At 64.6% G+C, this 346,547-nt stretch carries 338 protein-coding genes, 1 tRNA gene and 2 pseudogenes (1 of these 341 running past the window's edge); 194 read left to right on the plus strand and 147 right to left on the minus strand.

Going from position 1 to position 346,547, the window contains the following annotated elements:
* A protein-coding gene (locus tag ATE70_RS08615; RefSeq protein ID WP_058537535.1) for an ABCB family ABC transporter ATP-binding protein/permease crosses the window boundary here: on the plus strand, window positions 1–1,762 show its 3' portion. 53 nt of this gene lie to the left of the window's left edge; 1,762 of the gene's 1,815 nt are visible here — the last part of the coding sequence; its start codon lies off the left edge, out of view; the stop codon is at window positions 1,760–1,762.
* Here ATE70_RS08615 and ATE70_RS08620 read toward each other — a convergent pair.
* Both ATE70_RS08620 and ATE70_RS08625 read right to left on the minus strand, forming a co-directional pair.
* A complete protein-coding gene (locus ATE70_RS08620; RefSeq protein ID WP_082639507.1) occupies window positions 1,759–2,394 on the minus strand; it encodes a cytochrome b in 636 nt (211 codons plus the stop codon). The two genes, ATE70_RS08615 and ATE70_RS08620, sit on opposite strands and share 4 nt — an antisense overlap.
* Window positions 2,395–2,396: 2 nt before the next feature.
* Window positions 2,397–3,467, minus strand: coding sequence for a catalase family peroxidase (locus ATE70_RS08625; RefSeq protein ID WP_058537536.1), 1,071 nt, complete (start codon window positions 3,465–3,467; stop codon window positions 2,397–2,399).
* A gap of 231 nt (window positions 3,468–3,698) precedes the next feature.
* Between ATE70_RS08625 and ybaL the strand changes: the two genes are divergently transcribed.
* The gene (gene ybaL, locus ATE70_RS08630) at window positions 3,699–5,342 is read left to right on the plus strand and encodes a YbaL family putative K(+) efflux transporter (protein WP_058537537.1); all 1,644 of its coding nucleotides are present in this window, start codon (window positions 3,699–3,701) and stop codon (window positions 5,340–5,342) included.
* A gap of 161 nt (window positions 5,343–5,503) precedes the next feature.
* Window positions 5,504–7,291: a DNA helicase RecQ gene (gene recQ, locus ATE70_RS08635; protein ID WP_058537538.1), complete on the plus strand. Its 1,788-nt coding sequence runs from the start codon at window positions 5,504–5,506 to the stop codon at window positions 7,289–7,291.
* Window positions 7,292–7,303: 12 nt separating this feature from the next.
* On the opposite strand, the gene ATE70_RS08640 is transcribed toward recQ, so the two are convergent.
* The gene (locus tag ATE70_RS08640; protein WP_156419592.1) at window positions 7,304–7,930 is read right to left on the minus strand and encodes a GNAT family N-acetyltransferase; all 627 of its coding nucleotides are present in this window, start codon (window positions 7,928–7,930) and stop codon (window positions 7,304–7,306) included.
* Window positions 7,931–8,034: 104 nt separating this feature from the next.
* Here ATE70_RS08640 and ATE70_RS08645 point away from each other — a divergent pair, with 104 nt between their 5' ends.
* The 4 genes from ATE70_RS08645 (at window position 8,035) to ATE70_RS08660 (ending at window position 11,554) form a co-directional block, all read left to right on the plus strand.
* Window positions 8,035–8,469, plus strand: coding sequence for a TIGR01244 family sulfur transferase (locus ATE70_RS08645; RefSeq protein WP_058537540.1), 435 nt, complete (start codon window positions 8,035–8,037; stop codon window positions 8,467–8,469).
* Window positions 8,466–8,873, plus strand: coding sequence for a hypothetical protein (locus tag ATE70_RS08650; protein ID WP_058537541.1), 408 nt, complete (start codon window positions 8,466–8,468; stop codon window positions 8,871–8,873). The genes ATE70_RS08645 and ATE70_RS08650 overlap by 4 nt, the downstream gene beginning before the upstream one ends.
* A complete protein-coding gene (locus ATE70_RS08655; RefSeq protein ID WP_082639508.1) occupies window positions 8,866–9,780 on the plus strand; it encodes a sterol desaturase family protein in 915 nt (304 codons plus the stop codon). Before ATE70_RS08650 ends, ATE70_RS08655 begins: the two co-directional genes overlap by 8 nt.
* Before the next feature lie 187 nt (window positions 9,781–9,967).
* The gene (locus tag ATE70_RS08660; RefSeq protein WP_058537543.1) at window positions 9,968–11,554 is read left to right on the plus strand and encodes a GMC family oxidoreductase; all 1,587 of its coding nucleotides are present in this window, start codon (window positions 9,968–9,970) and stop codon (window positions 11,552–11,554) included.
* Here the strand turns inward: ATE70_RS08660 and ATE70_RS08665 are convergent.
* Window positions 11,551–12,093, minus strand: a complete 543-nt coding sequence (locus tag ATE70_RS08665; RefSeq protein ID WP_058800981.1) for a winged helix-turn-helix transcriptional regulator — start codon at window positions 12,091–12,093, stop codon at window positions 11,551–11,553. The genes ATE70_RS08660 and ATE70_RS08665 overlap by 4 nt on opposite strands.
* A gap of 96 nt (window positions 12,094–12,189) precedes the next feature.
* On the opposite strand from ATE70_RS08665, the gene ATE70_RS08670 reads away from it, so the two are divergent.
* Window positions 12,190–12,564 carry a VOC family protein gene (locus tag ATE70_RS08670; RefSeq protein WP_058537545.1) on the plus strand — a complete coding sequence of 125 codons (375 nt, stop codon included), beginning with the start codon at window positions 12,190–12,192 and terminating at the stop codon, window positions 12,562–12,564.
* Window positions 12,561–13,040: a hypothetical protein gene (locus ATE70_RS08675; RefSeq protein ID WP_058537546.1), complete on the plus strand. Its 480-nt coding sequence runs from the start codon at window positions 12,561–12,563 to the stop codon at window positions 13,038–13,040. Before ATE70_RS08670 ends, ATE70_RS08675 begins: the two co-directional genes overlap by 4 nt.
* A 232-nt stretch (window positions 13,041–13,272) precedes the next feature.
* Here the strand turns inward: ATE70_RS08675 and ATE70_RS08680 are convergent, their stop codons facing one another.
* The 13 genes from ATE70_RS08680 to ATE70_RS08740 form a co-directional block, all read right to left on the minus strand.
* A complete protein-coding gene (locus tag ATE70_RS08680; protein ID WP_058537547.1) occupies window positions 13,273–15,663 on the minus strand; it encodes a TonB-dependent receptor in 2,391 nt (796 codons plus the stop codon).
* A gap of 353 nt (window positions 15,664–16,016) precedes the next feature.
* Window positions 16,017–17,366: an ammonium transporter gene (locus ATE70_RS08685; RefSeq protein WP_058537819.1), complete on the minus strand. Its 1,350-nt coding sequence runs from the start codon at window positions 17,364–17,366 to the stop codon at window positions 16,017–16,019.
* 17 nt (window positions 17,367–17,383) lie between these two features.
* Window positions 17,384–17,722, minus strand: coding sequence for a P-II family nitrogen regulator (locus tag ATE70_RS08690; protein WP_037513494.1), 339 nt, complete (start codon window positions 17,720–17,722; stop codon window positions 17,384–17,386).
* A gap of 249 nt (window positions 17,723–17,971) precedes the next feature.
* Entirely contained in the window at window positions 17,972–18,670 is a 699-nt protein-coding gene (locus ATE70_RS08695; RefSeq protein ID WP_058537548.1) for an endonuclease/exonuclease/phosphatase family protein, read from the minus strand.
* 18 nt (window positions 18,671–18,688) lie between these two features.
* The gene (locus ATE70_RS08700; RefSeq protein WP_058537549.1) at window positions 18,689–18,919 is read right to left on the minus strand and encodes a putative signal transducing protein; all 231 of its coding nucleotides are present in this window, start codon (window positions 18,917–18,919) and stop codon (window positions 18,689–18,691) included.
* Window positions 18,919–19,479 carry a pyridoxamine 5'-phosphate oxidase family protein gene (locus ATE70_RS08705; RefSeq protein WP_058537550.1) on the minus strand — a complete coding sequence of 187 codons (561 nt, stop codon included), beginning with the start codon at window positions 19,477–19,479 and terminating at the stop codon, window positions 18,919–18,921. Before ATE70_RS08705 ends, ATE70_RS08700 begins: the two co-directional genes overlap by 1 nt.
* Before the next feature lie 28 nt (window positions 19,480–19,507).
* Entirely contained in the window at window positions 19,508–20,077 is a 570-nt protein-coding gene (locus ATE70_RS08710; RefSeq protein ID WP_231732577.1) for a DUF924 family protein, read from the minus strand.
* A gap of 162 nt (window positions 20,078–20,239) precedes the next feature.
* Window positions 20,240–20,641 carry a hypothetical protein gene (locus ATE70_RS08715; RefSeq protein WP_058537552.1) on the minus strand — a complete coding sequence of 134 codons (402 nt, stop codon included), beginning with the start codon at window positions 20,639–20,641 and terminating at the stop codon, window positions 20,240–20,242.
* Between the two features lie 80 nt (window positions 20,642–20,721).
* On the minus strand, window positions 20,722–21,942 hold the full coding sequence (locus ATE70_RS08720) for a hypothetical protein (protein ID WP_058537553.1): 1,221 nt from the start codon (window positions 21,940–21,942) through the stop codon (window positions 20,722–20,724).
* A 219-nt stretch (window positions 21,943–22,161) separates the two neighbouring features.
* The gene (gene tldD / locus ATE70_RS08725) at window positions 22,162–23,604 is read right to left on the minus strand and encodes a metalloprotease TldD (RefSeq protein ID WP_058537554.1); all 1,443 of its coding nucleotides are present in this window, start codon (window positions 23,602–23,604) and stop codon (window positions 22,162–22,164) included.
* Window positions 23,605–23,646: 42 nt separating this feature from the next.
* Window positions 23,647–24,138: a DUF4402 domain-containing protein gene (locus ATE70_RS08730; RefSeq protein WP_058800982.1), complete on the minus strand. Its 492-nt coding sequence runs from the start codon at window positions 24,136–24,138 to the stop codon at window positions 23,647–23,649.
* Between the two features lie 184 nt (window positions 24,139–24,322).
* The gene (locus ATE70_RS08735; protein WP_037513506.1) at window positions 24,323–24,520 is read right to left on the minus strand and encodes a zinc-finger domain-containing protein; all 198 of its coding nucleotides are present in this window, start codon (window positions 24,518–24,520) and stop codon (window positions 24,323–24,325) included.
* Window positions 24,521–24,800: 280 nt separating this feature from the next.
* The gene (locus tag ATE70_RS08740) at window positions 24,801–25,328 is read right to left on the minus strand and encodes a DUF4402 domain-containing protein (RefSeq protein WP_058537556.1); all 528 of its coding nucleotides are present in this window, start codon (window positions 25,326–25,328) and stop codon (window positions 24,801–24,803) included.
* Window positions 25,329–25,463: 135 nt separating this feature from the next.
* Here ATE70_RS08740 and ATE70_RS08745 point away from each other — a divergent pair, with 135 nt between their 5' ends.
* The gene (locus ATE70_RS08745; protein WP_058537820.1) at window positions 25,464–26,384 is read left to right on the plus strand and encodes an ABC transporter ATP-binding protein; all 921 of its coding nucleotides are present in this window, start codon (window positions 25,464–25,466) and stop codon (window positions 26,382–26,384) included.
* Window positions 26,385–26,387: 3 nt separating this feature from the next.
* On the opposite strand, the gene ATE70_RS08750 is transcribed toward ATE70_RS08745, so the two are convergent.
* Window positions 26,388–27,212, minus strand: a complete 825-nt coding sequence (locus tag ATE70_RS08750) for an endonuclease/exonuclease/phosphatase family protein (RefSeq protein WP_058537557.1) — start codon at window positions 27,210–27,212, stop codon at window positions 26,388–26,390.
* A 72-nt stretch (window positions 27,213–27,284) separates the two neighbouring features.
* Between ATE70_RS08750 and nadB the strand changes: the two genes are divergently transcribed.
* Both nadB and ATE70_RS08760 read left to right on the plus strand, forming a co-directional pair.
* Window positions 27,285–28,862, plus strand: a complete 1,578-nt coding sequence (nadB, locus tag ATE70_RS08755) for an L-aspartate oxidase (RefSeq protein WP_058537558.1) — start codon at window positions 27,285–27,287, stop codon at window positions 28,860–28,862.
* Between the two features lie 57 nt (window positions 28,863–28,919).
* Window positions 28,920–29,645, plus strand: a complete 726-nt coding sequence (locus ATE70_RS08760) for an AAA family ATPase (protein ID WP_058537559.1) — start codon at window positions 28,920–28,922, stop codon at window positions 29,643–29,645.
* Window positions 29,646–29,648: 3 nt separating this feature from the next.
* Here ATE70_RS08760 and ATE70_RS08765 read toward each other — a convergent pair whose 3' ends face one another.
* Window positions 29,649–29,894, minus strand: coding sequence for a GlsB/YeaQ/YmgE family stress response membrane protein (locus ATE70_RS08765; protein WP_037513515.1), 246 nt, complete (start codon window positions 29,892–29,894; stop codon window positions 29,649–29,651).
* Complete coding sequence (locus tag ATE70_RS08770; RefSeq protein ID WP_058537560.1) at window positions 29,891–31,096, minus strand: M20 metallopeptidase family protein; 1,206 nt, start codon at window positions 31,094–31,096, stop codon at window positions 29,891–29,893. Before ATE70_RS08770 ends, ATE70_RS08765 begins: the two co-directional genes overlap by 4 nt.
* Window positions 31,097–31,205: 109 nt before the next feature.
* Here ATE70_RS08770 and ATE70_RS08775 point away from each other — a divergent pair, with 109 nt between their 5' ends.
* On the plus strand, window positions 31,206–32,429 hold the full coding sequence (locus ATE70_RS08775; protein WP_156420156.1) for a hypothetical protein: 1,224 nt from the start codon (window positions 31,206–31,208) through the stop codon (window positions 32,427–32,429).
* 125 nt (window positions 32,430–32,554) lie between these two features.
* On the opposite strand, the gene ATE70_RS08780 is transcribed toward ATE70_RS08775, so the two are convergent.
* Window positions 32,555–33,736, minus strand: coding sequence for an acyl-CoA dehydrogenase family protein (locus tag ATE70_RS08780; RefSeq protein ID WP_058537562.1), 1,182 nt, complete (start codon window positions 33,734–33,736; stop codon window positions 32,555–32,557).
* A gap of 78 nt (window positions 33,737–33,814) precedes the next feature.
* On the opposite strand from ATE70_RS08780, the gene ATE70_RS08785 reads away from it, so the two are divergent.
* Window positions 33,815–35,086 carry a dipeptidase gene (locus ATE70_RS08785; protein WP_058537821.1) on the plus strand — a complete coding sequence of 424 codons (1,272 nt, stop codon included), beginning with the start codon at window positions 33,815–33,817 and terminating at the stop codon, window positions 35,084–35,086.
* Between the two features lie 3 nt (window positions 35,087–35,089).
* On the opposite strand, the gene ATE70_RS08790 is transcribed toward ATE70_RS08785, so the two are convergent.
* The 3 genes from ATE70_RS08790 to ATE70_RS24750 form a co-directional block, all read right to left on the minus strand.
* On the minus strand, window positions 35,090–35,491 hold the full coding sequence (locus ATE70_RS08790; RefSeq protein WP_197411418.1) for a DoxX family protein: 402 nt from the start codon (window positions 35,489–35,491) through the stop codon (window positions 35,090–35,092).
* Window positions 35,488–36,780 (minus strand): FAD-dependent oxidoreductase, encoded by a 1,293-nt coding sequence (locus tag ATE70_RS08795; protein ID WP_058537563.1) that lies wholly within the window; start codon window positions 36,778–36,780, stop codon window positions 35,488–35,490. Before ATE70_RS08795 ends, ATE70_RS08790 begins: the two co-directional genes overlap by 4 nt.
* 400 nt (window positions 36,781–37,180) lie before the next feature.
* Window positions 37,181–37,354, minus strand: a complete 174-nt coding sequence (locus tag ATE70_RS24750; RefSeq protein WP_156419594.1) for a hypothetical protein — start codon at window positions 37,352–37,354, stop codon at window positions 37,181–37,183.
* Between the two features lie 4 nt (window positions 37,355–37,358).
* On the opposite strand from ATE70_RS24750, the gene ATE70_RS08800 reads away from it, so the two are divergent.
* The 6 genes from ATE70_RS08800 to ATE70_RS08825 all read left to right on the plus strand — a co-directional run bounded on the left by ATE70_RS08800 (window position 37,359) and on the right by ATE70_RS08825 (window position 42,719).
* On the plus strand, window positions 37,359–37,652 hold the full coding sequence (locus ATE70_RS08800) for a hypothetical protein (protein ID WP_058537564.1): 294 nt from the start codon (window positions 37,359–37,361) through the stop codon (window positions 37,650–37,652).
* Entirely contained in the window at window positions 37,645–38,937 is a 1,293-nt protein-coding gene (locus ATE70_RS08805) for a site-specific integrase (protein WP_058537565.1), read from the plus strand. The genes ATE70_RS08800 and ATE70_RS08805 overlap by 8 nt, the downstream gene beginning before the upstream one ends.
* Window positions 38,937–39,182, plus strand: coding sequence for a hypothetical protein (locus ATE70_RS08810; RefSeq protein WP_058799841.1), 246 nt, complete (start codon window positions 38,937–38,939; stop codon window positions 39,180–39,182). Before ATE70_RS08805 ends, ATE70_RS08810 begins: the two co-directional genes overlap by 1 nt.
* Window positions 39,183–39,274: 92 nt before the next feature.
* Window positions 39,275–39,348: transfer RNA gene (locus tag ATE70_RS08815), tRNA-Gln, on the plus strand.
* Window positions 39,349–39,875: 527 nt separating this feature from the next.
* Entirely contained in the window at window positions 39,876–41,906 is a 2,031-nt protein-coding gene (locus ATE70_RS08820) for an elongation factor G (RefSeq protein ID WP_058537567.1), read from the plus strand.
* A 237-nt stretch (window positions 41,907–42,143) separates the two neighbouring features.
* Window positions 42,144–42,719, plus strand: a complete 576-nt coding sequence (locus tag ATE70_RS08825) for a hypothetical protein (protein ID WP_156419595.1) — start codon at window positions 42,144–42,146, stop codon at window positions 42,717–42,719.
* A 53-nt stretch (window positions 42,720–42,772) separates the two neighbouring features.
* On the opposite strand, the gene ATE70_RS08830 is transcribed toward ATE70_RS08825, so the two are convergent.
* A complete protein-coding gene (locus tag ATE70_RS08830) occupies window positions 42,773–43,702 on the minus strand; it encodes a LysR family transcriptional regulator (protein WP_058537569.1) in 930 nt (309 codons plus the stop codon).
* A 15-nt stretch (window positions 43,703–43,717) separates the two neighbouring features.
* Between ATE70_RS08830 and ATE70_RS08835 the strand changes: the two genes are divergently transcribed.
* The 3 genes from ATE70_RS08835 (at window position 43,718) to ATE70_RS25140 (ending at window position 46,921) form a co-directional block, all read left to right on the plus strand.
* Entirely contained in the window at window positions 43,718–44,413 is a 696-nt protein-coding gene (locus ATE70_RS08835; protein WP_231740063.1) for an FMN-dependent NADH-azoreductase, read from the plus strand.
* Between the two features lie 347 nt (window positions 44,414–44,760).
* Window positions 44,761–46,710 (plus strand): serine hydrolase domain-containing protein, encoded by a 1,950-nt coding sequence (locus ATE70_RS08840; RefSeq protein WP_231732579.1) that lies wholly within the window; start codon window positions 44,761–44,763, stop codon window positions 46,708–46,710.
* On the plus strand, window positions 46,688–46,921 hold the full coding sequence (locus ATE70_RS25140) for a hypothetical protein (RefSeq protein ID WP_156420157.1): 234 nt from the start codon (window positions 46,688–46,690) through the stop codon (window positions 46,919–46,921). The genes ATE70_RS08840 and ATE70_RS25140 overlap by 23 nt, the downstream gene beginning before the upstream one ends.
* Here the strand turns inward: ATE70_RS25140 and ATE70_RS08845 are convergent.
* Both ATE70_RS08845 and ATE70_RS08850 read right to left on the minus strand, forming a co-directional pair.
* Window positions 46,918–47,709, minus strand: a complete 792-nt coding sequence (locus ATE70_RS08845; RefSeq protein WP_231732889.1) for a SirB1 family protein — start codon at window positions 47,707–47,709, stop codon at window positions 46,918–46,920. The genes ATE70_RS25140 and ATE70_RS08845 overlap by 4 nt on opposite strands.
* Before the next feature lie 2 nt (window positions 47,710–47,711).
* Window positions 47,712–48,647 (minus strand): VPGUxxT family thioredoxin-like (seleno)protein, type 2, encoded by a 936-nt coding sequence (locus tag ATE70_RS08850; protein ID WP_058537573.1) that lies wholly within the window; start codon window positions 48,645–48,647, stop codon window positions 47,712–47,714.
* Between the two features lie 434 nt (window positions 48,648–49,081).
* Here ATE70_RS08850 and ATE70_RS08855 point away from each other — a divergent pair, with 434 nt between their 5' ends.
* From ATE70_RS08855 to ATE70_RS08900, 12 genes are all read left to right on the plus strand, one after another.
* Window positions 49,082–50,275, plus strand: a complete 1,194-nt coding sequence (locus ATE70_RS08855) for a hypothetical protein (protein WP_058537574.1) — start codon at window positions 49,082–49,084, stop codon at window positions 50,273–50,275.
* Window positions 50,276–50,395: 120 nt separating this feature from the next.
* Entirely contained in the window at window positions 50,396–52,489 is a 2,094-nt protein-coding gene (locus ATE70_RS08860) for a ParB/RepB/Spo0J family partition protein (protein ID WP_058537575.1), read from the plus strand.
* Between the two features lie 191 nt (window positions 52,490–52,680).
* Window positions 52,681–53,703, plus strand: coding sequence for a DUF7146 domain-containing protein (locus ATE70_RS08865; protein WP_058537576.1), 1,023 nt, complete (start codon window positions 52,681–52,683; stop codon window positions 53,701–53,703).
* A gap of 319 nt (window positions 53,704–54,022) precedes the next feature.
* Window positions 54,023–54,952, plus strand: coding sequence for a DUF2493 domain-containing protein (locus ATE70_RS08870; RefSeq protein ID WP_058537577.1), 930 nt, complete (start codon window positions 54,023–54,025; stop codon window positions 54,950–54,952).
* A gap of 87 nt (window positions 54,953–55,039) precedes the next feature.
* A complete protein-coding gene (locus tag ATE70_RS08875) occupies window positions 55,040–56,230 on the plus strand; it encodes a hypothetical protein (RefSeq protein ID WP_156419596.1) in 1,191 nt (396 codons plus the stop codon).
* A 224-nt stretch (window positions 56,231–56,454) separates the two neighbouring features.
* Entirely contained in the window at window positions 56,455–57,198 is a 744-nt protein-coding gene (locus ATE70_RS08880; RefSeq protein WP_058537579.1) for a LuxR family transcriptional regulator, read from the plus strand.
* A gap of 85 nt (window positions 57,199–57,283) precedes the next feature.
* Window positions 57,284–57,898: an acyl-homoserine-lactone synthase gene (locus ATE70_RS08885; protein ID WP_058537580.1), complete on the plus strand. Its 615-nt coding sequence runs from the start codon at window positions 57,284–57,286 to the stop codon at window positions 57,896–57,898.
* Between the two features lie 10 nt (window positions 57,899–57,908).
* On the plus strand, window positions 57,909–58,811 hold the full coding sequence (locus tag ATE70_RS08890) for a phytanoyl-CoA dioxygenase family protein (protein WP_058537823.1): 903 nt from the start codon (window positions 57,909–57,911) through the stop codon (window positions 58,809–58,811).
* A complete protein-coding gene (locus ATE70_RS08895; protein ID WP_058537581.1) occupies window positions 58,808–59,431 on the plus strand; it encodes a GntR family transcriptional regulator in 624 nt (207 codons plus the stop codon). Before ATE70_RS08890 ends, ATE70_RS08895 begins: the two co-directional genes overlap by 4 nt.
* 97 nt (window positions 59,432–59,528) lie before the next feature.
* Window positions 59,529–59,651, plus strand: a complete 123-nt coding sequence (locus tag ATE70_RS25650) for a hypothetical protein (RefSeq protein WP_269433252.1) — start codon at window positions 59,529–59,531, stop codon at window positions 59,649–59,651.
* Window positions 59,652–59,724: 73 nt separating this feature from the next.
* The gene (locus ATE70_RS25655) at window positions 59,725–59,847 is read left to right on the plus strand and encodes a hypothetical protein (protein ID WP_269433253.1); all 123 of its coding nucleotides are present in this window, start codon (window positions 59,725–59,727) and stop codon (window positions 59,845–59,847) included.
* A gap of 58 nt (window positions 59,848–59,905) precedes the next feature.
* Window positions 59,906–60,577, plus strand: coding sequence for a lasso peptide biosynthesis B2 protein (locus ATE70_RS08900; RefSeq protein ID WP_058537582.1), 672 nt, complete (start codon window positions 59,906–59,908; stop codon window positions 60,575–60,577).
* Window positions 60,578–60,634: 57 nt separating this feature from the next.
* On the opposite strand, the gene ATE70_RS08905 is transcribed toward ATE70_RS08900, so the two are convergent.
* Entirely contained in the window at window positions 60,635–61,417 is a 783-nt protein-coding gene (locus tag ATE70_RS08905) for a HamA C-terminal domain-containing protein (protein WP_058537583.1), read from the minus strand.
* A 222-nt stretch (window positions 61,418–61,639) separates the two neighbouring features.
* On the opposite strand from ATE70_RS08905, the gene ATE70_RS24200 reads away from it, so the two are divergent.
* Together ATE70_RS24200 and ATE70_RS08915 are read left to right on the plus strand one after the other, a co-directional pair.
* Window positions 61,640–62,452: a trypsin-like peptidase domain-containing protein gene (locus tag ATE70_RS24200; RefSeq protein WP_082639513.1), complete on the plus strand. Its 813-nt coding sequence runs from the start codon at window positions 61,640–61,642 to the stop codon at window positions 62,450–62,452.
* Window positions 62,439–62,882: a hypothetical protein gene (locus ATE70_RS08915; protein ID WP_058537585.1), complete on the plus strand. Its 444-nt coding sequence runs from the start codon at window positions 62,439–62,441 to the stop codon at window positions 62,880–62,882. The genes ATE70_RS24200 and ATE70_RS08915 overlap by 14 nt, the downstream gene beginning before the upstream one ends.
* Window positions 62,883–62,923: 41 nt before the next feature.
* Here the strand turns inward: ATE70_RS08915 and ATE70_RS08920 are convergent, their stop codons facing one another.
* The 3 genes from ATE70_RS08920 to ATE70_RS08930 all read right to left on the minus strand — a co-directional run bounded on the left by ATE70_RS08920 (window position 62,924) and on the right by ATE70_RS08930 (window position 65,047).
* Complete coding sequence (locus ATE70_RS08920; RefSeq protein ID WP_058537586.1) at window positions 62,924–63,649, minus strand: Shedu anti-phage system protein SduA domain-containing protein; 726 nt, start codon at window positions 63,647–63,649, stop codon at window positions 62,924–62,926.
* Window positions 63,650–63,944: 295 nt separating this feature from the next.
* Complete coding sequence (locus ATE70_RS08925) at window positions 63,945–64,538, minus strand: alpha-ketoglutarate-dependent dioxygenase AlkB (protein ID WP_231732890.1); 594 nt, start codon at window positions 64,536–64,538, stop codon at window positions 63,945–63,947.
* Entirely contained in the window at window positions 64,535–65,047 is a 513-nt protein-coding gene (locus tag ATE70_RS08930) for an SOS response-associated peptidase family protein (protein ID WP_156419598.1), read from the minus strand. The genes ATE70_RS08925 and ATE70_RS08930 overlap by 4 nt, the downstream gene beginning before the upstream one ends.
* 55 nt (window positions 65,048–65,102) lie before the next feature.
* On the opposite strand from ATE70_RS08930, the gene ATE70_RS08935 reads away from it, so the two are divergent.
* From ATE70_RS08935 to ATE70_RS08960, 6 genes are all read left to right on the plus strand, one after another.
* Window positions 65,103–65,720 carry an SOS response-associated peptidase gene (locus tag ATE70_RS08935; protein WP_058537587.1) on the plus strand — a complete coding sequence of 206 codons (618 nt, stop codon included), beginning with the start codon at window positions 65,103–65,105 and terminating at the stop codon, window positions 65,718–65,720.
* Entirely contained in the window at window positions 65,717–66,139 is a 423-nt protein-coding gene (locus ATE70_RS08940) for a DUF1810 domain-containing protein (protein WP_058537588.1), read from the plus strand. The genes ATE70_RS08935 and ATE70_RS08940 overlap by 4 nt, the downstream gene beginning before the upstream one ends.
* Window positions 66,140–66,189: 50 nt before the next feature.
* A complete protein-coding gene (locus tag ATE70_RS08945) occupies window positions 66,190–66,690 on the plus strand; it encodes a hypothetical protein (protein ID WP_058540025.1) in 501 nt (166 codons plus the stop codon).
* Between the two features lie 110 nt (window positions 66,691–66,800).
* Window positions 66,801–67,586 carry an ImuA family protein gene (locus ATE70_RS08950; protein WP_197411419.1) on the plus strand — a complete coding sequence of 262 codons (786 nt, stop codon included), beginning with the start codon at window positions 66,801–66,803 and terminating at the stop codon, window positions 67,584–67,586.
* Window positions 67,495–69,300 carry a DUF6504 family protein gene (locus ATE70_RS08955; RefSeq protein ID WP_082639514.1) on the plus strand — a complete coding sequence of 602 codons (1,806 nt, stop codon included), beginning with the start codon at window positions 67,495–67,497 and terminating at the stop codon, window positions 69,298–69,300. The genes ATE70_RS08950 and ATE70_RS08955 overlap by 92 nt, the downstream gene beginning before the upstream one ends.
* Window positions 69,297–72,506: an error-prone DNA polymerase gene (locus ATE70_RS08960; RefSeq protein ID WP_058537590.1), complete on the plus strand. Its 3,210-nt coding sequence runs from the start codon at window positions 69,297–69,299 to the stop codon at window positions 72,504–72,506. Before ATE70_RS08955 ends, ATE70_RS08960 begins: the two co-directional genes overlap by 4 nt.
* Here the strand turns inward: ATE70_RS08960 and ATE70_RS08965 are convergent.
* From ATE70_RS08965 to ATE70_RS08975, 3 genes are read right to left on the minus strand one after another with little or no spacing between them, the layout of a single operon-like run.
* Window positions 72,500–73,792, minus strand: a complete 1,293-nt coding sequence (locus ATE70_RS08965; RefSeq protein WP_058537591.1) for a VRR-NUC domain-containing protein — start codon at window positions 73,790–73,792, stop codon at window positions 72,500–72,502. The genes ATE70_RS08960 and ATE70_RS08965 overlap by 7 nt on opposite strands.
* 11 nt (window positions 73,793–73,803) lie before the next feature.
* Window positions 73,804–75,201, minus strand: coding sequence for an AlbA family DNA-binding domain-containing protein (locus tag ATE70_RS08970; RefSeq protein ID WP_058537592.1), 1,398 nt, complete (start codon window positions 75,199–75,201; stop codon window positions 73,804–73,806).
* Window positions 75,202–75,208: 7 nt separating this feature from the next.
* Window positions 75,209–76,075: a hypothetical protein gene (locus ATE70_RS08975; protein WP_058537593.1), complete on the minus strand. Its 867-nt coding sequence runs from the start codon at window positions 76,073–76,075 to the stop codon at window positions 75,209–75,211.
* A 348-nt stretch (window positions 76,076–76,423) separates the two neighbouring features.
* On the opposite strand from ATE70_RS08975, the gene ATE70_RS08980 reads away from it, so the two are divergent.
* Window positions 76,424–76,741 carry a DUF736 domain-containing protein gene (locus ATE70_RS08980; protein ID WP_058537594.1) on the plus strand — a complete coding sequence of 106 codons (318 nt, stop codon included), beginning with the start codon at window positions 76,424–76,426 and terminating at the stop codon, window positions 76,739–76,741.
* A gap of 86 nt (window positions 76,742–76,827) precedes the next feature.
* Window positions 76,828–78,144 (plus strand): methylamine utilization protein MauJ, encoded by a 1,317-nt coding sequence (gene mauJ / locus ATE70_RS08985; RefSeq protein WP_058537595.1) that lies wholly within the window; start codon window positions 76,828–76,830, stop codon window positions 78,142–78,144.
* 61 nt (window positions 78,145–78,205) lie between these two features.
* On the opposite strand, the gene ATE70_RS08990 is transcribed toward mauJ, so the two are convergent.
* Window positions 78,206–78,820 (minus strand): hypothetical protein, encoded by a 615-nt coding sequence (locus ATE70_RS08990; protein ID WP_058537596.1) that lies wholly within the window; start codon window positions 78,818–78,820, stop codon window positions 78,206–78,208.
* 268 nt (window positions 78,821–79,088) lie between these two features.
* Between ATE70_RS08990 and ATE70_RS25145 the strand changes: the two genes are divergently transcribed.
* The 13 genes from ATE70_RS25145 to ATE70_RS09050 all read left to right on the plus strand — a co-directional run bounded on the left by ATE70_RS25145 (window position 79,089) and on the right by ATE70_RS09050 (window position 88,804).
* Window positions 79,089–79,253 carry a hypothetical protein gene (locus ATE70_RS25145; protein WP_197411420.1) on the plus strand — a complete coding sequence of 55 codons (165 nt, stop codon included), beginning with the start codon at window positions 79,089–79,091 and terminating at the stop codon, window positions 79,251–79,253.
* A gap of 129 nt (window positions 79,254–79,382) precedes the next feature.
* Window positions 79,383–79,844 (plus strand): hypothetical protein, encoded by a 462-nt coding sequence (locus tag ATE70_RS08995; protein ID WP_058814524.1) that lies wholly within the window; start codon window positions 79,383–79,385, stop codon window positions 79,842–79,844.
* Window positions 79,845–80,139: 295 nt separating this feature from the next.
* Entirely contained in the window at window positions 80,140–80,457 is a 318-nt protein-coding gene (locus ATE70_RS09000; protein WP_058537598.1) for a DUF736 domain-containing protein, read from the plus strand.
* Window positions 80,458–80,644: 187 nt separating this feature from the next.
* Window positions 80,645–80,842, plus strand: coding sequence for a transcriptional regulator domain-containing protein (locus ATE70_RS09005; protein ID WP_058537599.1), 198 nt, complete (start codon window positions 80,645–80,647; stop codon window positions 80,840–80,842).
* A gap of 103 nt (window positions 80,843–80,945) precedes the next feature.
* Window positions 80,946–81,413: a DUF2285 domain-containing protein gene (locus ATE70_RS09010; RefSeq protein WP_231732582.1), complete on the plus strand. Its 468-nt coding sequence runs from the start codon at window positions 80,946–80,948 to the stop codon at window positions 81,411–81,413.
* A 119-nt stretch (window positions 81,414–81,532) separates the two neighbouring features.
* Window positions 81,533–81,784, plus strand: coding sequence for a helix-turn-helix transcriptional regulator (locus ATE70_RS09015; RefSeq protein ID WP_058537600.1), 252 nt, complete (start codon window positions 81,533–81,535; stop codon window positions 81,782–81,784).
* Window positions 81,784–82,311, plus strand: a complete 528-nt coding sequence (locus ATE70_RS09020; protein WP_058537601.1) for a DUF2840 domain-containing protein — start codon at window positions 81,784–81,786, stop codon at window positions 82,309–82,311. The genes ATE70_RS09015 and ATE70_RS09020 overlap by 1 nt, the downstream gene beginning before the upstream one ends.
* The gene (locus ATE70_RS09025) at window positions 82,308–82,883 is read left to right on the plus strand and encodes a S26 family signal peptidase (RefSeq protein WP_058537602.1); all 576 of its coding nucleotides are present in this window, start codon (window positions 82,308–82,310) and stop codon (window positions 82,881–82,883) included. Before ATE70_RS09020 ends, ATE70_RS09025 begins: the two co-directional genes overlap by 4 nt.
* 10 nt (window positions 82,884–82,893) lie before the next feature.
* A complete protein-coding gene (locus ATE70_RS09030; RefSeq protein WP_058537603.1) occupies window positions 82,894–83,223 on the plus strand; it encodes a DUF736 domain-containing protein in 330 nt (109 codons plus the stop codon).
* A 3-nt stretch (window positions 83,224–83,226) separates the two neighbouring features.
* On the plus strand, window positions 83,227–85,089 hold the full coding sequence (locus ATE70_RS09035) for a DUF3363 domain-containing protein (RefSeq protein WP_058537604.1): 1,863 nt from the start codon (window positions 83,227–83,229) through the stop codon (window positions 85,087–85,089).
* 13 nt (window positions 85,090–85,102) lie between these two features.
* A complete protein-coding gene (locus ATE70_RS09040) occupies window positions 85,103–87,088 on the plus strand; it encodes a conjugal transfer protein TraG (RefSeq protein ID WP_058537605.1) in 1,986 nt (661 codons plus the stop codon).
* Complete coding sequence (locus ATE70_RS09045; protein ID WP_058537606.1) at window positions 87,085–87,510, plus strand: ribbon-helix-helix protein, CopG family; 426 nt, start codon at window positions 87,085–87,087, stop codon at window positions 87,508–87,510. Before ATE70_RS09040 ends, ATE70_RS09045 begins: the two co-directional genes overlap by 4 nt.
* An 82-nt stretch (window positions 87,511–87,592) precedes the next feature.
* The gene (locus ATE70_RS09050; protein WP_058537607.1) at window positions 87,593–88,804 is read left to right on the plus strand and encodes a hypothetical protein; all 1,212 of its coding nucleotides are present in this window, start codon (window positions 87,593–87,595) and stop codon (window positions 88,802–88,804) included.
* 91 nt (window positions 88,805–88,895) lie between these two features.
* On the opposite strand, the gene ATE70_RS09055 is transcribed toward ATE70_RS09050, so the two are convergent.
* From ATE70_RS09055 to ATE70_RS09080, 7 genes are all read right to left on the minus strand, one after another.
* The gene (locus tag ATE70_RS09055) at window positions 88,896–90,809 is read right to left on the minus strand and encodes a hypothetical protein (RefSeq protein ID WP_058537608.1); all 1,914 of its coding nucleotides are present in this window, start codon (window positions 90,807–90,809) and stop codon (window positions 88,896–88,898) included.
* The gene (locus tag ATE70_RS24755) at window positions 90,806–91,390 is read right to left on the minus strand and encodes a hypothetical protein (protein ID WP_156419599.1); all 585 of its coding nucleotides are present in this window, start codon (window positions 91,388–91,390) and stop codon (window positions 90,806–90,808) included. Before ATE70_RS24755 ends, ATE70_RS09055 begins: the two co-directional genes overlap by 4 nt.
* Window positions 91,387–92,601 carry a dsDNA nuclease domain-containing protein gene (locus tag ATE70_RS09060; RefSeq protein WP_058537609.1) on the minus strand — a complete coding sequence of 405 codons (1,215 nt, stop codon included), beginning with the start codon at window positions 92,599–92,601 and terminating at the stop codon, window positions 91,387–91,389. Before ATE70_RS09060 ends, ATE70_RS24755 begins: the two co-directional genes overlap by 4 nt.
* A 217-nt stretch (window positions 92,602–92,818) precedes the next feature.
* Window positions 92,819–93,631 carry a JAB domain-containing protein gene (locus tag ATE70_RS25155; RefSeq protein WP_197411422.1) on the minus strand — a complete coding sequence of 271 codons (813 nt, stop codon included), beginning with the start codon at window positions 93,629–93,631 and terminating at the stop codon, window positions 92,819–92,821.
* 122 nt (window positions 93,632–93,753) lie between these two features.
* Entirely contained in the window at window positions 93,754–94,230 is a 477-nt protein-coding gene (locus ATE70_RS24770) for a hypothetical protein (RefSeq protein WP_197411423.1), read from the minus strand.
* 40 nt (window positions 94,231–94,270) lie between these two features.
* On the minus strand, window positions 94,271–94,600 hold the full coding sequence (locus ATE70_RS09075; protein ID WP_058537611.1) for a hypothetical protein: 330 nt from the start codon (window positions 94,598–94,600) through the stop codon (window positions 94,271–94,273).
* Window positions 94,601–94,660: 60 nt separating this feature from the next.
* The gene (locus tag ATE70_RS09080; protein ID WP_082639517.1) at window positions 94,661–95,179 is read right to left on the minus strand and encodes a LuxR C-terminal-related transcriptional regulator; all 519 of its coding nucleotides are present in this window, start codon (window positions 95,177–95,179) and stop codon (window positions 94,661–94,663) included.
* A 218-nt stretch (window positions 95,180–95,397) separates the two neighbouring features.
* Here ATE70_RS09080 and trbB point away from each other — a divergent pair, with 218 nt between their 5' ends.
* The 12 genes from trbB to ATE70_RS09140 all read left to right on the plus strand — a co-directional run bounded on the left by trbB (window position 95,398) and on the right by ATE70_RS09140 (window position 105,434).
* Window positions 95,398–96,378 carry a P-type conjugative transfer ATPase TrbB gene (trbB, locus tag ATE70_RS09085; RefSeq protein ID WP_058537613.1) on the plus strand — a complete coding sequence of 327 codons (981 nt, stop codon included), beginning with the start codon at window positions 95,398–95,400 and terminating at the stop codon, window positions 96,376–96,378.
* Window positions 96,379–96,401: 23 nt separating this feature from the next.
* Window positions 96,402–96,698: a TrbC/VirB2 family protein gene (locus ATE70_RS09090; RefSeq protein ID WP_231732603.1), complete on the plus strand. Its 297-nt coding sequence runs from the start codon at window positions 96,402–96,404 to the stop codon at window positions 96,696–96,698.
* Window positions 96,698–96,967: a VirB3 family type IV secretion system protein gene (locus ATE70_RS09095; protein ID WP_058537615.1), complete on the plus strand. Its 270-nt coding sequence runs from the start codon at window positions 96,698–96,700 to the stop codon at window positions 96,965–96,967. Before ATE70_RS09090 ends, ATE70_RS09095 begins: the two co-directional genes overlap by 1 nt.
* Window positions 96,964–99,399, plus strand: coding sequence for a conjugal transfer protein TrbE (gene trbE / locus ATE70_RS09100; RefSeq protein ID WP_058537616.1), 2,436 nt, complete (start codon window positions 96,964–96,966; stop codon window positions 99,397–99,399). The genes ATE70_RS09095 and trbE overlap by 4 nt, the downstream gene beginning before the upstream one ends.
* Window positions 99,400–99,412: 13 nt before the next feature.
* A complete protein-coding gene (gene trbJ / locus ATE70_RS09105) occupies window positions 99,413–100,132 on the plus strand; it encodes a P-type conjugative transfer protein TrbJ (protein ID WP_082639546.1) in 720 nt (239 codons plus the stop codon).
* Between the two features lies 1 nt (window position 100,133).
* Window positions 100,134–100,388, plus strand: a complete 255-nt coding sequence (gene trbK-alt / locus ATE70_RS09110; protein WP_058537617.1) for a putative entry exclusion protein TrbK-alt — start codon at window positions 100,134–100,136, stop codon at window positions 100,386–100,388.
* Entirely contained in the window at window positions 100,385–101,665 is a 1,281-nt protein-coding gene (gene trbL, locus ATE70_RS09115) for a P-type conjugative transfer protein TrbL (RefSeq protein ID WP_058537618.1), read from the plus strand. Before trbK-alt ends, trbL begins: the two co-directional genes overlap by 4 nt.
* A gap of 6 nt (window positions 101,666–101,671) precedes the next feature.
* On the plus strand, window positions 101,672–102,355 hold the full coding sequence (gene trbF, locus ATE70_RS09120) for a conjugal transfer protein TrbF (protein ID WP_058537619.1): 684 nt from the start codon (window positions 101,672–101,674) through the stop codon (window positions 102,353–102,355).
* Window positions 102,352–103,188 carry a P-type conjugative transfer protein TrbG gene (trbG, locus tag ATE70_RS09125; protein ID WP_082639519.1) on the plus strand — a complete coding sequence of 279 codons (837 nt, stop codon included), beginning with the start codon at window positions 102,352–102,354 and terminating at the stop codon, window positions 103,186–103,188. Before trbF ends, trbG begins: the two co-directional genes overlap by 4 nt.
* Window positions 103,185–104,396: a TrbI/VirB10 family protein gene (locus ATE70_RS09130; protein WP_443028785.1), complete on the plus strand. Its 1,212-nt coding sequence runs from the start codon at window positions 103,185–103,187 to the stop codon at window positions 104,394–104,396. The genes trbG and ATE70_RS09130 overlap by 4 nt, the downstream gene beginning before the upstream one ends.
* The gene (locus ATE70_RS09135; RefSeq protein ID WP_058537620.1) at window positions 104,393–104,626 is read left to right on the plus strand and encodes a DUF2274 domain-containing protein; all 234 of its coding nucleotides are present in this window, start codon (window positions 104,393–104,395) and stop codon (window positions 104,624–104,626) included. Before ATE70_RS09130 ends, ATE70_RS09135 begins: the two co-directional genes overlap by 4 nt.
* 307 nt (window positions 104,627–104,933) lie before the next feature.
* Window positions 104,934–105,434, plus strand: a complete 501-nt coding sequence (locus ATE70_RS09140) for a Dps family protein (protein ID WP_058537621.1) — start codon at window positions 104,934–104,936, stop codon at window positions 105,432–105,434.
* 91 nt (window positions 105,435–105,525) lie between these two features.
* On the opposite strand, the gene gap is transcribed toward ATE70_RS09140, so the two are convergent.
* A complete protein-coding gene (gene gap / locus ATE70_RS09145) occupies window positions 105,526–106,533 on the minus strand; it encodes a type I glyceraldehyde-3-phosphate dehydrogenase (RefSeq protein ID WP_058537622.1) in 1,008 nt (335 codons plus the stop codon).
* 289 nt (window positions 106,534–106,822) lie between these two features.
* Between gap and rpiA the strand changes: the two genes are divergently transcribed.
* Together rpiA and ATE70_RS09155 are read left to right on the plus strand one after the other, a co-directional pair.
* Window positions 106,823–107,500: a ribose-5-phosphate isomerase RpiA gene (gene rpiA, locus ATE70_RS09150; RefSeq protein ID WP_058537623.1), complete on the plus strand. Its 678-nt coding sequence runs from the start codon at window positions 106,823–106,825 to the stop codon at window positions 107,498–107,500.
* Window positions 107,501–107,835: 335 nt separating this feature from the next.
* Window positions 107,836–108,330 (plus strand): MarR family winged helix-turn-helix transcriptional regulator, encoded by a 495-nt coding sequence (locus tag ATE70_RS09155; RefSeq protein WP_231732583.1) that lies wholly within the window; start codon window positions 107,836–107,838, stop codon window positions 108,328–108,330.
* A gap of 40 nt (window positions 108,331–108,370) precedes the next feature.
* Here the strand turns inward: ATE70_RS09155 and ATE70_RS09160 are convergent, their stop codons facing one another.
* Window positions 108,371–108,994, minus strand: a complete 624-nt coding sequence (locus tag ATE70_RS09160) for a TetR/AcrR family transcriptional regulator (RefSeq protein ID WP_058537625.1) — start codon at window positions 108,992–108,994, stop codon at window positions 108,371–108,373.
* Between the two features lie 59 nt (window positions 108,995–109,053).
* Between ATE70_RS09160 and ATE70_RS09165 the strand changes: the two genes are divergently transcribed.
* The 9 genes from ATE70_RS09165 (at window position 109,054) to ATE70_RS09205 (ending at window position 115,530) form a co-directional block, all read left to right on the plus strand.
* On the plus strand, window positions 109,054–109,509 hold the full coding sequence (locus ATE70_RS09165; RefSeq protein WP_231732584.1) for a nuclear transport factor 2 family protein: 456 nt from the start codon (window positions 109,054–109,056) through the stop codon (window positions 109,507–109,509).
* Window positions 109,502–110,347 carry an NmrA family NAD(P)-binding protein gene (locus ATE70_RS09170; RefSeq protein WP_058537626.1) on the plus strand — a complete coding sequence of 282 codons (846 nt, stop codon included), beginning with the start codon at window positions 109,502–109,504 and terminating at the stop codon, window positions 110,345–110,347. Before ATE70_RS09165 ends, ATE70_RS09170 begins: the two co-directional genes overlap by 8 nt.
* Window positions 110,348–110,511: 164 nt before the next feature.
* Entirely contained in the window at window positions 110,512–111,387 is an 876-nt protein-coding gene (locus ATE70_RS09175) for a LysR family transcriptional regulator (protein WP_058537627.1), read from the plus strand.
* Window positions 111,388–111,530: 143 nt separating this feature from the next.
* Window positions 111,531–111,974 (plus strand): peptide-methionine (R)-S-oxide reductase MsrB, encoded by a 444-nt coding sequence (gene msrB, locus ATE70_RS09180; RefSeq protein ID WP_058537628.1) that lies wholly within the window; start codon window positions 111,531–111,533, stop codon window positions 111,972–111,974.
* A 1-nt stretch (window position 111,975) separates the two neighbouring features.
* Complete coding sequence (gene msrA, locus ATE70_RS09185; RefSeq protein WP_058537629.1) at window positions 111,976–112,515, plus strand: peptide-methionine (S)-S-oxide reductase MsrA; 540 nt, start codon at window positions 111,976–111,978, stop codon at window positions 112,513–112,515.
* 139 nt (window positions 112,516–112,654) lie between these two features.
* On the plus strand, window positions 112,655–113,359 hold the full coding sequence (locus tag ATE70_RS09190) for a glutathione S-transferase N-terminal domain-containing protein (RefSeq protein WP_058537630.1): 705 nt from the start codon (window positions 112,655–112,657) through the stop codon (window positions 113,357–113,359).
* Complete coding sequence (locus tag ATE70_RS09195; protein WP_058537631.1) at window positions 113,356–114,324, plus strand: magnesium and cobalt transport protein CorA; 969 nt, start codon at window positions 113,356–113,358, stop codon at window positions 114,322–114,324. The genes ATE70_RS09190 and ATE70_RS09195 overlap by 4 nt, the downstream gene beginning before the upstream one ends.
* Window positions 114,325–114,386: 62 nt before the next feature.
* Window positions 114,387–114,992 (plus strand): hypothetical protein, encoded by a 606-nt coding sequence (locus ATE70_RS09200; protein WP_231729080.1) that lies wholly within the window; start codon window positions 114,387–114,389, stop codon window positions 114,990–114,992.
* 88 nt (window positions 114,993–115,080) lie between these two features.
* Window positions 115,081–115,530, plus strand: coding sequence for a hypothetical protein (locus ATE70_RS09205; protein ID WP_197411431.1), 450 nt, complete (start codon window positions 115,081–115,083; stop codon window positions 115,528–115,530).
* A gap of 22 nt (window positions 115,531–115,552) precedes the next feature.
* Here ATE70_RS09205 and ATE70_RS09210 read toward each other — a convergent pair whose 3' ends face one another.
* The 7 genes from ATE70_RS09210 to ATE70_RS09240 form a co-directional block, all read right to left on the minus strand.
* The gene (locus ATE70_RS09210; protein WP_231732891.1) at window positions 115,553–116,833 is read right to left on the minus strand and encodes an MFS transporter; all 1,281 of its coding nucleotides are present in this window, start codon (window positions 116,831–116,833) and stop codon (window positions 115,553–115,555) included.
* Window positions 116,830–117,321, minus strand: a complete 492-nt coding sequence (locus tag ATE70_RS09215; protein ID WP_058537633.1) for a DM13 domain-containing protein — start codon at window positions 117,319–117,321, stop codon at window positions 116,830–116,832. Before ATE70_RS09215 ends, ATE70_RS09210 begins: the two co-directional genes overlap by 4 nt.
* A gap of 3 nt (window positions 117,322–117,324) precedes the next feature.
* Complete coding sequence (locus ATE70_RS09220; RefSeq protein WP_058537834.1) at window positions 117,325–117,795, minus strand: peroxiredoxin family protein; 471 nt, start codon at window positions 117,793–117,795, stop codon at window positions 117,325–117,327.
* A 49-nt stretch (window positions 117,796–117,844) separates the two neighbouring features.
* Window positions 117,845–118,135, minus strand: coding sequence for a DUF2218 domain-containing protein (locus ATE70_RS09225; RefSeq protein ID WP_058537634.1), 291 nt, complete (start codon window positions 118,133–118,135; stop codon window positions 117,845–117,847).
* Between the two features lie 70 nt (window positions 118,136–118,205).
* Complete coding sequence (locus tag ATE70_RS09230) at window positions 118,206–118,499, minus strand: DUF1330 domain-containing protein (protein ID WP_231732892.1); 294 nt, start codon at window positions 118,497–118,499, stop codon at window positions 118,206–118,208.
* 58 nt (window positions 118,500–118,557) lie between these two features.
* Complete coding sequence (locus ATE70_RS09235; RefSeq protein ID WP_003044986.1) at window positions 118,558–118,989, minus strand: GlcG/HbpS family heme-binding protein; 432 nt, start codon at window positions 118,987–118,989, stop codon at window positions 118,558–118,560.
* 53 nt (window positions 118,990–119,042) lie between these two features.
* Entirely contained in the window at window positions 119,043–120,056 is a 1,014-nt protein-coding gene (locus ATE70_RS09240) for a zinc-binding alcohol dehydrogenase family protein (RefSeq protein ID WP_058537635.1), read from the minus strand.
* Window positions 120,057–120,559: 503 nt separating this feature from the next.
* Here ATE70_RS09240 and ATE70_RS09245 point away from each other — a divergent pair.
* The 7 genes from ATE70_RS09245 to gnd all read left to right on the plus strand — a co-directional run bounded on the left by ATE70_RS09245 (window position 120,560) and on the right by gnd (window position 126,922).
* Window positions 120,560–121,165, plus strand: coding sequence for a sulfite oxidase-like oxidoreductase (locus tag ATE70_RS09245; protein ID WP_058537636.1), 606 nt, complete (start codon window positions 120,560–120,562; stop codon window positions 121,163–121,165).
* 34 nt (window positions 121,166–121,199) lie between these two features.
* Window positions 121,200–121,904, plus strand: coding sequence for an FAD-binding oxidoreductase (locus ATE70_RS09250; RefSeq protein ID WP_231732587.1), 705 nt, complete (start codon window positions 121,200–121,202; stop codon window positions 121,902–121,904).
* 58 nt (window positions 121,905–121,962) lie between these two features.
* Window positions 121,963–123,228, plus strand: coding sequence for a thiolase family protein (locus ATE70_RS09255; protein ID WP_058537638.1), 1,266 nt, complete (start codon window positions 121,963–121,965; stop codon window positions 123,226–123,228).
* Between the two features lie 52 nt (window positions 123,229–123,280).
* Entirely contained in the window at window positions 123,281–123,562 is a 282-nt protein-coding gene (locus ATE70_RS09260) for a DUF427 domain-containing protein (RefSeq protein WP_058537639.1), read from the plus strand.
* 33 nt (window positions 123,563–123,595) lie between these two features.
* The gene (argS, locus tag ATE70_RS09265) at window positions 123,596–125,332 is read left to right on the plus strand and encodes an arginine--tRNA ligase (RefSeq protein WP_058537836.1); all 1,737 of its coding nucleotides are present in this window, start codon (window positions 123,596–123,598) and stop codon (window positions 125,330–125,332) included.
* A 12-nt stretch (window positions 125,333–125,344) separates the two neighbouring features.
* Window positions 125,345–125,686 carry a hypothetical protein gene (locus tag ATE70_RS09270; protein ID WP_231732588.1) on the plus strand — a complete coding sequence of 114 codons (342 nt, stop codon included), beginning with the start codon at window positions 125,345–125,347 and terminating at the stop codon, window positions 125,684–125,686.
* 258 nt (window positions 125,687–125,944) lie between these two features.
* A complete protein-coding gene (gene gnd, locus ATE70_RS09275; RefSeq protein ID WP_058537640.1) occupies window positions 125,945–126,922 on the plus strand; it encodes a phosphogluconate dehydrogenase (NAD(+)-dependent, decarboxylating) in 978 nt (325 codons plus the stop codon).
* A gap of 144 nt (window positions 126,923–127,066) precedes the next feature.
* Here gnd and ATE70_RS09280 read toward each other — a convergent pair whose 3' ends face one another.
* Window positions 127,067–127,393 (minus strand): hypothetical protein, encoded by a 327-nt coding sequence (locus ATE70_RS09280; RefSeq protein ID WP_058537641.1) that lies wholly within the window; start codon window positions 127,391–127,393, stop codon window positions 127,067–127,069.
* 148 nt (window positions 127,394–127,541) lie between these two features.
* Here ATE70_RS09280 and ATE70_RS24775 point away from each other — a divergent pair, with 148 nt between their 5' ends.
* From ATE70_RS24775 to ATE70_RS09300, 5 genes are all read left to right on the plus strand, one after another.
* Entirely contained in the window at window positions 127,542–127,775 is a 234-nt protein-coding gene (locus tag ATE70_RS24775; protein WP_058801235.1) for a hypothetical protein, read from the plus strand.
* A gap of 38 nt (window positions 127,776–127,813) precedes the next feature.
* Window positions 127,814–128,365 carry a peptide-methionine (S)-S-oxide reductase gene (locus ATE70_RS09285; RefSeq protein ID WP_231732589.1) on the plus strand — a complete coding sequence of 184 codons (552 nt, stop codon included), beginning with the start codon at window positions 127,814–127,816 and terminating at the stop codon, window positions 128,363–128,365.
* A gap of 46 nt (window positions 128,366–128,411) precedes the next feature.
* Window positions 128,412–129,431 carry an MBL fold metallo-hydrolase gene (locus ATE70_RS09290; RefSeq protein ID WP_058537642.1) on the plus strand — a complete coding sequence of 340 codons (1,020 nt, stop codon included), beginning with the start codon at window positions 128,412–128,414 and terminating at the stop codon, window positions 129,429–129,431.
* Between the two features lie 67 nt (window positions 129,432–129,498).
* Window positions 129,499–130,035 (plus strand): MarR family winged helix-turn-helix transcriptional regulator, encoded by a 537-nt coding sequence (locus ATE70_RS09295; protein WP_058537643.1) that lies wholly within the window; start codon window positions 129,499–129,501, stop codon window positions 130,033–130,035.
* Window positions 130,036–130,121: 86 nt separating this feature from the next.
* On the plus strand, window positions 130,122–130,571 hold the full coding sequence (locus tag ATE70_RS09300) for a YkgB family protein (RefSeq protein ID WP_443028827.1): 450 nt from the start codon (window positions 130,122–130,124) through the stop codon (window positions 130,569–130,571).
* A 482-nt stretch (window positions 130,572–131,053) separates the two neighbouring features.
* Here the strand turns inward: ATE70_RS09300 and ATE70_RS09305 are convergent, their stop codons facing one another.
* Entirely contained in the window at window positions 131,054–131,704 is a 651-nt protein-coding gene (locus ATE70_RS09305; protein WP_231732590.1) for a TetR/AcrR family transcriptional regulator, read from the minus strand.
* 28 nt (window positions 131,705–131,732) lie between these two features.
* Here ATE70_RS09305 and bdcA point away from each other — a divergent pair, with 28 nt between their 5' ends.
* Complete coding sequence (bdcA, locus tag ATE70_RS09310; protein WP_058537645.1) at window positions 131,733–132,446, plus strand: SDR family oxidoreductase; 714 nt, start codon at window positions 131,733–131,735, stop codon at window positions 132,444–132,446.
* A gap of 44 nt (window positions 132,447–132,490) precedes the next feature.
* Complete coding sequence (locus ATE70_RS09315; protein ID WP_082639522.1) at window positions 132,491–133,228, plus strand: NADPH-dependent F420 reductase; 738 nt, start codon at window positions 132,491–132,493, stop codon at window positions 133,226–133,228.
* Here the strand turns inward: ATE70_RS09315 and ATE70_RS25815 are convergent.
* The 4 genes from ATE70_RS25815 to ATE70_RS09330 all read right to left on the minus strand — a co-directional run bounded on the left by ATE70_RS25815 (window position 133,121) and on the right by ATE70_RS09330 (window position 137,066).
* Entirely contained in the window at window positions 133,121–133,669 is a 549-nt protein-coding gene (locus ATE70_RS25815; RefSeq protein ID WP_156419600.1) for a MarR family transcriptional regulator, read from the minus strand. The two genes, ATE70_RS09315 and ATE70_RS25815, sit on opposite strands and share 108 nt — an antisense overlap.
* An 8-nt stretch (window positions 133,670–133,677) precedes the next feature.
* Window positions 133,678–135,102, minus strand: a complete 1,425-nt coding sequence (locus tag ATE70_RS09320) for a dihydrolipoyl dehydrogenase (RefSeq protein ID WP_058537647.1) — start codon at window positions 135,100–135,102, stop codon at window positions 133,678–133,680.
* An 81-nt stretch (window positions 135,103–135,183) separates the two neighbouring features.
* Window positions 135,184–136,164 carry a YeeE/YedE thiosulfate transporter family protein gene (locus tag ATE70_RS09325; RefSeq protein WP_058537648.1) on the minus strand — a complete coding sequence of 327 codons (981 nt, stop codon included), beginning with the start codon at window positions 136,162–136,164 and terminating at the stop codon, window positions 135,184–135,186.
* Window positions 136,161–137,066: a LysR family transcriptional regulator gene (locus ATE70_RS09330; protein ID WP_058537649.1), complete on the minus strand. Its 906-nt coding sequence runs from the start codon at window positions 137,064–137,066 to the stop codon at window positions 136,161–136,163. The genes ATE70_RS09325 and ATE70_RS09330 overlap by 4 nt, the downstream gene beginning before the upstream one ends.
* Window positions 137,067–137,491: 425 nt before the next feature.
* Here ATE70_RS09330 and ATE70_RS09335 point away from each other — a divergent pair, with 425 nt between their 5' ends.
* The 4 genes from ATE70_RS09335 (at window position 137,492) to grxC (ending at window position 139,459) form a co-directional block, all read left to right on the plus strand.
* A complete protein-coding gene (locus tag ATE70_RS09335; protein WP_231740064.1) occupies window positions 137,492–138,112 on the plus strand; it encodes a peroxiredoxin-like family protein in 621 nt (206 codons plus the stop codon).
* A gap of 96 nt (window positions 138,113–138,208) precedes the next feature.
* Window positions 138,209–138,652: a peptide-methionine (R)-S-oxide reductase MsrB gene (gene msrB, locus ATE70_RS09340; protein ID WP_058537651.1), complete on the plus strand. Its 444-nt coding sequence runs from the start codon at window positions 138,209–138,211 to the stop codon at window positions 138,650–138,652.
* 2 nt (window positions 138,653–138,654) lie between these two features.
* Entirely contained in the window at window positions 138,655–139,170 is a 516-nt protein-coding gene (gene msrA, locus ATE70_RS09345; RefSeq protein WP_058537652.1) for a peptide-methionine (S)-S-oxide reductase MsrA, read from the plus strand.
* A 13-nt stretch (window positions 139,171–139,183) separates the two neighbouring features.
* Window positions 139,184–139,459, plus strand: a complete 276-nt coding sequence (grxC, locus tag ATE70_RS09350) for a glutaredoxin 3 (protein WP_058537653.1) — start codon at window positions 139,184–139,186, stop codon at window positions 139,457–139,459.
* 73 nt (window positions 139,460–139,532) lie between these two features.
* Here grxC and ATE70_RS09355 read toward each other — a convergent pair whose 3' ends face one another.
* From ATE70_RS09355 to ATE70_RS09380, 6 genes are all read right to left on the minus strand, one after another.
* Window positions 139,533–140,444, minus strand: a complete 912-nt coding sequence (locus ATE70_RS09355) for a cation diffusion facilitator family transporter (protein WP_058537654.1) — start codon at window positions 140,442–140,444, stop codon at window positions 139,533–139,535.
* A 146-nt stretch (window positions 140,445–140,590) separates the two neighbouring features.
* Window positions 140,591–141,238 carry a ZIP family metal transporter gene (locus tag ATE70_RS09360; protein ID WP_231732592.1) on the minus strand — a complete coding sequence of 216 codons (648 nt, stop codon included), beginning with the start codon at window positions 141,236–141,238 and terminating at the stop codon, window positions 140,591–140,593.
* Between the two features lie 170 nt (window positions 141,239–141,408).
* Entirely contained in the window at window positions 141,409–141,801 is a 393-nt protein-coding gene (locus ATE70_RS09365; protein ID WP_058537656.1) for a RidA family protein, read from the minus strand.
* A 159-nt stretch (window positions 141,802–141,960) separates the two neighbouring features.
* Window positions 141,961–142,923: a cytochrome P460 family protein gene (locus tag ATE70_RS09370; protein ID WP_231732593.1), complete on the minus strand. Its 963-nt coding sequence runs from the start codon at window positions 142,921–142,923 to the stop codon at window positions 141,961–141,963.
* Window positions 142,924–143,004: 81 nt separating this feature from the next.
* The gene (locus ATE70_RS09375) at window positions 143,005–143,739 is read right to left on the minus strand and encodes a cytochrome P460 family protein (RefSeq protein ID WP_231732895.1); all 735 of its coding nucleotides are present in this window, start codon (window positions 143,737–143,739) and stop codon (window positions 143,005–143,007) included.
* Window positions 143,740–144,080: 341 nt separating this feature from the next.
* Window positions 144,081–145,301, minus strand: a complete 1,221-nt coding sequence (locus tag ATE70_RS09380) for a tyrosine-type recombinase/integrase (RefSeq protein WP_058537659.1) — start codon at window positions 145,299–145,301, stop codon at window positions 144,081–144,083.
* A gap of 200 nt (window positions 145,302–145,501) precedes the next feature.
* Between ATE70_RS09380 and ATE70_RS09385 the strand changes: the two genes are divergently transcribed.
* Together ATE70_RS09385 and prfH are read left to right on the plus strand one after the other, a co-directional pair.
* Window positions 145,502–146,608, plus strand: a complete 1,107-nt coding sequence (locus ATE70_RS09385) for an RNA ligase RtcB family protein (protein ID WP_058537660.1) — start codon at window positions 145,502–145,504, stop codon at window positions 146,606–146,608.
* Entirely contained in the window at window positions 146,605–147,225 is a 621-nt protein-coding gene (prfH, locus tag ATE70_RS09390) for a peptide chain release factor H (RefSeq protein WP_058537661.1), read from the plus strand. Before ATE70_RS09385 ends, prfH begins: the two co-directional genes overlap by 4 nt.
* Before the next feature lie 274 nt (window positions 147,226–147,499).
* On the opposite strand, the gene ATE70_RS09395 is transcribed toward prfH, so the two are convergent.
* The 5 genes from ATE70_RS09395 to ATE70_RS09415 form a co-directional block, all read right to left on the minus strand.
* Window positions 147,500–149,608 carry a phosphocholine-specific phospholipase C gene (locus tag ATE70_RS09395; RefSeq protein ID WP_058537662.1) on the minus strand — a complete coding sequence of 703 codons (2,109 nt, stop codon included), beginning with the start codon at window positions 149,606–149,608 and terminating at the stop codon, window positions 147,500–147,502.
* A gap of 34 nt (window positions 149,609–149,642) precedes the next feature.
* Window positions 149,643–150,638 carry a phosphonate ABC transporter, permease protein PhnE gene (gene phnE / locus ATE70_RS09400; protein WP_231732595.1) on the minus strand — a complete coding sequence of 332 codons (996 nt, stop codon included), beginning with the start codon at window positions 150,636–150,638 and terminating at the stop codon, window positions 149,643–149,645.
* Entirely contained in the window at window positions 150,635–151,357 is a 723-nt protein-coding gene (locus tag ATE70_RS09405; protein WP_058537663.1) for a phosphonate ABC transporter ATP-binding protein, read from the minus strand. The genes phnE and ATE70_RS09405 overlap by 4 nt, the downstream gene beginning before the upstream one ends.
* Complete coding sequence (locus ATE70_RS09410) at window positions 151,357–152,304, minus strand: phosphate/phosphite/phosphonate ABC transporter substrate-binding protein (RefSeq protein ID WP_058537664.1); 948 nt, start codon at window positions 152,302–152,304, stop codon at window positions 151,357–151,359. The genes ATE70_RS09405 and ATE70_RS09410 overlap by 1 nt, the downstream gene beginning before the upstream one ends.
* Window positions 152,305–152,391: 87 nt before the next feature.
* A complete protein-coding gene (locus tag ATE70_RS09415) occupies window positions 152,392–154,539 on the minus strand; it encodes a TonB-dependent receptor plug domain-containing protein (RefSeq protein WP_082639552.1) in 2,148 nt (715 codons plus the stop codon).
* A gap of 281 nt (window positions 154,540–154,820) precedes the next feature.
* Between ATE70_RS09415 and ATE70_RS09420 the strand changes: the two genes are divergently transcribed.
* The 9 genes from ATE70_RS09420 (at window position 154,821) to ATE70_RS09465 (ending at window position 165,705) form a co-directional block, all read left to right on the plus strand.
* Window positions 154,821–155,714, plus strand: a complete 894-nt coding sequence (locus ATE70_RS09420; protein WP_058537666.1) for a MurR/RpiR family transcriptional regulator — start codon at window positions 154,821–154,823, stop codon at window positions 155,712–155,714.
* A 637-nt stretch (window positions 155,715–156,351) separates the two neighbouring features.
* Window positions 156,352–158,790 (plus strand): TonB-dependent receptor, encoded by a 2,439-nt coding sequence (locus ATE70_RS09430; RefSeq protein ID WP_058537667.1) that lies wholly within the window; start codon window positions 156,352–156,354, stop codon window positions 158,788–158,790.
* Between the two features lie 111 nt (window positions 158,791–158,901).
* The gene (locus ATE70_RS09435; RefSeq protein ID WP_058537668.1) at window positions 158,902–159,855 is read left to right on the plus strand and encodes a TauD/TfdA dioxygenase family protein; all 954 of its coding nucleotides are present in this window, start codon (window positions 158,902–158,904) and stop codon (window positions 159,853–159,855) included.
* Window positions 159,856–159,985: 130 nt separating this feature from the next.
* On the plus strand, window positions 159,986–161,647 hold the full coding sequence (locus tag ATE70_RS09440; protein ID WP_058537669.1) for an arylsulfatase: 1,662 nt from the start codon (window positions 159,986–159,988) through the stop codon (window positions 161,645–161,647).
* Window positions 161,648–161,748: 101 nt separating this feature from the next.
* Complete coding sequence (locus tag ATE70_RS09445; protein ID WP_058537670.1) at window positions 161,749–162,642, plus strand: TauD/TfdA dioxygenase family protein; 894 nt, start codon at window positions 161,749–161,751, stop codon at window positions 162,640–162,642.
* On the plus strand, window positions 162,639–164,042 hold the full coding sequence (locus ATE70_RS09450; protein WP_231740065.1) for an FAD/NAD(P)-binding protein: 1,404 nt from the start codon (window positions 162,639–162,641) through the stop codon (window positions 164,040–164,042). The genes ATE70_RS09445 and ATE70_RS09450 overlap by 4 nt, the downstream gene beginning before the upstream one ends.
* A 202-nt stretch (window positions 164,043–164,244) precedes the next feature.
* Entirely contained in the window at window positions 164,245–164,853 is a 609-nt protein-coding gene (locus tag ATE70_RS09455; protein WP_058537672.1) for a hypothetical protein, read from the plus strand.
* A complete protein-coding gene (locus ATE70_RS09460) occupies window positions 164,780–165,385 on the plus strand; it encodes an RNA polymerase sigma factor (protein ID WP_058799849.1) in 606 nt (201 codons plus the stop codon). Before ATE70_RS09455 ends, ATE70_RS09460 begins: the two co-directional genes overlap by 74 nt.
* Window positions 165,382–165,705 carry a hypothetical protein gene (locus tag ATE70_RS09465; RefSeq protein WP_058537674.1) on the plus strand — a complete coding sequence of 108 codons (324 nt, stop codon included), beginning with the start codon at window positions 165,382–165,384 and terminating at the stop codon, window positions 165,703–165,705. The genes ATE70_RS09460 and ATE70_RS09465 overlap by 4 nt, the downstream gene beginning before the upstream one ends.
* On the opposite strand, the gene ATE70_RS09470 is transcribed toward ATE70_RS09465, so the two are convergent.
* The 3 genes from ATE70_RS09470 to ATE70_RS09480 form a co-directional block, all read right to left on the minus strand.
* Window positions 165,702–166,421, minus strand: coding sequence for a hypothetical protein (locus ATE70_RS09470; RefSeq protein ID WP_231740066.1), 720 nt, complete (start codon window positions 166,419–166,421; stop codon window positions 165,702–165,704). The genes ATE70_RS09465 and ATE70_RS09470 overlap by 4 nt on opposite strands.
* 14 nt (window positions 166,422–166,435) lie before the next feature.
* The gene (locus ATE70_RS09475; RefSeq protein WP_058537676.1) at window positions 166,436–167,647 is read right to left on the minus strand and encodes a toxic anion resistance protein; all 1,212 of its coding nucleotides are present in this window, start codon (window positions 167,645–167,647) and stop codon (window positions 166,436–166,438) included.
* A 64-nt stretch (window positions 167,648–167,711) separates the two neighbouring features.
* Entirely contained in the window at window positions 167,712–168,680 is a 969-nt protein-coding gene (locus tag ATE70_RS09480; RefSeq protein ID WP_058537677.1) for a bile acid:sodium symporter family protein, read from the minus strand.
* A 177-nt stretch (window positions 168,681–168,857) separates the two neighbouring features.
* On the opposite strand from ATE70_RS09480, the gene ATE70_RS09485 reads away from it, so the two are divergent.
* The 8 genes from ATE70_RS09485 (at window position 168,858) to ATE70_RS09520 (ending at window position 177,091) form a co-directional block, all read left to right on the plus strand.
* A complete protein-coding gene (locus ATE70_RS09485) occupies window positions 168,858–169,508 on the plus strand; it encodes a 5'-methylthioadenosine/S-adenosylhomocysteine nucleosidase family protein (protein ID WP_058537678.1) in 651 nt (216 codons plus the stop codon).
* A gap of 75 nt (window positions 169,509–169,583) precedes the next feature.
* The gene (locus ATE70_RS09490) at window positions 169,584–170,504 is read left to right on the plus strand and encodes a tetratricopeptide repeat protein (protein ID WP_058537679.1); all 921 of its coding nucleotides are present in this window, start codon (window positions 169,584–169,586) and stop codon (window positions 170,502–170,504) included.
* A gap of 101 nt (window positions 170,505–170,605) precedes the next feature.
* Window positions 170,606–171,391: a hypothetical protein gene (locus ATE70_RS09495; RefSeq protein ID WP_058537680.1), complete on the plus strand. Its 786-nt coding sequence runs from the start codon at window positions 170,606–170,608 to the stop codon at window positions 171,389–171,391.
* A 104-nt stretch (window positions 171,392–171,495) separates the two neighbouring features.
* The gene (typA, locus tag ATE70_RS09500; protein ID WP_058537681.1) at window positions 171,496–173,328 is read left to right on the plus strand and encodes a translational GTPase TypA; all 1,833 of its coding nucleotides are present in this window, start codon (window positions 171,496–171,498) and stop codon (window positions 173,326–173,328) included.
* Window positions 173,329–173,414: 86 nt separating this feature from the next.
* Entirely contained in the window at window positions 173,415–175,028 is a 1,614-nt protein-coding gene (locus ATE70_RS09505) for an NAD(P)/FAD-dependent oxidoreductase (RefSeq protein ID WP_058537682.1), read from the plus strand.
* Entirely contained in the window at window positions 175,025–175,579 is a 555-nt protein-coding gene (locus ATE70_RS09510) for a pseudouridine synthase (protein ID WP_058537683.1), read from the plus strand. The genes ATE70_RS09505 and ATE70_RS09510 overlap by 4 nt, the downstream gene beginning before the upstream one ends.
* Window positions 175,580–175,697: 118 nt before the next feature.
* Window positions 175,698–176,462 carry a hypothetical protein gene (locus ATE70_RS09515; RefSeq protein ID WP_058537684.1) on the plus strand — a complete coding sequence of 255 codons (765 nt, stop codon included), beginning with the start codon at window positions 175,698–175,700 and terminating at the stop codon, window positions 176,460–176,462.
* A 131-nt stretch (window positions 176,463–176,593) separates the two neighbouring features.
* Window positions 176,594–177,091, plus strand: a complete 498-nt coding sequence (locus ATE70_RS09520) for a hypothetical protein (protein WP_058537685.1) — start codon at window positions 176,594–176,596, stop codon at window positions 177,089–177,091.
* 115 nt (window positions 177,092–177,206) lie between these two features.
* On the opposite strand, the gene ATE70_RS09525 is transcribed toward ATE70_RS09520, so the two are convergent.
* The 3 genes from ATE70_RS09525 to ku all read right to left on the minus strand — a co-directional run bounded on the left by ATE70_RS09525 (window position 177,207) and on the right by ku (window position 183,480).
* The gene (locus ATE70_RS09525; RefSeq protein ID WP_082639525.1) at window positions 177,207–179,882 is read right to left on the minus strand and encodes a TonB-dependent receptor; all 2,676 of its coding nucleotides are present in this window, start codon (window positions 179,880–179,882) and stop codon (window positions 177,207–177,209) included.
* A gap of 213 nt (window positions 179,883–180,095) precedes the next feature.
* Window positions 180,096–182,603, minus strand: a complete 2,508-nt coding sequence (ligD, locus tag ATE70_RS09530; protein ID WP_058537686.1) for a DNA ligase D — start codon at window positions 182,601–182,603, stop codon at window positions 180,096–180,098.
* 1 nt (window position 182,604) lies between these two features.
* A complete protein-coding gene (ku, locus tag ATE70_RS09535) occupies window positions 182,605–183,480 on the minus strand; it encodes a non-homologous end joining protein Ku (RefSeq protein ID WP_058537687.1) in 876 nt (291 codons plus the stop codon).
* Between the two features lie 124 nt (window positions 183,481–183,604).
* Here ku and ATE70_RS09540 point away from each other — a divergent pair, with 124 nt between their 5' ends.
* A complete protein-coding gene (locus tag ATE70_RS09540; RefSeq protein ID WP_058799850.1) occupies window positions 183,605–185,749 on the plus strand; it encodes a tetratricopeptide repeat protein in 2,145 nt (714 codons plus the stop codon).
* Window positions 185,750–185,766: 17 nt separating this feature from the next.
* Here ATE70_RS09540 and ATE70_RS09545 read toward each other — a convergent pair whose 3' ends face one another.
* Genes ATE70_RS09545 through ATE70_RS09555 form a run of 3 tightly spaced genes read right to left on the minus strand, consistent with a single transcriptional unit; the run spans window position 185,767 to window position 189,322 of the window.
* Window positions 185,767–187,935 carry a TonB-dependent receptor gene (locus tag ATE70_RS09545; protein WP_058537689.1) on the minus strand — a complete coding sequence of 723 codons (2,169 nt, stop codon included), beginning with the start codon at window positions 187,933–187,935 and terminating at the stop codon, window positions 185,767–185,769.
* 44 nt (window positions 187,936–187,979) lie between these two features.
* Window positions 187,980–188,159: a hypothetical protein gene (locus ATE70_RS09550; RefSeq protein WP_058537690.1), complete on the minus strand. Its 180-nt coding sequence runs from the start codon at window positions 188,157–188,159 to the stop codon at window positions 187,980–187,982.
* Window positions 188,156–189,322: a PepSY-associated TM helix domain-containing protein gene (locus tag ATE70_RS09555; protein WP_058537691.1), complete on the minus strand. Its 1,167-nt coding sequence runs from the start codon at window positions 189,320–189,322 to the stop codon at window positions 188,156–188,158. Before ATE70_RS09555 ends, ATE70_RS09550 begins: the two co-directional genes overlap by 4 nt.
* Before the next feature lie 297 nt (window positions 189,323–189,619).
* Here ATE70_RS09555 and ATE70_RS09560 point away from each other — a divergent pair, with 297 nt between their 5' ends.
* A complete protein-coding gene (locus tag ATE70_RS09560) occupies window positions 189,620–190,090 on the plus strand; it encodes a hemerythrin domain-containing protein (RefSeq protein WP_058799851.1) in 471 nt (156 codons plus the stop codon).
* Here ATE70_RS09560 and ATE70_RS09565 read toward each other — a convergent pair.
* The gene (locus ATE70_RS09565) at window positions 190,062–191,696 is read right to left on the minus strand and encodes a ShlB/FhaC/HecB family hemolysin secretion/activation protein (RefSeq protein WP_058537693.1); all 1,635 of its coding nucleotides are present in this window, start codon (window positions 191,694–191,696) and stop codon (window positions 190,062–190,064) included. The genes ATE70_RS09560 and ATE70_RS09565 overlap by 29 nt on opposite strands.
* Before the next feature lie 11 nt (window positions 191,697–191,707).
* Window positions 191,708–192,646, minus strand: a complete 939-nt coding sequence (locus ATE70_RS09570) for a hypothetical protein (RefSeq protein WP_058537694.1) — start codon at window positions 192,644–192,646, stop codon at window positions 191,708–191,710.
* Window positions 192,647–193,054: 408 nt separating this feature from the next.
* Here ATE70_RS09570 and ATE70_RS09575 point away from each other — a divergent pair, with 408 nt between their 5' ends.
* A complete protein-coding gene (locus ATE70_RS09575; protein ID WP_082639527.1) occupies window positions 193,055–195,388 on the plus strand; it encodes a TonB-dependent receptor in 2,334 nt (777 codons plus the stop codon).
* Between the two features lie 81 nt (window positions 195,389–195,469).
* Window positions 195,470–195,736, plus strand: a complete 267-nt coding sequence (locus tag ATE70_RS09580) for a DUF3297 family protein (protein WP_058537695.1) — start codon at window positions 195,470–195,472, stop codon at window positions 195,734–195,736.
* Between the two features lie 90 nt (window positions 195,737–195,826).
* Here the strand turns inward: ATE70_RS09580 and ATE70_RS09585 are convergent, their stop codons facing one another.
* The 3 genes from ATE70_RS09585 to ATE70_RS09595 form a co-directional block, all read right to left on the minus strand.
* Window positions 195,827–196,411, minus strand: a complete 585-nt coding sequence (locus ATE70_RS09585) for a CHAP domain-containing protein (RefSeq protein ID WP_058537696.1) — start codon at window positions 196,409–196,411, stop codon at window positions 195,827–195,829.
* A 278-nt stretch (window positions 196,412–196,689) separates the two neighbouring features.
* Window positions 196,690–199,044 (minus strand): putative bifunctional diguanylate cyclase/phosphodiesterase, encoded by a 2,355-nt coding sequence (locus tag ATE70_RS09590; protein ID WP_058537697.1) that lies wholly within the window; start codon window positions 199,042–199,044, stop codon window positions 196,690–196,692.
* 110 nt (window positions 199,045–199,154) lie between these two features.
* The gene (locus ATE70_RS09595) at window positions 199,155–200,906 is read right to left on the minus strand and encodes a fatty acyl-AMP ligase (protein WP_058537698.1); all 1,752 of its coding nucleotides are present in this window, start codon (window positions 200,904–200,906) and stop codon (window positions 199,155–199,157) included.
* A gap of 350 nt (window positions 200,907–201,256) precedes the next feature.
* Here ATE70_RS09595 and ATE70_RS09600 point away from each other — a divergent pair, with 350 nt between their 5' ends.
* The 4 genes and pseudogenes from ATE70_RS09600 to ATE70_RS25415 all read left to right on the plus strand — a co-directional run.
* The gene (locus tag ATE70_RS09600) at window positions 201,257–201,658 is read left to right on the plus strand and encodes a RecX family transcriptional regulator (RefSeq protein ID WP_058799853.1); all 402 of its coding nucleotides are present in this window, start codon (window positions 201,257–201,259) and stop codon (window positions 201,656–201,658) included.
* Between the two features lie 32 nt (window positions 201,659–201,690).
* On the plus strand, window positions 201,691–202,152 hold the full coding sequence (locus tag ATE70_RS09605) for a DUF192 domain-containing protein (protein WP_058537700.1): 462 nt from the start codon (window positions 201,691–201,693) through the stop codon (window positions 202,150–202,152).
* A 60-nt stretch (window positions 202,153–202,212) separates the two neighbouring features.
* On the plus strand, window positions 202,213–202,599 hold the full coding sequence (locus ATE70_RS09610; RefSeq protein WP_037513557.1) for an NADH:ubiquinone oxidoreductase subunit NDUFA12: 387 nt from the start codon (window positions 202,213–202,215) through the stop codon (window positions 202,597–202,599).
* 242 nt (window positions 202,600–202,841) lie between these two features.
* A pseudogene (locus ATE70_RS25415) lies at window positions 202,842–203,012 on the plus strand (DUF2155 domain-containing protein); the annotation flags it as partial.
* Between the two features lie 35 nt (window positions 203,013–203,047).
* Here ATE70_RS25415 and aat read toward each other — a convergent pair.
* Both aat and ATE70_RS09620 read right to left on the minus strand, forming a co-directional pair.
* On the minus strand, window positions 203,048–203,839 hold the full coding sequence (gene aat / locus ATE70_RS09615; protein WP_197411432.1) for a leucyl/phenylalanyl-tRNA--protein transferase: 792 nt from the start codon (window positions 203,837–203,839) through the stop codon (window positions 203,048–203,050).
* Window positions 203,836–204,657, minus strand: a complete 822-nt coding sequence (locus tag ATE70_RS09620; protein WP_058537702.1) for a class I SAM-dependent methyltransferase — start codon at window positions 204,655–204,657, stop codon at window positions 203,836–203,838. Before ATE70_RS09620 ends, aat begins: the two co-directional genes overlap by 4 nt.
* Window positions 204,658–204,709: 52 nt before the next feature.
* Between ATE70_RS09620 and ATE70_RS24785 the strand changes: the two genes are divergently transcribed.
* Window positions 204,710–204,898, plus strand: coding sequence for a hypothetical protein (locus tag ATE70_RS24785; RefSeq protein ID WP_058800985.1), 189 nt, complete (start codon window positions 204,710–204,712; stop codon window positions 204,896–204,898).
* 81 nt (window positions 204,899–204,979) lie between these two features.
* Here the strand turns inward: ATE70_RS24785 and ATE70_RS09625 are convergent, their stop codons facing one another.
* The 6 genes from ATE70_RS09625 to ATE70_RS09650 all read right to left on the minus strand — a co-directional run bounded on the left by ATE70_RS09625 (window position 204,980) and on the right by ATE70_RS09650 (window position 211,578).
* Window positions 204,980–206,470 (minus strand): CpaF family protein, encoded by a 1,491-nt coding sequence (locus ATE70_RS09625; protein ID WP_058537703.1) that lies wholly within the window; start codon window positions 206,468–206,470, stop codon window positions 204,980–204,982.
* A gap of 186 nt (window positions 206,471–206,656) precedes the next feature.
* A complete protein-coding gene (locus ATE70_RS09630) occupies window positions 206,657–206,914 on the minus strand; it encodes an ATP synthase F1 subunit epsilon (protein ID WP_037513563.1) in 258 nt (85 codons plus the stop codon).
* Window positions 206,915–206,958: 44 nt separating this feature from the next.
* Complete coding sequence (atpD, locus tag ATE70_RS09635; protein WP_231732599.1) at window positions 206,959–208,494, minus strand: F0F1 ATP synthase subunit beta; 1,536 nt, start codon at window positions 208,492–208,494, stop codon at window positions 206,959–206,961.
* Between the two features lie 57 nt (window positions 208,495–208,551).
* A complete protein-coding gene (locus ATE70_RS09640) occupies window positions 208,552–209,427 on the minus strand; it encodes a F0F1 ATP synthase subunit gamma (RefSeq protein WP_058537704.1) in 876 nt (291 codons plus the stop codon).
* Window positions 209,428–209,478: 51 nt separating this feature from the next.
* The gene (atpA, locus tag ATE70_RS09645; protein ID WP_058537705.1) at window positions 209,479–211,008 is read right to left on the minus strand and encodes a F0F1 ATP synthase subunit alpha; all 1,530 of its coding nucleotides are present in this window, start codon (window positions 211,006–211,008) and stop codon (window positions 209,479–209,481) included.
* Between the two features lie 3 nt (window positions 211,009–211,011).
* Window positions 211,012–211,578, minus strand: a complete 567-nt coding sequence (locus tag ATE70_RS09650; RefSeq protein ID WP_058537706.1) for a F0F1 ATP synthase subunit delta — start codon at window positions 211,576–211,578, stop codon at window positions 211,012–211,014.
* A gap of 202 nt (window positions 211,579–211,780) precedes the next feature.
* On the opposite strand from ATE70_RS09650, the gene ATE70_RS09655 reads away from it, so the two are divergent.
* The 3 genes from ATE70_RS09655 to ATE70_RS09665 are packed head-to-tail and all read left to right on the plus strand — an operon-like array spanning window position 211,781 to window position 213,790.
* Complete coding sequence (locus ATE70_RS09655; protein WP_058537707.1) at window positions 211,781–212,458, plus strand: dienelactone hydrolase family protein; 678 nt, start codon at window positions 211,781–211,783, stop codon at window positions 212,456–212,458.
* Entirely contained in the window at window positions 212,455–212,985 is a 531-nt protein-coding gene (locus ATE70_RS09660; RefSeq protein ID WP_058537708.1) for an AAA family ATPase, read from the plus strand. Before ATE70_RS09655 ends, ATE70_RS09660 begins: the two co-directional genes overlap by 4 nt.
* 10 nt (window positions 212,986–212,995) lie before the next feature.
* On the plus strand, window positions 212,996–213,790 hold the full coding sequence (locus ATE70_RS09665; RefSeq protein WP_058537709.1) for an alpha/beta hydrolase: 795 nt from the start codon (window positions 212,996–212,998) through the stop codon (window positions 213,788–213,790).
* A 3-nt stretch (window positions 213,791–213,793) separates the two neighbouring features.
* Here the strand turns inward: ATE70_RS09665 and ATE70_RS09670 are convergent, their stop codons facing one another.
* Both ATE70_RS09670 and ATE70_RS09675 read right to left on the minus strand, forming a co-directional pair.
* Window positions 213,794–215,335 (minus strand): S1C family serine protease, encoded by a 1,542-nt coding sequence (locus ATE70_RS09670; protein WP_058537710.1) that lies wholly within the window; start codon window positions 215,333–215,335, stop codon window positions 213,794–213,796.
* A gap of 41 nt (window positions 215,336–215,376) precedes the next feature.
* The gene (locus ATE70_RS09675) at window positions 215,377–216,198 is read right to left on the minus strand and encodes a DUF2306 domain-containing protein (protein ID WP_058537711.1); all 822 of its coding nucleotides are present in this window, start codon (window positions 216,196–216,198) and stop codon (window positions 215,377–215,379) included.
* 165 nt (window positions 216,199–216,363) lie between these two features.
* Here ATE70_RS09675 and ATE70_RS09680 point away from each other — a divergent pair, with 165 nt between their 5' ends.
* From ATE70_RS09680 to ATE70_RS09690, 3 genes are read left to right on the plus strand one after another with little or no spacing between them, the layout of a single operon-like run.
* The gene (locus tag ATE70_RS09680; protein WP_058537712.1) at window positions 216,364–216,828 is read left to right on the plus strand and encodes a DUF1203 domain-containing protein; all 465 of its coding nucleotides are present in this window, start codon (window positions 216,364–216,366) and stop codon (window positions 216,826–216,828) included.
* Window positions 216,829–216,830: 2 nt separating this feature from the next.
* Window positions 216,831–217,865: a bifunctional DNA-binding transcriptional regulator/O6-methylguanine-DNA methyltransferase Ada gene (ada, locus tag ATE70_RS09685; protein WP_156419601.1), complete on the plus strand. Its 1,035-nt coding sequence runs from the start codon at window positions 216,831–216,833 to the stop codon at window positions 217,863–217,865.
* Window positions 217,865–218,623, plus strand: coding sequence for an isocitrate lyase/PEP mutase family protein (locus ATE70_RS09690; protein WP_058537714.1), 759 nt, complete (start codon window positions 217,865–217,867; stop codon window positions 218,621–218,623). Before ada ends, ATE70_RS09690 begins: the two co-directional genes overlap by 1 nt.
* A 7-nt stretch (window positions 218,624–218,630) precedes the next feature.
* Here the strand turns inward: ATE70_RS09690 and ATE70_RS09695 are convergent, their stop codons facing one another.
* The 4 genes from ATE70_RS09695 to ATE70_RS09710 all read right to left on the minus strand — a co-directional run bounded on the left by ATE70_RS09695 (window position 218,631) and on the right by ATE70_RS09710 (window position 225,925).
* On the minus strand, window positions 218,631–220,187 hold the full coding sequence (locus tag ATE70_RS09695) for a hypothetical protein (protein ID WP_058537715.1): 1,557 nt from the start codon (window positions 220,185–220,187) through the stop codon (window positions 218,631–218,633).
* A gap of 71 nt (window positions 220,188–220,258) precedes the next feature.
* A complete protein-coding gene (locus ATE70_RS09700) occupies window positions 220,259–222,427 on the minus strand; it encodes a primosomal protein N' (RefSeq protein ID WP_058537716.1) in 2,169 nt (722 codons plus the stop codon).
* Window positions 222,428–222,574: 147 nt separating this feature from the next.
* A complete protein-coding gene (locus ATE70_RS09705; RefSeq protein ID WP_058537842.1) occupies window positions 222,575–223,660 on the minus strand; it encodes a PepSY-associated TM helix domain-containing protein in 1,086 nt (361 codons plus the stop codon).
* Window positions 223,661–223,678: 18 nt separating this feature from the next.
* A complete protein-coding gene (locus tag ATE70_RS09710; RefSeq protein ID WP_058537717.1) occupies window positions 223,679–225,925 on the minus strand; it encodes a TonB-dependent receptor in 2,247 nt (748 codons plus the stop codon).
* Between the two features lie 143 nt (window positions 225,926–226,068).
* On the opposite strand from ATE70_RS09710, the gene ATE70_RS09715 reads away from it, so the two are divergent.
* A complete protein-coding gene (locus ATE70_RS09715; RefSeq protein WP_058537718.1) occupies window positions 226,069–228,381 on the plus strand; it encodes a patatin-like protein in 2,313 nt (770 codons plus the stop codon).
* A gap of 116 nt (window positions 228,382–228,497) precedes the next feature.
* Here ATE70_RS09715 and dnaJ read toward each other — a convergent pair whose 3' ends face one another.
* On the minus strand, window positions 228,498–229,622 hold the full coding sequence (gene dnaJ / locus ATE70_RS09720) for a molecular chaperone DnaJ (RefSeq protein ID WP_058537719.1): 1,125 nt from the start codon (window positions 229,620–229,622) through the stop codon (window positions 228,498–228,500).
* Window positions 229,623–229,738: 116 nt separating this feature from the next.
* Complete coding sequence (gene dnaK, locus ATE70_RS09725; protein WP_058537720.1) at window positions 229,739–231,646, minus strand: molecular chaperone DnaK; 1,908 nt, start codon at window positions 231,644–231,646, stop codon at window positions 229,739–229,741.
* A 154-nt stretch (window positions 231,647–231,800) separates the two neighbouring features.
* On the opposite strand from dnaK, the gene ATE70_RS09730 reads away from it, so the two are divergent.
* From ATE70_RS09730 to ATE70_RS09745, 4 genes are read left to right on the plus strand one after another with little or no spacing between them, the layout of a single operon-like run.
* Complete coding sequence (locus ATE70_RS09730) at window positions 231,801–232,337, plus strand: copper chaperone PCu(A)C (RefSeq protein ID WP_058537721.1); 537 nt, start codon at window positions 231,801–231,803, stop codon at window positions 232,335–232,337.
* 6 nt (window positions 232,338–232,343) lie between these two features.
* Complete coding sequence (locus tag ATE70_RS09735; protein WP_058537722.1) at window positions 232,344–232,820, plus strand: hypothetical protein; 477 nt, start codon at window positions 232,344–232,346, stop codon at window positions 232,818–232,820.
* Window positions 232,821–233,393 carry a hypothetical protein gene (locus ATE70_RS09740; protein WP_058537723.1) on the plus strand — a complete coding sequence of 191 codons (573 nt, stop codon included), beginning with the start codon at window positions 232,821–232,823 and terminating at the stop codon, window positions 233,391–233,393.
* A gap of 50 nt (window positions 233,394–233,443) precedes the next feature.
* Window positions 233,444–234,796 carry a DNA recombination protein RmuC gene (locus ATE70_RS09745; RefSeq protein ID WP_058537724.1) on the plus strand — a complete coding sequence of 451 codons (1,353 nt, stop codon included), beginning with the start codon at window positions 233,444–233,446 and terminating at the stop codon, window positions 234,794–234,796.
* A gap of 194 nt (window positions 234,797–234,990) precedes the next feature.
* Here the strand turns inward: ATE70_RS09745 and ATE70_RS09750 are convergent, their stop codons facing one another.
* The 8 genes from ATE70_RS09750 to ATE70_RS09785 form a co-directional block, all read right to left on the minus strand.
* Window positions 234,991–235,701, minus strand: a complete 711-nt coding sequence (locus tag ATE70_RS09750) for an META domain-containing protein (protein ID WP_058537725.1) — start codon at window positions 235,699–235,701, stop codon at window positions 234,991–234,993.
* Between the two features lie 52 nt (window positions 235,702–235,753).
* Window positions 235,754–236,563: a TrmH family RNA methyltransferase gene (locus ATE70_RS09755; RefSeq protein WP_058537726.1), complete on the minus strand. Its 810-nt coding sequence runs from the start codon at window positions 236,561–236,563 to the stop codon at window positions 235,754–235,756.
* Between the two features lie 4 nt (window positions 236,564–236,567).
* Entirely contained in the window at window positions 236,568–236,846 is a 279-nt protein-coding gene (locus ATE70_RS09760; protein WP_058537727.1) for an HPr family phosphocarrier protein, read from the minus strand.
* Window positions 236,843–237,271, minus strand: a complete 429-nt coding sequence (locus tag ATE70_RS09765; protein WP_037513594.1) for a PTS sugar transporter subunit IIA — start codon at window positions 237,269–237,271, stop codon at window positions 236,843–236,845. Before ATE70_RS09765 ends, ATE70_RS09760 begins: the two co-directional genes overlap by 4 nt.
* A gap of 14 nt (window positions 237,272–237,285) precedes the next feature.
* The gene (gene rapZ, locus ATE70_RS09770; protein WP_058537728.1) at window positions 237,286–238,224 is read right to left on the minus strand and encodes an RNase adapter RapZ; all 939 of its coding nucleotides are present in this window, start codon (window positions 238,222–238,224) and stop codon (window positions 237,286–237,288) included.
* A gap of 10 nt (window positions 238,225–238,234) precedes the next feature.
* Window positions 238,235–238,681 carry an HPr kinase/phosphorylase gene (locus ATE70_RS09775; RefSeq protein ID WP_058537729.1) on the minus strand — a complete coding sequence of 149 codons (447 nt, stop codon included), beginning with the start codon at window positions 238,679–238,681 and terminating at the stop codon, window positions 238,235–238,237.
* A 129-nt stretch (window positions 238,682–238,810) separates the two neighbouring features.
* On the minus strand, window positions 238,811–240,433 hold the full coding sequence (locus tag ATE70_RS09780; protein ID WP_058537843.1) for a sensor histidine kinase: 1,623 nt from the start codon (window positions 240,431–240,433) through the stop codon (window positions 238,811–238,813).
* Window positions 240,423–241,133, minus strand: a complete 711-nt coding sequence (locus ATE70_RS09785) for a response regulator transcription factor (RefSeq protein ID WP_058537730.1) — start codon at window positions 241,131–241,133, stop codon at window positions 240,423–240,425. The genes ATE70_RS09780 and ATE70_RS09785 overlap by 11 nt, the downstream gene beginning before the upstream one ends.
* A gap of 280 nt (window positions 241,134–241,413) precedes the next feature.
* Here ATE70_RS09785 and ATE70_RS09790 point away from each other — a divergent pair, with 280 nt between their 5' ends.
* Window positions 241,414–243,015 (plus strand): phosphoenolpyruvate carboxykinase, encoded by a 1,602-nt coding sequence (locus ATE70_RS09790; RefSeq protein ID WP_058537731.1) that lies wholly within the window; start codon window positions 241,414–241,416, stop codon window positions 243,013–243,015.
* A 49-nt stretch (window positions 243,016–243,064) separates the two neighbouring features.
* Window positions 243,065–243,514, plus strand: coding sequence for a hypothetical protein (locus ATE70_RS09795; RefSeq protein ID WP_058537732.1), 450 nt, complete (start codon window positions 243,065–243,067; stop codon window positions 243,512–243,514).
* Here the strand turns inward: ATE70_RS09795 and ATE70_RS09800 are convergent.
* The 3 genes from ATE70_RS09800 to ATE70_RS09810 form a co-directional block, all read right to left on the minus strand.
* Window positions 243,511–244,452, minus strand: coding sequence for a DUF2268 domain-containing putative Zn-dependent protease (locus tag ATE70_RS09800; protein ID WP_082639533.1), 942 nt, complete (start codon window positions 244,450–244,452; stop codon window positions 243,511–243,513). The genes ATE70_RS09795 and ATE70_RS09800 overlap by 4 nt on opposite strands.
* Complete coding sequence (locus ATE70_RS09805; protein ID WP_058537733.1) at window positions 244,449–246,293, minus strand: DUF885 domain-containing protein; 1,845 nt, start codon at window positions 246,291–246,293, stop codon at window positions 244,449–244,451. The genes ATE70_RS09800 and ATE70_RS09805 overlap by 4 nt, the downstream gene beginning before the upstream one ends.
* Before the next feature lie 124 nt (window positions 246,294–246,417).
* Complete coding sequence (locus ATE70_RS09810) at window positions 246,418–246,816, minus strand: DUF3597 domain-containing protein (protein ID WP_039577117.1); 399 nt, start codon at window positions 246,814–246,816, stop codon at window positions 246,418–246,420.
* 179 nt (window positions 246,817–246,995) lie between these two features.
* On the opposite strand from ATE70_RS09810, the gene ATE70_RS09815 reads away from it, so the two are divergent.
* Complete coding sequence (locus ATE70_RS09815) at window positions 246,996–247,601, plus strand: DUF937 domain-containing protein (protein WP_058537734.1); 606 nt, start codon at window positions 246,996–246,998, stop codon at window positions 247,599–247,601.
* A gap of 91 nt (window positions 247,602–247,692) precedes the next feature.
* On the opposite strand, the gene ATE70_RS09820 is transcribed toward ATE70_RS09815, so the two are convergent.
* The 3 genes from ATE70_RS09820 to rplU form a co-directional block, all read right to left on the minus strand.
* A complete protein-coding gene (locus ATE70_RS09820; protein ID WP_058537735.1) occupies window positions 247,693–248,289 on the minus strand; it encodes a GNAT family N-acetyltransferase in 597 nt (198 codons plus the stop codon).
* A 240-nt stretch (window positions 248,290–248,529) separates the two neighbouring features.
* Window positions 248,530–248,799 carry a 50S ribosomal protein L27 gene (gene rpmA, locus ATE70_RS09825; RefSeq protein ID WP_037513604.1) on the minus strand — a complete coding sequence of 90 codons (270 nt, stop codon included), beginning with the start codon at window positions 248,797–248,799 and terminating at the stop codon, window positions 248,530–248,532.
* A 52-nt stretch (window positions 248,800–248,851) separates the two neighbouring features.
* A complete protein-coding gene (gene rplU, locus ATE70_RS09830; protein ID WP_058537736.1) occupies window positions 248,852–249,340 on the minus strand; it encodes a 50S ribosomal protein L21 in 489 nt (162 codons plus the stop codon).
* Window positions 249,341–249,568: 228 nt separating this feature from the next.
* Between rplU and ATE70_RS09835 the strand changes: the two genes are divergently transcribed.
* Window positions 249,569–250,078: a hypothetical protein gene (locus ATE70_RS09835; protein WP_058537737.1), complete on the plus strand. Its 510-nt coding sequence runs from the start codon at window positions 249,569–249,571 to the stop codon at window positions 250,076–250,078.
* Between the two features lie 150 nt (window positions 250,079–250,228).
* Here the strand turns inward: ATE70_RS09835 and pspF are convergent, their stop codons facing one another.
* Window positions 250,229–251,260 carry a phage shock protein operon transcriptional activator gene (gene pspF, locus ATE70_RS09840; RefSeq protein WP_058537738.1) on the minus strand — a complete coding sequence of 344 codons (1,032 nt, stop codon included), beginning with the start codon at window positions 251,258–251,260 and terminating at the stop codon, window positions 250,229–250,231.
* A gap of 178 nt (window positions 251,261–251,438) precedes the next feature.
* Between pspF and ATE70_RS24790 the strand changes: the two genes are divergently transcribed.
* From ATE70_RS24790 to ATE70_RS09885, 10 genes are all read left to right on the plus strand, one after another.
* A complete protein-coding gene (locus ATE70_RS24790; protein WP_156419602.1) occupies window positions 251,439–251,609 on the plus strand; it encodes a hypothetical protein in 171 nt (56 codons plus the stop codon).
* 110 nt (window positions 251,610–251,719) lie between these two features.
* Window positions 251,720–252,385, plus strand: coding sequence for a phage shock protein PspA (gene pspA / locus ATE70_RS09845; protein ID WP_058537739.1), 666 nt, complete (start codon window positions 251,720–251,722; stop codon window positions 252,383–252,385).
* Between the two features lie 12 nt (window positions 252,386–252,397).
* Window positions 252,398–252,673 carry an envelope stress response membrane protein PspB gene (gene pspB, locus ATE70_RS09850; RefSeq protein ID WP_056367989.1) on the plus strand — a complete coding sequence of 92 codons (276 nt, stop codon included), beginning with the start codon at window positions 252,398–252,400 and terminating at the stop codon, window positions 252,671–252,673.
* A gap of 1 nt (window position 252,674) precedes the next feature.
* Window positions 252,675–253,055 (plus strand): envelope stress response membrane protein PspC, encoded by a 381-nt coding sequence (gene pspC, locus ATE70_RS09855; protein WP_058537740.1) that lies wholly within the window; start codon window positions 252,675–252,677, stop codon window positions 253,053–253,055.
* Window positions 253,056–253,094: 39 nt separating this feature from the next.
* Window positions 253,095–253,394 (plus strand): hypothetical protein, encoded by a 300-nt coding sequence (locus ATE70_RS09860; RefSeq protein WP_056367994.1) that lies wholly within the window; start codon window positions 253,095–253,097, stop codon window positions 253,392–253,394.
* Between the two features lie 14 nt (window positions 253,395–253,408).
* Window positions 253,409–253,726 (plus strand): hypothetical protein, encoded by a 318-nt coding sequence (locus tag ATE70_RS09865; protein WP_058537741.1) that lies wholly within the window; start codon window positions 253,409–253,411, stop codon window positions 253,724–253,726.
* 12 nt (window positions 253,727–253,738) lie between these two features.
* Window positions 253,739–254,002, plus strand: a complete 264-nt coding sequence (locus ATE70_RS09870; RefSeq protein WP_037513613.1) for a hypothetical protein — start codon at window positions 253,739–253,741, stop codon at window positions 254,000–254,002.
* A gap of 29 nt (window positions 254,003–254,031) precedes the next feature.
* Window positions 254,032–254,295 carry a hypothetical protein gene (locus ATE70_RS09875; RefSeq protein ID WP_058537742.1) on the plus strand — a complete coding sequence of 88 codons (264 nt, stop codon included), beginning with the start codon at window positions 254,032–254,034 and terminating at the stop codon, window positions 254,293–254,295.
* Window positions 254,296–254,318: 23 nt separating this feature from the next.
* Window positions 254,319–254,567 (plus strand): hypothetical protein, encoded by a 249-nt coding sequence (locus ATE70_RS09880; RefSeq protein WP_058537743.1) that lies wholly within the window; start codon window positions 254,319–254,321, stop codon window positions 254,565–254,567.
* A gap of 134 nt (window positions 254,568–254,701) precedes the next feature.
* Complete coding sequence (locus tag ATE70_RS09885; RefSeq protein WP_058537744.1) at window positions 254,702–255,112, plus strand: SufE family protein; 411 nt, start codon at window positions 254,702–254,704, stop codon at window positions 255,110–255,112.
* A gap of 101 nt (window positions 255,113–255,213) precedes the next feature.
* Here the strand turns inward: ATE70_RS09885 and ATE70_RS09890 are convergent, their stop codons facing one another.
* The 6 genes from ATE70_RS09890 to ATE70_RS09915 form a co-directional block, all read right to left on the minus strand.
* Window positions 255,214–258,429 (minus strand): TonB-dependent receptor, encoded by a 3,216-nt coding sequence (locus ATE70_RS09890; protein WP_058537745.1) that lies wholly within the window; start codon window positions 258,427–258,429, stop codon window positions 255,214–255,216.
* Between the two features lie 269 nt (window positions 258,430–258,698).
* On the minus strand, window positions 258,699–259,970 hold the full coding sequence (gene clpX / locus ATE70_RS09895) for an ATP-dependent Clp protease ATP-binding subunit ClpX (RefSeq protein ID WP_037513618.1): 1,272 nt from the start codon (window positions 259,968–259,970) through the stop codon (window positions 258,699–258,701).
* Window positions 259,971–260,139: 169 nt separating this feature from the next.
* Window positions 260,140–260,790, minus strand: a complete 651-nt coding sequence (locus ATE70_RS09900; RefSeq protein ID WP_058537746.1) for an ATP-dependent Clp protease proteolytic subunit — start codon at window positions 260,788–260,790, stop codon at window positions 260,140–260,142.
* Between the two features lie 154 nt (window positions 260,791–260,944).
* Window positions 260,945–261,283 carry a ferredoxin FdxA gene (gene fdxA / locus ATE70_RS09905; RefSeq protein ID WP_058537747.1) on the minus strand — a complete coding sequence of 113 codons (339 nt, stop codon included), beginning with the start codon at window positions 261,281–261,283 and terminating at the stop codon, window positions 260,945–260,947.
* A gap of 115 nt (window positions 261,284–261,398) precedes the next feature.
* Window positions 261,399–261,758, minus strand: coding sequence for an RNA-binding S4 domain-containing protein (locus tag ATE70_RS09910; protein ID WP_058537748.1), 360 nt, complete (start codon window positions 261,756–261,758; stop codon window positions 261,399–261,401).
* Window positions 261,758–264,550, minus strand: a complete 2,793-nt coding sequence (locus ATE70_RS09915) for a helicase-related protein (protein ID WP_058537845.1) — start codon at window positions 264,548–264,550, stop codon at window positions 261,758–261,760. The genes ATE70_RS09910 and ATE70_RS09915 overlap by 1 nt, the downstream gene beginning before the upstream one ends.
* A 301-nt stretch (window positions 264,551–264,851) precedes the next feature.
* Between ATE70_RS09915 and ATE70_RS09920 the strand changes: the two genes are divergently transcribed.
* From ATE70_RS09920 to ATE70_RS09935, 4 genes are all read left to right on the plus strand, one after another.
* The gene (locus tag ATE70_RS09920; RefSeq protein WP_231740067.1) at window positions 264,852–266,369 is read left to right on the plus strand and encodes a M23 family metallopeptidase; all 1,518 of its coding nucleotides are present in this window, start codon (window positions 264,852–264,854) and stop codon (window positions 266,367–266,369) included.
* Between the two features lie 173 nt (window positions 266,370–266,542).
* On the plus strand, window positions 266,543–267,541 hold the full coding sequence (gene hemB, locus ATE70_RS09925; RefSeq protein ID WP_058537749.1) for a porphobilinogen synthase: 999 nt from the start codon (window positions 266,543–266,545) through the stop codon (window positions 267,539–267,541).
* Window positions 267,516–269,798, plus strand: coding sequence for a spermidine synthase (locus ATE70_RS09930; RefSeq protein ID WP_058537750.1), 2,283 nt, complete (start codon window positions 267,516–267,518; stop codon window positions 269,796–269,798). Before hemB ends, ATE70_RS09930 begins: the two co-directional genes overlap by 26 nt.
* A complete protein-coding gene (locus ATE70_RS09935) occupies window positions 269,795–270,346 on the plus strand; it encodes a gamma carbonic anhydrase family protein (protein WP_058537751.1) in 552 nt (183 codons plus the stop codon). The genes ATE70_RS09930 and ATE70_RS09935 overlap by 4 nt, the downstream gene beginning before the upstream one ends.
* 153 nt (window positions 270,347–270,499) lie before the next feature.
* Here ATE70_RS09935 and ATE70_RS09940 read toward each other — a convergent pair whose 3' ends face one another.
* From ATE70_RS09940 to ATE70_RS09965, 6 genes are all read right to left on the minus strand, one after another.
* Window positions 270,500–271,072, minus strand: coding sequence for a urate hydroxylase PuuD (locus tag ATE70_RS09940; protein ID WP_058537752.1), 573 nt, complete (start codon window positions 271,070–271,072; stop codon window positions 270,500–270,502).
* 81 nt (window positions 271,073–271,153) lie between these two features.
* A complete protein-coding gene (locus ATE70_RS09945) occupies window positions 271,154–271,825 on the minus strand; it encodes an inner membrane-spanning protein YciB (RefSeq protein WP_082639535.1) in 672 nt (223 codons plus the stop codon).
* Window positions 271,822–272,748 (minus strand): signal recognition particle-docking protein FtsY, encoded by a 927-nt coding sequence (ftsY, locus tag ATE70_RS09950; protein WP_058537753.1) that lies wholly within the window; start codon window positions 272,746–272,748, stop codon window positions 271,822–271,824. Before ftsY ends, ATE70_RS09945 begins: the two co-directional genes overlap by 4 nt.
* Complete coding sequence (locus ATE70_RS09955; protein WP_058537754.1) at window positions 272,745–274,058, minus strand: MiaB/RimO family radical SAM methylthiotransferase; 1,314 nt, start codon at window positions 274,056–274,058, stop codon at window positions 272,745–272,747. Before ATE70_RS09955 ends, ftsY begins: the two co-directional genes overlap by 4 nt.
* Window positions 274,055–274,861, minus strand: coding sequence for a diaminopimelate epimerase (gene dapF, locus ATE70_RS09960; protein WP_058537755.1), 807 nt, complete (start codon window positions 274,859–274,861; stop codon window positions 274,055–274,057). Before dapF ends, ATE70_RS09955 begins: the two co-directional genes overlap by 4 nt.
* Before the next feature lie 51 nt (window positions 274,862–274,912).
* Window positions 274,913–276,544, minus strand: coding sequence for a putative bifunctional diguanylate cyclase/phosphodiesterase (locus ATE70_RS09965; protein WP_058537756.1), 1,632 nt, complete (start codon window positions 276,542–276,544; stop codon window positions 274,913–274,915).
* Between the two features lie 271 nt (window positions 276,545–276,815).
* Here ATE70_RS09965 and ffh point away from each other — a divergent pair, with 271 nt between their 5' ends.
* The 4 genes and pseudogenes from ffh (at window position 276,816) to ATE70_RS09985 (ending at window position 281,185) form a co-directional block, all read left to right on the plus strand.
* The gene (gene ffh, locus ATE70_RS09970; RefSeq protein ID WP_197411425.1) at window positions 276,816–278,264 is read left to right on the plus strand and encodes a signal recognition particle protein; all 1,449 of its coding nucleotides are present in this window, start codon (window positions 276,816–276,818) and stop codon (window positions 278,262–278,264) included.
* A gap of 40 nt (window positions 278,265–278,304) precedes the next feature.
* Window positions 278,305–278,760: pseudogene (gene rpsP / locus ATE70_RS09975) on the plus strand (30S ribosomal protein S16); the annotation flags it as partial.
* Window positions 278,761–278,994: 234 nt separating this feature from the next.
* Entirely contained in the window at window positions 278,995–279,504 is a 510-nt protein-coding gene (rimM, locus tag ATE70_RS09980; protein WP_058537759.1) for a ribosome maturation factor RimM, read from the plus strand.
* A gap of 163 nt (window positions 279,505–279,667) precedes the next feature.
* Complete coding sequence (locus ATE70_RS09985; RefSeq protein WP_058537760.1) at window positions 279,668–281,185, plus strand: serine hydrolase domain-containing protein; 1,518 nt, start codon at window positions 279,668–279,670, stop codon at window positions 281,183–281,185.
* A 79-nt stretch (window positions 281,186–281,264) separates the two neighbouring features.
* Here ATE70_RS09985 and ATE70_RS09990 read toward each other — a convergent pair whose 3' ends face one another.
* A complete protein-coding gene (locus ATE70_RS09990; RefSeq protein WP_058537761.1) occupies window positions 281,265–281,465 on the minus strand; it encodes a hypothetical protein in 201 nt (66 codons plus the stop codon).
* 101 nt (window positions 281,466–281,566) lie between these two features.
* On the opposite strand from ATE70_RS09990, the gene ATE70_RS09995 reads away from it, so the two are divergent.
* The gene (locus tag ATE70_RS09995) at window positions 281,567–282,505 is read left to right on the plus strand and encodes a LysR substrate-binding domain-containing protein (RefSeq protein WP_058537762.1); all 939 of its coding nucleotides are present in this window, start codon (window positions 281,567–281,569) and stop codon (window positions 282,503–282,505) included.
* Here the strand turns inward: ATE70_RS09995 and ATE70_RS10000 are convergent.
* Window positions 282,502–283,086, minus strand: coding sequence for a bifunctional transcriptional activator/DNA repair enzyme AdaA (locus ATE70_RS10000; RefSeq protein WP_058537763.1), 585 nt, complete (start codon window positions 283,084–283,086; stop codon window positions 282,502–282,504). The two genes, ATE70_RS09995 and ATE70_RS10000, sit on opposite strands and share 4 nt — an antisense overlap.
* A gap of 125 nt (window positions 283,087–283,211) precedes the next feature.
* Between ATE70_RS10000 and ATE70_RS10005 the strand changes: the two genes are divergently transcribed.
* From ATE70_RS10005 to ATE70_RS10045, 9 genes are all read left to right on the plus strand, one after another.
* A complete protein-coding gene (locus ATE70_RS10005) occupies window positions 283,212–283,622 on the plus strand; it encodes an SRPBCC family protein (protein ID WP_058537764.1) in 411 nt (136 codons plus the stop codon).
* 38 nt (window positions 283,623–283,660) lie between these two features.
* The gene (gene trmD / locus ATE70_RS10010) at window positions 283,661–284,398 is read left to right on the plus strand and encodes a tRNA (guanosine(37)-N1)-methyltransferase TrmD (RefSeq protein ID WP_058537765.1); all 738 of its coding nucleotides are present in this window, start codon (window positions 283,661–283,663) and stop codon (window positions 284,396–284,398) included.
* Window positions 284,399–284,403: 5 nt separating this feature from the next.
* Complete coding sequence (gene rplS, locus ATE70_RS10015; RefSeq protein ID WP_037513643.1) at window positions 284,404–284,781, plus strand: 50S ribosomal protein L19; 378 nt, start codon at window positions 284,404–284,406, stop codon at window positions 284,779–284,781.
* 98 nt (window positions 284,782–284,879) lie between these two features.
* The gene (locus tag ATE70_RS10020; RefSeq protein ID WP_058537848.1) at window positions 284,880–285,491 is read left to right on the plus strand and encodes a DUF1287 domain-containing protein; all 612 of its coding nucleotides are present in this window, start codon (window positions 284,880–284,882) and stop codon (window positions 285,489–285,491) included.
* A gap of 47 nt (window positions 285,492–285,538) precedes the next feature.
* Window positions 285,539–286,564 carry an aspartate-semialdehyde dehydrogenase gene (locus ATE70_RS10025; RefSeq protein ID WP_058537766.1) on the plus strand — a complete coding sequence of 342 codons (1,026 nt, stop codon included), beginning with the start codon at window positions 285,539–285,541 and terminating at the stop codon, window positions 286,562–286,564.
* Between the two features lie 168 nt (window positions 286,565–286,732).
* Window positions 286,733–287,512, plus strand: a complete 780-nt coding sequence (locus ATE70_RS10030; RefSeq protein WP_058537767.1) for a dimethylarginine dimethylaminohydrolase family protein — start codon at window positions 286,733–286,735, stop codon at window positions 287,510–287,512.
* Window positions 287,513–287,654: 142 nt separating this feature from the next.
* On the plus strand, window positions 287,655–288,284 hold the full coding sequence (locus tag ATE70_RS24795) for a DUF2238 domain-containing protein (protein ID WP_156419603.1): 630 nt from the start codon (window positions 287,655–287,657) through the stop codon (window positions 288,282–288,284).
* A gap of 2 nt (window positions 288,285–288,286) precedes the next feature.
* Window positions 288,287–288,892, plus strand: a complete 606-nt coding sequence (locus tag ATE70_RS24800) for a hypothetical protein (RefSeq protein WP_058537768.1) — start codon at window positions 288,287–288,289, stop codon at window positions 288,890–288,892.
* 1 nt (window position 288,893) lies between these two features.
* Window positions 288,894–289,349, plus strand: coding sequence for a GFA family protein (locus ATE70_RS10045; protein ID WP_058537769.1), 456 nt, complete (start codon window positions 288,894–288,896; stop codon window positions 289,347–289,349).
* 4 nt (window positions 289,350–289,353) lie between these two features.
* Here the strand turns inward: ATE70_RS10045 and ATE70_RS10050 are convergent, their stop codons facing one another.
* Genes ATE70_RS10050 through ATE70_RS10060 form a run of 3 tightly spaced genes read right to left on the minus strand, consistent with a single transcriptional unit; the run spans window position 289,354 to window position 292,496 of the window.
* Window positions 289,354–290,943 carry an MDR family MFS transporter gene (locus ATE70_RS10050; RefSeq protein ID WP_058537770.1) on the minus strand — a complete coding sequence of 530 codons (1,590 nt, stop codon included), beginning with the start codon at window positions 290,941–290,943 and terminating at the stop codon, window positions 289,354–289,356.
* Window positions 290,944–290,949: 6 nt separating this feature from the next.
* Window positions 290,950–292,050, minus strand: coding sequence for an HlyD family secretion protein (locus tag ATE70_RS10055; RefSeq protein ID WP_082639537.1), 1,101 nt, complete (start codon window positions 292,048–292,050; stop codon window positions 290,950–290,952).
* Entirely contained in the window at window positions 292,050–292,496 is a 447-nt protein-coding gene (locus tag ATE70_RS10060) for a MarR family winged helix-turn-helix transcriptional regulator (RefSeq protein ID WP_058537771.1), read from the minus strand. Before ATE70_RS10060 ends, ATE70_RS10055 begins: the two co-directional genes overlap by 1 nt.
* Before the next feature lie 126 nt (window positions 292,497–292,622).
* On the opposite strand from ATE70_RS10060, the gene ATE70_RS10065 reads away from it, so the two are divergent.
* The 3 genes from ATE70_RS10065 to ATE70_RS10075 all read left to right on the plus strand — a co-directional run bounded on the left by ATE70_RS10065 (window position 292,623) and on the right by ATE70_RS10075 (window position 295,969).
* On the plus strand, window positions 292,623–293,270 hold the full coding sequence (locus tag ATE70_RS10065; protein WP_058537772.1) for a 2-hydroxychromene-2-carboxylate isomerase: 648 nt from the start codon (window positions 292,623–292,625) through the stop codon (window positions 293,268–293,270).
* Between the two features lie 44 nt (window positions 293,271–293,314).
* Window positions 293,315–294,067 carry an alpha/beta fold hydrolase gene (locus ATE70_RS10070; protein ID WP_058537773.1) on the plus strand — a complete coding sequence of 251 codons (753 nt, stop codon included), beginning with the start codon at window positions 293,315–293,317 and terminating at the stop codon, window positions 294,065–294,067.
* Between the two features lie 75 nt (window positions 294,068–294,142).
* Window positions 294,143–295,969 (plus strand): M2 family metallopeptidase, encoded by a 1,827-nt coding sequence (locus tag ATE70_RS10075; RefSeq protein WP_058537774.1) that lies wholly within the window; start codon window positions 294,143–294,145, stop codon window positions 295,967–295,969.
* A gap of 54 nt (window positions 295,970–296,023) precedes the next feature.
* Here ATE70_RS10075 and ATE70_RS10080 read toward each other — a convergent pair whose 3' ends face one another.
* On the minus strand, window positions 296,024–296,350 hold the full coding sequence (locus ATE70_RS10080) for an ArsR/SmtB family transcription factor (protein ID WP_058537775.1): 327 nt from the start codon (window positions 296,348–296,350) through the stop codon (window positions 296,024–296,026).
* 48 nt (window positions 296,351–296,398) lie between these two features.
* Here ATE70_RS10080 and ATE70_RS10085 point away from each other — a divergent pair, with 48 nt between their 5' ends.
* Together ATE70_RS10085 and ATE70_RS10090 are read left to right on the plus strand one after the other, a co-directional pair.
* Window positions 296,399–296,881: an SRPBCC family protein gene (locus ATE70_RS10085; RefSeq protein ID WP_058537776.1), complete on the plus strand. Its 483-nt coding sequence runs from the start codon at window positions 296,399–296,401 to the stop codon at window positions 296,879–296,881.
* Between the two features lie 73 nt (window positions 296,882–296,954).
* Entirely contained in the window at window positions 296,955–297,689 is a 735-nt protein-coding gene (locus ATE70_RS10090) for a sulfotransferase (RefSeq protein ID WP_058537777.1), read from the plus strand.
* A 21-nt stretch (window positions 297,690–297,710) separates the two neighbouring features.
* On the opposite strand, the gene ATE70_RS10095 is transcribed toward ATE70_RS10090, so the two are convergent.
* Window positions 297,711–298,148 (minus strand): winged helix-turn-helix transcriptional regulator, encoded by a 438-nt coding sequence (locus tag ATE70_RS10095; protein ID WP_058537778.1) that lies wholly within the window; start codon window positions 298,146–298,148, stop codon window positions 297,711–297,713.
* A gap of 90 nt (window positions 298,149–298,238) precedes the next feature.
* Here ATE70_RS10095 and ATE70_RS10100 point away from each other — a divergent pair, with 90 nt between their 5' ends.
* Entirely contained in the window at window positions 298,239–299,042 is an 804-nt protein-coding gene (locus ATE70_RS10100; RefSeq protein WP_058537779.1) for an SDR family NAD(P)-dependent oxidoreductase, read from the plus strand.
* A 143-nt stretch (window positions 299,043–299,185) separates the two neighbouring features.
* Here the strand turns inward: ATE70_RS10100 and ATE70_RS10105 are convergent, their stop codons facing one another.
* Together ATE70_RS10105 and ATE70_RS10110 are read right to left on the minus strand one after the other, a co-directional pair.
* Window positions 299,186–300,667, minus strand: coding sequence for an AMP nucleosidase (locus tag ATE70_RS10105; protein ID WP_058537780.1), 1,482 nt, complete (start codon window positions 300,665–300,667; stop codon window positions 299,186–299,188).
* A gap of 72 nt (window positions 300,668–300,739) precedes the next feature.
* Window positions 300,740–301,222 carry a peroxiredoxin gene (locus ATE70_RS10110; RefSeq protein WP_058537850.1) on the minus strand — a complete coding sequence of 161 codons (483 nt, stop codon included), beginning with the start codon at window positions 301,220–301,222 and terminating at the stop codon, window positions 300,740–300,742.
* A gap of 131 nt (window positions 301,223–301,353) precedes the next feature.
* Between ATE70_RS10110 and ATE70_RS10115 the strand changes: the two genes are divergently transcribed.
* Complete coding sequence (locus tag ATE70_RS10115) at window positions 301,354–301,917, plus strand: YqgE/AlgH family protein (RefSeq protein WP_058537851.1); 564 nt, start codon at window positions 301,354–301,356, stop codon at window positions 301,915–301,917.
* Here the strand turns inward: ATE70_RS10115 and ATE70_RS10120 are convergent.
* The gene (locus ATE70_RS10120; RefSeq protein WP_058537781.1) at window positions 301,914–302,312 is read right to left on the minus strand and encodes a hypothetical protein; all 399 of its coding nucleotides are present in this window, start codon (window positions 302,310–302,312) and stop codon (window positions 301,914–301,916) included. The genes ATE70_RS10115 and ATE70_RS10120 overlap by 4 nt on opposite strands.
* A 404-nt stretch (window positions 302,313–302,716) precedes the next feature.
* Here ATE70_RS10120 and ahcY point away from each other — a divergent pair, with 404 nt between their 5' ends.
* The 8 genes from ahcY to trxA all read left to right on the plus strand — a co-directional run bounded on the left by ahcY (window position 302,717) and on the right by trxA (window position 315,890).
* On the plus strand, window positions 302,717–304,132 hold the full coding sequence (gene ahcY / locus ATE70_RS10125; RefSeq protein WP_058537782.1) for an adenosylhomocysteinase: 1,416 nt from the start codon (window positions 302,717–302,719) through the stop codon (window positions 304,130–304,132).
* A gap of 171 nt (window positions 304,133–304,303) precedes the next feature.
* Complete coding sequence (locus tag ATE70_RS10130) at window positions 304,304–306,667, plus strand: PAS domain-containing sensor histidine kinase (protein ID WP_058537783.1); 2,364 nt, start codon at window positions 304,304–304,306, stop codon at window positions 306,665–306,667.
* Entirely contained in the window at window positions 306,664–307,116 is a 453-nt protein-coding gene (gene tsaE / locus ATE70_RS10135) for a tRNA (adenosine(37)-N6)-threonylcarbamoyltransferase complex ATPase subunit type 1 TsaE (protein ID WP_058537784.1), read from the plus strand. The genes ATE70_RS10130 and tsaE overlap by 4 nt, the downstream gene beginning before the upstream one ends.
* Window positions 307,113–308,084, plus strand: a complete 972-nt coding sequence (locus ATE70_RS10140; RefSeq protein WP_058537852.1) for an aminoglycoside phosphotransferase family protein — start codon at window positions 307,113–307,115, stop codon at window positions 308,082–308,084. The genes tsaE and ATE70_RS10140 overlap by 4 nt, the downstream gene beginning before the upstream one ends.
* Window positions 308,081–308,800 (plus strand): nucleotidyltransferase family protein, encoded by a 720-nt coding sequence (locus tag ATE70_RS10145; RefSeq protein ID WP_231732601.1) that lies wholly within the window; start codon window positions 308,081–308,083, stop codon window positions 308,798–308,800. The genes ATE70_RS10140 and ATE70_RS10145 overlap by 4 nt, the downstream gene beginning before the upstream one ends.
* Before the next feature lie 179 nt (window positions 308,801–308,979).
* Window positions 308,980–312,009 (plus strand): double-strand break repair protein AddB, encoded by a 3,030-nt coding sequence (gene addB, locus ATE70_RS10150; RefSeq protein WP_058537786.1) that lies wholly within the window; start codon window positions 308,980–308,982, stop codon window positions 312,007–312,009.
* Window positions 312,006–315,536, plus strand: coding sequence for a double-strand break repair helicase AddA (addA, locus tag ATE70_RS10155; protein ID WP_058537787.1), 3,531 nt, complete (start codon window positions 312,006–312,008; stop codon window positions 315,534–315,536). The genes addB and addA overlap by 4 nt, the downstream gene beginning before the upstream one ends.
* Window positions 315,537–315,569: 33 nt before the next feature.
* Window positions 315,570–315,890 (plus strand): thioredoxin TrxA, encoded by a 321-nt coding sequence (gene trxA / locus ATE70_RS10160; RefSeq protein ID WP_037513673.1) that lies wholly within the window; start codon window positions 315,570–315,572, stop codon window positions 315,888–315,890.
* A 124-nt stretch (window positions 315,891–316,014) separates the two neighbouring features.
* On the opposite strand, the gene ATE70_RS10165 is transcribed toward trxA, so the two are convergent.
* A complete protein-coding gene (locus ATE70_RS10165) occupies window positions 316,015–316,704 on the minus strand; it encodes a CerR family C-terminal domain-containing protein (protein WP_058540027.1) in 690 nt (229 codons plus the stop codon).
* Window positions 316,705–316,957: 253 nt separating this feature from the next.
* On the opposite strand from ATE70_RS10165, the gene ATE70_RS10170 reads away from it, so the two are divergent.
* Window positions 316,958–319,222 (plus strand): TonB-dependent receptor, encoded by a 2,265-nt coding sequence (locus tag ATE70_RS10170; RefSeq protein ID WP_058801255.1) that lies wholly within the window; start codon window positions 316,958–316,960, stop codon window positions 319,220–319,222.
* A 34-nt stretch (window positions 319,223–319,256) separates the two neighbouring features.
* On the plus strand, window positions 319,257–320,957 hold the full coding sequence (locus ATE70_RS10175) for a sulfatase-like hydrolase/transferase (RefSeq protein WP_058537790.1): 1,701 nt from the start codon (window positions 319,257–319,259) through the stop codon (window positions 320,955–320,957).
* Window positions 320,958–320,967: 10 nt separating this feature from the next.
* Here ATE70_RS10175 and ATE70_RS10180 read toward each other — a convergent pair whose 3' ends face one another.
* Both ATE70_RS10180 and ATE70_RS10185 read right to left on the minus strand, forming a co-directional pair.
* Window positions 320,968–322,461, minus strand: a complete 1,494-nt coding sequence (locus ATE70_RS10180; protein WP_058537791.1) for an MFS transporter — start codon at window positions 322,459–322,461, stop codon at window positions 320,968–320,970.
* A 245-nt stretch (window positions 322,462–322,706) separates the two neighbouring features.
* Entirely contained in the window at window positions 322,707–323,741 is a 1,035-nt protein-coding gene (locus ATE70_RS10185; RefSeq protein ID WP_058537792.1) for a LacI family DNA-binding transcriptional regulator, read from the minus strand.
* A 318-nt stretch (window positions 323,742–324,059) separates the two neighbouring features.
* On the opposite strand from ATE70_RS10185, the gene ATE70_RS10190 reads away from it, so the two are divergent.
* The 5 genes from ATE70_RS10190 (at window position 324,060) to ATE70_RS10210 (ending at window position 333,885) form a co-directional block, all read left to right on the plus strand.
* A complete protein-coding gene (locus tag ATE70_RS10190; RefSeq protein WP_156419604.1) occupies window positions 324,060–326,810 on the plus strand; it encodes a TonB-dependent receptor in 2,751 nt (916 codons plus the stop codon).
* A 73-nt stretch (window positions 326,811–326,883) separates the two neighbouring features.
* On the plus strand, window positions 326,884–328,392 hold the full coding sequence (locus ATE70_RS10195; protein ID WP_269433255.1) for a tryptophan halogenase family protein: 1,509 nt from the start codon (window positions 326,884–326,886) through the stop codon (window positions 328,390–328,392).
* Window positions 328,389–330,203: an alpha-amylase family glycosyl hydrolase gene (locus ATE70_RS10200; protein ID WP_197411426.1), complete on the plus strand. Its 1,815-nt coding sequence runs from the start codon at window positions 328,389–328,391 to the stop codon at window positions 330,201–330,203. The genes ATE70_RS10195 and ATE70_RS10200 overlap by 4 nt, the downstream gene beginning before the upstream one ends.
* Window positions 330,203–331,843, plus strand: a complete 1,641-nt coding sequence (locus ATE70_RS10205) for an alpha-amylase family glycosyl hydrolase (RefSeq protein ID WP_058537794.1) — start codon at window positions 330,203–330,205, stop codon at window positions 331,841–331,843. Before ATE70_RS10200 ends, ATE70_RS10205 begins: the two co-directional genes overlap by 1 nt.
* Entirely contained in the window at window positions 331,843–333,885 is a 2,043-nt protein-coding gene (locus ATE70_RS10210) for a glycoside hydrolase family 97 protein (protein ID WP_058537795.1), read from the plus strand. The genes ATE70_RS10205 and ATE70_RS10210 overlap by 1 nt, the downstream gene beginning before the upstream one ends.
* Before the next feature lie 101 nt (window positions 333,886–333,986).
* Here the strand turns inward: ATE70_RS10210 and argJ are convergent, their stop codons facing one another.
* The 6 genes from argJ to ATE70_RS25160 form a co-directional block, all read right to left on the minus strand.
* Window positions 333,987–335,213 (minus strand): bifunctional glutamate N-acetyltransferase/amino-acid acetyltransferase ArgJ, encoded by a 1,227-nt coding sequence (gene argJ / locus ATE70_RS10215; RefSeq protein WP_058537796.1) that lies wholly within the window; start codon window positions 335,211–335,213, stop codon window positions 333,987–333,989.
* Window positions 335,214–335,373: 160 nt separating this feature from the next.
* Window positions 335,374–336,807, minus strand: coding sequence for an aldehyde dehydrogenase family protein (locus ATE70_RS10220; protein WP_058537797.1), 1,434 nt, complete (start codon window positions 336,805–336,807; stop codon window positions 335,374–335,376).
* Between the two features lie 95 nt (window positions 336,808–336,902).
* On the minus strand, window positions 336,903–338,213 hold the full coding sequence (locus ATE70_RS10225; RefSeq protein ID WP_058537798.1) for a M20/M25/M40 family metallo-hydrolase: 1,311 nt from the start codon (window positions 338,211–338,213) through the stop codon (window positions 336,903–336,905).
* Window positions 338,214–338,358: 145 nt separating this feature from the next.
* A complete protein-coding gene (locus tag ATE70_RS10230) occupies window positions 338,359–338,970 on the minus strand; it encodes a flavodoxin family protein (protein ID WP_058537799.1) in 612 nt (203 codons plus the stop codon).
* Window positions 338,971–339,022: 52 nt separating this feature from the next.
* Window positions 339,023–340,507: a PQQ-dependent sugar dehydrogenase gene (locus tag ATE70_RS10235; protein WP_058537800.1), complete on the minus strand. Its 1,485-nt coding sequence runs from the start codon at window positions 340,505–340,507 to the stop codon at window positions 339,023–339,025.
* A gap of 104 nt (window positions 340,508–340,611) precedes the next feature.
* Window positions 340,612–341,121: a hypothetical protein gene (locus ATE70_RS25160; RefSeq protein ID WP_197411427.1), complete on the minus strand. Its 510-nt coding sequence runs from the start codon at window positions 341,119–341,121 to the stop codon at window positions 340,612–340,614.
* Window positions 341,122–341,276: 155 nt separating this feature from the next.
* Between ATE70_RS25160 and ATE70_RS10245 the strand changes: the two genes are divergently transcribed.
* Together ATE70_RS10245 and ATE70_RS10250 are read left to right on the plus strand one after the other, a co-directional pair.
* Window positions 341,277–341,489: a helix-turn-helix transcriptional regulator gene (locus ATE70_RS10245; RefSeq protein ID WP_058537802.1), complete on the plus strand. Its 213-nt coding sequence runs from the start codon at window positions 341,277–341,279 to the stop codon at window positions 341,487–341,489.
* 5 nt (window positions 341,490–341,494) lie between these two features.
* Window positions 341,495–342,145, plus strand: a complete 651-nt coding sequence (locus ATE70_RS10250; RefSeq protein ID WP_156419838.1) for a hypothetical protein — start codon at window positions 341,495–341,497, stop codon at window positions 342,143–342,145.
* 65 nt (window positions 342,146–342,210) lie between these two features.
* Here the strand turns inward: ATE70_RS10250 and glnA are convergent, their stop codons facing one another.
* The 3 genes from glnA to ATE70_RS10265 all read right to left on the minus strand — a co-directional run bounded on the left by glnA (window position 342,211) and on the right by ATE70_RS10265 (window position 346,448).
* Window positions 342,211–343,623: a type I glutamate--ammonia ligase gene (gene glnA, locus ATE70_RS10255; RefSeq protein ID WP_056368135.1), complete on the minus strand. Its 1,413-nt coding sequence runs from the start codon at window positions 343,621–343,623 to the stop codon at window positions 342,211–342,213.
* Between the two features lie 71 nt (window positions 343,624–343,694).
* Entirely contained in the window at window positions 343,695–344,033 is a 339-nt protein-coding gene (locus tag ATE70_RS10260; RefSeq protein ID WP_058537804.1) for a P-II family nitrogen regulator, read from the minus strand.
* A gap of 228 nt (window positions 344,034–344,261) precedes the next feature.
* On the minus strand, window positions 344,262–346,448 hold the full coding sequence (locus ATE70_RS10265) for a PQQ-dependent dehydrogenase, methanol/ethanol family (RefSeq protein WP_058537805.1): 2,187 nt from the start codon (window positions 346,446–346,448) through the stop codon (window positions 344,262–344,264).
* Window positions 346,449–346,547 lie beyond the last annotated feature (99 nt).

The raw sequence follows: 346,547 nt of genomic DNA on the forward strand, positions 1-346,547 counted from the left end.
TGCGACGCTGCGGCGCTTCCTGCCCTATCTGTGGCCGGCGGGGCAGACCGAGGCGAAGGTCCGCATTGTCCTCGCGGGCCTCATCGTGCTCGCGTCGAAGGGCGTGCAGCTGTCGATGGGCTTCCTCTATGGCGCCGCGATCGACCGGATGGCGCCGGGGATGGAGCAAGGCGTCGCGCTCGCGATCGGGCTCGTCCTCGCTTACGCCGGCGCACGCTTTGCCGGAGTGCTGTTCGACAATTTGCGCAATGTCGTGTTCGAACGCGTCGGGCAGGATGCGACGCGCGAACTCGCGATCACGACCTTCAGCCACCTGCATGCGCTGAGCCTGCGCTTCCACCTCGCGCGGCGGACGGGCGAGGTCACCAAGGTGATCGAAAGGGGCACGAAGAGCATCGACACGATGCTCTATTTCCTGCTGTTCAACATCGCGCCGACGATCGTCGAGCTGCTCGCGGTGCTCATCATTTTCTGGACCAAGTTCAGTTTCGGGCTGGCCAGCGCGACCGCGTTGATGGTCGTCGTCTATATCATCTTCACGCGCAAGGTGACCGACTGGCGCAACGCGCTGCGCACGCGGATGAACGACCTCGACACGCTGACCATCGGGCGCAGCGTCGACAGCCTGCTCAATTACGAAACGGTCAAATATTTCGGCGCCGAGGCGCGCGAGGAAGCGCGCTACCGCGACGTCGCCGACCAATATGCGCGCGCCGCGGTGAAGAGCGAGAACAGCCTCGCGTGGCTCAATATGGGGCAGAGCCTGATCACCAATATCGCGCTCGCGGGCGCGATGGCGTACACCGTGTGGGGCTGGTCGCGGGGGCAATTCCAGGTCGGCGACGTCGTGCTGGTGAACACTTTGCTCGCGCAGCTCTTCCGCCCGCTCGACATGCTCGGCATGGTCTATCGCGTGATCCGCCAGGGGCTGATCGACATGGAGGCGATGTTCCGGCTGATCGACACCCCGTCCGAAATCAGCGATGCCCCGGATGCCTGGCCGCTCGTCGTGAACGGCGGCGCGGTGGCATTCGAGAATGTCGTTTTCGGTTACGAGCCCGACCGCACGATTTTGAACGGCGTGAGCTTCGCGGTCGGCGCGGGCGAGACGTTGGCGATCGTCGGCCCGTCGGGCGCGGGCAAGTCGACGATCGCGCGGCTGCTCTTCCGCTTCTATGACCCGCAGGGCGGACGGATCATGATCGACGAGCAGGATATCGCCAAGGTCACGCAGAAAAGCCTGCGCGCCGAGATCGGCATCGTCCCGCAGGACACGGTGCTATTCAACGACAGCATCGGCTACAACATCGCCTATGGCCGCGAAGGCGCCAGCGCGGATGAAATCGCGGCGGCGGCCGAGGGCGCGGCGATCGACGGCTTCATCGCGATCCTGCCGCAGGGCTATGATACCGAAGTCGGCGAGCGCGGGTTAAAACTGTCGGGCGGCGAGAAGCAGCGCGTCGCGATCGCGCGCACCTTGCTCAAGAACCCGCCGGTGCTGATCCTCGACGAAGCGACGAGCGCGCTCGACAGCCGCACCGAGGCGGCGATCCAGGACACGCTCGAACGCATCGCCGCGCGGCGCACGACGCTGGTGATCGCGCACCGGCTGTCGACGGTGACGGGCGCCGACCGGATCGTGGTGCTCGACAAGGGGCGTGTCGCCGAAACCGGCACGCACGACCAGCTGCTGCGGATGCGCGGGCTTTACGCCGACATGTGGGCGCGGCAGCAGGCGGAGAAGGAAGAGGGGACGGTTTAGGGCGGCGGCGCGCCTTCGACGTCGCCGGGGGCCGGCGCGTCGGTGCTGTCGACGGCATCGCCCCGACCATCGCCGTCGCCGGGCGCGGCCGGTTCGGTACTGGCGCTTCGTGCAAAACCCATCGTCGCAAGCACGCCGTCGCGGCGGACGAAACCGTGGATCAGCGCGACGGTCAGATGACCGAGGATCAGCGCGAAAAAGGCGAAGGCGACCAGTGCATGAAGCTGGCGCAGCCCGCCAAAGACGAGCGCGTCGGGCGGCAGGATGGGCGGGAGGACCAGCCCGGCGCCGAGGCGGACGGGATAGCTGCCGGCCGAAAGCATCGCCCAGCCGATGATCGGCAAACCGATCATCGCCAGATAAAGCAGGACGTGCGAGACGCGCGCCGCGCGTTGCTGGATGCGGGGCAGGTCGTCGGGCAGCGCCGGTGCCCGCGTGCCGATGCGCAGCGCGAGGCGGATGCCGGCGAGCAGCAGGATGGCGATGCCAAGCGGGCGATGCAGCGCGAGGAGCGCGGTATAGGCGGGGCCTGCGGTCGAGACCATGGCGACGCCGATGAACAGCATCGCGATGATCAGCGCGGCCATTGTCCAGTGGAGCAGGCGGATCGGGAGGGGGAATCGATGTGGCATGATCAGCGTGCCCCCCCTGGCAGCGCCTTGCCAGCCGCGCTTGGCCCCGGCGCCTCGATCGCGCGCCGCCGGAACGAGGCGGCATAGGCGGCCGATCGCGCGGCCAGCAGCGGGTCGTCGGACAGGGCCACACCGTCGGGAAGGATCGTGGGGTCGAAGGTGATGTCGCGGCACGCGCCGCTCTCTTCGGGCTCCGCGCGCACGATGGTCAGCGTGCCTGCATCGATCCGTGGCCGCGCGGCGGGCCACGCGATGGTCGCATTGTCGGTTTCGTCCCCCGGCGCCGCGACCGTTACGATCATCCGCCAGCGCAAGGATTCCTTGGCGAGCCGGCTCTGCAACTCGTCGAACAGATAGTCGGTGGGCAGGCTGGCGAGCGTGGCCTTGTCGAGCGCAGCGAAGGGCGCTTCGGGTTCGAACGCCCAGCGAACCGCGTGCGACGTGCCCGCGCTGTCGACAAAGCGAAACGCGTTGATACTGTAATAGGTGCCGTTGGCGAAGCTGTCGGGCAGCGGCGCGGCCGCAATATAGTCCTGATAGGCCCGGGTTTCGGGATGGCTTGCAAGATAGGCCTTCATCGCGGTGGGGTCGGGTTTCCCGGTCGCGGGATCGGGGCGCGTTGCGTGCTGGAGTGCGACAAAGGCTTGGGGCGTCGCCACGGGAAAGATCGGCACATGGTCCATTGCCATGCGCCAGATCTGACCGTCGGGTCCGGCCAGCTGCAACGCCATCGCGTGAAAGACATTGCGGCCGTCGGTCGCAAAGGGGTTGCCGCCCCCGGTCGAAAATCGGCCGGTCACCGCGTAGCGGCCGGGCGCAAGTTGCGGCGCCGCGGATAGCCTTGCCGCCTTGCCGCTCGCCTCGAACTGGCCGGTGAAGCACAGCCCTTTCGCATGGGCGCGGCGATAGCCGGCCTGCCGTCCGGCGTTGAATTCGAGGGCGTCGGCGATTGTTTTCCCGCCGACGCGCGGCGAACCGATCCATCCGCCGGCCCAGGCAAAACCCGCCAACAGGGCAAGCGGGGCCGCCACGATCGCGGCGATGGTCAGGCGGGATGGGCGCGGCTTGGTCACGGTGGGATCCTTGCGATCGGGCGCCTGGGACGGCAGCGATGGACTCTTGGTCAGCTTTCGGACGGTGCGACGCGAAAGTTACCCCGTGCCGGAAAATTACGGATCAGAGCTGCGTTACGGCCCGCAGGGGCGCGGCGCCTGTTTGATCGTCGCCAAGGTGAGTGGGCGGGGGCTCACATTTTGTGTCGCGCGAACTTGACCCCCTGCGCTTCCGACCCCTAGGCATGGATCATGCCGCATGACACCAGCCTGATCGGAACCATCGTCGCCGGGCTGGGTGTGGCGTTCCTGATGGGGGCGCTGGCGCACCGGCTCAGGATATCGCCGATCGCGGGCTATCTGCTTGCGGGGGTGCTCGTCGGGCCGTTTACGCCGGGGATCGTTGCCGACACCGGGCTCGCGCTCCAGCTTGCCGAGATCGGGGTGATCCTGCTGATGTTCGGGGTCGGGCTGCATTTTTCGCTGAAAGACCTGCTGTCGGTGCGCAAGATCGCGGTGCCGGGAGCGATCGCGCAAATCGCGGTCGCGACCGCGCTCGGCATGATGCTCGGGCTGTGGCTCGGCTGGCCGGTCGAGGGCAGCATCGTCTTTGGCCTGGCGCTGTCGGTCGCGTCGACCGTCGTGCTGCTCCGCGCGCTGCAGGCGCGCGACATGGTCGAGACCGAAAAGGGGCGGATCGCGGTCGGCTGGCTGATCGTCGAGGATCTCGTGATGGTGCTCGCGCTCGTGCTGTTGCCCGCGATGTTCGGCGACCGCGGCGATGAGGGCGGGAGCGCGGGGCTGCTGCAATCGGCGGCGATCGTGCTGCTCAAGGTCGTCGGCTTCGGCGCCTTCATGTTCGTGATCGCGCGGCGGGTGTTGCCGTGGGTGCTCCACTGGGTCGCGCATTCGGGGTCGCGCGAGCTGTTCCGCCTCGCGGTGCTCGCGATCGCGCTCGGGGTCGCGTTCGGCGCGGCGGTGATTTTCGACGTGTCGTTTGCATTGGGCGCTTTCTTCGCGGGCATGATCCTCGGCGAAACGCAGCTGTCGCGGCGGGCCGCCGAAGAGACGCTGCCGCTGCGCGATGCGTTCGCGGTGCTGTTCTTCGTGTCGGTCGGCATGCTCTTCGATCCCAAGGTGCTCGTCGAACAGCCGGGGCCGGTGCTGGCGACGGTGGCGATCATCATTCTCGGCAAGTCGGTCGCCGCCTACGCGCTCGTCCGTGCCTTCGGGCATCATTCGGGGACCGCGCTGACGGTGTCGGTCAGCCTTGCGCAAATTGGCGAATTTTCGTTCATTCTCGCGGGGCTGGGGGTGGGCCTGAAAGTGCTGCCCGAAACGGGGCGCGACCTGATCCTCGCGGGGTCCTTGCTGTCGATCCTGTTCAACCCGATCCTCTTCTCGCTCGCGGTAAAATATATGCGCGACGCGGAGGCCGAGGAGGAAGAAGCGGAGGCGGAGGGCGAGGTTGCGCCCGCGCCGTGCAACGCCGGCGTCGTGCTGATCGGCTATGGCCGCGTCGGCAGCCATATCGGCAGCCTGATCTGCGGGCGCGGCGAGGGGCTGACGGTGATCGAGGACCAGAAGGATATGGCCGCGGCGGCGCGCGAAGCGGGGGCGACGGTGATCGTCGGCGACGCGACGAAGGAAAGCATATTGCGGCAGGCGGGGATCGACACCGCGTCGACGTTGCTGATCGCGATCCCCGAAGGGGTCGAGGCGGGCGCGATCGTGCGGCGCGCGCGCGCGATCAATCCCAAGCTGGTGATCGTCGCGCGCGCGCATTCGGACGAGGAGGTCGACGATCTGGTGCGGCGCGGCGCCGATCATGTCGTGATGGCCGAGCGCGAGACCGCGTCGCGGATGGCCGAGCGGGCGATGCTGACGCTGGCTTAGACCAGCCTTCAGTTCCGTTCGTGTCGAGCGAAGTCGAGACACCTATCGGCGTCGCGCAAGGTCGAGAGGCATCTCGACTTCGCTCGATGCGAACGGAAAAGGATTGAAATGGTTGAGGTCGGGGCTTCCCCCGCTCCCCCAAACTTCCTATCGCCATCGCAATGTCCGCCGACGCTCTCCTCCCTTTGCTCAAATCCACTTTCGGTTTCGACGCCTTCCGTGGCCGCCAGGGCGAGGTCGTCGATCGCGTGATGGCGGGCGCGCGGACGCTCGCGGTGATGCCGACGGGGGCGGGCAAGTCGCTGACGTACCAGCTGCCCGCGGTCGCGCTGAACGGCTGTGTCGTTGTCGTGTCGCCGCTGATCGCATTGATGCACGACCAGCTGCGCGGCGCGCGCGCGGCGGGGATTCGCGCCGCGAGCCTCACCAGCGTCGATGCCGACTGGGCCGAGACGCGGCAGGCGTATCGCGACGGCCAGCTCGACCTCTTGTACGTCGCGCCCGAGCGCGCGACGGGCGAGGGGTTTCGTACCTTGCTCGAGGCGCAGACGCCGGCGCTGTTCGCGATCGACGAGGCGCATTGCGTTTCCGAATGGGGGCATGATTTCCGCCCCGATTACCGCTTGCTGCGGCCTTTGCTCGACGCGTTTCCGGCGGTGCCGCGGCTCGCGCTGACCGCAACCGCCGACAAGCACACGCGCGAGGATATTCTCGTCCAGCTCGGCATCCCGGCCGACGGGCTGATCCTTGCGGGCTTTGACCGGCCGAACATTCGCTATGCGGTGCGTCCGCGCGTGAGCCCCGCGAAGCAGCTGGTCGATTTCATCGCTGCCAATCCGGGACCGGGGATTGTCTATGCCCCGACGCGAAACGGCACCGAGCGGCTCGCCGAGCAGATCGCGGCGGCGACGGGGCGCAGCGTCGCCGCCTATCACGCGGGGCTCGACCCCGAGCGGCGCGCGCGGGTGCAGCATGATTTCGTTGCGTCGGAGGACGGCATCGTCACCGCGACGGTCGCCTTCGGCATGGGGATCGACAAGCCCGACGTGCGCTTCGTCGCGCACGCTGGCCTGCCGAAATCGATCGAGAGCTATTATCAGGAAACGGGGCGCGCTGGGCGCGACGGCGACCCCGCCGAGGCGATGATGCTGTGGGGCGCCGACGATTTCGCACGTGCAAGAATGCGTCTTTCGGAGCTGCCCGAGGGGCGCGTTGCGGGCGAGCGGGTGCGGCTCAACGCGCTCGCGGCGCTGGTCGAGACGGTTGAATGCCGTCGCGCATTGCTGCTGCGGCACTTTGGCGAGAGTCCGCCCGAGCGCTGCGGCAATTGCGACAATTGCCTCGAGCCCGCGGCGCAGGTCGATGCGACCGTACTGGCGCAGAAATTGCTCTCGGCGGTCTATCGCACCGGGCAGAGCTTTGGCGCGGGGCATATCGAGGCGGTGCTGACCGGGCGCAGCGACGAGCGGATCGCGAGCCGCGGGCACGACAAATTGTCGGTGTTCGGGATTGTCGCGGGCGAGGAAGCGCGGCTGATCAAGCCGCTGGTGCGCAGCCTGATGGCGCGCGAGGCGCTCGACACCACCGAGCATGGCGGGCTGATGCTCGGCCCGGCGGCGCGCGCGATGATGAAGGGCGAGACCGCGGTGCTGATGGCCGAACCGCCGGTGAAGCGGACGCAGCGCGAGGGTGGGCGGACGAGCCGCGCCGACCGCGCGGCGGCGAACCCCGTCGGCGATCCGCTGTTCGATGCGCTGCGCGCGATGCGGCGCGAACTGGCGGCCGAAGCCGGGGTGCCGCCCTATGTCATCTTCCACGACGCGGTGCTCCGCGCGATGGCGAGCGGGCGGCCCGCGACGCGGAGCGCGCTGGCGGACATCCCCGGCGTCGGCGGCAAGAAGCTCGAGGCGTGGGGCGACGCGTTCCTGGGCGTGATCCGGCAATTTTGAGCCGATCGTCGGCTAGCCCGGCGAAATGACCGAAACGATGTCGCTGCGCAGCGTCCAGCCGAGCCGTTCGTAAAGCGCCTTGCCGTCGGCTGTGGCGACCAGCAGGCAGTCGGTGGCGCCGCGGCGAAGGGCGCAGCGGCCGAGTTCGGCCATGATCGCCGAGCCGAGCCTGCGGCGGCCGAACTGCGCCTCGGTCACGATCTGGTCATAGACGGCGGTGGTGCCGTGGATGCCGAGGACGCCGCGCGCCGCGAGCGAGCCGTCGGCATGCCTAGCGATCGCCTCGAAACGGTCGGCGCTTTCATCGACCTCGAATATGAAATCGGGCGTGGGCCGCGCCGGCGGCATGTCAGTTCCGGTCGCCATCAGCCACATCGGATCGCGCGGCTGCCAATTTGGCGGAATATGCTGGAGAATCGCATCGCGCGGGGCCGCGAAGTCGACATAGATGTGGGGCGCATCAACGGCAGCGAAGGCGGCGGCGGCGGCGTCGCCCGAGGCATTCCCGAGGATGAAGCGGCCGGCCTGGTCGGGCTTGCCGACATCGAACCACAGCGCCGAGGGAAGCGTGGCGGCAACAGGTTGGGCGTATTCACGGGCCGCGCAGTAACCGAAGGCCCAATCGAAATGTTCGTTCATGGTCGCGACCATAGGTGATGCGCGCGGCAAGGAAAGTGACAACGCGCCTTCGTGCCCCACCTTCATGCTTGTCAGCAAGCGCGCGGCAGGAGTAGATCGACGGCATGAGCGATTTTCGAACCCTGTCCGCCGACTATAGCGTCGCCCCGCAAATCAGCATCGAGGATGTCGCCGAGGCGAAAGCCGCGGGCTTTGCGATGCTGATCAACAATCGTCCCGATGGTGAGGAGCCTTCGGCGCCGCAGGGCGGCGATATCGCGCACGCCGCGGCGGCCGAGGGGCTGGCCTATGCCGCGATCCCGATCGGCCATGCGGGTTTCAGCCATGCGCAGATCGATGCGCTCGACAAACTGCTCGGCGATGCGACGGGGCCGATCCTCGCTTATTGCCGGTCGGGCACGCGCTCGACGCATCTGTGGGCGCTGACCCGCGCGCGCGCGGGTGACGATGTCGATGGCATCGCCGAGGCAGCCGCGAATGCGGGCTATGATCTCAGTGGGTTGCGACCGATGCTGGACGCGCTCGCGGGGGAAAAATGAATCAGGCCGAGTTGATCCAGCTGGGCGCATCGCTGGTCGCGGTGGTTTTCGTCGCCTGGCTGGTCGGGAAGATCGGGTTGGGCAGTGACCCGCGGATTGCGGACGCCGAACATGCCATCCGGTTGGCCGAAGAGGCCGAAGCCGGTTTCAGGGGCATCGAGGTCGCGCGCGACCGCGCGGGCTTTGCCGCGATCGTGCGCAATGCCGAGGGACGGATGATGCTGGTTCGCGCGCATGGCAATTTCTTTGCCGCGCGGCCGGTCGATGCCAGCGTGATCGGGCGGCTCGACAAGGATTTCCTGACACTGACGACGCCGGAGCGGACATTCGGCGCGGTGACGCTGCAATTGGGGAAGGATGCGGGGATGTGGGCCAGCCGGATGCGCGAGTTCAGCCGTGGATAAGCTGCCCGATCCCGTCGTCTACGCCGTTCCTGCCTTCATCCTGCTGCTGATCGCCGAGATGCTCATCTCGCTGCGCGCCGACAAGAGCCGGTACGAGGCGCGCGACACGCTGACGTCGCTGATGCTTGGGACGGTGAGCCAGGTTGCGGGCGCGCTCGTCGGTGCGGCGGTGATCGGCATGTCGGTGTTTGTGTACCAGTTCCGCCTGTTCGACATCGGGATCGAATTCAGCCGCTGGTGGTGGGCGTGGGTCCTCTGCTTCTTCCTCGACGATCTGGCCTATTACGCCTTCCACCGCAGCGCGCACCGCGTGCGCTGGTTCTGGGCGAGCCATGTGATCCACCACAGCTCGCAACATTATAATCTCTCGACCGCGCTGCGGCAGACGTGGACGGGTTTTTTCAGCCTGACCTTCCTGTTCCGCCTGCCGCTCTTCCTGATCGGTTTTCCGCCCGCGATGGTGTTCTTCTGCGCGGGGCTCAACCTGATCTACCAGTTCTGGATCCATACCGAGGCGATCAGGCGGCTGCCCCGATGGTTCGAGGCGGTGATGAACACCCCGTCGCACCACCGCGTCCATCATGGCGTGAACCCGCGCTATCTCGACGCCAATTATGCGGGCGTGTTCATCATCTGGGACAAGATGTTCGGCAGCTTCGTGCCCGAACGCGACGACGAACCGGTGCGCTACGGCATCGTCAAGCAACTCGGCAGCTTCAACATCCTCTGGGCCGCCGTGCACGAATGGGTCGGGATCGCGAAGGACGTCTGGCACGCGCCGTGGCGGCACAAGCTCGATTATATGTGGCGCGAACCCGGCTGGAGCCACGACGGCAGCCGCGCGACGAGCGCGATGATCAAGGAACGCTGGGCGGCGGGGCGGCCGGTGGAAGAACCGGCGGAGTAGAGCTGTCCTAAACCCGTTCGTGTCGAGCGAAGTCGAGACACCGTGAGGGCGCGCGCGATCGATGGGCATCTCGACTTCGCTCGATGCGAACGGTGAAGGGTATCAGCCCCCTTGCCTCGCCCCCTAATGACATTCATGTAAGCACCCGGGCGACCGCCAGCAGGCGGCGCGAGGGAGAGTCGCAAGCATGGATCAGTTCGACATCATCGTCATCGGCGGCGGCAGCGCGGGGAGCGCGGCGGCGGGGCGGCTGGCCGAGGACGGCAAGCGTACCGTCTGTCTGGTCGAGGCGGGCGGGCGCAACGACAATATGCTGATCAAGACGCCGGGGTTCATGCCCTTCATCCGGAACAGCTCGAACTATAAATATGAGACGGTGCCGCAGGGGGGGCTGAACGGGCGCACCGGCTATCAGCCGCGCGGGCGCGGACTCGGCGGGTCGAGCGCGATCAACGCGATGGTCTATATTCGCGGGCACCAGTTCGATTACGACCAGTGGGCGGCGCTCGGCGCGACGGGGTGGAGCTATGCCGACGTGCTGCCTTTCTTCAAGCGGAGCGAAGGCAATGAGCGCGGCGGCGACGAATTCCACGGGGGCGGCGGGCCGCTCAATGTGATGGACCAGCGCTGGCCCAATGTGACGAGCCGGCGCTTCGTCGAGAGCGCGGCGTCGCTGCAATTGCCGCGCACGGCCGATTTCAACGGCCCGAGCAACGAAGGCTTTGGCCTTTATCAGGTGACGCAGAAGGCGGGCGAACGCTGGTCGGCGGCGCGCGCCTATGTCGAACCGCTCCGCGCGCACGGCAATTTCGCGGTGCGCACGGGGGCGCTGGTCGAGAAAATCCTGATCGAGGAGGGGCGCGCGACGGGGGTGGTGATCCGGCGCGGCGGCAACCGCGAGACGCTGCGCGCGCGCGGCGGCGTGATTCTCTCGGCGGGCGCCTTCAACAGCCCGCAGATATTGATGCTGTCGGGTATCGGGCCGGGCGCGCACCTGAAGGACAAGGGGATCGAGGTGACCCTCGACCGCGAAGGCGTCGGTGCGAATTTGCAGGATCATATCGATTATGTGTCGAGCTGGGAGACGCGCTCGACCGAGCCGTTCGGCGACAGCGCCGGCGGCACTTGGCGGATGGTGAAGGCGATCTTCGAGCACCGGACGAAACGCAGCGGGATCATGACGACCTGTTTCGCCGAGGCGGGGGGCTTCTGGAAATCGCGGCCCGACCTGCCCGCGCCCGACATCCAATATCATTTCGTGCCCGCGATGCTCGAGGATCACGGGCGCACCAAGGTGAAGGGGCATGGCTTTTCGTGCCACGCCTGCGTGCTCCGGCCCGAGAGCCGCGGGACGGTGCGGCTGGCGTCGTCCGATGCCGCGGCGGCGCCTGCGATCGATCCGGGCTTTCTGACCGATGCGCGCGATATGGCGACCTTGCGGGCGGGCGTGCGGATGATGCACCGGATCGCGGCGGCACCGCCGCTGGCGGATTATGCAGGGGCCGACCGCCATCCGGTGGACCTCGACGATGATGCCGCGCTCGACGCGCTGATCCGCAGTCGCGCCGACACCGTCTATCACCCTGTCGGCACATGCCGGATGGGGAGCGACGCCGATGCCGTGGTCGATCCGACGCTGAAGCTGAACGGCATCGACGGGCTGTGGGTCGCCGATGCGAGCGTCATGCCGCGGCTGGTGTCGGGGAACACCAATGCGCCGAGCATCATGATCGGGGAGCGGGCGGCCGATTTCGTGAAGGCGGCGCTGAACTAGGCGGTGCACGCTGCGGCCAGCAGCGCGCCGCTTTTCGTGAGGTCATAACGGCTCGCCGGCGGACGCATATCGAGTATTTCGCGCGTCACCAGCCCGTGCTTGCCAAGCGCGGTCAGCCCCTGCGACAGCGCGCGCGGGGTGGCGGGGGTCAGCAGGCGCGACAGTGCGTTGAAGCGGTCGTGGCCCGCGCCGATCCCGACGACGAGCGGAAGTCCCCAGCGCGTCGCGGCACCGGGTGGCAGGTCAATTGCCGCTTGCGCCTCGCTAATCGTTGCGGCGCGTGCGGCGGCGGCGGCGCCGGCTTCGGTCAGGATATATTCGGGACGGAGCGGGTGGCCGTGACCGGAGTTGCGCGCCACCCAGCCGATCGTCGCCGCGGCCTCCAGCGTGCGCGTGAGGCTGTCGCGCGAGAGTCCGAGGCGGTGGATCAGTTCGACGAAGCGCGCGCCCTTGTGTGCCGCCAGATCGGCGAGCAGCGGCACCAGCCAGCGATGGCTGCCGAGCTGAATCAGCACGGGGTCGGACGCGGTTGACGGCATTTGCAACTAACTATACAAACCAGACCATTGAGGCAAGCGATATGGGCCATGCGATTCTCCGCGCGGCTCGGTGCTTCGCGAAAAGGGAGGAATGGCATGGCGCTTCAGATCGGATCCGAGCTCACCTGTTCGATGGGGGTCAAGGACATGACCGCGTCGATCGCCTGGTACGAGCGCGTGATGTTGTGCGAGCTGCTCTACCGCGCCGACGAGCTCGGCTGGTGCGAGCTCAAGACGCCGATGGCGGGGGTGAATATCGGGCTCAGCCAGGTCGAGGCGGTCGTGCAGGGCGGCGGCGCGACCAATGTGTTCGAGGTGGCTGACATCGAGGAGGCGAAAGTGCATCTCGATGCCGAGGGTGTGCGGCAGGATGGCGATATCCAGCATATTCCGGGGTTGGTGAAATTGCTCACTTTTTACGATCCCGACGGCAACGCCTTCATGTTCTCGCAGTCCGAGATCGCGGCATGACATCGCTCTGGTGGGCGGCGGCGGCGCTGATGGCGCCGGCCGCGCCCGCCGCCGAAGCCCCGTCGCTCGCCGCCTGGCATGGCAGCTGGGCCGGTGAGGGCGAGGCGTTCGGCAAGCCCGCGACGGCGACGCTCGACATCGCACCGGGCGCGGGCGAGGCGACGACGCTCGCCTATCGTCTGCGCATCGCGGGCACGCCGCCGATCGCCTATTCGGCCGAGGCGACGTACGCCTTCGACACGAAGGGGCGCGTGCGCGGAAAATGGACCGACAGCTATGGCGGAACGCGCGCGGTGGTCGGCGGGGTGAATGCGGCGAAATGGTGGACGCATTGGGGCAGCGCCGATGTCGAAATCGGCCGGTCGACTTATGTCCTTGAAGCGGACGGAAGACTCCTCGTCAGCGATTCGATTCTGCAGGACGACGGCAGCTGGCGCATCTTCGCCATGCTGCGCTATGCGCGCACAAATCGCTGAAAACTGCCGATTTTGGGCAGCATCTGTGTTGCGCACAAAAAAAGAGGGCCGGGACTTGCGTCCCGGCCCAGCCTTTCAGGCTCTCCCCTCCTGAAACTGTTGACGCAATGAATGCCATATTAATGTCATGATGGGAAGGCTTAAATTGCGGCAATGCTGCGCAAATTTTGTGCAACATTTCAGCGCCTGAAAATGGGCCGGAACGCGTCCGCGCCCGGCCCATCTCTCCCCGTCAGAAGCCCTTGCGAACCGTGACGCCGAAGGTGCGCGGCTGGTTCGTTGCAAAGCCGAGCCGCGCGCGGCCGCCGCGTTCGCGGTCGAAGGCGAGCAGCGCATTTTCGTCGAGCAGATTGTTTACATAGACCGAGATTTCGAACTCGTTCGGAAACTCGATCCCTGCGCCGAGGTTCACCAGCTGATAATCGGGCAGCTTGAGGTCGAGCGTCGTCGCCGAACCGATCGGCGCGCCGCCAAAGGTGAAGCCGTGGACGAAGGTCCGCGGGTTGTTTTCCTGATCGCCGGGCTGGGTATAGCGGCTGCCGACATGCTGGAAGGATGCGGTGACGAAGGCGTTGGTGTCCGACGACGCATCGATCGGGAAGCTGTAGGTCGCGTTCGCCGCCATCTGGAACTTCGGCACCGAGGGCAGGCGGTTGCCCTCGCGGATGCCCTCGATCACCGTCCCGTTCGGGCGTGTGAGCGTCGAATCGAATTCGGCCTCGACATAGCTGCCCGACAGCCCGAGATCGAGCCCGGTGAACGGGCTGGCCGACAGCTCGACCTCGAGCCCCATCGTATGCGCGTCGGCGTTGAACACGATACGCGACGAGCAACTGCCGGCATCGGCGGTGACCTGCAGATTGTTGATCTTGGTATAGAAGCCGGCGGCGTTGAAGGTGATGCCACCGAACTGCGCCTTCACCCCGCCTTCATAGTTCCACAAGGTTTCGTCGTCGTAGCGCGGGCGGCCGCTGAAGGTCTGCGCGTCGGGGCCGTTCGGCACGCCGCCGTCGCACAGCGGCAGGTTGAGCGGATCGTTGACGCCGCCGAGGCGGAAGCCCTTCGACGCCTGCGCGTTGAGCGTGATGCCGTCGGCGACATCATAGCTGAGCAGCAAGCGCGGCGAGAAGCCGGTCGACGAGGTCTTGTCGCGGGCATTGTCGCCGTTGGGGAATAGCCCGCCCGATACGAAACGCCGGCTTTCGTCGAAAGCATAATAACGACCGCCGAGCGTCGCGGTGAAGGCTTCGGTGAGGTCGTAGCTCAGCTCGCCGAAAATAGCGATCTGCGACAGGTCATAAGGGATGTCGGCGTTATAGGGCGAATCGGGACCAAAGCCGTTGGCGAGCGCCGCCGAGGTGCCCGCGCCGAACCTTGCATCGGTGAACACGTCATAACCCGGCGTCGGAAGGCGCTGGGTATAGTCACGTTTGACGTTGGCATAATAGCCGCCGACGAGCCACTGGAAGGGGCCGGTTCCCGCCGAGTTCACCCGCAATTCCTGCGTGAATTGCTTGACGCCTGTGGTGTCGACAAGGTTCGAGGGCAACAATATGCCCGCAACCGGAAAACCGAGGTCGGCCGAAACGCTGCCCGTCAGCGCGCTCGCGTCGCGGCTGACGAGGATGTCGCGATCGGTGTAGGTCGTCACCGACGTCACGCCGATCACGTCACCATCATAGCTCATTGTCAGGTCGAAGAGCTTGACCTCATCCTCGAACGCCTCGTCGAGCAGCAGATATTGCTGGCGTTCCTTGAAGGTCACCTGCGGCCGCGTCGTCGTGAACTGGTTGGCGAAGAGGTTATAGACCTCCTGCCGGTTGAAGCCGTCGGTCTTGACCTTTTGATAGACGAAGCGCGGGGTGATCGACAGATTCTCGGCAGGTTTCCACAGCAGCGAGAAGCGCCCGCCATAGCGTTCGCCGCTGTTGACGTCCTCGCTCTCGCCGCCGCCTTCGCGCAGCGCATTAATGAAGCCCGCGTAACGCGTATAATAGCCGACCGCGCGCATCGCGAGATTGGGGCTCAATGGCAGGTTGATCGCGCCCTTGAGGTGGCCGCCGAAATCGTCGCCGTCGACGAGGTTCACATTGCCTTCGACCTTGCCCTCGATGCCGTCGAGATTGGGCTGGTTGGTAATGTAGCGGAGCGTGCCACCGACCGAACCCGATCCGAAGAGCGTGCCCTGCGGCCCGCGCAGCGTCTCGACGCGGTTGAGGTCGAACAGGTCGAGGTCGGGGGTGAAGAGCGACAGCGAGACGACCGATTCGTCGAGATAGACGCCAACCTGTTCCTTCACGCCCGGCTGGTCGCGCGCGATCTGGCCCGCCGAGACGCCGCGCACCGACACCTGGCTTTGCCCGGGCCCGAGATTCTGGACCGTCAGGCCCGCGACGTTGCGCGACAGATCCTCGACCGTACTCGCGTTTGCGCGCTCGATCGCCTGTTCGGTCTGCGCGTTGATCGAAAAGGGAACGTCCTGCAGGCTCGCGTCGCGCTTGGTCGCGGTGACGATAATCTCGTTGCCGTCATAGCTGTTCGCAGGCGCGTCCTGCGCCACTGCCGGGGTGCTTGCAAGCGCAAGGCACGACAAGCCCGCGAGCATAGATGCTCGTGCATTCATGATAATCCTCCTCCTGATGGCCAATCTACGCTGGTCCGGGCGGGAGGGTGCGCTTCTTGTTTCCATTACGCAATGGCGCATGAATATTGCGCGAAATAAAGGCCGGGACATGTTGCGCGCCAGCCACAGTAAGAAAATGACAAAAATGGACGGGACTGTGCCCCGCGCTCGCGGCCGTTCCCGCCACAAAAAAAGGCCGGGACCTGTGTCCCGGCCCGTGGCCGTTCGGGCCACAAACTTAAAAAATGGCCGGGGGCAAGCCCCGGCCAGTGGTTCGCAGGAGGAACCTCGGTAGGATCCCGCCGCCGCCGTTTGAAAGGAGAGAGACGTACGGCGACGGGTATCCTGTCTCGTCAGTAGTTGTAGGCGCGCTCCCCATGTTCGCCGAGGTCGAGCCCTTCGCGTTCGACCTCTTCCGAAACGCGGAGGCCGGTGAGCAGCTTGGCGACATAGATGGCGATGACGGTGCCGACGCTGGCCCAGACGATCGTCGCGGCAACCGCCGAAATCTGAGTCACGAGCTGCGGTCCGATCGCAAAATCGTCGCCGCCGGGGCCGCCGAGGCTGGGGGCATAGACGATCGCGGTGCCGATCGCGCCGACGATGCCGCCGACGCCGTGGATGCCGAAGGCGTCGAGCGAGTCGTCATAGCCGAGTTTGGGCTTGAGCACCGTCACCGCATAGAAGGCGATGAGCGAGGCGACCGCGCCGAGGACGATGGCGCCGAACGGCCCCGAATTGCCCGCCGCCGGGGTCACCGCGACGAGGCCGGCGATGATGCCCGAGCAGAAGCCGAGCGCCGAGGGCTTATGGCCCGCGAGCTTTTCGGCGAGCATCCAGAACAGCGCGGCCGAGGCAGTCGCGACGAAGGTGTTGATCATCGCGAGCGCGGCCGAGCCATTGGCTTCGAGCGCCGAGCCGGCGTTGAAGCCGAACCAGCCCACCCACAGCATGCCGGTGCCGACCATCGTGAGGGTCAGCGAGTGCGGCGCCATGATTTCTTTCTGGTAGCCGATGCGCTTGCCGAGGATCATCGCGGCGACGAGCGCCGAGACACCCGCGTTGATGTGCACGACGGTGCCGCCGGCGAAATCGAGCGCGCCCATTTCGAAGAAGAGGCCGCCCGCCGCCCACACCATGTGCGCGATGGGGAAATAGACGATCGTCAGCCAGATCGCGCCGAACACCATCACCGCCGAGAATTTCATGCGTTCGACGACCGATCCGAGGACCAGCGCGAGGGTGATCGCGGCAAAGGTCATCTGGAAGCTGATGAACACATATTCGGGCAGCTTGAAGCCGTCGCTGAACGTGTCGGCGAGGCTGTCGGGCGTGACACCGGCGAGGAAGAATTTGCCCCAGGCGATGAAGGCATTGCCCTCGGGACCAAAGGCGAGGCCGTAGCCATAGATCACCCAGATGATCATCGCGAGGCAGGCGGCCGCGCCGATCTGCGTCATCGTCGACAGCATATTCTTGGTGCGCGTCAGACCGCCGTAGAAGAGCGCGAGGCCCGGCAGGATCATCAGGAGCACGAGCACGGTCGAGGTCATCATCCAGGCGGTGTCGCCCTTGTCGACCACGGCCGCGACCACCGGTTCGGGTGCCGCCGCGGCGACTTCCTGCGCCCAGGCGGGCAGCGCGGCGAACAGCGAGAGGCCGACGGCCCCGGCGCCCGCCGCAAATTTCTTTGCGAACGTCATGTTTTCCCCCTTCGTCATTACAGTGCCGCCTCGCCGGTCTCGCCGGTGCGGATGCGCACCGCCTGACCGACGTCGAGGACGAAAATCTTGCCGTCGCCGATCGAGCCGGTGCCGGCGGTCTGTTGCAGCGTTTCGACAACCCGTGGTGCAAGCGCATCGTCGCAGACGAGCTCGATCTTCACCTTCGGCACCATGTTGGTGGCATATTCGGCGCCGCGGTAGATTTCGGTCTGCCCCTTTTGCCGGCCGAAGCCCTTGACCTCGGTCACGGTCATGCCGGCGATGCCCAGACCGGTGAGCGCTTCGCGCACCTCGTCGAGCTTGAATGGTTTGATGATGGCCAAGATCAGCTTCATGACGCCCCCTTTTGCTAATGGCACCATGTTGCACTGCAACGGCCGTGCCAGATTGCGCGGGGCGCGCGAAAGTTAACATTTTGTGACGGCGTGAGCGGTGTAAGCGACCTATTCGGTCGTTCGGTGGGCAGGGAAGGCAGCGTATTGCCTAAAATTTGGGCAATGGCCGTCGCGCCCGCGAAGGCGGGGGCCGCAGTCTGCCTTGCGTAACATCTCTCGCGGCCCCCGCCTCCGCGGGGGCGACGGTTTCTACTCCGCTGCCTTGAATCGCGCCCAGATCGGCAGATGGTCCGACGCGCGTGCCGCGAGCGCGCTCTGGTGGACGCCCGCCTCGACGGCTTCGAGGTCGGGGGTCGCGAAAATACGATCCAGCTTTGCGACCGGGCGGCGGCTGTGGAAGCTGTGGCCGGTGTCGACAAGCCGGTGGCGCTCGCCGAAATCGGCGAGGCAGCCGCCGCGCGGCCGCCATTCGTTGCAATCGCCCATCAGGATCGTCGGCAGTTCCTCGCCCTCGGCGACATGGTTCAGGATCGCGCGCGCCTGCTGGCGGCGGCGCAGCCCCGAAATGTCGAGATGCATGCCGACGACGCGGAGCCGCGTATCGCCGATGCGCACCGTCGCCGCGACGGCGCCGCGCGGCTCGAGCGTCGGCAAATGGAGCGCGTGGCTTTCCTCGACCACGGCGCCCTTGCGCACGAGCAGCGCGTTGCCGTGCCAGCCGATCGCATAGGGACGGCCGCTGAGCAGGTCGACCGGGACATAATCGCTATGGTCCTCGAACATATGCGGCGGGATCGCGCTCGCGCGCGTGCCGAAACGGCGGTCGGCCTCCTGCAGCGCGACGATATCGGCGTCGAGCTCGCCGAGCACCGACAGCACCCGGCCCGGGTCGCGGCGCCGGTCGAGCCCGATGCCCTTGCGCATATTGTAACTGGCGACCTTGATCATGACGTGTTTTTCAAGCGCTCAGGCCGCGTTTCCGTTCCCGCCGGACTCGAATTCGGCGATCAGCGCCTGCGCCTCGTCCAAATCCTCGTCGAGCACCATGATGCGGACGGGGATGAGCAGCCCGACGCTTTCGGCGATGTTCATGCCCGCATCGAAGCACACCGCATGGACGCCGGCGCTCTCGAGCCGGCCGCGCAGCAGCTCGGCCTCGGCGCCGTTGGGAAGGCGCACCAGCTCGACCAATGGCATCAGGCGTCGCCCGCGATGAAACGGTCGGTCGGGCGCGTCGGCAGGCCGTCGATGCTTCGGTCGCGTTCCTTGAATTTTTCGACCCACAGCGTGCGGTCGGCCTGGCGGTGATATTTTTGCAGCGTGTCGCGCTCGTGCTGCAATTCCATCATCGGTACGCCCCAGCCGCAGCTCGTCTGTACGCTGTCGATATCGATCACGAAGATCTGGCGTGTGCCGGGAAGCAGGGTGAAGTTTGCGGCGAGCGCGTCCCACTCGGCATCCTGCGGCAGCACGGGGCGGCCGCGGCCATAGATGCGCAGGATCAATGCCGTGCGATCGAAGGCGCAGAACATGATCGTGATGCGCCCGTCGGCGGCAAGATGCGCGTGCGTCTCGTTGCCCGATCCGCCAAGGTCGAGATAGGCGACCTGCGCGTCCGAAAGGACTTTGAAGCTGTCGGCATAGCCCTTGGGCGACAGGTTGATGCGCGCATCGGCGGCGGCCGTCGCGGTGAAAAAGACCGGCTGTTTTTCGATAAAGGCGATATGCTTGTCAGTCAGCGTATCGGTGAATTCCATGACTGTTCTCCGTATCGCGCCAGCCCTATCACCAATTCCTGCCCTCTTCTATCGCGGCTTCCTCGTCGGCGCGGGTGGCGCGGCCGAGGGCCTCGTTGCGATGCGGAAAGCGGCCGAAGCGGTCGACGATGTCGAAATGCTTTTGCGCATAATCCTGGAACATCGGGGCGTCGAACTGGGCGAACAGGCGCAGCGATTCGCGTTGGTCGTCCATATTCTCACTATGCTGGAAGGGCAGGCAGGCGAATTGGCGCCGCTCGTCGGGCCAGTTTTCGTGCCAGCCGCGCGCGACGATGCCGCGCGCGATCGCGCGGGCGAGATCGTCGGTCGCGAAGGCGTCGGCGTGACCGCGATAGATGTTGCGCGGCACCTGATCGAACAGGATCGTCGCGGCGAGCGCGGTGTCGGGATCGGTGAGGAAGGCTTCGGCGGGCTGCGAGCGCAAGGCGTCGTGCCAGCCTTCTGCCAGGTCGCGGACGGCATCGTCGAATTCGGTGCCGCCGCCGTACCAGTCGTCCATGCCATGCTCGTCAAACCAGAAGGCGAGGAGTTGCTGCGCCCAGTCGGCGGGGGGCGGGGCGTTTTCGTTTTCGGCCAAGGTCTTTGTTCCCATCAAGCGTCATCCCGGCGAAGGGTGTTCAGAGGCACGTGACTCTGAAACCGGATCTCGACGTAACGGTTTGACGCAACGTGGAGATCCCGGCCTTCGCCGGGACGACGACTTTAATGTGGATCGAAGGGCGCGCAACCGCGCCCGAGCTTATTCGCCCTTGACGCGCTTGTACGGCACAAACTGGCCGAGCGATACGAAGCCGGCGTACATATGGCTGGTGCGGTCGCGCAGTTCGACGGCGTCGATGCTGCACAGCTGGCTGCCGATCGTCTTGGTGACGAGGATATCGTCATCGTCGAGCGATTCGGCCCCGCCCTTCGGCCGGTTGACCCAATAGGTGCTGCCGACCTTGTAGACGATCGCGGTCTTCTCGATGATCTGAGAGCTGCGCGCGGTCGAGAGCGAGATGCAATCCTGCGGTTCGCCCGCGACGCGCCCTTCGAGCAGCTTGGCAAGCTGATCTTCGGGCGCAAGCTTTTCGCGTGCGGTGGCGGCGGGGGCTGCCGCGATGGCTGCGGCGGCAAGAAGCGCCGGGATGAGGTGACGCATGGTTCGACTCCTGTCTTTCATACCCTACCCGGCGCCTTTTTGCGCCAACGTGCGTGAACAGGGGCTGACTCGCCGCCGTTTCAGCACGCCCCGTCGGGAAGCGGGATGCCCAGCGGACCTTTGCATTTCTTTTTCTTCGCGGGTTCGGCCGGGGTGCTGCCGCCCATATTCGATCCGCTCATCCCGCCGAAATCGGCACCGACCATCAGCATGGTATGCGAGCGGAAGCGCACCTTCGCGGTCCAGTCGATGTTCCACGCCGCATTGCCCGCGGGCTTGGGCGGATAGGAGAAATTGGCCTCGGGCCCAAAAGCGTTGAGGTTGCCGATCAGCATTTCGCCCGACGCTTTCTTGACCTCTGCGGGGATCTGGCAGCTCGTCTGCGTTGGCGGCATCACGATCTTCTTGGTGATCAGATTCGCGACGACCGATGGCGGCAGCCAGTCCCACAGCCCGCCGCCGAATTCCTTCGACGCGCTGCTCGTCCACCAGACGATATCGCCCATGTCATTCTTGCCGCCGCCATTGCCCATGCCGCCGATCGTCCACGCGACATAGCCCGTAGCGTTCGGCACGCTGTTCCAGCGGACCATCACCGACTGGTCGCCCTGGATCGCGGTCGAGGCGCTGAGCCCCTGCATATAATCCTGCGCCAGCGTAAAGTTGATGTCGGGGCCGATATTGCTCGCGACGCGGTGCGCGCCGAGCAGCGATGAGCCCGATCCGGGCTGCTTGCCGCCCTTGTTGTTCGGCCAGTCGACATAGGAACGGCTATTCGCCTTGCTCACTTCGCGGATCACCGGGACCGCGCTGGAGAAGAGATTAGGCGGCATCTGGCCCGCGGCGACCTTGGCGAAATCGATCACCACCGGCTGGCCTGGCCCCGCCTTCGCGCCGCAGCCCCAATAGAGCAATAGACGGCCTTTCGGGCGTTCGAACGGGGTGGTTCCGGGCTCGTCCTTGCCCTCGATCGTCGTCAGCGGGACCGACTTGCCCATCTTCGCCTGCGGCAGGAAGAAATGGTCGCCCTTCGGTGGCGGCGCGGTGGCGGCATCATTCGAGCCGAGGCGGAGGAGGAGCTGGTGCGCGACCTTGCTCGACGGATCGCCGCCGAACATCATCCCCATCGCGCCGCCGAGGCCGCCCCTGCCGCCGCCCGCCATCGCGGCGAAGCCCGACATCGTCGCGACGTCCATTTCGTAACGCTCTTTGGGGCCGGTGGTTTTTTGCGCAGAGCCGGGAACGGCGGCGAGGACCGCGGCGACGGCGGCCACGGAAACGAAACGCAGATTCGAACGCATATTACCCTCCCTGTTGCAGGGGATCCCCCCACGGACGATGCGACCGATTCTTCTTCTGTTTGCGTAAGCTATATGCGCGGGAGGGCGGAACGCCAAGTGAGGGTGATCACAGGTTGTTTGCGATGCAAATCTTCGTCACCCCGGACTTGATCCGGGGCCTGCCTTCCTTCGCGAAGAAAAGGCGGGTGCCGGGTCAAGCCCGGCATGACGGATATGGGATCAGGCCGTGCCGCCCACCGTCAGCCCGTTGACCAGCAGGGTCGGCTGGCCGACGCCCGCGGGGACGCTCTGTCCGCCTTTGCCGCAGATGCCGATGCCTTCGTCGATCGCCATGTCGTTGCCGATGCCGGTGACTTTGGTGAGCACGCTCGGCCCGTCGCCGATCAAGGTCGCACCCTTGATCGAGTCCCCGAGCTTGCCGTTCTCGATCTTGTACGCCTCGGTGCAGCTGAAGACGAACTTGCCCGACACGATGTCGACCTGTCCGCCGCCGAAGCTTTTCGCGAAAATGCCGTTCTTGACGCGCGACAGAAGCTCGGCGGGATCGTCGTTGCCGCCGCGCATGAAGGTGTTGGTCATCCGCGGCATCGGCGCATGTGCAAAGCTTTCGCGGCGGCCGTTGCCGGTGGGCTCGACCCCCATCAGGCGCGCGTTGAGGCGGTCCTGCATATAGCCTTTGAGGATACCGTCTTCGATCAGCACCGTCTCGCCGGTCGGGGTGCCTTCGTCGTCGATCGAAAGCGAGCCGCGGCGGCCGCCGCCGACCGGGCTGTCCATCGCGCCGTCGTCGACGACGGTGACGCCGGGCGCGGCGACGCGTTCGCCGATGCGGCCCGAGAAGGCGCTCGTGCCCTTGCGGTTGAAATCGCCTTCGAGCCCGTGGCCGACGGCTTCGTGGAGCAGCACGCCGGGCCAGCCGGGGCCGAGGAGGACGGTAAATTCGCCCGCGGGGGCGTCGACCGCGCGCAGATTGACGAGCGCCTGCGCCAGCGCCTCGTCGATCGCGCGGTTCCACTGCGCGGGTTCGAACAGATGGTCGTACATATAGCGACCGCCGAGGCCGAAATAACCGGTTTCGCGGCGGCCATTTTCCTCGACAACGATCGACACGTTGAGGCGGACGAGCGGGCGGATGTCGGTCGCGAGGAAGCCGTCGGCGCGGACGATCTCGACCACTGACCAGCTGCCCGCGAGCGCAACCGAGACCTGCACGATGCGGGGGTCACGTTCGCGCGCGGCGGCGTCGATTTCCTGGCAGAGCGCGACCTTCTTCGCGAAGGGGATGAGGTCGAGCGGGTTCGCCTCGTCATAGAGATGGCGGTTGGTGCGCGGCGGCGGCGCGGCGTGCGCCTGATTCGACGGATCGAGCAGCGCGAGCGTTTCGGCGGCGCGGCGGATCGCGCCGGCGCTGATGTCGCTGGCGTGCGCAAAGCCTGTCATCTCGCCCGACACAGCGCGCAGGCCAAAACCGGCGTCGGTCGAATAGTCCGCGGTCTTGAGCCGGCCGTCGTCGAAGCCGAAGCTCTCGGTCGCGCGATATTGCAGGTACAGCTCGCCGTCGTCGGCCTTGGCGAGCGCTTCGCGCGCGAGCGCCTGCGCCAGATCGGGGTCGAGCGCGTCGGCGCGATAGAGGAAGCGGCGGGGATCGGTCGGGCTTGTCATAGGAGCGATATAGGGGCGGCCCCCGCCGACCGCAAAGATTCGTCAGAGATAATTGACGGTGAGCGTGAAGGTGCCGCTGTAATCGCCCTCGGGCTGGTTCGCGGGAACGGTGAGCGTGCCGCCGATATAATAGCTCTGGACCCCGCTCGGCAGCAACGTCCCGCCGAGCAGCGCGATGCCGCCGCCGCTGGTGCTCGCGGCGCGCACAAGGCTCGCGGTCATCGGCGCCGCACCGCCGCCGGCGCGGGTGAGCGTGACCGAGGTACTGCCCGATACGGTGATCAGCAATATGCCGCCGGTGCCCTGGAACACCGCGCGCTGCGCCGCCGATCCGACCGGGGTGACGCCGCCGCCGGTCGTGCGCGCGTTGGTGACGGGGCTGATCGTGACGGTGCCGCCGGTCGCGCCGCTGATCAGCGTGCCGAAATCGAGATCGTCGGTCTTGATCAGCGTGTTCGGGCGGACGACCGCCGCGTTGGCGGTGCCGGGCATGTCGGCGGCATAGGCTGGTCCGCATAGTGCCGCGCTCGCCATTGCCACAGCGAGGGTCAGGGCGCGAGTAGCCCCCCGACTATGTCTGGTCCCCTGAATCCCCACAGATTCTGCTCCTGTCTGGCACATCCTATGCCAGCGGGACCTTCATCACTGATGCATGGGGTTGGTGAATCGGCCGTTTACTTCCGGCCCGGGAATCACGCGTTGTCGGCAACGCCGACGTTCAGCCTTTGTCGGCGATCCCGCCGATGAGAATGAAGCGGCGGTCGCAATAGCCGCAGTCGGCGAAACCCTCGTCGGTGTCGATTTCGAGCCACACGCGCGGGTGGCCGAGCGCCGCATCGGCGAGGCCATCGCCGGTGCCGTCGCAGGCGATGCGGGTCTTGGGCGTGCGGATGGTTTCGGGTGCGGGCTGGGTCATCGACCGCGCCCATAGCAAGCAGGACGGGCGCCCGCAATCGGGTCTGCGCATCTTGATCCTCCCTGTCGCGAAGCGATGGGGAGGGGGACCGTCCGCGAAGCGGATGGTGGAGGGGCCGAGACGTCGCGTCCTTAGCCCCTCCGTCAGCGGCTGCGCCGCTGCCACCTCCCCACCGCTGCGCGGCAGGGAGGATCTTTGGGTGGGGCTTTGACGGCACCGGTGCAGGCACCCTTTCGGGTGCAAGTGGTCCCCCGATGCCGTCTTCCCCCCACAGGAAGGCCTAAAGATAGTTTAAGGTGATCGTGAACGTACCGCTGTAATCGCCGGGTGCCTGGTTAGCGCCGACTTCGAGCGTGCCGCCGACGGGGAAATTATAGTTGCCGAGCGGCGAGGTGATGCGGAAGCGCGTCGGGGTCGTCGACAGGATCGCGGTCGGCGTGCTGCCGATCTCGAAATTGCGGACGCGCATCCGGACGCCCGGCCCAGTGATCCAGATAGCGTTCGATCCGAGCGAGATATTGACCTGGCGGTTGAAGCTGCCGAGCCCCGCGAAGCGCGCGGGCTCGCCGCCATTGCCCGCGAGCGTGACGCCGCCGGTGCGGCTGCGCGATCCGTCGGGCTCGATTGTCACCGTCCCCGCGGTCGCCGACGGAATGATATCGCCGAAGTCGAGATCGTTGACCTTGAAGAAGGAAAGCGGGCGAAGCACGATGGCTTCGGCTTCGCCTTGCGCGCTGCCCTGCGCCAGCGCCGGCGAAGCGGCGGCGGGCGCGATCAGGAGCGCAAATATGGCTAGGCCGCGCTGCATTGGCAGCGGGCAAAAGATGTGACTGGTCCCCACATCCGCAGTCCTAGCGGCGAGTTTCCAATTTAGCGTTAACGCGGGGCTGACGAAAAATTAGCAGGCTTTCGCACGCCGAAGCGCGCCGCTATGGAGGCGGCCATGAGTGAAGCCGCCATCCGCATCGACGCCGTCTCCAAACTTTATGCCGGCGGCAAGCAGGCGCTCGACAATGTCAGTTTCGACGTGCCGCGCGGCCAGATCTTCGGGCTGCTCGGGCCGAACGGCGCGGGCAAGTCAACGCTGATCAACATCCTCGCGGGGCTTGTCAACAAGACGGCCGGGCATGCGAGCATCTGGGGCTTCGACATCGACGCCGATCCGCGCAACGCCAAATATTCGATCGGCATCGTGCCGCAGGAGATCGTCTTCGACCCCTTTTTCACGCCGTACGAGACGCTCGAGAATCAGGCGGGGTTGTACGGAGTGCCGAAGGCGAAGCGCATTTCGGACGAACTGCTCGCCGCGGTGCATCTTTCGGACAAGCGCGACGCCTATGCGCGCACGCTGTCAGGGGGGATGAAGCGGCGGTTGCTCGTGGCAAAAGCAATGGTCCATTCGCCGCCGATCATCGTGCTCGACGAGCCGACCGCGGGGGTCGATATCGAACTCCGCCAGCAGCTGTGGGACTATGTCCAGCGGCTCAACGATCGTGGTGTCACCGTGGTGCTGACGACGCATTATCTCGAAGAGGCCGAGGAGCTGTGCGACCGCATCGCGATCATCAACCATGGCAAGCTGATCGCGAACAAGCCGACGCGCGAGCTGGTCGACATGGCGCGCGAGAAGATCGTTGTCGTCACGCTCGACGCCGACGTCGCTGAACTGCCGGCGCACCCCGCGTTCGACAAGGTCGAGCGCGAGGGCGAGCGCGGGCTCGCGATCAGCTATAACAAGGACCGGATGAACGCGGGCGAGGTGCTCGCCGCGGTCAATGCGATGGGGCACGGCATCGTCGACGTCTCGACGCGCGAGGCCGATCTGGAAGATGTGTTCCTGAATCTGACGCGCAGCGCCGTCTGAGCGTCAGCGCCGCGTCAGGCGCGCGGCGACCCCGAAATGATCCGACGGATATTCGCCGTCCACCGGCGTGTCGCCGATGACACGCGCGCCGGTGACGGCGAACGCCGCCGCGTCGGCGAAGATATGGTCGATCACGCGCGGCGCGTGACCGCGCGCGGGATTGAGCGTCGTTTCCGCCGCGCCCTGCGGCAACGCCGAGACGAAGCGCGGCCTCCCCATCGCGCTGAGGCCGGGGTCGCCCTGCGGCGCGTTGAAGTCGCCCATCACGACAAGCGGGACGCCGTCGCGGGGTAGCCAGGCGAGCAGGTCGGCAAGCTGCTCCGCGCGCACCGCTGCGGCTTCGGGTTGCCATGCGAGATGCGTCGCGACGATGTCGACCGGCCCGCTTGCGGTCTGGACGCGCACGCGGATCGCGGTGCGATAATCCGACAGCGGCGCAAGCTTGCGGCGCGCGACCTCGATTACCGGCAGGCGCGTCAGGATTGCATTGCCATAGCGTTTGGGCGAACCCTCGGGCTCGGGCGCGACGAAGTGGACTTGCGCATAGCCAAGGTCGCGGGCGATCGTGGCGGCCTGATTCGGCAGTCCTTTTTTCGCGTCCTCGAGCACTTCCTGCAACGCGATGACGTCCGCGTCCGCTTCGCGCAGCGCCGCCACGAGCAACGCGCGCCGCGCCGGCCAATGCCCCCCCGCGTCGTGCCAGATATTGAAGGTCGCGACGCCGAGGTCGCCGGCAGAACCTGCCCCGACGCGATGCGCGCAGGCCGCAAGCGACAGTGTCGCCATCGCGGCCAGCAGCGCGCGCCGGTTAAGTTCCGCTTTGAGCATGTCGATAAATTCCCTTGGTCGGCGTCTTCGATCCCCCTGTCATGCGGCGCCTTGCTGTGCAACAGAGGCGCCATGAGTGAATACGACGTCATTATCGTGGGCTCGGGTGCGGCGGGGCTGACCGCCGCCATCGCGCTCGCCGACCATTGCAAGGTGCTCGTGCTCGCGAAAGGCGAGCTCACGGGCGGGTCGACCGCATGGGCGCAGGGCGGGATCGCCGCGGTGCTCGACGCGGGCGACACATTCGAAAACCATATCGACGATACGATGATCGCTGGCGGCGGATTGAACCGCCGCGAGACGGTCGAGTTCGTCGTCGAGAATGCCCCGCACGCGATCGAGCGGCTCGTCGAAATGGGGGTGCCGTTCAACAAGGACGCCGAGGCGCTGCACCTGACGCGCGAGGGCGGGCATTCGCATCGCCGCATCGTCCATGTCGACGATGCGACGGGCTGGGCGGTGCAGGCGGCGCTGCTCAAGACCGCCGAGGCGCATCCGAACATCACCTTGCTGCCGGGGCAGGCGTGCATCGACCTGATCAGCGGAAAACATGAGCTGCGTTATTCGGGCTCGGGCCGGGTCTGGGGCGTCTATGCGCTCGATGAAAAGACCGGCAAGGTCCACGCGCATGTCGGTCGCGCGACGATCCTCGCGAGCGGCGGGGCGGGCCGCGTCTATCAATTCTCGACCGCGCCGCGCGGCGCGACGGGCGACGGCATCGCGATGGCGTGGCGCGCGGGCGCGCGCGTCTCGAACATGGAAATGATGCAGTTCCACCCGACCTGCCTCTATAATCTCGACGTCAAGAATTTCCTGATCACCGAGGCGGTGCGCGGTGAGGGCGGAATCCTCAAGCATCCGGTCACCGGCCACCGCTATATGCCCGATTACGATGTGCGCGCCGAACTCGCGCCGCGCGACGTCGTCGCGCGTGCGAACGACGACCAGATCAAGCGCTCGGGGCTCGATTATGTCCACCTCGACATCAGCCATCAGGACCCCGATTTCGTCGCCGGGCATTTCCCGAACATCTATGAAAAGCTGCTGACGCTGGGCATCGACATGACGAAGCAGCCGATCCCGGTGGTGCCCGCGCAGCATTATACGTGCGGCGGGGTGCTGATCGACCTCGACGGACGCACCGACCTGCCGGGGCTTTATGCGGCGGGCGAGTGCACCGAGAGCGGGCTGCACGGCGCCAATCGTCTCGCGTCGAACTCGCTGCTCGAATGTTTCGTGTTCGGCGAGGCGGCGGCGAAGCATATCATCGAGAGCTGGGACCAGCTCGACACGCCGCCCGCGATCCGGCCATGGGACGCGAGCCGCGTCACCGACTCGGACGAAGAGGTGGTGATCAAGCAGAACTGGACCGAAATCCGCCGCTTCATGTGGAATTATGTCGGCATCGTGCGCACGACCAAAAGGCTGGAGCGCGCGCGGCACCGCATCGACATGATGACGCACGAGGTCGAGGATTATTACGGCCATTTCCGCGTCACCACCGACCTGATCGAGCTCAGAAACCTGCTGCAATGCGCCGAGCTGATCGTGCGCAGCGCGCTTCACCGCAAGGAAAGCCGCGGGTTGCATTACACGCTCGATTACCCCGATCTGCTGCCGCAGGCGGTCGATACGGTGCTGGTGCCGTGATCGGTGGCTAAAGGGTCGCGGACGAAGCTTCCGCCGCCCTATCTGCGGCGGGTGTGGATGCGCGAGCCCACGCCGGATGCGGACCCGCCCGCGGTCGATCGAGATCAATATCCCTTCAATATCCCCCTATTCGCCGACCCGGCGTTCGAAATCCGGCTCGAGAAACCCGTCACGATATTGGTGGGCGAAAACGGATCGGGCAAATCGACCTTGCTCGAAGCGATCGCGGTGCTCGCCGGATTCAGCGAGGGCGGGGGCGGCTATGGCCATATGGCCGTCGAGCGGTCGGACATTTCGGGAAGCGATGGCGGCATATTGGCCGATGCCCTGCGCGCCGCGTGGCTCCCCAAGATCGGCAAAGGTTTCTTTTTCCGCGCCGAAACCTTCTTCACCCTGGCGCGCTACGTCGATCAGGCCGCCCATGACGTTGGCGCAGGACGGCCCGATTATCTGTCCTGGTCGCACGGCGAAGGATTCCTGGGTTTTTTCGAAGAGCGCGCCGATCAACAGGGCATCTATATTTTCGACGAACCCGAATCGGCGCTGTCGCCGTCGCGCCAGTTCGAATTCCTCAAATTGCTTCGCCGCATCCAGCGCGCGAACAACAGCCAGATCATCATGGCGACGCATTCGCCGATCCTGATGGCGCTGCCCGACGCCGATCTCTGGCAGATCAGCCCGCTCGGCATCGAGCCGGTCCAGCTCGAAGACACGGCGCATTATCGGCTCTATCGCGAATTTATGCTCTATCCGCACGAGACGGTCGAGGCGATGATCGAATAGGCGTCAGCCCCCGACGCCGAGCAACCGCCCGACAAAAATCAGCACGATCGCGCCGATGACCGAGGCGAGGCAGCCCGCGCGGCTGAAGTCGCCGCGGCCGCGCGATGTCGCGAGCCCTGCAAGAAGCGAGCCGCCGATGCCGAGCAGGATCGTCGCGAGCCATCCCATCTCGACCGCGCCGGGATAAAAGAAGCGCGCGAGCGCGCCGATGACGAGGCCCGAGATGATCGCGCCGATGATGTTGATCATGCGTTGAACCCTTCGTTGAGAAAGCGCTCGGCGAGCGCGGCGTGTAGCGCCGCGCCGCGCGCCATCACGCTCTCGTCGAGCACCATATGATTCGAATGGAGGCCGCAGCATTGGCGCCAGTCGCTGCCCGCCGCGCTCGCGCCGAGCCAGAACATCGCGCCTGGGACTTTTTCGAGGACGTAGGAGAAATCCTCGGCGCCCATCACCGGATTGTCCATCGTCAGCCAGGCTTGCTCGCCAAAGGTCTCTTCGACCACCGACTGGCCGAAGCTCACCGCGCGGGCGTCGCATATGGTGACGGGGAAACCTTCCTCGATCGTCACCTCGGCGGTGCAGCCATGCGCTTCGGCGATCGCGGGGGCGAGGCGCTTCAGCTCGCGCGCGACCATCGCGCGGCGTTCGGGCGAGAGCGTGCGGATCGTGCCGAGCATCTCGGCGCTTTCGGGGATGATATTGTTCGTCGTGCCCGCCGCGATCTTGGCGATGGTGACAACCGCGGGATCGAAAACTGATATGCGGCGCGTGACCATAGTCTGGATCGCGGTGACGATCGAACAGGCAACGGGGATCGGGTCGATGCTGTCGTGCGGCATCGATGCATGGCCGCCCGCGCCCTTGACGATGATCGAAAGGACATCGGACGAGGCGAGCAGCGGCCCCGCGCGCCCCGCAAAAATCCCGTGCGGCGCGTTGGGCATGATGTGGAGCGCGAAGGCGGCGTCGGGCAGCGGGTCGATGATCCCGTCATCGAGCATGAAGCGCGCGCCATGATGCCCCTCCTCGCCCGGCTGGAACATGAACATCACGGTGCCGGGCAGCCGGTCGCGCGCGGTGCACAGCAGCTTCGCCGCGCCGACGAGCATCGCGACATGCGTGTCGTGCCCGCACGCGTGCATCGCGCCGGCGATCTCGGAGGTGAAGTCGAGCCCGGTGTCCTCGAGCAAAGGCAGCGCATCCATGTCGCCGCGCAGCAGCACGGTGCGCCCGTTCGCGGGTCCGCGGAGGATCGCGATCAGGCCCGTGGTCGACGGCCCCTCGCGAAATTCGAGCGGCAGCCCCGCGAGCGCGTCCTTGATCTTCGCGAGCGTCTTCGGGTTTTGCAGCCCGAGTTCGGGCTCGCGATGGATCGCGCGGCGGAGGTCGACGAGGTCGGGGAGGAGGGTTTCGGCCTCGGCGGGCCAGCTATGTGATAGGGTGTCCATGCGGCGACTGTGCCGCGGACCCAAGCTCGTGTCGAGGCTGATGAACGCTTATATTTGAGCCAATGCGTCACGCGGCGCGGAACGCGCACGCTCCGTTGGTTTGATTATCTTGATAAAATCTGTTTGTCTTGAATTCCTAGATTACCTTTATATCCTTGATGGGGTCATTTTGATATGCTACGGGGCATTTGTGATGAACTCGATAACTGCGTCAGACGAGACTATGTCGCCGGAAAAGAGGCGTCGGGGTGAAGGCAAAGGCAGCAGCTTTTTTGCCGTCGGCAGAGATGTTTGGGAGACGCTTTGGAATGTTCCCACCACCAACCGCCTCAATCTAGTTCTCACATATTTTACGCTGTTGGCGGGTACGGGCAGCGATCATCGCCTCACAAAATGGTCGGCTTCAGCCTGTGAGCAATATCTTGGAATTGGTAAGCCCCGCGCAAAGCATGCGATTGACGAACTGATCAAAAGCAAGCTGGTCAAGCATACAGACAAGTCAACTCGCCTGTCTCCCCAGTACGAATTGCCCGAGCTTCCGTTGGACGCGGAGCCAATTTTTCTTCCCGTGCAAGCTCTGACGGGCCTCAAAGGCGAAAATCCGATGTTCCGGCGAGTGCGTGAAACGGGCGACGCAATGGTACTTCGTATGCTGGTGGACTTGTATGGCATGGTCGAAACCGATGCCACTTTTGGCATTCCGATCAGTAATCTCCGCAATGGTGGCCACGCTAACGCTGAGGCGATCTCTCGGAAAGTAGCGCAAGTCGGTGTTCACGCGGTCTGGGCGCTTGAGGAAGGGACATATCAAAACGCGGGCGGTGACTGGACTGTTCGTCATGCGTCCAAGAGTCGTAAAAATGGAGAGCGTGACTGGTCGGTATTTTGGGAGCGGATAGGGCAGCTCAAGCAGATTGGCGCCATCTACTACGAGCCTTGGCTCTTCGAGGGCGCTGAGCTGGATGCAGAGCCTCTTATGCCCCTTGATCCAGCTGGGCTTTATCAGGTTTCCGAGCGCGATGATGGCGGGCGGTTGACAAGGCTCGCCCATGATACCGCGTACGCGCTGGTTAGCGAGGAGCGCCCCTACGTTTTTGAAAACTCAGGTGCGGATTACTTTGTGCCTTTGCCCTTGCACCATCAACCTCCCGCACTGAGAGGTGTTGCGAGGCTTCGTGTGGAGGCGGATACGCCGGGCCGACGTCTTGCATGGAAGCGTCGTCGGACGCTCGTCGAGAATTGGGAAAAGGCGCTTTCGCAGTTGCTGAGTGATGCGCAGCAGGGACATTTTGATCGACCCATGCAACGCGGCACTAAGGGGGGCAAGCGATGATCCAGCTAGCATTTGATGGCGCTGGTTTCGTGGCGGCTTGTACTGGAATTGCAGCCATTATCGGCTCTTCAGCAACCCTTGTCTAGGCCATTCGGAGAGATCCACGAGGCTCGGAAAGGCGAGGGTCATCCCGACTTCCGCCCCGCGAATAACTGCCGCCCGGCGAGATCGAGCATGATTTCCTCGCTGCCGCCGCCTATCGCATTGACGCGCACCTCGCGGTAAATGCGTTCAACCTTGCTGCCGGTGATATAGGACGCGCCGCCGAGCACCTGCGCCGCCTCGCGCGCGACGGCCTCCAGCATGCGCGTCGCCTGCACCTTCAGCATTGCGAAGTCGGCAGGGCGGTCCTTGCCGTTTTTGACCTGCCAGGCGCAAAGGTCGACCCACGCCTGCGTCGCCTCGATCTGGCGCTCCATGTCGGCGAGCTTGATGCGGATCGACTGGTGGCCGACGAGCGGCTTGCCGAAGGTCTCGCGGTTCTGCGCCCATTCGGCGGCCTCGGCCATCGCGACGCGCGCGTAGGCGCAGCAACCCATCGCCATGCCGAGCCGCTCGCTGTTGAAATTGCGCATGATGCCGATGAAGCCGGCATTCTCTTGGCCGATGAGGTTTTCGGCCGGGACGCGGACGCCATCGAAATGGATCGCGGCGGTGTCGCTGCAGCGCCAGCCCATCTTGTCGAGCCGCGTGCGCTCGACGCCGGGGCTGTCCATGTCGATGAGGAGCAGCGAAATGCCCGCGGCTCCCGGCCCGCCGGTGCGCACCGCGCAGGTCAGCCAGTCGGCGCGCATGCCGCTGGTGATGAACATCTTGCCGCCGTTGACGATATAATCGTCGCCGTCCCTCACCGCGGTCGTCTTGAGGTTCGCAACGTCGCTGCCGCCGCCCGCCTCGGTGATGCCGAGTGCAATGATCTTGTCGCCCGCGAGGACGGGCGGCGCGATGCGTTGCTTCAGCTCATCGGAGCCGCGCGCAATGATCGGGGGCAGGCCGATGCCGTGGGTCATCAGCGAGGCGCCTACGCCCCCCGCGCCGACCGCGGCGAGTTCCTCGGTCAGCACGAGGCTGTGGAAATTGTCGAAGCCGGTGCTGTGCCCGCCATATTGTTCGGGAAAGCGGAGGCCAAGGATGCCCGCCTCCGCAGCTTTCTTGTGGAGTTCGCGCGGCAACTCGCCCTCGGCCTCCCAACGGTCGATGTTGGGCGCGATCTCGCGCGCGACGAAGCGGCGGACGCTCTGCGCCAGCGCTTCGTGGGTTTCGTCATAATAGGGCGATCTTGCGCGCCAGTCGTCAAAGGCTGTCATGGTGCGATGCTGCGCGGCGTTGACGTTCCCGTCAAGTCGGGCTTGCGCTGCGGCAACAAGGACTTAAGGTCGCGCGCCATGACAAAGCCCTTCCTGCTCGCCGGCCTCGCCGCATTCGCCCTGATCTCCACCCCCGCGATGGCGCAAAAGTCGCCCGAAGCGACCGCCGAAGCCGCGCTCAAAAAGGCGCCGGTGTTCGACGGGCACAATGACGTGCCATGGGCGCTGCGGCTGCGCGAGGGCAATGTCATCAACGGCTTCGATTTCCAGGACACGACCGACACCGTCAAGCCCGACGCGACCCCGCCCGAAATCGCGATGCACACCGACCTGATGCGGCTGCGCAAGGGGCATGTCGGCGCGCAATTCTGGTCGGTCTATGTGCCGAGCAACCCGAACGAGCAGCTGGCGGTGCAGCAGACGATCGAACAGATCGACGTGATGAAGCGCTTGGTTGCGCGTTACCCCAACGACCTCGCGCTCGCATCGACCTCGACCGAGCTCGAAAAGGCGATGAAGGCGGGCAAGATCGCCGGGATGCTCGGCATGGAGGGCGGCCATTCGATCGGCTCGTCGCTCGCGGTGCTGCGCCAGATGTACGATCTGGGCGCGCGCTATATGACGCTCACCCATTCGAAGAATCTCAGCTGGGCCGACGCCGCTACCGACGCGCCCGCGCACGATGGCCTCACCGATTTCGGCCGCCAGGTGGTGCGCGAGATGAACCGCATCGGGATGATCGTCGATCTGAGCCACGTCAGCGAAGCGACGATGAAGGATGCGCTCGAGGTATCGAAGGCGCCGGTGATGTTCAGCCACTCGGGCGTCCGCGCGATCAATCCGCATCCGCGCAACGTTCCCGACAGCGTGCTGCCTGCGGTGAAGGCCAATGGCGGGATCGTGATGATCGTGCTGCTGCCGGGTTTCCTCGATGCCGATGTCCGCGCGCAGGGGCTGGCGCGCACCGCCGAGCAGGCGCGGTTGAAGGCGATGTATCCGGGCGATCCGGCGGCGGAGAAGGCGGCGCTCAAGGCGTGGGACGCGGCCAATCCGATGCCGACGACCAGTATCGCCAAGGTTGCCGAGCATATCGATCATCTCAAAAAGACGATCGGGGTCGATCATATCGGGCTCGGCGGCGATTATGACGGGATGGATTCGGCGCCGGTCGGGATGGAGGATGTGTCGGGATACCCCGCGCTGTTCACCGAACTCGCGAAGCGCGGATACAGTCAGGCCGATCTCGAGAAGATCGCGAGCGGCAACATGCTGCGTGTGCTGAAGGCGGTCGAGACCTATGCGGCGAGCCAGAAGGGCCAGCCGCCGATCGAAACGCCGGTCGCGAAATAAGAGCTAGGGGCGGCGGCGAAACGGCCAGTCGGTCGCGCCGCCCGCCCATAGCGCCCACCAGATGATGAGCGGCTGTGCGGCAAGGCGCGGGCCGTGATACCACCAGCTCAAAGTCTCGCCGCCGATCGCGATATTGGCGAGCGCGTGGTGAAAATTGGCGGGCCAGACGCAGAGCGCATAGAGCGCGAGGCCCCAGCCGGCCGCCTTGCGCGTCGCCGGGATCATAAGGCCGACCGCGCCCGCGATCTCGGCGATGCCGGTCGCGGCGACGACCAGCCCGGGCTGCGGCACCCACGGCGGCGTGATTGCGAGGAAGGGCGCGGGGGCCGCAAGGTGGCGATAGCCCGCATAGCCATAAGCCAGCGCGAGCAGCCAGCGCAGTGCCGTGCGGACCGGGGCGTTCAACGCCCGAGCGCGGTGAGCATCGCCTCGATGCTGGTGAATTTTTCGCGCGGGCGGCCGTCGAGCGCGGCCGCGACCTCCGCCTCCTCGATTCGGCGCCAGTCGCGGAAGGTGACGGGGGTGACATCGCGACTGGCGAGCAGCGCATCGAGACCGGGGCGTCCCGCCTTGCCCGCACCGCGGCCGATATCCTCGAGCACCATTTCGCCGATGCGCGCGCCGTCGGGCTTGTTGGTGCCGATCGTTCCCGACGGGCCGCGCCGCGCCCAGCCGACCGCGTAGAGACCGGGCAGGATGCGCCCTTCGTCGCTCGCGAAACGCCCGCGGCCATGCTCATAAGGGACGCCGGGGATCGGCGGGGTCTGGTAACCGATGCAGCTGATCACCAGCCCGGCATCGAGCGCATAGGTCTCGCCCGTGCCGTGACTGGTGAGGTCGGCGTCGAGCGTCGTGCGCTCGACGATCACGCGCTGCACCCGGCCGTCGCCTTCGATCGCGATGGGCATGGCGAAGAAGTCGAAATCGATCGTCACCGGCTTGGCGACCGGGTTGGCGGTGAAGCTGCGCAGGTGGGTGACCGACTTGCGCATGCCGGGTTCGAGCATGGCGTCGTCGCCCTCGGGCGGCAGGTCGGCGGGGTCGACGCGCGGGCTGGCGCGTTCGAGATGGCCGAGTTCGCCGAGCTCCTTCGGCGTCATCGCGATCTGGTGCGGGCCGCGGCGGCCGAGGATCTGGATATGGCGCACCGCGCTTTGCGCCAGTGCATCGCGAGCGTGCGCGACGATGTCGCTACCCGCGAATTCGCCCGGCGTCTTGGCGAGGATGCGCGCGACGTCGAGCGCGACATTGCCGTTGCCGATCACCACGACGCCGGGGGCGTCGAGCGGCGGGTTCAGATCGGCGAAGTCGGGATGGCCGTTGTACCAGCCGACAAAGGCGGCGCTGCCGATCACGCCGGGCAGGTCGGCGCCGGAGATGTCGAGCGGCCGGTCGTTGGGTGCGCCGGTTGCGAGGATGACGGCGTCGTAAAGGCCGACAAGTTCGTCGATCGTCACGTCGGTGCCGACCGACACATGGCCGACGAAACGGACATTGTCGGTGAGCGCGGTGCCCTCATAGCGGCGCGACACCGCCTTGATCGACTGGTGGTCGGGCGCGACCCCGGTGCGGATCAGGCCATAGGGGACGGGCAGCCGGTCGATGACGTCGACCGCGATATCGTCCGCTTTCTGTAATGTTTCGGCTGTATAATAACCCGCAGGGCCCGACCCGACGATCGCGACATGACGCATCAACCCACTCCTTCGGGTGTCCGCGCGGGCGCGCGGCCCCTATCTTGTTATGCGGGCGATGCTAGCGGCGAAATGCGTCAGGGCAAGCGGACTTGTTCGAGTGGGCGAACCGGCCTTGACAGCGGGCCCGTGCAGTCATATTTGGCCCGCCTCTGCTGCCCTGTCGTCTAATGGTAAGTTCGCATCGACGGCCGCAATTTCAATCACTTACAACAAGATTTCGTGCAGACATCGTGTCTAACTTGGGCACATGTCGCAATGACGAAGCCCCGCCGCATTTCTGCGTCGGGGCTTTGCCGGGGACACCCCAGGCCGATTCGTACGGAGCCTGGATTGTCGGTTGAGGAACGAGCCTCCTATATCGGCGCCGTCAAAGGGGCGCGGCGCGCTTCGCCCGTCTCTAGCCGGGCGGCTTTACGGGGTTGCCGCACACGGTATCGTGCTTCGCGTTGTGCGCGTCGATCTGCCGCACCGTCTCGTCACTATCGGCACGGTTTCCGATATCGTCGGCCTGGCCCAACGCCATCTGCGCATAGCTGACCAAGCGCGGCGAAATCACCCAATCATGGTTCAACGAAATGACCCATTTCGATGACCATTGGACTTGGAAACTGTGGCAGGAAGCCGCGAGCGGTCGCATGGAGTCGACGTCGTTTAAAGGCTGGGATTTCCATATTTTGCCGGGCCTCTCCAATCGCGTCTTTGCCACATCGGGCGGCCTGCGCTTCGGCAAAACGGTCGTGATCGAAGGGCTCCAGCCGGCCACGCCAAAGGTGACGGCGGTGCCGCTCGAATATGCGCCTGACCTGCCCGCGTTGTCCGTCGTGCGCTGCGACTGCCTCTCACGCCGACTGGAACTGATCGATGGCTAAGCGCCCAAAAAACAAGATCGTTGGTCTGGTCGACCGCGAACTTGCCGACGGCACCATCGCCTACTACTGGATGCCGTCGCCGACCCGGCGCAAGGCGGGCTTCAAATCGAAACCGCTCGGCACCGACCGGAAACAGGCGATCATGCTGGCGGAGGAACGCAACGACGCCGTCGCGCTCGCCATGGCCGCGCCCGCGCTGCCCGTCGCGCCGCGGCCAAAGGAAGCGCCGCAAATCTACAGCTTCGGCGACCTCGCCCATGTCTATCGCATCGACATGGACGCGCGCGGCGAACTCCCGCGTAAAGACCGCCGGCGCCTGTCGCCAAAGACGCGCAAGGAATATCGCAGCCGCCTGAAATGGCTGGTCGCTTGGGCCGATGACGGCGAACTCGCGCTGTCGAAAATCACGCCCGAATTGTGCGTCGCGCTGCGCGACACGCTGGTCGAGAATGAAAGCCAGTGGAACGCCGCCGGCAAGCTCCGCGTGCTGCGCCTGGTGATGGGATGGGCCAGCAAGCCGCAAAAGATCGGCGGCAAATTGGTGACGCTGCTCAAATCGAACCCCGCGACCGCGCTGGATATCCCGGAACCCGAACCGCGCACCAAATGCGTCGCGATCGAGGCGCTGCAATGGCTGTCAGACAAGGGCGGCGACGCTGTCGGCACCAGCATGGGCCTTGCCTTGCTGCTCGGCTTTTACACGACGCAGCGCGAGGCCGATTTGCTGGCGGCGACGACCTTCAACTGGCGCGAGCTGCACGACGTCGCTGCGGTCGACCGCGCCGCGCTCACCGGCCCCGACGGCCGCATCATGGGGCTGCGCCTTCGGCAGGAAAAAACCGACACACAGACCGCCGCCTTCGTCCCGCCCGACGTCGGCGGCCGCGTCACCGCCATGCTCGCCGCCCGCGGCGCGGACTATAGCGGCCCGCTGTTGCTCGAACACGGCCGCAACGACACGCGACACTGGCCCGACTGGCGCTTCCAACGCGACTATCTAATCGCCCGCGAAGCCGCGATCGAGGCGGCGCGCGCCGCCGGCGACAACTGGCTGGTCGACCAGCTGACCGGCCTCAAATTCGCGGACCTTCGCCGTTCCGGCATGTGCTGGCTACGCGACGGCGGGGCGACGATCGCACAGATCGCCAGCATCAGCGGTCACAGCATCGAGTACACGACCAAAATCCTGAAAACCTACCTCCCCGCCGACACGCGCGCCAGCGCCGCCGGCATGGCCCACGTCCTGCGCAGCACCGCCACGGGCGACCAGCAAAGGACGGCGTGATGCCTGACAAACCAGTGCGTCCGCGCGCTCCGCTTATTCGACGCGACGAGGGCGAGGCCGCCGAAAAATTGCCGATCCTGTTCGAGCTTTGGAAGCGCGACGTGCGCCCAGATGAGGCGCCGCGAACCTATGACGAGAAGCTGGAGCAGGACGCGCGACGCGCGGCATGGAACCATAGCCCGGCATGCCCGGATTGCGGCAGCTATGCGCATTTTGAATGCGGCGGCTATCCCGAGTCGGCCTGACAAAGTCGCAATGAAGACTTGCAAAAAGTCGCAATGAAGTCGCAACACAGGGGTTGACCGGCTAAAATCCGCCGCTAAATGGACCTCTCTGCTGCCCTGTCGTCTAATGGTAAGACTGCGGTTTCTGATACCGCCTATCGAGGTTCGAATCCTCGCGGGGCATCCAGATTTCCTAGCTATCACATTGTTTTTGCTAGATAATTTTGGAGTGGTAGCACTCTTCCCCCTATCCTCCACCAAAATTTGCCGGTGACGTTGGGTCAGCAGCGGCTGTGGGTATGAATTTCGAGCCTTTCCGGAATTGTGAAGCGAAATTCCTTTGGCGCGAGATCCTCAGGCGGTGCCTCACCCTCTCTACGTAGTGGCGACGGGCCATTGACCGCTTTGCACCTCAACCTGGCCATTCGAACGCTGGTTCGGCGACCCAAAAGCGGTCCTTCATGTTTGCGGCGCCATCGGCGCAGGCCGGAGCGTCCACTGCCTGGGGCAGCCAACCCGTTGACGACCGTCCGTCGATTTAGCGCTGAAGCTGCCATAGCAGAGGCCGTGTGGATCCCGTTTTTGGGGGCAACGCAAAGACCGGGGCATTTGGATCTCTAATTGATCTTGTGTTCGGGCGCGTTGAGGTCGATCCTCGCAATTCCAGCGGGCCATTTTCCGGCGAGGAAAATAGGCAGGCAGGAGGAGAGCGACATGGATGGGACTATCCACGGCACCAGAGCCATCGCGATCGTCGGACCCGCCGGCACAGGCAAGACGAGCCTCGCCGAGGCCATGCTGTTCGCGGCGGGGGCCAGCGCCCGGCTGGGCGCGGTCGATGGCGGCAGCAGCGTGGGCGACGCCAGCCCGGAAGCGCGCGCGCGATGTGGTTCGACCGAACTGAACCTGATGCGCTTCGAATGGATGAAGGAAGGCTATGCGCTGATCGACGCGCCCGGGTCGGTGGGTTTCGCGGCGGACGCGGAGATGGCGCTGGCGGTGGCCGATCTGGCGCTGGTGGTGATCGATCCCGATCCGGCGCGTGCGCCGCTGGTCGAACCGACATTGCGACGCCTGGAAGCGCTCCGCCTCCCGCACGCACTGTTCGTCAACAAGATCGATCAGGCGCGCGGCAGCATCGAGGATCTGCTTGCGGCGCTCCAGCCGCTGAGCGCCACGGCGCTTGTGGCACGGCAAATCCCGATCCGGGCCGGCGAGCGCGTAGCCGGCTTTGTCGATCTCGCGCTGGAGCGCGCCTATCATTATCAGCCGGGCCGCCGCTCGGAACGGGTGCCGTTGGCCGCCCATCTCCGGAGCGACGAGACCGATGCGCGCTTCCACATGCTCGAACAGCTGGCAGATCATGACGATATACTGCTCGAGCAATTGCTGAACGACGAGAAGCCAAGCTTCGACACAATCTTTGGCGATCTCGCCCGTGAGACCGCGGCGGGGCAGATCGTACCGATCCTGTTTGGCTCGGCGCTCAACGGGTTCGGCATCCGCCGTCTCCTCAAAATGCTGCGCCATGATACACCCCCCGCCGCGCTGACGGCGGATCGGCTTGCTATCGACGGTGCCGCGGCGCAGGTGTTCAAGGTCACGCATGGCAGCGCGGTGGGCCGGCTGGCGCTCGCGCGTGTCTTCGGTGCGCCGCTTGCCGAGGGGGCCGAACTGTTAGGCGCCGATGGGAACCCGATGCGTATCGGGTCCTTGTTCGCACTGCAGGGAGCGGCGACCACGAAGATCGCTCGCGCCGAACCGGGCGACATCGTCGGCATCGCCAAGGTGGATGTCGTCCAGGCGGGCGACCGGCTCGGCGCAGCCGGTCACCCGCATGCTGTCGTGGACGCGGTGCAGCGGCCGGCAAGCAATTATGCGCTGGCCATCGCGGTCACCGACCATAAGGACGAGGTGCGGTTGTCGACAGCGCTCAATCGACTGGTCGAGGAGGACCCCGGCCTGCTCTGGAAGCTCGACGAGGCGACGCAGGAGACGCTGCTCCACGGGCTCAATGACGAGCATCTGGCCGTCGTCCAGGCACGGCTGAAACGGCGTTACGGCGTTGCCATATCGGTGCGTCCGCCCGCGATCGCCTACAAGGAAACGATCCGCAAGACCGTGACAAAGCATGGCCGCCACAAGAAGCAATCCGGCGGGCACGGCCAGTTCGGCGACGTCATCATCGAACTCCGCCCGCGCGGGCGTGGCGACGGCTTTCAGTTCGAGGACCGGATCACCGGGGGCGCGATCCCCCGGCAATGGATTCCGGCGGTCGAGCAGGGCGTGCGCGATGCGATGGCGCGCGGGCCATTCGGCTTTCCGGTCGTCGATGTCGCGGTTGCGCTGGTCGATGGCTCCTTTCACAGCGTCGACAGCTCGGAACTGGCCTTTCGCACGGCCGGCCGGATCGCCATGGCAGAAGCCCTGGCGGCGGCGACGCCCTATCTGCTCGAGCCGCTCGCGCACGTGACGATCCGGGCGCCGGGCAGCGCCGTTTCACGGATCACCTCCGCGGCGACCAGCCGACGCGGCCAGGTGCTGGGAATAACGCCGCTCGAAGGCTGGTCTCGCTGGGACGTGATCGAGTTGCTGCTGCCCGAGGCTGAACTTCCGGGACTAGAGCCCGAACTGCGATCACTGAGCCAGGGCATGGCGCATTACGAGGCGCGCTTCGACCATCTCGCGGAACTCAGCGAGAAGCTCGCCAGCGCGCTGATCCGCCGCACGCCCGAGCCCGCCTGACCCGAAATGGCCGGGCCCGCGCCGCAAGCGCGTCGCCATCTTGCCGTCATCTGCGAAATAGCGTAGCGGGCCCGTCGTCGATCCCGGCGTGTTTCTGAAACTGGAAAGGAGAAAATCATGCGAGCAGCATCCGTCCGCAACGCAACAATTTTCGAATTCCAGACTATTCAGGAACAAATTGCATGGGCAATTTCCTTTCGGGCGAGCCTGCTCGCCTGACCCGGTCGCGCGGTCCGGGTGCCGCTGACCACTTCATATTCCATTTTCAGACCACCCGTTTCCGACGGGCCTTCCTCTATTCCGGGGAGACTCTTCATGCGGTCTGACATGTTCAAAATCATCGTCGAGCGGCCGCGCTGGGGCGCGAGCCATGCGCCGCCCGTCAAACTGAAAAGGAGCCGCGATCCGGATCGCAAATTTATCGGCCTGAAACGGCACGCAAAATGCGAAGCCGCCTATACCAAGTCGCTCAACGAGAATCTGCAACCGCTCGTCCGCTTCTTGCGAAGCAAGCGCGGATGCCGCTGGGACGATGTGTTCAGCGAGATTTGCGCGCAACTCGACACCGGCAGCACGGTGAAGATGCACGTCAGGCTCCATCTGGAGGATCTTGTCGCAACGCGGATTTCCCTCGGCCGGCGGGGCGAATGGATGTTCGAGGGCGAAGTGCTGGGCCGACCCCGCCGCTGGTCCCGCCGCCGCGCGTTCTTCGTCGATCCGCGCGACGGCATCCTCAAGGACTGGTCGGAATTACCACATTTTGTGTCCAACGTCAATTATACCGTTGAAATATATGACATTTACCCGAAATAAGTTGCTTGAAATATAGGCCAGCAATCACCCAGCAATCACCATTTCTCTGAGCATTAAGAGCCTCGTGTCATGGGGCAAAGTGTACTAGCCGATACCAGCCGCTGCTGCAGTTCATCGAGCAGCCAACGCCCGGCGGTGCCAAGGAGCCTATCGCGGCGGTGCGCCGCATAGATTTGCAAACCGTCCTGCGGCGTCGGATCGTCTTCGACGTCGAGCCAGACGAGCCGCCCCTCGGCAATCGCGTCGGCGACCAGATGTTCGGGCATGCGCCCCCAGCCAAAGCCGGCGAGCAGGAAATCGAGCCGGCGCGCGAGATCGACGAAACGCCACAGCCGGGCGCTCGCTAGCCCGTAATTCGGCCCGCCCGGCTCGACCGGATCCGACAGGACCAGTTGGACGTGCGGCGCTAGATCGTCGCGCGTGGCGGGGCGTCCCAGTCGGGCCAGCGGGTGTCCGGGCGCGCAGACCGCGCGCAGACGGATGCGCAGCAGCGGGAAGGCGGCGATATCCTCGGGAACGGCGGGGAGCAGCAGGCATATGGCGAGCGCGGCCGAACCGCTCCGCAGACGGCGCAGCGCTCCGCCAAGGCCCTCGGTCGAGAAACTCACGGGCAAATCGGGAAAGGCGCTGCCCAGCGCGCGCAGGCTGTCGATCAGCGGCGCGGTCGGAACCAGCGGATCGATCGCGAGCGCCAGCTCGGGCTCGAGACCGGCGCGGGTGTTGGCGGCGACCGCCTCGAAACGGGCCGCGCTCGCGAGGACCAGCCGCGCTTGCGCAACTAGCACTTCGCCGATGTCGGTGAGCCTCGGTCGATGGCTGCTGCGATCGAACAGGCTGACGCCCTGCGCACCCTCGAGCGAAGCGACGATCTGGCTGATTGCGGACTGGGCGCGGCCAAGCGCGCGCCCGGCGGCCGAGAAGCTGCCGGTATCGGCGATCGTCACCAGCACGCGCAATTGGTCGAGGCTTAACCTGCTGATCATGGTCCATCAATTTTCATGATGAAGTTGATCATTATTTCATCACTTCTGCAAGGGGGTGGCGCTGCATACATCCGCACAGAACGGAGAATTTTCATGCCCAAGCTTCTTGTCGTAGAAACCAGCCCGCGTGGCGACGCCTCGGTCTCGCGGAATATGACTTCGCAGTTCGTTTCGCATTGGCGGGCGGCGCACCCGGATGGCAGCGTCACGGTCCGCGACCTCGCGGAAACCATGCTGCCACACGTCACCGCGCCATGGCTCCACGCCTATTTCACCCCAAGCGAACAGCATTCGGCGGAGATGGCACAAGCGATTCGTCAGTCGGATGAGCTCGTCGCCGAACTGCTTGCGGCCGATCACATCGTAATCGCGACGCCGGTCTATAATTACAACGTGCCCGCCGCGCTCAAGGCATGGATCGACCATATCGTGCGCAAGGGGCTGACGCTGGGCTTCGACGGCGCCGGGCTGGTCACCGACAAGTCCGCTACCGTGCTGATTGCCTCGGGTGGCGTCTATGGGGAGGATTCGCCGATCCGCGACCGCGATATCGCGACCCAATATCTTCGCCTCATCCTCGGCGTGATCGGGATCACCGACGTGACGATCGTCTCCGGCGGCGGCGCGAAGGTGGTCGATATGGGGGGCGAGACGATGCCGGACTTCATTGGCGGGTTGGAAGCCGAGATAGCTCGCGCCGCCAACGCTTGAGGCGGCGGGGCACCGGGCGGGGCGCGAATGACCGCCATCCCCTGCAGGCGCCAGCGCCTGCCAGTCGGAATGGGTCCTGACCCCGAAAGCTGAGCGCCGGTTTTGCTGTCGCTCGGTAACGGACAGATCCGTTCGCAAGCGAATGATGCTCAGAATGGTCCCCCGGGGAGAGCCCACTGGCTCCCCCGGGAGATATTCCAATTCGTCATTGACAAGTTTCTAATCAGGATCACTATGTCCCATTCGGGTCAATCTGGACCCATCCGGTGGCGCCCCTCGTTGAAAAATGGGGTGAGGGCGTGTCGAGAGGGGAATAAGTGATGCATTTCGTTCGGAGGCTCATGCTGATGGCTGGGCTTATTGCCGCATTGCCGCTGGCGGCTCAGGGGCCCGTCCCGGCGCCCGTAGCAAAGAACGATGAAGCAGTTGCCGCATCTCGGGCGAAACTTGCTCCCGCGCCGATCATGCTCGACGCAAATGATCTCGAGGCCTGGCTGGACGGCTACCTGCCTTACGCGCTCGAGCGGGCCCGCATTCCAGGTGCGGTTGTCGTTGTCGTTCGCGGTGACCGGGTGCTGCTTGAAAAAGGATATGGTTTTTCGGACGTCGCCAAGCGCAAACCAGTTCTCCCGGATGCGACAATTTTCCGTCCCGGATCCGTGTCAAAGCTCTTCACCTGGACGGCAGTAATGCAGCAGGTCGAGGCGGGCCGGATCGACCTTGACAAGGATGTGAACGCGTATCTCGATTTCACTATTCCGCCCTTTGACGGCAAGCCGGTGACGATGCGTCACATCATGACGCATACGGCGGGGTTCGAGGAATCCGTGCGTCATCTGATCGCCAACGATCCCAAGAAACTCTTGCCACTAGGGACCTATGTAAAAGACTTCACGCCACAGCGCGTTTACGCCCCGGGCACGACGCCGGCCTATTCGAACTATGCGACCGCGCTTGCGGGCTACATCGTCCAGCGCGTCAGCGGTGAGGGCTTCTACGATTATATCGACAATCACATTTTCAAGCCGTTGAGCATGAATCACTCTACTTTTCGTCAGCCTCTTCCCGCCAAATTCGTGCCGATGATGTCGAAGGGTTATCCCGACATTACGCAACAGCCTGGAGCATTTGAATACACCTTCGCGCCTGCCGGCAGCCTGTCCGCGACGGGGACGGATATGGGCAAGTTCATGATGGCGCATCTCAATGACGGCGCAGGCCTGCTGAAGCCTGAAACGGCAAAAATGATGCACGATTATTCGGCCCCGGGAATAGGCCCGCTCAACACGATGGCGCTTGGCTTCTATGAGCAGTGGATCAATGGTCGCCGCGCGATCGCGCACGGCGGAGACACGCAATGGTTTCACTCCGATTTGGTGCTGTTCCCCGACGATGATATCGGGGTCTACATATCAATGAACAGCCCGGGCAATGCGGGCGATTCCAGCGCCATCCGAAGCGCACTCGTTTTGAAATTTGCTGACCGCTATCTGCCTGGTGCTGGCCAACCTCGCCAAATCGACGCAAAGACCGCACGGCAGCATGCGGAGTTGCTGGTCGGTCACTACGTGAACAGCCGCGGTTCCTTCACCAATTTCCTGGGCCTCTTGGACTTATTGGGCCAGGCGAAGATCACGCTTACCGAAGATGGCAAGATCGCCTTTCCAGCGCTTGACGGCGCCGGTGCGGGGGCCCGCGACTGGGTAGAGATCGAGCCCTTCGTTTGGCGCGACGCAAACAGCGGCGAACGTCTGGCTGCGGAGGTGAAAGACGGCAAGATTGTTCGCTTCAGTCTCGATCCTGTCTCGCCGTTTATGATATTCCTCCCCGCGCCTGCAGCAACCAATGGTGCGTGGCTTAATCCGGCCCTGATCACCGCATTGGGCGTCACTTTGCTGGCTGCTATGGGCTGGCCGGTGCGCGCGATCATTCGGCGCCGCTTCGGGGCAAAGCTCGCGATGGAAGGCAAGGCGCTTAGCGCCTTTCGTCTTTCGCGCATTTTCTCGTGGCTGGTTTTGGTCGCAGTTGCCGGCTGGATCGGACTGATCGTTTCATTCAGTGCCGACATTGGACGCCTTGGCGGGCCGCTCGACTGGCTTATTCAACTGCTCCGCGTCCTGACGCCGCTGGCTGCTGCGGGCTTGCTGGCGACAGCGGGCTGGAATCTCTTGCTGAGTATCAAGGATAAGCGCCGGTGGACTGTGAAGCTCGGCGCGACTTTGCTGCTCCTTGCCGGGTTCATATTTGTCTGGGTGACGCTCGCTTTCCACCTCTATGGCTTCAACATGGTCTACTGATGCCCAGGGGCGATGGGGTCAGTCGTTTTCCCGCGATCGGTCGGTCGAGCCGCTTTCCGGTAAGCAGCCCTGCTATTTTTCGCGGCCTGTCTTCATCGAGGCCGCACCGCTTGTGGGGACGCTGACCGAAGGCAAGATCATCGCGATCAACGCCGGCACCCCGGAGTTGATCGCGTACGCGGCGACATGTGATGTGCCAGGCCTGGTTTAGGTCAGGGCTTCAAATGCTTCCATGATCCGGTCCCGAATCCGCTTGTCGGGTGCGACTTCCGACATGGCGAACAGGCTTGCCTTGGCGCCCTCAACATCGCGGGATTCCAACTGCAGACGCGCCAGATCTTGCCAGGCCTCGAGGCGCTCCGGCGCAAATTTGGTGATCCGCTGATAAATTGTCAGGGCCCGCTGACGATCTTTTTCCTGCTCTGCGCGGATCCCCTGATTGTTCAGCAGCCGGGCCAGCACATCGCGATTGCTCATCCGCATGGCGCTGAGTGCGGCGGCGTCGCCTTCCTGGCCAAGACTTGCACGGCACACCGCCGCAATTTGTCCCTGTGAAAGCACCGGGCCTCCGGCAAACGGATCGATCACCACCGGATTTTTCTCGCCCAGCTGGACGAGCACCTTGCCCGGAAGATTGAGCACATAGGCGCTCCAGCCCGCCCGGCGGGCCATTGCGACATAAAGGATCGCCAGTGCAATCGGCAGGCCGCGCTTCCGGTCCAGGACCCGGATGAAGTCCGCATTGACGGGCGCATCATAACTTTCATCGTCGCCGACGAACCCCAGTTCGCCGTGCAGCACGCGCGAGAGCGCCGCGGCCCGCTCTTCCGGAAGGAACGCACTTCGGCCTTCGGCGCACACCCGGTCCTCAATATCTTCGAGCATTTCGAGATAATGGGCGATGTCCGCATTTTCATGATCGAGCTGGCTGAGAGCGAGCGATGCCAGGTCGAGGAGAATATCTTCATCTTCGATAAGGCCGATGGCTGCGAAATCCATGATCATGTCTCCTCTTCGACCAAACCAAACCGCTCCGCCAGCACGGGCCAGCTTTCGCGAATGTCCTGGCGATAGGCTTCATTTTCGCTCGGCGCTTGTAGATGCGGATTGGTGAGCCACGCGCACTGCTGCGGGCTGAGAAAGTCCGCGAGAGGTGCGCGATACGGTATAGCCAGGTTGATCCGCGTGCGCTGGGCCGGCGTCAGCGGCAGATGGCGGGCCGCATTTTTGCGCAGATAGAATTGCGGTTCACCGTCAAGCGCGAAACCGCCACTTTCGATCGCGCTAAATCCTTCCTCATGGGCATAAGCATCCAGGTCGGAACGCGCCGCCGCGCGTGGGTCGAAATGGACTTGCACCACTTCCTCGCCGTCGATCCAGCCGGCGTCGGTTGTGATGACCGCCGGATGTTGCGCGAGGCTCGTTTCGCCCGACCAGAAGCACGGCGTCGTGTAGATCGCCGATTTGCTGACGCCATTTTCGATCAGGAGGTCGCGCCCCAACAAGCGGAAGTAGCCGGGCACGTCGTCACCGAGCAATTCGAGCACGGCGACGATCTTTTGGTGCAGAGCCGGCGCGTCGTAGCGATCGGCGAGCTTGGGCAGCAACTCGGCGCCATCGGGCTGCAGAAACCGCACCACGGGGTTATTCCACGATGTCTCGTCGTAACGGCGCAGGATCTCGGCGTCCGCCCCCGGACGGTTGTTGAAGATGGCCACGGGCACGAACCGATCTGCAATCAGGTCCACCATCAAGGGATGTGTCAGGACATCCTGCCCGAAACGCACGCACGTCGAGCAGCCCGGCACCTCCTGGAAGAGCAGCAGAACAGGTTTGTTCCGCTCGGCCGCGATCGCGAGACCGGCGTCCAGATCGCGCAGCCAAGCGACGTCGCCGAGCTCGCGATGCTCGCGCAAGGATATCAGATTTTGTTGCATGGCTGTAATTTAGTGCGGGCGGTTCGCAATGCAATGCGAGCGGGGGCGGTCGCGGCGTGATTCCGGGCCGGATCGATCCGGCCAGCCCGGGGTATCCTTCGGCATTTCACATAGCGCTCGGGCGCTGGCCTTAGAGGAAAAGGGGCGCCCGTCCCTGTTGCCGATGTCGATCGAGCCAACGAAACACAGATTTCACTGTACACCACCCGTAAGCTACCGTCCGTAGTCGTTGAGACCCAAGAGGTCCTGCATTGCTGCTCGGCCTGGCGTTCAAATTTGCACCTGCTTTGCCCGCCGAGACGGGGCACGCAACGGCGCGCCGAGCTGGCGGAGGCCGATGGTCTGATAGAGCTTGAGAGTGAGAGGTCTTTTGAAAGCCCGTGACGGGCCAAGGCTTGGAGAGAGGCTCCAGGCGCTCGTCGCGGAGACTTGTCATGACTCATCCCATCCAAGCGGCGCCCGCCGATCACGCGCCGGGCTACAAGGTTGATATTTCGCGCGGTCAGCGCATCGGACGCGTGTCATCCGAATGGTTCTCGCGCCCGGAGGACGAGCGCTATCTTTCCTTGAACGAACTGTTTGAGGCTGTCCGGGCGCGCGCCGAGGCCGCAACTGCTCTCACAATCGAGACGCGCGCAATCCGTGTCGAGGCCGCCTGGGACAATCCCGAAAGGCTCACTCTCCTGCTTCCCGACCGGGAAGCGCCCTTGGCGCCGACCCATTGGTCCTTCGGCCAGCTCTGCAGCCTCGTGGGCACACCTTCGGGCTATTTGCGCCAGCTGCCTGCGGCCCTGGCGGGGATCAACATGCAGCACGGGTTGCTCGCACATCGTGGCGAGCTGGTGAAGACCCTTGAAACAGGCGACGGCCGCACCGAACTGCGTGCCGTCACCGGCCCGGACTATGGGCGTATCTGGGACCATGAGCTGGTGTCGGCGGTCATGAAGATTGCCGGAAACGGAACGGGCGACACGCGCTGGAAAGTACCGGGCACGCTCGACTGGTCAACGATGCGGCACAATCCGTTCATCGAGGTCACAAAGGACACGACAACGCTCTACGCGAGTGACCGCGACGTGTTTCTGTTTCTCGTCGACGATGCAAATCCGATCGAGGCGGGGCGCCTGCCCAATGGCGACCCCGATCTCTTTTTCCGGGGATTTTACTGCTGGAACAGCGAGGTCGGGTCGAAGACCCTCGGCATGGCGACCTTCTATCTGCGCGCCGTGTGCATGAACCGGAATATCTGGGGCGCGGAAGGTTTTGAGGAAATCAGCATTCGTCACAGCAAATTTGCCGCCGGACGTTTCGCACAAGAGGCGGCGCCCGCTCTGGCTCGGTTCGCGTCCTCGTCGCCAGGCTCGTTCCTGAACGGCATCAAGGCCGCGCGGGCTGCGATCGTCGCGCGCGATGACGACGAACGGCAGGGCTTCCTGCGCAAGCGTGGATTCTCGAAAGGCGAGACCGACAAGATCATCGCCACCGTCCTTCAGGAAGAAGGGCATCCGCCAACGTCGATCTTCGACTTCGTGCAAGGCATCAATGCTGTGGCACGCGATCGGCCGCATCAGGATGCGCGCCTCGAGCTTGAAGGAAAGGGAGCAAAACTACTCGCGTCAGTGCGCTGATCCGGCGTCGCGTCTTCGGCCGGCGTGGTCCGCTTCCCTAGAGGAAGAGGCCTGCGCCGGAGCCATGGCGGGTTGAAAACCGGGAGAGAGTCTCGCGGCGGCCCGTCATGGAGACGAGTCATGACGAAACATGGAAAAATTACGCTCAGCGGTGCGCGGGACATCCCGTTCAGTGCCCTCATGCTGAGCCAGGCCAATGTGCGGCGCGTGAAGGCAGGCGTGTCGATCAACAGCCTCGCGAGCGACATCGAACGGCGCGGCCTGCTCCAGAGCCTGACGGTTCGGGCGCATCGCGACGAGGAGGGCAACGAGACCGGGCGCTATGAAGTCCCTGCAGGCGGCCGCCGGTTCCGGGCGCTGCAGCAGCTTGTCAAGCAACGTCGCATGGCCAAGACCGAACCGGTCCCCTGCATCGTCCGCGATGATGAGGTGGTGTCGGCTGAGGAGGATTCGCTGGCCGAGAATGTCCATCGCGAGCCGTTGCACCCTCTCGACCAGTTCCGTGCGATGCAGAAGCTCGTCGAGCAGGGCAGCGATATCGAGACGGTGGCGGCGACCTTCATGGTCACCCCGGCGGTCGTGAAGCAGCGCCTCAAGCTCGCGGACGTTTCGCCGAAGCTGCACGACATCTACGCCGAGGATGGCATGACCCTCGATCAACTGATGGCTTTCTCGGTCGCGAGCGATCATGCGCGCCAGGAACAGGTCTGGGACATGCTCCAAACGAGCTACAACCAGCAGCCCTGGTTCATCCGCGCCCGGCTCACCGAGGACAAGGTGCGCGCATCGGACAAGCGGGTGCGTTTCGTGACGCTCGACGCTTATATCGCAGCGGGCGGCCATGTGCTTCGCGATCTCTTCGAATCCGATGATGGCGGCTGGCTCGAAGATGTCGCGCTGCTCGATCGGCTGCAAACCGAGAAACTCGAGACCGAGGTCGCCGCGATAGCCGCGGAGGGATGGAAGTGGGTCGAGGCCGCCGTTGACTTCCCTTACGGTCACACTTTCAGTCTCCGCCCACTCGATGGGGAGGAGTCTGCTTCCAGCGAGGAAGACGAGGCGCGGCTCGAAGCGCTTCGGGAAGAAGCCGACCGGCTCGAAGACCAATGGGCCGGCGAGGACGAAATCCCCGATGAAGTCGCCGCCCGTATCCAGGCGATCGACGAAGAGATCGCGCCGCTTGTATCGAGGCCGCTCATCTATGATGACGGCGAGGTCGCCATTGCTGGCGTTTTCGTGAGCATCGATGTGGACGGGTCGCTTCATATCGAACGCGGCTTCGTTCGGCCCGAGGATGAGCCTGTCGAGGTGGCGGAGGATGCCGACGCCGAGGCGGACGAGGGCGCGAGCGGCGAGGATCGGATCGGCGAGATCGCGGCGAACGACAACGTTGTTTCGGCCGAGGAACGCCCCGATGAGGAGGATCCCGACGACCTCCTTCGTCCGCTGTCGGACAGTCTCGTTACGGATCTGACGGCCCACCGCACGCTCGCTCTTCGCGATGCCGTGGCCTCGAGCCCCATGGTCGCTTTCGCCGCCATCTTGCACGCGCTGGTTCTCGAGACCTTTTACACCTGCGCGACGTCGGGGAGCTGCCTCGGCATCGCAATGCGCGCCAACCGGCTGATCGGCTACGGGACGGGCCTCAACGATACGGTGTCGGCGAAGTCTATTCACGCGCGGCATGAAAGCTGGGCGGCGCGGCTACCCGACGACTCGGGCGACCTCTGGGCGGCACTGGCGACCTTCGATGCCGACGAGCAGGCTGCGATCTTCGCGCATTGCGTGTCGTTCGGCATCGACGCGGTGTGGGAGCCCGCTACCCGCTACAATGAAGGCCGGGTCTCCGCGCGTGCGGTCGCCAACCGCATCGAACATTCGCATATCCTCGCGCGGGCGGCGAAACTCGACATGGTGGCGGCCGGCTGGGCGGCGACTGTCGCCAATTATCTCGGGCGGGTGACCAAACCGCAAATCCTCGCAGCGGTCGAAGAAGCCTGCGGTGCGGACGTTGCGGGCCGTCTCGGCGGCATGAAGAAGCCCGAGATGGCAAGCGCTGCCGAGGAGCTGCTGCAAGGCAAGGGCTGGCTTGCGAAGCCGCTCCGCACGCCGGAGCCCGTCACCACTGGTGATCTGGAGCCGGCGAATGACGACGAGGCGGGGGATGTCGACGATCAGGACGGTGATGCCGTCGACGTCGTGGCCGCCGAATAGATCGCGCTACTGATAAGCTCTCGGGAAGTTCGGTCTCGTGCCGGACTTCCCTTTTTTCTGCCCCGGCCTTGAATTTACAGGTCTCGCGACGAACATCTGATGCTCGTTACCGGCAGGGGCTGCTGGGACGGCCCGCTGATTGGCGCTCCAGCGAGCGTCGCCGCGCGGGCCGCGATGCAAAGGAGCCCCGCATGTCCCGTTCCACCGCCGATATTGCTCGCCGTCTTGCCGAAAACGCCGAAGCCGTCTGTCGTCGCTACCTCGGCAACGGCCGGCGCGAAGGCCATTATTGGATGGTCGGCAATATTCACAACGAGCGTGGGCGCAGCCTCTATGTGCGGCTCGCCTCCCATCACGATGGAGCCCTGTCGGCCGGCAAATGGACCGATGCCCAGAGCGGTGAACATGGCGACCTCCTCGACATCATCGCGGCGAGCTGCAGCCACGCCAGTTTTCGCGAAACGATCGACGAGGCGCGATGCTTTCTGAGCCTGCCGTTGGAGCCGCCTGCTGCGCGCAACCCCGCGCCGCGGAAACATCCTGCTGGAACGCCGCAAGCCGCCCAACGCCTCTGGGCCGGGTCCAAACCTCTCGCTGGCAGTCTCGGCCAAATCTATTTCCAGGGGCGGCGCATCCTGAAAGCAGCGCAGACCGACGCGCTTCGATTTCACCCGAACTGCTATTACCGCGCCTCCGATGACGATGCCGCAGATTGCCGACCCGTATGGCCTGCGGTCATAGCGGCTGTCACCGATGACACCGGCGCGATCACCGCTGTCCATCGCACCTGGCTCGATCCTTCGGGCGGTAAGGCACCTGTCGCTTTTCCGCGCCGCGCTATGGGCAATCTGCTCGGTCATGGCGTGCGGTTCGGACGGGCGGGTCCGGTGATGGTCTTTGGCGAAGGGCTCGAAACATTGCTCTCCGTTCGCGAGATTCTCGCCTCGATACCGATGATCGCGGGCCTGTCTGCAGCGCATCTCGCGGCGATCGCATTTCCGGACGGACTGAGGCGCCTCTACGTTGCGCGTGATGACGATGACGCTGGCAGGCTCGCCTTTGAGACGCTTGCCGATCGCGCGAGCGGCGCAGACATTGAGCTACTTCCCCTTGATCCTCTACTTGGCGACTTCAACGCCGATCTGACCACATTTGGTCCTGACCGGGTCCGGACCGCAATCATGAGCCAGCTCTGCCAAACCGACCGCCTCTGATATTTCTGAGGGTCTTTGCCGCCGGAAGGGATTGGGCAGCGGATGCGCGGCACCGGCAATGCCTGCGCGAAGCGGCTGCACCCCGGCCTTCGTAGAGGGCGACTGCGGCAGGCGGCACGGGCACCGCAATGGCAACCGGGCGGCTATTTTCCGCCGGGACCCCTGGTCCCTTTGCATCGCGAAGCAAAATAGCTTTCGGCTGCCATCCTCCGCTGCCGCTACGGCCCCGGCGCTCGCGCGCCGTGGTGCGGGCCCGATCCGCCTGCCGCTCTTGCCGCCGTGAAGGCCGCGAGAGCGCGGCGCTACGAGGAGACATCAGATGACCGATGCAAACGATAGCTTTGTCAAACACCCGGTCGCGACGGGGCCGACCTATCTGCTTCTTCAGGAAGTGCAGCTCTTTGGATATCGTCCGTTCGACGATGAGCCCGATCCTCGCCCATTGCCTGATGCGCGACTTGCCGCCGGTGCGATCGCTGACATGTTCGATGCGCTTGCCGGATGCCTCCAAGATACCCGCATCGAGCCCGATCTCGACGATCTCCTTTGGAACCTCGTCAATATCTTCCAGCGCGCTGGCGGTCATGCCGATCGGAAGCTCGACGACAATGAGCAGGTTCAGCGCCGATTGCAGCGCGAGCAGGACGGAAGCGAAATTCGCTCGGTAGAGCTGGAGCGAGCGATCCGCGAAGGCATCTCGCTGATCGAGCGGCGCGACGCGATGGAATTTTTCCGCGAGGCCGCCGCCGACCAGTATCGCACGTTGACACGGAAGGCCTGGGTGCCGCGCACGGGCTCGCGTGCCAATCAGAAGGCCCTGACGGCCGCGCTGATCGATAGCCGCGACTTTCTCGACGCCCGCCTTCGGCAGAAAGCTGCATCACTTTTGCCCGAGGGCACGCGCATCGCTTTCACTGGCGGTGCGGATGCGGATCACAGCGCGGTCTGGGACAGTCTCGACCGGGCGCGAAATCGACATCCCGACATGATCCTGCTGCACGGCGCGACGCCGACAGGCGCCGAGCGGGCAGCGGCATGCTGGGCCGAAAGCCGGGGCGTGGTTCAGGTTGCCTTTCGGCCGGACTGGAACCGCCACGGAAAGGCGGCGCCGTTCAAGCGGAACGACCGAATGCTCGAAGCGCTGCCGGTCGGGGTGATCATCTTTTCCGGAACGGGTATTCAGGACAATTTCGCCGACAAGGCGCGCAAGATGGGAATTCCGGTGTGGGATTTTCGTCGGAACAAGTGATACGCAATTCATATTCGTGCTCGAAGAAATTCGGTCATTCACGTCCGCAATGGGCGGGCATGGGTGACTAAAGCAAGGTGGGGATGCATGGCTAAGAGGCAGGAATTTGGTAAGGAAAAGCGACATATCATTGCGGCGCGAGCCGGATATCGCTGCAGCTATCCCGACTGCGATAAGCTTACAGTCGGTCCTGGAACGGCGTCAGAAACGTTTGAAGACAATGGTTATGCCGCTCATATCTATGCCGCCGTCCCAAAGGGGCCCCGCGGGCAGGGAAAGCTAAATCCGGTCCAACTTTCTGCAGTGAGCAACGGAATTTGGATGTGCGGCGATCATTCATCTTTGATCGACAAGAAGAGCGGCATTCGGTTTCCCGCGAATATGCTTCTAGGCTGGAAAGCGCTGCATGAATACCGGACCTCGTTTGAGCAAAGCGGCTTCAAAGCAGCTTACGGCTTTGTTCGGGAGTTGACCATCGACAACTCGGCGCTCTTTACCCCGGGATCCGAGATCGTTTTCGCCAAGACCACATTTCTGATTGGGCCGAACGGAAGCGGCAAGACTGCGATATGTGAATGGCTAACTGCTCTCGACACATCAAGGAATATGTGGCGCTGGATCACTCATAATATTCTGAATTATCGCGTCTCATTTGATGCGCCGCTCATGCAAACTCTCCAGGTGGAGGCTGGTTCCGGCGCGCTTTCGCTATCGCTCGATAACATGGCGGTACATCGAAATCATGCTCGGGTTTCCGTTATTTATGTTCGAGATAGGGGGGGGCGGGCGTTGCCCGATGACCTTGCGAGGCTGGCACATCTATTTGGAATGGACCAAATTGAACTCAAAGCGCTAGCTGCAATGGTAAGTAGCGATTTTGTTGCGGCTTTGAGTTTCAAACGCTCCCTTGGCACAAGCGGAACGCCCACGGATGACTTGATCTGCACCTTTCCCGATGGACAGGTCGAATCTTTCAGCCAGCTTTCCGGTGGGCAGCAAGGAATGATCGTTTTGGAACTCGGGATCGAGCAAGCGCGCATCGCATCGCAGTTCGGACCGACAATGCTTCTGGTCGAGCTAAAGAATCTCGGGATCGATTGGGGGAATTTCGCCACGTATCTCGACTATTTTGCTAGCCGGCAATGCATATTCCAGACCGTAGTCACTTCGTGGGAGCTGCCATCGGATGTAGAAATGCTAGGTTGGCAAATTTACCGTCTAGTCGGGCCCACGGGTACAGTCCTTGGCACGATCGTTGAGAGTGCACGCGGCGCATAGTTTTGAGACTGGAGTAAAGAAAGCCTCAATCTGGTTCTTTCTCTCGAATATAGTAGGAATATATGAGGTTAGCCTCCAATTTCAGATTCTCCCAAGATCGCCTGGACCAGCGGCGGTCACGCCGTCGGCAGCCGGCCTTGTAAGAGGGCGGGTCTTGCCGGCCCTTACGAGGGGCACGCGGATCGGCTGGTTCGGAAACGGCGGTCGGCGCGCCATGGTTCGTAATGCCGACGATCGATGCCGCCCACGCCTTCGAGCTCGAGTTCGCGCGTGTAAAGACCGGAGCCAATCTTGCCGATCTGCTCCGTGAAGCCTGCGCCGCGATGGGCTGCGCCTGGTTTGCACTCAGTCATCACTTGGATTTTCTCGCGGCGCCTGAGAAGGGCGTACGCGTTCATAACTATCCGGAGGATTGGGCCTACTGGTTCGACCAGAACCGTCTGGGGCCGTCGGATCCGGTGCACCGGGCGAGCCAGCGCAGCAGGGCCGGCTTTCTGTGGCACGATATGCGCCGTTACGACACGCCGCGCCCCGGCGACGAGATCGTCCTTGCCGAAGCCCAGCGCCATGGCATCGGCGACGGGCTGACGGTGCCGGCTCATATCCCGGGCGATGCCCATGGCTCGGTGTCCTTCGCGTGGCGACCAGGCAGCGCAGCTGATCCGGATGCGCTTCAATTTGCCCGTATGATCGGCGGGGCCGCTTTCGAAGCGGCGGACCGAATCGCCAATCCCGACCGCATGCGCGTTGCACCACGCCTGACGGAACGGCAGCGCGAATGTCTCATCTGGGCGGCAAAGGGAAATCCGATCTGGCGGATCGGACGCCATCTCGAACTCTCTCCCGACACCGTTCGGGAGCATCTGCGCAACGCCCGGCAGCGCTACGGCGCCAATGGCGGCATCATGCTCACGGTACGCGCCCTTTATGATGGCGATATTAGCTTCGTCGATATCGCTCGGCGCTAAGAAAATACGTCGCACCCCCCTATCATGCTATGGTGCGGCTGAAAAAAGCGGTTCAATTGGATCGCCTCTTTGAAAGGAGGCATCCATGTTGCTTATCATCGACCATCAGAACCGAACGCGCGAGCATCAAGCGCTCCGCTCCATGTTCGAAGCACGCAAGCGCGTTTTCATCGATCTTCTGAAATGGGATTTGCCCGCTCTCGCCGGACGGTTTGAGCTTGATCATTTCGACGATGTCGATGCGACCTACCTGATCGGGACCGACGAGACCGGCAATCATCTCGCCTCGGCCCGGCTGCTGCTGACAACCCGGCCCGCCCTCCTCGACAGTCTCTTTCCGGGGCTTGTCGCGGGTGACATTCCCCAAGGGCCCGATGTGCTGGAGATTACGCGCTTCTGCCTGTCCCCCGGAATTGGGGCGCGCCGGCGGAGGATCGCTCGCGACGCCTTGCTGGTGGGGCTCGCCGACTTCGCTCTGGCGAATGGAATTCGGACCTACACCGGCGTCGCCGAGCTCGCCTGGTTCCGCCAGATCCAGACATTCGGATGGGACTGCCGACCGCTCGGCGAGGCGGTCCTGCATCGCGGGCAGGCGCTCCTGGCGCTGCGCATCGATATCGACAGTTCGACAGTCGCGAAACTCGCGGCGGCGGGGATCGTCAGCCATGCTGCCGCGGCATCGTCCGCGTGCGCCGCGTGAGGGGGTTGGGATGATTATCAACCCAGCGCTCGACACTGCTGCGCCCGCGTCACCCGCGGCCCGCAAGCTGATGGACGAAGGCTTTGCCATTTTGAAGAATGCGGTTCCTGTCTCGCTGATAGACCGCGTCGCCAAAGATCTTGGCCCACGATACGCCGCAACGCCCTTTTGTGAGGGCGGCTTTTATGGCGAGCGCACCAAGCGATTTGGACGCCTTCTTCTTCGTTCGCCATATATGGCCGACCTGGTCATGACCCCGGCGATCCTCGATCTTGCCGAACATGCGCTCGGCAACTGGTGCGACCGGATCCAGCTTAATCTTTCCCAGGCGATCGAGCTTCACCCCGGCGCGCTTCCGCAGTTTCCGCACCGCGACCAAGATATGTGGCAGGGTGCGCTCGGCGACGTCGAATATCTGATCAACGTGATGTGGCCGCTCACGCCTTTCACCGCGGAGAATGGCGCGACGATCATTTGGCCCCGGAGCCATGGCGTCGAGGCGCTGGTCGAGGAGGTAAAGGAAGCGCCGATAATCGCGGAAGCCGATCCGGGCGATGCGATCGTCTTTCTCGGATCGACGTTGCACGGCGCGGGCAGCAATCGCAGCACGGACGTCAGGCGTGGGATCATCATCAGCTACTGCCTCGGCTGGCTGAAGCCCTACGAGAACCAGTGGCTCGCCTATCCGCCCGAGGTAGCAAAGGACTTCCCGCCCGATCTCGCTGCACTCGCCGGCTATGCTCAGCACCGGCCCAATCTCGGGAACTTCGAAGGACAATGCCCCTCTGTCCTGTTCGGGGGATATCCGGCCGAGCCTCTGGCTGCGATCGATGCGCTTCGTCCCGATCAGGACGCGCTGCTTGCGGACTATGTGGCGGCCCAACAAGAGGGTGGCGAGGAGCTTGCGGCATGAACGCGGGCTCGACAATGGAGCGGGTCTATCTCGACCTGAAGGCGAGGATTGTCGGCGGCGCCTATCCACCGGGCACGCGCCTTGACCCGTTCCATCTTGCGAAGCGGCTCGCGGCAAGTCCAACGCCCGTGCGCGAAGCGCTCCACCGCCTGTCGGGTGAGCGTATTGTCGATAGCTGGCACCAGGAGGGCTTTCGCCAGCCGATCTTCGCCGAGTCCGATCTTTGCGATCTTTATCGTTGGTCCGGCGCCCTTCTCGGGCTCGCGCTTCGCGATCCAGCACTTCAACAGTCCCAGACCGTGGCAATGCTTCCGTCCATGGACGTCGAGGACTATCCGGCGCGAGTCGCGCGCCTTTACCGAGCCGTCGCTCTCCTCAATGGCAATCGCGAGATTCGCTTCGCAATCGCCAATATGATTGATCGAAGCGAGTTTTTTCGCGCGACCGAGGTGCGAACTGACCCCGTTGCCAGTGAGGAACTCGCCTCGATGGAGACGGCTTTTCTGCAAGAACGCTGGGTCGATCTTCGCAGGAAAAGCGCGGCTTTTCACCGCAGACGCGTGGCTCGAGCTGGACGGGTTGTCGCCGAGCTTCGGCCCCGATCGCAAACAATCGAATGATATTCTTCGGATCGGGAAAGCACATAAACTCTATTTTTCCCAGAGGAGTAGCTTCTTCCATGCCGCAATTCCGCGGCTTTTCGAAAAGGATACGATCATGGATCGTGAAACCAACGACCTCGTCGAACTCGGCAGCGTCAGCGCCGACACCGCCGGTCCGGTGCGCTTCGGCATCGAACTCGGTGGCAAGGAAGAAGACCTCGGCCTTCGCCAGGACTGACATGGGCGCCGGGAGCCGGCGCATCCGGCTTCCGGCACTCACCGATCGACCCCGTTCAGGTTGGGAAGCAGCAATGGACGTCGAAACGACCGACCAAGACGAATTCGGCCGTGTCACCGAAGGCATGCCCGGCGACCATGGCCTCCCCATGGAAATGGGCGGGCGAGAAGACTGGGCCGGCCTTTCGGCCGAATAGCCCTTTTGCCAGGAGCCGGACTCTGAGCCCGGCTCCCTTTCGTTGGGAGCAGGACCGCATGGTTTGGCGAATTGCACCCGGAACCGGCTATTGCGAGGTGGGCGGCGAGCTTGTCTTCCTCGACCTTGCGCGCGACAAATATCTCGCGCTCCGTGGCGAGGACCGCGCTGCCTTCGAACGGCTCCGCAACGGTGAGCCAAATGACAGCGAGGCCATGTCGCGACTTGTTCAAACAGGGTTTGTGGCGCGCGCAGATGCACGACCTTGCCTCGATCCAGCCTCGATCGAGATTCCGACACAAGATATCTCTGCCCTGGATGACCGACAGTTTACCCTCCGGATGGCTCTCGCGTCAGCGACGGCGCTGCGCTGGGCCGGTCGGGCGATGCGACCCGGATGCATCGCCGCCACCGTTGAAGGCCTGCGCGTTGCAAAGGCGCAGATTGGCGTGCCCGGCGCCGACACACCTGCCGCGGCGATCGCGTTGCAGTACGCGGCGTGCCGTTGGGCCATTCCGGTCACGCCGCGCTGTCTCATCGATGCGCTAGCGCTCGACCGCATCCTTTTGTCGCGCGGCCTCGTCGCGAGCATGGTCTTCGGCGTTCAACTCGATCCCTTCCGCGCGCACTGCTGGCTGCAGACGCCGGAGCGCGTCCTGACGGGGAGGGGCGGGGCATTTGGCGGTAGTTCGCCGTCCTCGCGCATCAATGACCATGCGGCACCGCGGTAGAGCAGCCGTCCAAGGATACCGTCGACGGTTGCGATCGACAGAAACGCGGTCAGTTCGTCAATCGTCTCCAAGGTCTTCCGCCCCCTGGTACATGTCTGCGATGAAGTCTTGGTGGTCTGCGACGTGGATGTTCACCACATAGTGGTCCCGATCGCTGCCCGTAGCCTCCAGATCGTTTTTTAGCGATGCGTGCGGGCCGTTGCCCGACACGGTGAAGAGCATGTGGTCGATACGGTTGGCACGAAGGGTTTTTAGCCCCACTTCATCACGAAGGCTGCGACCCAACGCGTTGTCGTCCGGATCGACGCTCTCGAGCAGGCGGTTGGCGACGAACAACAAGGAGTCTGGCGTGCAGCGTCGGTTGTCGCGATTGAGCACCTTCCGAGCGCTCGTGACCGTAGATTTTCCGAGTACTTTATTGCTCTTGGCTTCGCCTTTCAGAAGCCAAAGCTTCTCATTTTTTCCACCATATCCAGCGCCAATGAAGTCGTCGCCGCGCATGGCCATGTTGCGGCCGTCCTTGTAGCGAAGTCGGCGCACAGGCACACGCAGGCCGATTCCCTCCTCCACTAGCTCAGTTGCGAGAATCTCGCCGAGGTCGCCCGATCGTCCCTTGGCTGTTTGGGGCATCGCCTCACGGAGGATCTCCGCGGCTACCTTGTATCCAAGCCGGTCTACGTCCTCGGCGATGCGTTCTAGTCTATCGTAATGCGAACGGATGGTTTCGGCTAAGTCGTTTCGGATATCGGCGCGGCCGCCATCCTTTTCGACAAAGGTCCAGTAGTGCTTGCGCTCGTTCTTTTCTTTGGTGGAATCGCACCATCGGTCGTACAGCGCCATCTTCCCCCCTTTGACTTGCTTGATTTAATTTGGCTTTGATTTTGCTCTTCGCAGAATTAGCGCGGTGCGTCGATAGAGTGTTGTCTTCGGAAACCAACGCCCCTCGATTACGGGTTCCGGCCTCAAGTTGCCTTGATCCCATCGAATACTAATTGTCAGTAGGGGCCACCAGGAGGGCGCACATGCGAGCAGTCAATATCATCAGATCGAGGCGAAGCTGCAATGACCCCTGGTGTTGATAGCTGTTCGCTCATTCCCTTGTTCGTCGAAGCTTATTTCGGCGATCAGCGGCTCGGCGTCGGAACGGCTTTCCCGTGGCTCCTTCCTGATACGAGCCTTGCACTTATAACCAACTGGCATGTCGCTGCGGGGCGAAATCATGAAACCGATGCATGTTTGCATCCGATGGCGGGCATCCCTGATCATTTGCGCGTTCATGTGCCTAAGAACGAGCGTAGCGATCCAGCACATATTGTGTCCGTCACGACTTTGGACGCTGAGGGCCGCCCCCTGTGGACCGAGCATCCGACGCTAGGAAGAGCGGTCGATGTTGTGGCGTTGCCGTTTGTTCCGCCTCTCGATCTCAGTCTCATGCCGCTGAACGCGATGCCGATGGTCCCTCTTAAGCAACGCGTCGGTATGCCGGTGTTCATACTTGGATTTCCATTTGGTCGGACGGGAATGGGAATGCCCGTTTGGAAACAGGCAACATTTGCGAGCGAGCCGTGCCTCGCTCCGCATCTGGACCAGCCCTATCTGATCGTCGATTCAGCGTCGCGACCGGGGATGTCCGGTTCGCCCGTGATCCAGCGCGCGCATGGAAACATCGAACTTGAAGACGGTCGCACCGGCACGGTTGGCAATGGTGACGGAGCATTCAATTTCGTTGGCATTTATTCTGGTCGATTCCAGACCGAAGACGCCAACGACGCGCAGTTGGGCCGTGTGTGGCCTCGCGCTCTACTCGACGAAATACTGGCGTTTCACGTCGCCACTAAAGTCGGAAACTTAGGTCGAACTCATGAAGCCGGATGATGCGGCGATCGCCCAAGCGGCCGCCGAATTTCGGTCTGCGCTGGACGCTATTGACGATCGGCACTGGCGAGCAGTCTACATTAATCGGTTCCCCCGCGGCGCGTGCGGCCATTGTTCCGAACTCTTGGCGCTTTTCCTTCTTGATCGCTTCGGGATCACTGCGGACTATGTCTCTCGCGAATTCTATTCCGACGCGGGTGAACGCGAGACTAGCCATGCATGGCTCGAATGGAACGGTCTCATCATCGATATCTCGGGCGACCAATTTGGATGGCCGACGGTGATCGTAACCCGCGATCACAGCCGATATGATCGCAGTATTGATGAGCAGCGCCACCCGTTCAAGATGGATCCTTCATGGTGGTCGCAGCAGTGTTCGGGAATCTGGGCCGCGGTTCAGCCCTTTTTGTCGGGCGGGAACCTGAAATAGGCATTTGGCGAAGTCGCGCCTCGATAGCCCGCGGCTTTTTGTCAGGCGGGTCCGCCGCTCAGAAAATCGGGGGTTTGCGCTCCGTCATAAGCCGGCGTCTCGAGCGCCGAAGGCAACACATCGTTCAATAGGCCTCGTCGCAGACGGTCGTAGGTGGCGATCGATATCTTTGGACTTAGGTCCTGGAATCCTGCCCTTACCCTTCGCTGTGCTTCACTCTCGAAGCGGGAATCCCCGATTACGATCGTGACGCCGTCGGGCTGCTTTATGCGCTCATTCCCGACATTCACGCGGACATTCTCGATGTAGTTCGCGAAATGGCTCATGTACTCGCCGCACTGAGCCAGCGCTTTATGAGCTTCCGTGCTGAGGCCGTCGCCGCGCTTGTTCGAAAACTGAACGTCTGGTCGTTTTAGCTCGATAATCTGCCAGCTATATCCAAGCGAGTTTTGCATGGCTGCGATAAAGTCGGGAATGAGGCCGGGCAGACCGTTCACCTGATTGGTCCGGATCCATCGCTTCGAATATGCCCATGTCCCGTGATGGCCAGTCGTTTTGAATGCATATTGCAACAGATAGGGATGCGCTTCGATCAGCTTTTGCATCGTCTCTTCCGACCCTAGCGCCAACGCCGCGTCGAATTCTCCGGCGAGCTTCGCGCTGAAATCCCGTCTCGAACCGTACAGTGCGTCCGGAAAATGCTCCGCAAGTTCCTTATGAAACCGCGCCTGATTTTCCGGTTTGGATATCTCGAATAGAGTGGGCATGTCTTCGCTCCCGTTGAGCACAAAGTCTAACAGCGACTAGGGCGCTTGGAAGCCCCTACTGAGCGCGGCATCTAGTGGGCGCACTCTGACCTCGACAGGCTCGGCCAGGGGTCGCGCTGATGGCGGGCCGCGCGGCGCACTCGGCTCGCTTTCCTTGCGAGGCGGCTGCTAGGCCCAGGCCCGCATCGCACGCCGCCCCGCCGCGGGCTCGCCGAGAGCGCGTCACTCTCTTGCCGTCATCGGTTGATGACGGGGAAGGCCGTGCGGAAACTCGGTGTACCTTTGGCGGCGCCGATTAGCGCAAGCTGCGGAATGTGACCGACCAGCGAGGCATTTCCATAGCTGCGATGCTATGCTCCCAGTCGTTCCGCACCTCGCCGGCCATATGATAGATCGACCGTGGCAGCAGGTCTGCGGTCGCGCGGTCGAATGCTGTGCCGTTGCGCCGACGGAAGCGCATCGTCGCCGGCGCGCCGAGCGACAAGCCGATGACATGCTCGAATACCGGGCGATCTTTGTGCCAGCCGATGCCTGCGCCGACGCCATACTGAATGAGCAGCGCCTGTTCTAGCTGATCGGGTTCGATGCCGGCGAAGCGCGCCGCAAGAGCGCGGATCGGCGCGAGCCAGGCGGGCATCGCCTCGCCGGGGGCGAAGCGGCCGGTCTGGAAATCATAGGTCCAGCCGAACGAGCGCGTCAGCCTTTTCCCTTCCCATTGCTGGAACTGGAAGGGCGTGAGCTCGGCCGTCTCGATACGCGTAATCAAATCCCTCTCCACGGCGGGCGTGATGACATCGTCGCGATAGGAGAGGCCGGGAAGTAGGGATGGGCCGAAGAGGTCTGGCTGGGGCGCGGGCCGCAGCGCCCGCGCGGCGGAGCTGCGCGTCACAGCGCGAGCGAGGCTTGCGCCAGCAGCGGTTCGACGAACAAGGTGTGCCGCAGCGGCTCTGCGAACAATTCTTCATTCGGTAGCGTGCCGTCGAGCCAGTGCATCACATTGCGCCGCTCGATGATGACACCGTGGCGCGACTGATAGGGAATGACGTCGGCACCCGCCGGAATCGTGAGGATGCGGTAGGACAGCGGCCAGTCGGCGAGCGGCGGGTCCCAGACCGCCCCGAGATAGAAGAAATTGCCGCTGTCGAGCGTGACCCGGTAACGATGATCGCCCGTGCCCATGCGAAACTCCGATGCCGGGATCAGGCAGCGGCGGTTCGGGAAGGCTCGGCCTTCGGTGCGGACGAAACGATAATTGATGCCGTCCGAGAAACGCGGATCGGAACCCCAAGCGGCTTTGACCATTTCGACTTCGCCCATATTGTCCGGATTGCGGCGGACAAGCGCTGTCACGCCGCCGCCGGGAGCATCGGAATCAAAAGGGGTTGGCGCGATGGTCATGGTTGGAACATAATAGGAACGAAGATGAGTCGCAAGAGCCAGGGGGCGAGAGCGAATGTGCAATGATTATCGGCTGGAAGTCGACATCGCCTCGATCGCCGAGGATTTCGACGACCTGAAGATCAAGATCGATATGCCCGAAGGCGCGCCGAACGTTCCCGCGCGCGAGGATGTCCGCATAACCGACATGGCCCCGATCGTGCGGAGCACCGATGGCGGCGGGATGGGCGAATTGGTCAATCGACGCTGGAGCTGGCCTGGCCCGAATGGCAAGCCGGTCTATAATTTCCGGTCCGAGGGCCGCGATTTCTCATCGCATCGTTGCCTGGTCCTGTGCGACGGCTTCTATGAATTCACCGACCCCGCCGACAAGGCGCAAAAGCGGCTCGATAAATGGCTCTTCACGATGAAGGATCATCGCTGGTTCTGCATGGCGGGCATCTGGCGCGAATATGACGGCGGCGAAGCCTTTACGCTTCTCACGATGGACGCAGGTCCCGATATCGCGCCCTATCATCACCGTCAGATCATTACGCTCGCGCGCGATCAATGGGCGGGCTGGCTCGACCCGCGCGTCCCCGCCGCCGATGTCCTCAAATGGCTGCCCGCGGGCAGCCTCGAGCCGACACAGGTGTTCGGCAAGCCGCCCGCGCAGGGCGCGCTGGCGCTATGACGGATTCCGATAGGCTCGACCATTTCGTCGCAGCGCAGGAGCAGATTTACCCCCGCGCTCTCGACGAAATCCGCCGCGGCCGGAAACGCTCGCATTGGATGTGGTTCATCTTTCCGCAGCTGACGGGGCTGGGACGCAGCGCGATGGCGCAGCGTTACGCGATCGCCGATGTCTCGGAGGCACGAGCCTATCTGGCGCATCCCATTCTCGGCGCGCGCTATCTCGAATGCGTCGAGGCCTTGCAGGACCTGATTGGCAGCGATCCGGTAGCTGTGTTCGGCGAGATCGATGCCATGAAGCTGCGCTCGTCGTTGACCTTATTCGAGGCCGTTGGCGAACTGTCGCTCTTCTCGGCCGCTCTCGAACGGTGGTTTGGCGGCAAGCGCGACCAGCGAACCGTCGATCTGCTACAGGGATAGGGCATAGCACCGGCACCGGTATGGGCCGGTCTCGCTTGCCGATTGGAGGGATGATGGCGCTGGAACTCGACGTTGCATGGATCGGCCTTGGCGGAGTGGTCGTTGGCGGCCTGATTTCGGGGCTTATAACCTGGCTTGTTCAACTCGGCGAACGAAGGAAATACCGGCGCGAGCGATCATGGGATCTGCGCCGCGAGGCCTATACCGGAATCATCGGCAGCCTCGACCGCGGGCGCGCGATCCTCGTCTATATCGACAAAGGTTATGACGAGAACCCGCAAGGCTTCGGCGGAAGCGAGCATGAGCAGCGCGCCACGACGCAGATGATCGAGCAGATGCAGGCGGCCCGCTTTGCTTATCACGCGCAGCGGCTCATTCTCTCACAGGCCTTCGTTGCGCGGTACGAATCCTATCTCGCCGATATGGACGCGGTGCAGGAAGCGAATCTAGAACCGCCCGAAAAGGCGCATCAGGCAGCAACCGCAATCGCCGATGCCGTTGTCGCTCTTGAAACTCTGGCGGCGACCGAACTGGGTTTCGACTTCGAATAAGCCTTTATAATCCGTGACTTCGGCCATGACGGGCAAGACTGTGTTTCTGCCAGCTTGACGATCATGCCGACTCAATAGAACATAAAGGGAACATATGAGTCGATATCAGCATGACCGCACCGCCTTTTTCACAGCCCCGGCCGAGTGCCGAAGAGCTTCAAGCGCTTCGCGAAACGGTGGCGCGCGTCGCATCGGCGCGCGGACCGGTGCTGCCGTTCGGCGTCGGGCCGCTCGATCATCTGCTGGCCGGAGGCGGGCTCGATGCCGCGGGCTTGCATGAGGTCGCGGCGGCTTCGGCGAGCTGGAACGACGATGCGGCCGCGACCTTGTTCGTGGCCGGGATTGCTGCACGCTTCGCGGCGACGCCGGGTGTGTCCGCTCTCTGGGCGCTGACGCGTTTCGACCTCTATGCGCCGGGGCTCGAACAGGCAGGGCTGGGACCCGAACGCATCCTCTATGCACAGGGCAAGAGCGACCGCGAACTTCTCGCCATGTGCGAAGATGCGCTGCGCGACGGCTCGCTCGCCTGCGTCGTCGCCGAAGTGAAAGCCGCCGACCAGACCGCGACGCGCCGGCTGCAGCTCGCGGCCACCGAAGGCAAGACGCCGATGCTCCTCTATCGCCGCTACCGGCGCTACGGCCAATGCCCGCTCACCGATCTTTCGCTGGCTTGCACGCGCTGGCGGGTCGGGAGCCTCGCATCGACGCCTTTGTCGATGCCCGGTGTCGGGCGCGGGCGTTGGTCGGTCGAGCTTGTGCGCCAGCGCGGCGGGCCGCCTTTCTCCCTCGAACTGGAGGCGTGCGATGACCAGGGTCGCCTCGCTCTTCCTGCCGCAACTCGCGATCGAACGGTTGCGGCGGGCGGCGCCGATCTCGCGCTCGGACACGCCGCCTGAGCCCGCGCGGCTTGGACCGCGCCTCCCCGAACCCGTCGATGACAACCCCGGTGCCTGCTCGGTGCCGCGGGGTGGCGGCTGGCGACCCGGCGCGCGCTGGGCGCAAGACACGCGCCCTGACCAAGCCGTGATCGACGCACTACCCGCACACCAGCGGCCGCCGATGCGCGAGCTTGCGCGGCGCAGCGAGGCGGCGACGCCTGTGTTTCGCACCGTGCGGAGCGACGATGGTAGCGCGCCATCGGGCGCCGCAATCCCATTGCCTGCGCTTTGGGGCGCGCGGCCGACTATCCTCGTCATGCGTACCGGCCAACGCGATATCGTGACCGCCGCTTGCCCTATCGCGCTCGATCTCGGTCTCGCGCCCGGCATGGCCGCGGCGCATGCGCGGGCGCTCGTTACCGATCTCGATATACTCGATGCGGCGCCCCATGCCGATGCCGCCTGGCTTGACCGGCTCGCCTTGCACGCGGTGCGTCACTGGACGCCGACTGCCGCGATGTCGGGCAGCGACGGACTCTGGCTCGACCTCACTGGCACCTCCCATCTCTTCGGTGGTGAGGCGCGCTTCGCGGCGCGGCTTCGATCCTTCCTGCGCCGTCTCGGTTTCACCGCACGCGTCGCGATCGCCGGCACGCCCGGCGCCGCGCACGCGCTCGCGCGCTATGGCGGCTCGGCGACCTTGGTCCTGCCGGAAGGAAGGGCGGGTGAGGCGCTGGGCGAGCTGCCGCTTCGCGCGCTCCGGCTTTCGCCCGAGGCGCTCACCGCCGCGGCGCGCTTCGGGATCGAGCGGGTCGCCGACCTATACCCGATGCCGCGCGGGCCGCTGGCGCGGCGGCTCGGGCGCGGCGCGGTAGAGCGTCTCGATCAGGCGCTCGGCTTTTTGCCCGAGCCGATCGTGCCCGTCGTGCCCTTCGAGATGCCGCGTGCCGAGCGCCGGCTGGTCGAACCGATCGCGACCGCCGAGGCGATCGAAAAGGTCATCGCCGATCTTGTCGCCGATCTCGTCGTCGATCTTCGCACGCGCGGGCTTGGCCTCCGCGCGGCCGTGCTTCGCTGCGAGCGCGTCGATGCGCGCGAGCAGCTTATCGCGGTGGGGACGGCGCGTGCGACGCGCGATGCGATGCATCTGATACGCCTGTTCAAGCTGCGCATCGACCGCATCGAGCCGGGGCTCGGCATCGAGGCGATGGCGCTCGAGGCGCCGCAGGTCGAGCAGCTGGGCGCCGAGGCGATCGGCGCCGGGTTCGACAGCGCGCCGCGCGCGCCCGACATCGCGCCGCTTGTCGATCAGCTCGCGGGGCGCGCTGGAGAGGGCGCGCTGTTCCGCCTCGAGGCCCGCGAAAGCGATGTGCCCGAGCGCGCGATCGGCCGTACCGGCCCGCTCGCCCAGCCTTCCGGCTGGCCAGCATGGGCGCGGCCGATCCGCATGCTCGCGCGGCCCGAAGCCCTGTCGGGCGTCGTCGCGCTGCTTCCCGATCATCCGCCGCGCCGCTTCGCATGGCGCGGGCGGTCCTACCGCGTCGTCGCGGGCGACGGACCCGAGCGCATTCACGGCGAATGGTGGCGAACGACCCGCGAAATGTGGGCGGTGCGCGATTATTTTCGCGTCGAGGCGGAGACTGGCGAGCGTTTCTGGCTGTTCCGCCGCGGCGATGCGATCGAAGACCGCACCGGCGATTTGAGCTGGTATATGCACGGCGTCTTCGGATGACGGCGCCCGGCACGACCTACGTCGAACTTCAGGTGACGAGCCACTTCTCCTTCCTGCGCGGCGCGTCGGCGCCCGAGGAATTGTTCGCATCCGCCGCACTGATGGCCCACTCGGCACTCGGCCTCTGCGATCGGGGCAGCGTCGCGGGAATGGTGCGGGGGCTGTCGGGGCAGGAGGCGACCGGCGTGCGCCTGATCCCCGGATCGCGCGTCGATCTTCGCGATGGCCGATCGCTGCTGCTATACCCCAAGGACCGCGCGGCCTGGTCGCGGCTGACCCGGCTCTTGTCGCTCGGCAAGGCGCGCGGCGGGAAGGGCAATTGCTGGCTCGACTGGCCCGATGTTGTGGCGTGGGCCGAAGGACTGGTCGCGGTTCTGCTGCCAGATACGGCGGACGAGCGCACCCGCCTCGATCTTGGCGAGCTCCGCGAAACCTTCGGCCGCGACGCCTATCTCGCGCTCTCGCTCCGCCGCCGTCCCGGCGACTTCGCGCGGCTGCGCGCGCTCGACGCTCTGGGCCGCAGCGTGGGCGTGCGCTGCGTGGCGATGGGCGACATCCTCTATCACGCCCCCGAGCGCCGCCCGCTGCAGGATGTGCTGACCGCGATCCGCGAGAAAACGACTGTTGATGCGCTCGGCTTCAAGCGCGAGCGTTTCATGGATCGTGCGCTGAAATCCCCTGCCGAAATGGAACGGCGTTTCGCACTCTTTCCGAACGCAATTCAGGCCACCGCCGACATCGCGGCGCTGTGCCGCTTCGATCTTGGGGAGATCCGCTACCAATATCCCTATGAGGAGGTGATGGCGGGGCGCACCGCGCAGGAGGCGCTCGCGGCACTCACCGAGGAGGGCGCCGCGCGCATGTTCCCGGACGGGGTGCCGCCCGCCTATCGGAAGCAGATCGACCATGAGCTGCGATTGATCGGCGAGCTTGGCTACGCCCCCTATTTCCTGACCGTCAATTCGATCGTCGCCGAGAGCCGGCGGCGCGGGATATTATGCCAAGGGCGCGGGAGCGCGGCGAACAGCTGCGTCTGCTTCCTGCTCGGCGTGACGTCGATCGACCCGATCAAGCATGAGCTGCTCTTCGAGCGCTTCGTCTCGGGCGAGCGCAAGGAGCCGCCCGATATCGACGTCGACTTTGAGCATGAGCGGCGCGAGGAAATCATCCAGTGGATCTACGAAACCTATGGGCGGCATCGCTCCGCGCTCACCGCCGTCGTCACCCGCTACCGGACGCGCGGCGCGGTCGCCGAGGTGGGGAAGGCACTCGGCCTGCCGCGCGATCTGACGAAGATGCTGACGGGCCTGGTATGGGGCTGGTCGGTCGACGGCATCCCCGACGAGCAGATCGCGAGCCTCAATCTCAATGCCGACGATCATCGGCTGCGGCTGACGCTCGACCTCGCACAGCAGCTGATCGGCACGCCGCGGCATTTGTCGCAGCACCCCGGCGGCTTCGTGCTGACGCAAGAGCGGCTCGACGATCTTGTGCCGATCGAACCCGCGCGCATGGAAGACCGGCAGATCATCGAATGGGACAAGGACGATATCGACGTCCTTAAGTTCATGAAGGTCGATGTCCTCGGCCTCGGCATGCTCGGCTGCATGAACCGCGCCTTCAATCTGCTGCGTGACCATAAGGGTGTCGATGTCGGCATGGCCGACCTGCAGGACGATGATCCGGCGGTCTATGGCATGATCCAGAAGGCCGATACGCTCGGCGTCTTCCAGATCGAAAGCCGGGCACAGATGTCGATGCTGCCGCGGATCAAGCCCAAATGCTTCTACGACCTCGTGATCGAGGTCGCGATCGTGCGGCCCGGCCCGATCCAGGGCGACATGGTGCATCCCTATCTGCGCCGCCGCGAGGGCAAGGAGAAGCCCGAATATCCCAAGCCCGAGCTCCGCGCCGTGCTCGAGAAGACGCTCGGGGTGCCGCTTTTCCAGGAGCAGGCGATGAAGGTCGCGATCGTCGGCGCGGGATTTACGCCCGCCGAGGCCGACCAGCTTCGCCGCGCCATGGCGACCTTCAAGCTCACCGGCGGTGTCAGCCATTTCTACGACAAGCTCGTCGGCGGAATGATCGAGCGCGGCTATCCGAAGGATTTCGCCGAGCGCACCTTCAAGCAGATCGAGGGCTTCGGGAGTTACGGCTTTCCCGAGAGCCATGCCGCGAGCTTCGCGAAAATCGCTTACGCCTCTTGCTGGATGAAGCATCATCACCCCGACGTTTTCTGCGCTGCCTTGCTCAACGCGCAGCCGATGGGTTTCTACGCGCCCGCGCAGATCGTGCGCGATGCCCGGAACCATGGCGTCGAGGTGCGGCCCGTCTCGATTAACGACAGCCATTGGGACTGCACGCTCGAAGAAGCCGACGGACACTATCTCGCGGTCCGTCTCGGTTTCCGGCAGGTGCGCAGCCTCGCCAATGTGCATGGCGCGGCGATCGTCGGCGCGCGCGGCGATACGCCCTATGACTGCGTCGAGGATGTCTGGCGCCGCGCTGGCGTCCCGCGCACCGCGATCGAGCGGATCGCCGAAGCCGATGGCTTCGCCTGTCTCTCCGAAGACCGGCGGCAGGGCTTGTGGAAGGTGCGGGGTCTTGGCGAGGCGCCGCTCCCCTTGTTCGCGGCGGCGGACGCTCGCGAGTCCAGTTTCTCGCCCGAAGGGCTCGAACCCGCGACTTCGCTTCGGCCAATGACCGAGGGGCGCGAGGTGGTGGAGGATTATCGCACGCTGCAGCTATCGCTGCGCGCGCATCCGTTGAGTTTCTTGCGAGATGAGCTTGATACGATGGGTATCGTGCGCTGCGCCGATCTCGGACAGATCCGCGACGGGCGCAACATCGAGGTCGCCGGCGTCATTCTCGTCCGCCAACGCCCGGGTTCGGCGAAAGGGGTGCTCTTTGTCACGATCGAGGACGAGACGGGAATCGCCAACGGCATCCTGTGGCCCGACCGGTTCGATATCTACCGGCGACAAGTCATGTCGGCCTCGATGATTGCGATGCGCGGACGGCTTCAGAAGGAAGGCGAGGTCATTCACATCATCTGCGACCGGATTACCGATCATGACGCGATGTTGCGCTCGATTGCGCAGGGCGACGTCTCCATTGCGCCTGGACGCGGGGATGGGGCGCGGAACGGAGGCGGACCGGACTCCCGCGACGCGCCGCTGCGCATCCGAAGTCACGATTTTCACTGAAGGCGCGGCCAGCTTTGACCCGGCGAGGGATACGATCCTGTGGAACGACGATTCTGACGAGAAGGACGATGCAGTTTGGCAACACGGAACGGCAGTTTCAGTTGTTCGAAATTGTCGACGATCCAGCGCATTTGGTCGCCGCTCAGCCGATCGGACGAGGATTTTACTTCGATCAGCAAAATTTCATCGTCGCGCCAGAGCAACAAATCGGGCCATCCGAGATAGCGACCCCAATAATCGTCGACCAAGTAACGAAGAATTACAAGGATCGTGCCGGGAGGAAAAATCTCGATCAACTGACGCGCCCGATCGACGTCGCGGTCGTGGTGTGCCCACAGATATTCCCGCAATCTCGCGCTGTGGAAGCGCCAATAATCGAATAACCAAAGCAAATCGCCAGTGTCGACATGGCCGTCAGGCTCAAAGAAGAAGGAGAAATGTTCGTCGACCGCAGCCTTGCGACGCCGCCCATAGCCCGGAGTCCCGAAATCGTCCGGGAGGTGCGTCCATATCATCTCCCCGGGAACACGAGCATCGAAAGCGGTACGCGATCCGAACGTCACGATTCGATTTTGGGGATCGGCTCCATCTTCGATGAGCAGCCACATCATCACCGCGAACAAGGCGTGAAGAGGGCGACTTTCCAGCTCGAGCACGGACCAGCCCAGCCTCTGATAATGACGCGAGACAAATGTCTCTGGTGAAACGGTTTCGCCCTCGACGAGCACGACGGCGCCCTTCTCGGGTGACGCTGCGTAGTCAGGATAAAATGATTCGATATCAACCTGACATCGATCGAGGATGTCCGCCTGCGAGGGCTCGGTCATATCGTAAAGTGGCGCTGCGGCGTGCAGTTGCTTGATCTCGTCGAGTATCTCGCGCTCGATGCGCTTATGCGCCGAGCGGACATCCTCGTCCGCAACATCCGGATGACTCGCGTCCCAATCTGCCACGGCCTCGGTTTCTCGAAAGAACAATTCCCGCCAATAGAAGCGCTTGATCTTACTGGTCCGACCCAGGCCCGCAGCCGCGGGCGCGGGCTCAAGCGCTAGGCCCCGACAACCGTTGCAGATATTGGGCTGGAACGCGATCGTCACGGGCACCCGCAGTTGGGTTTCAAGTTCGCAGCCTTCGACAAGCTGGTGAGCGAGAAAGCGTCGCCCAAATGCCTCGTCGCAACAGCACATCATCACCTCCCCGCAATCGGTGCACCGATATTTGCGGATCAGTTCATGCTGATTGAGACAGGCAGCGGCGCCGTGCTGGCATAGGTTCGACTGGCTCATCGACGCATTTCCTACGCGCCGGCAAGGACATACAATATTTCGGACACCTCGGCGCTCTCCGCTGCGCCCTCTGATAGGCTTGCGGGTTTGAACTTCAGGTGCGTCAGCATCTCGTGCGCCAACTCATCCCCGCGCCGGGTTACCGCAAAAAACGACTGGCCCTTCACCAAGGCGCGCAGCTTCGTGAAAAGCCTGGTCAACTGGCCCTTCTTTCGGTGATCTTTGTGCAAATAGAGCCAGTCAACACGGACCCTGAAAGCCTTGGGATCAGCGGATGCGCCCATTCGCTTGAACAATCGCGCTCGCGACGCGGCTCGCGGCTTTCCGAGCCCAGCCACGGCAACAACCTTACCCTTATAGATGGAATAGCCGACGCGAAATGCACCGGCCAACTCTTTGCGAACCCGCGCGGGATCATGATCACCAGCAACCGCCGCGGCGATCGCGTCGAGGATTTCCGGTGAACAATCCGCCGGCGCCACCCACTTCGCCTTGTAATTCTTGCGATCTTCCCGGTCCCGTATGATCCTCGACGCCTCCGCAAGGGCGGCCTGACCATCTTCGACAGTAAGCTCGCGCGCGGGCTTTCCCCGCATCGTGTAGGACAGCTTCTGCTTGGCCAAGATGGCCTCGAGGATATCTTTGTCCTCGCTGATCTGTTCGATCAGGTTTTCCGTGAGCTTCTTCAGTTCTCTATCGCGAACGGGATCTTCGCGAGTGTCCTGGCGGAACATTGCGCGCAAACGATCACCGATATCGATGGTCTCGTCATCGACCCGCTTCGAGTAAGCGAGAATCGTGTCGATAGTGCTCGAAGTATCGCCAAGATTGGACTGCGCCCACCCGAGCTCGTTGCTCATGCTCCTTATGGTGGCAGAAAGAGAATCTTCGAGACTCTCGAGTTCCTCCGAAATGCTGGCGGCAGCCGTTTCGAACCGCTCGGCGAAGACCCGTGCTTCGGATTCGAGGAATATTTCGAGAAGTTCGCCGGGATGAAGCGCCCGGTTGCGCGATCCGTCACGCCGGCAGTAAATTCCCTTGGGAGTGCAATGCGGTTTCGTTGAGCTCGAAGGCACCCAAATGCGCAAGATAGGCTTGTCGTTCAGATTCTCGATGATGATGTCGACTGAAACGGGCGGCAAGCAGCTGATAGCCTTATTGAGAATCTGCAGCATCATACTGTCGCCAACGTCGCAGCCAAGTATGACGCCAACCTGCGCGCCGTCGACACTTTGTTCGCCGACACCAGCCAATATAGTGCCACCCTCCGCCGCGTTGGCGAAAGAGACGAGATCCTCGGCACTGATGCCATCAGGCGCGCGCTTGAAATCTACAAGCTGACCTTCGCCGGACGCGAGGAACTGGCGCGATGTGGCGCTCAATGTTTTCAGACGTTTCTGATCGGCCATGCTGATCTCAAAACTGGCTCTTGAACGAGCGGGACACGCTGAACTGCGGGAAATATGGCTCTCGAAGTGACCCTTGCAGCAATTCGAAATATTGGGCCCAGGCAAACTTGTTCATTATCTCGTCCGGCCGTTCGAACGTATAACGATCTAGACCTTCGACCGAATCCGTTATCCGATACCGCGCCTTCGCTACGGGTTCGATATAGGCCCTTATGCCGTAGCGAATATTATTGAGATACTCGGCGATATTGCTGGCATGGTAGGCGAGCAGATGGGTGTGAAACCAATCCCAGCAATCGGGAAGCGCGAGATAGGCGTCACTTTCGTCGATCGTAATTCCGTTCTCCAACAAGATCGCGCACAACCGGTTTGTCTGTCCCCGGAGGCGCAGGAAATTGTGCTTTCCGATATCACCGCTGATCCGGATGAAATCGATTCGCTTAATCCTGAGATCCACCTCCACTTCGATATTGGAAAGCCATACGCGCGGTACGAACGCAATTTCCTCAAGCCAGCCCGCGAAGTCGCGAACCACCGATTTCAACGGGGCGATCTCGGTTCCGATTAGTGGAGATCCGCAAATCTGCCGCAGGTAAAAGAGAGTGGTGAACTCCGTTGCCTTGTTACCATCCTCTGGCCTGTCGAGGCCGAAGGGAAGAGGGTCCTTTCCCCGAGCTGTGACAGGCGACAAGAAGTCGCGGAGCAATGTGCTGAACTGCCGTAAAGTTTCGGACGTTTTGGGTAGTAGGTTGGTATCATTTCGCTTTTCCCCGAGAGGGCAGAAAATCGCATGATTGACCATTTCATCGATCATTCCCATCACCGCGCCCAGCACGATGGCTTCCTGCTCGATCCGTGTGAATGTCGTCGCCATGGTCGTCCGATAGCACATTTCCAATCCAGATCGCTCGCATAGCGAAGATCGATTCAGCGGCCTGGCGTAGGGTCTAGTTGACACCTTCGTCGGCCTTCACCGCTTGAAGCGGGCCAGGATTTCTTCAGGTGACGCCAAGGCTTCCAGAGCCACGACCACTCGCGGTCAGCCCGAGCCTCCTGCGCGCGTAACCTCTCCCTCATTGGCCGCCCAATTGCGGGCCTCGGTTCGCCTAATGCCGTCAACCCCCGCGGGGGTTCGCCCTCGCGTTCCGCTCGGTGACGGCGGCTCACGGCCCCTCCTTCTGGCGTCATCGGGAAAGGTCCCGAGCATCCAAGGAGACTTTAAATGGCAAGCATCGCAAATCTCACCGTCAAGGAAGACGGCAGCCTCGAAGGCAACCTCGCAACCCTGATGGTCACCGCTCCGATCGCGATCGTACCGAACGGCCGCAAGACGAAGGACAACGAGCCTGACTACCGCGTCATTAGCCGAAAGAACGGTTTCGAGCTCGGCGCCGGCTGGGTGAAGACCTCCCAGGCGGGAGCCGAATATATCTCGGTCTCGCTCTCCGCCCCCGAACTCGGGCAGATCTTCTGCAACGTCGCAAACGCGCCGGGCGACGATCCGTCGAAGAAGGTGCTGATCTGGAATGCCCCGAACTGATCATAGCTCCGGCCCCGCCTCGGCGGGGCCGGAGCTATGCCGTCAAAAACAGAGCGGCAAAATTGCAGCTATGATAATTCGGCAATATGCTCACGCTTGAAATTCCCCAGCTTGCCGATGCTTTGGTAGGAGAAATTGCCGAGACGGGCGATTGGATCATCGCCAATCTCGAGACGTCGATCAGTTGGCCCGTCGCTTATCAGCGACAGGAATATGCTGGCCGAACCTATTTCATCATCCCGCTCACGAAGGATCATTGTCCTGCGGTTGCCATTCGGCGGGGCGATGAAACCCTACAGGAGAGCCGGTCCACCTTGCTCCGTTTCCTCAGTGCCATGTCGTGGACACAAAGCGCTGGCGCGATCGTTCAGTCCTTTTCCGGGGGCGGACTCCCCCGGCCCCAGCGCCGGGGAAGCGACTGGGGAATGAGCATAACTCCCGATCTGAACCTGACCTATTTGCCGGAACCGGAAGATCCAAGATCGGTGCTTGCGCTTGCCCTCATGCGCGAGGGGCGAGGCCTCAATCACCCGGCCTATGCGTTCCTATCCTTCTATCGCGTTCTGGAAGCGGCAATACCCGCGGGCAGGGAACGGCAAACCTGGGTCGATGAAAACATCGACGAGATTATGGATCACGGTGGCCGTAGCGCGCTGGAAAGACTGCGGGCGTCTGGTGTCGATGATCCCGGCGCCCATCTCTACAAATCGGGGCGCATGGCCATTGCGCACGCGCAGTCGGATCCCATCATCAATCCCGACGATGCATCAGATTACGATCGCATAGCTGGCGAACTTCCGATTATGCGAGGCTTGGCAGAACTCGCGATCGAGCGAATTTTGGGGGTGAAGACGAGATCAACGATCTACCGCGAACATCTATACGAGCTTCGTGGCTTTAAAGAGCGGCTCGGCGCTGCCGCCGTCGCATCCATTGGCGCTGGAACGCACCCCGCCGATGGCGCTCAAATCGACATGCCGTCCATAGACGTCGAGTTGCGCCGCAAAGAGCCTTATCCACCGCTCCATGCGATGACGCCGGTACATGCCCAGCAAGTGGGCTCCTCCCTGAAAGTCGTCTTCAAGTCTCAGGATGGGATTGTCGAACTCACGCTAACCTTGGACTTCGCTGAGGAGCGCCTTCGCTTCGAATGGGACAAGGATCTTGATGGCCACGACAATGGGTCTTCGAGCGCTGCGGCGCATGCCGCTTCGCTTTCGCGCTTCTTGCTCGAATATATCGGGAACGGCGAACTGCACGTCTACGAGAGCGAAACCCGTGCCTTGCTTGGTCGGGTCGAAGCCTTTCTCCCCACCAACTATTTTGCCAATCACGAAGGAATGAACGCGCGCATCAAAGCGTGGGAGGCCGAAGCCGATAGACGGCGAGCAGCCGGTCAATAGGGTCGTGGTTTCGCGATAGGCTCTGGAACGCGCTGAACTGATCGAGCTTCTGGCTCCGTCGTCAGACGGGGCCGGGCTTCCCGATCGCGGCGAATTCTTCGGGCGAAAGATAAGTGCGCATCATATCCTCCCGCTCTTCATGGCTGAATTCTGACGCGCGGTCGGGGTCCATCCCTTGTTCCAGTCTCACCCGCATGGTCTCGTGCATCGCGATCGTCAGCTCAGGGTAGCGACGAATTCCAAGGCCGATGATCTGCCCGTTCCGCTTTGCGGCAAGCTGTCCGTCGCTCTCGATCCACTCGATCTTGGGATCCGGGATGAAAATGATCTCTGTCTCGCCGGGCGATGACGGCGTGATGCACATATATTCATGCCCATTGGTAAGAACGCTGTGAAGAATGAGGTCCGCCCCCTGGATCCACCAGCCGACGACGGCCTTGGACCGATGCGTCCAGTCGTTTGCTTCATACCAGCGCGTATTCGCGTGACAGTGGTTGGCTGGCATTCTCATCCATTCGAGGTCCTTTGCCGGCATCCGGCGCGCCCGGAAGGCAGGAAGAACCGCGACCTCCGTCACGAGGGCGCGCTCCCAAGGCGACGGCGGAAATGTCCAGCCGTCGACCTGTTCGAGAAGCCGTTCGCGTAACAATATCTTTCGCCGGTTCGCCTCGCCCATTTCCTATCAGCCCCATGATAGTTGCAAGTGAGAGATGTCGCACTGGCAGGCCGAGGCTGCAAGACTCCCGGCGCCTGTCATCGCAGCCCCATCCCGCTCTCGATTGCCGCTAATCCCTGGGCCGAGGCCGGGCCTCCTTCAATCAACCCGCAAGGGGTCCCTGCGCTGCGCTTGGGCCTTCGCTTCGCTGCGGTGATTGCGGCCCGCCCCCGTCCGGCGGGGCGACTGTCGAGCGGGAAGGGTCCCGCTCCCGGACAGGAGCCTCGATATGCCGCTTTCTACCGCCCAATCGCTTGGCTGGAACCTCGCTCGCACGATGATGACCATCATCGTCCTTATCGAAACAAGCCGCGGATATTCGGTAATGCCGCTCGATGAATTCGACGGCGACCCCAGCTGCATCGTCTGCGAATATGATCCCTTCGCTCGCTGACATCCGCGAAAAACCCCCAAGGTGGTTCCAGTTGCGGTTCCGCCTTCGGGGCGCCGCTGCTATGATCGAGCTGCAGAATGCGCTGTGGTGGAGGTGGCGAGCGCGTCCGACGGGAGGACGCTTGTGACTTTGACGATCATCCTCGGCGGCGTGGCTGCCCTCTACCTTATCTGGCTCCTGTTCCGGCTCGCAACCTTTGCCCTGCCGGTCTATTCCGCGATCGGGGCGGGCCTCTTTGTTCACGCCCAAGGCTATGCAACCGCCGCCATGCTGCTGGCCGGCTTCACGACCGGCCTGATCGTCTATCTGACGGGTCAGGCGGTCTTCGTCTCGGTCAGGTCCCCCCTCCTCCGATTCCTTGTCGCCCTGCTGTTCGCCCTGCCCGCGGGCTTTGCGGGATATCAGGCGATGACGGGGCTGCTCGCCCTGATGATCGATGACGGTATCTGGGCAAGATGCCTGGCGTTCATCGCCGGTCTCGCAACTGCCTCCGCCGCATGGCGCAGTCTCGCAGGCGCCGCGCCGGCGTCGGGACTATCGGCACCAGACCCGCAATCAAAGGAACTCAACCCTTCGACGCCGCAGGCCTAGGCTTCATTTTCCTTCCCGTCCCGGCAACCCTTTCCTTTCTTCCGGGCAACAGCACAGCCTCTCGACATGCGCGATCTGGCAGCAAGCCGCTGACGCTGGGCCAGCTTGCCGCAACGGCGCGCCTTCGACTTTCTTCCCCCGGCGTGCCGCCGTTCCTCGCGAGCCAAGAAAGCCGGATCGCGCCGTCCTTCGCTGCGCTGCGGGCCCTTCGGGCTGCGGCGCCGTCCCCTTGCTGCCCACCGATGCGCATCGAGGCCGCGCTGGTGCGGCTCGAGCCCAAGGAAAGGATAGCATCATGACCAAGATCGGCAGCTTCACGAAGACCGCCTCCGACGAATATCAGGGCGAGATCGTCACCCTTTCGGTGCAAGCGAAAAAGGTTCGCATCGTCCCCGATAGCAATGCCAGCGGCAACGCGCCGAGCCACCGCGTCCTTATCGGCGAAGCCGAAGTCGGCGCCGCCTGGCCGAAATCCACCCAGGACGACCGCCCCTATCTCTCGGTCAAGCTCGACGACCCGACCTTCTCCGGTCCGATCTTCGCGCAGCTCTTCGCGGGCGAGGGTGAAGCGCATGACCTGGTGTGGAGCCGGCCGACCCGGCGCGGCAACTGACCCGCAGGCCATTGCCGCCCGGCACCCGCCGGGCGGCGATAGTCTCAATTTGAGGCCTTTTCCCGACGAAATCGGGAACTGATAGGCTAAGTATCTGTGCTTTATACGCCGATAACCAGAAGCTGGGTCGCTGTGGAAATCGGCAAATTGTCTTTGCCTTGCACTCACTTAGCTTCGGGAGGTGCGCATGCAGCCCACAGTCGACTGGCGGTCCCAAGATTTTCTGAAGATATTTGAACGATATGATCGCGCGGACTTCGCGCAGGAATTCCTGCGCCGCAATCCGCGCTATCGCGCCGCCTATCGTGCCGGCGCCGCGTCCGGGCGGTCGCGTACCGCTCTTCGCCGGCTCGCCCGCCACTGGGGGTTGGTCTTTCGCCGTTGATCCCGATGCCCGGGCTGAGCAGGCGCCCGCCCTCTGGCGCCCCGAACTCTGTCCGTCGATCACTATAGCGGCGCCGGCCCCGTCCGGCTTCCCGGGACCCGCCTTGTCCGACGTCGCCGCTTCGGGCGGCATTGCCGCCGAATGGCTCGCATACCGTGAGTGGCATCTCGTGCTCGCTATCGGCGGCCGCCGCTACCGGCTCTGGATCGCCGATTGCGTGCACAATGAGGCGCTCGCCTATGTGGTGCCGGCCGACGATCATATCGCTGAGCGCCAGGCGGCGACCGGGGCACTCCACGGATGGATCATGGCGTGCTCCGCTTCGGTCCCGCCGGGTCAGCCCGGCCCCACCGAGCGCTGGCGGCTGGTGCAGTGGCTGCGCTTGCTCGACGCGCTCGATGAAAACATAGCCCCGCGCGACCTCGCCGCGACCCTCATCCTGCCCGACGCCGGCTCCTATTCCGCTGCCGAATGGGATGCGTCGAGCGAGCGCCGCCGCCTCGCGCGCTGGCAGCGTAGCGCAATCGCGATGCGCGACGGCGGCTATCTCGCCCTGCTCGCGGGCGGCTGATCGGGACATTCCGCAGCCCGTCACTTTGTCCGTTCCCGAATCGCGCCCCGATTTTCGATTGTCGCCGCCTGCCCGCCGGCCCCCTCTCGGGTGTCCGGCGCGGCATCAGGAGACCCTCGATGAGCGATTTCGCCGCCCCCATTGTCCCGCGATTTCTGAAAACCCCCGACGCTGCCGTCCATCTCGGCCTGTCCGCGCGAACGCTCGAAAAGCATCGCTGCTACGGGACGGGCCCCGTCTATCGCAAGCTCGGTGGCCGCATCGTCTATGCGATCGACGAACTGAACGCCTGGGCTGAAATCGGCCGGCGCAGTTCAACCTCCGACCCGGGCAAAGGCACCATCCTCCCCGCGCGCCCGGTGCAGCGCTGATGCGCGGCGATCCTGTTTATGCTGCGCCGGTTCGTCGTGATACGCCGTCGGTCGGTGCGCCGCACGGCAGCCTCACGGAGGTCGAACTGACCTGGATCGAAGGGCGCCTCGAGCAATGGATCCGCTTCGGCCGTATTGCATCCGAGCGCATCCTCAGCCGCAGCACGAAAGTCATCGCCTTCCGTCCCGGTGCGACCTTCGCGTTCGTGCGCTGGACGTCGAACGACTATGGCACGGTGCATTCCAGCATCGCGATCGCGACAGCGGTGGCTGCGGACGCGCCCTATGCAACACTGGCGTTCGTCCGCCCGGGCGCCGATCTTCTGCTCCGCATCGACGGTTGGCCGAAGGTTCAACAGGTCCTGCTGGCAATCGATGCGGTCGAGGCGACCGGCATCGAAGCTTGCGACGCGGCGCCCGATCATTGGCGCCATGTCGGCAACCGGCTTGCGGCCGGTATGCCGTTCCGCCCTTATGGGCCTGATCGCCATGCGGCATGGCTTCGCCGCCGGGCGATCGAGGCATGAACCGCCACTATCTCCGTGCGACGGTTGCAGCCGCGTCGCTCTTCGGCACTCTCTTTGTCGCGGTCGCCTGGCTGGCGCCGGCGCCGCGTCTGCTGTGGAACGCCAGCGCGAGTGCGCCGATCGGGCTGTATCGGATCGACCCGGGTGCGACGCCGAGAGCAGGTGATCTGGTCGCGATCCGGCCGTCGCCGCCGCTCGGCGCCTGGCTTGCCGAGCGCCACTATCTCCCCGCTGGCGTGCCGCTTCTGAAGCGCGTTGCGGCCCTTCCAGGTGCCCGCATTTGCCGTTCAGGCGTCTTCGTGACGATCGACGGCCTTGCCGCCGCGCGCGCCATGGCGCGCGATCGCCTCGGCCGGCCACTGCCGTTCTGGCTCGGCTGCCGGATCGTTGGCCCCGACGAACTCTTCCTCCTCAACGCCGCGCCGGACAGCCTCGACGGGCGATATTTCGGACCGCTGCCCGCCGCCGGGCTGCTCGGCGTCGCACATCCCGTCATGACCCGCCCGGCTTCCGGTGCGCCGCTTAGCGCCCACCGGCCCTCCCCGGACCAGACTTCATCCCAAGCTGAATAGGAGATCACGCATGATTATCGGAACATTCCGTCGGCAGGACGATGGCTACGCCGGCCACATCCGCACACTCGCTTTTGATGCGGAGATCAACATCGCGCGCGCGCAGCTATCGGAGGCCGAGAACGCGCCGACGTGGCGCGTCTATCTCGGCGACGCCGAGGCCGGCATCGAGATCGGAGCGGGCTGGACGCGTTGCGGATCGCGCGGAATCTATCTCGCGTTGCAGATCGACGATCCACTGTTCGCCGCACCGATCAGCGCCAATTTGTTCGATTCGCGTCAGCTTGACGGCCCGCATCTGCTCTTCTGGTCGCGTGCCGACGCGAGCGAGAAGGGCTGAACCATGGCGCGCACTCTTCGCGCTCGTACCGGCTTCGTGCTCCGCTGGGCATATCCATGCGGTGCCCTGCTGGCAGCGCTCAGCGTGCCCACGAACTGCACAGCCGCGACAGCGGCGATAGCTGAACCCAGCCACCCTTATGCAGCGTCCGTCGCCGAAGCATCGCAGCGCTTCGGCATTCCGGAGCGCTGGATATGGCGCGTCATGCACGCCGAAAGTCGGGGCAATCGGCGCGCGGTCTCGCGTGCCGGAGCGATGGGCTTGATGCAGATCATGCCGCCGACCTGGGCGATGTTGACGGCGCGCCATCGGCTTGGTGGCGACCCGTTCGATGTGCGCGCGAATATCCTCGCAGGGGCGGCCTATCTGCGCGCAATGTGGGACCGGTATCGCGATGTGCGGCTGATGCTCGCCGCCTATAACGCTGGCCCCGGACGCACCGATGCCTATGCGGCGGGGCGGCGCGGCCTGCCCGCCGAGACTCTTGCCTATGTCCGCCAGATCGCGCCCGAACTCGGCGCCTCGGACGGGCCTTCGTCCGTCTCCGCGCCTGAAGATGCCGGCGCCATGGACGATCTACGCGGCTTCACCCGCGACCTGATGAAGGACATGTCGCGCGACCTCGGGACCGGACTCGATTGGGTCGCGATCGATCATTGGAATACCGACAATCCGCACATCCACATCCTGGTTCGCGGCGTCGCCGATGACGGGACCGATCTTGTCATCGATCGCGCCTATGTGAGCGAAGGCATCCGCTTCCGCGCCGAGGAACGCGTGACACTCGAGCTCGGCCTGAGAAGCGAGCGCGAGATGACCCAGGCGATCGAGCGCGAAGTCGATGCCGAGCGCTGGACCAGCCTCGACCGGCAGATCGAACGCGCGACCGCCGAGAGCGGCGGGCTTCTCGATCTCCGCCCCGTACCCGCCGGCGATCAGGCGTCGGACCGGATGCTGCGCGCCCGCGCGGCGACGCTCGAGCGGCTCGGTCTGGCCGAGCGACTTGGCCCCGCTATGTGGATGGTCGACCCGGGCGCCGAACGCGCGCTGCGCGATCTCGCCGATCGCGGCGACATCATCAAGACGATGCACCGCGCGATGCAACGGAGCGGAATGGCTTTCGACACGTCGGCGCTCGCGCTGCACCGCGAGACGCCCGGCGATCCGATCGTCGGCCGCCTCGTCGCGCGCGGCCTCGACGACGAGCTCGACGGCAGCGCCTTCGCGATCATCGACGGCGTTGATGGCCGCACCCATCATATCCGCTTCGACGACATCGAATGGACGGGCGATGCTAAGCCGGGCGCGATCGTCGAATTGCGCAGCTGGGAAGGGCGCGGCGGCACCGCACGGCTGTCGCTCGCGGTGCGATCCGATCTACCGCTGGGCGAGCAGATCGGAGCGAATGGCGCGACCTGGCTCGACCGCGAGCTCGTCGCCCGCGACACCGCCCTCGCAGGATCAGGATTTGGGCTCGCGGTGCGTGATGCGATGGCCGCGCGCGCAACTTTCCTTGAAGGCGAAGGCCTCGCCCGGCGGCAAGGCCAAAGGCTGGTGATGACGAGCGGTCTCATCGACACACTGAAACAGCGCGACCTCGACGCGGCGCAAGCCGCCATCGCCGCACGAACAGGCCTCGCGCATCAGCCCTCGGCGAACGGCGAGCATGTCAGCGGCATCTATCGCGAGCGCGTGTCGCTCGCTTCGGGGCGCTTCGCGATGATCGACGACGGGCTTGGCTTCCAGCTCGTTCCCTGGCGTCCGGCGCTCGATCGCCATCTCGGCCAGCATGTCGCCGGCATGATGGCAGCAGGCGGATCGATCGACTGGTCGCTCGGCCGCGGTCGCGGGATCGGCATTGGATGAAAGGATGGGTTTAATGAACGATCGTATCCTCTGGGGCCAGATCGCGGCGGTGGGCGCGATCGTGACCGCTGCGATCTGGACAGCGACGCAGTGGACCGCCGCCTCGCTGGGCTTTCAGCCCGAGCTTGGTGCGCCCTGGTTCCGGATCGATGGCTACCCGGTCTATCCGCCGCCCGCCTTCTTTTGGTGGTGGTTTGCCTTTGACGCCTATGCGCCCGCCATTTTTCTCAAGGGCGCCGGCATCGCGGCATCGGGAGGGTTCCTCTCGATCATCATCGCAATCGCCATGTCGGTCTGGCGCGCCCGCGAGCGGCGGCGCGCCGAAACCTATGGCTCGGCGCGATGGGCGAGCGAGCGCGAAATCCGCAAGGCTGGCATGCTCGGGTCCGATGGCGTCATTCTCGGTCGCATGGGCGGCGCCTATCTCCGCCACGATGGCGCCGAGCATATTCTCTGCTTCGCGCCCACACGGTCAGGCAAGGGCGTCGGGCTCGTCGTCCCGACGTTACTCACCTGGCCGGGGAGCTGCATCGTCCACGACATCAAGGGCGAGAACTGGCAGCTCACCGCGGGCTTTCGCGCGCAGCACGGCCGCGTCCTGCTCTTCGATCCCACCAACCGCGCCTCTGCCGCCTATAATCCGTTGCTCGAAGTCCGGCGGGGCGAATGGGAAGTGCGCGACGTGCAGAATGTCGCCGATGTGCTGGTCGATCCGGAAGGCAGCCTCGAGAAGCGAAATCACTGGGAAAAAACAAGCCACGCACTGCTCGTCGGCGCGATCCTCCATGTCCTTTACGCCGAACCCGACAAGAGCCTCGCCGGGGTCGCGGCCTTTCTGTCCGATCCGCGGCGGCCGATTGCTGCGACGCTCCATCGGATGAAGGCGACCCGCCATCTCGGCGACCGGCCACACCCGGTCGTCGCCGCGGCGGCGCAGGAATTGCTCAACAAGAGCGAGAATGAACGCTCGGGCGTTCTGTCGACCGCCATGTCCTTCCTCGGCCTCTACCGCGATCCGGTGATCGCGGCGGTCACCGGATCGTCCGAATGGCGGATCGCCGATCTTTTGGCAGGTCCGGAGCCCGTGTCGCTCTATCTGGTCGTGCCGCCCGGCGACATCAGCCGCACGAAGCCGCTGATCCGGCTCATCCTCAACCAGATCGGGCGCCGTCTCACCGAAGAACTCGGGCCGCGCGATCGATCGCGGCGACTGCTTCTGATGCTCGACGAATTTCCGGCGCTCGGGCGCCTCGACTTCTTCGAGAGCGCGCTCGCCTTCATGGCGGGGTACGGGATCAAAGCCTTCCTGATCGCGCAGTCGCTCAACCAGATCGAGAGGGCCTATGGCCTCAACAACGCCATCCTCGACAATTGCCATGTCCGGGTGAGCTTCGCGACCAATGACGAACGGACCGCCAAGCGCATCTCGGACGCGCTCGGCACCGCGACCGAGATGCGCGCGATGAAGAATTACGCCGGCCACCGCCTCTCACCCTGGCTCGGCCATCTCATGATCTCGCGAACCGAAACGGCGCGCGCGTTGCTGACGCCCGGAGAGGTGATGCAGCTCCCGCCCGACGACGAGATTGTCATGGCGGCTGGCGTCGCGCCGATCCGCGCGCGCAAGGCACGCTATTTTCGCGATCGCCGATTGATGGCTCGGGTCCTTCCTCCGCCCGCCGTGGGCGGAACGCCGCAGCCGCGCTCCGATGATTGGTCGCACTTGCCGGAGCCGCAGAGGCCGGGTGCCAAGGATGCGAAGGCCGACGAGGAGGAAGCCGAAGCGAGCGACACCGAGAATGGCGGCATCCGGCAGGAACCCGAACTGCCGCTCCACGAAGATATCGCGCCAATTCCAACTGCCCCCGCGGGCGAATTTGATTTTGGCGAGGAGGATAGCCAGGGCGACGCCGCTCGCCTTCGTCAGGCCGCCGATCGCCGCATGGCGCGAAACGCGCGCACGGCATCTCTCGATCCGAATGACGGGATCGACCTGTGACCAAGGCGAGCATCAAGCAGACCTTCCGCCTCGACGCGGAGCTTGTCCGCCTCGTGGCGGAGCGGGCGCGTCAACGAAGGGTGACGCGCACCGAAATTGTCGAGGCGGCGCTCGCCTCGCTACTCTCTGCCGATCATGAGGAACGGTTGGAGGCAGCGCTCACGAACCGGATCGACAGATTGGCGCGCGGGCTCGAGCGGCTCGAATGGAATCTCGATCTCTCGAACGAGGCTTTCGCGCTCTTTGTCCGCTTCTGGCTGACGAGCACGGTGCCGCTTCCGGATACGGCTTTACCCGCCGCGCAGGCGACGGGACGCAAGCGATGGGAAGGTTTCGTGGAGTCGCTAAGCCGCCGCATGGAGGCTGGCCCGAAACTTGCCGAAGAACTGTCCAGAGATTTGGGCAATAGCTTTTCTAACTGAATCACGCGGGGCTGTTCACGCCCGGGACGCGCAATGGCCAGCCTGCCATTTCCAGTTGCCACGATTTCTGCCAGTTTGACTCATGTCCTATCTTGATCCGACCACTTGGCGCGCGTTCACCAAAGAAGAAATGAGCGCCTATCTGGCTGAGCTAGGATCGAAAAAGGGCGCGAAGAAGCGCGGTAGTCGCAAGGGCGGCAACAGGCCTGTCCTTGTGCTTCAGAAGACGATTTCGCCCTTTGATGCCTATACCTATCTCCACGCGAGATTTGGTGCGCCGAACGGTCTCCAGACTTTCCTGGCGCGAGACGATTCCGACAATCTTTTCCACTGGGATTATTATCTCAAGGCTGGCGACGCGATCCTGCAGTTCATCGGTGCGACCGAAGAAGTGCGTGTCTGGTTCGAAGGCAGATTCTCCGATGCCGATTGCCTCACTTTCATCGCAAACATGCGAGCCGATTTCGGCCGTGTCAGCCAGGAGAAGGGGCGGTTCGCGTCCTCACTCGAAAAATGGAACATCTTCCCGAACCAGTATCTCGCCATCGCGAACCGCTGCGCCGAGCTCTATGAGACGATATGTGACGCCCTGCCGAAGATCGAAAAGAAGATCGTTGCGGACAATCTCGCCACCCAGAATCTGGCGCGGGAAAAGAACAAGAAATCCCACGGGAAGCTGATGGCCGCAATCACCACGGCCCCGACCGAACTTGCGGTCCTGATACCCGTGATGTTCGAATCCTTTATCGGCTTGCTCGTCGCGGGTTTCATCCGGCCGGAGATCAAGCGCGACCAAGCGGCCTTCACGGCCTTTGTCCGGCTCCCTCTCAATCGGAAACTCGAACGCTTGGCGGACAATTGCCGCGGGTTTGCACGGCCGATCGAACAGAACAACCCTGCCTTCGGTCGATACTGGTCCGTGGTGAACCGGAGGAATGACCTTCTTCACGGTAACGTGGATCCTGTCCGCGACGCACTGGAAGTCGTGTATTTTCATGGGAAGCGCCCACTCTACAACACGGGCGGCGACCGGATCCGCCAGCTTTGGCTGCGCCTGATCGACCAATATAATCCCCAAGGCGTGGTCGATGATTATCTCGCGATGCATGCCTTCATCATCGAAATCCTGGATCATCTCACGCCTTCCAACCGCAACACCCTCGGTTTTATTATGGGGGAATCGCAGCCAGGCTGGGACAATAAGCGCAAAATTTACGGTATTCTCTTCCCCGAGGTGGTCTCTACTTCGGTATTCGGCGAACTCCGCTATGATTGGCAACTGCGGGCAGGCTAGTGGCTTTTAGGACGCTAAGATGGTTCGGGAATTTCCGCCGGCCGGGACATATGCGCACGCCGTGCAAGGTTTGTGGCAAACCCAAAAGCCATCACGCAACGTAGACGTGGCGTAATTGTTCGACGTGAACGCCTCCAAGGCCCGTGAAGGATGCGCCAGTGATGATCAGCTGGGCGCCTGCATATTCGCTTTGCGCGAGTAGGTCGACGAAGGGCTGAACAATGAAGTTTTCCTTGTCTTCGACCGCCTCACCAAGAAACTCACCGGGAAGGTCGATGATTGCGAGACCAGGGTAATGACATCCCGACTTCGCGGAAAGCGTCAAAAGCCCGTAATGATACGCCATTAGGTAATAAAGTGAGTCTGTTCCGCCAAGGGCACTTGACCAACGCTTGCTTCCGACACGGAAACTGGCGCTTCGACGGGTTAGATCCACCCGAACAGGATTGTGACGCCATGTTTTCGGCTGCAGCCTGTTTAACGCATCGAGGTAGGCATTCATTCCGTCTTCGAGCGCGCTCGACGCCGCATCAAAATCAACGGTCTGCCCAGATCGATCGACGCTTTCCTGAAGCGGCACAATCCGCTTTTCGAGCGCAGCGATCTGCTCGGTAAGGTTGGTTTCGAGTTGAAGTGCCGCCGCCACGCGGTCGAGCTGACGTTCGCGTTCGCTGGCTTGCCCGAGCGCCACATCGATATCGCTAATCGCTGACTGTGCCAGCGCACCTACGGCGGCGCGCGCAGGTATCAGCATGTTCTCGATTTCGCGAATCCGACCGTTGCGAGAGGCAATTTCGCGGTCAGTTGCCTCGAGATCGAGAGCGATCGCGGCGGAGAGCTCGACCGCCTCGCGCCGCTCCCCTTCAATACGTTCTTTCTCGAAGCGCAAGCGTACCGCTCCGAGTCCGGCTATATTCGGTGTCGAGGGCAAGTGTTGATGACACAGAAAGCAATCGTTGCGGGATTGCGAAAGGTGAGCGACACTCTGGTCGCACGCCGGACAATGGGTGATCTTCAAATCGGCAAAAACCGAACCGGCGTCCTCGGCTCGCGTGAGCCGCTCGATTTCTTCTGACAAATCCGCGTGATACGTCCCGATATCCTGCGCCCGTTCAGCAAGTGAAGCCTTTTTTCGGGCGAGTTCCTCTACTCCAACGGCAAGACGCGATCTTTCCTCTCCCAATACCGCCACCCGACTTTGCTGCTCGGAAGTGAGAGCTTGTTCCTGAGCGCGGTTGAGAAGATCGATGCGGTGCGCGCGAAGCTCGTCGACGTGGACCTGCAGGCTCGCCTTCGCTGCCGCCACCGTTGCATCATTTGCATCGACTGTCAGGTCCTCGCTGCTCACAAGATCGCGGGCGAGTTCACCCAGCGTGAGGCCATATTGGTCGCGTCTTGCCCGAAGCCGCTCGGCATCGAGCTTCAGCGTTACCAGTTCGCCAAGTTCGTCGGTGTAAACATGTTCGGCCAAGCCCAGAAATTGCAATAGGCTTGCGTGGAATTCAGCATCGGTCTGTTGGTCAACGAGGCTGCCCCAGAAGCGCTGTTGCCGGTAGATGTGGCGTAGAAGTGTGCGAAAGCTGAGTTCCGGCCACGTCTGGCCGGAAAGCGGATTGCCCCGAGGATAATGGAGGAGTGGTATCTCCAGTTTTTCAAGCAACCACTGCTGAAACTCCTTGGGATTGAGGCCTTTGTCATCGACAAAAATCTTTGTTTTCGCACCAGGCTCGCGCCATCGCCGCTCGACGCGAAATCGCTCCTCTCCAACAATGATGTCGACCGCGGCACTCTCATATTTGTCTGCGAGGCTCGTCTCGTCTGCCTCGCCGTAGGGGTTGTCGCCCGCATCGCCGAGGAGGAAATCGAGCGTTTGCAGCCATTTGGTCTTGCCGGTGTTCGGAGGTCCGAGCAGAAGGGTCACGCCGGCATCGAAAGTGAGAACCTCTAAGCGCCCATCAACCTGGCGCCGCTCGAGTCTTGCGATCGATAGGAGGGGCTGGCTCATGTGTGAATGACTCCACCCATTTCCCGCCGTCCAACCTCCTCGTCGAATAGGCGGTAAATGAGGTCCTTGAGATATGTACCGGACTTCCGTCCAAACACGGATTTCACTTCACGAAGGCGTGCAACTAAAGGCTCAAACGATGGTTTCGCCGCAAGGAGCTTTGCCTTCGACTTCCCAAGCGACGTCAGTGCAAGGCGGTATGATCTGCCTTCTTTGCTAACAGTAATGAGTTCTCGAGCCTCAAGATGCGCTAGGACATGATAGTAGCGCTTGTCCCATGGGCCATAATGGTGACGCACCATCGAGGCCTCAACGGCGCCTGCCGGGGGTTGAACCGCTTTCAAGTTCGGAGCGGCGGCTGGTTCCGAACTCGCTGGCAGGCTGGCGCGAGCAACTGCAAAAAAGTCGGGATAGCGAGTGAAAAAGTCGAGTTTCGCCATTTTAGTCAATCCGTCGATTCTCCCGGCCGTTCCACAAATCTCCATAAGAAGCAGCAGCCGCGCTGCATGAAATTCAAGGATGTTGTCGGCTGCGAGCGGAAGGCTTGCAGGTTGCATACCGAGACTGTCGATGGATTTCATGCTGGTGGCTCGAACCGGAGAAGGCAGCGATCAGTGATGTCGTAAAGGCAACCCTTCAAAAAAGCGGAGACGTCATCGTTCGGTATCTCTGCGTTGATTTGATCCATTCGCTCGATACATTGGTGATGAAACTGCTTTCCGTTCAAAGGAAGGTCGCCGCCGACCTGCTTGGCACGAAGCGACATCGCCTCGGATTTGACGCGTTCCTGTAACTGCTGGATGCGATCCGGTTCCATGTAGCGCGTCGTCCGAACATTTGCGGCGTAGTCTCGACGCAGCTCTATCGCGAGATCGACCAACTCGGACGGCAAGGATGCCTCTTTCATCTTGATCGCCAATACTTCTGCCGCAGAGCCGGTGATTGCGGCCGAAGCCTCGGAGAGCCGCTGGGCCCACCATTGCCGGATTTGTGCCTGCACGACTATCTTCTTGGTCCTGTCAGGAATCCATTTCGCGTCTCCCGCAGCCTTCGCCAGCGCGCGGAGCTCATCGAGCAGAACCTCGATTTTCTCGGGAAGGAGAATAACTTCAGCGATGCTGGAAAGTTTGAAGAGACGGAGCATATTTTCATGCCGGGCCGACGTAAGATCATTCGCTACCTCCCAGTAGCAATTGTCGAGCCAATATTGCGCGTCATTCCCCTTTGGCGATGTCGCCCCCGGGCAACGGTCGTCGACTTCCGCTTTGATGGCCGAAATCTTGCCTTGGACCATCGCCCGGCCCGCTGATCCGCAGGGGTAGGTGAGCGCTTCCAGCGCATCCGAAACTGGTCTGAGGGTCACCAGGCGGAACCGCCCTCTCTCCTTGTGCCCATCGCGCGCTAGCGATTTTTCGAAGATCGAAGGGTTGATTTTGACTGTCGCCTCATTCCCAGCAGATAAGTCGCTGTTCTGGTCCGCGTTGGCCTTTGACTTCGCTCCAAAGAGAGTAGTGATCGACCAGAGCTGGTTGTGGGCGTCACCCTTCACTTGGACATACTCGGCTTCTTCGGAGTCGGGCGCCGTCCAAATGAGCACGATATCATCATGCGTCTCGCAGTGGACGCGCAGCAACCGATTATCCTCAATCATAGCGATCAGGAAACCGACGGCAATTTCATCTTGGTAATTAAACCCTTGGCGAGCGACGGGGCCGCCTTGCTCCGCTGGAGGCGCGTCGGCAATCGAAGGCCATTCGAACGCGGGCTCTGCACTGCTTTCAGCGTCACTCATCGCTGAGCCCCGTGATCATCTCGAGGAATAAAGGCTAATGATGCGACTATGATCGTCCCCCAAATCGCTCAGCGACTATTTCTTCTGGCGAAGGGACAGGATGAGGCGTGGTTTTGCAATGATTTATTGCTCCTACTTGAGCACGTTCGCGCTCCAGTGCCGCCGAGGGACAGAATGATACCGAGTAGTAAAGGGTGCTTCCAAGGTTTCTTAAGAGCTAATCTTCACTAGCACTGAAATAGGCGCGCAGGCGATGCGCGGTGTCCGGCCGTAGCCGCACGAAGCTGCGCCGGGCATCCATCAGATCGGGCGTCCGGTCGACGAGGCGCGCGTCGCACAGCTTCTGGACGAGGCGGAGGGCGCTGCTCATCGGAATAGTCGAGGTTACGCAAAGGTCGCTGGTCGACAACGGCTTGCCCTCTCCCTCATGAATGAAGAGGTCGATAAGCATCTCCCAAGCGGGTTCGCCAAATAATTCCTCCGCCCCGATGAGCTGGCGGCGCAGCAGTCGGCGGCGAAGCGTCGCTCGCGCGTTCTCCAGCGCGGCGCCGTTACCCCCATCTGTCTCCTGCCTCGGCGACTTGAGCGTAACGCGGGCTGTTCGCGATCGCTGGCGGGCGATCTGGTCGCGGCTGGTAATGTGGCGGGTGTGGCATGCACCGACGACAATATGGTCGACGAGATTGATGTCGAGCGAACGCGCAACCGCGTCGATGTGCTGCGTCGCTTGCTCGTCCTCCTTGCTCGGGGTCGGATCGCCGCTCGGATGATTGTGGATGAGGATGATGCCCGCGGCGTTGAGCTCCAGCGCGCGGCGGAAGATCGTGCGCGGGTAAACGGCCAAGTGGGCCAGCGTTCCATCTTGGAGGCATTCGTCGGCGATCAGCCGATGGCGTGCGTCGAGGAAAAGGATCCGAAGTCTCTCATCCTTGAGCGATCCCATCGATGCAATGAGATAGCGGCGCAGGTTGGGGTCCAGCGGATCGATCGCCCCCGCTTCCAGTTCACCCCGCATCGCTTCGAGGAACATATTATGCGCTCGGATCAACAGGAGCGCCGAGTTCGAATTTGCCCCGAGAACCCGGGCAAGCGCTTCGGGCGGCTGCGACCAGATATTGCCGAGACTGCGAAACTCGGCCAGCAGCGCGGACGCTATCGCTTCGCTGCCGTCGGGGTCGATCGCCGAGATAAAGGCACCCAGGACGGATCGCTGCCGTTCCGTTTTAGCCGTCGTTGATGCCGCCAGGTTGCCACGACGAGGAGCGGCGCCAGAGGCCAGGAGCCGGCAACCTGCATCGTCAGATAGGCTGCCGAGTGCAGGTCCATCTCGATCGCGCGTGTCGAATGCGCGATGAGGGGCAGGAATTGCAGCGCCGCCGCGATCATTGGCCAGAAGCGATGCGCCATCAGCGCGATGGCCAGCGTCGCTGCCGCCGCGGCGAGATCGATCAGCAGGTGCCCGGTGTCCACTGCGAGATATTGCACTGGAACGAACAGGTGCAGCGCTTGGTCTGTCAGAAGCATGGCGAGAAGCACGCCCGCCATCGCCCGTTCGGGTCCCCCGCCTTTGCGCATCGCATAGGCAAGGGCCACCAGCAGGATTGTCACGAAGAAAGCGATCCGCAGCATCGTGATCACAGACCATGCCGATGGCTCCTGGTCAATCTCGTCAAAGAGCAGCGGCAAGTGCCGCAGAATTGGGCGCAATCTCCGGGCACTCATGGAGATCGAGCCCCGCCGTCTCGCGGCCGATTTCGGCAAGCTCCCCATGAACCCGCAATATGTCGCCACTGACGCCGACAAGGGCCACTTGCGCCTTGGCCAGCCGCTGGATCGTCGCATGACCTCTGGCAGCAGGGACGCCAATCGTATCACGGCGCGCCGTGACCACGGTCGCCATCAGCGACGACACGGCGATCAAAGCGTCGTCGATCTGGGCTTCAGCGGCGGGCACCGCCTTCTGGAGTCGCGCTGCATTCAGGTTGATCGGCTGGGTCATAACTTCTCCTTTCCGAAGACGCGATGCGTCTCGGTTCAATGAACACGAAGGGTGAAGGGATTAGCTGGAGAGCAGCCGCGTCAGCGTCTGCCCGATGGCGAGACCTGCAAGGATGATGAGAAGCAGGAACAGGAATATCGCTGCCACAATCGCCATCCTCTTTGTTGCTTTGTAATCGCGCCTCCAGCTAATTCCGAACGGCGGGCTGCTGCCCGATCGTTCGGCGTCAGTCCCGAGGCTGGCCAGCAGTCCCGGGTCGTCGGCCGAACGCCCGTCTGGAAAGTTGGATGGCACCAGCCGGGGCGGCTGGGGAAGTATGATCGGATCACATAGTATCCGATCATAGGTCTGTTTGAGGCGCGCGTAAATGATAGCGGTCTCGTCGCGGCCCGAGGCTCCCAGGATATCGCGCGCCGCGGTCAGCCTGAGATCGACGGCCTGCTTGGAAATGTCGAGACGCCGCGCGATCTGCTTCGATGTTTGCCGCTCGAGCAGCAAATCGAGACAAGCGCGCTGCTTGTCGGTCAGGCGCGCCCAGCGCGCCGCCTCGTCAGATGGGTGCGACCCCGAATCAGTCATAGATACACTGTTGTCAAAATCGCGCGCAGCACAAGCTTCCCGCTCCACTTCGCGTTTGCTTTGCCCATGTTACCTGCACGGCGCCTACGCCGCTCCCTGTCTTTCTATCCCATTGTACGACGGCACGAAAAGCTTGTTGAACTGCCGGCTTTTCTGCGTCTCTTACTCGTCCCCGTCGAGCCGGGCACGTCCGCCCGGCCCTGAAAACGGGGTTCCCGATGGGCACAGAACCGAACCGGCTGGAGGCACGTCATCGCAGCGCGCGCATGCTGCGCACGGCGCTCGGCGATGCGATTGCCGAATGGCTCGCCGATCCCCGGATCATCGAAATCATGCTCAATCCCGACGGACGTCTGTGGGTCGACCGGCTGGGACAGGGCATCGAAGACAGCGGTCAGATGCTCGCTCCTGCGGACGGCGAACGGATCATCCGGCTCGTCGCCCACCATGTCGGCGTCGAAGTGCATGCCGCAGCGCCCCGCGTCTCGGCCGAACTGCCGGAGGGCGGCGAGCGCTTCGAAGGCCTGCTGCCCCCGGTGGTGACGGCGCCGACCTTCGCCATCCGCAAGCCCGCGATCGCGGTCTTCTCGCTCGAAGACTATGTCGCGGCCGGCATCATGCGCGCCGGCGAGGCCGTCTTGCTCCGCGCCGCGGTGCGCGACCGCCTCAATATTCTTGTCGCGGGCGGGACCGGCACCGGCAAGACGACACTAACCAATGCGCTGCTCGCCGAGATTGCCGGGAGCAGCGACCGCATCGTCCTCATCGAAGACACCCGCGAACTACAATGCGCCGCGCCCAATCTCGTGGCGATGCGCACCAAGGACGGGGTCGCTTCGCTCTCCGATCTCGTCCGCTCGTCGCTTCGCCTTCGCCCCGACCGCATCCCGATCGGCGAAGTGCGCGGCGCCGAGGCGCTCGATCTGCTCAAGGCCTGGGGCACCGGCCATCCGGGCGGCGTCGGGACGATCCACGCGGGAAGTGCGCTCGGCGCGCTCCGCCGCATGGAGCAGCTGATCCAGGAGGCTGTGGTCACCGTGCCGCGGGCTTTGCTCGCCGAGACGATCGATCTCGTCGCCGTGCTCGTCCGCGACGGCACCGGCCGCCGCCTGTCCGAACTGACGCGCGTGGACGGGCTCGACCCGGCGACCGGCGAATATCGCCTCATTCCCTCTGTTCCCACAGGAGACCTGTCATGAAATTTGCCCGTCCCATTCGCGCGATGTGGAGCGCGGCTGCCTTCGCATTCGCCTTCATTCTGTCGGTGCCCGCCCATGCCGGCGGCTCTTCGATGCCCTGGGAGGCGCCGCTTCAGTCGATCCTCGAGAGCATTGAAGGGCCGGTTGCCAAGATCGTCGCGGTGATCATCATCATCGTGACCGGCCTCAGCCTGGCGTTCGGCGATACTTCAGGCGGCTTCCGGAGGCTGGTCCAGATCGTGTTCGGCCTGTCGATCGCGTTCGCCGCCTCGAGCTTCTTCCTCTCCTTCTTCTCCTTCGGCGGCGGAGCGCTCGTCTGATGGACCGGGAGGGGGAAGTTCCGGGCTTTTTCGTTCCGGTTCACCGGGCACTGGCCGAGCCGATCCTGCTCGGCGGTGCCCCGCGCTCGCTCGCGATCGTCAACGGCACGCTCGCGGGCGCGGTGGGACTGGGGCTGCGCTTGTGGCTCGTCGGTCTCGCGATCTGGGCGGTGGGCCACGCCCTCTCGGTCTGGGCGGCGCGCCGCGACCCGCAGTTCGTCGACGTCGCCAAACGTCACCTCAAATATCCTGTCTGGATGCGCCCATGATGAACTTTGCTGAATATCGTACGAAATCCGCTCGCCTCGCCGATTTTCTCCCTTGGGTCTGCCTGGTGGCGGAGGGCGTGGTGCTGAACAAGGACGGCGCCTTCCAGCGCACGGCGCGCTTTCGGGGCCCTGATCTCGACAGCGCGACGCCCGCCGAACTGGTCGCGGTCACCGCGCGGCTCAATAGCACGCTGCGCCGCCTGGGATCGGGATGGGCCGTGTTCGTCGAGGCGCAGCGCGTGCCTGCGATGTCCTATCCCGTGTCGGATTTCCCCGATGTGGTGTCCGAGCTGGTCGATGTTGAACGCCGCGAACAATTTCGCGAGGAAGGCGCGCATTTCGAAAGCTTCTATTATCTGACTCTCTTGTGGATGCCGCCGGCGGAAGAAGCCGCGCGCGCCGAGGCCTGGCTCTATGAAGGCCGATCGAGGACCGGCGTCGACGCGCAGGAACTGCTGAACGGCTTCATCGATCGCACCGGCCGCGTGCTCCATCTCGTCGAGGGCTTCATGCCCGAGGCTGAATGGCTCGGCGACGGCGAGACGCTGACCTATCTGCACAGCTGCATATCGACCAAGGTCCAGCGCGTCCGGGTGCCCGAGACACCGGCCTATCTCGACGCGCTGCTCGCCGACGAGGCGCTCGTCGGCGGTCTCGAGCCCCGGCTCGGCGACCATCATCTGCGTACCCTGACCATCACCGGCTTCCCGAGCGTCACCTTCCCGGGGCTGCTCGACGAGCTCAACCGCCAGGCTTTCGGCTATCGCTGGTCGTCGCGCGCGATCATGCTCGACAAGACCGATGCGACGAAGCTGCTGACCAGGATCCGGCGGCAATGGTTCGCCAAGCGCAAGTCGGTCGCAGCGATCCTCAAGGAGGTGATGACCAACGAGGCCTCGGTCCTGATGGACAGCGATGCCTCGAACAAGGCGGCGGACGCCGACATGGCGTTGCAGGAGCTCGGCGCCGACGAGGCGGGCATTGCCTATGTCACGGCGACGGTCACCGTCTGGGACCGGGACCCGGCGATAGCGGCCGAAAAGCTCCGGCTGGTCGAGAAGATCATCCAGAGCCGCGACTTCAGCTGCACGGTCGAAGGCGTAAACGCGCTCGATGCCTGGTTCGGCAGCCTGCCCGGACATGTCTATGCCAATGTCCGCCAGCCCCCGGTCTCCACCCTCAATCTCGCCCACCTGATCCCCCTCTCGGCGGTGTGGGCGGGGGCGGAACGGGACGAGCATTTCGGTGACGCCCCCTTGCTGTACGGCAAGACCGAAGGCTCGACCCCGTTCCGTTTCTCGCTGCATGTCGGCGACGTCGGCCACTGTCTTGTCGTCGGCCCGACCGGCGCCGGCAAGTCGGTTCTGCTCGCGCTGATGGCGATGCAGTTCCGCCGCTATGACGGCAGCCAGATCTTCGCCTTCGACTATGGCGGGTCGATCCGCGCGGCCGCGCTCGCGATGGGCGGCGACTGGCAGGATCTTGGCGGTGCACTCCATGATGCCGGCAGCCATGGCTCGGTCGCCTTGCAGCCGCTCGCCCGGATCGACGAGGCGGCCGAGCGCGCTTGGGCGGCCGAGTGGATTGCGGCGCTGCTTGCAGGCGAAGGTGTCGCGTTCGATCCGGCTGCGAAGGAGCATATATGGTCGGCGCTGACCTCGCTCGCGACCGCGCCGGTCGGCGAGCGAACGCTGACGGGTCTCGCGGTCCTGCTCCAGTCGCAGGAATTGAAGCTCGCGCTTTCGCCCTATCTTGTCGGCGGCCCCTGGGGCCGGTTGCTCGATGCGGAGGCCGAGCATCTCGGGTTCGCGTGCGTGCAGGCGCTCGAAACCGAAGGCCTGGTCGGCGCCTCCTCGGCGGCGAGCGTCCTTTCCTATCTCTTCCACCGGATCGAAGGGCGTCTCGACGGCTCGCCGACGCTGATCATCATTGACGAGGGCTGGCTCGTTCTCGACAGTCCCGCCTTCGCCGCGCAGCTGCGCGAATGGCTGAAGACGCTGCGCAAGAAGAATGCGAGCGTGATCTTCGCGACCCAGAGCCTTGCCGACATCGAAGGGTCGAGCATCGCGCCCGCGATCATCGAAAGCTGCCCGACGCGTATCTTCCTCCCGAACGAGCGGGCGGCCGAGCCGCAGATCGCGCGAGTCTATGAACGCTTCGGGCTCAATGACCGGCAGATCGAGATATTGAGCCGGGCGACCCCCAAGCGAGACTATTATTGCCAGTCGCGGCGCGGCAACCGGCTGTTCGACCTCGGGCTTGGCGAGATCGCGCTCGCCTTTGCGGCGGCCTCCTCGAAATCCGATCAGATCCGCATCGGCGAACTGATGGCAGCCCATGGCCAGCAGCAGTTTGCCGCGGCCTGGCTTCGCCACCGCGGCCTCATATGGGCCGCCGATCTGCTCGGGAACCTCGAAATCGCCGCCCCCTGAAGGAGTGAATTTGATGAAGACGTCTTTTTATCGCCATGCCGTTTTGGTCGGCCTGCTGGGCCTTACCCTGTTGCCCGCCGGCTCGGTCGTCGCGCCGGCCACCGCCCAGATCGGCGGAATCGTCCACGATCCGCGCAACTACGCCCAGAATATCCTCACCGCCGCGCGCACGCTCGAGCAGATCAACAATCAGATCAAGCAGTTGCAGAACCAGTCGACCTCGCTCGTCAACGAGGCTCGTAACCTCACCAGCCTGCCGGTCTCGACGCTGCAGGAGCTGCAGGGGCAGGTCGATCGCACACGCGAACTGCTGGGCGAGGCGCAGCGCGTCGCCTTTGATGTCGGCGACATCCAGAAGATATTCGATTCCCGCTACAAGGGCGCGGCCCTTTCGGGTCCGCAGGCGGCGATGGTGGCGAATGCCGAGGCGCGCTGGAACGACAGCGTCGGCGCCTTCCAGGACGCAATGAAAGTGCAGGCCGGCGTCGTCACCAACATGGGCGCGACCCGCCAATCGATCGGCACCTTGGTCACCGCGAGCCAGTCGGCGACCGGCGCGCTGCAGGCGGCGCAGGCGGGCAACCAACTGCTCGCGCTCCAGTCGCAACAGCTCGGTGATCTTGCCGCTGCGCTCGCGGCGCAGGGACGCGCCGAAATGCTCGGTGCCGCGCGGGACGCCGCCGCCGAGGCTGAAGGGCGCGAACGCTTCCGCCGCTTCCGCAAAGGCAATTGAGATGGGCCGGGCGGGCAAGCTCGCGGTCGGGGCGATCATCGGCGGCATGGCGCTCACGCTCGCTCTCATGGCCGCGCTCGATCCGCCCGCGACCCGTGCGTCCGCTCCTCCTCCGATCTCCGGAGCGGACGCACACTCTGTCCCTTTCGGCACGCTTCGTCGCTGCCGCAGCGTCACCGCCGCCGACAGCGAATGCGAGGCCGCATGGGAAGCGAAGCGCCGCCATTTCTTCGGCCAAGAGAAGGATGAGAGATGAACGATACCGGCGTCATCGACCAGTTCCTGTCGGTTTTCTCGACCTATATCGACAGCGGGTTTGGCCTGCTCGGCGGCGAGGTCGGCTTCCTCTCTTCGACGCTGATCGTGATCGATGTGACGATCGCATCGCTCTTCTGGGCATGGGGGGCCGACGAGGATGTCCTCCAGCGGCTCGTCAAGAAGACGCTCTACATCGGCGTCTTCGCCTTCATCATCGGTAACTTCCAGAGCCTGGCTACAATCATGCTCGAAAGCTTCGCGGGCCTCGGCCTCAAGGCGAGCGGCGGAGCGATGGCGATCGGCGACTTCATGCGCCCGGGCGTCGTCGCGGCGACCGGGCTCGATGCGGCCGAGCCCTTGCTGGACGCCTCCGCCGATCTCGTCGGCCCTGTCGGGCTCTTCACAAACTTCGTCCAGATCATGATCCTGCTGATCGCGTGGGTGATCGTCGTGCTCGCTTTCTTCATCCTTGCTGTTCAGGTCTTTGTGACGATTTTGGAGTTCAAGCTGGTCACGCTGGCCGGCTTCGTTCTCATTCCCTTCGCCTTTTTCGGGCGAACCGCTTTCATGGCCGAGAGGGTCCTCGGGCATATCGTCTCCTCAGGCATCAAGGTGCTCGTCCTCGCTGTCATCACCGGTATCGGAACGACGCTCTTCGATCGCTTCATGCAGGCTGGCCTCGGGCCGGAGCCTGACATCGAGCAGGTGATGGCGATCGCGCTCGGCGCGCTCACCTTGCTCGGCCTCGGGATTTTCGGACCCAGCATCGCCAATGGCATCGTCGCGGGCGGTCCGCAGCTTGGAGCCGGAGCAGCCGCCGGGACCGCGGTCGCCGCGGGTGCCACCCTTGCTGCCGGCGCTGCGGGCACCGCGCTCGCAGGCGGCGCGGCCGTAACCGCGGCGCGCGGCGCCGCCGCTGCCGGCGCCCGCGGCGCGGGGAGCGCATCGGCTGCCTATGCCGCCGGAGCGGCCGGAAAGAGCGGGGCGGGGGCGGTCGGTTCGGGCCTGGCCAATGTGGCGCGCACCGCCGCGCGCGGCGCCGGATCGCCGCTCAGCAGAGCGGCGGCGAAGGTCCGGGCCAGTTTCGAGGCGGGGCGCGCTGGGCCTGCGGATAGCGCGGCGCCTGCCAAACCTGCCGACGCGCCGCCGGCCTGGGCTGCCGCGATGCGGCGCCGCCAGATGGTGACGCAGGGCGCGACCATCGGGGCTCAAACCTTGAAGAGCGGCGACAGCCATGGCGGCGGCTCCGCGCCCGACATCAGCCAGAAGGATTGACCGAACATGTTCAAGCGACCTTTCAACCATTATGGCCGCGCGCCCGAGCCGGTCACGCCCTACCAGCGCGCCGCGCAGGTCTGGGACGACCGTATCGGCTCGGCGCGCGTCCAAGCCAGGAACTGGCGGCTCGCCTTCTTCGGCTCTCTCCTCCTCTCGGGCGGTCTGGCCGGCGGCCTCATCTGGCACTCGGCGCGCGGCACGATCACGCCGTGGGTGGTCGAGGTCGACAAGCTCGGCGAAGCGCGCGCCGTCGCGCCGGCCGACGAGGATTATCAGCCGACCGATCCCCAGACGGCGTTTCACCTCGCACGCTTCGTCGAGCATGTCCGCTCGATCCCTGCCGATCCGGTCGTGCTGCGCAAGGGCTGGCTGTCCGCCTATGACTTTACGACCGCGGCGGGGGCGCAGGCGCTGAACGATCATGCCCGGAACAACGACCCCTTTGCCGAAGTTGGCAAGTTCCAGGTCGCGGTCGATGTCTCGAGCGTGATCCGCGCCTCGAAGGACAGCTTCCGCATCGCCTGGACCGAGCGGCGCTATCAGGATGGCAGCCTCATCGAGACATCGCGCTGGTCCGCCATTCTCACCGTCACCCATGTGCCGCCGCGCACGCCCGATGCGCTGCGCCGCAATCCGCTCGGGATATTTGTTGCCGCCATCTCATGGTCGAAGGAGCTCAGCCAATGATCGCCATTTCCCGCATTTTGCTGCTTGCCGGCGGCGCATCGCTCGGCATTATACCGCCCTCGATCGCGGCCGACGGCCGCGATCCCAGGCAGAATGTCGGGCGCGCCAATGACGCCGCTCGCGTGCAGCCTGATCGTGCGACCTTCCTCAATGCGATCCAGAAATATGCCTGGGCGGAAGGCGCCCTGTTCCAGGTCTATGCCTCGCCGGGGCAGGTGACCGATATCGTGCTGCAGGAAGGCGAGGAACTTGTCGGGCCGGGACCGGTCGCTGCCGGCGACACCGTCCGCTGGATTATCGGCGATACGGTGAGCGGCAGCGGAGCGAGCCGGCGGATTCATATTTTGGTGAAGCCAACCCGGGCCGACATCATGACGAATATCGTCATCAACACGAGCCGCCGAACCTATCACCTCGAGCTGCGTGCAACGCCCGCCACCTATATGGCCTCGGTATCCTGGTCCTATCCGGAAGCTGAACTGATCGCGCTCCGCGCCGCCGCGGCCGAGCGCGAACGCGTCGCTCCCGTGGCGGCGGGGCTCGATCTCGCTGCGCTCAATTTTCGCTACAGGCTTTCGGGCGACAAGCCCGACTGGCGCCCGGTCCGTGTTTTTGACAACGGGCGGCAGATCTTCATCGAATTTGGCGACGGTATTGCGACCGGCGACATGCCGCCGCTGTTTGCGGCGGATGAGAAGGGGGCGGCAGAGCTGCTGAATTACCGCGTCCATGGCCGCTTCATGATCGTCGATCGCCTGTTCGACCGCGGCGAGCTTCGCATGGGCGCCGGCCGCAAGGCGCGCAAGGTCGTCATCGAGCGGGGGCGCTCGTGAGCGGGCTGGAACGCGAGGAGGCGATTGCGGCAGAGCCTGCGCCTGCGCCGTCCCCCGACGCCGAACCCTTTCGGCTTGGCGCCGAGCCGCCCCGCGTGATGCGGCTCTCGCGCAAGGCGCTTGCCATCACCGGGGGCGTATCGGGGATCGCGATCAGCGGTGCGCTTTTGTACGCGCTGCAACCGAGTAAGCCGAAGGTCGTCGAGAATCTTTACGATAGCGATCGCTCGAACAAGTCCGAGCTCGTGACCGGCGCGCCGGGCGATTATGGCAAAATCCCGAAACTCGGCGATCCGCTCCCGGGCGATCTTGGGCGACCGATCCTCGCCGCGCGCGAGAATGGCGCGGCCGTCCCCGTACCGCCAATGGGCGCGCCGCCTCCGCCCGATCCGCTGGTAACGGCGGCGGAGCAAGCGCGGATTCGCACCGCACAAGAGATTGAATCGGCGCGCGCGAGCCGTCTCTTTCTGGGCGGTGCGCCAGCCGTCTCCCCAGGCGCGCCGGCTCTCGATCTTGGCACCGTACCGACCGCTCCTGCGGCGCAGGCGTCTTCGGGGCCCGCCGACCGGCAACAGCGCTTTCTTGGCCAGGGCAATCCCCGTTCTCCTGAAAGCGCGTCGCGGCTGATCGAACCGTCGTCGCCCTATGTAGTGCAGGCTGGAGCCGTCATCCCGGCCGCCCTGATCACCGGCATCCGGTCTGACCTTCCGGGCCAGATCACCGCGCAGGTGACCCAAAATATCTATGACAGCCCCACAGGACGAATCCTGCTCATTCCGCAGGGGGCGCGTCTCATCGGCGAATATGACAGCGAAGTGGCCGCAGGGCAGCGCCGCGTGCTGCTCGCATGGGATCGGCTGATCCTTCCCGGCGGGCGCTCGATCGCGCTCGACCGCCTCCCGGGCGCCGATACCACCGGCATGGCGGGTCTTGCCGACCGGACTGACTATCATTGGGGATCTATGCTGAAAGCCGCGCTCGTCTCGACGCTGCTGGGCGTCGGCGCCGAGTTAAGCGCCAGCAATGAGGATCGCCTTGTGCAGGCCGCACGCGCCGGAACGCAGGACAGCATCAATGAGACGGGACGGCAGGTCGTCGAGCGGCAGCTTCGCATCCCGCCGACGATAACGATCCGGCCAGGGTTCGCGCTTCGCGTGATCGTCACCCGCGATCTGATCCTCGAACCTTTGCACGGGAGCGAGCGATGACCAGGCTCAGGCTGGGCCCGATCGTCGAGGAAAAGCCGGTCAAGCTGACGCTCGAACTGCCCGGAGACCTCATCCGCGAGCTTGCGCAATATGCATCGGTTCATGCGAAGCTGACAGGCCTTGCAGCGCCGCTTCCGCCCGAGCGGATAATTCCCGCGATGATAGGCCGTTTTATCGCCAGCGACCGGGAATTCAGCAAACAGCGACGACGATCGACCAACGCGTCATAGAGCCATGAGGCTGGCGCTCGTGTTGCGGCTGAACGCCCATTGGGACCGCGTCCTCGCCCGATCGGTCCGATGGCGCAAGTTCGTGGTTCCAACCGCTGGCGCCGTCGCTGTCTCGGCTATGGAAACTATAGTCTCGCTCTATTGGACTTCGCGCCGCGCGAACTTCATTCTGCGGCTTCGACTTATCGGACCGAGGGGACGCCGCGTGCAAGCGCAGGCGGGTCGCGGCGAGCGCTTTCGACATCGAAATTTCTGATGGGCGTCCCGGACATCCTCATCGCGCGCTATCATTGAAGGAGTGATAAGAATGACGATTGCAACTGCCACTGCGCCCGCCTCGCCGTCGGATCTGGACGAACGAGCGGCGATGACGGTCGCCGACGCGCTGAAGATCATCCTCGCCGACAGCTACGCGGTGTATCTGAAAACGAAGAATTTCCACTGGCACGTCTCAGGGCCCTATTTCCGGGATTATCATTTGTTGCTCGATGAACAGGCGGCCGAAATTCTCGCGGTGACGGATGCCATCGCCGAGCGCGCGCGAAAAACGGGGAACACCACGATCCGCTCGATCGGCGATGTGGCTCGCCACCAGACGATCAAGGATAATGATGCCGACTTCGTCAAGCCGCAGGACATGCTTGCCGAATTGCGCGCGGACAATCTCAGCATGGTGGAATCGCTGCGGCGTGCCAAGGACATCGCGGACGCCGCCAAGGATAATGGAACGTCCGGTCTCATCGACACCTGGACCGACGAAGCCGAACGCCGAGCCTGGTTCCTCTATGAGGTCGGCCGCACGGACTGAGCGAGATGATGGCGCGCCGTCCGGTGAATACGATGGCGGTGCGCCTTGACGATGAAAGAGATTGTGGCTGGTCCCGCCAACACGGCTCTCGTTAGATCAGCTTTGCCATCGCCAGCGCGGTGTCCGCCATGCGCGTGGCGAAGCTCCATTCATTGTCATACCAGGCGAGGACACGAACCATCCTGCCATCGATGACGTCTGTCTGAGGCAAGGCAACGATGGACGATTCGGTGCGGTGCGTCAGATCGACGGACACCAAAGGTTCGGCGGTCACGGCCAGGACGCCGCTCATTGCGCCGTCCGCGGCGTGCTGAATGGCGTCGTTCACCTCTTCGATCGTAACCTCCCTCGCAGCCGATACGGCCAAGTCGATGACAGACACGTTCGGGGTCGGGACGCGGATCGACGATCCATGCAGCTTGCCTCGCAATTCGGGCAGAACGAGCCCGATTGCCTTCGCAGCACCGGTCGAGGTCGGAATCATCGAAAGCGCGGCGGCGCGTGCCCGATACAGATCGTTGTGGACGGCATCCAGGGTCGGCTGATCGCCTGTGTAGGCGTGGACCGTGGTCATATAGCCGCGCTCGATCCCGAAGAGATCGTTCAGCACCTTGGCGACCGGCGCCAGCACATTTGTCGTGCAGGAACCATTGGAAACCACGACATCCTCTGCGGTCAATGTATCATGATTGACCTTGAAAACGATCGTCTTGTCGGCTCCCTCGCAGGGCGCAGAAACGAGAACGCGCTTCGCGCCTGCTTGAAGGTGGGCACTCGCCTTTTCTTTCGAGGTGAAAAATCCCGTACATTCGAGCGCAACATCGACGTCGAGGCTCGAGTGCGAAAGGTCCGCCGGATCGCGCTCCGATGACACCATGATCTTCCCGGACCCGACATCGATCCAGTCGTCGCCGTTTTCAATGGATCCCCGATACGGACCATGGACCGAGTCATATCGCAGAAGATGCGCCAGCGTAGCGACGGGGCCGAGGTCGTTGATCGCCACGACCTCAATGTCCTCGCGGCGGAGTTCGATGATCGAACGCAAGGTAAGGCGTCCGATACGTCCAAAGCCGTTGATAGCGACCCTTATAGTCATTCGCGTCTTCCTTTGTTTCGCGGAACCAGCCCTGCATTTGCGCGCAGCGTCGGCACGGCGCGATTGAACTGGGCGCCGAACATCAGACGGTGAGAGCGAAGGCACGGCACGTCACACAGATATATGCGCCGCGCATAGACCTATCTCTGCACCTCATGAACGTCAACACGACAAGTGACGGCGGAAGTGGTAACGGCCTACCGAGTTGGAAGGGCCAAACCTTGTTCGCGCGACTGCATCCCGCAGGTAATGAGACTGGCGGCTCGGCCGGGAAGGAGGGTCTCGATCGATGACCAACTTCGACGCTGAGAAAGCGCTCGCTGCGGTGAAAGCAGTCGACGAGGTTCGCGATGGCATGCTTGTGGGGTTAGGGACCGGAGGCACCGCCGCTTGTGCCGTGAAAAACCTCAGCGAGCGCATCAGCCACGGCCTTCGCATCACCGCGGTTGCCACATCCCAAGCGACCGAAGCCCTGGCTCGCCGTCTCGCGGTGCCGCTTATTCCTTTTCAGCAACTTAGCGCTGTCGACTTGACGATCGACGGCGCCGATGAAATCGATGATCGTTTCCAAGCCATCAAGGGCGGCGGCGGCGCCCTGCTTCGCGAGAAGGTCATCGCGGCCGCCTCCACGCGCGTGATCATCATCGTTGATTCCAGCAAGCGCGTCGCGCAGCTCGGCAAATTCCCCCTGCCGGTGGAGGTGGTCCCATTTGCCACCGAGTTCGTCCGTAAACGCCTAACCAAACTCGGAGCCCGTGTCACTCTTCGCGCAGCCGGTGCGACGCCCTTCCTCACGGACCAGGGCAATCACATTCTGGATGCATCCCTGGATATAATAGCGCGGCCGAGTGAAATTGCCGCAGTGGTCGCAGCAATCCCGGGCGTCGTGGAACATGGCCTGTTTCTCGATGAAATCGATACAATCATGATCGCGCGCGGTGACATGGTCGAGGTCCGACACCGCTGACAAGCTTGAGGCTTGCAGACCTTCCCCTGCGCGGCGCCGATGCCGATGCTGACACACTGCAATTCTGAGCCGCGACCTCGGGCAATTCGATCGGAGAGTGGCGCCCCATAGCCCCAAGGTATCAATCCAGCCCGCCTCCTTGACACGATTTGCATGATATTTTTAGCGCGCTCTATCACCCGGTAGAATCAAAACCCTTTTAAATCCGAGATTTGCTCGTCCGACACGCGGATGAAAGGGGGCCAGGCTATGACTTGCTGTCTATGCCCCGCGCACATATAGACGCGGCGATGGATGGACCTAGAGACCGCAATATATTTGGGGCGTTCGCACTTATGATCAGCGACGACATCGTTCGCGCTAGTTCATCGCGGGCGCCCGAAGCCGGCCCCGCCGCGTCAGCGCTGGCGCTGCTCGCGCACCAGCCCGGGCTCTCGATCCGCATGCTTGCGGTCGGAGTAGGCCTTTCGCATGCAGGAACCGTTCGCCTCGTGGATCGATTGGCGACCGAGGGGTTGATCGAGCGCAGGGAGCATTCGTCAGATGGGCGCACGCGGGCCCTCTATCTCACGCCGGCCGGGAAGATCGCTAGCGACGAGGTCCTTGCCGCACGCGATGAGGTGATTGCCGAAGGACTATCGATCCTGAAGCCTAACGAACTGAAAATCCTGTGCGACATCGCTGAACGCGTGCTGCGCGATCGCCTGGAAGATCTGGAGCATTCCTATCGTATCTGCCGCCTGTGCTGCTACGAGGGATGCCCCAATTGCCCCATCGATGCGGAATTGCGTGAACGAGGGGTCGACCGCGCGAAGGACGGCGACGCATAAGCGCCCCGAAGGAGAACGCCGCGTCCCTGTCGCTAATATGCTACACCGTGTCTGCGCGAAGCGCAGCGCCTGTGATGCGCGCAAGCCGTTCGATGTAGGCGCTATCGCATCGCCCGCCCAGTACCGCCATCCGCCAATATAACGGGGCAGCAATGAGGTCGGCCGCCATTTCACGGTCCACCATGGGCGACAACTCTCGACGTTTGATCGCCCGATCAATGAGGCCGTTGATCCGCTCGCGTCGTGCGCGTTGTAAAGGCCGTATCGCCGTTCCCAGTGCCGGCGTCCGCTCGATCTCAACATGCAGGTCGGTGAGTATTCGCCGCACCTTGGGATGCCTAAGAACGCGGCGGATGGCGACCAGCACGGCGTACAGATCGGCCTCCAGCGAACCATGTTGCTCCACGTCGGTCATCGTCAACCCGACATGCGACAACAGATCGCTGGCCATTGACTCCTTATCGGGCCAGCGCCGGTACAGCGCGGCCTTTCCAACGCCTGCAGTTCGCGCCACGCGTTCGAGGCTAAGCCCTGCATAGCCGGTCCTTGCCCATTCTTCGAAGAAGCTGCGCGTCAGCGCCGTCGTCACCTCGGCGCGCATAACCGCTGCCCCGCTTGGAACGCGGGCCGTCTTCGGATTTCCGTCGGAACGCTGGTGTTCCATCCATGCCTTCCTATATATCTCAGCGGAACGCAACCGTTCCAACGGATTGGGATTAGTTCATGACAGACAATGTGCAAAGCTTTTCGGCAATGCTGCGAAAAGCATTGGGTGATCGTCTCGCACCGGAGGCTGCCACCTTTCTCGACATGTTGGCGGACGATGGGGTGATGGAATTTCCTTATGCGCCGCCCGGCCTCGCGACCCGGCTGGATGGCAAAGCTGCTATCGCGCAGCACCTCGAAGGCCTTGCTGACATGATTGCCTTCGACCGCATGAGTGAGCCAACCGTCCACGCTACGACCGACCCCGATGTGACCATCGTGGAGGTCGAAGGGTTCGGGCGCGGCGTCACAACCGGCGAGTCCTATGACCAGCGCCACATATCGGTGATCCAGACGGATGCCGGGCGCATCGTGCATTATCGCGATTACTGGAACCCGCTGGTGGTGGTGCGCGCGCTTCGCGGCAGCGCGGTGGTCGATGCGATTGCCGGCGGAGCGTCAGACCATGGTTGATCGGGTCTTGGTGACTGGGGGCACGGGCAAAACGGGCGCACTGGTCGCGCACCGTCTCGTGGCGCGCGGCGTTGAAGCCCGCGTCGCAACCCGCAAGGCTGCTACGCCAGAGCAGGTTCGCTTCGAGTGGGGCGATATTGCCTCCTACCGTGCCGCGCTCAATGGCGTGGACGCGATCTACCTTGTCGCTCCGACTGACCGAACGGATCACCTTTCCGTCATGCGCCCGCTGCTCGAGCAGGCGGTGGAGCAGGGCGTGGCCCAGCTAGTGCTCCTGAGCGCGTCGTCTGTTGATGAGGGCGGGCCGATGATGGGCGAAGTCCGTGCGTGGCTCCACGCCAACGCGCCTCGCTGGGTGGTCCTGCGCCCGAGCTGGTTCATGCAGAACTTCGTTACCCAGCATCTCCCCTCAATCGTCGCCGAGGGTTGCATTTACTCGGCGACGCAGGATGGACGTATCCCGTTCATCGACGCAGCCGACATAGCGGCGGTCGCGGTCGAAGCCATGGTGGATCCAGCTTTCGTGTCGGGCGAAAGAGTCCTGACCGGACCTGAATCTCTCTCATATGACGAGGTGGCGGATCGGATCACCGCCGTAGCCCAGCGTCCCATTCGCCATTGCCGGCTATCTGTGGAGGAGCTTGCACGTCGCTACGCTGGCTTTGGCCTTCCCGCGGATTACGCTGACACGCTTGCGCGCATGGACGACGCGATCTCACAGGGGTCAGAGGACCGGACCACGAGAGAGGTCGAGCAGGTTACGGGACAAAGCCCGACCAAGCTGACCGACTTTCTCACCGCGAATCGAGACGCATATCACGAGCTCAGAACCGTTTGAGGGCGCCGTGGCCGATCGTGAATTCAGTGCGAATTTTATATGCGCCGCGCATATAGACAAGTTCTCTTATAGTGATTATATGCGTCGCGCATACTTATCGAGCTTCATTTCCGGAAGCGGTCTCAAGTGAAGAGACATCATTCAAGCGCGCGGGTCCGATGGCTATGGAACTCAATCAAGTCAGCTATTTTATCCATTTGGCCGAGACGCTGAATTTCACAGCTGCAGCTCGACTGAGCGGTGTGTCGCAGCCGAGTCTGACACGTGCGATCCGCCGTCTTGAAGAGGAACTTGGAGGCCCGCTGATCCATCGCGACGGGAAAAACAGTCGGCTGACCGGGCTTGGCAGGGACGTCGAGACAGAATTTCGGCGCATTTTGGTGGCGATGCGGAGCGTTCGAAACCACTCCGCGAACTGGGCGATGGGGATGCGCCGTGTGCTCGATGTCGCTGTCGCGCCCTCCGTTGGCCCACAGGTTTTTGCCGCGTTTTTCGAGAGCGCACTGGCGGAGGCGCCATCCATCGAAATCAAGCTGCACTCGCTTCAGCCGAACGAAGACACCTCGGACATTCTTTCCGGAAAATATCACGCGTGCATCATGCCGCGCGAGACAAAGCCCGAACGCAAGCTCGATGTGCATCCGCTGTTCAGGGAGCGCTTCGTGCTCGGCTGTTCTTCAACCCACCCCTTGGCCGCCAGCGAAGTCGTGCGCGGCGAAGACCTGCTCGACTTTCCTTTCGTCGATCGCCTGAAGTGCGAGTTTCGCGATCAGATCCTCGATCACTTCGCGCGGCACGACCTGCTCATGCAGCCCCGCTTTCGATCGGACCGCGAGGACTGGGTGCAACACTTCGTCGCCGATGGCACCGCCATATGTATTCTTCCGGAACGATCGGCCACGGCGCCCGGTCTTGTTACGCGGCCGATCGAGGGATTTGCCCTGGAGCGCGAAGTCGTGATCGCGACGGTATCTGGCTCCACGGCGCCCGTCGAGATACGGAAGATCGCGCAACTGGCAGCTGGATATGCGTGGCACTAAACCCCGTCGCGAGAGCGTCGGTGCTATGGAAACTATAGGCACAGCCTATTGGATAAATCCTAGCCGCACTGCGATAGTCGGCGCAGTGACTGACACGATAAGCGGCGGATTTTCGCCCTCTCAGATCAATATCGGAGACTATCATGAAGTTCGAAAAGTCGCAGGAAGCTGTTGATCGCCTCACCGCCGAGCAACGCTACGTCACCCAGGAGTCGGGCACCGAGCGCCCCTTCACGGGGGAGTATGATGACAACAAAGAACCAGGTATCTACGTCGATATCGTGTCGGGAGAGCCCTTGTTCGCCTCGACCGACAAATTCGATTCGGGGTCTGGCTGGCCCAGCTTCACCAAGCCGATCGTTGCAGCAAATGTGAACGAGCTGAGCGACAGCGCGCACGGTATGGTGCGGACGGAAGTCAGATCGGTGCACGCCGACAGTCATCTCGGTCATGTATTCCCGGACGGTCCCTCCGATCGCGGAGGTTTGCGCTACTGCATCAATTCCGCGTCGCTTCGCTTCATTCCGCGCGACGAGATGGAGAGCGAAGGATATGGCGAATATCTCGATCAGGTAGAGGAGGCCTGACATGCACCAGCGCGCTATTCTCGCCGGCGGATGTTTCTGGGGCATGCAGGATCTGATCCGCAAGCAGCCCGGCATCGTATCGACCCGTGTCGGCTACACCGGCGGCGATGTTCCGGACGCCACTTATCGCAATCACGGCACGCATGCCGAAGGGATCGAGATCATCTTCGACCCGGCAGTGACGACCTTCCGCAATATCCTGGAATATTTCTTCCAGATCCACGATCCGACGACCAAGAATCGCCAAGGCGGTGATATCGGGCTCTCCTATCGGTCGGGCATCTATTATGTCGACGACGAGCAGAAGCGCGTCGCCGAGGATACGATCGCCGATGTGGATGCCTCCGGGCTGTGGGACGGCAAGGTGGTGACCGAGGTCGTGCCAGTCGGCGACTTCTGGGAGGCCGAGCCGGACCATCAGGATTATCTCGAGAAGCGGCCGGGCGGCTACACCTGCCACTTCGTCCGTCCCGGCTGGGTGCTTCCGAAGCGCCAAAAGGTGGACGACGAGCAGCCCGCGGCGGGGACCGCAGCCCCATAGGCTTCGTTGCCGCTGCCGCTTCGCCGATCCCGTTCGCAATCTTCCTGACCGCGTCGTACAACGACGCGGTCATCGAACCCTGCTTCAGAGAGACGGGTCGGTCCATATAGTCGCCATCGCAGCACAGGATCGCAGATTTATGCCAGACCTCTCGACCTTTCCGATTACGCAGCGCTGGCCCGCATTGCATCCCGATCGCCTGCAACTCTACGCCGCTCCCACCCCCAATGGCGTCAAGGTCTCGATCATGCTCGAGGAGACCGGCCTGGCGTACGAGCCCCACCTGGTCGATATCTCGAACAACGAGTCGAAGGATCCAGCGTTCGTATCGCTGAACCCCAACGGCCGCATACCTGCGATCATTGATCCGGCTGGTCCTGACGGCAGCCCTCTTGCCATATGGGAATCGGGCGCGATCCTCCTCTACCTGGCCGACAAAACGGGCCAGCTCATTTCGAGTGCGCCCGCGCAGCGTTACGAGACGCTGGCTTGGGTATTCTTTCAAGTGTCCGGCGTCGGGCCGACCTTCGGTCAGCTTGGCTTTTTCCTGAAATTTGCCGGCAAGGACTATGAGGACAAGCGCCCTCGGCAGCGCTTTATCGATGAATCGAAGCGTCTGCTGGGGGTGCTGGACCGCCAGCTCGAAGGCCGCGAATGGCTTGTCGATGATTATTCGATCGCGGACATTGCGACACTTGGGTGGGTCAACGCACTGGCCGAAGTCTATGCGGCCGGCGACATCCTCGGCCTCGGCGAATATTCGAACGTCCAGACATGGCTCCGTCGCGGGCTGGCACGGCCGGCAGTGCAGCGCGGCCTCCTCATCCCTGCGAGACCGGCATGAGCGTCATCGCCGCTTATTATTACAACAAGGGCCTGCGGGTCCGCGAAATCGCAATCGACGAGCAGGTCCAGCTCGATAAGGATCGCTCCGGCTTTTGCTGGATCGCGCTTCGCGAGCCCACCGCCGACGAGCTTAAAGCGATCCAAACGACGTATAACCTCCATCCGTTGGCAATCGACAACGCGATGCACCCGCTCTGCCCGCCCAAGCTCGAAGCCTATAATGAAGAGCTCTATGTCGTCGCTCAGACCGCCGAGCTGGATGGAGACCAGATCCGCTACGGCAAGATGGCGATCTTCACCGGTCACAACCATCTCATCAGCGTACGGCACGGCAACGGCGGAGCGCTCGGCAATCTTCGCGAGCAACTCGAGGCTTCGCCGGCGCTTTTTGGCAAAGGTGTCGACTATGTGCTGCATGCGATCCTGCACCGGATCGTCGATCAATATCTTCCCATCTTCGAGATGATCGAGGATGACGTTCTGGCGATGGAAAGACGATCGCTCGACGACTTTCTCGGACGGGCAGAAATCGACCGCATCTTCGGGCTGAGAAGCGAACTCACGCGCTTCCAGCGCACGCTCGGCGCTATGGCTGAACTGGTCCGGAAACTCGTCCGAGGCCATTTCCCCTGCATCAGTTCAGAAGTCAGACCCTATTTCAGCGACGTCGCGGATCATGTCGCTCGCGTGCAGACCATGGTCGATGGCCTCCTGCAGGTTCTGTCCACCGTCTTCGAGTTCAGCAGCCTGTTGGAAGCGCAAAGAACGGGCGTGACCACGCGCCAGCTCGCGGCCTGGGCCGCCATATTGGCGGTCCCGACGGCCATCGCCGGGATATATGGCATGAACTTCAGGAACATGCCCGAGCTGGACACACTCTATGGCTATTTTGTCGTGCTCGGGTTGATGACGATGTTCTGCCTCTACCTGTTCGTGCGGTTCAAGAAGGCCAAGTGGATATGAGTAGCGCGCGTTGCTTTTCATCTCCGTCAGCTGAGCCGCAACAGCGTCCCTGATATTAGAGCGTGTCCAATGCCATGCAAAGCCAAGGTGCAACAATGACATCCCAAGTGACCGACGTCCTAGCAGCAGTCCAGTCCTTCGTCGCGAAGGGCTACGACCGCGAGTACCGCGTCAAGGACGGCCATCTCATCGATCTCGAACTGGGATCGACACTCGATCCATGCGCGATCACCGTCGATGCGGCGTTGCGCCTCGAAAGCGGGGATGATGGGGAAGACGCGTCCAACATATACGCGATTACCGATCCCGCGACCAACCATAAGGGCCTGCTGATCGACGCCTTCGATGTCTTCGACGAAATCTGTCACCGCGACCTTTCCGAGCGGCTTGTCGCGGATCGGCAAACGACGCCAGCGGGTGACGAGGATGTTCCGAGCAAGCACGGCCTGCGCAAAGTCTACAAGAATGAGTTTGAGCGCGATCCCGAGCGCTATGTGCTGCGCGAGGGCTTTCCAGACTTCCCGCCATGCCCTTTCGGCGGCGCCTTCAGCATTCTCGGCTTCGATACCGCCGAGCAATCCTATGTCTGGCTTGTAACAAGCATCATCCGGGATTCCCGGCTGATCAGAGCGCCCTACCAGGGAGATGACGCCCCAGGCGACGAGTAGCGGGCCGGCGAGCCCAATGGGGGCACTCCCGCGGCGGTGACGGACCGAAGCACGAACTTTCGAATGATCCAAACACAACGAGGTGATGATGAACTGGAATAAAAGCCACATCCGCGAAACTATGCTTTCGCTGGAGACTGCCGCCCTGCATAGCGCTCGCACCAATTATCTGGATTATGTCTCCATCGCTCAGCTGGATCGGAGCGAGCCGATCGAGAATGACGAGCAGGCCCAGGCCGAAGTCGCGAGCGACTTGGCTGAAGCGCTTGACGACACATTGCACGACTATGCCGATAAACTTGAAAAGCTCAGGACGATCGACTTCGGCCCCAAGTCGGCAGTGGAGGAGGGCGCTGTTATCAAACTGTCGGGGCGCCATTTCGTGATCGCAGTGTCAACGAGCAAGTTCACATGTGATGGGCGGGAGTTCATGGGCATTTCCACCATGGCGCCGATCTTCGAGGCGATCGAAGGGGCGCGAGCGGGAGAGACCGTGCAGTTCAACGGCCGGGACCTCATCGTAGAAGATGTAGAATAGGACGCCCGTCGCAGCCGGCGCGCTAGTGCCGGGCGGCCTCCGTCTCTGACTCCATGCATATCATCACATCAAGAGATCCCGTGATCATCGGTGTGCTTGGAGAGCGGGCAGCCTTGGCGTGGATGCGGCGCCTTGGCTGGCTGCGCCCGATAGCCAACACCGCCAATATGGCAAGCAATGCGGCCGCATAAAGGAACAGGCCACCGGGGCCTGCGACATTCATCGCAGCACCCCCGATAAGGGGGCCGGCGGCTGTCCCGATCCCGTTGAGCAGCAGAAGCCCGCGGGCGGTACCGAGCAGCCGGCCGGCCGGAAGATCGTCGTTGGCGACCGCGAGACACAATGAATAGATCGGGATGCCAAAGCCGCCGAACAGCGCGCCCGCCGCGAGGAGCAGGGGCAGGGGCGCCTCTACCGCGAGGGCGACGCCGACGGCCGCCGCTGCGGACGCCAGGGCCGCAGCGGCGATGACAAGGTTCCGCGGCACGCGATCCGAAAGCCAGCCGAGGGGCCACTGCAATAGGAGCGTCCCACCCAGCACCGCAGCCATGAAAGCGGAGATGCCGCCGACATCTAGTCCGATCCTCTGGGCGAAGTTCGGGCCCATGCCCCAAAAACCGCCGATAGCCAGGCCAGCGAGGAATGCGCCAGCCGCAGCCAGCGGTGATGCGCGGACGAGGTCGCTGAACGCGACCCGTTCCTGTGTCACCTGCGCCGGCGGATGGCTGGGCAGCAAGGTGATCGGAACCACCGCCGCGGAAATCAACAGCGACACGATAAGGAACAAGGTCATGTCGGCGGGCGGGGCGACGTTGAGCAAGGCCTGGCCGATGGCCCATGAGCCCATCGAGACGACTCCGAAGATCGACAGGAGTTGGCCGCGCGTGGATGGCACTGCATGGGCGTTGAGCCAGCTCTCCGTTGCGAGGATCATGCCCGCGTAGGCGAAGCCAGTGATCAGGCGAAGGGGTATCCAGGCGATCGGTTCCACGAGCGCAACATGGAGAAGGGCAGTCATCGAGGCGATCGCCGCAAAGCCGGCAAAGGTTCTGACATGACCCACGGCGACGATGATCCGCGGCAACATAAGCGCGCCGATCGTGAAACCGGCGAAGTAGAACGACATCATCGCGCTGATCGCGCCAGACGAGAAGCCCTCCTGGCCGGCCCTGACAATCAGGAGCGTGCCCAGCAAACCATTGCCGAGCAGCAGAGCCGCGACGCTCGCCAGCAACGCCGCCACCGGTGCGAGCTTGAGGCCACGTCGGCCCGCCGACCGCATGCTATCCATCGCCGGGCTCATTTTAGCGCCTGACGCGACGGTCGATACGCCGCCGCGCTGATGAACTGGTCGAACGCTTCGCACCAGATGACGACCGTGTTGTAGTCGCGAACATCGATCCCGACAGGCACGTCGACGATAAAGCCGTCGAACGTCTTTACGTCGCCCACGCGGATCGACCTGTCCTTTATCAGCAGGAAGGCTTCTTTCGTATCGATGAAGTGCGGCGCAAGGTAGAGCTTGTAGTCCGGGCCGGGCGCGAGATGACCTATGTGACCGATCCGACTTCGCGATACCCGGACTTCGCCTTCGCCCCAATGCAGCAGGTCGCTGCCTTTGAGATCACGAGCCAGCCGCCCCGTGTAGAGTGTTTCGGCTGCGATGGCCTGATAGGCTGCCGGGTTCGGCGGCCTGGCCGCGGTGAGGATTGGCAGCGTGTAAATGCCGGCCGCAAAACCAATGCCGAGCATCGCGAGATGGCTGGCGGTCAGGATGAGCCAACGCCGCACGGATTACACCAGCTCCAGATCCTTCACGATCTTGTCCGCGTCGAGATGGAAGTCCGAGAAGACGATACGGCCGCCAGCGTCAATGATCGAGAACCAGGGCGTTCCTCGCGTGCGATAATCCTCCATGAAGGTAGGCAGCGTCGCGCCGGCCAGTGGTTCATCATGGCCGAAGGCGACAGGAAGCGCATATTCGAGCTGGTTCACACGCAACTTCTCGAAGGTGTTTTCATCCGCTCCTTCGAAGACGGTCTGGATCACCGCAAATCCCACGCCCCTGAGGCTCAATGCACTATGCAATCTTTGTAGCGTCGGGAAGCCATGCACATGGCAGCCGCGGCACCAGTGCTGGAAGGCGAACAGGATTTTTGGGCCGGAGCCGAGATCCGACAGCTTGAGCGGCCCGGTGCTTTCTCCGTCCGCGCCGATCCATTTCTGCACCCGAAGATCCGGCGCTTGGGGTTTGAGCATGCTCATCTGATCCTCCAGCGCGATGAAGAACCGCGGCGAATTGTGGTGCGCGCTATCATGATATGTCATTCCAAACGCATCGGACCCCGGTGTCGTGCTCCGCGACGCGATCAACAAGCGTGGCGACGGATTCCTTGGTTGCATCGAAGCGTTCGCGATCTTTGCCCACGAGCCTCAAGGAGAGGCTGTCGCCGTCTGCAGTCAATATAAGCTCGCCGCCGGGAAGCTGGATTTCGGCTGTCAACGCGTCATATCGAACCGGATAAGTGTGAACCCACGCCTCAGCGAGTCTCGTCAGATATTTACTCGATTCGATCGTAGCGATGCGTGCCTCGGCCTCGATCATCTAGAAACTCCCGGTGTTCGTGTTTGAACGCGTATCTCGTGGTCAACACCGCCATTATTTCGCGGGGGAGTCAACGCAGCCCCTCGACGATAAAGCCGCGGTATCGGGCACCCGCAAAACGATGCTGAGCGACAGCTTGGTAGGCGGGGCTATGATACCAGTCATGGGCGGCCTGCATCGTGGGGAACCGCAAGATGACGGCGCCTTCTATCGGCGGCCCCTCCAAATTCTCCATCTCGCCATAAGCGGCGAGAAAAGTGACGTCATGCCCATCGAACGACGGGCCGACGCGTGCAGAATAGGCCGCGAGTTCATCCACATCTGTAGTGTCTTCCCGCGTAAATACGACGAACGCTTCCATCATAAGATCCTTCGCAAGGTGGGATCTGCCGGCCATCGCCACCGACGATGGCTGGCAGTCATCAGGCTGGTAGTTCGAAGCCGATTTTCTGAAGTGCCTCGACGCAGGCATCCTGGTCCTGCTGATAAGTGCCTCCGGAGATGCCAATTCCGCCGATCAGCTTGCCGTCCTCAAGAATCGGATAGCCGCCGCCGACCGCAACCATCCGGGGGCGATAGGCGAGCGGCGCCACTTTCGGATCATTGGACACATAGTCGTTCCAGACGTGGGTGGGATACCCAAAGGAGGCGGAACTCCATGCCTTGTCGATGGCAACATCGACAGTGAGAAACGGCGCGTCATCGGTGCGCTCGAACGCGCGCAAATAGCCGGTTGCGTCGACAACGGCGACGGCGGCCGGGATGCCGATTGCGCGTGCGGCGGTTATCGCTGCGTCGATGAGGGCGACGGCGGTTTCACGGTTGATCGAGGCGGTGGCGATGGACTTGGTCATGGGGTTTCCTTCGCCGGGGCGTTATCGTCCGGCGTTTCGTGGGTTGGAAAAGATCAGAAGCCTTCGAGGACGATCTTGCCTTTCGCCGCGCCACTTTCGATCAGTGCATGCACTGTCTTCAGATTGGCGGCATTGATCGGCGACAGACGCTCGGTCAGCGTCGTCCGGATTTTGCCCTCGTCGACCAGCACGGCCAGCGCGTCGAGGATCTTGCCCTGCTCATGCATGTCGGGCGTGCCGTAGATCGACCGTGTGAACATCAGCTCGTGGTGAATCGACACCGCCTTGCGCTTGAACAGCATGATGTCGAATGCCGTGGGATCGTCGATCAGCGCGAACCGTCCTTGCGGAGCGATCAGTTCGGCGATGTCGGCGGCATGCTGCTCTGTATGCGTGGTCGAAAAGACGAACGCGGGAGCGCCGATGCCAAGCTCGGCAATCTGTGCCGCGAGCGGGCGCCTATGGTCGATGACATGGTGCGCGCCAAGCTCCTTCACCCACTCCTGGGTTTCCGCTCGGGAGGCGGTGGTGATGACGGTGAGGTCTGTGCGCTGGCGCGCGATCTGGATCGCGATCGACCCGACCCCACCCGCGCCACCGATGATGAGGATCGCCGGCGCCGCACCGGGGACTGGCTTCGCCACGTCGAGGCGATCGAACATCGCCTCCCAGGCGGTCAACGTCGTTAGCGGCAGCGCTGCTGCTTCCGCCCAGTCGAGCGAGGCGGGTTTGCGACCGACGATCCGGGCGTCGACAAGATGGAACTCGGCATTGGTGCCGGGCCGGGTGATCGATCCGGCATAATAGACCTCGTCGCCCGGCTGGAACTGCGTCACGTCGGGGCCGACCTCGCGCACGATCCCGGACGCATCCCACCCCAGCACCTTCCATTCACCATCGGCTGGCGGCGAGCTGCCGCGGACCTTATAGTCGACCGGGTTCACCGAGACGGCCTTCACCTCAACCAGGATATCATATCCTGCCGCGACAGGCTGGGGCAGCTCGACGTCGACCAGCGCAGCATCCTCGGCGATGGGTCCCGGGACCTTGTAACCAACGGCTTTCATCAATGTCTCCATCTTGCTGCGCCCCGAAGTCTCGATCGATCAGAGCGCCACTTCTTCGAAAATTCGCACGGGGTTCAAGGGTTTCGCACGCAGGACTATGAAGATGTGCACCAACTATTTCCAATAGCGGCGGAACATAGTTTCCATACCTTGCTGCCGTTCTATCCCTGAGAGGCGCTTACGAAGCTGTGAGGCGCGGCAGCCAACCCGGAAAGCAGGCGGACCGAGCCTCATCCCGTGCCTAAATCTGCAGCCGACGTGATGCGCGCGCAATTTATTCAAAGCTATAAAAACTATAGCGATAGGGTATTGGGAATTCGGACCGGCGTCGCGTTATAGTTCATAAGCATCAAATCACCGATTCACGAAAATGCGATCATCGAAAATCCGATGAAGCATCGGGCGTTTCAGGCTTCAAGCCATCGGTTCGTACCGCGGCCACGCGTATCAGGTCTGAAGTGAAGTCGGTTCTCGTCTGTCGCATCGAGCAAAAAGGGGGCACTATGGTCACCAGAGGTTTCACCGGTCGCGGTTCAAGTGGCGACCAGTCCGGCCGGATTCCGCCGGGTCAGCATCTCGTGGAGAATTTTCCGGTTCTCACGGCGGGGCCGACGCCGAACGTGGAGCTGGCTGATTGGAAATTCACCGTCAAAATCGGCCCGAAGCCGGTCAAAGTGTGGAACTGGAGCGAGTTTAACGCCCTGCCAAAGACCAAGGTGACCAAGGATATTCACTGTGTGACCTCTTGGTCCAAGCTGGATACCATATGGGAGGGCGTCCTCATTGAAGACATCCTTGCGGATGCAGGGCTCGACCGGCCCACTGATTTCGTCCTGGCGCATTCCTACGACGATTATTCGACAAACGTCCCGCTGGCGGACCTGCTGTCCGGGAAAGCGATGGTCGCTCTCAAATTTGCGGGCCAGCCGATTACCCGCGATCATGGCGGGCCGGCGCGTCTGCTGGTTCCGCATCTGTATTTCTGGAAGTCCGCCAAATGGGTGAAGGCGCTACAATTCACAACCCGTGACGAGGCTGGCTTCTGGGAGCTGCGCGGCTATCATATTTACGGCGATCCGTGGCGCGAGCAACGATACACCGATGACTGACAACGGTACGCAAACCGCGTCATGGCAATCATGCGTGATCGAGGAAATCGTCCAGCAGACGCCGAGCATCAAAAGCTTCTTCCTCCGATTGAGCAGGCCGTTCGCGCACATCGCAGGCCAACATGTCGATGTCCGGCTGACCGCGCCTGATGGCTATAGCGCGATGCGCAGTTACTCGATCGCGTCATCGGCAGCCTCGTCCCCCATCATCGAACTCGCTGTCGAGCGCCTGCCCGATGGCGAGGTGTCGGCCTATTTTCACGATATCGCGATAGTCGGCGATGAGATCGAGCTTCGCGGTCCGCTCGGCGGGCACTTCCTATGGCCTGAACCTGCCGTAGACGCGGTGCTGTTGATCGGAGCAGGCTCCGGGCTCGTGCCGTTGATGGCGATGATCCGGCATCGCCGCACACAAGACCCGGCCGTGCCAACCGCGTTGCTCCTGTCCGCGCGCACCGCTGAGGATGTTCTGTTTTCGGAAGAACTACATTCCGTCGAGATCAACGATGCCGCATTTGTCCTGGCGCTGGCGATCACGCGCGAAGATCCGATCCGCGCATCGGATTTCGGGCGGCGGATCGACAGCGCCATGGTCGAAGAGGTTCTCGCCCGGCTTCACCGAAAGCCCACACAGATATTCGTTTGCGGGTCCAACGATTTCGTCAACATCGCGACCGAGGGCGCGCTGCTGGCCGGGCTCGACCCCTCAACAATCAAAACCGAGCGATACGGTGGTTAGCGGCGCATACTCCGTCGCGTCCCACCTTACACCCTGCGGATAATTTTTGGAGATCGTCATGAGCCGCTTTGCTGAACCCGTCTTTGTTGCCGCCGGCCTTCGGACTCCCTTCGGCCGCGGCGGAGGAGCGTTGGCTGCTTATGATGCCGTCTCTTTGTCCGTCCCTCTGGTGCAGGCGATGGCGGCGCAAGCGGAGCCGGATCTCCTCATCTGGGGTACCGTGATACCGAATTTGGGCTGGAGCAACATTGCTCGCGAGACCTGGCTTGACGCCAAGCTCAATCCGAATGTCCCCGCATTTTCGGTCGTTTTGGCATGCTCGACCAGCATGACGGCGACTTTCGCTGCGGCAGGGATGCTGGGCGGAGGAACCGATCTCACGATGGTGGGCGGTGCCGAAGTCATGAGCCGACCTCCCATCGCTTTGACGGCCGATGCATCGAAGCGGCTCACCGACCTCTTTTCGCAAGATCCGGCGGCCGCGCTTGCGGCCCTCCAGTCTCTTGCCCTCCACGACTATGTGCTCCCGACCAAGGGATGGGCCAACCGGATCACCGGCAGGACAATGGGCGATCATATGGAGGACACCGCCAAGGCCTGGCGGATCTCGCGCGAGGCGCAGGACGATTGGGCGCTCAAGAGTCACCAGCGGTCGGTCGCTGGTTGGGACCGAGGTTTCTTCGACGATCTTGTGATTTCTCTTCCTGAACTGGCGCGCGATGCGAACCCGCGCGCCGATACGTCGGCCGAACGGCTTGCCGCACTCAAGCCCGTCTTCGATCGCGACAGTGGCAGGGGAACGCTGACTGCCGGCAATAGCTCGCCGATAACGGATGGCGCGGCCGGTTGCTGGGTGGCTAACGAAGCCGGCGTGGCACGACTGCCCGCGGGTACCCCCTACGCGCGGCTCATCGATTACGAGGCGTCGGCCGTCGACTTCCACACCGAGGGTCTGCTGATGGCACCCTCCTATGGCATTCCGCGCCTGCTCGCGCGGCATCGACTGAGCTTCTCCGATATCGCTCTTTGGGAAATCCACGAAGCCTTCGCCGCCCAGGTCTTGGCGAATGTCGCGGCCATCACCGACGGGGATTGGGTGCGCGAAACCGCCGGTGTCCAGTCGGATATGGGCGACTTCGACTGGGACCGCGTCAATCCCAACGGGGGCTCGGTTGCCATCGGTCACCCCTTCGGTGCCACAGGCGCGCGCGACCTCAGCCAGGCCGTGAAGGAGCTCTGGGACATGCCAAGCGGATCACGGGCAATCGTCAGCATCTGCGCCGACGGCGGCCAAGGCACCGTCGCACTCCTCGAACGCCCCTGATTCACGGGCCGCTGCGAACGCCGTGCCATTGACAATATGAGAGGATATTCCGTTGGTCTCAGCAGTTTGGAACGACACCACCATCGCCGCAAGCGACGAGACAATCGTCGTCGAGGGAAACCACTATTTCCCACCTTCCGCGGTCAATCAGGAGCTCCTTGAAGCGAGCACACACACATCTGTCTGTCCGATCAAGGGCACCGCCAGATACTTCCATATCCGCGTGGGCACCGCGCTCAACGCGGACGCGGCCTGGTCATACCCCGATCCGAATCCGGTCGCCGAAGCCATCCGGGATTATATCGCCTTTTGGAAAGGCGTGGAGGTTGGGTAACAGCCGAGGCTCAGTGGGGCTTCGCTGATGGCCGTGTCGCTTCATGCGCGCTTCCTTAATCATCTCGCGCGGGGAATTGACGATCTGCAGTTGGTGAAGGATTTTCCTGCGGACCTACTGCGGGCGGGACTGACCGTGGAACGGCCGCGCGACCCGCTACATGGCGATCTGTCGACCAACGCGGCGATGGTCCTGGCAAAACTCAGCGGCACGCATCCGCGCCAGCTCGCTGAAAAACTGGCGGACGGGCTCGCCAAGCTGGAGGATGTCGCTGCCGTGGACGTTGCCGGCCCGGGCTTCATAAATATCCGTCTGACCGACCAGGCATGGCGAGATGAACTGGCGGTCATCGCGGACCAGAAGGACCAGTATGGCATGTCGCCCGTTGGTGCGGGCAAGACGGTGAATATCGAGTTTGTCTCGGCCAATCCGACCGGTCCGATGCATATGGGGCACTGCCGCGGGGCAGTCGTCGGAGATGCGCTCGCCAACCTGCTCGCTTTCACCGGCCATCGCGTCATCCGCGAATATTATATCAATGATGCCGGCGGGCAGGTCGATGTTCTCGCTCGCTCGGCACACCAGAGATATCGCGAGGCGTTGGGCGAGAGCCTCGGCGAGATAGCGGAAGGTCTATACCCGGGCGATTATCTGAAGCCGGTCGGGGAGGCGCTGGCCGCCGATTTTGGGGACCGCTATGCCGACGCCCCGGAGACGGACTGGCTCGCAATCTTTCGTGCGCGGACCGTTGCCGCGATGATGGAGACGATCCGCGAAGATCTGGCGCTGCTCGGTATAAGTCACGACCGCTTCGCGTCGGAGGCGGACCTGGTCGCTGCCGGAAAGCCGGATGATGCCGAGGCCTGGCTGCGCGAGCGCGATCTAGTCTATGACGGCGTTCTTGAACCTCCGAAGGGTGAAGTCTCCAAGGACTGGGAGCCGATTGCGCTGCCGCTGTTCCGGTCGACGAGATTTGGCGATGACCAGGACCGTCCTATCCGTAAACCGGATGGGAGCTGGACCTATTTCGGCGTGGATCTGGCCTATCATTTCGAGAAGGCGCGCGATGCCGACGAACTGATCGACATCTGGGGCGCCGATCATGCCGGGACCGTGAAGCGCATCGTTGCCGCCGCCGAAGCTCTAACCGAAGGCAGGAAGCGGTTCGACGTCAAGCTGGTGCAGATCGTGCGGCTGCTGCGCGCGGGTGAGCCGGTCAAGATGTCCAAGCGCGCAGGCAATTTCGTCACGCTGGCCGATGTCATTCGAGAAGTCGGAAAGGACGTCGTTCGCTTCATGATGCTGACCCGCAAAGCGGAAGCGCCCATGGACTTCGACTTTGCGACCGTCGTCGAGGCATCGAAGGATAATCCGGTCTTCTATGTGCAATATGCCCATGCGCGGATTTGCTCGCTAGCAAGCCGCGCGGCCGAAGCGGGTATCGAGTCGGGCGACGCGCCCGATCTCGCTCTTCTGGACGGTCCGAGCCTAACGCTTGTGAAGCATGCGGCAGAATTCCCCCGCATCGTCGAGGCGGCTGCGGCAGCGCGCGAGCCGCACCGGATCGCCTTCTTCATCGAGGGGCTGGCCGCGGAATTCCATGCGCTGTGGAACACAGGAAATGCCGACCCGACGCGCCGCTTCATCGACTCGGGAAACCTGCCGGTTAGCCGCGCGCGGTTGTTCATGGCCGCCGCGATCGGGCAGGTCATCCGCAATGGCCTCGCGCTGATGGGGGTTGAACCGACACATGAGATGGAGAGGGCCTAGTCGAATGCGCGCTTGTTTCTGAGGCTGTTGCGCGGACTGGCGCTGACGAGCATGAACATGATGGGCGTCTTCTCATACTGGTGGAACGAGATGGAGCTTACCGATTTCGACGCTGCCTTCAAAAGGCTTCCCGAGGGTCACAGCGAAGGTATTCACGAAGGCCGGCGTTTCGGCTTGATCGTCCGGCGGTCCGACGACGGGCGCCGCAACAGTCTGTTTGCCAGGGAGTTGGCTGGGACCGACATCGTCAGCTTCAACCTGTATCGGTTCACATCAGGCAAAACATCGCTCAAGCCGTGCGAGATGTCTGCGAAAAAGGTCGTGGATTTCGTGCTGGGCTTCCAACCGGACTGAGGGTGTCGCGGTTGCTGCTCTCTTCGCGATGTCCGCCCCGGCACTGCGTACGTCGCTAAATGGGTATCGAAACTATAGCGCCTGGTTATTGGACTTCGTCTGGCGATGAACTCATCCTCCATGCAACGCAAAGGCGCGGCGAAATCGGCCCACTCATGGCAATCTGCCAGCGAGTGATGCGATCATTTGAATCGCGGCAGTCGGGCGTTGGCCGAGACTGTCCGCGCCGGGTGAACTCCAGACAGAAGGATTTGAGCAATGCGTCTTGCAATGATCGGCCTCGGCCGCATGGGTGCCAATATCGCGCGTCGGCTGATGCGCGGCGGCCACGAGGTCGTCGCCTTCAATCGCGATCCGGCCGCGGTTACTCAGCTCGCCGGTGAAGGTGCCATCGGAGCGAATTCGCTTGAAGATGTCGTCGCCAAACTCACTGCGCCGCGGATCTTCTGGGTAATGCTCCCGGCGGGCGCTCCCACCCAAGACATGGTCGACAAGCTGATGGAATTGTCGGAGCCCGGCGACATCATCATCGATGGCGGCAACAGCTTCTACAAAGACGACATCAAATGTGGTGCTGCGGCAAGGGAGAAGGGGCTGCATTATGTCGATGTCGGCACATCGGGCGGGATATGGGGGCTCGAACGCGGTTATTGCATGATGATCGGCGGCGACAAGGAGATCGTCGATCTGCTGGATCCCATCTTCGATACGCTCGCGCCGGGCTATGGTTCGATCGTCCGCACCATTGGACGCGACGCGCCCGACAGTCGCGCCGAGCGCGGCTATATCCACGCCGGCCCAACCGGCGCCGGGCATTTCGTCAAGATGGTCCACAACGGAATCGAATATGGCCTGATGCAGGCCTATGCCGAGGGCTTCGACATTCTCAAGGGCAAGTCCTCCGAACGGCTCGCGCTCGATGAACGCTTCGACATCAACCTGACCGACGTCGCCGAAGTCTGGCGTCGCGGCAGTGTCATCTCGTCCTGGCTGCTCGACCTGTGCGCGATCGGCCTGGCCAGGGATCCGATGCTCGAACAATTCACCGGCCAGGTCTCGGACTCTGGCGAGGGCCGGTGGACGATCGATGCGGCAATGGAAGAAGCCGTCCCGGCCTATGTCCTTTCGGCCGCCCTGTTCGCGCGCTACCGCAGCCGCGTCGACCACACTTTTGGCGACAAGCTTCTCTCGGCGATGCGCTTTGGCTTCGGTGGGCATGTCGAGATGCCGCAATAAGTGACGCGTCACGCTACCCTGCGCTATGAAAACTATAGACACAGCCTATTGGAAAATTGTCTGGCTCACTGCGATAGTCGGCGCGACGGTGACGCAGAAGCGACGGCGTGCCTGACGCCGCGCCCCAGGATGAATGAGAGCGTCTTAGCCGAACGGACAAACTTCAACGGCGCCGCGGTTCGTCAAAATAAATACGGCCGCTAAGACGATGAAGAGAACAAGGGAGCTCACGCCACAGTGCTGCACCTCATCGAGCCAGAGATACTTCCATCCGGCGCCTTCATCTTCACGCCGCTGGAACTGACGGTAATCGCGCTGGCGCGGAGCGAGAAAGGCCAAAGGTTCGGATCGCGAGCCCGTCTCGCGCAGGCCCTCTTCAAGAGACATCAACTTGTCCCGGGACGGCGTGCAAATGGGACACTCGCTGATCCCCGGCTCGAAGTGCTCCGCGCGTTCGTCAACATGCTCCATCGGCGGGGCCAGCGGTTGGCTGCGGCGACGCAGATATTACGGGAGGCCGGCTTCAGCAGCGTGCAGGAAACCTGGCTTCGTTCGGAATGTGCACGGCCGCTGTGACCTCGTGCGTACCTTGAACCCTGCTACCGGAAGGCAACCATTTATGACCAATATCTCCGGGACTTCCCTTTGGTTCAAAGACAACAAATCCCGTGCTTGGCGCGCGTTGCGACTTGCATTGGTCGCTTTCGTGATCCTCGGTTTAGTCGGCCTGTATCTGCGCCCGGCCATGATGCATGTCCACAGTCCACTGTTGCTGGGTGTTCTTATCGGCTCGCTGATGCTTTCGTTGATTGCGTCCGCAGCGAGAAGGCTCAGGCGCGCGAGACGGCCCTGATCTGCGGAAAGAAATACGTCTAGGCGCGAGAGGTGAAGATGGCGAAGATCGGCTTTGGAGGGGGGTGCCATTGGTGCACCGAAGGGGTGTTCCAGGCGCTGCGCGGCGTTGCGCAGGTCGACCAGGGCTTTGTCCAATCGGACGCTCCGGCAGATAGCTGGTCGGAAGGGGTGATCGTCACCTTCGATCCTTCAATCATTCCGTTGGCAACGCTGTGCGAGGTGCATCTCAGAACGCATTCAGCCGCCCGGGCCCGCTCCCCTAGCGACAAGTACCGCAGCGCGATCTATATCTTCGATGACAACCAGCGGCATGAGGCCGAATTGGCGATCGTCCGATTTGCCGAGGAATTCGGCAATACGGCGCATACCCTGGTTCTGCCCTTCAGAAGCTTCAAGGCTTCGGACGAGCGTTACCAGAACTATTATCGAACCGATCCGAGCCGGCCCTTCTGCCGCCGCTTCATCGATCCCAAGCTGGACTATATTCGGCAGCATTTTTCGGAAGTGGCCCTGCCTGAACCGAACTCTGCCGCCGAGCAGCTGTCGATCGCGGCAATGTCTCGCAAGACCCCGACAGCGCTCCGATAATGACTGACAGGTCTTCATCCACCGCAACTCAATCAAGGACGTCGCCATGATGATCAAACAGCCATTCACTGTTCTCCCTCTCGCCCTGGCGCTGCTTGGCCCGATATCCTCTTCTCCCGGTTTAGCGGCTCCGACGCCCGCCGCGGTGCCCGACACCATAGCCGGGACCGTCCGCCAGACCGCTCCCGCAATCTATCGATTTACGATTGGCGATGCCCAGATAACGGCATTGTCGGATGGGTCGGTCCCGCTGGACCTGCACCAGTTGCTGCGCGGCATCTCGGCGCAAACGATCGACGAAATTCTTGCCCGCAGTTTCCTCGCCAATCCCGCAGAGGCTTCGATCAACGCTTATCTGATCGACTTCAACGGGCGGCGGATCCTTGTCGATGTCGGTGCCGGCGATCTTTTCGGCCCAGGCAATGGCGGCAGGCTGCTCGAAGCGCTTGCAGCAGCCGGGACCGCGCCGGAGACAATCACCGACATACTCATCACCCATGTCCACAGCGACCATAGCGGCGGTCTCACGAAGGCGGGCAAGATCGTCTTCCCGCGCGCGACGGTCTATGCCGGCGGTGCAGATATTCGCTTTTTCTCGGATGTTGCCAACGCAGCGAAGAGCGGGCTCGATAAGCGCTTCTGGACCGAGACCGAGCAGACGCTGACGCCCTATGTCACGGCCGGCCGGGTGAAGCCGATCGATACCGATGGCGAAGTCGTGCCGGGCATTCGTGCCGAACTGCAGCCTGGGCACACCCCGGGCACCGCCTTCTACACCTTGACCAGCAAGGGGCAGAGCATCGTCTTTGTCGGCGATGTCATCCACGCCGGCGCGGTTCAATTTCCACGCCCCGACGTGACGATCACTTTCGATGTTCGCCAGGACGAGGCGCGCGCCGTGCGGAAAGCTGCGTTCAGCCGCTTCGCTCGCGACCGTATGATGATCGCGGCGCCCCATCTTCCGTTCCCGGGGGTGGGTCACATTGCCGCCGACGGGTCCGGCTACCGCTGGTACCCGATCGAACAGACGGATCGCGAGCCTATGAAGGAGAGGCTCAAGCTCTGAAGCCCGCATCGCCTCTTGCATTCTCCAGCCACTGCGCTATTTATATGCGCGGCGCATATATACTGGAATGCGATTGACCAAGGACGCTTCACCTTCCGATCGGCTCATCAATCTCTTTGGCGCCCTCGCGCAGGGGGTGTCGGATGAGATGCGCGGTGCTATATCGCAGCGCTTTCCGGCCGGCGGGGAGACCGCGGCGGCATTGAGCCTCATCGGCCATGAACCGGGCCTTTCGATCGACCAGATCGGCAAGGCCCTGCGCCTGTCGCATGCCGGTGCTGCCCGCGTGGTCGAACGGCTGGTCGCTCAGAATTTCGTCTCGAAATCGCAATCCGCCGGCGATCGCCGCGTCATGCACGTGTCGTTGACGTCCGGCGGCGAGACGGAACGCAGGGCGCTCCTGAATCTGCGCAGCACAGCGATCACCGGGTTGCTCGCTGCGGTCGGCGAGAAGGACCGCGCTGCGCTGGAGCGCGTCGCGGAAACCATCCTCGCGTCATTGCCGCGCGACGAAGTGCGCGCGCGCACGACCTGCCGTTTCTGCGACCAAGAGAAGTGCACCAACTGTCCGACCGACATCGTCGGTCCCGGAATTACAAACTGACGCCTCTCGCCACATTTCCATCAACAAAAAGGGCATTGATTATGAGCTTATTGGAGAAATATTCATTCAGCGTCCCCGAGCATCAAATGCGCGAACTCGCTCTGCTGCGATGGGCCCTGGTCATTGTCTTTCTGTGGTTCGGCGGCATGAAATTCACGGCTTATGAGGCGCAAGGGATTGCCCCCTTCATCGAACACAGCCCGCTTATGGGCTGGCTTCACTCGCTGTTCGGTGTCCAGGGCGCCAGCCAGTTCATCGGCGCGATCGAACTCGCCACGGCGGCCGCGCTGATCCTCGGTGCATTCAAACCGATTTTCTCCGTCCTCGGCGCCGCCATGTCGGCGGCGACCTATGCCATCACCTTGACCTTCTTCCTCTCGACGCCGGGTGTCGCCGAACCGACTGCCGGCGGGTTCCCGGCCATTTCGGCTATGCCCGGGCAATTTTTGTTGAAGGACGCCGTTTTGCTTGCTGCTTCGCTGGTTTTGCTCTCGGCGGCCGTCCGACAGAAAAAACCTGCCGGCGCGCAGCTCTAAGATAATCACGACGCTCCAGTCATGATGCGAACCTGTCGGCGAAAAGCGCGAGGCTTCCCGCCGACAGGCGCATCGAGCATGGCTTATCTTTTCTGGAGAGCTTGCCGCCCGACCGGGGAGGTGAGGCCGGAACGGGATTCCTCTCTCGCCCACATGGCCGCCTTCTCAAAATTGATCAATTTTCATCAGCAGCAACCGTGATTGATCCTGCGATTGCCCGATATGGGATGGAATGCCGTCAGTCTGCTGCCTGATCAGCCGGCACACAAAGCGGACAGTCGACGGGAGGCGAATTTGGGGCCTCGAGACTGGCACTGTCATGGCAGTTAAGTAACTTCATCAGACGGTCGACCTGTTGGGTTCGAATGTGTCGTGCCCCCGGTGCGGCAAACGCCAATAACAGCGGCGAGGGTGTCATCAACCTTGTCGCGATAGCTGCGGACGCTGGTTGCACAGCTTCAAAGACCAAGCGACAGGGCCGTTCAGCATAGAGGCGGGACAGGCAGCGCCTGATTGATCGCCAGTCCGGCTAAGCGGGCCGTGGCGAGGAGACGGTCCACGTCTTGCCCGTTGCGTGCCTTGGCCGACATCCCGGACATGGTGGCGCTGACGAAATCGGTCAGTCGTCCGGACTCTTCCGGGTGCCGCGCGGCAATATAACGACGGATCACGTCTTCGGCGGCTGCATGGGTGGCGCAGGAAACGCTGCGCGCTCCGGCATCATTGCTATGTGTGCCTTCCAGCACCAAGCAACCGGCCGCCCCATTATTGGCGGCGTAGCGGCGCGCTGCCTCTTCAAGAACGGCAATGAGGCACTCGGCTACGGGCCGGTCAGCTCGCAAGATATCCGCCAGGGCAATGGCGCCGGTCTTGGCGTAGCGATCGAGAACGCGGAGGTAGAGACCGGCCTTGTTTCCGAAGGCTGCGTAAAAGCTCGGCGGGTTAATGCCGAGTGCGCCAGTGACATCGGCAACACTCACCGCATCGTAGCCGTATGTATGGAACAATTGCTGCGCCGTTACGACCGCCTGGTCGGGATCGAAACGGCGTGGCCGGCCGCGCGGTCGCGATATATTTGTATGAGACATTACAAAATCCATTGACCTGATTTTTAGATAGCTTATGTAGCGCATCTTACATAACTCTCCAAGGGACGTTTCGATGGCTGATTTTCAAGACAAATCTGTACTAGTGCTGGGAGGAAGCCGGGGGATTGGCGCCGCCATCGTACGACGCTTCGTGGCGGATGGCGCTCTTGTGACCTTCACTTACTCTGGGTCGCCCGAGGCGGCGCACCATTTGGCAGATGCGACCGGCAGCACCGCCGTTCAGACTGACAGTGCGGACCGCGATGCGGTCATAGCCCAGGTGCGCAACAGCGGAAAGCTGGACGTGCTGGTGGTCAATGCCGGGATTGCCGCCTTCGGAGATTCCCTTGACCTTGACCCCGACGCGGTGGATCGGCTGTTGCGCATCAATGTCCACGCACCCTACCACGCCTCGGTCGAGGCCGCTCGACAGATGCCCGAGGGTGGGCGGATCATCATTATCGGCTCGGTTAATGGCGACAGGATGCCCGTCGCAGGAATGGCGGCCTATGCACTGAGCAAATCCGCCCTCCAGGGCATGGCGCGCGGCCTTGCTCGCGACTTCGGCCCGCGCGGCATCACTATCAATGTCGTGCAACCAGGCCCGATCGACACCGATGCCAACCCCGCAGACGGCCCGATGAAGGATATCCTGCACAGCTTCATGGCCATCAAGCGTCACGGGCGCCCAGAGGAGGTCGCGGGGATGGTGGCCTGGCTGGCGGGCCCGGAGGCGGGCTTCGTTACGGGCGCAATGCACACTATCGATGGTGCGTTCGGCGCCTGACCGCTCAAGGAGCGGGCCGCTCCAAATCGGGTTCGGCTCGCTTCTTGCGATCTCAACCGCAGTTCGCCCAGCGAGCATACCAAAGGAATGTCGATCATGTTGAAACTGCGCACCGTCGAGAATCTGCCGTGACCACTATCGGGATTATCGGCGCTGGGGAGGTCGGCAGCCAGATCGCACGTGCGGCCATTGCGAGCGGTTATAAGGTCGTCATGGCCAATTCGCGCGGACCAGAAACCCTTGGTGACCTCATCGCCGAGCTTGGACCGTCGGCACGGGCAGCGACTGCCGCTGGCGCGGCCGAGGCGGGCGACTTCGTCGTCATAGCGGTGCCACTCAAACTGGAGAACAATATGCCGACCGAGCAACTGGCGGGCAAGATCGTGATCGACACCAACAATTATATGGCCTGGCGCGACGGACGATATGCCATCGTCGAGTCGGGCGAAAAGACGGAACACGAACTGCGCCAGACGCAACTTCCAAAATCGAAGGTAATCAAGGCTTTCACTGCCATACAGGCGCCACGCCTGCTCAAACTGGGGACGCCACCGGGCTCGCCCGGTCGTCATGCATTGCCGGTATCGAGCAACTTCCCCGAAGCAGTGGCTCTTGTTACCCGGCTTAACGACCAGCTCGGCTACGACACAGTGGATCACAGCCCGCTCAGCCAGTCATGGCGCAGCGGCCCGGGTCAACCGGCGTGGCATGCCCACGCGCATCAGACCAGACAAGAGCTGATTGCCAACCTCGCGAGCGCGCGACCGCAAAACCCGATTTGATGGCGCGGACGACAATTCAATCGGCAGTCTCGCCATGACCGCCTCGGCGCGCTCGACTTTGCCTCTTTGGGTGAGGGCGATCAGATAGGCACGGCGATCATCGCGATCGGGCTGACGCTCGAGCAGTCCATCGATCACCATGCGATCGATAAGGCCTGAAAGTGACGATTGGCCGATCGCGAGCAGCTCTGCGAGTGTGCGCATCGGTGTCGCCGTGCCATCGGCCGACAGGGTCGTCAGCATAGCGGCGCGACTGGGCGTGTTGCTTCTTTCCTTACCCTGCAATTCGGCTCGCACGCCCTGTTGCGCTCGCGCGAGGAGTGGCAGGAAATCGGCGCGTCTCTTTGCCTCGGCCTCGCGCGATCCGGGCTCGGGCGTAAGCTCTGCCGAATTTGCCCCGTTGCAAGGTGCCGATATTCTATCCGGGCCGAAGGTGCGCACCGGTTGGCCTAGCCTCCCGGACCACAATCGATGCAGCGAAGCGGCGGATTGGGTCCGAACCCGAGATGGTGGTTGAGGTGGCGAAGCGCGGTGCGCAGCCCTTCCTCGATGACGGGATGATAGAAGGGTCGTTCGAGCAATTCGGCGACGGTAAGCCGGCTCTCGATCGACCAGGCGAGGAGATGAGCGAGATGTTCCGCCGCGGGACCGAAGATCTCGGCGCCAAGCAGCAACCCGCTCGGCCGATCGCCATAGACGCGCAGCAATCCCCGGTTGAGCCCCAATACGCGAGCGCGTCCCTGGTCTTCGAACGACACTTCGCCGATGGCGAAATCCATCCGGTCGCGAAGAAGGTCGGCATGGCTGCGCCCGGCGATGGCAATCTGGGGATCGGTGAAGACGATCGTCAACGGGGTCCGGCGCGCGCGGCGGTAGCTGTGCGGATAGCGCGCGGCATTTTCGCCTGCCACCCGGCCTTCGTCCGCGGCCTCGTGAAGGAGCGAGAGATCGACCGCCGAGTCGCCCGCGATGAAGATGTCGCTGTAACTGGCGCGCATCGACAGGTGATCATAGGTGGGGACGCCATGGGCATCGAGCGTGAGCGAGGTGTTTTCCAGTCCGAGATTGTCGACATTGGCCCGTCGGCCTGCGGCCGCGAGGAGATAGTCGAACCGCTCCTCGCTACCCGCTGACCGGACGATCACAGCGTCCCCGTCGCGCGCGACGCGTGCATCGGCTGCCATCCAGTCGATAGGAATTTCGCTCGAGAAATGTGCCGCCGCATAAGCCGTGACGTCGGGATCGGTGAGCGGGCCGACGCTGCCGCCGCGCCCATAGATATGGGTGCGGACACCGAGGCGATGCAAAGCCTGCCCGAGCTCCAGGCCGATCGCGCCGGTGCCGAAGACTGCAACCGAGGACGGCAGATCGGTCCAGTCGAACAGTTGGTCGTTGAAAATCAGCCGATCGCCCGCCGGTTCCAAACCCGCGGGTACGACCGGCCGCGAGCCCGTTGCGATCACGATGCTGCGCGCGCTGATCTGCTTCCCGCTCGCGAGTTCGAGCCGATTGTCATCGACAAAACGCGCCTGCTCGCGAAGCAGGCCTCCGGGCGCAAACCCCGCAATCGCCTCGGTGGCGAAGCTAACAAAGTGGTCGCGCTCGGCGCGGACGCGGTTCATGACCTGTACGCCGTCGACCTCGACGGGGCCGGAGCGAAGTCCGAACAGGCCGACGCTCTCGGCACGGTGGCGCGCCTCTGCCGCGGCGATCAGCAATTTGGAAGGCATGCAGCCAACGCGGGCGCAGGTGGTCCCCAGGGGGCCACCGTCGATCATGACGACGCGATCGCTATATTTGAGCGCTTCCCGGTACGCCGACATTCCAGCGGTGCCCGCGCCGATTATCGCCACGTCATAGTCGAAATCGGCCATCCCGCTGTCCCTTCCTGATTACACGATGCGTATATTGCGCGCATCGGGCGCGCAAAGACAGTTGGCCCGTGGGCATGGTTTCTATGCCCTGCGGGAATAGTTTGTGGCGGCGAAGATGAGCGTGAGAGTCAATGTCATCCCGAAATAGGCGGTCAGGGCATGGGGAGCGAAGGAGGGCAACCCGTAGACGATGATGACCCCATTGCCGCCCGGGATGAGCTGGGTGGCCAACCCCATGACGGTGCCGCCGGCGAGATGCCGCGAGCCTTGACGCCAGTTGGTGCCGCGCAACCGGAAGCTGGCGGAACGGACGGCAGCAAATAGTCCCCCGCCGATCATCATCGCGGTGCCCAGAAGCGCCGGCAACGGAGAACTTGGGGTGAAATCGCGCATGACGAGCTGCGAGCCGTAGCTCGACAGGAGGCCCAGATAGGTCCAGCTCCCGGCGCAGGCGTACAGCAGGCCGCCGCCGATGCCGATGATGAGCATGGCCTCGAAGGGCCGCATCCGCGCGCGTCCAAGCAGCATCTTGCGCCAGCGCGACCGGCGGCGCAGCAATCGCAGGCGCGGCCAGCTCCACCAGCAGACCGCGGCGAAAGCCAGCCACGCCGCTATCGCGGCGAGCGGCGACGTCGCGAGCAGCGAGGGTTCGGGAATTTGCTGGGGCCTGTAGACTTTGGATATGAACGAGGCGCCGATCACCCAACCGGCGAGGGTCAGAAGATATCCGAGCCTGCCGCCGGTCAAATGCGCGAGTGTTCCAAAGCCGCAAGCCTGGTTCGCCCATGCGCCGATCCCGTAAAGACACCCGAACAGGAGAGCCTGGATCAACTGGTCATAGCCCGGGGACAGATGGAAAACAGCGGGTGCGGACCATGCCAGCGGAACGAGCAGAAGCCCTGACCAGCAAGCCGCCGTCGCGAAACCGATGAACTTGTCGGGTCGGCGCCGCACGACAAGATCCTGCGCCGCAACGACCACGCAGACCGTCCCGCGCCGGATCGCGAAGCCCATCGCAAAACTCAGTACCGATGCCGCGATGGCAACCGCAATAGCGTTCATGAGAGCAAGCCGGGTCGCTCATCGGCAAAGACGGCGTTCATCTGCGGGCGGAGCCAGTCGAGGAAGGCGCGTACTCTCGCGGTCTGGTCGCGGCCAGCCGGCAGCAGCGCCCATAAATCAATGTCTTCGAGCATATGGTCGGGCAGCAACTCGACAAGATCGCCCGTATCGATCAGATCCGCGACGAAGGGCCGGGGCAACATCGCATAGCCGAGACCGGCAAGCGCTGCCGACCGGGCCGTGTCGTCGCTGTCGAGAATGAGCGCGGGATGCACCATGATCGCGATGCGCGCGCTGCCCTCGCGGAAGACCCAGCTGTTCTTCGCATGATGAAGGCGCGAGATGATCGCGGGCTGCCCCATGAAATTGTGTGGGGCGTCGAGACCATTTTCGGCCTTGTTCGCGACCAGCGCCATCCGCGTGCGCGCCATGCGAGAGGCGACGAGCGCGGTGTCGGCGAGCGCGCCGATCCGCAGCGCAACATCCACGCCCGATGCCACGACATCGGTTTCACGATCGGTGATCTCCAGATCGAGCGTGACTTCGGGAAAGCGATCGGAGAATTCCCGGAGGCGCGGCACGAGGTGCAGCCGGGCAAGGCAGGTGGGGACGACGACGCGCACCGGTCCGGCGAGACGGCCCCCGTCTTGCTTGGCGGCAACTTCCGCCGCGGCTGCGGCGGCGATCGCACGCTCGGCGCCGTCGCGGTAGCGGCGCCCCGCCTCGGTGAGCGTCAGGCTGCGGGTCGAGCGCTGGAACAGCCTGACGCCGAGATAGGCCTCGAGCTGCGCCACGGCTTTCGAAATCGATGGCTGACCGACATTGAGCCGGCGCGCCGCCGCGGAAAAGGAACCCGCCTCGGCCACGGCGAGGAACTGCTCCATGACGGCAAGTCGATCCATTTCATTCCCCTGCGGAATAGATCCTATCGACTCAACCCATCTGCCGCAAGCAATCGCTGCAGCCTAAATACCCGTCATCCGCAAAAACGGACCCGAGACAAAGCCTCCTGGAGTTTTGAGATGACCATCATGAATGCCAGATCAGAACCGACGCCGCTTTCGCGGCCCTGGAGAGCGCGGTCCGTTTCCTTGCGGGTTGCGGCGGCCTCCCCTTACCGCCGCAAAAGCATCGAGACCGGACGCGACGTCCCAGCCGGTATTACCCCTTCCCGGCTTCGTCGCTTCGCTCGATCCACCTTGGGCTCGGCGTGACTCCCGGCGCCCGGCTCGAGGTGAACAGTGAAGGAAAGGCTGGCGCGATCCGCGCCAGCCTTTCCCCGCACCAATTTTCGATGCAGAAGAGTCGAATGAACTTCCGAACGGACATGAGCATGATCGAGCAAGCCTATCTCCAGGCGGCCGGCGACGATGGGCGGGTGGCAATCGCCGAAGGCGACGAGCAGATCCTGGCCATGGGCATCGAGGTCTCGGCCGTCCAGGCCGGTGACATTGCGCCGGAGTTCCTGTTGGAAAACGCCCTCGGCGGCACAGTCTCGTTGCGTGGCCGATTGATTGGCGGACCAGTGGTCCTGAGTTTCTTTCGCGGCGGATGGTGCCCCTTCTGCCGCGCAGAACTTCGGGCGATGTCCAAAGCGGCGCAAGCGGTCGAGGAAAGGGGGGCGAGCCTACTCGCGATCTCCCCGCAGCCGCTCGCCGACAGCATCGCAATGGCGCGGGCCGAGGAACTGACGCTTCCGTTGCTCGCCGATCGCGGAATGACGGTCGCGAGCGATTATGGCCTCGCCTTCGAACTGCCCGAGAGTATGCGCCCGGCGGCGCTTGCGGACGGCATGGTCGCGGGCGAGGACGGCGCCGACTGGCGCATTCCGATGCCGGCAACCTATGTGATCAGCACCGACGGGATCATCAGATATAGTTTTCTCGATCCCAATTATCGCAACCGGCTCGACCCGGCGGTTCTCATGAGCATCCTCGACCGCCTCTGAGCCAAATTTCGAATTTCGGGCCTGTCTCCACCGGCGCGCATGCGGCGCACCGGGGTGGAAAGACGTGCCGCAACTGTCAGACAAAGGAGATATCGAATGACCTACCTCAAGACCAGCGAAGCCATTGCGAAGCTGACTCCCCAACAGCGCCATGTCACACAGGACGGCGGCACCGAGCGTGCGGGCAGTGGGGAACTGCTGCACAATAAGGAACCCGGCATCTACGTCGATATCGTCAGCGGCGAACCTTTGTTCGCCTCGACCGACAAATTCGATTCCGGCAGTGGATGGCCGAGCTTCACCAAGCCCATCGTCCCCGCCAATGTCGATGAAATACGCGACGACAGCTACGGGATGATCCGCACCGAGGTGCGCTCGGCTCATGGCGACAGCCATCTCGGACATGTGTTCCCCGACGGTCCGCGCGACCGTGGCGGCCAGCGCTACTGCATCAACTCGGCTTCGCTCCGCTTCGTCCATCGCGACGAAATGGAAGCCGAGGGTTATTCCGAATTTCTGAACCAGATCGAGGAGAATTGATCATGATCGAACGTTCCATCCTGGCCGGCGGCTGCTTCTGGGGCATGCAGGACCTCATCCGCAAACTCCCCGGCGTCGTCAGCACCCGTGTCGGTTACAGCGGCGGCGATGTACCGAACGCGACCTATCGCAACCATGGCACGCACGCTGAGGCGATCGAGATCAATTTCGATCCCGATCAGATCAGCTACCGCCGGATCCTGGAATTTTTCTTCCAGATTCACGATCCGACCACGCGCAATCGCCAGGGCAATGACCGCGGCGGGAGCTATCGCTCGGCGATCTATTATGCCGACGAAGCGCAGCGTGAAACCGCGTTGCAGACGATCGCGGACGTCGACTCATCCGGTCTCTGGCCGGGGAAGGTAGCGAGCGAGTTGGAGCCGATTGGCCCCTTCTGGGAGGCGGAGCCCGAGCACCAGGATTATCTGGAGCGCCGCCCCAATGGTTACACCTGCCACTTTCCGCGTGCCGACTGGGTCCTCCCATCGGCCGGCGAACGGTCTGAAGCAGCCTGATCGGAGACATGAAATGAAACCGAACATAATCCTCTATACCAAGGACTATTGCCCCTTTTGTCACCGGGCCAAGGCGCATCTTCGCGCCAAGGGGGTGACCGACTGGACCGAAATCGACGTCGAAGATGATGCGGTGCAGTTCCGTGCAATGCAGACAGCGTCCGGTGGACGCAGGACGGTTCCGCAGATCTTCATCAACGGTACGCATGTGGGCGGGTCGGATGATCTGTTGGCGCTCGATGCCGACGGCGGCCTCGATTTGCTGCTGCGCGAAGAGATGCTCGTCTGAAACTAACGGGCGTCCGCCGAACAGCGGGCGCCCGTTTGCGCTTCACCGTGAGCCGCCCCGGAGTTGCTCGCGCTTAGAGCCAACGGCGATCGGCCGTGAAGTCGATCGTGAGCCAATATCCGGGACGCAGCCCGCCCATCGCATCCGCAAATTCCTGGCGAATGGCGTCTTGCTCGCCAAGCGTCATGGTGGTCGATGCTGCGGCACCGACAAAGCCGATCTCGATAAACCGCGCGCGGCCGACCTGGGTCACATAGGATTGATGCTCGACGAAGCCGTGCCGTGCCGCGACTTCGCGTGCGATGCTGCTGACCTGCGCATCGAGATCGGCTGGCGCGATCTGCAGTATCTCGCGACCGGCCGCCGCCAAGGCCCGAAGGGGCAGCGGAGCCAGGCAGATTGCGAGGAGAATGAGAATTGCCGGATCGAAATAGGCCGCGAGCTTCTCCGCCTGCGTGCCCTCGAGCAGGACCGCGGTCACAAAAGCGGCGCTCAGCCCTGCGTTGAGCAGTCCGCCGAAAAGCCACGCGGCCGCGTCGATATTCAGAAGCGATGACCCGAGGCCGCGGGCGCGGCGCCGGATGTAAATATGCATCCCGAAGCCGATGAGCGCGCTCGCGCCGGCATATCCGATACCGGGCCCGAAACTCACGTTCCGTCCTCCCATCATCACGGTGTCTACTCCGTCAATCAATGCATAGACGCAGGCGAGGAGCAGAACGCTGCCGTTGACGAACCCAAGCATCGGCTCGATGTGCCAGTAGCCATATTGGAACCGGCGGTCTGCGCCACGCGCGATCAGCCGCGCAGCGAAAAAGGCGGCCAGCGTAAGCCCTGCGTCGGCAAGGCTGTACACACCGTCGAACAAGATCGACTTTGCGCCGCTCAACAGGCCAATAGCGATGCCGACAAGGGAAAGGGCGAGGGTGCCGGTGGCGGAGAACAGGAGAAGCCGTTGTTCCTTGCGCTCCGAATGCGGTCCCAATTTCCGTCTCCAATATTACAGCCGTCCAAGGGCCGTCGCCTGAGGCAGTTATCGTAACGAGTCACGCTGCCGGCGATGTATTTCCAATTGGCCCAACCTAAGGATGAAGCTGCAGTAAGATCTGCTATTCAAGCCCGCCCCGCATATCAAACATGATGTTGCACCAGCAGAAACGCCGAAAGAAAGCCCGTCACGGTAATCAAACCGATCATCGGCGGCGCGTGATCGAAGGCTTCCGGGATCATGGTTTCCGCGAGCATCGCCAGCACCGTGCCTGCAGCGAAACAGAGAATGACCGTCGTTGCGTCGGTTGAGACTGATCCCAAAGCAAAATTCCCGAAGGCGGCCGTGAGCCCTATCAGGAGCGGGATGCCCACCCAGACCGCGTAAATGTAGCGTCGTGATCGTCCAGCCAGTTTCATCCCCGAGGCACTTGAGAGTCCCTGAGGGATGTTGGCGAAGAAAAACCCGGCGACGACGCCCATCCCGATCTTCCCGCCGCCAACCATAGACAGGCCGATCACGAGTGCTTCGGGAATGCCGTCAAGAACCGTCCCAACAGCAATCGCGACGCCGCTTCCGCCATGCTCTTTTTCGGTCGTTTGCTTCACGCATTCGCCGCACCGTTTCCTATTTTTCGCGCCGCTTGTGGCGAGATACCAGTTGATGCCGCTGAAGATCGCTGCCCCTCCCAGCAAAGCTGTGATCGCAGCGGCGGACATGCCAGTTTTGATCGCGTTCCCCATAAGCTCGACAGCGACAATGGCGATAAGCACGCCGCCGCCAAACCCCATCACGGTCGCGATGAGGCGATGAGACAGCCGGTTTGAAAACAGGTCCGCGACAACGGCACCGATTAAAAGGCCGCTGGCTGTAAACAGGCCCCAAAGGCCAGCTCCGAGGAAATCAGCGATGACGCGACTTTCTTTCGTTTCGGATTTTACTGGCCTAGCACGGGTTTTGGTTAGTCTGGAATGCGGGCGATTACCTTGATCTCGAAATCGAATCCGGCCAGCCAGTTCACACCAAGTGCTGTCCAGTTCGGATAAGGCGCTTCAGTGAAGACCTTGCTCTTCACCGCCATAATCGTTTCGAACTGATTTTCGGGATCGGTATGGAAAGTCGTTAGATCGACGATGTCGTCAAATCCGCATCCCGCAGCGAGCAAGGTCGCTTCCAGATTTGCGAAGGCCAGCCGAACCTGCTCCGCGAACTCTGGTTCCGGCGAACCGTCTTCACGACTTCCGACCTGGCCGGATACGAAAAGCAAACGGTCCGACCGGATGGCTGCGGAATATCCATGCTCTTCGTACAGAGCATGTCGGTTTGCGGGGAAAACCGCATCACGTTTGGCCATGTGTCATTCCTTTGACTGAGGACATTCGGGCCATGGCAAAAAATCGCCCTTGACTGAATAGTCCGTTGAGTTGTTTTGTGCCTAAAGCATCAATCTGACTAGCCACCTTCAGTGGCTCATGCGTCTTACCGCCGCTCGCGAGCGGGAAGCTGCCGTCGACTACTGTGCGACGCTTTTCAGATAGACGATGATATCGCGGCGCTGACCCGGATCCTTGATCCCGTTGGGGAAGAGATTTCCCATGCGATTCCCGGGAATAAAGGATTTTGGCGCTTCGATATGTTTGTCAATATTATCGGCTGTCCAGGTTATGCCGGAATTCCGTATCTGGTCCGAATAATCAAAGTTTGGCACGGTGCCCGCCTTGCGGCCGACGACCCCAGCCAGCGTTGGTCCGATGCCGGCACCACCAGGGTTTATGGAGTGGCATGCCCTGCAAGTCTTGTCGAAAGCCATCTTGCCTGCGGCCGCGCCGCCCGTCATGGCCTGAGTGGCGACGTTGGGAACCATCCCGGGCGGTTCAGCCTGATGAGAATTTGCCGGCAGACCGACCTGGCCTTTCATACCCAATGCGGGGTAGGCATAGGTGTAAACCCAGTCCGATGACTTGGCCGGAACGTGGCATGATTTGCAGTCGGTTTGATAATTCGTCGCCGTTTGCTTCTTGGTGTCGGTCGGGTCGAACTGCGCCCAGCCCCACCCGTCACCCCAGAGGGGGTTGCCGGCGAACCGTCCCTTGCCATCCTTGACCATGAGGAACCAAATCTTGCGATCACCGGCCCAGGATGCGCGGCCTGTGACGAGGTCGGCGCTCCTCGCAGTTGTGACTTCCTTGATCAAGACTGCGCCGTCAGGAAATTTTCCCGCGCTCCGAAACGCTTCTACATCCGCCGGCCGGGAATAGACGGAATGAATTTCCGCCTCTCCAGAGGGCGCCGTGACCGCCCAGGTGCCAATGAACATATAACTCTTGGGGAAGTCCGCTGGAAAGGAGATCGTCCCATCTTTGCTGACCAGCGACGCGTATGTATCGTCGGGCGCTCCCGCATCACTCTCCTTGCCGCAGGCTGTGGTGAACAGCGCGACGGCGCAGATTGCCGTAATGGTCTTCCCGTTCAGCAAATCGTCGTTCCTATGAGCACTGAGCTTGGCCGCTGCTCTGGCATCGCGTGTCGCGCCGCCGATAGTGCTAGCAGCGTCACGTCAACTCTGGGGTAACGGTAGCGGATCGAGTATGGGCTTGTAGAATTTGATGTAGACCATGTCTTCCGCATTGGCGATGTGACACCCCGCGCATTCATCGACGGTTTTGACCGCCGCCGTGGCCAGATAGGGCGGAGCGGAATGATTGAAGTTGAAATAGCCCCAGCCATTTGAATCGGCGAACCGTTTGCTGTCCTTGACTGAAACGTCGAGTCCATTGGGTGGACCGGGAAAATATCCTCGCCCGGACGGTGCCGTCGTTGATCCGTCAGGAAATTCGCCTTTCGGATCACTGACGAGCTGTAATTCCTTGATCATCATGGTGCCTTCAGGCCATTTTCCGGTCGCCCGATAGGCCTTGAAAGCTGCTGGCTGCGTGTAGACATTGTGAAACTCGGGGAAATTCGCTTTCCCGCCGTTAAGGCCGTGCGGTGTCAGCGGCGCCCCGAGAAAGACCAACTCGCGAAAGTCTTTCGGCTGAACCAGATGTCCTTTGGCATCCCAAACGGGCGGGATATCGATCTCGGGATAATTGGGGTCGCGAGCGACGGCCGCTTGCGTTTGCGGTTCCGCACTGTCGGATTTCTCGCCTTCCCCTGATGCGCCGCCGCAGGCCGAAAGCGTCGATAGTAGGAAAGCCGCACTCGCAACGCTCAAAAGCGATTGATTATAGACTCGCGTCACGGCATCCCTCCTCTTCTTGAAATGAATATTTGGTATGTGATCATCCCGCATCGCGGGGGAGATGTCCAATAGCCGAGCGGCATAGTTGCAATAGTTTGGACGCCCATACTTTCGAGGTAACATATTGACCTAAATAGTTTTATTTTTGGGTTCAATTTGCACGGCAATTTATGCGCCGTTCGGCCGGGGTATGGTGGCCATCGCACTGACCGATTGAGGCGCGGACGCCCGGGAAGTTTCTGCCGGTGAGGGCTGTGGCCCCTTGGGCAACATCATTTTAACGATCGAGCACGTTGACCTCGGGCGCCTGATCGCCGTCCGTACAGACCCTGGCGTCCTTGCCGTCATCAGACGGGAAGGACGCCAGCTAAGACTGTCTTTGCGCGGTGCGACTACTCAATTTTGCAAGGGTTTGCTGAGCGGATGATGGCCGATACATGGTCATTCCAACTCTTCATCGCTTCGCGCTTTTCATCCTTCCAGTCGTGTCGCTGGTAGATGCCGGCAACTCCCGCACGCGATCCCCCAACGTGATTTAGTACGGCTTCGGTGACTTCAAATCGGACGCCGAGCCGTTGGAAGCCGGTCGCGAGAGTTCGCCGCAAGTCGTGCAATCTCCAGTCCGGGACCGGTTCGCCACCGTCCTCCGACATGAGCAGGTCCAGCTTGTTCTTGCCCTTGCTGTAACCTGTGAAAGGTCCGCCTCTCGATGTCGCGAATATGCTGCCGCTCCGCGGCCACGTCGTCGATCCAGCGACGTCATCCAGCACGGCAACTGCAAGTTCGTTGAGCGGAACTCGATTGGGTTCGCCATTTTTTGCGCGTTCGCCCGGTAGCGTCCAGAGCAGCCCCTTTCGGTCGAGTTCCTCCCAGCGAAGCGACGAAACTTCTTCCCGTCGCTGACCTGTGACGATCAGCAGGCGAATGATTGGTCCGAAACAAGGGTGTGTAAGTGGCGCTGCAATCCAGGCACGACCCAGTTCCTCGTCGGAAAGCCAGCGGTCGCGAGCTTTGACGGCAGGGGGCGTTTCCATGCCCTCCATCGGACTGCGTTCGATATCTCCCCGGCTCACGGCCCAGCGGAAAAGACGCCGCAAGACCGCAAAGACGTTTCGAATATTAGCTACCTGCGCCCGCGGCATGCGGTCGAAGACCGCGACGATGTCAACTCGAGTAAGCTTGGGAAGAGGTTTCGAACCTAATACGGGCTTCACATGAATCCGGATGGACCGGTTCACGAGCCGCTTCCAACCTTTGCCAACGCAGGCCTCAGCGAAACGGTCGGCATAATTGTCGAAAGCCAGATCGACCGCCTCACGACGGCGCTGCCTCTCCGCATCTCCCGGATCGGTGCCTTGGGCGACGAGAATGAACAGCCGCTCCGCTTCGGCTCTCGCAGTGGTTGGCGTCCAGGGCGAGCCGTGACTGCCGATCGTGTATCGGCGGGTCTTGGATTCTCGTCCTCCCATTCGAAATTGCAGGACGTATGAAACGGCGCCAGATTTTGTTCGCTTGGCGCCGAAGCCCCTGATGCTATCATCCCAAAGAATTTCATTCTCTCTGCTCGCAATCAGAGCATCGACAGAGCGTTTCGTGATCTTTCCGCGTGCCATAAATTGGTCTCCCAATACGGCGTTTCCAGCAATCACCGGGCAATCACCGTGACGGAAATTGCCGCGTAATTGGGGAAAAGATAGCATAGGGAGCGGCTATAAAAAACTAGCCTTTTCAACTCTATAGCTCTCTTATTTACGCCTCCAGCGGAAATACCACAGGACATCGCGCCTCGCGACAGCGGGAAGGGCGGTGCTGCATGACCGGGGCATCGATCAGGATCATTACGTCGGACGTCGGCCGGATGGATCCGCTCGCGCTCGATCAGCTTGCACAGACGGCGCGACTGGAAGGCATCGACCGGGTCGTCGGGTTGCCGGATCTGCATGCCGGGCGCGGGATCGCCGTCGGTGCGGCCTTCTGGTCGCCCGCCATGGTTTTCCCGCATCTGGTCGGCAGCGACATCGGCTGCGGGATGGGGCTGTGGGAGACCGATCTGCCGGTCCGCAAGTTCAAGCTCGATGCGGCCGAACGGAAACTCCGGGGGCTGGATGAGCCGTGGGACGGCGATGCGGATGCTGAGCTGTCCGGAGCCGCTCTCGCGCCCGGGCTTGGTGATGCCGCGCTTGGCACCATCGGCGGCGGCAATCATTTTGCCGAGTTCCAGCGCATCGAACAGGTCATCGACGAGGACCTGTTCGAGGGGCTTGGATTTCGCGCCGACGCCCTCTGGCTCATGGTGCACAGCGGCTCGCGCGGGCTCGGCCAGGCGATACTGGATGCATGGACGCGGCGCGACGGCAGCGCTGCGGCTGAGGCGGCGAGCGAGGCAGGAGCAGCCTATCTCGCGGCGCACGATCATGCGGTCGCATGGGCCGTGCTTAACCGCGAGGTCATTGCGCGACGCTTCTGCGAAAAGCTCGGACTGGCGGCCGAACGCAAGCTCGACATCTGCCACAACAGCGTGACGGCGCACGAAGGCGGCTGGCTCCATCGCAAAGGGGCCGCGCCCGCCGACAAGGGGCTGGTGGTGATCCCCGGGTCGCGCGGCGATTTCAGCTATCTGGTTGAACCGGTCGTCGATCGGGGCGCCGAGGCTCTATATTCGCTCGCCCACGGTGCCGGCCGGAAGTGGAGCCGCAACGATGCCCATGGCAGGCTCTCGAAGCGATTCCGACCGGCCGAGTTGGAAAGAACCGCGCTTGGCGGGCGCGTGATTTGCGAAGACCGCCGGCTGATCTTCGAGGAAGCACCGCAAGCCTATAAGGATATCGGCGTTGTCATTCGCGATCTTGAGGAGGCGGGGCTGATCCGGGTCATCGCAAGCCTGCGCCCGCTGCTGAGCTATAAAACGAGGCGGACATGACCGAAATCATCATGCATCTGTCGTCGGGTCAGGGGCCGGAGGAGTGCCGCTGGGTCGTCGGCCAGCTGGCGCGCGTCTTTTTCAAGGAAGCCGCTGTTGCGGGGCTTGGCACTGAATTGCTCGAACCCGCGGCGGGCAACCCGGCGTCGCTCCTCCTGCGCGTTACCGGCGCCGGGGCCGAGCAATTCGCCAGGCAGAGAGCGGGGACCATCCAGTGGGTGGGCGCCAGTCCATTCCGACCCAATCACAAGCGGCGTAACTGGTTTGTCGGTGCGGCATTGGTTCCCCCGATCGATGAAATCGCCGAACTCAGGCCGGAAGATATCGTCTATCAGGCGATGCGCGCATCGGGGCCCGGTGGGCAGCACGTGAACAAAACGGACAGCGCGGTTCGGGCGACACATCTTCCGACGGGCTTGATCACGACGGCGCAAGATCAGCGCTCGCAACATGCCAACCGCAAGCTCGCCCGCATAAAGCTTGCCCTGATGTTGATCGAGCGCCGGGACGATGGGGCGCGGAATGCGCGCAAAGAAGAGTGGGACCGCAACAGGCGGCTCGAACGGGGAAATCCGGTCAAGACATACTTGGGTCCGGGCTTCCAGCTCAAGCGATGATGAGGAGGTGGGAGTGGCCGTTCTCAACCATATTCTGGATACAAGCGGTCATCCCGTCTCGGGCGATTTGCCGGGGCCACGCTGGTTGTCGCAGATGATGTGACGGCGGGCAGACATCCCTTTCCAAACCGGCGCATTAACGAGATAGCTATGGTCGAAGCCGGGCCCGCGCACGCCGACCTTTGCAGGGCATCCAGAGCTTTCCTTAAATCGCTGAAGTCGAAACGTCCGCAGAGTGCCGGGCGGCCCGATCGCGCGCCCGGCATATGCTCTCTTAAGCCAATGTCAGCGGATCGCTGATGCCGTGCGCGCCGCGTTCGATGCGGCCCGCGAGACGTGCTTCCATGCCCGGCAGCGCGACGGTGACGTCGTACCAGTCATGATCCTTCGAGGTTGGCCATGCCTGGGTCGCTTTGCCGCGGCTCGCGACCGTGACCGTTTTGCCGGCCGCGGGGGCATAAGAGTCGCGGAAGATCTTCGCCTCCTGCGCATCGTTGCCGTCGTTCACGAAGGCGAGCGCAAGCGCCCGCTGTTTGACGTTGTAGCGCGCGGTCAGCGCTGGCGCGCGCGCGGCGTCGGAAAGCGTGCCGCGGAAGGCGCGGTGGAAGCCGTTGGGGCCGAGAACCCAGAGGTCGAACGCGCCGTCGGTCCCGACGCTCCAGCGATCGTCGATTCGTTTGCCCGCCTCGACCGTATAGCGGCGCGGGATGCTGTCGAGGTTGTGCTTGTCATAGACGTGAAATACCGCGCCCGCCGCACCCTCGTTGATGAAATCGAGCACAACCGCTTGGCCGCCGGCGTCGATTCGCGCGTCGACGTGAAGCACATAGGGCAGCGCGCGCGAGCGGCGGATGCCCTTTTCCTGGAACAGGTCCTGCGGCACGCGCGGCGGCAGCGCTTTCGGGCGCTGGAGGTGGGTGTCGAGGATCGCGGCCGAGCCGCTGACATCGGGCAGCGCGGGGAAGGCCGCGTCGGCGCCCTTCGAGAAGTCGAAGCACGAGGTCAGGTCGCCGCAGACCGAGCGGTGCCACGGGCTGATCGCGGGGATGGTAACGCCGAAGCGTTGTTCGAGGAACTGGCCGACCGAGGTGTGGTCGAACACTTCGCTGCTGACCCAGCCGCCCTTGCTCCACGGCGAGACGACATACATCGGCACGCGCGGGCCGAGGCCGAACGGCCGCGTCGTTCCCGAGATAGTGTCGTCGCGCGAGAGATATTTATCCTCATGGTCGTCGAAATAATGACCGGGCAGCGCGAGCGTCGCCTTGCCCGCGAGCGTGCCGTCGGCATTGTACGATGGCGGCGCGGCGGGCGGGAAATGGTCGAACAGCCCGTCATTCTCGTCGAAGGTCTGGAAGAAGACCGTGCCCGCCCAGGTATCGGGATTGGCGGTCAGCGCATCGAGCACCGATGCGGTGAATTCGGCGCCTTCGATCGGGGTCGAGGCCGACGGATGTTCGGACCATTGCTTGGGCGGCAGCACCCACGACACCGCGGGCAGCGTGCCGTTCTTCGCATCCTCGGCGAGCTTTTCGAGCGAATGATGCGACATGCCGCGTTCGTAGATCGGCGAGCCGGGCTTGGCGTCGCGAAAGCCCTTGAAGGCGAGGCCGCCGTGCATCGCCCCGGTCCAATTGTCGTTGGGATCCTGATAGATGCGCCAGTCGACCCCGGCGGCTTCGAGTACCTCGGGAATCGTCGCCCATTCGAGCGCGTTTCCGGCGTAGGTATAGCCGGGTTCGGGCAGTGCACCCTTGATCCAGCAGCGGAGGTTGTTGGGTTCGGACTTGTCGTCGCGGCAGTTGGTGCCCGTCGCGGCGACCTCGGGGTCGAAATTGGACCCCGACCAGAAGACGATGCGGTTGGGATCGGTGCCCGTGGTGATCGAGCAATGATAGGCGTCGCAGATCGTGAACGCCTCGGCGAGCGCGAACTGGAAGGGGATGTCCTCGCGCTTGTAATAGCCCATCGAATAGTCGGTCTTGAACTTGGGCCACAGGCCGAACTTGCCCTGATTCCACGCCGCCTGCGCGTCGGAGAAGCTGTGCGGGGTGCCCGGCACTTTCAGGCCGTTGGTGCGCGCGGTGTCGAGGTGGAAGGGTGGCAGGTCGCGCGCGCCGTTACTCTGGAACCAGACATTCTTGTCGCCCGCGAGCGGGATCGGATGGCGGTCGCCGAAACCGCGAACCCCCTTCATCGTCCCGAAATAATGGTCGAACGAGCGATTCTCCTGCATCAGGATGACGATGTGGCGCACATCCTTGATCGTGCCCGTCGTGCGCTTCGCCGGGATGGCGAGCGCGCGGCCGATGCTGGCGTGAAAGGCGGCGGCGGAGCCTGCAACGCCTGCGGCCTTCAGGAAATCGCGTCTCGAATTGCTCATCCAAACTACTCCGGGTTCAAGGGGAAATGGGGTGTCATCGCCACGCCTGCCGCGCGCGCGAGGCGACAAGGTCGAGCGTCAGGATGACGAGGAAAATGGCGATCAGGATCGTGCCGACATGGCCATATTCATAGAGGTCGAAGCGGCCCTTGAGTTCCTGCCCGATACCGCCCGCGCCGACGAGGCCGATCACCGACCCCATGCGGACGTTGCGGTCGAAGGTGTAGAGCGTGCAGGCGATATGCTGCGGCAGCACTTGCGGCAGAATTGCGCTGCCCCAGATCATCAGGCGTCCGGCGCCCATCGCTGCCAATGCCTGCTGAGGGCGCGGGTCGGCGTCCTCGATATCGTCGGCGTAAAATTTGCCGAGGAACCCGGCCGAATGCAGCCCGAGTGCGAGCACTCCGGCGATCGGCCCGAAGCCGAAGGCGATGACGAGGAAGAGCGCCGCGATCAGTTCGGGGATGGCGCGGAGGAAAGCCGAGACGGCGCGCGAGCCTGTTCGCAACGCGGGGTGCGGCGTGACGTTGCGCGCGCCGAGCAGCGCGAGCGGCATCCCGATCAGTACTGCGATCACGCTACCCCATAATGCGATCTCGAGCGTCTCGAGCATCTTGGCCGCGACATGGAAGGCATAGCCGAACGGTTCGACCAGCCACGCGGTGCGCACCATACGCTCTTCGCGGCGCAGCGTTTCGGGATTGAGTTCGGTGACGCGCGTTTCGATGGTTTCGACGCGCGCGAAGGGCGGCAGGCGATCGGGGTCGAACCCCTCGATGCGGCTGACCTCGCGCCGCGACGACAATTGGATCGGCACCAATTGCGCCAGCGTCGAGCCGAGCCCGTCGGCGACCTGCGACCGGTCGGCAAGGCCCGCCTCTGCCAGCACCGCCTCGCCGCTGAGCGCGAGCATCCGGCCGATCTCGACGCGCTGCCCGGTGTACCAGAGGGTCAGCAGCGCGGCGGCGAGCAACGCGACGGCGCGCGTGTTGAGCAGCGACGGGAAGCGCCAGGGCACGGCCGGGCTCACCGTGCCACCGCCCGGATTCGCGGCAGGGTCCGCTCGCCGTCGAGCATCGCGGGCGGGCCGTCGAAGACCACGCGCCCGGCATCGAGCATGATGATGCGATCGGCGAAGCGGCGCGCGAGTTCGGGCTGGTGCAGGCTGCAGAGCAAGGTCGCGCCGAGGCTGCGCGCTTCGTCGCGGAGCAGCGCGAGTGTGGCCTCGCCCGTCGCCGGGTCTAGGCTGGCAATCGGTTCGTCGGCGAGAATGATCGCGGGACGATGGAGCAGCGCGCGCGCAACCGCGACGCGCTGTTGCTGTCCGCCCGAGAGGCTGTCGGCGCGGCGCGCGAGCAGGGTTTCGTCGAGTCCGAGGCCGGCGAGCAAGTGGGCGGCGCGCATGCGGTCGGCGGGCGGGTAAAGGCCGGCGAGCGACCGCGCGATGCCGATATCGGCGACCGCCATCACATTGCGCGCGACGCTGGCGCGTCCGCTCAGCGCGAAATCCTGCGGGATCAGGCCGATGCGGCGGCGCTGCGCGCGGCTGGCGGGCGCGCCGTCGTAGAGGATGCGTCCCGCGCTTGGCGCCACAAGCCCGGCGATCGCGCGGAGCAACGTCGATTTGCCCGCGCCCGACGCGCCCAGCACGGCGCAGACCTGGCCCGCGGGAATGAAGAGCGTGACGTCTGCGAGCGCGTCGGCTGCGCCCGTGTGGCGGACGCACAGGTCGGCGATGCCGATATCCATCACCGCGCCTGCCTTTCGGCCGACTTGCGCAGCATCTCGTCCTTCAGCGCCGGGGTGACTTGCGCCATTTTTCGCGTGGCGGGCTCGAAATGCCCGGCGGGAACATGGCCGACATAACCATCGACCCGCGCGCCGCCATAGCCGCGGATCATCTCGGGCGTGATGCCTGGGGTGCGGTCGATTGTCTCGAAAGCATCGCGCAGCCGGGCGCGCAGCGCGGGCGCGAGGCGCATATTCGCGATCAGCGGCGGGTAGGGAATCGGCTCGCTGCGCGCGATCACGCGGAGGTCGCGCGCGCCGGGGACGTTTGCGCGCACCGCCTTGTCATAGCTGTCGAACGAGAGCGCGGCGGCGTCGACCTCGCCGTTGATCAGCGCGGCGAGGCTGTTGGCGTGGGTGCCCGTCATGCGCACCGCTGACAGGTCGCGGACCGGGTCGATCCCGGCGTCGAGGAACATCGCGACGGGGAAGATGAAAGCCGAGGTCGAATTGACGTCGCCGAACGCCACGCGCCGGCCGCGAAGGTCGGCGATCGACCGGACCGGCGAGTCGGCGCGGACGAATAGCCCCGAATAATAGACCGAGCGCCCCGACTTGACCGCGACCGCGAGCAATTCGGCGCAGTCGCGCTTTTGCGCCTGCAGATAGGTGACCGATCCGACAAAGGCGATATCGGCGGCATTGTTGCACATCGCCTCAATGACCCCGCCATAGGATTGCGCGACCTTGAGGTCGAAACGCAGCGCGGTGCTGCGCGCGACCGCGTCGAAGATCGGCCGATAGTCGGCGAGCGTGCCGCTTTCGGTCCCGCCATCGGCGGGGATCAGCAGCACGCGGAGCGGCGGCTGGGCCGAACGCGGGGAGGCCGATCGCGGCGACAGGGCCAGCCAGGCCGTGCCGGCGACGCATAGCGCCGCCAGCAGGCCCGCAATCATCCACCGCCGCATACACAATCTCCGTCGACCCGAAAAACGAGCGGCGATTACGACGGGGCTGTGACAGCGGCATGAACCGGGCTCTCCGAACCGGCTCGATCAGAATATCGTCGAGAAGGAGACATAGACCGCGCGCGGCTTGCCCTCGAACTCATAGCCATAGAAATATTCGGGGCTGTTGAGCGCAATCTCGCCGCGGATAAACGCCGAGCTGTAGCGCATGTTGCCGTAGCCGTAGCGTTCGGCATATTCCTTGTCGAAGATGTTGACGACGCGCAGCTGGATCTGGTGCTGGCGCTCGTCCCCCAGACGGTATCCGATCGATCCGTTGAGCAGGAAATAATTGCCGAAATTGTGGCGCAGCGAATTGTTGACGCCGCCCGTCGCATATTCGGGACCCTGATAGCGCGGGAACAGCGTGACGGAGAAGCGGTCGTCGGGGCTGGTCCAGCGGACGTTGCCGCCGATCATATATTCGGGGGTCTCGTTGATCTGCAGCTTGCTGCCGTCGAGGCGCGCCTTCTGCTTGGTGTAGTTGACGTTGAACGAAAAGCCCTTGCCGACGCGGACGTCGAGCTCGGCCGTGAGGCCGCGGATCTCGGTGATGCGGTCGTTGTTAAAATAGGTGTTGGGGGTGAGCCCCGACGTCGTCTGGATGCGGTTGGTGACATCGGTGCGGAACGCGCCGACCTCGGCATTCACCTCAACATTGCCGAAGCTCTGCGAAAAGCCGACGCCGCCGTTATAGGTTTCGGTTTCCTCGGTCTTGAGGTCGGGGTTGCCGACCAGCGTCGGGCTCTGGGCGAACAGTTCGTTGGTGCGCGGCAGGCTGTATGAGGTGCCGCCGTTGCCGCGGATATAGAAAGCGCCGATCGGCTGGCGGAAACCGAATTTCCAGATCGTGCGCGACCCGAAGCTGTCGGCGAAGTCGGTGCGTAGCGCGAGCGACAATTTGGTGTCGGGGCTGAACGGGATCACCGGACGGAAATCGGCATAGACGCCGGTGATCGTGTTCGCCTTGTTCGAGATCGGGAAGACGGGGTCCGAGTCATTCTTGTACGACACGACCTGCACGCCCGCGACGACTTCGACGATGTTGGGGAGCGACAGCGTGTTGCGGACGTTGAGCCCCATTTCGCGGAAACCGCCGACCTTCGAATCCTTGCCGAAGCCCTTGTTCGGGAAGGGGATCGACTTGCCCGTCGCATCGCCGAAACGGATCAGCTTGCCCGTCGTCGGGTCGGTGCAGCCGGCGGGCGTCTTGCAGATTTCGGCGAAGGTCTCGGTGTTGTTGAGCCGCGGGTTGCTCCAGTAGCCCGCGATTTCGGTGTAGAAATTGTCCGACCAGCGGCGGTCGAGCGAGAAATCGACGATCGGATAGCGGACGCGGTTGGGCGAAAAGGTTTCGGCGTCGGGGAAAGGGTCGTGGAATTCGATCTGCGTATATTGGCCGTTGACCCGGAACTCGCTCTTGTCGTCGACCTTCCACAGATATTTGACGCCGATGTTGCTGCGGTTGAGCGGATAGTCCTGGATGCCGCCGGCCTTCGCGACATTGTCGACATAGGATTCGGGGGCGAAGATGCGCGGGCCGTCGGTCTGGATGCTGCCGCCATAGACCATCAGGCTGTGGCGCCCCTCGGGATCGATCGGGAAGCGCGCGTTGCCCCAGATTTCGCGCGTGTTGAACGCGCCGTACTGCGCGCCAAGCTCGAACTTGCTGGTGCCGTCGGGGCGCTTGGTGACGAGGCTGATCACGCCGATGCCGCCGTTGCTGCCGAAAAAGAGGCTGTTGCCGCCGCGGAACACCTCGGCGCGCTCGATCATGTGCGGGTCGATCGTCGTCGAGCCCCAGATATCCTCGAGCGCGGGGCCGCGATCGTAGAGCGGTACGCCGTCGAGCACGACGAGCGTGTCGCGGTCGCTGCCGCCGTCGAGGCGGATCGTATATTCGCCCTCGTCGGGCGAATAGCCGATGTTGGCGCCCTTGATCAGGAACTGCGCGATTTCGGCGAAGTTGGTCGCGCCCGTTGCGGCGATTTCTTCGGAGGTCACGATCTGCACGGCGTTGCCATATTCGACCGCCGCGGCGGCGAGCGGCGTCGCCTCGACTGCCGCGGTGCCGTTGACGATGATCTCGTCGCCCGCGTCCGAACCGGCATCGGCGCTGTCGGCGGTCGCCTCATCGACGGCGGCGAAGGCGACCGACGGCAGCGCGCTCGCCGACAGCATCAGACCAAAAACCATGGCCGCACGAAATTTGGTAGCCTTGTGCACAATCATGCCCCTTTTGAAGAATCGCGATCACATTCGGTGGGGCAGGGGTGGCCGTGTTCACGACTCGATGCTGCGCCGCACCAATGTGCGAGGCATCCGCTAGGGGCGGCGTGTGACAGTTGAGTGAAATTTGCTCAATTTTAGATTTATATAAAAATGAGCAAATTGCACTTTCGGAATGTTGCGATCTCGGCTAACCTTCTCTGTCCCGCGGGGGCGGACATTCGGATTCTGACGGAGAATTGCGTAAGATGAATGACACGGGCGGGGCGTCGAAAGCGGCGGGGGACGATCGGGCGCCGATCGAAAATGCGCTCGAACGAATGAGAATGGCTCATGGCACTATGGCGCGGGGTGCGCGGCGCATCGCCGACCATATCCTGGCGCAGCCCGAAGAGATCGTCCGCATGTCGATCACCGAACTCGCCGAAGCCGTCGGGGTGAGCGAGGGCAGCGTCGTCAATTTCTGCCGCGGCATCGGCTTGTCGGGGTTCCAGCATCTGAAGCTCAGCCTCGCGCGCGAAGTGGTCCAGCCGGTGCAGTTCATCCACGAGGATGTCGGGCGCGACGACGATATGGATACCATCTGCCGCAAGGTCTTTCATTCGGGAATCCAGGCGCTGCGCGACTCGCTCTCGGTGCTCGATCCCCAGGCGCTCTCGCGCGCGGTGGGTGCGATCCGGACCGCGAAGCGCGTCGAAATCTATGGCATCGGCTCGTCGGCGCCGATCGCCGAGGACACGCATTACCGGATGCTGCGCATCGGACTCGACGCGCGCGTGGTCACCGACAGCCATATCCAGGCGATCAGCGCCTCACGCTGCGATCCCGACGTCGCGGTGCTGACGATTTCGCACAGCGGCGCGACGCATGAGACCGTGGCGGCGACACGGCTGGCGAAGGAGGCGGGCGCGCGGACGATCGTCATCACCAACTTCGCGCGCTCGCCGATCCAGGCCTATGCCGATGTAGTGCTCTTCACCATGGCGCGCGAAACGCGCTTTCGCACCGAGGCGATGACGAGCCGGATCGCCCAGCTTTGCGTCGTCGACGCGCTGATCGCGGCGCTCGCGCTCGGCGATTATGATCATTCGATCGACACGCTGCGCCAGACCTTCGAGGTGCTTTCGATCAAGCGTTTCTGACCGGTCGGCGCGATCACCTCACGGAATTTATCATCGGCGGATAAGCCTCGGCTTGTCCGCCGATAGATTTTCTTCGTCGGAAAAAGCGGCCTCCGGCGTTGACGAATCTAAAATCAATCGATTAAGTTGACATTGTCATTCGGGACTGGTCGAGACGAATGACGGGCTCTCCCCCTCGACCCGCGGCTTTTGACCGGGAAGCAGCTTGCTCCGCGTTACCAACGGCTAAAGCGCGTGATGCTCGGGCGACATCGCCAGGCATTGCGTTCCCCCAGAAGGGGTATTGCGATGCGTATGTGTAACAGCATCAATTAAATCATCGCCGCGGCTTACCCGGGGTAGCGGACCGACCGCGCCCCGCTTCGTCTCGCGGCCTCCCATCATCTCCAGCCGCGCCTCCTCTCGCGAGACGTTGCGGCTTGACGTCCGGCACCCGAGCGCCGGCGCGGGGGAAAATCATGCCTTTGCTGACCCAATCCGACCTGTCGGATCTGGCTCGCTATCCTGCGTCCCTGCGCAGCGCCGCCCGGGCGCTGTGGGGGGCGGAGCTGGCGGCTGCCCGATCCGGCGCGGCGCACCGCGCCACCATCCATCACATCAAAAAGGGGGCGGGATCACCGCCCGGGGACCCAATATAATGAACCGTTTCTCTCCCGATCATCGTTTGAAGTTTCTGCTCGGTGCGGCGCTGTTGATGCCTGCCGCACCGGCCTTTGCCGCCGAAACCGAAACAACCTCTGCCGACGGCGCCGAAGTCGACGGAGAAGCCGCCGGCGCTGCGGTGGCGGCCGCGTCTGCCGCCTCGTACGACGGCGCTGAGATCATCGTGTCGGCGCGCCGCCGCGACGAAAGCGCGCAGGATGTCCCGATCGCATTGTCGGTCGTCGGCGCGTCGCAGCTCGAGGCGACGGGCAACTACTCGTTGACGCAGATCCAGCAGATCGTGCCGAGCCTGCAAGTGTTCAGCTTCAACCCGCGTAACACCAATATCAACATCCGCGGGCTCGGCAGCAATGTCGCGCTGACCAACGACGGGCTCGAGAATGGCGTCGGCTTCTATGTCGACAATGTCTATTATGGGCGGGTCGGCCAGTCGCAGTTCGACCTGGTCGATTTGCAGCAGATCGAGGTGCTGCGCGGGCCGCAGGGGACTTTGTTCGGCAAGAACACCACATCGGGCGCGATCAACATCAGCTCGCGCAAGCCGAGCTTCGACCCCGAATTTTCGGGCGAGGCGAGCGTCGGCGATTACGGCTATTACCAGCTGCGCGGGTCGGCATCGGGGGCACTGATCGATGATCTGCTCGCGGTCCGCGTCAGCGGCTCGGTGACCGAGCGGCGCGGCTTCCTTTATAACGACACCCAGAATGAGCGCGCGCAGGATTATTCGAACTGGAGCGTGCGCGGGCAGCTGCTGTTCACCCCCACCGCCGATCTCGAGGTCCGCATCATCGGTGATTTTGCGCGCCAGAAACAGAACCACGTCCTCAACATCTTCGCCGACTATTTCGGCACCTATGAGAATGGCGCGGCGATCCCGAACAGCTTCGCCGAGCGCGCGGCGCGTTTCCCGGGTTACAGCTTCCCGACGATCGACCCCTTCGCGCGGCGCGGCGAGGCGAACAGCCATTATCAGTCGAACATGGACGGCTATGGCGTGTCGGGGCAGGTCGACTGGAACATCGGCGCGGCCAAGCTGACCTCGATCACCGCCTATCGCTGGTGGGACTGGAACCCCGCCAACGACGGCGATTCGACCTCGCTCCCGGTGATCGTCAAGGCGCAGCAGGCGAACCGCCAGCGCCAGTTCAGCCAGGAACTTCGCCTCGCCTCGGACAGCGACGGGCCGATCGATTATGTCGTGGGCGCCTATTATTTCTGGCAAGTCATCCGCGGCAAGGGCGCGAGCGCTTATGGCCCCGCCGCCGCGCTGTGGAACCGCCCCGCGACCTCGCCGATCCCGCTGGCCGCGTGGGAAGCGGCGCTCAACGGCTTCGAGGCGAACTCGACCTCGGACCCGCGCACCAAAAGCTATGCGCTGTTCGGCCAGCTCGACTGGAAATTCACCGACCGGCTAACGCTCACCGCGGGGCTTCGTTACACGCACGAAAAGAAGAGCGGTTCGTTCACGCAGATCCATGTCGCGGGAACCGATCTCGCGACCCTCCCGGCCGGATTGGCGGCGCAGGCGGCGGCGCTCCGTGCGCAGTTCAACCCCGTCACCAGTTACTCGACGGGGTTCAAGGACAACAGCGTGTCGGGGCTCGCGACCTTGTCGTGGCAGTTCGCGGACGACGCACTCGCCTATGCGACATACTCGCGCGGCAACAAGTCGGGCGGCCTCAACCTCACCAACCTTCCCGCCGGGATCGATCCCGATGTCGCGCCCGAAAACGTCGACAGCTACGAACTCGGGATCAAGTCCGAGTGGTTCGACAAGGCGGTGACACTCAACGTCGCGGGTTATTGGACCGAAATCAGCGATTATCAGACCGCAATCACCGAGCAGGTGCCGAACACGGTCAACGTCCGCCAATATATCGCGAATATTCCGGGGGTGCGCTCGCGGGGGGTCGAAGGCGACCTGAGCTTCGCGCCGAGCGAACGCGCCAGCTTCTATGCCTCGGTCGCTTACGCCGACACGACGTACAGCGATTACCGCACCGCGCCGCAGGCGCCCGAGCGGCTCAATCAGGGGGGCATCCAGGACCTGACGGGCGAGCAGCTGCCCGGCGTTCCCAAGTTCACCTATACGCTCGGCGGCGACGTGTCGGCGCCGCTCGGCAATCTCGGCGGGCGCGACCTGTCACTATACGGCCACGCCGATTATTCGCACCGCTCGACCTTCAACACCTCGTCGAGTGACAGCCGTTATGCCGATGTTCCGGCGTACGGCATCGCCAATGCCCGCATCGGCATCCGCACCGACGACGGTCTGTTCGACCTGTCGATCTGGGCGCGCAACCTGTTCGACAAGGATTATTTCCAGACGCTGTCGGCGCAGAACACCGGCATCGTCACCTCGCTGATCGGCGAACCCCGCACGATCGGCGCGACGCTGCGGACGAAGCTGTGATGGCCATGTTCACCACACTCGCGCGTGAACCACGCGCCCACTCCATTCGACGACCGCCCGCAGAGGCTCTTGCCGGATACCCCCGCCGTCCAACCCCCAAAGGAGACTGACATGACGGACCTTCACAACAGCTATGCCAATGCGCGCGACAAGAATATCCCGCTCGAAATCACACCGGTGACCGGCACGATCGGCGCCATTGTCCACGGTGTCGAGCTGTCGGGCGATCTGCCCGCGCCGGTGGTGCAGGCCATCCAGGCCGCGCTGGTGCGGCACAAGGTGCTCTTCTTCCGCGACCAGCAGCATCTGACCGATCAGGAGCATGAGGATTTCGCGGCGCTTCTCGGCGATCCGGTCGCGCATCCGACGGTGCCGGTTGCCGAAGGATCGCGCTACTTGCTCGAACTCGACAGCAAGGAAGGCTATGCGGCGTCGAGCTGGCACACCGACGTGACCTTTGTCGACGCCTATCCCAAGGCATCGATCCTGCGCGCGCTGACCATCCCCGAAGCGGGCGGCGACACGCAGTGGGCGAATGGCGAAACCGCCTATGAGGGCTTGCCCGAGGTGCTGCGCCAGCTCGTGGGCAATCTGTGGGCGACGCACACCAACCTCTATGACTATGCGTCGATCCTGCAATCGGCGCCCGACGGCGAAAGCGCGGCGAAGCGGATCAAGGAGCATCGCAACGTCTTCGCCTCGACGGTGTACGAAACCGAGCATCCGGTCGTGCGCGTCCATCCGGTCAGCGGCCAGCGCAGCCTGTTGCTCGGCCATTTCGTCAAGCAGTTCGTCGGGCTGAACGCGGCCGACAGCGCGCGGCTGTTCCAGACGCTGCAGGATCATATCACCAAGCCCGAAAATGTCGTGCGCTGGCGCTGGCGCGAGGGCGACGTGGCGATCTGGGATAATCAGTCGACCCAGCACCGCGCGACCGCCGACTTCGGCCTGCAGCGCCGGACGCTCCGTCGCGCGACGATTTCGGGCGAGGTTCCGGTTGCGATCGACGGGCGCCGCAGCCGCACCGTCCGCAAGGAAAAGGCGGTTCAATACGAACCGGCGTAACGAAATGGCGAAATCGGCCGGCGCCTGTGGTTCTCCTCTCCCTTCCTGTGACTGCGCCGGCCCTGTCTGCGGCGCGCCCCGGTTCCATTCGCCCGGGCGCGCCGACCTTTTACCTTCGAAAGACCACCCGATGACCCATGGTTCGCGTTTCGCCCGTCTGCTTTTTGCCGCGCTGATCGGTGCTGCCGCGACCGTCGGGTCTGCGCAGGCGAAGGATCGGCGGCCAAACCTGCTCGTCATCGTCGCCGACGATCTCGGCTATTCGGACCTCGGCGCGTTCGGGGGCGAGATCCGCACCCCGAACCTCGACAAGCTCGCGCTCAACGGCATCCGCCTCGCAGGCTTCCACACCGCGCCGACCTGTTCGCCGACGCGTTCGATGCTGCTGTCGGGCACCGACAATCACCGCGCCGGGCTCGGCACGATGGCCGAGATGATCCGCCCGAACCAGCAGGGCAAGTCGGGCTATGAGGGCTATTTGCGCAGCGATGTTGCGACGCTCGCCGAGCGGTTGGGCGCGAGAGGCTATCGCACCTTGCTGTCGGGCAAATGGCACCTGGGTTTGACCCCCGAACAGGACCCGCACGCGCGCGGGTTCGAGCGCAGCTTTGCCTTGCTCCAGGGCGGGCATAATCATTTCGGTACCGACGCCGATCCCGAAAAGGGCGGGCGGGCAACCTATACCGAACAGGGGAAGCGGCTGACGCAGCTCCCCGCCGATTTCTATTCGAGCGACACGTTCGCGACGCGGCTGATCGAATTCCTCGGCGAAGAGCCGGCCAGCGGAAAGCCCGCGCGGCCCTTTTTCGGCTATCTCGCTTTCACCGCGCCGCACTGGCCGCTGCAGGCGCCGGCCGAGGACATTGCGCGTTACAAGGGGCGCTATGACGAAGGGTTCGACGTGCTGCGCGAACGGCGGCTGGCGCGGCAGCGCGAACTGGGCATCCTTGGCCCCGATGTCGCGGCGCACACGCCGCGCAACCGCGACGGGAGCTGGGATTCGCTGACCGCCGACCAGCAACGGCTCGCCGCGCGCAACATGGAAATCTATGCCGCGATGGTCGATCGGCTCGACCAGAATGTCGGCCGCGTGATCGAAACGCTGCGCGCTTCGGGCGAGCTCGACAACACGGTGGTCGTCTTCCTGGCCGACAATGGCGCCGAGGCGCTCGATGTCGAGACGACGGGCGCGCAGATGCTCGCCGCGCCGCTGAAGGGCGCCGACAATGGCTTCGCCAATCGCGGCACGGCGTCGTCGTACCTGACCTATGGTGCGGGCTGGGCGCAGGCGGCGACCGCGCCGTCGTGGCTGACCAAGGGCTATCAAAGCGAGGGCGGCACGCGCGCGGTCGCCTTCATCAGCGGCGCGGGTATCGTGGCGCGCAAGGGCGCCGAAACGCAATATCTGTCGGTCGCCGATATCGCGCCGACGCTGCTTGACCTTGCGGGCGCCGATGCCAAGGCGACGCGTGTCGCGGGGCGCAAGGTCGTGCCGATCACCGGCCGCTCGTGGGCCGCCTGGCTGAAAAACGCCAATGCGCGCGTTTATGGCGCCGACGATGGCGTGGGGTCCGAGCTGTTCGGCTCGCGCGCCTATCGCCGCGGCGACTGGAAGCTTACCGATATTGGTGACGGTATCTGGCGATTGTTCGACATCGCGCGCGATCCCGGCGAGACGCGCGACCTGTCACTTGCCCATCCCGACCATAAGGCCGAGCTTGCGGCGGCTTGGGATCGCTATGCGCAGGATGTCGGCGTGATCCTGCCCGACGCCATTCCCTATCGGCCGTAGGTCGCGCAATTCATGCGGCTCGGCGCGTTGGGGCTTGTCAATCATATCAGTTGAGTTACTTTCGGTGTTCCGGGACGTATTCCGAATCGAAAGGACTGCTCATGGCCACGCAGCTGAACACCCCCGACCTGTTCGAGGCCGCGCGATCGCTCGGCGTATCGATTTCGCCGTCGACCCCGACGATCGGGGCGGAGATCGGCGGGCTCGATCTCGACCGACCGCTCTCTTCCGAGGAGGCCGATTTGCTGCGCGCCGCGTGGCTGCGCTTCAAGGTCGTGTTCTTCCGCGATCAGGACATCAGCCACGAAAGCCATGTCCGGCTGGGCGAATTGTTCGGCGATCTCGAAAGTCATCCGGTGATCCCCTCGGTCGAGGGCTATCCCGAAATCCTCAAGATCGAAGGCGTCGAGGGCGTCCAGCTCACCGCCGAGACGCTGGCGCCGTTCCAGGCGTATAACAAATGGCACACCGACGTGACCTTCCGCGAGCGGCCGTCGATCGCATCGATCCTGCGCGCGCGGCATCTGCCCCCGCTCGGCGGCGACACGATGTGGGCCGACACCGTCGCCGCCTATGCCGGGCTGCCGCAGCCGGTGAAGGACCGCATCGAGGGGCTCGAAGCCGAGCATGACATCGTGCGCAGCTTCGGCGGCCGCGTGACCGAGGAAAAGCGTGCGCAGCTCGCGCGCGATTTCCCGCCGGTGTGTCACCCGGTCGTGCGCTCGCACCCCGAAACGGGCGAGAAGATCCTCTACGTCAATTACACCTTTACCAGCCGCATTATCGGGGTGAGCGAGGAGGAAAGCGACAGCCTGCTCCGCCTGCTGTTCGACCGGATCAAGGTCCCTGAATATCAGGTGCGCTTCCGCTGGACCCCGAACGCGATCGGCATCTGGGACAATCGCTCGACCCAGCATTATGCGGTCGGCGATTACTGGCCCGAGTATCGCGCGCTCGAACGTGTGACGGTGTCGGGCGACGTGGTAACGCGATGAGGATGATCGAAGCGCAGCTTCATTCGCCGCGCCCGCGTTTTCGCACCGCGACGCGCGTCGCGATCGTCGGTGCTGGGTTTTCCGGGACCTTGCTCGCGATCAACCTGCTCGAACAGCCCGATGTCGAGGTGCTGCTGATCGAGCGCGACCGGCACCGGATGGGCGCGGGCGTTGCGTATAGCAGCACCGAAACCTCGCACCTGCTCAACGTCCGCGCGGGCAATATGAGTGCCTTTGCCGACCGGCCCGATCATTTCTGCGAGTGGCTGGCGGCGCGCGGGCTCGGCTGCGAGGCGGCGTTCGTCACGCGCGCGACCTACGGCCGCTATCTGCGCGAGACGCTGCGCGCGGCGATGGAGAAATATGGCCGGCGGCTGAAGCTCGTCGACGACGAAGTGCTCGATATCGAGGAGAAGCGCGGGCAGGTCACGCTCGGGCTCGTCAACGGCGGGCTGATCGAGGCCGACCGCGCGGTGCTCGCGATCGGCAACCTGCCGCCGCACGATCCACCCGCGATCGAGGGCGCGCATCTGCCGTCGCATCGCTATATCGGCGATCCGTGGGCGAGTGCCTTCGAGGAGGGGATGGACAAGCAGGCGCCGGTGCTTGTCGTTGGCACCGGGCTGACCGCGGTCGACGTAATCCTGCGCCTCGTTTCACACGGCCATGAAGGGCCGATCACCGCGCTCTCGCGCCGCGGGCTGCGCCCGCATCGCCATATCGATGGCCTGCCGCGTCCCAAGCCCGTCCTTGCCAAACCCGCCCCCGACCTCTCCGAACTGGTGCGCTGGGCGCGGGGCGAAGCGAGAGAGCGTGACTGGCGGCTGGTCGTCGATTCGATCCGGCCGATCACGCAGATGATGTGGTCGGCCGCCGACGCCGGCAAGCGCGCGCGCTTCCTGCGTCATTTGCGCCCCTTTTGGGACGTCCATCGCCACCGGCTCGCGCCCGAGGTCGCCGACCGCATCGACGCGCTGATCGCGTCGGGGCAGCTCCATTTCCGCGCGGGCAAGATCGCGCATGTCGCGGTCGAACCCGATGCGCTCGCCGTCGCGTGGCTGCCGCGCGGCGAAGCCGAGCTGGTGACGACGCGCGCGGCGCGGATGGTCAATTGTACCGGCCCGCAGGGCGATCTGCTGCGCTCGTCGGACCCGCTGGTGAAACGCCTGCTCGGTGCGCGGCGTATCCGCCCCGATGCGCTCCGCCTCGGGCTCGATATCGACCGCGACGGGCATATCGTCGATGCGTCGGGCCGTTCGTCGGAGCATATCCTCGCGATCGGCCCGATGACGCGCGGCGACCTGTGGGAAGTCGTCGCGGTCCCCGATATCCGGGGCCAGGTGAGCGCGCTCGCGCGCCGCCTCGTCAACGCGCACTGGACGGGCGGCGAGGGGCTTTAGGCTCCTCACCCCCCAAAAAACTCTCCCCTTGCATCCATTGGCGCGCGTCGTGCCGTCCAGTCCATGATCGGCCCCCGCGCCGGTCCGGGCGGCGGCGTCGCGCGGTGGTCGATATGTGCTCCCCGGTGCAGATCATCTCCGCCTTGCCGGAGGCCGCCGCCTGTGGTTTCACCATGTCGACGCGGCATGAAGGAGAGTGATAATGGGTTTTCTGATTGCCGCAGCGGCCGCTGCCGCCACGGTTTCCGCCCCGGCCGCGGTGCCCCCCGCCGTCACGACGATCACGGTGCCGGCCGGGGAATCGCTCAGCGCCGAAGATGTCGCCGCCTATATCAGCCCGCGGGAAGTGGCCTCCTATGTGCCGGCGCCCGCGCCGACCACCGAGCTGGTCGCGGTCAGCGACGGTTTCTTCAGCTTGCTCGAAAATATCACGATGGTCGCGCTGTTCGTCGTCGGCTTTTTCCTGCTCGCACGGCTGCTTCACGCCTGGATGTTGCATCGCTCGATCCGCCGCGCGCTCGAGGCCAAGTCGGATGCGGTGAGTCCGCTGATCGACAAGCTTAACAAGCCGTATGAGCATCTCGGCGGACAGGGCGACAAGGAAACGGCCGGTGGAGGCGACGACCGCAATGCGCTGGTGCTGCTTGCAATTGGCCTCGCGATGGCGGGCTTCGGGCTGATCCAGGGCAATGAGCAGCTGATCCGCATTTCGTCGGGCGCCGCGCTCTTCCCCGCCTTTGTCGGTATCGCACTCCTCGTTCGCCGCCGCCTCGCGCGCGCCGCGGCTGCCGAGGAGCGCGCCGCTGCGTGATGAGGCAAGCGCCAAAGAAGATTGGGCCCTCAACCAGCGTGTCGCCGGGGGAGATCGCGCCGCTTTCCAGCTCCTCGTGCTGCGGCACGAGGGGCGGTTGCGCGCCTTCCTGTCGCGTGCCGCCGGATGCGACGCCGACGATCTGGCGCAGGAAGCTTTCGTACGTGCGTGGCAGCGCGCGGGCGAATATCGGGGGCAGGGGAGTTATGCGGCGTGGGTCATGGGGATCGGCTGGCGGCTGTTCCTCGACCAGCGGCGCACCGCGCGGCGGCGCGAGGGACTGGCAGCGGGGGAGGAGGCTGCGGCATCGATCGACCCACGCCCGGCAAGTGACGCCGCGATCGACGCCGACCGCTTGCTCGGCGCCTTGTCGCCGCAGGAGCGCGCCGCGCTCACCTTATGCTTCGGCCATGGCTGGTCGCATGGCGAGGCGGCCGCGATCATGGGCTTGCCGTTGGGCACGCTCAAATCGCTCGTCTTGCGCGGGCGGGCAAAGGCGCAGAAGATGATCGGCGAAGGAGCGGACGCATGACGGCGCCGGATGATCAGAACATCGACGCGATGCTGGCTGCGATGCTGGCGCCGCCCGCGCGGCCGGGCGATCGCGGCTTTGCGGCCGGAGTCGAGCGCGCGATCGATGCGCAGGCGGCCTATGCGCGCGCGCGGTCGCGTTTCTGGCGCAGCTTCGCGTTCGAGGCGCTCGCTGTCGGCGCGCTGCTCGCGGCGCTGTGGCTGCTGTCGTCGGCGCCTTTGCTCGCGCCGCTCGCCGGGGCGGGGCATTGGGGGCTCGCGCCGCCGCTGCTGTTCATCCTGCTGCTCTGGTTCGGGACGCAGCGCTGGCGGCAGGCTTAGCTGGTGGGTACGTCCTCGCCGTCGATGCCCTGATATTTGAGCTGGAGGTAACGTTCGCGCGTCGCGAGCTTGTCGAGTTCGCCCGCCGCGAGGCTGCGCGCGGCGTTGCCGATCTCGCTTTCGAGCATCTTCAGGCCGCCGACGAGCGTTTCGTCGGGGGTGCGGCCGGCGTGCGCTTCGGTGCGCAGCCCCGCGGGGATGCGCTGATAACCCGCGACGAGTTCGGGCAGATCCTCGCCGACGAGCTTGCGGATGTTCGCCGCAGCGGGGCTCGATACGTCGAGCGTCTGTAGCTGCGGCGCGAGCAGGTCGAGCTGGACGCCGATGCCGTCGACGAGCTGGCGCGCCGGGGCGGGGAGTGCGGGCCGCTGCGCTTCGAGCCAGATTTCGGTGCGGCCGGCGAGCTGTTTCAAGTCGGCCTTGGGCAGATCGGCCTGGCGTGGTTCGGGGAAGGGCGAGCGGCCGAACAGCACCGCGACCCCGATGAGCAGGATGAACAAGGCGAGCAGCCCGGTGAAACCGAGCGGCTGGATCAGTGCGCCGAACACCGCGGCGCCGATCAGCACGATACCGCCCGCGATCAATACGCGGCCGAGCTTCTTGTAGAGATGCTGGCGGCGCAGCGCGACGCTCTTGGTGCCGATCGGGCGGCGGCGCTCGCGCGACCGTTCGATCGCGGAGGCGGCCGTAACCCGAATCTTGTCGACTTCGCTCATTGTCATGATGTGCCTTAGCCTTCGAGCGACGCGAGCGGGCTGTCGGCACCGCCGACGCTCGCCTGCGCCTGGCTCGCACCCTCGGCGCGCGCGATATAGCCTTTCGACTTGGCGACCTCGCCCTCGAGCGTCGTCACTGTCGTTTTCATGCTGTGGAGCGCCTTCAGCTTGAAGGTGTCGATCGCGTCCATCGTGTCATAGATATTCTGGAACGCGCGCTGCAGCGTCTCCATCGGGATCGTGCTCGACGCTGCCTGCTCGTGGATGCGCGCGGTGTTGTCCTTCAGCATCTTCGACGTGCCGTCGATGATGTTCGCGGTCGTGGTATTGAGCGCGGTGATCTGTTCGAGCACCAGCTTCTGGTTCGTCATCGCCTGTGCGACGGTGATCGCGGTTTTCAGTGCGCCGACGGTAGTGGTCGAGGCGCGGTCGACGCCCTTCACCAGTTCGACATTATTCTTTTTGACGAGATCGAGCGCGAGATAGCCCTGCACCGTCACCGCCATCTGGGTGAGCAGGTCCTGCGTGCGCTGGCGTGCATAGAAGAGTGCGTTCTCGCGCAGCACCTTCGCTTTGGCGGGGTCGATGCCGTCGAGCTCGGTCGCCTTCGCCTCGAGCTTGGCATCGAGCGTGCCCGCGATGTGGACCATCTGCTCAAGCTTGCCCATCGCTTCCCACAGCTTACGGCGCTCGACGTCGATGGCGGCATTGTCCATCAACAGTTCGTCTTTGCCGTTCGACAGCGCGGTGAGCACGCCCGAGATATGCGTCTGCGCGCTGCGGTACTGCGCAAAATAATTGCCCACCTTGTTGCCGAGAATCTTGTCGAAAAAGCCGCGCTTCGTCAACAGCTTGCCGTTCGCCGACGGGTCGAGCCGTTCGACGGTGTTGCGAAGCTCGATCAGGTTCATGCCGATATCGGTGTCGCGGTCCATCGCCTTGATCGGGCGGTCGAGGAAACGGTTCGACTGGTTTGCCGCCTCGAGCATTTCCTTGCGGCCCATGTTGGTGATCTGGTCGACCTTCTGCCCGAACGCGGGCGAGTTGACGTCCTGCGCGACGAGGTCGTCGATAAAGCCATCGACGCGTTCCTCGAGCTTCGATTTCTGTTCGGTCGACAGCGGGACCAGGCCGGCGGCCTTTTCGGGGGAAACTGCGGGCACGGGATCGGGCGGGGTCAGCTTCAACTCGTCGGTCGCGGTTGCCGTCGCGGTCAGTTCGCTCATTCGTCTTCCTTCCAGCCACCCAATAGAAAATCTGGCCAATGCCTATATGGCATGCGTATCTGTGTTATTCAAGCACCACACCCTGCCGCGACCGCAGCACCGGCGCGATCCATGCGGACAGGATCAGTTGCGCCATATGATAGACGAGGATCGGAACGAGCACCATGCCGGCGATGGCGGGCGGGAAAAGCGTCGCGGCGAGCGGCGCGCCAACCGCGATGCTCTTTTGCGCGCCCGAAAAGAGCAGGGTGATGCGGTCGGGCCGTGCAAGCTTCAGCAGTCCGCCGAGTGCCCACGCGCCGCCGAACGAGAGCGCGAGCAGCGCCGCGACCGCTGCGAACACGATGGCGATCTCGCGCCCGTCGAGCAGGCTCCAGATCCCCGCGACGACCGCGGCCGAGAAAGCGACATAGACCGCGATCGCGATCGCGGTGCGGTCCATGAAGGTCGCGAGGCCGCGATGCGCGAGGACCCACGGTCGCAGCCAGCGCTGGACAAGCTGTCCTGCGACGAAGGGGATTAGCAGGATCGAGACGATGCGGAGCACGGCTTGCCCATGGATCTCGCCCTCGCTTCCCGCGAGCAGCGCGAAGAGCAAAGGCGAGAGCGCGACCCCGCTGAGGTTGAGCAGCGCCGCCGCGACGACACTCGCCGCGACATTGCCGCCGGCAAGGCTGCTCGCCGCGGTCGCCGACTGGACGGTCGAGGGCAGGATGCCGAGGAAGAGGAAACCGAGCGCAAGCGTCGCGGGGAGCAGCGGCGCGGTCGCCGCCTGCGCCGCGAGGCCGAGCAGCGCCATGAAGCCGAAGCAGAAGGCGAGCGCGCTCCCCTGCAGCTTCCAGTTGCGGATGCCGTGGAGAACCTCTTCGCGCGGCAAGCGCACGCCGTTGAGGAAGAAGAGGAAGATGATCGCCGCGGTCGACAGCCCTCCCGCGATCGGCACCGCGGCGCCGCGCACCGGAAGCAGGCTCGCGAGCAGGATCGTCGCGAACAGCACGGGGACGAAGCGGTCGGGGAAGATGCGGGACAGCATTGGTGTGAGCGATGGCGGGAGGAGGAGGGAATGGCAAGCTTGAGATGATTTCGTCGCCCCTGCGAAGGCAGGGGCCGCTATCGGTGTTGCGCAAGGCTGCCAGCGGCCCCTGCCTTCGCAGGGGCGACGGTTAACATTCGAACTAGCCATGGTCCGCCGCCCGGCTACATACGTGCCATGGCCCATATCCTGATCCTCGCCGCGCTGCCCGAAGAGGCCGACGCGCTGTTTTCCGGCACCGGCGACCGCGCTGACGGGCTGTTTGCCGAACGGCGGCTCGTGGTCGGTGGCCACAGCCTCACCATCGCGACCTGCGGACTCGGCAAGGTCAATGCCGCGTTGTGCGCGGGCATGCTTGGCGGCGATGCCGACCTACTGTTGATGACGGGCACCTGCGGTTCGCTGGGCGCGGCGCCGGGCGCTTACTGGTTCTCCGAGGCGTTGCAGCATGATTATGGCGCGGTGCAGCCCGGCCTGTTTCGCCGTTACCGCGCCGGCGAATGGCCGATCGGCGAGGCCGGCGAGGCGCATTTTTCGGCGATGCCCGACCCCGGTCTCGGTCTGCCGCACGCGCGCATTGCGAGCGGCGACAGTTTCGTCGCGTGTCCCGATGCCGCCGCCGATCTTGCAAACCTCGGCGCGACACTCGTCGATATGGAGGTTGGCGCGGTGGCGCAGGTTGCGGCGCGGCTGGGCAAGCCGTGGGCGGCGATCAAGGCGGTCACCGACGAAGCGAACGGCGACAGTGCGGGCGATTTCCACGCCAATCTCGTGCGCGCCGCGCGTGTCGCCGGGCAGGAGGTCGAGCGGCTGATCACGATGATCTGACCGTCGCTTCCTCGTTCCGCGCGGGCCGCATTTGTGATAGGCTGGCGCCCGTATCGACCGCGGGAGAGACTCGTGATGCGCTATCGATCTTCACTATCCATCGCTGCCGCTTGCGCGATCTTCGTCGCGCCGCTCGCTTTCGCGGCGGGCGGCGGCGGAGGGGGCGGCAGCGCGCCGCCGAGCCAGAGCAGCTACGACCCGACGGTCGATTACAAGAAAGGCGCCGACGCCTTCGCTTCGGGAAAATATGACGAGGCGGCGAAAGCGTTCAAAAAGGTCGTGTCGGCGGTGCCGAAGAATCCCCAGGCCAATTATCTGCTCGGTGCGAGCTATATGGCGCAGGGCGATTTCTCGCGCGCGGTGAAGCCGCTCGAAGCCGCGGTGCGCTATAACGAGAAGATGGTCGAGGCGCGCCGCGACCTCGGCATCACGCAGGCGAAGCTCGGCAAGGCGGAAAAGGCAGCTGAGCAGGCCGCGGCGCTGAAGGCGATGCAGGAAGGCTGCGGCGGCACCTGCGCCGATGCCGCGAAGCTCGCCGATGCGGTTGCTAAACTCGATGCGGCGGTGGCCGCGGGGCCGCAGGCGCAAAATGCGGTCGAGCCCGAGGTTCGGCTCGCCGCGGCCGAAACGCTCGATGCGACCTATGTTGCCGCCGTCGGGCTGATCAACGAGCATCGCTACGAAGCCGCGATCGCCAAGCTCGACGCGGCGCTGTGGGCGGCGGGGCCGCATCCCGATGTGCTCACCTATCTCGGTTTCGCGAACCGCAAGCTGAAACGCTATGACGCGGCCGAGGCCTATTATCGCGAGGCGCTTGCCATCGCGCCGGCGCATCGCGGCGCGCTCGAATATTATGGCGAATTGAAGCTCGAACGCGGCGACGTGGCGGGCGCCAGGGCACATCTGGCAAAGCTCGAGGCGATCTGCGGTTTCGGCTGTCACGAAGTCGACGAACTCAAACGCTGGATCGCGGAGGGCCGCTCATCGGCAAGCTGATCGCGCTCGCGGCGCTGCTCCTTGGCGTCGCGGCGACGCGGAATGCGCCGCCGGCTTTCGAACAACTGCGCTGGACCGCGCCGGGGTCCGAACGGGCGCTTTTGTCGGAGCAGCCCGCGAGTTGCCTTGCCAGCGACACGCCGCTCGTCCGCAGCGGCCGAGCGCTGTTCGGGGCGCCGACTTTGCTCGGCGGACAGGCGGCGAAGGCGGGGCTAAGCTGCGCGAGTTGCCATATCAACGGCCGCGACAATCCGCATTTCCTGCTCACAGGCGTGTCGGCGGCGCCGGGGACGGCCGACGTCACGAACAGCTTTTTCAGCGCCGCGCGCGGCAATGGTCGCTTCGACCCCGTTGCGATTCCCGATCTCGCGATGCCGGGAAAGGTCGCGCGCGATCCCGATACGCGCGCGCTCGAAGCCTTTGTCCGCAACCTGATCGTCGAGGAGTTCGGCGGGCAGGAGCCGACCCCCGCGATGCTCGACGCGCTCGCTACCTATGTTCGCGCGGTGCGCGCTTGCCCGGTCGAGGAGCGGATTGGGCGGCGTCTCGGCGATCAGCTTTCGGCCATCGACGACGGCGTCGCGGGCGCAGAGCTGATGCTCGATCGCGCCGACCCGCAAGGCGCGCGGCTGGCAATCGCGTCGATGCGCCATCAACTTGGACTGATCGCCGAACGCTATTCCGGATCGGGGCTGGCACGCGAGCGCGAAGGGTTGCTCGCCGCATCGCGCGCGTTGCAGGCGATCGGCGATGGCGACGTCGCGCGGATCGGGCCGGCGCTCGCGCGCTGGAAAGGCGAATTCGACACGGGGCTCGCAAAACGGCTGCGCCGCGCCGAGGCGCGCTCGCTGTACGACGCGAACCGTCTGGCGAAATCGCTGCGCTAGCTCGCGCCATCGGCAATCATGTTGCGCCGCAGCACCCATTCTGTTAGGGGCGCGGCGTTTCGCGGCGCTCCGGGCGCTGCCCCCTTCCAATAAGGCCCTTCCGCATGTCTTTGCGCAATATCGCCATCATCGCGCACGTCGATCATGGCAAGACCACCCTCGTCGACCAGCTGTTCCGCCAGTCGGGCACGTTCCGCGACAACCAGCGCGTCGAAGAGCGCGCGATGGATTCGAACGATCTGGAAAAGGAACGCGGGATCACGATCCTTGCGAAGTGCACCTCGGTCGAGTGGGGCGAAGGCGCCGACCTGACGCGCATCAACATCGTCGACACCCCGGGCCACGCCGATTTCGGCGGTGAGGTCGAGCGTATCCTCAGCATGGTCGACGGCGTCATCCTGCTCGTCGATGCGGCCGAGGGCCCGATGCCGCAGACCAAGTTCGTCACCGGCAAGGCGCTCGCGCTGGGCCTCAAGCCGATCGTCGTCGTCAACAAGATCGACCGCAGCGACGCGCGCGCCGCCGAAGTGCTCGACGAAGTGTTCGAACTGTTCCTGACGCTCGAGGCCAATGACGAACAGCTCGACTTCCCGATCCTTTACGCCTCGGGCCGCGGCGGCTTCGCCTCGGACAGCCCCGAAGCGCGCGAAGGCACGCTCGAGCCGCTGTTCAAGACGATCGTCAGCCATGTGCCCGAACCCGGCCTGCCCGAAGACGGTCCCTTCACCTTCCTCGCGACGCTGCTCGACCGCGACAATTTCATCGGCCGCATCCTGACCGGCCGCGTCCAGTCGGGCACGATCAAGGTCAACCAGCCGATCCACGCGATCGACATGGATGGCAAGGTCATCGAGACCGGCCGCGCGTCGAAGCTGCTCGCGTTCCGCGGGCTCGAGCGCGTTCCCGTCGAGGAAGCGCGCGCGGGTGACATCGTCGCGATCGCGGGTCTCGCGCAGGCGACCGTCGCGAACACCATCGCCGACACCAGCGTCAGCGAACCGATCGCCGCGCAGCCGATCGATCCGCCGACGCTGTCGATGCGCTTTGCCGTGAACGATTCGCCGATGGCGGGCCGCGAGGGCAGCAAGGTGACGAGCCGCATGATCCGCGACCGCCTGTTCCGCGAAGCCGAAACCAACGTCGCGATCCGCATCACCGAAAGCGCCGACAAGGACAGCTTCGAAGTCGCGGGCCGCGGCGAGCTTCAGCTCGGCGTGCTCATCGAAACGATGCGCCGCGAAGGCTTCGAACTCGGCATCAGCCGCCCGCGCGTGCTGTATGGCGAGGACGAGGCCGGCAAGCGCACCGAACCGTATGAAACCGTCGTCATCGACGTCGACGACGAACATTCGGGCACGGTCGTCGAGAAGATGCAGGTCCGCAAGGCCGACCTCACCGACATGCGTCCGTCGGGTGGCGGCAAGACGCGCATCACCTTCTCGGGCCCGTCGCGCGGCCTGATCGGCTATCATGGCGAATTCCTGTCCGACACGCGCGGCACCGGGATCATGAACCGCCTGTTCGAGAAATATGGCCCGTACAAGGGCACGATCGAAGGCCGCAAGAATGGCGTCCTGATCTCGAACGGCAATGGCGAAGCCGTCGCCTACGCCCTTGGCCCGCTCGAAGAGCGCGGCATCCTCTTCGTCTCGCCCGGCGAGGCGCTCTATGAGGGCATGATCATCGGCGAGAATGCGAAGCCCGACGATCTTGAGGTCAACCCGATGAAGTCGAAGCAGCTCACGAACTTCCGTTCGACGGGCAAGGACGACGCGATCCGCCTGACCCCGCCGAAGCGCATGACGCTCGAACAGGCGATCGCCTATATCGACGACGACGAGATGGTCGAAGTGACCCCCAAGAATATCCGCATCCGCAAGACGCTGCTCGACCCGCACGAGCGCAAGAAAGCGTCGCGCAAGAAGGAAGCGGCCTAAAGATCACGGGGGCGGCCAGCGATGGCCGCCCCCTTTTCTTTTCGAACAGCGTTCCCTCGTGACGGGATGCCCATTACAGGCGTCCGATGCTTCGCCTGACCGAACTGACTTTGCCGCTGCACCATGCGCCGGAGGATTTGCCCGCCGCGATCTGCAAGCGGCTGCGCATCGGCCCACGCGAGCTGGTGCGCCATGTCGTCGCGCGCCGCGCGCACGACGCGCGCGACAAGACCAACATCAAGCTGATCTATTCGATCGACGTCAATGTGAAGGATGAGGGCGCGGTGCTCGCGCGCTTTCGCAAGGACCGCAACGTCCAGCAGACCCCGAACACCGCGTACAAGTTCATCACGCAGGCGCCGAAGGGCGCCAAACGGCCGGTCGTCGTCGGCGCGGGGCCGTGCGGGTTGTTCGTCGGGCTGATCCTCGCGCAAATGGGGTTCCGCCCGATCATCCTCGACCGCGGCAAGGTCGTGCGCGAACGCACCAAGGACACGTGGGATTTGTGGCGGCGCGGCGTGCTTCACCCCGAATCGAACGTCCAGTTCGGCGAGGGAGGCGCGGGCACCTTTTCCGACGGCAAGCTCTACAGCCGGATCAAGGACCCGCGGCACCTCGACCGCAAGGTGCTCACCGAATTCGTGAAGGCGGGCGCTCCGCCCGAAATATTGACCGAAGCGCACCCGCATATCGGCACCTTCCGGCTGGTGACGATGGTCGAAAGCCTGCGCGAGACGATCGAGGGGCTGGGCGGCGAATATCGCTGGCAGCACAAGGTCGACGGGCTCGACATCGCCACCGACGGGGCGGGCGAGCGCCGCGTCCAGGGCCTGCACCTGGCGGGTGGTGAGTATATCGAGGCCGACCGCGTCATCCTCGCCGTCGGCCACAGCGCGCGCGACACCTTTGCGATGCTCCACGCGGCGGGCGTCCATGTCGAGGCGAAGCCCTTTTCGATCGGCGTCCGCATCGAGCATCCGCAATCGTGGATCGACACCTCGCGCTTTGGCGCCGACGCGGGCAACCCGATCCTCGGCGCCGCCGAATATCATATCTCGCACCACTGCAAGAACGGGCGCACCGTCTACAGCTTCTGCATGTGTCCCGGCGGCACCGTCGTCGCAGCAACCTCCGAGGAAGGGCGCGTCGCGACCAACGGCATGAGCCAATATTCGCGCAACGAGCGCAACGCCAATTCGGGCTTCGTCGTCGCGATCGATCCCGAACGCGACTATCCCGGCGATCCGCTCGCGGGCCTCGCCTTCCAGCGGCACTGGGAATCGCTCGCCTTTGTCGCGGGCGGCTCGAACTATCGGGCACCCGCGCAGCGCGTCGGCGATTTCCTCGCGGGGCGCCCGTCGACGTCGCTCGGCAGCGTCGTGCCGTCGTATCGGCCGGGCGTGACGCCGACCGACCTCGCCGCGTGCCTGCCCGATTTCGCGGTCGAGGCGATGCGCGAGGCGATCCCGGTGTTCGGGCGCCAGATCGCGGGATACGACCATCCCGACGTGGTGATGACGGGGGTCGAAACGCGCACCTCGTCGCCCGTGCGCTTTACCCGCGGCGAGGATTTTCAGAGCCTGAACACTGCGGGGCTGTTTCCGGCGGGCGAGGGCGCGGGCTATGCCGGGGGCATATTGTCGGCGGCGGTCGACGGCATCAAGGTCGCCGAGGCGGTCGCGCGGAGCTTGATGCCATGACGGTGATCCTATTCAACAAGCCGTGGGGTGTGCTGTCGCAATTTACCGACAAGAGCATGACGGCGAGCGCGGATGGCCCGCGCGCGACGCTGTCCGACTATATCGACGTCCCCGGCGTCTATCCGGCGGGGCGGCTCGACCGCGACAGCGAGGGCCTGCTGATCCTGACCGACGACGGCGCGCTGCAGGCGCGCATTGCGTCGCCGAAGCACAAGACCCCCAAAACCTATCTGGCGCAGGTCGAGGGCGAGCCCGACGCCGCCGCGCTCGAAGCGCTGCGCCGCGGCGTCACGCTGAACGACGGCCCGACGCGCCCCGCGACCGTCCGCCGCATCGACCCGCCCCAGCTCTGGTACCGCGACCCGCCGGTGCGATACCGCAAGAGCGTCCCCGACAGCTGGATCGAATTGACGATCACCGAAGGCCGCAACCGCCAGGTCCGCCGCATGACCGCCGCGGTCGGTTATCCGACGCTGCGGCTGGTGCGCTGGCGAATCGGCGGGTGGGAGCTTGGCGAACTGGCGCCGGGGGAATGGCGCGAGGCCGGGTGAAAGGTCCGCGCGCAATTTCGTCATCGAACGGCGCTACACTTGTCAAAGGCCCGGTGCCCCACTATCCGTCGCGAACCTGGCCCCAGGCGCCTCGACCAGCCGACGCCGCCACCAAAGATTGCTTCAGCTGAGCCCTGTTCCAGCCACTCCCTATGTCGAACAGCTCAGCATCGGGGCGGGGCGCCGCACGCTTGCCATAAGCCTGGCGGTTCTGATCCCCGCGCTCCTGCTGCTCCTGCTCCTCTCCTTTGGCTTTGAAACGGAGCCTGACTATCGCGAGGCGCGCGTCAGCGTGGTCAGCCTCGAGGCCAGCCAGATTTCGGCGGAAGCGCCCGAACCGAGCAGCGCGAAGCGCGAGCAGGCCGAAGAGCCGCCCGTGCCGCCGCAGCCGGTAACCGAAGAAGTGCTGCCCCCGCGCGCCGTGGAACCGAAGGTCCCGCCGATCATAACGACGCCGGCCGAACAGCCGCCCGCGCCGGTGCTTCCGCCGAGTCCCGTTCGTCCCCCGAGCGGAAAGGTCTATGGGCCGCCCAACACCGGCGGCTCCTCCGCCTCGCGCGATACGGAACGCGTGGGAACGGCTCCCAATGGCGAGCCGCTCTATGCGGCGGCCTGGTATCGCGAGCCGAGAGACGACGAACTGCGCGGCTATTTGTCGACCGCCAGCGGGCCCGGCTGGGGGCTGATCGCTTGCCGCACCGCGCCCGATTATCGCGTCGAGGATTGCGTCGGGCTCGACGAATATCCGAACGGATCGCAGATCAATCGCGCCGTGCTCGCCGCGGCGTGGGCGTTCCAGGTGCGGCCCCCGCGGCTTGGTGGGCGTCCGCTGGTCGGCGCCTGGGTCCGGATCAGGATCGATTATGGGACCAGGCGGCGCTAAGGTCAGGCGAAGCCGTCGACGGCAATCCGTGGCATGACTGCGGCCGGTTCGACAGGGCGGCGCGGCGCGCTTCGTGGCCATTCTTCGGCCGTATTTCAGGGCGAGGATCGAGTTTCAGGGAGGGGCATCCAATGACCATGAGATCCATCGCCGCATCGCTCGCGCTGCTGTCCTGCTGCGCGTCGCCGCTACACGCCCAGACGATCGGGGACAGCACACATCTGAACGGCGCCGGCCCGGTCGCGACGGGGGGCTTCGTCGGCGCGCGCCTGCGCATCCCGCTCGGCGGAACGAAAAGCGACGAGGCAAGGACGCTTCGCGTGGGCCTGACCGTGGCGCCGATGCAGCGGAGTGAGGGGGCGGGGCTGAAAGGGCCCGCGTGGCGCATCGGCGAGGGGCTCGAATTCGGCTTCTCGGGCGATGAGCGATCGCCGCAAATCTCGCTCGCCGGGCAGCGGCTGACGCCGGCGCGCTATGCGCCCGGCCGGTCGACGCCAGCGAAGGGGCGCAGCAACATGTCCGACGCGGGGACCGTGGCGGTCGTCGTGGGCGGTCTCGCCCTCCTCGCGGGGGTCGGGCTGCTCGTCGCCCTCGATGCGTCGGACGACCCCGACCGCTGCTGCGAATAGCCGCAGCGGCCGGACTGGGAGGCGTCTCGGCCTGAAGCGGCAGTGCAAGGATGCTCTGCTTCGCGACAAAGCCTCATATCCTTCCCCCATCGAGGGGGAAGGATAGCGGGTCCGGTCAGAACTTCAGGCGCGCCCCGACATAGAATTGGCGGCCATTGTCATAGATCGCGCGCGGGCGGTCGCGGGTGCCCGAATATTGCTCGATCTTCTCGTTGGTCAGGTTGATCGCATCGGCGGTGAGCGCGATATTATCGGTGATGTTGACGCTGACCGAGGCGTCGAGCGACGACAGGGCCGCCTGATTGAGCGGCGCCGCGCGGTCGATATCGATGAAGAATTTCGACCGATAGTTGTACGAGAGCCGCGCGCTGATCAGATCATTCTCATAATAGCCCGTCAGGTTGAGCGAATGCTTGGAGTTGCCCGGGATCGGGTCGCCATTGTTCGCCTTGGCGTCGGAGTAGGTGTAGTTCGCCACCATCCCGAAGCCGCCCCAGATCGGGCGCGATACCTGGAATTCAAAGCCCTGGTTGCGTCCGCCGTCGCCGTTGCTGCGACGGTTGATCTGATAGGGGCAGTTGAACAGGTTCGGATTGGCGCCGCCCGCCGCGACGCAGCCCGCGGGCTGCGATCCCGGCACGAAGACGCTCGGCAGGATTTCGGTCGAGGTCGTGTTGACGATGTACGACTGGATGTCCTTGTAGAAGGCGGCGAGCGCGACGATCGTCTCGCGGTCGGGATACCATTCGATCGACAGGTCATACTGGTTGGCGCGGTACGGATCGAGGTTCGGATCGCCGCCGCGGCCGGTCAGCAAGGTGCCGTTGAGGTCGACGCCGGGGGTGATGTCGACGAAGTCGGGCCGCGTCACCGTCTTGCCCGCGGCGAAGCGCAGGATGACCTGGTCCGACAGGTCGACCGAGAGGTTCGCGCTCGGCAGAATGTCGGTGTACGAGCGTTTCGCCCGCGACGGGGTGAAGCCGCCGAACGGGTTGGTGAACTGCGGGTTCGCGCCGCCGATGATGAAGCCGTCCGAGGTCTGCTTGGTCTCGATCACGCGCACGCCGACATTGCCGCGCCAGCCGTCGCCGCCGAATTTGGCGAGGCCATAGCCGCCATAGGCTTTCTCGTTGATCGAGTAAGTGTTGCCGGGAACGAGGAAGCGGTCGGTACCGGGTGCGGTCTGCGACCCATAGATCGCGCGCAGCTTGGCGGGATCGACGCGCCAGTAATCCTTGAGCGTGCCGGGCGCCGCGATATTGTCGAGGAAGTCGCCGGGCATCCCGCTGCCGGTCGCGAAATCGGCCGAGGTGCAGGGGACGCCGCCGCAGCGCAGGCCGGGGGTGAACACGCCGCCATTGGTCGCGAAGCGTTCGGCGACGCGGTCGTGGTCGGTATATTTGACCCCGAATTTGAGCGCGGTCATCGGGCCCCATTCGACCTGCTTTTCGACGTCGAGATAGAAATATTTCTCCTCATCGTCGTTCGTCACCGACTGCATGCGCGCGAAGTCGGGGCGGATGCCCGCCGGGTTGAGCGGATTGGGGTTGGAGAAGCTGACTTCGGGCCGGCCGCTGCGCAGGTCGTAGCTGAAGGCGCCGGGGCCCGCGAACTCGATGAAATTCTCGTTGCTCGTGTCGCCGTTCGCCTTGGTCCAGCCGGCCTTGAAATGCACCGACAGGCTGTCGGCGGGGCGCCAGGTCAGGTCGAAATCGGCCGACACGGTCTTGGCGACCGCCGCCCGGTCGATCGCGTCATAGACGACCCCGAAGCCCTGCGTGCCGCCGGCGCGCGACGCGACATTGCCCGCGACCGCGACGCCGTCCTGCACCACCGCATTGCTGATCGTGCCGCCGCCGCCGAGTGCCTGTTCGCCCCATGCGATATAATTCTGGTTGAAATTGTCGGCGTTGAAGCGCGAATAGAGGCCGGTGATGTTGACTTCGAGTTCGTCCGACGGCCGGAACTGGATGCCGATATTGGCGCCGTAGCGTTCGCGGTCCTGTTCGAACATCGTCGAGCCGATCAGCGTGGGGACCAGCGCGCTCTGCCCGCCGCCGACGGGGAAGGAGCGGTAGCCGAAGATTTCGAGCCCGTCGCGGCGCGTGCGGCGCTTCTGATAAATGGCGCCGACGAGGACGCCGAAGGTCTCGTCTTCGTTCTTCCAACTGATCAGGCCCGAGACCTGCGGGTCGACCTTGCCCGAGAGATCCGAATAGGCGGCCTGCGCCGAGGCCGAGAGGGTGAGCGGGTCGAGGTCGAGCGGGTTGCGCGTGATGACGTTGATCGTGCCGCCGACCCCGCCTTCCTCGACGTCGGCCTGCGGGCTCTTGTACACTTCGAGGCGGCCGATGATCTCGGCGGGCAGGGTCAGATAGTTGAAGCTGCGCGTCGAGGCGACCTGGTCGAGGATGAACCAGTCGGCGGTCGCGACCGAATGACCGTTGAGCAGGGTCTTGGTGAGGTTCGGCGCGGTGCCGCGCAGCGAGACGCGCTCGCCTTCGCCGAACTCGCGGTTGACGACGATGCCGGGAACGCGCTGGAGCGCCTCGGCGACATTCTTGTCGGGGAATTTGCCGACATCCTCGGCGGTGACGACATCGGCGATGACCGACAGGTCGCGCTTCGCGTCGATCGCTTCGCGGAGCGATCCGCGGATGCCGGTGACGACGATTTCACTTTCCGCTGCGTCGGCGGCGGCCGGGGCAGGGGCTTGGGCGTGGGCCGCGCTAGCGGCAAAAAGCAGCGTACCAATGCTGGCCGAAGCGAGCAGATATCTTGCATTGGTCATGTTCAGTCTCCCTCTTTTTGATCTTAGATCAAGTTTTGCTCTAATTTTGAGGGAAATTTATACATACCAATCTATCCGTCAAGCTGAATTTGACGCAATTTATGCGCCATACACGCGAAGTGTGCGGAATTTTGGTACTTTATTGGTATTGTTCTGACAGCGCTTAGTGCCCTAACTAAATTCCGGCGCGCGAGTCGCGCTTGGCCTGATGGGCTAGAAATCCGGAAGCACCTGGTTCGCAAACCCCCAACCTTTGAGTTCGGGGCTCGCGGCGCGTTCGAGCAGGTCTTCGCCATCCTTGATCGTCCAATGCCCCGCTTTTTCGACATCGGCGAGCGCATCCCAGCCGATCGGCACCGCGACGGGGGCCTGTTCGCGCGCGCGCGCCGAATAGGGCATGATCGCGGTGCTGCCGCGCTGGTTGCGCAGGTAATCGATGAAGATCTTGCCCTTGCGCTTCGCCTTGCTCATCGTCGCGACGAAGCGGTCGGGTTCGGCGAGGCTCAGCGCCTCGGCAAAGCGTTTCGAGAAATCCTTGTGCGCGTCCCAGCTGTGCCCCGGATCGAGCGGCACGACGACATGCACCCCCTTGCCGCCCGAGAGCATCGCGAAGCTGACCAACCCGATGTCGGCGAGCTGGCGGCGGATGTCGGCGGCGGCTTTCTTGACGTCGGCGAAATCGAGCCCTTCGTCGGGGTCGAGATCGAAGACCATGCGGTCGGGCTTTTCGAGCGCATCGACATGGCTGTCCCAGCCGTGGAACTCGATCGTCCCCATCTGGACGCAGGCGAGGATGCCGTTGGCGTCTTCGACATAAAGATAATCCTCGTGCCCGCCGTCCTTCTCGCGGATCGGGACGTGCAGCACATGCTCGCCAAACGAACCCGAATCATGTTTCTGGAAAAAGCATTTCTTGCCGCGCCCCTGCGGGCAGCGGACGAGGCTGATCGGGCGGCGCGCGGTGTGCGGGAGCATGATCGGGGCGATCGCGGCATAATAGTCGGCGAGGTCACCCTTGGTCGCCTTCGCCTCGGGAAAGATCACGCGGTCGCGGCTGCTGATCGTCACATCGTTTTGCGGAGCGGGTGCGGGTTGCTTCTTTTCGGGTGTCACGTCCTTTGCCTCCTTGTCGCTGCGCAGGCCGAGAAAGCTTGCATGGCGCACCGATCCGCTTGCGGTAAATTCGGCGAAGGCGATTTCGGCGACGAGTTCGGGTTTGAGCCAATGGACCTTGCGCGCCGATGCGGCGTCGACTTCGAGCGGCGCGGTCTTGCGTTCGCGGCTCGCGAACTTCCTGGCGAGGTCGGCCATCGTGCCGGTGTCGAAGCCGGTGCCGACATTGCCCTTATAGACCAGCGTATCGCCTTCACGCTGTGCGAGGAGCAAGGAGGCGAAGGGGCGCGCCTTGGTCGACGAGGGGTTCCAGCCGACGAGGATGAATTCCTGCCGCCGTGTGCATTTGACCTTCACCCAATTCTTCGACCGGCGGCCCGAGTAAGCGGCGTCGGCGCGTTTCGAGATGATACCTTCCTGCCCCGCACCGCACATCGCGGCGTAGAGGTTTTCGCCCGCGCCGATGACATGGTCGGCGACGGCGACGGGCGGTGCGGCGTGGCGGAGGAGTGCTTCGAGCCGTTCCTTGCGTTCGAGGTTGCCGAGCTTCGCGAGCGATTTGCCGCCTTCTTCGAGCAGGTCGAAGGCGAAAAAGAGCAGCTCGGTTTTCTCGTCCTGCGCGCCGTGGCCGCGCTTGAGCACCGCCTGCAGCGACGAGAAATCGGGATTGCCGTCCTTGTCATAAGCGACGATCTCGCCGTCGATCAGGCACGGCGGCAGGTCGAGCGCGGCGAGATGGCGGACGAGCGGCGCGAATTTGTCGGTCCAGTCGAGGCCGTTTCGCGTGTAGACACGCACGTCCGATCCCGCGGCGGCGATTTCGGCGCGATAGCCGTCATATTTGATCTCGTGGAACCAGCCGTTGCCGCCGGGGACGGCGTCGACGAGCGTCGCGAGCTGGAGCGGGCGGAATTTGGGCGGCTTGCCCTTTGCCGCGGGCTTCGCGACCTTTTTGTTGTGCGCGGCGGCCGCCTGCATCTTCTTCGTGAAGGCCGCGCCCTTGGCGCCCTTCAGCGATTGTTCGCCGCCGGCGTCGCCTGCGATCTCGGCCATCGTGCGGCCGGTGAGGATGCTCGTGAGCTGGCGGCCGACGAGGTCGTCGGTGCCGCCGGCATAAGCATCGTTTACCTTGCGGAGCAGCCAGTTCTCGCGCTTTTCGCCGGGGCGCGGCTTCATGCGGACGAGCAGCCATTCGCCTTTCATCCGTTCACCGTCGAGGGTGAAGTGGAGATGGCCTTTCTCGATATCCTTCGCGCTCTTGCCTTCGATCGGCGCCCAGGTGCCGCGGTCCCACAGCATCACGCTGCCGCCCCCATATTCGCCCTTGGGGATCGCCCCCTCGAACTCGGCATAGCTCATCGGATGATCTTCGGTGCGTACCGCGAGCCGCTTGTCGGCGGGGTCGGCGCTTGGGCCCTTGGTCACCGCCCAGCTTTTGAGCACGCCGTCGACTTCGAGGCGGAAGTCGTAGTGGAGGCGCGTCGCGTCGTGCTTCTGGACGATGAAGCGGTTGCCCTTACCGGGGGCGACCTTGCCCGCGGGCTCGGGGGTCAGCGCGAAATCGCGCTTGGCGTTATATTGCGCGAGCGGATCGGCGCGCTTCGCCATGTCAGGCGCGCTTGCGCGCCGGTGCCTTCTTCGCCGGTGCCTTCTTCGCCGGCGTCTTGTTCTCCTCGGCGGCGGGCGCTTTCTTCTTGCCGTCGACCGAGGCTTTCAGCGCCGCCATCAGGTCGATGACGTTCGAGCCGCGCGAAACCTCGGCGGGTTCCTCGACATCCTCGAGCACGCGCTTGCCCTTGGCCTTCGCCTTTTTGGCGATCACGCGCTTGAGCGCGTCGACATAGTGATTGTGATAGTCGCTCGCGTCGAACTTGCCGCTCTTCTTGCCGATCAATGTTTCGGCGAGGTCGAGCAGGTCGGCGTCGGGTTTCGCATTGCCGACATCGCGGAAATAATTCGCCGCCTTGTTCACCTCGTCGGCGTAGCGCAGCACTTCGAGCACCAGCCCGCGCCCGCACGGACGCAGCGCGACAAGCTGTTCCTGCCCGCGCAGCGCGAGCTGGCCGAGCCCGACCTTCTTCGTGCGCTTCAGCGCCTCGCGCAGCACGATATAAGCTTCTTCGGCAAGCTCGTCGGCGGGCACGACATAATAGGGCTTGGTGTAATAGAGGACGTCGATCGCATCGGTGTCGACGAACTGGACGAGCTCCAGCGTTCGCTTGCTCTCGAGCTTGACCGCCTCGATCTCCTCCTCGTCGAGCAGCACATAATTGCCCTTCGACAGCTCGAAGCCCTTGACGATATCGTCATGGTCGATCGCGCCGATGCCCGGCACGACCTTCTCATATTTGACCGGCTTGCCGCTCGGTTCGTGGATCTGGCGAAAGGTCACCGCGGCGCCCGATTTGGTCGCTGAATAGATTTCGACCGGGATCGACACCAGCGCGAGCCGGATCTGCCCCTTCCAGTAAGCGCGTGCGGCCATAATATCATCCTTTTGCGGCTCCCAAGTCACAATGATCGGGGCGGCGCGCGGTTCCCGGGCGGCACTTCATCGGACCCAACTTGATTTTATTGCACCATTATTGTCTCATGGAAGCGGTGGGGCAATGGATCTAATTTCTATCTTTGCAGGGCAAAAGCTCGTCGAATGCTGTATTTACGGCATTCTTGGAAATCGGGTCGATGCCGGCACAAAATGGCTTGCAACGGCGGGCTTCAACCGGCTGTCCGGCGAGGCATCGAGCGAGAGCCCTGTCGTGCTACAGTCTATGCACAAGGCGTTCGTCCTGTCGATCGCGGCAATGGAGAAGGCGTGCGATTCGGTCGGCGGCGATCCGGTGAGCAATATGGCGCGGCGCGCGCTGCGCGATTTTGCGCGATCGAAGGATTTGCGAACCTTCGATCGTGCTGCTCACCAGTTGCGAAGCGATCTGCTCGAAGAACAGGTGCGCACCATCTATGGCCAGCAGGCGAAAACGCCCAAGGCGGCGGCAACCGACCGGGCAATCGCACTGGTCGAAGCCGGGATGCGAACGGCGCTGAGTGAGCCGCTGCGTCAGGTATTCCATGAGGGTCATGGGCGCTATCCCGGCTGGGCCGACCAGTTCGAGATGTTTTTTGCTGCAGAGGTCGGGCGCAATCAGGCGCTGGCCAACATCCTCGCGCTCGACCGCGAGAATGAGGCGATTGCCCGGCTGGAAGAATTACGCGTGCTTGGCACGCATCATGCGAATGATCTGGCCGATCTGAGAGCTGATATCGAAAGTGGCTTCGACCGGTTCGACCAGCGGTTCGATGAAATCAAGGAAGCGATCCTGTCGCTCGAAACGACGCAGCAGGCCGAAGCCATCTTTCCGGAGGCGGCGCTCGACGTACTGGAAACGGCCGCACGCGACGGCGATCTGACCGACCGGCAGAAGCAGCGGATTGTTGAACTCTACGGAAAATATCTGGCGCGCACGACGACGATCGCCGCCCCGATCGTCGAAGCAAGCATCCGTAATCTGGCGGAATCGGCGGACGACCAGCTCCTCGCCATGGCGCTGCGCGACATGGCGGGTGAGGATCGGGCCAAGGTTGTCGCCGAACGCGAGGAGCAGCTCGAAGGAGATGTTGCGCGAACGGCGGGGCAGTTTCGTGAGCTTGCATCGGTCGCCGCGCTCGATTCGATCGCGAATGCGGTCCGGCTTTACCGGCGTGCCGCTGATCTCGATCCGGGCGATGTATGGACGTGGATAGCGCTTGCGCGCCTTCATGAAGCGGCGGGGAATCTGGGGGATGCGCGCCGTGCTGCAGAGGCGGCGCGCCAATATGCCGAAGACGCGCGCGATCAGATGGCGGCTCATAGCGAGTTGGGGGATATCTGTATCGCCGAAGGTGCTTTGACATCCGCAAAAGAGCATTTCCATGCGGCCATGCAAGTGGCGGTCGCGGCGGCGGCGGCCGACCCCGAAAATGAAGTGAAAATGCACGATCTTTCGGTCGCCCAAGACAAGCTGGGTGGCATCGAGAGGATAACAGGCGATCTGGCGGCAGCAGGAGAACGCTTTAGGGCAAGTCTTGCCATTTGCGAGGCACTGGTAATGCGTGAGCCGGGAAAAGCGGAATGGCAGCGCGGTTTATCGATCAGTCACGAGAAGTTAGGGGATATCGAGAAAGCGGGTGGCGACCTGGATGTGGCGCGCTCGCGCTATGCTACGAGTCTGACGATTCGCGAAGATCTGGCGTTGCGCGAGCCGGGAAATGCGGAGTGGCAGCGTGATCTGTCGGTCAGTTACAACAAACTCGGCGATATCGAGATGTGGACTGGCCAGCTCGATGCCGCCCGGGAACGTTACGTCGCGAGCTTGGTCATCCGCGAGGGTCTGGCATCACGCGAACCGGGAAATGCGGAATGGCAGCGCGATCTGTCGGTCAGTCACAACAAGCTTGGCGATGTTGAGAAAGCGTTGGGGAATCTGGCAGCGGCGCGGACGCGCTATGCGTCAAGCCTGACGATTTGCGAAGGTCTGGTATCACGCGAGCCGGGCAATGCGGAATGGCAGCGTGATCTGTCGTTCAGCCATGAACGGCTTGGCGATCTGGCCGAGGCGATGGACGACTTGCCTGAGGCCGTCGCGCTGTACCGCGCGTCGCTTCCGATCGCGCAGGCGCTGGCCGATCGCTGGCCTGATCATCCTCAATTTGCCGATGACCTGGCGATCACGCAACGGAGGCTGGCCGAACTGGAAGACCAGCTCCCCTCCCGCTAGCGGGAGGGGAAGACCGTTCAGAATTCGATCGAGGCCGATGCCTTGAAGGTGCGCGGGCCGCCCTGGAGCAGCCGCGAGCCGAAAGCGCTGAACGCGTTATAGGCTGTGGCCCAATAGCGCTTGTCCGCGACATTATCGACGTTGAAGCGCAGCGTCAGCGGGGTGTCGCCGACCAGCGCGACGTAGCGCGCGCCAAGGTCGAAGCGCGTCCAGCTATCGAGTTCGAGCGTGTTGGCCGAGTCCACGGCCTGCTTGCCGGTGTAGACGACGCGGCCGACGAGCGTCAGCGCGGGCAGGAAGGGAAGATCCCATTCGACATTCGCGTTGGCGAGCACTTCGGGCACGCCGACCGCGTCCTTGCCTTCGTTCACGCCGCCCTCGGTCCGGCGCAGCTTGGCGTCGTTGAAGGTCAGGCCCGAGATGATGCGGAGGCCGTCGACCGGCTCGCCGTCGAGCGTGATCTCGACACCGCGGTTCCGCTGGGTGCCGTAATTGCCATAGACCAGCGTGTCGGGGTCGACGAAGCTGTTGGGCTTGTCGATCTGGAACAGCGCGAGACCCGCGTTGAAGCGGCCGAAGTTGAGCTTGCCGCCGACTTCATATTGTGTCGACTTGACCGGCGGCAGCACCGCGCCGCGGTTGACGACGGGGATGGCGTTGCCGTTGCCGTCATCGATCGTGAGCGGCGCGACGGAGCCTGCCACCAGACCCTCGATGCGGTTGCCGTAGAGCGAAAGCCCGGGGGCCGGCTTGACGACGAGGCCGAGAACCGGGGTCGCCGCCGATTCCTTGTAGCCGCCCGTGCGGGCGCCGTCGGTATAGGAATAGGAGGTCGTCTTGATCTCCTGCAGGCGCAGGCCGCCGGTGATCAGGATGCGGTCGTCGAGCAACCCGAGCGTGTCCGAGAAGAAGACGCTCGCCACGCGGTTTCGGCCGATCGGGAACACATTGTCGAGGTCGCCGCCGACGAAACCGCCCGGCGTCGGCGCGGGCACGATGACCGGGTCATAGAGATTGGCGGGATAGGCGGCCCCAAAGTCGAAGGCGTTGCGGTTGACCTGCCAGCTCACCGCGGCGCCGGCGTTGATCTCGTGGCTCATGCCGCCGCCTTCGAGCTTGATGCGGATGCCGGCGGTCGCCGATTCATTATTGTCTTCGCGCGGCACGTACGAGCCGCTGCCCGTCGCGGCGCCGGTGACCGGATCGTTGAGGGTGATGCCCGCGGTGGTCTGATCCTCGCGCCCGTCGCGCGCGCCGACCTTGGCATAGAGCATCGCGGCGTCGGACAGGTCATATTCGAGGCTGAAGGTGCCGAAATAATCCTTGGTCAGGATCTGGCTCCACGGCTGCGAATAATTGGTGTCGGCGTGCGGAACGCGCGGGATCACCCCGCCGATGCCGACCTGGCCGCGCCAGTATGTCTGGTTCAGCCGCTGGTAGTTGAGGTTCAATGCAGCGCGCAGCGGGCCATTGTTGTAATCGAGCGTGGCGCCGAGGACGTAGCTCGAGTGGAACTCGTCGTCGATCGCGATGTCGCCGCGGCGCGCCGATCCGTTGATGCGCAGCCCCCATTCCTGATGGGCGCCGAAGCGGCGCGCGACGTCGACCGCGCCCGAGAGGTGCGCGGCAGAGGTATAGCCGAGCGTCGCGCGGATCACGTCGCGCTCGGCCTTTTTGGGAAGCAGGTTGACGCTGCCGCCGATGCCGCTGCCACCCGGGGCGGCGCCGTTGAGGAAGGCGCTGGCGCCGTTGATGACCTGCACCGAGGAGACGAGTTCGGGCGCGACGATCTGGCGCGGGGTGATGCCATAGAGGCCGTCGAAGCCGACATCGTCGGACGACAGGTCGAAGCCGCGGATGACGAAGACTTCGCCCGCGATACCGAAGCCGAGCGCGGTGCGGACGGTGGGATCATTCTCCAGCACTTCGCCGAGCGAATCGGGCTGCTGGTTGAGGATCAGCGCTTCGTTATAGCTGCGGATGTTGAACGGAATGTCCTCGGCCGCCTTGGTGCCGAAGACGCCGACATTGCCGCCGCTGGTGACCTTGGTCTGGTTGTTGCGCTGCGCGGTGACGAGGATCTCGTCGGCGCCGGCATCATCCTGCGCCATCGCGGGCGTCGCAATGGCGATCACGGCGGTGGCGGCGGTCAGCTCCAGCGCGGTGCGGAAGGTCGATCTGGTCATGTGTATTCCCCTACGTGCGCGGCCCTGTCCCGCGCGGAAATTGGTCAGGTTCGGCGCGCGCGCATGGCCCAGCCGACGGCAAATACGGGTATGGCGAGCGCGGCCCACGACATCGCATCGCGCCATCCGTCGCCGGTCAGCGCGACGACGAGCCCGACGATGCTGACGGTCGCGAGCAGCAGCGGGACGGCGAAGATCGCGCGGAGGCCTTGGCTCTTCTTCATTCGGCGGGCTGCAATGTGCCGCCGCTCTCGACCTCGCGGACGAGCGCGTCGGTTCCGAAGCGGCGCTTGCCGAGCCAGAGATAGAGGCCCGATCCGAGTATGATCATCGTGAAGACGGTCAGGATCGCCCAGAGCAATTTGAGCGGCAGCGCGCCATAGTCGCCGAAATGCAACGGCTGCGACAGCGCGAGCGCCTTGGCGTACCAGGGCATCGGGCGCGCGTCGGTGAAGTCGCCCGTCTCGGCATCGATCAGCGCCGCGGTGAGCAGGCGTTCGGTGAGCGGCGTGTCGCCCTGGAAAAAGACGGCATAATGATGCTTGCTGCTGAACGCGCCGCCCGGGAAGGCGATGAACTGCGGATTGTTGCCGGGAATCTCCTTGCGCGCCGCGGCCATCGCCTTGTCGATCGAGCCATAATTTTCGGGGGGCACCGCGCCCTTGCCGGCGTAGGTCTTCGTCATCTCGGCCAGCTCGGTCCGCTGCCAATATTCGAAGATCGGGGTGGCGAGCGCGTTGATCACCCCGGTCGCGCCGACGACGGTCATCCACGCGAGCGCGACGATGCCGAGCAGATTGTGATAGTCGAGCCATTTGACGCGGCGGCTGCGCGAGGTGCGCAAGGTGCCGAAGTCGAGCTTTTTCATGAAGGGCGCGTAGAGGACGACGCCCGAGACGATCGCGATCACAAAGAGCAGCCCCATCAGCCCGAGGAAGAGCATGCCGGGCAGCCCGAGGAACATGTCGGTGTGAAGCTGGAGCAGGAAATGCATCACGCCGCTTTCGTCGACGGTCGCGGTGCCCGCGCCGGTCGAGCGGTCGAGGATCTGGATCGTCATGTCCTCCGCCGGGGAATCGGCGCGCGGTGCGGTGGTGATCGTCATCGACGGCTGCTCGTTATCGAACGCCATGAAGACGGGCACCTCGCCCGGCCGCGCGGCGAGCGCTTTCGCTAGCATTTCGTCGAGCGGTTTGAGGCCGGGGGCCTCGCCCGACGACCCGACGCCGGGCATGCCATAGTTCCGCATGTCCTCGGTCAGCGCGTCGATTTCATCGTGAAAGATCAGCGGCAGCCCGGTGACGCACAGCATCAGCAAAAAGCCGGTGCAGACGATGCTCGTCCATTTGTGGATCAGGAACCATGTCCGGATGGTCGATCGTTGCATGACAGGGGCTGCTGCTATTGCGAAGGAAAATCAATAGCGCCCTATGGCCTGACCCCGCAATTGACAACCGCCTTTGCGGCTGGAACCCCATCGTTCGGGCCGGCTGTACCATAGATCGGGCCAGTCGATGACGGCCGTTGGTCGCCCCGGGGCCGGGGAGATGTACGAAGAGGCTGCATTGTGGTGCGAACCCTTCGCGCGTTTCGAACCTATCAAATATCAATTTGCTTTCGGATTGCGGTGCCCTCAAGATGACACCCGAGGGACCCGCTCGTATCGCTTGGAGCAGCTATGCCTTTGAGCCACGAAATAGAGCGACTGCGCGCCGAGCATACGGCGCTGATCGCGCTGGCGCGGATCGTGACCGAACTGACCAATACTCCCGGCCCGCCGCAGCTGACCGAGCTGGCGGCAGCGCGCGGACGGCTTCGCGAGACGCTGGTGCGTCACCTGAAATGCGAGGACTGGATCCTCTATCCGCGCCTGCGGGCGACCGGCGACCCCGACCTGATGCGCATCACGAACGAATTCGAATTGGAAATGGGCGATCTGGCGGCAGAATATGTCGCCTATGACGACAAATGGGACCCCAAAAGGGTCGAGGCCAAATGGGCGGAATTCGGCCGAGAGACGGCAGCGATCTTCGACGTGCTGGCGATGCGGGTCGAACGCGAGGAACGCGAGCTCTATCCGCTTGCCGACAAGCTTTATGTCGCGGCCGCGGCGCTCGGCCCGGCGATCACGGACGAAGCGACAATTTCCAGCTGAGCGCGACGCGCCAGTCCTGATCATAGCCGGGCACCGGCTGGTTCCACGCATCGGCGAGTTCGAGGCCGATCGTCGCATTTTCCGAATAGGAAAGACGCACGCCGCCGCCCCAGCTGCCGAGCCGGAAATTGGTTCTGGGGATCGCGGTGCGCGCGAGCAGGGTGACGTCGGCATAATCGACGAAGCTGTAGATTTCGCTCTTCGCCAGCTTGCCGCCGCGCAGCGGGCGCAGCGCGAGTTCGCCGAAGGTGGCATAGCCGCGGTCGCCATTGACCAGCCCGTCGTCGAACGCGCGGCCGAAAGTCGCGCCGCCGACGCTGAAGCGCTGCGCCGCGGGCAGGCGGTCGCGCGTCCAGCGCCCCGTTGCGGCGGCGCGGACGACGAGCGCTTTGCCGATCGCCTGATTCGCCTCAAGGCTGGCGTCGGCATAGAGGAAGCCGGCCTCGCCGACGCCGGGATCGACGCGCGCGCCCGCGAAATCGAGACCCTTGGCACCGCCGAGGCGCGCGCCGACGACGGTGCGCTCTTCGCTGAGGCGAAAGGCGAGGCTGCCGCTCGCCGTCCAGGTCTTCTCGGCGGCGATCGTCGAGCCGAACAGCGCGTTTTTCGAATCGAGATAGTCGATCCGCGCCGCGGCGACCAAATTGCGGCGCGTCGCGCGGATCAGCGGATGGGTAACCCCCAGCCCCGCGCTCCACGCCTCGCCGTCGATCGCGAGCCCCTTGGGGCGCGTGCGGAGCGCCGCGGCCGATAGTTCGGCGCGCGTACCGCCGGCGCCGATCGGGGTCGAATGGCTCGCTGCCATATAGAGCAAGGATTTGAGATTGACCGCCGCGGCGCCGGTGAGCCGCGTTTCGTCGCCGCTGCGCAGCAGGCTGGTGCCGCGTGCGTTCGCCTCGACGATGCCGTCGTTCACGAACTGGCTGGTGCGCGTCGTGAAGCCGAGGCCAATCGTCGGTTTCTTCGCGTCGATTGCGAGGTCGAGCGCGACCGCGCCCTGCTCGCCGCCGAGCGCGAGCGACGGGGTGACGGTAAGGCCCGGAATGTCGGCGATATTGCCAAGCGCGCGCTCGAAGCGCGCGCGCGGTAGCGGACGCTGGCCAGTGAGGCTCCGGGCCATCCTGCCGACGAGCGGCGCGGGGCCGCTCTCGCGCTCGCCGCTCAGCGTCACCGAGCCGATATAGCCCTCGGCCGAGGCGACGGTGACGACGCCGCCCGACAGATCCTGCTCGGGGATGACGAGGGTGAAGAGCGCGACACTCGAGCGATTATAGGCGCGCGTCATCGCCGCGGCGAGTTTCGCGAGATTGTCCGCCGATGCGCGCTTGCCGACGAAGCGTTGCGCGGCGCGGCCGACATTCGCTGGCACCCCCGCACCAAGGAAGCGAATTTCGCGGATGGTGATGTCGGGCCGCGCGCCGAGTTCGACCTTGCCGAGCGAGAGCGGTTTGGCCTCGGGATCGGGAAGCGGGTCGCGGCTGCGGTCTGGCGCGAGGGGCGGGCGGCCGTCGAGCGGTGTCGCCGCGGGCTGGGCCGCGAACGCCGCGGCGGGGAGGAGCAGGGCTCCCGCCGCCGCCGCGGCGCAGGCGTTGCGCAATGGGCGCATAGGGTGCGGCTTCAGTTGCCGCGCTTCGGTTTCAGGCCGCCGAGAACGCCCCCGACGGTGCCGGTGACCCCGGTGACCAGGCCGGTGACAGGATCGACCGCGGTGCCGCCGTCCGTCGCGCCGCCGCCCACTTGCCCGAGCGCGCCGGTCGCCGTGGCGACGACGTTGCTGACCAGCGTGACGGGCGATCCGACGGGGCTGCCGCCGGGCGTCCCGCCCGTCAGGCCGCCAGTGGCGCCGCCGAGCAGATTGCCGCCGGTTCCGGGCTGGAGCGTGACGAGCTGGCCGCCCGAACCGACGCCGACGGTCAGCAGGCTGCCGTTCTGCTGGCCGGGCGAGAGGATGCTCGCGCCGATCAGCGGCGAGGCGGTGGGGCTGCCGATCGCGGTGGCCTTGCCGATCGTTGCGGTGATCAGCTGGCCGGGGGCGGCGGCGAGGCCGTCGACCAGATATTGCTGGCCATTGCCGGTCTGGACGAGCGCGACCCCGGTGCTTTTGACGACGCCGACGACGGTGCCGACGAGGTTGCTGTTGCCCGGTACCTTGCCGTCGACCGCGCTGGCGAGCAGCAGTCCCTTGTCGGCGATGACATTGACGAGCCCGCCCGTCTTGACGAGCACGCCGCCGATCACCGGATTGGTGCTGGCGGGATCGCCGGTGTTGGCGAGCAGGCCCGTACCCGCGACGCCGCTGGGGCCGACGAGGCCGCCAACCGCGAGCGCCCCCGCGCTGCCAAGGCCGAGGCCGCTACCCGCCGGGCCCGCGGGACCGGTCGCGCCGGTTGCCCCGGCCGGACCGGGCGCGCCCGCCGGGCCGACGGTGCCGGTGGCACCGCCGCTGCCGACGCTGCCGACGCGGTAACTGCCCGACGATTCGCAGGCCGCGAGCGCGAAGCACGCCGGGATGAGAATGAGATGGGCCGGGCGGAGTTCAAGACGGAAGAAAGGCATGAGATATCCCCTTCGTACATGATCTGGTCCCTGGACCCCATATTCCCAAACGAACTCCAAAGTTCCCTTTGTTGTTGAAATTAATTGTTATTAACCGAACATATAAACTAGTAAATTGGGAGATACTACGCGTTTCCTTGCAATGAGTGGCAAGGTGTTAACCAAAATTTTTCTGTAGTTCGTTCTTCAAGCTAACTTGGCGTCGTCAATATGTGATCCATCAAGACACATGATTTTCGCAAATTGATTTAAGTAAAAAGTTCCCGTCGCAAGTTTGGCGCGATTGCCGCTTATCCTTCTTCTTTCCGTCATCGCGTTGTCACGCCTTCGCCGCAGCGCAGCAATATCGCCCGCCTATGCCCCCGCGACCCCGGCGCCATTTCGCGACCGGGAAAAGGGGATCCATCGATGACCACTCAGTTCAGGAGCCGCCTGCGCGCCGGGGCCGCCTCGATCGCTGCGCTCGCCGTGCTGGCCGCGACGCCGGCCTTTGCCGAAGACGCCGCGGCCGATGCGGCCGATAGCGCCGATGTCGAAGAGATCGTCGTGCTCGGGCAGGGGCAGGCGCGTCAGGTGCAGGAATTGGGCGCCGCCGACATCGCGCTCGAAGTGTCGGGTATCAGCCCGCTCAAGGCCATCGACAAGCTGCCCGGGGTCAATTTCCAGGCCGCCGATCCGTTCGGCGCCTATGAATGGTCGGCACGCATCTCGATCCGCGGTTTCAGCCAGAACCAGCTCGGCTTCACGCTCGACGGCGTCCCGCTCGGCGATATGAATTACGGCAACCACAACGGCCTGCACATCAGCCGCGCGATCATCAGCGAGAATGTCGGCCGGGTCGAAGTCGCGCAGGGCGCGGGCTCGCTCGCGGCGGCGTCGACGAGCAACCTTGGCGGCACGATCGAATTTTTCTCGCGCGAACCGGCCGAAGACCTCGGCGTCGACGTGTCGGGCACCTATGGCAGCGACGAGACCAAGCGTCTCTTCGCGCGCATCGACAGCGGCGAGATCGCGCCCGGTGGCCCGCGCCTGTCGCTGAGCTATGCTTGGGCTGATGCCGACAAGTGGAAGGGCAATGGCGTCCAGCGCCAGGACCAGGTCAATGCGCGCATCGTCCAGCCCGTCGGCGACGGCCAGTTCTTCGGCTTCGTCAACTATTCGAACCGCCGCGAGAATGACTATCAGGACCTCAGCGCCGACATGATCGGCCGCCTCGGCTATCAGTGGGACAATTTTGCCAAGGATTGGGACACGGCGGTCCAGGTCGCCAAAGTCTATCAGAATCAGGTCGCGCGCGCGGCCTATAACGCCGGCGTCGCCAATGGCAGTCTGCCGCTCGGGACGCCCTATGTCGCGCCCTATGCCGGGGCCGGCGAGGCATTCCCGGCGCCGGTCGCGACGGTTGACGACGCCTATTATGACGCGTCGGGGCTGCGCAAGGACTGGCTCGCCGGCGTCGGCGTCGAGGCGCCGCTCGGCGAATATTGGACGCTGAAGGCGATGGGCTATTACCATGGCAACAAGGGTCGCGGCTTGTGGTTCACGCCCTATGTCACGACCCCCGGCGGCGCGCCGATGACGATCCGCACCACCGAATATGACATCGAGCGTTATGGCATCGTCACCTCCAGCCTGTTCGAGGTCGGCAACAACAAGTTCGAAATCGGCATGTGGTACGAGGACAACGCCTTCAATCAGGCGCGGCGTTTCTATGGCCTCGCCAGCACGACCGGCGCGCCGAGCCGCGGCAGCCTGAAATTCCCGAAGGACCCGCTCACGACGCAGTGGGAGTTCGATTTCAACACCCAGACGCTGCAATATCATGTCCAGGACACGCTCGACCTCGGCAGCTTCCAGATCAATGCGGGCTGGAAGGGGCTGCGCGTCACCAACCTTGCGACGCCGATCGTGCGCGGCGGGCTCGCGTCGGGGAAGACCGAGGCGAAGGACTGGTTCCTACCGCAGGCGGGGCTGCTCTATCGCCTCAACGACGATAACGAGCTGTTCGCGAGCTATACCGAAAATATCCGCGCCTTCGAATCGTCGGCGACCGGCGGTCCCTTCGCCACGACGCAGGCGGGTTTCGACGCGCTCGACCTCAAACCCGAAACCTCGACCACCTACGAACTCGGTTTCCGCACCAAATCGCCCCGCTTTCAGGGCGTGATCGCGGGCTATTATGTCGACTTCAAGGATCGCATCATTGCGTTCGCCAACGGGTCGGGCATTCAGGGTAATCCGGCGATCCTGAGCAACGTCGGCGACGTCCGTTCGTGGGGCGTCGAGGCGGCGGGCACGTTCCGCGTCACCCCCGAACTCTCGCTCTTCGCTTCCTATGCCTATAACGACTCCGAATATCAGGACGATGTTGTCAATGCGGCGGGCGCGGTCGTTGCGGCGACCGCGGGCAAGACGGTGGTCAATTCGCCGCGGCATCTCGCCAAGGGCGAAATCACCTGGGACAATGGTGATTTCTTCGCGCGCGTCGGCGCCAACTACACGTCGAAGCGCTATTATTCCTACGAGAATGACGCCGAGGTCGGCGGGTTCGTGATCGTCGACGCCAGCATCGGCTATCGCCTCAACGACCGCATCTCGATCCAGGCCAATGCGACGAACCTGTTCGACAAGGAATATGTGTCGACGATCGGCACCAACGGCTTCGCCAACCGCGGTGATAGTCAGACCTTGCTGACGGGCGCGCCGCAGCAGTTCTTTGTGGCGTTGAAGGCCGGGTTCTAGACCCGACGTCGCTTCTCAACGATTGACGATGATGGCGCGGTCCAGCTAGGGCCGCGCCATCATTTTTTGGGAAATATAGTCATGACCGATACGCCCCCCGACCGCATGTCGACCAATCCGCGCTCGCCCCATTTCGATATGGAGGTGCTGCAGCGTGGCATCGGAATCCGCTTCAAGGGCAAGGAGCGCACCGACGTCGAGGAATATTCGGTCTCCGAAGGCTGGATCCGCGTCGCCGCGGGCAAGTCGAAGGACCGCTTTGGCCAGGCGATGACGATCAAGCTGTCGGGCGAGGTCGAAGCCTGGTTCGAAGACACCGCCGCCAGCGGCGAGGGCGACGAAGCCTAAACACACCGGCGTCACAGCGCATAAAGAAAAGCCCCGGAGCGATCCGGGGCTTTCTTTGTGCGCGATGCGCTTGCCGGCTGTCGTTCGGGCTTACTGGCCGAGCGAGGCGGCGACGAATTCGAGGCCGTTGCCGGGTTTCCAGTCGTTCTGGGCCCAGACGGGCGCCTTGAAGCTGGGAGCCTTGTTCGGTGCGCCCGCTTCGCCGTCGGCGTAGATGAAGCCCTGCACCGGATTGGCGCGCAGGCCCAGGTCACCGATCGGCGCGTACCACACTCGAACCATGCTCCAGTCGCCATCCGAGCTGACGTCGACAACGCGGACGTTGCGTTCGATCTGGCCGCGGCGGCCGTTGATCGGCGACCAGTTGGCATGGTCGATCAGGATTTCACGGTCGCTGACGATCTTCTTGACGACGGCAACATGGCCGAGCGGCATGCCGCCGGTGCCGGCGAAGGCCATCACGGCGCCCTGGCGGGGCTCTTCGCCGCGCTGATAGGTGCCGGCGGCCTGCGCCCACCAGGTCTTGGCGTTGCCGCGGATTTCGACGCCCGATTCGGCGCGGGCAAAGGGGACGCACTGCAGATAGTCGCGTGCCGCGGCGGGCGCGCTGACGAGCAGGCCGGTGATCATCATCACAGACGCCATGGCGGCTGCCAGATAACGACGAATGAACATGGAAAGCGACCCCCCGATGGCTTGTCTTCAAGCGTTGGAGCGTCTTTGCCACGGTGCGCGCGGACCACCACCCGTCTAGCGACGAGTCGCGCCATCGCTGCGGTGGATGGGGGAACCTTTTGTTAAGCAGTTCAATTCGCCGTGCGGGCATTTCGGTTTATCGACCAAATCGAATCCGTCGTCCCCGCGTAGGCGGGGGCCGTCATCGGCCTTGATCCGATGTTGCGGTCTAAAACGACATCGGCCCCCGCCTGCGCGGGGGCGACGATTTGGGTTTGTCAGGCGGCGACGGTCGCCACGTCGTCGGGGGCACGGAACAGCGTCAGCACGTCGCTCGCCGGCATCGGCCGCCCGTAATAATAGCCCTGGATGTTGCTGCAGCCAAAGCCGCGGAGCGTTTCGACCTCGAGCTCGGTCTCGGCGCCCTCGGCGGTCGTCGACATGCCGAGGCTGTCGGCGAGCGCGACGACAGCGCGGATGATCGCGATCGATTCGATGCTGCCCTTCGCCGCCCCGACGACGAAGCTGCGGTCGACCTTGATCGTCGAGAATTGCGTCTTGCGCAGGTAACCGAGCGACGAATAGCCGGTGCCGAAATCGTCGAGCGACAGGCGGATGCCGAGCCCGATAAGCTGGTCGAGCAGCTGCGCCGCGCCGCCGCCGTCGCGCAGGAAGACGCTTTCGGTGACTTCGATTTCGAGCCGTTGCGGCGAAAGCCCGCTTTGCGCGAGCGCCGAGACGACGACCGAGGCGAAGCTCGGATCGGTGAGCTGGTCGGCCGAGACGTTGACCGCGACCTTCAGGTTCGACGGCCATTTCATCGCTTCGCGGCACGCGGTGCGCAGCACCCATTCGCCGATCGGCGAGATCAGCCGCGCATCCTCGGCGAGCGGGATGAAGCGGCCTGGCGACACATTGCCGAGCTTCTGGTTGTGCCAGCGGATCAGCGCCTCGAAGCCGTTCAATGTGCCGTCGGCGGCGGTCACCACCGGCTGGTAATAAAGTTCGAATTCGCCGCGTTCGAGCGCGCCGCGCAATTCCTGCTCCATCACGCGCCGTTCCTCGGCTTGCGCGTGCAACGATGCGACATAGGCGGCGACGACATTGCCGCCCTTGTCCTTGGACTTGTAGAGCGCAAGGTCGGCGTTGCGGGTCAGCGTCTCGACCGTCGCGCCATCGGTCGGCCCGATCGCGAAGCCGACGCTGGCGCCGACGAACAGCTGGTGATTGTCGACCACATAGGGGCGGCTGATCGTCGTGATGATCCGCTGCGCGAGATCCTCGGCGCTGTCGGCCGAGGCAACATTGTGGAGCACGACCGCGAATTCGTCGCCGCCGAGCCGGCCGCAGGTCATCCCGCGCTCCATCAGGCCCTTCAGCCGTGCCGCGACCTGCGCGAGCAATTTGTCGCCGACGGGGTGGCCCAGCGTATCATTGACCGCCTTGAACCGGTCGAGGTCGATCATCAGCAGCGCGCAGCGCGACTTGGCCTCGAGCGCATGCGCCAGCGCGCGCGCCAGATCCTCGTTGAGGCTCAGGCGATTGGGCAGGCCGGTCAGATTGTCGAAGCGCGCCATTTTGGCGATCTGTTCGGCGGTCGCGCGCTTTTCGGTGACGTCCGATCCGACGCCGCGGAAGCCGAGGAACTTGCCGGCTTCGTCGAGGCGCGGCGACGCGGACAATTCCCACCAGCGCGGCATGCCGCCGATCGTGACCGGCACGATCAGATTCGAAAAGCTCTCGCGCCGTTTCATCCGTTCGGCCATGTCGTGGAGGCTTTTGGGGAACAGGCCGGTTTCCCAGGCATCGCCCGAAAGCGCCTGCAACAGTGGGATGTTCTCGAGCGTCTCCGCGGTGCCGCCGAGCGCATAGGCGAGGCGCGGCGAGACGTGGACGAGGCGGCGGCTGTTGTCGGTCTGCCACAGCCAGTCGGCCGAGGTTTCCTCGAATTCGCGCAGCAGCAAACTCACCGTTTCGGTCTTTTCGTGCAGCGTCTCTTCGGCGCGGCGAAAGCGGATATGGCTTTGCGCAAAACGGACGCAGAAGGCGCAAAGGAGCAGCCCGGCGGCGATCGCCACGCCGGCCAGCTGGGGCGCGCCGGCGCGCACCAGCGCGGCGGCAGCCGACAGGGTGACGGGCCCGATAAACAGCACGCAGGCCAGCGGGACGCTGTGCGCGACGATCGAGAGCGTGACCATCATCAGCACCGCGATCGTCCACATCGAAAGGACATGGTCGAGCGCCGGCGTCAGCCCCTGCAACCAGAAGGGCGACCCCCAAAGAACCGCCGAATAGAGCGCGTGCCGCACGCACAGCCGATATTCGGCCACCCCAGACAGCTTGGGGTCGCCGAGCGGGAGGTTGCGGAATTTGCTGTACGACCAGAGGCCGAAGACCAACGCGCCGCCCAGCCAGCCGGCCGCGACCGGCAACGGCACGCTGAGGATCATGGTGAAAGCCGCAACGAGCGCCATGCCCATGCCCATCACCAGGCGCAGCGATCCGCGGCCGCGAAGCGGCGCAAGCTGGAGCTGGCGGAGGTTGCCGATGTCCTGATCGCGCGGCCCCAGCCCCAAAAGGGTCCGCGCAGGAATGACTTCGGCAGCAATTGGATCGGTCAGCAGGCTTTTCACCCGCCCTGTTTAGCGCGCGGGGGTTACCCGAAGGTAACTATCGGCCCATTTCCAAAACGCTTTCCTGTCCCTTGTCGGGACAGGAAAAACGTGGCCGTTCAGCGGGTTGATCAGGCCGCCATCGCGAAAGGCTGGATTTCCCCGGCCAGATATTGCGCGCGCGCCTTCGACCGGCTGAGCTTGCCCGAACTGGTCCGCGGCAGCGTGCGCGGCGGGATCAGTTCGATCAGGCAGTTCATGCCGGTGATCGCGCGGACGCGGTCGCGAATCGTCTCGCGCAGCGCGAGGCGCTCAGCCTCGTCGCTGGTGCGGCACTGGACGAGCACCGCGGGGGTTTCCTCGCCGCCGGGCGCGGTGATCGCAAAGGCGGCGATGTCGCCCGATTTGAAGCCCGGCAATTGTTCGACCGCCCACTCGATATCCTGCGGCCAGTGATTCTTGCCGTTGATGATGATCATGTCCTTGGCGCGGCCGACAATATAGATGTAACCATCTGACAAATAACCCATATCGCCGGTGTCGAGCCAGCCGTCCTTCATGCAGGCGGCGGTCGATTCGGGATCGCGGAAATAGCCGGTCATCAGCGACGGGCCGGTGCACCAAACCTTGCCGACGGTCTGGTCGGGCAGCGGGTTCCCCGCTTCGTCGCGGACCTCGATCACCATGTCGCGCGCGGCGCGGCCGCAGTTGACGATCGCGCGGTAACGCGTCGGCCGGCCCGAATCATTCGCGGCGCCCGACAGCTCGGTTTCCTCGACCAGTTCGACGACGATGCCTTCGCCCGGCGGCATGATGCTGACCGCGAGCGTCGCTTCGGCAAGGCCGTAGCTCGGCAGGAAGGCACTCGCCTTGAAACCCGCGTCGGCAAAGGCATCGACGAAGCTCTGCATCACGTCGGGGCGGATCATGTCGGCGCCGTTGCCCGCGACGCGCCAGCGCGACAGGTCGAAGCGGTCGGCGACGTGCGTCTGGCTCGACACGCGGCGCGCGCAGATGTCGTAGCCGAAGGTTGGCGAATAGCTGAGCGTTGTGCCCTCGTTGCGGCTGATCAGGTCGAGCCAGGCGAGCGGGCGGCGGGCGAAATCCTCGGTCTTGAGATAATCGACCGAGACCTGGTTCGCGACCGGCGAGAGCAGGCAGCCGACGAGGCCCATGTCGTGATACCAGGGCAGCCACGAGATGCAGCGGTCGCTGTCGCGCACTTCCATGCCGTGGCTGTGCGCGGCGAGGTTGTTGAGTAGCGCGGCATGGGTGACGGCGACGCCGTGCGGGAAGCGCGTCGAGCCGCTGCTGTATTGCAGATAGCAGGTCTCATTCGACTTCTGCTCGGGAAGCGCGGCGACCGGTGCCGGACTCTGTTCGAACGCGCTCCAGTCGACGGGCTTCACGCCTTCCTTCTCGGCCGCTTCGACCGCCATCGCGGCGATTTCGGGCGGGAAGAAGAGCATCGTCGGGTCGCAGCTGGAAAGCTGCACGACGAGCTGGCCGACATAGCTGTCGCGCCCGCCGAAGCTGGTCGGCAGTGGCAGCGGCACCGGCCAGGCGCCGGCGTAGATCGTGCCGAAGAAGAGCGCGGCGAATTCGGGGCCGGTTTCGGCGATCAGCGCGATTCGGTCGCCGGGCTTCACCCCCGCGGCGATCAGCCGATAGGCGGCCCGAAGCGCGTCGGCCTTGAGTTCGCTGTACGGATAAGGGCGCACGAGACGCCCACGCGGATCGTGGAAATTGAGCCCGCGCGTACCGTTCGCGGCATAATCGAGCGCTTCGCCGATGGTGGCGAAGTCCGAAAAGCGGCGCGGTTGCGCACAGAGCGTCGGGGTCGACGTCAGCGCGTCGGCCTGCGTTTCGATGATCTGAGTCATAGGGGGTGCGACATCCCGTGAAACGGGCCGCGCGGCAACAAGCATGTCATCTTTTGAAGCCATAGTACCGTGCGCGAGCCCTGTGTTGTTAGAACAATCGCCCATTTCCGGGCGTTATGGCCCGATATGGCGGTGTTGATCGTTCTCAATCAGGCCCGACTGTGGCACAAACATGGCATATGGCCAACCGCCGCGCCCCATCCGACCGTTCAAGAAGGCCTCTCGGTGCAGCGCGGCTCGACGAATTGGCGCTCGCTTATGTCGCGAGATTCGCAACGAGCCGGGCCAAGCTGACGCGCTATCTTGCCAGAAAAGTCCGTGAATCCGAATGGATAGACGATATTGACGCCATGACGGCCTGCGAGGCAGTGGCCGACCGGATGGAGCGGCTGCAATTTCTCGATGACCGCCAATATGCCGCGATGCGCGCGGGTGCGATGACACGGCGCGGGCTGGGCGTCCGGCGCGTCAAGGCGCAGCTTTATGTCGACGGAATTGCCGCGAAAGACAGCGGCGAGGCGATCGAGACGGCCGAAACCGCCGCGGTGTCGGCGGCGGTCGGATTCGCGCGGCGCCGGCGGTTCGGGCCCTTTGCCGTACGCGCGAGCGACGATCCGAAGCAGCGCGAACGGCAAATCGCCGCCTTTTTGCGCGCGGGGCACAGCATGACGATCGCGCGCCGCATCCTCGCCGTTCCCCCGGGGGACGAGGCGGCGCTGGCGGTGCTGGACGATGAAGCGATGCTCGATTAGGTCCGGCGACATCACGGGATAAGGATTTGCCGATGCGCGCCATTTTTACCGCCCTTGCCCTGTCGCTCGCGCTGCCGATGGCGGCGTGCAGTAGCGATGCAAGCGAGGAAGCGAGCGTTGCGACGATCCCGGTGACGATCGCCGCGGCGGGCAAGGCACATGTCTTCAACGTCGAGGTTGCGCGCACCGACGAGGAACAGGATCGCGGGCTGATGTTCCGCACCAGCCTGCCCGAGGGCGGCGGCATGATCTTCCCGTTCAAGAAGCCGCGAATCGGCAGCTTCTGGATGAAGAACACGCTGATTCCGCTCGATATGATCTTCATCCGCGCCGACGGCAGCATCGACCGCATCGCCGAAAATACCATCCCCGAATCGCTCGAACCGGTGGTCAGCGGCGGCGAGGTTTCGGCGGTGCTCGAACTCGCGGGCGGTACGGCGGCGAAGCTTGGCATCGACGAGACCGCCAAGATCACGTGGAAAGATGGAAAATAGCGCCCGTCCGCGTGGTTTGCGGCTTGCAGACCGCGCTACCTTGCCTGTAAACGCCACGCCATGAGCATCTTGGGCAAGATTTTCACCTGGTGGGACGGTGCGACCGTCGGCACGTTGCTGAACAGCTGGAGCACCGGCACGAAGGTGGGCGAGGACAGCCTCGGCAACCGCTATTTCCGTGCGAAAAAGGGCGGCCGCCGCTGGGTGCTGTACAATGGATCGAACGACGCGAGCCGCGTGCCGCCCGAATGGCACGGCTGGCTGCACGGCACCTTCGACGAGCTGCCGACCGATGCCCTTCCCGCGCCGCGCGCATGGGAGAAGGAAGCGACCCCGAACCTGACCGGCAGCACGGGCGCCTATCGCCCCGCCGGTGCGCTCGAACGCGGCGGCCAGCGCGCCGCCGCGACGGGCGATTATGAGGCCTGGCGGCCCGGCGCCGAGTGAGCGCTGCGGTGCCCAGGCTGACCGCGACCGCCGGGCTGGCCATGCTCGCCGCGCTGTCGCTCGGCGCCTGCGACCGGAACCCGGCGACCAAGGCGGGCGGCAGCGACAAGGCGCCGCAGATCGCGAAATCCGAACGCGTGCCGCAGGAAGTCGGCGGCATCGAAGGCGCAACCCCGATGGCGGACCGCGTCGCGGTCGTCGGCCTGCTCAACAAGCGTAACGGGCTCGTCCGCGATCTCGAGATGAAGCCCGGCGAAACGGCGCGCGTCGGCCGCGCGATCGTGCGGCTCCGCGCATGCGAGATGACCGCGCCGTGGGAGGATCCGCCCGAAACTGGCGCCTTCGTCCAGCTGACGGTGCAGGATCAGCGCGACGACAAATGGTATCGCGTCTTTTCGGGCTGGATTTTCCGCGAGCGGCCTGACCGCAACGTCATCCAGCACCCGATCTATGACGTCTTCGTCAAAAGCTGCGCAATGACATATCCGGGCGGCGAACCCGTCGCGCGTTCGGCACCGAAATCGGGCGCCGCCGCGGCGCCCAAGGCATCGAGGGCGCCCCAGTCGCCCGCGACGAACGGCGGCGAGGGGACGGCAACGCTCGTCGCGCCGCCGGTCGTTCCGGCCCCGGCGCCCAAGGCCGCGGCACCGTCGCCCCCCGCCAACACCGAATAGAGCCGCGCGAGATAGTCGGCCTGGCGAATCTCGATCGCGCCGAGGCTGGCGAGGTGCGGCGTGATGAACTGGCAATCGAGCAATTTCCAGCCGCCGGCGCGTAGCCGCGCGACGAGGTGCGCCAGCGCGACCTTCGACGCGTCGCGCGCGCGGCTGACCATCGATTCGCCGAAGAAAGCGCGGCCGAGCGTCACGCCGTAGAGCCCGCCCGCAAGCTCGCCGTCCAGCCAGCATTCGACGCTGTGCGCATGGCCGAGCTGGAACAGGCGGTCGTAGCTCGCCCGGATCACCGGATTGATCCACGTCGTCGGCCGGTCGTCGGCGGGCGCGGCGCAGAGCGCGACCATCTCGGCAAAGGCGGTATCGGTCGTGACGCGAAAGCGGTCCGACACGATGATTTTTTTCAGGCTGTGCGAGAGGTGAAATCCCTCCAGTGGCAGGATTGCGCGCAGCCGTGGTTCGACCCAATGGACCGACGGGTCGTCCGCCCCGTCGGCCATCGGAAAAATGCCCTGCGCATAGGCGCTGAGCAGCAGCGCCGGATCTATGGATTCAAAATGTTTCAGCTCGCAGGCTTCACGAATTTGAGCGTCATGCGATCCGATTCGCCGATCGCGACATATTTTGCGCGATCGGTCTCGCCCTCGGTCAGGTTCGGGGGCAGCGTCCAGACGCCCTTGGGATAATCCTTGCTATCCTTGGGATTGGCGTTGATCTCGCTCTCGCCCGCCAGCTTGAAGCCCGCGGCTTCGGCAAAGGCGACGATCGAGCTCTTCTTCATATAGCCCGACTTTTCCTCCTTCGCGCTGTCGTCATTTTCGTTGAGGCGGTGCTCGACGACGCCGAGCGTGCCGCCGGGTTTGAGCATCGCGAAAATCTGCCTGAACGCGTTCGCGGTGTTGTCGGTGCCGTCGAAGCGCCAGTTGTGGACGTTGCGGAAGGTCAGCACGACGTCGGCGCTGCCGTCGGGCACCTTCGGGTTCGTGCCCGCATGGGGGAATTCGGCGAGCTTTACCGCGCCATAGACCTCGGCATTCTCGGTCTGCTTGGTTTTAACGCGGTTCAGGCCGCGTTCCCACGGCGCCGCGACATACAGCGTACCGCCGCCCGATTTGGTCAGCGGGGCGAGGATTTCGGTATACCAGCCGCCGCCGGGCCACAGCTCGACCACGGTGTCGCCGGGCTTCACGCCAAAGAAGGCGAGCGTTTCGGCGGGGTGGCGATATGTGTCGCGCGGCGTGTTCGTCGCGGTGCGCGTGGGCGCGGCGACGGCGGCGGCGATCGCGTCCTGCGCCTTGTGCGCGGCGTGGGCGTCATGCTGCATCGCGGTTGCGGGAACGGCGATCAGGGCGGCAGCACTTGCAAGCAATAATAGGGAACGCATATGGGGCACCTCTCTCCAGGGGAAGGCCCTGTTTGCGAAGGGATGCGCGGCAATGCAAGTGTCCATGCTGTCAGTGGGGATCGGCGCCGCGCTATTGTTCGGCGTGGCCGAGGTCGCGAGCTGGCGCCGCAACAACCGCCGCGACGTCGAACAGGTCGGTTTCATGCCGTGGCGCGGGATCGCGCTGGCGTCGGCCGCCGTCGCTTTATTCGCGACGGCGTTCTGGCTGGCCGGGAAATAACGTCGCCCCCGCGAAGGCGGGGGCCGCTGGAGTGTAGCGCAAGATCGATAGCGGCCCCCGCCTTCGCGGGGGCGACGAATATTACAGGCACGCCTCGAGATAGGGCTGGTCAAAGCCATATTGGCGCGCTTTTTCCAGCGTATAGGGACGCAGGCCCATCGCGCGATATTCGCCGACGATCTTGCCGTCCTTGTCCTCGTCGAGATATTCGAACTTGAAGAGTTCCTGCGTGACGATGACGTCGCCTTCCATGCCGATCACTTCGGTGACGTTGGTGACGCGGCGCGAGCCGTCGCGCAGGCGCTTGATCTGGACGATCAGGTCGACCGAATCGGCGATCTGCTTCGAGATCGCTTCCTTCGGAATCTTGATGTCGCCCATCAGCACCATATTCTCCATACGGCCGAGGCATTCGCGCGGGCTGTTGCTGTGGAGCGTACACATCGACCCGTCGTGACCCGTGTTCATCGCAGCGAGCAGATCGAAACACTCCGCGCCACGGACTTCGCCCATGATGATACGGTCGGGACGCATACGCAGCGCGTTCTTGACGAGGTCGCCCATGTGGATCGCGCCATTGCCCTCGAGGTTCGCGGGGCGCGTTTCGAGCGGCAGCCAGTGCGGCTGTTGCAGGCGAAGTTCGGCGGCGTCCTCGATCGTCAGCACGCGTTCGCCGGGGTCGATCATCTTCGACAGCGCGTTGAGCATCGTCGTCTTACCCGAACCCGTGCCGCCCGAGATAACGATGTTGAAGCGGCTGGCGCCCGCGATCTTCAGCGCGGTACACATTTTCTGGCTCATCGCGCCCCATTGGCAGAGCATGTCGAGCGTGATCGGCTTGGCCGAGAATTTACGAATCGAGATCGCGGTGCCGCGCAAGGAGAGCGGCGGCACGATCACGTTGACGCGGCTGCCGTCCTTGAGCCGGGCGTCGGCGAGCGGGGTGGTCTGGTCGACGCGGCGGCCGACGAGGTTGCAGATGCGCTGCGCGATCTGGAACAGATGCTGTTCGTCGCGGAACTGGATCGGCGCGATGACCAGCTGGCCCTTGCGTTCGATATAGGTCTGGTACGGACCGTTGACCATGATGTCCGAAATGTCGGGGTCGGCGAGCAGCTCTTCGAGCGGGCCGAAACCGAGCAGTTCGTCGACGAGCACCTTTTCGAGCGCGAACTGTTCGCGCCGGTTCAATGTGATGCGCAGTTCCGCGAGCACTTCGAGGATGATCGGACGGAATTCCTCGGTCAGCTCGTCCTTGTTGAGCGTCGCCGCCGCCTCGGGATCGACGCGTTCGAGCAGGCGCGGCAGCACCTGTTCCTTGATCTTGTGGACGCTCGCTTCAAAGCCTTGCGCCTTCTCGGGCTCCATCGCCTCGGCGGTCGAGCGCTGGTTCAGCCGCTCCATCGCCTCTTCTTCGGGCGTCAGGTTCGACGGCATCTGCGGAATGTCGACCGGGGTGTCGATCGCGGGGAACTGGGTTCCGCCCGGCACGCCGGGACCAGTCTGCATCGGCTTGGCCACGCCAAAGGCGGGGCGGCCAGCGGTTCCGGGTCGGCGTCCGAATGCACTCATCGGTTTTTCCTGCTTCCATATCATCGGGAGCATCGCTGCCAGCGCAGACGAACCCCCATCCGACACGGTGAATAAACCGGAAACTTTGACATTGTCCTAATGCGGCGGACGATTGCGCGCGGGCACAAAAAAAAGCCCGCATCCATGGGGATGCGGGCTTTTGATCGCCGTGGACGGCGGAAGCAATCAGCTTGCGATATGCTCGGCCAGAACGGTGAGGCCGGCTTCGTTAACCTCGGCAAAGCCGCCTTCGACCTCGATCACTTCGGGCGCGGCGCCTGCGGTCGCATAGATGGTCAGCGGCCCGTTGCGCAGCGTCGCCATGAACGGCGCGTGGCCTTCGAGCACCGAGAAATCGCCCTCGGTCCCCGGCACGGTGACCATATGGACGTCGGCGGTCCGCTCGAGGCGGGCGGGGGTGACGAGTTCGAACTTCAGAGCCATGATATGTCCTTAAACCCCTCCCTCCGGGGAGGGGTGTAGGTGTGTTACGCGTCTTCGGCGAGCTTCGCGGCCTTGGCGACCGCTTCGTCGATACCGCCGACCATGTAGAAGGCCGCTTCGGGCAGATGGTCATATTCGCCGTCGACCACCGCCTTGAACGACTTCACCGTGTCTTCGATCGCCACGAACTTGCCGGGGATGTTGGTGAAGACTTCGGCGACGTGGAACGGCTGCGACAGGAAGCGCTGGATCTTGCGCGCGCGGGCGACGACCAGCTTATCTTCTTCCGAAAGCTCGTCCATGCCGAGAATCGCGATGATGTCCTGAAGCGACTTGTACTTCTGCAGCGTTTCCTGAACGCGGCGGGCGGTTTCATAATGCTCCTGCCCGACGATCGCGGCGGTCAGCACGCGGCTGGTCGAATCGAGCGGATCGACCGCCGGATAGATGCCGAGTTCCGAAATCGCGCGGTTCAGCGTCGTCGTTGCGTCCAGGTGGGCGAACGAGGTTGCCGGGGCAGGGTCGGTCAAGTCATCCGCGGGAACGTAGATGGCCTGCACCGAGGTGATCGAGCCCTTGTTGGTCGAGGTAATGCGTTCCTGCAGCGCGCCCATGTCGGTCGACAGCGTCGGCTGGTAACCCACGGCCGAAGGAATACGGCCGAGCAGTGCCGACACTTCCGAACCCGCCTGCGTGAAGCGGAAGATGTTGTCGACGAAGAAGAGCACGTCCTGGCCTTCCTGATCGCGGAAATATTCGGCGATCGTCAGGCCCGAGAGCGCGACGCGGGCACGGGCGCCCGGGGGTTCGTTCATCTGGCCGAACACGAGCGCAACCTTCGAACCCTCGGGGGTCGGGTTGCCGTCCTTGTCCTTGGCGATAACGCCGGCGTCGAGGAATTCGTGATAGAGATCGTTGCCTTCGCGGGTGCGTTCACCGACGCCCGCGAACACCGACGTACCACCATGGCCCTTGGCGATGTTGTTGATCAGTTCCTGGATGAGAACGGTCTTGCCGACGCCCGCGCCGCCGAACAGGCCGATCTTGCCGCCCTTTGCGTAAGGCGCGATCAGGTCGATGACCTTGATGCCGGTGACGAGGATGCTGCTTTCGGTCGACTGGTCGACGAATTCGGGAGCCTTGGCGTGGATCGGCGCGCGGCTGACGGCGTTCACCGGACCCTGTTCGTCGATCGGCTCGCCGATGACGTTGAGGATGCGGCCGAGCGTCTGCGGGCCGACGGGGACCGCGATCTGCGCGCCGGTGTCGGTGACGGGCTGGCCGCGCGTCAGGCCGTCGGTCGCGTCCATCGCGATCGTGCGCACGGTGTTCTCGCCGAGGTGCTGCGCGACTTCGAGGACGAGGCGGTTGCCGTTGTTGTCGGTTTCGAGCGCGTTCAGAATCGCGGGGAGCTGGCCGGTGAACTGGACGTCGACGACGGCGCCGATGACCTGTGCGATGCGGCCCGTGGCGGTGCCGGTGCTTGCAGCCTTGGGAGCGGCAGCCTTCTTCGGCGCAGCAGCCTTGGGCGCGGCGGCCTTCTTGGCGGGTGCCTTCTTTTCAGCGGGTGCGGTAGCCATGGTCTTCTTCCTTGGGTTGATCAGTTAGAGCGCTTCGGCGCCCAGTTCTTCGCGGAGCTACAGCGCTTCCGCGCCAGCAATAATTTCGATGAGTTCGGTCGTGATCGCCGCCTGACGCGTGCGGTTGTAAATGATGGTCAGCTTGTTGATCAGGTCGCCCGCGTTGCGCGTCGCATTGTCCATCGCGGTCATCGACGCACCCTGTTCGGACGCGGCGTTTTCAAGGATGCCCTTGAAGATCTGGATCGTGATGTTGCGCGGCAGCAGGTCGGCGAGGATCGCTTCCTCGTCGGGCTCATATTCGACCGCGGCGCCGCTCGACGCCGGAACGTCGACGGGCGCGGGAACGGGGATCAGCTGCTGGCCGGTCGCTTCCTGGAGGAGCGCCGAACGGAACTTCGAATAGAAGAGATGCGCGACGTCGAACACGCCGGCTTCGTACATCTCCATGACCTTCGCCGAAACCTCGTGCGCCTGGTCGAAGCCGATGTCGCGGATGCCGGTCGTCTCATAGAGCTCGGTGATCTGGCCGGCGAACAGGCGGCCGATGACCGGGCGGCCCTTGCGGCCGATCAGGTAGAAGAGAACCTTCTTGCCCTGCGCCTGCAGTTCGAGCGCCTTGTCGCGCGCCGCCTTGACGATGTTCGAGTTGAACGCGCCCGCGAGACCGCGGTCGCTGTTGAGCACGACGAGCAGGTGCGTGTCGCTCTTGCCGGTGCCCGACAGAAGCTTCGGCGCGCTGTCCGACCCACCGACCTTCGACGCCAGACTGGCGACGACGCCTTCGAGGCGCTCGGCGTAAGGACGCGCGGCTTCGGCAGCCGCCTGCGCCTTGCGCAGCTTGGCGGCTGCGACCATTTTCTTGGCCTTGGTGATCTTCTGGGTCGATTTGACCGAGTTGATCCGCCCTTTGAGTTCTTTCAGGTTTGCCATGAAGGCCCCTATATTTCATCATCCCGGCCGAAGCCGGGACGACGTAAACCTTTAAGCGAAAATCTTGGCGAACGCTTCGAGCGCGGCAACGAGGCCCTTCTTGGCGTCATCGCCAAGATCCTTGGTGTCGCGGATCGTCTTCAGCACGCCGGCGTGGTCGCTGCGCAGATAGGCGATCATCGCCTGTTCGTAGCGCGAGACGTCGGTGGTCGCGACATTGTCGAGATAGCCGTTGGTGCCGGCAAAGATCGACGCGGTCTGCTCTTCGAACGGCATCGGCTGGAACTGCGGCTGCTTCAAGAGCTGCGTCAGGCGCGCGCCGCGGTTGAGCAGCTTCTGCGTCGACGCGTCGAGGTCCGAACCGAACTGCGCAAAGGCTTCCATTTCGCGATACTGCGCGAGTTCGAGCTTGATCGAGCCCGACACCTTTTTCATCGCCTTGGTCTGCGCGGCCGAGCCGACGCGCGACACCGACAGACCCACGTTGATCGCGGGACGGATACCGGCGTTGAACAGGTTGGTTTCGAGGAAGATCTGGCCGTCGGTGATCGAAATCACGTTGGTCGGGATGTACGCCGAAACGTCGCCCGCCTGCGTTTCGATGATCGGCAGCGCGGTGAGCGAGCCCGAACCATTGTCGGCGTTCATCTTTGCCGAACGCTCGAGCAGGCGGCTGTGGAGATAGAAAACGTCGCCGGGGTAAGCTTCGCGGCCCGGCGGGCGGCGCAGCAGCAGCGACATCTGGCGGTAAGCGACGGCCTGCTTCGAGAGATCGTCATAGACGATCACGGCGTGCATGCCATTGTCGCGGAAATATTCGCCCATCGTGCAGCCGGTGTAGGGTGCGAGGAACTGCAGCGGAGCGGGCTCCGACGCGGTCGCGGCGACGACGATCGAATATTCCATCGCGCCATTTTCTTCGAGCTGGCGGACGATCTGCGCGACGGTCGAGCGCTTCTGGCCGATCGCGACATAGATGCAATAGAGCTTCTTGCTCTCGTCATCGCCCGCGTTGGCTTCCTTCTGGTTGATGAAGGTGTCGATCGCGACGGCGGTCTTGCCGGTCTGACGATCGCCGATGATCAGTTCGCGCTGGCCGCGGCCGACGGGGACGAGCGCGTCGAGCGCCTTGAGGCCGGTCTGGACGGGTTCGTGCACCGAGGTGCGCGGGATAATCCCCGGCGCCTTCACTTCGACGCGCATGCGCTTCTCGGCCTTGATCGGGCCCTTGCCGTCGATCGGGTTGCCGAGGCCATCGACGACGCGGCCGAGCAGGCCCTTGCCGACGGGGACGTCGACGATCGTGCCGGTGCGCTTGACGGTGTCGCCTTCCTTGATCTCGGCGTCCGAGCCGAAGATCACGATGCCGACATTGTCGGCTTCGAGGTTGAGCGCCATGCCCTGCACGCCATTGGCGAATTCGACCATTTCGCCGGCCTGGACGTTGTCGAGGCCGTGGACGCGGGCGATGCCGTCGCCGACCGACAGAACCTTGCCGATTTCGCTGACCGTTGCGTCGGTGCCGAAATTGGCGATCTGGTCCTTGATGACCTTGCTGATTTCAGCGGCGCGGATTTCCATGGTTTAGCCTTTCATCGCCTGTGCGAAGCTATTGAGACGGGTACGGATGCTGCCGTCGATCAGCTGGCTGCCCAGCTGGACGACGAGACCGCCAAGAATGGCGGGGTCGACGGTCGCGGCGACGGTGACGTCGCGCCCGACACGGGATTTGAGGTTCGCGGTCAGCTCTTTGAGCTGCGCGGCCGAAAGCGGATGCGCGCTGGTGACCTTGGCGGTCACTTCGCCGCGATGATCGGCGACGATCGCGTCGAAGGCGTCGATCATCTTGGGCAGATCGGCGAGGCGGCGGTTCTCGGCGAGCACGCCGAGGAACTTCGCGGTCAGCGAATCGAGCTTCATCGCCTTGGCGACCGCGGCGATGGCGTTCGCGGCGTCGCTGCGAGCGACGACGGGGCTGGCGATCAGCGCCGACAGGTCGGCCGATTCGGTCAGGCCGGCGCGAAGCGTCGCAAGGCTCTTGGCCACCGCGTCGATCGCGTTCGATTCGCGCGCCAGATCGAACAAAGCGACCGCATAACGGCCCGCGAGGCCCGCCGTGATGTTGCCCTGAATGCCGCCGGAATTCTCCACGCGTGAAAGTCCTTTGTTGCTATCCCGTGGGGGATGGGTCGCGCGCTTTTCGGGGATATTCGACGAATGCCCCCCACGCGAAGTCGCGGCGCGCCTAGCAACGATTTTGCTGCAATGCAAGGCGGGCGGGCGATTGCTTTTGCCCCTTCGTGCGATAGGGACGGGCGAACCAAAAAATATGACGTCGAAGGGAAGGTGCACGATGGGCGAGATGATCCGGATGACGATGGACGATGGTGCCGAGATCGCGGTCTATCACGCGCAGCCCGACGGCGAGCGCTGCGGCGGGCTGGTCCTGATCCAGGAAATCTTCGGGGTCACCGACCATATCCGCGAAATGTGCGACGAGTTCGCCGCCGAGGGATATGAGGTGCTCAGCCCCGCGCTCTTCGACCGCGAGCATCCGGGGTTCGAGAGCGATTATTCGGGGCCGCAGTTCCAGCGCGCGGTCCAGCTGGCGCGCGAGCTCCATCCGTTCGAGCAGAGCCTGAAGGATGCGCAGACGTGCATCGATGCGCTGAAGGGCAAAGGGCCGGTGTTCATCACCGGCTATTGCTATGGCGGCTCGGTCGCGTGGCGGATGGCGCAGATCAGCGCCGACCTTGCGGCGTCCTCGGCCTATTATGGCAGCCTCGTGCCGACGATGTTCAAGGACGAGGCGCCCGCCTGTGCCGCGATCGCCCATTTCGGCCGCTATGACGACGGCATCCCGATGGAAGGCGTCGAGGCGCTGATCGCGAAGGATCACCCGACCGCGCAAATCTTCGTCTATGACGCGGGGCACGGCTTCAACAGCGACCGGCGCAAGGATTATCACGAAGCGAGCGCAACCCAAGCGCGCGAGCGCACGCTGATGCTGTTCAGGGCGTGCGGGGGGTGAGGCTGGTCTTCATCCATGGTCCCGCGGCGTCGGGCAAGCTGACCGTCGCGCGCGAACTTGCGGCGCAGACCGGGCTGCCGCTGTTCCACAACCATCTGGTCGTCGACGCGCTGCTGGCGGTCTTTCCCTTCGGCAGCGACGCCTTCGTCAAACTGCGCGAGACGATGTGGATGGATGTATTTCGCGCGGCCGCGGCCGGCGGGCGATCGCTGATCTTCACCTTCCATCCCGAGGCGAGCGTCGCCCCCGATTTTCCAGAGCGGGTCGTCGCGCTGGTCGAACAGGCCGGGGGGCGGGTCGATTTCGTCGCGCTGACGTGCGCGCGAGAGATTGTCGAAGCCCGTCTCGACTCGCCGTCGCGGCAGGCAAGCGGCAAATTGTCGTCGGTTGCGTTGTATCGCGAACTCGCGGCGACCGGCGCCTTCGCCTATCCCGCGCTTCCCGCCGCGCGGGTCGCGATCGATTCGGGGGCCATGCTTCCCGCCGAAGCGGCGGAGCGGATTCGCGCCGCGCTCGGCCTCGGATAGCGCGCAACGCGTGAAGCTCGCCCTGAACCTGCTACTGGCGCTGGCCGTCTTCGCACTCGTCGCGGCGACGCTGCTCTATACGCAGCAGCGCCGGCTGATCTTTCCGGCGCCGGCCGACTATCCGCAGGCGCCGCCGCCGGGCTTCCGCCTCGTCCACACCCAGACCGACGACGGCTTGCGGCTTTCCGCTTTCTATCGCCCCGCGCTGCCGGGCAAGAAGACGCTCCTCTTCTTCCACGGCAATGGCGACAATATGCTCGGCGCGATCGAGGCGACGCGCGGGCCGGCGGCGGCGGGGCACGGGCTGATGCTGGTCGAATATCGCGGCTATGGCGGCAATCCCGGATCGCCGGGCGAGGCGGACCTCTATCGCGATGGCGCGGCGGCGATGCGCTGGCTCGCCGGGGCCGGGGCCGGGGTCGATTCGCGCGGGATCGTCGTCGTCGGCAATTCGGTCGGCTCGGGACCGGCGACCGAAATGGCGCTGCGGCACGATGTCGCGGCGCTGATGCTCGTGTCGGGGTTTTCGGATTTGCCGTCGGTCGTGAAGAGCCGGGTCCCGCTCGTCCCGCGCTGGCTGGTGCGCGACCGGTTCGACAATGCGGCAAAGCTGGCCCGCGTGAAGGCGCCTGTCTATCTGATGCACGGCGACGCCGACACGCTGGTGACGCCCGCCAATCTGGATCGACTGGCGCGGGCGCGGCCCGACGCGACGGTCGCGCGTGTCGCAGGGGTTGGGCACGAGCTAGCCTACACCGCCCCCGCGCAGGCGATTCTCACGAAATGGGTTGGCGGACTCCGCTGACGGTCAGCCGCCGGTCGCCGGTTTGACCGCTGCGCCGCTCGCCGGCTGGCAGCGATAGACGAGCCGCTCGTTCGGGCTGGCGGGCAGCGCGCTGCGGATCGCGTCCTGCTGCGCGGCGAGCCCTGCGAGCTCGTCAGGGTTGGCGGTGCAGCTCTTGAGCGTGACCGTCGCGCGCGTCTCACGCGCCTTGGTCATCGTTTCGGCGTCGAGCAGATAGCGGTCGACGCGGTAATCGCGCCCGGTCGAATCGATCGACGCGACGGTGACCGTCGCCTCGTCGTTCGGCACGAGGATGCGCTGCCAGCGGTCGTCGGCGCCCCGCGTATATTGCGTGCGCCCGTTGACGCAGCCGCCCTTGCCGATGGTGATCGGTACGTCGGTCGTCGCCGATACGGTGATGCGGCTGCGGTCGGGGCGGATCGTGCAGAGGAAATTGCCTTGCGCGAGCTTGGGCGTTTCGGTGGCGGCGGCGGTCGCCGCTTCTTCTGCGATCTCGGCGTGCGCGTCGGGACGCGTGACGAACAGGATCGCGGCGCCGAGCATCAGCACCGCGCCCGCACCGCCCGCAATCTTGGCATTACGCAGATTCTTCTGGCTGTAGAAGAGCAGGCCGGCGCCCGCGGCGAGCGCGCCGATCACGAAGAAAACCCCCGCGAGCGCGATCCGGTTTTCGCGCGATGCGAGCGCGTCTTCCGCGGCGCGCGCCTGCTTCAATTCGCGGTCGAGCCGGGCGGCGGCGTTCTTCGCGGCATTCGCCTCGGCGCTCGCGCGCGCTTCGGCGTCGATCGCGGCGCGATCGCGCGCGTCGGCTTCAGCGAGCGACAGGCACGGCGTGCCGACGCTGGTATATTGCTGGTTCGCATCGGCGAGGAAGCGCATGAGCTCGCGCCCGGAAATGGCAAAGGCGAAGGGCGAATCGCCGTCGTCGGCGCGCGTGATCGCGGTGTTGATCCCGGTGATGCGGCCGCACTGATCGACGAGCGGGCCGCCCGAATTGCCGCGCGAAATCTTCGCGGTGTGGATCAGCATCGCGACCCCGTCGACGCTTTGCGTGTTCGACATATTGCCCTCGCTGCGCGTCGGGGTGCGCGGGGTGATATAGTCGTTGGCGCTGCGTGCGGTCGCAAGGTCGACATTGCCCGGATAGCCCAAGGCGACGACATCGGCGCCCGAATCGAGCGGGCCGGTGTAGATCGCGGCGGCGGGCAGGCGGCCCTCGGTAATCTCGATCAGCGCGAGGTCGCGCGCGGTGTCGATCGCGATCAGCTTGCCCGCGAAACTCTTCTGCCCTTCGGACGGGACGACGCCCAAGGCGACATTGTCGGGATATTTGGCGGCTGATTCGACGACATGCGCGTTGGTGACGATCCTTGTCGGCGAGATCGCGATGCCGCTGCCATGGCCGAAACCGACGACCTCGCCATCGACCATCGCGACGGTGACGACGCGCACGACGCTGCGCGACGCGGCGCTGATGTCGTCGGCGGCATGGACCGGAAGCGAGAGAGTAAGAAGGGCGAGCAGCAGCGCGAGGAGGCGGGTCATGGCGCGGAACCTAGTCGCTCGCGGCGCGAAGGCAAGCGCGGCTAGATATATGGGCTCCACATCATCATCCACGCGCCGGCGCTGCCGGCAAGGATGACGAGGCCGCTGAACGCCAGAATGATCGCGACGCCTTTTTTCGCCGCCGGGGTGCCGTGCGCGCCCGCGCGCAGATGAAGCTCGGCCAGCCCGAGCGGGATCAGCGAGCTGGCGAAGGCGAGGAAGAGGTCGAAGGGGCCGTCGAGCGCCTTGCCGATCCCTGCGCCGCCGGTCGCGATGCCCCACGCCATATAGGCGACGCGCATGAACCACACCGCCGAGGCGACCGCGAAGAGGCGCAGCGCCCAGCGGCGATGCTCGACAAAGCGGCGCGCGCGGGCGGCGCGCCACGCCAGCGCGGCGAAGGCGAGGATGAGCAGCGCGTCGAGCGTGATCCCGATCGCACCGGCGAGCACGAGCCAGGTTTCGCGCACCCAGGTGAGCCACAGCCCGCCGAGCGCAAGGGTGACCGCACTGACGAGGTAGAGCCGTCCGTTCCAGCGATGCACCGCGGGCCAGCGGCTACGGATCGCGGGGACGAGCTGGACGAGCCCGCCGAAGGTGATCACCGCCGCCATCAGCACATGCACCGCGAAGAGCAGGTTGCCCGCGCCGTCGCCCGCGACAAATCCCTTGATCAGCGGCTTGTCGTTCCACGCCGCGAAATTCCCCGAGAGCGAGGAGGGGTAATAGAAGAGCAGGATGAAGGCGGTGAAGAGCAGCTGCCCCGCGGCGATAGCGAGATAGCAGAAGGTCGCGCTTCGCCCGAGCCAGTCGGTGCGGCGCGCGGGCCGTGCGGATGCGATTGCTGCGTCGATGGTTGCCATGCTCAGCTCCCCGATTTCCGACGGGAGAGTGCGTTTTCCGGCGTAGTGAGTCAATGATATAATACAGTAACACAGCTGGGCCGAAATGTTTGAACGCAAGCATCGGGACGCGGCGCGAACCGGGCGGTGGCATTGAATGTCCAACGCACGAGAAAGGATATTCCGATGACCTATTCGATCCAGGGACTCAGCCCCGAACCCTTTGCCCCGCTGTTCGCGATGGGCGACGCCGAACTCGCCGCGCTCAACGCGCGCCGCGTCACCGCGACCGCCGATCGCGGCTTTCCGTGCCGGGTCAGCCTCGAGGACGCGAAGGCGGGCGAGGCGCTGATCCTGCTCCACCACACCAGCCACGATGTCGAAACGCCGTATCGTAGTGCTTATGCAATCTATGTGCGGCCGGGCGTTGAAGCGGCGACCTATCGCGACGAACTGCCCCCGGTGTTCGAGGGGCGCGCGCTCGCGCTGCGCGCCTTCGCTGCGGACGGCATGCTGCAGACCGCGCGGCTTGTGGGGCCGGGCGAGGCCGACGGCGCGATCCGCGACCTGTTCGAGGACGATGCGATTACCTATATCGATGCCCACAACGCCGCCTATGGCTGTTTTGCCGCGCGAATCGAGAGGAATTGACCATGGACTTCAAGGCCATGACCGACGACGAGCGTTGGGAAGCGGTGCAGGCGCGCGACAAGGCGCAGGACGGCCGTTTCGTCACCGGGGTGCTGACCACCGGCATCTATTGCCGGCCAAGCTGCGCAGCGCGCCATCCCCTGCGCCAGAATGTCCGCTTCTTCGCCGACGGCGACGCGGCGCGCGCCACGGGCCTCCGCCCTTGCAAGCGCTGCCTGCCCGACGATGTCGCGCGCGACGAAAATGCGGTGATCAAGGCGATCGCGGCGATCAAAGGCAGCGAGGAACCGCTTGCGCTCGGCGATCTCGCCGCGCGCACCGGCTATTCGCCGACGCATTTCCAGCGCGTCTTCACCCGCCACACCGGCCTGTCGCCCGCGGCCTATGCCCGCGCGCTGCGCGAAGAGCGCGCGCGGCAGGCACTGAGCGATGGCAGCCGGGTGACCGACGCGATTTACGACGCGGGCTTTTCGGGGCCGTCGCGTTTCTACCAGAATATGGAAGGGCGCATGGGCATGACGGCGTCGGCGTGGGTGAACGGCGGCAAGGGCACCGAGATCCACTGGGCGGTCGTGCCGACCAGCCTTGGCGAAATGCTCGTCGCGGCGACGACAAAGGGCGTGTGCCGCCTGTCGTTCGATGAGGGACGCGAGGCGCTCGAGGAGCGTTTCCCCGCGGCCGAACTGGTCGAAGGCGGCAAAGAGTTCGAAGCCTTGCTCAAACAGGTTGTCGACGCGGTCGAGGCGCCGGTGAATGGCTTCGATCATATTCCGATCGACGTGAAGGGCACCGCCTTTCAGGAAGCGGTGTGGCGCGAGCTCCGGAAAATCCCGGCGGGCGAGACGCGCAGCTATGCCGACATCGCCGCGGCGGTCGGCAAGCCGAAGGCGGTGCGTGCGGCGGGGAGCGCGAATGGCGCGAACAACGTGGCGGTGCTGATCCCGTGCCACCGTGTGGTACGCAGCGACGGAACGCTCGGCGGCTATGCCTATGGCCTGCCGATCAAGGAAGAATTGCTCAAAAGGGAGAGTTTTTGATGGCCGACAAAGTTGCCGAGTTCCGCGCGTTGCACGTTCCGGGCGATCCGCTGATCCTGATCAACATCTGGGACGCGGGAAGCGCGAAGGCGGTCGCGGCGACGGGCGCCAGGGCGATCGCGACCGGCAGCTGGGGCGTCGCGTCGGCGCACGGATCGTCCGACGGCGAGAATTTTCCGCTCGAAGCGGCGCTCGCCAACCTCGCGCAGATCCTGGCGGTCACAGACCTGCCCGTCACGATCGATATGGAAGCGGGCTATGGCGACGACCCCGCGGCGGTGGGCGAATCGGTGGCGCTGGCGCGCGATGCAGGTGCGGCCGGCATCAACATGGAAGACCGGCTGCCCGGGCAGAAGGAACTGCTCGCGACTGCAGATGCCGCCGCGCGCTATCGCGCTGCCGCCGACACCGGCATCTTCGTCAACGCGCGCTGCGATCTGTTCCTGGGGCAGGATGCGGCGAAGGACGGCGACGCGCTCGTCGCGGCGACGCTCGAACGCGCGCGCGCCTATGCCGATGCGGGCGCGGGGTCGCTGTTCGTGCCTTTCCTGCTCGATCCCAAATGCATCGGTGCGATCTGCGACGCCTCGCCGCTGCCGGTGAACATCCTGCGCGGCAAGGGCGGCCCGACGCACAAGGAGCTTGCCGCGCTCGGCGTCGCGCGGATCAGCCACGGGCACCAGCCGTGGGCCGCGGCGATGGCATGGCTGGCGGCGCAGGCTGCCCAAGTGCTGGGCGGCGCCGAACCCGACTATTGAAGAAGGGCTAGTCGTCGTCGGCGTCGCCGGCGACGGCTTCCTTGCCGGTGCCTGCCGCGCCCGCGCGGCGGGCCTTCATCGCCTCCAGCCGCGCGAGCATCGCTTCGCCCCGGCCATTGTCGTGCGGATCGAAGGCCACCGTCCGCGCCAGCCGCAACGCGGGTTCGAACTCACCCTGATTCGCGAGCGCAAAGGCATAGGCGACCCGCATCTCGATATTTTCCGGCGTGAGGACAAAGGCGCGCTCGAGCGCCTTGATCGCCATCTCGCTCGGCCGTTTGCCTTCGCTCAGAAAGCTGTCGAAATAGGCGTAGAGCGGCACCGCGTCGTCGGGATCGGTGCGGTTGGCGAGCTGGATCGGTTTGCGTGCCGCGCGCCATGCGGCGGCGTCATCCTCGCCCTTTTCGCGCAGTTGATACAGCTTCAGCCGGCCGAGCAGGACATTGGCGCGGACATGGTCGGGCCTGGCCGCCAGCACCTTGTCCAGCGCGGCCTGCATCGCCGCAAGGTCGCGCTTGTCGCTGTCGATGTCCCATTCGGCGGCCGCAAGCTCGAACTGGACGTCGGCATTGGCGGGCTGCGCGGCCGCCAGTTTTCGCAGCGTATCGCGCGCTTTGGTCAGCCGCGCCGCGTCGCCACGCGCATTCAGCCGTTCGAGCCGCGCCATGACCACGGCATCTTCGTCCGCCGACAGTGGCGCGATCCTGATGTTGGTCGAGACGGGAACGGCCTCGCGCGTGGTGCGGTAGCTGAGCCTGCTCTCGATATAGCGGTTCAAATCCTTGTCGAGCAGCGCAAGGTCGCCAAAGGCGTCGGTCGCCGCCTGTCTGGGGTCGGTGCCGGCATTGATCGCATTGGTATAGACGTTGATCTGGTCCCCCCGCGCGGCGCTGTGGAACAGCATGTGGGTGAGCACCCAGGCGCGGCCGTAATAGACATCCATCTGCCCGCTGTTCCGCATCGCGCGGGGTTGTTCGAACAACAGTCTTTCGGCGGGAATTTTCGGCATCGCCAGCAGGCCATAGGCGCGGCGGTAGACCGGATGGCCGATCATCGCGCGGCCCTGCTTGTCGAAGTCGACCGTCGAATAATATTCCGCGAACCCTTCGATCAGCCAGGCAGGAAACGCCGCGCGGAGGTGGCGCTTCATGAAATGGTGGCTATATTCGTGGAACAGCACTTGCTGTGAGGCCGATGTGCCGGCGACGTTGCTGCCGCCGTTCTGGCGAAAGGACATGGCGAAGCTGCCGTCGCGGTCCTGCCGATAATAGCCCGCGATCGACGCGCTCCGCGATCCGGTTGCCAGTTCGGCGACGTCGGGCGCCGCGGCGACCAGATAGATCGGCAGCTTGCTTTCCTCACCGGGCGTTTCGACCTTGAAGAGCAGGCGCAGCGTGGTGTCGAAACGCTGCAAATTCTGCGCGAATTCGCGGAGCGATTTCTCGTTGCTCTCGCTGTAGATGATGAAACTGTCGGTGTCGGCGCGCAGCCATTTGGCCTCGGCCGCGCCCGCCATTCCGACCGCCGCGATCCCGGCCAGCAGGCCCAAGCCGATTCTCTTCATTCTGCGCCCCCGCATCATAACCCTTAGGGGATGCTGCCAGTGCGCCCGGCTACAGTAAAGCCCTGTTGCGGCTAGACAAAGCTATAGGGGTCGATATCGATCGCGAGGCGCGCCTTCGCCGGCCAGTCGACGCTGTTCACCCAGTCGCGGATCGTGCCCTGCAGGTCGAAGCTGCGCGGCGCGTGGAGCAGCAGGCGGAAGCGGTGGCGTCCGCGCAGCATCGCGAGCGGGGCGGGGGCGGGGCCATAGACGGCGAGGCCTTCGGCGACCGGTGCTTTCTGGCCCAGCCGCTGCGCGACGCCGCGCGCGACCTCGATGTCCTCCGACGAGATGACGAGCGCGGCGAAGCGGCCATAGGGCGGCGCGCCCGCGAATTTGCGCGCCGCGGCCTCGGCCGAATAGAAGCCGTCGCGGTCGTTGGCGACGAGCGCGGCCATCACCGGCGCGTCGGGAACGCGCGTCTGGATCAGCACCTCGCCGGGCTTGACCCCGCGCCCCGCGCGCCCCGCGACCTGCGCGATCTGCTGGAACGTGCGTTCGGACGCGCGGAGGTCGCCGCCGTCGAGGCCGAGGTCGGCGTCGACGACGCCGACGAGAGTGAGGTTGGGGAAATGATAGCCCTTGGTGACGAGCTGGGTGCCGATGATGATGTCGACCAGCCCGCCCTCGACATTGTCGACGAATTCGGCGGCCTTGGCGGGCGACCACAAAGTATCCGACGTGACGATGGCGGTTCTTGCTTCGGGAAAGCGCAGCGCGACCTCGTCGGCGACGCGTTCGACCCCGGGACCACAGGCGACAAGGCTGTCCTCATCCTCGCATTCGGGGCAGAGCCGCGGCGGCGGCATGACATGGCCGCAATGGTGGCACGCGAGGCGGTGGACGAGGCGGTGCTCGACCATCCACGCGGTGCAGTTCGGGCACTGGATGCGGTGGCCGCACGTCCGGCACAAGGTCAGCGGGGCGAAGCCGCGGCGGTTCAAAAAGAGCAGACTCTGCTCGCCCTTCTGGAGCCGGTCGGCGAGTGCGTCGACGAGCGGCGGCGCGAGCCAGCGGCCGCGGTCGGGCGGATCCTGCCGCATGTCGATCGCTGCGAGGTCGGGCAAGGTCGCGCCGCCGAAGCGCGCGGGAAGCTGGATATGGCGGTAACGTCCCGCCTCGACCATCGCGAGGCTCTCGAGCGCGGGGGTCGCGCTCGCGAGGATGACGGGAAGCCCCTCGAAATGCCCGCGCATCACCGCGACGTCGCGCGCGTGATAATGGACGCCATCCTCTTGCTTGAAGCTCGTCTCATGCGCCTCGTCGACGACAATCACGCCGAGGTTGGCATAAGGCAGGAAGAGCGCCGAGCGCGCGCCGATGACGATGCGGGCGTCGCCCGCCGCGATCGCGTGCCAGGCGCGACGGCGTTCGGCCGAGCGCAGCCCGCTGTGCCAGGCGACGGGCTCGCAACCGAAGCGCGCGGTGAAGCGCGTGAGCATCGGTTCGGTGAGTGCGATTTCGGGAAGAAGGACGAGCGCCTGCTTGCCCGCGTCGATCGCGGCGGCGATCGCTTCCATATAGACTTCGGTCTTGCCCGACCCGGTGACGCCGTCGAGCAGCAGCGTGTCGAATTTCTCCGCATGCACCGCATCTCTCAGCTGCGCGGCGGCGGCGGTCTGTTCGGCGGAGAGATCGGGCGGAGCGAAGCCGCTGTCGGGTTCGGGGTAGGGCTGGTCGGCCGATACGGTCACGGCTTCGAGCGCCCCCGTGTTCACCAGCCCGCGGATCACCGCGTCGCTGACCTCGGCGAGCGCGGCGAGTTCGCGCACCATGCCCTGCCGGTCGCCGATCGCCTCGAGCGCGACGATGCGCTGCGGGGTCATCCGTGCGGGCAGTTCGCCCGTCGCGCGATATTCGACGATCGGGCGGCGCGCGTCGGCAAAGGCGACCCCGGGGAGCACCATGCGCAGCACCGCGCCGGGCGGCGCAAGATAATAGTCGCTCGTCCATTCGACGAGACGGCGGAGCGGCGCGGGCACCGGCGGGACGGGCACGACTTCGTAGAGGTTGCGCAAGCGATTGTCGCCGACCGCCTCGGGCGCGCCGAAGCTGGCATCCTCCCACACCACGCCGCCGAGGCGGCGCGGGCCGAGCGGCGCGATCACGACGCTGCCGAGCGGCGCCTCGCTTTCGCGCGGGACGCGATAGTCGAGCGGGCCGAGGGCGGCGGTGAGGAGGAGGACGCGGGTGCGGGTCATGGGCTGCGCAGGATATAGGGCGGCGGGTAAAATAGGAAAGCGCGGGGAGCAGTGCTCCTCATTCTTTCGTCATGCCGGACTTGATCCGGCATCCATTCCTGCGTCATCGACATGGGCCCCGGATCAAGTCCGGGGTGACGATGAAGGTCAGGTGGGGGCGAACGCCGCCTTCTTCACCCGGCGCTTCGCCGGCTTCGGCCGCTTGAACCAGAAGGTCCACACCGCAAGGCTGCCGAGCATCGTCAGCGAAAGACCCGAGATCGTCAATATGATGCGCCACGCCCAGCCGCCGACCTTCGACGCGTGGATCGGGAAGGCCATGTTGAACGCCTGCGCGCCGCCCGGCATCGCGAGCGCATCGCGCGCGCCGAGCAACTCGCCGTTCGCCGCGTCGAACCACAGGGTCGAGCGGCCGTTGGGCAGCCATTCGGCCTGCTGGCGCATCCGCAGCATGATCGGGTCGCCCTCTTTGCGCGGCAGGCTGAGGATGCGGAATTCGGCGTCGGGGAAGCGGCGCCGCGCCTCGGTCAGCATCGCGGTGTAATCGGGCTGTCCGGCGAGCGGGCCGCCCTTGTATTTCGGCGGCTCGATCGCCTTCGCCGCCTCGGCGGGCGAACCGAAGGGGGCGATCATCACCATCGCGAAGGGGCGGAAGATCATCATCGTGCCCGTGACGATCGAGATCAGCAGCAGCGGCGCGGCGATGATGCCGAGATCGCGGTGATGCATCACGATCGACGGGCGGCTCATCCGCTTCGGCCACAGGCGGAGCTGGAAGGTCTTGCGCGTGCGCCACCACAGGATCACGCCGCTGATGACAAAGAACAGCCCGCACAGCCCCGCGATCCCGATCACCCATTCGCCATTGTCGCCCGCGAACAGGTGGTGGTGGAAATCGAAGATCCAGAGCTCGGGCCGCTCCCACTGGCTCGCCCAGCGCGTGACGATGTCACCCGACTGGCTCGCATAGGCGCCGGCCTCCTTGCCGAAGCGGAGCTGGTGGAGCCCGAAACGTTCGTCGGCATAGATGATGCCCTGCGCACCCGGCATCGCCATCAGCTTTTCGGTGGTCGCGGCGACCGTCGTCAGGTCGCCGCGCAGCGGATCGCCGGTGCCGGGGAAGCCGATCCACAGATGCTCATAGAGCAGGATCGTGCCCGACAGGCCGAGCAGCGCGAGCACAAGGCCGATCAGGCCCCCCGTCCAGCGGTGCAGCGTGTCGAGCAGCTTCATCATCAGAAACGCCTCCCTTTAGAACCTGTAGTCCCAGCCGAGGGTGAAGGTGCGCCCGCGGCCCGCGAAATAGGACAGCTGGTCGCTCGGCAGACGCGTGTCGCTCGAATAGTCGATATATTGCTTGTTGAAGAGATTCTGCGCCGACAGGCTGATCCCGCCAAAGCCCGTCTGGTAACGGACATAGGCGTCGGTCAGCGTGTAGCCGCCAAAATCATTGTCGCGCAGCTTGAGCGGGCTGCCCCGCGCATCGTCGGCGGCGCGCGCCTTGCCGTCGAAGCGGCGCTTCAGATAGATCTGCGTCTGGATGCGCGCCGAGAAGGGGCCGCTGTTATAGCTTGCTGCGAGGTTGACGCGGTCGGGCGAGATGTTGACCCCGTCGAGGTCGCTGTCGACCTTGCCGTCGGGCACCGCATCGCTGTCGAAGCGGCCGATCAGATGCGCATAGCCGACGTTGAGCTTGAGCCCGTCGATTGGCGTCTGGACGCCGAGGTTGACTTCGAGCCCCTGGATTTCGACGCGCAGGCGCTGGACGTCGAAGATGCGGTCGGGGCGCGTGATGAGCAGCTGGCCCTTGTCGCTCGACGACCAGAAATAGGCGGCGCTGGCATCGACCGGTCCGCGCTTCACCTCGAAGCCGATCTCGCGGTTGTTCGACACGACGGGCGAGATATCGAGGAAATTGTCGATATCGACGCCGGTGCGGTTCACGCTGCGCGTGATGCGGCCGATGTCGGGAACGGTGAAGCCCTCGGCATAGCTCGCATAGGCGCGGATGCCGTCCCACGGCTCGACGATCACGCCGCCGTTGATCAGCAGGTCCTCGAACTTGGGCTTGCCGCCGGCGACGTCGACGCCGCCATAGCTCGCGAGACCGCACGGCACGGGCTGCGTCGCGGGCGGCGCGGGGCAGGCGACGAAGGTCGTCGAGGCGAGCGTGTGGAAATCGTCGATCTTGATCTTCACATTTTCCCAGCGGACCCCGCCCGCGAGGCGAACGACGCCGTCGAACAGCGCAAGGTTCGCCTGCCCGAAGGGCGCGAGGCTCTGGAAATCGCTCGGCGGCACCCAGACGCGGTTCGTCGCGATCAGCGCCTGTTCGGTCTTGTCGACGAGCGCGTCGAACCCGATCGTCAGCGTCAGATCCTCGAAGCCCGGGACGGCGCGTTCATAGCTGAACTTGGCGCCGAGTTTGCGGCTGCGGTTCTGCGACTGGTCGAACACGGTGCCCACCGGCGCGATCGCCGGGTCCTGGAAGGTCGCTATCGGCGCGATTTCGCCGCCGAAGGTGTCGCGGCTGCGGTTGAAGAAAATCTGGCTGACGAAATTGCCGCCCCAAAGGTCGGTGTCGGTCAGCGACAGCGCGACGCTTTCGGTGCGGTTCGCCGCGGGCACGCCCGGCGGGGTGCCGCGGACGGCGCTCGTCGGCAGCCCGAGCGCCCGGTTGCCGGGGATTGCGACATAGTCGCCGTCGCCCTTCAGCTCGAAGCGGCTCGCGATCAGGTCGAGCCGTGCGCTCGGCGACAATTCATAACCCAAACGCGCGAAGAAATTCGTCGCCTTGCTGTCCTGCGTTTCGCCCTGCGTCAGGTTGAGCCCGATCGGGCGGCCCTTGGCGTCCGAAAAGACGCCGCGGATTTCATAAGTCGCGCCGACGCTCGCGTCGAACCGGCCCGCCTTATACTGGACGAGGCCGCCGGCCTTGCCGCCCATCCCGGCCTTCGAAAAATCATTGTCGGCGGTGCCTTGCAGCAGGAAGCGGCCCGAAAGACCCTCGTCCTTCGGCGCGCCAACGGTGACCTGGTTGACGATGCCGCCGGTGCCGCCGATCCCCTGCAAGGCGTTCGACCCAAAGATCAGCTCGACACGGTCGACGAAAAAGCCGTCGATGGTGAAGCCGTCGCGGCTGCCGTCGCGCATCGGGGTCGATTGCGGAATGCCGTTGATCGCATAGAGCGGCGAGCGCCCGCGCAGCGATTCGCCCGAGCCCGAAAGCTTCTGCCGCGTCGGCGAGAAGCTGGGGGTCAGGTTCGCGACCGCGTCGGTGACCGACCCCGAAATCGCGAGCTGCTGGTCGAGCGCATCCTTGCCGATGATGTCGATCGTCAGCGGCAGCGCGTTCGGCGGCAGGATCGTGCGCGCCGCGGTGACGACGATCGTCTCGCCCGCCGCGCTGTCCGCATCGACGGGGGCGGTGTCCTGCGCAAAGGCGGGCGACGAAAGCGCGGTGGTGAGCAGCGCAGCGGCGGCAATTTTGCGAATCATTATCAACTCCTGTTGGCAGGGCCGCTAATGAGAGCGATTCGCATAGGCAAGGAAAAACCCGCCCGATCGATGCTGTTTTGCTACTTTGTCCCGTCGCGTGGAAAATTCGCCACAGTGCCGAAAAGCGCGCTATCAGACTGCCGATGCGGGAAAAGGAACTGCGCTTCGCCCTGATTTGCTACGGCGGCATCAGCCTCGCCGTCTATATGCACGGCATCACGAAAGAGGTCTGGCGGCTCGCCGCGGCGTCGCGTGCCTTTCACGACGGCGCGTCGCTGAGCGGGGCGGGCAAAGTCTATGGCGAGCTGCTCGCGGAGATCGCGGCGCGCAGCAATGTGCGGCTGCGCGTGCTCGCCGATATCGTCGCGGGGGCCAGCGCGGGGGGCATCAACGGCATCTTCCTCGCGCGCGCGCTGGCGACGGGGCAGTCGCTCGACCCGCTCACCGACCTGTGGCTCGACGGCGCCGATGTCGACCGGCTGATCGACCCCGACGCGCGTCCGCTGTCGGCGGCGACCAAATTCTGGGCGGTGCCGATCGCCGGCTGGATGATGAAGAAGCGCGGCAACGCCATCGACCGCACCGTCGGCGCCGGCGCGCAGGACGAGGTGCGCGTCAAGCTGTCGCGCTTCGTCCGCGCGCGCTGGTTCGAACCGCCCTTCGGCGGCGAGACCTTCACGAACCTGCTGCTCGATGCGTTCGACGCGATGGATGCGGGGCCGCGCGGGCCGGTGCTGGTGCCGGGCGGGCAACCGGTCGACCTGTTCGTCTCGGTCACCGATTTTGCGGGGCACAGCGTTCCGCTCGCGCTCAACAGCCCGCCGCGCGTGACCGAGGACGAGCATCGGCTGATGCTGCATTTTCGCAAGGACAGCCAATTCGGCAAGCGGCTCGACGATGTGCCGGGGCTGGCCGCGGCGGCGCGCGCGACGGCGAGTTTTCCCGGCGCCTTTCCGCCCTTCACCTTGCGCGAACTCGACCGGGTGCTCGAAAAGCGCAAGATCGCATGGCCGGGCCGCGAGGCGTTCGTCCATGCGCAGCTTCCGGCGGGCGGCGAAGGCGATCCCGCCGACCGCGTGCTGATCGACGGTTCGGTGCTCGCGAATGCGCCCTTCCGCCCCGCGATCGCGGCGCTCAAACAGCGCCCGGCGCGGCGCGAGATCGATCGCCGTTTCGTCTATATCGACCCCAAGCCCGATTATCGCTCGATCAGCTTCGGCAAGCCGGGCGAACAGGTGGCGGGCGAGGCCGCCCGGCTTCCCGGCTTTATGGCCACCATATTGGGGGCGCTGTCCGAAATTCCGCGCGAACAGCCGATCCGCGAGAATGTCGAGGCGATCGAGGGGATGTCGCGCCGCATCCGCCGGATGCAGCATATCGTCGATGCGATGAAGGTCGAGGTCGAGGAGCAGGTCGCGGCGCTGTTCGGCACGACCTTCTTCCTCGACACGCCGACGGTCGCGCGGCTCGAAAAATGGCGCGCCAAGGCGCAGGACCAGGCGTCGGCGCGCGCGGGCTTCGCTTATGCGCCCTACGGTCACCTCAAGCTGTCGGCGGTGGTCGAGGAGATGGCGAGCCTGATCGACCGGCTGTTGCCGCCCGAGGGCGCCGTCCATCAAGTCAACCGGCGCCTCGCGCTGTGGGAAGAGGCGCGCGCGCGCGGGCTCGACCGGATTTCGGGCAAAAAAGGTGCAGGCGCGAGCAGCGACGCGGTCGTCTTTTTCCGCACCCACGACCTCGGCTTTCGCATCCGCCGCCTGCGTTTCCTCGCGCGCGAACTCGACACCGCGGTCGAGGCGACGCGCGATGGCCGCGACCCGGTGTGCGAGGATATGCGCGAGGCGATCTTCACCGCGCTCGGTCTCTATCTCGACCGGCAGGGCGACAGCTGGCTCGCCGATCTCGACCTGCCCGCCGACGCCGGACCGGGCGACTGGATCGACGCGATCGCGGCGCGGCGCGACCTGCGCACGGTCGATGGCGAGGCCGATGCGCTCATCGCCGCGGGGCTCGCCGCGATGCCCAAGAACGACCGGCGGACGCTCCTGCTCGCCTATCTCGGCTACCCCTTTTACGACATCGCGACCTTGCCGCTGCTGCAGGGCGAGGGGTTCGACGAATTCGACCCGATCAAGATCGACCGCATCTCGCCGTCGGACGCGACCGCGATCCGCACCGGCGGCGCGGCGGCGATGCTCAAGGGGGTCGAGTTCAACAGTTTCGGCGCCTTCTTCAGCCGCGCGTACCGCGAGAATGATTATCTCTGGGGACGGCTCCACGGCGCCGACCGGTTGATCGATATCGTGGCGAGCAGCGTCGGCGGCGAGGGGGCGCTGACGGGCGAGGATCTGAAGGCGATCAAGCGCCGGGCGTTCCACGCTATCCTCGACGAGGAGGAGGGAAGGCTGCCGAAGGTGAAGGCGCTGATTGCGGAGTTGAGGGCGGAAATCGGGTAATCACCCTTTCGTCATCCCCGCGAAGGCGGGGATCCCGCTTTAGAGCAGCGCTGGAAGCGGGATCCCCGCCTTCGCGGGGATGACGGAAAGAAAGCAAAGGTGCGAGCGAGGGATCGCTACGTCAGATCGTCCCACATTTCCTTGATCCGCCCGAAAAAGCCCTGACTCGCCGGGCATTCCTCGCCCGTCTCGGTTTCGCGAAACTCGCAGAGCAGTTCCTTCTGCCGCGCGGTGAGCTTCGTCGGGGTCTCGACGTCGATCTGGACGACAAGGTCGCCGTGGCCGCGGCCGTTGAGCACCGGCATGCCGGCGCCGCGCTGGCGAAGCTGCTTGCCCGACTGGATGCCCGCGGGGATGGCGATGTCGTGCATCTGGCCGTCGAGCCCGGGAATGCCGATTTCGCCGCCGAGTGCCGCGGTCGTGAAGCTGATCGGCGCACGCGTGAACAGCGTGGTGCCCTCGCGCTCGAACACCTTGTGCCGCGCCATGTGCAGGAAGATGTAGAGGTCGCCAGGCGCGGCGCCGCGCGCGCCGCTCTCGCCTTCGCCCGACAGGCGGATGCGCGTGCCCTCGTCGACCCCCGCGGGGATGTTGACGGTCAGCGTCTTGCGCCGGTCGACGCGGCCTTCGCCATGGCATGAATTGCAGGGATCGGCGATGACCTCGCCCGCACCCTGACAGGTCGGGCAGGTACGCTCGACCATGAAAAAGCCCTGCTGCGCGCGCACCTTGCCGTGGCCGGCGCAGGTGGTGCAGCGGTTGGTCTGTGTGCCCGGCTTGGCGCCCGATCCGTCGCACGTCTCGCAGCGTGCCGCGACATCGACCTGGATCTCGCGCGTGACGCCGGCGAAGGCATCCTCGAGCCTGATCTCCATGTCGTAGCGCAGGTCGGCACCGCGCGCGGGGCCGCGCTGCTGGCGTCCGCCGCCGAACGCCGAGCCGAAGATCGATTCGAAAATATCGCCGATGTCGCCGAAATCGGCGCCATTGCCGCCGCCGAAACCGCCGTTGCCGTTGACGCCGGCCTTGCCGAAGCGGTCATAGGCGGCGCGCTTCTGCGGGTCCTTCAGGCAGTCATAGGCTTCGCTGATCGCCTTGAAGCGCGCTTCGCTGTTGTCGCACCCCGGATTCTTGTCGGGGTGATATTTCATCGCGAGCTTGCGGTAGCTCGCCTTCAGCGCGGCATCGTCGGCGGTGCGCTCGACTTCCAGCAGTTCGTAATAATCGATGTCGAGTGACATAGAGGCCCCCTCTTCAGCCCGTCACCCCGGCGAAAGCCGGGGTCGCTATCGGGCTGGCGGTGCCTTGCCGAGAGCGATGCCAGCCTTCGCCAGCATGACGGTTGAAGATCATTTTCTTACTTCTTGTCGTCTTCGACTTCGGAGAATTCGGCGTCGACGACGTCTTCGTCGGCTTTCGCCTCACCAGCTTCATCGGCGCCGGGGGATGCGGCCGACTGCTGCTCCTTCTCGTAGATCGCCTGGCCGAGCTTCATCGCGACCTGCGCGAGCGCCTGGCTCTTTTCGGTCATCGCGGCGGCATCGCCGCCTTCGACCGCGGTCTTGGCTTCGGCGATCGCGGCTTCGATCTCGGACTTGAGGCCCGCGTCGACCTTGTCGCCATGTTCGATGATCTGGCGTTCGGTCGAGTGGATCAGGCTTTCGGCGTTGTTCTTCGCCTCGGCCGCCTCACGGCGCGTCTTATCCTCTTCGGCGAACTGCTCGGCGTCCTTGACCATCTGGTCGATGTCCGAATCCGAAAGGCCGCCCGACGCCTGGATCTTGATCTGCTGTTCCTTGCCGGTGCCCTTATCCTTGGCGTGGACCGACACGATGCCGTTGGCGTCGATGTCGAAGGTCACTTCGATCTGCGGCACACCGCGCGGCGCGGGCGGGATGCCGACGAGGTCGAACTGGCCGAGGATCTTGTTGTCCTGCGCCATTTCGCGCTCGCCCTGGAACACGCGGATCGTCACCGCCGACTGATTGTCGTCAGCCGTGGAATAGACCTGCGACTTCTTGGTCGGGATCGTCGTGTTGCGGTCGATCATCTTGGTCATGATGCCGCCCAGCGTCTCGATGCCCAGCGACAGCGGAGTCACGTCGAGCAGCAGCACGTCCTTGACGTCGCCCTGCAGCACGCCCGCCTGGATCGCGGCGCCGATCGCGACGACTTCGTCGGGGTTCACGCCGGTGTGCGGTTCCTTGCCGAAGAAATCCTTCACGACTTCGCGGACGCGCGGCATGCGCGTCATGCCGCCGACGAGCACGACTTCGTCGATTTCGCTCGCTGAAATGCCGGCGTCCTTGATCGCCTTCTTGCAGGGTTCGAGCGTGCGCTTGACCAGCTCTTCGACCAGCTTTTCGAGGTCGGCGCGCGTGATCGTCTTGACGAGGTGCTTCGGCCCGTTGGCGTCGGCGGTGATGAAGGGCAGGTTGACCTCGGTCGTCGCGGCCGACGAGAGTTCGATCTTCGCCTTTTCGGCGGCTTCCTTCAGGCGCTGCAGCGCGAGCTTGTCACCGCGCAGATCAATGCCTTCGTCCTTCTTGAAGCCGTCGGCCAGATATTCGACAATCTTGCTGTCGAAATCTTCACCGCCGAGGAAGGTGTCGCCGTTGGTCGACTTCACTTCGAACACGCCGTCGCCCACCTCGAGGATCGAGATGTCGAAGGTGCCGCCGCCAAGGTCATAGACGGCGATCGTCTTGTTCTCGGTCTTGTCGAGGCCGTAAGCGAGCGCGGCAGCGGTCGGCTCGTTGATGATGCGCAGCACTTCGAGGCCCGCGATCTTGCCGGCGTCCTTGGTCGCCTGGCGCTGCGCGTCGTTGAAATATGCGGGAACGGTGATCACCGCCTGCTCGACCTTTTCGCCCAGATAGGCTTCGGCGGTTTCCTTCATTTTCTGAAGGATGAAGGCCGAGATCTGCGACGGCGAATAATCTTCGTTGCCGGCCTTGACCCACGCGTCGCCGTTGCTGCCCTTGACGATCGTGTAGGGGACCAGCTCGGTGTCCTTCTTGGTGATCGGATCGTCGAAGCGGCGGCCGATCAGGCGCTTCACGGCGAAAACGGTGTTTTCGGGATTGGTGACGGCCTGGCGCTTCGCCGGCTGGCCGATCAGGCGCTCGCCATCCTTAGCAAAGGCGACGATCGACGGGGTCGTGCGCGTGCCTTCGACATTTTCGATAACCTTGGGTTTTCCGCCTTCCATCACCGCGACACAGCTGTTCGTGGTGCCGAGGTCGATCCCGATCACTTTGGCCATTGGTATTACGTCCTTGTTGCTTCTGTGGCGCCCTGAAAAGGCACGCCGTCCATGGTTTTGATGGGGGCGATATAGGTGCGCTAATCCTTGGCACAAGAGCTTTCAGGGCTTATCGAGGGCGTGAAATGACGCGCTTTTACGGAGTCCTCCCAAAATGAAACCTTTTGCGATCCTTGCACTTGCCGCCACTGCGCTGACCCTGACGGCCTGCGGGGAAAATCTTGGCAAGGGACAGCCGCTCAATGTCGTGAGCGGCCATATCGTGATGGGCGCGACCCCCGACCGTCCCGCCGTCGGCTATTTCCGCGTCCAGGGCGGGCCGCAGCCGGTCCAGCTCGTCGCGGTGACCGCCGACCTCGCGCAGCGCGTCGAAATGCACGAAAGCGTCAAGGAAAATGGCGTCGTGACGATGAAGCCGCTGCTCCGCGCCGACGTCCCCGCCAAGGGCGAGCTGGTGTTCAAGCAGGGCGGCAAGCATCTGATGATCTGGGGCATCAACGGCGCCGCGGTGCGCGCGGGCAAGCTGCCGATGGCGTTCGTGTTCACCAACAACAATAATGAGCGCATCCTGTTCGACCTGGTGATCAAGCCGGCCGAGGGCGCTGCGGCGGAGGGCGATCATGGCGCGATGGACCATGGTTCGATGGAGAAGGATGCGGAAAAGGCAGCCCCGGACGCTGCGAAGAAATAAGCGCGGGTGCCGCGTCCGTCGCGACCTCTGACGAGCGGCGAGGTCGCGCTCGCGCGCAGCGTGTTCGGCGACGCGATCGCTTATGATCGCGTGCGCGTGAACCATCATAAGTGGATCTTCTTCCAGCCGCGCCACATCGTCATGGCGCCGATGGGCAGCCTGCACTTCAACCCGCATGGTGAGCTGTATTGCGAGGATTTCAGCGCCGCGTCGCAGCGGTTGCAGGGGCTGTTCATCCACGAGATGACGCATGTGTGGCAGGCGCAGACGCGCGGGCGCTGGTATCTGGTGCTGATGCGCCACCCGTTCGCGACCTACAGCTACAGCCTCAAACCCGGCTGGCTCCTCACCCGCTATGGGCTCGAGCAACAGGCCGAGATCGTCCGACACTATTGGTTGCTGACACAGGGCATGGTCGTCGGCGGCGCGCCGGGGATCGATGCTTATCGCGCGATCCTGCCCTCATCGTGGGACCTCGCCTAGATGGATGATTTCGAATTCGTCTTCACGCTCTACAGCCTGCTGCTCGGGCTTTCGATGGTCGAGCTGCTCGGCGGGCTCGGCCGCGCGCTTGAGGTGCGTTTCGCCGCCGAAGCCGAGCGCGAGACATTCGCGATCGGCTGGCTGACGCCGCTGCTCGCGATCTTTGTGATGCTCGACCTGCTCTCCTTCTGGAGCGCGGCATGGATCGCGCGCGGCGACATTGCGGTATCGAGCACCGCCTTGCTCGGCGTCGCGGCGTTCGCCAGCGTCTATTTCCTCGCCGCGCGGCTCGTCTTTCCGTCGCATCCCCAGGGGTTCGCGAACCTCGACGTCCATTATTTCCGCGTCCGGCGGATCGTGATGGGGTTGCTGCTCGTGCTGCTCGCGGCGCAGTTGGCCTATTACGCATCGCAGCCCAATCTGGCGGCCGCGCTGGCGCATCCCGTCGCATGGCTCATGACCGTCGTGCTCGTCGCGCTGATGGCCGCGGCGATGTGGGTGAAGGATCGCCGCTGGAGCATCGCGATCCTCGCCGCGCTGATCGGGCGTTACGTCGTCATCTATCTGCTCTGATCCGAATTACCGACTAGCCAGATGGGCGGCGTTCGTCCTATGTTCCTCCCATGGATGGAACCTCGCTTGTCATCGCCCTTGTTGCCCTGGCCGTCGGCGGCCTGATCGGCTGGCTCTTCGCCGGCCGCCAGTCGGGCGCGCTCCAGGCCGAGCGCGACGGGTTGTCCGAGCGGTTCAAGAGCGCGGTGACCGACCTTGCCGCCGAGGCCGAGGCGCGCAAGACCGCCGACATCCGGCTTGCTGCGCTGCTCAGCGAGCAGAAAGCGCGCGACGAGGCGCATGACGCGCAGATTGCGGGGTTGAAGGACGCGCAGGCGGCGCTCACCGCGCAGTTCCGCGAGGTCGGGCAGGTGATGCTCGATGGCGCGCAAAAGGCATTTTTAGAACGCGCCGACGCGCGCTTTCGCCAGAGCGAAGAGACGGCGGGGCAGAATCTGAAAGCGCTTCTGAATCCGGTCCACGAGCGCCTGCAAAAATATGAGGAAGCGGTCGGCAAGGTCGAGGCCGAGCGGCGCGATGCTTTCGGCCTGCTCCACGGCCAGATCGCCGCGATGCGCGAGGGCACCGAACGCGTGTCGAGCGAGGCGGCGAAGCTCGTCAACGCGCTGCGCAACGCGCCCAAGGCGCGCGGGCGCTGGGGTGAGCAGCAGCTCAAGAATGTACTCGAAAGCTGCGGCCTCTCCGAACATGCCGATTTCCAGACCGAGGTCAGCGTCGACGGCGGCGACGGCGGGCGGCTGCGCCCCGACGTCGTGGTGAAAGTTCCGGGCGGGCAGAGCCTCGTGATCGACGCCAAGGTTTCGCTCAACGCCTATCAGGATGCGTTCGGCGCGGTCGACGAACGCGAGAAGGCGGCGCACCTCGCGGCGCACGCCGCGGCGATGAAGGCGCATGTGAACACGCTCGGCGCCAAAGCCTATTGGAACCAGTTTCCCGATACCCCCGATTTTGTCGTGATGTTCGTTCCCGGCGAACATTTCCTCGCCGCCGCGCTCGATCAGGACCATGAGCTTTGGGACTATGCGTTCGAGCGCAAGGTGCTGCTCGCGACCCCGACCAACCTCATCGCGATCGCGCGCACCGTCGCGGCGGTGTGGCGGCAGGAAAAGCTCGCCAACCAGGCGCGCGAGATCGCCGCGCTCGGCAAGGAGCTTTACGCACGCATGTCGGTGATGGGCTCGCACATCGCCAAGGTCGGGCGCAATCTCGATCAGGCGACGGGGGCGTATAATGCGTTTGTCGGCAGCTTTGAATCGCAGGTGCTGACGCAGGCGAAACGTTTCGAGGCGCTCGATATCGAAACCGGCGACAAGGAAATTCCGGCGCTCCCTGTTGCTGAACAATCGGCGCGTCCGTTGGCGAAGCTGGGTTCGGCCCCCGCGGCGGTCAACGACGGCGAGTAACCCTCCTCCGTCATTCCCGCGAAGGCGGGAATCCAGCTTTTTCCTTCTTTGCGTCTTTGCGTGAAATTATTTGGATCGCGCAAAGGCGCAAAGAACACCAAGGGTTCGGGGTTGATTGTCGGTGCGAACGGTGAGCTCAGAAGAAGCCGGATTCCCGCCTTCGCGGGAATGACGGTTTTGGAATGTGGCGCCCGTCAAATCACCCGCCGTAGCACCGCGGTCCGGCCTTCAATCCCCGTCAGGATCAGCGTCCCGTCATCGGCGAAGGTCAGGCTGACCGGCGAAGCCATCAGTTTGAAGAAGGCCGCCTCCTGTGTCATGCCGGCGCCTGGACACGCCATTTCGGTGGCCATCAGCGGCCCGGCCTTGAGTGTGCCGCCATCGACCGAATAAGTCCCCGAAAAGCGGTTGCAACCCGCGCTGCCGCTCATCCGGTTGCCGTCGAATTGCAGCGACGTCGGCCGGTCCGCCGCGACGGGCACGCCGCCGATCGACACGAAGCTCCAGTTCGATCCCGCGAGCGTGTCGGGCGGCAGGATTTTGCCGCCGCACCCCTGCAAGCTCTTGCCGTCGGCGACGACGCGGACGGTGTCGGAATAGCGGCGATCGCTCATCCCGTCGCTGCACGGCGCCGGCTTGATCACGACCGACAGGCGGTCGGTGGTATAGGTCCGGCCGTTTGCCGAGGGTTTGGCGCCGGGGTTCGGAACCATGATCTTCGTCTCGCCATAGTCGCCGTCGTAATTGAGCCGCGACGGCGTGATCTCGAGCGTCCAGCCGGGCTCGGTGCCGAGCGCCATATAGGCGGCCGCGGGCGTGTCGCCGGGCGTTTGCGGCGTCTCCGCGGTGGGGACGCAGGCGGCGAGCGCGAGAAGCGAGGCGGCGGGGAGGGCGATCCTGATCATGCGGTATCTCCTGAACGCATTATGCTGATCGATCGATGAACCGCGCGGTCGGCTATTGGTTCCGCCGCTGGTTCAGCACCTCATACGCCATCACTGCCGTCGCGACCGCGGCATTCAGGCTGTCGGCCTTGCCCATCATCGGCATCTTCACGCGGACGTCGGCGGCGTCGGCATATTCGGGGGGCATGCCCTGCGATTCATTGCCGGTCAGGATGAAGGTCGGCGCGGTATAGCGCACTGCCTGATAATCCTGCGTATCGTCGCCGAGCCACGTTGCGACGAGCTGGCCCGGTCCCTGCCGCAGCCAGGGGAGGAATTCGTCCCAGCGCGCGACCACCAGTTTCTGCGTAAAAATCGCCCCCATGCTCGCGCGCACCGCCTCGACCGCATAGGGATCGGTCGATTCGTCGAGCAGGATCAGCCCGCCCGCGCCGACCGCATCGCCCGTGCGCAGCATCGTGCCGAGGTTGCCCGGATCGCGCAGCCGTTCGGCGACGAGCCAGATCGGCGCGGCGTCGCGGTCGAGGTCGGCGAGCGACGTCTGCGGTTCGGCATAGATGCCGACGACGGTCTGCGGATTATCCTTGCCCGACAGTTTCGAGAGGATCGCGCCCGTCGTGTCGATGACCTCGCCGCCCGCCGCCAGCGTGTCGGCAACCAGCGCCGCCGCGAGCGGATGCGCGTCGCCCTCGGGTCCGAGGAACAGCCACTGCGGAAGCACGCCCGCCTCGCGCGCCTCGGTCGCGATGCGCAGCCCTTCGGCGAGGAACAGCCCCTCGGCGCGGCGATGGCGTTTCTCGCGCAGCAACCGCATCCGCTTCACCAGCGGGTTCGACAGGCTCTCGATGGTGGAACGGCGCATGCCGTCAATCCTCGCCGAAGCTGTCCTTGACCAGCCCGACGAGTTTCAGCAGCGCCGCGTCGGCGCCGTCGCCGCGCGTGTGGATGGTGATCGAATCGCCCTTCGCGGCGCCGAGCATCATCAATCCCATGATCGAGGTGCCGTTGACGCGCGACCCGCCCTTTTCGACCTCGACTGACACGCTTTCGGGCAGGCGGCTGACGAAGGTCACGAACTTGGCGCTCGCGCGCGCGTGGAGGCCGCGCTGGTTGGTGATTTCGACCGTCTGGGAATTTTCGTTCAAGGGCCCACTCCCAGCATTTCCGACGCGACCGATATATATTTCTGGCCGGCTTCCTTCGCGGCGATCACCGCGGCGCGCAGCTCCATCGTCTTGCGCGCGCTTTCGAGGCGGATCAGCATCGGCAAATTGACGCCGGCGATCACTTCGGTGCGCCCCGATTCGAGCAGGCTGATCGCGAGGTTTGACGGGGTGCCGCCGAACAGGTCGGTCAGCATCACGACGCCGCGGCCTTCGTCGACCTTGCGAATCGCGTCGGCGATTTCCTTGCGGCGCATTTCCATATTGTCGTTGGGGCCGATGCACACGGTCGCGATGGCGCGCTGCGGCCCGACGACATGCTCCATCGCGCGCACCATTTCCTCGGCGAGGCGGCCGTGGGTGACGAGCACCATTCCCAGAAGCGGCAGAGCCTTATCGTTCGGCATGCAGTCGTCGACCCTTATGTTTTGCCGCCGGGCGCGGAAGCCGCGGGCGGGGGCCTGCCCTCAAGCCCATCTTGCGGGGCAGAGTCAAGATTGCGGTGGGTCAGCGTTGGCTCATATCCGGATTCGCGTAGCGTTTGGGCAACACGGCTGGCGACATGGACCGACCGGTGGCGGCCGCCGGTGCAACCAAAAGCAATGGTGACATAGCTTTTGCCCTCGGCGCGGTAGCGCGGCAGCAACGTCAGGATCAATTTCTCGATCTGCGCAACGCTGTCCTCATAGGCGGGGTCGGCGATGACATAGGCGGCGACGTCGGGATCGAGTCCGGTGCCGGGCTTGAGCTTCGGGTCCCAGTGCGGGTTGCGCAGATAGCGCATGTCGAACACCAGGTCGGCGTTGCGTGGCAGGCCGCGCGCGAAGCCGAAGCTCATCACGTTGAGCACCGGCTCGCCTTCGTCGGCGTCGCCGAAGCGCTGGCGGATTTCCTGCTGCAAATCATTGCTGCTGTAGTTCGTCGTGTCGACGACATGCTCGGCCCAGCGGCGGAGCGGCTCCATCATCTCGCGCTCGCGCGCGATGCCGTCGGCGGCGGGGCGGTCCTCGGCCATCGGGTGGCGGCGGCGGGTTTCGGAAAAGCGGCGCTCGAGCTCGGCGCCGGCGCAGTCAAGAAACAGCGTCTGGATGTCGCGGCCGCCCGCTTCGCGCAAATCCTTGATCCGGCGCACGAGCAGAGCGGGACGGAAGCCTCGACTACGACTGTCGATCCCGATCGCGAGCGGGCGTCCGGCTTCGCTGCGCTGCATCGGCGCGTCGATCAGCGTTTCGAGCAGCGCGAGCGGCAGATTGTCGACAACCTCCCAGCCGAGGTCTTCGAGCACCTTGAGCACGGTCGACTTGCCCGCGCCCGACAGGCCGGTGACCAGCAACAGGCGCGATTCGGCGGCCGGACTCATCGTCGATGCATCATGCGCCGGGCGCCAGCCGTTCGAGCGCGAGCAGGATCTTGATCGGCGCCGACGCCTCGAACGCTGACAAGAGCAGCGCGGGCAGCGGGCGGCCCGCGACCATTTCGACCTGGTTGATCGACGGCATGCGGTCGTAACGGTCGGTCAGGCGTACCGCGAGCGCGAGCGGCACGGGTGCCGTCCACGCGCGTTCGATGATCCCGATGCCGCGGACCTCCAGCTTGCCCGCCAGACTTTCGGGCGGGCGGCACCAGAGGCGGTCGCGTTCGAACCAGATATCGCAGCGATCGTCGGCGACCAGCTTGGCGCCGCGATCGATCAGCCGCAGCGCGAGGTCCGATTTGCCCTGTCCCGAATTGCCGAGGATCAGCACGCCGCCATTGCCCGCCGCAACGCAGCTGGCATGGATATTGACGATATCGGTTCTGGTCCGGCTCGGAAGCATGGCGCATGGCTTACCGGCGACGATGCGGGGCCGCAAGGCGATAGAAGGATCGTCGCCCCCGCGAAGGCGGGGGCCTCCGTCGGCCTTGCGCGACGTCTCCAGCGGCCCCCGCCTTCGCGGGGGCGACGATCACGCCGCGTCCTGCCCGCCCTCGCGCGCGGGGAGGGTGATGAGCAGGCTGGCGCCGGGTTTGCCGTCGTCGCGATCCTTCGCGCTGATCGTCCCGCTATGCCCCTCGACGATCGTCCGCGCGATCGCGAGCCCCAGCCCGCTGTGGCGGCCAAAGGCTTCGCCGGCGGGCCGCTCGCTGTGAAAACGGCGGAAAATGGCGTCGCGCTGCGCGGGGTCGATGCCGGGGCCGTCGTCGTCGACCTTGATGTGAACCTCGTCGCCGAGGCGCGTCGCCGAAACGCACACGAGGCCGGCTTCGGGCGAGAAGCTGATCGCATTGTCGATGACATTGTCGATCGCGCGTTCGAGCCGGTGGCCGTCGCCCATCACCACCGTCGTGCCTTTGCGCGGCCGCGCGAAGGCGACGCGCGGCTGCGGCGCATTCGCGTCGACGCGCGCCGCGCGCGCCGCGAGCATCGATTCGATCATGATGCCGACGTCGATCGGTTCGAACAGCGTGCGCGACAATTGCGCGTCGACGCGGCTCGCCTCGCTGATGTCGCTCACCAGCCGGTCGAGCCGGCGGACGTCCTCGTCGGCTATGCTGAGCAGTTGCGCGCGCTGCTCGTCGCTTTTGACGCGCCCCAGCCCCTCGATCGCCGAGCGGACCGAGGCGATCGGATTCTTGAGTTCGTGCGTCACGTCGGCGGCGAAATGTTCGCCCGCGTCGATGCGTTCACGAAGGGCTTGCGTCATGTCGGACAGCGCACGCGCGAGCGTTCCGATCTCGTCGCGGCGGCTCGGCAGGCGCGGGACGACGACTTCGCGCGCCCGGCCGAGCCGGACGCGCACCGCAGCGCGCGCGAGGCGGCGGAGCGGGCGGACGATCGTGCGTGCGAGGAACAGCGAGAGGAGGACCGAGGCGAGCAACACCATGAAGACGACGACCGCGATGCGGAACCGCTCGGCGCGCACGGTGCGCGTGATGTCGCGCGCGTTGAGCGTCATCAGCACCGTCTGCGGCGTCTCGAGGTCGACGACGCGTGCGGCGCTGAGCAGCGGCGTGCGTTCGGGGGCAAAGCGGAAGCGGCTCGCGGCGACCCCGCCGGTCTGTGCCTCGACGACTTCGGGCCAGGACTGCGCCCGGTCGACGCGGGGTTCCTCGAAATCGGGATAGGTCGGCGCGCCCACGACCCAGTCGATCCCGCGGTCCATCGCGCGCGCGGCATCGCGCTTCCATGGCTGGAGGTCGGGATCGCGCAGCGTATAGGTCGGCGGACCGTTCTGGAAACTGTCGGAGATGCGCCGGCCGTCGGGGGCGTAGAAGCGCAGCCGCGATTCGGTCGCGGTCGCGAATTCTTCGATCAGCCGCGTCCGCTCCTCGGGGCGTGCCGCCTCGAGCGCGCTGTCGAGCATCGCGAGTTGGTCCTTCATCACCTCGATGCGCGTATCGACCAGGCGGCTGCGGTAGGTGTCGAGATAATAGAAGCCGCCCGCGAGCAGCGCGATCGCGAGGATGTTCACCGCGAGGATGCGCGTCGTCAGCGACCAGCGCGCCGACCAGACGAGCGGCGATTCCTCCTGCTCGGCGACGCTCCCCTCGGGTTTCTGCCCGTCGCGTTTTTGGGCGTCAGCTTTCATCGGCAAAGCGATACCCCGCGCCATAGAGGGTGGCGATCGCGTCGAATTCGGGGTCGACCTCGCGGAACTTGCGGCGCAGGCGCTTGATGTGGCTGTCGATCGTGCGGTCGTCGATATAGACGTCGTCCTGATAGGCCGCGTCCATCAACTGGTTGCGGCTGCGCACGATACCGGGGCGGCTGGCAAGCGTTTCGAGGATCAGGAATTCGGTGACCGTCAGCGTGACGTCCTTGCCGTCCCACGCGACCTTGTGACGCGCCGGGTCCATGCTCAGCCGGCCGCGGGTGATCGGTTCGGCGACGGGCTCGTCGCCCTCTTCGGACGCGCTTTTGTTGAGCTCGACACGGCGCAAGATGGCGCGAATGCGCGCGATCACCAGCCGCTGGGAAAAGGGCTTGGCGATATAATCGTCGGCGCCCATCGCGAGCCCCAGCGCCTCGTCGATCTCGTCGTCCTTGCTGGTGAGGAAGATCACCGGAAGCTGGCTTTTTTCACGAAGCCGCCGCAGCAGTTCGAGCCCGTCCATGCGCGGCATCTTGATATCGAACACTGCCAGGTCGGGCGGATTGTCGATGAGCGGTTTCAGCGCCGCTTCGCCGTCCGAATAGACGCGCGTCACGAAACCCTCGGCCTGCAGCGCGATGGAAAGGGATTGCAGAATGTTGCGGTCGTCGTCGACCAGCGCGATAGTTGCCGTCATGCTCTTTCCGTTGGGCGGGCCCGGTAAAGCGATTAGCCTATCCGGGGCGCAGCGACAACAGCGCGCGCATGGTCACCGGTTCCCTCGTCGCGCGTTCGTCGCAAGCGCCGCGCGGCCCCGCTTTAATCTTTTGACCTCCCCCGCCAAGCGAGCTAACGCGGCCGGGATTTCGGAATCGGCGGTCACGTCGGCACCCATGCAAATGCGGGCCAACCCATTAGTGCGCTAAGCATTGCATAGGTATGCAACGACGCCGCCGGACAAGGAAAGGCGAAGGCAGATGACCAAGATATTGATCGGCGCGAACACCGTCGAGACGAAGGCGGAGGTCGCCGAAAACTGGGGCACGCCGCAGCTGATCGAGGACGCGGTCCGCCACGGCGAGGGCGTACTCGCCAAGGACGGCCCGCTGGTCGTCGAAACCGGCAAGCACACCGGGCGCAGCGCCAAGGACAAGTTCATCGTCCAGGACGCCGAAACCGCCGACACGATCTGGTGGGGCAAGACCAATGTCCCGATGACCCCCGATCATTTCGCGGCGTTGAAGGACGACTTCTTCGCGCATCTCGCGCAGCGCCCGCGCCTCTATCGCCAGCAACTGTTTGGCGGCTCGCAGCCCGAGCATCGCGTCGCGGTGCAGGTCGTCACCGAATTCGCCTGGCACAGCCAGTTCATCCGCACGTTGCTCTGCCGCCCGACCGCGGCCGAACTCGCCGCGTTCGCGGCTGAATATACGATCATCGACCTGCCGAGCTTCCGCGCCGATCCGGCGCGCCACGGCACGCGCACCGAAACCGTCGTCGCGGTCAATTTTGCCGAGAAGCTGATCCTGATCGGCGGCACGCAGTACGCCGGCGAGATGAAGAAATCGGTGTTCGGCATCCTCAACTATCTGCTCCCCGTCGATGGCGTGATGCCGATGCATTGCTCGGCGAATATCGGCCCCAAGGGCGACACTGCGGTCTTCTTCGGCCTGTCGGGCACCGGCAAGACGACGCTGTCGGCCGACGCCTCGCGCACGCTGATCGGCGACGACGAGCATGGCTGGTCGGACACTGCGGTCTTCAACTTCGAGGGCGGCTGTTACGCGAAGATGATCCGCCTCTCGCCCGAGGCCGAGCCCGAAATTTTCGCGACAACCAAGCGCTTCGGCACTGTGCTCGAAAATGTCGTGATCGATCCCGTGACCCGCGAGCTTGATTTCGACGACGCGAGCCTCGCCGAGAACAGCCGCGGTTCGTACCCGATCGACTTCATTCCGAACACGTCGGACCATAATATGGGTCCGGTGCCCAAGACGGTAATCATGCTGACGGCCGATGCCTATGGCGTGCTGCCCCCGATCGCGAAGCTGACCCCCGATCAGGCGATGTATCATTTCCTGTCGGGCTATACCGCGCGCGTCGCGGGGACCGAAATCGGCGTGACCGAGCCCGAGGCGACCTTCTCGACCTGCTTCGGCGCCCCCTTCATGCCGCGCCACCCGTCGGTCTACGGCAATCTGCTCAAGGAACGCATCGCCAAGGGCGGCGTCCAGTGCTGGCTCGTCAACACCGGCTGGACCGGCGGCATGGCGACGATGGACGGGATCAAGCGCATGCCGATCAAGGCGACGCGCGCGCTGCTCAACGCCGCGCTCGACGGCAGCCTAAACGACGCCGAATTCCGCAAGGACCCGAATTTCGGCTTCATGGTCCCCATCGCGGTTCCGGGCGTCGACAGCAACCTGCTCGATCCGCGCGAAGCCTGGGCCGACAAGGCGGCCTATGACCGCACCGCGCAAACGCTCGTCGGCCAATTCATCGACAATTTCGCGCAATTTGCGGACCATGTCGACGAAGGCGTCCGCCAGGCCGCACCGCAGGCCGCCGTCGCGGCGTAATTGACCCGGATCGCTTCCGGGTGGCACATCACCCGGAAGGACCGGACTCATGACCACCGAATATAAACCGCGCCTGTTCGCGCGCGACGACGAAATCCGTGCGCTCGGCGAAGGGCTGCTGGCGTGCGCGTTGCCGCGCGAGGCGTGGACGCACGAGGCGCATCTCGGCGCGTGCCTCTGGCTGCTGACCGAGCGCCGCGACGTCGATATCGACGCCGAGATTGGCACCATCATCCGCCGCTTCAACGAAAGCGTCGGCGGCGTGAACGACGACCATGGCGGCTATCATGACAGCATCACCCGCGCCTATGTCGCGGGCGTGCGGCTGTTCCTGTCGACGACGGCGGAGACCGAGCTCGCGGCGCGCGTCAACGCGCTGCTGCTTTCCGACATCGGCCGTCGCGACTGGCCGCTACGCTTCTACAGCCGCGAGCTGCTCTTTTCGGTCCCGGCGCGGCGCGCCTTCGTCGAACCCGATCTCGCGCCGCTGCCTGCCTAAAGCTTCATTCCGGGCGTCCAACCGCTCTCCGCGAGGAAGGCGGCGGGGTCGCGCATCTCGATGATCGCCTTGATCGCCGCGGCCTTGTCGGGGGTCCGGCCGTAATAGCTTTTCGCGACGCGATAGCCGACCCAATAACCAAGGTCGCCCGGCCACCCGTCCGCGCCTTGTTTGTTGTAGAGCCAGCGCGACCCGATCGCCTTGGCGTCCTTCTCGGCGAGGAAAGCCGTCTCCAGCTCCTTCTCGCGTCCCTTGGCCCATATGTGGAGCAGCGGATAGCCGACCGAACCCGACATCTGTTCGGCGACAAATTCGGCGGCGCCCTCGACGAGCGCGGCGCGCAGCACCGATTCTTCGCGATCCTCGACTTGCGCAAGCGGCTGCTGCGCGTGGACATATTCATGCGCGATGACGTGGACGAAGCGGTCCTCGTCGTCGGCTTCGATGAATTTGGCGGCGCACAGGGCTTCGAGACCGATGTACAGCCCCTTCGCATTCGCCGTTCCCGCCGTCGTGGCGCGGCCGATGGCGATGGTGATCGGGGGGAATTTCGCAGCGGGATAAAGCTGGGCGAGGCGGTCGGTCGCGGCGACAAGCCGCGTGCGGACATCGGGAAGATGGGTCGCGCAACCACGCGCGTCGTCAAAGACCTGGCGTTTGTCGCGCAGCGCGGCGGCGAGCTTTTCGGGGGTGATCCGGCGCATCACCATGAATTCCGCCAGCCCCGGCGTGGGGGCGGCCAGATAGCGCGTCGCCACCACATCGGGCTGACTTGCGAGTGCGGGGTCATCATAAAGCGCGTAAAAGCGATCGACGTCGCTCGTCACGATGGCGACGCGCGCGCCGCCGTGCGGCGGGGCCGATTCGGATGCCTGCCCCGGGATCGCCGCGAGCAGCGCCACGCCGAACAGGCTTTGCATCATGCGCCGCGCCGTCATGCCTTCTTCTCCGCCACATAGGCCGCGACATTCTGCGCGAGCACGTCGAGCGGGACGTTGCCGCCCTCGACGACGACATTGTCGAAATCGCGGAGGTCATATTTTGCGCCGAGCGCCTTTTGCGCGAGTCCGCGCTGGCGGACGATCTCGCTGTGCCCGACCTTGTAGCCGCACGCCTGTCCGGCCCAGCTGCAATAGCGGTCGACCTCGCTCGCGACCTCGAGCGGGTTCGAGCCATTTTCCTTGACGAAGAAATCGACGCCCTGCTCGCGCGTCCAGCGCTTGGCGTGAAGGCCGGTATCGACGACGAGGCGGCAGGCGCGGAATGCGAGCGACTGGAGGTAGCCCAAACGCCCGACCTCGAAATCGTCGTAGAGGCCGAGTTCGTCGGCGAGCTGCTCGGCGTACAAGGCCCACCCTTCCGAATAGGCGTTGAACGCCAGCATCGTACGGATCAGCGGCATCTGGTTCGCATATTCGCCCTGCCACACATGCCCGGGGATCGCCTCGTGCATCGTCAGGTCGGGGAGCGAATATTTGCTGTGGAGCTCGGTCGTGCGCAGGTTGATCCAGAATTTGCCCGGAACGCTGCCGTCGATCGACCCCGCGCCGCCATAGGCCGCGGGCGCGCCGGGTTCCTCGGCGAGCGGCAGCCGCTTCACCTCGACATTGCCCTTTACCAAAGTACGGAAGGCGCGCGGCAACTCGGCGCGGATCTTGCCGAGCCAGGTCTGGATATAGGCGTGGATTTCGGCGCGGCCCGCATCATTGTTGGGGAATTTGAAGCGCGGATCCTTGGCGAGCGCGTTCATCCGGTCGCCGACCGAGCCCTGCGTGTAGCCGAGCTTTTTGAGGATCGGGTCCATGCGGCCGTGGAGTTCGGCGAGTTCTTCGCGGCCCATCGCGTGGATCTCGCCTGGGGTCATGCGGGTGGTGGTCGAGGCGCGCAGCCCCCACGCATACCATTCGTCGCCGCCCGGCCGCGCCCACATGCCGGCGTCCATTGTCGCCTTCGGCCGCTGCGCCTTCATCTCGGCGAGCTGGCGTTCGAGCGCCGCGGCGACGGGTCCCTGCACGATCTTCGCCGAGCGCGCGCTCCAGTCGCCCGCGATCTTCGCCGCGCCGGTGCGGCGGACGAGGCTTTCGACCATCGAGCCGCCCGCCTTCGCATCGGCAAGGCTCGCCTCCATCTGCTTCACCGCCTTGTCGATCAGGAAGGCGGGGGCGATCATTCCCTGTCCGCCCGCGGCCTTCAGCCGGTCGGTTTCGCCATCGAGCGCGCCGGGAAAGGCGTTGAGACGCGACAGATAGGCTTCGGCATCGGCGGCGGTCTTCACCGGATGGTCGCTGTCGAGGAATTTTGGGACGTCGAGATAGGCGCCGACATTCTGGATCACGACATAGGGCGTGTTGCGCCAGCCGCCGACCGCGACGTCGCCATAGGGCAGGGCAAAGCCGTCGAGCGCGACGCCATAGGCGCTTTCGACGACGGCAAGGCTGGTGCGCGTGCTGTGATCGAGTCCCGCCTTGTCGAACGCGCGGACGCGCGCAAGATCGGCCTTCAGCGTGTCGGCGACGGTTTTCTGTCCTGCCGCCGACCGGTCGCCGAGACGCCCGCGCATCGCGGCGCGCGCGCCGGTGTCGATGCCGAGCGACGTCGCGCCTTCGGGCGACAGCGCGAGCAGATTGTCGGCGACCGAATCGAGCAGTTTCTGCGCGCCGGTCTTCGGCGGCGACTGCAGCGCGGCCGCGGGGCCGGCGAGGGCAAGCCCCGCGGTGCCCGCGCCGAGTGTGGCGAGCGTCTGGCGGCGGCTGACGGGGGTGGAAAGCGGATTGGACACGGGCTGCTCCCTGGCGACTTGTTTCTTGTGAAACCTGTCTAGGCGCGGGGGCGCGCCGGTCAACGAAAAGGGGCCGGGAAAGCCTCCGCCCTCCCGACCCCCGTCGAAAATTATCGGCCGTCTATCAGTCGGTAAGGTCGGCGGGCACCTTGCCGCCGTTCGCCGCGAGTTCGCGCATCACCGCCTTGTGCAGCCAGATGTTCATTTCGGCGCTGCCGTCGAGTTCGCCGGTATAGCCGAGTTCCTGCGCCAGTTCCTTGCGGTTGGCGAGGCTCGAATCGATCCCGAGCAGCTTCATCAGGTCGACGATCGACGTGCGCCAGTTGAGATCCTGCCCGGCATTGGCGGCCTCGGCGGTGAGGATGGCATCGACATCGACCGGCGCGGCGGCCGCTGCTGCCATGGCTTGCGTCGCGGCGTCGAGCGCGGTGCCGACGGGGCTGGGGGCGGCCGGGGCGGCGGGTTCTGCGGCGACGGCCTTCTTGCCGAAGATGGCGTCCTTGATCTTGCCGAAAATGCTCATTGTGTAGCTCCCACTAGAATAGCGGCCCAACCCGGAAGAGGCGAGTCGAACAGTTGCAGGCTAGGACTATGCATTTGAGAATGACAGTCAAAAGACCGACTCGTTCTTCGCTCGCGCGCTGCTATACTCATTCCAATCGGCGCGGTGTCCGATCCGCGCCGAAGCGGGAGTATGACGATATGAATCTCACCGACATTTTGGCGCAGGCCGGCGGCATTGAATCGATGGCGAAAGAGCTGGGTATTCCGCCCGCGATGGCAAAACAGGGCGCCGACGCGCTGCTTCCCGCAATTCTCGGCGGTTTCAAGAAACAGGCGCAATCGGGCGGCGGGGTCGAAGGACTCGGCGGGCTGCTCGGTCAGCTCGGCGGCGGCGGCCTGCTCGATTCGGTGCTCGGATCGCAGCCCACGGAAGTGAGCCAGGGCAATGACGTGCTCGGGCAGATTTTTGGGTCGAAGGATGTCAGCCGCACCGTCGCCGGACAGGCGGCGGCGCAGACGGGGATCGATTCGGGGATTCTCAAGCAGATGCTGCCGATGCTCGCGATGATGGCCGCGGGCTATATGGCGAAGCAGGGCGGGCAGGGCGGCGAGAGCGGCGGGCTTTCGGGCGGTCTGGGCGGTATGCTCGGCAATGTGCTCGGCGGCGCGATGGGCGGCGGTGCGGCCCCGTCGGCCGGCGGCCTTGGCGGAAGCCTGGGCGGCCTCGGCAAGATGCTCGACATGGACGGCGACGGCAATCCGCTCGACGACATCATGGGCATGGTCAACAAGATGCGTGGGTAATGAAATCGTCGCCCCCGCGAAGGCGGGGGCCGCAATCGGAATAGCGTAAGGCTGCCAGCGGCCCCCGCCTTCGCGGGGGCGACGCTAACTGTTAAGCCGCGATCAGGCGCAATTCCTCACGGAAATCCTCGTCCACCCCGATGCGGCTTCGCATCGGGGTGACGGTGCCGTCCGATGTGGCGTCGCCTTCCTCGAACAGCGCACACGCCGCCTCGCCGCCACGCGCCAGGCTATAGCGCTGCGCGACCTTGCCGGTGGGCTTAAAACCAAGCTTGCGCAGCACCGCGCCCGACGCCGGATTGTCGAGGAAGTGGCCCGCCGACAGCTTCGGCAGGTTCATCGCGCGCGCGATATGGATGAGCTGACGCCCGGCCTCGGTCGCGAAACCCAGGCCCCAATAGGGCCGCGCGATCCAGTAACCCATTTCGAGCGCGCCTTCCGGACTCGGCGAAATGCCGCAGCCGCCGACGAGGCGCGGCGCGCCGCCGGTGCGGGCAAAGATCAGGAAGCGCGGCTGATCGGGATCGATCGGCTGGCTCAAATATGCCTGTGCCTGCTCTTCGCCATAGGGCCAAGGGGCGCGAGCGAGATTGCGGACCACCGCTTCCTCGCCGATCGCTTGGGCGAGCGCGGGGGCGTCTTCCAGCCAGCCGGGCCGCAGCAACAGTCTTTCGGTACGCGCGAACATCTTTTCTAACTCCCAATGCCTGTCGCCTTGGCGCCAGATGGTGACGCTTTGACGACATTCGATATGGAGGGAGATGGATGGCCCCGTTTTCGCGCCCGATCGTCACAAGTGACGGATTTTGGACAAGAAAAAAGGGAGATCGGGGGCGACCCGTCTCCCTCTTTTCGAACTTTGTTTCCGCTTGCGGCGGAAAGGACCGTTCCGGGTCATCCCTTGATGGACGACCCTGGAAGATCGTCCTTATTCGGCGGCTTCCGCCATGGCGTCGACCGACACATATTTGCGGCCAAGCTTGCCATCGTGGAATCGGACCTGGCCGTCGGCGGTTGCGAACAGCGTGTGGTCCTTGCCCATGCCAACGTTGACACCCGGGTAAACCTTGGTGCCGCGCTGACGCACGATAATGTTGCCGCCGATCACTTCCTGACCGCCGAACTTCTTCACGCCAAGGCGGCGGCCGGCTGAGTCGCGACCGTTGCGCGAAGAACCGCCTGCTTTCTTATGTGCCATGACTGATGCTCCTTAATTCGTTCGTTCGAGAGGCCGAGCCGCGTTGCCGCGCTCAGGCTTCCTTCTTGGGGGCTGCCTTCTTGGCAGCGGGCTTCTTTGCGGGCGCTTCGGCAGCGGCTTCGGTCTTCGGAGCAGCGGCCTTCTTCGGCGCGGCTTCCTTGGCGGGCGCAGCAGCCTTGGCTTCGGCGGCCGGAGCGGCCTCTGCCTTCGGAGCGGCTTCCTTCTTCGGCGCGGCCTTCTTGGCATCGCCGACGGCGAGGATGCGCAGCAGCGTCAGCGACTGGCGGTGACCGTTGCGGCGACGATAATTGTGCCGGCGGCGCTTCTTGAAGACGATGACCTTTTCGCCGCGCGTCTGGGCGATGATCTCGGCCGAAACGACGAGGCCGTCGGCGCTCTTCACTTCGCCGCCGTCACCGGCCAGCAGGATGTCGCCCAGCGACACGGTGTCGCCAGCTTCGCCGTCGATCTTTTCAACGGCGATCTTGTCTCCAGCGGCGACGCGATACTGCTTGCCGCCCGTGCGCACGATTGCGAACATGGTCTTCCATCCAATCAGAAACTAAAACACCCACGCTGCCAGTCACCCGCCAAAGCAGGCGATTTTTCCGGCATGCGGGAAAGTCAGCGCCACTAGCGAGCCAAGCCGTCGCTGTCAACCGCCAAATCCCGTGCTTTTCATCCAAAAGCGCGGGGCTGCACCGATTATCGCGCGCGCCGCCGATTCGGTGCTTGCTGCGCCGTCGGTGCGCCCATATCAGGGGCGGCGATGAAGCGCGCCTTTCTTTTCGCTCCGCTGCTCCTGCCGCTGCCCGCCTGCGCCGCGACGCAGGCCAACGACGGGCCCTCGCTGGCAAAGCGCGCGATCGAGGGGCGATTCGATGTCGCGCCCCCCGCGGTCGTCGTCGCGCCCCCGGGGCCGCTGCCCACCGACCTCGCCGGACGGCTTCAGCGCTGGGAATCGGATGGTGCCGCGGGCCAGCAGGCCTTTGCCGCCGAACGGGCCGCGACGGCGTCGGCGGTTTCGGCCGCCGCGGGCGCCTCCGTCGGCAGCGAACGCTGGGTCGTCGCGCAGCAGGCGATCTCGCGCCTTACCGCGGCGCGCGCGCCGCTCACCGCGGCGCTCGCCGATATCGATCGCCTCTATCTCGAGCGCAGCGTCGACGAGCAGATCGACGGGCTTCCCGACATCTATGCGCTGCGCGACCGGCTCGCCGATCTCGCCTCGACGCAGGATGCGGTGCTGGAAGCGTTGAACGCGCAGTTGCCGGGGCAATAGTGCCCAATCCTCCCTGCCGCGCAGCGGTGGGGAGGGGGACCGCGCCCGCAGGGCGTGGTGGAGGGGCGGCGACCTCACGCAAAAGCCCCTCCATCAGCGCTTCGCGCTGCCACCTCCCCATCGCTTCGCGACAGGGAGGATCAACCGCCCTTACTGATTCAGCCCGTGCTTTTTCAGCGCGTGGCGGATCTGGTCGTAGCTCAGCCCCAGCGCTTCGGCCGCGACCTTCTGGTTGAAGCGGCAGCGTGCCATCGTGTCGGACAATATCTGCTTTTCATAAGCGTCGACCGCCGCGCGCAGGTCGCTGACCGGGCCCGAGGGCGGGGCGGTGGCCGCGTGCGCGGCGTCATTCGCCGGCGCCGGCGCGGACGCCTCGGGCCGTGCGGGGACCTTGCGCGATACCGGCTGCCACGGGCTCGCAAAAGGGTCGAAGCTCAGCGCGTCGACCGGCTTTTCGGCGTCGGCCCAGCGATAGATCGCGCGCTCGATCACGTTCCGGAGTTCGCGGACATTGCCCGGCCAGTCGTGTCCCTCCATCGCCGCGAGTGCGCGCGGGCCGAAACCCGGCCATTCGTCCCAGCCGAGCACCGCCGCCATGCGCTGCCCGAAATATTCGGCGAGCACCTCGATATCGCCTTCGCGTGCGCGCAGCGGGGGCAGGGTGATAACCTCGAACGACAGCCGGTCGAGCAGGTCGGCGCGGAAGCGATTATCGTCGGCGAGCGCGGGCAGATGCTCGTTCGTCGCCGCAACGATACGCACGTCGACGCGGATCGGGCGCGACGATCCGACGCGCGTCACCTCGCCATATTCGACCGCGCGCAGCAGCCGCTCCTGCGCGCCCATCGACATTGTCGCGAGTTCGTCGAGGAACAAGGTGCCGCCGTCGGCTTCCTCGAAGCGCCCCGCGCGGGTGCGCGTCGCGCCGGTGAAGGCGCCCGCCTCATGCCCGAACAATTCGGACTCGATCAGCGTTTCGGGCATCGCGGCGCAGTTCATGATCACATAGGGGCGATCCCAGCGCGTCGACAGCCGGTGGAGGCGTTCGGCGATCAATTCCTTGCCCGTCCCGCGCTCGCCGATCACCAGCACCGGGCGGTCGAGCGAGGCGGCGAGGCTCGCGCGTTCGACCGCGTCCTGAAACGCCGCCGATTGGCCGATAAATTGGGTCTCGCGCTCCATTCCCAATCATTGGCAAATTTTCCCGCTGATTGGCAAGTCAAATCGATTGGGGGTGCCGTTTCAGTGTGAAGTTCGGCGGTTTTCCGTGGGCGCACGCAATTGGCACGCCCTATGCATTGTTTCAGACGAACCGGCGCAGATCGCACCGGTGCAGCGAAAACACAGGGAAGGTTGATCCATGAAAACGATGTTTGCCCAGGCCGCCACTTTCGCGCTCAGCGCGGTCGGAGCGCTTGCCATCCTCGTCGGCGTGATCGACCAGCCCCAGGTTGCCGCCAGCGTCACCGGCACCCCCGCCGGCCCGCTGGTTGCCGCTGTCATGTCCCCGGCGGTCAGCGCTTTGGCCTGACCGGCACTGGTGCCGGGGCACTCTCCCCCCTTGCCCCGCCCCGGCACCAGCTTTTTTCCAACGACACCCAAAAAAATACCGGGTCTCAAGATTTCGACAGGAGTTTCAAAATGGGTATTTTTTCACGAACCCGCGACATCATCGCCGCCAACGTCACCGACCTGCTCGACCGGGCCGAGGACCCCGAAAAGATGATCCGCCAGATCATCTTCGAGATGAACGAAACGCTCGTCGAAGTTCGCGCCTCCGCCGCCCGCACCATCGCGGACCAAAAGGAAATGCGCCGCCACATCGCCAAGCTCGAAAGCCTGCGGGACAGCTGGAAGGAAAAGGCCGAACTCGCGCTGTCGAAGGACCGCGAAGACCTCGCCACCGCCGCGCTTGTCGAAAAGCAGAAGGCCGGCGACATGGCCGAGAAACTCAAGGCCGAGATCGCCGTCCTCGACGACGCGCTGACGGGTTACGAGGCCGACATCGCCAAGCTGCAGAAGAAGCTTTCGGAAGCCCGCGCGCGCCAGTCGAGCGTCGTCAACCGCCTCGAAAGCGCCGAGAATCGCTACAAGCTGCGCGAGATGACCAACGGCGACCGGGTCGAAGACGCCTTCTCGCGCTTCGAGATCCTCGAACGCCGCGTCGACGAAGCCGAAGGCCGCGCCGATGCGCTGAGCCTCGGTTACAAGAAGTCGCTCGACGAAGAGATCGCCGAACTGCAGGCCGCCGACAAGGTTGCCGACGAACTCGCCGCGCTGAAAGCCGCGCAGGCCAGCAAGCAGTAAGGAGCCGGACCGATGGAAGAGATCATCATCGTCCCGATCGTCATCGGAACCCTCTTCCTCGGTCTGCCTTGGCTGATCCTCCACTACATCACGAAGTGGAAGCAGGCCAAGACGCTGACCGGAGAAGACGAACAGCTGCTCGACGAACTCTATGACACCGCACGGCGGCTCGAAAACCGCCTGCACACCGTCGAACGCATCATCAGCGCCGACCATCCCGACTTCCGCCCCGCGGTACGCAGCGATGAAGAACTGGCGCAACTCGAAAACAATAGCCGGAGGAACTGAGATGTCTGCCAGCCGCACAAAATTCTACCTCGACAAGCAGAACGGCAAATGGAGCGGTGTGTGCGCCGGGATCGCGGATTATAGCGGGATCGACGTCCTCTGGGTCCGCGTCGGCGCGGTCCTCCTGACCCTGATGGGCGGCTTCCCCTGGACGCTGATCGCTTACTGGATGGTCGCCTGGATGGGCACGCCCAAGCCGTTCGCGCTCTATGGTTCGACCGAGGAAGCGAAATTCTGGCAGGGTGTGCGCAGCAACCCGACCGCATCGACCCGCGACATCAAGTCGCGCTTCCGCGACATCGACCGCCGGCTTGCCGACATCGAGCAATATTATACGAGCCACAACCGCCGCCTCGCGGACGAGATCGACGCTCTCCGCTGATCGGGCCTCACGCGGAAACGGCAACAGGGAGGAAGATACATGAATTTCGGTGGCACCACTTTTGTCCTCGCTATCATCGCTTTGTCGATCGGCGGCTGGATGTTCACCACCTGGATCCGCGCCAAGCACGGCTATCCCGTTGAGAATGAATGGGGCGGCACGGTTCATCGAACCGACCCCGACGCTGATCGGAAAATCGCCCTGCTGACCGATGACAACGCCAAGCTGGCGGGGCAGGTCAGCCGGCTGGAAGAGCGGATTTCGGTGCTCGAACGCATCGCGACCGAAAACCATGGTCAGGCGGCAGAGCTCGCCAGCCAGATCGACCGCCTGCGCTGAGAGGATAGAAGACAATGAATCTCGATGTCCTGAACGCCATCGCCCCCGTCATCGCCACCATCGGGCTGGCCGGGGTCGGAGGGTGGGTCTTCACCACCTGGCTCCGCGTCAAGAACGGTTATCCGCTCGAAAACAGCTGGGGCAAGGCGGTTTATCCCAAGACCAGCGACGAGGCGATGGAACGCGTCAAGCTGATCAGCCAGGAAAATGCCCAGCTGCGCGCCGAGCTCGGTTCGGTGAAGGATCGCCTCGCGGTGATCGAGCGCATCGTCACCGACGACAGCCACCGGTTGAGCCATGAGATCGAGGCGTTGCGGCGCCCCTCGAACTGAGGAGATTGAACCATGGAAGTCATCTTCATTCTCGCCATCGTCGTCGGACTGCCCGTCACCTTGGCCATCGGCTATGCCGCTTATGAGCGGACCTTGAAATTCAAGGAAAAGCAGTTCCAGGCGATCACCCACGAGACCGCCGAGAAGGCCGCGCAATATGCGGCGCAAACCGAACGGCTGGAGGCTCGCGTCCGCGTTCTCGAGCGCATCGTTACCGACAAGGGAATTGATGTCGCCGACGAGATCGAAAAGCTGCGCGACGCCCCGCTGAACTAAAACAAAGAAATACGGAAAGGATCTTCCCCATGGGCCCGTTTGAAATGGTTGTCGGCATCGTCCTGATCGTGACCATCGGCAGCATTATCCGCGCCAAGCACGGCATCCGCCGCGATCACAAGGGCGGCGACTATTTCGTCGCCACCGACAATGGCGAGACCAAGGCGCTGCAAGCCGAAATCCGCGCACTCAAGGAGCGGATCCAGGTGCTCGAACGCATCGCCACCGACCACAACCGCGCGGTCACGCTCGATCAGGAAATCGAGAAATTGCGCGACAACAGCAAAATCTGAATGCCGGAAAAGGAGCAACGCTCATGGCTTTCATCACCCCCGACTTCACCGCCGCAGCGATCGCGCTGACCGCACTGACCATCGTCAGCCTGGTCGCGCTGCGCGGCTGGCGCGACTGGATCCAGCTCAAGCGCGAGGAACTCGCCGCGGGCCACCACGCGTCGCTCGCGCAGGATCCAGGCGTCCCGCACGCCGGGTCGCGGATCGAGATCGCCGACCTCAAGGAACGGCTGCGCAAGCTCGAAGCCATCGCGGCGGGGGTCGACCTCTAATCCATCCGCGACACCCGCGCGGCATCGGCCCGCTCCCCTGTCCGTCGCCATCCGTCCGGCGGCTGACAGGGAAGCGGGCCGATGTCGTTTCAGGGCTCTTTCAACTTGGCGCCATCTATGCGAGTGGCGCGGCCATGCGCAGCCTGACCGATATCTTCGACGAATATGATTTTCTTGACGGCGACGATCGCTATCGCCTGCTGATCGATCTCGGCCGGACGCTCGAGCCGATGCCCGACGCGCTCAAGACCGACGCGACAATGGTGCGCGGTTGTTCGGCCAGCGTCTGGGTCTATCCGGTGCCGCGCGACGATGGCCAGCTCCACTTCCTCGCCGACAGCAACGCCGCGATCACCAAGGGGATCGTCGCGCTCGTGCTCGCCGCGGTGCAGGACAAGCCCGCGGCCGAAGTGGCGGAGATGGACGTCGCGGCGGCGCTCGCGCCCTTCGACCTCACGCGCCAGCTGTCGTCGAACCGGACGCAGGGCGTCCCCAACATGATCGCGCTGGTGCAGGCCACCGCGCGGCGGATTGCCGCGGGCTGAACCGTCAAGGGCGCCGCTTGCGCCGGACCTGTTCTCACCGCAAAGAAAAGGGCGCGGGAGTTGCCTCCCGCGCCCTTTTCTTTTGGCCGAATCCGGATGGCTTAGAAGTTGACCTTCACGCCGACGCGGACGCCGTACAGCGACACGCGGTTCGTCAGAACCTCGTTCGGTGCAAGAGTGTTGGTATACTGATATTTGGTGCAGTTCGCCCCGCTCGTCGCGGCGCAGGTGACGCGCACCAATGCCGAGTTGTACGGGAACGACACCTGACGGAGCGAACCCCAGTCGCTGTCGATCAGATTCAGCACATTCTCGACGTCCGCGAACAGCTTGAACTTCGCATTGCCAACAAAGGCCGGGATTTCCTGGCTGAAGTGCAGGTCGACCTTGAAGAAGTCGGGCGAGGTCTGGCTGTTCTTCTTGACGATCTTGCCGCGATAATTTTCGAGGCCGAGCTGGCTGATCAGATCGTTGAACGCCGCTTCGTTCTGCGCTGCGGTCACGGTTGCGCCGTTGGCAGTGTGCGAACCCCACTGGACGAGCGGATCGTTGGCACCGGTGGGAACGTAGAGCAGCATGTTGCCAAGGTTCCCGACGGTGCCGAACACCGCGCCGCGGCCGCTGCTGTTGTCCAGCATGGTGACGCTGTACGGGCGGCCCGAGCGATATTCGCCGAACAGGCTGATACGCGTTTCATTGTCGCCAAAGAAGTTGCGCTTGAAGTCGGCACCGAATTTCCACTGGTGGGTATATTCGTAGATCGACCGGCCATAGGCAGCGCGGTTCGGATCGACGAAGGCGTTGTTGCCATAGTTCGACGACGAGGTCGAAGAGGTCATCGCGCCTTCGTCCTTGACGTTCGAATAGGTGTAGCTGCCGTCGATCGAGAGGCCGAAGTCCCATGCCTTGGCGAAGCGGGCGGTCGCGAAATAGGCGCGGCCCTTTTCGCTGTTGGTCAGCTGGAGATCGCGGTTGCTCGTTGCGGCGCCGCCGATCGGACCATAGCGGGTGCGGCCATCGGGCAACGTGCCGACCGGCACCGAGCGCAGGTCGGTCCACGTGTAGCCATAGATGTTCTTGTCGTACAGGAACTGGCCGCCGACGAACCAGCCGTCGCCGATTTCATAATCGGCCTGCAACGAAGCCTTCCACTTGCGCGCGACTTTCAGATCGGGATCGATATTGTCGGTCGGCGCGGCTGCCAACGAGCCGACGTTCCGCGACAGGAAGTCGGTGACGCTGGACGGGATTGTGCCATTCGAGACGTTGGTAAGGGCGTTACAGGTCACCGACGCCGCACAGTTGGCGTCGTTGATGTCGACCGAGTTGGTCAGCAGGCCCGTGTTCGAGAAGCTGTTCGACAGATAGACGTCGGGCGTGCCGCCCGAGAAAATGCCGACGCCGCCGCGGACGATCAGCTTGTCGGTGGCCTGCCAGTTGAAGCCGAAGCGCGGCTGCAGCACGTCGCGGCCGTTGAAGGTTTCGCGGTTGTGGAAGCCATAACGAGCCAGGAAGTTCGGGTTCAGCGGCGGCTTCACATCGTTGCCGAACAGGTCGTAACGAACGCCGAGCGACAGCGTCAGATCGGGGGTGACCTGCCAATCGTCCTGGATGCCCACGGTGTAGTTCTGCGTGCTGAAACGGGCCGCGGCATCGTTCGGATCGAGGCTGGGCACCGCGTTGCCGTAGCGCAGGCGGTTCGCATTGCCAGCGGCGAAATCCGCGAGGCTATCGAAATAGAAATCGCCGAGCGAACGCTGCAGGAACAGGTTGTACACCGAAACGTCGGTGTAGCCCGCGAGCAGGCGGAACGAATGATCGCCGGCGTCCAGACGCGCGGTGAGGTCGAACGACAGATTTTCCGTGTTGAGGTCGTTCGACTGACGGCTGACGTCGGGGCCGAAGAACAGGCGCGTGCCGTCGCAGCTGGTTGCCGAACCCGCCGAAGCCGCGTCGGTGCAGACTTCCATCTGCGGGAACTCGCGGCCGCCGAACGGCGTCTGGTCGCGGTTATAGTCGCGATACGATGCGCGGAAGGTGGTCGAGAAAGTGTCCGACCAGGTCGAGTTCAGTTCAAAGGAACCCGAGTTGACTTCTTCGGCCAGCTCATAGCCGTTCGACTGGAAACCCAGCGCGAAAGGCGCGGTCAGGAAGGTGTTCTGCTGGAACTGCTGCGTGCCGACGTTGCGGATATAGGTCAGCGATGCGCGTTGCGTGTCGCTGATGTTCCAGTCGAGCTTGCCGATGATCTTTTCGTCTTCTTCGACCGCATTCGGCGACAGGCCCAGCGTGTCGTAGCCATAGCGCGACTGTGCGACGTTGCTGACCTGGTCGATCACCGCCTGCGTCAGGCCGGGGACCTGGTTCGCGAAGCCGTCGCCGAACCCATCGTCGAACGGATCGCTTTCCTTCGTTTTTTCATAGGCAAGCATGAAGAACAGCTTGTCCTTGATCAGCGGGCCGCTGAGGTGCGCACCATATTGCTTGCTGTCGAAGTTCAGATTGATGTTGCGACCGCGGGTGCGGTCGCCGGTCAGGCTGTCGTCGGTGTAGGTGAAGAAGGCGCCGCCGTGGAACTTGTTGCCGCCCGAGCGGAGAATGACGTTGACCGCGCCGCCCTGGAAATCGCCCTCGGCGATGTCGAAGGGGGCGACCTTGACCGAGAATTGCTCGATCGCGTCGAAAGGAACCGGGCCGCGCGAGGTCGGCAGACCGCCGTTGTTGAGGCCGAAGTCGTCGCTCATCTGGACGCCGTCGACCGAGAAGCGGTTGAGACGGCCGTTGTTGCCGGCGACTTCGATCGTGCGGGCGTTGCTCAGGTCAAGCGTGACCAGCGGATCGCGGCGTGCGAGGTCGCGGATGTCACGGTTGATCGAGGCGGCACCTTCGATCGCTTCGCGGTTGAGCGCGGTGATCGGGCCGTTCGAGGTTTCGACTGCGCCCTTGACCGACGAGGCCGTCACGACGATCGCCGTGTCTTCGAGCGTGATCGGCAGGCGGAAAGGCTGACCGGCCTGCAGGAAGAGGTCGGTGACCTGCGCACTGTCGAACCCGTCAGAGGTCACTTCGACCGTGTAGGGGCCGCCAACGCGAAGGCCATTGGCGCCGAAATTGCCGCTGCCGTCGGTGGTCGTACGCGACACGGTGCCCGACGGGACGTGCGTCACGGTGACGGCGGCGCCGGCGACCGGGCCGCTGGCCGTTTCGACGGTCCCGCGGAGCGACGAGCTGGTTTCCTGGGCTGCGGCGGGAGCGGCGAGCGCGACGCTCAGGCTGAGCGCAGCGGCGCTGGCAGCCAGATAATGACGGAAATGCATTTGGATTGTCCCCTTTGGTGTGCATTTGGCAGGCGCACAAAAGGAGCGCGCCTGACCTGCGAGCGCCCCTGAAGCCCGCATGTGGCACGATTGTGACAGCAATTGTGACAGTGCAAGCGGGGAGGGCCGCGCCGCTCAGACGCGGTGCGAAAAACCGCTAATTTTCGTCAGGTGCCCAAACTTATCCACAGGCGGGGATGCGTTTTTTCCGGAAACTGTTGCTGCAATGCAACATGAAAGGGCGCCCCGCGGGGCGCCCCATGTGCGACTCAGGCGGCGTCGCCCGCGGCTTCTTTCGCCTTGTCGGCATAAACGCGCACCGGATCCTTGCGGCCCTCGACGACATCCTTGTCGACGACGATCTCGACCACGTCGGTCAGGTCGGGCAGGTCGAACATCGTGTCGAGCAGGATCGCCTCGACGATCGAGCGCAGCCCGCGCGCGCCGGTCTTGCGTTCGATCGCCTTCTTGGCGACCGCGATCAGCGCGTCGTCGGTAAAGGTCAGCACAACCTCCTCGAGATCGAAGAGCTTGCGATACTGCTTCACCAGCGCGTTCTTGGGCTCGCCCAAAATCTTGACCAGCGCGTCGATGTCGAGATCCTCGAGCGTCGCGATGACCGGCAGGCGGCCGACGAATTCGGGGATCAGGCCGAATTTCAGCAGATCCTCGGGCTCGATATTCTTCAGCACTTCGCCCATGCGGCGCTCGTCGGGGCCGGCGACATGCGCGCCGAAACCGATCGACTTGCCCTGCAGGCGGTCGCCGATGATCTTTTCGAGCCCGCTGAACGCGCCGCCCGCGATGAACAGGATGTTCGTCGTGTCGACCTGCAGGAATTCCTGCTGCGGATGCTTGCGCCCGCCCTGCGGCGGAACGCTCGCGGTCGTGCCTTCCATCAGCTTGAGCAGCGCCTGCTGCACGCCTTCGCCCGACACGTCGCGGGTGATCGACGGGTTTTCGGCCTTGCGCGAGATTTTGTCGATCTCGTCGATATAAACGATGCCGCGCTGCGCCTTTTCGACATTATAGTCGGACGACTGCAGCAGCTTGAGGATGATATTCTCGACATCCTCGCCGACATAGCCCGCTTCGGTCAGCGTCGTTGCATCAGCCATGGTGAAGGGCACGTCGAGGAAGCGCGCAAGCGTCTGCGCGAGCAAAGTCTTGCCGCTGCCGGTGGGGCCGACGAGCAGGATGTTCGACTTCGCGAGTTCGACATCATCGCCGCGGCCCGAGTTGGCGAGGCGCTTGTAATGATTGTGCACCGCGACCGACAGCACGCGCTTGGCGGTGTTCTGGCCGATGACATAGGCGTCGAGATGCTGGCAGATTTCCAGCGGAGTCGGCACCGCGCCATCCTTGCGCGCGGCGATCCCGCCCTTGATCTCTTCGCGGATGATGTCGTTGCACAGTTCAACGCATTCGTCGCAGATGAACACGGTCGGTCCTGCGATGAGCTTGCGAACTTCGTGCTGCGACTTGCCGCAGAAGGAGCAGTAAAGGGTGCTCTTGCTGTCCGAGCCGCTCAATTTCGTCATAAATCTTCCTCTGGCAGCGCCAAAAGGGCACCGCCGCCTTTATCCTAGCCCGCGGTCACCCAATTACAATATGGCAATTGGGTGACATCGGTTCAATGTCCCGCGTAGCGCCAGAGGGCGAAGCGGGCGTCAAGAAACGCGGTTACTGGTTCGTTTCGGGACGTGGCACTCAGGGCGTCGGGCCTTCGCTCACATCCTTCGGCGCGTCGTCGCCCGGCAAGCCCGGACGGCGGTCGAACACCTGGTCGACGAGTCCGAATGCCTTGGCCTCGTCGGCTTCGAGGAAGGTGTCGCGGTCCATCGCTTTTTCGATCTCTTTCAGCGGCTTGCCGGTATATTTCACATACAGGTCGTTCATCCGCTTGCGGATGCGCAGAATCTCGCGCGCCTGGATTTCGATATCCGATGCCATGCCGCGCGCACCGCCCGAGGGCTGATGGATCATCACGCGCGCGTTGGTCAGCGCGACGCGCATGCCGGGCTCACCCGCGGCGAGCAGAAAGCTGCCCATCGACGCGGCCTGACCGACGCACACCGTGCCGACGCGCGGGCGGATATATTGCATCGTGTCGTGGATCGCCATGCCCGCCGTGACGACTCCGCCCGGCGAGTTGATGTACATATAGATGTCCTTCTTCGGATTTTCCGATTCGAGGAACAAAAGCTGGGCGGTAATCAGCGAGGCCATATTGTCCTCGACCTCGCCGGTGACGAAGATGATCCGTTCGCGCAGCAGGCGCGAGAAAATGTCGAAGCTGCGTTCGCCGCGGCTCGTCTGCTCGACGACGACGGGAACAAGGGCTGCGAGCGGGTCGATCATTGGGAATTCGTCCTTATGTTATCGGGATGCCGCGCCGGAGAATCCGGCGGGCTGCCCCTCCATGATCCTACATCGTCGCCAAGCGGAGGTCTTTCAAGGGGGCAAAAAGAAGGGGCGGGAAAGTCCCGCCCCTTCCGGATTATCTGGTTTCGCCTCAGTCGCCCTCGCCGGGTTCGGGCGAAAAGAGCGTCTCGAACTTGTTCTCGACGCCTTTGAACTCGTCGGCGTCGGCGGGGCTGTCCTTCTTGACCGTGATGTTCGGCCATTCGGCGCTGAACTTGCTGTTCACTTCGAGCCACTTTTCCAGGCCGCTCTCGGTGTCGGGCAGGATCGCCTCGGCCGGGCATTCGGGTTCGCACACGCCGCAGTCGATGCATTCGTTCGGATTGATGACGAGCATATTCTCGCCCTCATAGAAACAGTCGACGGGGCACACCTCGACACAGTCCATATATTTGCACCGGACGCAGGCATCGGTGACGACATAGGTCATGGGCTTTCGGCTCCCTCAGATGACGGCAATCGGGCCGTCAGGCTCTCAATATGGGCTCGCCTCTATGCCGCGTGAAGGCGGTGCGTCAACGCTAAGCGACAGTTGCGAATCACTCTCACTGAATAGGACGATCGGGATGCCGCGGGTGCAAAGCATTTCCATCGGCGTCGATAGCCGATTGTGCGGGCGGCAACGCCCCGGGATCGAGCCGCTGGTAACAAGCCTGCGCCTCGGGCGCGGGGCCGCGGCGGAGCGGCAACGAAAGCAGGCGGATCACCTCGATCCGCTCGCCAACCGGCAGAACGAGCGTCGACCCGGCATGCACTGCGCATGATGAACGCGTGATGCGCCGCCCGTCGAGCCTGATATGCCCCGCTTCGACCATCGCCTGCGCCATGCTGCGCGAGCGGGCGAAGCGCAGGAACCACAGCAGCTTGTCCAGCCGGATGCTTCCCGCGGCGCCCGGACTTGCCATCAGTCTTTGCGTGCGTCCGCGAGCAGCGCAGCGAGGCCGGCAAAAGGGCTGTTCGGAGACGGGCCGCGACGTGGCTGCCGGTCGGGGCGGTCGGGGCGGTCGGGGCGCGGCGGGCGCGGCGCGGCGACACGCACCTTGTCGGGCTTGCCGCGCTTGCCCTTCGCCTGATGCGCGGGCGGACGCCTTGCTTCGCCGTTCGCGGCGCGCGTCGGCGCGTCGGCATTCTTGCGATGCGGATGCGGTTTGCGGCGCGGGCGCTTTTCGGCCGCCTTGCGCAGCCCCGACCAGCGCCAGCGCTGCAATGCGGGTTCGCCGACGCTGCGGAAACCGAAGCTGCCGAGCAGCGCGCGGCGCGTCTCTTCGTCGAGCCCGAGCGAGGTCGCGAGCGCGGGGTCGATGATGAAGCCGGGCGGCGGCGCGGCGCTGACGCCCTCATGCTCGTCGTTCGCATGATCGTCATGATGCTCGTCGCGGCCGGCGAGCGGCGCGGTCGGCGGTGCCGCCGCCTGCATCCGCGCGGCATGCGCCTGACGCGCGAGCTTTTCGGCCATGTCGATGCGCAGCCAGCCCGACGCGCAGCGGCGGAACCCCGCGATCACCAGCCCGGCGTGGCTGCCCGCCTTTTGCAGCACCGCGCCGTGCGGCGGCAGCACGGGAACCGGCGCGCCCTGCTGCGCCGCCGTCAGCGCCGCGCGCCAGCGCACCGCCTCGGGCTTGAGCAGCAGCGGGTGGAAGAGATCGAGCGAGCCGATGGTGAAGCCGAGTTTGCGCAGCTGCGGACGCTCTTCGGGGGTCAGCGCGCTCAGTTGGTCCTCGACGACGGCGCGGCCGATCGTCCCGCTGTTGTCGGTGAGCGCGGCGAGCAGCGCACGGACGCGCGGCGGGGTGAAGAGGTCGCCCGCCGCCTCGCCCATCGCGGCGAGCGGGCCCGCGTGGCGCGCGAGTTGGGCGGCAACAAAGCGCTGGAGTCGTTCGGAAATCGCCTGTACCTGATGCAGCTCGAGCCGCCGCAGCGACGGGTCGATCTGGATCGCCGGCTGGACGAGCGTCGGCCCGCGCGCGAGCGTCGCGATCGCGTGGCCGTGCCAGGCGAGGCGCGGCGCGGTCCCCGGTTCGGCGATCAGCGACAAGGCGCTGTCGTCGCCCTCGGCGAGCGCGGTCGCGCGGCGCGCGAGTTCGGCGCGCAGATGCTTTTCGGCCGCCGCGAGCAGCATCCGGTGGTCGCTCGCTTTCGCCACCGGATCGACCTTGAACTGAAAGCCTTTCAGCGTGCCGATCGCCTCGCCGTCGACCGCGACGGTGCCGTCGGCGCCGACCGCGACGGGCAGCGCGGCGCCCCGCTGCCCCGCGTCGCGCAGCAGCAGCGCGAGCCGCCGGTCGACGAAACGCTGCGCGAGCGCGGCGTGCAGCGCATCGGACAGGCGCGATTCGAGCGCCTGCGTTTGCTCGGTCCAACCCGCCGCGCCCGCGATCCAGTCGCCGCGCTGCGCGATGAAGCAGAGCGTGCGCACCGCGGCGATGCGGCTTGCGAGCTGGTCGATATCGCCCTCGACATCATTCAGCCGCGCGAGGCGGCGCGCGAACCAGTCGGGGTCGATCATCCCGTCGCCGTTCGTGCGCCATTGCCACAGCTTGAACACGGTGCGGCTGTGATGTTCGGCGCCCAATTGTTCGAAGTCGGGGAGGCCGCAGACGTCCCACAATCGCTGCACCGCGTCGAAATCGCCGCCGCGTGCGCGCACTTCCATATCGCCCGCCAGATGCTTGAGCACCGCGATGTCGACCGCCTCGGGCGCGGCGCGCAGCATCGGCTGGTTCGGCGGCTGCGCGAGGTCGGACAAAAGCTGGTCGAGCGAGCCGAAGCCCGGGGTCGGGTTGCGCCAGAACAGGCTGGCGAGCGGCGGGAAGTGATGCCCCTCGATCGCGTGGATTTCCTCGGGCGTGAAGCCGCCTTGCGGCAGCCCGACGGTGCCAAAGCCGCCATCCTGCTGGTGGCGCCCGGCGCGCCCCGCGATCTGCGCCATTTCCGAAACTGTCAGGCGGCGGAGGCGGCGACCGTCGAATTTCTGCAGGCTCGCAAAGGCGACATGCTGGACGTCGAGGTTGAGCCCCATGCCGATCGCGTCGGTCGCGACGAGATAATCGACTTCGCCCGCCTCGAACATCGCGACCTGCGCATTGCGCGTCTTGGGGCTGAGCGCGCCCATCACGACCGCGGCGCCGCCCGAAAAGCGGCGCAGCATTTCGGCGATCGCGTAGACTTCCTCGGCCGAAAAGGCGACGATCGCCGAGCGTTTGGGAAGGCGCGAGAGCTTCGACGACCCGGCGTAGCTCAAGGTCGAGAAACGCGGCCGGGTGATGATCTCGGCCTCGGGCACCAGTCCCTTGACCAGCCCGCGAAGGCTCGCCGACCCCAGGATCATCGTTTCCTCGCGTCCGCGCGCGCGCAGCAGCCGGTCGGTGAAGACATGGCCGCGCTCGGGGTCGGCGCCGAGCTGCGCCTCGTCGATCCCGACAAAGGCAACGTCGCGTTCGACCGGCAGCGCTTCCATCGTGCCGAGCAGATAGCGCGCGTCGGGCGGCAGGATTCGCTCCTCGCCGGTGACGAGTCCGACCTGCGCCGCGCCCTTGATCGCGACGACGCGGTCGTAAACCTCGCGCGCGAGCAGGCGCAGCGGAAAGCCGATCATGCCGCTCGAATGGGCGGTCAGGCGCTCGACCGCCAAATGGGTTTTGCCGGTGTTGGTGGGGCCAAGGACAGCCTTGACCGGCTGGGAGGAGGATGACGTCATTTTCTTGGGAGCCAAGCTGGCATGCGCAAGGTCCGCGCGCAACAGCCGATCGCGCAATGGCAGGACGGAGGCCGATTTTTTCCACACTGTTGCATAATATCCCGGCCCCGCCACGCCTTGCCGCAACGCGCCGCGGCAAATCCGCCATTAAATTGACTTTAACGACCTTTCTTTACAGACAGTGCCTCGAAAACATCATTCGGCAGCCGGGGATATGCGAGGCTGGCCGAGCGGGGGTTGCAATTTGTTCCAGCGTCACGAACCCATCGCGGGGATGTCCGGCAACGCGGCCGCCCTCACGATGTCGCAAGCGATCCCGCTGCGGCGCGCCGTTGCCGACGCCGAACCGCATCTCGGATGGCGCGACCGGCTGGCGCAGCTCGACCTCGTTCCCGACCTCGGCGACAATATCGGTTCGGCCGAATGGTGGCGCGGCCTTGCGACATTAACCCTGCTGTGCGGAACCGCGATCGCGACCTTCCCCGGCATCCAGCCGCTTCAAGTCGGCGGAACCCCAGCGCTCGATGCCGCCGATTTTAACGAAGCGCGTGCGCAGATGATCGTGCCGCTGGCGTTCGGCGGCGACACCGGACGGCATATGGCGGCGACCGACGCGGTGCGCCCGCTGACCCAGACGCCCGAACGGCCGCAGATCGAACTCACCGCCACCTTGGGCAGCGGCGACAGCTTTGCCCGCCTGCTCGAACGCTCGGGCGTCGGCAGCAGCGAGGCGCAGGCGCTGGCGCGCCAGGTGTCGGGCGCGGTTCCGCTCGCCGACATCGCGCCGGGCACGCGGATCGACCTGATCCTCGGCCGCCGCGCCGCGCGCACGATGCCGCGCCCGGTCGAGGCGCTCGCGATGCGCGCGCGCTTTGACCTCCGCATCGAGATGGAGCGGCAGGGCGGACAGCTCGTGATGCGCCGCATCCCGATCGCGGTCGACGCAACCCCGCTGCGCATCCGCGGCCGGGTCGGCGACAGCCTCTATCGTTCGGCGCGCGCCGCCGGTGCGCCGCCCGCCGCGATCCAGTCCTATCTGCGCGTCGTCGGCAAGCAGATTTCGGTCGGCAGCGACATTCGCGCCGGCGACGAGTTCGACATCATCGTCGATTACCGCCGCGCCGAAACGGGCGAGACCGAAACGGGTAAATTGCTCTACGCCGGGCTGATCCGCGGCGGAAAAGCGAAACTCTCGATGCTCGAATGGAATGTCGACGGCCGGACCCAATGGTTCGAGGCGTCGGGCGTCGGCGAGCAGCGCGGCGGCATGACGCGGCCTACGAATGGCCGCGTAACCTCGACTTTCGGCATGCGCCGCCACCCGATTCTCGGCTACAAGCGCATGCACAGCGGCATGGATTTCGGCGGCGGCTATGGCGCGCCGATCTATGCCGTCACCGACGGCGTCGTGACGATCGCGGGGCGCCACGGCGGTTTCGGCAATTATGTGAAGCTCAATCACGGCAATGGCCTCGGCACCGGTTATGGCCATATGAGCCGCATCGCGGTGCGCTCGGGCCAGCGCGTGCGCCGCGGGCAGGTGATCGGCTATATCGGCTCGACCGGCCTTTCGACCGGCCCGCACCTCCATTACGAACTCTATCGCAACGGCCGCGCGGTGAACCCGTCGTCGGTGACGTTCGTCACGCGCGCTTTGCTCGAAGGCAAGGCGCTCGCCGATTTCCGCGCCCGCATCCGGTCACTGACATCGATCGCGCCGGGCGCCGCGCTGACCCCGATCGCGGCGAAACAGGTCGAGGGGCCGAAGCTCGGTTCGCTCGCGGACGTCGCCTCGAAACGCGCGGGCGACGGGATCTGATTTAGCCTCTCCGCGCTTCTAAATTCCGTTCGCGTCGAGCGAAGTCGAGACGCCTCTCGGCCGTGCGCCTTGCCGATGTGCATCTCGACTTCGCTCGATGCAAGCGGAGAAGTTGGCACGCTGGCAGCCCAATATCCATTTGCCCCGCGCCCGCACGCCGCTATGCACCCCGCATGACCCAAGCCGCTTTTCCCGACCTGCGCCTGCGCCGCACCCGCCGCACCGGCTGGAGCCGCGCGATGGTGCGCGAAACCCAGCTTTCGCCCGCGAACCTGATCTGGCCGCTGTTCGTCGCCGATGGGTCCAACACCGAGGAACCGATATCGAGCCTGCCCGGCGTGTCGCGCTGGTCGGTCGACCTGCTCGTCGAACGCGCGAAGGATGCGGTCGCCGCGGGCATTCCGTGCCTCGCGCTCTTTCCCTATACGCAGGCCGATCGCCGCAGCGCGGATGGCGGCGAGGCGCTCAATCCCGACAATCTGATGTGCCGTGCCACCGCCGCGATCAAGCAGGCGCTCGGCGACGAGATCGGCATCCTCACCGACGTCGCGCTCGACCCTTATACCAGCCACGGGCAGGACGGGCTGATCGACGATGCGGGCTATGTCCTCAACGACGAGACGGTCGAGGTCCTCGTCGGGCAGGCGCTCAACCAGGCGCGCGCTGGCGCCGACATCATCGCGCCCAGCGACATGATGGACGGCCGCATCGGCGCGATCCGGCAGGCGCTCGAGGCCGAGGGCTTCGGCCATGTCCAGATCATGAGCTATGCCGCCAAATATGCCTCGGCTTTCTATGGCCCGTTCCGCGACGCGGTCGGCTCGCGCGGGCTGCTCAAGGGCGACAAGAAGACCTATCAGATGGACCCCGCGAATGCCGAGGAAGCGCTGCGCGAAGTCGCACAGGATCTCGCCGAGGGCGCCGACAGCGTGATGGTCAAGCCCGGGCTGCCCTATCTCGATATCGTGGCAGCGGTGAAGGCGAACTTCGCCGTGCCCGTCTATGCGTATCAGGTGTCGGGCGAATATGCGATGATCGAGGCCGCCGCCGCCGCGGGCGCGGGCGACCGCGACGCGCTCGTTCTCGAAACGCTGCTCGCCTTCCGCCGCGCCGGCGCGTCGGGCGTGCTCAGCTATCATGCGCTCCATGCTGCACGGCTGCTCGGCGCCTGACAGAGTGATCAGGTCCGCCTCGCCGCGCCGCTGGCTGTTCGTGCTGACGATCCTCGTCGGCAGCTTCCTGCTTTTCCTCGTCCAGCCGATGGTTGCGCGCATGGTGCTGCCCAAATTGGGCGGTGCGCCCGCGGTGTGGAACAGCGCGATGCTTGTCTACCAGGCGCTGCTGCTCGGCGGCTACGCCTATGCGCACTGGCTCGGGCGCTTCACCGTGCGGCGTCAGGCGGTCATCCACCTTGCGCTCTTCCTTGTCGCGGCGCTGTGGCTCCCGATCGGCATCGCGCAGATCGCGGCACCCGGTCCGGGGCAGGAGGCGCTGTGGGTGCCCTTGCTCCTGCTCGCGTCGATCGGCCCCGTCTTCTTCGTCGTCTCGGCGCAGGCGCCGTTGATGCAGCGCTGGTTCGCCGCCGATACGCGCGCGGGCGATCCTTATTATCTCTATGCCGCCTCGAACCTCGGCAGCTTCGCGGGCCTCATCAGCTATCCGGCACTCGTCGAGCCGACGATGCCGCTCGCGGTGCAGAGCTGGGGCTGGACCGTGGGTTATGCGCTGCTCGTGCTGCTCGTCGCGGGGGCGGCCGCGGCGCGCTGGCACGGCGCCGCCGAAGCGCATGCCGCCGTCACCGACGAACCGCGTCCGAGCCTGCGCCGCCAGCTTCACTGGCTGTTGATCGCCGCGGTGCCGTCGGGGCTGATGCTGTCGACGACGACGCACCTCACGACCGACATCGTCGCGATGCCCCTGCTGTGGGTGCTGCCGCTGGGCCTCTATCTCCTGAGCTTCGTGATCGCCTTTTCGACGATGGAGCGGCCGACACAGATCATCACGCTGATCGCACCCGTCTTGCTGCTCGCGGTCGGCGGGCTCGGGCTGCTGAGCTCGGGCGGCGGCTCGATGATGGTCGCGCTCGCCAGCCTCGCGATGCTGTTCGTCGTCGCGACGGCGCTCCACGGCTATCTCTATCATCTCCGCCCGGCGGCGCAGCATCTGACGCTCTTTTACCTCATCATGTCGGCGGGCGGCGTGCTCGGCGGGCTGTTCGCGGCGCTGTTCGCGCCGCTGATCTTCGACTGGGTGTATGAGCATCCGCTGCTGATCCTCGCCGCCGCGATGCTGTTGCCGCTCCCCGCGCTGCTGCCGTGGGACAAATGGCTGGGGCTCGAAGCCAAGACCGCGCGGATCGTGGCCGCGGTATTCGTCGCGCTCGCCGCTTTCGGCGCCTGGCATATGGTCGGCGACTGGACCGGCCGGCTCGACAGCGCGACGACCTCGTGGGGCATCGCGATCTTCGTCGTCGGCACGCTCGTCATCGGCTGGCGCTGGGCCTATGTGCCCGTGCTCGCGCTGCTGATGATCGGCGTCGGCGGCTGGGACACGATCCAGGAAAGCTTCACCGGTGCGCGCGTGCGCAGCTATTTCGGCGTCTACACCGTCACCGATTATCCGGCATCGAACCAGCGCCGTCTCGCGCATGGCACCACGCTCCACGGACTTCAGCGTACTGACGCCGCGCACCGGCGCGATCCGACGACCTATTATGGCCATCAATCCGGCGTCGGGCTGACGCTCGATAAGGCCGCCGCGCTTGCCGGGCCGAATGCGTCGATCGGCATCGTCGGGCTGGGGGCAGGCACGCTCGCCTGCTATCGAAAGCCCGATCAGCACTGGACGATCTTCGAGATCGATCCGGTGATGGTCGACATCGCGCGCGATCCGTCGAAATTCACCTTCCTCTCCGATTGTGCCGGCGACACGCCGATCGTCATCGGCGATGCGCGGCTCCAGCTTGCCAACCAGCCCGCGGGGCGCTTCGACGTCATCGTCATCGACGCCTTCTCTTCCGACGCGATTCCGCTGCACCTGCTGACCAAGGAAGCGATCGGCATTTATGCGCGCGCGCTGAAGCCCGACGGGATCCTGCTCATCCACATCTCGAACCGCTTCTTCGATCTGGAGCCGGTGCTGGCGGCGGAGGCGAAGGCGCGCGGCTGGACGAGCGCGATCCGCATGGACCCGGGTCCGGTCGGCGACGAATATGGCGACCTCACCGGATCGAACTGGGTCGCGCTGACCGCGACGCCGCAGCGGATGCAGCAATTGACCGGCGGGATCAGGCCGCGCAAGGATTCGCGCGACCTCGACGCCTGGGTGCCGCTCGAAGCGCGTCCGAACTTCGAACGCTGGACCGACGATTATGCCTCGACGCTGCCGGTCCTGATCTGGAAGAATCTCATTGGAGGCCGCGACGAATGAACGACATCAGCATCATCAGCGTCAATGGCAAGACGCCGCAGATCGACCCCAGCGCCTTCATCGCGCCGGGATGCCGCATCATCGGCGACGTGACGATCGGGCCCGATGTCAGCATCTGGTATAATTGCGTGCTGCGCGCCGATGTCAGCAGCATCGTCGTCGGCGCGCGCTCGAACATCCAGGATGGCAGCATCGTCCATTGCGACGGCCCGATGCCGCACCGCCCCGAAGGCTTTCCGACGATCATCGGCGAGGATGTGCTGATCGGCCATCTTGCGATGGTGCACGGCTGCACGCTCGCCGACCGGGCGTTCGTGGGTTTGAAGGCGACGGTGATGAACGGGTGCCGCATCGGCAGCGACGCGATGCTCGCCGCGGGCGCACTGCTGACCGAGAACAAGGAAATCCCCGATCGCGAACTGTGGGCCGGATCGCCCGCGCGCCGCGTGCGCGAAATCGACGATGCGCAGGCCGTAGGGATGCAGCTGGGCGTCGCGCATTATGTGATGAACGGCCGCATGCACAAGGCGGCGATCGAGCAAGGCTAAAACCAGAAACCCGTTCGCATCGAGCGAAGTCGAGATGCCCCTCGGCTTGGCGCTATGGCGATGGGTGTCTCGACTTCGCTCGACACGAACGGGAAACGAAAAAGGGCGCTCCGGTTTCCCGAAGCGCCCCAATCAATGTACTGTTGCGGCGACTTAGCTGAAGTTCACCATCGCATAGAGCATCGGGATCGACAGCAGGGTGTTGGTTCGCGAAAAGATCATCGCGGTCCGCGCGGCCTTCGCCTTGGTCGCATCGTCGGCTTCGACGATCCCCAGCGCCTTCTTCTGGTTCGGCCAGATCAGGAACCACACGTTGAACGCCATGATCAGCCCCAGCCACATGCCGACGCCGATCAGCTTGTACGGGTCCTGAAGGCCCAATGCGGGCACCAGATATTTGGCGTGGCCGGCGATCGCGACGCCCAGCAGCACGGTGACCAGCGCCGCCCAGCGGAACCAGAACAGCGCGGCGGGCGCGATATGCTTGCCGACCGCGGGTTTCAGTTCGGCCGGGATCTTCGGCATCGTCGGCATCTGGACGAAGTTGAAATAATAAAGCAGGCCGATCCACAGCACGCCGAAGAAGGTGTGCAGCCAGCGCATGATCGCGTTGCCCGCGGCGACCCCGTCCTCGAAATTCTGGCCGTTGAGGCACAGCATCAATATGATCGCAAGCACCAGGCCCGCGCCGAGCACGGCGTGCAGGTTTCCGAAAAATTTATCCATGGCAGTTCCCCCTGTTTATCGCGGCGCCGCGTGCGACCCGGTGCCGGTGACGCAGCTATGCCAGCGCGGTGGGGAAATGCATCAACTTTTGTCGGTTGCGGCCTCTTCGGGAACGGCGAGGCCGTTCTTCAGCATCACCGGAACCTGGCTGAAAGTGAAGAGGAAGGAGAGGGCGGTGACGCCCCAGACCTTGATCGTCAGCCACAGGTCAAAGCTCATCTGCTTCGCCTGGATCATCTCGTACATCACATGGTTGGCGATGCCGAGCGTGGCAAAGAAAATCCCCCAGTTGCGCGACAGCAGCAGCCAGCCGCGGTCCGTGAGCCCCTCGAGCGCCGATTGCAGCAGATATTTGAGCATCGGCTTTTTGAACCAGTAGCCGCCGAGCAGCAGCGCGGCGAAGGCGCCATAGATAATCGTCGGCTTCATCACGATGAAGCGCTCGTCGTGGAACCAGATGGTCAGCGCGCCGAAGCCGAGGACGAGGATGCTCGACATCCACAGCATCGGCGAGATCTTGCCGAGCTTCCATTTCGACACGACCATCGCGATGACGATCGCGACCATGAAGGCCACGGTGCCCTTGATCGCCGCGGTCGTCGCGGCAAACGCGCCTTCGCCGCCCGACGAGAATTTATAGGCGAGGAAGAAGACGAGCAAAGGCCCGAAATCGATCACGAAGTTGAGCCAGCCATGCTTCGCCGGCGGCGGCGCCGGGACCGACTCGGGGCCAGTGGGAAGCACGTCGCTCATCGGATATTTCCTGCAATAATTCCCGCGATTTCGTCCGCATCGAACGGGCGAAGGTCGTCGATGGTTTCGCCGATGCCGATCGCGTGGATCGGAAGCCCGTGGCGCTCGGCGGCGGAGACGAGCACGCCGCCGCGCGCCGTGCCGTCGAGCTTCGTCATCACCAGCCCGGTGACGCCCGCAACCTCACGGAACACGTCGATCTGCGACAGCGCATTCTGCCCCGTCGTCGCGTCGAGCACGAGCACGACATCGTGCGGCGCCGCGGGGTTGAGGCGGCCGAGCACGCGCTTGATCTTGGCAAGCTCGTCCATCAGCTCGCGCTTGTTCTGGAGCCGCCCGGCGGTGTCGACGATCAGCACGTCGATGCCGGTCGCGGTCGCCTGCTTCACCGCGTCGAATACGATGCCCGCGCTGTCGCCGCCTTCGGGCCCCGCCATGATCGGCACGCCGAGCCGCTCGGCCCAGACCTTCAATTGCCCGATCGCGGCGGCGCGGAAGGTGTCGCCTGCGACGAGCATCACGCCATAATCCTGTTCCTGGAACAGATGCGCGAGCTTGGCGATCGTGGTGGTCTTGCCCGATCCGTTGACCCCGATCACCAAAATGACCTGTGGGCGCGGAAAGGCGTCGATGTCGAGCGGTTCGGCGACCGGGCGCAACACCGCGGCGATTTCCTCGGCGACGACCTTGCGGAGTTCCTCGGTGCCATTCGCGGCGATGTCGCGGCGTTCGGCGAGGCGGCTGCGGATACGGTCGGCCATCGCGGGGCCAAGGTCGGCGGTGATCAGCGCTTCCTCGATGCGGTCGAGATCATCCTCGTCGAGCCGCGCCTTGCCGGTCAGCCCTGCGAGATTTTCGCCGAGCCGCTCCGACGTGCGGCGAAATCCGCCGAGCAGCCGTTCGCTCCAGCTTTGGCCGGTCATGCCGCGATATCCTTTGCTTCGATTTGGGTGGCGATCATGCGGTCGCCGTCACGCGCGCCGAGGCGCACGTCGATGATGGTGCCGGGCGCCGCGGGTGCGGTCAGCGCCACGGCGGCGAAATTTTCGGCATGGCCGCTGACGCCGTCGCGCTCGACGAGCATCGATGCGGTTCGGCCGATCTGCGTTTCGAGCCAGTCCTGCCGCCGCCGCGCATTGGCGTCGCGCAGGATTGCGGCGCGCTCGCGGGCGATGGTGCGCCCGACCTGCGGCATCCGCGCGGCGGGCGTCCCGGCGCGCGGGCTGTACGGAAAGATGTGGCCAAAGACGATGTCGCAATCGTCGATCAGCGCCAGCGAGTTCGCGAACATCGCGTCATCCTCGGTCGGAAAGCCTGCGATCAGGTCGGCGCCGATCGCGATCTCGGCGCGCGCGGCCTTCAACCGCTCGATCAGTGCGAGGGCGTCGGTGCGGCGGTGGCGGCGCTTCATGCGCGTCAGCACCATGTCATCGCCCGCCTGCAGCGACAGGTGGACATGCGGCATCACGCGCTTTTCCTGCGTCAGCAGCGCGAACAGCGCGTCGTCGATCCGGTCGGGGTCGAGCGACGAGAGGCGAAGCCGTTCGACCGGCAGCACCAGCAACGCCTCGACCAGCGCGGCCAAGGTCGTGTCGCTGTCGTCGCCATAGCTGGCAAGATCGACCCCGGTCAGGATGATCTCGCGCTGCCCGCGATCCAGCGCGGTTTGCGCGGACGCGACCACCGCATCGACGCTCGCCGATCGCGCCGTCCCGCGCGCCAGCACCGTCGCGCAAAAGGTGCAGCTGTGCGAGCAACCGGTCTGGACCCCGAGAAAAGCGCGCGCATGATCGGCGCCCGAGAGGGCGGGGGCGTAAGGCGTCGTGTCCCCGCGAAGGCGGGGACCCATCTCCGATGGGTTCGAATTTGCACCGGCGGGAGATGGACCCCCGCCTTCGCGGGGGAAGGGGACAGGATTTGAAAGGTAGCTCTGAGCCAAGCCCTTTGCATCATTGGATACCACCCGCGCGCCCATCGCGGTAAAAACATCGCGCTCCAGCTCCGCCGCGCACCCGGTCACCACAACCTCGGCGCCCGGCCGCTCGCGCAGCGCGCGGCGTACCGCCTGCCGCGCCTGCCGCACCGCTTCGTCGGTCACCGCGCAGCTGTTGAAGACGATCGTGTCGCGCGCGCCCGCAGCCTTGACGGCCGCACGAACCCCTTCGCCCTCGGCGATGTTCAGCCGGCAACCGAAATTGACGACCTCTTGCCGGTCGGCGAGGGAAGCGCTCATCCGAACTGCGCCCAGTCGGTCTCGCCCTCATAGACGCGCGTCGCGGCGCCGCTCATCACGATCGGCTCGCCGGGCGCCCAGCGGATGACGAGGTCGCCGCCGGGCAGCGACACCGTCACCGGCGACTGGACAAGGCCGGCGCGGATTGCCGCGACCGCGGTCGCGCACGCGCCGGTTCCGCACGCCTGCGTCAGCCCGACGCCGCGTTCCCAGACGCGCAGTTGGAGTTGATTTTCGCCGTCGAGGCTTGCGACATTGACGTTGACGCGCTCGGGGAACAGCGGGTCGGTCTCGATCCGCGGGCCGAGCTCGTCGAGCGCGACGGCGTCGGCCTCGGGCACGAAAAAGACGATATGCGGATTGCCGACATTGACCCCGGCGCCATGCTCCAGCTCGTCCCATGCGACGGGCATGTCGCGCGTGTCCATCGGCATCGCGAGCGGGATATGCTCCCAGTCGAACATCGGCTCGCCGAGTACGACTTCGGCACCGCCGTCGGCGGGGGTGACGCGCAGCATCCCGCCCAGCGTCTCGATCACCGCGGGCTTGCCGATCAGCGTCGCGACGCAGCGCGTTGCATTGCCGCAGGCCTCGACCTCGCCGCCGTCGGCGTTGAAGATCCGCATCTTCACGTCTGCACTATTTGACGGTTCGAGCAGGATCAGCTGGTCGCACCCGATGCCATGGCGGCGGTCGGCGATCGCGTGCGCGCGCGCCGGCGTCATCTCGACGCCATGCTCGCGCGCGTCGATCACGACAAAGTCGTTGCCGAGGCCGTGCATCTTGGTGAAGCGGTCTGCCATAGTCCGCGCATGTAAGGGCGCGCGGGCGCGAAGTCTAGCGATGCGGCGGGATCAGGCCGTCTTGCGCAGCGGCGCGTCTTCGCTGGTGTCGGGGCCGGCGGGCGGCGCCATCGGCGTGCGCAGCAGGCCGCGGTCGGCGAGCAGCCGTTCGGTATCGGCGGCCGACGAGGCGCGGCCGAAATACCAGCCCTGCCCCTTCGAACAGCCGAGGCGTGTCAGCTCGATCGCGGTCGCCTCATCCTCGACCCCCTCGGCGGTGATCGGCATCGCGAGGCTTTCGCCCAGCCGCACGATCGCGACGACGATCGCCTGCGCATCGGGGCTGCCGCGCATCGCGGCGACAAAGCTGCGGTCGATCTTGATCCGGTCGAACGGCAGCGCGCGCAGGTGCGACAGCGAGCTGTAGCCGGTGCCGAAATCGTCGAGGCTCAAGGATACGCCCTGATTCTTGAGACTGGTTACGATCGAGCGCACCAGCGGCAGATTTTCGAACAGCGAGCTTTCGGTGATCTCGACCTCGAGCTGGCTGGCAGGAAAACCGACCTCGATCAGCAATTTGGTGAGCTTCTGGCTGAACCACGGATCCTTCAGCTGCTGCGGCGAGATGTTGACCGCGAGCATGATCGACGGGTCCCAGCGTTTGGCGGTCTCCATCGCCTCGCGGATCACCTGCAGCGACAATTCGCCGATCAGGCCGCTTTCCTCGGCGACCGGGATGAAACGTTCGGGCGGGATCATGCCATATTCGGGCGATTCCCAGCGCATCAGCATTTCGAAGCCGATCAGGCGCCCGCTGGCGATGTCGACCTGCGGTTCGAAATGCGGGACGAACTCGCCGCGCGGCATGCCGTCGCGAATGCCGGTTTCGATCTGGTTGCGCACCTGCACCGCCATCTCCATCCCGGCTTCGAACCAGCAGAAGCGGTTCCGGCCCTCGTCCTTGCAATTATACATCGCGATGTCGGCCTGACGGACCATCGTTTCCATCGTCACGCTGGCATCGCTGGCGAGCGATATGCCGAGCGACGCGCCGACGCGGATCTGCTGCCCATCGTGCGTGACGCTATTGTCGAGCGCCATGACGAGTTCGGCGGCGAGTGCATCGACGTCGGCGCGCGCCGCGGGCTCGAACACCAGCATCGCGACGAACTCGTCGCCGCCGAGCCGCGCCTTGGTGGCATTGGGCGGCAGCACCGCCGAGATGCGCTCGGCGGCAACTTGCAGCACGCGGTCGCCCGCGGCATGGCCGTGAATGTCGTTGACGGTCTTGAAATGGTCGAGGTCGAGTAGGAACAGCGCGACCTGGCGCTTTTCGGCGATCGCGCCCGCGATCTGCCGCTGCCCGGTCGCGAGCAGCGCCCGGCGGTTGAGAAAGCCCGTCAGCGGGTCGGTATCGGCGAGGTAGCGCGCGCGCTGCTCGGCCTCGGTACGCTCGAGGATTTCGCGATTGAGATCCTTGTAGCGGCGCCAGCCGAACAGGATCAGCGCGACATTGAGGATGACCGCCGTCGCCAGCGCGCGGTCGGGGCCGCCGCCGATGCCGATGAGGGCGCGAACGGCCGCCTGCATCACATTGCTGCCCGTCCCCACGAACAACAGGATCGCGGCGACGACGATGCCGCCGGCTATGATGTCGCGTTTGGCGCCCTCGCTGCGGTCGAATGGCTTCGGCGTCGATGTCATATGAATTTGTCCCACCCTTAGGGGCTCTATGCGGGCAAAGCGGTGAAATTTGGGTTAAGTGCGCCGCGGCCGTGCCCTTCGCGCGCGCAGGGCGCCCCACCGCTTGCTTTCGGCGGGGCTTTTGCGTAAAGGCCGCCGCGTCCGCGCGCATTTTGCGTTCGGGCATATCGACATCCGCGACGGAAACTCTGTCCACGGATACCGCTGGTTGGCGAGGTTTCGCTCACCGGCGTGTTTTGCGTTGCGGGCGTTGTAGGCAAGGATTTTGGCTGTGTTCGATAGTCTGAGCAACCGGCTTGGCGATGTTTTCGGGAAGCTCCGCGGCCGCGGCGCGCTGACCGAGGCCGACGTGCGCGCCGCGATGCGCGAAGTGCGAATCGCCTTGCTCGAGGCCGACGTCGCGCTGCCCGTCGTGCGCAGCTTCATCGATCAGGTCACCGACCTCGCGATCGGCGCCAATGTCCTGCGCTCGGTTACCCCGGGGCAGCAGGTCGTCAAGATCGTCAGCGACGCGCTGACCGAAATGCTCGGCTCCGAAACCGCCGAGCTCGACCTTGCCGTCACCCCGCCCGCCGTGATCATGATGGTCGGCCTGCAAGGGTCGGGTAAAACGACGACGACCGCGAAGATCGCGAAGCGGCTCAAGGAAAAAGAGCGCAAGAAGGTGCTGATGGCGTCGCTCGACGTCAATCGCCCCGCCGCGCAGGAACAGCTCGCCGTCCTCGGCACGCAGATCGACGTCGCGACCTTGCCGATCGTCGCGGGGCAGGGCCCGGTCGAGATCGCGCAGCGCGCGCTCCAGGCGGCGAAGCTTCAGGGCTTCGACGTCCTGATGCTCGACACCGCGGGCCGCCTCCACGTCGACCAGCAGCTGATGGACGAGATGCAGGCGGTGTCGCGCACCGCCAATCCCGCCGAAACCCTGCTCGTCGTCGACAGCCTGACGGGTCAGGACGCGGTGCAGGTCGCGCAGCGCTTCACCGATCAGGTGCCGCTGACCGGCGTCGTGCTCACCCGCATGGACGGCGACGCGCGCGGCGGTGCCGCGCTCTCGATGCGCGCCGTCACCGGCAAGCCGATCAAATTCGCGGGTACGGGCGAAAAGCTCGACGGGCTCGAACTCTTCCAGCCCTCGCGCATCGCGGGCCGCATCCTCGGCATGGGCGACGTCGTCAGCCTCGTCGAACGCGCCGCCGAAACGATCCAGGCCGAAGAGGCCGAGGCGATGGCGGCGAAGATGGCCAAGGGCATCTTCGACCTCAACGATTTGCGCACGCAGCTCAACCAGATGCGCCGCATGGGCGGCCTCGGCGCGCTCGCCGGCATGATCCCGGGGATCAAGAAGGCGCAGGCGCAGATGGCGGCGGGCGCCGCCGACGACAAGATGCTCATCCACTTCGACGCGATCATGGGCTCGATGACCCCCAAGGAACGCGCGAAGCCCGAAATCCTGACCGCGAAGCGCAAGATCCGCATCGCCAACGGGTCGGGCACGACGGTGCAGCAGGTCAACAAGGTGCTGAAGATGCATCAGGAAATGGCCAGCGCGATGAAGAAGATCCGCAAGATGGGCGGGCTCAAGGGGCTCGGCGCGCTGTTCGGCAAGGGCGGCGGCATTCCCGGAATGGGCGGTATGGGCGGCGGCGGTGGCCTCCCCGGCCTTGGCGGAGGTGGATCGATCCCGCCTGAACTCGCCAATTTGATGAATAAAAAGAAGTAATTAAACCCGAATTTCAGTTTAGAAGTAAAAGGAAAATATCATGGCAACCTCCATTCGCCTCGCACGCGGCGGTTCGAAAAAGCGTCCTTATTACAAGATCGTCGTCGCCGATTCGCGCAGCCCGCGCGACGGCCGCTTCATCGAACGTATCGGCAGCTACAACCCGCTGCTCGCCAAGGACAATCCCGAGCGCATCAAGCTCGACGCCGACCGTGCGAAGCATTGGGTTTCGGTTGGCGCGCAGCCGACCGACCGCGTCGCCCGCTTCCTCGACGCCGCGGGTGTCCTCGAACGCGCTGCGCGCAACAACCCGAACAAGGCTGTCCCGGGCGAAAAGGCCAAGGAACGCGCCGAAGAAAAGGCCCAGAAGCTGGCTGACGCCGAAGAAGCCGCAGCCGCCGCTGCCGCCGCTCCGGCACCCGAACCCGAAGTGGTCGAAGAAGCCGCTCCGGAAGTGGCCGCTGAAGAAGCGCCTGCTGCTGAAGAAGCTGCCGCTCCCGAAGCCGCTGAATCGGACGCAACCGGTTCGGTGAAGAGCGAAGCGACCGCCGAAGCGGTTGCCGAAGCCGTCGCCGACGAAACCCCGGCCGACGCGACCGCCGAAGACGCGACCGCGATCGCCGAGGAAGTCGCCGAAGGCGGCCCGGTTGCCGAAGCCGCCGAAGAAGCTCCGGCTGCTGAAGAAGCGCCCGCTGAAGAAGCCGGCGAAGAAAAGGCCGAAGGCTAAGCCTTGGCCGACGCGTCGCGCCCCGTCACCCTCGCCGCCATCGCCGGCGCGCATGGGGTACGGGGCGAGGTGCGCCTCAAATTATTTGGCGAAGGCGCGGAGGCTCTCCGCGCCTTTTCCGTTTTTGAGGCGGGGGGTCGCAAGCTGACCCTCAAATCGGTGCGTCCCGCCAATCAGGGCGCGGTCGCGACCTTTGCCGAGGTCAATGACCGCAGCGCCGCCGAAGCGCTGCGCGGCACCCTCCTCACCGTCCCGCGCTCGGCGCTGCCGCCCTTGGGCGAGGGCGAATATTATCACCACGACCTGCTCGGCCTGCCGTGCGTGTCGACCGATGGCACGGCGATCGGCCATGTCGCCGCGATCGAGAATTTCGGCGCGGGTGACATCCTCGAAATCGAGAAGGCGGCCGAGCCCGGCAAAAAGGCCGCGCGCTTCATGGTGCCGATGACCGCACAGGCGGTGCCGGCATGGAACGACGACGGCGTGACGATCGACGCGGCGTTCGTCGAGTAACGGATAGTCCCATCCTTCCATCGTCACCCCGGGCTTGACCCGGGGTCCCGCTTCTTCGGCACATCGGTGACCGAAGCGGGTTGACCTCAAGAGCGGGACCCCGGATCAAGTCCGGGGTGACGGACAAGGAAATGTCGCGTCAGCTTGTCCAGGGAGGATCGTCATGCGCTTGAAATCGGGTCTCGTTTTTGCCGTCATTCTTGGCGTTTCCGTACCCTCCACCGCGCAAGAACCAACTCCCAAAACCCTCGACCAGCTCGCCCCCGAAATCGACGCGCTTTTCGCCAGATTCCAGGCCGATCAGCATGTCCCCGGGGTGGTCTATGGCGTCGTCCAGGACGGCAAGCTGGCCTATGTGAAGGGCCTTGGCGTCCAGAATGTCACCGACAAGCGCCCCGTCACCCCCGACAGCCTGTTCCGCATCGCCTCGATGACCAAGGCGTTCACCGCGCTCTCGATCCTCAAGCTGCGCGACGACGGCAAGCTCCGCCTCGACGACCTTGCCGAACAATATGTGCCCGAAATGAAGGGCTGGACCTATCCGACCAAGGACAGCCCGCGCATCCGCGTCCGCGACCTGCTCCAGCATGTCGGCGGTTTCGTCACCGACGATCCGTGGGGCGACCGCCAGCAGGTGCTGCCGCAGGAGGATTTCACCAGGATGATCGCGGCGGGCGTGCCGTTCAGCCGCGTGCCGCAGAGCAGCCACGAATATTCGAACTTCGGCTACGCGCTGCTTGGGCGGATCGTCGCCAACGCCTCGGGCATGCCTTACACCGACTATGTCCAGCGGACGATCCTGACCCCGCTCGGCATGACGAGCAGCGGCTTCGACGCGCCCAAAGCGCCCAAGGCGCGCTACGCGCTCGGTTATCGCTGGGAGAATGAGCGCTGGACCGCCGAGCCCGAGATGGTCGACGGCGCGTTCAACAGCATGGGCGGGTTGCAGGTCAGCGCGAACGACTATGCCAAATGGGTGGCCTTCCTGCTTTCTGCGTGGCCCGCGCGCGACGATGCGGACAATGGCCCGGTCAAGCGCGCTACCGTTCGCGAGATCGCACAGGGGTTGAACTTCGTTTCGGTCGTCAACCGCACCGGCGCGAGCGGTGCCGACGCGTGCAAGCTGTCGAGCGCCTATGGCATGGGCTGGCGCGTCGCGCAGGATTGCGATCTCGGCCTGACGCTCGCGCACGGCGGTGGTTATCCGGGTTATGGCAGCCATGTGATGCTGATGCCCGATCACGGCGTCGGGGTGTTCGCGCTGTCGAACCGCACTTACGCCGGCCCGTCGAGCCCCGCATGGGACACCGCGGTCGCAATGGACAAGGCGGGGCTGCTCGAAACGCGCGCCGTGCCGGTGTCGCCCGCGGTGGCGGACGCCTATGCGGCGGCAAGGGCGGCTTATGCCGCGGGCGATCTTGGCCCGCTGCAGGGCAAGCTCGCGATGAACTTCCTGCTCGACCGCTCGGCCGACAATTGGAGGGCCGAATTTGCGAAATTGAAGGCGGAGGTGGGCGCGTGCCCGACCGACGAACCGCCCGTGCCGACGGGCGCGATGTCGACCACCTTCCGCCTCAATTGCGCGAAGGGCAAGCTCGACGGAATTTTACTGCTCGCGCCCACGACGCCCACCACGATCCAGGCGCTGCGTTTTCGCGTGGTGCCGCCCGAGGCGCGCTGATGTCGACGGGGTGGGGCCTTTAGCAAGGGACGGCCCCACCCCGTTTCGCCCTGGACCTTGAGGGGAGGGGCAGGGATTCTTATCGCGCCCGGCGCGGACGCACGCCGCAGCGTGCGGCGACGCGGGTGAAGACGCTGTCTTCGCCCGGCGCGCTCGGCACCGCGATCCATTCGCCGAGGCGGCGGAACGGGGTCGCGAGCCAGTGGAGGCCGCGGGCGATATCGGCGCTGAAATGATCATGACCGTCATTCCAAACGCGCATGAACTGCTCGTCTTTCATCGTTCATCTCCTTTCGCTTGATGTTGCCTAGATGCACTTCCCGGCATCGCTCCGCCAACAAAAGGCGTAGACCATATTATAAGCTGAGCTTATAAGGTGGCATGTCCCGCCTGCCGCCCCTCGCCGCCGTGCGCACCTTCGAAGCCGCCGGTCGGCTGCAGAATTTCTCGCGCGCCGCCGAGGAGCTGGGGCTGACGCAGGCCGCGGTGAGTTATCAAATCCGCCAATTGGAGGACCGCCTCGGCCGCGCGCTGTTCGTGCGCGAGAAAGGCCGCGTGCGGCTCTCCGAAACGGGCCAGCGGCTGCTCCCCGCGATCAGCAACGCCTTCGCGACGATGGGCGACGCCTTCGCCGCGCTCGGCAGCGACGAGGCGGACGTGCTGACGATCAACGCCGCGACCAGCTTCGGCGGCACCTGGCTCAGCGCGCGCATCGGCAGCTTTCAGCTCCAATATCCCGAACTCGCGGTGCGCATGGCGATGAGCAACGATCTGATCGATTTCGATGCCTCGAACGTCGACGTCGCGATCCGCATCGGCAAGGGCGTCTGGCCCGGGCTGCGCAGCGACTTCCTGATGCGCCAATATCTCGCGCCGATCGCCTCGCCGGCCTTTATCGAAGAACATGACATTCGCGAGCCCGCCGACCTGCTGCGCGTCCAGCGGCTGGCGCCGAACGACAGCTGGTGGGCCGAATGGTTCGCCTTGGCCGGCGTGGCGAGGCCGCCGGCGTCGACACGGCGCGGGATCGAACTCGACAGCCAGTTGCAGGAAGGCAGCGCGGTGCAGGCGGGCTTCGGCGTCGCGATGATGACCCCGCTCTATTGGCAGGGCGAACTCGCGAGCGGGCGGATGGTCCAGCCCTTCGACACGCTCTATGTCTCGGCATCGTCGGGCATGTGGCTCGTCCACCGCGACAATCGTGTCGGGGTGCGCAAGATCGAGCGCTTCCGCGAATGGCTGCACGCCGAAATCGAGAAGGATCGCCACCTGCTCACCGACGCGCTATTGGAGCCGCCGTCGCCGCCCGAACTGCGCTAGCGCCTCGCGCGGCGTTTCAACATGCTCGGCGCCCGGCGATAGACCTGCTGGAAAGCCGCGTTGAACGACCGCACGCTGCCAAAACCCGCCGCCAGCGCGATGTCGGTCATGCCCAGGTCGGTGGTATCGATCAGTCGCTTCGCGCGCTGGATGCGCGCGGTGCGCGCGGCGGCCAGCGGTGTGGTGTCGAGATGGCGGCGGAACAGCCGCGTCAGGTGGCGGGCGCCGATGCCGAGCCGCCCGGCCAGCGCCTCGACGTCTGCTTCGTCGAGCGCGCCGTCCTCGATCAGCCGCAGCGCGCGATCGACGGTCGCGCGGGTGCCGTTCCACGCCGGCGAGCGCGGCGCCGTCTCCGGCCGGCAGCGAAGGCAGGGGCGAAAGCCCGCTCGCTCGGCCGCCGCAGCGCTGCGATAATAGCTGACGTTGCGCGAGAGCGGCTGGCGCACCGGGCAGACCGGGCGGCAATAGATGCCGGTCGATTTGACCGCGATGAAGATAATTCCGTCATAGGCCGGATCGCGCGCATAGCGCACCCGTTCGCACAGCGCGAAATCGAGGTCGGGTTCGTCGGGCGGCGTCATGCGCCCTTTATACGGAAATCGGCCGCGCTTGTCCGGGGGTGTCGGTGACCGCGTCCGATTCCTGCCAGCGATGGCGCGGCGACGCCGCTATCATCGGCGGCATATCCAGAGCAGGAGCAAGCCCGATGGCCTCGATCCACCACGACATCTTCATTGCCGCCGACCCCGCCACGATCTGGGACGCCGCGCGCGACGTCGGCCGGCTCCACGACCGGCTCGTCCCCGGGTTCGTCGCTGCCACCGAAATGCTCGAAGGCGATGGCGCGCCGGTACGCCGTGTCACCTTTGCGAACGGCGCGGTGGCCGACGAAACGATCGTCTCGGTCGACGACGACCGCCGCCGCCTCGTCTGGGCGATCAAGGCGTTTGACCATCATAATGGCGTGCTCGAAGTCGCCGGGGCCGAAGGCGGCGCGCGCGTGCGCTGGACCGCCGACATCTTGCCCGATGCGCTCGTGCAGCAGGTCGCGCCGATGATGGCAGAGGGGCTCGCGCGCATGAAGGCGCATATGGAGCGCGTGCGCGTCGACAGCTGACGCTTGCCAAGCGGGGGCAGTGGGCGGCATGGGGTAGCATGACCTTCACCGCCGTCCCCCTGACGCTTTACCCCGACATGTTCCCCGGCCCGCTGGGGCACAGCATGGCGGGGCGCGCGCTCGAAAGCGGGACGTGGCACTGCGCGCCGGTGCAGATTCGTGACTTTGCGACCGACAAGCATCGCACCGTCGACGACACGCCCGCGGGCGGCGGCGCGGGAATGGTGCTCAAGGCCGATGTGCTCGGCGCCGCGATCGACCATGCGGTGGCGGCGCATCCGGACCTCCCGATCCTCGCGATGACCCCGCGCGGGGCGCCGATCACGCAGGCGCGCGTCCGCCAGCTTTCCGCCGGCCCGGGCGCAATCATCCTCTGCGGCCGCTTCGAGGGATTCGACGAGCGGATTTTCGACGCGCGGCCGATCGAAGAGGTGTCGATGGGCGACATCATATTGTCGGGCGGCGAGATGGGGGCGCTGTTGCTGCTCGACGCTTGCATTCGGCTGCTTCCCGGCGTAATGGGCGCGGCTTCAAGCGGTGACGACGAATCGTTCGAAAACGGTTTGCTCGAATATCCGCACTATACCCGGCCCGTAAATTGGGAAGGGCGCACGATCCCCGAAGTGCTGCGATCGGGGGATCATGCGAAGATCGCGGCCTGGCGGAAACAACAGGCGGAAGATCACACACGGTTACGCAGGCCGGACCTTTGGGAGCGTCATGTCGATGCTCGGGCCCGACCTGCCTCTGGCGCGCGGCGAAAAGAAAAGGACTAGAGGACATGAACCTCATCCAGACGATCGAAGCCGAAGAAATCGCCAAAGCGGCGAAGACCATTCCGACCTTCCGTCCCGGCGACACGCTGAAAGTCGGCGTGAAGGTGGTCGAAGGCGAACGCACCCGCGTCCAGAATTTCGAAGGCGTGTGCATCGCACGCTCGAACAAGGGCATGGGCTCCAACTTCACCGTGCGCAAAATGTCGTTCGGCGAAGGTGTCGAGCGCGTGTTCCCGCTCTATTCGCCCAACATCGACTCGATTACCGTCATCCGCAAGGGTGCCGTGCGTCGTGCGAAGCTGTACTATCTTCGTGGCCGCACTGGTAAATCGGCGCGTATTGCGGAGCGCCGCGAATACCGGTCGGAAGCCGGCGAAGGCTAAGGAGAGCTTCTCTCACCCAAAGCCGAAACAGCTTTCAAAAACGACCGGTTCCGCCAACAGGCAGAGCCGGTCGTTTTCTTTTGGGCAAAGCGAATTTCATGCAGCAGTCCGTCCTCCCGTTCCAGCCGACGCGGCGCGCCTTTCTTGGCGCGGTGCTCGCATTCGGCGTGTCGGGCGAGGCGGTGGCGCTCACCAATGCGCAGCGCATCGTCGCGGCGGCGCGGCGGCAGGTCGGCGTGACGCTGTCCTATGATCCGGCCTATACCGTGCTGCGCTTCCCGAACGGCGATGTCGACCGCGCGAAGGGCGTTTGCACCGATGTCGTGATCCGCGCCTTCCGCGATGCGCTCGGCGCCGACCTGCAGGCGCTTGTAAATGCCGACATGCGCGCCAATTTTGCAGCCTATCCGAAGAATTGGGGATTGGGGCGCCCCGACCGCAACATCGACCATCGCCGGGTGCCCAACCTCGCGACCTATTGGCGGCGGCAGGGCGCCTCGCTGCCCGTAACGACCAATCCCGCCGACTGGCGCCCGGGCGACATCTTCACCGCGATGGTGGGTGGCCGTCTGCCGCACACCGGCATCGTGTCCGACCGCAAGGATACGACCGGCGTGCCGCTCGTCCTCCACAATATCGGTGGCGGGACGCGCGAGGAGGATGCGCTGTTCGACCACAAGCTGACCGGCCATTTCCGCTGGAAAGTCTGAATTATCGTAACGTTTTCAACCGAGTTCTTGCCTTGAGGAGTGAGTAAATGGGTTATCGTATCGTTGTCGCCGGAGCCACGGGCAATGTCGGGCGCGAAGTGCTCGCCATTCTCGCCGAGCGCGAATTTCCGATCGACGAACTGGCAGCGGTTGCATCGTCGCGCAGCCAGGGCACCGACGTCGAAATCGGCGACAGCGGCCGCACCGTCAAATGCCAGAATATCGACAACTTCGACTGGGCCGGCTGGGACATGGCGATTTTCGCGATCGGCAGCGACGCGACCGCGATCCACGCGCCGAAGGCTGCCGCGGCGGGCTGCGTCGTGATCGACAACTCGTCGCTCTATCGCATGGACCCCGACGTGCCGCTGATCGTGCCCGAGGTGAACCCCGATGCGATCGACGGCTATACCAAGCGCAACATCATCGCGAACCCGAACTGCTCGACCGCGCAGATGGTCGTCGCGCTGAAGCCGCTGCACGACGCTGCCAAGATCAAGCGCGTCGTCGTCTCGACCTATCAGTCGGTGTCGGGTGCGGGCAAGTCGGGCATGGACGAACTGTGGAACCAGACGCGCCAGATCTTCGTCGGCGACGAGAAGGACATCCAGAAGTTCACCAAGCAGATCGCCTTCAATGTCATCCCGCACATCGACAAATTCCTCGACGACGGCTCGACCAAGGAAGAGTGGAAGATGGTCGTCGAAACGAAGAAGATCCTCGATCCGAAGATCAAGGTCACCGCGACCTGCGTCCGCGTCCCCGTCTTCGTCGGCCACTCGGAAGCGATCAACATCGAGATGGAAGACGAGCTGTCGGCCGAGGATGCGCAGCGCATCCTGCGCGAAGCCCCCGGCGTCGTGCTCCACGACAAGCGCGAGGACGGCGGCTATATCACCCCCGTCGAATGCGTCGGCGATTTCGCGACCTTCGTGTCGCGCGTGCGTGAGGACCCGACGGTCGAAAACGGCCTCAACCTCTGGTGCGTCAGCGACAACCTCCGCAAGGGCGCGGCGCTGAACGCGGTGCAGATTGCTGAGCTGCTCGGCCGCCGGCACCTCAAGAAGGGCTGAAAGTAGAGTTGGTGTGCCCCTGCGAAGGCAGGGGCCCATCACCTAAGGTTCCGGCACCATGCCGCGGTTCTTTTGAGTCGCGACGGCGGGAGATGGACCCCTGCCTTCGCAGGGGTACGGCTTCGCGGCATCTCGACTTCGCTCGATGCGAACGGATAAGAGGGGCGGATGACCAGCCCCTACGCCTTCACCCACGCCCTCTGCCGCGCCCCCGCCCGTTCGGCGGTCAAGGGCATCCGCGCCAACGGCGGTCCCGACCCCGACTTCGCCGTCCTCGCCGCCGAACATGAATCCTATGCCGGCGCGCTCCGCGACCTCGGCCTCGCCGTCGAAGTCCTGCCGCCGCTCGACGATTTCCCCGACGCGCTGTTCACCGAAGACGTCGCGCTGACCTTTCCCGAGGGCGCGATCTTGCTTCGCCCCGGCGCACCGAGCCGCGCGGGCGAAGTGGCGCATATCCGCGAGGCGCTCGCGGCGCGCCACGCCACTGTGCTCGAAATGACCGGCCCCGGCCATGTCGACGGCGGCGATGTGCTGCGCCTTGCCGACCGCGTGATTATCGGCCTGTCCGACCGCACCGACCGCGCGGGCGCCATCGAACTCGCGGCTTTGCTCGATCGGCTCGGTTATCGCGCCCAGATCGCGGTCACGCCCGCGGGCGTGCTCCATTTCAAGACCGGCTGCAGCCTGATCGACGAAAGCACGATCCTCGCCGTACCCGCGATGCGTGACTGTCCCGAGTTTGCCGGTCTCGAGGTCGTGCTGACTCCGCCCGGCGAAGAGGGGGCGGCGAATATCCTGCGCGTGCGCGATACCGTCCTCATCGGCGCGCGCTGGCTGGCGACGCAGGCGATGCTGGCGGCGCGCGACGTATCTTTCCGCCCGCTGCCGACCGACCAGATCGCGCGCATCGACGCCGGGCTCAGCTGCATGTCGCTGCGCTGGTGACGCATCGAAAATCGCTGTCCTACAATATCTTGCTGCATTAGGTCTTCGGCATGATGAAAGCCCTGACGCCGCGCCCGATACATGCATTTGCGAGTGAAGTTAGGCAGTTTTCCGCCATTTCTGTCTCGGCGGATTTCGATCGATGACGGCCGGTTCGGCGCCCCCCAAAACGCAAAGGCCGCTGATCGGCCTGCTCCTTGCGCTCCTCCTCCTCGCGCAGATCGACCAGCCCTATCCCGAGGTCGCGCTGCTCCAGCATATCCCGACGATGCTGCTGATCGTTGCGGCGCCCTGGCTGCTCCGCCGCTGGCCGCTATCGACGCCCGCCGTCGCGTGCATCGTCGCCTTCATGGCGCTCCACACGCTCGGCGGGCGCTACGCCTACAGCAATGTCCCCTATGACGACTGGGCGCGCGCGCTGACCGGCACCAGCCTCTCCGACACCTTCGGGTGGACGCGCAACCATTATGACCGGCTCGTCCATTTCGCCTTCGGCGCGCTGTCGGTCATCCCCGTCGCCGAAGTCGCACGGCGCTGGGGTGGTCTCGGCCCGCGCGGTGCGGCCTTAACCGTGCTTGGTTGGGTCTTGGCGATCTCAAGCCTCTACGAAATCTTCGAATGGCTGCTCACCATCGTCGCGGCGGGCGAAACCGCCGATCGCTACAACGGGCAGCAAGGCGATATCTGGGACGCGCAAAAGGATATGGCGCTGGCAACGCTCGGTGCGATATTGGGGATGGCGATGGGGCCGATCGTCGGAAACAGGAGATAGGCATGCGCAAGTTCACGACCCTCGCGATGGTAGCGCTGCTCGCCGCGTGCAAACCCGCCGCCGAAAAGGCCCCCGTCGACGCCGATCCCGTCGCTCCCACGGTGCCCGAGGCGAAGGCCGACGGGCCGAACGCGGCGACCACCGCGGTCAGCCTCGACGGCGAGGGGCTGCGCTTCGTCGACACGAACAGCGGCAAGACCAGCCTGCTCGCCTTCGGCGTCCCGCGCGCACAGGCGGAGGCCGCGCTCGCCAATGTCGCGGGCAAGGAGGACGATCGCAGCACCAACGCCGAATGCGGCGCGGGATCGATGGAATTCACGCGCTACGACGCGATGACGCTCAACTTCCAGGACGGCAAATTCGCCGGCTGGTTCCTCGGCAACGAACCCGGCGCCGACAGCTATTCGACGATGAGCGGCATCGCCATCGGCACGACGCGCGCCAAGGCGAAGGAATCGGTGACGATCGTCGACCTCGAGGACAGCACGCTCGGCGAGGAATTCAGCATCGGCACCGGCGACAAGGTCATCGGCGGCATGTTCGCCGCGCCCGGCGACGCGGCAAAGATCGACGCGTTGTTCGCCGGCACCAACTGCTTCTTCCGCTGATATGGCGCGGGAAATCACCGGTGGCTGCCGCTGCGGCCAACTGCGTTACAGCTTCGAGCAGGACGGGCCGCTCCTCAACTATTGCTGCCATTGCCTCGATTGCCAGAAATCGACCGCGAGCGCCTTTGCCGATCAGCTGATCGTATCGACCGACGCTTTGACACTGACCGGGCGAAGCGTGACCTTTTCGACCGAGCGCCCGTCGGGCGGGACGACGAACAACCAGCATTACCCCGACTGTTTCAGCCGCGTGTGCAACGCGAACACCGTCTATCCCGCGATGACGATCGTGCGCGCCGGCACACTCGACGATCCGTCGGGGCTGGAGCCTTTCGCGCACATCTGGGTCAAGCGAAAGCGTGGATGGATCACAATCGCTGAAGGCGTGCCGACCTTCGACAAAAGCCCCGATCCGATGGAGTTCATGCGCTTTGCAACGGAGCGACGCGGCGCCTGATGCGTCAGTGCCCCATATCCGCCGCCGACGCCTTCGGCCCGCCCGGCTTCGGCGGGCGTAGCAGCAGCACCAGCGGCACCGACGCGAGCGTCACCCACATCATCGCCCAGAAATCGTCGATATAGGCGATCATCGCCGCCTGCCGGTTGATCTCCGCATTGACCATCGCCAGCGCCGCGTCGCCCGCGATGCCGAAGCGGTCCGCGGTCGACGGATCGAGCAGGGCGACCGAGCTGTTGGTGACATGCGCCGCCAGATCCGCGTGGCTCCGCTGGATGTTCGACCCGAGCAGGGTGGTGACGATCGAGATGCCGACCGACGCGCCGAGGCTGCGGAACAGGTTGAGCAGGCTCGACCCGTCGGTGCGATATTGCGGCTGGATCGTCGCGAACGCCATGGTGTTCAAGGGAATGAAGATCAGCCCCATGCCGAGACCCTGCACCAGCCCGCTGATGATCACCGGCTGCATCCCCATCGCGAGCGACCAGTGGCTCATCTGCCATAACGAATAGGCCGCGGTGAGGAGCCCGGTGCCGACCAGCCAGCGCGCGTCGATCTTGCCGAGCAACTGCCCCGCGACCCACATGCTCGCAAGGATGCCGATCCCGCGCAGCGCGAGCGCGACCCCGGTATCGATCACCGGCCAGCCGAACAGATTCTGCAGCATCGGCGGCAGCAACGCCATCGACGCGAACATCACGACGCCGATCACGACCATGAACCCCATCGCGGTGACGAGGTTGCGGTCGGCGAGCATCTTGCGGCTGAACAGCGGCGCGCGCGCGGTGAACATATGGACGATGAACATCCACAGGCAGGAGACGGCGACGCCGAGCTCGATCCAGATTTCGATGCTGTCGAACCAGTCCTGATGCGCGCCGCGGTCGAGCATCAGTTGGAGCGCGGCGAGACCGAGCGCGAGCATCGAAAAACCGAACAGGTCGAAGCGCCGTGTGACGCTTCGCGTCTTGGGCAGCAGCGCCCACATCATCGCGAGCGTGATGAGCCCGACGGGCAGGTTGACGTAAAAGACCCAGCGCCAGTTGACGCTTTCGGTCAGCCAGCCGCCCAATATCGGGCCCAGGATCGGCCCGATCATAATCCCCATGCCCCAGATCGACATCGCGCGCGCGTGGCGTTCGGGCGGATTGATGTCGAGCATCACCGACTGCGACAGCGGTCCGATGAAGGCCGCGCTGACCCCCTGAAGGAAACGGAAGGCGACCATCTGCTCGAGCGTCTGCGCGGCGCCGCACGCCATCGACGCGACGATGAAGCCCGCGACCGCGGCCATGAACAATTCGCGCCGCCCGATCCGGTCGGCGAGCCAGCCGGTGATCGGCATCGCGACCGCCGATGCGAGGATATAGCTCGTCAGCACCCACGTCACCGTCTCGCTCGTCGCGCCCAATGCCGACTGCATATGCGGGATCGCGACGTTGGCGATCGTCGTGTCGAGGATCTGCATGATCGACGCGCCCATGACGGCGACGGTCAGCAGCCCGCGATAGCGCACGCGTTCGTGCAGCGGGATCGACTCGTCGTCGGGGAGCGCCGCGGCCGACGGCCGGCGGGGGAGGGCATTGCTCGCCACGGGACCTTACTTCGTAATCACCCGCACATCGGCCGACAGCCCCGCGATCATGTCGCGCGCGGGCTTTTCGTCGAAGGCGATGCGCACCGGCACGCGCTGTGTCACCTTGACCCAGTTGCCGGTGGCGTTCTGCGCGGGCAGCACCGAAAACTCGCTGCCGGTGCCCGCGCCGATCGTCAGCACATGGCCGCGCACCTTCACGCCGGGATAGGCGTCGAAGCTGATTTCGGCGCGCTGGCCGACGCGCATGTCGGCGAGGTCGGTTTCCTTGAAATTGGCCTCGACCCACGGATGCGCGGTATCGACGAGCGTCACCGCGGGAAGCCCGGCGACCATCATCTGGCCGACCTGCAGCCGGTCCGACTGCGCGATACGGCCGGCGCTCGGCGCGCGAACCGTCGTGCGGCCCATGTTCACCTCGGCCTGCGACCGCTGGACGCGCGCCGCCTCGACCTGCGGGTTGATCCCGCTCGATGGGCCGGCGGCGAGCTTGGTGCGGGCTTCCGCGGCGGCGGCTTCGGCTTGACGTACGCTCTCGCGCGCCTGCTGGAGCGCGTGGCGCGACGCGTCATAGGCGGCTTTGGTCGTGAAGCCCTTTTCCATCAACGCCGCCTGCCGCTCGAAAGTGACCTGCGCGAACTTCACATCCTCACGTGCCGCGGCGATGTCGACGCTCGACGTGTTCGCGCTCGCCGAGAGGTTGCCGACCTCGACCTCGGCGGCGTCGATCGCCGCGGTCGCCTGCGCGACGGTCAGCGCATAGGGTTCACCGTCGATGCGGAACAGCAGCTGGCCTTTCGCGACCTGCTGGCCGTCGCGCACCGCGACTTCGGTGATCCGTCCGCCGACTTCGGCGGCGACCGACACCTTGTCCATCTGGACATAGGCGTTGTCGGTCGACACCGACCCGCCGCTCGTCAGCCACCAGCCGGCGCCGCCCGCGATCAGAGCGAAGGGCAGGCCGAACATCAGGATGCGCGTGCGCCAGCTTGCCTTGGGCGCGGCCTCGTTTTCGAGTGCCGGGTTCGGCAAGGGGTCGGCCTTTGGCGCGGCCTTGGGCGGCGTCACCTTTTCGGCCTTCGGGCGGGATGGGGAGAGCTGGTCCATCAAACGGTCTCTTCTTCTTTTTGGCATATACGGCGGGACAAATTGGCGCGAACGCGTTCGACAAGATCGATCAGCTGGTCGCGCTCGGCGTCGCTCAGCCCTTCGGTGGCTTCGGCGGTCAGCGCGTCGGCCATCTCGCGCATTCCGCCGAGCAGGTCGCCCGCGCGGGGGGTCAGATAGAGGCGCCACGCGCGGCGGTCGGCGGGGTCGGCGCGGCGTTCGACCAGCTCGCTTTCGACCAACCGGTCAACCATGCGCGACAAGGTAATCGGCTCGACCTCGATCAGCTCGGCGAGCGGCCCCTGACGGATGCCTTCGTGGCGCTTGAGATAGGTAATCAGCCGCCATTGCAGCGCGGTAATGCCGCTGCCCTTCGTGCGCGCGTTGAACGAACGGCGAAACAGCCGCGCCGTGTCGTTCAGCAGGAATCCGATGGTTTCACTCATGGACTAGGATATAATAGCAATTGCTACTATTTTCAACATCCGGATGTTGCGGCCAACAATCTCGAATCTGGTGTAAATTTTCTTTACATTGCTTGCGTCGGCCGCGTTTTTTGGCAGGATGACGTCATGAGTTTGACCGCAGACCTCTTCTGGTCCTTTCGCTCGCCGTACAGCTATCTCGCTATCGGCCGTTATCGTGCGCTCGCCGCCAGCCACGATGTGACGATCAACCTGCGCCCCGTTTATCCGCTCGCGATCCGCCAGCCCGACTTTTTCGAGCGCAACCATCCCAACTGGCTAAGCTATACGGTGCGCGACATGATCCGTGTCGCGCAATTTCATGGCATTCCCTTCGGTCCGCCGCGTCCCGACCCGATCGTGCAGGACATGGCGACGCGCACGATCGCGGCCGAGCAGCCCTATATCTATCGCCTGACGCGGCTCGGGCAGGCGGCATCGCGGCGCGGCAAGAGCCTTGCCTTCGCGCATGAGGCGGCGCAGCTGATCTGGGGCGGCGCGCAGGACTGGCATCTGGGCGATCATCTCGCGGGCGCCGCGAAGCGCGCCGGGCTCGACCTTGCCGAACTCGATGCGGAGGCGGTGAGCGAGGCCGAGGTGCTTGATAACGAGATTGCCGGCAACCAGGTCGCGCTCGAAATCGCTGGCCATTGGGGCGTGCCGACGCTGGTGTTCGATGGTGAGCCCTTTTTCGGGCAGGATCGTATCGAAATGGCGAAGTGGCGCATGGAACAAAAGGGCCTGCGCCCGCGCTGATCGGCGCTTGCCGAACCGGGCGTGAAGAGCGCATAGCGCGGCACATGACGATCGAACCCCAATTTTTCGAGGCGCGCGACGGCGTGCGACTGGCGTGGCGCGAAATGGGCGAAGGCCAGCCGCTGTTGCTACTCCACGGCCTGTTTTCGAGCGGCGAGGTCAACTGGATCAAGTTCGGCACTGCCGCGCGCGTCGCATCCGAGGGCTATCGCGTGATCATGCCCGACCTGCGCGTCCACGGGTCGAGCGACGCGTCGCACGCGGAGGAATATTATCCGCCCGATGTGCTCGTGCGCGACCTTGAGGATCTGGTGGCACATCTGGGCCTGACCGATTTCGACCTCGGCGGCTTTTCGCTCGGCGCGCGCACCAGCGTCCGCGCGGTCGTCGCGGGGATGAAGCCCAAACGGCTGATCCTCGGCGGCATGGGGCTCGCGGGCCTCGCCGGCTGGCAGCGGCGCGGGCAATTCTTCAAGCGGGTCATCGCCGAATATGAAACGGCAAAGCGCGGCGACGACACATGGCTGTCGATCCAGTTCATGAAAACGATGAAGGTCGATCGCATCGCGGCGGGGCATCTGCTCGACAGCTTCACCGACACGGCGCCCGCGATGCTGGCGGCGATCACGATGCCGACGCTCGTCGTGTGCGGTGCTGACGATCAGGACAATGGTTTGGCGCCCGAACTCGTCGCCGCGCTCGCCGACGCGCGGCTCGCGACGATCCCGGGCACGCATATGTCGAGCGTCACCCAACCCGAGCTGGGCGATGCGATCGCCGCCTTTCTCGCGGCTTGACCGGACTCGCGCGAAGCGCCTACCTGTTGCCATGTGCCGCAGAGCGCTGACAAAATATTCCAGAGGACGCACCCCATGAAAGCCATGATTTCGACGCTGTCGCTTGCCTTGTCGCTCGCGGTGGCAACCCCCGCTTTTGCCCAAACCGCGCCGACGGCGGCCCCCACCGCCGCTGACGCCGATGCCTTTATCGCGTCGGTCGAAAAGGACCTGTTCGACTATACGGTCGAGGCGAGCCAGGTGAACTGGGTCAACAGCACCTATTTGACCGAAGATACCGATGCGATGGCGTCGCGGATCAACGCCGTCGGCACCGAAAAATCGGTCAAATATGCGCTCGAAGCCGCCAAATATAAGGATGTCGGGGGGCTCAGCGCCGACACCAAGCGCAAGCTCGATATTTTGCGCACCGGGATCGTGCTGCCCGCGCCGACGACGCCGGGCGCCGCGACCGAGCTCAACACGATCGCGACCGACCTGCAGTCGCAGTACGGCAAGGGCCGCGGCACGCTGAATGGCAAGGAAATCTCGGGCTCGGACATCGAGGCCGCGATGGGCGACCTCAAGCACACGCCGGCGCAATTCGCCGAGATGTGGACGAGCTGGCACGACAAGGTCGGCGCGCCGATGAAGGACGATTATGCCAAGCTGGTCGGCATCGCGAACGCCGGCGCGAAGGAACTCGGCTTCGCCGACACCGGCGCGATGTGGCGTTCGGGTTACGACATGCCGCCCGAGGAATTCGCCAAGGTCACCGAGAAGATCTGGCAGGATATGAAGCCGCTCTATGTCGCGCTCCACACCTATGTCCGCTGGAAGCTGAACGAGAAATATGGCGACGCGGTGCAGGCCAAGACCGGTCCGATCCGTGCCGACCTGCTCGGCAATATGTGGGCGCAGGAATGGGGCAATATCTACCCGCTCGTCGCGCCCGCGGGAACCGGCGACCTCGGCTATGACATCGGCGACCTCTTGACCGCGCAGGGCAAGACCCCGCTCGACATGGTCAAGGCGGGCGAGAATTTCTATTCGTCGCTCGGCATGGCGCCGCTGCCCGAAACCTTCTGGAAGCGCAGCCAGTTCCTGAAGCCCGCCGACCGCGAGGTCGTGTGCCATGCATCGGCATGGGATATCGACAACAAGGACGATATCCGCATCAAGATGTGCATCAAGGTGAATGCCGACGACTTCATCACGATCCACCACGAACTCGGCCACAATTATTACCAGCGCGCGTATAACAAGCAGCCATTCCTGTACCTCAACGGTGCCAACGACGGCTTCCACGAGGCGATCGGCGACTTCGTCGCGCTGTCGATCACGCCGCAATATCTTGTCGACATCGGCCTGCTCGACAAGGCGAAGGTGCCCGCCGCCGACAAGGACATCGGCCTGCTGCTCCGCCAGGCGATGGACAAGGTCGCTTTCCTGCCCTTCGGCCTGCTCGTCGATCGCTGGCGCTGGGGCGTCTTCGACGGGTCGATCCAGCCCGCCGACTACAACAAGAAATGGACCGAGCTGCGCACGCAATATCAGGGTATCGTCCCGCCGGGCGCGCGGCCGGCGAACGCGTTCGATGCGGGCGCAAAATTCCACATCCCGGGCAACACGCCCTACACGCGCTATTTCCTCGCGCGCGTGCTGCAGTTCCAATTCTATCAGGCGGCGTGCAAGCAGGCCGGCTGGAAGGGGCCGCTCCACCGCTGCTCCTTCTATGGCAACAAACAGGTCGGCGCGAAGCTGAACGCGATGCTCGAAATGGGCGCGTCGAAGCCGTGGCCCGACGCGCTGCAGGCCTTCACCGGCAGCCGCGAGATGTCGGGCAAGGCGATGGCCGATTATTTCGCGCCGCTGAAGACGTGGCTCGACCAGCAGAACAAGGGCAAGCCGCAGGGCTGGTGAGCCGGGCGATCGACGACAAGCAGAAGGGCCGGGGCGTCGCCGCCCCGGCCTTTTTCATTGCGCCTCGACCGCCTGTTTGAAGCGGGCCAGCCGCGCGCTCGCGGCGGCGGCGTGCGGACCGATCCAGCGGTCGTGGATGTCCTGGATCGGCACCGCGTTGAGGTGGTTCCAGCGTTCGCGGCCGCGGCGCTCGGCGATCACCAGCCCCGCATCCTCCAGCACCTTCAGATGTTGCATCACCGTGCAGCGGTCGATGTCGGCAAAATGGGCGCACAGCGCGCCCGTGGTCAGCGGCTGGTCCTTCAGATCGTCGAGAATCTGGCGCCGGATCGGCGAGGCGAGCGCCTTGAAGGTCGCGTCGAACTGGTCGTGAATTGACATGTTACATAAATATAACATAAAAGAGTGCGACTCAAGCGGAGAATGGACATGGAACTGAAATTCAGGGTCGCGGCGCGGATCGCGAAGCCGGTGCACGAGGTGTTCGAGGCGGTCGCAGACCCCGCGAAGCTGTCGAACTATTTCACCACGGGCGGCGCCAAGGGCCGGCTCGAGACCGGCGCCACGGTCGAATGGGACTTTCACGACTTTCCCGGCGCCTTTCCGGTCTGGGTGATCGAGGTGGTGCCCGACGAGAAAATCGTCCTCGAATGGCAGGCGAACGAAGGCGAGCCGCCCAATGTGGAAGGCGGCGCGCACAAGGACGCCGATTACCGGACGCGGGTGACGATGAGCTTCAAGGGGCTCGACGACGGGCGCACGATGGTCGAGATCGCCGAGGAAGGCTGGCGCGAAAATCAGGGTGCGCTCGGCGCCTCCTATGGCAATTGCCAGGGGTGGGCGCAGATGCTCTGCGCGCTCAAGGCGTGGACCGAGCATGGGATCAACCTGCGCGAGGGCATGTATATCTAGCCGCGCGATCGCCGACAGAACGGCCATTGCGGGCGGCGTTGCGAACGGCGCGGCCGGGCGATAGGCTGGCCGCATGACAAGCGCACCGCCGGTGATGGTCCTCGGTTGCGGCCGAAGCGGCACCTCGATCTTTGGCGAGCTGTTCGACGGCCTCGATCGCTACATCTATCAAAGCGAACCGGCGTTCGAGGCGGTGTTGGCGGCCGACTACAGCACGCCGCAGGCGTTCAAGGTGCCGCGCGAAAGCGACCTTCATCCGGCAAGGCCGGGCCTGTCCTTTCCGCTCGACCGCTTTCTGGAGGTGGCGCCCCGCGCCCGCCTGTTCTGGATCGTGCGGAATCCGCTCGACGCCGTCTGTTCGTTGCGGGTCGGAATCGCGAAGCAATGGGGGCATCACCCGAGGCCGCCCGACTGGCGGGACTGGCTTGGGGAGGCGCTGATCGCGCAATGCGCGCATCATTGGGCTTTCCTCAATCTCGCGGGATATGCGCAGGTCGAACATTGCGCCACGCTTGTCCGGTTCGAGGATATGATCGCCGATCCGGTGCAGTTTTGGGCCCGGATATGCGAGGTTCTGGCGATCGATCCCGCCGCCAATGCCCCGCATCTCGCGAGGTGGGCGAAGCGGGTGCAGAACAGCAACAACAAGGACTTTATCGAAGCGCAGACCTCGCGGAGCTACTCACGGCCGGACCATAGGGTCCGCGTCGACCGCTGGCGCGAGAATCTGACCGACGAAGAGGCCGCCGCGATCTGGGATATCGTCGGCGAGACCGCTCAGGCGCTGGGCTACCGCGCCCCGGCTTGAAATCGGCGCTGAGGACGGGCGTCAGCCCGGAATTTCCAAGTGCAGTGGCCGCGAGCCGATCGGGGCGCCGGTGTTGGCGTCAACCACCACCGGGCGCACGACCTCGCCCGTCGCGGCGTCGAGGTGACGGCTGAGCGCGCCGGCGCCGTTATATTTGCGCCCCCACGCGCCGATCGCCATCAGGATCGGCAGGAAGTCGCGCCCCCCCTCGGTGAGCAGATATTCGTCGCGCGGCGGGCGCTGACTGTAGCGCCTCTTCTCGATCAAACCAGCATCGGCAAGCGCCGACAAACGCCGCGACAAGATGTTCGGCGCGATGCCGAGGCTGGTGCGCAATTGCTCGTACCGCGTCAGCCCGCGCTCGATATCGCGGAGCACCAACATGCTCCAGCGGTCGCCGACGCGCATCAACCCGCGATCGACGGGGCAGGTGCCCAAATTATTTTCGTCGCTGCTCATTGAAGTCACATAAGGCAGTAACTATCATTTTGCAAGCGACTCGCGGCGGGCTTTTCTCGTCCTGGGGGCCGCCTCACAAGGAGCAATGATTTGACTATCCCGAGTGGAACGGCCCTGATCACGGGCGCTTCGACCGGCCTGGGCGCCGTCTATGCCGACCGCCTCGCCAAGCGCGGGCACGACCTGATCCTCGTCGCACGCAACGGCGCGCAGATGGAAGAACTCGCCGCAAAGCTGCGCGCCGAAACCGGCGCCCAGGTCGATGTGATCGCCGCCGACCTTACCCACAGCGACGATGTGACGCGGATCGAGCAGCGGCTGGCGGGCGATGCCGCGATTACGCTCTTCGTCAACAATGCCGGCATGTCGCTGAACGGCGGCACGCTGGAGAATAGCCCCGCCGAGATCGAGACGATCATCGCCCTCAACATCACCGCCGCCGCGCGGCTCGCGATTGCGGCGGGCAAGGCGTTCGGCGCGCGCGGCAAGGGGGCGATCGTCAACATCGCCTCGGTCCTTGCGCTCGCTCCCGAAGCCTATGAAGGCGTCTACAGCGGTTCGAAGGCGTTCCTGCTCAACCTCAGCCTTTCGCTCGCGAACAGCCTGCGCGAACAGGGCGTGACGGTGCAGGCCGTGTTGCCCGGTGCAACGCGCACCGAAATCTGGGAACGCTCGGGCAAGGACATCGACGCCTTCCCGGCCGAGATGGTGATGGGTGCCGGCGACCTCGTCGATGCTGCACTGCTCGGACTCGATAGCGGCGAGGACGTGACGATTCCGCCGCTTGCCGATGAAAGCCAGTGGGGTGCCTATCACGCGGCGCGGCTGGCGATGGGGCCGGGACTGTCGCGGCGTGACGTCGCCGAGCGCTATCGGGCAACAGAAGCGGTTTGAAACCCCGTTGGGTCAGTGACGTTCCCAACATTCGTCATTCCCGCGAAAGCGCGAACCCAGTGGCTATGGCAGCTCGCTGGGTCCGCTTTCGCGAGGATGACGAAGTAGGAAATTGAGCGGCAACTACGGGTCGAAAGCCGCCGTCAGCGGAACGGCGGCTCGTTGAACGCGCGGAGTTTGCGGCTATGGAGCTTGGCGCCCTCGTCGCGCATCGTCTCGCACGCGCGGATGCCGATCTGGAGATGCGCGGCGATCGCTTCCTCGTAGAAGCGGTTCGCCTGTCCGGGGAGCTTGAGTTCGCCGTGGAGCGGCTTGTCGCTGACGCAGAGCAGCGTCCCGTAAGGCACGCGGAAGCGATAGCCCTGCGCGGCGATCGTCGCCGACTCCATGTCGATGCCGATCGCACGCGACTGCGAGAAGCGCAGCGCGCTGTCGGTGTAGCGCAGCTCCCAATTACGGTCGTCGGTGGTGACGACGGTGCCGGTGCGCATGCGTTTCTTGAGGTCGGCGCCGGTGGCGCCGGACACCGTTTCGGCGGCGGTCGCGAGCGCGACCTGCACCTCGGCGATCGGCGGGATCGGGATGGCGACCGGCAGCACCGTGTCGAGGATATGATCGTCGCGGAGGTACGCGTGGGCGAGCACATAATCGCCGATGCGCTGGCTGGGGCGGAGGCCGCCGCAATGGCCGATCATCAGCCACGCCTCGGGGCGCAGCACCGCGAGATGGTCGCAGATCGTCTTCGCGTTCGAGGGACCGACGCCGATGTTGACGAGCGTGATGCCGCCGCCGTCGGGGGCAATGAGGTGATAGGCGGGCATCTGGTGCCGCCGCCATGCGCTGTCGGCGACGAGCGCGCTGGCGTTGACGCCGGGCTGGTCGACGTAGAGGCCGGCGGCGCCCGCGAGCGCGGTGTAGCGGCCCTGGCCGACCTGCGCCCCGGCCCAGGCGACGAATTCGTCGACATAGCGGTGGTAGTTGGTGAACAGGATGTAACGCTGGAAATGCTCGGGCGCGGTGCCGGTGTAATGGCGGAGGCGCGCGAGCGAAAAGTCGGTGCGCAGCGCATCGAACAGTGCGAGCGGCTGCGCCGCCGAGGGATCCTGTCCGAACAGCCCGTCGGCGAGTTCGTCGCCGATGTCGGCCAATTCCGTGGTCGGGAAATGGCGTGCGAGTTCGAGCGGGGTGACCCCGCCCATGTCCGACCCGTCGCTGGCGTCGAGCACGTAAGGGAAGGGGATCTGCTGTCCGGTGCGCGTGACTTCGAGCGTGATGTCATAGTGGCGCGCGAGGAGCATGAGCTGGTCGCGCAGATAGTCGGCGAACAGGTCGGGGCGCGTCACCGTGGTTTCGAAGGTGCCCGCGCGTTCGAAGCGGCCGAAGGAGAGATTATGCCCCTTCTGTCCCTGGCGCTGTTCGCCGGTGGTGACGAGGCGGATCGCGGGATAGTCGAACAGGCCCTTCGCCGCGGCGTCGGCCGGCGGCAGCGTGCGATCGCGGACATAGGCGGCGATGGCCGATTTGAGATTGGAGACCGACGTGCGGAACGCGGTTTGAAGTTCGGCGATGATGTCGTCGACGAGCGCGGTGGGGTCGGTGGTGTCTTGCGATGAGTTGGATGTCATCGCGTCGCTGTTGCATGAAAATGTGACAAAAGGGAAGGGGGGCAGCCCGATGGCTGCCCCGCCCCGGATTGCTTACAGCTGTTCGAGCATATGGTCGGCGCTCGACACCTTGAACTCGCCGGGGGCTTCGACGTTGAGCTGTTCGACGACGCCGTCGTTGACGATCATCGAAAAGCGCTGGCCGCGCTTGCCCATGCCGAACGCCTTGCCGTCCATGGTCAGGCCCACGGCTTCGGCGAAATCGCCATTGCCGTCGGCGAGCATCGTGACGCTGTCGCCGGCATTCGCATTCTTGCCCCACGCGCCCATCACGAAAGCGTCGTTGACCGCGGTGCAGACGATTTCGTCGACGCCCTTGGCCTTCAGTTCGCCCGCCTTGTCGACATAGCCCGGCAGGTGCTTGGCCGAGCAGGTCGGGGTGAAGGCGCCGGGAACCGAGAAGAGCGCGACGCGGCGGCCCTTGAAATAATCGGCGGTGTTGACCTGTTCGGGGCCGCTTTCGGTAACCTTTACGAAAGTGGCGTCGGGCAGCTTGTCTCCGGTCTGGATCGTCATGGTCGGCATCCTTTCACTCGAGGGGATTTTGATGGCGGTGACATCGGGTGCGCCGGTCGCCAAGTCAAGCGCGGCGCGGCGGTTGATCGAAAAGCTGGACCGCGCCGCCGCGACGCGGCATGGTGGCGCTTATGAGCACAGACCCCACCTGGTTCACCGGCCAGCTGCTGCTTGCGCTGCCGGGCATCGGCGATCCCCGTTTCGAACATTCGGTGATCGCGATGATCAGCCATGACGAAGAGGGTGCGATGGGGATCGGCATCGACGATCCGATCGAGGGCATGACCGTCGGGGCGGTGCTCGACCAGCTCGAAATCGCGCACGAAGTGCCGCTCGACCAGCCGGTGTTTCTCGGCGGACCGGTCGAGCCGTCGCGGGGCTTCGTCCTCCATAGCCTCGACTGGGGCGGGCAGGAGGCGGTGCAGGTCGGCGATCGCTGGATGGTGTCGAGTTCGCACGATATCCTGCGCGCGATCGGCGAGGGGCGCGGCCCGTCGCGCTGGCTGGTCGCACTCGGTTATGCCGGATGGTCGCCGGGGCAGCTCGAAGGCGAAATGGTTCGCCACGGCTGGCATGTCACGCCGGGCAGCGACGGCCTGTTATTCGAAACGCCGCCCGCCGAACGATGGCAGGCGGCGTTTGCCGAAGCGGGAGTGGACGCCCGCTTGCTGACGACCGAGGGCGGCGAGGCTTAGCGCGCGAGCGCGAGCAGCGGGCGGCCAGTGTCGAGATTGGCGCGCGCGGTGCGTGCGGCCCAGCGCGAATCGACATAGCGGCCGTCGGCGAGTTCGAGATCGTAGCGGATTGGGCTGCCGATTGCGTAGTCATAGGCGGCGGCGGCTTCGGCGGTGCGACCCAGACGAGCGTAAGCGGTGCCAAGATTGATCAGCCGCGACGGGTCGCGGGCATCGAGGCCGGTGTCGCCGGTCAGCTTTTCGACAGCAGCCCGATTTTCGCCGGCCTTCAGCTCGGCATAAGCGACCGGAAGAACCTCCGAATCAGCTTGCGGCGCGGTAACAACGACGATCGATTGCGCCGCAGCGGGGTTCGCGAAAGCCAGTGCGAAGAGCGGCAGCAGAATTTTTTTCATCTTTCGTATCTCCCCGAAAACTTTCGCCGATTTTCTCGCGCGCCGGGCAAAAAGTCAATATTTTCGGGGGTTTGTAACACTGTTGTCACAATAGCGAATTAAGCTGAACGAAAGGCGCATTATAAGTCAGGATTTTCAGAATCTTGGCGATAGCGACTCGTTGTCACAAAGTCGTGGCAGCGATTGTCACAATTGCGTCCGCTAAAAATTATTTTCGTGAGGCCGGTGCATTTTGCGCCGCCGATTCGTGCGTCCGGCATCCGGGCGGGCGGTGTCGATATTGCGATATAAAGAAAAGTTTATATTTGATCGGCGGCGACGTTTCGGCTAGGGCGCCGGGCATAATTACCTGACTTTTCGTGGCCGCTCGCCTGCGGCCGAACTCGCCTACAGGAGACTTAACCGTGGCCACTCTCGCCGCCGATACCCGTGATTATGTGATCGCCGACATCGGCCTCGCCGACTTCGGTCGCAAGGAAATCAATATCGCCGAAACCGAAATGCCGGGCCTGATGGCGCTGCGCAGCGAATTCGGCGCGGCGCAGCCGCTCAAGGGCGCACGCATCGTCGGTTCGCTCCACATGACGATCCAGACCGCGGTGCTGATCGAGACGCTGACCGCGCTCGGCGCCGACGTCCGCTGGGCGACGTGCAACATCTTCTCGACCCAGGATCACGCCGCCGCCGCGATCGCCGCGACGGGCGTGCCGGTGTTCGCGGTGAAGGGCGAAAGCCTCGCCGATTATTGGGACTATGTCGGCCGCATCTTCGACTGGGGCGTGGAAGATGGCACGACCTGCAACCTGATCCTCGACGACGGCGGCGACGCCACGATGTTCGCGCTGTGGGGCGCGAAGCTCGAGGCCGGGCAAGAAATGCCCGCGCCCGAGAATGAAGAAGAGATCGAGATGCAGCGCGCGCTGAAGGCGTTCGTTGCGGCGAACCCCGGTTACCTCACCAAGACGGTCAAGGCGATCAAGGGCGTGTCGGAAGAAACGACGACCGGCGTCCACCGCCTGTACCACATCGCCAAGAAGGGCGAGCTGCCCTTCCCCGCGATCAACGTCAACGACAGCGTCACCAAGTCGAAGTTCGACAACCTCTATGGCTGTAAAGAGTCGCTCGTCGACGCGATCCGCCGCGGCACCGACGTGATGCTCGCGGGCAAGGTCGCCACGGTTGCCGGCTTCGGCGACGTCGGCAAGGGTTCGGCCCAGTCGCTCCGCAACGGCGGGGCGCGCGTGCTCGTCACCGAAATCGACCCGATCTGCGCGCTGCAGGCGGCGATGGAAGGCTTCGAGGTCGTGACGATGGACGAGGCGGTCAAGCGTTCGGACATCTTCGTCACCGCGACCGGCAACGCCGACGTGATCACCGCCGAGCATATGGCGGCGATGAAGAATATGGCGATCGTCTGCAACATCGGCCACTTTGACAGCGAGATCCAGATCGCGGCGCTTGCGAACTACAAGTGGACCGAAGTGAAGCCGCAGGTCGATCTGGTCGAATTCCCCGACGGCAAGCAGATCATCATCCTGTCGAAGGGGCGCCTCGTGAACCTCGGCAACGCGACGGGCCACCCGTCGTTCGTGATGTCGGCGAGCTTCACCAACCAGACGCTGGCGCAGATCGAACTGTGGACGCGCAGTGAGCAGTATAAGAACGACGTGTATGTCCTGCCCAAGCATCTCGACGAAAAGGTCGCGGCGCTTCACCTCGACAAGCTGGGCGTGAAGCTCAGCCAGCTGAGCCAGAAGCAGGCCGATTATATCGGCGTGCCGGTCGCAGGCCCGTTCAAGCCCGACCATTATCGTTACTGACCGGTCGAGGGCCTCGCCCTCTTCGCAACGATAAAAAACTGTGGACGGCGCGCCCATCGGACGATGCGGCGCGCCGATCCGTATGACATGCGATTGAAACATGACTCCATCGCCTTTAGGGCTGGCGAGAATGGCACCGAAGACAGCCGAAGCGTGGAAGATTGAAGCGGGATGAGCGGATCGCTTTCCCCGACCTTTTTGTTCGCCATCGGTCTGTTCGCCGCACTCTGGCTGCTCGCCGGATTTTGGGCGACCGTGCGTGGGATCGCGATGCAGCGGCGCGCGGCGTTCGTTGCGGGGCAGGCTGAAAGGCTTGCAAGCCTTGTCGAAGCGTCGCCCCAGCTTCCCGTCATCGTCCGCGCCGACTGGCGGATCGAGGCGAGCGAGCGGCTCGGCCGCTGGTTGGGGCTCAGCCAAGGCCCGCGCAATTTCGACGAGCTGCGGGGGTTGGGCAGCGGGCTCGACGCGGCGGGCCATGATGCGCTGCGGCAGGCGATCCTCGGCGCGCAGCGCGGCGCGAAGCCCTTTACGCTCAGCCTGAAGCCCGAGGGCGGCGACAGGGCGATCATCATCCATGGCGCCGCGGCGCCGAACGCGGTCGGCGGATCGGGCGGGGTGCTGCTCTGGCTGAGCGACGCGACCGACGGGCAGCGCGCGCTGGCGCATGCGCGCAGCGAGCGCGACGAGGCGATGGCGGCGTTCGAGGCTTTGTCGGGACTGATCGAGGCAGCGCCCTTTCCGATGTGGTTCCGCGACACCGATCTCCATCTCGCGCTCGTCAACACCGCCTATGTCCGCGCGGTCGAGGCAAAGAGCGCGGTCGCGGTGATCGATGGCGGGGTCGAGCTGTGCGAGACCGTGGCCGGCGTGAGCGCCGCTGAAGCCGCCGACGAAGCGCGCATTGCGGGATCGGCGCAGGTCCGCACGATTCCGGTGACGATCGAAGGCGAACGCCGCATCATGCGCGTCGTCGACGTGCCGCTGGCACCGCAGGGCGGCCGCGTGATCGGGATTGCGGGCTATGCGATCGACATTCAGGAACTCGAAACCGAGCGCGGCGCGCACCGCCGCTTCGTTGACACGCAGCGCGAGCTGCTCGACCGTTTGTCGGCGGCGGTGGCGCAATTCGGCCCCGATCAGGGGCTCAATTTTGCCAATCTGCCGTTCCGCCGCCTGTTCGGGATCGAGTCCGACGATGTCGCGGAGGCGCTGCCGTTCGCGCGGCTGCTCGATGCGTGGCGCGAACGCGGGCGGACGCCCGAGGTGCGCAACTATCCCGAATGGCGGCAGGTCCATGTCGACTGGTTCGCGCAGCCGGGTGCGAGCGAAGAGGATTGGCTGCTGCGCGACGGCACGCACCTCCATGTCGTTGCGCAGCCGACCCCCGATGGCGGGCTGCTGCTGATCGCCGAGGACAAGACCGAGCAGGTGCAGCTTGCGGGCGCGCGCGACACGCTGCTGCGCGTGCGCACCGCGACCTTCGACAATCTGTTCGAGGCGGTGGCGGTTTTCGCGCCCGACGGACGGCTGCATCTGTGGAACCAGCGTTTCCGTCGCCTGTGGGGCATCGACGAGGGGACGCTCGCGGCGCATCCGCGTGTCGATGCGTTGATGAGCGGGCTGGCCGACCGACTCGCGAAGCCGAACCAGATCAGCATCGTGCAGGAAGTCATCCGTGCCGCGACGCTCGAACGCCAGCAGCGCGTGGGCGAGGTTCGCTTCGCCGACGGGCGCCATTTCGATTTCGCGTCGATCCCGCTGCCCGACGGCAATGCACTGCTCATCATGCTCGACATCACCGCGAGCCGGAAGATGGAGGGCGCGCTCCGCGAACGCAACGAAGCGCTCGAAGCCGCCGACAAGGCCAAGACCGCCTTCCTGTCGCGGATGAGTTATGAACTCCGCACGCCGCTGACCTCGATCGGCGGCTTCGGCGAGATGCTGCAGGCGGGCTATGCCGGCAAGCTCGGCGATCAGCAGCGCGCCTATATCGATGCGATCATGGATTCGGTGGCGGTGCTCTCCCGCCAGATCGACAATGTGCTCGACCTTGCGCAGGGCGAGGCGGGGACGCTCGCGGTCGAGCGTGCGTCGGTCGATATCCGCGCGCTGCTCGAAGGCGCGCTCGCCGACGCCAAGCCCCTTGCCGACAGCGAGAAGGTCGAACTCGTCGGCAATATCTCGGCGAACCTCGGCAGCATCGACGGCGACGCGCCGCGGCTGTCCCGCCTCGTCGCGGGGCTGCTCGACAATGCGGTGCGCTTCACATCGCCGTCGCGCAAGTCGGGCGCGCGCGTGCTGCTCCACGCCGATGGCGATGCGCGCGGCGTCGATATCATCGTCTCCGATAACGGTCCGGGCATGCCCGAGGCCGCCGTCGCGGTCGCCAAGGGGCAGCAGGCGGGGACCGCGACGGGCGGCATCGGCCTCGCGCTCGCGCGCCAGCTCGTCGCGGCGCACGGCGGGACGATGGAAGTCGTGAGCGAGCAAGGCCAGGGCACGCTCGTGCGGATCAGTCTGCCGCGCGGCGCATGACCGTTTTTACCTGCAACTATGGCTTGGACGATGCCGGGCGGATCGGCGCTGCGATCGGGACGGCGCTGATCGCGGGCGACGTCGTTTTATTGTCGGGCGGCCTTGGCGCGGGCAAGACGACGCTGGCGCGCGCGATGCTGAAGGCACGCGGGCTCGCGGGAGAGGCGCCGAGCCCGACCTTTGCAATCGTGCAGCCCTATGCGCCGCCCGAGGTCGATCTGCCCATCGCGCATGTCGACCTCTATCGCATCGAAGATAGTGAAGAGCTGATCGAGCTGGGGCTCGACGATTATCTTTATGACGGCGCACTGCTGATCGAATGGCCCGAACGGCTGGGCGACGAAGGCTGGCCGGACGCGCTGCTGCTCACGATTTCGGGTGAGGGCGGCGCGCGCGTCTTGACAGCCGATGTGCCTGCCGCTTGGGGAGCAAGATGGCCGCTCCGATGATTCCGCCCGCCCATGCCCCGGCGTTCCTTGCCGCGCATGGTTGGGGCGACGCCCAGATTTTGCCGCTCGCCGGCGACGCGTCTTTCCGCCGCTATTTCCGGATCGTCGACGGCGACCGGCAGGCGGTGCTGATGGATGCGCCGCCGCCGCACGAGGACCCGCGGCCGTTTATCGCGGTCGCCGAGTTTCTGTGCGAGCAAGGGCTGACCGCGCCGACGATCCTCGCGCGCGACCTCGAACGGGGCCTGCTGCTGATCGACGATTTCGGCGACGTGCGGCTGCGCGAAACGGTCGACGCGGCGCCGCATACCGAGGCCGGTTATTATGCCGGGGTCACCGACCTGCTCGTCCACCTCCACGCGCGGCCGCCGATGGAGGGGCTGCCGGTGCACGGGCTCGATCAATGGCTCGACGAGGTGATGCTGTTCAGCGACTGGTATTGCCCGGCCTTCGACATCGACGTCGACCGCGACGCGTTTCGCGCCGCGTGGGCCGAAGTGCTGACGCCGGTCGAAACCGACGGTCTGCCGCGCGTCACGGTGCTGCGCGACTATCATGCCGAAAATATCATGCTCGTGCCCGGCAAGGACGGCATCACGCATTATGGCTTGCTCGACTTTCAGGACGCGCTCGTCGGCCATCCTGCCTATGACCTCGCCTCGGTGCTTGAGGATGCGCGGCGCGACGTCAGCCCGGCGGTCGAAGCCGCGATGCTCGCGCGTTATCAGTCGGCGACCGGACAGGACATCGAGGCCGCCTATTGGGCGCTCGCGGCGCAGCGTAATACGCGCATCCTCGGCGTATTCGTCCGCCTGTGGAAGCGCGACAACAAGCCGCATTACAAGAGCTTCCAGCCGCGCATGTGGGGGCTGCTCGAACGCGATCTGACGCATCCGGCGCTTGTCCCCGTTCGGCAATGGTTCGACGCCAATGTCCCGCTCGAGAAACGGGCGGAGATTTGGTTGTGAGCGTGAAGATCGAAAGCGCGATGGTGATGGCGGCGGGGATCGGCAAGCGCATGCGCCCGCTCACCGCGACGCGGCCCAAGCCGCTGGTGCGCGTCGCGGGCAAGGCGTTGATCGACCATAGCCTCGACCGGATCGAGGCAGCGGGCGTCGAGCATGTCGTCGTCAACGTCCATTATCTCGCCGACGCGCTCGAAGCGCATCTCGCGGCGCAGAAGCGCCGCTTCAGCATCGCGATTTCGGACGAGCGCGACCTGCTGCTCGAAACCGGCGGCGGGATGGTCAAGGCGCTGCCGCAGCTTCGCGGCGACCCGATCCTGATCGTCAACAGCGACAATATCTGGACCGACGGGCCGCAGGACAGCATCCGGCACCTCGCGCGTCACTGGGACGGTGAGCGGATGGACGCGCTGCTGCTGCTGATCCGTCAGGCGAGCGCGACGGGGCATAGCGGTCGCGGCGATTTCCATATGGACGGCGACGGCAAGCTCAGCCGCCGCAAGCCGGGGCGGATCGCACCCTTTGTCTACACCGGCATCCAGCTCATTTCGCCGCGCCTGCTCGACGATGCCCCCGAGGGGGCGTTTTCGACCAACATATTGTGGGACCGCGCGATTGCGGCGGGGCGGCTTTACGGTCTGTCGCACATGGGGCAGTGGTTCGACGTTGGCACCCCGGCGAGCATCGCGCCGACCGAAGCCGCACTGACGGATGGCTGATCGCTCGATCCTCCCTGTGCCGAAGGCATGGGGAGGTGGCAGCGGCGGAGCCGCTGACGGAGGGGCGATGACGCGACGTCGCAGCCCCTCCACCACCCTTCGGATGGTCCCCCTCCCCACGGCTGCGCCGCAGGGAGGATCGGCTTGCGTATCGAAGCCCTGCTCTAGATAGGGAGAGGATGACCCCGCATCCCACCGTCTTTTCCATTCCCGTCCAGCGGGCCTTCGCCGACGCGCTCGCCGCCGGATTGATCGCCCGCTACGCCGACGGTGCGCTGGGGCTGGCGCAGGGCCTGATCATACTGCCAAGCAATCGGGCGCGGAGCGCGGTGCAGGCCGCGTTCGTGCGCGCGGGCGGCAACGGGCTGCTGATGCCGCGGCTCGCGGTGATCGGCGACGCCGACCTCGATGAAAGCGTCGCGCTCGCGCTCGACCCGATCGACGAGAGCGATGCGATCCCGCCCGCGATCGATGCGCTCAAGCGGCGGCTGATGCTCGCGGGGTTGATCGAGAAGCATAATCCGGCGGGCGAGGAACCGATCACCGGCGCCGCGGCGTTCCAGCTCGCCGAGGGGCTGGGGCGCGTGATCGACCAGCTCCATTATGAAGAGATCGCGCCCGCGCGGCTCGCCGATATCGAAAGCGCGCTCGGCGACCTTGCCGGGCATTGGCAGGCGTCGTGGCGGCGGTTGTCGCTGCTCGTCGATCAGTGGCCGAAGCGGCTCGCCGCGACGGGGCATATCGACCGCGCCGATCGCCGCAACCGTCTGCTCGGCCGCGTGACCGCGGGATGGCGCGTCGCACCGCCCGCGCGGTTCGTGGTGGCGGCCGGTGTCACGACGGCCGCGCCCGCAATCGCGCGACTGCTGCGTACTGTCGCCGACCTCGCTGAAGGCATGGTCGTTCTGCCGGGGCTCGACCTCGGCATGGCGGGCGAGGAATGGGACGCGCTGGGGCCGGTGAAGGCGGATCCCGACAAGGCCGGTGCCGAACAGTTTGGGGAGCGTCCGCTCGAAACGCACCCGCAATATCATTTGAAGCTGCTGCTCGGCCGCATGGGCGTGGCGCGCGATGAGGTACAGCCGTGGGACGCGACGTCGCCCTTCGATGGCCCCGATGCGCGCGCGCCTTTCACCTCGCTGCTCTTCGCGCCCGCCGCCTACACCGCACGCTGGCAGCGGGCGGGCGACCTCGGCCCGGGCATCGCCGGGGTCACCGCGGCGGTGTTCGCCGACGACGGGCAGGAGGCGCAGGGCATCGCGCTGTTGATGCGCCACGCGCTCGAAACGCCGACGCGCACCGCCGCGCTTGTGACCCCCGACCGCGCGCTTGCCACCAGGGTCGCGGCGGCACTCGCGCGCTGGGATATTTCGGTCGACGACAGCGCGGGGCAGCCGCTCGGGCAGACGCCGCCGGGGGCGCTGCTGCTCGCGCTCGCCGAATTCGCCGCGGCCTTCGATCCGGTGCGATTGATCGCGCTTCTGGGCCATCCGCTCGTGCGCGCGGGCGCGGCGCGGCTTGGCTGGCTTGATCAGGTGCGGCGGCTCGATCTTGTGCTGCGCGGGCCAGGGCTGGTGCCGGGCTGGGGCGGTGTGACTGCGCGGATCGCCGAACGCACCGCCGATTCCAAAGGGCGCGGCCATGCCGAAGCTGAGGCGATCGGCGACTGGTGGGGCGATGTCGCGGCCGGACTGGGCACCGCGCTTGCGCCCTTCGCGGCGGGCGTTCCCGCGCCGCCGTCAGTCCTGCTCGGTGCATTGCAGGCGGCGCTTGGCTGGTTGACCGGCGAGGGCGCGTGGACGGGCCATGCCGGGCGCGCGCTGTCCGAATTGTTCGACCGCTGGGCGCTCGCGAAGGGCGACGGCCCGGCGCTTGTCGCGCCCGCCGATTTCCCCGCGATGCTCGCTGACCTGTTGTCGGGGGAGAGCGTGCGGCCGCCCTATGGCGGGCATCCGCGCCTGTTCATCTGGGGCTTGCTCGAAGCGCGCCTGCAGCGCGCCGATGTGATGATCCTCGGCGGGCTCGACGAGGGCCGCTGGCCGCAGCAGCAAAGCCCCGACCCTTGGCTCGCGCCGGGCATCCGCCGGATGCTCGGCCTCGCCGCGCCCGAGCGTCAGCAGGGCGCGGCGGCGCATGATTTCGCGGGCGCCTTTGCAGCGCGCGAGGTGGTGGTGACGCGCGCGCAGCGCAGCGGCGGTGACCCGGCGGTGGCGTCGCGCTTCTGGCTGCGGCTCGCGGCGCTTGCAGGCGAATTGCCCGAGGCGCGGCTGGGCGAGCAATCGGTGGTGGCGCTTGCTGCGATGCTCGACGTGCCGCCGGGCGTCAGCGCGCCGGCCGAAAAGCCGCATCCGGCGCCGCCGCTCGCGGCACGCCCCGACCGGATCAGCGTGACCGGGGTCGACCAGCTCGCGCGCGATCCCTTTGCCTTTTATGCGGCAAAGATATTGGGGCTGAGCGAGCTCGATCCGCTGAGCAGCGGCCCCGACGCGAAGTGGTTCGGCATTCGCGTCCATAAATTCCTGCAGGATTGGCAGTCGGCCGGACTGACCGAGGCCGCATTCGATATCGAACTGGCGGCGCTGCGTGCCGACCCGGCGCTCGATTCGCTGGCCAGCGCTTTCTGGTTGCCGCGGATCGAGCCGTCGCTGCGCTGGGCGGCCGAGCGCGTCTGGGCATCGCGCGACGAACGCTGGCCGGTCGCCAATGAGGTGCGCGGCGAACGGATCGTCGACGGCATCCGGCTCCATGGGACCGCCGACCGCGTTGACCAGACCGCCGACGGCACCTTGGCGATCGTCGATTACAAGACGGGTGCGGCGCCGTCGGCTAAATCGACGGGCGAAGGGCTCAACAGCCAGCTTGGTCTTCTGGGCTTGCTGGCGCAGGAGGCGGGCCTTGGCGACCTCGCGCCCGAAATCGTCGATGCGTTCGAATATTGGGAGTTGAAGCGCGACCGGAAAAAGGATGTCGATGGCGCCGTGAAAGCGATCCGCGGGCAAAAACCCAAACCCGCGACGGCCGCGGCGGTCGTCGAGCGCGCGTGCGAAGTATTCGGCGATCTGATCGCGCGTTACCTGTTGGGGCAGGAGCCCTTTGTTCCGGGCGATACGGGCAAGCGCTATGCCGATTTCGACCATTTGATGCGCCGCGACGAATGGTTCGGGCGCGGCGACGCCGACGATCGCGGAATGGAAGCGGGGGCGGTATGATCGACCCCGACAAGCTGCTGAAGATGCTCGACAACGGGCAGCGCGCGGCGGCGCAGCCCGACGATCATGTCTGGCTGGGCGCGTCGGCGGGGACGGGCAAGACGCAGGTGCTGTCGGCGCGCGTCTTGCGCCTGATGCTCGAAGGCGTATCGCCCGAGGCGATCCTGTGTATCACCTTCACCAAGGCGGGCGCGGCCGAAATGGCGCATCGCATCCACGAGCGGCTCGCGATGTGGGTGCGGATGGACGACGGCGACCTGCGCACAGAACTGGGGGCGCTGGGACTGGACCTTGAATTCATCGGCTATGACCGCGGCGTCCCAGCGCTGATCGAACGCGCGCGATCCTTGTTCGCGACGGTGATCGACAGCCCCGGCGGCGCGGTTCGCGTCCAGACGATCCACAGCTTTTGCCAGACCTTGCTCGCCAGCTTCCCGCTCGAGGCCCGGATACTGCCGGGATTCCGCGCGCTCGAAGATAGCGAGGCGCGCGCGCTGCAACGCGAGGTGCTGGGCAAACTCCTGTCGCAGCAGGGGGGCGACGGCGATCATATGCGAAGCATCGCCGCGATGCTGTCGCGGCGGCTGGGGCAGGATGCCGCCATCGCGTTCCTCGCGCGCTGTGCGAGCAGCTTTACCGCGGCGAATGCTCCGCGCCTCGCGCCGCGGGCGACCGACCTGCGAACCGCGCTCGGCTTGCCGCAGGGCGACCCCGCCGACTGGCGGGCGGCGGCGATTGCGGGCGGTGCCGTCGCCGATGCCGATATCGCGGCCGTGGCGCTCAGTGGCCGCGACTGGGCGACCAAGACCGGCGATGCGCGCGCCGATATCATGGACGACTGGAACCGCGCCGATTCGTATGGACGTGCGGCGATGTTGGCAGCGGTGCGCGGCTGTTTCCTGACCGGAACGGGCGACCTGCGCGCCGACTATACCAAGGAAAAGGGCGCGATGCGCGGCTGCGTTGGCGCTGCCGAACGGATCGTTGCCGCCACCGGCGATCTTTTGGCAACCGCCACCGCGATGCAGGTCGCCGACGATCTGGCGGCGGCGTGGGACCTCGGTAGCCGCTTTGCCGAAGCCTACGCCCTCGCCAAGCGCGACAAGGGTTATGCCGATTTCGACGACCTGATCAGCATCGCCGGTCACCTGCTCGCCACCGGCGATTTCGGCGACTGGGTGCGCTTCAAGCTCGACCAGCGCACCGATCATATATTGGTCGACGAGGCGCAGGACACCAACGCGCGGCAATGGGCGATCATTCTGTCGCTCGCGGCGGAGTTTTTCGCCGGGCTGGGCGCGAAGGACGACCGCGTCCGCACGATGTTCACCGTTGGCGACCGCAAGCAGGCGATCTTCGGCTTTCAGGGCACCGAGCCCGCGGCGTTCGAGGCGGCGCGAATCCGCTTTGGCGAGCGTGCGGCGGCGGGCGGAAGGCCGTTCGAGGATGTCGATCTCGACACCAATTACCGCTCGAGCCCCGCCGTGCTCGACGTCGTCGATGCGTGGATCGCGGCGGGCGCGCCCGAACTGATGGGGCTGGAAAGCGACGAGCCGCCGCACATCCCCGCCGATTTCAACCGCGACCGCGCGGGCCGCGTCGAGCTGTGGGAACCGCTGCCGGTCGGAAAAGCGCTCGATGCCGCCGCCGACGACGAGGGCGATCGCGACGACGGCGAAGAAGACGCCGCACCGGGCGACTCCTCCGCGGCGGCGAGCGACCCCGCGAGCCTGCGCCTGTCGCGCGCGATTGCCGACGAGGTGCAGGACTGGATCGAACATGGCAAGGACGGGCGGAGCGTCGCGCCGGGCGATATATTGATCCTCGTCCGGCGCCGCCGCGACCTCGCGGCGCGAATCGTCGCGCGGCTGCAATCGCGGCACGTGCCGGTCGCGGGGGTCGATCGTTTTTCGCTGACGCAGTCGCTTGCGGTGCAGGATCTGCTCGCCGCGATGCGCTTCGCGGTCCAGCCGCTCGACGACCTCAACCTCGCCGGCTTGCTGGTCTCGCCGCTGCTCGGCTGGACGCAGGACGATCTGTTCGGCTTTGCCCATGGCCGCAAGGGCCGCGCCTTGTGGGAGCAGCTCCGCGCACGCGAAAGCGATGCGCCGCCCGAAACACTGGCGGCCTTGCGCGGATTGCTCGGCATGGCCGATTTCACCACGCCCTTTCGTTTCCTCGACGCCATCCTGTCGGGGCCACTCGACGGGCGGCGCAAGCTGTACCGCCGGCTGGGCCGCGAAGCGCGCGATCCGATCGACGAATTGCTCGGACAGGCGCTCGCCTTCGAACGGCGGGAAGCACCATCGCTGCTCGGCTTCCTCGCCCACATCGCCGCCAGCACCGCCGAGATCAAACGCCAAACCGAGGCGCGCAGCGACGTTGTGCGGGTGATGACCGTCCACGGGTCCAAGGGGCTGCAGGCGCCGATCGTCATCCTCGCCGATGCGACCGACGATCCGCGGCCGCGGCGCCTGACCTTCGACCTGTCGATGGACGCGTGGGAAAAGCTGCCGGTATTCGGGCTGGCCAAGGACGAACGGCACGGCGCGATCGCCAAGGCGCATGACGACAAGGAAGCGGCCGAGCGCGAGGAGCATTGGCGATTGCTCTATGTCGCGATGACGCGCGCCGAGGAATTGCTGGTGGTCACCGGGATCACCAAGACCGCCGATCGCAGCCTGCCCGACCATAATTGGCACAGCGCGGTCGATGCGGTGATGGCCGACATGGGCGCCGATTGGCAGGATGCCGGGCCGCGCTGGGGCCGCAAGCGGGTTTATGCGGTGCAACCGAAGAAATGGGCGCGTCCGCCGAAGGACAGGATGAGGCAGGTGGCGCCGCCCGTTGTTGTGCCGCCCTGGGCGACGAAGCCCGCCCCCGAGGAAGCGCGGCCGTCGCGCCCGCTCGCGCCGTCGGCGCTGGGCGAGGACGATGTCGCGTCGCCGCCGCAGGGCGGCGAGCGTGCGGTCGCGGTCGAGCGCGGGTTGCTGCTCCACGCTTTGTTCGAGCGATTGCCGCCGGTCTTGCCCGCGCGCCGCCGCGCGGCCGCTTTGCACTGGCTGTCGGTACAGGCGGCGGCGCTCGACGAGGGCGCGCGCGCGGCGATGGTCGACGAAGTGCTCGCGGTGATCGAGAATCCGGCGCACGCAGCGCTTTTCGGTCCCGGGTCGCTGGGTGAAGTGCCGCTGTCGGCGGTCGTCGACGGCGTGGTCGTGGCGGGGATCGTCGACAGGCTGCTCGTCACACCCGACACGGTGACGGTGATCGACTATAAGACCGGGCGGCATGTGCCGGCGCATGCGGCCGATGTCGCGCCCGCATACCTGCGGCAGATGGCGGCCTATCGCGATGCGCTGCGGGTGATCTTTCCCGGCCGGCGCGTCGAGGCGGCGTTGCTCTACACGGCCGGGCCCCGGCTGATCTTGCTCGGAGACAACCTGCTCGACGCTTACAAGCCGGGCTTGCCCGCAACCAAGGCGAATTTGCCGGGTTCCACCCTTGAGCCGGACGCGCCGACGCCTTAGCTTGGCGGCAACGATATTTCAGGAGTTCAGACTATGAGTACCAAAGCGATCACCGATGCGAGCTTCCAGTCGGACGTGCTCGACAGCGATACCCCCGTGCTTGTCGATTTCTGGGCCGAATGGTGCGGTCCGTGCAAGATGATCGGCCCGTCGCTCGAGGAAATCTCGGACGAACTCGCGGGCAAGGTGGTGATTGCCAAGATCAACATCGACGAAAATCCCGATGCGCCGGGCAAATATGGCGTGCGCGGAATCCCGACGATGATCCTGTTCAAAAATGGCGAGATCGCCGACACCAAGGTCGGCGCGGCGCCGAAGAGCGCGCTCAAGGGCTGGCTCGAAGGCGCGCTCTGACCCTATTTTCGTCATCCCGGACCAAGTCCGGGATGACGATATTATTTGAGCTCGTCTGGCAACAAAAACTTTGTGAATTGCAGCAGTTTGACGGTCTTTAGGGCGCTTGGAGAAGCCATCGAGCTTACACCCGGTCGATCTGGAGATGCAGGACTTTCGTGACAAGCGCTAGCTCCGCAGCACCGATTGCCGACCAGCCCATGGCCTTTTGCGCGACGATCCTCCGGGTATGGAACGACGGGATGCTCGATACGAGCAATATCGATTGCACGCGCGATTCGGCCGACACGTCGGGCTCCGACTTGATCCGCGATATCAGCCGCGCGTTGCGTTCGATGCCGGGCAGCCACAGGCGATCGTAAAAGATATCGAAAGCCGGGCCCGGTTCGGCGAGTTCGCGGGCGATGATTCCGCTGCCGAGCCCATAGGTCGCGTTGCCCAATATCAGTTCCACCGATGCGGCCATCAGCTTTTTGAGCGCGTCGCGCGCCTCTTCCGGGCCCGATGCCGCCTCGATGGTCCGCCTTGCCCCGGCCACGGCATCATGGTTCGCGCGTTCGAAACGCGTCACGATCTCCTCCGCGCACGCGCGGTATAGCCCTTCCTTGCTGCCGAAATAATAGTTTAGCGGCGGAAGCGTCGTTTTCGCCCGTTCGGCGATGCGGCGCGTCGTCGCGGATTTGAATCCCGCCGCCCCGAATTCGATCAGCGCCGCCTCCAATATGCGCTGGCGCGATTGGTCGCCCTTGCGCGACGCGTTCGACACCGCGTCTCTTCCGGGCTGCGCAACGGGCCCTTCGTCCGTATCTCCCATCGTCATTATCAACCTCAAAGCTCTTCGCCGCAATCGATCTGCCATGCGTAAAGCAAATGCCCGCAGGTTGGCAAACATCCGATTTCCGGCGGAATATGGAGCTTTTGGCGGCCTTCTAAAAAATACTTAGAATGCTATTGATTTTGGTCATTCAGAAATATATCATTTGATACATAATATGGGAGGCCGCGGAGTCGAGGGCGCTGGGAACGCGTCTGCGGGGGCGTTGGCCGTGAACATGGGAGAGAGATGGATGACACGCCACCACCGGGCCTTGACGGCGCTCGCCACCGGAAGCTTGATGATCGCGGTTGCCCATCCCGCGGCGGCGCAGGAGGCCGAAGCGGCCGCGACGACAGGGACGGCGGGCAGCGAAGACATCATCGTCACCGCCTCGCGCCGTCCGCAAACGCTTCAGGAAGTGCCGATTTCGGTGGGCGTTGTGACGGGCGACGCGATCGAGCAGCAGGGCCAGCGCCTGTTCACCGACCTCCAGTCGTCGGTTCCCAACCTCCAGATCGACAACACCAACGGCAATTACGCGATCACGATCCGCGGGCTCGGGTCGGGCGCGAACAATCTGGCGTTCGAGCAATCGGTCGGGCTGTTCGTCGACGGCGTCTATTCCAGCCGCGCGCGGTCGTTGCAGGTGCCGTTCCTCGACGTCGAACGCATCGAGGTCGTTCGCGGACCGCAGGGCGCGCTGTTCGGAAAGAACACCAATGCCGGTGCGATCAGCATGATAACGCGCCGCCCGACGCGCGATTTCGAGGCCGAGTTCCGCGCCGGCACCGAACTGGCCGAAGGCGGCATGAATTTCAGCGGCTATCTGTCCGGGCCGATCAGCGACACGCTGAGCGTCCGGCTGAGCGGCGGTGCAGGGCAGGCCGACGGCTATATCGAAAACCGGCTGACGGGTTTCGACGACAATGGGTCGAAATACCGCTCGGGGCGCGCCCAATTGCTGTGGGAGCCGAGCGAGGATTTCGAAATCCTGCTCAAGGCCGAGGGGTTCCGAAACGAAATCAACGGGTCGAACGCCGTCTACAACAATATCGGCAATCCGAACTGCAACCTCTGCAACATCGTCCGTAATGCCAGCGGCGGTGCCGACGCGCAGGACAAGCCCGGTTTCTGGCGGTTCAGCCGCGGTTTTCCGGAGGAATATGACGTCACCAAGTCGCGCACCGGCGCGATGACGATGAACTGGACCCCGGGCGACTGGTCGGTCACCTCGATCACCGCCTATCAGGCGGTGGATTCGGAGCGCACGTTCAACACCATTCCCGGCCCGATCAACCTGCTCAACACGCTGCAGGCCGAAGAGAGCAGCCAGTTCTTCCAGGAACTGCGCGTCTCGCGCGACGTCGCCGCCGGGATCAACCTCGCGTTCGGCGCGACTTACACCGACGCCGACCTCGATATCCTGCAGCTCATCAGCTACAACGGCAATCTGGTGGGGACGACGCTGCCGCAGGCCGAGGGGAAGCGCGGCTTCACCCAGTCGTCCTGGTCGCTATCGCCCTTTGCGATCGTCGAGGCGGAACTGACCGACGCGCTGACCTTCAGCGGCAGCCTGCGTTACAGCCATGAAAAGAAGGAAGCGCGCGGGACGAGCACCAACGTCGGGCCGCGTATCCCCGCGAACAACCTCGATTTCGACATCAGCGGCAACCGGACCGAGAAACTTTGGGATTATTCGCTCCGCCTCCGCTACGAATTCAGCCCGGCGGTGTCGGCCTATGTCAGCTATGCGACGGGAACGAAGGGCGGGGGCTTCCTGTCGAACGATGGACTGCTCCTCTATAATATCCGCAACAACAACGGCCGTTTCGACTTCGACGACGAACGCGCGCGCGCGTGGGAACTCGGCACGAAGATGCGCCTGTTCGACCGCAAGCTCGACCTCGACATCGCACTGTTCCGCACGCGCTTCGCCAATCTCCAGGTGTCGTCGTACAATGGCACCGCCTTCATCACCGGCAACGCTGCCAAGGCAACCGCGCAGGGCGTCGAGGTCGAGGCGCGCTACCGGCCGAGTCGGGTCGTCAGCCTCGGCGCTACGGGGGCGTATCTGGACGCGAAATATAACGATTATCCGGGCGGCCCCTGCCTGTACAACGCGCCGGCCGGCTGCACGCCCGCGACGAACAATCTGTCCGGCGTGCGCCTGACCCGCGCGCCCGAATGGAAGGCATCGGGCTATGTGCAGTTCGATGTGCCGGTGAGCGATGACCTGATCGTCAGCGCTCGCGGCGCCGCCGACTACACGTCGAAATCCTATTTGCAGGGCGACCTGAACCCGCTCAATACGCAGCCGGGTTACGCGAAGTTCGACGCGCGCCTGGCGATCCGCAAGGAAGATGGCGCGTGGGAACTTGCGCTCGTCGGACGGAACCTGACGAATGAGGTAACGTTCAGCCAGGCGATCAACACGCCGCTGCTCGGCGGCAACAGCCATGTCGTGATGATCAACGCGCCGCGGACGGTCAATCTGGAAGCCGTGTTGCGCTTCTAGGCACGGTATCGATTGGACAAGGAAAGGCCCCGAGATGGTTTGGACTGTTGGCCGCCGGACATTCGTAGGCGGGCTGGGCGGCGCCGGGGCGCTCGCGGCGTCGGGCGCGCGGGCCAGCGTGTCCGCGGCGGACGGGCGCAAGCTCAACATCCTGATGATCGTCACCGATCAGGAGCAGAGTATCGCGAGCTTCCCGAAAGGGCTGCTCGAAAAGCTGCCGGGGCACCGCGAACTGATGGCGCGCGGGCTGCTCGTCGAAAATTACCATGTCCAGACGACGCCGTGCAGCCCGTCGCGCTCGACGATCTTCACCGGGCATCACACGCAGCGCACGGGCATCTATCTGAACTCGAGCGGCGCCGAGGATCCGGTGCTGCCGACCGACCTGCCGACGCTGGGCCATATGATGCGGTCGGCGGGCTATTACACCAGCTACAAGGGCAAATGGCACCTTTCGCCGATCAACGAGAAGCGGAACTGGAACCAGGTGTCGGGCATGATCTATCCGGCCACCGAACCTGCGATGGAAGAATATGGCTTCGACGATTACGGGTTCGACGGTGAAGCGGTCGGCCTGACGTGGGACGGATACCGGCACGACCAGTATATCGCCGCCGACGCCTCGCGCAGCATCCTCGATTTCAAGGAACGCGACAAGGCGGCTGGAAAACCCTGGTTCATGGTCGTCGGCCTGCTCAATCCGCACGACATCATGTTCTATGATGCGACGGGCAAGCAGACCGAAACGCGCGCGCATCCCTATCTTCTGGGGCCGCTCCGCCGCGAACCGGGCGACTCGCTCTATGCCGAGGACAATGGTTTCGAGTTGCCCGAGAGCTTCTATCGCGACGATCTCAGCGGAAAGCCCGAGGCGCATCGCGGCATCGCCGCGTCGAACGTCCGCACCTATGGCGCGCTGGAACTCGCCGACGAAGCGTCGTGGCGCCGCTTCCGCAACTATTACTACAATTGCATCCGCGACGTCGACCGGCGGATCGGCCAGTTGCTGTGGGCGCTCGAGACGAGCGGCCAGCTCGAGAACACGATCATCGTCTATACCGCCGACCATGGCGAACGCGCGGGCGCACACGGCATGCGGCAAAAGGGCGGCACGATCTACCGCGAAGAGACCAATGTGCCGATGATCATCGTCCATCCCGATGCCGCGGGCGGGCGCCGCTCGCGCCGCCTGATGAGCGCGGTGGACATCGCGCCGACCCTGCTCGCGCTGGGCGGGAAGGATGTCGGCTGGCGGAAGGAGCATTATCCCGATCTGCCCGGCGTCGACGTGACGCCGTTATTGACCGACGCCAATGCGCGCACCGAACGCGACATCAGGGGGCATTTGTTCAACTATGCGGTGGCCTATGGCTGGGCGCCGAAGGCGGGACAGCCCGCGACGGCTCCCTTCGCCGACCGTTTCGACCTGTCGCGACGCCGGCTGCACCGCGGCGTGCATGACGGCCGCTGGAAGTTCGCGCGCTATTTCGCGCCTGCGCATCACCAGCACCCGCAAAACTGGGCCGAATTGTCGGCGAACAACGACCTCGAACTCTACGACACGCAAGCCGATCCCGACGAGATCGTCAATCTCGCCGCGCGGCCCGAGCAGCGACGCAACATGGCGCGGCTCAATGCGATGGTGAACGCGCTGATCGCGCGCGAGGTCGGGACGGACGACGGCAGCGAATATCCGGGGCCTACCGAGATCTATAATCGGCCATGGCCGGGATGAGGGCGGACGGTCAGCCCTGGCTGGTTTTGGCGTCGACGCGCGTCATCGCAGCCATCGCAAGCAGCAAGGCGAATGCCGCGAATGCCATCGTATAGATGGGCTCCCCCGGAAACAGCGCTTTCATGATCGAGCCCATCACCGTCGCCACGAGCAATTGCGGGACGACGACGAAGACGTTGAAAAGCCCCATATAGATGCCGAGCTTCGCTTGCGGCAGGCTGGAGGCGAGGATCGCATAGGGCATGGCGAGGACTGAAGCCCAGAAAATGCCGATGAAGATTTCGCTGACGATCAGCTGCATGGGATCGCGCAGCAGGAAGAAGCTGGCATATCCCGCCGCGCCGCACGCGAGGCCGACCATGTGCGTCCGCGCCTGCCCAAGACGCCGCGCGAGCCAGGGGAGCAGGGTCAGCGCCGCGACCGCGGCGACGCCATTATAGATCGCGAACAATTGGCCGACCCAGTTGCCCGCGTCCTGATAGGCGGCGCTGGCGGCATCGGTCGTTCCGAAATGATATTGGGCGACGATCGGGGTCGTGTTGATCCACATGATGAACAGCGCCGACCAGCTGAAAAACTGGACGAGCGCCAGCCGTTTCATCAGCGGCGGCATGCCCGAGAAATCGCCGACGATGCTCGACAGCATATTTTTGTCGCTGCCGCGGCGCGCCAGCGCGATCGCGGCGATGCTCGCGAGGCCGTAGCCGATGAGCAGCGCGCCGAGCAGCAGCACTTCGCGGAGCAGCGCGAAATTATGCTGGATGAGGAGGACGAGCAGCCCGGCGCCGATCCAACCCCCGCTGGCGGCATAGCTGTGCGATGCGAGCGCGCGGACCGGGGGCGTGTCGCCGGGCGATCCGGCTTCAAATGCCGCCATCTGTTCGGGGCTATATTCGTCGGTGGTGATGACGGTCCACAGCACCGCGAGGAATAGCGCGATCCCGCCGAACCAGAAGGCGTAGCGAACCGTGTCGGGTATCTGCCCCGGCGGCGCGACATTGGCGACCCCCATCGCTTCCATCAGGGTCGGGAAGAGCGAGCCGACGACGGCGCCCGCGCCGATGAAGGCGGTCTGCACCGCATAGCCGACGCTGTGCTGGTCCTTGCGCAGCATATCGCCAACGAAGGCGCGGAACGGTTCCATCGAGATGTTGAGCGACGCGTCGAGAATCCACAGCATCATCGCGGCGAACCAGATTGCGGGGCTTTCGGGCATGACGAACAGCGCGATCGCGGCGAGGATTGCGCCGGCGAGAAAGTAAGGACGGCGGCGCCCGAGCCGGCCGAGCCATGTCCGGTCGCTCATATGCCCGACGATCGGCTGCACGAGCAGCCCGGTCAGCGGCGCGGCGACCCACAGGCCGGGCAGGCGTTCGATATCCTCGCCCAGCGACTGGAATATCCGGCTCATATTCGCATTTTGCAGCGCGAAGCCGATCTGGATGCCGAAAAAGCCGAAGCTGATATTCCACAGGCCGGCGAAGCCCTGCTTCGGTTTTTCCATCATGCTTCTCCCGTCGGGGCCGTCGGTCGCGGCTTCCGTTGCGTCGGGGTGTTGCAGCGAGCGGGGAAGAGAGCAAGCGCGGGGCGGTTACGTATACGAATACGTGAAGAGGCGGCGTTCGGCGGATTGCGGACTCCAGCACTATCGTCACCCCGGACTTGATCCGGGGTCCCGCTTGAGGTCGGAGCCAGCCGATGCCTCAAAACGCGGGATCCCGGATCAAGTCCGGGATGACGAAGGGTAAGCTAGACGGCCGTGCTCTGGCGCCGGATCAGCCGGGCCGGCAATATCCGCTGTTCGACCGGGCGGTCGTCGATGCGTGCGAGCAGCGCGTCGACGAGCAAGCTTCCCGCGCCCTTCATATCCTGCATCAGCGTGGTCAGCGTCGGTGTGGTCAGGCTGGCGGCGGGGATGTCGTCGAAGCCGATGACCGCGACGTCGTGCGGCAGCCGTAGTCCTGCTTCGGTCAGCGCGCGCATCGCGCCGATCGCGATCAGGTCGCTCGCGGCGAAAACGGCGTCGAAAGTCTGGCCGCTTTCGATCAGCGACCGCGCGGCAGCATAGCCCGAATCCTCCGACGACACCGCATCGCGTTGCAGCGCCGGATCGGGTTCGAGGCCCGCGGCGCGCATCGCGCGGCACAGGCCGTTATAGCGATCCTGAAATTCGGGCGCATGGTCCGATGCGTCACCCAGAAAGGCGATGCGCCGCCGCCCGATTTCCACCAGATGCGCGCCCGCCTGCTCGCCCGCGCCGACATTGTCGGACCCGACGGTCAGCCCGATCCCGTCTTCGGATACCGATCCCCAGCGCACGAACTTGGTCCCCATCTCGACCAGATGCTCGAGCTTGGTGAGGTAGAGCTGATAGTCGCCATAGCCGAGCAGGATGATGCCGTCGGAACGGTGACTGTCCTGATAGGTGACGTGCCAGTCGTTGTGCATCTGCTGGAAACTGATCAGCAGGTCGTAACCGCGCCGCGCGCATTCGCGCGTGATCGATCCCAGCATCGACAGAAAGAAGGGGTTGATCATCGATTCGTCGGGGTTCGGGTCCTCGAAGAAGAGCAAGGCGAGCGTGTGGGTGCGCTGCGAGCGCAGGCTCGAGGCGTTCTTGTCGACGGTGTAGTTGAGTTCCTGCGCGATGCGCTGAATGTTCGCGCGGGTTGCGGCGCTGACCGATTTGCTGCCGCGCAGTGCGCGCGACACGGTCGGCTGCGAGACCCCCGCCAGATAGGCGATGTCGAAACTCGTCGGCTTGGCCGAGGGCTGGCGCCCCATGTCTCTCTCCCGGCGCCGCGGCCTTCCAGGTGGCCGCCGCTCGCACCGCAGAGTAGCGATTGGTCCGGTGGATGCCAAGAAATTGCATGGGGCCGAGTCCCGCAGTTTTCGGCCCCGAAAGCGTTGCATTTCTGCGACAGGGCGCAGCGCTGCATATTATGCGTATACGTATACCCTATGGCGGCGCGGCGTGATTGGTTTCAATTGCGCGGCTCAAGATGGGAAAGCCCACGTGCCGGAGAGGAGCCTGACGGACGCCCAGCGTCCCCCTCCCGATGCATGGGTCAAGACCACCCGTCCGTGCCAGGGGAGCCACATATGACCATGCCGACCAATCTTCGCCGCGGTGCCAGCGCCATCGCGCTCGGCCTTGCCTTGACCGCCGTGCTGCCCGGCGCCGCGATGGCGCAGGACGCGAGCACGGCGCCGGTCGACGAGGCGCCGGCCGACGGCGAAATCATCGTCAGCGGTATCCGCAGCGCGATCGCCAATTCGGTCCAGGCGAAGAAGAACAGCACCTCGATCGTCGAGGTCGTTTCGGCCGAAGACATCGGCAAGCTGCCCGACCTGTCGATCGCCGAATCGCTGTCGCGCCTGCCGGGCCTCGCGACGCAGCGCCTCGACGGCCGCGCCAATGTCGTGTCGATCCGCGGCCTCGCTCCCGATTTCACCACGACCTTGCTCAACGGCCGCGAACAGGTTTCGGCGAGCAACAACCGCGGCGTCGAGCTCGACCAATATCCGTCGGAACTGCTGAACGGTGCCATCGTCTACAAGACCCCCGACGCGTCGCTGATCGGGCAGGCGATCGGCGGCACGATCGACATGCGCACGGTGCGCCCGCTCGCTTATGGCAAGCGCACGATCGCAGCCGGTGCGCGCTTCGAGGTCAACGACCTCGGCAAGCTCAACCCCGATATTTCGAACAAGGGCTACCGCGCCAACATCTCCTATATCGACCAGAATGCCGACGGCACGCTCGGCTGGGCGATCGGTTATGCGCGCATGCAGTCGCCGACAGCCGAGGAACGGTTCAACGCGTGGGGCTATCCCGAGGCGACCGACGGCACGAACACCGCCTTCGTCATCGGCGGCGCCAAGCCCTATGTGAAATCGAATGAGCTGAAGCGCGACGGCGTGATGGCGGTCGTCGAATGGGAACCGAGCGACAAGTTCCACACGACGATCGACGGCTATTGGTCGAAGTTCAAGGACGAACAGCGCCTGCGCGGCATCGAGTTTCCGCTCTTCTGGGGCAATTCGACGCTCCAGCCCGGCTTCACGATCGAGGACGGTCTGGTGACCAAGGGCGTCTGGACGGGCACCGAGGCAGTGATGCGCAACGACGTCGTCCACCGCAACTCGACGATCATCGCGGGCGGCTGGAACACGCAGTTCAAGCCCAATGAGAAACTGACGCTTGAACTCGATCTCGGCTACTCGCGGATCAAGAAGACCGAGGAAAATCTCGAAATCTATCTCGGCACCGGCCGCGGCGCGGGCGTCGGCGCGCGCGAAACCGCGCTCGGCTTCGAGATGCGCCCGAACGGCGGGATCATGTTCGACCCGTCGCTCGACTATTCCGATCCCAATTTGTTCGTGATCACCGATCCGCAGGGCTGGAACAGCTGCGGCGGCGCGGTGGCCAACTGTCAGGACGGCTTCGTCAACACACCGCGGGTCAAGGATCAGCTGAAATCGCTGCGCCTGCAGGCGACGCAGGAACTCGACGGCGTGCTCAGCAGCATCCGCGTCGGCGCCAATTATTCGGACCGCAAGAAGAGCCTCGACGACCGCGGCTTCGTGCTGACGAGCAAAAATTATCCGGCGAACACCCCGGTGCCCGCCGATTATCTCTATGACCCGGTGTCGCTCGACTTCATCGGCATCCCCGGCATGGTCGCGTTCGACAGCTGGCGTTTCTACAATGACGGCAATTATAATCTGACCGACGGCGCGGGCTTCGATCCGGCGCGCGTGTTCAACGATTATACGATCCGCGAAAAGATACTCACCGGCTTCGTGCAGGCGAATTTCGACGCCGATGCGGGGAGCACGCCGATCCGCGGCAACGTCGGCGTGCAGGTCATTCATTCGGACCAGACGGGATCGAGCTTTTACGCGCAGGTCGTCGGCGGCGTGACCCAGTCGACGCCGGTGACCGACGGCGACAAATATACCGACATCCTGCCCAGCATGAACCTCTCGGTCGAATTCGCCGACAATAGCTTCCTGCGCTTCGGTGCCGCGCGCGTGCTGGCGCGCGCGCGCATGGACCAGCTGAAGCCCGGCGGCGGCGTCAATTTCGACACGTCGAAGCGCAACAACACCGACGTCAACGCGTCGCCCTGGTCGCTCGACCTCGGCAATGCGAAGCTGCGTCCGCTGATGGCCGACACGGTCGATATCGGGCTCGAGAAATATTTCGGGCAGGGCGGCTATGTCTCGGTCGGCGGTTTCTACAAATATCTCGAAAATTACATCTACCGTCAGATCAATCCGTTCGACTTTACCGACTTCGAGGTTCCCGACGGCGGAACGGCCGGAACACGGGCCGGGCTCAGCAAGCAGTGGCTGAACGGCAATGCCGGTCGCGTTTACGGCGCGGAAGCCTCCTTCTCGCTGCCCTTCGCGAACTTCACCCAGGCGCTCGACGGCTTCGGGGTTCTGGGCAGCGCCTCCTATACCAAGAGCCGCGTGCGCGAAGGCACGGAGGATGCGATCTCGATGCCCGGCCTGTCGAAATGGGTCATCAACGGAACCGCCTATTTCGAAAAGGACGGCTTCCAGGTGCGCGCGTCGGGCCGCTACCGCTCGAAATTCCTCGCCGAAGTTTCGACGATCAGCCTCGCGCGCGACATGTTCATGGCGAAGAGCGAGTTCGTCGTCGACGCGCAGGTCGGATACACCTTCCAGAGCGGCGCGCTCGAGGGGCTGGGCATCCTGCTGCAGGCATCGAACCTGACGAACGAGCCGTTCGTGACCTATTACAACAATGACCCGCGCCAGATCCGCGACTATCAGAATTATGGTCGCAACTTCATGGCCGGTATCACTTACAAGTTCTGACGGAATGAGCGGGCTGGCCTGCAAGGTCGGCCCGCTTGTCACGGATACGGACTGGCGAGAGGGAAGGAACAGGGTGGGCGACAGTCGCATCACGAAGGTGGTGATCGTCGGCGGCGGAACCGCGGGTTGGATGGCCGCCGCGGCGCTGGCGCGGACGATGGACAATCTGTCGATCCGGCTCGTCGAAAGCGACGAGATCGGCACCGTCGGTGTCGGTGAGGCGACGATCCCCGCGATCCGCCTGTTCAATGCGCTGATCGGCATCGACGAGAATGAGTTCATTCGCGAAACGGGCGGGACGTTCAAGCTCGGCATCCAGTTTCACGACTGGGGCCGGATCGGGGATGTCTATATGCACGCGTTCGGGCAGATCGGGCGCAGCCTCGGCATGCTGCCGTTCCAGCAATATTGGCTCCGCGGCCGGAACGAAGGCGTCGTGGGCCGGCTCGGCGATTATTCGCTGAACGAAAGCGCGGGGCGCAAGAACCGCTTCGCGCGGTTGCCGCAGATCCCGAACACCAGCCTCGACGGCATCGCTTACGCCTTCCATTTCGACGCCGCGCTCTATGCGGCCTATCTGCGCAAGGTTTCCGAAGCCGCCGGGGTCGAACGGACCGAAGGCAAGATCGCCAGCGTCCGGCGGGGTGGCGAAAGCGGCCATGTCGAAGCCGTCGTGCTGGAAGATGGCACCGCAATCGAAGGCGAACTCTTCATCGACTGTTCGGGCTTTCGCGCGCTGCTGATCGAGGGGGCGCTCGAAACCGGGTTCGAGGACTGGACGCAGTGGCTTCCTTGCGACCGGGCGATCGCGGTGCCGAGCGAAAATGCCGGCCCGGCGCGGCCCTATACGCAGGCGATCGCGCACAAAGCCGGCTGGCAATGGCGCATCCCGCTCCAGCACCGGACGGGCAACGGCCATGTCTTTTGCAGCGACTTCATCAGCGAGGATGAGGCGACCGCGATCCTGCTCGCCAATGTCGAGGGCCGCCCGCTCGCCGATCCGCGAACGCTGCGTTTCCGGACCGGCATGCGGAGGCGTGCGTGGAACGGCAATGTCGTCGCGCTGGGGCTCGCATCGGGTTTCCTCGAACCGCTCGAATCGACCAGCATCCACCTGATCCAGAACGGCATCGCCAAGCTGCTCGCGCATTTTCCGGGTCGCGATTTCGAAGCTGCCAATATCGACGCCTATAATCGCCGCGTCAGCTTCGATTACGAACGCATCCGCGACTTCGTCATCCTCCACTATCACGCCAACCAGCGCACCGACGCGCCCTTCTGGATCCGGTGCCGCGAGATGGGCATTCCCGAGACGCTCGCCCAAAAGATCGCGCTGTTTCAGAGTCAGGGCCAGATCGTTCGCGAAGGCGACGAACTGTTCGTCGAAATCGGCTGGTTCCAGGTGCTGACGGGGCAGAATATCATGCCCGGCAGCCATCACCCGATGGCCGACCAGCTCACGCATGACGAACTGGCGGGCTTTTTCGCCGACATCGAAACGATCGTCGCGCGCACCGCTTCGCATCTGCCGACCCACGAAGACTTTATCGCGCAGCATTGCGCGGCAGGAGTACCCGCATGAGCCTGTTCGCTTCGATCCTCGCGCTGAGCCTGGCGGGCGCCGCGCCCGCCGAGGATTATCGCCAGCGCCCGCCCGAGGACGAAATCATCTATTTTGTGCTTCCCGACCGCTTCGAGAATGGCGATCCCCAGAACGACCGCGGCGGGCTGAAGGGCGACCGGCTGCAGAACGGCTATGACCCGACCGCGAAGGGCTTTTTCCACGGCGGTGACCTTGCGGGGCTCACCAAGCGGCTCGACTATATCCAGGGCATGGGGACGACCGCGATCTGGTTCGCGCCGATCTTCAAGAACAAGCCCGTACAAGGCCCGAAGGGCGACGAAAGCGCGGGTTATCACGGCTATTGGGTCACCGACTTCACGCAGGTCGACCCGCATTTCGGCACCAATGCCGAGTTCAAGGCGTTCGTCGACGCGGCGCACGCGCGCGGCATGAAGGTCTATATGGACATCATCGCCAACCACACCGCCGATGTGATCACCTACAAGGAGGGCGCAGACGGAGGCTTCCGCTATCGCAGCCTTGCCGATTATCCCTTCTCGCGTCGCGGCGGGGTGAAGGGCGCGCCGGTCAATCCGGGCTTCGCCGGCGACCATGTCGCCGATGCCGACAACTGGAAAAAACTGACCGATTCCGGCTTCGCCTACACCCCCGTCGTGCCGAAGGGCGAGGAGCGGGCGAAGGTACCCGGCTGGCTCAACGACCCGATCTATTATCACAACCGCGGCAACAGCGATTGGGTTGGCGAATCTTCGCTCTATGGCGACTTCGCCGGGCTCGACGATCTCGCGACCGAGCACCCGCGCGTCGTGCAGGGCTTTATCGACATTTACGGCCGCTGGATCGACGAATTCGGGATCGACGGGTTTCGCATCGACACGGCGAAGCATGTGAACCCCGAATTCTGGCGAGCCTTCGTGCCCGCGATGCAGGCGCGCGCAAAGGCGCGCGGCATTCCCAATTTCCACATCTTCGGCGAAGTCTATGTCGACGCCGCCGTCGATCCGGGCGCGCTCGCCTGGTACACGCACGCGGCAGGCTTGCCCGCGGTGCTTGATTTCGGTTTCGCACGCGCCGCGATCGATGCGGTAAGCGGCACCAAGGGCACCGGCGAATTCGCGCGGCTGTTCGACGGCGACGCGCTCTACAAGGGCGGGGCAGGGGCGGCGCTTGGGCTGCCGACCTTCCTCGGCAATCATGACATGGGCCGCTTTGCGATGTTCGTGAAAGCGGCGAACCCCGCGGCGAGCGAGGCCGAACTGCTCCAGCGCGTGATGCTCGGCCATGCGATGCTGCTGACGCTGCGCGGCGTCCCGACGATCTATTATGGCGATGAGCAGGGGTTCGTGTCGGACGACAAGGATCAACTCGCGCGCGAGAGCATGTTTGCCTCAAAGGTCGCCGCCTATAACGACAATGATCTGATCGGCAGCGACGCGACGACCGCCACCGCCAACTTCGATCCCATGCATCCGCTCTATCGCCATATCGCGGCGCTGTCCGAAATCCGGCGCAAGACGCCCGCGCTGACGCGCGGCGCGACAAAGGTTCGCGCCTTCTCTGAAAAGCCCGGATTGCTTGCGGTATCGCGCTTCGATCCCGACACCGGCCGCGAAGTGCTGCTCGCGTTCAACACGTCGGCGGCGCCGCTGTCGGCGAATATTGCCATCGATATGAAAAGCGCGGGCTTTACCGCGCTCCACGGTGACTGTCCGGCAAGCCCCGCCGCGCCGGGCAGCATCCATCTTTCTCTCCCCGCCTTTGGCACGATCATCTGCCGGGCCAGCGAAGAAGCGAAGACCACGCCATAATGACCCAGCCCCTCGTCCAGAATGTCAGCTTGTCCGCCGCCGCAGAGGCGCCGTGGTGGAGGGGCGCGGCAATCTATCAGATCTACCCGCGCAGCTTCGCCGATTCGAACGGCGACGGGATCGGCGACCTTGCCGGCATCACCGCGCGGCTCGACTATGTCGGCTCGCTCGGCGTCGATGCGATCTGGCTGTCGCCCTTCTACCCCTCGCCGATGGACGACTTCGGTTATGACATCGCCGACTATTGCGGCGTCGACCCGATTTTCGGCACGCTCGCCGATTTCGACGCGCTGATCCAGCGCGCGCATGCGTTGGGGCTGAAGGTCACGACCGACCTTGTGTTCGCCCACACCTCCGATCGTCACGCCTGGTTCGCCGAAAGCCGCGCGAGCAAGGACAATGACAAGGCCGACTGGTATGTCTGGGCCGATGCGAAGCCCGACGGGTCGCCGCCGACCAACTGGCAGTCGGTGTTCGGCGGCCCGGCGTGGACGTGGGACGCGCGGCGCGGCCAATATTATATGCATAATTTCCTGGGCTCGCAGCCGCAGCTCAACGTCCATAACCCGGAGGTGCAGGACGCGCTGCTCGGCGTTGTGCGTTTCTGGCTCGACCGCGGCGTCGACGGGTTTCGCATCGATGCGATAAACTTCTCGATGCACGATCCCGAATTTCGCGACAATCCGCCCGCGCCGCCGTCGAACAAGGTCCGCACCCGTCCGTTCGATTTCCAGCAGAAAATCCACAACCAGTCGCACCCCGACATCCCGCTCTTCCTCGAACGAATCCGCGCGCTGACCGATCAATATCCGGGCAGCTTCACCGTTGCCGAAGTCGGCGGCGACGATGCGGTGCGCGAGATGAAGCTGTTCACCGCGGGCGAGAGCCGGCTGAACAGCGCCTATGGCTTCGACTTTCTCTATGCCGACCGGCTGACGCCGCAATTGGTGCGCGAGGCGGCCGAACAATGGCCCGAGGCGCCGGGGCTCGGCTGGCCGAGCTGGGCCTTTGAGAATCACGACGCGCCGCGCGCGGTGTCGCGCTGGACCCCCGAAGGCGTCGATCCCGTGGCCTATGCGCGGATGAAGATGGCGCTGCTCTGCGCGCTGCGCGGCAATATCATCCTCTATAATGGCGAGGAACTGGGGCTCGATCAGGTCGAGATCCCGTTCGAGCTGGTGAAGGATCCCGAGGCGCTCAAGAACTGGCCGCTTACGTTGTCGCGCGATGGCGCGCGCACGCCGCTGCCGTGGGCGGCGGGCGAAAATCATGCGGGCTTTTCGAGCGCCGATCCGTGGTTGCCGCTCGGCTCGACGCACGGCGCGCTCGCGGTCGACCGGCAACAGGGTGATCCGGATTCGCTGCTCAACCTCACGCGCCATCTTATCGCGCTGCGCGCCGCGCACCCGGCGCTGCGGCTCGGCCGCGACGCGCGCTGGATTGCCGAGGGCGATCTGCTCGGTTTCGATCGGATCGCGGAGGGCGAGCATATCCGCTGCCTCTTCAATCTCGGTGGCAGGGCGATCGATATCGCTGACCACGGGCAGGGCGGCACGCCCATCGCCGCCCTCAACGGCGCCGATCCGGCGCATCTGCCGCCGTGCGGTGCTCTCTGGCTGAAACTCGAAGGAACAAATTGATGCGTAGCCTGTTCGCCGCCCTCCCGCTGCTCGCCGTGGCAGCGGCGCCCGCCTTCGCGCAGGATACGCGGCCCGAACAGACGGCATCGTCGCCCGACGGCGCTATCGTGCTGACGGTTTCGACCGACAATGACCAGCGGCCGACCTGGTCGCTGTCGCGGAGGGGCAAGCTGTTGATCGCGCCGTCGAAGCTCGGTTTCATCCTCGCCGACCGCATCGGGCTGCAACGCGGCTTTGCGATCGAAAGCGTCGAGCGCGCGAGCGGCGACACGCGCTGGGAACAGCCGTGGGGCGAGCGCCGCTTCGTCCGTGACCGGCATATCGAACTGCTCGTCCGCTTCCGTCAGGACAAGAGCTGGGGCGGCCACGCGATGAACGTCCGCTTCCGCCTCTTCGACGACGGCATCGGCTTCCGCTACGAACTGCCCGAGCAGGCGGGACTCAAGACCGCGAAGATCATCGACGAAATCACCGAATTCGACATCGCGCCCAAAGGTACCGCGTGGTGGATCACCGGCGGCGAGTGGAACCGCTACGAGCAAATCTATCAAAAAACGCCGATAGACGCGGTCGCGACCGCGCACACCCCGATCACGATGCGCCTCGACGACGGGACGCATCTGGCGTTCCACGAAGCCGCCCTCGTCGACTATGCCGGCATGTGGTTCAAGCGAGCCGAGGGACAAAAGTTCCGCGCGACGCTGTCACCATCCTCAAAGGGCGCACGCGTCGTCCGCGACCTGCCGTTCGTGACGCCGTGGCGCACGATCCGCATCGCCGACAATGCGGCGGGGCTGGTCGAAAGCGACCTCGAACTCAACCTCAACGAACCCAACAAGCTGGGCGATGTCAGCTGGTTCAAGCCGATGAAATATATCGGCATCTGGTGGGGGATGATCCGCGGCGACTGGAGCTGGGCCGAGGGGCCCAAGCATGGCGCGACGACCGAGCGGACGAAGCAATATATCGACTTCGCGGCGAAGCACGGCTTTGGCGGCGTATTGGTCGAAGGGTGGAACAAGGGCTGGAACGGCAATTGGTTCGGCCATGGCGACGAGTTCAGCTTTACCGAGGCGACCACCGATTTCGACCTGAAGGCGGTGACCGACTATGCGCGCAAAAAGGGCGTGCAGCTGATCGGCCACCATGAAACCGGCGGCAATGTCGCGGTCTATGAGGCGCAGCTCGACGATGCGATGAAGCTCTATGGCCAGCTCGGCGTCGGGACGGTGAAGACCGGCTATGTCGCCGACGCTGGCGGGATCATCGCGCCGGGTGCCACGCCCGGGGCCACCGCGATGGAATGGCACGACGGCCAGCGCCAGGTGCAGCATCATCTCAAGGTGGTCGAGACTGCGGCGAAATATCATGTTGCGGTCAATCCGCACGAACCGATCAAGGATACGGGCCTGCGTCGTACCTATCCCAATTGGGTCGCCCGTGAAGGGGCGCGCGGCATGGAGTATAACGCGTGGGGCGCCTTCGCGAACGGCCCGGACCATGAACCGACGCTCGTCTATACGCGCATGCTGTCGGGGCCAATGGACTTCACCCCCGGCGTGCTGAGCCTCGAGGGCGCGAACAAGGCGCCGCTCGCCTCGACGCTGGCAAAGCAGCTCGGGCTTTACCTCGCCATCTATTCGCCGATCCAGATGGCGGCCGATTTCGTCGAGAATCTGGAAGCGCATCCGCGCGAGCTGGAGTTCATCAAGGCGGTCCCCGCCGACTGGTCCGAAAGCCGCCTGATCGCGGGCGAAGTTGGCGATTATGCGATCTTCGCGCGCAAGGACCGCAGCAGCGCCGACTGGTATGTCGGCGGGGTCAACGACGCAACCGAACGCACGCTGACGCTGCGCTTCGATTTCCTCGAACCGGGGAAAACCTATACCGCCACGATCTGGAAGGATGGCGAGGGCGCCACCTATCTGACCGACGCGCGGCACCGCATCGCCTATGACAGAATCAAGGTGAAGAAGGGCGACAGCTACAAGCTCTGGCTCGCACCGGGCGGGGGCGCCGCGATGCGACTTTCACGGGACTGATGAAGGCGTCGCACGGTCAGGCAGCGGCGTACAGCGGCAGGATCCAAACTCGGAGAAATTCACAAACTTAGAGCCGTGTATGACATTATTGGAGGCGATCATCAGCTCCGATAGTCGGCGTTGATGCTGATATATCCGTGGGTGAGGTCGCACGTCCAAACGGTCGCGCGGCCTTCGCCGAGCCCCAGGTCGGCGCCGACGCGGATGTTTTGACCTTTGAGGTGCGCCGCAACCGGCGCTTCGTCATAGCCATCGACGGGTAGCCCGTCCTTCGCCACCCAATGATCGCCGAAGCGGATCGCGAGACGGTCGCGGTCGGCGGGTTCGCCCGCCTTGCCCACCGCCATCACGACGCGGCCCCAGTTCGCGTCCTCACCCGCGATCGCGGTCTTGACCAGCGGCGAATTGGCAATCGCGAGCGCGACACGCTTGGCACTGACATCGCTGATGGCGCCGGTGACGTGTATCTCGATGAACTTCGACGCGCCTTCGCCGTCGCGCACGACCTGTTGTGCAAGGTCGAGCGCGACCTCGCGGATCGCGGCATAGAGCGCGTCGGCGCCCGGATCGTCGCGCGTGGTTAGCACGGCGTTGCCTGCTTGCCCGGTCGCGAAGAGCAGCACCGTGTCGCTGGTCGAGGTGTCGCTGTCGACGGTGATGCTGTTGAAGCTACCGCCGGTCGCCTCGCTGAGCATCGCCTGCAACAGCGCAGGAGCGACCGCGGCGTCGGTGAAGATATAGCCGAGCATCGTCGCCATGTCGGGCGCGATCATGCCCGATCCCTTGACGATGCCCGCGACATGGACGGTCGTGCCACCGACGATCGCGCTCGCGCCCGAGCCCTTGGCGAAGGTGTCGGTGGTGCCGATGGTTTCGGCGGCGGCTTCCCACGAGCATGGCTGGGCGATCAGCGCAGCTTCGACCCCGGCGCGCGCCTTGTCCTTGGGCAAGGGCACGCCGATGACGCCGGTCGAGCTGACGAACACTTCGCTCGGCTCGCAACCGATATGCCCCGCGACCTGTTCCATGATCTGCTCGACCGCTTCGCGCCCGCGATAGCCGGTGAAGGCGTTGCTGTTGCCCGCGTTGACGATCAGCGCGCGGCCGCTGCCGCCCTTGACCTGTTCGCGGCCGAGCTCGACTTCGGACGAGCAGCACACATTGCGCGTGAACACCCCGGCGACGGTGGTGCCGGGGGTTAGCTCGACATAGGTGAGGTCGCAGCGGTCCCAATTCTTGTACTGCGCGCGCGCGACGCGGCGCGCGACCCCGGCGATGTCGGGGAGGGCCGGGAATGAGTCGGGGGCGAGCGGCGAGCGGGTGGTCATGGGGACGCGCTTAATCGCAGTTCGCCCAAAGCAAAACCCCTCCCGTAAACGGGAGGGGCAGTGAGACTTGCGAGCTTGCTCATTGGTCGCAGCGGGGTGGGCATGGCGACGTTGCTGGCCCACCCCCGACCCCTCCCGCAAGCGGGAGGGGAAAAGATTATCAGCCCGGAATGCCGCTGATCGACTTCACTTCCATGAAATCCTTGAGGCCGAACAGACCGCCTTCGCGGCCGTTGCCCGACGCCTTGTAGCCGCCGAACGCCGCGCCCGGGCCGGGGCCCCACGCGTTGACCGCGACCATGCCGGCGCGCAGCTTCGGTGCCACGTCGGCGGCCTTGGCGGGATCGCCCGAGATCACGGCCGACAGGCCATATTCGGTGTCGTTGGCGATATCGACGGCTTCGTCGAGGTCGCCATAGGCCATGATCGTCGCGACGGGGCCAAAGATTTCCTCGTTGGCGATGCGCATATCGCGCGTGACGCCCGAGAAGACCGTCGGCTTGATATAATAGCCGCGGTTGACGTTCGACGGGAGACCGGTGCCGCCGGTCTCGAGCGTCGCACCTTCGTCGATCGCCGACTGGATCAGGCCCTGGATCTTGTCGAACTGCGCCTTGTTGACGACGGGGCCGATATGGCCGCCCTCGGCCTGCGGGTCGCCGACCGAGGTGCCGTCGAACATCGCCTTGATGAAGCCGGCGGCTTCGGCTTCCCGATCCTTCTGGACGAGGATCCGCGTCGGCGCGATGCAGCTCTGGCCGGTGTTGACGAGCACGCCCTGCACCGTCGGCGGCAACACGGCGGCGAAATCGGCGTCGGGCAGGACGATGTTCGGCGACTTGCCGCCGAGTTCCTGATGGACGCGCTTCACCGTGTCGGCCGCCGCCTTGGCGACGAGGATGCCCGCGCGGGTCGATCCGGTGAAGCTCACCATTTCGATGCCGGGGTGCGCCGAAATCGCATTGCCGACGGTCGGGCCGTCGCCCTGGACGAGGTTGAAGACGCCCGGCGGCACGCCCGCCGCATCCAGGATTTCGGCGAAGATCGTCGCGTTGCCGGGGCATTCTTCCGACGGTTTCAGCACCATCGTGTTGCCGCCGGCAAGCGCGGGGGCGACCTTCAATGCGATCTGGTTGAGCGGCCAGTTCCACGGCGTGATCATGCCGACGACGCCGATCGGTTCGTAGGCGATGACGCCCGCGGCATATTTTTCGGTGAAGGCAAAATCCTTCAATGCCGCGATGGTGCCGAGGAAGCCGCCGATGCCCGCGCCGACCTGCGCGGTGCCCGCGAAGCTGACCGGAGCGCCCATTTCACTCGCCATCGACTTGGCAAGGTCGGGTGCGCGCTTCTTATATTCCTCGACGATGCGGTTCAGCAGGTCGAGCCGTTCCTCGCGCGTCGTCTGCGACCAGCTCTTGAGCGCTTCGCGCGCCGCGGCGACGGCGTCGTCGACGTCGGCGGCGGTGCCGAGGACGATCGTCGAGGCGGCCTCTTCGGTTGCCGGGTTGATGACGTCGTGCGGCTTGCCGCCCTTGCTGTCGACCCAGCGGCCGCCGATGTAATTCTGCTTGAGATGCGTTTCGGTGCTCATGTCCTGTCTCCCATCGGCGGTGAATCCGTCTCGGATTGCTACCTAATCACTGTGGCGGATGAATCAAGCAAAGGCCAACTGCCAATTGCGGCAGGTCAGCGTTTTTCAGCAGAAAGGCGTGACATCAGGATGGCAGCGCGCGTCGCTTGGCGCGCGATGCTCGGGATATCGACCGCCTCGCCCGGGGCATGGTCGCCGGTGCTGTACGGCCCGAGTCCCGCGAGCCCGTCGACATCGGCGGCGACGAAGCTGATGTCGCCCGCGCCGCGCTTCAGCGGATCGAGCGGCGCCATTTCGGCGAGCCCGAGGTCGCGGTTCACCCCGTTCAATTTCGTGAGCAGCGCGCGGTTGCCGTCGGTCGGCGCCATCGATGGATAGCCGCCGGGGTCGAAGGCGATCTTTGCGTCGGTGCCGGGGGCATGCTCGGCGACGATCGCCGCCATCTTCGCCTTCACGCGCGCGATCTGTTCGGGCGACAGCGCACGCAGGTCGCCGCGCGCGACCGCTACGGGTGCGATGATGTTGGTCTTGCCGGTCACCGTCGCGCGGATGCCGCCCGCGTCGAGATCGGCCTGCTGCCCGCCCGCGATCAGCCCGACGTTGAAGGTCAGGTTCGGCTCGGGCAGCTCGGTGCGGAAACGGTGGATGATGCGCGTGAGTTCATAGATCGCGCCGTCGCCCGCCGCGGCGCTGAAGATGCCCGAACTGTGCGCGCTCTTGCCCGTCGCGGTGACCGTCCAGCTGTCCGACGAGCGCCGCGCGACCGATCCCATGTCGGCACCATTATCTCGCACGAGCCCCTCGAAATCGAGCGCGACGTCGCTGCGCTTGCCCGCGGCGATCAGGTCCGCGCGGGCCTTCTCGATCGGGGTGCCCGAATCCTCCTCGTCGCCGGTCATGTGGATTTCGATATTGGCATCCTTCAGCGTTCCCGCGGCCTGCATCGCCCGCAGCGCCGCGACGATCACGACCATCCCGCCCTTGTCGTCGCCCGCGCCGGGGCCTTCGCCCATATCGCCTTTGCGGACGAATTTCTGGAAGGGCGAGTCGGGTTCGAACACCGTGTCGAGATGCGCGATCAGCAGCAGCCGCTTGGCATCGGGTTTGCCGACATGCGTCGCGATCAGATGGCCCGCACGGCCGGTGTCGCGCATCGGCTTCCATTCGACCTTGAAACCGAGCGGTTCGAGTTCGGCGCGCATCATTTGCCCGACCTTCTCGACCCCTTCGAGATTGAGCGAGCCGCTGTTCTGATTGACGAGCTTTTCGAGCAGCGCGAGGTTGCGGTCCTGTTCCGCTGCGACCGTCTTTGCCATCGCGCTTTCGGCCTTGCCGAGCTTCGCCTGAGCCGTCGGGGCGAGCGCGAGTTGAAAGGCGATGAGGGCGGCAAAGGGCAGTGATTTCATGGGGGACTCCGGCTCGTGCGTTACAAGTCGTCGCCCCCGCGAAGGCGGGGGCCGCTGGAGACGTGGCTCAAGGCCGATAGCGGCCCCCGCCTTCGCGGGGGCGACGGGATGGTTTGTGCCTCGCTTGCGACCCGGGCGCAAGCGCTCAGCCGGGATAGGGTGCCTGCTTGAGCAATCTTGCAAGATGCGCCGCGTTGGCGGCGACCATTTTCGCGGTTTCGGTCACCTTGCGCGGGCGATGCTCGAGATCTTTGAAGTCGGTCGATCCCATCGCCTCGCCGACCCAATAGCAGGCGGCGACCGCGGGGATCGTCCAGCCGACATCGTTCAGCGCCTGGAAGATTTGCGCCGAGACATTGTGCGCGCCGTCCTCATTGCCGACGATCGCCGCGACCGCGACCTTCGAATAGCTCGGCATGCGGCCCTGATCGCCGGTTTCCGACAGGAAGGCGTCCATGCGCTCCATCACGAGCTTGGCGACGCTCGACGCCTGCCCCATCCAGATCGGGGTGCCGAAGATCAAGATATCGGCGGCAAGGATCTGCTCGCGAATTTTCGGCCAGTCGTCGTCTGGCCCCTGGTTTGAGGTCACGCCCCATTTGACGTTGTGCGCGGCGATCCGGATCGGGTCGGCGACCGTCACGTCCAGCGCGGCGAAATGTTCGGCGAGCACCGCGATCATTGCGTCGGTCGAACTGGCTCGGCCCTTGGCCGAAAGCGAGCAGTTGATGGCGGCGGCAGTCAGGGGAGCAGGCATGTCATTTCCTTGCGGGCTGGCACCCCCCGCAAGGAAATAGCCGGGAACCCGCTCAGGTTCCGGGGCGGACCATGAAAATATCGCCGCCGATGCTGATGAGGAAGAGGTTGCCCGCGCTGTCCTCGCCGAACGAGGCGATCGAATTCAGCGTCCCGGCGTCGGGTGCAAAATCCTCGTTCCGCCGCGCGAAGCGCGAGGAGGCGAGCGTCTGGCCGGGGACGAGGCTGGCGAAAGGCACCGACCAGATATTGCCCGAGACGAAATCGGCGAAGACATATTGACCCTGCAAGGACGTCACCGGGCCGCGATAGACATAGCCGCCGGTGATCGAATTGCCCTGCCGCGGACCGCTGCCATGGCCATATTCGGCGACCGGGTCGGTGAGCCCGCCGGGTGCCGTGCCGGTGAAAGGCTGGGTCCCTTCCTTGAAGCGCCAGCCGAAGTTCAGCCCCGGCGCGGTGGTCGTCACCAGGTCGATTTCTTCGACCGCGCCTTGCCCAACGTCGCCGATGATCAGCGCCGAGCCCGAGAAGGAGGTACGGAACGGATTGCGGAGGCCAAGTGCATAGACGTACGGATCGCCACCCCCGCCGATATAGGGGTTGCCGGGCGCCGGGGTGAAAAAGGTCGGCGACGCACCCGCATAGGGATCTTCGACGACCCTGATCCGCAATATCTTGCCGAGCCGTGAATTGGGGTTCTGGGCATTGTTGCCGGGATCGCCCGCGCCGCCGCCGTCGCCCACCCCGACATAGAGAAAGCCGTCGGGACCGAAGACCATCGAACCGCCATTATGATTATTCGCGCCGGGATGCGGTATCGTGAGTCTCGCCAATATTTGCGGTGTTCCGGAGAGGGTTCCATATTCGCGAATCTCGATATCGCCCGCGGCATTGGTGCAATAGATCATGAAGCGATCGGAATTCGCCGGATTCGGTAGCAGCGCCATGCTCAGCAATCCGCGCTCTCCGTCGATCGAGAGATCGCCGACCGTGAAGCGCAATGTCTTCACGCCGGTCGAGGGATTCAGGCGATAGACCCTGCCGGCCTTTTCCAGCACATAGACGTCGCTGCTGCCCGGAATGCCGAGAACATAGGTTGGCTGGCTGAAACCGGTGCCGACGCGCGCGACAGCGATGCCCTCGCGGCTGTTGGTGACGGTGATGTTGACCGTTTGCGTCGCACTGGCGCTGGCGTCGCTGACGCGGAGCTGGACCGTATAGACATTGTCGCCATTGGCATCGCCGGGCAGGTCGTAATCGGGCGCGCTGTTGAAGCGCAGTGCGCCGGCGGCCGTGATTGAAAACAGCGCCGCGTCAGCGCCGCCGTCGATCGCAAAGGTCAGCGCGTCGCCGTTGGGATCGCTCGCGGTCGCCTGATAGGCGGCGGCGGTATTTTCGGTCACGCTGGCGGTCTGGAGCGAGGTGAAAGTCGGCGGGACGTTCGCAGCAGGCGGGGTGCCGCCGCCGCCACTTCCGCCGCCGCCGCACGAGGCCAGGATCAAGGGGGTGAGGGCAGCAAGGACGCGCATCCGCATGGCAAATAGCCTTTCGCGATTGAGCCCACCCAAAATGCAACCTGCCATTCGCCGGCGGCGACCACAAGTCCGCCGGTTTTCAATATTGTTGGAACGCTGCCGCCTCAGGCGGGTTCTTTGACCTCTTCGAAATCGTCGAGCTTGTCGAGCGCGTCGCGGGCGATCTTCTGCAGCGCGGAACGGTTGACCATAAGTCCTTTCGACCCATGTCCCGTCAGATCGTCGATCGTGAAGGCGACTTTGGTGCGATCGGGCGCCATTTCGTCGAACGTGAATTTCAGCCCCGTCGTCAGCGCCCCGTCGTCGACGCTGTAGATCAGATGCGCTTCGCGCGGGATTTCCATCGCGACCGCAATTTTTACCTTTTGCGCATCGGGCCGCTCGTCGGGCACCATTTGTTCGAACCCGGGCTCGCCCTTTTGCACGACAAGTTCGTAGAGGCGCGTCGACCCGCCGTTGGTGACGAGCGGCAGGCCGGTGAAGGCGCTGTCGTTGCCGAACATCTTGGCGAACACCTGTTCGCGCGGCGCCGCGACGGTCCGCGTCTGGTTCACCAGTTCGGCCATCTTGCCGCAGCCGGTCGCCAGCAGCATCGCGGCAATCGGAATTATCATGCGAAACATCGAGCATTTCCCCCGGAAAAGACAGGCCTCCTCTTAGCACGCACGGCTTACCAAAGCGTAATCGCGAAGGATTGAGGGCTGTAAAGAATGTTTGACAGCTCAGCTGGTGTTATGTAAAGAACTCTTTACAGGAGGGGCGTCGGCTGTTGGAAAATCGGGTTCGCGAATATCGGGAGAAGGCGGCGTGGAGCCAGGGCGAACTGGCCCGCCGGCTCGGCGTGTCGCGTCAGACGATCAATGCGGTCGAAACCGACAAATACGACCCCAGCCTGCCGCTCGCGCTTCGCATGGCCCGCCTGTTTGGGCTCGAGGTGCGCGAACTGTTTATCGATCATTGGACACCGGAGATTGAAGGATGAACAGCATGACCGAGAACCAGCCCGCAACGTGGAAACGATCGGCGATGCGGATGCTGGTTGGTGCATTCATTGGCGGCGCCGCGATGGCGGCCCTGCTGGCCGCTGCAGGATCGGACCTGCTCGATGCGATGGGGCCCTCGCGCCTCGCGCTGGGCGCCGTGGGCGTCGTCTATGCGCTGATGGCCGCGCTCGTCAGCTTCGGCCTCGCAGCACCGCGAGCCGGCGCGGCCTTGCTGAATGTCGGCGACGCCGACGAACTGCGCGACGAACGGCGGGGTATGATCCGATCGACCGTGACGATGGCGGCGATCGGCTTGGTGCTCGTCTTGCTGGCGCTGGCGCGCGGCCCCGGTTTCGCTGCCGGACCTGTCCCGCCCGGCGTCGCCATGGGTTTGTTGCTGATTGCCTTCTCCGGCGGCGCGATTGCATCGTGGCGCTGGCGGAACGATTTCGACGAATTGAATCACCAGCTGGGACTCGAAGGCTGCTTCTGGGCGTTTTGCCTCAGCTGGGCGCTGCTCACTATGTGGGCGGCCGCCGATTTTCTCGGCTGGGGCGTAACGCTGACCCCGATCGACGTCGTCTCGACGCTCGCAGCGATGATGCTCCTTGGCGCGTTCGTTGCGATCGGGCGGCGCGGTATGATGACGCGCTGATACGAAAAAGGGCGCCCGGTTCCCCCGAACCGGACGCCCTCCTTAGCGTTGCTGAGCCGTAAGGATCAGGCGCTGTAGTACATGTCGAACTCGACCGGGCTCGGGGTCTGTTCGAAACGATAGACTTCGTCCCACTTCAGCTCGACATAGGCTTCGATCTGATCCTTCGAGAACACGTCGCCCTTGAGCAGGAAGTCATGGTCGGCGAGCAGGCTGTCGAGCGCTTCGCGCAAGGATGCGCAGACGGTCGGGACTTCGCTCAGTTCCTCGGGCGGCAGGTCGTACAGATTCTTGTCCATCGGGTCGCCCGGGTGGATCTTGTTCTGGATGCCGTCGAGGCCCGCCATCAGCAGCGCCGAATAGCAGAGATAGGGGTTCGCCATCGCGTCGGGGAAGCGGAACTCGACGCGCTTCGACTTGGCGCCCGCGCCGTACGGAATGCGGCACGAGGCCGAACGGTTGCGGCTCGAATAAGCGAGCAGCACCGGGGCTTCGAAGCCGGGGACGAGGCGCTTGTAGCTGTTCGTCGTCGGGTTGGTGAAGGCGTTCAATGCCTTGGCGTGCTTGACGACGCCGCCGATGAAATAGAGGCACATGTCCGAAAGGCCGGCATAGCCGTTGCCGGCGAAGAGCGGCTTGCCCTTTTCCCAGATCGAGATGTGGGTGTGCATGCCGCTGCCGTTATCGTCCTTGATCGGCTTCGGCATGAAGGTCGCGGTCTTGCCGTAAGCATGCGCGACCTGGTGCACGACATATTTGTAGATCTGCATGCGGTCGGCGGTTTCGGTCAGCGTGCCGAAGGTCAGGCCAAGCTCGTGCTGCGCCGCGGCGACTTCATGGTGATGCTTGTCGCACGGCAGGCCGAGTTCGAGCATGGTCGAGACCATTTCGGCGCGGATGTCGACGGCGCTGTCGACCGGCGCGACGGGGAAATAACCGCCCTTGGCGCGCGGACGGTGCGCGAGGTTGCCGCCCTCATAGCTGCGGCCGGTGTTCGTCGGCAGTTCGATATCGTCGATCTCGAAGCCCGACTTGTTATAGCCGGTTTCGAAACGCACGTCGTCGAACATGAAGAATTCGGCTTCGGGGCCGACATAGACGGTGTCGCCGATGCCGGTCGAGGCGACATAGGCCTCGGCGCGCTTCGCGGTCGTGCGCGGGTCGCGGGCATAGCCTTCGCCGGTCGACGGCTCGACGATGTCGCAGAAGATCACAAGCATCGGGGTGGCCGAGAAGGGATCGTCATAGACGGCGTCGAGATCGGGCTTCAGGATCATGTCCGACTCGTTGATCGCCTTCCAGCCTTCGATCGACGAGCCGTCGAACATCAGGCCGTCTTCGAGTTCGTCCTCGCCGAGGACCGAGGCGACCATCGTCAAATGCTGCCACTTGCCCTTGGGGTCGGTGAAGCGCAGGTCGACCCACTCGATGTCGTTTTCCTTGATCCGCGCGATGATATCCTTGGGCTTCGTAGCCATCGTCTATGCTTCCTTCTTGCGAAATGGTCCGGCGTGCCGGGGATTGTTGAGGGTATGAAAAGTGCGAAAGATTAAAGCGCGTCCTCGTTGCGTTCGCCGGTGCGGATGCGGAGCGCCGTCTCGACCGGAATGACGAAGATCTTGCCGTCGCCGATGCGGCCGGTCTGCGCGGCGGCGGCGATCGCCTCCACCACACGGTCGGCCATCGAGTCCTCGACGATGACCTCCAGCTTCACCTTGGGCAGAAAGTCGACCACATATTCGGCGCCGCGATACAGCTCGGTGTGACCCTTCTGCCGGCCGAAACCCTTGGCCTCGGTGACGGTGATGCCGCTGACACCGACTTCGTGCAGCGCTTCCTTCACTTCGTCGAGCTTGAACGGCTTGATGATCGCCTCAATCTTCTTCACGCTTTTCGTCCCCCTTTGGGCTGGCCGCCGCTCCTTGCGCGTCAAGCCGGATCAGGCGTGCCTGGTCCGGTCTGCCGTCGAGTCGGTGCGATGTCCCGCCATCTTGCACCAATCAAAAGCCGTGCCAATTGGCGAATCGCGGGGTTCTGGTAAGAAATTTGAAACGAAAGAACGCCGCTGCCCAAGGGGTGGGCAACGGCGTTCTTTGACTGCCCAATTTTTGAGCAGTCAGCGTCCCATCGGGGCCGAGGCGTCGGCGAGATTGGCCTTGGTCCAGTTCGACCGGTCGATGACATAGGCGCGTAGCGCCTCGACATCGGCGGGCGTGAGCACCCTGGCGAAGCTCACCATGCCGCGGTCCTTGAGCGCGCCGTCAATGATCACCGACTTCCACGCATCGGCGTTGGCGAGCGTGGCCGAGACACGGAGGTCAGGGGTGAAGCCGTTGCCGATCGCGCTGTCGCCGTGACAGACGATGCAATAGCGGCCGAAATGCGCCTTGCCCGCCGCAACCTGCGCGGGCGTGCCGAACTGCGGCGGCGGATTCCACGCGAGCGCCGCCGCGGCCGGCGGGGCAGGGAGCTTCACCGTGCCGCCGATCTTCATTACGACGAGGCGCGGGATATTGGGGACCTTGCGCGTCACGCCGCCCGCAACCCCGGCGACGAGCGGGAAGGCGCCGCCCTTGCTCGTCTGGAAGGCGACATATTGGACGCCGCCGGCGCGGAAGGTCGACGGCGCACTGACGATCCCCGACTGCATGTCGAGATCGAGCAATTGCCTGCCGGTGTCGGCGGCATAGGCGCGGAAGCGCCCGGTGCTTGTGCCCTGGAAGACGAGATTGCCCGCGGTCGTCATCGTGCCGCCGTTCCACGCCGCGGGATGGTCGACCGCCCACGCGACCTTGCCGGTGCGCGGGTCGAAGGCGACGAGGCGGCCGGTCGTGGCGGCGACCGCGGCGCGATACGCCGCCTTGTCGTCGGGCATCATCGTCGCGGTCAGCGACGAACCGATATTGAAGCCGACGACCTTGCGCTTGTCGAGCTCGGTCATGTCGGCGAGATAGCCTTGCGGGATCTGCTGCGCAGGGATGTAGACGAGGCCCGTCGCCGGATTATAGCTCATCGGGTGCCAGTTATGCGCGCCGAGCGCGCCGGGGATCGCGATGAAGGGCTTACCCGTCTTGTAGAAGCGCGCCTCGGGATTTTCGATCGGGCGGCCGGTGGCCATGTCGTAGCCCGTCGCCCAGTTGATCCCGTCGACGAAGGGCTTGGCGTCGATCAGCTTGCCGTTGTTGCGGTCGATCGTAAAGAAAAAGCCGTTCTTCGGCGCGTGGTAGAGCACCTTGACCGGTTTGCCGTTCACCGCCTGCTCGGCGAGGATGATCGGCTGGGTCGCGGTATAATCCCACGTTTCGGCCGGGGTTTCCTGATAGTGCCACTTATATTTGCCGGTCGTGGCATCGAGCGCGACGACCGACGAGAGGAACCAGTTGTCGCCCTCGCCATTCGAACGCGTGCCATGGTTCCAAGGATTGCCGTTGCCAACGCCGAGGTAGATCTGGTCGAGATCCTTGTCGTAAACGATCGCGTCCCACACGGTGCCGCCGCCGCCCGAGGTCTGCCATTCGCCCTTGTCGGACCAGGTCGCATTGCCCTTGCTCGCGAAAATGTCGTCCGATGCGGCGCCATCCTTCGCCTTCGTCGGATTCGGCGCGGTGTAGAAGCGCCAGCGTTCCTTGCCGGTGTCGGCGTCATAGGCGGTGACATAACCGCGTACGCCGAACTCGGCGCCGCCGTTGCCGATCAGCACCATATCCTTCACGACGCGCGGCGCGCCGGTGATCGTATAGGGTTTCGACGCGTCAAAGGTCTGCGTCGACCACAGCTCCTTGCCTGTCTTCTTGTCGAGCGCGATCAGGCGGCCGTCGAGCGCGCCGACATACAGCTTGTCGCCCCACACGGCGACGCCGCGGTTGACGACGTCGCAGCAGGCCGAAACCGCGCGCTCGCCGGGGACCTTGGGATCGAATTTCCACAAGGACTTGCCGGTCGCGGCGTCCCAGGCGGATACCTTCGACCAGGCGTGGGTGACATACATCACGCCGTCGACGACGACCGGGGTTGCTTCCTGTCCGCGCGCATCCTCGAGGTCGGCGGTCCACGCGATGCCGAGCTCGCCCACATTCTTGTCGTTGATATCGGTCAGCGGGCTGAAGCGTTGCTCGTCGTAGCTGAAGCCGATCGCGCCCCAGTTATCGCCGTTGCCGCCGGTCTTGAGCAGGGTCTCGCTGGCCTTTTCGGCGTCGTCGAGCGATCCGCCGCCTGAGATGCTGTCGTTCTTCGATGCGTTGCATGAAGCCAATGCCAGTGCCGCGCAGCCCAGCAGCGCGGCCGTCCAGACCCGTTTCGCCATCCCTTGCTCTCCCGTTCGACGCCTATCGTTGACGTTAACGTCAAGACTGCGCGCGAAGGCGCACGGGTGCAAGCGGGAAAATGGGGGGTGGGGGGAGGG

Source organism: Sphingopyxis sp. H053 (assembly GCF_001468225.1).
In the GTDB taxonomy this organism is placed as follows: domain Bacteria; phylum Pseudomonadota; class Alphaproteobacteria; order Sphingomonadales; family Sphingomonadaceae; genus Sphingopyxis.

Coding starts and splice junctions, on each gene's coding strand:
- ATE70_RS08620 (WP_082639507.1), bottom strand. CDS start 2,394: ATGCCACATCGATTCCCCCTCCCGATCCGCCTGCTCCACTGGACAATG.
- ybaL (WP_058537537.1), top strand. CDS start 3,699: ATGCCGCATGACACCAGCCTGATCGGAACCATCGTCGCCGGGCTGGGT.
- recQ (WP_058537538.1), top strand. CDS start 5,504: ATGTCCGCCGACGCTCTCCTCCCTTTGCTCAAATCCACTTTCGGTTTC.
- ATE70_RS08640 (WP_156419592.1), bottom strand. CDS start 7,930: ATGAACGAACATTTCGATTGGGCCTTCGGTTACTGCGCGGCCCGTGAA.
- ATE70_RS08645 (WP_058537540.1), top strand. CDS start 8,035: ATGAGCGATTTTCGAACCCTGTCCGCCGACTATAGCGTCGCCCCGCAA.
- ATE70_RS08650 (WP_058537541.1), top strand. CDS start 8,466: ATGAATCAGGCCGAGTTGATCCAGCTGGGCGCATCGCTGGTCGCGGTG.
- ATE70_RS08660 (WP_058537543.1), top strand. CDS start 9,968: ATGGATCAGTTCGACATCATCGTCATCGGCGGCGGCAGCGCGGGGAGC.
- ATE70_RS08665 (WP_058800981.1), bottom strand. CDS start 12,093: ATGCCGTCAACCGCGTCCGACCCCGTGCTGATTCAGCTCGGCAGCCAT.
- ATE70_RS08670 (WP_058537545.1), top strand. CDS start 12,190: ATGGCGCTTCAGATCGGATCCGAGCTCACCTGTTCGATGGGGGTCAAG.
- ATE70_RS08675 (WP_058537546.1), top strand. CDS start 12,561: ATGACATCGCTCTGGTGGGCGGCGGCGGCGCTGATGGCGCCGGCCGCG.
- ATE70_RS08680 (WP_058537547.1), bottom strand. CDS start 15,663: ATGAATGCACGAGCATCTATGCTCGCGGGCTTGTCGTGCCTTGCGCTT.
- ATE70_RS08685 (WP_058537819.1), bottom strand. CDS start 17,366: ATGACGTTCGCAAAGAAATTTGCGGCGGGCGCCGGGGCCGTCGGCCTC.
- ATE70_RS08690 (WP_037513494.1), bottom strand. CDS start 17,722: ATGAAGCTGATCTTGGCCATCATCAAACCATTCAAGCTCGACGAGGTG.
- ATE70_RS08695 (WP_058537548.1), bottom strand. CDS start 18,670: ATGATCAAGGTCGCCAGTTACAATATGCGCAAGGGCATCGGGCTCGAC.
- ATE70_RS08700 (WP_058537549.1), bottom strand. CDS start 18,919: ATGCCATTGGTCGAGCTGGTGCGCCTTCCCAACGGCGCCGAGGCCGAG.
- ATE70_RS08705 (WP_058537550.1), bottom strand. CDS start 19,479: ATGGAATTCACCGATACGCTGACTGACAAGCATATCGCCTTTATCGAA.
- ATE70_RS08715 (WP_058537552.1), bottom strand. CDS start 20,641: ATGCGTCACCTCATCCCGGCGCTTCTTGCCGCCGCAGCCATCGCGGCA.
- ATE70_RS08720 (WP_058537553.1), bottom strand. CDS start 21,942: ATGCGTTCGAATCTGCGTTTCGTTTCCGTGGCCGCCGTCGCCGCGGTC.
- tldD (WP_058537554.1), bottom strand. CDS start 23,604: ATGACAAGCCCGACCGATCCCCGCCGCTTCCTCTATCGCGCCGACGCG.
- ATE70_RS08730 (WP_058800982.1), bottom strand. CDS start 24,138: ATGGCGAGCGCGGCACTATGCGGACCAGCCTATGCCGCCGACATGCCC.
- ATE70_RS08735 (WP_037513506.1), bottom strand. CDS start 24,520: ATGACCCAGCCCGCACCCGAAACCATCCGCACGCCCAAGACCCGCATC.
- ATE70_RS08740 (WP_058537556.1), bottom strand. CDS start 25,328: ATGCAGCGCGGCCTAGCCATATTTGCGCTCCTGATCGCGCCCGCCGCC.
- ATE70_RS08745 (WP_058537820.1), top strand. CDS start 25,464: ATGAGTGAAGCCGCCATCCGCATCGACGCCGTCTCCAAACTTTATGCC.
- ATE70_RS08750 (WP_058537557.1), bottom strand. CDS start 27,212: ATGCTCAAAGCGGAACTTAACCGGCGCGCGCTGCTGGCCGCGATGGCG.
- nadB (WP_058537558.1), top strand. CDS start 27,285: ATGAGTGAATACGACGTCATTATCGTGGGCTCGGGTGCGGCGGGGCTG.
- ATE70_RS08760 (WP_058537559.1), top strand. CDS start 28,920: ATGCGCGAGCCCACGCCGGATGCGGACCCGCCCGCGGTCGATCGAGAT.
- ATE70_RS08765 (WP_037513515.1), bottom strand. CDS start 29,894: ATGATCAACATCATCGGCGCGATCATCTCGGGCCTCGTCATCGGCGCG.
- ATE70_RS08770 (WP_058537560.1), bottom strand. CDS start 31,096: ATGGACACCCTATCACATAGCTGGCCCGCCGAGGCCGAAACCCTCCTC.
- ATE70_RS08780 (WP_058537562.1), bottom strand. CDS start 33,736: ATGACAGCCTTTGACGACTGGCGCGCAAGATCGCCCTATTATGACGAA.
- ATE70_RS08785 (WP_058537821.1), top strand. CDS start 33,815: ATGACAAAGCCCTTCCTGCTCGCCGGCCTCGCCGCATTCGCCCTGATC.
- ATE70_RS08795 (WP_058537563.1), bottom strand. CDS start 36,780: ATGCGTCATGTCGCGATCGTCGGGTCGGGCCCTGCGGGTTATTATACA.
- ATE70_RS08800 (WP_058537564.1), top strand. CDS start 37,359: ATGACCCATTTCGATGACCATTGGACTTGGAAACTGTGGCAGGAAGCC.
- ATE70_RS08805 (WP_058537565.1), top strand. CDS start 37,645: ATGGCTAAGCGCCCAAAAAACAAGATCGTTGGTCTGGTCGACCGCGAA.
- ATE70_RS08810 (WP_058799841.1), top strand. CDS start 38,937: ATGCCTGACAAACCAGTGCGTCCGCGCGCTCCGCTTATTCGACGCGAC.
- ATE70_RS08820 (WP_058537567.1), top strand. CDS start 39,876: ATGGATGGGACTATCCACGGCACCAGAGCCATCGCGATCGTCGGACCC.
- ATE70_RS08830 (WP_058537569.1), bottom strand. CDS start 43,702: ATGATCAGCAGGTTAAGCCTCGACCAATTGCGCGTGCTGGTGACGATC.
- ATE70_RS08835 (WP_231740063.1), top strand. CDS start 43,718: ATGATGAAGTTGATCATTATTTCATCACTTCTGCAAGGGGGTGGCGCT.
- ATE70_RS08840 (WP_231732579.1), top strand. CDS start 44,761: ATGGCTGGGCTTATTGCCGCATTGCCGCTGGCGGCTCAGGGGCCCGTC.
- ATE70_RS25140 (WP_156420157.1), top strand. CDS start 46,688: ATGGCTTCAACATGGTCTACTGATGCCCAGGGGCGATGGGGTCAGTCG.
- ATE70_RS08845 (WP_231732889.1), bottom strand. CDS start 47,709: ATGGATTTCGCAGCCATCGGCCTTATCGAAGATGAAGATATTCTCCTC.
- ATE70_RS08850 (WP_058537573.1), bottom strand. CDS start 48,647: ATGCAACAAAATCTGATATCCTTGCGCGAGCATCGCGAGCTCGGCGAC.
- ATE70_RS08855 (WP_058537574.1), top strand. CDS start 49,082: ATGACTCATCCCATCCAAGCGGCGCCCGCCGATCACGCGCCGGGCTAC.
- ATE70_RS08860 (WP_058537575.1), top strand. CDS start 50,396: ATGACGAAACATGGAAAAATTACGCTCAGCGGTGCGCGGGACATCCCG.
- ATE70_RS08865 (WP_058537576.1), top strand. CDS start 52,681: ATGTCCCGTTCCACCGCCGATATTGCTCGCCGTCTTGCCGAAAACGCC.
- ATE70_RS08870 (WP_058537577.1), top strand. CDS start 54,023: ATGACCGATGCAAACGATAGCTTTGTCAAACACCCGGTCGCGACGGGG.
- ATE70_RS08875 (WP_156419596.1), top strand. CDS start 55,040: ATGGCTAAGAGGCAGGAATTTGGTAAGGAAAAGCGACATATCATTGCG.
- ATE70_RS08880 (WP_058537579.1), top strand. CDS start 56,455: ATGCCGACGATCGATGCCGCCCACGCCTTCGAGCTCGAGTTCGCGCGT.
- ATE70_RS08885 (WP_058537580.1), top strand. CDS start 57,284: ATGTTGCTTATCATCGACCATCAGAACCGAACGCGCGAGCATCAAGCG.
- ATE70_RS08890 (WP_058537823.1), top strand. CDS start 57,909: ATGATTATCAACCCAGCGCTCGACACTGCTGCGCCCGCGTCACCCGCG.
- ATE70_RS08895 (WP_058537581.1), top strand. CDS start 58,808: ATGAACGCGGGCTCGACAATGGAGCGGGTCTATCTCGACCTGAAGGCG.
- ATE70_RS25650 (WP_269433252.1), top strand. CDS start 59,529: ATGGATCGTGAAACCAACGACCTCGTCGAACTCGGCAGCGTCAGCGCC.
- ATE70_RS25655 (WP_269433253.1), top strand. CDS start 59,725: ATGGACGTCGAAACGACCGACCAAGACGAATTCGGCCGTGTCACCGAA.
- ATE70_RS08900 (WP_058537582.1), top strand. CDS start 59,906: ATGGTTTGGCGAATTGCACCCGGAACCGGCTATTGCGAGGTGGGCGGC.
- ATE70_RS08905 (WP_058537583.1), bottom strand. CDS start 61,417: ATGGCGCTGTACGACCGATGGTGCGATTCCACCAAAGAAAAGAACGAG.
- ATE70_RS24200 (WP_082639513.1), top strand. CDS start 61,640: ATGACCCCTGGTGTTGATAGCTGTTCGCTCATTCCCTTGTTCGTCGAA.
- ATE70_RS08915 (WP_058537585.1), top strand. CDS start 62,439: ATGAAGCCGGATGATGCGGCGATCGCCCAAGCGGCCGCCGAATTTCGG.
- ATE70_RS08920 (WP_058537586.1), bottom strand. CDS start 63,649: ATGCCCACTCTATTCGAGATATCCAAACCGGAAAATCAGGCGCGGTTT.
- ATE70_RS08930 (WP_156419598.1), bottom strand. CDS start 65,047: ATGACCATCGCGCCAACCCCTTTTGATTCCGATGCTCCCGGCGGCGGC.
- ATE70_RS08935 (WP_058537587.1), top strand. CDS start 65,103: ATGTGCAATGATTATCGGCTGGAAGTCGACATCGCCTCGATCGCCGAG.
- ATE70_RS08940 (WP_058537588.1), top strand. CDS start 65,717: ATGACGGATTCCGATAGGCTCGACCATTTCGTCGCAGCGCAGGAGCAG.
- ATE70_RS08945 (WP_058540025.1), top strand. CDS start 66,190: ATGATGGCGCTGGAACTCGACGTTGCATGGATCGGCCTTGGCGGAGTG.
- ATE70_RS08950 (WP_197411419.1), top strand. CDS start 66,801: ATGACCGCACCGCCTTTTTCACAGCCCCGGCCGAGTGCCGAAGAGCTT.
- ATE70_RS08955 (WP_082639514.1), top strand. CDS start 67,495: ATGACCAGGGTCGCCTCGCTCTTCCTGCCGCAACTCGCGATCGAACGG.
- ATE70_RS08960 (WP_058537590.1), top strand. CDS start 69,297: ATGACGGCGCCCGGCACGACCTACGTCGAACTTCAGGTGACGAGCCAC.
- ATE70_RS08965 (WP_058537591.1), bottom strand. CDS start 73,792: ATGAGCCAGTCGAACCTATGCCAGCACGGCGCCGCTGCCTGTCTCAAT.
- ATE70_RS08970 (WP_058537592.1), bottom strand. CDS start 75,201: ATGGCCGATCAGAAACGTCTGAAAACATTGAGCGCCACATCGCGCCAG.
- ATE70_RS08975 (WP_058537593.1), bottom strand. CDS start 76,075: ATGGCGACGACATTCACACGGATCGAGCAGGAAGCCATCGTGCTGGGC.
- ATE70_RS08980 (WP_058537594.1), top strand. CDS start 76,424: ATGGCAAGCATCGCAAATCTCACCGTCAAGGAAGACGGCAGCCTCGAA.
- mauJ (WP_058537595.1), top strand. CDS start 76,828: ATGCTCACGCTTGAAATTCCCCAGCTTGCCGATGCTTTGGTAGGAGAA.
- ATE70_RS08990 (WP_058537596.1), bottom strand. CDS start 78,820: ATGGGCGAGGCGAACCGGCGAAAGATATTGTTACGCGAACGGCTTCTC.
- ATE70_RS25145 (WP_197411420.1), top strand. CDS start 79,089: ATGCCGCTTTCTACCGCCCAATCGCTTGGCTGGAACCTCGCTCGCACG.
- ATE70_RS09000 (WP_058537598.1), top strand. CDS start 80,140: ATGACCAAGATCGGCAGCTTCACGAAGACCGCCTCCGACGAATATCAG.
- ATE70_RS09005 (WP_058537599.1), top strand. CDS start 80,645: ATGCAGCCCACAGTCGACTGGCGGTCCCAAGATTTTCTGAAGATATTT.
- ATE70_RS09015 (WP_058537600.1), top strand. CDS start 81,533: ATGAGCGATTTCGCCGCCCCCATTGTCCCGCGATTTCTGAAAACCCCC.
- ATE70_RS09020 (WP_058537601.1), top strand. CDS start 81,784: ATGCGCGGCGATCCTGTTTATGCTGCGCCGGTTCGTCGTGATACGCCG.
- ATE70_RS09025 (WP_058537602.1), top strand. CDS start 82,308: ATGAACCGCCACTATCTCCGTGCGACGGTTGCAGCCGCGTCGCTCTTC.
- ATE70_RS09030 (WP_058537603.1), top strand. CDS start 82,894: ATGATTATCGGAACATTCCGTCGGCAGGACGATGGCTACGCCGGCCAC.
- ATE70_RS09035 (WP_058537604.1), top strand. CDS start 83,227: ATGGCGCGCACTCTTCGCGCTCGTACCGGCTTCGTGCTCCGCTGGGCA.
- ATE70_RS09040 (WP_058537605.1), top strand. CDS start 85,103: ATGAACGATCGTATCCTCTGGGGCCAGATCGCGGCGGTGGGCGCGATC.
- ATE70_RS09050 (WP_058537607.1), top strand. CDS start 87,593: ATGTCCTATCTTGATCCGACCACTTGGCGCGCGTTCACCAAAGAAGAA.
- ATE70_RS09055 (WP_058537608.1), bottom strand. CDS start 90,809: ATGAGCCAGCCCCTCCTATCGATCGCAAGACTCGAGCGGCGCCAGGTT.
- ATE70_RS24755 (WP_156419599.1), bottom strand. CDS start 91,390: ATGAAATCCATCGACAGTCTCGGTATGCAACCTGCAAGCCTTCCGCTC.
- ATE70_RS09060 (WP_058537609.1), bottom strand. CDS start 92,601: ATGAGTGACGCTGAAAGCAGTGCAGAGCCCGCGTTCGAATGGCCTTCG.
- ATE70_RS25155 (WP_197411422.1), bottom strand. CDS start 93,631: ATGTTCCTCGAAGCGATGCGGGGTGAACTGGAAGCGGGGGCGATCGAT.
- ATE70_RS24770 (WP_197411423.1), bottom strand. CDS start 94,230: ATGCTGCGGATCGCTTTCTTCGTGACAATCCTGCTGGTGGCCCTTGCC.
- ATE70_RS09075 (WP_058537611.1), bottom strand. CDS start 94,600: ATGACCCAGCCGATCAACCTGAATGCAGCGCGACTCCAGAAGGCGGTG.
- ATE70_RS09080 (WP_082639517.1), bottom strand. CDS start 95,179: ATGACTGATTCGGGGTCGCACCCATCTGACGAGGCGGCGCGCTGGGCG.
- trbB (WP_058537613.1), top strand. CDS start 95,398: ATGGGCACAGAACCGAACCGGCTGGAGGCACGTCATCGCAGCGCGCGC.
- ATE70_RS09090 (WP_231732603.1), top strand. CDS start 96,402: ATGTGGAGCGCGGCTGCCTTCGCATTCGCCTTCATTCTGTCGGTGCCC.
- ATE70_RS09095 (WP_058537615.1), top strand. CDS start 96,698: ATGGACCGGGAGGGGGAAGTTCCGGGCTTTTTCGTTCCGGTTCACCGG.
- trbE (WP_058537616.1), top strand. CDS start 96,964: ATGATGAACTTTGCTGAATATCGTACGAAATCCGCTCGCCTCGCCGAT.
- trbJ (WP_082639546.1), top strand. CDS start 99,413: ATGAAGACGTCTTTTTATCGCCATGCCGTTTTGGTCGGCCTGCTGGGC.
- trbK-alt (WP_058537617.1), top strand. CDS start 100,134: ATGGGCCGGGCGGGCAAGCTCGCGGTCGGGGCGATCATCGGCGGCATG.
- trbL (WP_058537618.1), top strand. CDS start 100,385: ATGAACGATACCGGCGTCATCGACCAGTTCCTGTCGGTTTTCTCGACC.
- trbF (WP_058537619.1), top strand. CDS start 101,672: ATGTTCAAGCGACCTTTCAACCATTATGGCCGCGCGCCCGAGCCGGTC.
- trbG (WP_082639519.1), top strand. CDS start 102,352: ATGATCGCCATTTCCCGCATTTTGCTGCTTGCCGGCGGCGCATCGCTC.
- ATE70_RS09135 (WP_058537620.1), top strand. CDS start 104,393: ATGACCAGGCTCAGGCTGGGCCCGATCGTCGAGGAAAAGCCGGTCAAG.
- ATE70_RS09140 (WP_058537621.1), top strand. CDS start 104,934: ATGACGATTGCAACTGCCACTGCGCCCGCCTCGCCGTCGGATCTGGAC.
- gap (WP_058537622.1), bottom strand. CDS start 106,533: ATGACTATAAGGGTCGCTATCAACGGCTTTGGACGTATCGGACGCCTT.
- rpiA (WP_058537623.1), top strand. CDS start 106,823: ATGACCAACTTCGACGCTGAGAAAGCGCTCGCTGCGGTGAAAGCAGTC.
- ATE70_RS09155 (WP_231732583.1), top strand. CDS start 107,836: ATGATCAGCGACGACATCGTTCGCGCTAGTTCATCGCGGGCGCCCGAA.
- ATE70_RS09160 (WP_058537625.1), bottom strand. CDS start 108,994: ATGGAACACCAGCGTTCCGACGGAAATCCGAAGACGGCCCGCGTTCCA.
- ATE70_RS09165 (WP_231732584.1), top strand. CDS start 109,054: ATGACAGACAATGTGCAAAGCTTTTCGGCAATGCTGCGAAAAGCATTG.
- ATE70_RS09170 (WP_058537626.1), top strand. CDS start 109,502: ATGGTTGATCGGGTCTTGGTGACTGGGGGCACGGGCAAAACGGGCGCA.
- ATE70_RS09175 (WP_058537627.1), top strand. CDS start 110,512: ATGGAACTCAATCAAGTCAGCTATTTTATCCATTTGGCCGAGACGCTG.
- msrB (WP_058537628.1), top strand. CDS start 111,531: ATGAAGTTCGAAAAGTCGCAGGAAGCTGTTGATCGCCTCACCGCCGAG.
- msrA (WP_058537629.1), top strand. CDS start 111,976: ATGCACCAGCGCGCTATTCTCGCCGGCGGATGTTTCTGGGGCATGCAG.
- ATE70_RS09190 (WP_058537630.1), top strand. CDS start 112,655: ATGCCAGACCTCTCGACCTTTCCGATTACGCAGCGCTGGCCCGCATTG.
- ATE70_RS09195 (WP_058537631.1), top strand. CDS start 113,356: ATGAGCGTCATCGCCGCTTATTATTACAACAAGGGCCTGCGGGTCCGC.
- ATE70_RS09205 (WP_197411431.1), top strand. CDS start 115,081: ATGAACTGGAATAAAAGCCACATCCGCGAAACTATGCTTTCGCTGGAG.
- ATE70_RS09210 (WP_231732891.1), bottom strand. CDS start 116,833: ATGAGCCCGGCGATGGATAGCATGCGGTCGGCGGGCCGACGTGGCCTC.
- ATE70_RS09220 (WP_058537834.1), bottom strand. CDS start 117,795: ATGAGCATGCTCAAACCCCAAGCGCCGGATCTTCGGGTGCAGAAATGG.
- ATE70_RS09225 (WP_058537634.1), bottom strand. CDS start 118,135: ATGATCGAGGCCGAGGCACGCATCGCTACGATCGAATCGAGTAAATAT.
- ATE70_RS09230 (WP_231732892.1), bottom strand. CDS start 118,499: ATGATGGAAGCGTTCGTCGTATTTACGCGGGAAGACACTACAGATGTG.
- ATE70_RS09235 (WP_003044986.1), bottom strand. CDS start 118,989: ATGACCAAGTCCATCGCCACCGCCTCGATCAACCGTGAAACCGCCGTC.
- ATE70_RS09240 (WP_058537635.1), bottom strand. CDS start 120,056: ATGAAAGCCGTTGGTTACAAGGTCCCGGGACCCATCGCCGAGGATGCT.
- ATE70_RS09245 (WP_058537636.1), top strand. CDS start 120,560: ATGGTCACCAGAGGTTTCACCGGTCGCGGTTCAAGTGGCGACCAGTCC.
- ATE70_RS09255 (WP_058537638.1), top strand. CDS start 121,963: ATGAGCCGCTTTGCTGAACCCGTCTTTGTTGCCGCCGGCCTTCGGACT.
- gnd (WP_058537640.1), top strand. CDS start 125,945: ATGCGTCTTGCAATGATCGGCCTCGGCCGCATGGGTGCCAATATCGCG.
- ATE70_RS09280 (WP_058537641.1), bottom strand. CDS start 127,393: ATGGAGCATGTTGACGAACGCGCGGAGCACTTCGAGCCGGGGATCAGC.
- ATE70_RS24775 (WP_058801235.1), top strand. CDS start 127,542: ATGACCAATATCTCCGGGACTTCCCTTTGGTTCAAAGACAACAAATCC.
- ATE70_RS09285 (WP_231732589.1), top strand. CDS start 127,814: ATGGCGAAGATCGGCTTTGGAGGGGGGTGCCATTGGTGCACCGAAGGG.
- ATE70_RS09290 (WP_058537642.1), top strand. CDS start 128,412: ATGATGATCAAACAGCCATTCACTGTTCTCCCTCTCGCCCTGGCGCTG.
- ATE70_RS09295 (WP_058537643.1), top strand. CDS start 129,499: ATGCGATTGACCAAGGACGCTTCACCTTCCGATCGGCTCATCAATCTC.
- ATE70_RS09300 (WP_443028827.1), top strand. CDS start 130,122: ATGCGCGAACTCGCTCTGCTGCGATGGGCCCTGGTCATTGTCTTTCTG.
- ATE70_RS09305 (WP_231732590.1), bottom strand. CDS start 131,704: ATGCGCTACATAAGCTATCTAAAAATCAGGTCAATGGATTTTGTAATG.
- bdcA (WP_058537645.1), top strand. CDS start 131,733: ATGGCTGATTTTCAAGACAAATCTGTACTAGTGCTGGGAGGAAGCCGG.
- ATE70_RS09320 (WP_058537647.1), bottom strand. CDS start 135,102: ATGGCCGATTTCGACTATGACGTGGCGATAATCGGCGCGGGCACCGCT.
- ATE70_RS09325 (WP_058537648.1), bottom strand. CDS start 136,164: ATGAACGCTATTGCGGTTGCCATCGCGGCATCGGTACTGAGTTTTGCG.
- ATE70_RS09330 (WP_058537649.1), bottom strand. CDS start 137,066: ATGGATCGACTTGCCGTCATGGAGCAGTTCCTCGCCGTGGCCGAGGCG.
- ATE70_RS09335 (WP_231740064.1), top strand. CDS start 137,492: ATGAGCATGATCGAGCAAGCCTATCTCCAGGCGGCCGGCGACGATGGG.
- msrB (WP_058537651.1), top strand. CDS start 138,209: ATGACCTACCTCAAGACCAGCGAAGCCATTGCGAAGCTGACTCCCCAA.
- msrA (WP_058537652.1), top strand. CDS start 138,655: ATGATCGAACGTTCCATCCTGGCCGGCGGCTGCTTCTGGGGCATGCAG.
- grxC (WP_058537653.1), top strand. CDS start 139,184: ATGAAACCGAACATAATCCTCTATACCAAGGACTATTGCCCCTTTTGT.
- ATE70_RS09360 (WP_231732592.1), bottom strand. CDS start 141,238: ATGGGGTTTGGCGGCGGCGTGCTTATCGCCATTGTCGCTGTCGAGCTT.
- ATE70_RS09365 (WP_058537656.1), bottom strand. CDS start 141,801: ATGGCCAAACGTGATGCGGTTTTCCCCGCAAACCGACATGCTCTGTAC.
- ATE70_RS09375 (WP_231732895.1), bottom strand. CDS start 143,739: ATGCGGGATGATCACATACCAAATATTCATTTCAAGAAGAGGAGGGAT.
- ATE70_RS09380 (WP_058537659.1), bottom strand. CDS start 145,301: ATGGCACGCGGAAAGATCACGAAACGCTCTGTCGATGCTCTGATTGCG.
- ATE70_RS09385 (WP_058537660.1), top strand. CDS start 145,502: ATGACCGGGGCATCGATCAGGATCATTACGTCGGACGTCGGCCGGATG.
- prfH (WP_058537661.1), top strand. CDS start 146,605: ATGACCGAAATCATCATGCATCTGTCGTCGGGTCAGGGGCCGGAGGAG.
- ATE70_RS09395 (WP_058537662.1), bottom strand. CDS start 149,608: ATGAGCAATTCGAGACGCGATTTCCTGAAGGCCGCAGGCGTTGCAGGC.
- ATE70_RS09405 (WP_058537663.1), bottom strand. CDS start 151,357: ATGGATATCGGCATCGCCGACCTGTGCGTCCGCCACACGGGCGCAGCC.
- ATE70_RS09410 (WP_058537664.1), bottom strand. CDS start 152,304: ATGCGGCGGTGGATGATTGCGGGCCTGCTGGCGGCGCTATGCGTCGCC.
- ATE70_RS09415 (WP_082639552.1), bottom strand. CDS start 154,539: ATGGTTTTTGGTCTGATGCTGTCGGCGAGCGCGCTGCCGTCGGTCGCC.
- ATE70_RS09420 (WP_058537666.1), top strand. CDS start 154,821: ATGAATGACACGGGCGGGGCGTCGAAAGCGGCGGGGGACGATCGGGCG.
- ATE70_RS09430 (WP_058537667.1), top strand. CDS start 156,352: ATGAACCGTTTCTCTCCCGATCATCGTTTGAAGTTTCTGCTCGGTGCG.
- ATE70_RS09435 (WP_058537668.1), top strand. CDS start 158,902: ATGACGGACCTTCACAACAGCTATGCCAATGCGCGCGACAAGAATATC.
- ATE70_RS09440 (WP_058537669.1), top strand. CDS start 159,986: ATGACCCATGGTTCGCGTTTCGCCCGTCTGCTTTTTGCCGCGCTGATC.
- ATE70_RS09445 (WP_058537670.1), top strand. CDS start 161,749: ATGGCCACGCAGCTGAACACCCCCGACCTGTTCGAGGCCGCGCGATCG.
- ATE70_RS09450 (WP_231740065.1), top strand. CDS start 162,639: ATGAGGATGATCGAAGCGCAGCTTCATTCGCCGCGCCCGCGTTTTCGC.
- ATE70_RS09455 (WP_058537672.1), top strand. CDS start 164,245: ATGGGTTTTCTGATTGCCGCAGCGGCCGCTGCCGCCACGGTTTCCGCC.
- ATE70_RS09465 (WP_058537674.1), top strand. CDS start 165,382: ATGACGGCGCCGGATGATCAGAACATCGACGCGATGCTGGCTGCGATG.
- ATE70_RS09470 (WP_231740066.1), bottom strand. CDS start 166,421: ATGAGCGAAGTCGACAAGATTCGGGTTACGGCCGCCTCCGCGATCGAA.
- ATE70_RS09475 (WP_058537676.1), bottom strand. CDS start 167,647: ATGAGCGAACTGACCGCGACGGCAACCGCGACCGACGAGTTGAAGCTG.
- ATE70_RS09480 (WP_058537677.1), bottom strand. CDS start 168,680: ATGCTGTCCCGCATCTTCCCCGACCGCTTCGTCCCCGTGCTGTTCGCG.
- ATE70_RS09485 (WP_058537678.1), top strand. CDS start 168,858: ATGGCCCATATCCTGATCCTCGCCGCGCTGCCCGAAGAGGCCGACGCG.
- ATE70_RS09490 (WP_058537679.1), top strand. CDS start 169,584: ATGCGCTATCGATCTTCACTATCCATCGCTGCCGCTTGCGCGATCTTC.
- typA (WP_058537681.1), top strand. CDS start 171,496: ATGTCTTTGCGCAATATCGCCATCATCGCGCACGTCGATCATGGCAAG.
- ATE70_RS09505 (WP_058537682.1), top strand. CDS start 173,415: ATGCTTCGCCTGACCGAACTGACTTTGCCGCTGCACCATGCGCCGGAG.
- ATE70_RS09510 (WP_058537683.1), top strand. CDS start 175,025: ATGACGGTGATCCTATTCAACAAGCCGTGGGGTGTGCTGTCGCAATTT.
- ATE70_RS09520 (WP_058537685.1), top strand. CDS start 176,594: ATGACCATGAGATCCATCGCCGCATCGCTCGCGCTGCTGTCCTGCTGC.
- ATE70_RS09525 (WP_082639525.1), bottom strand. CDS start 179,882: ATGACCAATGCAAGATATCTGCTCGCTTCGGCCAGCATTGGTACGCTG.
- ligD (WP_058537686.1), bottom strand. CDS start 182,603: ATGGCGAAGCGCGCCGATCCGCTCGCGCAATATAACGCCAAGCGCGAT.
- ku (WP_058537687.1), bottom strand. CDS start 183,480: ATGGCCGCACGCGCTTACTGGAAGGGGCAGATCCGGCTCGCGCTGGTG.
- ATE70_RS09540 (WP_058799850.1), top strand. CDS start 183,605: ATGGATCTAATTTCTATCTTTGCAGGGCAAAAGCTCGTCGAATGCTGT.
- ATE70_RS09545 (WP_058537689.1), bottom strand. CDS start 187,935: ATGACCAGATCGACCTTCCGCACCGCGCTGGAGCTGACCGCCGCCACC.
- ATE70_RS09550 (WP_058537690.1), bottom strand. CDS start 188,159: ATGAAGAAGAGCCAAGGCCTCCGCGCGATCTTCGCCGTCCCGCTGCTG.
- ATE70_RS09555 (WP_058537691.1), bottom strand. CDS start 189,322: ATGCAACGATCGACCATCCGGACATGGTTCCTGATCCACAAATGGACG.
- ATE70_RS09565 (WP_058537693.1), bottom strand. CDS start 191,696: ATGCGCCCATTGCGCAACGCCTGCGCCGCGGCGGCGGCGGGAGCCCTG.
- ATE70_RS09570 (WP_058537694.1), bottom strand. CDS start 192,646: ATGCCTTTCTTCCGTCTTGAACTCCGCCCGGCCCATCTCATTCTCATC.
- ATE70_RS09575 (WP_082639527.1), top strand. CDS start 193,055: ATGACCACTCAGTTCAGGAGCCGCCTGCGCGCCGGGGCCGCCTCGATC.
- ATE70_RS09580 (WP_058537695.1), top strand. CDS start 195,470: ATGACCGATACGCCCCCCGACCGCATGTCGACCAATCCGCGCTCGCCC.
- ATE70_RS09585 (WP_058537696.1), bottom strand. CDS start 196,411: ATGTTCATTCGTCGTTATCTGGCAGCCGCCATGGCGTCTGTGATGATG.
- ATE70_RS09595 (WP_058537698.1), bottom strand. CDS start 200,906: ATGACTCAGATCATCGAAACGCAGGCCGACGCGCTGACGTCGACCCCG.
- ATE70_RS09600 (WP_058799853.1), top strand. CDS start 201,257: ATGACGGCCTGCGAGGCAGTGGCCGACCGGATGGAGCGGCTGCAATTT.
- ATE70_RS09605 (WP_058537700.1), top strand. CDS start 201,691: ATGCGCGCCATTTTTACCGCCCTTGCCCTGTCGCTCGCGCTGCCGATG.
- ATE70_RS09610 (WP_037513557.1), top strand. CDS start 202,213: ATGAGCATCTTGGGCAAGATTTTCACCTGGTGGGACGGTGCGACCGTC.
- ATE70_RS09620 (WP_058537702.1), bottom strand. CDS start 204,657: ATGCGTTCCCTATTATTGCTTGCAAGTGCTGCCGCCCTGATCGCCGTT.
- ATE70_RS24785 (WP_058800985.1), top strand. CDS start 204,710: ATGCAAGTGTCCATGCTGTCAGTGGGGATCGGCGCCGCGCTATTGTTC.
- ATE70_RS09625 (WP_058537703.1), bottom strand. CDS start 206,470: ATGAGTGCATTCGGACGCCGACCCGGAACCGCTGGCCGCCCCGCCTTT.
- ATE70_RS09630 (WP_037513563.1), bottom strand. CDS start 206,914: ATGGCTCTGAAGTTCGAACTCGTCACCCCCGCCCGCCTCGAGCGGACC.
- atpD (WP_231732599.1), bottom strand. CDS start 208,494: ATGGCTACCGCACCCGCTGAAAAGAAGGCACCCGCCAAGAAGGCCGCC.
- ATE70_RS09640 (WP_058537704.1), bottom strand. CDS start 209,427: ATGGCAAACCTGAAAGAACTCAAAGGGCGGATCAACTCGGTCAAATCG.
- atpA (WP_058537705.1), bottom strand. CDS start 211,008: ATGGAAATCCGCGCCGCTGAAATCAGCAAGGTCATCAAGGACCAGATC.
- ATE70_RS09655 (WP_058537707.1), top strand. CDS start 211,781: ATGGGCGAGATGATCCGGATGACGATGGACGATGGTGCCGAGATCGCG.
- ATE70_RS09670 (WP_058537710.1), bottom strand. CDS start 215,335: ATGACCCGCCTCCTCGCGCTGCTGCTCGCCCTTCTTACTCTCTCGCTT.
- ATE70_RS09675 (WP_058537711.1), bottom strand. CDS start 216,198: ATGGCAACCATCGACGCAGCAATCGCATCCGCACGGCCCGCGCGCCGC.
- ATE70_RS09680 (WP_058537712.1), top strand. CDS start 216,364: ATGACCTATTCGATCCAGGGACTCAGCCCCGAACCCTTTGCCCCGCTG.
- ada (WP_156419601.1), top strand. CDS start 216,831: ATGGACTTCAAGGCCATGACCGACGACGAGCGTTGGGAAGCGGTGCAG.
- ATE70_RS09690 (WP_058537714.1), top strand. CDS start 217,865: ATGGCCGACAAAGTTGCCGAGTTCCGCGCGTTGCACGTTCCGGGCGAT.
- ATE70_RS09695 (WP_058537715.1), bottom strand. CDS start 220,187: ATGAAGAGAATCGGCTTGGGCCTGCTGGCCGGGATCGCGGCGGTCGGA.
- ATE70_RS09700 (WP_058537716.1), bottom strand. CDS start 222,427: ATGACCCGCACCCGCGTCCTCCTCCTCACCGCCGCCCTCGGCCCGCTC.
- ATE70_RS09705 (WP_058537842.1), bottom strand. CDS start 223,660: ATGAAGCTGCTCGACACGCTGCACCGCTGGACGGGGGGCCTGATCGGC.
- ATE70_RS09710 (WP_058537717.1), bottom strand. CDS start 225,925: ATGATTCGCAAAATTGCCGCCGCTGCGCTGCTCACCACCGCGCTTTCG.
- ATE70_RS09715 (WP_058537718.1), top strand. CDS start 226,069: ATGCGGGAAAAGGAACTGCGCTTCGCCCTGATTTGCTACGGCGGCATC.
- dnaJ (WP_058537719.1), bottom strand. CDS start 229,622: ATGTCACTCGACATCGATTATTACGAACTGCTGGAAGTCGAGCGCACC.
- dnaK (WP_058537720.1), bottom strand. CDS start 231,646: ATGGCCAAAGTGATCGGGATCGACCTCGGCACCACGAACAGCTGTGTC.
- ATE70_RS09730 (WP_058537721.1), top strand. CDS start 231,801: ATGAAACCTTTTGCGATCCTTGCACTTGCCGCCACTGCGCTGACCCTG.
- ATE70_RS09740 (WP_058537723.1), top strand. CDS start 232,821: ATGGATGATTTCGAATTCGTCTTCACGCTCTACAGCCTGCTGCTCGGG.
- ATE70_RS09745 (WP_058537724.1), top strand. CDS start 233,444: ATGGATGGAACCTCGCTTGTCATCGCCCTTGTTGCCCTGGCCGTCGGC.
- ATE70_RS09750 (WP_058537725.1), bottom strand. CDS start 235,701: ATGATCAGGATCGCCCTCCCCGCCGCCTCGCTTCTCGCGCTCGCCGCC.
- ATE70_RS09755 (WP_058537726.1), bottom strand. CDS start 236,563: ATGCGCCGTTCCACCATCGAGAGCCTGTCGAACCCGCTGGTGAAGCGG.
- ATE70_RS09765 (WP_037513594.1), bottom strand. CDS start 237,271: ATGCCGAACGATAAGGCTCTGCCGCTTCTGGGAATGGTGCTCGTCACC.
- rapZ (WP_058537728.1), bottom strand. CDS start 238,224: ATGAGTCCGGCCGCCGAATCGCGCCTGTTGCTGGTCACCGGCCTGTCG.
- ATE70_RS09775 (WP_058537729.1), bottom strand. CDS start 238,681: ATGCTTCCGAGCCGGACCAGAACCGATATCGTCAATATCCATGCCAGC.
- ATE70_RS09780 (WP_058537843.1), bottom strand. CDS start 240,433: ATGAAAGCTGACGCCCAAAAACGCGACGGGCAGAAACCCGAGGGGAGC.
- ATE70_RS09785 (WP_058537730.1), bottom strand. CDS start 241,133: ATGACGGCAACTATCGCGCTGGTCGACGACGACCGCAACATTCTGCAA.
- ATE70_RS09790 (WP_058537731.1), top strand. CDS start 241,414: ATGACCAAGATATTGATCGGCGCGAACACCGTCGAGACGAAGGCGGAG.
- ATE70_RS09795 (WP_058537732.1), top strand. CDS start 243,065: ATGACCACCGAATATAAACCGCGCCTGTTCGCGCGCGACGACGAAATC.
- ATE70_RS09800 (WP_082639533.1), bottom strand. CDS start 244,452: ATGACGGCGCGGCGCATGATGCAAAGCCTGTTCGGCGTGGCGCTGCTC.
- ATE70_RS09810 (WP_039577117.1), bottom strand. CDS start 246,816: ATGAGCATTTTCGGCAAGATCAAGGACGCCATCTTCGGCAAGAAGGCC.
- ATE70_RS09815 (WP_058537734.1), top strand. CDS start 246,996: ATGAATCTCACCGACATTTTGGCGCAGGCCGGCGGCATTGAATCGATG.
- ATE70_RS09820 (WP_058537735.1), bottom strand. CDS start 248,289: ATGTTCGCGCGTACCGAAAGACTGTTGCTGCGGCCCGGCTGGCTGGAA.
- rpmA (WP_037513604.1), bottom strand. CDS start 248,799: ATGGCACATAAGAAAGCAGGCGGTTCTTCGCGCAACGGTCGCGACTCA.
- rplU (WP_058537736.1), bottom strand. CDS start 249,340: ATGTTCGCAATCGTGCGCACGGGCGGCAAGCAGTATCGCGTCGCCGCT.
- ATE70_RS09835 (WP_058537737.1), top strand. CDS start 249,569: ATGAAGCGCGCCTTTCTTTTCGCTCCGCTGCTCCTGCCGCTGCCCGCC.
- pspF (WP_058537738.1), bottom strand. CDS start 251,260: ATGGAGCGCGAGACCCAATTTATCGGCCAATCGGCGGCGTTTCAGGAC.
- ATE70_RS24790 (WP_156419602.1), top strand. CDS start 251,439: ATGAAAACGATGTTTGCCCAGGCCGCCACTTTCGCGCTCAGCGCGGTC.
- pspA (WP_058537739.1), top strand. CDS start 251,720: ATGGGTATTTTTTCACGAACCCGCGACATCATCGCCGCCAACGTCACC.
- pspB (WP_056367989.1), top strand. CDS start 252,398: ATGGAAGAGATCATCATCGTCCCGATCGTCATCGGAACCCTCTTCCTC.
- pspC (WP_058537740.1), top strand. CDS start 252,675: ATGTCTGCCAGCCGCACAAAATTCTACCTCGACAAGCAGAACGGCAAA.
- ATE70_RS09860 (WP_056367994.1), top strand. CDS start 253,095: ATGAATTTCGGTGGCACCACTTTTGTCCTCGCTATCATCGCTTTGTCG.
- ATE70_RS09865 (WP_058537741.1), top strand. CDS start 253,409: ATGAATCTCGATGTCCTGAACGCCATCGCCCCCGTCATCGCCACCATC.
- ATE70_RS09870 (WP_037513613.1), top strand. CDS start 253,739: ATGGAAGTCATCTTCATTCTCGCCATCGTCGTCGGACTGCCCGTCACC.
- ATE70_RS09875 (WP_058537742.1), top strand. CDS start 254,032: ATGGGCCCGTTTGAAATGGTTGTCGGCATCGTCCTGATCGTGACCATC.
- ATE70_RS09880 (WP_058537743.1), top strand. CDS start 254,319: ATGGCTTTCATCACCCCCGACTTCACCGCCGCAGCGATCGCGCTGACC.
- ATE70_RS09885 (WP_058537744.1), top strand. CDS start 254,702: ATGCGCAGCCTGACCGATATCTTCGACGAATATGATTTTCTTGACGGC.
- ATE70_RS09890 (WP_058537745.1), bottom strand. CDS start 258,429: ATGCATTTCCGTCATTATCTGGCTGCCAGCGCCGCTGCGCTCAGCCTG.
- clpX (WP_037513618.1), bottom strand. CDS start 259,970: ATGACGAAATTGAGCGGCTCGGACAGCAAGAGCACCCTTTACTGCTCC.
- ATE70_RS09900 (WP_058537746.1), bottom strand. CDS start 260,790: ATGATCGACCCGCTCGCAGCCCTTGTTCCCGTCGTCGTCGAGCAGACG.
- fdxA (WP_058537747.1), bottom strand. CDS start 261,283: ATGACCTATGTCGTCACCGATGCCTGCGTCCGGTGCAAATATATGGAC.
- ATE70_RS09910 (WP_058537748.1), bottom strand. CDS start 261,758: ATGGCAAGTCCGGGCGCCGCGGGAAGCATCCGGCTGGACAAGCTGCTG.
- ATE70_RS09915 (WP_058537845.1), bottom strand. CDS start 264,550: ATGACGTCATCCTCCTCCCAGCCGGTCAAGGCTGTCCTTGGCCCCACC.
- ATE70_RS09920 (WP_231740067.1), top strand. CDS start 264,852: ATGTCGCAAGCGATCCCGCTGCGGCGCGCCGTTGCCGACGCCGAACCG.
- hemB (WP_058537749.1), top strand. CDS start 266,543: ATGACCCAAGCCGCTTTTCCCGACCTGCGCCTGCGCCGCACCCGCCGC.
- ATE70_RS09930 (WP_058537750.1), top strand. CDS start 267,516: ATGCTGCACGGCTGCTCGGCGCCTGACAGAGTGATCAGGTCCGCCTCG.
- ATE70_RS09935 (WP_058537751.1), top strand. CDS start 269,795: ATGAACGACATCAGCATCATCAGCGTCAATGGCAAGACGCCGCAGATC.
- ATE70_RS09940 (WP_058537752.1), bottom strand. CDS start 271,072: ATGGATAAATTTTTCGGAAACCTGCACGCCGTGCTCGGCGCGGGCCTG.
- ATE70_RS09945 (WP_082639535.1), bottom strand. CDS start 271,825: ATGAGCGACGTGCTTCCCACTGGCCCCGAGTCGGTCCCGGCGCCGCCG.
- ftsY (WP_058537753.1), bottom strand. CDS start 272,748: ATGACCGGCCAAAGCTGGAGCGAACGGCTGCTCGGCGGATTTCGCCGC.
- ATE70_RS09955 (WP_058537754.1), bottom strand. CDS start 274,058: ATGAGCGCTTCCCTCGCCGACCGGCAAGAGGTCGTCAATTTCGGTTGC.
- dapF (WP_058537755.1), bottom strand. CDS start 274,861: ATGGCAGACCGCTTCACCAAGATGCACGGCCTCGGCAACGACTTTGTC.
- ATE70_RS09965 (WP_058537756.1), bottom strand. CDS start 276,544: ATGACATCGACGCCGAAGCCATTCGACCGCAGCGAGGGCGCCAAACGC.
- ATE70_RS09985 (WP_058537760.1), top strand. CDS start 279,668: ATGCGCTTGAAATCGGGTCTCGTTTTTGCCGTCATTCTTGGCGTTTCC.
- ATE70_RS09990 (WP_058537761.1), bottom strand. CDS start 281,465: ATGAAAGACGAGCAGTTCATGCGCGTTTGGAATGACGGTCATGATCAT.
- ATE70_RS09995 (WP_058537762.1), top strand. CDS start 281,567: ATGTCCCGCCTGCCGCCCCTCGCCGCCGTGCGCACCTTCGAAGCCGCC.
- ATE70_RS10000 (WP_058537763.1), bottom strand. CDS start 283,086: ATGACGCCGCCCGACGAACCCGACCTCGATTTCGCGCTGTGCGAACGG.
- ATE70_RS10005 (WP_058537764.1), top strand. CDS start 283,212: ATGGCCTCGATCCACCACGACATCTTCATTGCCGCCGACCCCGCCACG.
- trmD (WP_058537765.1), top strand. CDS start 283,661: ATGACCTTCACCGCCGTCCCCCTGACGCTTTACCCCGACATGTTCCCC.
- rplS (WP_037513643.1), top strand. CDS start 284,404: ATGAACCTCATCCAGACGATCGAAGCCGAAGAAATCGCCAAAGCGGCG.
- ATE70_RS10020 (WP_058537848.1), top strand. CDS start 284,880: ATGCAGCAGTCCGTCCTCCCGTTCCAGCCGACGCGGCGCGCCTTTCTT.
- ATE70_RS10025 (WP_058537766.1), top strand. CDS start 285,539: ATGGGTTATCGTATCGTTGTCGCCGGAGCCACGGGCAATGTCGGGCGC.
- ATE70_RS10030 (WP_058537767.1), top strand. CDS start 286,733: ATGACCAGCCCCTACGCCTTCACCCACGCCCTCTGCCGCGCCCCCGCC.
- ATE70_RS24795 (WP_156419603.1), top strand. CDS start 287,655: ATGACGGCCGGTTCGGCGCCCCCCAAAACGCAAAGGCCGCTGATCGGC.
- ATE70_RS24800 (WP_058537768.1), top strand. CDS start 288,287: ATGCGCAAGTTCACGACCCTCGCGATGGTAGCGCTGCTCGCCGCGTGC.
- ATE70_RS10045 (WP_058537769.1), top strand. CDS start 288,894: ATGGCGCGGGAAATCACCGGTGGCTGCCGCTGCGGCCAACTGCGTTAC.
- ATE70_RS10055 (WP_082639537.1), bottom strand. CDS start 292,050: ATGGACCAGCTCTCCCCATCCCGCCCGAAGGCCGAAAAGGTGACGCCG.
- ATE70_RS10060 (WP_058537771.1), bottom strand. CDS start 292,496: ATGAGTGAAACCATCGGATTCCTGCTGAACGACACGGCGCGGCTGTTT.
- ATE70_RS10065 (WP_058537772.1), top strand. CDS start 292,623: ATGAGTTTGACCGCAGACCTCTTCTGGTCCTTTCGCTCGCCGTACAGC.
- ATE70_RS10070 (WP_058537773.1), top strand. CDS start 293,315: ATGACGATCGAACCCCAATTTTTCGAGGCGCGCGACGGCGTGCGACTG.
- ATE70_RS10075 (WP_058537774.1), top strand. CDS start 294,143: ATGAAAGCCATGATTTCGACGCTGTCGCTTGCCTTGTCGCTCGCGGTG.
- ATE70_RS10080 (WP_058537775.1), bottom strand. CDS start 296,350: ATGTCAATTCACGACCAGTTCGACGCGACCTTCAAGGCGCTCGCCTCG.
- ATE70_RS10085 (WP_058537776.1), top strand. CDS start 296,399: ATGGAACTGAAATTCAGGGTCGCGGCGCGGATCGCGAAGCCGGTGCAC.
- ATE70_RS10090 (WP_058537777.1), top strand. CDS start 296,955: ATGACAAGCGCACCGCCGGTGATGGTCCTCGGTTGCGGCCGAAGCGGC.
- ATE70_RS10095 (WP_058537778.1), bottom strand. CDS start 298,148: ATGAGCAGCGACGAAAATAATTTGGGCACCTGCCCCGTCGATCGCGGG.
- ATE70_RS10105 (WP_058537780.1), bottom strand. CDS start 300,667: ATGACATCCAACTCATCGCAAGACACCACCGACCCCACCGCGCTCGTC.
- ATE70_RS10110 (WP_058537850.1), bottom strand. CDS start 301,222: ATGACGATCCAGACCGGAGACAAGCTGCCCGACGCCACTTTCGTAAAG.
- ATE70_RS10115 (WP_058537851.1), top strand. CDS start 301,354: ATGAGCACAGACCCCACCTGGTTCACCGGCCAGCTGCTGCTTGCGCTG.
- ATE70_RS10120 (WP_058537781.1), bottom strand. CDS start 302,312: ATGAAAAAAATTCTGCTGCCGCTCTTCGCACTGGCTTTCGCGAACCCC.
- ATE70_RS10130 (WP_058537783.1), top strand. CDS start 304,304: ATGAGCGGATCGCTTTCCCCGACCTTTTTGTTCGCCATCGGTCTGTTC.
- tsaE (WP_058537784.1), top strand. CDS start 306,664: ATGACCGTTTTTACCTGCAACTATGGCTTGGACGATGCCGGGCGGATC.
- ATE70_RS10140 (WP_058537852.1), top strand. CDS start 307,113: ATGATTCCGCCCGCCCATGCCCCGGCGTTCCTTGCCGCGCATGGTTGG.
- addB (WP_058537786.1), top strand. CDS start 308,980: ATGACCCCGCATCCCACCGTCTTTTCCATTCCCGTCCAGCGGGCCTTC.
- addA (WP_058537787.1), top strand. CDS start 312,006: ATGATCGACCCCGACAAGCTGCTGAAGATGCTCGACAACGGGCAGCGC.
- trxA (WP_037513673.1), top strand. CDS start 315,570: ATGAGTACCAAAGCGATCACCGATGCGAGCTTCCAGTCGGACGTGCTC.
- ATE70_RS10165 (WP_058540027.1), bottom strand. CDS start 316,704: ATGGGAGATACGGACGAAGGGCCCGTTGCGCAGCCCGGAAGAGACGCG.
- ATE70_RS10170 (WP_058801255.1), top strand. CDS start 316,958: ATGACACGCCACCACCGGGCCTTGACGGCGCTCGCCACCGGAAGCTTG.
- ATE70_RS10175 (WP_058537790.1), top strand. CDS start 319,257: ATGGTTTGGACTGTTGGCCGCCGGACATTCGTAGGCGGGCTGGGCGGC.
- ATE70_RS10180 (WP_058537791.1), bottom strand. CDS start 322,461: ATGGAAAAACCGAAGCAGGGCTTCGCCGGCCTGTGGAATATCAGCTTC.
- ATE70_RS10185 (WP_058537792.1), bottom strand. CDS start 323,741: ATGGGGCGCCAGCCCTCGGCCAAGCCGACGAGTTTCGACATCGCCTAT.
- ATE70_RS10190 (WP_156419604.1), top strand. CDS start 324,060: ATGACCATGCCGACCAATCTTCGCCGCGGTGCCAGCGCCATCGCGCTC.
- ATE70_RS10200 (WP_197411426.1), top strand. CDS start 328,389: ATGAGCCTGTTCGCTTCGATCCTCGCGCTGAGCCTGGCGGGCGCCGCG.
- ATE70_RS10205 (WP_058537794.1), top strand. CDS start 330,203: ATGACCCAGCCCCTCGTCCAGAATGTCAGCTTGTCCGCCGCCGCAGAG.
- ATE70_RS10210 (WP_058537795.1), top strand. CDS start 331,843: ATGCGTAGCCTGTTCGCCGCCCTCCCGCTGCTCGCCGTGGCAGCGGCG.
- argJ (WP_058537796.1), bottom strand. CDS start 335,213: ATGACCACCCGCTCGCCGCTCGCCCCCGACTCATTCCCGGCCCTCCCC.
- ATE70_RS10220 (WP_058537797.1), bottom strand. CDS start 336,807: ATGAGCACCGAAACGCATCTCAAGCAGAATTACATCGGCGGCCGCTGG.
- ATE70_RS10225 (WP_058537798.1), bottom strand. CDS start 338,213: ATGAAATCACTGCCCTTTGCCGCCCTCATCGCCTTTCAACTCGCGCTC.
- ATE70_RS10230 (WP_058537799.1), bottom strand. CDS start 338,970: ATGCCTGCTCCCCTGACTGCCGCCGCCATCAACTGCTCGCTTTCGGCC.
- ATE70_RS10235 (WP_058537800.1), bottom strand. CDS start 340,507: ATGCGGATGCGCGTCCTTGCTGCCCTCACCCCCTTGATCCTGGCCTCG.
- ATE70_RS25160 (WP_197411427.1), bottom strand. CDS start 341,121: ATGATAATTCCGATTGCCGCGATGCTGCTGGCGACCGGCTGCGGCAAG.
- ATE70_RS10250 (WP_156419838.1), top strand. CDS start 341,495: ATGACCGAGAACCAGCCCGCAACGTGGAAACGATCGGCGATGCGGATG.
- glnA (WP_056368135.1), bottom strand. CDS start 343,623: ATGGCTACGAAGCCCAAGGATATCATCGCGCGGATCAAGGAAAACGAC.
- ATE70_RS10265 (WP_058537805.1), bottom strand. CDS start 346,448: ATGGCGAAACGGGTCTGGACGGCCGCGCTGCTGGGCTGCGCGGCACTG.